430 protein-coding genes, 8 tRNA genes, 1 other RNA gene and 2 riboswitches (2 of these 441 running past the window's edge) are annotated in these 461,373 nt (G+C 55.9%); of the genes, 217 read left to right on the top strand and 222 right to left on the bottom strand.

The genetic code is table 11. The features are described from left to right. Positions 1-137: the 5' portion of a hypothetical protein gene (locus GRI36_RS06365; protein WP_202392131.1), read on the bottom strand. Its footprint begins 94 nt before the window's first position; only the first 137 of its 231 coding nucleotides appear in the window; it begins with the start codon at positions 135-137; its stop codon lies off the left edge, out of view. Between the two features lie 123 nt (positions 138-260). Between GRI36_RS06365 and GRI36_RS06360 the strand changes: the two genes are divergently transcribed. From GRI36_RS06360 to GRI36_RS06350, 3 genes are all read left to right on the top strand, one after another. Further along, positions 261-608 (top strand): DUF3597 domain-containing protein, encoded by a 348-nt coding sequence (locus GRI36_RS06360; protein ID WP_160597697.1) that lies wholly within the window; start codon positions 261-263, stop codon positions 606-608. 108 nt (positions 609-716) lie between these two features. Continuing rightward, positions 717-2,570, top strand: a complete 1,854-nt coding sequence (locus tag GRI36_RS06355) for a DUF885 domain-containing protein (protein ID WP_160597696.1) — start codon at positions 717-719, stop codon at positions 2,568-2,570. A gap of 93 nt (positions 2,571-2,663) precedes the next feature. Then, complete coding sequence (locus tag GRI36_RS06350) at positions 2,664-4,187, top strand: CHAT domain-containing protein (protein WP_160597695.1); 1,524 nt, start codon at positions 2,664-2,666, stop codon at positions 4,185-4,187. 10 nt (positions 4,188-4,197) lie between these two features. Here GRI36_RS06350 and GRI36_RS06345 read toward each other — a convergent pair whose 3' ends face one another. The 4 genes from GRI36_RS06345 to GRI36_RS06330 form a co-directional block, all read right to left on the bottom strand. Beyond that, positions 4,198-5,301 carry a caspase family protein gene (locus GRI36_RS06345; RefSeq protein ID WP_160597694.1) on the bottom strand — a complete coding sequence of 368 codons (1,104 nt, stop codon included), beginning with the start codon at positions 5,299-5,301 and terminating at the stop codon, positions 4,198-4,200. Between the two features lie 150 nt (positions 5,302-5,451). Then, positions 5,452-5,952 carry a DUF937 domain-containing protein gene (locus GRI36_RS06340; RefSeq protein ID WP_160597693.1) on the bottom strand — a complete coding sequence of 167 codons (501 nt, stop codon included), beginning with the start codon at positions 5,950-5,952 and terminating at the stop codon, positions 5,452-5,454. Between the two features lie 33 nt (positions 5,953-5,985). Beyond that, positions 5,986-6,306, bottom strand: coding sequence for a hypothetical protein (locus GRI36_RS06335; protein ID WP_160597692.1), 321 nt, complete (start codon positions 6,304-6,306; stop codon positions 5,986-5,988). Between the two features lie 170 nt (positions 6,307-6,476). After that, a complete protein-coding gene (locus GRI36_RS06330) occupies positions 6,477-8,072 on the bottom strand; it encodes a phosphoenolpyruvate carboxykinase (protein ID WP_160597691.1) in 1,596 nt (531 codons plus the stop codon). A 261-nt stretch (positions 8,073-8,333) separates the two neighbouring features. On the opposite strand from GRI36_RS06330, the gene GRI36_RS06325 reads away from it, so the two are divergent. From GRI36_RS06325 to GRI36_RS06295, 7 genes are all read left to right on the top strand, one after another. Then, positions 8,334-9,107 (top strand): response regulator transcription factor, encoded by a 774-nt coding sequence (locus GRI36_RS06325; RefSeq protein ID WP_160599095.1) that lies wholly within the window; start codon positions 8,334-8,336, stop codon positions 9,105-9,107. Beyond that, entirely contained in the window at positions 9,100-10,680 is a 1,581-nt protein-coding gene (locus GRI36_RS06320; RefSeq protein WP_202392225.1) for a sensor histidine kinase, read from the top strand. The genes GRI36_RS06325 and GRI36_RS06320 overlap by 8 nt, the downstream gene beginning before the upstream one ends. Before the next feature lie 9 nt (positions 10,681-10,689). Next, positions 10,690-11,118 carry an HPr kinase/phosphorylase gene (locus GRI36_RS06315; protein WP_160597689.1) on the top strand — a complete coding sequence of 143 codons (429 nt, stop codon included), beginning with the start codon at positions 10,690-10,692 and terminating at the stop codon, positions 11,116-11,118. A gap of 59 nt (positions 11,119-11,177) precedes the next feature. Then, the gene (gene rapZ / locus GRI36_RS06310; RefSeq protein WP_160597688.1) at positions 11,178-12,104 is read left to right on the top strand and encodes an RNase adapter RapZ; all 927 of its coding nucleotides are present in this window, start codon (positions 11,178-11,180) and stop codon (positions 12,102-12,104) included. Positions 12,105-12,165: 61 nt separating this feature from the next. After that, positions 12,166-12,579, top strand: coding sequence for a PTS sugar transporter subunit IIA (locus GRI36_RS06305; RefSeq protein ID WP_160597687.1), 414 nt, complete (start codon positions 12,166-12,168; stop codon positions 12,577-12,579). After that, positions 12,576-12,854, top strand: coding sequence for an HPr family phosphocarrier protein (locus tag GRI36_RS06300; protein WP_160597686.1), 279 nt, complete (start codon positions 12,576-12,578; stop codon positions 12,852-12,854). Before GRI36_RS06305 ends, GRI36_RS06300 begins: the two co-directional genes overlap by 4 nt. After that, complete coding sequence (locus tag GRI36_RS06295; protein ID WP_160597685.1) at positions 12,854-13,675, top strand: TrmH family RNA methyltransferase; 822 nt, start codon at positions 12,854-12,856, stop codon at positions 13,673-13,675. The genes GRI36_RS06300 and GRI36_RS06295 overlap by 1 nt, the downstream gene beginning before the upstream one ends. Here GRI36_RS06295 and GRI36_RS06290 read toward each other — a convergent pair. Then, entirely contained in the window at positions 13,648-15,057 is a 1,410-nt protein-coding gene (locus GRI36_RS06290) for a DNA recombination protein RmuC (RefSeq protein ID WP_160597684.1), read from the bottom strand. The genes GRI36_RS06295 and GRI36_RS06290 overlap by 28 nt on opposite strands. Before the next feature lie 108 nt (positions 15,058-15,165). Between GRI36_RS06290 and GRI36_RS14090 the strand changes: the two genes are divergently transcribed. Next, positions 15,166-15,567 (top strand): four-helix bundle copper-binding protein, encoded by a 402-nt coding sequence (locus GRI36_RS14090; protein ID WP_407985665.1) that lies wholly within the window; start codon positions 15,166-15,168, stop codon positions 15,565-15,567. 66 nt (positions 15,568-15,633) lie between these two features. Here the strand turns inward: GRI36_RS14090 and def are convergent, their stop codons facing one another. Together def and recR are read right to left on the bottom strand one after the other, a co-directional pair. Next, entirely contained in the window at positions 15,634-16,203 is a 570-nt protein-coding gene (def, locus tag GRI36_RS06280) for a peptide deformylase (protein ID WP_160597683.1), read from the bottom strand. Between the two features lie 39 nt (positions 16,204-16,242). After that, entirely contained in the window at positions 16,243-16,851 is a 609-nt protein-coding gene (gene recR / locus GRI36_RS06275; RefSeq protein ID WP_160597682.1) for a recombination mediator RecR, read from the bottom strand. A 53-nt stretch (positions 16,852-16,904) separates the two neighbouring features. On the opposite strand from recR, the gene fmt reads away from it, so the two are divergent. The 3 genes from fmt to GRI36_RS06260 are packed head-to-tail and all read left to right on the top strand — an operon-like array spanning position 16,905 to position 19,708. Further along, positions 16,905-17,810, top strand: coding sequence for a methionyl-tRNA formyltransferase (gene fmt, locus GRI36_RS06270; RefSeq protein ID WP_160597681.1), 906 nt, complete (start codon positions 16,905-16,907; stop codon positions 17,808-17,810). Beyond that, on the top strand, positions 17,807-18,565 hold the full coding sequence (gene truA, locus GRI36_RS06265) for a tRNA pseudouridine(38-40) synthase TruA (RefSeq protein ID WP_160597680.1): 759 nt from the start codon (positions 17,807-17,809) through the stop codon (positions 18,563-18,565). Before fmt ends, truA begins: the two co-directional genes overlap by 4 nt. 33 nt (positions 18,566-18,598) lie before the next feature. Beyond that, on the top strand, positions 18,599-19,708 hold the full coding sequence (locus GRI36_RS06260; protein ID WP_160597679.1) for a zinc-binding dehydrogenase: 1,110 nt from the start codon (positions 18,599-18,601) through the stop codon (positions 19,706-19,708). Between the two features lie 21 nt (positions 19,709-19,729). Here the strand turns inward: GRI36_RS06260 and GRI36_RS06255 are convergent, their stop codons facing one another. Then, on the bottom strand, positions 19,730-20,710 hold the full coding sequence (locus GRI36_RS06255; RefSeq protein WP_160597678.1) for an asparaginase: 981 nt from the start codon (positions 20,708-20,710) through the stop codon (positions 19,730-19,732). A gap of 102 nt (positions 20,711-20,812) precedes the next feature. Between GRI36_RS06255 and GRI36_RS06250 the strand changes: the two genes are divergently transcribed. Together GRI36_RS06250 and GRI36_RS13935 are read left to right on the top strand one after the other, a co-directional pair. Then, positions 20,813-20,888: transfer RNA gene (locus GRI36_RS06250), tRNA-Val, on the top strand. Between the two features lie 3 nt (positions 20,889-20,891). Further along, a complete protein-coding gene (locus GRI36_RS13935) occupies positions 20,892-21,158 on the top strand; it encodes an FAD-dependent oxidoreductase (protein ID WP_202392224.1) in 267 nt (88 codons plus the stop codon). 95 nt (positions 21,159-21,253) lie between these two features. Here the strand turns inward: GRI36_RS13935 and GRI36_RS06240 are convergent, their stop codons facing one another. Next, positions 21,254-21,811: a TlpA family protein disulfide reductase gene (locus GRI36_RS06240; protein ID WP_235902180.1), complete on the bottom strand. Its 558-nt coding sequence runs from the start codon at positions 21,809-21,811 to the stop codon at positions 21,254-21,256. A 49-nt stretch (positions 21,812-21,860) separates the two neighbouring features. Here GRI36_RS06240 and argH point away from each other — a divergent pair, with 49 nt between their 5' ends. The 5 genes from argH to GRI36_RS06215 are packed head-to-tail and all read left to right on the top strand — an operon-like array spanning position 21,861 to position 25,967. Then, the gene (argH, locus tag GRI36_RS06235) at positions 21,861-23,258 is read left to right on the top strand and encodes an argininosuccinate lyase (protein WP_160599091.1); all 1,398 of its coding nucleotides are present in this window, start codon (positions 21,861-21,863) and stop codon (positions 23,256-23,258) included. Continuing rightward, positions 23,255-23,497 carry a hypothetical protein gene (locus GRI36_RS06230; protein WP_160597677.1) on the top strand — a complete coding sequence of 81 codons (243 nt, stop codon included), beginning with the start codon at positions 23,255-23,257 and terminating at the stop codon, positions 23,495-23,497. Before argH ends, GRI36_RS06230 begins: the two co-directional genes overlap by 4 nt. A gap of 27 nt (positions 23,498-23,524) precedes the next feature. Next, complete coding sequence (gene lysA, locus GRI36_RS06225; RefSeq protein WP_160597676.1) at positions 23,525-24,784, top strand: diaminopimelate decarboxylase; 1,260 nt, start codon at positions 23,525-23,527, stop codon at positions 24,782-24,784. Positions 24,785-24,791: 7 nt separating this feature from the next. Then, positions 24,792-25,562, top strand: a complete 771-nt coding sequence (locus GRI36_RS06220; protein ID WP_160597675.1) for a precorrin-2 dehydrogenase/sirohydrochlorin ferrochelatase family protein — start codon at positions 24,792-24,794, stop codon at positions 25,560-25,562. Between the two features lie 45 nt (positions 25,563-25,607). Then, entirely contained in the window at positions 25,608-25,967 is a 360-nt protein-coding gene (locus tag GRI36_RS06215; protein ID WP_160597674.1) for a nuclear transport factor 2 family protein, read from the top strand. Between the two features lie 31 nt (positions 25,968-25,998). On the opposite strand, the gene GRI36_RS06210 is transcribed toward GRI36_RS06215, so the two are convergent. From GRI36_RS06210 to GRI36_RS06195, 4 genes are all read right to left on the bottom strand, one after another. Continuing rightward, a complete protein-coding gene (locus tag GRI36_RS06210) occupies positions 25,999-27,030 on the bottom strand; it encodes a winged helix DNA-binding protein (RefSeq protein WP_160597673.1) in 1,032 nt (343 codons plus the stop codon). Between the two features lie 61 nt (positions 27,031-27,091). Next, positions 27,092-27,601, bottom strand: a complete 510-nt coding sequence (locus tag GRI36_RS06205) for a L,D-transpeptidase family protein (protein ID WP_160597672.1) — start codon at positions 27,599-27,601, stop codon at positions 27,092-27,094. A gap of 76 nt (positions 27,602-27,677) precedes the next feature. Continuing rightward, positions 27,678-28,967, bottom strand: coding sequence for an adenylosuccinate synthase (locus GRI36_RS06200; protein ID WP_160597671.1), 1,290 nt, complete (start codon positions 28,965-28,967; stop codon positions 27,678-27,680). Between the two features lie 264 nt (positions 28,968-29,231). Then, positions 29,232-30,893: a YadA-like family protein gene (locus GRI36_RS06195; protein WP_160597670.1), complete on the bottom strand. Its 1,662-nt coding sequence runs from the start codon at positions 30,891-30,893 to the stop codon at positions 29,232-29,234. Positions 30,894-31,190: 297 nt separating this feature from the next. Between GRI36_RS06195 and GRI36_RS06190 the strand changes: the two genes are divergently transcribed. Beyond that, positions 31,191-31,496, top strand: a complete 306-nt coding sequence (locus tag GRI36_RS06190; protein WP_160597669.1) for a helix-turn-helix domain-containing protein — start codon at positions 31,191-31,193, stop codon at positions 31,494-31,496. 138 nt (positions 31,497-31,634) lie between these two features. Here GRI36_RS06190 and GRI36_RS06185 read toward each other — a convergent pair whose 3' ends face one another. From GRI36_RS06185 to GRI36_RS06175, 3 genes are all read right to left on the bottom strand, one after another. Then, complete coding sequence (locus GRI36_RS06185; RefSeq protein ID WP_160597668.1) at positions 31,635-32,759, bottom strand: ATP phosphoribosyltransferase regulatory subunit; 1,125 nt, start codon at positions 32,757-32,759, stop codon at positions 31,635-31,637. Positions 32,760-32,835: 76 nt separating this feature from the next. After that, positions 32,836-34,419 (bottom strand): phosphoglycerate dehydrogenase, encoded by a 1,584-nt coding sequence (gene serA, locus GRI36_RS06180; protein WP_160597667.1) that lies wholly within the window; start codon positions 34,417-34,419, stop codon positions 32,836-32,838. A gap of 93 nt (positions 34,420-34,512) precedes the next feature. Next, positions 34,513-35,697 (bottom strand): phosphoserine transaminase, encoded by a 1,185-nt coding sequence (locus tag GRI36_RS06175; RefSeq protein WP_202392129.1) that lies wholly within the window; start codon positions 35,695-35,697, stop codon positions 34,513-34,515. A gap of 176 nt (positions 35,698-35,873) precedes the next feature. On the opposite strand from GRI36_RS06175, the gene GRI36_RS06170 reads away from it, so the two are divergent. Further along, a complete protein-coding gene (locus GRI36_RS06170) occupies positions 35,874-37,022 on the top strand; it encodes a glycosyltransferase family 4 protein (protein WP_160597666.1) in 1,149 nt (382 codons plus the stop codon). Between the two features lie 3 nt (positions 37,023-37,025). On the opposite strand, the gene GRI36_RS06165 is transcribed toward GRI36_RS06170, so the two are convergent. After that, a complete protein-coding gene (locus tag GRI36_RS06165) occupies positions 37,026-37,481 on the bottom strand; it encodes a hypothetical protein (protein ID WP_235902179.1) in 456 nt (151 codons plus the stop codon). Between the two features lie 69 nt (positions 37,482-37,550). Further along, positions 37,551-38,159 carry a PadR family transcriptional regulator gene (locus GRI36_RS06160; RefSeq protein WP_160597664.1) on the bottom strand — a complete coding sequence of 203 codons (609 nt, stop codon included), beginning with the start codon at positions 38,157-38,159 and terminating at the stop codon, positions 37,551-37,553. Positions 38,160-38,266: 107 nt separating this feature from the next. Here GRI36_RS06160 and GRI36_RS06155 point away from each other — a divergent pair, with 107 nt between their 5' ends. The 3 genes from GRI36_RS06155 to GRI36_RS06145 all read left to right on the top strand — a co-directional run bounded on the left by GRI36_RS06155 (position 38,267) and on the right by GRI36_RS06145 (position 40,591). Next, positions 38,267-39,586: a replication-associated recombination protein A gene (locus GRI36_RS06155; RefSeq protein ID WP_160597663.1), complete on the top strand. Its 1,320-nt coding sequence runs from the start codon at positions 38,267-38,269 to the stop codon at positions 39,584-39,586. Next, positions 39,586-40,473, top strand: a complete 888-nt coding sequence (locus tag GRI36_RS06150) for a hypothetical protein (protein WP_160597662.1) — start codon at positions 39,586-39,588, stop codon at positions 40,471-40,473. The genes GRI36_RS06155 and GRI36_RS06150 overlap by 1 nt, the downstream gene beginning before the upstream one ends. A 42-nt stretch (positions 40,474-40,515) precedes the next feature. Further along, positions 40,516-40,591 (top strand) — tRNA-Thr (locus GRI36_RS06145). 545 nt (positions 40,592-41,136) lie between these two features. Here the strand turns inward: GRI36_RS06145 and queF are convergent. Then, positions 41,137-41,607: a preQ(1) synthase gene (gene queF, locus GRI36_RS06140; RefSeq protein WP_160597661.1), complete on the bottom strand. Its 471-nt coding sequence runs from the start codon at positions 41,605-41,607 to the stop codon at positions 41,137-41,139. Between the two features lie 116 nt (positions 41,608-41,723). Between queF and GRI36_RS06135 the strand changes: the two genes are divergently transcribed. The 9 genes from GRI36_RS06135 (at position 41,724) to GRI36_RS06095 (ending at position 50,174) form a co-directional block, all read left to right on the top strand. Next, a complete protein-coding gene (locus GRI36_RS06135; RefSeq protein WP_235902178.1) occupies positions 41,724-42,923 on the top strand; it encodes an LPXTG cell wall anchor domain-containing protein in 1,200 nt (399 codons plus the stop codon). Positions 42,924-42,989: 66 nt separating this feature from the next. Then, positions 42,990-43,841 carry a sulfurtransferase gene (locus tag GRI36_RS06130; protein WP_160597659.1) on the top strand — a complete coding sequence of 284 codons (852 nt, stop codon included), beginning with the start codon at positions 42,990-42,992 and terminating at the stop codon, positions 43,839-43,841. Positions 43,842-43,843: 2 nt separating this feature from the next. Beyond that, positions 43,844-45,052 (top strand): cystathionine beta-lyase, encoded by a 1,209-nt coding sequence (gene metC / locus GRI36_RS06125; RefSeq protein WP_235902177.1) that lies wholly within the window; start codon positions 43,844-43,846, stop codon positions 45,050-45,052. Further along, entirely contained in the window at positions 45,049-46,155 is a 1,107-nt protein-coding gene (locus tag GRI36_RS06120) for a mechanosensitive ion channel family protein (RefSeq protein WP_160597657.1), read from the top strand. The genes metC and GRI36_RS06120 overlap by 4 nt, the downstream gene beginning before the upstream one ends. 98 nt (positions 46,156-46,253) lie before the next feature. After that, positions 46,254-47,012 (top strand): uroporphyrinogen-III C-methyltransferase, encoded by a 759-nt coding sequence (cobA, locus tag GRI36_RS06115; protein WP_160597656.1) that lies wholly within the window; start codon positions 46,254-46,256, stop codon positions 47,010-47,012. Then, positions 47,009-47,305 (top strand): DUF2849 domain-containing protein, encoded by a 297-nt coding sequence (locus GRI36_RS06110; RefSeq protein ID WP_160597655.1) that lies wholly within the window; start codon positions 47,009-47,011, stop codon positions 47,303-47,305. Before cobA ends, GRI36_RS06110 begins: the two co-directional genes overlap by 4 nt. Position 47,306: 1 nt before the next feature. Then, positions 47,307-48,938 (top strand): nitrite/sulfite reductase, encoded by a 1,632-nt coding sequence (locus GRI36_RS06105; RefSeq protein ID WP_160597654.1) that lies wholly within the window; start codon positions 47,307-47,309, stop codon positions 48,936-48,938. After that, entirely contained in the window at positions 48,931-49,389 is a 459-nt protein-coding gene (locus GRI36_RS06100) for a DUF934 domain-containing protein (protein ID WP_160597653.1), read from the top strand. Before GRI36_RS06105 ends, GRI36_RS06100 begins: the two co-directional genes overlap by 8 nt. Then, positions 49,389-50,174, top strand: coding sequence for a phosphoadenylyl-sulfate reductase (locus tag GRI36_RS06095; RefSeq protein ID WP_160597652.1), 786 nt, complete (start codon positions 49,389-49,391; stop codon positions 50,172-50,174). The genes GRI36_RS06100 and GRI36_RS06095 overlap by 1 nt, the downstream gene beginning before the upstream one ends. On the opposite strand, the gene GRI36_RS06090 is transcribed toward GRI36_RS06095, so the two are convergent. From GRI36_RS06090 to GRI36_RS05955, 28 genes are all read right to left on the bottom strand, one after another. Further along, positions 50,171-51,079, bottom strand: a complete 909-nt coding sequence (locus GRI36_RS06090) for an NAD-dependent epimerase/dehydratase family protein (RefSeq protein ID WP_160597651.1) — start codon at positions 51,077-51,079, stop codon at positions 50,171-50,173. The genes GRI36_RS06095 and GRI36_RS06090 overlap by 4 nt on opposite strands. After that, entirely contained in the window at positions 51,076-52,209 is a 1,134-nt protein-coding gene (gene proB, locus GRI36_RS06085; protein ID WP_160597650.1) for a glutamate 5-kinase, read from the bottom strand. The genes GRI36_RS06090 and proB overlap by 4 nt, the downstream gene beginning before the upstream one ends. Positions 52,210-52,266: 57 nt before the next feature. Next, a complete protein-coding gene (obgE, locus tag GRI36_RS06080; protein ID WP_160597649.1) occupies positions 52,267-53,322 on the bottom strand; it encodes a GTPase ObgE in 1,056 nt (351 codons plus the stop codon). Positions 53,323-53,389: 67 nt separating this feature from the next. Then, positions 53,390-54,388, bottom strand: coding sequence for a hypothetical protein (locus tag GRI36_RS06075; protein WP_160597648.1), 999 nt, complete (start codon positions 54,386-54,388; stop codon positions 53,390-53,392). Positions 54,389-54,540: 152 nt separating this feature from the next. Next, positions 54,541-55,320 (bottom strand): Bax inhibitor-1/YccA family protein, encoded by a 780-nt coding sequence (locus tag GRI36_RS06070; RefSeq protein WP_160597647.1) that lies wholly within the window; start codon positions 55,318-55,320, stop codon positions 54,541-54,543. Positions 55,321-55,432: 112 nt separating this feature from the next. Continuing rightward, positions 55,433-56,239 carry a pyrroline-5-carboxylate reductase family protein gene (locus GRI36_RS06065; protein ID WP_160597646.1) on the bottom strand — a complete coding sequence of 269 codons (807 nt, stop codon included), beginning with the start codon at positions 56,237-56,239 and terminating at the stop codon, positions 55,433-55,435. Positions 56,240-56,272: 33 nt separating this feature from the next. Next, positions 56,273-56,779, bottom strand: coding sequence for a type III secretion system chaperone family protein (locus tag GRI36_RS06060; RefSeq protein WP_160597645.1), 507 nt, complete (start codon positions 56,777-56,779; stop codon positions 56,273-56,275). A gap of 159 nt (positions 56,780-56,938) precedes the next feature. Further along, positions 56,939-58,660, bottom strand: coding sequence for an SPOR domain-containing protein (locus GRI36_RS06055; RefSeq protein ID WP_160597644.1), 1,722 nt, complete (start codon positions 58,658-58,660; stop codon positions 56,939-56,941). 213 nt (positions 58,661-58,873) lie between these two features. After that, positions 58,874-60,556 (bottom strand): cell division protein FtsZ, encoded by a 1,683-nt coding sequence (gene ftsZ / locus GRI36_RS06050; RefSeq protein WP_160597643.1) that lies wholly within the window; start codon positions 60,554-60,556, stop codon positions 58,874-58,876. A 123-nt stretch (positions 60,557-60,679) separates the two neighbouring features. Further along, complete coding sequence (gene ftsA, locus GRI36_RS06045) at positions 60,680-61,960, bottom strand: cell division protein FtsA (RefSeq protein WP_160597642.1); 1,281 nt, start codon at positions 61,958-61,960, stop codon at positions 60,680-60,682. Next, positions 61,960-62,865 (bottom strand): cell division protein FtsQ/DivIB, encoded by a 906-nt coding sequence (locus GRI36_RS06040; RefSeq protein ID WP_160597641.1) that lies wholly within the window; start codon positions 62,863-62,865, stop codon positions 61,960-61,962. Before GRI36_RS06040 ends, ftsA begins: the two co-directional genes overlap by 1 nt. After that, on the bottom strand, positions 62,852-63,838 hold the full coding sequence (locus GRI36_RS06035; RefSeq protein WP_160597640.1) for a D-alanine--D-alanine ligase: 987 nt from the start codon (positions 63,836-63,838) through the stop codon (positions 62,852-62,854). Before GRI36_RS06035 ends, GRI36_RS06040 begins: the two co-directional genes overlap by 14 nt. Beyond that, complete coding sequence (murB, locus tag GRI36_RS06030) at positions 63,835-64,806, bottom strand: UDP-N-acetylmuramate dehydrogenase (protein ID WP_160597639.1); 972 nt, start codon at positions 64,804-64,806, stop codon at positions 63,835-63,837. The genes GRI36_RS06035 and murB overlap by 4 nt, the downstream gene beginning before the upstream one ends. Further along, positions 64,803-66,227: a UDP-N-acetylmuramate--L-alanine ligase gene (gene murC, locus GRI36_RS06025; protein WP_160597638.1), complete on the bottom strand. Its 1,425-nt coding sequence runs from the start codon at positions 66,225-66,227 to the stop codon at positions 64,803-64,805. The genes murB and murC overlap by 4 nt, the downstream gene beginning before the upstream one ends. Further along, positions 66,224-67,420 (bottom strand): undecaprenyldiphospho-muramoylpentapeptide beta-N-acetylglucosaminyltransferase, encoded by a 1,197-nt coding sequence (gene murG / locus GRI36_RS06020; protein WP_160597637.1) that lies wholly within the window; start codon positions 67,418-67,420, stop codon positions 66,224-66,226. Before murG ends, murC begins: the two co-directional genes overlap by 4 nt. Then, positions 67,417-68,658, bottom strand: coding sequence for an FtsW/RodA/SpoVE family cell cycle protein (locus tag GRI36_RS06015; RefSeq protein WP_407985681.1), 1,242 nt, complete (start codon positions 68,656-68,658; stop codon positions 67,417-67,419). The genes murG and GRI36_RS06015 overlap by 4 nt, the downstream gene beginning before the upstream one ends. Then, positions 68,652-69,980 (bottom strand): UDP-N-acetylmuramoyl-L-alanine--D-glutamate ligase, encoded by a 1,329-nt coding sequence (murD, locus tag GRI36_RS06010; protein WP_160597636.1) that lies wholly within the window; start codon positions 69,978-69,980, stop codon positions 68,652-68,654. Before murD ends, GRI36_RS06015 begins: the two co-directional genes overlap by 7 nt. Then, positions 69,977-71,047: a phospho-N-acetylmuramoyl-pentapeptide-transferase gene (gene mraY / locus GRI36_RS06005; RefSeq protein ID WP_160597635.1), complete on the bottom strand. Its 1,071-nt coding sequence runs from the start codon at positions 71,045-71,047 to the stop codon at positions 69,977-69,979. The genes murD and mraY overlap by 4 nt, the downstream gene beginning before the upstream one ends. Positions 71,048-71,079: 32 nt before the next feature. Then, on the bottom strand, positions 71,080-72,534 hold the full coding sequence (locus tag GRI36_RS06000; RefSeq protein ID WP_160597634.1) for a UDP-N-acetylmuramoyl-tripeptide--D-alanyl-D-alanine ligase: 1,455 nt from the start codon (positions 72,532-72,534) through the stop codon (positions 71,080-71,082). After that, entirely contained in the window at positions 72,531-74,012 is a 1,482-nt protein-coding gene (locus tag GRI36_RS05995; RefSeq protein WP_160597633.1) for a UDP-N-acetylmuramoyl-L-alanyl-D-glutamate--2,6-diaminopimelate ligase, read from the bottom strand. The genes GRI36_RS06000 and GRI36_RS05995 overlap by 4 nt, the downstream gene beginning before the upstream one ends. After that, positions 74,012-75,766 carry a peptidoglycan D,D-transpeptidase FtsI family protein gene (locus tag GRI36_RS05990; RefSeq protein ID WP_160597632.1) on the bottom strand — a complete coding sequence of 585 codons (1,755 nt, stop codon included), beginning with the start codon at positions 75,764-75,766 and terminating at the stop codon, positions 74,012-74,014. The genes GRI36_RS05995 and GRI36_RS05990 overlap by 1 nt, the downstream gene beginning before the upstream one ends. After that, a complete protein-coding gene (locus tag GRI36_RS05985; RefSeq protein ID WP_202392128.1) occupies positions 75,763-76,311 on the bottom strand; it encodes a hypothetical protein in 549 nt (182 codons plus the stop codon). Before GRI36_RS05985 ends, GRI36_RS05990 begins: the two co-directional genes overlap by 4 nt. Beyond that, positions 76,308-77,273, bottom strand: coding sequence for a 16S rRNA (cytosine(1402)-N(4))-methyltransferase RsmH (gene rsmH, locus GRI36_RS05980; protein WP_235902176.1), 966 nt, complete (start codon positions 77,271-77,273; stop codon positions 76,308-76,310). Before rsmH ends, GRI36_RS05985 begins: the two co-directional genes overlap by 4 nt. Then, positions 77,270-77,764, bottom strand: coding sequence for a division/cell wall cluster transcriptional repressor MraZ (locus GRI36_RS05975; RefSeq protein WP_328598358.1), 495 nt, complete (start codon positions 77,762-77,764; stop codon positions 77,270-77,272). The genes rsmH and GRI36_RS05975 overlap by 4 nt, the downstream gene beginning before the upstream one ends. A gap of 334 nt (positions 77,765-78,098) precedes the next feature. After that, positions 78,099-78,875 carry a Gldg family protein gene (locus tag GRI36_RS05970; protein WP_160597631.1) on the bottom strand — a complete coding sequence of 259 codons (777 nt, stop codon included), beginning with the start codon at positions 78,873-78,875 and terminating at the stop codon, positions 78,099-78,101. Next, positions 78,862-79,230, bottom strand: a complete 369-nt coding sequence (locus GRI36_RS05965; RefSeq protein WP_160597630.1) for a hypothetical protein — start codon at positions 79,228-79,230, stop codon at positions 78,862-78,864. The genes GRI36_RS05970 and GRI36_RS05965 overlap by 14 nt, the downstream gene beginning before the upstream one ends. Positions 79,231-79,307: 77 nt before the next feature. Continuing rightward, the gene (locus GRI36_RS05960; RefSeq protein ID WP_160597629.1) at positions 79,308-80,318 is read right to left on the bottom strand and encodes a cysteine synthase A; all 1,011 of its coding nucleotides are present in this window, start codon (positions 80,316-80,318) and stop codon (positions 79,308-79,310) included. Positions 80,319-80,379: 61 nt separating this feature from the next. Beyond that, the gene (locus GRI36_RS05955) at positions 80,380-80,697 is read right to left on the bottom strand and encodes a 2Fe-2S iron-sulfur cluster-binding protein (RefSeq protein ID WP_160597628.1); all 318 of its coding nucleotides are present in this window, start codon (positions 80,695-80,697) and stop codon (positions 80,380-80,382) included. Positions 80,698-80,789: 92 nt separating this feature from the next. Between GRI36_RS05955 and GRI36_RS05950 the strand changes: the two genes are divergently transcribed. From GRI36_RS05950 to GRI36_RS05935, 4 genes are all read left to right on the top strand, one after another. Continuing rightward, the gene (locus tag GRI36_RS05950) at positions 80,790-81,407 is read left to right on the top strand and encodes a DNA-3-methyladenine glycosylase family protein (RefSeq protein WP_160597627.1); all 618 of its coding nucleotides are present in this window, start codon (positions 80,790-80,792) and stop codon (positions 81,405-81,407) included. 110 nt (positions 81,408-81,517) lie between these two features. Beyond that, a complete protein-coding gene (locus GRI36_RS05945; protein WP_160597626.1) occupies positions 81,518-83,482 on the top strand; it encodes a S9 family peptidase in 1,965 nt (654 codons plus the stop codon). 72 nt (positions 83,483-83,554) lie between these two features. After that, entirely contained in the window at positions 83,555-84,361 is an 807-nt protein-coding gene (locus GRI36_RS05940; protein ID WP_160597625.1) for an SDR family oxidoreductase, read from the top strand. A gap of 9 nt (positions 84,362-84,370) precedes the next feature. Beyond that, positions 84,371-85,423 carry an alpha/beta hydrolase gene (locus GRI36_RS05935; RefSeq protein WP_160597624.1) on the top strand — a complete coding sequence of 351 codons (1,053 nt, stop codon included), beginning with the start codon at positions 84,371-84,373 and terminating at the stop codon, positions 85,421-85,423. 86 nt (positions 85,424-85,509) lie between these two features. On the opposite strand, the gene GRI36_RS05930 is transcribed toward GRI36_RS05935, so the two are convergent. Continuing rightward, entirely contained in the window at positions 85,510-85,800 is a 291-nt protein-coding gene (locus tag GRI36_RS05930; RefSeq protein WP_160597623.1) for a 4a-hydroxytetrahydrobiopterin dehydratase, read from the bottom strand. Positions 85,801-85,867: 67 nt separating this feature from the next. Here GRI36_RS05930 and ccmA point away from each other — a divergent pair, with 67 nt between their 5' ends. Continuing rightward, positions 85,868-86,452: a heme ABC exporter ATP-binding protein CcmA gene (ccmA, locus tag GRI36_RS05925; RefSeq protein WP_160597622.1), complete on the top strand. Its 585-nt coding sequence runs from the start codon at positions 85,868-85,870 to the stop codon at positions 86,450-86,452. After that, positions 86,449-87,114: a heme exporter protein CcmB gene (locus GRI36_RS05920; RefSeq protein ID WP_407985664.1), complete on the top strand. Its 666-nt coding sequence runs from the start codon at positions 86,449-86,451 to the stop codon at positions 87,112-87,114. Before ccmA ends, GRI36_RS05920 begins: the two co-directional genes overlap by 4 nt. Before the next feature lie 219 nt (positions 87,115-87,333). On the opposite strand, the gene map is transcribed toward GRI36_RS05920, so the two are convergent. Further along, a complete protein-coding gene (gene map / locus GRI36_RS05915; protein WP_160597621.1) occupies positions 87,334-88,161 on the bottom strand; it encodes a type I methionyl aminopeptidase in 828 nt (275 codons plus the stop codon). 72 nt (positions 88,162-88,233) lie between these two features. On the opposite strand from map, the gene GRI36_RS05910 reads away from it, so the two are divergent. The 5 genes from GRI36_RS05910 to glnA all read left to right on the top strand — a co-directional run bounded on the left by GRI36_RS05910 (position 88,234) and on the right by glnA (position 93,112). Beyond that, positions 88,234-89,622, top strand: coding sequence for a leucyl aminopeptidase family protein (locus tag GRI36_RS05910; protein ID WP_160597620.1), 1,389 nt, complete (start codon positions 88,234-88,236; stop codon positions 89,620-89,622). 93 nt (positions 89,623-89,715) lie between these two features. Next, a complete protein-coding gene (locus GRI36_RS05905) occupies positions 89,716-90,066 on the top strand; it encodes a hypothetical protein (protein ID WP_160597619.1) in 351 nt (116 codons plus the stop codon). After that, positions 90,063-91,001 (top strand): N-acetyl-gamma-glutamyl-phosphate reductase, encoded by a 939-nt coding sequence (gene argC / locus GRI36_RS05900; RefSeq protein ID WP_160597618.1) that lies wholly within the window; start codon positions 90,063-90,065, stop codon positions 90,999-91,001. The genes GRI36_RS05905 and argC overlap by 4 nt, the downstream gene beginning before the upstream one ends. Positions 91,002-91,269: 268 nt before the next feature. Further along, the gene (locus GRI36_RS05895) at positions 91,270-91,608 is read left to right on the top strand and encodes a P-II family nitrogen regulator (RefSeq protein ID WP_160597617.1); all 339 of its coding nucleotides are present in this window, start codon (positions 91,270-91,272) and stop codon (positions 91,606-91,608) included. Between the two features lie 94 nt (positions 91,609-91,702). Continuing rightward, positions 91,703-93,112, top strand: a complete 1,410-nt coding sequence (glnA, locus tag GRI36_RS05890) for a type I glutamate--ammonia ligase (RefSeq protein WP_160597616.1) — start codon at positions 91,703-91,705, stop codon at positions 93,110-93,112. A gap of 89 nt (positions 93,113-93,201) precedes the next feature. Here glnA and GRI36_RS05885 read toward each other — a convergent pair whose 3' ends face one another. Both GRI36_RS05885 and GRI36_RS05880 read right to left on the bottom strand, forming a co-directional pair. Next, positions 93,202-93,846 carry a hypothetical protein gene (locus GRI36_RS05885; protein WP_160597615.1) on the bottom strand — a complete coding sequence of 215 codons (645 nt, stop codon included), beginning with the start codon at positions 93,844-93,846 and terminating at the stop codon, positions 93,202-93,204. Further along, positions 93,843-94,058, bottom strand: coding sequence for a helix-turn-helix transcriptional regulator (locus GRI36_RS05880; protein WP_160597614.1), 216 nt, complete (start codon positions 94,056-94,058; stop codon positions 93,843-93,845). Before GRI36_RS05880 ends, GRI36_RS05885 begins: the two co-directional genes overlap by 4 nt. 172 nt (positions 94,059-94,230) lie before the next feature. On the opposite strand from GRI36_RS05880, the gene GRI36_RS05875 reads away from it, so the two are divergent. Further along, a complete protein-coding gene (locus GRI36_RS05875; protein ID WP_160597613.1) occupies positions 94,231-94,848 on the top strand; it encodes a lysozyme in 618 nt (205 codons plus the stop codon). 6 nt (positions 94,849-94,854) lie between these two features. Here the strand turns inward: GRI36_RS05875 and GRI36_RS05870 are convergent, their stop codons facing one another. The 4 genes from GRI36_RS05870 to GRI36_RS05855 form a co-directional block, all read right to left on the bottom strand. Next, complete coding sequence (locus GRI36_RS05870) at positions 94,855-99,051, bottom strand: translocation/assembly module TamB domain-containing protein (protein ID WP_160597612.1); 4,197 nt, start codon at positions 99,049-99,051, stop codon at positions 94,855-94,857. After that, entirely contained in the window at positions 99,051-101,180 is a 2,130-nt protein-coding gene (locus GRI36_RS05865) for an autotransporter assembly complex protein TamA (RefSeq protein WP_160597611.1), read from the bottom strand. The genes GRI36_RS05870 and GRI36_RS05865 overlap by 1 nt, the downstream gene beginning before the upstream one ends. A 1-nt stretch (position 101,181) precedes the next feature. Further along, positions 101,182-102,036: an arginyltransferase gene (locus GRI36_RS05860; protein WP_160597610.1), complete on the bottom strand. Its 855-nt coding sequence runs from the start codon at positions 102,034-102,036 to the stop codon at positions 101,182-101,184. 162 nt (positions 102,037-102,198) lie between these two features. Then, entirely contained in the window at positions 102,199-103,428 is a 1,230-nt protein-coding gene (locus GRI36_RS05855; protein WP_160597609.1) for a threonine ammonia-lyase, read from the bottom strand. A 116-nt stretch (positions 103,429-103,544) separates the two neighbouring features. Here GRI36_RS05855 and GRI36_RS05850 point away from each other — a divergent pair, with 116 nt between their 5' ends. From GRI36_RS05850 to GRI36_RS05840, 3 genes are all read left to right on the top strand, one after another. Further along, on the top strand, positions 103,545-104,480 hold the full coding sequence (locus tag GRI36_RS05850; RefSeq protein ID WP_160597608.1) for an NAD(P)-dependent oxidoreductase: 936 nt from the start codon (positions 103,545-103,547) through the stop codon (positions 104,478-104,480). After that, entirely contained in the window at positions 104,474-106,132 is a 1,659-nt protein-coding gene (locus tag GRI36_RS05845) for an amidohydrolase (protein ID WP_160597607.1), read from the top strand. Before GRI36_RS05850 ends, GRI36_RS05845 begins: the two co-directional genes overlap by 7 nt. 328 nt (positions 106,133-106,460) lie before the next feature. Beyond that, complete coding sequence (locus GRI36_RS05840; protein ID WP_160597606.1) at positions 106,461-106,694, top strand: hypothetical protein; 234 nt, start codon at positions 106,461-106,463, stop codon at positions 106,692-106,694. 175 nt (positions 106,695-106,869) lie between these two features. Here the strand turns inward: GRI36_RS05840 and tatC are convergent, their stop codons facing one another. The 9 genes from tatC to GRI36_RS05795 all read right to left on the bottom strand — a co-directional run bounded on the left by tatC (position 106,870) and on the right by GRI36_RS05795 (position 114,438). Next, on the bottom strand, positions 106,870-107,691 hold the full coding sequence (gene tatC / locus GRI36_RS05835; protein ID WP_160597605.1) for a twin-arginine translocase subunit TatC: 822 nt from the start codon (positions 107,689-107,691) through the stop codon (positions 106,870-106,872). A gap of 6 nt (positions 107,692-107,697) precedes the next feature. Beyond that, positions 107,698-108,183, bottom strand: coding sequence for a Sec-independent protein translocase protein TatB (gene tatB / locus GRI36_RS05830; protein ID WP_160597604.1), 486 nt, complete (start codon positions 108,181-108,183; stop codon positions 107,698-107,700). A 22-nt stretch (positions 108,184-108,205) separates the two neighbouring features. Further along, positions 108,206-108,442: a twin-arginine translocase TatA/TatE family subunit gene (gene tatA / locus GRI36_RS05825; protein WP_160597603.1), complete on the bottom strand. Its 237-nt coding sequence runs from the start codon at positions 108,440-108,442 to the stop codon at positions 108,206-108,208. A 93-nt stretch (positions 108,443-108,535) separates the two neighbouring features. Continuing rightward, positions 108,536-109,231, bottom strand: a complete 696-nt coding sequence (scpB, locus tag GRI36_RS05820; RefSeq protein WP_160597602.1) for an SMC-Scp complex subunit ScpB — start codon at positions 109,229-109,231, stop codon at positions 108,536-108,538. After that, positions 109,228-110,034 (bottom strand): segregation and condensation protein A, encoded by an 807-nt coding sequence (locus tag GRI36_RS05815; protein WP_202392125.1) that lies wholly within the window; start codon positions 110,032-110,034, stop codon positions 109,228-109,230. Before GRI36_RS05815 ends, scpB begins: the two co-directional genes overlap by 4 nt. Continuing rightward, positions 110,031-111,050: a beta-N-acetylhexosaminidase gene (gene nagZ, locus GRI36_RS05810; protein WP_160597601.1), complete on the bottom strand. Its 1,020-nt coding sequence runs from the start codon at positions 111,048-111,050 to the stop codon at positions 110,031-110,033. The genes GRI36_RS05815 and nagZ overlap by 4 nt, the downstream gene beginning before the upstream one ends. Positions 111,051-111,187: 137 nt before the next feature. After that, entirely contained in the window at positions 111,188-111,922 is a 735-nt protein-coding gene (locus tag GRI36_RS05805; protein ID WP_160597600.1) for an SPOR domain-containing protein, read from the bottom strand. 2 nt (positions 111,923-111,924) lie between these two features. Continuing rightward, the gene (gene argS / locus GRI36_RS05800) at positions 111,925-113,685 is read right to left on the bottom strand and encodes an arginine--tRNA ligase (RefSeq protein ID WP_160597599.1); all 1,761 of its coding nucleotides are present in this window, start codon (positions 113,683-113,685) and stop codon (positions 111,925-111,927) included. 102 nt (positions 113,686-113,787) lie between these two features. Next, positions 113,788-114,438, bottom strand: coding sequence for a hypothetical protein (locus GRI36_RS05795; protein ID WP_160597598.1), 651 nt, complete (start codon positions 114,436-114,438; stop codon positions 113,788-113,790). A 100-nt stretch (positions 114,439-114,538) separates the two neighbouring features. Here GRI36_RS05795 and ispH point away from each other — a divergent pair, with 100 nt between their 5' ends. The 3 genes from ispH to rnhA are packed head-to-tail and all read left to right on the top strand — an operon-like array spanning position 114,539 to position 116,975. Beyond that, a complete protein-coding gene (gene ispH, locus GRI36_RS05790) occupies positions 114,539-115,525 on the top strand; it encodes a 4-hydroxy-3-methylbut-2-enyl diphosphate reductase (protein WP_160597597.1) in 987 nt (328 codons plus the stop codon). A 13-nt stretch (positions 115,526-115,538) separates the two neighbouring features. Continuing rightward, complete coding sequence (gene thrB, locus GRI36_RS05785) at positions 115,539-116,519, top strand: homoserine kinase (protein ID WP_160597596.1); 981 nt, start codon at positions 115,539-115,541, stop codon at positions 116,517-116,519. Positions 116,520-116,540: 21 nt separating this feature from the next. After that, the gene (gene rnhA / locus GRI36_RS05780) at positions 116,541-116,975 is read left to right on the top strand and encodes a ribonuclease HI (RefSeq protein WP_160597595.1); all 435 of its coding nucleotides are present in this window, start codon (positions 116,541-116,543) and stop codon (positions 116,973-116,975) included. 62 nt (positions 116,976-117,037) lie between these two features. On the opposite strand, the gene GRI36_RS05775 is transcribed toward rnhA, so the two are convergent. The 3 genes from GRI36_RS05775 to GRI36_RS05765 are packed head-to-tail and all read right to left on the bottom strand — an operon-like array spanning position 117,038 to position 119,353. Then, complete coding sequence (locus tag GRI36_RS05775; protein ID WP_160597594.1) at positions 117,038-117,220, bottom strand: YegP family protein; 183 nt, start codon at positions 117,218-117,220, stop codon at positions 117,038-117,040. Positions 117,221-117,276: 56 nt separating this feature from the next. Next, positions 117,277-118,335 (bottom strand): NAD(P)/FAD-dependent oxidoreductase, encoded by a 1,059-nt coding sequence (locus tag GRI36_RS05770; RefSeq protein WP_202392220.1) that lies wholly within the window; start codon positions 118,333-118,335, stop codon positions 117,277-117,279. A 58-nt stretch (positions 118,336-118,393) separates the two neighbouring features. Continuing rightward, positions 118,394-119,353 (bottom strand): alpha/beta fold hydrolase, encoded by a 960-nt coding sequence (locus tag GRI36_RS05765; protein ID WP_160597592.1) that lies wholly within the window; start codon positions 119,351-119,353, stop codon positions 118,394-118,396. A gap of 105 nt (positions 119,354-119,458) precedes the next feature. Here GRI36_RS05765 and GRI36_RS05760 point away from each other — a divergent pair, with 105 nt between their 5' ends. The 7 genes from GRI36_RS05760 to GRI36_RS05730 all read left to right on the top strand — a co-directional run bounded on the left by GRI36_RS05760 (position 119,459) and on the right by GRI36_RS05730 (position 126,740). Beyond that, positions 119,459-119,950: an A24 family peptidase gene (locus GRI36_RS05760; protein WP_160599084.1), complete on the top strand. Its 492-nt coding sequence runs from the start codon at positions 119,459-119,461 to the stop codon at positions 119,948-119,950. A gap of 99 nt (positions 119,951-120,049) precedes the next feature. Next, positions 120,050-121,066, top strand: coding sequence for a Flp pilus assembly protein CpaB (gene cpaB / locus GRI36_RS05755; protein WP_160597591.1), 1,017 nt, complete (start codon positions 120,050-120,052; stop codon positions 121,064-121,066). A gap of 64 nt (positions 121,067-121,130) precedes the next feature. Then, positions 121,131-122,705: a type II and III secretion system protein family protein gene (locus tag GRI36_RS05750; RefSeq protein WP_160597590.1), complete on the top strand. Its 1,575-nt coding sequence runs from the start codon at positions 121,131-121,133 to the stop codon at positions 122,703-122,705. Between the two features lie 14 nt (positions 122,706-122,719). After that, positions 122,720-123,367, top strand: a complete 648-nt coding sequence (locus tag GRI36_RS05745) for a CpaD family pilus assembly protein (protein WP_160597589.1) — start codon at positions 122,720-122,722, stop codon at positions 123,365-123,367. A gap of 3 nt (positions 123,368-123,370) precedes the next feature. Further along, on the top strand, positions 123,371-124,651 hold the full coding sequence (locus GRI36_RS05740; protein WP_160597588.1) for a pilus assembly protein CpaE: 1,281 nt from the start codon (positions 123,371-123,373) through the stop codon (positions 124,649-124,651). 93 nt (positions 124,652-124,744) lie between these two features. Next, complete coding sequence (locus GRI36_RS05735) at positions 124,745-125,716, top strand: type II secretion system F family protein (protein ID WP_160597587.1); 972 nt, start codon at positions 124,745-124,747, stop codon at positions 125,714-125,716. A gap of 16 nt (positions 125,717-125,732) precedes the next feature. After that, complete coding sequence (locus GRI36_RS05730) at positions 125,733-126,740, top strand: type II secretion system F family protein (protein ID WP_160597586.1); 1,008 nt, start codon at positions 125,733-125,735, stop codon at positions 126,738-126,740. Positions 126,741-126,827: 87 nt separating this feature from the next. On the opposite strand, the gene GRI36_RS05725 is transcribed toward GRI36_RS05730, so the two are convergent. From GRI36_RS05725 to GRI36_RS05710, 4 genes are all read right to left on the bottom strand, one after another. Continuing rightward, positions 126,828-127,265 (bottom strand): MarR family winged helix-turn-helix transcriptional regulator, encoded by a 438-nt coding sequence (locus GRI36_RS05725; protein WP_160597585.1) that lies wholly within the window; start codon positions 127,263-127,265, stop codon positions 126,828-126,830. 74 nt (positions 127,266-127,339) lie between these two features. Further along, on the bottom strand, positions 127,340-128,212 hold the full coding sequence (locus GRI36_RS05720; RefSeq protein ID WP_160597584.1) for a crotonase/enoyl-CoA hydratase family protein: 873 nt from the start codon (positions 128,210-128,212) through the stop codon (positions 127,340-127,342). Between the two features lie 66 nt (positions 128,213-128,278). Then, positions 128,279-129,064 (bottom strand): SDR family NAD(P)-dependent oxidoreductase, encoded by a 786-nt coding sequence (locus GRI36_RS05715; protein ID WP_160597583.1) that lies wholly within the window; start codon positions 129,062-129,064, stop codon positions 128,279-128,281. Between the two features lie 81 nt (positions 129,065-129,145). After that, on the bottom strand, positions 129,146-130,318 hold the full coding sequence (locus GRI36_RS05710) for an acetyl-CoA C-acetyltransferase (protein WP_160597582.1): 1,173 nt from the start codon (positions 130,316-130,318) through the stop codon (positions 129,146-129,148). Positions 130,319-130,563: 245 nt separating this feature from the next. On the opposite strand from GRI36_RS05710, the gene GRI36_RS05705 reads away from it, so the two are divergent. From GRI36_RS05705 to GRI36_RS05695, 3 genes are read left to right on the top strand one after another with little or no spacing between them, the layout of a single operon-like run. Further along, a complete protein-coding gene (locus GRI36_RS05705; protein ID WP_160597581.1) occupies positions 130,564-131,307 on the top strand; it encodes a 2OG-Fe(II) oxygenase in 744 nt (247 codons plus the stop codon). After that, a complete protein-coding gene (locus GRI36_RS05700) occupies positions 131,304-132,995 on the top strand; it encodes a 2OG-Fe(II) oxygenase family protein (RefSeq protein WP_160597580.1) in 1,692 nt (563 codons plus the stop codon). Before GRI36_RS05705 ends, GRI36_RS05700 begins: the two co-directional genes overlap by 4 nt. Before the next feature lie 2 nt (positions 132,996-132,997). Continuing rightward, complete coding sequence (locus GRI36_RS05695) at positions 132,998-133,915, top strand: class I SAM-dependent methyltransferase (RefSeq protein WP_160597579.1); 918 nt, start codon at positions 132,998-133,000, stop codon at positions 133,913-133,915. Positions 133,916-134,047: 132 nt separating this feature from the next. Here GRI36_RS05695 and GRI36_RS05690 read toward each other — a convergent pair whose 3' ends face one another. Further along, a complete protein-coding gene (locus tag GRI36_RS05690) occupies positions 134,048-137,005 on the bottom strand; it encodes a TonB-dependent receptor domain-containing protein (RefSeq protein ID WP_160597578.1) in 2,958 nt (985 codons plus the stop codon). Positions 137,006-137,248: 243 nt separating this feature from the next. Between GRI36_RS05690 and GRI36_RS05685 the strand changes: the two genes are divergently transcribed. Continuing rightward, the gene (locus tag GRI36_RS05685; RefSeq protein WP_235902175.1) at positions 137,249-137,815 is read left to right on the top strand and encodes a hypothetical protein; all 567 of its coding nucleotides are present in this window, start codon (positions 137,249-137,251) and stop codon (positions 137,813-137,815) included. A gap of 316 nt (positions 137,816-138,131) precedes the next feature. Beyond that, a complete protein-coding gene (locus tag GRI36_RS05680; protein ID WP_160597577.1) occupies positions 138,132-141,359 on the top strand; it encodes a TonB-dependent receptor domain-containing protein in 3,228 nt (1,075 codons plus the stop codon). Positions 141,360-141,514: 155 nt separating this feature from the next. On the opposite strand, the gene clpB is transcribed toward GRI36_RS05680, so the two are convergent. Beyond that, positions 141,515-144,094 carry an ATP-dependent chaperone ClpB gene (clpB, locus tag GRI36_RS05675; RefSeq protein WP_160597576.1) on the bottom strand — a complete coding sequence of 860 codons (2,580 nt, stop codon included), beginning with the start codon at positions 144,092-144,094 and terminating at the stop codon, positions 141,515-141,517. A gap of 260 nt (positions 144,095-144,354) precedes the next feature. Between clpB and GRI36_RS05670 the strand changes: the two genes are divergently transcribed. The 6 genes from GRI36_RS05670 to GRI36_RS05645 all read left to right on the top strand — a co-directional run bounded on the left by GRI36_RS05670 (position 144,355) and on the right by GRI36_RS05645 (position 152,282). Beyond that, complete coding sequence (locus tag GRI36_RS05670; protein WP_160597575.1) at positions 144,355-146,571, top strand: penicillin acylase family protein; 2,217 nt, start codon at positions 144,355-144,357, stop codon at positions 146,569-146,571. A gap of 63 nt (positions 146,572-146,634) precedes the next feature. Further along, positions 146,635-149,592, top strand: a complete 2,958-nt coding sequence (locus GRI36_RS05665) for a M16 family metallopeptidase (protein ID WP_235902174.1) — start codon at positions 146,635-146,637, stop codon at positions 149,590-149,592. Positions 149,593-149,677: 85 nt separating this feature from the next. Continuing rightward, positions 149,678-149,983 (top strand): hypothetical protein, encoded by a 306-nt coding sequence (locus GRI36_RS05660; protein ID WP_160597574.1) that lies wholly within the window; start codon positions 149,678-149,680, stop codon positions 149,981-149,983. Positions 149,984-149,993: 10 nt separating this feature from the next. Continuing rightward, the gene (locus tag GRI36_RS05655) at positions 149,994-150,674 is read left to right on the top strand and encodes a hypothetical protein (RefSeq protein ID WP_160597573.1); all 681 of its coding nucleotides are present in this window, start codon (positions 149,994-149,996) and stop codon (positions 150,672-150,674) included. 196 nt (positions 150,675-150,870) lie between these two features. Beyond that, positions 150,871-151,467 (top strand): hypothetical protein, encoded by a 597-nt coding sequence (locus GRI36_RS05650; protein WP_160597572.1) that lies wholly within the window; start codon positions 150,871-150,873, stop codon positions 151,465-151,467. A gap of 35 nt (positions 151,468-151,502) precedes the next feature. Further along, complete coding sequence (locus GRI36_RS05645) at positions 151,503-152,282, top strand: hypothetical protein (RefSeq protein WP_160597571.1); 780 nt, start codon at positions 151,503-151,505, stop codon at positions 152,280-152,282. A 76-nt stretch (positions 152,283-152,358) separates the two neighbouring features. Here the strand turns inward: GRI36_RS05645 and gatB are convergent, their stop codons facing one another. The 7 genes from gatB to rpsU all read right to left on the bottom strand — a co-directional run bounded on the left by gatB (position 152,359) and on the right by rpsU (position 158,694). Next, positions 152,359-153,858, bottom strand: coding sequence for an Asp-tRNA(Asn)/Glu-tRNA(Gln) amidotransferase subunit GatB (gene gatB, locus GRI36_RS05640; RefSeq protein WP_160597570.1), 1,500 nt, complete (start codon positions 153,856-153,858; stop codon positions 152,359-152,361). Beyond that, positions 153,851-154,105, bottom strand: a complete 255-nt coding sequence (locus GRI36_RS05635) for a hypothetical protein (protein WP_160597569.1) — start codon at positions 154,103-154,105, stop codon at positions 153,851-153,853. The genes gatB and GRI36_RS05635 overlap by 8 nt, the downstream gene beginning before the upstream one ends. Position 154,106: 1 nt before the next feature. Then, on the bottom strand, positions 154,107-155,591 hold the full coding sequence (gatA, locus tag GRI36_RS05630) for an Asp-tRNA(Asn)/Glu-tRNA(Gln) amidotransferase subunit GatA (protein ID WP_160597568.1): 1,485 nt from the start codon (positions 155,589-155,591) through the stop codon (positions 154,107-154,109). Further along, entirely contained in the window at positions 155,591-155,893 is a 303-nt protein-coding gene (gene gatC / locus GRI36_RS05625; RefSeq protein WP_160597567.1) for an Asp-tRNA(Asn)/Glu-tRNA(Gln) amidotransferase subunit GatC, read from the bottom strand. Before gatC ends, gatA begins: the two co-directional genes overlap by 1 nt. Positions 155,894-155,975: 82 nt before the next feature. Continuing rightward, on the bottom strand, positions 155,976-157,709 hold the full coding sequence (locus tag GRI36_RS05620; RefSeq protein WP_160597566.1) for a DUF4153 domain-containing protein: 1,734 nt from the start codon (positions 157,707-157,709) through the stop codon (positions 155,976-155,978). A gap of 40 nt (positions 157,710-157,749) precedes the next feature. Further along, positions 157,750-158,343 carry an FKBP-type peptidyl-prolyl cis-trans isomerase gene (locus tag GRI36_RS05615; RefSeq protein ID WP_160597565.1) on the bottom strand — a complete coding sequence of 198 codons (594 nt, stop codon included), beginning with the start codon at positions 158,341-158,343 and terminating at the stop codon, positions 157,750-157,752. Positions 158,344-158,493: 150 nt separating this feature from the next. Further along, complete coding sequence (gene rpsU, locus GRI36_RS05610; protein ID WP_160597564.1) at positions 158,494-158,694, bottom strand: 30S ribosomal protein S21; 201 nt, start codon at positions 158,692-158,694, stop codon at positions 158,494-158,496. Between the two features lie 188 nt (positions 158,695-158,882). Between rpsU and crcB the strand changes: the two genes are divergently transcribed. From crcB to GRI36_RS05585, 6 genes are all read left to right on the top strand, one after another. Continuing rightward, entirely contained in the window at positions 158,883-159,293 is a 411-nt protein-coding gene (gene crcB, locus GRI36_RS05605; protein ID WP_160597563.1) for a fluoride efflux transporter CrcB, read from the top strand. A gap of 137 nt (positions 159,294-159,430) precedes the next feature. Further along, positions 159,431-160,594 carry an RluA family pseudouridine synthase gene (locus tag GRI36_RS05600; RefSeq protein ID WP_235902386.1) on the top strand — a complete coding sequence of 388 codons (1,164 nt, stop codon included), beginning with the start codon at positions 159,431-159,433 and terminating at the stop codon, positions 160,592-160,594. Further along, positions 160,594-161,211 (top strand): FMN-binding negative transcriptional regulator, encoded by a 618-nt coding sequence (locus GRI36_RS05595; protein ID WP_160597561.1) that lies wholly within the window; start codon positions 160,594-160,596, stop codon positions 161,209-161,211. Before GRI36_RS05600 ends, GRI36_RS05595 begins: the two co-directional genes overlap by 1 nt. Next, positions 161,208-161,876, top strand: coding sequence for an HAD hydrolase-like protein (locus GRI36_RS05590; protein ID WP_160597560.1), 669 nt, complete (start codon positions 161,208-161,210; stop codon positions 161,874-161,876). The genes GRI36_RS05595 and GRI36_RS05590 overlap by 4 nt, the downstream gene beginning before the upstream one ends. Beyond that, the gene (locus GRI36_RS13715; RefSeq protein WP_202392289.1) at positions 161,873-162,109 is read left to right on the top strand and encodes a hypothetical protein; all 237 of its coding nucleotides are present in this window, start codon (positions 161,873-161,875) and stop codon (positions 162,107-162,109) included. Before GRI36_RS05590 ends, GRI36_RS13715 begins: the two co-directional genes overlap by 4 nt. A gap of 10 nt (positions 162,110-162,119) precedes the next feature. After that, positions 162,120-162,812 (top strand): ATP12 family chaperone protein, encoded by a 693-nt coding sequence (locus tag GRI36_RS05585; protein ID WP_160597559.1) that lies wholly within the window; start codon positions 162,120-162,122, stop codon positions 162,810-162,812. A gap of 3 nt (positions 162,813-162,815) precedes the next feature. On the opposite strand, the gene GRI36_RS05580 is transcribed toward GRI36_RS05585, so the two are convergent. Genes GRI36_RS05580 through GRI36_RS05565 form a run of 4 tightly spaced genes read right to left on the bottom strand, consistent with a single transcriptional unit; the run spans position 162,816 to position 166,404 of the window. After that, positions 162,816-163,454 (bottom strand): ABC-type transport auxiliary lipoprotein family protein, encoded by a 639-nt coding sequence (locus GRI36_RS05580; protein ID WP_235902173.1) that lies wholly within the window; start codon positions 163,452-163,454, stop codon positions 162,816-162,818. Between the two features lie 2 nt (positions 163,455-163,456). After that, entirely contained in the window at positions 163,457-164,404 is a 948-nt protein-coding gene (locus GRI36_RS05575) for an MlaD family protein (RefSeq protein WP_160597558.1), read from the bottom strand. Positions 164,405-164,413: 9 nt separating this feature from the next. Continuing rightward, complete coding sequence (locus GRI36_RS05570; protein ID WP_160597557.1) at positions 164,414-165,292, bottom strand: ABC transporter ATP-binding protein; 879 nt, start codon at positions 165,290-165,292, stop codon at positions 164,414-164,416. After that, complete coding sequence (locus GRI36_RS05565; RefSeq protein ID WP_160597556.1) at positions 165,292-166,404, bottom strand: ABC transporter permease; 1,113 nt, start codon at positions 166,402-166,404, stop codon at positions 165,292-165,294. Before GRI36_RS05565 ends, GRI36_RS05570 begins: the two co-directional genes overlap by 1 nt. Positions 166,405-166,507: 103 nt before the next feature. Between GRI36_RS05565 and GRI36_RS05560 the strand changes: the two genes are divergently transcribed. Continuing rightward, positions 166,508-169,288, top strand: a complete 2,781-nt coding sequence (locus GRI36_RS05560) for a valine--tRNA ligase (protein ID WP_160597555.1) — start codon at positions 166,508-166,510, stop codon at positions 169,286-169,288. Positions 169,289-169,495: 207 nt separating this feature from the next. Continuing rightward, positions 169,496-170,230 carry a 7-carboxy-7-deazaguanine synthase QueE gene (locus GRI36_RS05555; RefSeq protein ID WP_160597554.1) on the top strand — a complete coding sequence of 245 codons (735 nt, stop codon included), beginning with the start codon at positions 169,496-169,498 and terminating at the stop codon, positions 170,228-170,230. 18 nt (positions 170,231-170,248) lie between these two features. On the opposite strand, the gene GRI36_RS05550 is transcribed toward GRI36_RS05555, so the two are convergent. The 5 genes from GRI36_RS05550 to GRI36_RS05530 form a co-directional block, all read right to left on the bottom strand. Then, positions 170,249-171,925 carry an ATP-binding protein gene (locus GRI36_RS05550; protein WP_160597553.1) on the bottom strand — a complete coding sequence of 559 codons (1,677 nt, stop codon included), beginning with the start codon at positions 171,923-171,925 and terminating at the stop codon, positions 170,249-170,251. Between the two features lie 87 nt (positions 171,926-172,012). Beyond that, the gene (locus GRI36_RS05545; protein WP_160597552.1) at positions 172,013-172,768 is read right to left on the bottom strand and encodes a TIGR02186 family protein; all 756 of its coding nucleotides are present in this window, start codon (positions 172,766-172,768) and stop codon (positions 172,013-172,015) included. After that, positions 172,765-173,682, bottom strand: a complete 918-nt coding sequence (locus GRI36_RS05540; protein WP_160597551.1) for a sulfite exporter TauE/SafE family protein — start codon at positions 173,680-173,682, stop codon at positions 172,765-172,767. Before GRI36_RS05540 ends, GRI36_RS05545 begins: the two co-directional genes overlap by 4 nt. Positions 173,683-173,728: 46 nt before the next feature. Continuing rightward, positions 173,729-174,886, bottom strand: coding sequence for a hypothetical protein (locus GRI36_RS05535; RefSeq protein ID WP_160597550.1), 1,158 nt, complete (start codon positions 174,884-174,886; stop codon positions 173,729-173,731). Next, complete coding sequence (locus tag GRI36_RS05530; protein ID WP_160597549.1) at positions 174,883-176,277, bottom strand: glycosyl transferase family protein; 1,395 nt, start codon at positions 176,275-176,277, stop codon at positions 174,883-174,885. The genes GRI36_RS05535 and GRI36_RS05530 overlap by 4 nt, the downstream gene beginning before the upstream one ends. A gap of 100 nt (positions 176,278-176,377) precedes the next feature. Between GRI36_RS05530 and nhaA the strand changes: the two genes are divergently transcribed. Further along, a complete protein-coding gene (gene nhaA / locus GRI36_RS05525) occupies positions 176,378-177,610 on the top strand; it encodes a Na+/H+ antiporter NhaA (RefSeq protein WP_160597548.1) in 1,233 nt (410 codons plus the stop codon). A gap of 19 nt (positions 177,611-177,629) precedes the next feature. Here the strand turns inward: nhaA and GRI36_RS05520 are convergent, their stop codons facing one another. Further along, the gene (locus GRI36_RS05520) at positions 177,630-178,067 is read right to left on the bottom strand and encodes a VOC family protein (RefSeq protein ID WP_160597547.1); all 438 of its coding nucleotides are present in this window, start codon (positions 178,065-178,067) and stop codon (positions 177,630-177,632) included. Positions 178,068-178,264: 197 nt separating this feature from the next. Then, entirely contained in the window at positions 178,265-179,224 is a 960-nt protein-coding gene (locus GRI36_RS05515) for a TorF family putative porin (RefSeq protein ID WP_235902171.1), read from the bottom strand. A gap of 268 nt (positions 179,225-179,492) precedes the next feature. On the opposite strand from GRI36_RS05515, the gene GRI36_RS05510 reads away from it, so the two are divergent. Together GRI36_RS05510 and GRI36_RS05505 are read left to right on the top strand one after the other, a co-directional pair. Further along, a complete protein-coding gene (locus GRI36_RS05510) occupies positions 179,493-180,299 on the top strand; it encodes a metallophosphoesterase family protein (RefSeq protein WP_160597546.1) in 807 nt (268 codons plus the stop codon). Beyond that, positions 180,296-181,621 carry a UDP-glucose dehydrogenase family protein gene (locus tag GRI36_RS05505; RefSeq protein ID WP_160597545.1) on the top strand — a complete coding sequence of 442 codons (1,326 nt, stop codon included), beginning with the start codon at positions 180,296-180,298 and terminating at the stop codon, positions 181,619-181,621. The genes GRI36_RS05510 and GRI36_RS05505 overlap by 4 nt, the downstream gene beginning before the upstream one ends. Before the next feature lie 21 nt (positions 181,622-181,642). Here the strand turns inward: GRI36_RS05505 and GRI36_RS05500 are convergent, their stop codons facing one another. From GRI36_RS05500 to GRI36_RS05470, 7 genes are all read right to left on the bottom strand, one after another. Then, positions 181,643-182,422: a hypothetical protein gene (locus GRI36_RS05500; protein ID WP_160597544.1), complete on the bottom strand. Its 780-nt coding sequence runs from the start codon at positions 182,420-182,422 to the stop codon at positions 181,643-181,645. Positions 182,423-182,583: 161 nt separating this feature from the next. Beyond that, the gene (gene aqpZ / locus GRI36_RS05495) at positions 182,584-183,297 is read right to left on the bottom strand and encodes an aquaporin Z (RefSeq protein ID WP_160597543.1); all 714 of its coding nucleotides are present in this window, start codon (positions 183,295-183,297) and stop codon (positions 182,584-182,586) included. Positions 183,298-183,462: 165 nt separating this feature from the next. Further along, a complete protein-coding gene (locus GRI36_RS05490) occupies positions 183,463-185,409 on the bottom strand; it encodes an alkyl/aryl-sulfatase (RefSeq protein ID WP_160597542.1) in 1,947 nt (648 codons plus the stop codon). Positions 185,410-185,500: 91 nt separating this feature from the next. Continuing rightward, an RNA gene (gene rnpB / locus GRI36_RS05485) (RNase P RNA component class A) lies at positions 185,501-185,904 on the bottom strand. A gap of 7 nt (positions 185,905-185,911) precedes the next feature. Then, positions 185,912-186,616, bottom strand: coding sequence for an N-acetylmuramoyl-L-alanine amidase (locus GRI36_RS05480; protein ID WP_160597541.1), 705 nt, complete (start codon positions 186,614-186,616; stop codon positions 185,912-185,914). Positions 186,617-186,619: 3 nt separating this feature from the next. Further along, on the bottom strand, positions 186,620-187,279 hold the full coding sequence (locus GRI36_RS05475) for a histidine phosphotransferase family protein (RefSeq protein ID WP_160597540.1): 660 nt from the start codon (positions 187,277-187,279) through the stop codon (positions 186,620-186,622). Between the two features lie 139 nt (positions 187,280-187,418). Then, a complete protein-coding gene (locus GRI36_RS05470) occupies positions 187,419-187,847 on the bottom strand; it encodes a Mov34/MPN/PAD-1 family protein (protein WP_160597539.1) in 429 nt (142 codons plus the stop codon). A 79-nt stretch (positions 187,848-187,926) separates the two neighbouring features. On the opposite strand from GRI36_RS05470, the gene GRI36_RS05465 reads away from it, so the two are divergent. From GRI36_RS05465 to GRI36_RS05435, 7 genes are all read left to right on the top strand, one after another. Beyond that, positions 187,927-188,883: an RluA family pseudouridine synthase gene (locus GRI36_RS05465; protein ID WP_160597538.1), complete on the top strand. Its 957-nt coding sequence runs from the start codon at positions 187,927-187,929 to the stop codon at positions 188,881-188,883. Between the two features lie 134 nt (positions 188,884-189,017). After that, the gene (gene rpoH, locus GRI36_RS05460; RefSeq protein ID WP_328598357.1) at positions 189,018-189,920 is read left to right on the top strand and encodes an RNA polymerase sigma factor RpoH; all 903 of its coding nucleotides are present in this window, start codon (positions 189,018-189,020) and stop codon (positions 189,918-189,920) included. Between the two features lie 95 nt (positions 189,921-190,015). Then, entirely contained in the window at positions 190,016-190,684 is a 669-nt protein-coding gene (mtgA, locus tag GRI36_RS05455) for a monofunctional biosynthetic peptidoglycan transglycosylase (RefSeq protein WP_160597537.1), read from the top strand. Positions 190,685-190,689: 5 nt separating this feature from the next. Beyond that, positions 190,690-191,646: a cation diffusion facilitator family transporter gene (locus GRI36_RS05450; protein WP_160597536.1), complete on the top strand. Its 957-nt coding sequence runs from the start codon at positions 190,690-190,692 to the stop codon at positions 191,644-191,646. Continuing rightward, positions 191,643-192,215: a sigma-70 family RNA polymerase sigma factor gene (locus GRI36_RS05445; RefSeq protein WP_407985663.1), complete on the top strand. Its 573-nt coding sequence runs from the start codon at positions 191,643-191,645 to the stop codon at positions 192,213-192,215. Before GRI36_RS05450 ends, GRI36_RS05445 begins: the two co-directional genes overlap by 4 nt. Next, the gene (locus GRI36_RS05440) at positions 192,212-192,919 is read left to right on the top strand and encodes an anti-sigma factor (RefSeq protein ID WP_160597534.1); all 708 of its coding nucleotides are present in this window, start codon (positions 192,212-192,214) and stop codon (positions 192,917-192,919) included. Before GRI36_RS05445 ends, GRI36_RS05440 begins: the two co-directional genes overlap by 4 nt. A gap of 80 nt (positions 192,920-192,999) precedes the next feature. Further along, positions 193,000-193,569, top strand: coding sequence for a fasciclin domain-containing protein (locus GRI36_RS05435; protein WP_160597533.1), 570 nt, complete (start codon positions 193,000-193,002; stop codon positions 193,567-193,569). Positions 193,570-193,763: 194 nt separating this feature from the next. Here GRI36_RS05435 and GRI36_RS05430 read toward each other — a convergent pair whose 3' ends face one another. From GRI36_RS05430 to GRI36_RS05420, 3 genes are all read right to left on the bottom strand, one after another. Then, the gene (locus GRI36_RS05430) at positions 193,764-194,579 is read right to left on the bottom strand and encodes a hypothetical protein (protein WP_160597532.1); all 816 of its coding nucleotides are present in this window, start codon (positions 194,577-194,579) and stop codon (positions 193,764-193,766) included. A gap of 136 nt (positions 194,580-194,715) precedes the next feature. Further along, positions 194,716-195,981: an ATP-dependent Clp protease ATP-binding subunit ClpX gene (clpX, locus tag GRI36_RS05425; RefSeq protein WP_160597531.1), complete on the bottom strand. Its 1,266-nt coding sequence runs from the start codon at positions 195,979-195,981 to the stop codon at positions 194,716-194,718. Positions 195,982-196,200: 219 nt separating this feature from the next. Then, positions 196,201-196,905, bottom strand: coding sequence for an ATP-dependent Clp protease proteolytic subunit (locus GRI36_RS05420; protein ID WP_160597530.1), 705 nt, complete (start codon positions 196,903-196,905; stop codon positions 196,201-196,203). Between the two features lie 283 nt (positions 196,906-197,188). On the opposite strand from GRI36_RS05420, the gene GRI36_RS05415 reads away from it, so the two are divergent. After that, positions 197,189-199,333: a TonB-dependent receptor plug domain-containing protein gene (locus GRI36_RS05415; RefSeq protein WP_160597529.1), complete on the top strand. Its 2,145-nt coding sequence runs from the start codon at positions 197,189-197,191 to the stop codon at positions 199,331-199,333. A 3-nt stretch (positions 199,334-199,336) separates the two neighbouring features. Here the strand turns inward: GRI36_RS05415 and GRI36_RS05410 are convergent, their stop codons facing one another. Next, a complete protein-coding gene (locus tag GRI36_RS05410) occupies positions 199,337-200,581 on the bottom strand; it encodes an acyltransferase family protein (RefSeq protein ID WP_160597528.1) in 1,245 nt (414 codons plus the stop codon). A 175-nt stretch (positions 200,582-200,756) separates the two neighbouring features. On the opposite strand from GRI36_RS05410, the gene GRI36_RS05405 reads away from it, so the two are divergent. Next, positions 200,757-202,310 carry an amidase gene (locus tag GRI36_RS05405; RefSeq protein WP_160597527.1) on the top strand — a complete coding sequence of 518 codons (1,554 nt, stop codon included), beginning with the start codon at positions 200,757-200,759 and terminating at the stop codon, positions 202,308-202,310. Positions 202,311-202,375: 65 nt separating this feature from the next. Here GRI36_RS05405 and tig read toward each other — a convergent pair whose 3' ends face one another. Further along, on the bottom strand, positions 202,376-203,953 hold the full coding sequence (gene tig / locus GRI36_RS05400; protein ID WP_160597526.1) for a trigger factor: 1,578 nt from the start codon (positions 203,951-203,953) through the stop codon (positions 202,376-202,378). Positions 203,954-204,024: 71 nt separating this feature from the next. Further along, positions 204,025-204,109 (bottom strand) — tRNA-Leu (locus GRI36_RS05395). A 259-nt stretch (positions 204,110-204,368) separates the two neighbouring features. On the opposite strand from GRI36_RS05395, the gene GRI36_RS05390 reads away from it, so the two are divergent. Further along, a complete protein-coding gene (locus GRI36_RS05390) occupies positions 204,369-204,707 on the top strand; it encodes a DUF3297 family protein (RefSeq protein WP_160597525.1) in 339 nt (112 codons plus the stop codon). After that, positions 204,707-205,705: a tetratricopeptide repeat protein gene (locus GRI36_RS05385; RefSeq protein WP_160597524.1), complete on the top strand. Its 999-nt coding sequence runs from the start codon at positions 204,707-204,709 to the stop codon at positions 205,703-205,705. The genes GRI36_RS05390 and GRI36_RS05385 overlap by 1 nt, the downstream gene beginning before the upstream one ends. 22 nt (positions 205,706-205,727) lie before the next feature. Here GRI36_RS05385 and GRI36_RS05380 read toward each other — a convergent pair whose 3' ends face one another. Continuing rightward, complete coding sequence (locus GRI36_RS05380; RefSeq protein WP_160597523.1) at positions 205,728-206,546, bottom strand: CHAP domain-containing protein; 819 nt, start codon at positions 206,544-206,546, stop codon at positions 205,728-205,730. 118 nt (positions 206,547-206,664) lie between these two features. On the opposite strand from GRI36_RS05380, the gene der reads away from it, so the two are divergent. Beyond that, the gene (der, locus tag GRI36_RS05375) at positions 206,665-208,113 is read left to right on the top strand and encodes a ribosome biogenesis GTPase Der (protein ID WP_160597522.1); all 1,449 of its coding nucleotides are present in this window, start codon (positions 206,665-206,667) and stop codon (positions 208,111-208,113) included. Between the two features lie 69 nt (positions 208,114-208,182). Here der and bfr read toward each other — a convergent pair whose 3' ends face one another. From bfr to GRI36_RS05350, 5 genes are all read right to left on the bottom strand, one after another. Then, the gene (bfr, locus tag GRI36_RS05370) at positions 208,183-208,668 is read right to left on the bottom strand and encodes a bacterioferritin (RefSeq protein WP_160597521.1); all 486 of its coding nucleotides are present in this window, start codon (positions 208,666-208,668) and stop codon (positions 208,183-208,185) included. Between the two features lie 121 nt (positions 208,669-208,789). Beyond that, complete coding sequence (locus tag GRI36_RS05365) at positions 208,790-208,981, bottom strand: (2Fe-2S)-binding protein (protein WP_160597520.1); 192 nt, start codon at positions 208,979-208,981, stop codon at positions 208,790-208,792. Positions 208,982-209,150: 169 nt separating this feature from the next. Beyond that, a complete protein-coding gene (locus GRI36_RS05360) occupies positions 209,151-210,578 on the bottom strand; it encodes an SPOR domain-containing protein (RefSeq protein WP_160597519.1) in 1,428 nt (475 codons plus the stop codon). 15 nt (positions 210,579-210,593) lie between these two features. Beyond that, entirely contained in the window at positions 210,594-211,202 is a 609-nt protein-coding gene (locus GRI36_RS05355; RefSeq protein ID WP_160597518.1) for a hypothetical protein, read from the bottom strand. 36 nt (positions 211,203-211,238) lie between these two features. Next, positions 211,239-211,955 (bottom strand): ParA family protein, encoded by a 717-nt coding sequence (locus tag GRI36_RS05350; RefSeq protein WP_160597517.1) that lies wholly within the window; start codon positions 211,953-211,955, stop codon positions 211,239-211,241. A 239-nt stretch (positions 211,956-212,194) separates the two neighbouring features. On the opposite strand from GRI36_RS05350, the gene GRI36_RS05345 reads away from it, so the two are divergent. Next, entirely contained in the window at positions 212,195-213,385 is a 1,191-nt protein-coding gene (locus GRI36_RS05345) for an SPOR domain-containing protein (protein ID WP_160597516.1), read from the top strand. Positions 213,386-213,471: 86 nt separating this feature from the next. Continuing rightward, a complete protein-coding gene (locus GRI36_RS05340) occupies positions 213,472-214,776 on the top strand; it encodes a DUF418 domain-containing protein (protein ID WP_160597515.1) in 1,305 nt (434 codons plus the stop codon). Here the strand turns inward: GRI36_RS05340 and GRI36_RS05335 are convergent. Then, entirely contained in the window at positions 214,766-215,998 is a 1,233-nt protein-coding gene (locus GRI36_RS05335; protein ID WP_160597514.1) for a dihydroorotase, read from the bottom strand. The genes GRI36_RS05340 and GRI36_RS05335 overlap by 11 nt on opposite strands. Next, positions 215,995-217,071 carry an aspartate carbamoyltransferase catalytic subunit gene (locus GRI36_RS05330; protein WP_160597513.1) on the bottom strand — a complete coding sequence of 359 codons (1,077 nt, stop codon included), beginning with the start codon at positions 217,069-217,071 and terminating at the stop codon, positions 215,995-215,997. The genes GRI36_RS05335 and GRI36_RS05330 overlap by 4 nt, the downstream gene beginning before the upstream one ends. A gap of 111 nt (positions 217,072-217,182) precedes the next feature. Between GRI36_RS05330 and sppA the strand changes: the two genes are divergently transcribed. The 10 genes from sppA to GRI36_RS05280 all read left to right on the top strand — a co-directional run bounded on the left by sppA (position 217,183) and on the right by GRI36_RS05280 (position 228,501). After that, a complete protein-coding gene (gene sppA, locus GRI36_RS05325) occupies positions 217,183-219,063 on the top strand; it encodes a signal peptide peptidase SppA (protein ID WP_160597512.1) in 1,881 nt (626 codons plus the stop codon). A gap of 45 nt (positions 219,064-219,108) precedes the next feature. After that, the gene (locus tag GRI36_RS05320; protein ID WP_160597511.1) at positions 219,109-220,488 is read left to right on the top strand and encodes an alpha/beta hydrolase family protein; all 1,380 of its coding nucleotides are present in this window, start codon (positions 219,109-219,111) and stop codon (positions 220,486-220,488) included. A 367-nt stretch (positions 220,489-220,855) separates the two neighbouring features. Next, on the top strand, positions 220,856-221,143 hold the full coding sequence (locus GRI36_RS05315) for a type IV secretion system protein VirB3 (protein WP_160597510.1): 288 nt from the start codon (positions 220,856-220,858) through the stop codon (positions 221,141-221,143). After that, entirely contained in the window at positions 221,122-223,497 is a 2,376-nt protein-coding gene (locus GRI36_RS05310; protein WP_160597509.1) for a VirB4 family type IV secretion/conjugal transfer ATPase, read from the top strand. The genes GRI36_RS05315 and GRI36_RS05310 overlap by 22 nt, the downstream gene beginning before the upstream one ends. Beyond that, complete coding sequence (locus GRI36_RS05305; RefSeq protein WP_160597508.1) at positions 223,464-224,729, top strand: type IV secretion system protein; 1,266 nt, start codon at positions 223,464-223,466, stop codon at positions 224,727-224,729. The genes GRI36_RS05310 and GRI36_RS05305 overlap by 34 nt, the downstream gene beginning before the upstream one ends. Further along, a complete protein-coding gene (locus GRI36_RS05300; protein WP_235902170.1) occupies positions 224,726-225,487 on the top strand; it encodes a virB8 family protein in 762 nt (253 codons plus the stop codon). Before GRI36_RS05305 ends, GRI36_RS05300 begins: the two co-directional genes overlap by 4 nt. Beyond that, positions 225,484-226,206: a TrbG/VirB9 family P-type conjugative transfer protein gene (locus GRI36_RS05295; protein WP_160597507.1), complete on the top strand. Its 723-nt coding sequence runs from the start codon at positions 225,484-225,486 to the stop codon at positions 226,204-226,206. The genes GRI36_RS05300 and GRI36_RS05295 overlap by 4 nt, the downstream gene beginning before the upstream one ends. Next, positions 226,206-227,267 carry a TrbI/VirB10 family protein gene (locus GRI36_RS05290; RefSeq protein WP_160597506.1) on the top strand — a complete coding sequence of 354 codons (1,062 nt, stop codon included), beginning with the start codon at positions 226,206-226,208 and terminating at the stop codon, positions 227,265-227,267. Before GRI36_RS05295 ends, GRI36_RS05290 begins: the two co-directional genes overlap by 1 nt. Positions 227,268-227,269: 2 nt before the next feature. Continuing rightward, a complete protein-coding gene (gene virB11 / locus GRI36_RS05285) occupies positions 227,270-228,244 on the top strand; it encodes a P-type DNA transfer ATPase VirB11 (RefSeq protein ID WP_160597505.1) in 975 nt (324 codons plus the stop codon). Further along, entirely contained in the window at positions 228,241-228,501 is a 261-nt protein-coding gene (locus tag GRI36_RS05280; RefSeq protein WP_160597504.1) for a TrbC/VirB2 family protein, read from the top strand. Before virB11 ends, GRI36_RS05280 begins: the two co-directional genes overlap by 4 nt. Positions 228,502-228,839: 338 nt before the next feature. On the opposite strand, the gene GRI36_RS05275 is transcribed toward GRI36_RS05280, so the two are convergent. Further along, positions 228,840-228,929: transfer RNA gene (locus GRI36_RS05275), tRNA-Ser, on the bottom strand. Between the two features lie 96 nt (positions 228,930-229,025). Between GRI36_RS05275 and GRI36_RS05270 the strand changes: the two genes are divergently transcribed. Further along, a complete protein-coding gene (locus GRI36_RS05270; protein WP_160597503.1) occupies positions 229,026-230,072 on the top strand; it encodes a peptidylprolyl isomerase in 1,047 nt (348 codons plus the stop codon). Positions 230,073-230,195: 123 nt separating this feature from the next. Here the strand turns inward: GRI36_RS05270 and GRI36_RS05265 are convergent, their stop codons facing one another. Together GRI36_RS05265 and GRI36_RS05260 are read right to left on the bottom strand one after the other, a co-directional pair. Further along, complete coding sequence (locus GRI36_RS05265) at positions 230,196-230,558, bottom strand: VOC family protein (protein WP_160597502.1); 363 nt, start codon at positions 230,556-230,558, stop codon at positions 230,196-230,198. 3 nt (positions 230,559-230,561) lie between these two features. Then, positions 230,562-232,652: a RelA/SpoT family protein gene (locus tag GRI36_RS05260; RefSeq protein ID WP_160599077.1), complete on the bottom strand. Its 2,091-nt coding sequence runs from the start codon at positions 232,650-232,652 to the stop codon at positions 230,562-230,564. A gap of 184 nt (positions 232,653-232,836) precedes the next feature. Here GRI36_RS05260 and GRI36_RS05255 point away from each other — a divergent pair, with 184 nt between their 5' ends. Further along, a complete protein-coding gene (locus tag GRI36_RS05255; RefSeq protein ID WP_160597501.1) occupies positions 232,837-233,736 on the top strand; it encodes a hypothetical protein in 900 nt (299 codons plus the stop codon). Positions 233,737-233,759: 23 nt separating this feature from the next. Here the strand turns inward: GRI36_RS05255 and GRI36_RS05250 are convergent, their stop codons facing one another. Both GRI36_RS05250 and GRI36_RS05245 read right to left on the bottom strand, forming a co-directional pair. Next, a complete protein-coding gene (locus GRI36_RS05250) occupies positions 233,760-235,646 on the bottom strand; it encodes a M1 family metallopeptidase (protein ID WP_160597500.1) in 1,887 nt (628 codons plus the stop codon). Positions 235,647-235,696: 50 nt separating this feature from the next. Then, positions 235,697-236,545, bottom strand: a complete 849-nt coding sequence (locus GRI36_RS05245) for a Rieske (2Fe-2S) protein (protein WP_160597499.1) — start codon at positions 236,543-236,545, stop codon at positions 235,697-235,699. Positions 236,546-236,619: 74 nt separating this feature from the next. On the opposite strand from GRI36_RS05245, the gene GRI36_RS05240 reads away from it, so the two are divergent. Continuing rightward, the gene (locus GRI36_RS05240) at positions 236,620-237,219 is read left to right on the top strand and encodes a lambda-exonuclease family protein (RefSeq protein ID WP_160597498.1); all 600 of its coding nucleotides are present in this window, start codon (positions 236,620-236,622) and stop codon (positions 237,217-237,219) included. A gap of 5 nt (positions 237,220-237,224) precedes the next feature. Here the strand turns inward: GRI36_RS05240 and hemF are convergent, their stop codons facing one another. Continuing rightward, on the bottom strand, positions 237,225-238,094 hold the full coding sequence (hemF, locus tag GRI36_RS05235) for an oxygen-dependent coproporphyrinogen oxidase (RefSeq protein WP_160597497.1): 870 nt from the start codon (positions 238,092-238,094) through the stop codon (positions 237,225-237,227). A gap of 148 nt (positions 238,095-238,242) precedes the next feature. Between hemF and pdeM the strand changes: the two genes are divergently transcribed. The 6 genes from pdeM (at position 238,243) to GRI36_RS05205 (ending at position 245,420) form a co-directional block, all read left to right on the top strand. Next, on the top strand, positions 238,243-238,944 hold the full coding sequence (gene pdeM, locus GRI36_RS05230) for a ligase-associated DNA damage response endonuclease PdeM (protein WP_160599076.1): 702 nt from the start codon (positions 238,243-238,245) through the stop codon (positions 238,942-238,944). 319 nt (positions 238,945-239,263) lie between these two features. Further along, complete coding sequence (infC, locus tag GRI36_RS05225; protein WP_160597496.1) at positions 239,264-239,785, top strand: translation initiation factor IF-3; 522 nt, start codon at positions 239,264-239,266, stop codon at positions 239,783-239,785. 134 nt (positions 239,786-239,919) lie between these two features. Further along, entirely contained in the window at positions 239,920-241,167 is a 1,248-nt protein-coding gene (locus GRI36_RS05220; RefSeq protein ID WP_160597495.1) for an NRAMP family divalent metal transporter, read from the top strand. A gap of 72 nt (positions 241,168-241,239) precedes the next feature. Beyond that, the gene (locus GRI36_RS05215) at positions 241,240-242,790 is read left to right on the top strand and encodes an SLC13 family permease (protein ID WP_160597494.1); all 1,551 of its coding nucleotides are present in this window, start codon (positions 241,240-241,242) and stop codon (positions 242,788-242,790) included. 390 nt (positions 242,791-243,180) lie between these two features. Then, a complete protein-coding gene (locus GRI36_RS05210) occupies positions 243,181-244,500 on the top strand; it encodes a cystathionine gamma-synthase family protein (RefSeq protein ID WP_160597493.1) in 1,320 nt (439 codons plus the stop codon). Positions 244,501-244,517: 17 nt separating this feature from the next. Continuing rightward, a complete protein-coding gene (locus tag GRI36_RS05205) occupies positions 244,518-245,420 on the top strand; it encodes an ATP-grasp domain-containing protein (protein ID WP_160597492.1) in 903 nt (300 codons plus the stop codon). On the opposite strand, the gene GRI36_RS05200 is transcribed toward GRI36_RS05205, so the two are convergent. Both GRI36_RS05200 and GRI36_RS05195 read right to left on the bottom strand, forming a co-directional pair. Further along, positions 245,421-246,356 carry a glutaminase gene (locus GRI36_RS05200; protein WP_160599075.1) on the bottom strand — a complete coding sequence of 312 codons (936 nt, stop codon included), beginning with the start codon at positions 246,354-246,356 and terminating at the stop codon, positions 245,421-245,423. Between the two features lie 55 nt (positions 246,357-246,411). Then, positions 246,412-246,963 carry a J domain-containing protein gene (locus GRI36_RS05195; RefSeq protein ID WP_407985662.1) on the bottom strand — a complete coding sequence of 184 codons (552 nt, stop codon included), beginning with the start codon at positions 246,961-246,963 and terminating at the stop codon, positions 246,412-246,414. 170 nt (positions 246,964-247,133) lie between these two features. Between GRI36_RS05195 and GRI36_RS05190 the strand changes: the two genes are divergently transcribed. Next, positions 247,134-247,283, top strand: coding sequence for a hypothetical protein (locus GRI36_RS05190; protein WP_160597491.1), 150 nt, complete (start codon positions 247,134-247,136; stop codon positions 247,281-247,283). Between the two features lie 72 nt (positions 247,284-247,355). On the opposite strand, the gene pal is transcribed toward GRI36_RS05190, so the two are convergent. The 13 genes from pal to hisB all read right to left on the bottom strand — a co-directional run bounded on the left by pal (position 247,356) and on the right by hisB (position 255,905). Then, a complete protein-coding gene (gene pal / locus GRI36_RS05185; protein ID WP_160597490.1) occupies positions 247,356-247,880 on the bottom strand; it encodes a peptidoglycan-associated lipoprotein Pal in 525 nt (174 codons plus the stop codon). A gap of 73 nt (positions 247,881-247,953) precedes the next feature. Continuing rightward, positions 247,954-249,333, bottom strand: a complete 1,380-nt coding sequence (gene tolB / locus GRI36_RS05180; protein ID WP_407985680.1) for a Tol-Pal system beta propeller repeat protein TolB — start codon at positions 249,331-249,333, stop codon at positions 247,954-247,956. Beyond that, positions 249,333-250,172 carry an energy transducer TonB gene (locus GRI36_RS05175; protein ID WP_160597489.1) on the bottom strand — a complete coding sequence of 280 codons (840 nt, stop codon included), beginning with the start codon at positions 250,170-250,172 and terminating at the stop codon, positions 249,333-249,335. The genes tolB and GRI36_RS05175 overlap by 1 nt, the downstream gene beginning before the upstream one ends. 12 nt (positions 250,173-250,184) lie before the next feature. Beyond that, entirely contained in the window at positions 250,185-250,676 is a 492-nt protein-coding gene (locus tag GRI36_RS05170) for an ExbD/TolR family protein (RefSeq protein WP_160597488.1), read from the bottom strand. Then, a complete protein-coding gene (gene tolQ / locus GRI36_RS05165) occupies positions 250,677-251,396 on the bottom strand; it encodes a protein TolQ (protein WP_160597487.1) in 720 nt (239 codons plus the stop codon). After that, positions 251,393-251,875: a YbgC/FadM family acyl-CoA thioesterase gene (locus tag GRI36_RS05160; protein ID WP_160597486.1), complete on the bottom strand. Its 483-nt coding sequence runs from the start codon at positions 251,873-251,875 to the stop codon at positions 251,393-251,395. Before GRI36_RS05160 ends, tolQ begins: the two co-directional genes overlap by 4 nt. A 92-nt stretch (positions 251,876-251,967) precedes the next feature. Continuing rightward, positions 251,968-252,345 (bottom strand): HIT domain-containing protein, encoded by a 378-nt coding sequence (locus GRI36_RS05155; protein WP_160597485.1) that lies wholly within the window; start codon positions 252,343-252,345, stop codon positions 251,968-251,970. Then, the gene (locus tag GRI36_RS05150; RefSeq protein WP_160597484.1) at positions 252,345-252,686 is read right to left on the bottom strand and encodes a phosphoribosyl-ATP diphosphatase; all 342 of its coding nucleotides are present in this window, start codon (positions 252,684-252,686) and stop codon (positions 252,345-252,347) included. Before GRI36_RS05150 ends, GRI36_RS05155 begins: the two co-directional genes overlap by 1 nt. A gap of 31 nt (positions 252,687-252,717) precedes the next feature. Next, entirely contained in the window at positions 252,718-252,915 is a 198-nt protein-coding gene (locus tag GRI36_RS05145) for a PEP-CTERM sorting domain-containing protein (protein ID WP_160597483.1), read from the bottom strand. Positions 252,916-253,021: 106 nt separating this feature from the next. After that, entirely contained in the window at positions 253,022-253,783 is a 762-nt protein-coding gene (gene hisF, locus GRI36_RS05140; protein ID WP_160597482.1) for an imidazole glycerol phosphate synthase subunit HisF, read from the bottom strand. A gap of 28 nt (positions 253,784-253,811) precedes the next feature. Beyond that, entirely contained in the window at positions 253,812-254,540 is a 729-nt protein-coding gene (gene hisA, locus GRI36_RS05135; protein ID WP_160597481.1) for a 1-(5-phosphoribosyl)-5-[(5-phosphoribosylamino)methylideneamino]imidazole-4-carboxamide isomerase, read from the bottom strand. Between the two features lie 13 nt (positions 254,541-254,553). Beyond that, positions 254,554-255,183: an imidazole glycerol phosphate synthase subunit HisH gene (gene hisH / locus GRI36_RS05130; RefSeq protein ID WP_160597480.1), complete on the bottom strand. Its 630-nt coding sequence runs from the start codon at positions 255,181-255,183 to the stop codon at positions 254,554-254,556. A gap of 128 nt (positions 255,184-255,311) precedes the next feature. Next, entirely contained in the window at positions 255,312-255,905 is a 594-nt protein-coding gene (hisB, locus tag GRI36_RS05125; RefSeq protein ID WP_160597479.1) for an imidazoleglycerol-phosphate dehydratase HisB, read from the bottom strand. Between the two features lie 85 nt (positions 255,906-255,990). Here hisB and GRI36_RS05120 point away from each other — a divergent pair, with 85 nt between their 5' ends. The 3 genes from GRI36_RS05120 to gmk all read left to right on the top strand — a co-directional run bounded on the left by GRI36_RS05120 (position 255,991) and on the right by gmk (position 257,653). Further along, the gene (locus tag GRI36_RS05120; protein WP_160597478.1) at positions 255,991-256,494 is read left to right on the top strand and encodes an SspB family protein; all 504 of its coding nucleotides are present in this window, start codon (positions 255,991-255,993) and stop codon (positions 256,492-256,494) included. Between the two features lie 50 nt (positions 256,495-256,544). Further along, a complete protein-coding gene (locus GRI36_RS05115; RefSeq protein ID WP_160597477.1) occupies positions 256,545-256,931 on the top strand; it encodes a hypothetical protein in 387 nt (128 codons plus the stop codon). A gap of 86 nt (positions 256,932-257,017) precedes the next feature. Continuing rightward, positions 257,018-257,653: a guanylate kinase gene (gene gmk, locus GRI36_RS05110; RefSeq protein WP_160597476.1), complete on the top strand. Its 636-nt coding sequence runs from the start codon at positions 257,018-257,020 to the stop codon at positions 257,651-257,653. Positions 257,654-257,675: 22 nt separating this feature from the next. Here gmk and GRI36_RS05105 read toward each other — a convergent pair whose 3' ends face one another. Beyond that, positions 257,676-258,605 (bottom strand): alpha/beta hydrolase, encoded by a 930-nt coding sequence (locus tag GRI36_RS05105; protein WP_160597475.1) that lies wholly within the window; start codon positions 258,603-258,605, stop codon positions 257,676-257,678. 519 nt (positions 258,606-259,124) lie between these two features. Here GRI36_RS05105 and GRI36_RS05100 point away from each other — a divergent pair. Further along, positions 259,125-259,919: an ion transporter gene (locus tag GRI36_RS05100; RefSeq protein WP_160597474.1), complete on the top strand. Its 795-nt coding sequence runs from the start codon at positions 259,125-259,127 to the stop codon at positions 259,917-259,919. Positions 259,920-260,272: 353 nt separating this feature from the next. Here GRI36_RS05100 and GRI36_RS05095 read toward each other — a convergent pair whose 3' ends face one another. Genes GRI36_RS05095 through GRI36_RS05085 form a run of 3 tightly spaced genes read right to left on the bottom strand, consistent with a single transcriptional unit; the run spans position 260,273 to position 263,412 of the window. After that, entirely contained in the window at positions 260,273-261,079 is an 807-nt protein-coding gene (locus GRI36_RS05095; protein WP_160599072.1) for an SDR family NAD(P)-dependent oxidoreductase, read from the bottom strand. Positions 261,080-261,093: 14 nt separating this feature from the next. After that, complete coding sequence (locus GRI36_RS05090) at positions 261,094-262,233, bottom strand: acyl-CoA dehydrogenase family protein (protein WP_160597473.1); 1,140 nt, start codon at positions 262,231-262,233, stop codon at positions 261,094-261,096. Positions 262,234-262,236: 3 nt separating this feature from the next. Next, entirely contained in the window at positions 262,237-263,412 is a 1,176-nt protein-coding gene (locus GRI36_RS05085) for an acyl-CoA dehydrogenase family protein (RefSeq protein ID WP_160597472.1), read from the bottom strand. A 203-nt stretch (positions 263,413-263,615) separates the two neighbouring features. Between GRI36_RS05085 and GRI36_RS05080 the strand changes: the two genes are divergently transcribed. Genes GRI36_RS05080 through GRI36_RS05060 form a run of 5 tightly spaced genes read left to right on the top strand, consistent with a single transcriptional unit; the run spans position 263,616 to position 269,441 of the window. Beyond that, positions 263,616-264,461 carry an SDR family NAD(P)-dependent oxidoreductase gene (locus GRI36_RS05080; RefSeq protein ID WP_160597471.1) on the top strand — a complete coding sequence of 282 codons (846 nt, stop codon included), beginning with the start codon at positions 263,616-263,618 and terminating at the stop codon, positions 264,459-264,461. Continuing rightward, positions 264,458-265,906: an MFS transporter gene (locus tag GRI36_RS05075; RefSeq protein ID WP_160597470.1), complete on the top strand. Its 1,449-nt coding sequence runs from the start codon at positions 264,458-264,460 to the stop codon at positions 265,904-265,906. Before GRI36_RS05080 ends, GRI36_RS05075 begins: the two co-directional genes overlap by 4 nt. A gap of 30 nt (positions 265,907-265,936) precedes the next feature. Further along, positions 265,937-267,223 carry an acyl-CoA dehydrogenase family protein gene (locus tag GRI36_RS05070; protein ID WP_160597469.1) on the top strand — a complete coding sequence of 429 codons (1,287 nt, stop codon included), beginning with the start codon at positions 265,937-265,939 and terminating at the stop codon, positions 267,221-267,223. Positions 267,224-267,282: 59 nt separating this feature from the next. Continuing rightward, on the top strand, positions 267,283-268,371 hold the full coding sequence (locus GRI36_RS05065; protein WP_160597468.1) for a Zn-dependent alcohol dehydrogenase: 1,089 nt from the start codon (positions 267,283-267,285) through the stop codon (positions 268,369-268,371). Positions 268,372-268,382: 11 nt separating this feature from the next. Then, on the top strand, positions 268,383-269,441 hold the full coding sequence (locus tag GRI36_RS05060) for a phosphotransferase family protein (protein ID WP_235902167.1): 1,059 nt from the start codon (positions 268,383-268,385) through the stop codon (positions 269,439-269,441). Between the two features lie 71 nt (positions 269,442-269,512). Here the strand turns inward: GRI36_RS05060 and GRI36_RS05055 are convergent, their stop codons facing one another. Then, positions 269,513-271,648, bottom strand: a complete 2,136-nt coding sequence (locus GRI36_RS05055; RefSeq protein ID WP_328598356.1) for a S8 family peptidase — start codon at positions 271,646-271,648, stop codon at positions 269,513-269,515. A 409-nt stretch (positions 271,649-272,057) separates the two neighbouring features. Between GRI36_RS05055 and dapD the strand changes: the two genes are divergently transcribed. The 3 genes from dapD to GRI36_RS05040 all read left to right on the top strand — a co-directional run bounded on the left by dapD (position 272,058) and on the right by GRI36_RS05040 (position 273,472). Next, the gene (gene dapD, locus GRI36_RS05050; protein ID WP_160597465.1) at positions 272,058-272,897 is read left to right on the top strand and encodes a 2,3,4,5-tetrahydropyridine-2,6-dicarboxylate N-succinyltransferase; all 840 of its coding nucleotides are present in this window, start codon (positions 272,058-272,060) and stop codon (positions 272,895-272,897) included. Between the two features lie 87 nt (positions 272,898-272,984). Beyond that, the gene (locus GRI36_RS05045) at positions 272,985-273,236 is read left to right on the top strand and encodes a hypothetical protein (RefSeq protein ID WP_160597464.1); all 252 of its coding nucleotides are present in this window, start codon (positions 272,985-272,987) and stop codon (positions 273,234-273,236) included. Positions 273,237-273,244: 8 nt separating this feature from the next. Beyond that, complete coding sequence (locus GRI36_RS05040; protein WP_160597463.1) at positions 273,245-273,472, top strand: hypervirulence associated TUDOR domain-containing protein; 228 nt, start codon at positions 273,245-273,247, stop codon at positions 273,470-273,472. Positions 273,473-273,492: 20 nt separating this feature from the next. On the opposite strand, the gene GRI36_RS05035 is transcribed toward GRI36_RS05040, so the two are convergent. Beyond that, positions 273,493-274,755, bottom strand: a complete 1,263-nt coding sequence (locus GRI36_RS05035) for a dipeptidase (RefSeq protein ID WP_160597462.1) — start codon at positions 274,753-274,755, stop codon at positions 273,493-273,495. Positions 274,756-274,829: 74 nt separating this feature from the next. Between GRI36_RS05035 and GRI36_RS05030 the strand changes: the two genes are divergently transcribed. Beyond that, positions 274,830-275,231, top strand: coding sequence for a DoxX family protein (locus GRI36_RS05030; RefSeq protein WP_160597461.1), 402 nt, complete (start codon positions 274,830-274,832; stop codon positions 275,229-275,231). A gap of 6 nt (positions 275,232-275,237) precedes the next feature. Here GRI36_RS05030 and GRI36_RS05025 read toward each other — a convergent pair whose 3' ends face one another. Together GRI36_RS05025 and GRI36_RS05020 are read right to left on the bottom strand one after the other, a co-directional pair. Next, positions 275,238-275,489 carry an SWIB/MDM2 domain-containing protein gene (locus tag GRI36_RS05025; protein ID WP_160597460.1) on the bottom strand — a complete coding sequence of 84 codons (252 nt, stop codon included), beginning with the start codon at positions 275,487-275,489 and terminating at the stop codon, positions 275,238-275,240. A 44-nt stretch (positions 275,490-275,533) separates the two neighbouring features. Next, entirely contained in the window at positions 275,534-276,136 is a 603-nt protein-coding gene (locus tag GRI36_RS05020; protein WP_160597459.1) for a YbhB/YbcL family Raf kinase inhibitor-like protein, read from the bottom strand. A gap of 252 nt (positions 276,137-276,388) precedes the next feature. On the opposite strand from GRI36_RS05020, the gene GRI36_RS05015 reads away from it, so the two are divergent. Then, the gene (locus tag GRI36_RS05015; RefSeq protein ID WP_160597458.1) at positions 276,389-277,870 is read left to right on the top strand and encodes a S41 family peptidase; all 1,482 of its coding nucleotides are present in this window, start codon (positions 276,389-276,391) and stop codon (positions 277,868-277,870) included. A 146-nt stretch (positions 277,871-278,016) separates the two neighbouring features. Here the strand turns inward: GRI36_RS05015 and GRI36_RS05010 are convergent, their stop codons facing one another. Beyond that, a complete protein-coding gene (locus tag GRI36_RS05010; protein WP_160597457.1) occupies positions 278,017-278,715 on the bottom strand; it encodes a hypothetical protein in 699 nt (232 codons plus the stop codon). Between the two features lie 128 nt (positions 278,716-278,843). Between GRI36_RS05010 and GRI36_RS05005 the strand changes: the two genes are divergently transcribed. Next, positions 278,844-279,197 carry a DUF962 domain-containing protein gene (locus GRI36_RS05005; protein WP_160597456.1) on the top strand — a complete coding sequence of 118 codons (354 nt, stop codon included), beginning with the start codon at positions 278,844-278,846 and terminating at the stop codon, positions 279,195-279,197. A 119-nt stretch (positions 279,198-279,316) separates the two neighbouring features. Here GRI36_RS05005 and GRI36_RS05000 read toward each other — a convergent pair whose 3' ends face one another. The 4 genes from GRI36_RS05000 to GRI36_RS04985 all read right to left on the bottom strand — a co-directional run bounded on the left by GRI36_RS05000 (position 279,317) and on the right by GRI36_RS04985 (position 281,545). Continuing rightward, positions 279,317-279,880, bottom strand: a complete 564-nt coding sequence (locus GRI36_RS05000) for a fasciclin domain-containing protein (protein ID WP_160597455.1) — start codon at positions 279,878-279,880, stop codon at positions 279,317-279,319. Between the two features lie 400 nt (positions 279,881-280,280). After that, a complete protein-coding gene (locus tag GRI36_RS04995; RefSeq protein WP_160597454.1) occupies positions 280,281-280,532 on the bottom strand; it encodes a hypothetical protein in 252 nt (83 codons plus the stop codon). Between the two features lie 78 nt (positions 280,533-280,610). Further along, positions 280,611-280,817 (bottom strand): cold-shock protein, encoded by a 207-nt coding sequence (locus tag GRI36_RS04990; RefSeq protein ID WP_202392122.1) that lies wholly within the window; start codon positions 280,815-280,817, stop codon positions 280,611-280,613. A gap of 266 nt (positions 280,818-281,083) precedes the next feature. Next, positions 281,084-281,545, bottom strand: a complete 462-nt coding sequence (locus GRI36_RS04985; protein ID WP_235902166.1) for a COG3650 family protein — start codon at positions 281,543-281,545, stop codon at positions 281,084-281,086. 135 nt (positions 281,546-281,680) lie between these two features. Between GRI36_RS04985 and GRI36_RS04980 the strand changes: the two genes are divergently transcribed. The 3 genes from GRI36_RS04980 to GRI36_RS04970 are packed head-to-tail and all read left to right on the top strand — an operon-like array spanning position 281,681 to position 283,033. Further along, positions 281,681-282,010, top strand: a complete 330-nt coding sequence (locus GRI36_RS04980) for a zinc ribbon domain-containing protein YjdM (protein ID WP_160597453.1) — start codon at positions 281,681-281,683, stop codon at positions 282,008-282,010. After that, a complete protein-coding gene (locus GRI36_RS04975) occupies positions 282,010-282,555 on the top strand; it encodes a lipocalin family protein (RefSeq protein ID WP_160597452.1) in 546 nt (181 codons plus the stop codon). The genes GRI36_RS04980 and GRI36_RS04975 overlap by 1 nt, the downstream gene beginning before the upstream one ends. Before the next feature lie 22 nt (positions 282,556-282,577). Further along, entirely contained in the window at positions 282,578-283,033 is a 456-nt protein-coding gene (locus tag GRI36_RS04970) for a YaiI/YqxD family protein (RefSeq protein WP_160599069.1), read from the top strand. Between the two features lie 17 nt (positions 283,034-283,050). Here the strand turns inward: GRI36_RS04970 and GRI36_RS04965 are convergent, their stop codons facing one another. After that, positions 283,051-283,443 carry a DUF6632 domain-containing protein gene (locus tag GRI36_RS04965; protein WP_160597451.1) on the bottom strand — a complete coding sequence of 131 codons (393 nt, stop codon included), beginning with the start codon at positions 283,441-283,443 and terminating at the stop codon, positions 283,051-283,053. Positions 283,444-283,600: 157 nt separating this feature from the next. On the opposite strand from GRI36_RS04965, the gene GRI36_RS04960 reads away from it, so the two are divergent. Next, entirely contained in the window at positions 283,601-284,029 is a 429-nt protein-coding gene (locus tag GRI36_RS04960) for a hypothetical protein (protein ID WP_160597450.1), read from the top strand. Positions 284,030-284,145: 116 nt separating this feature from the next. Beyond that, positions 284,146-284,760 (top strand): DUF2726 domain-containing protein, encoded by a 615-nt coding sequence (locus GRI36_RS04955; RefSeq protein WP_235902165.1) that lies wholly within the window; start codon positions 284,146-284,148, stop codon positions 284,758-284,760. A 303-nt stretch (positions 284,761-285,063) separates the two neighbouring features. Here the strand turns inward: GRI36_RS04955 and GRI36_RS04950 are convergent, their stop codons facing one another. Together GRI36_RS04950 and thiC are read right to left on the bottom strand one after the other, a co-directional pair. Continuing rightward, the gene (locus tag GRI36_RS04950) at positions 285,064-286,533 is read right to left on the bottom strand and encodes an ApeA N-terminal domain 1-containing protein (protein WP_160597448.1); all 1,470 of its coding nucleotides are present in this window, start codon (positions 286,531-286,533) and stop codon (positions 285,064-285,066) included. Beyond that, a complete protein-coding gene (thiC, locus tag GRI36_RS04945; RefSeq protein ID WP_160597447.1) occupies positions 286,533-288,431 on the bottom strand; it encodes a phosphomethylpyrimidine synthase ThiC in 1,899 nt (632 codons plus the stop codon). Before thiC ends, GRI36_RS04950 begins: the two co-directional genes overlap by 1 nt. Positions 288,432-288,465: 34 nt before the next feature. Beyond that, a riboswitch (TPP riboswitch) is annotated at positions 288,466-288,573 on the bottom strand. A gap of 102 nt (positions 288,574-288,675) precedes the next feature. Here thiC and GRI36_RS04940 point away from each other — a divergent pair. After that, positions 288,676-289,359 (top strand): DUF6445 family protein, encoded by a 684-nt coding sequence (locus GRI36_RS04940; protein ID WP_160597446.1) that lies wholly within the window; start codon positions 288,676-288,678, stop codon positions 289,357-289,359. 25 nt (positions 289,360-289,384) lie between these two features. After that, on the top strand, positions 289,385-290,020 hold the full coding sequence (locus GRI36_RS04935) for an SOS response-associated peptidase family protein (RefSeq protein WP_160597445.1): 636 nt from the start codon (positions 289,385-289,387) through the stop codon (positions 290,018-290,020). On the opposite strand, the gene GRI36_RS04930 is transcribed toward GRI36_RS04935, so the two are convergent. The 7 genes from GRI36_RS04930 to GRI36_RS04900 form a co-directional block, all read right to left on the bottom strand. Beyond that, positions 290,017-291,423, bottom strand: coding sequence for an alpha,alpha-trehalose-phosphate synthase (UDP-forming) (locus GRI36_RS04930; protein WP_160597444.1), 1,407 nt, complete (start codon positions 291,421-291,423; stop codon positions 290,017-290,019). The two genes, GRI36_RS04935 and GRI36_RS04930, sit on opposite strands and share 4 nt — an antisense overlap. Before the next feature lie 7 nt (positions 291,424-291,430). Continuing rightward, positions 291,431-293,251, bottom strand: coding sequence for a glycoside hydrolase family 15 protein (locus GRI36_RS04925; protein WP_160597443.1), 1,821 nt, complete (start codon positions 293,249-293,251; stop codon positions 291,431-291,433). Further along, a complete protein-coding gene (otsB, locus tag GRI36_RS04920) occupies positions 293,236-293,976 on the bottom strand; it encodes a trehalose-phosphatase (protein ID WP_160597442.1) in 741 nt (246 codons plus the stop codon). Before otsB ends, GRI36_RS04925 begins: the two co-directional genes overlap by 16 nt. 77 nt (positions 293,977-294,053) lie before the next feature. Then, positions 294,054-294,710, bottom strand: coding sequence for a hypothetical protein (locus GRI36_RS04915; RefSeq protein ID WP_160597441.1), 657 nt, complete (start codon positions 294,708-294,710; stop codon positions 294,054-294,056). Between the two features lie 36 nt (positions 294,711-294,746). Then, a complete protein-coding gene (locus GRI36_RS04910; protein ID WP_160597440.1) occupies positions 294,747-296,579 on the bottom strand; it encodes a DUF885 domain-containing protein in 1,833 nt (610 codons plus the stop codon). Positions 296,580-296,599: 20 nt separating this feature from the next. Further along, positions 296,600-297,106 carry a hypothetical protein gene (locus GRI36_RS04905; protein ID WP_160597439.1) on the bottom strand — a complete coding sequence of 169 codons (507 nt, stop codon included), beginning with the start codon at positions 297,104-297,106 and terminating at the stop codon, positions 296,600-296,602. 26 nt (positions 297,107-297,132) lie between these two features. Next, positions 297,133-298,416 (bottom strand): metal-dependent hydrolase family protein, encoded by a 1,284-nt coding sequence (locus GRI36_RS04900; RefSeq protein ID WP_160597438.1) that lies wholly within the window; start codon positions 298,414-298,416, stop codon positions 297,133-297,135. Between the two features lie 65 nt (positions 298,417-298,481). Here GRI36_RS04900 and GRI36_RS04895 point away from each other — a divergent pair, with 65 nt between their 5' ends. Further along, entirely contained in the window at positions 298,482-299,300 is an 819-nt protein-coding gene (locus tag GRI36_RS04895) for a hypothetical protein (protein ID WP_160597437.1), read from the top strand. Between the two features lie 115 nt (positions 299,301-299,415). Next, positions 299,416-301,470, top strand: a complete 2,055-nt coding sequence (locus tag GRI36_RS04890; protein ID WP_160597436.1) for a S9 family peptidase — start codon at positions 299,416-299,418, stop codon at positions 301,468-301,470. 127 nt (positions 301,471-301,597) lie between these two features. On the opposite strand, the gene GRI36_RS04885 is transcribed toward GRI36_RS04890, so the two are convergent. Continuing rightward, positions 301,598-302,503 carry a MipA/OmpV family protein gene (locus GRI36_RS04885; protein WP_160597435.1) on the bottom strand — a complete coding sequence of 302 codons (906 nt, stop codon included), beginning with the start codon at positions 302,501-302,503 and terminating at the stop codon, positions 301,598-301,600. Positions 302,504-302,737: 234 nt separating this feature from the next. Between GRI36_RS04885 and crtY the strand changes: the two genes are divergently transcribed. The 6 genes from crtY (at position 302,738) to GRI36_RS04855 (ending at position 310,806) form a co-directional block, all read left to right on the top strand. Further along, on the top strand, positions 302,738-303,976 hold the full coding sequence (gene crtY, locus GRI36_RS04880) for a lycopene beta-cyclase CrtY (RefSeq protein ID WP_160597434.1): 1,239 nt from the start codon (positions 302,738-302,740) through the stop codon (positions 303,974-303,976). Further along, positions 303,973-305,544 (top strand): phytoene desaturase, encoded by a 1,572-nt coding sequence (locus tag GRI36_RS04875; protein ID WP_160597433.1) that lies wholly within the window; start codon positions 303,973-303,975, stop codon positions 305,542-305,544. The genes crtY and GRI36_RS04875 overlap by 4 nt, the downstream gene beginning before the upstream one ends. Beyond that, entirely contained in the window at positions 305,544-306,125 is a 582-nt protein-coding gene (locus GRI36_RS04870) for an LOG family protein (protein ID WP_160599068.1), read from the top strand. The genes GRI36_RS04875 and GRI36_RS04870 overlap by 1 nt, the downstream gene beginning before the upstream one ends. Before the next feature lie 32 nt (positions 306,126-306,157). Next, entirely contained in the window at positions 306,158-307,138 is a 981-nt protein-coding gene (locus tag GRI36_RS04865) for a phytoene/squalene synthase family protein (protein WP_202392121.1), read from the top strand. A 9-nt stretch (positions 307,139-307,147) separates the two neighbouring features. Continuing rightward, the gene (locus GRI36_RS04860; RefSeq protein WP_160597432.1) at positions 307,148-309,139 is read left to right on the top strand and encodes an acetyl-CoA carboxylase biotin carboxylase subunit; all 1,992 of its coding nucleotides are present in this window, start codon (positions 307,148-307,150) and stop codon (positions 309,137-309,139) included. Between the two features lie 104 nt (positions 309,140-309,243). Next, positions 309,244-310,806, top strand: coding sequence for an acyl-CoA carboxylase subunit beta (locus GRI36_RS04855; protein ID WP_160597431.1), 1,563 nt, complete (start codon positions 309,244-309,246; stop codon positions 310,804-310,806). Here the strand turns inward: GRI36_RS04855 and GRI36_RS04850 are convergent. Then, positions 310,803-312,053, bottom strand: a complete 1,251-nt coding sequence (locus GRI36_RS04850) for a multidrug effflux MFS transporter (protein WP_160597430.1) — start codon at positions 312,051-312,053, stop codon at positions 310,803-310,805. The genes GRI36_RS04855 and GRI36_RS04850 overlap by 4 nt on opposite strands. A gap of 113 nt (positions 312,054-312,166) precedes the next feature. On the opposite strand from GRI36_RS04850, the gene dinB reads away from it, so the two are divergent. Continuing rightward, a complete protein-coding gene (dinB, locus tag GRI36_RS04845; protein ID WP_328598355.1) occupies positions 312,167-313,300 on the top strand; it encodes a DNA polymerase IV in 1,134 nt (377 codons plus the stop codon). Positions 313,301-313,303: 3 nt separating this feature from the next. Here dinB and GRI36_RS04840 read toward each other — a convergent pair whose 3' ends face one another. The 5 genes from GRI36_RS04840 to GRI36_RS04820 all read right to left on the bottom strand — a co-directional run bounded on the left by GRI36_RS04840 (position 313,304) and on the right by GRI36_RS04820 (position 316,943). After that, positions 313,304-313,780 carry an NUDIX domain-containing protein gene (locus GRI36_RS04840; protein ID WP_160597429.1) on the bottom strand — a complete coding sequence of 159 codons (477 nt, stop codon included), beginning with the start codon at positions 313,778-313,780 and terminating at the stop codon, positions 313,304-313,306. After that, complete coding sequence (locus tag GRI36_RS04835; protein ID WP_160597428.1) at positions 313,768-314,388, bottom strand: 6-phosphogluconolactonase; 621 nt, start codon at positions 314,386-314,388, stop codon at positions 313,768-313,770. Before GRI36_RS04835 ends, GRI36_RS04840 begins: the two co-directional genes overlap by 13 nt. Before the next feature lie 70 nt (positions 314,389-314,458). Further along, positions 314,459-314,920, bottom strand: coding sequence for a Dps family protein (locus tag GRI36_RS04830; protein ID WP_160599065.1), 462 nt, complete (start codon positions 314,918-314,920; stop codon positions 314,459-314,461). Positions 314,921-315,017: 97 nt separating this feature from the next. Continuing rightward, a complete protein-coding gene (locus tag GRI36_RS04825) occupies positions 315,018-315,581 on the bottom strand; it encodes a hypothetical protein (protein ID WP_160597427.1) in 564 nt (187 codons plus the stop codon). Positions 315,582-315,605: 24 nt separating this feature from the next. Then, on the bottom strand, positions 315,606-316,943 hold the full coding sequence (locus GRI36_RS04820; protein ID WP_160597426.1) for an alkaline phosphatase PhoX: 1,338 nt from the start codon (positions 316,941-316,943) through the stop codon (positions 315,606-315,608). Positions 316,944-317,035: 92 nt separating this feature from the next. On the opposite strand from GRI36_RS04820, the gene GRI36_RS04815 reads away from it, so the two are divergent. From GRI36_RS04815 to GRI36_RS04800, 4 genes are read left to right on the top strand one after another with little or no spacing between them, the layout of a single operon-like run. Then, the gene (locus GRI36_RS04815; RefSeq protein WP_160597425.1) at positions 317,036-317,830 is read left to right on the top strand and encodes an SDR family oxidoreductase; all 795 of its coding nucleotides are present in this window, start codon (positions 317,036-317,038) and stop codon (positions 317,828-317,830) included. An 11-nt stretch (positions 317,831-317,841) separates the two neighbouring features. Beyond that, positions 317,842-318,909, top strand: a complete 1,068-nt coding sequence (locus GRI36_RS04810; RefSeq protein WP_160597424.1) for an NAD(P)-dependent alcohol dehydrogenase — start codon at positions 317,842-317,844, stop codon at positions 318,907-318,909. Positions 318,910-318,932: 23 nt separating this feature from the next. Next, positions 318,933-320,141, top strand: a complete 1,209-nt coding sequence (locus tag GRI36_RS04805) for an acyl-CoA dehydrogenase family protein (RefSeq protein WP_160597423.1) — start codon at positions 318,933-318,935, stop codon at positions 320,139-320,141. 4 nt (positions 320,142-320,145) lie between these two features. Further along, positions 320,146-321,249 carry an acyl-CoA dehydrogenase family protein gene (locus GRI36_RS04800; RefSeq protein WP_160597422.1) on the top strand — a complete coding sequence of 368 codons (1,104 nt, stop codon included), beginning with the start codon at positions 320,146-320,148 and terminating at the stop codon, positions 321,247-321,249. 18 nt (positions 321,250-321,267) lie between these two features. Here the strand turns inward: GRI36_RS04800 and GRI36_RS04795 are convergent, their stop codons facing one another. From GRI36_RS04795 to GRI36_RS04785, 3 genes are all read right to left on the bottom strand, one after another. Beyond that, the gene (locus tag GRI36_RS04795) at positions 321,268-321,516 is read right to left on the bottom strand and encodes a DUF6356 family protein (protein ID WP_160597421.1); all 249 of its coding nucleotides are present in this window, start codon (positions 321,514-321,516) and stop codon (positions 321,268-321,270) included. 13 nt (positions 321,517-321,529) lie between these two features. Further along, positions 321,530-322,603, bottom strand: coding sequence for a YeiH family protein (locus GRI36_RS04790; RefSeq protein WP_160597420.1), 1,074 nt, complete (start codon positions 322,601-322,603; stop codon positions 321,530-321,532). Positions 322,604-322,635: 32 nt separating this feature from the next. After that, a tRNA-Gly gene (locus tag GRI36_RS04785) sits at positions 322,636-322,709 on the bottom strand. Between the two features lie 122 nt (positions 322,710-322,831). Between GRI36_RS04785 and GRI36_RS04780 the strand changes: the two genes are divergently transcribed. The 6 genes from GRI36_RS04780 (at position 322,832) to mmsB (ending at position 328,383) form a co-directional block, all read left to right on the top strand. Continuing rightward, entirely contained in the window at positions 322,832-324,046 is a 1,215-nt protein-coding gene (locus tag GRI36_RS04780; protein ID WP_160597419.1) for a DUF819 family protein, read from the top strand. Further along, complete coding sequence (locus GRI36_RS04775) at positions 324,043-324,429, top strand: RidA family protein (RefSeq protein ID WP_160597418.1); 387 nt, start codon at positions 324,043-324,045, stop codon at positions 324,427-324,429. Before GRI36_RS04780 ends, GRI36_RS04775 begins: the two co-directional genes overlap by 4 nt. Positions 324,430-324,431: 2 nt before the next feature. After that, on the top strand, positions 324,432-325,577 hold the full coding sequence (locus GRI36_RS04770) for an acyl-CoA dehydrogenase family protein (protein ID WP_160597417.1): 1,146 nt from the start codon (positions 324,432-324,434) through the stop codon (positions 325,575-325,577). 10 nt (positions 325,578-325,587) lie between these two features. Then, positions 325,588-326,637 carry an enoyl-CoA hydratase/isomerase family protein gene (locus GRI36_RS04765; protein WP_160597416.1) on the top strand — a complete coding sequence of 350 codons (1,050 nt, stop codon included), beginning with the start codon at positions 325,588-325,590 and terminating at the stop codon, positions 326,635-326,637. A gap of 92 nt (positions 326,638-326,729) precedes the next feature. Further along, the gene (locus GRI36_RS04760) at positions 326,730-327,512 is read left to right on the top strand and encodes an enoyl-CoA hydratase-related protein (RefSeq protein WP_160597415.1); all 783 of its coding nucleotides are present in this window, start codon (positions 326,730-326,732) and stop codon (positions 327,510-327,512) included. Beyond that, complete coding sequence (gene mmsB, locus GRI36_RS04755) at positions 327,439-328,383, top strand: 3-hydroxyisobutyrate dehydrogenase (RefSeq protein WP_235902373.1); 945 nt, start codon at positions 327,439-327,441, stop codon at positions 328,381-328,383. Before GRI36_RS04760 ends, mmsB begins: the two co-directional genes overlap by 74 nt. Here mmsB and GRI36_RS04750 read toward each other — a convergent pair. Next, the gene (locus GRI36_RS04750) at positions 328,370-329,104 is read right to left on the bottom strand and encodes an Nmad3 family putative nucleotide modification protein (RefSeq protein WP_160597413.1); all 735 of its coding nucleotides are present in this window, start codon (positions 329,102-329,104) and stop codon (positions 328,370-328,372) included. The two genes, mmsB and GRI36_RS04750, sit on opposite strands and share 14 nt — an antisense overlap. An 84-nt stretch (positions 329,105-329,188) precedes the next feature. On the opposite strand from GRI36_RS04750, the gene GRI36_RS04745 reads away from it, so the two are divergent. Both GRI36_RS04745 and GRI36_RS04740 read left to right on the top strand, forming a co-directional pair. Beyond that, a complete protein-coding gene (locus tag GRI36_RS04745; protein WP_160597412.1) occupies positions 329,189-329,983 on the top strand; it encodes an NTP transferase domain-containing protein in 795 nt (264 codons plus the stop codon). 22 nt (positions 329,984-330,005) lie between these two features. After that, positions 330,006-331,289: a lipopolysaccharide biosynthesis protein gene (locus GRI36_RS04740; protein ID WP_160597411.1), complete on the top strand. Its 1,284-nt coding sequence runs from the start codon at positions 330,006-330,008 to the stop codon at positions 331,287-331,289. Positions 331,290-331,291: 2 nt separating this feature from the next. Here GRI36_RS04740 and GRI36_RS04735 read toward each other — a convergent pair whose 3' ends face one another. After that, on the bottom strand, positions 331,292-332,221 hold the full coding sequence (locus GRI36_RS04735; protein ID WP_235902164.1) for a tetratricopeptide repeat protein: 930 nt from the start codon (positions 332,219-332,221) through the stop codon (positions 331,292-331,294). 115 nt (positions 332,222-332,336) lie between these two features. Here GRI36_RS04735 and GRI36_RS04730 point away from each other — a divergent pair, with 115 nt between their 5' ends. The 4 genes from GRI36_RS04730 to GRI36_RS04715 all read left to right on the top strand — a co-directional run bounded on the left by GRI36_RS04730 (position 332,337) and on the right by GRI36_RS04715 (position 338,378). After that, a complete protein-coding gene (locus GRI36_RS04730; RefSeq protein ID WP_160597410.1) occupies positions 332,337-334,790 on the top strand; it encodes an NAD(P)-binding domain-containing protein in 2,454 nt (817 codons plus the stop codon). Further along, a complete protein-coding gene (locus GRI36_RS04725) occupies positions 334,790-335,668 on the top strand; it encodes a hypothetical protein (protein WP_160597409.1) in 879 nt (292 codons plus the stop codon). The genes GRI36_RS04730 and GRI36_RS04725 overlap by 1 nt, the downstream gene beginning before the upstream one ends. A 10-nt stretch (positions 335,669-335,678) precedes the next feature. Further along, positions 335,679-337,466, top strand: a complete 1,788-nt coding sequence (locus tag GRI36_RS04720; protein WP_160597408.1) for a cytochrome c3 family protein — start codon at positions 335,679-335,681, stop codon at positions 337,464-337,466. A gap of 63 nt (positions 337,467-337,529) precedes the next feature. Further along, positions 337,530-338,378, top strand: a complete 849-nt coding sequence (locus GRI36_RS04715) for a phosphodiesterase (RefSeq protein WP_160597407.1) — start codon at positions 337,530-337,532, stop codon at positions 338,376-338,378. Positions 338,379-338,433: 55 nt separating this feature from the next. On the opposite strand, the gene GRI36_RS04710 is transcribed toward GRI36_RS04715, so the two are convergent. From GRI36_RS04710 to GRI36_RS04640, 15 genes are all read right to left on the bottom strand, one after another. Beyond that, positions 338,434-338,919: a DUF2165 family protein gene (locus GRI36_RS04710; RefSeq protein ID WP_160597406.1), complete on the bottom strand. Its 486-nt coding sequence runs from the start codon at positions 338,917-338,919 to the stop codon at positions 338,434-338,436. A gap of 37 nt (positions 338,920-338,956) precedes the next feature. Further along, entirely contained in the window at positions 338,957-343,153 is a 4,197-nt protein-coding gene (locus GRI36_RS04705; protein ID WP_407985661.1) for an LVIVD repeat-containing protein, read from the bottom strand. Then, entirely contained in the window at positions 343,153-345,009 is a 1,857-nt protein-coding gene (locus GRI36_RS04700) for a hypothetical protein (RefSeq protein WP_235902372.1), read from the bottom strand. The genes GRI36_RS04705 and GRI36_RS04700 overlap by 1 nt, the downstream gene beginning before the upstream one ends. Positions 345,010-345,110: 101 nt before the next feature. Next, positions 345,111-347,090 (bottom strand): GlcG/HbpS family heme-binding protein, encoded by a 1,980-nt coding sequence (locus GRI36_RS04695; RefSeq protein WP_160597405.1) that lies wholly within the window; start codon positions 347,088-347,090, stop codon positions 345,111-345,113. After that, positions 347,090-348,469 carry a multiheme c-type cytochrome gene (locus GRI36_RS04690; RefSeq protein WP_328598353.1) on the bottom strand — a complete coding sequence of 460 codons (1,380 nt, stop codon included), beginning with the start codon at positions 348,467-348,469 and terminating at the stop codon, positions 347,090-347,092. Before GRI36_RS04690 ends, GRI36_RS04695 begins: the two co-directional genes overlap by 1 nt. Positions 348,470-348,771: 302 nt before the next feature. Continuing rightward, a complete protein-coding gene (locus GRI36_RS04685; protein WP_160597404.1) occupies positions 348,772-349,515 on the bottom strand; it encodes a hypothetical protein in 744 nt (247 codons plus the stop codon). Continuing rightward, positions 349,502-351,571, bottom strand: coding sequence for an adenylate/guanylate cyclase domain-containing protein (locus GRI36_RS04680; protein WP_160597403.1), 2,070 nt, complete (start codon positions 351,569-351,571; stop codon positions 349,502-349,504). The genes GRI36_RS04685 and GRI36_RS04680 overlap by 14 nt, the downstream gene beginning before the upstream one ends. A gap of 71 nt (positions 351,572-351,642) precedes the next feature. Beyond that, the gene (gene gcvPB / locus GRI36_RS04675) at positions 351,643-353,211 is read right to left on the bottom strand and encodes an aminomethyl-transferring glycine dehydrogenase subunit GcvPB (protein ID WP_160597402.1); all 1,569 of its coding nucleotides are present in this window, start codon (positions 353,209-353,211) and stop codon (positions 351,643-351,645) included. Beyond that, positions 353,208-354,569, bottom strand: coding sequence for an aminomethyl-transferring glycine dehydrogenase subunit GcvPA (gene gcvPA, locus GRI36_RS04670; protein WP_160597401.1), 1,362 nt, complete (start codon positions 354,567-354,569; stop codon positions 353,208-353,210). Before gcvPA ends, gcvPB begins: the two co-directional genes overlap by 4 nt. A gap of 101 nt (positions 354,570-354,670) precedes the next feature. Continuing rightward, the gene (gcvH, locus tag GRI36_RS04665) at positions 354,671-355,042 is read right to left on the bottom strand and encodes a glycine cleavage system protein GcvH (protein WP_160597400.1); all 372 of its coding nucleotides are present in this window, start codon (positions 355,040-355,042) and stop codon (positions 354,671-354,673) included. A 4-nt stretch (positions 355,043-355,046) separates the two neighbouring features. Beyond that, positions 355,047-356,201 carry a glycine cleavage system aminomethyltransferase GcvT gene (gcvT, locus tag GRI36_RS04660; protein ID WP_160597399.1) on the bottom strand — a complete coding sequence of 385 codons (1,155 nt, stop codon included), beginning with the start codon at positions 356,199-356,201 and terminating at the stop codon, positions 355,047-355,049. Positions 356,202-356,367: 166 nt separating this feature from the next. Further along, positions 356,368-356,480: riboswitch (glycine riboswitch) on the bottom strand. Positions 356,481-356,534: 54 nt separating this feature from the next. Continuing rightward, positions 356,535-359,174 (bottom strand): methionine synthase, encoded by a 2,640-nt coding sequence (gene metH, locus GRI36_RS04655; protein WP_160597398.1) that lies wholly within the window; start codon positions 359,172-359,174, stop codon positions 356,535-356,537. Then, positions 359,174-360,232, bottom strand: a complete 1,059-nt coding sequence (locus GRI36_RS04650; RefSeq protein WP_160597397.1) for a homocysteine S-methyltransferase family protein — start codon at positions 360,230-360,232, stop codon at positions 359,174-359,176. Before GRI36_RS04650 ends, metH begins: the two co-directional genes overlap by 1 nt. Further along, positions 360,229-361,170: a methylenetetrahydrofolate reductase [NAD(P)H] gene (metF, locus tag GRI36_RS04645; RefSeq protein WP_160597396.1), complete on the bottom strand. Its 942-nt coding sequence runs from the start codon at positions 361,168-361,170 to the stop codon at positions 360,229-360,231. The genes GRI36_RS04650 and metF overlap by 4 nt, the downstream gene beginning before the upstream one ends. Continuing rightward, positions 361,167-362,153: an ArsR/SmtB family transcription factor gene (locus GRI36_RS04640; RefSeq protein WP_160597395.1), complete on the bottom strand. Its 987-nt coding sequence runs from the start codon at positions 362,151-362,153 to the stop codon at positions 361,167-361,169. Before GRI36_RS04640 ends, metF begins: the two co-directional genes overlap by 4 nt. A gap of 111 nt (positions 362,154-362,264) precedes the next feature. On the opposite strand from GRI36_RS04640, the gene GRI36_RS04635 reads away from it, so the two are divergent. After that, positions 362,265-363,284, top strand: coding sequence for an aldo/keto reductase (locus tag GRI36_RS04635; protein WP_160597394.1), 1,020 nt, complete (start codon positions 362,265-362,267; stop codon positions 363,282-363,284). Between the two features lie 2 nt (positions 363,285-363,286). Here GRI36_RS04635 and GRI36_RS04630 read toward each other — a convergent pair whose 3' ends face one another. Together GRI36_RS04630 and GRI36_RS04625 are read right to left on the bottom strand one after the other, a co-directional pair. Further along, complete coding sequence (locus GRI36_RS04630) at positions 363,287-364,312, bottom strand: LacI family DNA-binding transcriptional regulator (RefSeq protein WP_160597393.1); 1,026 nt, start codon at positions 364,310-364,312, stop codon at positions 363,287-363,289. 66 nt (positions 364,313-364,378) lie between these two features. Continuing rightward, entirely contained in the window at positions 364,379-365,887 is a 1,509-nt protein-coding gene (locus GRI36_RS04625; RefSeq protein WP_160597392.1) for a tryptophan halogenase family protein, read from the bottom strand. Positions 365,888-366,356: 469 nt separating this feature from the next. Between GRI36_RS04625 and GRI36_RS04620 the strand changes: the two genes are divergently transcribed. The 6 genes from GRI36_RS04620 (at position 366,357) to GRI36_RS04595 (ending at position 376,834) form a co-directional block, all read left to right on the top strand. Then, on the top strand, positions 366,357-369,551 hold the full coding sequence (locus GRI36_RS04620; RefSeq protein ID WP_160597391.1) for a TonB-dependent receptor: 3,195 nt from the start codon (positions 366,357-366,359) through the stop codon (positions 369,549-369,551). A gap of 143 nt (positions 369,552-369,694) precedes the next feature. Then, positions 369,695-370,708, top strand: coding sequence for a glycoside hydrolase family 16 protein (locus GRI36_RS04615; RefSeq protein ID WP_160597390.1), 1,014 nt, complete (start codon positions 369,695-369,697; stop codon positions 370,706-370,708). Positions 370,709-370,713: 5 nt separating this feature from the next. Next, positions 370,714-371,775: a LacI family DNA-binding transcriptional regulator gene (locus tag GRI36_RS04610; protein ID WP_160597389.1), complete on the top strand. Its 1,062-nt coding sequence runs from the start codon at positions 370,714-370,716 to the stop codon at positions 371,773-371,775. Between the two features lie 3 nt (positions 371,776-371,778). Beyond that, positions 371,779-372,966, top strand: coding sequence for an MFS transporter (locus tag GRI36_RS04605; protein ID WP_160597388.1), 1,188 nt, complete (start codon positions 371,779-371,781; stop codon positions 372,964-372,966). A 74-nt stretch (positions 372,967-373,040) separates the two neighbouring features. Continuing rightward, positions 373,041-375,446: a glycoside hydrolase family 3 protein gene (locus GRI36_RS04600; RefSeq protein WP_235902163.1), complete on the top strand. Its 2,406-nt coding sequence runs from the start codon at positions 373,041-373,043 to the stop codon at positions 375,444-375,446. A 98-nt stretch (positions 375,447-375,544) separates the two neighbouring features. Beyond that, the gene (locus GRI36_RS04595) at positions 375,545-376,834 is read left to right on the top strand and encodes a sugar MFS transporter (protein WP_160597387.1); all 1,290 of its coding nucleotides are present in this window, start codon (positions 375,545-375,547) and stop codon (positions 376,832-376,834) included. Positions 376,835-376,929: 95 nt separating this feature from the next. Here the strand turns inward: GRI36_RS04595 and GRI36_RS04590 are convergent, their stop codons facing one another. Further along, the gene (locus GRI36_RS04590; protein ID WP_160597386.1) at positions 376,930-378,864 is read right to left on the bottom strand and encodes a hypothetical protein; all 1,935 of its coding nucleotides are present in this window, start codon (positions 378,862-378,864) and stop codon (positions 376,930-376,932) included. A gap of 145 nt (positions 378,865-379,009) precedes the next feature. On the opposite strand from GRI36_RS04590, the gene GRI36_RS04585 reads away from it, so the two are divergent. From GRI36_RS04585 to GRI36_RS04575, 3 genes are all read left to right on the top strand, one after another. Beyond that, positions 379,010-379,453 carry a two pore domain potassium channel family protein gene (locus tag GRI36_RS04585; protein ID WP_160597385.1) on the top strand — a complete coding sequence of 148 codons (444 nt, stop codon included), beginning with the start codon at positions 379,010-379,012 and terminating at the stop codon, positions 379,451-379,453. A 109-nt stretch (positions 379,454-379,562) separates the two neighbouring features. Continuing rightward, positions 379,563-381,500, top strand: coding sequence for a TIR domain-containing protein (locus tag GRI36_RS04580; RefSeq protein WP_160597384.1), 1,938 nt, complete (start codon positions 379,563-379,565; stop codon positions 381,498-381,500). A gap of 26 nt (positions 381,501-381,526) precedes the next feature. Further along, the gene (locus GRI36_RS04575; RefSeq protein ID WP_160597383.1) at positions 381,527-381,769 is read left to right on the top strand and encodes a hypothetical protein; all 243 of its coding nucleotides are present in this window, start codon (positions 381,527-381,529) and stop codon (positions 381,767-381,769) included. A 49-nt stretch (positions 381,770-381,818) separates the two neighbouring features. Here GRI36_RS04575 and GRI36_RS04570 read toward each other — a convergent pair whose 3' ends face one another. After that, positions 381,819-383,687, bottom strand: coding sequence for a serine protease (locus GRI36_RS04570; RefSeq protein ID WP_235902162.1), 1,869 nt, complete (start codon positions 383,685-383,687; stop codon positions 381,819-381,821). 263 nt (positions 383,688-383,950) lie between these two features. Between GRI36_RS04570 and GRI36_RS04565 the strand changes: the two genes are divergently transcribed. Further along, positions 383,951-384,649: a response regulator transcription factor gene (locus GRI36_RS04565; protein ID WP_160597381.1), complete on the top strand. Its 699-nt coding sequence runs from the start codon at positions 383,951-383,953 to the stop codon at positions 384,647-384,649. 133 nt (positions 384,650-384,782) lie between these two features. Further along, positions 384,783-385,244, top strand: a complete 462-nt coding sequence (locus GRI36_RS04560; protein ID WP_160597380.1) for a hypothetical protein — start codon at positions 384,783-384,785, stop codon at positions 385,242-385,244. Here GRI36_RS04560 and GRI36_RS04555 read toward each other — a convergent pair. From GRI36_RS04555 to GRI36_RS04525, 7 genes are all read right to left on the bottom strand, one after another. Then, complete coding sequence (locus GRI36_RS04555; protein ID WP_160597379.1) at positions 385,241-387,451, bottom strand: CHASE2 domain-containing protein; 2,211 nt, start codon at positions 387,449-387,451, stop codon at positions 385,241-385,243. The genes GRI36_RS04560 and GRI36_RS04555 overlap by 4 nt on opposite strands. Positions 387,452-387,478: 27 nt before the next feature. Next, positions 387,479-388,780: a FecR domain-containing protein gene (locus GRI36_RS04550; protein WP_160597378.1), complete on the bottom strand. Its 1,302-nt coding sequence runs from the start codon at positions 388,778-388,780 to the stop codon at positions 387,479-387,481. 171 nt (positions 388,781-388,951) lie between these two features. Then, positions 388,952-389,560 carry a GNAT family N-acetyltransferase gene (locus GRI36_RS04545; protein ID WP_160597377.1) on the bottom strand — a complete coding sequence of 203 codons (609 nt, stop codon included), beginning with the start codon at positions 389,558-389,560 and terminating at the stop codon, positions 388,952-388,954. Next, the gene (locus tag GRI36_RS04540) at positions 389,557-390,966 is read right to left on the bottom strand and encodes an FAD-binding protein (protein WP_160597376.1); all 1,410 of its coding nucleotides are present in this window, start codon (positions 390,964-390,966) and stop codon (positions 389,557-389,559) included. The genes GRI36_RS04545 and GRI36_RS04540 overlap by 4 nt, the downstream gene beginning before the upstream one ends. Positions 390,967-390,998: 32 nt before the next feature. Continuing rightward, positions 390,999-392,639, bottom strand: coding sequence for a TIR domain-containing protein (locus GRI36_RS04535; RefSeq protein ID WP_160597375.1), 1,641 nt, complete (start codon positions 392,637-392,639; stop codon positions 390,999-391,001). A gap of 384 nt (positions 392,640-393,023) precedes the next feature. Continuing rightward, a tRNA-Thr gene (locus tag GRI36_RS04530) sits at positions 393,024-393,099 on the bottom strand. A 56-nt stretch (positions 393,100-393,155) separates the two neighbouring features. After that, positions 393,156-393,229 (bottom strand) — tRNA-Cys (locus tag GRI36_RS04525). A 157-nt stretch (positions 393,230-393,386) separates the two neighbouring features. On the opposite strand from GRI36_RS04525, the gene GRI36_RS04520 reads away from it, so the two are divergent. Then, the gene (locus GRI36_RS04520) at positions 393,387-394,166 is read left to right on the top strand and encodes an acyl-CoA thioesterase (protein WP_160597374.1); all 780 of its coding nucleotides are present in this window, start codon (positions 393,387-393,389) and stop codon (positions 394,164-394,166) included. A 9-nt stretch (positions 394,167-394,175) separates the two neighbouring features. On the opposite strand, the gene GRI36_RS04515 is transcribed toward GRI36_RS04520, so the two are convergent. The 7 genes from GRI36_RS04515 to GRI36_RS04485 form a co-directional block, all read right to left on the bottom strand. Beyond that, the gene (locus GRI36_RS04515; RefSeq protein WP_160597373.1) at positions 394,176-394,982 is read right to left on the bottom strand and encodes a crotonase/enoyl-CoA hydratase family protein; all 807 of its coding nucleotides are present in this window, start codon (positions 394,980-394,982) and stop codon (positions 394,176-394,178) included. Positions 394,983-394,994: 12 nt separating this feature from the next. Further along, positions 394,995-395,423: a winged helix-turn-helix domain-containing protein gene (locus GRI36_RS13930; protein ID WP_328598407.1), complete on the bottom strand. Its 429-nt coding sequence runs from the start codon at positions 395,421-395,423 to the stop codon at positions 394,995-394,997. A 76-nt stretch (positions 395,424-395,499) separates the two neighbouring features. Beyond that, positions 395,500-395,994 carry a JAB domain-containing protein gene (locus GRI36_RS04505; RefSeq protein ID WP_160597371.1) on the bottom strand — a complete coding sequence of 165 codons (495 nt, stop codon included), beginning with the start codon at positions 395,992-395,994 and terminating at the stop codon, positions 395,500-395,502. Between the two features lie 41 nt (positions 395,995-396,035). Beyond that, positions 396,036-396,491, bottom strand: coding sequence for a hypothetical protein (locus tag GRI36_RS04500; protein WP_160597370.1), 456 nt, complete (start codon positions 396,489-396,491; stop codon positions 396,036-396,038). 63 nt (positions 396,492-396,554) lie between these two features. Further along, a complete protein-coding gene (locus GRI36_RS04495; protein ID WP_160597369.1) occupies positions 396,555-396,905 on the bottom strand; it encodes a hypothetical protein in 351 nt (116 codons plus the stop codon). A gap of 42 nt (positions 396,906-396,947) precedes the next feature. Next, a complete protein-coding gene (locus GRI36_RS04490; protein ID WP_160597368.1) occupies positions 396,948-397,544 on the bottom strand; it encodes a helix-turn-helix transcriptional regulator in 597 nt (198 codons plus the stop codon). 97 nt (positions 397,545-397,641) lie between these two features. After that, the gene (locus tag GRI36_RS04485; protein ID WP_160597367.1) at positions 397,642-398,835 is read right to left on the bottom strand and encodes an LL-diaminopimelate aminotransferase; all 1,194 of its coding nucleotides are present in this window, start codon (positions 398,833-398,835) and stop codon (positions 397,642-397,644) included. 168 nt (positions 398,836-399,003) lie between these two features. Here GRI36_RS04485 and GRI36_RS04480 point away from each other — a divergent pair, with 168 nt between their 5' ends. The 6 genes from GRI36_RS04480 to GRI36_RS04455 all read left to right on the top strand — a co-directional run bounded on the left by GRI36_RS04480 (position 399,004) and on the right by GRI36_RS04455 (position 405,461). Then, complete coding sequence (locus GRI36_RS04480) at positions 399,004-400,881, top strand: PHA/PHB synthase family protein (RefSeq protein WP_160597366.1); 1,878 nt, start codon at positions 399,004-399,006, stop codon at positions 400,879-400,881. Positions 400,882-401,007: 126 nt separating this feature from the next. Beyond that, entirely contained in the window at positions 401,008-401,799 is a 792-nt protein-coding gene (locus GRI36_RS14085) for a phasin family protein (RefSeq protein WP_160597365.1), read from the top strand. A gap of 208 nt (positions 401,800-402,007) precedes the next feature. Then, positions 402,008-402,466 (top strand): ATP-dependent Clp protease adapter ClpS, encoded by a 459-nt coding sequence (clpS, locus tag GRI36_RS04470; RefSeq protein WP_407985660.1) that lies wholly within the window; start codon positions 402,008-402,010, stop codon positions 402,464-402,466. A gap of 140 nt (positions 402,467-402,606) precedes the next feature. Continuing rightward, entirely contained in the window at positions 402,607-403,845 is a 1,239-nt protein-coding gene (gene lptF, locus GRI36_RS04465; protein WP_160597363.1) for an LPS export ABC transporter permease LptF, read from the top strand. A gap of 3 nt (positions 403,846-403,848) precedes the next feature. Beyond that, on the top strand, positions 403,849-404,946 hold the full coding sequence (gene lptG / locus GRI36_RS04460; protein ID WP_160597362.1) for an LPS export ABC transporter permease LptG: 1,098 nt from the start codon (positions 403,849-403,851) through the stop codon (positions 404,944-404,946). After that, entirely contained in the window at positions 404,943-405,461 is a 519-nt protein-coding gene (locus GRI36_RS04455; RefSeq protein WP_160597361.1) for a GNAT family N-acetyltransferase, read from the top strand. Before lptG ends, GRI36_RS04455 begins: the two co-directional genes overlap by 4 nt. 10 nt (positions 405,462-405,471) lie before the next feature. Here GRI36_RS04455 and GRI36_RS04450 read toward each other — a convergent pair whose 3' ends face one another. Beyond that, positions 405,472-406,536 carry a fatty acid desaturase family protein gene (locus GRI36_RS04450; RefSeq protein WP_160597360.1) on the bottom strand — a complete coding sequence of 355 codons (1,065 nt, stop codon included), beginning with the start codon at positions 406,534-406,536 and terminating at the stop codon, positions 405,472-405,474. Between the two features lie 121 nt (positions 406,537-406,657). Here GRI36_RS04450 and GRI36_RS04445 point away from each other — a divergent pair, with 121 nt between their 5' ends. The 3 genes from GRI36_RS04445 to GRI36_RS04435 all read left to right on the top strand — a co-directional run bounded on the left by GRI36_RS04445 (position 406,658) and on the right by GRI36_RS04435 (position 409,560). Further along, positions 406,658-407,845: a GNAT family protein gene (locus GRI36_RS04445; RefSeq protein WP_328598352.1), complete on the top strand. Its 1,188-nt coding sequence runs from the start codon at positions 406,658-406,660 to the stop codon at positions 407,843-407,845. Between the two features lie 115 nt (positions 407,846-407,960). Continuing rightward, a complete protein-coding gene (locus tag GRI36_RS04440) occupies positions 407,961-408,359 on the top strand; it encodes a response regulator (protein WP_160599058.1) in 399 nt (132 codons plus the stop codon). 406 nt (positions 408,360-408,765) lie between these two features. Further along, positions 408,766-409,560, top strand: a complete 795-nt coding sequence (locus GRI36_RS04435) for a response regulator (protein WP_160597359.1) — start codon at positions 408,766-408,768, stop codon at positions 409,558-409,560. 42 nt (positions 409,561-409,602) lie between these two features. Here the strand turns inward: GRI36_RS04435 and GRI36_RS04430 are convergent, their stop codons facing one another. After that, positions 409,603-411,192: a CHASE domain-containing protein gene (locus GRI36_RS04430; RefSeq protein ID WP_328598351.1), complete on the bottom strand. Its 1,590-nt coding sequence runs from the start codon at positions 411,190-411,192 to the stop codon at positions 409,603-409,605. A 330-nt stretch (positions 411,193-411,522) separates the two neighbouring features. Between GRI36_RS04430 and GRI36_RS04425 the strand changes: the two genes are divergently transcribed. The 3 genes from GRI36_RS04425 to GRI36_RS04415 all read left to right on the top strand — a co-directional run bounded on the left by GRI36_RS04425 (position 411,523) and on the right by GRI36_RS04415 (position 413,634). Further along, positions 411,523-411,735 (top strand): NepR family anti-sigma factor, encoded by a 213-nt coding sequence (locus GRI36_RS04425; RefSeq protein WP_160597358.1) that lies wholly within the window; start codon positions 411,523-411,525, stop codon positions 411,733-411,735. Then, positions 411,735-412,340, top strand: a complete 606-nt coding sequence (locus GRI36_RS04420; RefSeq protein ID WP_160597357.1) for a sigma-70 family RNA polymerase sigma factor — start codon at positions 411,735-411,737, stop codon at positions 412,338-412,340. The genes GRI36_RS04425 and GRI36_RS04420 overlap by 1 nt, the downstream gene beginning before the upstream one ends. A 100-nt stretch (positions 412,341-412,440) precedes the next feature. Then, entirely contained in the window at positions 412,441-413,634 is a 1,194-nt protein-coding gene (locus tag GRI36_RS04415; RefSeq protein ID WP_160597356.1) for an AI-2E family transporter, read from the top strand. Between the two features lie 66 nt (positions 413,635-413,700). On the opposite strand, the gene GRI36_RS04410 is transcribed toward GRI36_RS04415, so the two are convergent. Next, entirely contained in the window at positions 413,701-414,306 is a 606-nt protein-coding gene (locus GRI36_RS04410; protein WP_160597355.1) for a superoxide dismutase, read from the bottom strand. Positions 414,307-414,383: 77 nt separating this feature from the next. Beyond that, positions 414,384-415,652, bottom strand: a complete 1,269-nt coding sequence (locus GRI36_RS04405; protein ID WP_202392118.1) for a dicarboxylate/amino acid:cation symporter — start codon at positions 415,650-415,652, stop codon at positions 414,384-414,386. 111 nt (positions 415,653-415,763) lie between these two features. On the opposite strand from GRI36_RS04405, the gene glmM reads away from it, so the two are divergent. From glmM to thiD, 3 genes are read left to right on the top strand one after another with little or no spacing between them, the layout of a single operon-like run. After that, complete coding sequence (glmM, locus tag GRI36_RS04400; RefSeq protein WP_160599055.1) at positions 415,764-417,101, top strand: phosphoglucosamine mutase; 1,338 nt, start codon at positions 415,764-415,766, stop codon at positions 417,099-417,101. A 15-nt stretch (positions 417,102-417,116) separates the two neighbouring features. Further along, a complete protein-coding gene (locus tag GRI36_RS04395) occupies positions 417,117-417,341 on the top strand; it encodes a DUF1272 domain-containing protein (protein ID WP_160597354.1) in 225 nt (74 codons plus the stop codon). After that, on the top strand, positions 417,338-418,516 hold the full coding sequence (gene thiD / locus GRI36_RS04390; protein ID WP_160597353.1) for a bifunctional hydroxymethylpyrimidine kinase/phosphomethylpyrimidine kinase: 1,179 nt from the start codon (positions 417,338-417,340) through the stop codon (positions 418,514-418,516). Before GRI36_RS04395 ends, thiD begins: the two co-directional genes overlap by 4 nt. Here thiD and GRI36_RS04385 read toward each other — a convergent pair whose 3' ends face one another. From GRI36_RS04385 to GRI36_RS04370, 4 genes are all read right to left on the bottom strand, one after another. After that, a complete protein-coding gene (locus GRI36_RS04385) occupies positions 418,517-419,392 on the bottom strand; it encodes an LOG family protein (RefSeq protein ID WP_160597352.1) in 876 nt (291 codons plus the stop codon). 53 nt (positions 419,393-419,445) lie between these two features. Beyond that, positions 419,446-420,000, bottom strand: coding sequence for a hypothetical protein (locus tag GRI36_RS04380; protein ID WP_160597351.1), 555 nt, complete (start codon positions 419,998-420,000; stop codon positions 419,446-419,448). A gap of 141 nt (positions 420,001-420,141) precedes the next feature. After that, positions 420,142-423,393, bottom strand: a complete 3,252-nt coding sequence (locus tag GRI36_RS04375; protein WP_160597350.1) for an amidohydrolase family protein — start codon at positions 423,391-423,393, stop codon at positions 420,142-420,144. A 109-nt stretch (positions 423,394-423,502) separates the two neighbouring features. Then, a tRNA-Gln gene (locus GRI36_RS04370) sits at positions 423,503-423,576 on the bottom strand. A 224-nt stretch (positions 423,577-423,800) separates the two neighbouring features. On the opposite strand from GRI36_RS04370, the gene GRI36_RS04365 reads away from it, so the two are divergent. Beyond that, on the top strand, positions 423,801-425,042 hold the full coding sequence (locus GRI36_RS04365; RefSeq protein ID WP_160597349.1) for a Ppx/GppA phosphatase family protein: 1,242 nt from the start codon (positions 423,801-423,803) through the stop codon (positions 425,040-425,042). Then, complete coding sequence (locus GRI36_RS04360) at positions 425,039-425,704, top strand: RlmE family RNA methyltransferase (RefSeq protein WP_160597348.1); 666 nt, start codon at positions 425,039-425,041, stop codon at positions 425,702-425,704. The genes GRI36_RS04365 and GRI36_RS04360 overlap by 4 nt, the downstream gene beginning before the upstream one ends. A gap of 108 nt (positions 425,705-425,812) precedes the next feature. On the opposite strand, the gene GRI36_RS04355 is transcribed toward GRI36_RS04360, so the two are convergent. After that, positions 425,813-426,484 (bottom strand): c-type cytochrome, encoded by a 672-nt coding sequence (locus GRI36_RS04355; protein ID WP_160597347.1) that lies wholly within the window; start codon positions 426,482-426,484, stop codon positions 425,813-425,815. A gap of 150 nt (positions 426,485-426,634) precedes the next feature. Between GRI36_RS04355 and GRI36_RS04350 the strand changes: the two genes are divergently transcribed. The 8 genes from GRI36_RS04350 (at position 426,635) to bla (ending at position 434,948) form a co-directional block, all read left to right on the top strand. Next, on the top strand, positions 426,635-427,543 hold the full coding sequence (locus GRI36_RS04350; protein WP_160597346.1) for a prephenate dehydratase: 909 nt from the start codon (positions 426,635-426,637) through the stop codon (positions 427,541-427,543). A gap of 85 nt (positions 427,544-427,628) precedes the next feature. After that, complete coding sequence (locus GRI36_RS04345; protein ID WP_328598350.1) at positions 427,629-428,345, top strand: hypothetical protein; 717 nt, start codon at positions 427,629-427,631, stop codon at positions 428,343-428,345. After that, positions 428,342-429,673 carry a DUF4350 domain-containing protein gene (locus tag GRI36_RS04340; protein WP_160597345.1) on the top strand — a complete coding sequence of 444 codons (1,332 nt, stop codon included), beginning with the start codon at positions 428,342-428,344 and terminating at the stop codon, positions 429,671-429,673. The genes GRI36_RS04345 and GRI36_RS04340 overlap by 4 nt, the downstream gene beginning before the upstream one ends. A 41-nt stretch (positions 429,674-429,714) precedes the next feature. Continuing rightward, the gene (locus tag GRI36_RS04335) at positions 429,715-430,671 is read left to right on the top strand and encodes an AAA family ATPase (RefSeq protein ID WP_160599053.1); all 957 of its coding nucleotides are present in this window, start codon (positions 429,715-429,717) and stop codon (positions 430,669-430,671) included. 9 nt (positions 430,672-430,680) lie between these two features. Further along, on the top strand, positions 430,681-432,009 hold the full coding sequence (locus GRI36_RS04330) for a DUF58 domain-containing protein (RefSeq protein ID WP_160597344.1): 1,329 nt from the start codon (positions 430,681-430,683) through the stop codon (positions 432,007-432,009). After that, positions 432,006-433,082 (top strand): stage II sporulation protein M, encoded by a 1,077-nt coding sequence (locus GRI36_RS04325; RefSeq protein WP_160597343.1) that lies wholly within the window; start codon positions 432,006-432,008, stop codon positions 433,080-433,082. The genes GRI36_RS04330 and GRI36_RS04325 overlap by 4 nt, the downstream gene beginning before the upstream one ends. Then, on the top strand, positions 433,079-433,999 hold the full coding sequence (locus tag GRI36_RS04320) for an RDD family protein (RefSeq protein ID WP_235902161.1): 921 nt from the start codon (positions 433,079-433,081) through the stop codon (positions 433,997-433,999). Before GRI36_RS04325 ends, GRI36_RS04320 begins: the two co-directional genes overlap by 4 nt. Positions 434,000-434,036: 37 nt before the next feature. Next, positions 434,037-434,948, top strand: coding sequence for a class A beta-lactamase (gene bla, locus GRI36_RS04315; protein ID WP_328598349.1), 912 nt, complete (start codon positions 434,037-434,039; stop codon positions 434,946-434,948). A gap of 6 nt (positions 434,949-434,954) precedes the next feature. Here bla and GRI36_RS04310 read toward each other — a convergent pair whose 3' ends face one another. Then, complete coding sequence (locus tag GRI36_RS04310; RefSeq protein WP_160597342.1) at positions 434,955-436,079, bottom strand: isoaspartyl peptidase/L-asparaginase family protein; 1,125 nt, start codon at positions 436,077-436,079, stop codon at positions 434,955-434,957. Positions 436,080-436,200: 121 nt separating this feature from the next. On the opposite strand from GRI36_RS04310, the gene GRI36_RS04305 reads away from it, so the two are divergent. From GRI36_RS04305 to GRI36_RS04295, 3 genes are read left to right on the top strand one after another with little or no spacing between them, the layout of a single operon-like run. Further along, the gene (locus tag GRI36_RS04305; RefSeq protein ID WP_160597341.1) at positions 436,201-437,421 is read left to right on the top strand and encodes a mechanosensitive ion channel; all 1,221 of its coding nucleotides are present in this window, start codon (positions 436,201-436,203) and stop codon (positions 437,419-437,421) included. A gap of 44 nt (positions 437,422-437,465) precedes the next feature. Further along, on the top strand, positions 437,466-437,981 hold the full coding sequence (locus GRI36_RS04300) for a GNAT family N-acetyltransferase (protein ID WP_160599050.1): 516 nt from the start codon (positions 437,466-437,468) through the stop codon (positions 437,979-437,981). An 11-nt stretch (positions 437,982-437,992) separates the two neighbouring features. Beyond that, a complete protein-coding gene (locus tag GRI36_RS04295) occupies positions 437,993-438,946 on the top strand; it encodes an SDR family NAD(P)-dependent oxidoreductase (RefSeq protein ID WP_202392117.1) in 954 nt (317 codons plus the stop codon). Between the two features lie 18 nt (positions 438,947-438,964). Here the strand turns inward: GRI36_RS04295 and GRI36_RS04290 are convergent, their stop codons facing one another. The 4 genes from GRI36_RS04290 to bufA2 all read right to left on the bottom strand — a co-directional run bounded on the left by GRI36_RS04290 (position 438,965) and on the right by bufA2 (position 441,962). Then, positions 438,965-439,894, bottom strand: coding sequence for an alpha/beta hydrolase (locus GRI36_RS04290; protein ID WP_160597340.1), 930 nt, complete (start codon positions 439,892-439,894; stop codon positions 438,965-438,967). A gap of 74 nt (positions 439,895-439,968) precedes the next feature. Next, on the bottom strand, positions 439,969-440,739 hold the full coding sequence (locus tag GRI36_RS04285; protein ID WP_268893845.1) for an HvfC/BufC N-terminal domain-containing protein: 771 nt from the start codon (positions 440,737-440,739) through the stop codon (positions 439,969-439,971). Continuing rightward, a complete protein-coding gene (gene bufB, locus GRI36_RS04280; protein ID WP_160597338.1) occupies positions 440,736-441,572 on the bottom strand; it encodes an MNIO family bufferin maturase in 837 nt (278 codons plus the stop codon). Before bufB ends, GRI36_RS04285 begins: the two co-directional genes overlap by 4 nt. Positions 441,573-441,683: 111 nt before the next feature. Next, on the bottom strand, positions 441,684-441,962 hold the full coding sequence (gene bufA2, locus GRI36_RS04275; RefSeq protein WP_160597337.1) for a BufA2 family periplasmic bufferin-type metallophore: 279 nt from the start codon (positions 441,960-441,962) through the stop codon (positions 441,684-441,686). Between the two features lie 221 nt (positions 441,963-442,183). Here bufA2 and GRI36_RS04270 point away from each other — a divergent pair, with 221 nt between their 5' ends. From GRI36_RS04270 to GRI36_RS04255, 4 genes are read left to right on the top strand one after another with little or no spacing between them, the layout of a single operon-like run. Then, the gene (locus GRI36_RS04270) at positions 442,184-442,465 is read left to right on the top strand and encodes a BufA1 family periplasmic bufferin-type metallophore (protein ID WP_160597336.1); all 282 of its coding nucleotides are present in this window, start codon (positions 442,184-442,186) and stop codon (positions 442,463-442,465) included. 32 nt (positions 442,466-442,497) lie between these two features. Further along, complete coding sequence (locus GRI36_RS04265) at positions 442,498-442,959, top strand: DoxX family protein (RefSeq protein ID WP_160597335.1); 462 nt, start codon at positions 442,498-442,500, stop codon at positions 442,957-442,959. A 39-nt stretch (positions 442,960-442,998) separates the two neighbouring features. After that, entirely contained in the window at positions 442,999-443,529 is a 531-nt protein-coding gene (locus tag GRI36_RS04260) for a sigma-70 family RNA polymerase sigma factor (RefSeq protein WP_160597334.1), read from the top strand. 1 nt (position 443,530) lies between these two features. Continuing rightward, on the top strand, positions 443,531-444,196 hold the full coding sequence (locus GRI36_RS04255) for a DUF1109 domain-containing protein (protein WP_160597333.1): 666 nt from the start codon (positions 443,531-443,533) through the stop codon (positions 444,194-444,196). A gap of 4 nt (positions 444,197-444,200) precedes the next feature. Here the strand turns inward: GRI36_RS04255 and GRI36_RS04250 are convergent, their stop codons facing one another. Continuing rightward, complete coding sequence (locus GRI36_RS04250; RefSeq protein ID WP_160599048.1) at positions 444,201-445,220, bottom strand: zinc transporter ZntB; 1,020 nt, start codon at positions 445,218-445,220, stop codon at positions 444,201-444,203. 228 nt (positions 445,221-445,448) lie between these two features. Between GRI36_RS04250 and ispG the strand changes: the two genes are divergently transcribed. The 4 genes from ispG to GRI36_RS04230 are packed head-to-tail and all read left to right on the top strand — an operon-like array spanning position 445,449 to position 449,480. Further along, entirely contained in the window at positions 445,449-446,576 is a 1,128-nt protein-coding gene (gene ispG, locus GRI36_RS04245) for a flavodoxin-dependent (E)-4-hydroxy-3-methylbut-2-enyl-diphosphate synthase (RefSeq protein ID WP_160597332.1), read from the top strand. A gap of 30 nt (positions 446,577-446,606) precedes the next feature. Continuing rightward, positions 446,607-448,046, top strand: a complete 1,440-nt coding sequence (locus tag GRI36_RS04240; protein ID WP_160599047.1) for a hypothetical protein — start codon at positions 446,607-446,609, stop codon at positions 448,044-448,046. Next, positions 448,043-448,558 (top strand): thioredoxin family protein, encoded by a 516-nt coding sequence (locus tag GRI36_RS04235; protein ID WP_160597331.1) that lies wholly within the window; start codon positions 448,043-448,045, stop codon positions 448,556-448,558. Before GRI36_RS04240 ends, GRI36_RS04235 begins: the two co-directional genes overlap by 4 nt. Before the next feature lie 7 nt (positions 448,559-448,565). Continuing rightward, positions 448,566-449,480 (top strand): histone deacetylase family protein, encoded by a 915-nt coding sequence (locus GRI36_RS04230; RefSeq protein ID WP_160597330.1) that lies wholly within the window; start codon positions 448,566-448,568, stop codon positions 449,478-449,480. Here the strand turns inward: GRI36_RS04230 and GRI36_RS04225 are convergent. After that, positions 449,471-449,749 carry a hypothetical protein gene (locus tag GRI36_RS04225; RefSeq protein WP_160597329.1) on the bottom strand — a complete coding sequence of 93 codons (279 nt, stop codon included), beginning with the start codon at positions 449,747-449,749 and terminating at the stop codon, positions 449,471-449,473. The genes GRI36_RS04230 and GRI36_RS04225 overlap by 10 nt on opposite strands. Positions 449,750-449,929: 180 nt before the next feature. Between GRI36_RS04225 and GRI36_RS04220 the strand changes: the two genes are divergently transcribed. Beyond that, positions 449,930-450,649: a murein L,D-transpeptidase catalytic domain-containing protein gene (locus GRI36_RS04220; protein ID WP_160597328.1), complete on the top strand. Its 720-nt coding sequence runs from the start codon at positions 449,930-449,932 to the stop codon at positions 450,647-450,649. Positions 450,650-450,661: 12 nt separating this feature from the next. On the opposite strand, the gene GRI36_RS04215 is transcribed toward GRI36_RS04220, so the two are convergent. Next, entirely contained in the window at positions 450,662-452,062 is a 1,401-nt protein-coding gene (locus GRI36_RS04215) for a L,D-transpeptidase family protein (RefSeq protein ID WP_328598347.1), read from the bottom strand. A gap of 150 nt (positions 452,063-452,212) precedes the next feature. Between GRI36_RS04215 and GRI36_RS04210 the strand changes: the two genes are divergently transcribed. The 3 genes from GRI36_RS04210 to GRI36_RS04200 all read left to right on the top strand — a co-directional run bounded on the left by GRI36_RS04210 (position 452,213) and on the right by GRI36_RS04200 (position 457,645). After that, positions 452,213-453,097 carry a DMT family transporter gene (locus tag GRI36_RS04210; protein WP_202392116.1) on the top strand — a complete coding sequence of 295 codons (885 nt, stop codon included), beginning with the start codon at positions 452,213-452,215 and terminating at the stop codon, positions 453,095-453,097. Positions 453,098-453,510: 413 nt separating this feature from the next. Continuing rightward, complete coding sequence (acnA, locus tag GRI36_RS04205) at positions 453,511-456,183, top strand: aconitate hydratase AcnA (protein ID WP_160597327.1); 2,673 nt, start codon at positions 453,511-453,513, stop codon at positions 456,181-456,183. A 652-nt stretch (positions 456,184-456,835) separates the two neighbouring features. Further along, positions 456,836-457,645, top strand: coding sequence for a hypothetical protein (locus GRI36_RS04200; protein WP_160597326.1), 810 nt, complete (start codon positions 456,836-456,838; stop codon positions 457,643-457,645). A 567-nt stretch (positions 457,646-458,212) separates the two neighbouring features. Here GRI36_RS04200 and ruvB read toward each other — a convergent pair. The 3 genes from ruvB to ruvA form a co-directional block, all read right to left on the bottom strand. Continuing rightward, positions 458,213-459,265: a Holliday junction branch migration DNA helicase RuvB gene (gene ruvB, locus GRI36_RS04195; protein WP_160597325.1), complete on the bottom strand. Its 1,053-nt coding sequence runs from the start codon at positions 459,263-459,265 to the stop codon at positions 458,213-458,215. A gap of 319 nt (positions 459,266-459,584) precedes the next feature. After that, positions 459,585-460,127, bottom strand: a complete 543-nt coding sequence (locus GRI36_RS04190; RefSeq protein WP_235902160.1) for a DsrE family protein — start codon at positions 460,125-460,127, stop codon at positions 459,585-459,587. 8 nt (positions 460,128-460,135) lie between these two features. Further along, the gene (gene ruvA, locus GRI36_RS04185) at positions 460,136-460,738 is read right to left on the bottom strand and encodes a Holliday junction branch migration protein RuvA (RefSeq protein WP_160597323.1); all 603 of its coding nucleotides are present in this window, start codon (positions 460,736-460,738) and stop codon (positions 460,136-460,138) included. A gap of 109 nt (positions 460,739-460,847) precedes the next feature. Here ruvA and aroC point away from each other — a divergent pair, with 109 nt between their 5' ends. Continuing rightward, positions 460,848-461,373: the beginning of a chorismate synthase gene (gene aroC / locus GRI36_RS04180; protein ID WP_160597322.1), read on the top strand. Its footprint extends 542 nt past the window's final position; the window shows 526 of its 1,068 coding nt (coding positions 1-526); its start codon is at positions 460,848-460,850; its stop codon lies beyond the right edge, outside the window.

Below are 461,373 nucleotides of genomic sequence, written 5' to 3'. Positions count from 1 at the left end.
TTGACTACAGCAATGACTGCCAGAAGGACCATCATCAGCACTTGCTTGATTGGCCCGCCCCTGCGCCACAATGCAAAAGCGCCCAGCAACAGGCCAAAACAGGCAAGCACGAGCACCGAAAGAACCAGATTCATCATAAATGTAAATACCCGTAAAAGCTTGTGTAATTGCTGGTTCACCTAGTCGCAGCTAACACTACCATATAGACTAACGGGGAGCGACGCCAAATTGGCGATTCGCAGTTATTCGGAGGATTTTCCATGGGTATTTTCAGCTCAATCAAAAACGCAATTTTCGGTGATAAGGCCAAGGCGCAAGAAGCAGCGCCTGCAACGACCAAAGCCACGCCGACACCCGTCAGCGAATTGGACGTTGAAGCGACGTTAGACGGCATGGCCGGGGCAGATAAGCTCAACTGGCGCACATCCATCGTCGATTTGATGAAGTTGCTCGGACTTGACCCTAGTTTCGCCAATCGCAAGGAACTGGCCGGTGAATTGGGCGACAGCGATTATTCGGGCACAGCCGAAGAAAACATCTGGCTCCACAAAAAAACACTACAGGAAATCGCCAAGAATGGCGGGCGCGTTCCTGCTGAATTTCTTTAAGTCAGTCAGAGTTTAGCAATTTGGCGGGGCGGGCATGTTGCCCGCCCCGTTTGCATTCGGCGATCTGCCTGTTTGACAGGGTAATCGCATCGCGGCACACATCGCCGCATGGACAATCAAACATTCGAAATCACTCGGCGTCAGGCTCTTACCGGTCTTGGCGCAACCGCCGCGCTCACCTTGAGTGGATGCACCGCCGTTGGAACGAGTGTCGCGAGCGCTCTACCCGGCACGATCTCGCCCGATGGCTGGCTCGAACAAGTCGGCTACAACTTGCTTGAACATGAGCCCGAACGAGCCACTGGCCTTGGTGTCGATACTGGCAAATACGCAGCATTGCGGAGTAAGCTGGAAGATCAGTCTATTGGCGGACAGGCGGCATATGCGGCGACATTGCGGCGCGATTTGGAAGTGACCAGAGCCTATCCGCGAGAAATGCTCGATGCAGATCAGCTAACCAGCTTTGAAGTTGTCGAAAGCGCCTATTCGGTTGCGCTGGACGGTTTCGCCCTGCCCTATGGCGATGTCGCTGTCGGCAGCTGGCGCAACGCACCCTATGTGGTGATCCAGAATGTCGGCTCTTATCTCGATCTCCCTCGCTTTATGGAATCGAACCATCCGCTGAATGATGGTGACGATGCGCAAGCCTATATCAACCGGCTTGAGGCGATCCCTGGTGTGCTGGCCGGTGAACTGCAGAGAATGAAATCTGCGACCAACATGGGTGTTGTCCCACCGGATTTCCTGCTGGCCAAGGCTGTCACACAAATGCGCGCAACGCTTCAAGAGGCCATGACTGGCGGCGGCATGGCCAAACCGTTGCAGGATAAAACGGGAGAATTGCCAGACGGGCGACGGCTGTTTTCTAAGTCGGAAGAGATCGTCAAGAACAAGATTGCTCCGGCATTGGAGGCGCAATTGGCGGAACTCTACCGCCAGCAAAACGTCGCCACATCGGATCCCGGCATGGCCCAGCGTCCCAAGGGCGACGAATGGTACGCCTGGGCTTTGCGCGCCAGCACCACCACCAACCTTTCGCCTGATGAAGTGCATCAACAGGGGTTGGAGGAACTTGCCTCACTTCACGCCGAAATGGACCCGATCCTCAAAGAAATTGGTTACACCACCGGCACAGTTGGCGAACGAATGACAGCGCTTGGCAATGACCCGCGTTACAAATTTGCTGAGGGGGACCCGGGCCGTGCTGAAATCATGTCTTTCATTGAGAATCGCGTTGATTGGATCAAAAGCCAAATGCCGCGCGCCTTCAACACGCTGGTTGACCCCAATATGGAAATCCGCCGAATTCCCGTAAATGAGGAATTGGGTGCGCCAGGCGCCTATGGCGGCGCAGGCAGCAAAGATGGAACCATTCCGGGCCGGATGTGGATTAATCTACGTACCACCGATTTGCACCGGAAATATGACCTTGCCGATCTGACATATCATGAAACTATCCCTGGCCATGTGTGGGAAGGGGAGTATTCGAACCGGCTGCCATTGATCCGCAGCATTCTTGCCTTCAACGCATTCAGTGAAGGCTGGGCACTGTATGGTGAGCAAATTGCCGATGAACTCGGCGCTTATGACGAATTCAAAGTCGGGCGTCTTGGTTATCTTCAATCGCTCGCCTTCCGCGCATGCCGAATGGTGGTCGACACTGGCCTCCACCATAAACGCTGGAGCCGCCAGAAGGCGGTCGATTTCTTCGTTCAGCGCAATGGCAGCAAGCCCGATGAAGTCGCAAGCGAAGTTGACCGTTATTGCAGCTGGCCAGGCCAAGCCTGCGGGTACAAGGTAGGCCACAGCGAAATCATCCGCCAACGTGGCTTGGCGAAAACCGCACTCGGCGGCAAATATGACTTCAAAGCGTTTAACGACGCAGTGATTTTGGGCGGTAATGCCCCGCTTGATGTCATGGCCAAGAACGTCAGCCGTTATGTTTCAAGGGTATCGACGTAAAGCATGCTCACCGATTACATTCTTCGAAAATCTTCTCTGAAAGAATCGGTATTTAGCTAGGTGAGATTACGGCACGAATAGGAGAAATTTATTTTGAAAAAAATAGTCTTCGCCACGCTTATATCATTGGTACTTTCTGGCTGCGACAATGTGGCACAGAATACCCTAGAATCTCCCGTGCAACTGGAAGGCGTCAGCGACGAAGCACTCGCCAATCTGCCCAACCGGTTTGTCGATTTGCCCGAGCCAGCAGACTTTTTCGAGATGCCGGAAAGCCTCAGCGAGCGAGGTCAGCAAAAGCTGCTTGAGGCGGTCGCTGGCTCAACTCTATTTGCAAAACAGATCAGGCGAAAAGAGCAGACAGGTCACGTTGTCATTCCCGGTAAAGAGCCTGACTTGGTGGCCGCAAAACTGACTCTTGAGGCCATTCACACCAACTTGGCTAGCTTGAGCAGGCAAGAGCCAGAAACATATGCGCTGATCCATCACATGACCGAGGATGGTTATATGGAAGCATGGCTCATAGCGCCGGACGGCCGGGTTGTTAGCGGCAGGGGAGATGCTCCTTATACGGGCCTGAGCCAGATGTCAGACGATCTCGGCGTCACACGGATGGCTGGAACGCGAACACTGAGAGAGCAGGGTGAAGAGGAATTAACACCAGCGGAAATTGCAAATCTTGAAAAAGAAGACAGAACAAAGACTGCCATTGAAGCGCGCCGCCGCGGGTTGAAGGACGCCGCTGACAGCTTGTTGCCCGGCCATGTCTCTGACGTGCTAGGTTCGCGCGCAGGCCGATTGCTGATTGTGGCCGCCAAGGATTCAGGAACGGCACCTTATGCTGCTCTCCCGCTAGCTAATGGCTATTTAGCAGAGAACTGGTCGCTAGTGGTCATGCCGGATGTCTTGTCGCTTGGCGAAGATCAAATTGGCTTCGACTTCGGCGCTATTGATATCAACAAGGCCGTGATCGTTGGCAACCCCGACTTGACGAGCCATACGTCACAAAAATGGCGCGATTTGCCCGGCGCAAAGGAAGAGGCATTGGCTGTCTCGAACTTGCTTCCGGACCCGAACAACACCGTTTTGATTGGCGAGAAAGCGACTACCAGTGCATTGAGGCGCGCGATCAGCAAGCGGCGTGATACCGGCTTAGTCTACATCGCAAGTCACGCGGTTTCCAATAATAACAATCCCTTGACCCGCAGCTATATCGCGATGGCGCAGAAACATTATTGGGCCGGAGAAATTCGGGTTGAGCAATTTCCCGGTTGGAAGAACCATCATCCTTTGGTGGTTTTAAGCGCATGTCAGACTGGTTTGGGGCGGACTTTTGAAGGAGGGCATTTCGGCATTTCCAAAACCTGGAAAACCGCCGGAGCCGGTCAAGTTGTTGCGAGCCTGTGGAATGTTGACGACAAGGCGACCAATGTTCTGATGACCAAATTCGTCACGCATCTAAAAGCAGGCATTGCCCCTGAATTCGCGATGCAAAAGGCTCAAATTGACACACTGCATTACGAAAATCGGCCGAATAATCGCCCATATTTCAATGACCCGAAAAAATGGGCAAGCTTCACCGTTTTCGGGCAACCGTCACTAAACAGCGCGCCCTGACTTTCCCCGCTTAGCTAGCCAGACGCACATCATAGCTGACAGTATATTCCCCGCGGTCATAGGTGAACGTTTTGGTGTAGCTTCCGACCGCTGTGCCGGTTTCGACGATACCGATCCGGTCATGGTCCCCAATGGGATCATCCTCCATAATCGTGATGCTAATCGGCGCGGTTGAGGAGAAGCTCTGCGCGAGCGACCATTGTTCGCCTTTGCCGATGTCATATTTGCTACCGTTTTCTTCTGGCAGCCGTTGGCCATTGTTGATGATTAGGTAAATTTCATCCTCTCCAAACGTCTCGGTCTGTTTGACGCAAGTGATGACGACATTTTCGACCACATATTGGATTGGTGCGCCTTGCCCACCTCCAGCGCTACGCGGGACGAGATAAATTGGCGTTCCAGTTACGCTGGCGCTGACAAACGGACGCTGGTCGCCATCGGTTGCGACAAGAACATCATCCCGCACACTGCCGCCAAGCAGTTGCAGCGGCAGGTCTTGTTCCGGCAAGCGTTTAGCGAGCGATTGTGCAAATGGTGAATTGACCCCGTGACCGTCGCTCGCGGTTTGGCCCGGCGCTGCTGCGTAAATCACAATGACATCATCCGCCTCTACGCTGGCGAGTCCTCGATTTACCGCGCGTGTTCCACTTTGCCATTTCTGGCCAAATGGACTGTTGCGGCAAGCATCCAGCACGATCATCCTCACCTGCGCGCCCGCCATTGTGTCTGTAATCAGGCTGAGTTCAATCGCTTCAAATGGTAAATCCCGGTCGGAATTCAGCTTTGCATCGACAGGAATTAGCCAGTTTTGACCTTTGCCTTCAATCCCGTGGCCCGCGAAATAAACCATCGCAACCTCGGCGCCGTCAGCTATCTTGCGGAAATCCCGCAGGGCAGTTTCGAATTCAGTGATGCCAAGATTCTCGACCACAACCACATCATCGAAATTGGCCTCTGCGGCAGAGGCCGCAATCAAGGCAACGTCATTCTTGGGGTTGGTCAGTGGACTGGCAAATTCATAATCCGAATTGCCAATGATGAGTGCTACTTTGCGCGCCTCCGCCGGCTGCGAAAGGCCAAGCCCAAGCCCAACCAGGCCAAGAAGCATTATCATTAGTCGCAGCATTAAGAGTCCCCCATTTAAAGAACCCTATCAGATTTTCCGGAAAAGCGTGAACTAATCACAAAGCGGCGGCCGAAGCATGTGCCCAACCGCCGCCGTGATTGAAATCGCGCAACAAAGTGATCGCTTTGCTAGGGCAATTCAGCGAGACATCATACCGGTCACAATAGACCCAAGGATGCCGCCCAGTGCACCGCCTCCTGCTCCTGAAGCAGCCGATCCGCTGGTCGCTTTCTTTGCCATATATCCAGCCGCTGCCATCGCAAGGATCGGTAGCATTTTCTTGATTACAGCTTCGTCGATACCTGTCAGCGCAGCAACTTCGCTAGCCACACCGCGGCTTACATCTTTACTGCCAAAGATATTTCCAAGAATGTCGTTACCCTGTGAAGTCGGCGTCGGACTTTGACCAAGTACGGAGTCGAGCATGTTACCGCCGCCGCCGCCGAGAATGGCACCCGCCAAACCGCCAAGACCGCCAAGTGCATCACCACCAGACCCAGCAGCACTACGCCCCATTCCAGCGACAATCGCTGGCAACAATGCGCCGGCGCCGATTTTGGCGGTTTGCGGGTCGATACCCAGCTCACCTGCCATGCTTTCGATTACGCCGCTTTGTTGCAGCATTTGTGCAAGACTCATAATATTCTCCCAATCAAACCTAAAATCGCGCGATCATTTTTTGCCAAACAGCCCTTTGGCAATGCCCATGACGTCATTCAGCGGATTACCGTCACCATCTTGGTCAATCATCGAAGCGAATTTTGCGAGCGACCCTTCGCCGCCTATTTGGTCTTTGATTTGGCCAAGAATGTCGGTGCCCATCCCGGTCTTGGCAGCCGCGCCCTCAACTGTATCGCCCGGCTCGCCATGCGCTTCACCCAGTGCCGCAACTGCCTTGGCAGCGTCTGCCGGATCAATGCCGAGCTTTTCGGCCATGTTTTTTACGGTCGGGTTGTCGGACACTTGGCCAAGAATTGTGTCGAATAGGCCCATGTTAATTCTCCTGAAATTGAGTCACGGCCGGATGGCCTCCGCAGCAACAGTGCACCAGCCCAAGCAATTGGAAAAGCCCCCTTCCCGCAATACGGGAAGAGGGCCCCTCTCCAAACGGTAAAACCATGTAACGCCCAGGCCTGCTGAGACTTTGGTGTCAAATATTCAGATTAAGCAGCAGTCGGGGCAGCCTGACGCACACCTTCGTCAACATGCGCTTCGAACTCAGCAAAATTATCGACGAACAATTTCACCAGCTTTTGTGCTGTACGATCATACTCATCTTTGTCCGCCCAAGTTGAACGAGGATCAAGGATGGCTGTATCCACGCCGCTTACCGCAACCGGTACTTCAAAGCCGAAATTCGGGTCCTTGCGGAATTCTGCGCCATTCAACGATCCATCCAGAGCTGCATTGAGCAAGGCGCGCGTGGCCTTGATCGGCATCCTGCTGCCGGTGCCATATTTGCCGCCGGTCCACCCGGTGTTTACCAGCCAGCAGGTGACCCCGCCCTTGGCGATCCGCTCTTTCAACAAATTGCCATAGACGCTTGGATGGCGCGGCATGAATGGTGCGCCAAAGCAGGTACTGAATGTTGCCTCGGGTTCGGTCACACCGATTTCGGTACCCGCAACCTTTGCCGTGTAGCCGGAAAGGAAGTGATACATCGCCTGATCGGGCGTTAGCCGTGAGATCGGGGGCAACACACCGAAGGCATCGGCTGTCAGCATGATGACATTGCTTGGCACAGGCCCAAGATTATCGGCTGATGTGTTGGGAATTGATTCGATCGGATAAGCACCGCGCGTATTTTCAGCGAGCGAGTTATCGTCGAAGTCGAGTTCGCGAGTTTCGGCATCCATCACCACGTTTTCGAGCACCGTGCCAAACATCTTGGTGGTAGCGAAAATCTCCGGCTCTGCTTCTTGCGACAGCTTGATCATCTTGGCGTAACAACCGCCTTCGAAATTGAACACAGCAGTATCCGACCAGCCATGCTCGTCATCGCCGATCAGTGTGCGGCTTGCATCTGCTGACAGTGTGGTCTTGCCAGTGCCCGAAAGACCAAAGAACACAGCAGTTTTGCCGTCCGGGCCAATATTCGCGCTGCAATGCATCGGCATGACGCCATCAACGGGAAGCAGGTAATTCAGGATCCCGAAGACACTTTTCTTCATTTCACCGGCATATTTGGTGCCGCCGATCAGGATCAGTTTTTCAGTCAAATTAACCGCCACGACCGTTTCACTGCGGCAACCGTGCCGTTCGGGATCGGCGCGGAAGCTAGGCAGGTCAATGATCGTATATTCGGGCGTGAAGTCAGCCAATTCGGTAGCCGTGGGCCGAACAAGCAGAGTCCGGATAAACAGATTATGCCACGCCAATTCGTTGATAACGCGGACATTAACGCGGTGCTCTGGCTGCGAACCGCCGAACAGATCAGCAACGTATAACGTATCTTTCTGCCCGACAGCAGTTAGGAAATCTTCCTTCAAATTAGTGAAGTGCTCCGGTGTCATCGAGGCGTTTACCTTGCCCCACCAGACCGTGTCTTCGGTCGTTTCATCACGAACAATAAATTTGTCTTTGGCAGAACGGCCCGTGTGCTGACCGGTTTCGACCACAAGCGGCCCATCCTTTGCAAGCCGGCCTTCCTTGTTCTCAAGTGCCTGTTCGACAAGTTGCGCGGTGCCAAGGTTTGGGTGAATTACAGCGTCGGTTTGAATGCCCTGTGCCGACAGGGGGTGGGAAAGCGGGGTGGTCAAAGGTCTCTCCTGTCCGGAACCGGCCTAATGCTGGGCCGGTGAGGAAGATTGGGTGCGAATATATCCGATTCGCTGTGCATACGAATGCACCAGCGATTGCCGCTGCGCATAGTATCGGCACGGCGCCACGTCAAACCAACATCACCCGACTAAAGCCCTTTGCAGGGTAAAATGCGGCGAGTTACGCCGTTCGCGTTGTTTCCTGACGCCGAACGGGCTAATCTGGAAGCTGACGCACAGAAATGGGCAATCGGAACAACAATGCCGGATTCGCAAGTACAAGATCAGACACATGCAAGCAGAGCAGAGCCTGCGGGGCAGCAAGTCATTGCGCTGGTTGATGACGACCGTAATATTTTGACCACTGTGTCGATTGCCTTGCAATCAGAAGGATATGCCACACGCCTTTATTCAGATGGCGAAGCCGCCCTAAGCGCGCTGCTCGAGAACCCCCCAGATCTGGCCGTGTTCGATATCAAAATGCCGCGGATGGACGGGATGGAATTGCTCCGCCGCCTTCGCCAGCACTCCGCGCTGCCAGTAATTTTTCTGACAAGTAAGGATGACGAGCAAGATGAAGAGGCAGGGCTGGCAGAGGGAGCCGATGATTATATCGCCAAACCTTTCAGCCTGCGGCTGCTATCTGCCCGAATCAAAGCCATTTTGCGCCGAAGCGATGCGCGTGCGGGAATCGTGCCCTTGGTGCCAATTCCCGAATCCGAATTACCATCGGATGAAATTGCGCGAGGGCGGCTGGTAATGGACCCGGCGCGGCATCATGTCAGTTGGGGAGGCAAGCCTGTGTCTCTAACAGTGACGGAATTCCTGATACTCGAGGCTTTGGCGACCCGCCCCGGAGTAATCAAATCGCGCAACCAACTGATGGATGCCGCCTATCCCGACGATATTTTCGTTGATGACCGCACAGTGGACAGCCACATCAAACGTATGCGCCGCAAATTCCGAGTAGTAGATCGGGAATTCAACGCAATCGAGACGCTTTATGGCGCAGGATACAGCTTTACCGATGGCTGAAGCGGGCTCAGCCGAGCGTTTGGAAGAGGGCGTGGAACAGCTTGGCTGGATGCGCGGCCTATCGCTGACGTCACGCATTCTCGCGGTAAATATCTTGCCGCTGGCGTTGCTGGGCGGAGGCATATTTTACCTCGACGGCTACCGCAAACAGTTGCTTGACGAGCGCTACAAACTGGCAAGGATTGAAGCCCAAATTACCGCCGAAGCGCTTGCCGGCGCCACGCGCGAGCGGCAGGAAGCCTTGCTGATCCAAATCGGAAAAGAGCAACGCATGCGGCTGCGGATGTTCGACGCAGAGGGCAATCTATGGGCGGATAGTTTCGAGTTAGACGAGCCCGCCTTCACCTTTGACGATCCAATGCAGGACAATTGGCAGGAAGATTTCGCACAAATGCTCGATCGCGCCGTCGATACTATTGTTGGCGCCGAACCGATCCCCGACTACATCGAACCGCCAGAAGCCAAGGCCACTTCTTGGCCCGAATTGGCCCGCGCTCAGGCCGACGGATTGTCGCAAATCCAGCTGCGCGATGCACCTGACGGGACGCCGGTGATTAATGCTGCGGCGCCAGTTGGGTTGAAGGGTGCAACCCTGCTTACAACTCGCAACGCGACCGATATCACTGAAACTGTTCGCAGCGCCCGATCAACTCTTATGAGCGCGGTTCTCCTGGCACTGCTGCTATCGACCTTGCTGTCGCTCTACATGGCCCGCACGATAGTTACTCCTCTTCAGGCGCTGGCTCGCGCAGCTGTTCGGGTCCGCCTAGGCCGGGAACGCGAGGTTGAAGTCCCGCGTTTACCCGGACGGAATGACGAGATTGGACTGCTTGCCAGGGCCGTTTCCGACATGACCAATGCCCTGCGCCAGCGCATTGATGCGGTCGAACATTTTGCGGCCGATGTTGCACATGAAATCAAGAACCCCCTTGCCAGTTTGCGCAGTGCGATTGAATCGCTCGGCCGCGTCGAGGATCAAAAGTTAAGGCGGCAGCTGATCGATATTGCCTCTCACGATGTCCGACGAATTGATAGGTTGATCACCGAGATCGCAGATGCCAGTCGGATCGATGCAGAGATGTCTCGCACTACTTTTGAAACCCTCGATCTTTCTGGCCTCGCCAGAGCAATTATCGATAGGCGCGAGAACCGCGACGAGAACGAAAAACTGAAAGTGGTTTTGCACCGACCGATCGGTAAGACGTTGGTAAGAGGGGTTCCTGTCCGACTTGAAAGAGTTATCGAAAACCTGCTCGACAATGCCGTATCGTTCTCGCCAGATGACGGCGTGATTGACGTGACCATATCTCTCGATGAAGAAACTGTCTCTTTGTCAGTCTGTGATCAGGGCGTTGGAATACCTGCAGAAGCCCAGGAGAAGGTTTTTGCCCGGTTCCACTCGGTGCGCCCTGATTCCGAAGCATTCGGTGACCACAGTGGCTTGGGATTGGCTATCGGACGGACAATCGCCGAAGCGCACGATGGCACATTGTCCGCACATGACCGGACAGACGGGAAAAAGGGCGCTTGCCTCGTGCTTTGTCTACCCAATGCAAACCCAAGTTTTCTATAATGGCACCCCATGTCTGAAATCGCGAGGCTCAGCCAATTCACGTCGGTCAAGATTGGCGGACAGGCGATATTGATCAGCGGTGCACCAGGCGCGGGCAAAACCTCTCTTGCCCTTGCCCTTATCGACAGAGGCGCAATCTTAATCGGTGATGACGGGGTGCGGCTTTCACGCGACAGAGAAAGATTAACGGCATCGCCGCCATCCGAGACAGAGGTGTTGGTTGAATTGCGCAACGTTGGTCTGATCACTGTTCCGACAACATCGGGCAAGGTGGCGTTGCACCTTTCCCTATCAACCGATGCGCCCCGCTATCTCGAACGTGCTGAGACTAAAGAGATTGAAGGTTGCTCCATTCCATCAATCGAATTCACTCTGAACGGTCTGACTGATTGCATACGGGCCGAGCACGCGCTGAAAGTATACGGATTGCCTGGTTGAACCGGCTTACCGCGATAGGCCTTTCCATCGTGCACGTTTAGGCCCAAACCGCCCACCCCATGATTGACGATTCGCGACCCTCCAGCCCCCCGGCTATGCAGCGTATACTGCTTGTGACTGGCCTGTCCGGCGCAGGCAAAACGACCGCATTGCGTGTGTTGGAAGATATGGGCTGGGAAGCGATCGACAATTTCCCGATCCGTTTGCTCGGCGGATTGATCGACCATGCCGATCGTGACGGACAATCTTCACCGTTGGCCATCGGATTTGACTCGCGCACACGCGGGTTTGTTCCACATGATATCATCACCAAAGTCAAACAGCTCGCTGCCAGAAGCGATTTGCAAATCACGACCTTGTTTCTTGATTGCGCCAGCAGCGAGCTTGAACGGCGCTATAATGAAACTCGCCGACGCCATCCTATGGCGCATGAGCGCCCGGTCCATGTGGGCATTCAGGCTGAGCGCGAACTGCTCGAACCTTTGCGCCGGTGGGCCGACGCAGTAATCGACACATCGGCCTTTGCCAGCAATCAGCTTCAACAATCAATCCGCGAGCAATTTTCGGGCACTGCGCCACAAAGTATGTCGGTCATTATCTCCAGTTTCGGCTTTGCGAGAGGCACTCCCCCGTTGGCTGATCTGGTGTTTGACATGCGCTTTCTCGACAACCCCCACTGGATTGACGAATTGCGTGAGCAGACAGGATTGGATGATCCAGTCGGTGTGCACATTAAGCAAGACCCTGCCTTCGATAAGGCTTTTGACCAGATCCGCGATTTGTTGCTGACTTTGTTGCCGCGCTACGCAGCCCAGGGCAAAAGCTACGTCAATATTGCTTTCGGCTGTACTGGGGGGCGTCACCGCTCGGTCTTTACCGCGGCACTAATGGCCAATAGCTTGCACGAGCATGGATTTTCGCCCACGGTTCTTCATCGCAATTTGGGGTCGCGCGCAGCGGACGAGATTGAAGGACTTAAGGCATGATGCCTCGCACCCCGAACACTTTCCCATCAACTACAATGGCAGCGGAACAGATAATTCTCTCATGATAGGTTTGATTCTGGTGACCCATGGTCAATTGGCCGACGAATTTGTCAATGCGATGGAACACGTCGTGGGCAAGCAAGAATCGATTGCAACCGTGTGCATCGGACCCAATGATGACATGGAGCAGCGCCGCGCCGAGATCTCAGCAGCTATTTCAGAAGTGGATACTGGGAACGGCGTGATTATTTTGACAGATTTGTTTGGCGGGACGCCTTCCAACCTTGCCATATCACTTTTGCAAAAGGACAAGGTAGAGGTGATTGCCGGTATCAACTTGCCCATGTTGATCCGTTTGGCTGGCGTCCGCAAGAAGAGCGATGTTTTAACCGCGGCGACCGCAGCGCGCGATGCCGGAAAAACCTATATCACCATAGCTTCGGAGTTTTTGGGCGAAGGGGAGCTCGCAAAATGACCGAAGCACGCCGGAGCTACATCATCATAAACCAACGCGGTCTTCATGCCCGCGCAAGCGCGAAATTCGTGAACGCGGTGAGCCAGCTTCCCGAAGGGTGCGATGTAAAAATAGCCAAAGATGGGAATGAAGCGGCGGGCGGCTCGATTCTCGGACTGATGATGCTAGGCGCGGCAAAGGGCGACACCATTGAGTTGATTGTCGCAGGCGACAATCACGGCGCTGTGCTGGAAGAATTGGGGGCAATTATCGCTGACGGATTCGGCGAGGAGTAATGCCTGCTATTGAACGCCGAGAGATTACCGGATTTTCCAATCCAACGGTGAAATATCTCCGCAGCCTGCGCGACAAAAAACACCGAAAGCGGGAGAGGAAATTTCTCGCCGAAGGCCTCCGTCTGCTGACCGATGCACGCGAATGTGGGAAGCTGCCTGAAACGCTAATTATGGCGGACAAACGTGACCCGCATCAGCTGCTGGATGAATTGGAACATGCCGTCGCGCAAAATGGTGGCGAGATAATCGTGACACCTGCCGAGATTCTGACCAAGATTACTGGCAAGGATAATCCGCAAGCAGTTGCCGGCGTTTTTACAGAGTTCGATACTAGTTTGACGTCGCTTGACCGGACTGCCGGATCAATCTGGATGGTAGCGCAAGCGCTGCGAGACCCGGGTAATTTGGGAACGATGCTGCGCACTTGCGACGCGGTGGGTGCTGGTGGCCTAATCCTGATTGATGATTGCGCCGATCCGTTCAGCGTCGAAGCTGTCCGCGCCAGCATGGGAGCCGTTTTTACCCAACAGATCGGGCAAACGAGTTGGGATGATTTCCTGCCGTGGTTGCGAAGCGGTCCAGAAAATCAGCGGGGGCAACTTATCGCCGCAAGCTTGCGCAATGCCGTCGATTATCGCGATGCGCCTTACGCGGCGCCGTGCTTCATCCTTGTCGGCAATGAATCGCGTGGTCTGCCCGAAGCTTACGAAAATGCTTGTGACCTGCGGGTCACGATGCCGATGAAAGGCCGTGCAGACAGTCTGAATGCAGCCGTTGCCGGCGCTGTGCTGGCTTACGAGGTGCTAGCGTCTTTGGATTGATCAGGAAGCGCCGCGGTTTCGTCTGCGACATCAGCGGCGGTGTAGCGAGGTGCGCTTTCAACCAACGGCACTTCTTCAATCTCACGCTTGCCAACCTCGATACCTTTTTCAGACAGGCGCTTGGCGGAAGAGAGGACATTGCGCTCAAAACTGCCAACGAAACTGTTGTAGTTTTTTACCGCTGACTCCAACCCCGACCCCATCCGCTTCAGGTGCTGGGATGCAGTTTCAAGCCGGCTGTACAATTCGGCCCCTGCCTTGCCGATTTCGCGGGCTTCATCGGCCAGTTGGTCCTGCCGCCAGACCTGCGCGATGGTGCGCGCGATCGCGACCAGATTGGTTGGCGATGCAAGCAACACGCCGTTCTGGAAAGCAAAGTCCCACAGATCAGGATCAGCTTCCAGCGCGGCAGCGATAAAATGTTCACCCGGAACAAACATCACCACGTAGTCAGGCGCATCCTCAAATTGGCTTTGGTAGCTCTTTGCACCCAAGGTTTGCACATGATTGCGCATTGATTTTGCGTGAGCGCCGAGCGCCAATTTACGCACATCATCATCATCGGCCTCGAACGCCTCTTGATACGCATTAAGCGATACTTTGGCGTCGATGATCAGCTTTTTCTGGCCCGGCACATTGACGATAGCATCAGGGCGCAGCCGTCCGTCAGCAGTATCGACCGACTGCTCCAGATTGAAATCTGTGTGCTGGGACAGTCCGCATTGTTCGAGAACATTTTGAAGCGCCCTCTCACCCCAACGCCCGCGCGCCTTGGGGGCATTGGTCAATGAGTTGCCGAGCCGCTGCGCCTCTCGCCGGACTTCTTCCTGACCCTTCTGCATATTGTCAATCAGTCCAGTCAGCTGGCCAAACGCATCGACCCGCTTGGCTTCGAGCATCGCCACTTGCTCCTCATAATTCTTGAGCCGCAATCCAACCGGTTCGAGCAAAGCCTTGATCCGTTGTTCACCGACCTCTTCGGACTGCTTGAACCGCTCATTCGCGCGCGTGAGAAATGCTTCCTGAGCTTTTCCAAGGACCTGCGCCCCAGTGTTCTCGAACTCTTTGAGCAACTTCTCGCGGCTTTCTTCAAGCAAGCGCTTTTGCTCGGCGAATCCGGCAGCCTGTGCTTTCAGTCCGGTCAATTCTTCGCGGGACCGGTCAAGCATTTCTGCCAGCCCATCAGCCCGCGCTGCTCGGTCGCTCATCGTCGCCAATTCAGGCGCCATGCGGCTTACTTTCTCGACCGCAGCTTTCGCCTCACCGTTGCGCTCTTCAAACCGCAAACGCCATTCAGCGACAGGGCGAGAGCCAACAAACCAGCCGGCGGCGGCACCAAGAAGGAGCGCGCCAAATATCAGAGCAATTTCAAAAATTTCCATTGCTAGAACATAGCTGGAACAGACGGAAACGGAAAGGGCCGGATGAAATCGGTTGGGAACTTTCCCACTACTCCATGCGCTTATCTCTTAAACAACTGAAAGGAATAGATGATGTCGATCAAAGCCATGATCCAAGATCACCCGCAAGTGGGCGCAGATTACAACGAGCAACTGGGTGAGGCAGTGAAGCATGCAATGTATTGCGCTGCGATCTGTAACAGTTGCGCCGACGCCTGCAGTGCAGAGGATATGGATACCGCAGCGTGCATTCGAGCCTGTTCAGACTGCTCGGACATTTGCACCGCCACCTACCGTGTCGCTTCGAGACGGACCTCCGGGAATGTTGGCATTATCGAGTCGATGCTGCGAACCTGCATTGCCGCTTGCGAGGCATGCATTGAGGAATGCAAAAAGCATGACAACGACCACTGTCGCCGTTGCGCCAAAATGTGCCGCGAGTGCGCTGACGACTGTTTGAAAGCGCTTAATGGCTTAAGTCAGGCAGCGTAGTTAGGATTGCAGACAGGCATTTCAAAAGGGCTTTCGAGTAATTTCGAGAGCCCTTTTTGCAAATCATCAAGCCGCTTTGCGAAACTTCTCCAGCTTCTTCAATGCCATTTGCTTCTTCAGACGGCTCAAATGGTCGATAAACAGGATACCTTCTAGGTGGTCCATTTCATGCTGGATGCAGGTCGCCATCAATCCGTCCAATTGTTCCTCGTGAACCTTGCCGTCCAGATCCTGATAGCGAACGCGGCAAGTGGCCGGGCGATCTACATCGGCGTAGATTTCAGGTACTGACAGGCAGCCCTCTTGATAAGTCACCAGATCTTCTGCCGGATCGAGGATTTCGGGATTTATGAAGATGCGCGGCTCTTTCTTAAGCGGCTGATGCGTATGCTCTTCGCCGCCATGGGCGTTGCACACTTCAGGCTCGGCCTCTTCATCTTCGGGCTGCAAGTCGATCACCAGCACGCGTTTGGGCACACCAACCTGTATCGCCGCGAGGCCTATGCCCGGCGCGTCATACATCGTCTCAAACATATCTTCGACCAGCGTTTTGAGCTCGTCATCGAATGTTTCGACAGGTGTCGAGATGGTTTTCAACCGGGGGTCCGGCACTTCAAGAATTTCACGGATAGCCATAAAGGACTATTTAGGGATGCTTGCGGCTCGCCGCAAGCGTCAACCTACCGGACGCCGCGCTCTTAGCGCTTGTGCCAAGGTTCCTTCGTCCAGATAATCAAGTTCACCGCCGACCGGCAGGCCATGCGCCAATTGGGTGATGCGCACCGGAAATTGCTCCAGACGTTCAGCCAGATAATGCGCGGTGGTTTGTCCTTCCAGAGTAGCGTTCATCGCCAACACCACTTCCTCGATCCCGATGCCGTCTTCTTTGGCCGCAATTCGTTCGAGCAGCGAACCGATGTTCAAATCCTCGGGCCTGACGCCCTCCATTGCCGACAGCTTCCCGCCCAGTACATGGTAGCGGCCTGTATAGAGTTTCGCCCGGTCAAGCGCCCACAGATCCGAAACATCCTCCACCACACAGAGGGAGCGTTGATCGCGCCTGTGATCGGCGCAAATTCCGCAGGGGTTCTGCGTGTCGACGTTGCTGCACACTTCACATTCGACCAGCCGGTCGCGGACAGCCTCCAGCGCCTCCAGCAAGGGGCCAAGCGAAGTCTCCCGCCGCTTGACCAGCCACAACACCGCACGCCGCGCAGATCGCGGCCCCAGGCCGGGAAGCCGTGCCAGTGCCGATGCCAGTGTCTCAATCTCTTGCGATGCCATGGATGCAAAGATAGGGCTTGCGGCCGATAATAGGAAGGCCGACAGACTCAATCATGCGCATCATTTTCATGGGAACGCCCGATTTCGCGGTGCCGACATTGGCCGCCTTGCATGATGCAGGGCACACAATCGTCGCCGCCTATACACAGCCGCCGCGTCCATCAGGCCGAGGCAAGAAGTTGCAGCCCTCCGCCGTGCAGAAAGAAGCCGAGATTCGCGGAATCGAAGTTCGGTGTCCTACTTCGCTTAAAACGCCGGAGGCTCAACAGGAATTCGCTGCCCTCAAACCTGACGTTGCGGTTGTCGCCGCCTATGGAATGATTCTGCCGCAGGCGGTGCTCGATATTCCCGTGCATGGCTGCCTGAATGTACATGCTTCAATCCTGCCGCGTTGGCGCGGCGCGGCACCTATCCACCGGGCGATTATGGCGGGTGACCCCGGAACCGGTGTCACGATAATGCAGATGGAAGCAGGTCTTGATACCGGCCCGATGCTGGCGACCGTGCGGACACCGATCGAAGACAAGACGACCGGCGAACTGACTGAGGAACTGGCCGAATTGGGCGCGCAATTGATGGTCGGGACAGTGCGCACGCTGGAGGTTCATCATGCGGTGGAGCAAGATGACAGCGAAGCAACCTATGCCCCCAAGATCGACAAGGCCGAAGCGCGCATTGACTGGAGCGACCCCGCCGAAGTGATCGAGCGCAAAATCCGCGCCCTCGCCCCGTTCCCAGGCGCATGGTTTGAATTGGATGGCGAGCGCGTAAAAATTCTCAAGGCGGAAGTGGTCGAAGGTTCAGGCGATGTTGGTGTCACCCTCGACAATCAGTTGACCATTGCTTGCGGCGCGGGAGCCTTGCGCCCGTTGCGCATCCAGCGCGCAGGCAAGCCGAAGATGGATCTCGACGAGTTTCTTCGCGGTGTTGACGTTGCCGAAGGAACTACTCTCGTTTGACCCGCTTCGCACTAACTCTCGAATTTGATGGCACACCCTATCTTGGCCTCCAGCGTCAGCCGCAGGGGATGACTGTCCAGAACGCGGTCGAAGACGCGGTGAAGGCTTTTTCTGGTCAGGACGTGCGGATGCAGTCTGCGGGCCGAACCGATGCCGGTGTCCACGCCTATGGTATGCGGTGCCACGTTGATATCGACACGCATCTGCCGCCGTTTCGGGTGATGGAAGCAATCAATGCGCAAATACGCCCCAATCCGGTTTCAGTAGTCAAATGCGAGATCAAACCCGATGACTGGCACGCGAGGTTCTCCTGTTACGAGCGCAGTTATATTTACCGTATCTGCAACAGGCGCGCTCCGCTAACGGTTGAACGGGATCGCGCTTGGCAGATTCCGACGCCGCTGGATGCAGATGCAATGCATGATGCCGCGCAAATTTTGACTGGCGAGCATGATTTCACCACCTTCCGGTCTGCCCATTGCCAGTCCAAAAGCCCGATTAAGACCCTTGACCAATTGGACGTAAAGCGCGGCAAGGATGAATGGTCTGAATGGGTATTTGTGGAGGCTCGTGCCCGCAGTTTCCTGCATCATCAAGTGCGCTCGATGGTTGGCTGCCTTGCCTATATCGGAATGGGCCGCTGGACCGAAAATGACCTCAAAGCAGCGCTTGAGGCAAAAGATAGACAGACTTTGGGGTTGAATGCACCCCCACATGGTCTCTACTTCGTAGAAGCAAGCTACCCCGACGAATAAGAACAAACACGCGATCAACCAGGAGAGTACTCAATGACCACCGGAAAACAGCTATTTACCACCCTCACAGCCGACGGAACGCTAACGGTGGAGATTGAGGACGTGACCTTCCCCGAACCCACGGGTAATCAGGTGCTGGTCAAAATGGAAGCGGCTCCGATCAACCCATCGGATTTGGCTATCCTAACCAGCGCAGCCGATCTGGAAAATGCCGAATATTCTCCCGGCAAATTTGTCGCCAAAATGCCCGAGCCGTTCAACACCGGTTCGAAGGCGCGACACGGTCAGAAACTTCCAGCTGGCAATGAAGGCGCTGGCACCGTTGTAGCAACAGGCGATAGCGACATGGCCAAAGGCCTGATGGGCCAGCGAGTCGCTTGCGTTCCCGGCAACGCATACAGCCAATATTGCATCGCCGATGCTGCCATGTGCCTGCCATTGGGCGATCATTCGTGTGAAGATGGCGCATCTGCCTTCGTCAATCCAATGACTGCGCTGGGCTTTGTCGAAAATGCGAAAATGGACGGCCAGAAGGCCATCGTTCACACTGCTGCCGCATCCAACCTCGGCCAAATGCTGATCAAGATCTGTCAGGAAGACAACATCGAATTGGTCAATATCGTGCGCAAAGCAGAGCACGTCGAACTTCTAAAAAGCCTCGGCGCGAAATATGTCGTCAATTCGTCGGACGATGATTTCATGAAGCAATTGCGCGAAGCCATCGATGCAACCGACGCATTCTACGGCTTTGACCCGATTGGCGGCGGTCAGGCGACCGATCATGTCTTCAAAGCGATGGAGCAAGTTGCCGTTTCAAAGATGACTGAATATTCGCGCTATGGTTCAAACCAGCAAAAACGCATGTTCATCTATGGCCGCCTCGATATGGGCCCGACAATCCTGACGCCGAGCTATGGCTTTGGCTTCACCCTGTCCGGCTGGTTGCTCACGCCGTTCCTTGCCAACGCCGGTATGGAAACGGTCATGCGGATGCGGAAGCGTGTGCTCGACAATCTCACCACCACTTTTGCCAGCAGTTACAAGCGTAAAGTCACACTCGAAGAAATGCTGACCAAGGAAGCGGTGATGGATTATCGCCAAATGAAGACCGGCGAGAAATATCTCGTCACGCCGCACGGCTAACACCGCCCTTATACTCGGCCCCTATCTGCGGCCGAATTCCACCTGAGCGCGAACGGGGTCGGTGATCCCGTTCGCTAGCAGCAATTGCAATAATATTCTTGCTCTTGCCGGCCCTAATGCCCGCGCTGCGATAAAGCCCGCAGCGTCATCCTCGGGCTCGCGGTCAACCAAGCCCTCATCCACTCGTGACGAACGGACTACCGCCACACCCTGACGCACAGCATCAGCCAGCGCATCGCGGATCCCGCGTGGTGCATTGCCGTGCCCAAATCCGGCCAGCACCAAGCCCTTGGCCCCGCCATCAAGCGCTTGCGTGACATTGTCGGCTGACATGCCGGCATAGGCATAGATGATCGGGACCTTCGGCATCGCGTCAAAGAATGCATAACGCGCCGGTTCGCCAGCGCGCCAAGCGGGACCGAACCATTCAAGCGAAGTCGGAGTGACGTAACCAACCGGCCCTCTCGGGAAGCCCTTGAACGCATCGACATTCTCTGTGTGCGCCTTGCGTGCATCGCGTGCGGCAAACACACGATCGCTCATCACCACCAGCACTCCGCGCCCAGCCGCTTCGGGATCACCTGCCACCCGCACCGCATTGGCAAAATTGCGCAAACCGTCGCTGCCAACTGCATCAGCGGCGCGCATCGCGCCTGCCAGCACGACAGGTTTGGCAGTCGGCAGCGTTTGGTCGAGGAGGAACGCGGTTTCCTCCGCCGTGTCTGTGCCGTGCGTGATAATCACGCCCAAGCAAGCGTCATCATACATTGCCGCGCTGGCCGCGTCATGCAGACGGCGCCACAGTTCCGGGTTCATATCTTCCGAGCCGATATTGGCGAATTGTTCGCCCACCAGCTTCGCGGGCAAGTCCAATTCGGCGACTTTCGCCAGAAATTCGTCTATGCCCAATTGGCCGGGACGATAGTCGCGCCTCGTCGCAGAACCGGCGATTCCGGCGATTGTACCGCCGGTAGCGAATACCTTTATGTGCTTCTGAATCATACCCAGCCCATAGCGAGGCAGACAATAAGGAGCAAAGAAATCACACTTCGCAATTGATTTTGAACTTTTCCCCGCTATGAGCATCGCTTCCGGTCTAGGATCGGGCGCTTAGCTCAGTTGGTAGAGCATCTCGTTTACACCGAGAGGGTCGGCGGTTCGAACCCGTCAGCGCCCACCAGGCCTGTCTTCCCAAACAGCATCGGCTGATTCGCATTTTTGCGGCATTCGCTACAATTGGCGTCAGAGGACACAAGCAGCTCCTCTCAAGATTGCTATTGCCGGTTGCGGGATATCCGGTCTTGCCAGCGCGTTGTTGCTTTCGCGGCAGGGGCATTCCATCGTTCTGTTTGACCAATTTGACGCGCCTGCGTCCGTCGGGTCTGGCATGATGCTGCAACCAACCGGCATGGCGGCGCTAGAAAGCCCTTGTCGGTCTCAGACCACCTAGGAGCGCGGGGCAGAGATTGACCGTCTGTGGCGCCTAAATCAAGACGGGCGATCGCATGGCGCGCTGCTTCAGCAATTGGGGCTCAAAGTACCCGATTACCCGGTGTTTTCTACAGCCGCCAATATCGCTTCGCGTGCCTCGGCGCCCGACCAATCATAATCACCGACCACGCGCCATACCTCTTGGCCGCTTGAATCATATAGAACTGTGGTAGGCAACACACCGCTGGCCAATGCGAAGCCAAGCTCGCCATTGGTTTCCATCCACGGTTCAAGATTTCTGAAATTCATCTTAGCAAAGAAAGGCGCGACCACCTCGCCGCCCTGCAAATCCTGACTGACCGTCAGCACCCTGACTTTACCGTCAAGATCGTCGGCAAGATCGTCGAGCATCGGCATTTCCACCACGCACGGCGCGCAATAGGTGGCCCACACATTGAGTAGCACCGGCTGGCCTTGTAGCGCCCCGAGATTGAGCACCTTACCACCGAGATCAGTGACATTCATCGCGGGAAGCAGCTCGCCAGCGCGGGCAGTATCGATTTCCCCGACCAAGCTTTGCTTGGCACCCGCCAATGCGCCCTGTTCTTGCGCAGGATTGGCTGCTTCCCTATCGCAGCTACCAAGGGCCAGACTGAGGCCAGCTACAAGCAAGGCATTCCGCGTGAGCGATAATCGTATGGACAAGGCAGGTTCCAATCAAATGTGGGGTGGAAGGTTCGCTGAAGGACCTAGTGCGATCATGCGCGAAATCAACGCCTCAATCCCGTTTGACAAGGCATTGTGGCGTCAAGATATCGCCGCGAGCAAAGCGCATGTCGCAATGTTGGGCGCGCAAGCGATTGTTACAGCCGGAGACGCACAGACAATTGCAGATGGTCTGGATGCAGTCGCAGCAGAATATGAAGCGAACGGCGTGCCCGAAGACTGGGACCTCGAAGACATCCATATGACCACCGAAAGCCGGCTTGCCGAATTGATCGGCCCGGTGGCTGGGCGCTTGCACACAGCACGCAGCCGCAACGATCAGGTGGCAACCGATTTTCGCCTGTGGGTTCGCGAAACCATCGACCAAACCGACGCCGGATTAGAAGCCTTGCAGCGCGCCTTGGTCACACAAGCTGGTATCCATGCAGGCAGCATCATGCCAGGCTTCACCCATTTGCAAACCGCGCAGCCCGTGACGTTGGGCCACCATCTGATGGCCTATTATGAAATGCTCCGGCGTGACCGTTCGCGGCTTGCCGATGCGCGTGTGCGGATGAATGAAAGCCCGCTCGGTTCGGCAGCACTTGCCGGAACCGGGTTCCCGATTGACCGCGATGCGACATCAGCGGCGCTCGGGTTTGACCGCCCTACAGCGAACAGTCTCGATGCCGTGTCAGACCGCGATTTCGCGCTCGATTATCTGATGGCAGTGAGCCAGATCTCGCTGCATCTGTCTCGCCTTGCAGAAGAATTCATCATCTGGGCGAGCCAGCCTTTCGGGTTTGTCCGTATGGCAGACTCGCTCAGCACCGGCAGTTCAATCATGCCGCAAAAAAAGAATCCGGACGCCGCCGAATTGGTGCGCGGCCATGCGGGGCGGATCATCGGCGCGGCAACATCGCTGATGATCACTATGAAGGGCCTCCCGCTCGCCTATTCCAAGGACATGCAGGACGATAAGCCGCCAGTGTTCGAGGCGGCAAGCCTGATCGGCCTGTCAATCGCAGCAATGACCGGCATGGTGGCTGACAGCACGTTCAAGACCGAGAGAATGCGGCAGGCAGCAGAGCTTGGCTATGCCACCGCGACCGATCTGGCTGATTGGCTGGTGACGCAGGCGGACATTCCGTTCCGCGAGGCGCATCACATTACCGGCGCAGCTGTGAAACTGGCAGAGAGCAAAAGCATCGCGCTCGACGCATTGTCGCTGGTGGACTTGCAAGCCATTGATGCGAGGATTGACGAGCGGGTCTTTTCGGCCCTGTCGGTTGAGGCATCGGTTGCCGCGCGTGCTTCCTATGGCGGAACCGCGCCAAGCCAAGTAAGCAAGCAAGTTGCCAAGGCGCGTGCGGCGCTTGGTTTGTCAGATACAACGACGGGGAGCCAATCATGACACGGAAGCTTGTGATAGTTTGCGCCGTCGCGCTACTAGGGGCCTGCGCGCAGAAGGGTGATCTTGAGCCGCTCGAAACGCAAACCTTGCCTCCTACGCCAACCGGAGCCGAAGCGCCGCCCAATGCGGCAGAATTGCTGGAGCTGGACACGCAAGCCGCGCCTGAACGCAGCGTGGAATTACGTCGCCGGTCCGAAGAACGCGAAGATGACGCGTTCGATTTGCCGCCGCCTGAATAACCACATCCAATAGACGGCCAATTTTCGATGGACCACTTTCAACTTCGCCACGGTGTTATGCACGCCGAAGATGTCCCGCTGACCCGCATTGCCGAAGAGGTTGGCACTCCGGTCTATGTCTATTCGCGCGCAACATTAGTGCGTCATGCGCGCGTGTTTCGTGAGGCGCTAAGCGGCCTCAAGAACCCGCATATTGCGTTTGCGGTTAAATCAAACCCGAACCTTGCCGTACTCAAAGTGCTGAGCCGCGAAGGGTATGGTGCCGATGTCGTTTCGGGCGGCGAATTGGTGCGCGCGCTGGCCGCTGATATGGCCCCCAAAGACATTGTGTTTTCCGGCGTGGGCAAAACCGCTGCGGAACTACTTCAGGCGCTGGATGCCGATATTGGCCAATTCAATCTGGAGTCCAAAGAAGAAGGCCGCGAGCTTGCCGAGATCGCTGTTCAAAATGGCAAGATTGCTCGCTGCGCGTTGCGGGTGAACCCCGATGTCGATGCGCGCACGCATGAGAAAATCTCCACTGGCAAGGCTGAAAACAAATTCGGTGTTCCGATCGATCGGGCAGCCGGAATTTATGCCGCGCTGGCCGCTTTACCCGGACTCGATATGCGCGGTATCGCGGTGCATATCGGCAGCCAGCTTTCCAGCCTGGAGCCACTCGAAACCGCATTTGGAAAAGTAGGCGATTTGATCGCGGAACTGCGCGCTCAGGGCCAGAAAGTCACTCATGCCGATCTGGGGGGCGGGCTTGGTGTTCCCTATAAATCGGGCGATGTCCTTCCCAGCCCCGCCGAATATGGCGCGATGGTAGCTCAGGTCACGAAAGACTGGGATGTTGCTCTCTCATTCGAACCGGGCCGGGTAATCGCGGGAAATGCGGGCGTCCTGCTGACACGGGTGATTCGGGTGAAGCGCAGTTCCAATGCCAGCCCGTTTGTGGTGGTCGATGCAGCGATGAACGATCTTGCCCGTCCGGCGATGTATGGCGCATGGCACGATATTGACGCTGTCGAACCCAATGGCACACGGAGCGTATCCCACATTGTCGGGCCAATTTGCGAAACCGGTGACACTTTCGCGATGAACCGTGAAATGGACACGCTGGAGGCTGGCGATCTCGCCATTTTCCGCACTGCAGGCGCATATGGCGCGACCATGGCATCAAGTTACAACAGCCGAGGCTTCGTGGCCGAGGTGCTGGTTGATGGCGATAAATACGCGGTGGTCGCAGACCGGCTACCCCCTGCCGATATTATGGGCGCTGAGCGGGTGCCAGATTGGCTATGATCAACCCATGATCCGCTCCCTCCCCCTGCTTCACCGCATCGCCGGAACGCGCGTTGTCGTGATTGGCGAAGGCGAGATGGGCGAAGCGAAGAAGCGTCTGGTCGAACGCGCCGGCGGCACCCCCTGCAGCGAGACCGAAGCGCACCACGCAAAACTCGCGTTCATAGCGCTGGACGATGAGCGCGAGGCCATGGCGGCGGCGCGGCGATTGAGCGATAAGGGCCTGCTCGTCAACGTCGCCGACCGGCCCGAATTATGCGATTTTACTACGCCAAGCATCCTCGACCGTGACCCCGTGCTGATTGCGATTGGCACCTCGGGCGCATCGGCGGGGCTGGCCAAGCAATTACGGCTCAGGCTCGAGAGATTGCTTCCCCAGTCGCTAGGTGCGCTCGCCTCGAAGCTGGAGACTAGCCGCGAGGCGATGAGAGCGCGCTTTCCTGATGGATCAGATCGCCGAAACGCACTTGACGGGGCGCTAGTCGAAGGCGGAATTCTGGATCCGCTTAATGCAGATTCGGCTAAGCATGTGGAACAATGGCTCGCTGATGCAGACGAACCCGCCGGTTCACAATCTATTGAAATCCATCTGACCAGCGATGATCCCGAAGACCTGACCCTGCGTCAGGCTAGACTGCTCGGTACGGTTGATAATCTGCTTTATGAAGCGAGCGTTCCGGTGTCGATTCTAGACCGTGCGAGGGCTGATGCCTTGCGGAGGGAATTACCATTTGACGAGCCGCTGACGGGACTAACGGTTATTTTAAGGCGAGCGTGAAGTGGGCTAATGCTGCGCACAACCTGGAATTAGAAGGTAAAAACCATGGAATTATATCTCCAAAACCTAGATAATATGCTTGCCGCATGGAATGCGCCAGATGAAGGCGACGTCCTGAAACTTGCAGAGACTGCGCTGGAGCATAATGTTCATTTCGTAGACCCCAATCATAACATCATGGGTGTCGAAGCGTTTGTCGCGATGGTCCACGCTGTAAAGAAGCAGATACCAGGGGCGGTCTATTCAAGGACAAGCCGGGTCGATATCCAAAATAACCACTGCCGTTACCACTGGGCAATCCACATGGGCGACAAGCTGCTGATGTCTGGCTTCGACGTCACCGAGGTTAATGACGGTGGGAAGATCGTTAAGGTCATCGGATTCTTTGGTGAACTATCTGCCTGATTTGACTTTGATAATCTAAACGCAGGTTACATTAGACCAACCGCGCTGCATCCGTCCCTATCTCGGCAAAATAGCGCCCCATCGCTTCGGCTGCTCTGTCGCTTAGCGCAATGAATGCTCGGCGCTTATCCTCTTCGTCTTTCACCCGTTCAAGCAGCCCGGCCTCGACCATCTGGCTGATCCAGCGAAGAGCAGTTGTCGGCGGGACACCGCTGGCGATACATAGCGAGGTCACTGATACTCTCGCATGCTCGGCTCGCGCAGCTGTCAGGTCGAGCAATATGTCCCATGCCGGATCAGCAAATAATTCCGCATCGAAGAACGTAGCCCTTGCTTCGCGTTGACGGATGATTTGCCGTACCAGTCGCGGATCGGGCAGCGGTGGCTTTGGCTTTCGGATCAGTTGGGCGGTACCATCTTCCGCGCCCTGTCCTGCAAAGGCCTGCTTGGACGATTCAAACCGAAATGCGCCGCCATCATCAGCCTGACCCTTCGCACCCATTCGCTCGAGTCGGTCGGCAATCTGCGCGACCTGTTCGGTCAGCCGGATTAGCGTCAGCCTGTCATCACCGGAAAGTTCACGCAATCGCATGCCAGGCATCATGGCTAACACTCGGCCAAGCGCAATTACGCGTTCGCCCCTAGCGGGTTCCACCAATAGCTGCGGATCGGATTTGTCGAGGCATGCAAACACATCGTCGAGCGCCTCCACACTGGTTGAAACAACCAGTTTGGCGCCCGTGTTGACAGCGCGATTATCGAGCCTGCATAGCGAGGCCAGGATTGCGGCATCGACCACCGGACAATCGATCAGCACTGCATCACCCAGTGCAATCGCCGCACCATCCAGCAATTCCGCTATATCACCCACTTTGCCGAGCCGGAAACCTGCTGCAAGCGCATCATCGCGGATTGTGTCGCGGATATGCGAGCGATCAGCGAATATCGACACGGCCAAGGGCACACCCGCCGGATCATTCGCCGCATCTCGGGTGAGCTCAGTCGCCTGATATTGAAAATCCGTCTCGGACAGAATGTCCGCTCTATGTGTTACCCTGCTCATCTTCCGACTCCTGATTTGGAACATGATGAGAACAAAGGAAGATCAAGTCAAGACGGTTTCCTCATTGCTGTATATCGATTGCTGTCCCGTCGGGCACAGCTTTCCACAATTCCTCGATCTCGGCATTGGAAACCGCGATACAGCCATCGGTCCAGTCGCCGGTCAGACGCCCTGCGGTTAGTGCATTGGGCTGCCCGTGAATGAAGATTTCGCCGCCCGGATCGCGGCCCTGCGCCTCGGCAAAGGCGCGGTCACGTTCATTGGGATAGGAAATGCGAAGGCTGAGGTGGTAAGCGCTATTCGGGTTGCGCGTATCAATTGTATAACGGCCTTCGGGCGTCCGCTCGTCGCCTTCAAATTGCTTATGACCCGTGGGCGCAGCGCCGAATGATATATCGCTGTAAACCCTGGTCGGCTTACCAGCGGTGAACAGCGTCAGAGTGCGGTCTGATTTGTCGATCAGGATGAAGTCAGCAACCGGCGGCTGCGCAACCGCAATACCGGGGGTTGGCTGGCAAGCGGTAAGTCCCAGTGCCGCTATGATGAACAATATCAAGCTAATGTGCTTCATTACGGCTTCTTAACATCAACAGAAGCCGGAAGCCCAGTCCTGCCCCCTCCCGCAAACGGGAGGGGTGAAACCAACGTCAATCCTCGAATGGATCGCGCATCAGGATTGTATCTTCACGTTCAGGGCTGGTCGAAACCAGCGCCACTGGTGTTTCGATCAATTCCTGCACTCGCTGGATGTATTTGATCGCATTGGCAGGCAAATCGGCATAGCTGCGCGCGCCCGCGGTACTCTCATGCCAGCCGTCCATTTCTTCGTAAATTGGCTCGACCTCGGCCTGATCGGCGGCATGGGCGGGAAAATAATCCATGATCTTCCCGCGCAGCCGGTATCCGGTGCAGATTTTAACCGTGTCGAACCCGTCGAGGACATCGACCTTGGTCAGCGCAATGCCGGTCACACCGCTGATCGAGCAGCTTTGGCGCACGATCACCGCATCAAACCAACCGCAGCGCCGCTGACGTCCGGTTACAGTGCCAAATTCATGGCCCCGTTCGCCCAGACGCTGTCCGGCATCATCGTCCAGTTCGGTCGGGAACGGCCCGCTGCCGACACGGGTAGTGTAAGCCTTCACAATGCCCAGCACATAGCCGGTCGAATTGGGCCCAAGGCCCGAACCGCTCGCGGCAGTGCCGCTAACCGTGTTTGAACTGGTTACGAAGGGATAGGTGCCGTGATCGACATCGAGCAGCACGCCTTGCGCGCCTTCGAACAAAATTTTCGCGCCTGCCTTGCGCACTTTCTTCAGTCGTTTCCACACCGGTTGCGCAAACCGAAGAACGAAATCGGCAATATCCGCCAGGTCCTTCAGCAATCGCTCGCGGTCCACCGGAGGCTCGCCAAAGCCGGCACGCAATGCATCATGATGCGCACATAGGCGGTCAAGTTGCGAATCCATCTTATCGAGATGCGCCAGATCGCAAACCCTGATGGCCCGCCGGCCAACTTTATCCTCATAGGCGGGGCCAATGCCGCGGCCGGTTGTTCCGATCTTACCGCTACCCGCCGCGGTCTCGCGCAGGCCGTCCAAATCGCGGTGGATCGGCAGGATCAGGGGGCAATTATCTGCAATCGCAAAATTGTCATCGGTGATCTTCACACCTTGCGATTCAAGCTTTTCGATCTCGCTTTTCAGGGCCCACGGGTCGAGCACGACACCATTACCGATAATCGACAGCGTGCCCGAAACAATGCCGCTGGGAAGCAGGCTAAGCTTGAATACCTTGCCATCAATAACCAGCGTATGCCCGGCATTATGCCCGCCCTGAAAGCGAACAACCGCATCGGCGCGGCTGGCCAGCCAGTCGACGATCTTGCCTTTGCCTTCATCGCCCCATTGGGCACCGATTACAGTAACATTAGCCATGGATATACCTTCACCCCTGCCCGGGGATCCTCAAACGTCCTTCGACAGGACTCGACGTAGGGGATGGAATAAAAGCGGACCGGAGCGAGCCGCCAATTTGAGGGTGAGCGTTAGGTTGGCAAGTGCGCCGGAGTCAAGCGAGCAAAATGGCTTAACAATGCTGGACTGAGAGAAGGTTCGGATCGAAACACTTGTTTAACAGACAAAAAAAGACCCGGCAGCTCGGAAGCTACCGGGTCCCTTTTTACTGCTTAGTCAGTCAGATCATTCGCCGCCGAAGCCGATGATCACGCCAACACGGCCGCCGACTTGGCCGCCTTTGTTCAGGCCGCCAGCAACACCGGCTGTGAATGCGATGGAGTCGCTTACACGGTAGCCCATGGTTGCCGAGACAGCCTGTGCGCCATCATAGAAGCCCATGTTCATTGCCAGGTTGAACTTCATGTCAGGCAAGAAGCCAGCACCGCCAAGCGCGATTGCAGTTGCAGTCGAGCTAGCAATGCTATCATCCATACGATCAAGGCGTGTATCAATACCGTTCAGACGGCTATCAACACCGTTCAACCGGTTGGTGATCGCAGTATCCGCAGCGATACGGGCGCTTGTTTCGTCGTTGAGCAAACCAAGAAGGTTGTTGTCGCCAGCGATACGAGCAGTCGTTTCATCGTCGATGCGAACACCAAGTGCCAAATCTGCCATGCCGCGAATTGCCGCTTCATCATCGATCCGAATACCGAGTGCTGTATCAGCCTCTGTACGCGCAATCACTTCAGCTGCAAGACCATCGGTGTTGGCAGTGATGCGACCTTCGTGGTCAACCAAAGCAGCAATCACTTCGACTTCTGCGTTGGTTTCTTCAGCACGCTCGTCACCAAGCAGAGCTTGCGATGCCGCTGCGATTGCAGGGTTGGCATTTTCAGCAGCTGCGACGAGAACCTCTTGAGCGCGGATGAAAGTATTCGCAACGTTATCGAGATTATCTTCGAATTCGATAGCCGCTGCCAAAGCAGCAGCTTCGGCTGCGCCGGCATCGTTAAGAGCTGCGAGGCCTGTGGTATCAGCAGTGAAGCCAGCGGTGGTGATAGCGTCGACGAAGTCGGCGCTACCAGCAAGCGATGTTTGCAATGCATTGTTTGCAGCGGCTGTCGCGGCTGCGGCAGTCGCTGCAGCAGTCGCAGCAGCAGTTGATGCCGCTTGTGCAGCAGCAAGTTCAGTTGCAGCTGTATTCGATGCTGCGAGCGCAGTTGCAGCGGCATCAGATGCGGCATTTGCTGCAGTTTGTGCGGCAGCTTGGTCAGCAAGTGCAGCATTCAACGCATCGAGATTTGCTTGGCTCTGGTCATTATCAAACGCCGTGCGAGCGTCGGATACAGCAGTATTCGCCGCGCTCAAATCAGTGTTCGCTGCGCCTAGAGCAACGTTCGCATCAGTCAAATCATCAGCTGCGGCATCGAAAGCGGCAGTTGATGTTGCAGCAGCAGCAGCAGCGTCAGCAGCAGCAGCATCTGCGGCGGCTTGAGCAGCAGCGGCATCAGCAGCAGCAGCTTGAGCGTCGAGGTTAGCTTGCGTCAAAGCTGCTGTCACAGCAGCTTGATCAGCAGCGATCTGATCTGCGGCAGCTTGTGCTGCAGCCACATCGTCAGCAGCGGCTTCTACATCGGCATCCGAAGGTGTTGTCGCATCGATCTTGCCATCGAGATCATTGTATGCCCCGTCACCCATGGCACCGTAGTTAAGATCGCCCTCGAAATAGACATCCGTATTACCGGTACCATCCTGGCAAACAACTGTTCCGTTGAAATCGGTGAAGCAAGTTGTCGCAGCTTGTGCGAACGCAGTGCCCGAAGAAAGGCCGCCGATTGCGGTAGTTGCGAGTAATGCAACCGCGAACTTTCCTGTGAAGCTTTTGCTATTGTAGTTACTCATAAAAAATATTCCCCTAGTCGCTGTATAAATTTGGCCGAAGGCCCGAGACCATCTCGGCTTAGCGGGTCATTCGATAGGACAGTGGGAAGTTTAAACCAAATATTAATGGCTGCAATTTTTATATATAAGCATTTACATCAAAAGTTTACTTGCTTGTTGCTAAATTTATACTTGATATATATACATCATATATATAATAAACTGATGTATATAACAGACAAAATTCCTTGAATTGTTGACAGGTTCAAAAATTTACATCAATTTTGAACCCTCTTCAAATGCAAGGCTATTTAACAAGTGAACGATCACAATTCGGTCGATGGTGAGGGCGCAGCCGTTCTCAGCCAAAAAGCTGTCGAAGAATTCATGTCTTTCGCGAGAAACACACCCTTTGACATTCTTACCACAGAGGGAAAAATCTATTTCTTCCTGCTGATAAACGAGAGCCCGCGAATTAAAGAAGTCATGATTGCTTCTAATTCTTCGTATCGTGGATTTTATCTTTCTCTTGGAAAGTTAAAAAGGAAAGGCTTGGTGGAGGTCAATAATGGTCCTTTGGATGGTAGGGTCCGCCGGGTCTCTCTTCTGAAAACTGGCACCTGAACGGATGCCCGTCACTGCAAACAGGGCTCCGGCTCTTCACTGCAAACGAGGCTCTCGCTCTTAATTTCAGCTCGGCTCAGAACGCTTTGGCCACGGCTTGGCGCCTGTCCGTGATTGGCCTCCGTAATTGGCCATTGCCTAATAAGCGGTCGTAGTGCCGCCTTCCAAAACGTGAGTACAACCCAGCGCCTGCCCATCATCATCGGCAGATAGGGCGGCAACCGTGCGCCACCCCTCGGCGCGCAACGCCGCTGCGGTCGGCGCATCATGACCCATTGGCAGGAAAAGTGCCTTGCGCTGGGCATCGCGGCTTAGGATGTCGATCAAAGCGTCGATATAAAGCGAGAAGCCTGTCGCCGCTTCATTGCTCCCGCCAATTGCGTAAGTTCCGCCCCGCCCAAGCGCACCGCGCACGCCATCGGCATAGATGGTAAAGCCGAACCAGCTTTGATATTCGAAACCGTGCCGCTCAGTCGGGTCGAGCGTCACTCTGGCACGGCCGCCAACGCGAGAGGCTATTGCCTTCAAGCCTTCAATTCGGGATGTCAGCGCGCCTCCGGCATCGATGCTGCAAAGCCGTTCAATCGCATCTTCAAAGGCACCCGTTGCATAAAGCAGCGGCAAATAGGCGTTACCACCGGGAACAGCGGCCAAGCCGCCTGCATCCTTGGTGTCCAATTCGCGGCGCACCGCCCCAATTTGGTCAGAGGCAAGCGGCATCGCTTTGTCCGACAGCACGTCGACCAGATCGGGCAGTGTGAAATCGACAGAAATGCCGGCGGCACCAGCTGCTTCAAGCGCTTCTATCGCTAGCGAGACAATCTCTCCGGCAGCTTCGACTGTATCGCTGCCGATAAGCTCAGCGCCCAATTGCAATTTCTGACGCGCAGGATCGAGCTGATCCGCCTTAATCAACGCCACTTCGCCCGCGTAACAAAGCCGCAACGGACGCGGCGCGGCGGCGAGCGAGGTCGCGGCCATGCGCCCGACTTGTACGGTCATGTCGGATCGGAGCGCCAGCGTGCGTAAACTGGCCGGATCGACGAAGCGGAACATCCGGCGCGGACTGTCGCTATCAGCCGTTTTGCCCATGCGTTCGGCCATTGACCGTTCAAATTCTACCAACGGCGGACGCACTCGGTCATAGCCATGCGCATCCATCGTACCGAGAACGGCCCGCATCGCATGCGTTGCGACTGCCGCCTCTTTGGGCAAGCGGTCGGAGAGCCCTTCGGGCAGCAGATCGTCGGTCGATTGTGTCATGGGCAGACCTCTACCCAATCCGTCACGCTCGCGAAAGCGAGAATGACGGAATTAGGCGGGGTTGTTGAAGTGGAAGTTAAAACGCCAGCGGCGTTACAACCTTAACGCCTTCCAGCGCGCAAGCTTGCTTGACGACTTCCGCCGGGATTGGCTGATCGACTGACAACAGCACGACTGCTTCCCCGCCACCATCGCGCCGACCCAGATTAAAGTTACCGATATTGATGCCGTTTTCACCAAGCAGAGACCCGATCCGGCCGATGAAGCCAGGGGCATCTTCGTTGACGATATAGAGCATATCGCCTTGCAAATCGGCTTCGATACCGACGCCAAAAATCTCCACCAGACGCGGCGCTTCGCTGCCGAACAAAGTGCCTGCGACGGACCGGTTGCCCTGCTCTGTCGCGACGGTGACGCGCAATAGCGTGTGATAGACACCCTCGCGCTCATTGCGGATTTCGCGCACTTCCATGCCGCGCTCCTTCGCCAGATAAGGCGCGTTGACCATATTCACCGTGTCGGAATATTGCCGCATGAAGCCCGCCAGAACTGCGCCTGTAATCGGCTTCCCGTTAAGGTCCGCTGCGGCACCTTCACGCTCGATGTTGATTTTCGTCAGATTGCCATGTGCCAATTGCCCGACAAGCGAACCCAGCTTCTCCGCCAACGCCATGTATGGCTTCAGCTTAGGCGCTTCCTCAGCGCTTAGGCTAGGCATGTTCAGCGCATTGGTGACGCCGCCATTGACCAGATAGTCGGCCATTTGCTCGGCCACTTGCAGCGCAACATTCACTTGTGCCTCGTTGGTCGACGCACCCAGATGCGGGGTGCAAATGAAATTCTTGGTCCCGAAAAGAGGGCTTTCCTTGGCTGGTTCGACGGCGAACACATCGAGCGCAGCGCCAGCGATATGATCCGATTCAAGCAAATCCTTCAGCGCTTCTTCGTCGATCAATCCGCCACGCGCGCAGTTCACAATGCGAACGCCCGGTTTAGTTTTCTCCAGATTTTCACGGCTCAGAATGTTGCGCGTTTGATCAGTCAGCGGAGTGTGCAAGGTGATGAAATCGGCGCGCGCAAGCAGCCCGTCCAATTCGACTTTTTCAACGCCCATTTCAATCGCGCGGTCTTCGGTCAGGAAGGGATCGAATGCGACCACCTTCATTTTCAGACCGAGCGCGCGGCTGGCGACGATGGAACCGATATTGCCGGCACCAATCAGGCCAAGCGTCTTGCCCGTTACTTCGACGCCCATGAATGCACTCTTGGGCCATTCGCCCGCTTGAGTGCGCGCGTCCGCAGCCGGAATTTGACGCGCCAGTGCCATGATAAGCGCAATTGCGTGCTCGGCAGTCGTGATCGAATTCCCGAACGGTGTATTCATCACAACCACGCCCTTGCCCGAGGCATAGGGAATATCGACATTGTCGACCCCGATGCCAGCGCGGCCTATGACTTTCAAATTTGTCGCAGCGTCAAGGATTGCAGGTGTGACTGTCGTCGAAGACCGGATTGCAAGGCCATGATATTCGCCAATACGAGCAGCGAGTTCCTCAGGATTTTCGCCAGTAATTACATCAACGTCGCAGCCGCGTTCGGTAAAGATACGTGCTGCATTCGGGTCCATCTTATCGGAGATAAGGACTTTAGGTTTGGTCATTAAAATTTCCTTCGCGTGAAGCCCACCGCGGGATGGGACCGCATTGTATGTCGCGCTGATTGAGGGTGGCCCCAGCCGTCGCTGGGGCTCAGATCACTTCTGAATTTCGGCGTAAGCCCATTCGATCCAGGGGATCAGCCGGCGCAAATCTTCTTGCTCGACCGTCCCGCCGCACCAAACACGTAGACTCGGTGGTGCATCGCGGTAGCCGTTGAAATCATATCCAACATCCAATTTGTCGAGCATTCCGGCAATGGTTTTGGGGACAGCAGCCTGATCTTCTGGCGAGAGGCCGTCATAATATTCGCCCTGAAAAACGAAGCATACGCCAGTGTTGGTGCGCTGAGCCGGGTTGGGCACCATGTTGCGCAGCCAAGGCGTATTTTCAATCCAGTCGGTCATGATCTTGGCGTTGGCATCAGCCCGGTCAAACATCGCCTGACGTCCGCCAATTGATTTTGCCCATTCAAGCGCGAGAATGTAGTCCTCGGTCGCCAGCATGCTGGGCGTATTGATCGTTTCGCCGACAAAGATGCCTTGATTAATCTTGTCGCCTTTCTTCAGGCGGAACAACTTTGGCAGCGGCCATTCGGGATCATAGCTTTCGATCCGCGCCACCGCTTTAGGGCTGAGGATCAACATGCCATGCTGCGCTTCGGAACCCATCACTTTTTGCCAACTGAAGGTTGTGGCATCGAGCTTCGCCCAATCCATTTCCTGCGCAAAGACTGCGCTAGTGGCATCGTTTATAGTGATACCAGACCGGTCAGCCGCGAGCCAATCGGTGTTTTCAATCCTGGCCCCCGACGTTGTGCCATTCCATGTAAAGACAACGTCGTTGTCTTGAGGAATACTGGCCAGATCGGGGATTTCGCCGTAACCGGCGTCGAGCACGGTCAAATCTTTCAGCTTGAGCTGCTTTACCGCATCCTGAATCCACACATTGCCAAAGCTTTCCCATGCAGCGACGGTCGCGGGACGCGCGCCAAGCATGGTCCACATCGCGCATTCGAGTGCGCCCGTATCAGAGCCGGGCATGATGCCGACCAGGTAATCGTCGGGAACGCCCAGCAACTCACGCGTCAGGTCGATCGCATATTTCAGCCGCGCCTTGCCCACAGCCGAACGGTGCGAACGGCCCAGTGCTTCGGTTTTGAGATTGCTCGCCGACCAGCCATTGAATTTGGCAGTTGGTCCGGACGAAAAAAATGGACGCTCAGGTTTGAGCGCCGGCATAGTCAGGCGCGCTGCTGCGCCCTGAGGTGTTACGTTAGTCATTGTATTCTCTCCTTACAGAGAGCTCGCGCGGCGTTGGGACCGCGTGGCCCGTCCGCGTCACTAAAGGCGCGGCGCACGCTGTCAAGCGAACAAACCTATGAAGCGGTGGACGGCTCCAAGTTTACGGCCAACTCACTCTCGCCAAATGCTGCGCGGCAGGATAAAGCGCTCCAACCATGCAGACGTCTGATCTTCGCATTGCCCTTTTTAGCGGCAATTATAACTACGTTCGCGATGGCGCGAATCAGGCGCTTAATCGCCTCGTTGAATATTTGCTGCGTCAGGGCGCGCAGGTCCGCGTCTATGCGCCGACCACGCAAACGCCGGCGTTTGAACCGCAAGGCGATCTTGTCAGCCTGCCATCCGTCCCATTTCCCGGTCGCGGCGAATTCCGGTTTCCTCTGGGCATTCCGAAACGGGTCCGTGAAGATATCGAGACGTTTAAACCGAACATCCTTCATGTGTCCTCGCCCGATGCTTCAGCGCATCGAGCAGTCAGCTGGGCACGCGGTCAAGATGTGCCAATTTTGGCATCGGTCCATACACGGTTCGAAACATATCCGCGCTATTACGGATTGGGCTTTACCGAACCGTGGGTCGAAGCGATGCTTCGCCGGTTTTACCACCGCTGCGACGGCTTGGTTGCACCGTCGGAAAGCCAGATAGAAATTCTGCGCGAGCAGGGAATGCATGACGATATCTCGATCTGGTCACGCGGCGTAGACCGGACAATTTTCGCATCAGACAAGCGCGATATGGAATGGCGGCGATCGCTGGGCATCGCGGATGATGACACCGCGATTGTGTTCCTCGGCCGTTTGGTCATGGAAAAGGGGCTCGATATATTTGCCGAAACCATCGTTCAGCTACGCAAAAAGCAATTGCCGCATAAGGTGCTGGTGATCGGTGAAGGCCCCGCGCAAAAATGGTTTGAGCAGAACTTGCCTGGCGGCATTTTCGCAGGTTTTCAAAGCGGAGCAAACCTCGGCAAGGCGCTCGCCAGCGGGGATGTGTTCTTCAACCCATCGATCACCGAAACGTTCGGGAATGTGACCCTTGAAGCGATGGCTTGCGGCCTGCCAGTGGTGGCGTCAGCTGCAACCGGTAGCCAAAGCCTGGTCCAAGACGGAGAATCGGGCGCACTCGTGCCGCCCGGCGCAGCGGGTGACTTTGCCGATGCAATCGCACCCTATTTGACCGACGATGCCTTGCGCTCCGCACACGGCAATGCGGGCGAGAAACGCAGTCTGGATTTCAGTTGGGACGCAATCAATCAGGCGGTGGCAGACACCTATATCCGCCTGATCGAAGCACGTGCAAAGTAAGACTTAGCGCAGAACGCCTGCCGCAGTTTGACGGCGAGCATACAAGATCAGCCCGATCGCGATAATCCACAGTATGGCCGTAAATATGGTCGGAATGGTTCTGTCATAGTCGCCCGGAATCGGATTCCCGAATTGGTAGAATGTCGTGACCACCAGACCGAGAAAAGATGCGCCAAACACATGCAGCGCAAAGCGGCTCCGAAACAGTAGCAACAGCGAACCTGCTACCGCTCCCCACACTCCAATTGCCCAAAATGCTTCAGCCCAGGCCGGGAAGCCTTCAAAATAGGTCAGTGCGGTTTGGAAATCGATTCCCATCGGCTCGACACCGGCTTTGATATAGTCGGTGTTCCGCAATTGGGTCTGGGTGTAGTCATTTGCCCCTACTGCATTCCACAGCAACGACAGCACGCCAACGACCCATAAATGCCACGGCGTTTTAGTTGGTAAATCTGGCATGATGTTCCCCTCCATCAAATTGATGAAGGGAAACTAGCACAATTAGAGCACTTGCATCAAACGCAAGCGTTAAAGCCGCTCGATCCGCTTGGCTGCATCATCGATAATATCGACGATTTCCTCCAGGTCTTTCTCATTGAACCCGCCGCCGCGATATTTGTGCTTCAGGACTCCGGCAAGGTTGCCCATCGCACGGAACATTTCGGGCGCTCGAGTTCGTTCCTCGCGGCCGGACATTGCCGACAGTCGCTCCATGATCGCGCCAATCTCGTCTGAACGCTCTTCAAGCTCTTTAAGCCCATTTTCGGTGGCTTTGAACGCTTTTCGCGATTCATCACCTTTGTTGGCTTTGCTGTCTGCAATCGATCCTTCATCAGCCAGCAGCGACAGCGTCGGATAGACCGCCCCTGGGCTCGGTTCATAAGTTCCGCCGGTTAGCTCGCCTACCGCTTTGATTAGCTCGTAGCCGTGACGCGGTTCATCGGCGATCAGCCGGAGCAAAACCAGGCGCAATTCACCGCTGCCGAACACGCGGCGCCGGTTCTTGCGGCCGTGGCGGCGCATGTCGTCACCGCCCCAATCACCCCAATGACGCCCGCCATCCCAGCCGCGACTTGCAGCCATTATTGCCTCGAATGGAAAGCCTTTGCGGCCTCCTCGTTTTCCATAAATTCTCATATTGCGCTCCTCACGATATAATTAAGATAGCTCTAAGATATATCTTATTCGTGATTTGACAAGAGGCTAATGCAATCCATCGGCAAAGCGTCTATCTGATCCGACGAATGACCGACCTGTTTCCAGATGACCTTCCGCCAGAGACACCGCGCGATAATCCGACCAGCGATTCACCGCTGGCTGACAAATTGCGCCCCGGCACTCTCGGCGAAGTCGTTGGGCAAGACCACCTGACGGGGCCCGAAGGCGCAATCGGGCGGATGGTCGCTGCGGGTAAATTGTCCTCGATGATATTATGGGGGCCGCCCGGCACGGGCAAAACGACCACTGCGCGTTTGCTCGCAGATGCTGTGGGGATGCGTTTTGAGGCGATTAGCGCGGTATTTTCGGGTGTTGCCGACCTCAAAAAGGCCTTTGCGGCTGCTGAAGCCGCCAGCAAAGCGGGACAGCGAACACTATTATTCGTTGACGAAATTCACCGTTTCAATCGCGCACAGCAAGACGGCTTCTTGCCATTCGTCGAGCGTGGAACTGTGACTCTGGTCGGCGCGACGACAGAGAATCCCAGCTTTGCTCTCAACGCAGCCTTGCTCAGCCGGGCCCAAGTGTTGATCCTCCAGCGGCTCGATCAAACTGCGCTTTCAACCTTGCTGGATCGCGCCGAACAATTGGAAGGTCGCCTCCCGCTAACAGCCGAAGCTCGCGACGCGCTGGTCGCCTCGGCTGATGGTGATGGGCGCTTCTTGCTAAACCAAGCCGAGACGCTTTACGCTGCCAAGATTGCCTCGCAGCTAGGCCCGCAGGCACTTGGCAAGTTTCTGCAACGCCGCGTTGCGGTCTATGACAAAGACCGCGACGGCCATTACAATTTGATTTCCGCGCTACATAAAAGCCTGCGCGGTTCCGACCCTCAGGCCGCACTTTATTATATGGCGCGAATGCTGACGGCTGGTGAAGAACCGCTCTATGTCCTGCGTCGCCTCGTGCGATTTGCCAGCGAGGACATCGGTTTGGCCGACCCTCAGGCGCTAACGCAATGCCTCGCTGCCAAGCAGGCGTATGAATTTCTCGGCAGTCCAGAAGGAGAGGTCGCGATTGTACAGGCCTGTCTGTACCTGGCCACAGCCCCCAAATCGAACGCCGCCTATATCGCCCAAAAGGCCTCTTTCAAAAGTGCACGAGAAACGGGCAGCCTTTCGCCGCCTCAGAATATCCTGAACGCCCCGACCAAGCTGATGAAGGATATCGGTTACGGAAAAGACTATGCTTATGACCACAATTCGGAAGGCGGGTTTTCCGGCGACAATTACTGGCCTGATGGCATGGTACCGCAGGAGTATTATGCACCAGTAGAGCGCGGATTCGAACGCAAAGTACGCGAACGCATGGATTGGTGGGACAAGAAACGCAAAGAACTTCGCGGCTAATGTATCCGGGCCGCTTCCGAAATTTTCTAGCGGTGGATTGGTCGGGCGCAATTGGCGCACGTCAACCGGGCATCGCGCTTGCGATGTGCAAAGCGGGCAACTATTCTCCTACCTTGATCCATCGCGATAAAAATTGGTCGCGCGCTGACGTATTGGACTTTCTGACCTATGATCTTCCCGCCGATACTCTGGTAGGACTGGATTTGGGCATCTCGCTTCCATTTGAAGATTTCGGGTCGTTCTTTCCAGATTGGCCCAGCAGTCCATCAGATGCGCGTAGCCTATGGCAGCTGATCGACACCATCTGCGAGAACGACCCCAATCTCGAAGCTACCAGCCTGGTCGATCACCCTCAGCTTTCCCGCTATTTCCGCCGCCATGGCGGGCGTGAAGGCGACCGATTCCATGCAGCGAGCGCCCAACACAAAAGGGGCCGCTTCCGCGTAACAGAACGTGCGCAAGAAGCTCAAGGATGTAAACCTTACAGCAATTTCAACCTCGTAGGCGCAGCGCAGGTGGGGAAATCCAGCCTCACCGGAATGCGGGTTTTACACAAATTAGGCGGCAAACTTCCGGTCTGGCCGATTGATCCAGTCCCCGATTCCGGGTCGGTCATCACCGAAATATACACTGGCCTCGCGGCAATCGAGGCAGGTAGAAATGCTGGCCGGAGCAAGATACGGAATTACGCTGACTTGGCCAGCGCATTAAAGGTCTTGGGATCAAAATTTCCAAGCGAATCGGGCGAGTTGGACGACCACAGTGCCGATGCAATTTTGACTGCTGCTTGGCTTCGAAAGGTCGCAAAAAACCCGCGTCGATGGGCACCAAAATCGCTCACAGCAAAAATAGCTGCAACTGAGGGGTGGACCTTTGGTACATTTTGAAGCAAAGGGCGCGCCGCAGCCAATTTGGTTGCAAGATAATGGGCCGGCTTAGCTCAGTTGGTAGAGCAGTTGATTTGTAATCATCAGGCCTGGGGTTCGAATCCTCAAGCCGGCACCATTTTTCACGAATCGCCGACGCTTGCGCTCAAGGCCGTGATCACGGGCCGGAGGGGGCGTCAGAAAATCTGACCGTGTGCAATGCTAGCCCGCGCTGCCTGCCAAGCCCGAACGATGCGTCAATCGGGCTTGTCCTAGCCTGCATATTGCCTAGCCCATGGCCACCTCTGCGAATCAAATTCGAGCGGGCCATCATCATAAATTGGCGATACGTTCACGCGTGTGTAGAATGTAGCCACAATCAATTCACGGACCAGACCAAGGCCGACGCCTGAAATAGCATCCCTTGGAAAGACAATTCGGATGCCGCGGCAGCCGGTCTCTCAACAATCGCTATAAGACGGAGCGATAGCTTCGTAATAAGCCTTGCTTACGGTTTGCCACGACGGATTTGCGACCCGCGCGATTTCGATTCGCGAAATGTCTTGATGATCAACATCACCGTAGTCTGCGCCGAAAGGGGGCATGACCAGCACCCAAAGCACGGCCTTACATATTCAGGGTGATGGTAAGAGCCCATAATTACGGCATGAAGGAATTGCGGACCTACCCTCGCCCGCGATAGCCCTGCACACCCTGATCTGGGACCCATAGCCCCTCCGGCGGCGCGCCAGTTTGCCAGAAAACGTCAATCGGAATACCGCCCCGCGGATACCAATATCCGCCTATCCGCAACCAGCGCGGCTTCATCTCATCTGACAGCCGTTGGCCGATACCGACCGTAACATCTTCATGAAAGCCATTATGATTGCGAAAACTACCCAGAAACAATTTGAGGCTTTTCGATTCGACGATCGTTTCGCCAGGCGCGTAATCAATCACCAAGTGCGCAAAATCAGGCTGCCCTGTCACCGGGCAAAGTGACGTAAATTCCGGCGCGGCAAAACGCGTCAGATATAGCGCCCCCGCACGAGGATTGGGGACATAGTCGAGAACTGCCTCCTCCGGTGAAGCAGGTAACGGGGTTTGCTGGCCCAGAAATTGGGGTGCGGCATTGGCGGAATGTGTGTCACTCATGCCGCGCTGATGCCGTGATCGCGCCCTTAGCACAAGTCACCTGTAGCCATTGCAGGATTCAGACCCTATTCAGCGCCGCCCTGCTGGACTTCTTGAGACAGATGAAAACCTTCCGATTGACCCTTTCCTTGATCGCGATTGCACTCGCTGCCCCTCTGGCTGCGTCCCCCGGTGCTGTGCGCGATTTTCAACTCCAACCTTCACCGACACCAACCCCAACGCCGCAAGTTCAGGGTCCTGTGGATTTGGAGGGGACTCCCGTCGCGCCGAGAGTCATTAATAGGCCTACCCCTACTCCGGCTCCGACAGCAGCGCCAACAGCTGAGCTATCGGGTGGTCAAACGCCAGCGCCAAACCAAACTGCACCTGTTAGGGACGGCAGCCGGGCTCCAGCTCCACCTCGGGAAGCGCCGACCGCGCGCGCCACAGGACAGGCCACCCAATCCTCTTCAACGGCGCAACAATCAGTATCGCCTGCTGCGCCGGCGCAAACAGGCGGGGAGCAGGACACCGATGGACAGACCGGCCCGAGCGAACAGCGCCCTTCAGCCGCGCTACCAAACACGGCTGGCCAATCGGCAGCCAATCCGGCTGTAACTTCGCAAGATAATGAAAGCGGCTGGCTCGGCTGGCTCATTATTGTCGGCGGGCTTGCGTTGCTTGGCTTCGGCGGGTTGCTATTCTGGAGGAGACGACAAGTTGCAGCTGAAACTGTTCCGCAAATCGAACCGCCTCTGGTTCGCAACACAGCCCCAGCCTTAGGCGGAAAAAACAGTGAAATAGCGCCTGCTGAGAAACTAAAAGATCCCACGCCTCCACCCGTAGAATTCTCGGCTGCCAAATCCAAATTCCAGGCCAAGGTGGCCGCCTTGAGCCTCAGCCGTAGCGTGATGAACGCAACACTAGTTTACCACTTGGAACTTCAAAATCTTGGTTCCGGAAAAATTGAAGATATTTCAGTTTATGCGGATCTAGTGTCGGCGCATGGCAAGGCACCGGTCAGCGAGCAATTGGCGGATGACAACTCCCAATTGGCGTTCGCATCATTTGTGGCAGAAGTCAGAGCCCGGGACGCACAAGAGGTCAAGGGTGAGTTCCGCCTACCGCTCAGTCAGATCAAGACCATCGCACAAGGCAGCGCAAAATTATTTGTTCCCCTTCTGCGGCTGCGGATCGAAGCTGAAAGCATTGATACAATAGTCCAGACATTTGTTGTTGGTGTCAGACCTGATGGCGGCAAAGGTAAATTACTCCCGTTTCGGCTTGATGAGATGGCCCAGACCTATCGCAATATCGGGCTGCGTCAGATCGGCTGATTTCTAGACCTTGCTGCAGCCATGCGAGCTATCGACGGAAGTCCATTCCGGCGCTACTCCGGTAGAATGGAAATTTTGGTAACCACCGACTGGCTCGCCAGCCATCTTGGCGATGTAATTATACTGGACACATCAGCACATTTGCCTGGCGCAGGCCGAGATGCCCGGGCCGAATTCCTGAGCCACCACATTCCCGATGCACGTTTTCTTGACCTGCCCAGCCTGAAAGACGAGAACTCTCCAGTTCCCGCTACTCTGCCAAACGCGGAACAATTTTCACAGCGCATGTCAGAATTAGGCGTCTCGGCGCCAGGCAGCATCATTTTGTATGATAACAGCATTCTTCGAAGCTCGGCCCGCGCTTTCTTTATCTTCCGCATGTTCGGGTTTGACAATGTCGCTGTCCTTGATGGCGGCCTTGCAAAATGGATGGCTGAAGGGCGCAGAGTAGAGCAAGGCCCTGCCCAATTGCCTGCCTCGCCCGCGACTTCGCACTTTGTCGTCCGAGCGGAAAATCGGTCCTTTGTACGCAATAAGCAACAGATGATCGCCAATTGCGAGACAAGGTCCGAACAAATCATCGATGCGCGCGATGCAGGCCGGTTTTCAGGCGAAGTGGATGACACCGTCCACGGTTTGGCCGGCGGCCATATTCCTGGAGCGCGCAACCTGCATTTCCTCCGATTGCTCGGTGAAGATGGTACTTTCAAGCCGCCCTCAGAGCTGCGCGCGGTCTTTGACGAAGTCGGGATCGACCTGGACCAGCCCGTCACTGCCAGTTGCGGAAGCGGAATGACCGCGTCGGTGGTTCTGTTCGCAATGCAATTGCTCGGCAAACAAGGCGCATTGTACGATGGCAGCTGGAGCGAATGGGGCGCCGATCCGGCAACTCCCAAGGAAATAGGAGCCGCCAACTGATTATGGCGAAACACAATGAAAATCTGCGCCGTGATACCAAGGTCGTAATCGCAGGACGCAAACCAGAATGGACAGGTCCGGTGGTGAACCCGCCAGTTTGGCGCGCCAGCACGCACCTCTATCCGGATATGGAGGCGTTCACCAGCGATGCGAAGCGCAATGAGGACGGGCAGTTCTTCTATGGCCGGCGCGGTGCACCCACCCAATGGGCACTATCAGATGCGCTTACAAAATTGGAGTCCGGTGCATTTGGAACCACCCTTTACCCCAGCGGCGTCGCGGCATTGTCTGGCGCGCTGATGTCAGTGCTCAAGCCCGGCGATGTCCTGCTGGTAACCGACAACGCTTATGAACCAACGCGAATGATGGGGCTCGGCATTCTCAAACAATTCGGTGTCGTAACGCGATTCTTCGATCCGCTTGATCTTGATAGCTTCGCACAGCAATTCTGTCCGCGCACCAAAGCGGTCATGCTCGAAAGTCCCGGCAGCCTGACAATGGAAATCTGCGATGTCCCCGCGATGACCGCTATTGCCCGCGAGCATGGCGCGGTAAGCTTGATTGACAACACTTGGGGCAGCTCTCTCGGGCTGCCCGCGCTCCAGCATGGCTGCGATATATCTATCATGTCGCTTACAAAGCACGTCGGTGGGCATTCCGATCTGATGATGGGCAGCGCGTCAGCCGGGAAGAAATACTACACGAAATTGCGCAGGACGGCGCAAGCGCTCGGTCATGTGGTGTCTCCTGACGATGCGGCGCTTGCGCTTCGCGGCCTCAGAACCATGCCTGTGCGGCTAGATAAATCTAGCAAAACCGCGCTAGATATCGCCAAATGGCTCGCCCAGCACCCCGAAGTCTCGCACGTCCTTTGCCCAATGCTTCCCGGCGCACCCGGCCACGAATTGTGGAAACGCGATTTCGCTGGAGGATGCGGCTTATTCAGCTTTGTGTTGAAGTCCGCCGATGAGACAGCTCGGGCGCGGTTTATCGATGCGCTAGATCTGTTCGGTATCGGATACAGTTGGGGCGGGTTTGAAAGCCTCGCCATTCCGTTTGACCCGGCACCTATTCGCACAAATTCCGCATGGCCACCCAAGGAGTGGGGAACAGGCGCGCACCTTGCAATTCGCCTCTCCATCGGCTTGGAAGACCCGCAAGACCTTATCGAAAATCTAGAACAGGGCTTCGCGGCCATGGAGCAAGCATGACAACTGCAGCCACAATCCCTGAAACCGAGGCACAAGATACTGCGCTGCAAGCCGGTGACACGGTAACGCTGGTTCCTACGGACGGAGAGGGTTCGGCTGCTGTGCAGGCGCCTGCCGCACCAGAAGTCGCCCCGACAGAAGCGGTTGGCGCGGCTGACGAAGCCAAAGAAGCGATTACCGAAAAAAGCGAAACTGTCGGCAGCATGATCGATACGCTTGACGCCATGGCATTCAGCGTGGGCGACATGCGGATCTCTTTGTGGGACGGGCTTGTCGTTATTGGCGTGATATTCCTCGTGATTGCTCTCGCTTGGGTAACTACCCGTCTATCTTCGGCATTGCTGAAACGAGTCACAAAGCTCGATGACACCCAACATCTGCTTGCGGAAAAGCTTACTACGATCGCAATTTGGGCAGCGGCTTTTTTCCTTGGCATCGACTTGCTGGGTATTGATTTGACCGCGCTCGCCGTATTCTCTGGCGCATTTGGTCTGGCGATTGGTTTCGGTTTGCAAAAGACCTTCGGTAATTTGATTGCCGGTATTATTCTGCTGATGGACAAGTCGATCAAACCGGGTGACGTGATTGCTGTGGCAGATCAGGCGGGTGTTTCGACGTTCGGACAGATCCGGAAAATTGGCATTCGGGCGGTTTCGATCACCACGCGCGATCAAAAAGAATATTTGATTCCGAACGAAAATCTGATGATCAATCAGGTGGAAAACTGGTCCTATTCATCGCGCAATGTCCGCATGCAAATACCTGTCGGAGTGTCCTACAATTGCGACATTCACGAGGCTGAGAAATTGATGCTCGAGGCCGCAAAAAGCTGCAAACGCGTGCTCAAATCGCCGCCTCCGACGGCTTGGCTAAACCAATATGGCGACAGCTCGGTCGATTTCGTCATCCAATGCTGGATTCGCGATCCAGAGGCCGGGATTGGCAACATTAAGAGCGAAGTCCTGAAGAAGCTGTGGGATCTGTTCAAAGAGAATGACATCGAAATACCTTTCCCGCAGCGCGATTTGAACCTGCGCGGCAATGCTCAATTCGACCAGCTTATCGCCGCTGTGGCCCAACGAGTAGACAAGGATAAAAGCTGAGCTTCTTGATAGGTTACATCGGCTTTCAACAAGTTTGCTTGTTTGGCTGACACGCATTCTCACTGGCAGCGCAGCGGCCCTTAGCCCAATTGGGCCGCATGGAAAATTTTGGTACAGTCTATCTCGTTGGCGCGGGTCCTGGTGATCCCGAACTGCTGACCCTGCGCGCGGCGCGGTTGATCCGGAACGCATATCTGATCGTACATGATGGCTTGGTCGACCCTGCCATTCTGGCCTTGGCGCGGCCCGATGCCCGGCTGGTATCGGTCGCAAAGCAGCGGTCAAAACACACACTACCGCAAGACCAAATCAACGCGTTGCTGGTGCGCGAGGCAAAGGCTGGCCGAGATGTAGTGCGTCTGAAAGGCGGGGACCCCTTCACCTTTGGCCGTGGCGGCGAAGAGATGGAAGATTGCCATGCCGCTGGCGTTCGGGTCGAAATTGTCCCAGGCATCAGCGCTGCCAATGGTGCCGCCGCAGCCGCACAAATCGCGTTAACTCACCGCGACAGCGCAAGTATCGTCAGTTTCGTCGCGGGCCAGTGCAAAGGCCTCAAGGATCAAGACTGGGCAGGCCTCGCCGGGCAAAACCGAACCTTGGTGATTTATATGGGCGTCAAAACCGCGCCTCAAATCGCTGAAAAATTAATGGCAGATGGCCTTGCGCCCGACATGCCAATTGCGATCATCGAAAATGCAGCCCGGCCAGAAATGCGCGTGTTGCGCGGACCGCTCGCGGCCCTCCCGGATTTGATCAGGAATGAACGCGTGATAAGCCCTGCTCTAATCATCATCGGTGAAGTCACCGCACGCGATAACCAAGCAATTGCGCAAGTGGCTTTGGAGATCGCGGCATGATTATCCTCACCGGTAATGATCTGAGGAGCGGCGCGGTTGTGTGGTGGGATGGCGCAAGCTGGTCGATCCATATCGAAGATGCGGTCGAGGTAGGCGATGATGCAGAAGTAATACTGGCCCGCGAGGAAAGCTCTCGCCGTGTCAACGTACCCTATTCACTAGAAGCGACATTGGCTGATGGCACCCCTCGCCCAAATCACATCAAGGACCGCATCCGGGCGCTTGGCCCCACTGTGCGGCCTGACCTGACTCTCAAACCAGCCGATCCTGACATCGGCAATTGGGTAATCTGATATGTACCTCTATGATAAATATGACCAAGATATGGTCGATGCCCGCGTTGCAGAATTTCGCGACCAGTGCCAGCGCCGCCTCGACGGCAAGTTGAGCGAGGATCAATTCAAGCCGCTCAGGCTGATGAACGGCCTTTATCTCCAGCTTCACGCCTATATGCTGCGCGTTGCGATACCGTATGGCACGCTGAATGGCAGCCAGATGCACGTGCTCGCAGATATCGCGGACAAGTATGATCGCGGTTATGGCCACTTCACCACTCGCCAAAATATCCAGTATAATTGGATTAAGCTGGAACAGGCGGGCGATCTACTCGCCGATCTGGCTGACGTTGAAATGCACGCAATCCAGACCAGCGGAAATTGCATTCGCAATATTAGCTCAGACCATTTTGCCGGCGCAGCGCACGATGAATTGGTCGATCCGCGTCCCTATGCTGAATTGCTGCGCCAATGGTCGAGTTTCCATCCGGAATTCATGTATCTGCCGCGCAAGTTCAAGATTGCGGTTATCGCCAGCAATACGGACCGTGCCGCTATGCGATTGCACGATATCGGCATCCAGATTGTCAGTAATGATGATGGGGATTTGGGCGCGAGTTTTTATGTCGGCGGCGGTATGGGGCGAACACCGATGATTGCACCCAACATCCGCGACTTTGTGCCCCTCGATCAGCTTGTGACCTATTCAGAAGCCTGCCTGCGCGTTTACAACCGATACGGCCGCCGCGACAATAAATACAAAGCGCGGATCAAAATTCTCGTCCACGAACTTGGTGCAGAAGAATACACTCGGCAGGTCGAAGAGGAATTCGCGCATTTACTGGATCAAGGCATCGAGCCTCCAATCGCCGAGCTGGAACGCATCAGAACCTTCTTCGAAGACCCCGATTTCTCCGATGGACCAAAGTCAATTGATCGCAGCGATCCCGATTTCGCACTTTGGGTGGATCGCAACACGCACCGCCACAAGAATGATGCCTATGTCAGCGCCGTGATCAGCCTGAAGCCAATTGGCGGCATCCCCGGCGATGCAACTGCCGAACAAATGCATTTGATGGCGGAACTGGCGAAGCAATATAGCTTCAACGAATTGCGCGTAATGCACACGCAGAACATCGTCCTGCCGCATGTCAGAATTGCCGATCTCCATGCTTTGTGGACCAAGTTGGATGAAGCAGGCCTTGGCACCCCCAATTTGGACCAAATCGGCGATATCATCGCATGTCCCGGTCTCGATTATTGCAGCCTCGCCAATGCGCGCTCAATCCCGTTGGCGCAGACAATTTCCGATCGTTTCGCAGCCAGCGGCAAAGGCGATATATTGGGCGAGTTAAAACTCAAAATCTCCGGCTGCATCAACGCCTGCGGGCATCACCATGCTGGCCATATCGGCATCTTGGGCGTCGATAAGAAGGGCGTCGAAAATTATCAGCTGTCGCTCGGCGGTAGCGAAGCGGAAGACACTGCTCTCGGCAAAATTACCGGGCGCGGCTTCGATGAGGCCGGAGTGGTTGATGCAGTCGAAACTGTGACCGATGTCTACCTTGCCCAAAAGGAGGATGGAGAACGGTTCCTCGACACCTATCGCCGCATCGGCATGGCGCCATTCAAGGAGGCGCTTTATGACTGACCCGATTGGCACCAGCCCTGACGGCGTGCAGTTCCGGTTTCGTGATGATGAAGCGGTCGATCATGCCAGCGTGACCGTCGATTCTTTCCTAGATCAATCCAATGCGACAGCCGTGCGGATCGAACCGGGCGATGATGCACGCGACTTGCTGCCGCATCTTGACCGGATTGCTTTGGTTGAAGTCAATTTCCCAGTCTACGGCGACGGCCGCGGTTACTCCGCCGCGCGTATCCTGCGCGAGGCTGGCTATGGCGGAGAAATCCGCGCTGTCGGCGACGTTCTGGTTGATCAAGTCGGTAACATGCGCCGCTGCGGCTTCGATGCATTTCAGCCCGATGCTCTGATGAACGAAACCGACTTCAATGCCGCACTGGATCGCTGGCCTGACGTCTATCAGGCAGCAGCCGACGACCGGACACCAATTTGGAAACTGCGGCATCCGGACACCTGATGAATATACAGCGCGCCATTGACCGTATCGACACAACACCACGTTTTACAGACGAGGACGCCGTTCGGTTGAACCGCGTGTTTCGCGGCCAGGACACCCGCGAGATGCTGGCGAATCTGATTGACGACAATGTGGTTGGTGATCTTGCAACTGTATCGAGCTTTGGCGCAGAAAGCGCGGTTCTGCTGCATTTGATTGCCGAAGTTGCACCGGACCTACCAGTGCTATTTCTCCAAACGGGAAAGCATTTCCCCGAGACAATCGCTTATCGCGACGAGCTGGCAACAAAGCTCGGCTTAACCAATTTGCGCAATCTGACGCCTGATGCCGAAGCTCTCGCCGCTAAAGATGAAACGGGCCTACGCTGGTCCTATGATCCCGATGGCTGCTGCGAAATCCGCAAAGTCATCCCGCTTGCCAATGCGCTGGTAGATTATGATGCAACTTTGACCGGACGCAAAGCGTTTCAGTCGGCCACACGGGCCAATTTACCTCGCTTTGAAGTGGATACTTCCGATGCGCATGGGAGGCTGAAGATTAATCCCCTGATCGATTGGACAGCGCAGGATATTCAGGCCCATTTTGAAAAACATGACTTGCCGCGCCATCCGCTGGTCGAGCAAGGATATCCTTCAATCGGTTGCGCGCCCTGCACCAACAAGGTCGCGCCCGGCGAAGACCCGCGTTCAGGACGCTGGAAAGGCTGGGACAAAACCGAGTGCGGCATTCACACACCGCTCGGAGAAGATGGCGAATTGCCGCCAGGTTTCGATCCGGCGTTCTAAAGCCAGCCCTTTTGGCGATACCAATCCACGGTCGACTTAAGACCTTCCGGCGTCGCTATTGCGGGCATCCAAACCTCTGGCGGGATCGCTCTGTCAGACCGCGAAACCCAATTAGGGTGGCACATATAACCTACCCGGTCCGCAGTCAGTTTGGCTTTGTCACGCCTGATCAAACGATCAATCTTGGCGGCGCCAAGCAGCACCGATTTTGGCAAATGCGGAGCAAGCACCCGTCGCCCAAACGCATCGCCAATTGCTGCTGCCATTTCCTTATGCGACCAGCCGCCTTCTCGCCCATCATCGGGTTCAAAAACCTTGCGCCGGATTTTTGGTGATGGCGACACGAGCGCAATCAGCAAACTTGCAAGATCATCGACATGGATCATCGATGATGCCCCGCCCGGCGGCAAAGGAACAACACCTAAACGCGCCGCTTTGAACATATCGAGGTAATCGACGTCTCGCGGCCCATAAACGCCTGGTGGACGGACAATCGTCCATTCCAACCCGCTTGCTTCGACGAGCTTTTCCGCCGCCAGCTTTGACGCGCCATAGGCCGACAAATCTGGTTTGCGCGCCGAAAGCGAGGAAACAAAGATGAAACGCTTAATATCGGCTGCCTTCGTCGCGTCAATCAAGGCGGCGGTGCCGGTAACATTGGCAATTTCGAATTGGGCCGGATCAGGGGTGTTAGTCAATCCGGCGATATGGATGACCACATCAACGCCTTTTGTCAGGCTGCCCAGCGCGTCGCGATCTGACAGGCTGCCTGCAATCCATTCCACCTCGTTTCGGTCGGTCGGAACCGTTCGCGCCAGCGCCCTGACGGGAATGCCCTTTTCCGCCATCACATCAAGAACGGCTTGCCCGACAAAGCCGGTGCCGCCGGTAATTGCCACAGTCATAACATCACCATGTGGTCGCGGTGAACAACAGCTGATCGCGGTGCGTGGCCCAAGATCTCTGCCTGTTCTGACTGGCGTTTCCCGGACAGCCGCACGCAAGTTTCTGCGTCATATTCGGCCAGCCCTTGTGCAATTGCGCATCCATCGCTGTCAGCGATGGTCACCAATTGGCTCCGCTCAAATGTACCGTCTACTCTCACGATGCCCGCTGCAAGCAGGCTGGCACCCTTCGCCAATGCCGCGATACAGCCTTCATCCACCACCAATGTGCCAAGCGGGGCAATCCGACCACCCAGCCAAGCACGCTTAGCGCCATCTTGGCGAGTTGGCACAAAGATAGTCCCGAGATTCCGTTCGACGGCACGCGAAATTGGGCATTGATTTTGACCGTTAATAATCGCGAGAGAGATGCCCGCGCGTTCAGCAATTTCAGCTGCTTGAATCTTCGAAACCATTCCCCCCGAACCCATTCCGGAACCAGAAATAGCGCCGGCCATGGCGCGAATAGTATCTGTCACCCCGCGCACAATCGGTACGAATTGAGCCCCGGGCTCGGCCGGATCGCGGTCCATCAATCCGTCGACGTCTGACAGCAAGATCACCGCATTTGCACCAGCCGCCTGGCCGACACGTGCCGCTAGTCGGTCATTGTCCCCAAAACGGATTTCTTCGGTGGCCACGCTGTCATTCTCGTTCACTACTGGCACAACACCGGCTTCGAGCAAGCGTGATAAGGTCGAAGATGCGTTGAGATAACGCCGGCGTTCTTCAAGATCACCCAAAGTGACCAGCATTTGGGCCGCAGAAAGCCCCCGTTGCTCAAGGAGGCTGGACCACAAACCGGAAAGTGCAATCTGGCCGACCGAAGCCGCAGCTTGCGCATCGGCGAGGCTGGCGCGTCCGCCTTTGGGCAATCCCAGCCGCGCCGCACCCAGCGCAATCGCCCCAGAGCTGACGACCACGATCCTTTGGCCCAGCGCACACATCTTAGCGATTTCATCGACCAATCCGGCCAACCATTCTTGCCGCGGCTGGCCTTTCGCATCGACCAGTAGCGACGAACCGACTTTCAGCACCAACGTGCTGCAAGTCTCTGCCGATGTCAGATCGCGAAGCGATTCGATTGTCATAGCGCCATCATCTAGCGACAATGCGTTCTTTTTTGAAGCAAGCACGTTGCCAAGAAATCAGATTGGCGACCAAGGTTCCGCTTCGTCAATTGATTCTTCTTCTGCCGCTTGTGTCTCGGTTGAGGTCCGGTCTGGCAGATAAGTAAGCACATCATCCAGCATCTCGCTGATGCCTTGGCCTGTTGCCCCAGAAACGGCGAAGACTTTCTCCGCGCCAGCCTCGAGCAATTCCTTGGCAAAGCCTTCTGCCAACTCGGCATCGGCAAGGTCAATCTTGTTGAGCGCAATCAGCTGCGGCTTGTCTTCAAGTCCCGAACCATAGGCTGCAAGCTCGTCACGCACGATTTTCATCGCCTTGGCCGGGTCATCTCCGGAAATATCGACCAGATGGATCAGCACCCGGCAGCGTTCGATATGGCCAAGAAACCGGTCACCAATACCAGCGCCTTCAGCAGCACCTTCAATCAAGCCGGGAATATCCGCGAGCACGAACTCGCGGCCTTTGTGATGAACCACGCCGAGTTTGGGAACCAAGGTCGTGAACGCATACGCGCCTACCTTGGCCTTGGCGTTGGAAACCGCATTAATAAAGGTCGATTTTCCAGCGTTAGGCAGGCCCAACATACCGACATCGGCGAGCAGCTTCAGACGCAACCAAACCCACAATTCCTGGCTCGCTTCGCCCGGTTGATGCTGCCGTGGGGCGCGATTGGTCGAGCTTTTATAGCTAGCATTGCCGCGCCCCCCCATTCCGCCTTCAAGGAAAGTGATCCGCTGTCCTACTTCCGTAAAGTCGGCGAGCACCTCTTCCTTGTCTTCAGACATAACTTGGGTGCCAACTGGTACCTTAATGACCAGATCCTCCGCGCCGCGTCCTGTCCGGTCGCGGCCCATACCGTGGTTGCCACGCTTGGCTTTGAAATGTTGCGAATACCGGAAATCGATCAAAGTATTCAGGCCAGCCACGGCTTCGAACACAATGTCGCCACCCTTGCCGCCATTGCCGCCATCGGGGCCGCCATATTCGACATACATTTCGCGCCGAAAACTGACGGCACCGGGGCCACCGGCACCCGATTGGAGGTATATTTTGGCTTGGTCGAGAAAATGCATCCGCAGCCCTTACTGACAATCGCTTGCCAAGGCTAGCGGTCTCGCATGCTTCCCTTCGATGCCGGAGTTATTCCTCGTCTTCGGATTCCGTTTGTTCGACCACCGGATCGCTTACGAATACGATCGGGGCGCTTTGCGTAAAACTTGGTGTTGGTGCGGCTTCGGCTCGATCACCTTCGGCTGTACTGCCCTCTACGGCGGCGTCGTCAGGTTGACCATCGACTGCATCCGAAGGAGCGACCTCAATCGCGATTATGCCCGCCGGGGCTGGAGCAGCATAGGCGCCCTGCCCAACGACTGGAGGCCCGTCCACTGGCACCCCCGTCACTGGCACCCCCGTCACTGGCGCTGCTTCAGTTCCATAGCCTGCTGTGGGTGCAAATGTGCTGGTGTAGATCGGAGGAGGTGGCGCATATTCTGCGTCCCATGCTGCAACGTCGATTCGATATTGCTCCAACGCGTTGTAGAATTGATTGAACACGCCTTCCATCTTCTGCAGATTTTGCACTGCGAAGGTTTCAAGCGCGCCGGGCTCCATTAGTAATGAGGCATTGGAGATTTCCAACGCCATATTGCAAAACTGGGTCTGCGCATTTGGAAGAGCGTAATAATTATACACCCTGGTCATATAATTATCGAGCTCGTCGCGATATGTCCGACCGTAAGTTGTTCGATACTCGGCTTCGATTTGGCTGTTCACCTTACTGAGTTCGCGCTTATTGTTATCGAGCAGCGCGCTATAAGCAGGGATCAGCGCCTCATATTGCGGCCCTTGGCAATTCAGCGCGGCGACATTCAACGCAGAGCGAAGGTTCCACACGGTCTGCGGGGTCGAAAGACCGTAATTGACCGTCTGCCGAATTCCGTAGGCATCGCGGGGCGGAACATACATCGAAGGAACCGCGCCACCCGGCGGCACTGGCCGAGGCGGAATGATTTTTACCACAGGTGGAGGAGGCGGTGGAGGCGGAGGAGGAGGTGGCGGCGGCGTCACACAACCGGCCAGCAGAGCCAGCCCCATAGAGGCAGCGACCAAACGTATTTTCGCAGCATTCGCCTGCAACATTGCGTATTTCCTCCGAAGCCCAAAAAGGCACCGTGGATCACGTTGCCTTACTCTGGTCTGAAGATGGACCCTAAAGCTTCAATTCACGAAAGAAAATGCCCGGAATGCGCTATACATCCCGGGCACTATTAAATGAGTCTTTTATGTAACTATCAATCTTGGCTGCCCAAGAACGATAGCAAGAACTGGAACATGTTGATGAAATCCAGATACAGTGTCAGCGCGCCCATGATCACAATCTTACCCATTGGATAGGCTGCTGCAATTGCAGGGTTTGTCATACCTGCCTGCTTGATCGACAGGTATTCCTTCTTCAAACGCTGCGTATCATAGGCGGTCAGACCTGCGAAAATCAGTACACCAATGAAGCTGATCGCATACATCAGGCCAGGTGATTGCAGCCACATATTGAGGACCATCGCAACGATCAGGCCGACAACGCCCATAATCAGGAAGCTGCCCATGCCGGACATATTCTTTTTAGTGGTGTAACCAAACAGGCTGAGACCCGCGAAGGCCGCAGAGGTCGCAAAGAAAGTGACCGCGATTGAACTTGCTGTGTAAACCAAGAAAATGGTCGACATTGAAAGCCCCATCAGGATCGCAAATCCCCAGAACATTCCTTGAAGGGTCACAGTGCTGAATTTATTACGGCCAAAGCTCATCGCCATTACAACAGCAAGAGGTGACAGGATAAGCACCCATTTCAAGATGCCGCCATTGATCATAATATCAGCGGCCATGCCCGATTCGGCAAACAACAAGGCAACAACACCGGTCAGCAAGATGCCCGATGTCATATAATTGTAAATCGAGAGCATATGCTTGCGCAGGCCCTCGTCAAATGTGACTGCGCTTCCGGTGTCAGCATTGATGCCGGGCGCTACGTTGAAATTGGTGCGCGCTCCGCGACCATTGTTCCAATCAGCCATTGTGATCTAAACTCCATTTTCCCGCCGCCCCGATAGGCGCCGGCTCTGAGGGCAATATCGGGACTAATTGACAGTTTTTCAAGCAAAACCGAAAAAACTATCCGGCAGCAGATTAACCATTCTGCCTCGCTTCAGCGGCCATTTCTACGCCCCTGTCGCGCGCGGCGCGTAAACACTCAGTCATCAAATCCTTCAGTGCAGCATCCCGATCAAGCACATCCAGGCCCCTTTGCGTCATCCCGCCGGGGCTTGCGACCCGTTGCGCCAGTTCGCCCGGGGAATAATCCGAAGCGCTGGCGAGCGCCGCAGCACCTTCCACCATCGCCACTGCAAGCCGCCCTGCCTGAGACGCTTCGAGCCCAAGGTCGGTAGCTCCGGCTGCCAACGCATCCATAAACCGATAAACGAAGCCCGGACCGGATCCGGCAAGTGCGGTTACCAAATCGAATTGCGCCTCATCCTCAATCCATTCAGCAGTCCCGATCTGATTGGCAAGCTCGGACACAGAGCAGCGCGCTCCTTCGCTCAATCCTGAGCCAATCAATGCATTGGGAGATTTGCATAGGGCCGCCGCCAAATTTGGCATAAACCGCACTATGCCACCTGCGTGCGGAAAGCGGTCGGAATAACTGTTCAATTCAACGCCGGCGAGCACCGATAGCAGCACCGTATCGGGTCCCAGCAGGCGCCCTAGATCAGCCGCAATATCATCGATCATATAAGGCTTCACGCCGAGCAGGACCGCATCAAATTTCTTAGTCGGCCATTGATTATGCACGATTAGGCCGTGCGCCACGTCTGTTTCGCGCGGGTGATACACTTCAAAGCGAGACGCAGGGACACCGGCCTTCAGCCAGCCGTCGACCATGGCGCCGGTCATAGTGCCAAAACCGACAATCAGAATTTTCTCGAACGCCATCTTTGCCCCCAAAAATTAAGTCAGGGACCAAGCCTAGGCTTCACCCGCCGCATCGACAAGCGCGCTATCAAGCGCATCTGCGGGCGTTTTGTCGCCCCACAAAACGAACTGAAACGCGGGGTAGAACCGGTCACATTCTTCAACCGCTGTTTCGACAATGGCCTGCGCCCGGTCGAGGCTTAGCAGCCCCTCATCGCCAAGCAGCGCCGCGTTCCGGTACACCAGCACTCCGCCTTTGGACCAAATGTCAAAATGACCAAGCCACAATTGTTCGTTAACCTTAGCCAGCAATTCATAGGCAGGCGTCAGCTTGTCCTTTGCAACACGCACATCGGGCAGGCACAGCAATTGCAATACATTGTCATCTGAACGCCAAATCGCCCTAAGCTGATACTTTGCCCAGCTTCCTTGAATTTCAACGGAAATTTCTTCGCGAGATAGCGCCTCAAATGGCCAACCGCGCGCTTCGAACAATGCGGCGAGCATATCGACCGGGGCCGCATCATCATTCGCCGAAAAGAACTTTTGGCTGGTCCTCATCGCGGCGAACTACTGGACTTTGTGGGTGTTCCATTAATCATGATGCGGGGATGGCGTGGCAACGATTCACTTGCAATCAGATGGTCCCGCAGCGCTGGGGAGAAGTCATTTAGGCTGTTCACAGTCTGTGCAAAACCCCTAGACAAGCCTCCAAGCGGCCTATTTCAGCGGCTCGACTTCCTCACCTTCGGCGCTGGTGAAGGTAAAGCTGTCTACATCCTTTGCCTTCAATTCGGAAACCGCCGATTGCGCCTCTCTGGAGCTTGAATAGGGTCCGGCAAGCAAGCGATTGGTTTGCCCCCATCCGGCCACAAATGAAGATTTATCGCCTAGAATATCAGGTGTCTTGCGGCTTATCCGGCGCCAATCAAACTTCAACGCAGATCGGTCGCGCCCGGTTGCAACCTGCACCCAGTAGCGTCTCGGATTGGCAGGCGGTTTCGGTTCGGCCGCTAGTTTGGGTTCCGGCTTCCGTGCAACTTCGCGAGGTGGCTCGATTGACAGAATATCAACGACACCCGGCTTCATCGCAGGACCGGTTGTCGGCTCCAAAGTGAAGCTAGCGAACGCGTCGGCCACGGTTGTGGGTGCGTCAGCAGGCGCTGGTTTGGCGAGAGCCTGCGCGGGAACAGTGGAGCCGCTCTGGCCGACCCGCGCCAAATCAAATCCAGGTTCATCAATAGCAGCGGTTGTCGTCAGTTCGCCATCAGTGCGGGCGATCAAAGCGGCCACGGGTTCGGCCCGACTCGACGTAGCGGGCCTAGAGGTACCAGCGGAAGTCTCCGGACCCGATTGCACGGCAATTGATGCTTGCGCAGGCGGGCTATCTTCAATTGGCGGATCTTCGGGCTTGGCCACCTCGGATTTTCTGACACGGATTCGTTGTGGCGCTCTGGTGCGGGCCAACGGATCTGAAATCGATGCCAAAGATGGCCGGGACGATCTTGACGGGGTGTCCGCGTCTGCCTGTGCTGTCGATGGCGCAGGCTTGGCGTCAACCGGTTTGGCAGCTTGCTCGACCGCGCTACGACCACGATCCGGGCGGCGGCGCTGGCTGGTTGAATCTTCGCGTCGGCCAAGCGGCTCGCCTTGCGGGGTCAACCGGGCATCTGCGCTCCGTGCGGCTGCTTCCGATCCGGCATATTGGGCAATTTGCGGTGCGTCTCGTCCGATCTGGGCTGCGCGCGGGAATATGCCAAGATTGGCTGCCGCTGCCTGCTGAGCCTTTGTAAGGCGGGGCAAATATCGCAAATACGGCGCAATCCGGGCAGAAAGATTTCGCGGCATAACTGCTTCTGTAATGGCAATTGCCTCAGCCTCTTCACCGAGAATTGCGAGACCAAAGGCACGCGTTCTGTAGGAGGCAAAATCTTCCTTCACAATCAGGGGATAGAGCGTCTTTTCAAACTCATTTCGATCACCCGCCATCGCGTAACTTAAAGCAAGACGGCGGCGCAGTTCGTCTTCGTCCTTAAGGCGAAGCGCCTGCTGATAGTGAAATTGCGCCGATCCATTGTCACCGACAAGATCATATGCGAGGCCGCGCTCGCCCGAAAGGTTGCCAGCGGAAGCCCCGGCCCGCTCTGCTTCATCAAACAATTGCAAAGCATCAAGTGGACGTTGCTTTCGCACATAGGCGGCCGCAAGCCCGATTTTTACTCGGGCATTACCCGGAGACAACTCTTCAGCGCGGCCAAAAAACCCGATCGCGGCATCAATGTCATTGACCTTGATCGACGCATTTCCTGCATCAACCAGGGCATTAACGTCGCGCGAGTTCGCAGCGAGCCGGCGCAGAGCAGAGTTCAACTCGCTTACTCCGGCAGGAGGCAATGGTTGGACAACAGCCTGAGAAACGGGGGACTCGGCAGATTGAGCCATTGCTGTGGAGCCGAACGAGGCGCCGCTTACAACACTGAGCGCAGACCCCACCAACGCAGCGCGCCTGTATGTTCCTGACAATTGACCAATTTGTTGCGTAGATATCGCCAAGACCGGCCCACTTTCCCATTTTTCGATCACTAAAAAAACATGATTGGCCGCAACTGGTGCGGCCAATCATCTTAACCGAAACGGAACGAGCCGTCTGCGTGTCTATTGATTGTTTTGGCGACCCAAGAAACGCGGGATGTTCAGTGCAGAGCCGCCCTCGTCCTCATCATCGCTTTCTTCGTCTTCATCTGCGCCTTCTGATTTTCCAGACGATCCTCGCGAAAGGTTTGCCATTCGCTCGAACAAGGTACTGCCGCCGCTATCGCCGCCGCCCTCATCGCCAGCGACTAAGCCTCTGCGCTTGCCAGTCTTGACCTGCAATGGTTCATCTTCTTGGGCCAGCTTATCAGCGTTGAGGAGCAGCTCGTCTGGTTCGGGCGCGTCGTCTTCGGCTTCATCTGTATCTTCGAGGTCCAGCGTTTCAACAGCGGATGGCGCATCTTCGACATCCCCCCAGTCGTCGTCACCCTCTTCCGTGAAGCCGCCAGTTCCCCCCACGGTTGCATGCGCAGAATCGTCAGCAGGTTCTGGCAGCTCTAGCGAGTCATTTTCATCGTCGCCCTCGTCTTCAGCCAAGTTTTGACGCATTCCTGCGAGGGGGTCTACGATACCGACTTCGTCATCTTCGCTCTCTTCTTCATCATCAAATTCATGATCTTGAGCAAAACTCGACAAGTTCAGAGGGGCACCGGATTCCTCTTCTACGGCAATATCCTCCAACTCGTCATCCTCGGGCAAGTCTAAAACCGGACGCTTTGGAGCGCGCGATGTGCCCAGCGACAGCGAATGCGTTTCGCCAGTGTCATCGACCATGCCCGACGCCGCTTCAATGCCGGTCGCCACCACGGATACGCGTATCTTGCCATCAAGGTCAGAATTGAACGCCGAACCCCATATGATGTTGGCATCTTCGTCGACCAATTCGCGAATGTGGTTAGCCGCTTCGTCAACTTCGAGCAGCTTCATATCTTCGCCGCCGATTATCGAAATGATGACGCCCTTCGCGCCCTGCATCGACACACCATCGAGTAGTGGATTGGCAATCGCACGTTCGGCGGCTTCGAGTGCGCGGTTTTCACCTTCACCCTCGCCAGTGCCCATCATCGCCTTACCCATTTCCTGCATAACCGACTTCACATCGGCGAAATCGAGATTGATCAGGCCCGGCATGACCATAAGATCGGTGATCGAACGCACGCCCTGCTGCAGAACTTCGTCTGCAAGCTGGAATGCCTCTTTGAAAGTCGTTTCGGCTTTCGCCACCAGGAATAGGTTCTGGTTAGGAATGACAATCAGCGTATCCACATGGCGTTGCAGTTCAGCGATGCCCGCATCGGCTGCGCGCATCCGGCGCGTTCCCTCAAACAGGAACGGCTTGGTGACCACGCCGACTGTCAGCACGCCTTTGCGCCGTGCAGCTTCGGCAATAACAGCCGCCGCACCAGTGCCCGTGCCGCCGCCCATCCCAGCCGCGATGAAGCACATATTCACACCTTCGAGCGCGTCTTCGATCTCCTGAACGGTTTCTTCTGCAGCAGCTTTACCAACTTCGGGACGGGCACCAGCGCCCAGACCTCCGGTGATTTCAGGGCCCAATTGAATGCGCATATCCGCAGCTGCGGTGTTGAGTGCTTGAGCGTCTGTATTGGCGACGATGAAATCGACACCTTCGATATTCGCGGCAATCATGTTGGCAATTGCGTTGCCGCCCGCACCGCCAACACCGATAACGGTGATTTTGGGGCGAAGCTCATCCGATGCCGCCGGGCCGATATTGATACTCATGGGGTGTCCCTCCGAGGGAATTGACGCAAATTAGAAGACTGATTGCCAGCTTGGCACAAAGCGAATCGAGCGTGCATAGTGTAAAACCGCTTATCCACAGTGGTTAATTCTGCAGCAGCCATGTTAAAAATACTCTTTGACCGCTCTGAACACCCGACCAGCCATGGCTAAGCCAGTTAGCTTGACCGTTTTTTGGTACCCGGATTCGATCGAGCGAATATCCACCGGATCGTCCGCTGCATAAAGGCAAAGGCCAGAAAGCGTCGCAAAACCAGGCGTTGCATGCGCTTCTGGCAGCCCGCGTAAAGTGGGTGGTTTACCAATCCGTACAGGCCTTCCCAAAGCGCCTTGGGCGAATTCCGCAATTCCGGCCAATTCGGCCCCGCCACCGGTCAGCACGACCTGGCTCCCGCGCGCGCCGGCAAAGCCCATTTCTTTTAAAGCCCGGCCAATTTCATCGGTTTGCCGCGAAAGCTGCTCCGTCACGACCGAGACAAGTTCTGCACGTGGAACGCGATTCCTGTCGTCGGCCCCGCGAGCAACCGCGACGTCTTCGCTATCGCCTGGCCCGTTAACTGGGATCATTTCGCGGTGATCGGTCGGGCTCGCAATAGCAGAGCCTGCCACGCATTTAAGCCGTTCCGCCTGAAACCGCCGGATGCCGAAAGCAGAGGCAATCGCATCGGTAATATCCGCCGACCCTTGCGGTATGGATTTAAGGCCCAGCAGCATTCCGCCTGCATAAACAGACACGTTGGTCATCTCGCCGCCAATTTCGATTAATGCCGTGCCAAGCTCGCGCTCTTCATGACTCAGGCAAGCGTGGCCCGCAGCGATCGGAGCTGCAACTACGCTTTCGACTTCGAGATGCGCGTTTTGTACCGCTTCGATCAGATTACGCACAGGCGCCCCTTCAGCCAACATCACGTGTATGTCCACGCCAAGCCGCTCTGCATGCAAGCCCTTCGGATTAGCCACGCCATGCGCCCCGTCGAGCGTGTAATGGGCCGGCTGAGCATGCAGAATCATCCGCCCATCCGGCTGGATGCTATCGCGAGCTGTCACTAGCAATTGTTCAATGTCTTCTTCTTCGATCCGGCGGCCGCCAATATCGATTTCAACCTTAGCAATCTGGCTGGAAAGCCCGGCCCCGGCGCAACCGATCCATACGCTGGACACGCTGGTTCCGGCATTCTTTTCAGCACGCTCGACAGCGTCGCGTATGGCATAGGTAGCTGCAGCCATGTCAGTGATATAGCCGCGCTTTATGCCCTGACTGGCCCGGTGCCCGGACCCCAAAATGATCATTTCGCCCGTTTCGGAAAGGCCCATGATCATCGCAGAAATGCGGAAGCTGCCAACATTGACTGCCCCATAAACTTTACTGATCCGCGGAAGTGCCATTATTCGCCCGCCTCAATATCTAACTGCTGCTGGGCGCGGCCCGGAATTCGCATGTAGATCCGTTCGGGCGCACGCATATCAAATTTCGCAACCTTACCGCCAAGCAGCCTGCTGGTCCCGTCCAGTTTGGCAAACGAGACCAAGGCAATCGAAGACTCCTTCTCGCCTTGCGGCAAGGACAGGACCTGATCGGTGCTAAAGGTCAAATCCCATCTGCGATTGCCAATCCATTCAGCCTCGGTCACGCGAGTTTTCAAGGCTGGGGCAGCTTCGAGCAACGCAGTTAACGCCTCGACTTGCTTGCGCGATCCGGGGCCTGCAACTGTCAGCATCCCTTTCGCATTCGCCGCAGAAATAGGCTCCAGCTCGGCTCCGGTTGGGTCAATCAGGACCAACTTATCAGCCTTTTTTAGAACCGCATGCGGTTCGCGCTCTACAATATCTACTATCAGCCGGTCCGGTAATTGACGCGAAACCCGCGCATCTTTGACCCAGCTAAGTTCTAGCAAGTCTGCACGGATCGCCTCCAAATCTACCGAAGGCATCGGCGTCTTGGTCTCTGCTAAGACGCGGTTATAGACCTTCAATTCGTTCATCCGGTCGACACCGTTGACGGTGAAACGCTTTGCCTCGAAACCGGCATTGCTGGCCAATCCAGCAACTTGCTGCTGCGCCATTGCCGGAACACCGGCTAAGCTTGCAACGAACCAAGCGAGCGCGACGCCACCGCCAAGTATGACGGCGAGAAAAACGCGCTGAAGCTGCTCCTCGGTCAGCGGAACCAATGCCATCACCGAATCCATCAGAGAGCCTGTGCGAGCCTTTGCACGGCGAGCGGTATTGGCCCGACTGGTGGCTGCTGCAGACCGGCGGACCCCTTGGGCTTTGCGTTTAACCGTTGCCATTTGCACCGGCCTCCTTCGTTATCACAGCGTGGCTGCGCAGGGCTTCGGCGACAATTGCCTCCACCAGATCGGCATAATCCATGCCGCAATATTTTGCCTGTTCAGGAACCAGGCTGAGGGGGGTCATACCTGGTTGTGTATTCGTTTCGAGCACAAACAAGCCAGCCTCGCCTTGTGCGTCATCCCAGCGGAAATCGGTCCGGCTTGTGCCCTTGCATCCCAAAACCTTATGCGCCCGAACCGCATAATCCAGGCACAACTCGGTAATCTTTTCGGGCAATTGTGCCGGGCAGATATGGTCGGTCATTCCGTCGGTGTATTTGGCTTCAAAATCATAGAAGCCCGATTTTGGAACAAGCTCGGTCACTGTCAGCGCACGGGGGCCATCAGCACTGTCAATCACCGCGGTGGTCATTTCACGTCCCCGAATGAAAGGCTCTGCCAAAAGGCTAGAAAATTCCTGCCACGGTCCAGCAGAATCGCGGCGGATGGGGTTCCCGTAATTGCTTTCATCGGTCACAATCGCCACGCCGACGGATGACCCCTCATTGACGGGCTTGAGCACATAAGGTCGCGGGAGCGGGTCTTTTTCAAACAGCTCTTCGCTCGCGACGATGCGCCCACCTGGCATCGGAATACCGGCAGGGACCAAAGCCTGCTTGGTCAGTTCTTTATCAATTGCAATCACAGATGTCGCAAGGCCTGAATGGGTATAGGGCACGCCCATTAAATCGAGCATACCCTGGACAGTACCGTCTTCGCCCGGGACGCCGTGCAGCGCATTGAACACCACATCGGGCGCGGCTTCGGCGATGCGCGCCGCAACTTGACGGTCCATGTCGATGCGGGTGACCTGATGGCCGCGGCTTTCCAAGGCGTCAGCAACACCGTTGCCGCTCATGAGCGAGACAGGTCGCTCATTGGCCCAGCCGCCCATCAGCACAGCGATATGGAGTTTGGGGAGCGAACTCATGGTCTTCCAACCCGTTGGATTTCCCATTCGAGCTGGATACCCGAGTGCTCATAGACGCGCCGTTTCACTTCTTCGCCCAGTCCTTCGATATCCGCGCTGGTTGCAGTGCCGGTGTTGATGAGGAAATTGGTGTGTTTTTCACTGACTTGCGCGCCGCCCATCATCAGGCCGCGGCAACCGGCCTCGTCAACCAATTGCCATGCTTTATGGCCTTCAGGATTCTTGAATGTCGAACCGCCAGTTTTTGTCCGGAGCGGCTGGGAATTCTCGCGCGCTTCGGCGATCCGGTCCATTTCCGCGCCAATTATTGCCGGGTCGCCTTCAGCGCCTTGGAAACGCGCTGCCATGACTACGCTTCCGTCAGGCAAGGCCGAATGGCGATAGCTGTAATCAAGATCGGCGGCTGGCAGTGTCAGCCATTCGCCATCTGGCATGATGACATCGCAATCGATCAGAATATCCGCAACTTCGCGGCCATAGGCGCCGCCATTCATGCGCACAAAACCGCCGACGGTTCCTGGGATCCCGCGCAAGAATTCCAGACCGGCGATACCAGCATCGCGCGCGGCGGAGGACACCAGAATGCCGTGTGCGCCGGCATCACATGATACACGGCAGTCATCGCCAATCTCGACGTTCGAAAACGCTTTGCCCAATTTAACTACCACGCCGGGAACGCCGCCATCGCGGATAATCATATTGGACCCGAGCCCGAGCGCCATCACCGGCATTTGCCCGTCTAACCGCGCGAGGAATTCGACCAGATCTTCTTTGTCAGCCGGTTCGAAAAGCCAGTCAGCATTACCGCCGGTTTTGAACCATACAAGCTTTGCCAAAGGTGCGTTCGCAGTCAATTTGCCGCGCAATCCCTCAATCGGGACGGGTGCCGCAATAGTGCTCTCGACATTGGCAGACGGTGCGCCGCCATCATCATGCATGTCCCAGTCATCGGCTTGGCGGATGGTCATGTGCGCACACCCGATGCAGCAACCGCATCAGCCAAACCTGCTGCCCAACGGGTGATGTCGCCAGCGCCGAGGCACACAACAACATCGCCTGCTTCGACAATTCCTGAAAGCTGCGCGGCTAGGTCCGCTTCATCGCGGATTGTCTTGGCCGAGCGGTGGCCGCGTTCTTTTAATCCTGCGACCAGTGTATCGGAATCCGCACCCTCAATCGGCTCTTCACCAGCAGTATATACGGGGGTGACATAGACCACATCCGCATCGTTGAATGATGTCTGGAAGTCAGCCATCAAATCATGAAGACGAGTGAAACGGTGTGGTTGCATTACCGCAATGACGCGGTTCTTGGCGGCCTCACGCGCGGCAGAAAGCACCGCTGAAATCTCGACCGGATGGTGCGCGTAATCGTCGATGACTACGGCAACGCCATCTCCAACCGGAATCTCGCCCACTTTGGTAAAACGCCGCTTCACGCCGCCGAATTGCTTGAAGCCGTCCCTGATGGTTTCGATTTCGCAACCCATCTCGATTGCTACCGCGACCGCCGCGAGCGCATTTTGAACATTGTGACGGCCGGGCATTGGCAGCGTGATATCCTCGATCCGGTGGAGCGTTCCGTCTTTCTCGCGCAGCACCGCATCGAATATGTTCATACCGTCTGCACTGCGAATATTGTCTCCGCGCAAATCGGCTTGAGCGGAAAATCCGTAAGTCAAAATACGCCGGTCCCGGACTTTGGAAATTACTGTCTGTACTTCCGGGTGATCGACGCAAAGTATCGCAACGCCATAAAACGGCACATTCTCGATGAAGTCGACATAGGCTTGTTTAACGGCATCAAATGACCCGTAGTGATCCAGATGTTCGGGATCGATGTTTGTCACGACAGCTATGGTTCCGTCCAGACGCAGAAAACTGCCATCGCTTTCGTCGGCTTCGACAACCATCCAGTCGCTATCACCCAAACGCGCATTCGAACCATATTGGTTGATGACGCCGCCGTTAATAACTGTCGGATCGATGCCGCCAGCATCAAGCAAGGCGGCTATCATACTGGTGGTGGTAGTTTTGCCATGCGTGCCCGCAACCGCAACGGTTGATTTGAGGCGCATCAACTCAGCGAGCATTTCAGCGCGGCGCACAACAGGCGTGCGGCTTTCAAGCGCCGCGACAACCTCAGGGTTGGTCCTCTTGACCGCTGTAGATGTTACCACAACCGCTACGCCTTCGACATTCTCTTTGGCTTGCCCTATTTTCACCGCGATGCCGCGTTCGCGCAGGCGCAGGACAGTCGGACTCTCCGCAAGGTCGGATCCTTGCACTGAGTATCCAAGATTATGCATGACCTCGGCAATACCGGACATGCCGATACCGCCGATGCCGACGAAATGAATTACGCCAATGTCAGTGCCCACACCTTTCATTGTGCATTATCCTTCGCTGCACCTTGCGGCGCTGATGATTGTTGCCTTGCGCCGCGTGATTGTGTGTTGTCCACGCGGATCACATCCATCAACTCATCTCCGCCGGCGCTTTCGATCAAATCAGCAAGGTCTTTCACCGCTTTGGGACGCCCGCAATTCCATGCCGCGTGAGCAGCCGTGCCCAGTGTATCTGGGCGCTGGGCCAAGGCCTGAATTTGTTTCGCCAGTTCCTTGGCAGTGAAAGCTGGCTGCGGAATGGAGCGTGCGCCGCCCGATTTTGAAAGCTCCCGCGCATTGGCCGTTTGGTGATCGTCTGTCGCGATTGGCAAAGGTATCAATATTGCCGGACGCCCGACAGCAGTCAGTTCCGCAATTGTTGAGGCCCCCGCACGGCCGATGAACAAATGCGCATCGGCAAGCCGTTCTGCCATATTTTCAAAATAAGTACCCAGTTCCGCCGGGATATCGTGATTGCGATAGCGTTCGCGAACCGCATCAATATCCTCGGCACGGCATTGCTGGATCACTTGCAAACGCGAGCGTAAAGCTGGTGGCAACATTGCGAGACCATCAGGTACGATCTCGGAAAGTACTGAGGCCCCCTGACTTCCGCCAGTAATCAACACCCGCAGCAATCCTTCCTCGGTAAAGGCAGGAAACGGTTCTTCGCGCAATTGGAGGACTTCGGCCCTGACCGGATTGCCAACCAAATGGACTTTGTCGGCATGTTTTGGTTTGAGCCGCTTGATCTCTGGATAAGCGGTGGCGATTGCTTGGACGCGGCCTGCTAGCAAGCGATTGACCCGCCCCAACACGGCGTTCTGTTCGTGCACCAGACTTGGAATTCCCGCCGATGTCGATGCAAGTAGGGCAGGCATCGATGGATAACCACCAAAGCCGATTACCGCGCTCGGTTCAAAACTTTCAAACAGGCGCAGCGCCATTTTACGGCCCTCAAAAACCGCTTTGGCGCCCTTTATCCAATTCAGCGGGTTCTTGCCGAAACGGCCAGCTGGCAAGGTATGAGCGGGTAAGAAATCGGGCTTCCCCGGAATCGCTGCCCCCCGCTCGTCAGTGATCAGCGCAACATGATGGCCACGCCTATCCAGTTCTGTGGCCAAGGCAAAGGCGGGGATCAAATGCCCACCTGTGCCGCCAGCAGCCAAAACATAGTGTCGGTTCGCACCGCTCATGAACGGCCTCTTTTCTCAGGCAAATTTTTATTCATCATGGACTGAAGCCCAGGCGCTTCGCGCGTTAAATACGGATTGCGGCGCGTAATTGCCAGCAACAAGCCCGCGCCTAGACATACGGCAATGGTGGAAGAACCACCATAGGATACCAAGGGCAAAGTCATCCCCTTCGATGGGAAAAGCTGTAAATTCACCAAAATATTGATGAAGGCCTGCCCGCCGATTTGCGTTACGAGCCCCGCACCTGCCAATACGGTGAACAGATTATCCTCGTTCGTAAGGCGGACAAACACACGTACAATCAATGCTAAATACAGCATGACGATGATGGCGCATACAATCAGCCCGAACTCCTCTCCGATGACGGAAAAGATATAATCGGTGTGCGCCTCAGGCAGATTGAGCTTCCGAACCCCCAACCACAATCCGCTGCCAGTCCATCCACCCGCTAGCAAAGTGCGCTGGGCCAGATCGACCTGGTCATAGGCCGTGCCGCCTCCTAAAAAGGAATCGATCCGGTGGCGCGCATTATCGTAGAGAAAATACGTCGCCGTCATAGCGGTCACGCCAAGGCCTATCAGTAAGCCAATGCGTTGTATTGAAACACCCGAAAGCAGCACCAATACGAACCACACACCGCCGAACAGCAAAGTCGCGCCAAGGTTAGGCTGAAGCATCAGCAAAAATCCGACGAAGCCCATCACTCCGGTTACAATTCCCAATACTGGCAAATTGGGATCACGCAGCCTCCAAGACAGAATCCAGGCAAGCGCAATTGCGAAACCAGGCTTGAGAAATTCTGACGGCTGGAACCTCATGCCAAAATTAAGCCACCGCTTAGCTCCGTTCACCTCGTGTCCAATCAGCGGCACCAAAACGAGCATGAACAGCATAAGGCCAGCAAGCACGACCCCGAGCCGCCGCGCATTGTCTTTCGAAAGCAGCGATGCCCAGATCAAAGTGATCAATCCGAGGAACTGCCAGCGCAGATGCGCCCAATAGAAATACAGATCATCCAATTGCACATTTGCGGTCGAAAGCCGCCGCGCGCTGGCAGGCGACGCCGCCGCAACAGCGGCGGTGCCAAATGCCATGAGCAGGAGGATCAGAAACAGCAGACTTCGATCAATCTCGCGCCACCAGATTTTCAACTCGGCACGTTTCGAACCGCGAAAACGGGCGGGAGGCCCCGCCCGGTCACCTCCATGCGGGATATAAGGTTGGGTGGCGCTCACGATGCTTCACCCGCTTCGGCTATGGCCGAAACTATCTGGCAAAAATGTTCGCCGCGCTTCTCGTAATCACGGAATTGGTCGAAGCTGGCGCAAGCTGGTGACAATAGAATAATATCTCCAGCTTCAGCATTGGCTATTGCGCGCGTAACCGCTTCACACAGCAATTCGCATTTTTCCACTGCAACCTTCTCATCGAGCATTTCGGCGAAGTTTGGGCCGGATTCGCCAATCGTATAGGCGCCTTTGACATTGCCGAGATATTGCTCGCAGGCGCCCAGGCCATCTTCCTTCGCCAAACCGCCGACAATCCAATGGACCCGCGGTGCCGGATTTGCAGGATAGGCGGCCAATGCCGGCGCGGCCGACGCTTGGTTCGTTGCCTTGCTGTCATTGATAAACAATACGCCATCATGCTCGCCGACCACTTCCATCCTGTGGGGAAGCCCGCGAAAACTCTTGAAAGCATCGCCCCATTGCGCGGGTTGGACGCCAAGATTTTCTAGCAACGCGACCGCGACAGCTGCGTTTTCTAGATTATGCGGACCTTGCAAGGCAGGCCAATCAGCTTGGCCTTCAGCGATACTTGCTTGGTCTGCCGCCTTAACCCTGCCTTCTGGACGGCGCGCAGCCTCCACCTCGGCGATTCTGTTAGTCTGTGGGTCGTTAGTCCCGAAAACCGCAAATTGATCGGCATGCTGCATCGCGAAAAGGCGCGCTTTAGAAGCTGCATAGGAGGCGAAGTCATCGTAGCGGTCCAGATGGTCGGGCGTGATGTTGAGCAGTGCCGCTGCATCGCAAGCGAGCGAGAGGGTCAGATCAATCTGGTAACTTGAAAGTTCCAAGACATAGACACCGCCCGAAGGAAGCGATTCTTCACCTAGAATCGGGACCCCGATATTGCCACCCATCCGCACAGGAATTCCGACTTCCTCCAGCACATGTGAAACCAACGCGGTGGTGGTTGATTTGCCATTTGTTCCGGTGATGCCGACAACTTTATGTGATGGTAGGCTGGGTCTCGCGAGCGCGAACAATTCGATGTCGCCGATCACTGGCACACCATATTTCTCAGCATGCCCTGCAATTGGGTGCGTGTTGATCGGCACACCGGGCGAGACTATGACTCCGTCAAATCCGGTCAGGTCCAGTTCTAACGGGTCAGATAATTCTGCTCGCCCGGCAAGCTTCTCCCGCGCGACATCCTGCCGGTCCCAAGCGACCACTTCCGCTCCGCTCGCAAGCAGCGCCTCTGCCGCAGCGAGGCCTGATCTGGCCAGGCCGAGAATGGCATACCGCTTGCCGGCAAAGGCGGAAGAGACAATCATCTGAGCTTCAGCGTGGCCAATCCGATTAGCGCGAGCACAATCGAAATAATCCAGAAACGGATAACTACAGTCGATTCAGCCCATCCCTTTTGTTCAAAATGATGATGGATTGGCGCCATCCGGAATATCCGCTTGCCAGTACGCTTGAACCAGAAAACTTGAATGATAACCGACGCGGTTTCGGCGACGAACAATCCGCCTATAATTAGCAACACGATTTCATGATGGCTGGCGACCGCTATCGCGCCCAGCGCACCGCCCAGTGCCAGACTGCCAGTATCGCCCATAAACACCGCAGCAGGCGGCGCGTTGAACCACAAAAAGGCCAGTCCTCCGCCCATTATCGCGGCACATAAGATCGCCAATTCACCAGCTCCTGGAACATGCGGGATGCCCAGATATTCGGAAAAGTCGGCGCGTCCGACAAGATAGGCGATTATCGCCAAGGCGCCTGCGGCAATTATCACTGGCATCGTCGCGAGCCCATCCAGCCCGTCGGTTAAGTTCACCGCATTACCAAACCCAACGATCACCGTAGCGGCGAAGACGTAATAAAATGGTCCAAGCGGAATCGATAGGCCGGAGGTGAACGGAATATAAAGGTTGGTATTTATCTGGCTCACGATCAAATAGGATGCGACACCGGCAACCGCAAATTCCATAAGCAGCCGCACGCGTGCGGACACTCCCTTGTGACTCGCTTTGGTTACTTTGTCATAATCGTCGAGAAAACCGATCAGACCGAAACCGACAGTCACCGCCATACAAGCCCAGACAAACGGATTACGCACATCCATCCACAGCAACATTGATAGCGTTAGTGAAATCAAGATCATCAAACCGCCCATTGTCGGCGTACCAACCTTGGCCTGATGCGATTGCGGTCCATCCTCGCGGATTGGCTGGCCTTTTCCCTGACGAACACGAAGCATATTGATGAAGCGAGGCCCAATGATTAGGCCAATAATGAGCGCGGTCATCAACGTCGCACCAGACCGAAAGGTCTGGTAACGGATGAGGTTGAACACCCCTTCAAAATTCAGCCATTCGGCAATTAAATAGAGCATTCAGGCTTCCCGGCTCGCGTGGAAATCAGCATTCAACTTCTGGCCGTAAAATGTGCGACCAGCCTACCGAGGCCGACTGAATTCGACCCCTTGACGAGTATCGCGTCACCCGATGTGATGCCGAACTCTTCCAGTGCCGAAATCGCCTCTGCAGGACCATCGCAATGCGCGAAGCTGAGTCCGCCTGCAAGCGCATCGGCAGCGCCTTTCCCCAAATCCCGCGCAAGTACGGACATTTCTTCGCCAACCAAGATCGCATAATCGACATTTGCATCAGCTAAAGGCTCGGCCAATTGAGAATGGAAGCGCGGGGCAAAATCGCCTAGTTCCTTCATCGAACCGAGCACAGCAACGCGGCGCGTGGCGGGTGTCTGGCCAAGCTGGTGTAAGGTTGCGCGCATTGACGCAGGGTTGGCGTTGTAGCTTTCATCGATCAGCAGCGCTTTTCCACTGATTGCAGAAATCTGGTGACGAGCACCGCGCCCTTTCAACCCGCCCATTTCTGCAAGCGCAAGGCCGGCAGATCCAAGATCCCCGCCCACCGCTCGAACTGCTGCCATCACAGCCAGCGCATTGCTCACCCAATGTTCGCCGGGCTCTGCGACCGAAAAACACAGCCGAACATCGCCCATGTCGGCGGTGACGAGCGAACCGCCGTTGGCAGACAGAATTGAATCAAGCAGCCGAACATCAGCGTGGTCGCTTTTGCCGAATGATACTACGTTTATACCCTTGGCCTGGGCTGCATCGCGCAATTGTTCAAATTGCGGAATATCTGCAGGAATTACTGCGGTACCGCCCGTCATCACGGCTTCGAATATTTCGGCCTTCGCGGCTGCGATCGCTTCAATGCTACCAAGATTCTCAATATGCGCTGGGGCGATAGTGGTGATCACAGCCACATGCGGCTTAACCTGAGCGGTCAGCCCAGAAATTTCCCCGGCGTGATTCATGCCCATTTCAAAAATGCCATAATGGGAGCGCACTGGCATCCGCGCGAGGCTGAGCGGCACACCGACATGGTTGTTGTAGCTTCGGACTGAACGATGGGTTGAACCGCGACTTGTGCGGTCGAGCGCGGCGAAAATGGCTTCCTTTACGCCAGTCTTGCCAACCGACCCGGTCACGCCAATCCGCTTTGCGTTGGACCGGTCGCGCGCAGCGAAAGCCAGCGCTTCGAGCGCTGCATTGGTGTCCGAAACCAGAATATGCGGGAAATCAACCACTCGGTCGACGACTGCAGCAGTAGCGCCATTGGCGAATGCTTTGTCCAAGAAGCGGTGGCCGTCCATTGCCTCCCCCTTCAATGCGAAGAACAAATCACCCGAACGCACATCACGCGAGTCAATTTCAACGCCTGAAACCTGAAAATCTCCGCTAGCGCTTCCGCCGGTTGCCGACGCGATTTCCTGCGCTGTCCAAAGCGCCATGCGCTGGGAATTGCGCCGATCGGCAGGCCAGGCACGAAGGGCTTTCAAAGCGTTCATTCGGAGGCTCCTTGCGGTGCAGCGCATTCACGCGCGACCGAAACATCGTCAAATGGCAATACCCGCATGGATTCTCCTGAACCGATTATTTGGCCCTGTTCGTGACCTTTTCCAGCAATCAAAATAATGTCTTTACCACCCGCCTGTGCAATCGCAGCGGCAATCGCCGCCCGGCGATCCCCGATTTCTTGCGCGCCATTTGCCGTAGCCATGATCTCTGCGCGAATGGCCGACGGTTCTTCTCCGCGCGGGTTATCGTCAGTGACAATCACAACATCGGATTGTTCGGCAGCGACGCGGCCCATTTCCGACCGTTTACCCTGGTCGCGGTCCCCGCCTGCTCCAAATACGGTAATCAGCTTGCCTTTGACATGTGGACGAAGTGCCGTAATTGCCGATTCCAAGGCATCGGGAGTATGCGCGTAATCAATATAGACCGGCGCGCCAGCTTGGGTAATCACAGCGCGTTCCAGTCGCCCGCGAACAGGCTGTAACCGCGCAACCGCGTCGAATGTCATGCTGGCATCGCCGCCAGTTGCAAGGACCAGACCCGCTGCAACCAGAGCATTTGCCGATTGATAGGCACCGATCAGCGGGAGATTGATTTTCCGGATTTGCCCGTCATGCTCGATTTCCAGCTCTTGCCCCAATTGGGTCGGCGTATGGGTAAGCAGGCGAATGCCGTTACGACCTTTCTCGCCCTGCTCACCCACGGTGAACACGCGCAGGTTCCGCTTCTGCGCATGTTCGATGGCCCGGACGGTCCACTCGCTTGAACCCGTCCAGAACACAATTGTTGCATCGTCATCGACAACCTCATCAATCAACCGCATTTTGGCGAGAAAGTATTCATCCATAGTGGTATGATAATCGAGATGATCCCGGCTGAAATTTGTGAAGCCGGCGGCTGAAACCGACAGACCCTCATTGCGATATTGTGACAGGCCGTGGCTTGATGCTTCATATGCAACATGGGTCACACCTTCGCGGGCAAGGCCGCTCATATTGGCAAGGAAGGTTACAATATCTGGCGTGGTCAAGCCGGTTGAAACCGAGCCATCTGGTGTTGTGACCCCCAACGTCCCGATTGACGCTGCGCGCTCGCCCGACATTCGCCAGATCTGACGCGTCATTTCAACCGTCGAGGTTTTTCCGTTGGTGCCAGTAACAGCCACTATGGTTTTTGGCGCTGGTTTGAAGAACTGTGCGGCCAGCAAGGCGAAAGTCTGGCGCGGCTCATCCGATTTGATATGGATAGCGCCTTCAACGTTCACTTCGGCCCGCGCGACAATCGCAACCGCACCGGCTTCAATCGCGGCGGGAATAAAATCCTCGCCATTTACTTTAGCGCCCTGAAACGCTCCGAATACAGTGCCCGGTGCGACTTTGCGATTGTCGATTGCGAAGCCAGTCACATTAGCCTCCGAGCCAAGGGGAAGTGCGGTATTCGCAGCGTCAGCCAAGACAGACAGCTTCATTACTTGCCCCCCGGAACGAGCGGGCGCAGGTCGCTAATGTCAATGTCACGAGTGGAATCGGGACGAACGCCCAGCACCGGGCCGATGCGCGGGATCAATTTACCCACAATCGGTGCAGCATTCCACGCTGCTGTCCGCTGAAACGAGCTGGCAGTTGTTCCTTTGGGTTCGTCAAGCATCGCGACCACGACATAGCGTGGCTTGTCCATTGGAAATGCCGCCGCAAACGTAGAAACCAGCGAACGTTCACGGTATCCACCACGGCTTGGTTTTTCCGCACTGCCGGTCTTTCCGCCAACACGAAAGCCTGGAGCATCAGCGTTGCGGCCTGTGCCGTATATGGCAATCATACGCAGCAATTGGCGCATGCGGGATGATGTCGAGGCCTTGAACACGCGACGACCCTTTGGGGCTGCACCGGGCGCGAGTTTGTGCAAAGTTGCCGGACGCCAAACACCGCCATTGACCATTGCAGCATAGGCGCTGGCGAGGTGAAGCGGAGTAACTGCAATACCATGGCCATAGCTAACCGTCATATTACGGATGCGCGGCCATTTGTCGCCGGGCCAGATCGGAAAGCCTTTGGCCGGTAATTCAACATATGGACGCTCGTTCATCCCGAGATCGATCATCGTGCGCCGCATTTTCTCGGCACCCAGCTCGTCCGCGATTCGTGCCGTTACTGTATTGGATGAATGGATGAGTGCTTCCGGGACATTCAAGGAGTCCCCAAGGAAGTGGCTATCCGACAGAGTCGTGGACCCAATTTTGACTGGACGCGCATCATAGCGATGGCCAAAATCCCGCACTACACCCGCATCGATCGCTGCGGCGACTGTCAGCGGCTTGAAGGTTGAGCCCAACTCATAGACTTGGTTAGTCACTCGGTTAAAGCTGGTTGGGACTTCGCCGCGCGCTCGCATCGCGTCTGACTGCAGTAGATCGCTCGACTTGATCTTATTCGGGTCAAATTCAGGCAGTGAGGCCATTGCCATGATCTCGCCCGTATCAACATCAAGCACGATGCCGGCGGCGCCCATTGCGTTTGTCGCAAGCATTCCGCGGCGCAGCTCGTCTTCGAGCGCCCCCTGAGCCCGCATATCGATTGACAACGCCACTGGCGTATTGCGCAAAGCCGGGTCCATCAGCCGCTTTTCCAAGACGCTTTCCATGCCGACGCGGCCTTGGCCTTCGTTGTTCACATACCCAAGAATATGTGCGGCCATTGACCCTTGCGGATAATGACGATCGGTCTCGCGGGGCAGTTCGAGCGATAATTCACCGATGGCCATCACGCGGTTGGCGTCCTCTGGCAATACCCTGCGCTGTATATACCCAGGGCGGCCAGCCGCGAGCATTTCGGCAGTGTTCTCTATATTTGTCGACGGGAATATTGCTTTCAATTGAGTGGCGACGTCGCGCGCGCTCTTGACCAGCGGATTTGATGGGTCGCCTAGCGCCTTCGGATTGTACCATAATGCATAGGCTGGAAAGGCCCGTGCGAGAGGTATTCCATTACGATCGGTTATTTCACCGCGGGGCGGCAACAGTGCATCGGCCAGCGACGTGGTTCCGGTCGAGTGGCCACTGACACCGAGATAGCCGATACGTAAGATTGCCGTGGCGGCAACCAGGGCGAAAATAACCGCAACCCACAACACGCGCAACCGCGCCATGTTGATTAGCTGCAGTCGGATCGCTGAAAGATCAATTGGCCGACCGGGAACCGCAGTACTAAATGCCACAGCGGTCATTCTGGCGCCTCTGTGGTGATATTGCCTAGCGCCTGTCCCATGGACAACCGTTCAGAAAGGGGCCGGCGTGCGGACAAAGGGTTGCGAGCCTTATCGGGTCCATCGCTTTGATCACGGGGCAGGTCTTGGCCTTCCTGCTCGCCAAGCGGCTTGCCCGACATTGGCGAAACCAGATCTGGGAAGAAGCCGTCATCTTCTGCCTCTACGGCACGCGCAACGCGGATCGGATCAGGCGCACCGGAAGTTCGCGGCAGGCCAAGGCTTGCCAACTGTCGCTCATTCTCAACATATTGGCTAGCATCGGGCGCACGGTAGCCAAATTCAATCCGGTTCCAATCGGCCAATTGCTGCTGGTTAGCCCGCGTTTGAAATTCGGTTTCGAGCATAATCCGCTCGTTTTCCAACGCGATAATCTCACGCTCCGCCAAGCGCACTTCGCTCTTTACCGCATTGACCCGGAACGTCAGCGCCATAAAAAACGCCGCGCAGATCGACAATGCGACCATCCAGCCGATTTGGCGAAGGCGGCTTCCCGACCCCATCATGCCGCATTCCTCGCCGCAGTAGCAGTGCGAACCGCATGGCGCAGGGTCGCCGACCGCGAGCGCGGATTACGCGCGATCTCTTCTTCGGTAGCACGAATGGCTTTGGATACATCCCGGTAAACCGGCTCTGCCTGATCGGTTTGTGGCAAATGACGTGAGCCGCCTCCTGTGGCAGAAGCATCACGCAGGTAACGCTTCACGATCCGGTCTTCCAGACTGTGAAAACTGACTACAGCAAGACGCCCGCCATGATCGAGCAGCTGCTCTGCTGCATTCAACCCTTCGGCCAATTCATCCAATTCAGCGTTAATGTGGATACGCACCGCTTGAAAACTGCGCGTGGCCGGATCCTTTGGCGCGCCGGCACGGTAACCGAGCGCCTTGCGGACCACCCTTGCAAACTCACCAGTCGTACTGAGCGGCCGCGCCGCCACAATAGCACGGGCAACGCGCCGCGACTGACGCTCTTCGCCATATTGGTACAGCACATCAGCAATCGTATCGACGTCAGCGTTATTGAGGAAATCGGCAGCGGTCTCACCATCTTGCGACATCCGCATATCAAGCGGGCCGTCATATTGGAACGCGAAGCCGCGCTCCGCCTGGTCGAGCTGCATCGAAGATACGCCAATATCCATCGTGATACCAGCGACGCGCGGGACGCCCACTTCGGCCATCGCTTCGGCCATTTCGGAGAAGCGGCGAGGATGAAGGATCAGCCGCGGCGGCTGCTCCTTTGTTTCCGGCCATTGCTTGCCTGCGGCGATTGCGTCAGGATCGCGGTCGAACGCATGCACTGTAGCCCCCGCATCAAGCAAGGCGCGTGTGTAGCCCCCAGCGCCGAAAGTCGCGTCAACCATCACATCACCCGGCCTCGGCGCAAGTGCTGCGACAACTTCAGCGAGCAGCACAGGAATGTGCGGCGCCGCCATTTCAGCAGATATTTCAGCGTGGCGGCTCATTTGCGCTTCGCCTCAGCTTCGGTGAGCAAATCGGCGCAGGCGGCCTTAGCCCCGTTCCAATCGTCATTTTGCTGTGCAAGAATGGCGGGATTCCACACAGTGAACGATGGACCCGCACCCTGAAAATACAACGCATCGCCCACTTGGCCTTGCGACTGAAGGAAATCAGGCATGGTAAAGCGGCCACTGTCGTCAAACGGAATGCGCTTGAAGCCGAACAGTTGATTTTCGCGGATTTCACGATCGAATTCGCGCCCTACCCTGCTGGCCATTTCTTCTTCGCGGTCGAGCTGCGCGTCGAGCTCCAACTGGCGTGAGAGACCAAAACCAACGAGGCAGCCGAAACGACTGTGCGAAGCGAGGCAAAGTACGCGGCCTTCGCTCGACTCCTTGACCATATTGCGGAAGTCTGGCGGCAAGACGAAGCGCCCCTTGTCACCCATGAAGGTGAGGGCCTGTCCGCTGTACCGAATGGGAAGCGCTCCCGCCACTTCTGCAATTCCCCCGACTAAACCTTCGCTGCAGACACATCTTTCTCGCTTCCACCCGCGCATAAGCTCGGGCGGCTCGCCTCACGGATGTGAAACGGAGCACAAGACAATCTGTCTGATGGAAAATGGTATTAACCCGCGCAAAGCGGGGATGAAAGGGAAAATTAGGGAATTAGTGGGGATTGCGCGATAAACCTATGTTTTAAAAGGCTAAATATCCTTAACTTTGACTGCCAAAATCCATAGTTTTGCGCCAAATACCTGCATTTCCCGCCCAATCCCGTATTCCGACTCCAGAAATTGGTCTAATTCCCGGATAATCCCCGAAAGTGAGTCAGTTGGAGTCGAAAGCTAACAATGCCAGCGCTTTGACGGCTTTCTTCGCGCCTTCTGTGCCGTTATCCGCATCGAGTAGAGCCGCGTCGGAGACAATCAATGCCCTTCCCTTGCCAATCGTACACTCAGCAACCAAGCCGTCAGCTCTAATAACGCAACTTGCGGTACCATTCCTCACATTTTCGAAATATCCTGGCTGATCCACGTCAATTTGGATTTCCATAAACGACACTTGCTGCAGGCCCTCTGCTTGGTCCTCATCGAAATATTGCTTCAGGCCCCAGCGCTCTAGAATTGGCGAAATAAGCGCTATCGATTGCGGCCTGCGCCGATCAGTTAGCGCGAAAGCAGAATGCTCGGTTAGCAACGGATCAGCAAACAACAGTAGCTTGCCGCCATCATTTACCCATTGATCAAGCGCCACATATTCCGGGGGTGAAAGCGGGCGCGGCTGCATCAATGCCAGCCGATCGAGCAAAGCCAATTGTTCATTAAGTTGCATATTTTCTGCGCCGGCCAGACTGTCAATCGGGACAATGTCATAGCTCTGTTCAAGAAGTTCGCGGACCCAATGCGGAGCTTGATCTTCTTGCAGCAAATCACCGAACTCAGCACTTTCGCTCCAGTAAATCGGCAGCGATGTCACTAGGCCAAGACGTGTCTTCTCATCGGCTTGTTGTGGTTCGCCATCGGTGATTGGAAGCGACAACCAAGCCAAAGCAGCACAACAGAAAGCGAATGCGACTGCGATAGCAGCAACCTTATTGAGGCGCACGTGGCTGCGTTTGTTGATTGCCCTGTTCAGGAAGGACAGGCTGATCCTGATCGGTGATTTCGTCTGGATCGGTTGGCAAATCAGGCACAACGCCAGCGTCTACCATTGGATCGGTTCGCGGCCCTTCCGGTTCGCCGGGAGTGACGGTGGCAGAAGCTTCGGGAACCGCGTTCGCATCGGTTTGGTCGGCACGGTCGCGAATAACGTCAGCAAGTCCGACCAGCATAATCATTACCACGATACCCGATATGCCGACTTGCAGCCGCTGTAGAGATTCAAACCGCGTTCCCCCTAAGGGAGCGGGCACACGATCTTTTGGTCCGTGCATAATACGATCAAGAAAGCGATTTGCCATGAGGTGAATTTAGCCGAGCGGCGGCAACTGTCCAAGACTTAATTAGGCAGCCGGCTCAAAGGGCAATTGTCGGGAGCCTAATCCCTAAGCCATTCGAATACAGGAAGGCCCTTCGCTTCCAGCCATTCACGATTGTATAGCGAGGACAGATAGCGAAAGCCTGTGTCGCATAGGATAGTTGCAACGCGAGGGTTTTCCCGTCCGCTGTCGACCAATTGCTTTCCTAGAGCGATCGCACCAGCAACATTGATGCCTGAAGATAGACCAAGACAAAGGCCCTCTTCCCGCAACAAACGGGCGACCCAATCGAGGCCTTCCTCGTCCGAAATGCGAAATTGCGTATCAATTGGCGCACCTTCGAGATTGGCGGTGATCCGGCCCTGCCCAATACCTTCTGCCACGGACGAACCTTCCGACCTCAGCTCACCTTCAGCGTAATAGCTGTAGAGCGCCGCGCCATGCGGGTCTGTCAGAGCGATCTGCACGCTATCGTCAAACGCCTTCAGCCCCATACCAACGCCGGCAATTGTTCCGCCTGTGCCCGCGGCACAGGTAAAGCCGTCAATCCGCCCTTCCAACTGCTCCCACAATTCAGCAGCGGTCCCGTCAATATGCGCTTTGCGGTTGGCGGTATTATCAAATTGATTGGCCCAGATCGCGCCTTCTGTCTCTTGCGCCAAACGGCGCGAGGTGTGCACGAAGTGGTTGCAATCGGAGAATTTTGTCGGCGGGACCAGCACCAGCTCCGCGCCCAAAGCCCGCAATGTAGCCATCTTTTCGCTCGACTGATTATCAGGCATCACGATTATGGTTTTGTAGCCCAAAGCGTTGGCAACCAGTGCAATCCCGATACCGGTATTGCCCGCAGTTCCCTCCACGATTGTGCCACCATCTGTCAGATCGCCGCGCGCCTCGGCATCGCGGATGATGCCCAGCGCCGCACGGTCCTTTACCGAAGCCCCCGGATTGGCAAATTCGCATTTGCCATAAATTTCGCAGCCAGCTGCTTCGCTCGGCCCCTGAAGCAGGACCAGCGGTGTGTTACCGATAAGTTCAAGAGTGTTAGCGCGGGGGAAATGTCCAATCATGCTGCGGAACTAAGCCCGTGCATCGCCGAATTCAACGCAATTGCGCTATCCCACCACGAAATCAATCTTCCGGCGCGATAGTCACTTTCAAACCGTCCAGTTCCGCCGAAAACGGCACCTGACACGACAGGCGTGAATTTTCATTACGGTGGTCGGAGCTTTCAAGAAGATCATCTTCGTCTTCGGAAATTGCCGGAAGCTTGTCTTTGAATTCAGGATCGACATGGATGTGACAGGTCGCGCACGAACAGCACCCGCCGCACAGCGCCAGCAATTCGTCAAATCCATTGTCGCGGATCGCTTCCATCACGGTCAGACCGTCACCGACTTCTACTGTTGATTCTTCACCGGCACGGTTGACGACAATCAGCTTGGGCATGATGGGTTGACTCCATAAATACTGGCCGGAAGGGCCGTTCGGTCGCGCTGCTAAAAGAGCGCCGCCCGTTTTGCAAGGGATTGGAGAAGTAGATGGGTTTGACCGCACAGCAGATCAAGCACGGTGTGGACCACGCTGTTTCAATCGAACCCGCCTTTGCCAAAGGCCTAAAAGCGGCAGGCTACCCTGAACCGCGCGTGCGGCCCACCGGTTACCGTACCTTGCTGCGCACAATTGTCGGCCAACAGGTAAGCGTTGCTGCGGCGGCATCAGTTTGGAACAAATTGGAGATCGAATTGGGCGAAGGCATCAACCCCGATGAACTTCTATCCCGCGACCACGATCAGTTGCGCGCTTGCGGTTTGTCGCGCCAGAAGCAAGCCTATGCGCGGTCGTTATGCGAATTGGTGGTAAACGGCGAACTCGATTTAACTAACCTACCTACTGATGACGAGGAAGCCATTGTTGAGCTAACGCGCATCAAGGGCATCGGACGCTGGTCAGCCGAAATATATCTGCTGTTCGCAGAGGGTCGACCCGACATTTGGCCAGCGGGAGATTTGGCAGTGCAGGTCGCATTGCACAAATTGCTGGGTCTGCCTGAACGCCCGACCGAGAAAGAAGCGAGAGCGTTGTCGGAACCCTACCGCCCCCACCGCGGCGCGCTCGCGATCTTCGCGTGGCATTGCTACGACAATCCGGCGCTATAAGCAGTTCGTCGATTTCCATTGGCCTATTCACCTGCTGCGCCTTTGGTGCGCTCGCCCTAACTCTTCCCGGCCCAGCTAAGGCCGGCCATCACGCGGAGACCACACTCTCAATGACCACAACTGCCCACCAAGCCGCACCTTTGATCCCGCGCCAGGATCTGTTCGGAAACCCCACCAAGGCAGGAGGCCAAATCAGCCCGGATGGGGAATGGCTCAGCTGGCTCGCCCCGAAAGACGGAGTCTTGAACGTCTGGCTAGCGCCATCGTCCGATCCGGCAGCGGCAAAAGCGATTACATCGTCTGACAATCGCCCGATCCGGCAATATTTCTGGGCGCCTGATTCCAAGAGCGTGCTTTATGTGCAGGACAAGGGAGGCGACGAAAACTTTCTTCTATACGGCATTGATGTTGCGAGCGGCGATGAGCGTACGCTGACCGATTTCGAAAAGACTCGCGCCATGGTTATGGGCACCAGCCAGACGATTAAAGACAAGATTCTGGTCGGATTGAACAATCGCGACGCTCGTTTCCACGATGCCTATTTGCTCGATCTGAATTCCGGCGAGCTTACTCTGGTACAACAAAATGATGCATATGCCGGGTTTCTCGCCGACGATAATTTGAAGCTGCGGATGGCTGTGCGACCCAATACATCGGGCGGAATGGACTTCTTCCCCATTACTGATGGCACCATCGCCGAAACGCCTAGCGATAGCACTGGCCTGGAAGATTCTTTAACCACCCAGCCAGCCGGCTTCACCACCGATGGCAAGACCATGTATTGGATCGACAGCAGAGGCCGCAACACGGCTGCGCTCATCGCTCAAAACGTCGCAACTGGTGAGAAAACAATTGTTGCCGAAAATGACAAGGCCGATATTGGCGGCGCTATGTCGGATCCGAAAACCGGCGAGGTCGAGGCCTATTCCTTCACGTACTTGAAGACAGAATGGACAGCAATTGACCCAGAGATCAAAGCTTCGCTTGAATGGCTGGACGAGCGGCTGGAAGGCGAATTTAGTGTCCAGTCACGAACCGAAGATGATTCCAAGTGGATCATTGGAAACGATCCGCTGACATCTCCTACAAAGACATTCATTTATGACCGCAATGCGGAAACGCTGACCGAAATCTATACCTCACGTCCCGAATTGATCGGCGCGCCGTTGCAACCGATGCAAGGTCTCGAACTCACTAGCCGCGATGGCCTGACATTGCCGTCTTATCTCACTCTGCCACCGGGCAGCGACAGCGATGGTAATGGCATTCCCGATAAAGCCGTGCCGATGGTGCTGCTGGTTCATGGCGGCCCATGGGCACGCGACGGCTACGGATTCAATTCCTACCATCAATGGCTCGCCAATCGTGGCTATGCGGTGATGAGCGTCAACTTCCGTGGCTCCACCGGCTTCGGCAAGGACTTCATTTCGGCTGCTGACCTCGAATGGGGCAAGAAAATGCATGACGATCTGATTGATGCAGTCAATTGGGCAATCGGCAAGGGTATTACCAGCAAAGACAAAGTCGCGATAATGGGCGGTTCCTATGGCGGTTATGCGACATTGGCAGGCCTGACTTTCACACCTGACACATTTGCTTGCGGTGTCGATATCGTCGGCCCATCAAATCTTGAAACATTGCTCGCCACGATCCCCCCTTACTGGGAGCCAATGATCGCGCAATTCCATGAACGGATGGGCAATCCCAACACGCCAGAAGGTCTGGCGATGCTAAAAGAACGCAGCCCGCTGTATTCTGCGGGCAATATCGTCAAGCCGCTGTTGATCGGCCAAGGTGCCAACGACCCACGTGTGAATCAGGATGAAAGCGACCAGATTGTAGCAGCGATGAAAGAGAAAGGCATTCCGGTTACTTATGTCCTCTATCCTGATGAAGGGCACGGTTTTGCCAAGCCTGAAAACAACATTGCTTTCAACGCTGTGACCGAGAATTTCCTCGCCACCTGCCTTGGTGGCCGGTCGGAACCGATTGGCGGTACCGTGGCCAGCTCAACCGCTGAAATCGTCGAGGGGGCTCAATATGTGAAGGGCCTCGAGGACGAGCTGAGCGATTGACGTATACGTAAAGCTACCGCAATACGGGCCGCTCGGGATGACTTCCCGGCGGTTTGATTTTGGGAGAGCGACGTGAGCGCGACAAAGGCAATTTTCATCACTGGCGGCGGTTCAGGTATTGGCCGTGCCATCGCGCAATATTTTGGTGAGCGTGGCTGGTTTGTCGGAATTGGCGATATCGATACAGAAGGCATGCGCGGTACCGCCGCCCTTCTTGCTGATGGTCAAAGCTTCACCCACAAATTCGATGTGCGCGACCGCGCTGCGTGGGATACCGCCTTGGAAGGTTTCGCCGCCGTTTCTGGCGGGCGCTTGGATGTGATGGCCAATAATGCGGGCATCCCAATTGGCGGTGCGCTCGAAGAAAACTCAGTCGACGAAATCACCCGCTGTCTCGATATCAATTTGAAAGGCGTGCTGTTCGGCGCGCAGGCTGCCTATCCCTATCTCAAGCGGTCTGCCCCAGGATCTTGCTTGCTCAACACTGCCAGCGCGGCAGGCGTCTATGGGACACCCGGCGCATCAGTTTACAGCGCGACCAAATTCGGGGTGCGCGGCATTACCGAAAGCCTCGATGGCGAATGGGCAGAAGACGGGATCAATGTCCGCAGCCTTTGCCCCAGTTTCATCGACACGCCGTTGCTGGAACACGCGCCTAACGCAAAGAGCAATGAAGGCATTCGTCAGCGGGTTATCGATGCCGGAATGGAAATCACTCCGGTTGAAGAAGTTGCACAGGCGGCATGGAATGCGGTCCACGGGGACCGGCTGCACACATTGGTCGGAAAAACCGCCAAAAAGATCGGTTTTGCCAGCCGCTGGATGCCAGGCCGTGTGCGCAAACAGACGCGCACATCTTTTCGCCCATTGGGTCAGTGAACACAATCGATGATACGTAAGCTCTCTTGTTTGCTGATCTGGTTCGGCATTGCGATCTCAGCAGCTGCGGCGGCTCAGGATAATGATGGAACGCCTGTCACAATCGGCATGACACACTTGATTACCGCGACGGCTTTTGAAGGTGACCGCCGGATTACGGTAAGGTTGCCGCCGGGCTATGCCGAGCAACCTGATCAGCGCTTTCCCGTCGTGTATCTGATTGATGGCGGGCCGCAGCAGGATTTCCCACACATCGCGGGAATCGTGCAAAGCCGGGATATGAATTACAGTTTCGAACGGTTCATTCTGGTCGGCATCGAAGCCGTTAATCGGCGCAGCGAATTATCGCCGCCCGTCAGGCCAGAGGCGTTGGAGGATTATAAGGCGAACCTTGGCGTGACGCCTGGCGGTGCGGATAATTTTCGCACATTTATCGCAGATGACGTCAAACCCTGGGTCGAGGCCCGGTACAGAACCAGCGGCCACAACGCGATTATGGGGGAATCGCTGGCAGCCCTGTTCGTGATAGAGACCTTGTTCGAAGCTCCGCAATTATTCGACGACTGGATCGCGGTTTCCCCGTCAATGTGGTTCGACAATATGAAACTGGCAAGGCAGGCCGAATACAGGATCAAGACGGTACCAGCCGGTAATGAACGCCTGTATCTGACAGTTGCCAATGAGGGATACCGCCATGAAGAGGGTATCGAACGGTTTGTCGACGCGTTGCGTAATGATGCACCCGCCGGTTGGGAATGGGCTTATGTCCCGCTTGGTGAAAGCGAAACCCACGGCACGATCTACCATACCGCAGCGCTGGATGCGTTCCGCTTGCTATATGGAACGGCTGACCGTGAATATCGGCCAGATAGTGAAATGCTCGGACGCCCGGCCAATCCACGCACAGCGGAAGAACAGGCGTTGCTCGAAACCGAATGCACAAGCGAAAATACCATCCCGCTTACACCTCAAGCTGCGAAGATGGGCCGTGAGCGTCTGTTTTATCGCTGCTTGCAGCTTGATCTGGGCCCGCGCGCACGGGAGGGCAATTTGGGCCGCTGAGCGGGCCACCTATCCCTAAGGACAAACACCTGTTTTCGCAAAAAGCGTGATTACAGCGAAACAAAACAGGGGCGAAAAAATTCTGTTCAAAGAAGCGCTTCTATCGCCTCCGCCAATGTCGCATCACGCTGGCTCAACCCACCGGCGTCATGTGTGGTCAGGGTCATTTCAACCTTGTTATAGACATTAAACCATTCAGGATGATGATCTTGCTTTTCCGCCAAAATGGCGACGCTGGACATAAAGCCGAAAGCACGGACAAAGTCTGCAAATTCGAATGTCCGTTCGATCGCTTTACCATCGGAGCGCAACGACCAGCCGGGCAAATTTCCAAGCATTGTCTCGCATTCCTGCTGGGTCAATTGGGCTATTGTCATCCGCTCATTTCCTTTTCCTGCGCGCATTTCTTGTCGGCGCCGCGCGTTTCCCCTATCGCGCGCCCTCATGCAAGCCTGTCATCTTTCAGCAACTGATTTAGCCTGCCGCCGCGGGGACCGTGTGTTGTTTCGCGGCTTCGGCATGGATTTGGAAGCCGGCACAGCGCTGCATATTACCGGTTCGAACGGCATCGGCAAAACCAGCCTGATGCGGATTTTGGCTGGATTGCTTACCCCCTATGAAGGCCATGTGAAACGCGAAGGTGCAATTGGCCTGATGGACGAACACCCCGCGCTCGACCCGCAAGTGCAACTTAGCGACGGATTGGCATTCTGGAGCGCCATTGACGGCAGCAAGGATTGCGAAGAGACAGTCCATATCCTTGGTCTGGACGAGCTAATGGACGTCCCATTTCGTTTTCTTTCTACCGGCCAGCGAAAACGCGCCGCGCTCGCTCGACTAGTCAATCAGGATGCGCCGATTTGGCTGCTCGACGAGCCGCTGAATGGTTTGGATGTAGACGCCAAAGAGCAGACCGAGAGCTTGATTGCGCTGCATTGTGACGAGGGCGGCATCTGCGTGATCGCGTCGCATCAGACGGTCAGATTACCAAGAGCGCAGAGCATTTCGCTTGAGGAATACGCGCTGTGATTTGGCGGCTGCTCAAGCGCGATCTGGCGATGCTGATCCCTGGCGGGAGCCGCAATGGAGGTAGAGGCGGGACCATCTTACCGCTGCTGTTTTTCCTCGCTGTAGCCATGCTGTATCCTTTTGCGGTCGGACCGGATGCGCCTTTATTAGCCCGAACGGGCGGAGGAGTGATCTGGGTCGCTGCATTGCTCGCGGCCATTCTACCGCTCGACAGACTGATTGCACCCGATCTGGAACTAGGCGTGTTTGATCAATTGGCCTTACGCGGGATATCAGAGGAGCTGGTCGTCGCGGTCCGCGTGGTCGCGCACTGGCTCAGTTTCGCCCCGCTCCTTTTATTGGCAATTTTTCCGGCAGCGGCTCTACTCGGTCTTGAAGGCGAAACATTGCGCCTCGTCATTCTTGGCTTGCTCGCAGGCACACCGGGTCTTGCCGCAATTGGCGTGATGATAGCAGCACTTACCGCCAGCCTGCGCGGAGGGGCTGCTTTATCGGGCCTGTTGCTGATCCCGCTCGCCGTGCCGATATTGATTTTCGGAGCTGGCAGTCTAGCCCGAGGCGACGCAAGCGGCATTGCCCTTTGCGGCGCGATAAGCTTGTTGTTGGTGGCGATTAGCCCCTTTGCCGGCGGCGCGGCGATTAGGGCTGCGCGGGATACTTAGTCATCTAAGCTAAGATCGCCAATCTGAGCCAATTTCGATCCGCAAAAAGGACAAAAATCTATCCTGACGATGCTACCCGCATATCCAGCTTCACCATCGCTTACTGGCAACCCGTATCCGCCACGAACTTCCTATATCATCGCGTCAGGACATGACGCTCGATCTGTCTGAGTTTCGCAAACGCCTAAAAGGTCGAGCTTGAAGCGATCGCAGCAATATTCAGACATATGGCGGCTTATGCATTCCCTTCTCGCTCAGCGTGAAAATCTCATTGCCAGTTTCGGTAATTGCCAGCGAATGCTCGAACTGCGCCGACAATGATTTGTCGCGGGTCACGGCCGTCCAACCATCGCTGAGCATTTTGCCCCAAGGCTTGCCGATGTTGATCATCGGTTCAATTGTGAAGAACATCCCCGGCTTAAGTTCTGGACCGGTCCCAGCTTTCGCCGCGTGAACCACTTCGGGTGCGTCGTGGAACAACCGTCCAAGGCCGTGGCCACAAAATTCGCGAACCACGCCGTAGCGGTGTTTCTGCGCATGTTCCAAAATCGCTGCGCCGATATCACCCAAGCGGTTGCCGGGTTGCGCTTGTTCGATGCCCAACATCAAACATTCATGCGTCACTTCGACCAAACGTTTTGCTTTAAGCGGAACATCGCCAACAAAATACATCCGGCTGGTATCGCCATGCCATCCATCGAGCAAAGGCGTGACGTCAATATTGACAATGTCGCCGTCTTTCAGCGCTTTGTCTGAAGGGATTCCATGACAGATCACATGGTTGATCGAAATGCAGCAGCTGTGCGTATATCCGCGATAACCAAGCGTCGCAGGAACCGAACCGCCCGCGAACATTAATTCGCGGACCTTGTCGTCGATTGCCGCCGTCGTGACGCCGGGCTGCACCATCGGCGCGATTTCATCGAGGATGCTTGCGGCGAGCTTGCCCGCCTTGCGCATACCTTCGAAACCAGCTGGTCCATGCAGTTTGATTGTGCCGTCGCGAATGACGGTCTCTGTGCCTTCGATTACCTGATATTCTGTCATGCCCGCCCATGTAGCGAGCCATCGCGCAAATTGCGAGCTTGGAACGCGGCGCGCATTCGTTACAGAGGGAAAATGAGCAAAAAAACTGATCTGATCCAGCCCGACCGCGGCCAAGACGCGACCAAAATCCACCTAGTGAACAAGGAGCGGTTCGGCGACTTCTCTAAGGGACTAAGCAGCGGTCAACGAGCTTCACTCTCCGCCCAGAAGTTCGACGGAAGCGGGTACCAAGTGGGAATCGTGCCCGATGGCGATGGCTGGTTTGCGGTAGGCGGGGTCGCCAATCCGGATGACTTTTCGAGCTGGTGCCTCGCCAAGTTGGCTGAACAATTGCCCGAGGGCATTTATCGTCTCGCCTCGGGCGATCCCGGCCCGGCGATGCATGGCTGGCAGACTGCGCAGCATGTCTTCGATCGTTATAAGAAAGACGAGAACGCCACCGGCCCGCGAATTTTGCTTAGTAAGCAGGCGAAGCACATTGAGGCCGCAATCGCAGAGGCGCGTGCGGTCAATTTGGTGTGCGATCTGGTCAACACTCCAGCAGAAGATATGGGGCCCGCAGCGCTGGAAGCAGAGGCCGAGCGTATTGCCAAAGCCTTCAACGCTGACTTGCAAGTGACCAGGGGCGATGCGCTCGAGCAAGGCTACCCGATGATTCACGCAGTTGGCCGCGCCGCTGCGCGACACCATGCACCGCGTTTGATCCAGTTGGAGTGGGGCGATCCGAAGCATCCGCGCGTAGCCATCGTGGGCAAAGGTGTCACATTCGATTCTGGCGGGTTGGATGTGAAATCCGCCGCGGGAATGCGCTTGATGAAAAAGGATATGGGCGGTGCTGCCCATGCTCTCGCGCTTGCCGAGTTGATTATGAAGGCTGGTTTGAAGCTGCGCCTACATCTGTTGGTTCCAACGGTTGAGAACGCCATTTCCAGTAACGCTTTCCGCCCTGGTGACGTGCTTAATACACGCGCTGGCCTGACCGTCGAAATTGGCAACACCGATGCCGAGGGGCGGCTCATTTTGGGTGATGCACTTTCGAAGGCAAGCGAGAGCGAGCCTGCGCTCATGATTGACTTTGCCACTTTGACAGGGGCCGCTCGCGTTGCGCTCGGCCCGGACCTACCTGCGCTTATGACACGGCAAGACGATACTGCTGCGGAACTGATTGCCGCGGGCAAGGCGCATGATGACGAGCCGTGGCGGTTACCCCTGCCCGAGGCCTATGCCGAATGGCTCAATTCGGACATTGCTGATCTAAACAATTCGCATGGTAACGCCTATGCTGGCGCAAGCGTCGCCGGCTTGTTCCTCGACAAATTTGTCGGCGAAGGCATCGAGTGGGCGCATTTCGACACATTCGCTTGGCGCCCCTTCCCCAAGCCGGGCCGGGCCAAGGGCGGTGCGGCCTACGGACTGCGCGCGGCATTCCATATGCTTAAAAACCGCTACGGATCGGCTTGAAGCAGGCGCGCAAACCTTGCGACAAGACTTTCCAGCGTATAAGCGCGCCCATCAGCTTGAAGAACGAGCCGGAATTGGGGCAAGAAACAGATCGTGAGTGATGCAGCGCAATATCGGGTGCCGGACGGCGTTCTTGGCTTGAAAGGACCGATGGTCCGCCCACAGCCAGGCAGTTTGCCATTGCGCGGTGATCTGGCCCATATCGCCTTGGCCGACCGCTATCTTGTCGCGCATTATGTTGTTCCCCAAATGGCAATGATTGGCGGCAATCCTGCAGAGCTGAAATTGGCCGCCGATGCTGCATCGGAAACAATTGCGTCATTGCCGGCTGGGTCTACATTCGAATTGCTCGATTTTGCCGGTGATTGGTGCTGGGGCTGCGTTGGTCCTGACGGGCCAGCTGGCTACATTCCCAAGGAAGCGCTCGCGCCAACCAAGCCGTGACTTTGTCGGTTTTCATCGATGGCGCGGAAGGCACAACGGGCCTTGAGATCCGCGAACGGCTCGCGCCACGAGGCGAATTTTCGCTCATCGCCCTTCCTGATGACAAGCGCAAAGATGCGGTTGCACGGCGTGAGGCGCTGAACGATTGCGATGTTGCAATCCTGTGCCTGCCCGATGACGCTGCGCGCGAGGCAGTGTCCTTCATCGAGAACGACCGGACAAAGGTAATCGACGCGTCTACCGCGCACCGTGTAGCGGATGGCTGGACCTATGGGTTTCCCGAACTGGTCGGTGAAGATACCGTCCGGCAGGCAAAGCGGATTTCCAATCCGGGCTGCTATCCCACAGGTTTTCTGGCGATGGTCGCACCGCTTGTTTCATCAGGCCTATTGCCTGCCGATTGGCCTTACACTGTAAACGCTGTCTCCGGATATTCCGGTGGCGGGAAAGCCCTAATCCGCCGGTTTGAGGAAAACACGAATGTCGCATGGCGCGGATATGGCCTCGGCATGGGTCACAAACATCTTGGCGAAATGCAGCATTATGCCGGATTGACCCACCCGCCCCTGTTTGCGCCAGCGGTCGTAGATGCGCATCGCGGGATGGTGGTCGAAGTGCCCGTCCCCTTGTCAGCCATGGGTGCCAAGGTAGCAGCGAATGATTTGCACGGCGCATTGTCGGCATTCTACGCAGGCTCCAAGATCGTCGGCGTCGCGGATATGGATGATAGCCCCGGCGAATTGTTGATGCGTAAGAACGTCCAACCATGGGATGGCCTAACTATCCATATCTTTAAGAATGAGGGCGGCAGTCAAGTGCGCCTGATCGCAACTCTCGATAACCTTGGTAAGGGCGCTAGCGGAGCAGCCGTGCAATCGCTCAATTTGATATCAGGCTTAGCGGCGGCAACAGGCCTCAACCTCCCTGCCCAATAAATAGGCACCCCCTGCTTGCGGCAGAAGCACTAAAGCGGCGCTTCGCCCCATTTTCTCACGCAAATTGCAAGCCACCGGGAACGAGTCTCCGGTTGGTTTCGTTGGTTTAATAGAAGGAAGTCCAAGCCCCGATTTCAAATCTGCTTCTGGCACGATTCTTGGATAGTATCGGGTGTTAATTGGACCAACCAGCCGGCACCGTGTTACGGCGTCGGCCAGTTGCGTAGGGGCCCCGCAACATTTGGGCCCGTCAGGGAATGAGGCTCGCGTGAAGAAAATCGAGGCAATTATAAAGCCGTTCAAGCTCGACGAAGTGAAGGAAGCTCTGCATGAAATCGGGGTTTCCGGGATCACTGTGACCGAAGCCAAGGGTTTCGGACGGCAGAAAGGCCATACCGAACTCTATCGCGGGGCTGAATATGTTGTCGATTTCCTTCCCAAGGTTAAGCTCGAAGTCGTTGTGAGCGACGCGATTTCAGAACGTGTCGTCGAGGCAATCGCCGCTGCTGCCCAAACCGGGCGGATTGGCGACGGAAAGATCTTTATCTCTCCGATTGAAGGCGCACTGCGCATCCGGACCGGAGAGAAGGACGAGGACGCTATCTAGGCATTGTGCCTAAATCTTCAGGATTGGCCGCACGGGGCGGGCCAATCCGGACCATTTTTACTGCCCTCCGAACACCATCGCCAAAGGGAACAATATGGCTACCGCAAAAGAAATTCTCGAACAGATCAAGGAACATGAAGTCGAATGGGTCGATCTTCGATTTACCGATCCCAAGGGCAAGTGGCAGCACTTGACTATGGTCGCATCGGTTCTGGGTGAAGACGAATTGGAAGACGGACTGATGTTTGATGGGTCATCCATCGAAGGTTGGAAGGTCATCAACGAATCCGACATGATCCTGCGCCCCGACCTCGATCGGTTCTACATGGATCCGTTCAGCGCAACGCCAATGATGATTTTGTTCTGCGACATTGTAGAACCGTCCACCGGCGAGCTTTATGGCCGCGACCCACGCTCGACTGCGAAACGCGCCGAAGCTTTCGTTAAATCAGCAGGCTTGGGCGATACAATCTATGTCGGCGCAGAAGCTGAGTTCTTCATGTTTGACGATGTTCGGTTTGAAGATGGTTATGCTGGCTCGGGCTTCTCCATTGATGATATTGAACTCCCGACCAATTCGGGCCGCGAGTACGAAGCGGGCAACATGGCTCACCGTCCGCGTGCCAAAGGTGGTTACTTCCCAGTTGCGCCTGTTGACAGCGCAGTCGACATTCGTGGCGAGATGGTTGCCACTATGCTCGAAATGGGACTGCCTTGTGACAAGCATCACCACGAAGTTGCGGCATCTCAGCATGAGCTTGGCGTGACATTTGCGACTTTGCTGGAAACTGCTGATAACATCCAGATTTACAAATATGTCGTGCAACAAGTCGCCCATGCTTACGGCAAGACAGCGACCTTCATGCCCAAGCCGATCAAAGACGATAATGGCAGCGGTATGCACACCCACATGTCGATCTGGAATGACGGCAAGAACACATTTGCGGGCAATGGCTATGCTGGCCTGTCCGATACGTGCCTGTATTACATCGGCGGCGTTATCAAACATGCCAAGGCATTGAACGCTTTCACCAACCCGACCACCAACAGCTATAAGCGGCTGGTGCCCGGCTTCGAAGCGCCTGTGCTGCTGGCATATTCGGCGCGCAACCGCTCGGCATCATGCCGCATTCCATATGGTGCGGGCGAGAAGGCAAAGCGTGTTGAATTCCGCTTCCCTGATCCATTGGCGAACCCATATCTATCGTCAGCTGCGTTGATGATGGCGGGTATCGACGGAATTGTGAACAAGATTCACCCGGGCGAAGCGATGGACAAGAACCTGTATGATCTGCCACCGGCAGAATTGGCCGAAGTGCCCACGGTATGCGGTTCGCTTCGTGAAGCCTTGGAAGCGCTCGAGGCTGATCATGACTTCCTGCTCAAGGGCGATGTGTTCAGCAAGGACCAGATCCTCGCTTATACAGAGCTGAAATGGGAAGAAGTCAGCCGCTTGGAAACAACCCCAAGCCCGGTTGAATATGATATGTACTACAGCGCGTAACCGGCTCGTATAATACCAAGAAAAAACGGGCGTCCGGAGTTATCCGGGCGCCCGTTTTTAATCATTTTCAGATGAAATTCGCCTCTAGATCAGCGCGGATTTAACATGCCTCGCAGGCCGGCCGCAAGAAATGCTCCGAGCATCATCATCCCCATAACCAGCGCGATCATCAAGAACGCGTCGAATGGTGGAGCCATGCCGTTAATTGTTAGGCTGCCCCAAACCAGCACAGTGATAGTCACAAGCCCAAATCCGATTGTCGACGCTTCCCACGATACCTGACGCATCAGTTCGTCATAATGCTTCCAGCTGCTCCAAGTGACGACAAACCCAACGATGATCGTAAGCGCAACGGTCGTAAGTGCGATCAATGGAGGCACAAGACCATCTTTGCCACTGTTGGCGAGCACTATCAGCATGACACCGATCAAAACATTGACCAATGATGAGCTTAGTAAGCCTGAACGTTGTTCAACAAGCTCGCCTCTGTCCTCGACATTGAGCAACTGCGCTCCTGCTTTTGGCATTATCGTGCCAAGTCCGACTATAAGGCCAATCAAGAAGTAGACACCACCTACACCCGCAAGGATCAGATGGCTGTCACCCAATTGGGCTGCTTTGGTCCATTTGATGATTGCGGACACCATTAAGAAACCGATCACCCCGCCGATGGCAGCACTGACGAGCGCCTTGGTGGCAGGATTGCGGCGCGTTGGTGCTTCATTCTGCGTCATTCTTCTTCCCCTTTGGGTTCCCAATCATCAATGAAAATATCCGGCACATTCACGGCAAACAGCACTGCCATGCGCAGAGCGAGAGGCAGGCTTGGATCATACTTGTCCGTCTCGACCGCGTTGATTGTCTGCCGCGAAACGCCCAGCCGCTTAGCCAGTTCGCCTTGGCTCCAGCCACGACCTTCACGGTATTCCTTCACACGGTTGAGCAACGAATCATCCTTCCTGCCTGTAAAGAGCTCTTTACTGTAAAGAGTTCTTGTCAGTCAAGAGTTCTTTACAGGCAGGACGGTGGCTATCGCACGCACCGAAACGAAATCGTTTTCCTACTCGGCACTTTCCTGCCTAATTGCCTCGCCTCTACTTTCCAGATCGAGGTGACGCATGACCTACTCCACCAATCGTAAGCCCATTTTCCAAACCGTACGCCGTATTCTGGGCCGTGGTCTGCGCAATTCTGAAGTCAGTGCATTGGACCGTTCTGTTGATCGCAGCCTGGGCGTGCAAGCCGCTTGCCAATCCGATGTACCCACTCAAATTGGTCCGGCAGGCATCGCTCTGATCAAGCAATTCGAAGGCTGCGCACGATTACGGACGGACAGCCTGGTCGAAGCCTATCCCGATCCCGGGACAGGCGGTGACCCTTGGACGATTGGCTGGGGCGCGACCGGACAAGGCATCGCCCGTGGCACCGTTTGGACACGCGAGCAATGCGACCAACGACTGGATGGGGACCTTGTTATTTATGCCAATGATGTGCGCCGCGCTTTGGATGGGGCCGCCACAAGCCAAGCCCAATTCGATGCCTTGGTCAGCTTCCATTACAATACGGGTGCGATCGGTCGTGCCACGCTCACCAAGCGCCACAAGTCAGCGGATTATCTCGGCGCAATCACCGAATTTGCCCGTTGGAACCGCGCAGGAGGGCGCGCTTTAAAAGGGCTCAGCCGCAGACGCACAGCCGAAGCCAAGCTCTATGCGTCGGACATCCCACCAGATTGAGTGCGACTAATAATCACGGCTGACTTCGACAACTGCGCTTTCGCGGCCGATGGTGGAAACGCTGGCAAGCAACGATAACCAGCCGGTAATCCGGAACTCGGCCTCTGTCGCGCTATAGCCGCGACCATCGGTGATGATTTCGACGTAGAAACGGCGCCCGATATTCTTGCCTATCGCCACGCCCGTGCCCCTGCCCAACGCTGGATCGGCACTGACGATCCGTAAGCGGTCAAGCCCGATTGCCGTGCGGAGCTTGTTAATCGGGTCCAGCCCGGTTCCTCCGCGCAGGCTCGCCAGCGCCGAACCCAGTTGAAGCGCATCAGTGGCTGACAGATCGGTGATAGAGCCGCCAAACAACAACCGCGCCAGCACCTCTTCTTCAGGCAACGCAGGGGCCGACCCAAAGGTGATTTCGGGATTAAGCGCATTGCCTTGCACCTTGACCGTTACGTCCAAGCCTGAGCGCTCGGTTTCGGCGACAATGTCCAGCCTGGGATCAATCGGCGCATTCGCATCGAAATCAATCCTTCCGCGGGTGATTTCGAACCGCGTCCCGGCAAAACTGTAAAATCCGCGTACCAATCGCGCTGCGCCGCCAATGCGCGGGTCATCTGTGGTTCCACGTATAATGATGTCGGCAGCCCATTCGCTGTCCAGTCCCATCCCGCCGACATCGATCCGGCTGCGCGCCTTGGCATCGATTAGATATCTCCACGGCTTGTAGCGGATACGCGGCGGCGCAATATCAATTGGCAGATTGAACTCGGTTGTCTTAATCTGCGGCAATGTTGCGTCGGTCGCAGCGGAGCCGAGTGCCCAACTTGCCCGATCGATTGACACGCGCCCGGCAATCGTCCCGCCATTGCCATCTGAAATAATCCGCAACGGCCCCGTGATTGTCGCATCAAGTCCAGTCGCGTTAAGCAAACGAGCTTTGTTAGTGGCAACCCGGATGTCCAAGCTTGGTCCCTTCGGCCCCAGTCCCTCAAAATCGACATACCCGCTACCTGATACGGTGCCTCCATTATTGGTCTTGCCGGCAAAGCGCTTAAGCTGCAGCCGTGACCCGGAGAAAGTGCCAAAGGCGCTGACATTCTGGATATCAGTGCCCGAAACCGCACTGCGGACTCTCAAATCCTTGCTTTCAACCGATCCGCGCACGCTAGGGTTGGCAAAGCTTCCGGTAATGTTGGTTGCAACCGAAACCGGCCCGGTAATATCGAACGCTTCCACTCCGGCCAGCCGCCATAGTGACGCCGCCGGGCCGTTAAAACGCAATTGTGCGAGCAGGTTCCCGGTGCGGAGCCGCTCGACCAGATCGCTGGATTGCGATAGGCCGGACACCCGCGCCTGCAGCCTGCCTCTGCGTTCCCCGCCTTCCTGAATTACAGCGCGAAGACCAAGCTCACGCGTTTTCAAATCTGCCACCAAAGCCAAATTCATCGGACGAGAGCTGAGCACTAACCCCGAGCGGGTAAGGTTGTCGACCTTGATCCGCGCATTGGCGACCGGCATGGCTGAACCGACTTTTCGGTAGTCCAATCTGCCCGATATCACACCGCCCAAGCCCACATCCGTCACAGCCAGATCAACCAGAGATAAAGGCATCTGGTCAAGTGCAAGATCAATCGCGGTGGTCCCGCCGCCGAACTGGCCCGATATCAGCGAAGACCCATTGCCGTAAGAAAGCTGAGTCTGCGCGAGACTCCAGCTGCCATCATCCAATTGGGTCAACATTGCACGGCGCGGCATAGTAATCCGCTTTCCGCCAAATTCACCTCTGGCGATAATTCCGTAAGAGCCAGGCTTGATATCGGCGTTCATTTGCAACGCGAAGCGGCTGCCTCTGCGCCCGGCGATTGAGCCTGTGGCGGTGCCTACACCATTTTCCATTTCGGCGGCGGCGGCAAGACGTCCAATGAAGATGCTGCCATAGCTTAGTCCTTGGGCAGTTACATTGGCATCGACCGTGCTGAAACCCTCTTTCAGATAACCGCGCCCTTCAAGAGTCGCACGCGCTATCGATAGCGGCGTTGCACCTCCAAAGCTGGCTTGCCTTGCATCAACATCAAAGAAGAAGCCTTGTCCGCCATCACGGGTAGCAAGACCAATCCTGCCATCCAAACCCCCGCCGCTAAGAAGTAATCGTCCATCAGCGCCGCCATCGGCAAGCGTCAAATTGCCCGTTACAGCCGTCTTCCAAACGCGCAATTCTTCAATATCAATACGCGACGGACCGTCTTCGGGAGAGACCAAGGCGAGCTCACCGGCAAACTCACCGATCAGCGATTGACCCTGTGTGGCAATATCGAAACCCGCATCGCTGGGAGATATTGCGACCCTGACGTCTTTCAACCCCGCCGAGGGCAGCGGGTTTGCAAAGACCAGGGTTGCGGTAGGGCCATCGGCTCCAAGCGAAGCCTCGACAGTAAATGGCCCATATTGTGTGTGCGATCCGCGCCCAGCTAGGCTGGTGGTGCCCTGTTGAACCTTGCCATCCATTGTCAGAGAAAGATTTTCGGCTGCCAGTCTGACATTGCGAAAGTTCAGTGGTTTGTTGGTCCCGAGCGATACGCCGCCAACAAGCCTGATGTCCGGGCCGGCCAGATTTGCCAATGTCTCGTTGGTTACGCGCGGAATACGGGCGGAAAAGTTGGCCACTAGCGCCCAATTTCCGCTGTCGCGCAATTGGAAGTCGATCTTCGCATTTCCGTTGACGGTTCCGACATTCTCGAGCGCCAGTTGGGTGACATTTACCGGGCCGGTCAGCTGGTAAATGCCGCTGGCCACGTCGCCTCTAAGTGCCAGTCGGGCGGTTGTATCGGCAAATGCGATCTGCAAATCATCGGACAGCAATTTTGACCCGGCATAGATCAGCGAACCAGTGAATGTCCCACCTGCCAGTTTCGGGTCAATCCAGGCATTTCCAGTTTTTATTGATTGGACCGCAGCATCGAGCGGCAAATTCCAGCGTGTGCCATCGAAGGTGGCAGTGCCGTTCTGGATGAGACCCGCAACCAGAGTTTCACCAGAGCGCAGTTCTTCGACTGACAACGAATGTTCAATTTCAAGGTCACGGAAAGCGCCATCAAGCGTCGCGGTGAAGTTCGCGCCATTCAGTGTGAGGTTTTCTCCAAACAGTGCCGGATCGGTCAGACTGCCTGCAATGGAGAGCCCTTGGAAATTATTGTCGGCCAGGTCGATCACGCCTCGGCCCGTGCCAGTAAGCGCGCGAGTGACAATCGCAAATCTGCCGTCGAGCACACTGTCTACCAATGTGCCGAGCGCATCAATTGAAACGGTGTCGCCGATTGCCTGCGCCGGAAGGCCCGAAACCAGCGCCGCTGGATAGGCTTGGCCGAGCAGATGATATGTGCCCTGCCGGTTATTCAGCTTAAACGCAGCGAACCGCTCGCCGTCACGCGTGGCATAGATGTAGCCATCCCAGCGATCCCAACTGCCATCGCCGTCGATCTTGGCGGTGTACCCTGCATCAGCGCCAGTTAGCCCAGCCAGAACCCCGCCAGCCGGAGCCTGATAATCCAACTTAATATCGAACCGGTCGCCATCAGGCTCCGCATCGATCAGCAGCGCAAGAGTATCGAGTTCTCCCAGATTGCCATCGGCTTTAAGGAACACCCTGCCATCACGAATGTCAGCCTTGGCGAGTAAATCTATAACCGGCGCACTATCGCCAACAATACCCTCCGTTATTTTCAGACTATCAATTTCAAATCGGTCGATGCGGATGTCAAAATCGGGCAAGATCGGCGCATCCGGATCACCCGCGAGGAGTTCGGGAGTGCGCAACAATGTACCGCGTCGGAGCGTCAGATTGCGGACATCAAGGCCGCTGGTAATCCAGCTAAGCGGGCGCCAATCCAGCTCAACCTCGGGAATAGTGAGGAAAGCGCCCTTCGGGTCGAACACAGTGACATCGTGCAAAGTCGATTGACCGTAAATATCACCGTCAATCCGGCCGACCTCGAACCGTAGTCCCGACGCCGGAGCAACTTTTGCGATTTGGTCCGCGATAAAGCGTTGGCCGATCGGTGTGTTAAGCAGGATAACGCCCAGCAGCAATAACGCCAATATCGCCGCAACTGCGCCAAGTGACCATTTTACGATGCGCGCAGACCAGCCACGCGGTGCTTTACTCACAACCGCGACTTCTGCCTCGGCAATTGCTGAATCGTCAGCCATTAAAAGGCCTGACCAAGCGAGACATAGACCGCCACAGGATTATCATTGGGCCCAGGATTCAGCGGAACACCGACATCGACACGGATCGGGCCAAAGCCTGTGTCATATCTGACGCCCAACCCGACACCGACCTTAATCTCCTCAAAATCGGGCATGGTGCTACGACTGACGGTCCCAGCATCCACAAACGGCACGACCGAAACCGCCCCATCCATAAAACCGGTACGAATTCGCGCTTCTGCGGCCACTTCCAACAATGACCGTCCACCATTCGGGTCACCAAGCGCGTTGCTGGGCCCGATCGCCTGATAGCCATAGCCGCGCACAGACCCGCCACCCCCGGCATATAGCCTGCGCGATGGCGCTATATCGAGCACATCCGCACCGGCAATTACTCCGACACGGGCGCGTCCTGCAAATGTCACTTTCGAACCCACTGACTGATAGGTAGCGAGATCAAATTGGCTGCGGATATAGGTCGAGTTTTGACCATCATTCCGCGAAATTTCGGGCGAAACACGCGCCCCAATCCTGAAGCCACGGGTTGGATCGAGCAGGCTGTCAGATGTATCAAACAATATATTGAGTGGCACAGCTGCGACGAAATACTTCTCTCGTGGGGAGAGTACTCCCGTCAACTTCGTCTCGCGCTCGTCAGTGGCGATGATTTCCAATCCGCCGCCCCAGCTGAGGGGCTTCTGGAACAACAACGTCGAAGTCATTTCGTAATTGGCTACGAAGGCCACGGTCCGTGCGTCAAATGCATCGCTGTCGATAGTGCTGGCGTAAGTATCCAGCGTCAAAACTTTGTCGCGACCGCCGAAATTGTTTTTACGGAATGTCACGCCGGCTAATTGTTCCTGAGTGCCGAGTATACCGCGAATTTTAAGAGAACCCTCGGGCGGAAAAAGATTGCGGTGCTCCCAGCTGGCCTGCAGCCGGAACCCTGCCTCTGAACCATACCCAATCGCGCCCGCAATAGTCCGCAGCTTGGCCTTGATCAGATCGACATCCAGTTCGACCTTGCCCGGTTCGGCACCGTCGGGCGATTCAACCTCGCGCGGGGTTATCGTGACGGAGGAAACGAGCCCGGTAGCAGTAATCGCCCGTCGCAAATCCTGTTCGAGACTGCGTTGGTAGACATCGCCCGATTCAAACCGCGCAATCGAGCCAAGGTGCCTGCCTGACAGGAAGTCTGGCAAGGAGCTGGTCACTCCAGCAAACACATATTTGCCCGCTGGATCGACCGGCAATTTCAAATCAGCGTCAGAGGCTTGGTGATCAACCTCCAATTCCGGTTCACCGATTTTGGCGAAGGGATAGCCGGATTCGCCCAATGCGACATCCAGATCGATCTGCTCGCTGACAATTTTATCACTCGATACCGGATCGCCGGTCTGGATTCCGAATGCAGCGCGTAAGCTTTCGAAATCCGGGGCGGTGTTCAATTGACCCAAGTCGATATTGGCAAATTGATACCGCTGGCCAGGGATAATATCGAATCTGACCGAACCCTGATTATCGTCCGCTGAGCCATTTTCTGGCGGCTCACCAATGGTGCGGATGACTTGCGCATTATAGTAGCCATAGACGCGCAGCATTTCGGACAGGACTTCTTCATCTGCCCGAGCGCGCGCAGCCAATTGCGCGATGTTGTTGTCGCCTCCGGACAACCCCTCAATATTGGACAGAATCTTAAACCGATCGATGAATTCTTCGCGCAGCGGGAAGGCATTGTTCGCCATCGGGAATGCTAGAGTGAGTTCGTCATTGATACGCACCAAATCAGCCTCAGGCGTAATAACGAGCGGCGGCAAATTCTGATCAGCAAACCGGATATCAGCCTCTGGCTCCAATTGCTCGATTGGCGGCAGCGCCAGATCATTTGGCCAATCCACTGTCAATTCAGGAATTTCTGCCATTGGAGAATCAGAACCCAGAGGCTCGGCCGCTTCATCCTCGACATCGGCGCCTTCGGTATTACTCGCCCACTCTTCCGGATTTTCGATCGCAGAATCCGGAATCAAATCCTCCAACCGCGGAGGGGCAGCTGTGTCTTGCGCAAGTACCGGATGACTGAGCGATAGTAACGCCGCCACAATACCGCCGGCCAACGGCGCGTTGGCCATTCTAGCTGGCGCTGGCTTCCTGAAGATATTGGTCTTGATTGCCGTCTTTGGAAGTCGCAGAATTTGCGGCAAACAAATCGCGCTGCCGCCCAGAAGAGCTTGCAATAAGCGCGTCCTGTTCTTCTTTACTGAGGCGGACCCAACCGTCTCTGGTGAGGCGTTCGAGTGGACGATAGCGGACCTTATATTGCATCCGCTGAGATGCCTCGACCCAATATCCGAGATAGACATAGGGTAATCCCTGCTCGGCTGCGCGCCGGATATGATCGAGAATGATGAAATTCCCAAGTCCTGACCTTGCTTCGTGTTCCGGATCATAAAAACTATAAATCATCGACAGACCATCAGCCTGCCGGTCAGTTAAACACGCACCAACTAATCGACCTGGAAGCGACCCTTCCGATGGTTCCCTATATTCAATAACATAGCTGGTTACCGGAGTATGCTCAACCATATCTGCATAATCGACTTCATCCATTGAAGCCATGCCTCCACCGGGGTGGCGCACCCCCAGATAACGCTGGAGCAGTTCGAATTGTTCCTCGGTTGCCCACGGGCGGCATTCGGTGACCACCAGATCGCTGTTTCGGCGCATATTGCGTCGCTGGGTCGAGCTGGGTGCGAAGTCCATTGCCGCAACGCGGACGGATATGCAGGCCTGACAATCTGCGCAGCTGGGCCGATAGGCAACCGTCTGGCTACGCCGGAATCCGATCCGGCCAAGCGCCTCGTTCAATTGATCCGAATGCGCGCCCTTCAGCTCTGTGAACACCTTACGCTCGGTTTTGCCCGGTAAATAAGGGCAAGGCGCTGGCGCTGTCACAAAGAAACGAGGGAAGCGTACTGGGGCCGTCACGGCGGGGGCTGATCCTTTTTGTGAGGAATCGAATGATTGGCTAGAACTGCATCTTATGCAGAACCAAGCCGCCCGGTAAAAGGACCTTAACCATTAAACTTAGTTAATGATTGATTATTCTGCACAATTTTTACCGTGCAGGAAAAGCTGTGCCGGAATGAGTCAGTTCAACTCGACTTGGCTAACAACATAGCCGCTTTTTCGCAGCGCTGCGATCAAGGCATCAAGTTGTTCACGGTCTCGCGCCTCGCATTCGATGTCGGTTATCAGGCCCTTTGCCGGCAGGCTGGTGAAAATGCGCTGATGATAAATTTCGATGATATTGACGTTATGATCGTCGAACGCGCCCATGACCTTATACAGCGCACCGGGACGATCTTGTAACGTAATCCGCAGCCGCGCCAAACGGCCCGACCGCGCCAGATCGCGCAGCAACACATTGGCGAGCAGCCTCGTGTCGATATTGCCGCCGCACAGTACCAGCCCGATTTTCTTGCCTTTGAACCGGTCAGGATTCGAAAGCACAGCCGCAAGACCAGCCGCGCCAGCCCCCTCGACGACGGTTTTTTCAATTTGAAGTAACAGCGAAACCGACTTTTCCAGCCATTCCTCACTCACCAACAGAATGTCGTCGACCCGCTCTGCGATGATTTTGGATGTAAATTCGCCAGGGGCTTTGACCGAAATGCCTTCGGCTAATGAGTCTCCTCCGCAAGGCAGGTCTTCGCCTTTCACCCGAGCATACATAGACGGATAAAGTTCCGCCTGAACGCCTATGACCTCCATATCGGGACGTTGGGCCCTCGCGACGGTTGCCATCCCGCTCATCAACCCGCCCCCGCCAATCGGGGTTACGATGCAGTCGAGTTGCGGCGCGTCGGCGAACATTTCCAACGCGACCGTGCCTTGGCCGGCCGCGACATTGGGTTCGTCAAACGGATGGACGAAGGTCAGACCCATTTGCGTTTCCAGAGTGCGTGCGTGAGCGTAAGCATCATCGAAAGTCTCGCCATGCAGAACTACATTCCCGCCAACACTTTCGGTTTGCATCACCTTTACTGTCGGTGTTGTGCGCGGCATCACAATCGTTACCGGCACACCCAACCGCCGACCGTGATAAGATAGTCCTTGCGAGTGATTCCCGGCTGATGCGGCAATCACACCCTTATTGCGCTGTTCATCGGTGAGCAGCAGCAATGCATTCAGCGCGCCTCGCTCTTTATAGGCCGCCGTAAATTGCAGATTTTCAAATTTCAGCCAGATTTCCGCTCCTGTAATTTCCGACAGGGTAATGCTGTGCATCGTTGGCGTATGGACCACCGCACCCTTAATGCGTTCGGCGGCTGCCTCGATAGTTGCCAGAGTGAGGAGATCGGTTGCTTTTTCAGTCATGGGAACGCCGGTTAAGCCAAAAGCGATTATTGGGGAACCGCCTAAAATCTTTTGCCCCATATGCATTTTGCCCACATACAATTGCTTTCAGCGGCAAAGGCCTTAATCCGGCACCGATGAGCAACAAATCGACAATTGGTTTTATTGGGCTGGGCGTTATGGGCGGGCCGATGGCACGGCATCTGGCCGCGAACGGTCACCGCGTGGTGGGTTATAATCGCACGGCTTCCCGAGCTGAGAAATGGCAAGTGGAACAGTCGAAAGCAGGGCTGGACACCGCACTTGCAACCACGCCTGCGGAACTTGCTGCCCAATGCGATGTGGTGATCAGCTGCGTCGGTAATGATGATGATCTGGCAGAGGTGCTGCTTGGCACCGATGGCGCACTTTCCGCGATGGCCCCGGCCAGTTTGCTGATCGATCACACCACTGTCTCGGCCAAAATGGCCCGGACGCTCGCCAATGAAGCCGCCAGCCAGTCAATCGATGCGCTCGACGCACCGGTTTCCGGCGGACAAGCGGGTGCCGAAAATGGTAAGCTCGCGATCATGTGCGGGGGCACTCAGACAGCGTTCAGCCGCGCACAGCCAATCATGTCCGCCTATGGCGCACGTATGGTTCATGTCGGCGATGCAGGCGCTGGTCAAACGACCAAGATGGCCAATCAAATGTGCATAGCGGGTGTTCTCGGGGGTTTAAGCGAGGCCATCAGGTTAGTGCAGGCATCGGGAGTTGATCCCGACAAAGTGCTTGAGGCGATCTCGGGCGGCGCGGCGCAAAGCTGGCAAATGGAAAACCGCTGGGAAACGATGGTAGCGGGCGAATTTGACTTCGGCTTTGCGGTTGATTGGATGCGCAAGGATCTGGATTATGCGCTCGAAGAAGCGACACGGCTGGGCTTGGAAAGCCCGGTTACCCAAATGGTCGATGGCTTCTATAATGAAATTCAGAAGATGGGCGGCAGCCGGCAGGACACGAGCTCGCTAATCCGGCGCCTGCCTGCGGGCAGAAATGGTCCAACTGAAAATATCAAGGAAATTGACCAATGCTAAAATTGTTCACCGCTAGCCTTTTGGCCGCAAGTGCTTTGATTGCTGCGCCCGCACTGGCCGACACTCTGGTCGATAATGTCCAGGGCATTACGATTGGCGAGGACGGCGAAGTCGAGCGTTTCACTGGCCTTTGGATCGGCGATGACGGCAAAATCAAGGAAGTGCTGGACCGCACCGACAAGCGTCCGAAGCAAGTCGATTACATCGTCGATGGCGAGGGACAGGTGATGATTCCGGGTCTTATCGACGCGCATTTGCACGTGATGGGGCTTGGATTTGGTGCGCTCACGCTCGACTTGTCGGACACTTCTTCTCTCGAAGAAGCGCAAGCCAAGATTGCGCAATATGCCGCCGACAACCCAGAGCGTCGGTGGATTATTGGCCGCGGTTGGAATCAGGAAAAATGGGGCCTTGGCCGATTTCCAACCGCTGCGGAATTGGACTCAGTCGTGTCTGATCGCCCCGTATTCCTTGAGCGGGTAGACGGTCACGCCGGTTGGGCCAACAGCGCGGCGATGCGCGTTGCGGGTGTCGACGCCTCTACCCAAGCGCCTGCTGGCGGAAGAATCGAGCGGATGGAAGGAAGCGATATGCCATCGGGTATATTCGTCGATAATGCCGCCAGCTTGGTTCAACGCGCGGTGCCAGCCCCCCGCCCCGAGGATCGCGATCTCGCTTTGGCAAAGGCTCAGGAAATTCTCCTATCCTTTGGCATAACCGCTGCGGCAGACATGGGCACCAGCATCGAAGACTGGCAGTCATTCCGTCGCGCTGGTGATGGCGGCTGGTTGAAATTCCGGATCATGTCTTACGCTTTTGGCATAGAGGCGATGGAGTTAATCGGCGGCCCCGGCCCTAGCCCATGGTTATACGACGACAAATTACGGCTTAACGGTGTGAAGCTTTATGTCGATGGCGCGTTGGGATCTCGCGGTGCATGGCTGAAAGCACCCTATGCTGATGACCCCGGCAATACCGGCTTGCCGATGATCGGTAGTACGCAGCTCCGCAATTTGATGAGCCGCGCAACGCTTGACCGTTTCCAACTGGCAATTCACGCAATCGGCGATGCCGCCAATGCGGAAGTATTGTATTCGATCGGGGAATTGGCCCAAACTTATGACGGCGATCGGCGCTGGCGTATCGAGCACGCGCAAATCGTTGATACGGCAGATCTCGAAAAATTCAGCGAACACGGCATCATCGCTTCGATGCAACCCGTGCACCAAACATCCGACCGAACAATGGCAGAAGCGCGACTCGATCCAGCAAGGCTCGATGGCGCTTATGCGTGGAACACATTGATCGGTCTGGGGGCGAGAATGGCCTTTGGTTCCGATGCGCCAGTTGAATCGCCAGATCCGTTTGCCGGCTTGGCAGCGGCCATTTCCCGCACCGGGCCCGATGGGCAACCATTCGGCGGCTGGCGACCACAAGAGGCTGTCAATCGTTCTCAGGCGCTTGCAGCGTTCACAACCGGAGGCGCCTATGCCGGGTTTGCTGAGCAGAGATTCGGCAGATTGGCTAAAGGTCACAGGGCTGATTTCGTATTCATTGATCGCGATCCGATGTTGGCATCGCCGGCAGGTATCCGGCAAACCAAGGTCACCGAGACCTGGGTGGGCGGACAAAAGGTCTATTCCGCCCAATAGAAAGCAGCTCTGGGTTGCCTGACCTCGCTTTGCCCTGAATTTCGAACGGCTCGACTATAATATCCAACGTTCACGAAACTTTAACCCGATCCTAACGATAAAGAGATATCGGCATGTACGTTGGGATTGGGCTGCTAGCTCATGTCGATTCGACAGATTTTCGGCCTCTTGCCAGACCTTTGGCATGAAGCTGGTTAACTAGGATAAGTGTTACAATTCGGTAACATATGAGACACTCCGTTACGTTATTGGGCTTGCCTCCTGATAGCGAATCCCTTAAGGGCACGGAGAGTTTAGTTTTAATTAGAGAGCTCTGAGGAGACAATTAATGAAGTTCCGTACCCTATTCGCTGCGACTGCAGCAGTATCAATGGCCGCATCGCCAGCCCTCGCACAAAGTGTTCAAGCTGATCGCACTGCTGCTGTTGCAGCCAGTGAAAGCCAGCTTGGCGAAGATGCGGGCGGTGCTGGAATCATTCTCGCAATTCTCGCAGCTGCTGCGATTATCGCTGGTATCGTAATTGCCGGCGGCAACGAAGATGATACACCAACTAGCCCGTAACTTCGGACTAAGTTGACTAATTCAGAACGGGGCCTGCGGGCCCCGTTTTTTTGTCCTGAGTAGATGGAATTACAGCTGAGTCTATGAACTCAAGGCCCATCTTCATTTCAGTTTTGGGGTGAGCCGATAATTTCGCCCCCACTCGAATTCATTGTCTAGAAAACTCTAAACCCTTTCATTCAGCGGGTTTGGGGTCAGCTTCTGCTTTTTCCAAATCGGCGCCTTCAGTCTGTTCGGCTGCCTCGCGCCTGCTCTCGGTTAGGCGCATGATGAGTAGCGAGCCCTCGAACAAGAGCAGCAAGGGCAAAGCTAACAACAATTGCGATCCAGGGTCGGGCGGGGTGATGATGGCTGAAAGCGCAAACACCCCTACGATGATGTAACGCCGTGCGCCCGCCAGCGTTGCTCTGGATACAATTCCGGCACGATTGAGCAGCAACAGCAAAACAGGCAGCAGGAAGCTGATCCCGAAGGCGAGGATGAACTGCATAACGAGCGAGAGATATTCGCCCGCCGCGGGCAATGCCTCCAGCTCCAGACCGCCGGTTACACCCTCAAACCCGATGAACCACTTAAAGGCGGTTGGCATAACCACATAGTATGCCAACGAAGCGCCACTTATGAACAACACCGGTGTCGCGAGCAAAAACGGCAGGAAAGCCTTCTTTTCCTTGGCATATAGGCCCGGCGCAACAAACGCCCACAGCTGGTTCGCAATGATCGGAAACGTCATGCAGAAGCCAGCGAACAGCGCCACCTTCAGCTCAACGAAGAAAGCTTCATAAAGCTTCGTATAGATTAACTTTCCCTCACCCGGCGAAAAAGCCGCCTCCAGCGGGCGCACGAGAAAGCCGTAAACGTCATCGGCAAAATATAGACCGACACAAAATCCCAGAGCGAGCGCCACCACGCAGCGTACCAATCGTCCGCGCAATTCAACCAGATGATCGATCAGCGGAGCCTGCGTCTCATCGATATCATTTAAACCGAGTGCCATTGGCGCCTATCCCTCACCCGGCTTGCCAAGCGGCAGCATGGGTTCTTCGCTGGCTTTTTCGACCGATGTCCGCTTTCTCACGGGATCCGGATCGGGACTCGGCGTTTGCGGAGAAGTTGCCCCGCTCTTGCCCGCTGGCTCGCCCGGCTCAGCTGATCTGGCCTCGGCTGATCTGGCCTCGGCTGAAGCAGCTAGTGGGACATCGCCGCCCGCACCTTCAGCAATTTCGCTTTCGTGGAGCGGGCCCATTTCGCCTTCTGGAGTCTCCGCCATGATCTTGGCGTTCTGCTCTTTCCACTTCTTTTCCATTTCTTCCATCTCGGCCTCGCGCACGAGGTTGTCGAAACCGCTGCGGAATTGCGCGGAAGCACGGCGTATTTTGCCAACCCACTTCCCCGCCATTCTTAAGGCTTGCGGCATATCCTTTGGGCCTATGACAATGACCGCGACGATCACAATCAATAGCAATTCAAGGGCGCCGATGTCGAACATGGATTAGTGGGCCTTAGGTCGCTTACTTAGAGCTGTCGGTGCTTTGGACAGTGCTCTTGGCCTCCGGGGTTGCATCTTGTGCAGGGGCTTCGATTTGCTGCGAAGGCTCCGCATCAGCCTTCTCTTCTTCGGTCATGCCTTTCTTGAAGCTTTTGATTCCCTTGCCAAAATCACCCATCATTTCAGATATCTTCCCGCGTCCGAACAGGACGAGGATGAGAAGAGCGATGATGGCAAGCTGCCAAGGGCCAAACGACATTGTGACTGTTCCGATCTATTCAGGGGCAAACCTATATGGGTAATATAGGCACACTACCTCCCTTTTGCCAGCGCCACCAACAATTCGGCGGTGCTAATCATTGTCCTTGGAATTGCGCGCCGGCAGCACAGAGCCACGTTCGTCATTGCCAATATCGGGATCGAAATTGATAGTTCGCTCATCAGCCTCTCCAGCTGGATTATCAGAACCGTCACCTACCTCTTCGTAAGACGAGCCGGCTAGCGCCTCATAGGCATCATCAACTGGGTCAAGCAGGCCAGCCGCGCGCAATTCATCGATACCGGGCAAGTCGCGCCGCGATGACAAGCCGAAATGCTGGAGGAACCCGGGCGTTGTTGCGTAGATGACCGGGCGGCCGGGTACCTCGCGGCGCCCCGCGATCCGCACCCAGCCCGCCTCCATTAGCACGTCGAGCGTGCCCTTTGCAGTCTGCACCCCGCGAATGGACTCCACTTCAGCACGGCTTACAGGCTCGTGATAGGCGATGATGGCGAGCACCTCGGTCGCTGCGCGCGACAAACGCCGCACTTGTTCGCGTTCCCGGCGCAGCAGATGCGCAAGGTCAGCGGCGGTCTGGAAATGCCATTTCTTGCCGCGCTCCACCAAAGCAATCCCGCGCCCTTCATAATGAACGGCCAAATTCTGCATCGCAGCGCGCACATCGGGCACGGCGGCATCGCCCAAATGACCGGCCAGCGCCTCGATTGTCATCGGTTCTTCTGTGGCGAACAAAGTCGCTTCGACTGCGCGTTCGAGATCATCCGTCATGCTGGCACTCGCCTGAGTCGAAGAGGACCAAAAATGCTTTCCTGCGCCAATTCAGCTCTGCCTGTCCGAGCCAATTCCAGCGCCGCGACAAAGCTGGACGCCAGCGCTGAACGGCGCAGGCGAGGTTCCGCATGCGGTGGGAGGAATTCTTCCAACAGCATCCAGTCGAGCGTCACCCCGAGCATATTTGACACCCGGTCGAGCGCGCTTTCGAGAGTCATAACTGGGCGGTCCGCAACCATGTGGATTGCTGGCGCGGTGCGCGCTTTGACCTGACCATAACCCTGCAACAAAGCGTACATGTCGCATTGCCACTGAGTCTTGCGGTTAATCCGCAATCCCTCCGGCGAAGGGCGGAGAAATACATCACGGCCAATCCGGTCACGTGTCATCAAACGCGCCGCCGATTCTCGCATCGCGCCCAGCCGTTGCAGCCGCAATTGCAGCTTAAGCGCCAGCTCTTCGGGGCTGGGATCTTCCTGCTCTTCCTTGGGCAAGAGCATTGAAGATTTAAGGTAGGCCAGCCAAGCCGCCATCACGAGATAGTCTGCCGCCAGTTCCAGCTTCATCGAACCAGCCCGGTCGATATAATCCAGGTATTGGTCGACCAACGCCAAAATTGAAATCGACCGTAAATCTACTTTCTGCCGCCGCGCAAGATCGAGTAGCAAGTCGAGCGGACCCTCCCACCCATCGAGTTCGAGATAAAGCGAAGTATCGTCGGTCTGCGCAGTCGCGGGCGCGATCCAGTCAGCATCGGAGCCTGTCGCGGTGGTGCCAAACATCAGGCTGTCTCGGCTCATGCACGTGCTCCGGTGATTTCCAATAGCGCGTCCCGCTTGGCCAGCAATTGCGCCTTGTCTGCTTCGTCTAAAGCGCCATCAGCAACTTTCAGTGCCGTCTCTAGCCTCGCTAATCCGGCACCATTCATAGACGGTAGGCGCTCGGCTATTTGCTGCATATCGTCCATCTTGGCCCAGCAATTCAGCACCACATCACAGCCTGCCGCAATCGCCAGTTCAGACCGTTCGGGGACCGTGCCAGACAGTGCCTCCATATCAATATCATCAGTCAGCAGCAGTCCGCCGAAACCAATCATTTTGCGGATTATCTCGTTGATGATGAAGGGCGAAAGCGTGGCTGGGTGGTCTTCATCCCATGCGGTGAACAGCAAATGACCGGTCATCCCGATCGGAGTATCGGCCAATATGCGGAAGGGTTCGATGTCCCACTCCAGTTCCTCCGCGCTTACTGTTACGGTTGGCATTTCCTTATGCGTATCGGACAGCGATCGGCCATGACCCGGCATGTGCTTGATACAGCCAGCAACTCCAGCCTTCGCCAGCCCGTCGATAATTGCCCGTCCAAGTGCCGCGACCTGCTGTGGTTCTGATCCTAATGCACGGTCACCGATGACATCATGCGCGCCTTCTTGACGGACATCGAGCGGCGGATGATAATCCACCGAGATGCCCATTTCGGCCAGCTCCAACCCCATCGCATGGGCATTCGCTCGAGCCGCCTCTATCGCGCTGGCCGGAGCAATCTGGAACAGCCGGTCAAACGCTTCACCGGAAGGAAAGCCGGACCATAGCGGGGGACGTAGTCTGGCCACCCTGCCACCTTCCTGATCGATGGAGACCAGCAGCCGGTCGCGTCCGTGAATTGCGCGCAGCGAGTCGGTTAGCGCGCGCAATTGCTCGGGCGTTTCGCAATTGCGGCCAAACAAAATATAGCCGACCGGGTCAGCCTCACGAAAAAAAGCCCGCTCGTCGGCGGTAAGGGTGGCTCCGGATAGCCCGAAGATTGCGGGTGTCATAGTATCAAGAGTCGCAGTCTCACGCCCGATGCGCAAGCGCAATCACGCCTATCAATGTGGAAAATTTGCACTGAAGCTTAAGTCCAAGAGAGCATCGAAACCAGGGCCGTTGGAAGTTCAACGGCCCCGCTCGACACCTATTTTACCTGACAAGCAATCCCATCAGATTTCAGCGCTGTGCAAAGCCGGTTGGCTGCCGAAGCATCGCCAGCAACGGCCTGCAACCGGTAGACTATCCCGCCATCGACTTGTCCCTCGACGATTCGGTACTTGAAACCTTTAAGGGCTTCGGTTTGGCCCGACACGGTCGACCACGCCGCCTGTGCACCGGCTTTCGAGCTGTAAGCACCCACTTGCACGCCAACGCCCGATGTTGATCCCGCTTCAGCAGAACCGCCGTTCACAACATCAATGCTGGGCTTAGGAGTGCTATCCGGCGCCAAACGGCCTTCGGTAGTTTGCCCTTCACCAACAGTTGGCGCAACATTGCCGGTGCCTTCAAATTCCTTGCCACCTGCGTCCTCGGGACGTTCCTTGGTCGGGCCATCCGGTGCTGCGATTGTGCTGCCATCCGCGACCAAATCGGGATCGGGACGATCTTGCAAGAAATACCAGGCGCCGCCAAACAGCAGCGCAAGTGCGATAAAGCCAAGCAAGCTGAACCCGAGCAAGCGCGCCGTATCGGGACCTTCTTCCTCTTCATCGTAATCCGACTCAAGCCACGGAAGCGGCTCGTCGTTTTCGACCAAAGTCGGCTGCTCGAACTCGTCAAAATCCTCGCCTTCGACAAATTCTGTGCCTTCGATCGGCTCGTCAGAATATTCGTCTCCGTCGCGACCCTCTCCGTGGCCGTTCCCCTGATGGACGCTCATTCTTACATCTCCTCGACAGCTTCGACCCCAAGCAGGCCAAGCCCATTCCGGATAACTTGCCCGATTTGAGCCGCAAGGAAAAGCCTCGCCGCGCTCAAATCGGCTTCCTGTGCCACGATGAACCGTTTTTCTGGGCGGTCATTGCCCATATTCCAATAGGAATGGAATTCTCCGGCGAGATCATAGAGATAAAAGGCAATCCGGTGCGGCTCACGCGCTTGCGCTGCTGCCTCGACAATTCTGGGGAATTGCGCCGCCTGTTTGACCAGCGCCAATTCTTCTTGTCCAAGCAATGCAATATTGTCGCCAGAAGGCGCGAAGCCTTCAGCAGCACCCTTGCGGATTGTAGAGCTGATCCGCGCATGCGCATATTGCACATAAAAGACAGGATTATCTTTCGATGCCTCGACCACTTTGGCGAAGTCAAATTCCATCTGCGCCTCGGGCTTACGCGTCAGCATTGTGAAGCGAACGACATCCTTGCCCACTTCCTCAACCATTTCGGCCAAGGTGATGAAATTGCCAGAGCGTTTAGACATTTTAACCGGTTCGCCATCACGCATCAGCGCCACCATCTGCACCAGTTTGACATCAAACGGGATTTCCTTGCCCTCGCCTTCTGCCAGAGCGGCAACCGCCGCTTTGATACGCTTGACTGTGCCAGCATGATCCGCACCCCACACGTCAATCAGCGCGTCAGCCTTCTCGGCTTTTTGCATGTGATAGGCGAGATCGGCCCCGAAATAGGTCCATTTGCCGTCTGACTTCTTGATTGGGCGATCCTGATCATCGCCGAATTTGGTCGAGCGGAACAACGGCAATTCCACCGCTTCCCAATCTTCGGGCGGCGCCTTGCCTTTTGGCGCTTCGAGCACACCGTCATAAACTAGGTCGTGCTTACGTAGCCACGCCTCTGCGGCTTCAGGCTTACCAGCCGCTTGCAACGCGGCTTCTGACGAAAACAGGTCATGATGGATCCCGAGTAAGGCCAGATCCCCTTTAATCATGTCCATCATGGCGGTGACGGCTTGCGCACGGAAAATCGGCAGCCATTCTTCTTCGGGCTCGTCCGTGAACCGGTCACCCAGCTCCTTTGCCAATGCAGCACCGACGGGAATAAGGTAATCGCCGGGGTAAAGCCCCTCTGGAATTTCACCGATGTCTTCGCCCAAAGCTTCGCGATACCGAAGAAAAGCGGAACGGGCGAGGACATCGACTTGTCCGCCCGCATCGTTGACATAATATTCGCGGGTTACCGCGTGGCCGGCGAATTCGAGCAAAGCGGCGAGCGCATCACCCACCACCGCGCCGCGACAATGCCCCATATGCATCGGGCCGGTTGGATTCGCTGAAACATATTCAACATTAACCGAAGAACCGCCGCCCATGGATGATTTGCCGTAATCATTCCCGAGCGCCGCAATCGCCCCAAGTTCCTGCTGCCACGCGCTGTCAGACAAACGCATGTTGATGAAACCGGGGCCGGCGATTGATGCCTCGACAATGTCGGGATCTGAGCCAAGTTTTTCGGTAATTTTGGCTGCCAATTCGCGAGGATTAGTGGCAGCCTGTTTCGCCAGTACCATCGCGGCATTGGTCGCGAGATCGCCATGGCTTGGATCGCGGGGCGGCTCGACTGTGACATTGGATCGATTGACCCCGGTAGGCAGCGCACCTTCCATCTCCAGCGCGGAAAGAACAGCATCAACCTTAGCGGCGAAGGCAGAGTGCAAAGTTTGCGATGTAGCAGTGTGATCGGACATCACGCGCGCCTAGCCGAATTGGCCAAAATCGCAAGCTGGAGGTGGGCCTTTGCGGAAAATTCCGCCTCAAACCGCATCTCGCAACCAGCTTTATCCCACCAATTAACGCGTGGCGTTGTAACCCAATTGAGCTTCGGTAAGCTGGAACCCGACCAGCAGCTCAAAGGTCGCACGGTTCAGCGCGGCGCGAACTTGCGGATCGGCCAACGGGTCCAGCGCAGCGTCAGGATCGCCCGCTTTACGGCGGCGGGTAATTTTCTCGCGAATATCATCGGGCAATGTTGCAGCAGCTCGGTCGATATAAGAGCCTGCTTTGCCAGTGGCTTGAGCGCGCGCCTGACCGTCTGCGAAAGTCACGCTGACAGAGCCTACACGCTTGGCTTGAACCGCCGAACCGCCCTGCAAAACTGTCGAGAAATATGGCAGTTCAACCGTGCGTGCTCCGCGAGTGTCGGTCCGTGATGCAAGGACGTCGAAGGTTGCTTCGGTATATACTTTATCGCCGCTTTCGTTGCAGCTGCTGCGTAAATTTGTAATCGCCGCGACCACATCGATCTGGTCCGAGGTGACTGAGCCCGGCGTTCTGAATGTAGTGACGTCGCCCGTATAGTCGGGGATGCCTACAGCAGGGCAAGCTGTCCGGACCGCAGTGATGCCGACGCCCTGGCTGACCACAAGGTCGCCTTCTTTGGCGCAGCCCGCAAGCGAAGCAGCCAAAACTATTAGCGAAACGAACGGAAGACGGAGTTTCATGCAGCTTGATCCTTACAAATTCATATGCGGCGGGCCTTTCAGCCACAAAGCCTTTGGTCGCCTCTAGCGGCCCCTGCGGCAATGCGCTAGAGGGCCGAAAATGAACGCTCCCTTGCAATCCCCCCCAGTGGCTACTGACCCTAAGTCCAATAAGCCTGCATTGACGCTGCTAATTGCTGCGCCCCGCGGCTTTTGCGCCGGTGTCGACCGCGCGATTGAAATCGTCGAACGCGCACTCGATCGATATGGCGCTCCGGTCTATGTCCGCCACGAAATCGTCCACAATAAATTTGTCGTCGACAGCCTACGCGATAAGGGCGCGATTTTTGTCGAGGAACTGGACGAAGTGCCCGATGGCGCACCGGTTGTATTCAGCGCGCATGGCGTGCCTAAGGCGGTGCCGGCAGAAGCTGATCGCAGAGGGCTGGATTATCTCGACGCAACATGTCCTTTGGTCAGCAAAGTTCACCGTCAAGCGGAACGCCAGATAGCGGCTGACCGCCATATCGTTTTCGTGGGCCATAAAGGTCATCCCGAGGTCATAGGCACGATGGGTCAAGTGCCCGAAGGTGCGATGACATTGGTAGAAACAATTGCAGACGTAGAGGCGTTGGATTTTGCGCCTGACGCACCGCTTGCATTCCTCACCCAGACGACTTTGTCGGTTGATGATACTGCGGGAATCGTCATGGCTTTACGGTCCAAATTTCCGCAAATCATCGGCCCTAAGGCAGAAGATATTTGTTACGCGACTTCGAACAGGCAAGCCGCAGTGAAACAAATCGCTCCCGGCAGTGATCTGGTCTTGGTGATTGGCGCGGGCAACAGTTCAAATTCGCTGCGTTTGGTTGAAGTCTCGAAGAAATGCGGCACCGACGCCAAATTGATTCGCCGTGCAACAGATATCGATCCTGCCTGGCTCGACGGCGTTGGCACTTTGGGCCTTACCGCTGGTGCCTCAGCCCCCGAACAATTGGTCCGCGAGGTCGTTGATTTGATTAGCCAATGGCGTGAAGTTGAAGAGCACACTTTGGTCTCGACCGTTGAAAAGATGGTTTTCAAACTGCCGCGCCAACTTACCGAATAGGCAAGCAGCGCTTATGGCAGTTTACACCCATCTTAGCGCAGACGACATTTCAGCATTGATTGCATGGTATGATGTCGGAGACCTGATTTCCGCCAAGGGAATTGCAGAGGGTGTTTCCAATTCAAACTGGCTGATCGAGACGACAGGCTCATCGGGCGTGCCCTCACGCTTTATCCTGACGATTTACGAGGAACGGACAAAATTGTCTGACCTGCCATTTTTTCTCAGCCTGCTCGATCACTTATCATCCAAAAACGGCCCCGTCCCGCGCACCATCCACGATCGCGAGGGTCAAGCTTTTCGAATGGTCGAAGGCAAAGCAGCGGCATTGATTGAATTTTTGCCCGGTGTATCGATTGATATTCCGCATCACGATCAAGCCGTTTCAGTCGGCGCGGCGGTCGGGTGGATCCACGACGCAGCAAAGGACTTTGGTGGCGCTCGCGAAAACGATTTGGGTCCGGCAAAATGGCGCGAGCTTCTGGGCAAATGCGATCGCCAGAGTCTTGCGCGCATAGATGCAGCATTGCCCGATCTGCTGGCGCGAAAAATGGACGAGATCGAGGACGGATGGCCCACCGATTTACCCCGCTCGATTGTTCATGCGGATCTGTTTCCCGACAACGTCCTGATGCTGGGAACGCAAGTGACCGGCCTGATCGATTTCTATTTCGCTTGCACCGATTTTGCTGCCTATGACCTTGCCGTAACGCATGCCGCCTGGAGCTTTGGCCCAGATGGCAGCAATTTCAATCGAGCTATCGGCCAAGCAATAATCACCGGTTATGAGCAGGCGCGGCAATTGTCCCGCAGCGAACGCGATGCTTTGCCGATTTTGGCGCAGGGCGCTGCAATGCGGTTTATCGCCACGCGGGCCTATGATTGGATACACACCCCGGCAGACGCGCTGGTCACGCGCAAAGACCCAATGGATTTCGTTAGGCGGTTGGATTATTACGGCACAGCTGGCCAAACAGCCTTTCAACCGCGCTGATAAGCGGTGTAAGTGCAAACAATGAAACGCGTTGAAATTTACACCGATGGTGCCTGCAAAGGCAACCCCGGCCCCGGAGGCTGGGGCGCCTTGTTGCGCTTGGGCCAACATGAGAAGGAATTGTCCGGCTCCGATCCAGATACCACAAATAACCGGATGGAAATGACCGCCGCGATCAAGGCCTTGGAAGCGTTAACCGAACCATGCGAGGTCGATCTCTATTCGGACAGCAAATATGTGCTCGACGGAATGACCAAATGGATTGAAGGCTGGAAAAAGCGCGGCTGGAAAACCGCCAGTAGAAAGCCTGTTCGAAACGCTGATTTATGGCACGATTTAATCGCTGCCTCTGCCAAACACAAAATGCGCTGGCACTGGGTGAAGGGCCATAACGGGCATCCGGAAAATGACCGCGTAGACCAGCTTGCCAGCGATCAGGCGGAGTCGGTTGGTTAGATAGAGCGGAAAAGGGCGCAGCCTAAGACCGCGCCCTCCTCAAGCAAACCTGAATTGCTAGTTTAGCTGGTTGTCGTGTCGACAATCTCTGCGCCGGGGCCATTTTTCAGGACAGATTCAATCGCGTTTTTCGCGCTGGCTTTCGAGCTATAGCCTTCAGTCCACCAGATCGTTTCCGAATTGTAGATGAAATAGGACACAAATTCGCCCTTTTTGTTGTTACGGATTTCGAAACGATGGGCCATGCGGCAATCTCCTTTTGTTACACTTCCACGCACCCTAAGGATTGACGCATAAAAATCTAGCCAAACCGCGCTGGTGCATAATTTGTTACATTTATGTCCGTCATATGAGCAGGCATGTCGGTCCCTAGCAATTGCGCCGCTGCGATATCGGCCGCCGCAGGGGCAGTCTGAATGCCGAAGCCGCCCTGCCCGGCAAACCAGTAAAAATCGGCGCATCGCGGGTCAAATCCATAAACCGGCAGGCGATCAGGCGCGAAACTGCGCAGGCCAGCCCATTTCGTCTCAACCCCTGCAACTTCCCAATCCACCACATGCTCCAGTCGGTCGATAGCCTTCGCGATCGCCAGCTCCTCTGGCGCAGCATCGCAGGGCGGCGACGCTTCTTCGTCATGCGGACTGAGCCAAAGGCGTCCGTTTTCCGGCTTGAAGTAGAACTTGCCCGAAATATCGAGCACCAATGGCAAGTCCGGCGCTGGCGCCGGGTCCACCTTTAGCTGCACGACAGTGCGCCGCAACGGAGCAATCCCGACCGGCCGGATATTCGCGAGCACTGCCAATTCATCCGCCCAAGCCCCCGCCGCATTGACGACAATCCTAGCGGCGAATTCTCGGTCATCAAAATCGGTCAAAACCCAGTTTCTTGCATCTTTGCGTGCTGAAACAATCCGGGCATGCGTCGCTAAATCTGCGCCACTCCTTCTGGCCTCCGCCAGATAATGCCTATGGAGGCCAGCGACGTCGATGTCCGCGCAATTGGGCTGCCAAATCGCTTCGCACCAATTTTCCAGCAGACCGGGAAGCTTTTTGTTCAAAACATCGCTGTCGATCCTTTGGACATTCGCACCCGTATCCGCAAACCGATCCATAAACGCATCAATATCCGCTGAATCCTGCTCGCGCCCGATATACAGCGCCCCGCGTTGCTTCAAGAATCCGTTGTCGCGCAGGAATGAACCGGATGCCAAAGTAAGCGGGACGATATCCGGCCCGCCATAACACTCCTCCCAAAACGCCGCCGAACGTCCGGTTGCGTGATATCCTGGCTGGTCTTCGGCTTCGAGTAATAGCACCGACGCATGCGGCGCAAGCCGTGCCGCAATGCTTGCGCCCGCCATTCCCGCGCCGACGATCGCAAAATCGTAAAATTGCCTGCTCACACTCAAGTTCTCGTGCCTAACCGGCGATCCGGTTCAAAAACTCGTCAATGGCAGACATCGCGCGGTTTCGCACCTCATCAACTTCGCGCAAAATCTCGTGTTCTGCCTCGTTTCCGAAGGCAAGCAATTCGCCATTGGGCAAACGCTGTGCCGCACTTTCTATACAGTCCATGTCGACCAGCTTGTCATTCGCGGTGCCGATCAAGAGTACCGGCGTGGTCACTTTTTCCAAAACCCCATCTTGGTAAAGTGAGCGCATTGATGCGTAGGCCCGCTCAACCCATTTCCAACTGCCCGGTCCCATAATTAGCTCCGGCCTTTCATCCCGCCAGAACAGCTCGTCTTCATACCGGTCCTTATCGTGAGTGAGCAATTTCATCCGGCCGACGGGAACTTGACCCGGCTTTTCGCTCCATTTCCAAGCCTGCCGCGCCGGATCACCCAGTCGCAGCATCAATTTTGCCGCCGCATGTGTGACGCCGACTGGAAGAAAGCTGCCGGTAAATCCCAGCATCGGTGCAGACAGCGCCATCCCGTCAGGATCGACCTTACCTTCTGCAAGCGCGCGCAGCGCCAAATGCCCACCCATCGAATGCCCCATCAAAAAATGCGGCCCCGGCGTTGACGCTTTCCAATCAGCCCACAGCGCAGCGAGATCATCGACCCAGATTGAGAAATCTTCGATATGGCCGGTCACCTCATCACTGCCCAAACGGCCCGATCCGGCCTGTCCACGCCAATCCGCAGCGGTTACCCGCCACCCGGCCAAGTGCCATTCATGCAGGCTTTCCAAATATTTTTCATAAGCGTCACCGCGTCCCGGCAGGAACAAGATTGAACCCTTGGGCTGGTCACCCGTGCCCGGCCAGTCAATCCGACGAATTGCGTGCCCGTCAGGAGCGGACCAGATACCTTCGGTAGCCTCAGCAGGAATAATCCGGCGGTCAAATGCGCTTACTGAATCAACAGGGTTCACATCGCCTTTTTGTGCTTGGCTAATAGCTTCCTCCTGCGCTTGGTTACTATTTGGTAAGTCATCGGCTGTAGCACCGGAGTTTCTGAAGGACTCTTGGGGGCTATGATGCTGGGCGAATATTTCCAATACGGGCTGCTTGTTGCATTAGCAATCGCGCTGGTGACAGCTGCGTTTACCGATATGCGCCGTAGGCAGATCGACAATTGGCTTAACGCCGGGATCGTGCTTGCCGCGCCCTTGTGGTGGTGGGCCAGCGGACTGACCTTGTGGCCGGGTATCGCCCTGCAACTTGGCGTCGCATTGGCGGCATTTGTCGTCTTGGCCGGATTGTTCGCACTGCGTGCAATGGGCGGCGGTGACGTCAAACTGCTCACTGCTCTCGCCTTGTGGATCGAACCCACTTGGTTCCTAAAACTTCTTATCGTGATGGCACTTGTCGGCGGCGTCCTGACCATCGTCATGGGTTCGTGGCACATCATGCGCCGCAATCGTGAACGTTTGGCCATTCCCTATGGCGTGGCGATTTCTGCCGCTGGCCTGTGGGTTCTGGGCACCCATTATTTTCCCGCTGCCGGAGCGGCCGTTTCGGCTGGGTGAACGCGATTTTAACCATTTACGTCGTAACCATCATTTCAACGACACGTTTTTAACAAATGCCCGCACTTCTGCTGGGCGAAATAGGGGGCTAGATTAGCCATGGATAGGAAAAAGCTGGTTCTGCTGCTCGGAGCACTGATCATCGCGATCGGTACTGCATTGGCAGCACGGAGCATGTTTGCCGGGGCTTCTGCCCCTCAGGCTGAGGCGGCAGCGGCTGTACCTAAGGGACCAAAAGTCCTTGTGGCGCAACGCGGCCTTCCAGTGGGCACAATCATTACAGCTGATTCGATCAGCTACCAGATGTGGCCCGAGGAACTTGTCCAGGATGCCTATTTCATTGACGGCGAATCAGATGTCTCGCAATTGCTTGGCACGGTTGTTCGCCACCAGATCACTGCCGGCGAACCGGTAACCCAAGGCTCGCTAGTTAAGCCTGGCGATCGCGGGTTCCTTGCTGCGGCGCTTGGCCCTGGCATGCGCGCTGTGACGGTTCCGGTCTCCGCGAAAACCGGTGTTGGCGGCTTTGTCTTCCCGGGCGACCGCGTCGATTTGGTCCTTACGCAAACGGTTAAAGGCGAAGGCGAAGCGCTGAAGGCTTCGGAAACTATCCTGAGTAACCTGCGCGTCTTGGCCACCGACCAGTCAACCACGCAAGAGACAAACGAATCCGGCAACACGGTTGTTCGCGCATTCCGCACAGTCACTTTGGAAGTGACGCCGCGTATCGCCGAGAAGGTCGCTGTAGCTCAAACCATCGGTACGCTCAGCCTTTCACTGCGCTCTATCGCGGACAATCAGGGTGAGCTGGAAAAAGCAATCGCGTCAGGCAATGTGAAAGTTCCTGACAATGCCACGCCCGAAGAAGAAGAAGCTCTCCTGCGCGCGGCAATGGCAAAACCGATCGACAAGGTTGGTACATTCAGCACAGGCGGTGATGTCTCTCGCTTCCAACGCAGTTCGATGCCTGTTCAGGACAACGGCGGAAAAGCGGCTCCGGCTGCACCGGTTATGGGCGCCCCGGCAGCTGCTCCTCAGCCTGCACGACCCATTGGCCCCACCGTCCGCGTCACCCGCGGCAAGACCACCACCGAAGTTCCAGTTGGGAAGAACTGAGATGCAATCGACAGCAACACTTAACGCCCGCCGGCAATTCGGCATCAATTCGAGGGGCAAGACCATGAAACGTCGCCTAACAGCAACATTACTGATGGCCGGAATGGCAACGGCCCCGTTGGCCGGCTTGCCTGCCAGCACTGCCAATGCGCAGTCAGTGGTAAACCCATCAAGTGACATCGTATTGTCAATCGGCAGAGGCCAATTGGTCAATGTCCCCGGGTCAATGGCAGATGTTTTTATCGCTAATGACGAAGTGGCCGATGTGCAGATCAAATCGCAACGGCAGCTTTACCTGTTCGGCAAGGCTGGTGGCGAGACCACGATTTATGCCAGCAACGCTGCAGGTGATATCGTCTGGTCCGCCAATGTCCGCGTAGGATCCAACATTGGTAGCGTCGATCAGATGCTGACCTTGGCCATGCCTCAGGCGAAAATTAACGTATCGACCATGGGTACGAACACAGTTCTGCTTACCGGTACAGTCGCCGCACCCGAAGATGCTTCCGAGGCCGAACGGCTGGTTCAGGCATTCGTGGGTGAAGACGCCAACGTAATCAGCCGCCTGAAAATGGCGACACCGCTGCAAGTCAATCTGCGCGTCAGATTTGCCGAAGTCAGCCGTTCGCTGGTTCGCGAAATCGGTGCCAACCTCGTCAGCGGTGACCAAACCAATGGCTTCCAGTTCGGCGTAGGTCTCGGCCGGTCCGGTGCGGTCCCTCAGTACAATCCCGGCGGTCCGTTGGGAACTGGCGTAACCGACGGCGGTGATGGCACATCGATTGTTACTGCAACGGGTACCGGTGCCACTGTGGCAGCGTTTGGCAAACTGCTGGGTCTCGACCTTGGTGGCGCGTTAGACCTTGCTGAACGTGATGGTCTTGTCACCACCCTTGCCCAGCCAAACCTGACAGCCTTGTCGGGCGAAACGGCCAATTTCTTGGCTGGCGGCGAATTTCCGATCCCGACCAGTCAGGGCCTCGGTACGACTGCCATCGAATATCGTAAATTCGGTGTCAGCCTGTCTTACACACCAACAGTGCTCGCTAATGGCCGGATTTCTATCCGAGTGCTTCCCGAGGTGTCTGAATTGTCCAGCCAAGGTGCGGTGACTTTGAACGGGTTCCAAATCCCGGCTCTTACAATCCGCCGCGCTGAAACGACTGTTGAGCTTGGTTCTGGCCAAAGCTTTATGATTGCCGGATTGATGAGTAACAACGCGCAGCAATCCATCGACAAGGCCCCAGGCCTTGGCGATGTACCAATTCTTGGTAATCTGTTCCGTTCACGCTCGTTCCGTAAGGGCGAAACTGAGTTGGTTATCGTTGTGACGCCGTATCTGGTAAAACCGGTCAACGATCGCGACATCAGGTTGCCTACCGATGGGTATCGTGCAGCAAACGAGTTGGAAAGCCTGCTCGGCTTCCGCAGCGATGCTGGTCAAAGCGGCGCAACCCGCCCCGGCCCGACAACATCCAACCCGTCCGCACCGCCTCCCGGCATTTCGCGCATAGACCCGCAGGCCATCGTGCCATCGGATCGCCCTGCGCCGTCGAACCGTGCTGACAGCGATGACAAATCCCGCAATTCCGAACGCCGCGCAGATGCAAATGCTGTGCCCGGCTTCAGCCTCAAGTGAGAAAGGTGAAGATCATGCCTATTGCATCAACACGCAAACTAGCTGGCGTATTCGCCCTTTCGCTCGGGCTTACGCTCGGCGCCTGCGGCGGAATGCCAACCCATCGCGGGCTGGAAAGCCTCAATCAACCAGTTGTTGAACGGACCAATTACACGCTTGACGTGGCGGCTGGACCGGGCGGAATTTCTGTTCCCGAACAGCAACGCGTTTCAGGCTGGTTCGAAGCGATGGACCTTCGTTATGGTGACCGTGTTGCCATTGACGATCCGATGATGAGCGGCGCTGCGCGTGACGCGATTGGTGCGCTCGCTGGGCGTCATGGTATCCTGTTGCAAGAGGGCGCCCCGGTGACAGGCGGCTATGTCCAACCCGGCAATGTTCGTGTCGTTTTGACCCGTTCGACCGCGTCGGTTCCCAATTGCCCGAACTGGTCTGCCCAGTCGGATATGAATTACAACAATGCAACCAGCCCCGGATATGGCTGTTCCATCAATGGAAATCTGGCTGCGATGATCGCCAATCCGGAAGACCTTATCAAAGGTCAGGAAGGCACCGGAGAAACTGTGGTTTCGACGTCAACCAAGGCGATCAACAGCTACCGCGACCAAGCACCAACCGGTGAAGGCGGCCTGGTTCAACCAGCCACAGGCGGGGGAGAATAAGTCATGAACGCTCCATGGAAATCAGGTGCTTCAAGCAACCGCGATCCGTTCGCCGCCTTTATTTGTGATGAAACAGCATTGGACGCTCTGCGCCCGGTGGTCATCGAAATGGGCTGGCAGCCCGAGAAATGTGCAAAGGGCGGGCTGCGTAACGCTGTCCAATCCTTGTCTGTGGCCGCAAGCCCCAACATTTTGATGGTCGATTTGTCGGAAAGCGGAGATCCGCTGAATGATATCAACGCTTTGGCCGAGGTCTGCGAACCTGGTACAGTGGTGATTGCAGTAGGCCAAGTGAACGATGTTCGCCTGTATCGCGATTTGCTCGCAAGCGGCATTCACGATTATCTGCTGAAGCCACTTTCAGCCGGCCAATTGCGCGATTCGCTGAACCAAGCGCAAGCAGTCTTTGCGGCACCGCGGTCGAGCGATCCAGATACGGCAAAACGCCATGTATCAACCGCTGTCGTGGGTACACGCGGCGGAGTCGGGGCGTCCATGCTCGCAACATCGCTCGCATGGAATTTCAGCGACGATCACAAATTGCCTACCGCATTGCTCGATCTGGATGTCCATTTCGGCACTGGTGCACTTGCGCTGGATCTGGAACCCGGCCGCGGGCTGACCGATGCGATCGACAACCCCAGCCGGATTGACGGCCTGTTTATCGAACGCGCGATGATCCGAGCGAACGATAATCTGGCTATTCTTTCGGCAGAGGCGCCAATCAATGCCCCGTTAATGACAGATGGATCGGCATTTATTCAGCTGGAGGAAGAGTTCCGCCAAGCGTTTGAAATGACGATGATTGATCTGCCGCGAAACATGCTGATCAATTTCCCGCATCTGCTTGCCGATGTGAATGTTGTGGTGCTGACCACCGAAATGACGCTTGCTTCGGCTCGCGACACCATTCGGATACTCAGCTGGCTTAAAACCAATGCTGCTCATGCACAGCCGATCATTGTGGCAAATAAAGTCCAGGGCGGCGTTGCTGAAATCAGCAAGTCCGACTTCGAAGCGTCGATTGAGCGGAAAATCGATTTCTCGATCCCGTATGATGTCAAAGGGTCAGCGAATGCGGCCAAGCTTGGCCAAACCTTCCTCGAGGCCAATCGGTCGAGCAAGGCGGCTGGCGTCATCAAGCAAGTTGCGGAACGCATCTTGGGTGCCAGCGAAGAAGATCTTGAAAATGATGAGCCAGCGAAGAAATCGCTGCTCGGCAGTTTCGATCTGAAGTCACTGTTGGCCAAGAAAGATAAGAAGACTCCGGTTCCGGCCGAATAAGTCCACCGAGCGGCCGCGTCCCATTACGGGCGCGGCCAATCCGATTTACGCGTGCCAAACACGGCACCGAACAAAGAAAGGCAGGTAAATAGCATGAGCATTATTCAGCTCCTGCTGGTAGGCGCCGGGCTTATGGCCCTGATGGTTGTCGGCTATACGCTGCTGGCCGGGCCCTCTGCCGCCAAAGAAGGTCAACGCAGGCTTGAGGCTCTCAGGTTCCGCCATTCTGAAAGCGCCGACACCAAGATGGAGTCGCAGCTCAAGAAAGCGATCGCATCGCGCAAACCGAAACGGCACCAGATCGCCGGCTCTGGCTCGCGGCTTGATGCATTGGCTCTGCGGATCGACCGTTCGGGTAAAAAGTGGACGCTTGCGCAGTATTTCTATGGCTCGTTTGGCATCGCGCTAGGCATTGCCGTGATCATCTATCTGAAATCCGGCGCGGCGCTTTTGTCGCTTGGCATCGGCTTGGTCATTGGCGCTGGTTTGCCCCATCTTGCGGTAAACTTCCTGATCAAGAAGCGGACAGACAGCTTCAACTCGAAATTCCCGGACGCGATCGAACTCTTGGTGCGCGGCTTGCGCTCCGGCCTTCCGGTGACCGAAACTCTTGGCGTTGTTGGGCAAGAATTGCCCGGTCCTGTGGGAATGGAATTCAAAGGCATAGTCGAGCGGATCAAGATCGGCCGCACGATGGAAGAATCGCTACAGGAAACCGCCGACAGGTTGGGTATTCCTGAGTTCAACTTTTTCTGCATAACCTTGGCAATTCAACGCGAGACCGGCGGTAACTTGGCAGAAACGCTGTCAAACCTGTCCGACGTGCTTCGCAAACGTTCGCAAATGAAGCTGAAAATCCGCGCCATGAGTTCGGAATCGAAAGCTTCTGCCTATATCGTGGGCGCGCTGCCTTTTATCGTGTTCGGTATGATCTGGTGGATCAATCCCGAATATATCGGCGGCTTCTTCGAAGACGACCGCTTGATTGCAACGGGCCTTGGCGGCCTGCTGTGGATGTCGATCGGCGGCTTCATCATGGCCAAAATGGTCAGCTTCGAAATCTGAGTGAGGACGGATAGATATGCTTAATCAATCTCCCGGACCCACCCTGCTTGGGGTTGACGTTATTTTCGTCGGCACCATCCTGGCTGGCTGTGCCGCGCTCGCTGTCATCTTTGCGATCTATGCAGCTGTCACGATCAAGGATCCGATGGCCAAGCGGGTCAAAGCGCTAAATTCGCGCCGCGAAGAGCTGAAAGCCGGCATTGTTACGGCCACAGCGAAAAAACGCACCAGCTTAGTCCGCAAGACCGACCAAACAGAGAAGATGAGGGACACGCTGTCGGGGATGAAAGTCCTCCAGCAAAGCCAGATCGAGAGCATCCAGCAAAAGATGGCTCACGCTGGTTATCGTAACAAAGAAACTGCTGTTCTGATCATTGCGGCGCGATTGGTGGCTCCGATTATCTTGGGCGCAATCGGTTTCTTGGTTATCTATGTTATTGATTATTTCCCCGACTGGGGCAGCGCAAAGAGGGTTGGCGCTTTTGGAGCGATGCTGCTTGCCGGTTACAAAGGGCCGGAAATGATCCTCAAGAATAAGGCCGGCAAACGCACCGACGCAATTCGCAAAGGCTTGCCCGATGCGCTAGATTTGCTGGTGATTTGTGCTGAGGCCGGCCTGACAGTCGATGCAGCGTTCAACCGCGTTGCGAAGGAACTTGGCCGGGCTTACCCTGAATTGGGTGACGAGTTTGCCCTGACCGCAATTGAACTGTCATTCCTGACCGAACGCAAGCAAGCATTCGACAATCTTGCCTACCGGGTCGATCTGGAATCGGTTCGCGGTGTGGTTACAACCATGGTTCAAACCGAACGCTATGGTACGCCGCTGGCATCTGCCCTGCGCGTGCTCTCAGCCGAATTCCGGAACGAGCGGATGATGCGAGCGGAAGAAAAAGCAGCGCGTCTGCCTGCGATTATGACCATTCCGCTAATTATGTTCATTCTGCCTGTTCTGTTCATCGTGATCCTTGGCCCAGCGGCCTGTTCGATCAGCGATGCATTCGCCGCCAAACCCGGACGTTAGGGGTCAGGCTTCAAGCGAAAATACAGATTACAGAACACATGGAAACAGCCTCGAAGTCACACACTTCGGGGCTGTTTTACCTTTGACTTAACTGGCTTGTTCGCGAATTTGGTCAAGCAGCATACGGAACATTTCCTGCTGTTTGGCGCTGAGCGGTTCAAGCAGTTTTGCCTCAATTTCTCTGGCCATCGGCACAATCTGCGCATGCATGGCATGTCCGGCGCCGGTCAATTCAAGATGGTGCGAGCGGCCATCCTTGCTGTTGGGCAGACGCATCGCAAGATCTCGTTGCTCCAAAACTTTGCAAGCCCGGTTTACGGCCACCTTGTCCATCAGCGTCTTCGCGGTTAGTTCGCGCTGGGTTAGCGCTCCTGCATCGCCCAGCATAGCCATCACCCGCCATTCGGTAACTTTCAGCCCGAACGCATCATGATACGCGCGCGCAATACGATTGCTGACCGCATTGGATGCGATCGACAATTGATACGGCAAAAATTCGGCCAGACGGAATTGATCATTGCTCATGAAACTGGTTACTAATGCAACCACCTTACATGGCAAGCATACAGTTTCCTCGTATTGCTTTTAATCAAACCAGCCTATTCGTAAACGGGCTCAGTCCACCACGGATAAAAGTCCGGCATATCCTGCGAAACACGGTCGGGAAATTGCGGGGGCCGTTTTTCAAGGAAACTCGCAATGCCTTCCGCTGCATCTTTGCTGCGTGAAAGCTTGTAAATCGAACGGCTATCGATCCGGTGCGCGTCCATTGGGTGCGGTTCGGACGGCAAGCGCCACAGCATTGCACGAGTCATTGCGACTGAAACTGCCGAGGTGTTTTCGGCAATTTCCATCGCAAGCGCCCTCGCCGCATCAATCAGGTCACCCTGCGGATGGACCGACCGGATGAGCCCGCCGGCAAGCGCTTCTGACGCATCGAAAATACGCCCGGTCATGCACCATTCGAGCGCCTGCTGAGGCCCAACCAAACGCGGCAAGAACCAGCTTGAACATGCCTCCGGCACAATTCCGCGCTTGGCAAACACGAAACCATACCGGGCATTGTCCGACGCAAGCCGGAAATCCATCGGCAGTTGCATCGTTGCACCAACGCCCACCGCAACGCCATTGCAGGCCGAAATCAGCGGTTTGGTCGATTGAAAAAGCCGCAAAGTAAGGCGTCCTCCGCCATCGCGAACGACATCATCAGACAGGTCTGCAACTTCGGTTTGGCTGGAGAATGGGCGTGCACCATCATCAGGTGTTAAATCAGCACCGGCGCAAAATGCGCGATCACCGGACCCAGTGAAGATCACCGCACGGATTTCATCATCTGCATCGGTCACATCGAGCGCCGCGATGATCTCGGCCATCATGACCCGTGTATAAGCGTTCATCTTTTCAGGCCGGTTGAGAGTGATGGTCGCTATCGGACCATCCTTCTCGAATTTGATCTGCGTATAATCGCTCATTATTGCCTCCAATTGATGTTGCCAAACAAAATGGGCCCCGCTTTCGCGGAGCCCCGATTGTACCGGTTAACGCGGCGCCATACGAATGGCACCATCCAGGCGGACATCCTCGCCGTTGAAGTAATCGTTTTCGATCATCGCCATAGCGAGATGCGCATATTCCGGCGGCGCACCAAGACGTTTCGGGAACGGCACGGAGGCAGCTAACGCGTCTTTTACTTGCGGCGGTGCTGCATTCATCAGCGGTGTCTCGAAGATACCCGGCAAGATAGTGTTGATGCGGATGCCTTCGTTCATCAGGTCACGAGCGATTGGCAATGTCATGCCAATCACACCAGCCTTCGATGCCGAGTAAGCGACCTGACCAATCTGGCCATCTTCGCCTGCAACGGACGCAGTGTTCACGATTGCGCCGCGGTCACCATTTTCAGTCAATGGGTCGAGCGTCATCATTCCAGCCGCCGATTTCGCCACGCAGCGGAAGGTGCCGACCAGATTGATCTGGATCAGCCAGTTGAACGCGTCGAGCGGATAGTGCGAGATTTCGCCCGTGTTCCGGTCACGCTTGGCTGTTTTGATCGCGCTACCAGTGCCGGCGCAATTGACGAGGATGCGTTCTTGGCCGTGCGCCGCGCGTGCCTTTGCAAATCCAGCATCGACCGAGGCATCGTCAGTCACGTTCACTTCGCAGAAGATACCGCCAATATCGGCCGCAACGGCTTTGCCCTTTTCCTCCTGAAGATCAAAAATCGCGACTTTCGCGCCCTTTGCCGCTAGCGCCCGTGCGGTCGCTTCGCCAAGGCCCGATGCACCGCCGGTTACAACTGCGGGGGTATTAGCACCAATTTCCATATTCAATTCCTTCTGGTCAATTCGTCATCCCAGCGACGGCTGGGAACGTTTTCAGATATTCAAGGCTTTGCTACGCACAAATTACAGCGATTCAACAATCGTCACATTGGCAACGCCGCCACCTTCGCACATTGTCTGCAAACCGTATTTCTTGCCGCGCGCCTTTAGCGCATGAAGCAATGTCGCCATTAATTTGGTGCCCGATGCACCCAGCGGATGCCCCAAGGCGATAGCGCCGCCATTCACGTTAAGCTTCTCAGGATCGGCACCTGTATGCTTGAGCCAAGCCAGAGGAACCGGTGCAAATGCCTCGTTCACCTCATACAGATCAATATCGTTAATCGTCATGCCGGCACGTTGCAGTGCCCGGTCCGTTGCAAACAACGGTTCTTCAAGCATGATCACGGGATCACCCGCTGTCACGGTCAAATTATGGATACGGGCAAGCGGTGTTAGGCCGTGCTCTTTCAGGAATTCCTCTGAAACGACCAAAACGCCGCTTGAACCATCACAAATCTGACTGGAACTGGCCGCAGTAATCGTGCCGCCTTCGTTTATCAGCTTCACAGAACTGATACCCTCCAACGTGGCATCGAACCGGATGCCTTCATCAATTGTGTGCTGCTCTTCACCCTCGGGGGTGTCGATCGTGACCGGCACTATCTCGCCTACAAATGCGCCTGAATTGGTCGCTGCGATTGCACGCTGGTGGCTTTCAAACGCAAACCTGTCGAGGTCATCTTTTGAAAATCCGTGCTTTTTCACGATCATCTCTGCGCCCATGAATTGCGAGAACATGATGCCAGGATATTTCTCTTCTAGACCAGGCGATTTGTAGTGGCCCAGCCCTTCCTTCATGTGAAAGGTGGCGTTTGACCCCATCGGCACACGCGACATGCTTTCGATACCGGCAGCAATCACTGCATCTTGCGTACCCGACATAACGGCCTGCGCCGCGAACTGGATTGCTTGCTGCGATGAGCCGCATTGCCGGTCAATTGTGACTGCCGGGGTTGACTGCGGAAGGTGCTTGGAAGCGAGAACCGCGTTGCGGCCAATCTGCATCGCTTGTTGGCCCGCCTGACTGACACAGCCCATCACAACATCGTCAATCGCAGCCGGGTCGACACCGGTACGCTCCATCAGCGCGTCGAGCGACTTTGCCGCCAGATCAACTGGATGAACTCCTGCCAAACGGCCCCCACGGCGCCCCCCGGCGGTCCGCACCGCATCCACGATATAGGCTGTCGCCATGCCACTCTCCTCAGTTTTTATTTGCTACTCGCTATGCAAATGGGGTTACGGTTCACCCCGCCGCTGGTCAAGCACAGCTTTACCTTAACGTCAGCTTTGTCAGCAGTCTTGGCGAATATTATGGGGCAGACTTTGGGACGGGCTTTGAAACTGGCTTTGAAACGGGGCGGCTTGCAATCGACCCGTTCATCCTAGTAATGGCTGACGCACACCATCTGTTCCCTCTTCCTAATGATGTCAGGCCGATGTCCAAAAAACTTTTTGAAATTAATCAGGACCTCGATCGCGCTTCGCTGGCGAAGCAGTTTGCCGAGAACAAAAGGCTGCAAATTCGTGATGTTCTTACACGCGAGACGGCCGAAGAGATCCGTATGATACTGGGCCAGCAGACCCCGTGGGGTCTAGCGATGCAGGCCGGTGACAAACTCGACCCGGGGCCCCAGCAAGTGCTGCCACAAGAGCTTGCCTCCGATGCAGGCAAGCGACGGGCTCAAACGTTGGCCAATGAGGCCTATAAATCGGTGTCGCAAGGGGACTATGGATTTCACTACGCGCAATATTCGTTGGTCCAGGCCTACCTTGAAAAGTGGAATGAGGGCGGCCCACATGATCTGATACTAGAATATCTTAACACGCCGGAATTTCTTCAATTGGCCCGCGATGTTACGGGTATCGAGGAATTGATCAAAGCCGATGGACAAGCGACCTTATATGCCGCGCAGCATTTTCTGGCACTTCATAGCGACAGCCACGTCGCCGAAGGGTGGCGCGTAGCGTATGTTCTGAATTTCGCGCTCGATGATTGGAAGCCTGATTGGGGCGGCTATCTCAATTTCTACGACGAAGACGGTGACATAGTCCAAGGCTTCAAACCAAGGTTTAACGCACTCAACTTATTCGCAGTCCCGCAATCGCACGCGGTTTCGTTCGTGCCGCCTTTTGCGCCGGTTGGACGCTTTGCGATTACCGGCTGGCTGCGCGACCGGTGACAGGGGCTACGGCGCAGCAATGGCGCGAACGCTCCCGCTCCGCCGAGCTCAAAAGTGACGGGCAGGCCGCACGGCAAGCCATGCTGGACGGCTTGAACGAGCACCCTTCCGACGCGTCGCTATGGAACAGCGCAGGAAGCCTGTTCATGCGGCTGACCGATAGGGAGGCGGCGGAGGAGCATTTTGCCAAAGCTGCGGGACTGCAACCCGACAATATGGAATTTGCGGTGAACCGCGCAATCGCATTATCAGCGTTGAGCCGTCATGCAGAGGCGGTCACCCAACTTAAGCGATTTTCTGATAAGGGCCGGACATCAGTCCTTTATTGCTCGACACGCGGAACCGCCGAACGAGGCATCCGAAGCCTGACGCAAGCCGCCCTTTGGTATGACCGAGCGCTTGAACTTGAACCGGCTCGCGCGAAGGCCCTTCACGGCAGAGCGCGAGTAGCAATTGAACGAGGCGAAGACACCGCGCTTCAAAGGTTCGACAAGGCATTGTCGGTCAATCAAGGCGATGCGGATCTTTGGCTGGGAAAGGCGCAGGCGCTCGATGTAGCGGGCGATCATTCTGGGGCGCGCCAGATTGCCGAGGCGCTGGTCAATCAGGCCCCGCAATGGACCGAGGGCTTGCGGTTTCTCGCGCAGCTTAGACTTGGCCAAGGAGAGGAGGACTTTACCTCACATTATGGCGACGCAATGAAGCGTGTGCCGCAAGACCCGAATATTCCCGCCGAATGGTGTTCGGTATTGGGCGGTCTCGATTATAATACAGCAGCTGCAGATGTCGCTGAGCAAGCGCAAATATCATTCCCGGAAGTCGCGCATTTCAGACTATTGGAAGCCGTTAACGCTGGTGCTGCCGGCGACAATGACCGGGCCGAGGGGATCTTCGCACGGCTAGAGCAAAATGACAGCGAGCGGTGGCTACACGAGGCGCGGCATAGGATCCGCCGGGCAGAACTCGATCATGCAAGCACTCTACTCGATCAAGTGACTGCTCTGGACCCATGGAGCATTTCTGCATGGGCGCTTCGCGGCATAGTGTGGCGTCTGACCAAGGACAAGCGTTCCGCATGGCTCGATGGTCAGGACGAATTGGTCAGACTAATGCCGTTGCAAGACGCGGATACGATTTTGCCGAAGGTCATACCGCTTTTGCATCGCTTGCATGATAAGTCACCGCTGCCGCTTGGACAATCTTTGCGCGGCGGTTCACAGACGCGCGGCATTCTATTTGATCGAACCGAGCCGGAATTGGATGAGCTGCGCCGCGCTGTCCTAAAGACAGTCGAAGAATATCGCCGGCAATTGCCCCCTTCCCACCCAAAGCATCCGTTGCTCCGCCTTCGTGATCAAGCATGGAGGCTGGAGGGTTCCTGGTCGGTGCGATTATCGGGCGGTGGTGACTTCCATACCGCCCATATCCACCCACAGGGTATTGTGTCATCGGCCCTGTATCTAGAGCTACCAGCGGGTGTCACAGAAACTGCGGATCAGAGTGGCTGGCTCGAAGTTGGCAGGCCCGCAGCCGATTTGGGGCTGGACCTTGGTCCGCTTCAGACACTTGAGCCCAAACCCGGCCATATGGCGCTATTTCCGAGCACCCTATATCATGGCACACGCCCGTTCTCCGCCGGTCGCCGGATGACTGTCGCGTTTGATGTCTCAACAAAACAAGGCAATTAGCAATGAGCTCACCTCACGATAAAGCTTGGAGTGATTTTTGGGCGCAAAACACAAAATCAGGACAGGATGGCGGCTGCCTTCCGGCCAAGTATCAGGGCATAGATGATGCGCAAAAAGCTGCGTGGCATGAATTTGCAACCAAGCTGCCACGCAAAGCTGCGATGCTTGACGTCGCTAGCGGCGATGGTCGCGTGATGCGTTGGGTTTTGCAAAAACGCCCCGATGTGAAGCCTGTCGGCGTTGATATGGCACCGGTTCTGCCTGCAGCACCAAAAGGCGCCAAACTACGCGGCGGCGTTTCGATGGAAGCGCTGCCTTTCTCGGACGAAAAATTCGACGCCGTCACCAGTCAATTCGGCTTTGAGTATGGCGATTTGAAACAAGCTGCAGCTGAAGTTGCGCGCGTTTTAAAGCCCGATGGCCTGGTCGGTTTGATCACTCACAGAATAGATGGCCCGATTTTGGCCCATAATCTGGCGCGCCGCGAGCAGATAGGCTGGGCGATTAACGAGCAGGATTTGATCGAGGTCGCCAAAGGCAATTTGAAACTTCGCGCAACTGGGCTGCAGACCGTCTCAACGAAGGTCATGAACGCGCCAGCATTGGGCGCACGTCAGTTTGGACAAGGCTCTGCAGCATGGGAGATCGCCGAAGCGGTTAGGCAAACGCTTTCACTTGGTGCCCGTGATCATCCGGCGAATGTCGCGAGACTGCTCGATACTATTCTTGGCCACGCCCGCAACGAGATAGGCCGCATCAATTCACTGGAGGCTGCCTGTAAGCAAACTGCAGACGCGGAAGGCTTCCTATCAGCGGTGAATGCAGCTGGGCTGGAGCAACTGAGCGCCGAGCCAATGAACGACAGGGTTTCAGATCGGCCATTTGCCGATTTTAGAATGCTGAAGCCGATTTCCAGCTAACTTTGGCGCTACCAAGACCGTTCAGGTTCACTCTGCGGCAATCGAACTGGTTCACTTTCAAATCAAAAAAGAAAAAGGGCGACGCACCGAAGTGCGCCGCCCCCTTTTTCTGCTCTCGCAGCTTCTTCAGGACTAGAACTTAACGTTCACCGAAGCGAAGAAGTCACGGCCCAGCACGTTGTATGTGCTCGGGTATGTGTTTGCTTGCTCTTGGTTATCGCCAAGCAGCGTGCCGTTGTTGGTACTGGTGACGTTACCAGCAGCATCAAACGTTGGCGTTTGTGGCAATGTGTCAAAGACATTGTCTACACCTACTGCGAAAGTAACATTTTCGTTCACTTCGAACGAGAATGTCAGATCGAGTAGATCGTAGGCATTGAGCCGCTCTACGCCGTTGAAGTCAGCGAAGTTCGTACCATCATTGTCATCACGAACACCGCTGAGGTGACGCCAGCGAAGCGATGTGGTCAAAGGACCATCAACGAACGTGAAACGGCTGGTCCACTTGTACTTAGGTATTGGTTCACCACAGGTCGTACCAAATTGACCGGCACAAACGTTAACCTTGGTCGCATCCGATTGGACTGGAGTGAAGTTCGACTTGTCGGTCCATGTTCCCAGGAACGAAACGTTGAACTCTTGCTCACCGGTGTCTGTCAGAAGCGAGAACGGAAGCGTTGTTCCGTAGTTCACTTCAACATCGACGCCCGACACTTCTTGGTTGGCAATGTTAGCCCCCAAGATGAGTGGGTTCACTGCCGTAGTAATCGCACCACCAGGGGCACGTGCGATTCCGCCTTGGAAAGGCGAGCAGATTGGATCGTTGATATCCTGAACTTGGTTGAAGCAAAGATCCAACGCATTGTTCAGACCACCACCAAATACCGAGATCGAATCGTCGATCGAGATATTGAAGTAGTCGGCCGTAATCGTCAGGCCTGGAATGAACTGGGGCTGGAGAACCACACCAACAGTAAAGCTGTCGGATGTTTCTTCACCCAAACCGTCGAAACCACCGAAGGTTGCAGGAATCTGACCGTTAGGCTGAATGTTACCAGCACCAACTTCACCGACAGGAACACCACTAGCCACACATGTTGCTACAAGCGCAGCACCTGTACCCAGGTTACAAGGGTCAGTTGCTGGCGGGAAGCCGATTGCGCGGCCACCGAACAGCTCACCAACGTTTGGCGCACGTACAGCGCGCTGATATTGCGCACGGAACATGACGTCACGAACTGGAGCGAATTCGATACCACCAGCGTAAGTCCAGACACCACCGACAGCAGCCAGCGAGTAATCGGAATAACGGGCAGCGCCAGTCAGTTCCAAACGCTCGATGCCCGAGTCAGAGCCGAGGATCGGGATGTTAAGCTCAGCGAAGACTTCCTTCACATCGTACGAACCTTCGGTTGGCAGACCGGCGTTGAAGCCGATGACGTCGCCCGAGGACAGTGCGGTGTCAGGAATAAATTGCGAAGCAACTTTACGATATTCAGCACCGACAGCGAAACCGATGTCATCAGCACCCATGCCGAGGTTACCCAAGAAGCCAGAAATGGCACCCGAGGCGACTTGCATGCTTGAGATGTCGCTATTCTGAGCCGCAATCGCGATCTGGCTGAACATTGCTGGTGTCAGCGTGTTCAGACCAAAGATGTTGATTGGGTTAGCTGAACCGTCAAGACCAGCTTGGAATGCCGACCGTGAGATATTACCAGCCTGAATGTTCGAGTTACGTGTCCGTGAGAACATGTAATACGCATCGTAGTTCAAATTGTCGCTGATTGCGCCACGAACGCCGCCAAGCACACGGAATGCGCTACGCTCGTCGAGGCTGTTACGGCGGCTAGCTTCGATCGTACGACGTTGTACGAAGAAGTTAACAACGCCCGGATCATCCGTTGTGCCATCAGCAAGGTTTTGAGCGGTTTCAGCAGCATCGATCGATGTGAGCTGAGCAAGGTCGCTAGCGACCAGGAAACCACCTTGTGAGGCCAAGTCGATGTTGAAGTTGCCGGTTACAGGAGTAGCAGCAAGTTCTTGCGCAACGCGGTTGTTGACGAACGAAATCTCTGTGTAGAATTCGTGGCCGTCGCTGAATTCATAATCAGCATAACCGCCCATCAGATAACGCTCTTGTGGCAACTGAAGATAGTTGACTGGCGCATAGTTGTAGAGGTCGCCTGCACGACGACGGAAGTCGCCTGGTGTGCTATCGAATACTACGCCTGTGCCGAAGCCACGTGTACCGGCATTGCCGAATTCAGTGCCTGCTGGCAGGTTTGTGTTGCTGTTGGCGCCGCCGAGGTAGCGCAGAACGCCATTTGGCAATGTCGATGAACCGAACTGATATTGCTGATCGCCATCGGTTTCGCCGCCGAGCGCGAAGTTCGAGAACCCACGGTCGCCTTGGAACAGCGAATCGCGGTTATAATATTCAGCGTAGACAGTCGCGCTGCCGCGGCCGTCATCGAATGACGTACCGATTGCGCCGTGCACGTTGTAACGTGCCGCATCGCCGCGCTCAGTAATTGAGTACTGACCACCCATTTCAATGCCGTCGACGTTTTTGAGACGGAAGTTCACAACACCTGCAAGAGCGTCCGAACCGTAAACAGCTGATGCACCACCGGTCACAACATCGACAGAGTCGAGCAGGAATGATGGGATAGTGTTCAAATCGACGATTTGCGCGGTGTCATAGGACATCCAGCGGCGGCCGTTTACGAGAACGAGTGTGCGCTGCGAACCAAGACCACGAAGGTTAAGAGTCGCGGTGCCGTTACCTGGGTTGTTCGAGAACGAAGTCGTGCCCGGAACAACTTGCGGGAGCGTGTTGATCACGTTCTCTACGTTGACGGTGCCTGAAAGCTCGAATTCTTCAGCGCCAACAACTGCAACTGGTGCAGCAGTGTCAACGTTACGTTTCGCAATGCGCGAACCTGTAACAACGATGAACCCATCATCAGCGTCTGCTGCAGCATCTGCTGTAGCGCCTGCGTCTTGTGCCATTGCCGGAGTAGCAATCATGGCGCCTGCCATGATTGTTCCCGCCATTAGCGCGGCTTTGTTAAAACGGTTGGACATTCCAATCCCCTTAGTCAGGCGCCCCTGTGGCACCTATGTGATAAGATAAATTTTCCGGATATTAGACCGGAATTTGTGCGCTCTAGTGCATACGAAACCACAATCGCAACGTCAGTCTAACGCAATAGCGCCTCTAAACTTTACAGTGTGTCATTCGTGTTACAGTTGGCGTAGCAGGTAACATATGCCAACTCTTCCCTCTATTTTAGGCTAAACCTCGATCAAACCAAGGATTTCGTTCAAATGGCCAGCAGCCTGTTCCAAACAGCCCATCGATTGCCCGCACTTATTTTTTCAATAGGAGCGTCATTCACGCTTGCAGCGCCAGCATCTGCCCAGGATGAGCCGGGTCAAGCCAATCCGTCCACTGGATATGTTGAAGCTCTGAAAACTTGCCAAAGCATTGCAGATGATACCGAAAGGCTGAATTGCTATGACGCAGCCGTAGGCCGAGTCGTTACAGCAAGCGATCAGGGCGAAGTCCAGATCGTTGATGCAGAAGCCATTGAGCAAAACCGGCGCAGGCTATTCGGCTTCAGCCTTCCCAAAATCGGCTTGTTTGGCGGCGCTGGCGCCGAGGAGACAGATCAGCTGCTCGAATCGGTGATTACTGGAGTGAGGGCTTCCGGCCGGAACACACTATTTATCACTATCGCCGAAGGTGACGCTGTTTGGCGCATTACTGGCGCGTCCGCACTCACAATGCGCACGAAGGTTGGGGATCCCGTCGTATTTAAGGAAGCGGCCATGGGAAGCTACTTTATCCGCATCAATGGCCGCACCGGCGTAAAAGGGCGCCGCGTCGAGTAGAACGATAGTTGTGCTATTTCACGCGCCGAGCAACCGATTGTTACAATTTTAGACAGCATCTTAGAATAACAATGCAAAGACACTTCTTCGAGGAAATTTTTGCCCTGAGGCGCCGGAGAGAATTGTGTTGCAACTGCGCCACACGGCATTTCTAAACGGGGAATGAACGCCTGAATCCCGTTGCAGCCAGCACCCTAAGTGCGCAAGCCGAATTTAGAGCAAGCGCTGCATGCTGGGGTATGCGGCTTTTTGTTTGAAATAAAAAATTTGTCCAAACCCCGGTTTCTTCCGGTCGTCCAAGGGGGACTAAAATCTCATGAGAACTACTTTTGCAACTAACGGCAAGGGTCGCTTGCTGGCAGGTGCCGGTTTCGCTGCACTGTCAATGGCCGCTTTTGCTTCACCTGCTCTCGCGCAGGATGCTGATGCTGAATGTATCGACGCAGACGATAACGGCGTTTGCGACGCTGACGAAACGACTGAAGCCGCGCCTGCTGGCGGAATGATCGTTGTTTCCGGTTCGCGTATTGCTCGTCCAAATCTCGATTCGCCCGTCCCGGTCACCAGCGTTGACGCTGGCGAACTGCTCAACGATGGCGCTTTGTCGCTTGGTGACGCGCTGAACGATCTGCCTTCGCTTCGCTCGACCTTTTCTACCTCGAACTCGCAGCGTTTCATCGGCACAACCGGTCTGAACATCCTCGATCTTCGTGGCCTGGGTACAAGCCGCACTCTGACGCTGGTCAACAGCCGTCGTCACATCACCGCAAGCGCAGGTGATTTCCAGGTCGATGTTAACACGATCCCGTTCGAGCTGCTCGAGCGTGTGGACGTTGTGACCGGCGGTTCCTCGGCTGTTTACGGCTCTGACGCCATCGCCGGCGTTGTGAACTTCATTCTAAAGCGCGATTTCGACGGTTTCGAAGTTTCCGGCCAAGCCGGTACGTCCGAACGCGGCGACAACGGTCGTTATTCAATTAGCGCCGCCTTGGGTAAGAACTTTGCCGATGGCCGCGGTAACATCGCGGTTGTTGGTGAATACAGCCAAATTGCCCGCGTGTTGAACACACAGCGCCCTGAAATTTCTGGTGCATTCATTGGCTTCGAAGGCTTTGTGCGAACAGATGATCTTACTGACGAAGGCATCACAAACTCCGACGGTATTCCCGATTTGTCTCTGCAAAAGGGTCTGAAGCTTGACTTCATCTCCGACGGCGCGACCCTCAGCCCGTTCTGTATCTTCGGGGCGGCGGTTCAGCCACTTTCCTGCGATGCTGACGGTAACGGAATCCAATATCGCTTCGGTCCAGACGGCAGGTTGTTTGGTGAAGACAACCAAAACTTCCCGGGCACCAGCAATGTTGTTGGCGGAACCGGTTCTGACTTCGGTACGGTTGGTACGCTGATCCCGAATATCGAACGTTACAACTTCAATGTTCTTGCGCACTTCGATGTTAGCGAGGCTTTCCGGCCCTACGTTGAATTGAAGTATGCCCGCATTGAAGCGAAAGGCTCCGGCACACCTTCGTTCATCAACGGCATTTGTGGCGGACTTGGCGGCGCTGTTGGCCTCGGCGGTCGCAACCCATGCTATGATGCTGACAACACACCTGTATTCCTCAGCTTCGACAACCCGTTCCTGTCTCAGCAGGCACGCGAGCTTGCCGAAGCAATTCAGGACGAGCTACTTGTCGGCTTCGGTTTCCCCGCCAATTCAGGTGCGGCAACCGGATTTACCGTCAACCGCAACAACAATGACTTCGGTCCGCGTAATGATGAGCTGAAGCGTCAGACTTACCGCGCCGTAATCGGCGTTGAAGGCGACATCAGCTCGAACACCCGCTATGATCTCTCGTTCAACTATGGCCGCTTCACCAGCGATCTGCGTGCAACGAACAATCTGGTCTTCAGCCGTTTGCGCAATGCAGTGGACGCCCGCCTCGACGGTGCCGGCAACATCGTTTGCGGTATCAACATTGATGCCGACACAACCAACGATGATGCGGCTTGTGTGCCTATCAATCTGTTTGGTGAAGGCGCTCCCGATCCGGCAGCTGTTGCCTATATTAACAGCATCGCCGAATTGAACGACAAGGCCGAGCAATATAACGTTCTTGGCTATATCAACACTGACAGCTCTGGCCTGTTCGAACTTCCAGGCGGACCAATTCGTGCCGTTGCCGGTTTCGAATATCGCAAGGAAACTGCTTCGCAAGTTCCTGACGAACTGTCGGCATCAGGCGTAACATTCTTCAACGCATTTGACGGGTTCTTCCCGCCAGCGCTTGAAGTCATCGAAGCGTTTGGCGAACTTGAATTCCCGCTGTTGGCAAACTTGCCGTTCGCAGAAGAGCTGACAATTTCGGGTGCTGGCCGTGTTTCGGATTACAATTCGGGTGCTGGTCAAACCGGTACGGTCTATGCCTATAACGGCAATCTGATCTACTCACCCGTGCCTGATATCCGTTTCCGGGCAAACTACTCGCGTGCGGTTCGGGCACCAACGCTCAGCGATTTGTTCGCTGCGCAAACCCAGAACTTCGTGTTCCTGACTGACCCTTGCGATGATGACACCATCAACCAAGGTCCATCCAGCCGCCTGACCAACTGCCGTGCTGACGGTGTTCCTGTTGGTTATGACGCTGATGCGATCACAAGCAGCAGCGCCATCCTTCAAGGTGGTAACGAGCGTCTGGAAGCGGAAACATCGGACAGCTACACCATTGGTGTTGTGGTTGAACCAAGCTTCGTTCCAGGACTGACACTTTCGGTCGACTATTATGACATCACTGTTGAGAGCGTGATTGCCACCGTTGGTGCCAACTCGATCCTGGCGAACTGTTATGATGCCACCGATTTGAACAACAGCTTCTGCCGTCAGATCAATCCGCGTAACCCAGATGGTACCTTCAACACCTCAGCTGCGCTGATCACCGGTCCGGTGAACTTTGCCCGTCTGGAAGCTGAAGGCATCGATTTCGATCTTCGTTACTCGAAGACATTCGACAATGATGACCGTCTGTCGCTGCGTTTGATTGCCACACACGTTCTGAAGCGGACCAACTTCCTGGACGTTGATAATCCTGATGTTCCAAACGTTGTTCGCGGCGAATTGGGTGACCCTGAGTGGGCAGCCAACTTCAATGCATCCTATCGCCGGGGTGATGTCACTCTCGCATACAGCATGCGTTTCTTGGATAAGCAGTACATCAGCGGTTACGAGGCTAACAATCCGTTCACGGCAGCGTGCCCAACCAATGGCATCATTCCGCGGACCGAAGGTTTGCCAACATGTACTCCGGGTGATCTGATCACTGTTCCGGCAACCAACCCTGATGCGACTGCCGAAATCTTCTATGGCGAGCGTTTCTATCACGCGTTGCGGATGGACTGGAATGTGAACAACGAATTCCTGTTCTATGCAGGTGTCGATAACCTCACAAACGCACAGCCTCCACTGCAACTCACCGGTTCCGGTGGTGGTTCAGGCATCTATGACAATATCGGCCGTTACTTCTACGCCGGTTTCACTGCCGAGTTCTAGGACCAAGCAGTTGGCATAAGCCAAAAAGAAAGGGCCCCGGGAAACCGGGGCCCTTTTATTTTGGCTGTTTAATTTTGGCTGTTGTTAATACCGCTGAGCACAGCACCACGGCGGTTATTCCCATGTTAAATGGGCGTCACACAAGCGACGCGTAATCAGCCGATTTCCATCTTCAACTCGCCATCGCCCTCGTCAATGTGCACTTTGCTGCCATCGGGCACATCGCCTTGCAGGATCATATCGGCGAGCGGATCCTGCATATACCGTTGCACAGCGCGTTTAAGCGGCCTCGCGCCATAGACAGGGTCGTAGCCCACGCGGCCCAGCCAGCGCAGAGCCGCCTCGGTCAGATCGAGCGTGATCTTGCGGTCCTTGAGCAATTTCTGCACGCGGCCGACCTGAATTTCGACAATCGGTGCCATGTGCTCCATCGCCAGACGGTGGAACAGGATGATCTCGTCCAGCCGGTTGAGGAATTCGGGCCGGAAATGCCCGCGCACTGTATCCATCACTTGCGGTTCGACATCCTCGACCTTCTGGTCATCGGTCATATTGGCCAGATACTGGCTGCCGAGGTTAGACGTCAGGATAATCAGCGTGTTGGCGAAATCAACCACACGGCCCTGCCCGTCGGTCAACCGTCCATCATCTAGCACTTGCAGCAGCACGTTGAAGACGTCGCTATGTGCCTTCTCGACTTCGTCGAACAAAACAACCTGATATGGACGGCGTCGTACCGCTTCGGTCAACACCCCGCCTTCATCATAACCGACATAGCCTGGAGGCGCGCCGATCAAGCGCGATACAGCGTGCTTCTCCATGAATTCACTCATGTCGATCCGCACCATTGCGCTGTCATCGTCAAACAGGAACTCGGCAAGCGCTTTGGTCAATTCCGTTTTACCCACTCCGGTTGGGCCGAGAAACAGGAACGAGCCAAGTGGACGCCCCGGATCCTGCAAGCCAGCCCGCGCGCGGCGGACGGCTTTGGACACAGCGACAATTGCCTGTTCCTGCCCGATAACCCGCTTGCCGAGCACTTCCTCCATCTGGAGCAATTTCTCGCGCTCGCCCTCCATCATCCGGTCCATCGGAATGCCGGTGGCGCGCGCGACGACCGCGGCGATATCTTCTTCGGTCACTTCCTCGCGCAGCATTGCGTTTTCGGTGTGTGTGCCAGCTGCCTCAATGGCTTTTTCGAGCTCAGGAATCTTGCCGTAAGAAAGCTCACCCGCCTTGGCGAGGTCGCCCACCCGCTCCGCTTGCTCCAATTCGAGCCGCGCCTGATCCAACTGCTCCTTAAGCTTGCTTTCGGCGTGAATCTTGTCGCGCTCTCCCTGCCAACGCGTGGTCAACGAGGAGGATTGCTCCTCCAGATTGGCCAATTCCTCGCGCAAGGTATGGAGACGGTCTTTTGACGCTTGATCGGTTTCTTTCGACAGCGCTGATTCCTCGATTTTCAGCTGGATAATCCGCCGGTCGAGACTTTCGATTTCTTCCGGCTTGCTCTCAACTTCCATCCGGATCCGGCTCGCGGCCTCGTCCATAAGATCGATCGCTTTGTCAGGCAGAAACCGGTTTTGGATATAGCGGTTGGAAAGCGTCGCCGCCGCCACAATCGCGCCATCGGTTATCCGCACTCCGTGGTGCAATTCGTATTTTTCCTTCAATCCCCTCAAGATCGAGACCGTGTCCTCGACACTCGGCTCATCGATATAGACCGATTGGAACCGCCGTTGCAGCGCGGGGTCTTTCTCGACATATTTCTGATATTCATCGAGCGTGGTTGCGCCGATACAATGCAATTCGCCCCGCGACAAAGCTGGCTTAAGCAGATTGGACGCATCCATGCTCCCTTCCGAAGCGCCAGCCCCGATTAGCGTGTGCATCTCGTCGATAAACAAGATGATTTGCCCGTCAGCGCCTTTCACTTCGTCGAGCACAGCCTTTAGTCGTTCCTCGAACTCGCCGCGATATTTTGCGCCAGCAATCAGCGAACCCATGTCGAGCGACATCAGCGTGCGCCCCTTCAGGCTGTCGGGCACATCGCCATTGGCGATACGCAGCGCCAACCCTTCGGCAATTGCGGTTTTGCCTGTGCCGGGTTCACCAATAAGCGCGGGGTTATTTTTTGTGCGCCGGGCGAGAATCTGGATCGTGCGGCGGATTTCTTCATCACGGCCAATAACCGGGTCGAGCTTACCGTCGCGCGCCGCCTGCGTCAGATCGCGGGCATATTTCTTCATCGCATCATATGCATCTTCGGCGCTGGCGGTGTTGGCCGCACGTCCGCCGCGCAAATCGTTGATTGCGGTGTTGAGCGCCTTCGGATCGACATTTGCTTCTTTCAGCGCTTGGCCAGCCGTCGTGGTATTGGCGAGTGACAAGGCGACGAGCAGGCGCTCGACCGTGACATAGCTGTCGCCGGCTTTCTCAGCCACTTGTTCGGCCTGATCGAGGATGCGGACCGCATCATTATCAAGCCCCGGCGTTTGCTGCGCGCCGCCGCCCGATACGGCTGGAATTTTTGCCAGTGCATCATCAACGAAATCCTGCGCGACTTGCACATTTCCGCCAGACCGTCCGATCAGGCCTGCTGCCATCCCCTCGTCATCCTCGAGCAATGCCTTCAGCAGATGAGTGGGCGAAATGCGCTGGTGACTGTTACGGATGGCAACCGTCTGGGCTGATTGGAGAAAGCCCTTTGCGCGGTCAGTGAATTTTTCCAGGTTCATCGCATAATCCTATCTGTCGTTCCGCATAACATAGTGTTGTAATTCAGCCACACAAGGCATCGGTCGATTGAGGTGTATTAGCATCCTATAGCAGGTGGGTTGGCAAAGCCATCGGGTCAAGACCTTCCTGAATTTTCTCGGCGTTCTGGAGTTTAAACCAGTTTTATGGTGCTGACATTGATCTAGCGCAAGCCGCGCAACTATGCGCTTCACCACAGTGCAAATAGACGCTACGCCCTATTCAAGAGAGAGGCTTTTGCATGATGAAATGGTTGGCGCGCGCCGGTTGGTTGTTGCTTGGCGTAACATTGGTCGTTCTGATCGGGCTGATGGTGTGGGAGCCGTTCAGCGCAAAAGCAGGCGCCGGGCCCGATAGTGATAATGTCTATACTGCAGAGATTGTCCGCAGCGAATTCGGCGTGCCGCATATCTACGGGGAGACCGATGCCGATGTTGCTTACGGCATAGCGATTGCCCATGCCGAAGATGACTTCTTCACTCTGCAAGACGTGGTTGCAATGGCGCGAGGGCGATATGGCGCAATCGCTGGAGAAGAAGGTGCCCAGATCGATTTCGCCTATCACCTGGTTGATGCACGCGGCGTTGCCGAACGCCAATATGCTGGCCTACCAGCCGATACGCGCGCTTTGTTCGATGCCTATGCGTCTGGCCTTAACGATTATGCCGAGCAGCACCCTGGCGAATTGAAGCTAGCCAGCCTGTTTCCCGTCAATGGTGAAGACATTGCGACCGGCTTCACCCTGCGCCAGCCGTTTTTCTTCGGACTCGGCAATATCATCGGCCCATTGGTCGCTGGCGAGGAATTGCGCCCTGAATTCGGCCCATCCATCCCAGGTTATGAACCATCAGGCGAACCCATCATGGCTCCATCCGAGCCGGAACAAACCGCGCTGTCTATGCCCATTGCAATCGGTGAGGAAGGCGCGATGTCAGGTTCTAACGCATGGGCCATCGCACCCGCCAAATCGGGTGATGGCGTGACACGGCTTGTTTCCAACAGCCACCAGCCATGGCGTGGAGGGGTGGCCTGGTACGAAATGGTGGTGGAAAGCAACGAAGGCTGGCATTTTGCCGGAGCAAATTTCCCCGGCAGCCCGTTCCCGTTCCTCGGCCATAATGAGCATCTTGGCTGGACCAACACGGTCAACCGCCCAGATATGACTGATGTCTACAAGCTGGAAATGGATGAAACCGAAACTCGCTATAAACTGGACGGCGAATGGAAAGAGCTCGAAACAAAAGACGAGATCCTGCCAGTGAAGGTCGGGCCGCTGGTCTTGCCAGTACCGCAAACATTTTATCGCAGCGAACACGGCCCCGTTATCAAGAATGACAAGGGGTTCTTTGCCCTGCGCTATGGCGGCATGGGCAATATCGGGCAGCTCGATGCCTATTACCGACTGAACAAAGCGACTACTTTCGCCGAGTGGGAAAGCATCATTGCGCGGATGGATATCCCCTCCACCAACTTCATCTACGGCGATAAGGAAGGCAATATCGCCTATGTCTATAACGCAGCGATCCCAAACCGGCAGGCTGGCCCCGATTGGCGCAGCATTCTGCCCGGCAACGACAGCAAATTGATCTGGCAGGGGACCGTTGATTACGACGCCATTCCCAAAGTCATCAACCCGTCGAGCGGCTGGGTCTATAATGCCAACAACATGCCTTATTCTGCCGCAGGCCCAGCGGATGATATTGATCCTGCGAGCATCCCGCCGGAAATGGGAGTGGAACTGAAAGAGACCAATCGGTCACGCCGCACCGAGCAATTAATGGCGAAATATCCGATTATCGACCGCGAAACGCTGGAGCGGATTAAATATGACACCGGATACGTCCGCGAAGGCTATGTTGCCGATATGTTGGACAGCATTGGCGCGCTTGATTTGACAGGCGAACCCGAATTGCAGCGCGCTCAGAAATTGCTTGCCTCTTGGGATTTGACTTCCGATTCAATCGGCGAGGCGGACTCGCTCGCCCTATTGCTGATCCGCCCTTGGATGAGCGCGGAATATCAGAACAACCCCGCACCCGGTGCAAAGGAAGAGCTGGAAAGCGCAGTCAATCATTTGAAAGAGCATTTCGGTCAGATTACTCCGCCCATGTCAGATTTACTTCGCTTGCGTCAGGGCCCCGGCGACTATGCTGTTGACCTCCCACTCGATGGTGGCAGCGACACGCTCCGCGCTTCGACGTTATGGGACGTCGACGATGATGGACGCCTGTCGGTTCGTCACGGGGACAGCTTCCTGATGTTTGTTGAATGGGAGCCGGGCAAGCGTGTGCGCTCGCAATCAATCCAACCATTTGGCGCGGCCACCACCCGGCCTGGCAGTAGGCACTACACCGATCAGGCCCAGCTGTTTGCCGACCATAAATTGAAGCCCGTTCATTTCTGGCGCGTTGATGCGCTTGAAAATGCCACTCGTCGAAAAACTGTTTCGAGCCGCTGATCTCAGCATCAGTAGCTGGCAAGAAATTACTGTTTAGATCACAAAAATTCAGGGGACTGAAAAATGCGTCTTAATTCCATCAGCCGCTTTGCTTCGGCAAGCCTGCTCGCTGTCGCACTTGCTGCGTGTTCGGCGACCGGCAAAGAACTGACCACCGCATCAATGGATGCAGCCGATGCAATGGCCGACGCAGCTGATCCCGCCATTGCCGCTGCCGACGCCAACAACCACAGTCCCGCCCCTGTTTCCGAACTGATAGATGCGGTTTCGATACCCTATGACCAGTTCACACTCGACAATGGTCTGACTGTGCTTGTGCATACCGACCGGAAGGCCCCGCTGGTCGCGCTGTCAGTTTGGTACAATGTTGGATCGAAGCATGAGCCGGAAGGCAAGACAGGCTTTGCCCATTTGTTTGAACATCTGATGTTCAACGGTTCGGAAAACGCTCCCGGTGATTTCTTCGAGCCACTGCAGCAAATCGGTGCGACCGATCTCAACGGCACCACATGGTTTGACCGGACCAATTATTTCGAAAGCGTCCCTACCGCTGCGCTCGACCGCGCGCTGATGCTGGAAAGCGACCGGATGGGCTATCTCCTCGGCGCAGTGACGCAGGAGAAGCTCGATAACCAGATCGGCGTTGTCCAGAACGAAAAACGGCAAGGCGACAATCAGCCATTCGGCCTGACTGAATATGAACAGCTTGAGAACCTTTACCCCTCGGGCCACCCTTATCACCACTCCACCATTGGTTCGATGGACGACCTATCCTCCGCCACGTTGGAGGATGTGAAGCAGTGGTTCCGCGACAATTACGGCCCGAATAACGCGGTGCTCGTATTGGCCGGCGATGTCGACATTGCGACTGCGAAAGCCAAGGTCAACAAGTGGTTCGGCGCGATCAAACGCGGTCCAGAAACTCCCAAAGTTGATGCTCCGGTGCCGACTTTGGACGCGCCGCTTTCCAAAACCATTCAGGACCGCGTCGCGACAACCCGGCTTTACCGTATGTGGGCCGTTCCCGGGCTCGACAACCCTGACTACCTGCCCCTCTCAATGGGTGCGACCGTGTTGGGTGGCCTCGCCAGCTCGCGGCTCGACAATGTTCTGGTCCGTGAAAAACAGTTGGCGGTGAGCGTAGTCGCCCGCGCTGAAATTTTCGCGCAAGCTGGCCAATTTGTTGTCTATGCCAACGCGCGTCCTGGTGTTGACCAAGACGTTCTCGCTGCTGCGCTTGATGAAGAGATCGCAAAGTTCGTCGCCGAAGGCCCGACCGACGCTGAAATCCAGCGTGCCACCACGGTCTACGCCGCCGGTCAAATCCGCGGTCTTGAACAAATTGGCGGATTCAGCGGCAAAGCCCCGACCTTGGCCGAGGGCCTGCTGTATGAAGGCAGCCCTGACGCTTACAAAACAACCTTGCGCCGTGCAGCCAGCCTTACGCCTGACGAAGTCCGCACCGTAACCGCCAAATGGCTGTCGCGTCCGGTATTCGAATTGATCGTCGAACCCGGCGACCGAACCGAAGGCGGCGAAGATCGTGGCGGTTACGTGGTGGCTCCCGAAGGTGCAGGCATGCAGCCAGCGTTCTACATCAACCCGGTAAGTATGCAGGGTTCTGCGTCGGCGCCCCTCCCCGCAGCTGGCGAGGCCGACCGGTCGAAGCTGCCCGATGTTGGCGAATTGAAGCCGCTAGACTTCCCCGAAATCGAACGGGCAACGCTCGATAACGGAATGGAAGTCTATTTTGCCAAGCGTGACGCCGTGCCGGTTGTTAGCGTCCGTGTGACGTTCGATGCCGGTTATTCCGCCGATCCTAAGGACCGCCTCGGCCTGCAGTCGTTGATGCTGCAAGCGATGGATGAAGGCACCGCCAATTTCGATAGCGCCGCCTTCGCAATCGAGCGCGAGAAACTTGGTGCGTCAATTTTCTCCAGCGCTGATGCCGATACAACATCCTTCGGCCTCGACGCAGTAACGCCCAACTTCCTCGGGTCGCTCAATTTGCTGGCTGATTACATCCGCAATCCGGCGTTCAGCCCGACTGATCTGGAGCGTGTCCGCGCACAGCAATTGACCCGGATTACTAACGAGCTGAATAATCCGGCAGCAATCGGGCAACGCGCCCTCGCCCCCATTTTGTTCGGCGATCACCCCTACGGCATTCCGCCTACCGGCACTGGCGATCCAGCTGTCGTAGCCACCGTTACCCGCGATGAAATGACCGATTTTCACCGGATGTGGCTGCGCCCTGATAAGGCGCGGGTGTTCGTGGTGGGGGACACTTCGCTAGTCGAAACCGTGCGGCTGCTCAATGCCAGCTTCGGCGATTGGACCGCCCCCAATGTGCAAGCGCCAATAAAGACCTATGACGCGGCAATACCAAGCCAGACTCCCCGCGTTGTGCTGATAAACCGGCCCAACTCACCACAATCGGTGATCCTCGCTGGCCGCGTGCTCGATCAGAAAGGCACTGACGATCTGACCATATTGCGGTCCGCCAATGAAGTGTTTGGCGGCAGTTTCCTAAGCCGGATCAACATGAATCTGCGCGAGACGAAGGGCTGGTCATACGGGGTTCGTAGTATCCTGCAGTCACCGATCGACCGCATCAGCTTCGTCCTATACGCGCCGGTTCAGGCTGATCGAACGGGTGATTCCATCGTCGAATTGCGCAAGGATCTGGCGTCCTACACCAGCGGCAACGGCGTCACTTCAGAAGAGCTCACACGGTTGATCAACGGCAATGTCCGCGAACTTCCGGGCCAGTTTGAAACCAGCCGCGATGTGCTTGGCGGCATCGTCAATATCATCACGCTGGATCGCCCCGACAATTATTACGAAACGCTGGCGGCGAAATATTCGGCGCTTACCGCAGATGAGCTTGATGCAGCGGCCAAAATGTCCCTGCGCGGGGAAGATCTGGTGTTCGTGATTGTTGGTGATGCCGAAGTGGTCCGGCCGCAGCTTGACCAGCTTGGCCTGCCGATCGAGGTGCGCGAGCTTGAAACCGAATAATCTCGGAACAAACTACCCAACTTAACTATTTACATCGTTGTAAGCAGCTGAAAGAAAGCTGCGTGTTTAAAAATGGAGAATTTAAATGTCAGTAGCCGGAACATATGATTGCGTAACCAAAAGCCCGATGGGCGACCAGAAGAGCGTTGTGACCATCGTTCCAAGTGATGACGGCACCACCTTCACTGGCACCAATCAAGGCGCAATGGGCGGCATGGAACTAGAAAACGGCGTGATTGACGGCAACAAGCTGACATGGACAATGAATATGACCGTTCCCATGCCAATGAAGCTTGAAGGCGAAGCGACTGTCGACGGCGACCAGCTGGTCGGTGAAGTCAACGCAGGCGCATTCGGCAAAATGGCAATGACCGGCCAGCGCCAAGCGTAAAGTTAGCGAATTGCGCCTAGCCGTTCTTACCGGCCTGTTACTGGTCGTTTCGACCGGAGCGACGGCACAAGACGTACAGCCAACAGAGGCCCAAACGTGCGAACTGCATGTTTGGGCCTCTGACGGTTTAAGCAAGACCCGGCAGCGAGCCAGTGATAACCTTTCTACTGGCTATATGGGTGCCCTAGGGAGCTCTCCTGTTGGCCGGATTGAGCGCAACACTGCCGAAGTAAATACCCAAAATGCAAAACCCGGGGGTCCACTTCCCACATTGCGGCAGTTGGAAATTCTGTCAGAAGCCGATCTGCCAGCTTTGTTCGGGTTTGATGCGTATAAGGTGGTCACTCACGAGAAGCCTCTTCCGAGCGGGCTCATTCGTAGCGTAAAGACCCGCTATACCCGCGGCGCCCCCGAATGTTATGCCGAGCTGGTGGTGACTGATGTGGTGTATTCACGCGAATATGCTCGCGGTCAAAACCTCAAGAGCTTTTTCCGACTTCGTGTTTTTGACAAAGGTGGCGAGCGCCCTGTTCGCGTATTGGGGACATGGACCCAAACCAACCTGAAACATGACCAGGAAAAGACAGATGTAGAGCAGGTCACTTACGAATTAGACATGGAAGCCGCTTTCAAACAAAATTTGAGCGATTTTGCCGCTCTGATACAAGACATCCCATCAAATAACCGATAATATACATATATTCGGATTAATGATCGGCTCGCAGCAGAGATAAATCGCGAGCAGGACTGTTTTCTGCGACTACAACGGACGACTAATTTTGAGAGCACTAACATCCTCTGTCTTGGTTATCTCCTTGGTTTTATCCGGCGGAGTCTCGGCACAGAATTCGGCTGAAATAACTGAAACTAAACCGACAAACATAGAAATGTCCGCTCCGGAAGCTGATCCTGCCCCGGCCGCCGCAACAGCTGAACCAATATGCGAACTGCACGCGTGGCCCACACAAGGCATCCGGTCGATCTATTCCGGCTGGTTCCATGGCGGCATTGTCGATGGAGCAGTAAAGGGCCGAGACGGATACAAGGAGCTTCCCGAACGTGTCCTGCCTCCTGAGGTCCAAGTATCAGAAATGCGGAAGATGGATCTTGCAGGAATCCTGAACCTGCCCGGCTATTCTGTGACCGTCCATGCGAACCCGTTGCCTAGCCGGGTTGCGCGCTCCACCAAAGGTCGCATCCTGCGCAGGGCAACTCCCTGCTATGCCGAGCTGGTCGTAGACGACGTATTTTTTCAGGAAGATCTGATCGATGGACGCTTCCTGAAAGCCATACTTCGTTTCAGACGGTTTGATGCTGGTGCCGAGCCGATAGATAAATTCGGCAGTTATATCCAAAGACGAGTGAAGCTTTTTCCTCCCAAAGAACCTGGGCAGGTCAAAGCCGCCTTTGACGAATTCACGACAGAATTTAGCGGAGCAATCGCTGAGTTTGGCAGAGCATTAAGCAATCGAAAAACCGATTAAAAACAAACTACAACACGAACATTAAGGGGAGCAATATGCGTAAGGAATTTTATCTAGGAACAGCTGTCGCGGCAGCGATTTTGTGCGCGCCATCTCAGGCACAAGATCCCGATGCGATCGAAGCGACTGCAGAAATACAGGAAGCAAGCACTGTTGAGGAAGTTGTGAAAGCAACCGATGCTCAAGCGGCGACCGAGGCTGCTGAAGTGGTCGAGTATGAAGCGAACACTGAAGGCCTTTTGCCGAAAGTTGCAGCGGATGGCTGTGAATTGCACATGTGGCCTGCCGAACGGATGAATTCGGTCACGACAGGCTTGCTTGGCGGGGGCCTGCTTGATGCTGCCCTGAACTCCGGCACCGATGCAAACAACAAGACTCTGATGGCAAGCGCACTCGATAGCCCGAGCCAACTTGATGCCCTGCAAGAACTTGACCTGCGCACTTTGCTTGGGCTGACACCGGGAACGACTATAGTCCGGCACGAAGAACCCTTGGAGCGCAAGACTATGAACCGGATCAAGGATCGGCGCGCCGACAGCGATTCCAGCTGCTACAGCGAACTGATTGTGGCTGACGTGCTGTACACCAAAGCTATGATCTACGGCCGGTCTTTAAAGACATTGTTCATGGTCCGTAACTTTGGAGACGATGGCAAGATCGACAAGCAATACAAAGCCTGGGGCGGTAACGGTCTCAAGAAATTTCCTCCTAAGGAAGGCGAAGATGCGCTTGAGGGTCTTGATGAGCTAAATTCCGTTTTCCAACTCAATTTCGAGGAATACGCCAACAACGCGAAAAAGCGCCTGAGCAGTTAATCGGCAGTATATACCAAAAACACAAAAGGCCGCTGGATCGCTCCAGCGGCCTTTTTTTGAAGCCACGGTGTATTGGCTAGCCTAGCTTCGCCTTCAGCAGCTCATTCACCACCGCCGGATTGGCTTTGCCTTGCATCGCTTTCATGGTTTGACCCACGAAGAAGCCGAACAGCTTGTCTTTGCCGCCTCTATATTGTTCGACCTTGTCCTGATTGGCGACGAGGATTTTGTCGATTTCCGCCTCGATAGCGCCGCTATCGGACTGTTGCTTCAGCCCTTCGGTGTCGGCGATCTCGGCCGGCTCGCGGCCGGTTTTGAGGACAATTTCGTAGATTTCCTTGGCCTGACTTCCAGAAATCTCGCCTGCGCCTTGCATGCCCAGGATGGCAGCCTGCGCTTCGGCTGTCGCATATTCAAGGTTGGCTTCATCGCCGAGGCTTTTGACCACGCCGGGCGCGGTCGACATCGACCAATTGGCGACCGTAGTGGCGATTTCGGCTTCGGGCTTGCCGAGATGCTTCGCTGTAATCGCCAGCAAAGTTTCGAAACGCGCGAAGGTTTCGACTTCCACGGTTAAGACAGCCGCGTTGTAATCGCTCAGGCCCAGTTCCTCGACATAGCGGGTCCGCTTGGCATCGGGCAGTTCGGGCAGGCTGGCGCGGCATTCTTCAAGGAAATCTTCCTCAAGATTAAGCGGCAGCAAATCGGGATCGGGGAAGTAGCGGTAATCATGCGCGTCTTCTTTGCTGCGCATGGACCGCGTTTCATTCTTGTCCGGATCGTAGAGGCGCGTTTCCTGCACCACCGTGCCGCCATCTTCGATCAGATCGACCTGACGGCGCACTTCGCTTTCGATCACCGCCATGACGAAGCGGACCGAATTGACGTTCTTCGTTTCAGTCCGTGTGCCCAGTTCGGTATCACCGACCTTGCGCACCGATACGTTGACATCGGCGCGCATGGAGCCTTGCTCCATATTGCCGTCGCACGACCCGACATAGCGCAGGATCGAGCGCAGCTTGCGCACATAAGCACCGGCCTCTGCAGGCGAAGTCATATCGGGCTTGGAGACAATCTCCATCAGCGCGACACCGCAACGGTTCAGATCAACATAGGACATGGTCGGGTGCTGGTCATGCATCAGCTTGCCCGCATCCTGCTCGATATGAATGCGTTCGATCCCGATGATCTTGTCTTCGGGAATACCGGCCTTTTCGTCCTTCTCGATCAGCAACTGCCCCTCGCCCACGATGGGGTGATAGAGCTGAGAAATCTGATAGCCCTGCGGCAAATCGGCGTAGAAGTAGTTCTTCCGGTCGAAGCGCGAATATTTGTTGATCTGCGCCTCGATCGCCATGCCGGTCCGCACGGCCTGACGGACGCATTCGCCATTCAGCACTGGCAACATGCCGGGCATCGCCGCATCGACCAGCGACACCTGCGTATTCGGCTCCGCGCCAAAAGTCGTATCCGCGCCGCTGAACAGCTTGGAGTTGGAAGTGACCTGCGCATGAACCTCAAGGCCGATCACGACCTCCCATTCGCCCGTTGCGCCTTGGATGCGGTAGTTACTCATCTTTAATCAGCTTTCCAGTTTTACTATCAAAGCGCGCTTCACCCATTCTATTGCGCCGCGCAAAAGTCTCTGCCCATGACAGAATGCCGAACACCGCTGCAACGAACGCAAAATATAGAATTGTGCCGACAATTACGACTCCAATGAAGTCAGCCCATCCATTTTCCCAAGGAGCCATCTTGTACGTATTGTAAGCAATTGAGATAATTCCAAGAGCAATTACGCAAGCTTTGGCGGTTTTACGCATCTTACCACCACTTCTCCGGCTTGGCCGTAAACCCGGCGCGCTCTTCAATCGCCAAGCCAGCGTTCATCACGCCCTGCTCGTCAAACGCCTTGCCGACGATCTGCAAGCCAAGCGGCAACCCTTCCGAGTTCACGCCGCACGGCACGCTCATTGCGGGCAATCCAGCGAGGCTAGCGGGCACGGCGAACACATCGTTGAGATACATCGCCAGCGGATCGGCGGATTTTTCACCGAGGCCGAAGCTGGCGGTCGGGGTCGTGGGCGCGAGGATCACGTCGCATTCTTTCCAAGCGTTGTCGAAATCGCGCGCGACCAACGCACGTACCTTCTGAGCCTGCGTGTAATAGGCATCGTAGAAGCCCGCGCTGAGCACATAAGTGCCAATTAGCACGCGGCGCTTAACCTCATCCCCGAACCCTTCGGCGCGGGTCGCAGCGTACATATCCTGCAAGCCGGCACCTTCCGGCAGATCGCGCAAACCATACCGCACACCGTCATAGCGCGCGAGGTTGCTCGATGCCTCTGCCGGGGCGATGATGTAATAGGCGGGCAACGCATATTTGGTGTGCGGCAGGCTGACATCGACGATCTCGGCGCCTGCATCTTTCAGCCACGCAATCCCGTCATCCCAGCTTTTCAGGATTTCAGGATCGGTGCCTTCCATCCGGTATTCTTTGGGAATGCCGACTTTCTTGCCCTTCATGTCCGAATTTAGCGCCGATTCCCAATCGGGCACGGGCATGTCGAGGCTGGTCGAATCCTTCGGATCGAAACCCGCCATCGCGCCAAGCATGATCGCGCAATCGCGCACGTCATGCGCCATCGGGCCAGCCTGATCTAGGCTGGAGGCGAACGCCACCACGCCCCACCGGCTGCACCGTCCGTAGGTCGGCTTAACGCCGGTTATGCCCGCAAATGCAGCAGGCTGACGGATTGAGCCGCCTGTATCGGTCCCCGTAGCCGCAGGTGCGAGCCGAGCGGATACGGCTGTTGAACTGCCGCCAGACGAACCACCGGGGCTCATCGGAGTGTTGGAACCACCCGCGCGCCGCCACGGCGATGTGACATTGCCAAAATAGGATGTCTCGTTGGAGGAACCCATCGCGAATTGATCAAGGTTCAGCTTGCCCAGCATCCCAGCGCCAGCAGCCCACAGATTGGACGACACGGTGCTTTCATATTGCGGCGTAAACCCTTCCAGAATGTGGCTCGCGGCGGTGGTTTGCACGCCCTTGGTACAGAACAAATCCTTCATCCCGATCGGGACGCCAGCCATGCTGCCCAGCTCTTTGCCAGCTGCGCGGTCGGCGTCGACCGCGTCAGCGGCTTCGAGAGCCTTTTCAGGAGTGGTGACAATGAATGCGTTCAATTCTTTCGCGGCAGCGACATTGGCGTTGAACGCCTCTGCCACTTCGCGCGCGGTGAAATCACCATTTGCGACACCGTTACGGATCGCCGCAACACCAAGATCAGTCAAATTGGTCATCACTCAATCACCTTCGGCACACCGAAGAAGCCGTGTTCAGCCGCTGGTGCATTGGCCAGAATATCATCGCGCCGGTCACCGCCGGTTTTGGGGTCGGCATTCACCACATCATCGCGCAGGCGCAGAACATTGGGAATGACCGCAGTCATCGGCTCTACGCCCGACGTATCAACTTCGCTCAACTGGTCGACCCAGCCGAGGATATTGTTGAGTTCAGGGACCATGCGTTCGAGCGCATCATCCCCCATTTTGATACGGGCCAAAGAAGCAATCTTGGCCACATCTGCTTTGTTCACTGACATGAGTTCGCGTTAGCCGTGCGTGCGCATGGCTTCAAGCATATCGTGTGCACTGCACAAATTTTTCGAGACTCTAGCGACGCCCCTATTCGAAAGGCTCGCCGAGCGGCTTGCCATCGACATAAATCCGTTTGCCAGTCCATTCGCGAATTTCGACTTTGGACCTGGCGGTAACTTGGGGTGGGGGAAGGTTTGGATAATCGGGATCTTCCATGGCCTCCATATCGGAACCCGTGATCTCGGTTGCCGCCAAAGGCTCGGTCGGATCGATGAAAAGATGATTTATCCGGCCGCCCTCTATCAACGCGATCTTGTGCGTATTGCCCGTCACGCTTTGCTCAATTGCGATGCACGGCTTCTCGCAGCTCCATTGCTGGCTCGCAATTCTCAGTTCAACGCGTTCGCGCAACGCAGGATCTTCAATATCAATCCGCAAATTGGCAAGGCGGCGCTTGCGTTCATCGCTTGCTTCAGCCGCATCCACTCTACGATATCTGCGATATTCTTCCGCCAGAGCAATCTTGGCGCCCTTCGCCCGTTCGGCATCGTCCGACTTGGCTAGCTTTGCCAAGGCCGCGCGTCCCGCATCACCAAAGTCCCAGCGCAGCGCCGAATAATCGAAATCTTCCGCTGATACCGCGCCGCTTTCCAGCCGAGCCAATTGGTTGCTGACCGAAATCGCGCCGAAGTTGAAAATCGGCAGCGCCAGAAGAAGCGCCAACACAGAGACACCGACCGCGAGATGCAAATTCGACTGACGCAGATAATCGCGCCACCCGGCTTTGCGCCCGCGGATGGCCGACACCAGGTATGCGAGCCCGAAAGCTGTCGCGACCGCAATCGCGATTAACGCCCATATCCGTTCGGGGCTCAGGCCGTGTTGCGCAATCCGCGTGCCCATCGATACTGCCGCAAATGCAGTCAGAGGGAAGATACCGAGCACCAGCACCAGCGCGGCCCAGCGCTGGATACGCGATGGAGACATATCGGCATCATCATCGCGCAGCACCGCATTGGCGAGCAAAAATGCACCGACCGCACAGCCGAGCAAGATCGGCGTTGCGCTGCGCGTTGCCTCCCACAGGACATTGGGGCCGGAGACGAGCATGGAAAGAAGAAAGAGCACCAGCGCAATGGCCAGCGGGACGGCCAGCAGAGACAGCACCAACAGAACAACCGATTGCATCGTCGCGAGGATTTTGATCTGGTTGCGGAGCACGCCCAGCGCCGCACCAAAGGCCGCACCAGAAAACATCCAGCCAAACCAGCCTTCGCTCATCAAGTCGCTAAGAACGTCAATCTTGAGCAATTCGAACAGGCTGGCGAGCAGCGCGAGGACCAACCAGCTAAGTCCGGTAAATGCGAGCGCACCCGCGCCACTGATCGCATCGGTCCAGACGAAATAATGCGTGTCCGAATAGGGGGTGGCGAAGCGTTTGAGGTGGAAGCCCGCCTGGAACAGGGGCAGAGACAACGTCACCGCTAGCAAGCCGGCAGCAAGCCAGAAAGCTTCATCGCCATAACGATCGCCAGCGCTGGTCACGCGCCACGCAATCCCCGCCATAACCACGCCGCAAATCAGTGCGTAAATGGCGGGTGGAATCCGGTAATCGCGATCAATAGTGAAGGCCGCAATGCCCGACCCGAAGAAGAAAAATGCGGTCAGCGCCATTCGCCACGGCACATCTTCTCCGCCATCACTGGCAAAATGCACGGCCAACCCGGCAAGACCGAGCAGCGCCGTCAGCACCCAAGGGCGCAGCGGCCAATCATCGGGCATTGCAGGTTTATTGGCTGGTGAAGTGTCGGAGGAATTCATATCTATTTCCCTTTCGCGTCACCAGCCTGAAGTGCTGATATTAGTTGCCAGGCTGTCCAGTTGGAGGACCTGCTGGAGGGCCAGCCCCCGCAGGGCCACCTTCAGCGCCGCCTTGCGATTCCATCATTTGTTGCAGAGCTTGCAAGCGGCGTTCCGCATCTTCGCGGGTCATGAAGTCGACAACTTCAACCTCAAACACCAGATCGGCACCGGCCGGAATTGGCGAACCGGGCTGCGGATCATCGCCATAGGCTTTGTCCGATGGAATTTCGAGAATGTAGCTGCCGCCCTTCTTGGTCTTCAGCAGCCCTTCGAGGAAGCCATCGATTAGCTGGCCTTCTTCGAGCGGCATCGGCGTACCATCGGGAAACAGACCTTCGGGGAATTGCGACGGGCGCGATTCGTCAAACACGGTGCCATCGGCCAGTTTGCCGACATATTTAACGAATATCACATCGCCCAATTCGGGACTCGGGCCGGAACCTTCGGTCACGGTTTCGACCGAAACACCCGCCGGAATTGCTGCCCAGGCAATGCCTGCACCAGCAAGTATCGCGACAACAATGCCAAGCCAAAGTTTCGTCAGCGAACCCTTGGCAATCGGATGAATTGGCACTTTGGTGATTTCGGTCATTGTGGTGTCCTGATGTCGGGCCGCAATGCTTGGCCCAATTCTACATGGTTTCAGCTTGGTCGCACCCAAAACAAAAGGGCGCAGATCTCTCCGCGCCCTGATGGCTTATACAAAGGCCTAGTTCAAGCCGGAGTTTACCGTGTCAGGCGATTAGCCGTCACGTTCTTCGCGCTTGCGATCCATCTTGCGAGCGCGGCGAACTGCAGCAGCCTTTTCACGGGCGCGCTTTTCGCTTGGCTTTTCAAAGTGCCGACGCAGCTTCATTTCGCGATACACGCCTTCACGCTGCAGCTTCTTCTTGAGCGCGCGGAGAGCTTGGTCGACATTGTTATCGCGAACCATGATTTGCATAAATTCAAAAACCTCAGTGCAAAAGGACTTGGCCCGCAGTAACGCGGTCATGCCCCGTAAAAATCAACGAAAAGGGGCCGAATCCGCAAGGGACCGGCTCGAACGCAGAGGCAATTAGCGAATCGCGGGTCTTTTGGCAAGAGCGAAGCGGCTTTCAACTTGCCGCCAGCGCGTCTAAGGGACCGGGTATGTCCTCACTCACTCCTCTGGCCGCCACAATCAACGTTGCGTTGGGCGGCGCTGTTGGCGCTGCCTTACGGTATCAGGCAGGCCGCGCTATGACCGGATGGCTTGGCCCGCAAACAGTCACTGCTTTTCCGTGGGCGACGCTGGCAGTTAATGTCGTCGGCAGCTTGGCTATGGGATTGCTAGCGGGGTTTCTTGCGAAGCATAGCGGCGCGGGTAGTGATCATTGGCGATTACTTGTAGGCGTCGGCTTGCTCGGCGGGTTCACTACTTTTTCATCCTTCAGCCTCGAAATGATGCTGTTGATAGAGCGCGGCCAATCGGGTCTTGCTCTTACTTACGCGCTGGTTTCGGTTCTTGCCGGTTTGGTCGGCTTATATCTTGGATTGATTATCATGAGGCTGGCAGCATGAGCGGCGACCGTTCAAAATCCGAAAAATCGCAAGGGAGCGAACCGAAAGAGGGTTCGACAAACAATCCTTGGGATGAGGCCAAGCCGTCGGACAACGTCCGCCAATTCACCATCGGTCCCGATGATGATGACATTCGCATGGACCGTTGGTTCAAGCGCAATCTGCCGCAAATCGGCTTTGCGATGGTCAGTCGCTGGGCGCGAACGGGGCAGATCCGAATTGATGGCGGACGGGTCAAACCCGAAGACCGCCTGAAAGCGGGCCAGGTTCTGCGCGTTCCGCCAGGTGGGGAGACCGCCGCACGCGGTCCTCGCAAGCGTGAGGATTTGTCCGACGAGGATATCGAACGCGCCGAGCGGATGCTGATTACACAGGATAAGGCTGCGATTGTGCTCAACAAGCCGCCCGGCCTAGCCACGCAAGGCGGCACCGGCACGCGCGACCATGTTGACCGCCTGCTTGATGCATTCGCCGATGAAAAATCCCCGCGCCCGCGCCTTGTGCACCGGCTTGATAAAGATACCAGCGGTGTATTGCTGACTGCCCGCACACCTGGCAGCGCAGCGTTTTTCTCCAAGCGTTTCTCGGGCCGGTCGGCCAAGAAAGTCTATTGGGCGCTGATTGTCGGCGTGCCCGAAGTGCATGACGGCATCATCGAAGCCGCCATCGCCAAGCAACCGGGCACTGGTGGCGAGAAAATGCACGTCGACGAGAAAGACGGGCAAAGCGCGAAGACGAAATACCGGGTTGTCGACCGCGCCGGCAACCGCGCCGCGTGGGTGGAACTGCAACCCTTCACCGGCCGCACGCACCAGCTTCGTGTCCATATGGCCGCGATTGGCCACCCTATCGTTGGCGACGGCAAATATGGCGGTCAGGATGCTTTCCTGACCGGCAGTATCAGCCGCAAAATGCATCTTCACGCACGCCGCCTGATTATCGACCACCCCGATGGCGCGCCGCTCGACGTAACTGCTGAATTGCCCGAACATTTCGCCAGCAGTATGGAACAGCTTGGCTTTGACGAGAATGACAGCGATGCCGCACCCGAACAGGATCGCGGGCCGATGGACAAAGTCACCAAGAAGCGTGTCGCCAAGCAATATTCCAAGCAAATCCGCAAGGACCAGCGCGGCGAGCGAAAAGGCCGCGCAGGCGAAGGCCCCAAGAAGAAGCTCGGCAAAAAATCGCCCAAGAAATTCGCCAACGGCCCGGCCGGCAAACCCACACGCGGTAAACCTGCTGGCGGCAAGCCTACAGGTGCCAATAAAACAGCTGGTCGAGGCAGAGGCAGAAGCTGATGCACCCCAATTCCGCATATCGAAGCGGCGACCGCGCATTGCAGGAAACCCTGATCGACCAAGTGGGCATCGGCATGGTCTTTGCCCAAACAAGCGATGGTCCGCGGGTCGCGCACACACCGCTGCTTTCGACAGGTGACGGGGCCGTGCAATTTCACTTGTCTCGCGGTAATGCGCTGGCCAAACATCTGATTGGGCAGACCGCTTTGTTGGTGGTCAACGGCCCCGATGCCTATGTGTCTGCCCGGTGGTACGAAGACCGCAACACAGTCCCGACCTGGAATTTCATTGCGCTCGAGCTCGAAGGTCCGGTTCGCGGGATGGAGGCCGAAGGCACGCTAGCAATGCTCGAAAACCTATCGCGGAGGCATGAAGGACGAGCCGAGGGCGGTAAGCCATGGTCGATGGCCGAGCTGACCGACGAGCGTAAACGCAAGCTGGTTGCAGGCATTGTAGGTTTCGAAATGGAAGTTTTCGCATGGCGCGATACGATAAAATTGTCGCAGGATGATAGCGCCGGTGACCGCGCACGGATTGCAGAGGGCCTGCAAGCAAACGGTTCGCACGCAATTGCCGAATTGATGCGGACCCTTGTGAGCGATGAGGAAACCAAGTGAGCGGCAAACTCGCCATATTTGATTGCGACGGGACATTGGTCGATGGCCAAGCCAGCATCTGCGAGGCGATGGAAATCGCCTTTGATGCGGCTGATTTGCCCGCGCCCGATCGTCATTCGGTGCGCCGCATTGTCGGGCTGAGCCTGCCTCAAGCGCTAAGCGAGCTGGCACCATCCGCCAGCGGCAACCAGCGCGCCGCCGCAGTCGATGCGTATAAGAGCGCCTTTCGCTCAAGCCGGTTGGAAGGCCGCCTCCAGGAACCCCTGTTTGACGGCATCCCCGAATTGCTTGACCGGCTGCGCGATGCAGGATGGCTGCTTGCGGTTGCCACAGGAAAATCGGATCGCGGGCTATTTTCCTGTCTGATGACACATGGCTTGAACGACCATTTCGTTTCGCTCCAAACCGCTGACCGTCACCCATCCAAACCGCACCCTGCGATGCTCGAAGCGGCGATTGCCGATGCCGCCTTGATCGATGACGCGGTAAATACAGATAGCGCGGTGATGATTGGCGATACCACATTCGACATCACCATGGCGCGCAGCGCCAGAGTACGATCAATCGGGGTCGATTGGGGGTATCATACGCCGCAAGAACTGCTGGCAGAAGGCGCGGAAGCCATCGCCAGAAACCCCCGTGAATTGGGGGCGATGCTGCTGTGACAAAAGCACCCGATAACGGCCCCAGCGAAGAAGAAGCCTTGGCGCGAAACCGCTTTTTCATGCTTAGCATGGTCCGGCTCGTCGGCGCTATTGCAGTCATGACCGGACTGCTAATCGCCAACGGTACCGCTGGTGCGCCAGTATGGATCGGCTATATTTTGCTGGCCGCCGGAATGGCCGGATTCTTCATTTTTCCTTTGCTGCTCGCCAAGCGCTGGCGGACACCTGATTGATTCTCCCGATATGAAGCGTTTTTACAAAGATACCGGGATTGCCGAGGCAGAAGGGGGCTTCCAAGTCCAATTGGATGGGCGGCCGGTAAAAACCGCACTTGGATCAGCGCAAATTGCGCCAACCCGCTCGCTCGCTGAAACGCTGGCGGCTGAATGGGACGCACAAGGCGATAAGATCGATCCGGCATTATTCCGCTTTCGCGATCATGTGGATTACACCATCGATATGGTCCGCCCGGACCGCGCAGACCCGATTGCCAAATTGCTGAAATATGCGGAAACCGACACGCTGTGTTATCGTGCGGATCCCGGCGGCCACTTTTTCGCGCGGCAGCAAGAGGTTTGGGACCCGCTGCTGAACGAATTTGAAGCCCGCGAAGGTGTGATGATGCAGCGCGTGAGCGGCATCATTCATCGGCCCCAATCGCCCGAAATCGCTACGCAATTATCGAATCGCCTAAGCGCGCTCGATGAATTCGCGCTCACTTCGCTGCTGACCATGACGTCGCTGACCGCATCCTTGTGCATCGGTATGTCGGCACTGGAAGCCGGCGCCGATGCCGAAGCGTTGTGGGGCGCGGCCAATCTGGAAGAAGACTGGCAGATCGAGCAATGGGGCGCAGATTACGAAGCGCAGGCTGTCCGCAATCGCCGGACCGCCGATTTCATGACCGCTTGGGAATTTTACACACTGACCCGGTAGCCCCTAGCCAATCCAGTCCGCAACTTGACTGGCGACATCATTGGCCCCGCGATTGAGCGCATCACCAACGGGTCCGGTCTCTGCCACAACACCTGATTGGACGCTTTCAAACCGGCGGGTTTCAATCGCGCCATCTGCGCCGGCTCGCACCGCATCAAACCTGACAATGACCGAAGAGGTTGCCGCATCATAGCCAAATTCGCGCAAGGTGCCGCGCAATTGCGACTTGGCAATCAGGCCGGGATCTTCGCCGTCGATCACCAGCCGATTGGATTTGGCACGGATCGTTTCGGCCAACAGCCGCTGGAACAAGCGCGCGGGTCTTTCGACCCAAACCGCATCTTTCAGATAGGCGATTTCAGTCGCATCAACCTGAACCGGAACCCGGGTGACATTCAGTCTTTGGGGAACTTCGGGTTCCAGAATCTTAATCGCGCTGTCCGCAGTACCGGTGGAAGTCATACCCGCCGCAACGCTGCTGGTCGATGTTAGCGTCAGCAAACTCGGCGGCGGTTCGGAACCGAGACTGATGCAGCCCGACAGGCCGAGCACCGCAGCGCCTGCGACGATTGTCTTCATCCATGCCTTCATCGGCTGTTTCCTTTTGGCAGCTTGGCTCTTCGCGTCTGGGGCCTTATTCATATTCATGGCTCATAATCCGGCAGTGGCGGCGATCCGAGCAGCGAAGCTGCGCCCTCATTTTCCAGCCGTTCGGTTATGCTACGCAGCGCCTGACTGGTCGCGCGCAGATCTTGTAAAGTCGCCTCCGCCGCTGGCAGTGTTTGGGTCGCCAATTGACGTGCGGCGGGCCTTGTATCTTCCAGCGTTGCGCTCAGTGACTTTGCCGCACTGTCCGCAGATGTCAGGGTCTTGCGAAGTTCCTGAGCAAGCGCCGCGCCCTCTTGGTTCATCAAATTGTCGGTTGACTGCGTAACTTGTTCGAACGCAGCCAATGCCTTGGTCGCCTCATCCAAAGTGCCTTGCAAGCTGGCCAAGGTCGTCTTCAATTGCGGCCCAGTGTCCGCCAATTGATCGGTCATACGATTGGTATTGGCCAAAATGCCGGCAATCTCGCCTTGGTTCTTATCCGACAGCAACAATGTCAGCCGTTCGGTCAACGTCGCAATCCGTTCAAGCAAAACAGGCGCACTGTTGAGCAACTCACCCAAACCGCCCGGCTTGGGCGGGATTACGGGTGCCCCCTCGGGACATGCGGTGGTTTCACAAGTAATCGCCGGCGCTCCTTGCCGCGCACCATCTAGCAAAATCGTCGACACCCCGGTGAATGAGCCTTGGATAGTTGCAGCGGTGCCGACCAAAATGGCCACATCCTTCTTCACCCGAATGCGGACACGGACAAATTCCGGGTCTTTCTCCGACAAGGTAATCTGCGAAACCTGCCCCACCGGAACACCTGCGAAAGAAACCTGCGAGCCATTGGCCAGGCCAGACACCGACTGTTTGAAGAAGATGTCATATTCCTTCTGCTCGCCCTGACCCAGTTGCGCGATCCAGATGATAAATGCCGCCAGCGCGCCGAGCAGCGCGAGTGTGACGATACCGACCCAAAGATGATTTGCCCGCGTTTCCATATCTGTCCTCTATGCCCGTTTCGGGGGGCGGTTGTCCATTGATCGCGAAGAACTTGTCGCTGCCTTACGCTTGTCCCGTTTTTGGCTAGCCTGCGCGGCGCGGCCCCGTGGGCCGTTGAAATATTCCTGAATCCACGGATGTTCAGTCTCGAGCAATTCCGGGATGGTGCCCACGGCAATCACTTGCTTATCGGCAAGTACGGCCACGCGGTCGCAAATTTCGTACAGCGTATCAAGATCATGGGTGATCAGGAATACGGTCAGGCCCAGCGTTTCCTTCAGCTCTCGCGTCAATTGATCAAACCGTGCCGCGCCGATGGGATCGAGGCCAGCGGTCGGCTCGTCTAGAAACAGCAATTCGGGATCGAGCGCCAGCGCCCGGGCAAGGCCTGCGCGCTTTTTCATCCCGCCTGACAATTCGGAAGGGTATTTGTCCGCAGCGTCTTCCGGCAGGCCCGACAACATCACCTTGTAGCGCGCAATATCGGTTAGAAGTTCCTTGCTGATTTCGGGATAGAATTGCTTGAGCGGAACTTGAACATTTTCGCCCACTGTCAGGGTGGAAAACAGCGCCCCGCCCTGGAACAACACGCCCCAGCGGCTGCGCACACCGATCTCTTCATCCGGCTCCGCTTCGGTGATCGACTTTCCGAATACCCGTATGTCACCGTCATTTGGTCGCTGCAGCCCGATTATTGAGCGCATTAACACCGACTTGCCGGTGCCCGATCCGCCTACCACACCTAGGATTTCTCCCTGCCGGACTTCGAGCGAAAGATTATCATGCACCGTTTGCGTGCCGAACCGATTGACCAGTCCTTCGACCACAATTGGAAATTCATCGACGAAGCGTCCTTTCAATTCTTCGGGTAGTGCGTCGTCAGCCATCAGCCCCAACCCATTTCGGTAAAGAACACCGCGAAGAATGCATCAAGCACGATAACCATGAAGATGGCCGAGACCACCGCCTGCGTTGTGCGGCGCCCGACTTGCTCGGAATTGCCCTTCACCTGCATACCATTATAGCAACCCGCCATGCCAATAATCAGTCCAAAGAACGGTGCCTTAATCAGGCCGACCCAAAGGTCATACGTTGGCACCACTTCCTTGATCCGCGACAGGAATGTCAGAAACGGTATGTCGAGCGCCAAATCCGCGACCACCGCGCCGCCCACTATCGCTACGGCTGCGGCATAAAATCCGAGCAACGGCATCATCAGCACCGAGGCGAGAATACGCGGGATCACCAGCGCTTCGATAGGGGAAATCCCGATCGTGCGCATCGCATCGACCTCTTCGGTCAGCTTCATCGTGCCGATTTGCGCCGCAAAGGCCGAACCGGACCGGCCCGCAATCATGATCGCGGTCATCAACACGCCAAGCTCTCGTAAAGTAATCCGCCCGACCAGATTGACGGTCAGAGTTTCTGCGCCGAATTGCTGCAATTGCACCGCGCCTTGCTGTGCGATTACGATCCCGATCAGAAAACTCATCAGTCCGACAATCGGCAGGGCGCTGACGCCGACCAATTCCAACTGACGAACCAGCGCCTTTCCGCGGAAACGGCTTGGATGCCGGATCAGGCTGCCCGAAGCCATCAGGATTTGACCGAAAAAGCCGATCACCCCCAGCACGCCGAAGAAGAACTGGATCGTTAATCCGCCGACATGCACCGGAATGCGGGTCCAGAATGGCAATCGCTCTGCCGCGATATTCGCATCGTTGCCAGCTGATTCGACCGCATCGAGCAAACGTTGCGCGCGTTCACTCGCGCCGGTGATTTCCGCATTATGCCGGGCCGCAAAATTGCACGCGACCCATGCACCAACTGTGTCAATCGCATCCACACCGGATAAATCCACCCGGTCGATGTCACCGCCGATCTTGCGCAGCTCGCGATCAATTTCGCCAATAGTTGAAACAAGATAGGGGCCGAATAGCGTCAGGCTGGTACCGCCTTCGCCATGCTCTTCGAGAGTGAATTCCGCCCTGCCGCTCATATTTGTAACCTATGCGAGGAAAACTCGCGCATCACAAGACGTTGCGTCGCCTGACATGCGCTGGCAAAGGCTGCACAAACAATTTTGTGATATATTGAGCACCATGACAACCGAACTCTCCACGACATTCGACCCAGCCGCGATTGAACAGCGGTGGTATTCCCATTGGGAGGAAAACGGCCTGTTCCGGCCAGAACGCCCCGATGCGCAGCCCTATACCATCGTGAACCCGCCGCCGAATGTTACCGGCAACCTCCACATCGGCCACGCGCTCGACAACACGTTGCAGGATATTGTGATCCGGTATGAACGGCTGCGCGGCAAAGATGCCCTGTGGGTCGTCGGCATGGACCATGCTGGCATCGCCACCCAGATGGTGGTCGAACGCCAGATGGAGGAACGTCAGGACAAACGTACCAATTACAGCCGAGAGGACTTCGTCAAAAAGGTCTGGGAATGGAAAGAGGAAAGCGGCGGAACGATCACCACCCAGCTGCGCCGCCTTGGCTGTTCGATGGATTGGAGCCGAGAGCAGTTCACTATGGACCCGCATTTCAGCGATGCGGTGCTGAAAGTCTTCGTCGATCTGTATAATGACGGACTGATTTACCGCGACAAGCGGCTGGTCAATTGGGACCCCAAGCTGAAAACGGCGATTTCCGATCTGGAGGTCGAGACACAGGATGTGAAAGGCCAGTTCTGGCACTTCAAATATCCACTCGCAGACGGTGTGAAACTGGCAGATGGCCGCGATTATATCGAGGTTGCGACAACGCGGCCCGAAACGATGCTCGCCGATATGGCGGTTGCTGTGCACCCGGATGATGAGCGCTATGCCAGCGTAGTCGGCAAGGAAGTCGTCCTGCCGATCACTGGTCGCCGCGTAAAAATCGTGGCTGACGAACATGCCGATCCTGAATTGGGTTCGGGCGCGGTGAAGATCACACCGGGTCACGATTTCAACGATTTCGATGTTGGCAAACGCGCAGGCTTTGCTCCGGCAGACATGTTCAATATGCTCGATGGTGAGGCGAATGTTTGCCAGACTGCCGATGGCTTGGTGCCTGACGAATTCCTTGGTCTGCACCGTTTCAAGCGCGACGGCGTTGATGGCGCGCGCGAATTGGTTGTGCAGCGCCTGAAGGAACTTGGCTTCCTGATCCCGCACATCACCAAAACCAAAAAGGGCGAGGAAATCGAATTGGATTCCGAACCGCGCACCATCGCGACCCCGTTCGGCGATCGCGGCGGCGTGGTGATCGAACCATGGCTGACCGATCAATGGTATGTCGATGCGAAAAAACTGGCTGTCGCACCGATGGAAGCCGTTCGAAACGGCGATATCGAGATCATCCCGCAAAGCTGGGAAAAAACCTTCTTCCACTGGATGGAGAACATCCAGCCCTGGTGTGTCTCACGCCAGCTGTGGTGGGGGCACCGGATTCCGGCATGGTTCGACGATAACGGCAAGGTCTATGTCGCTATGACCGAAGATGAGGCTCAGGCCCAAGCTGGGGAAGGCGTGAAACTCAAACGCGACGAAGACGTCCTCGACACATGGTTCTCCTCCGGCTTGTGGCCCTTCGCCACGCTTGGCTGGCCCGATGAAAACGCGCCGCTGTACCAGAAGCATTACCCCAATGATTTGCTAATCTCCGGCTTCGACATCCTGTTCTTCTGGGATGCGCGGATGGCGATGCAGGGGATGCATCTGACGGGCCAAGCGCCGTGGAAAAAGCTCTATCTGCACGGTCTCGTGCGCGCGGCGGATGGTTCCAAAATGTCCAAGTCCAAGGGCAATGTGGTCGATCCGCTTGGCCTGATTGACCAATATGGCGCGGATGCGCTGCGCTTCTTTATGGCGTCAATGGAAAGCCAGGGCCGCGACATCAAAATGGATGATGAGCGGGTCAAAGGATACCGCAATTTCGCGACCAAATTGTGGAATGCGACGCGTTTTTGCCAAACCAACGGCATTACTGCATCGGCCACGCTGGAGGCTCCGGCAGCCACCAGCGCGGTCAATCGCTGGATCATCGGCGAAGTTGCAGAAACGCTGGCCAAGCTGGATGTGGCGATGGCCGATCTGCGCTTCGACGCTGCCGCAAACATCATCTATCACTTCGCATGGGACACATTCTGCGATTGGTATATCGAACTGATCAAAGGGAACTTTGACGACGAGACCAAGGCCGTTGCCGGATGGGTGCTCGACCAGATCCTGGTGATGCTCCACCCGTTCATGCCGTTCATCACCGAGGAACTGTGGAACGCGCAGGGTGACCGGGCCAACTACCCGCTAATCACCGCCAAATGGCCTGAATTCAGCGCGGGCGTTGATGCTGAGGCGAAGACCGAGGTCGAATGGACGCTCGGATTTATCAAAGAGATTCGTTCAACGAAGGCTGCGCTTGGCGCGGCTGCTAAGCCAATGCGAATATTTGTTTCTACGGTTACAAATGAGCTGTTTCAACGCCTCGAGAAGAACCTGCTGCAAATTAAGCGACTGACTCGTGCTTCCGAAATTTTGGTGCGAACTCCCGATGCTGGAATGCAAGAACTTGAAGAAATTGGAGCTGCGTTGGGCGGAGATGCCTCAACTCTGATAGCCGTAGAGAACGAAGGTGAAGTGCAACTAGTCACTAAGGGCTTAATAGGGCGCTTGGATTTCTTCGGCGAAGTGGACCTTGAGGACGCTCGCAAGCGGTTCAATAATGCTCTCGAAACCTCGGCAAAAGAAGCGAATGCACTCGAAGGCCGTCTTGGGAATGCGAACTTTGTCGAACGCGCCAAGCCGGAAGCGGTCGAAAAAGCAAAAGCCGATCATGCGCATCACAGCGCGGAAGTCGAACGGTTGAAAGCGGCGCTGGAACGGTTGGGGTAGGCTTGCCGCTATACAGTGCCGATTTTCCTACTTCGCCATTCTGTGCCACAAGCGTCACACCATGAACCAATGCGCCCACCAAAACAGCACAATCGCGGACCCGAGCAAAAGTGTAACCCGCTTTCCAACACGCAAATCGATTAAGATCAGCGCTTTACCGGAGGTGTGTTAGGTGACAGGTGTAACCCTAAACCCTATTTTTGACCTATGCCGCTAGTCCTCGCCACCACCACTCCGGGCGAACCGGAAATCTTCGCCTCGGTCCAGGGCGAAGGCCCAAGCGCCGGTGCGCCCTGCACCTTCATCCGGCTGTCGCGGTGCAACCTTGCCTGCGTTTGGTGCGATACGGCCTATACGTGGCACTTTGATGGCGATGACCGGACTCACCGCGATGACAAAACTTTCGAGCGTAAGGCCAATCAAATCACACTGGAAATTGCCGATGTCGCAGCACGGATAGAAGCGCTGGGCCAATCACGGCTGATTATCACGGGCGGCGAACCCTTGTTACAAGCGGGGCCGCTCGCCGGATTGCTCGAATTGCTGCCTGATATGACCGTAGAGGTGGAAACCAACGGCACGACCACCGCCCCTGCGCGGCTCGATATCCGGGTTGATCAGTATAATGTCAGCCCGAAACTGGCGCATAGCGGCAATGCTGCCGAACTGGCGCTGATCCCGGAGCGGCTCCGAAGCTATTCAGGCGATGCCCGCGCTTTCTTTAAATTTGTGGTCGCGACACCTGAAGATGTGGCGGAAGTCGCTGAATTGGTTCGGGCTCACGCGCTACCCAAAAAACGGGTGTTTTTGATGCCCGAGGGGACACAAAGCGCGGTGTTAAGAGAGCGCGAGCAATGGTTGACGCAATGCTGTCTCGATCATGGTTTTCGCATGACCGACCGGCTTCATATCCACTTGTTCGGGGACACGCGCGGTACGTGATCCCGCTGTGCTAAGCCCTTAAACGCCCTGCGCACGCCAGCGTTGAACGGTACGGTGGACCGCGTCTTCCTCACCGCCACTGCCGTTCCACAATTCGACAAAGCTTGGATCTTCCGAAGCGGGCCGCTTGATTTCTTCAAGGTTATCAAACGCAACACGGATCGGAATGGCGACACCTTCGCCGCAAATAATACACTCGCGGTTACGAAGCGCCGGAATGGAATCAAGGAAACCACGCGCGCCTTCGGGCATCGCAGCCTTCACGAAGGCTTGGTCGCGGTCGTTGTTCAAACGCATGGAGATAATCGTGCCGCATTGCGACAAGACGCCCTCGGCAAGATCGGAAGGGCGCTGGGTAATCAGGCCCAGAGAAATTCCGTATTTCCGGCCCTCCTTGGCAATCCGGCCTAGGATATTGCCAACCGAAGACCCATCCGCATTCGCCTCGTTCGGCACATAACGGTGCGCTTCTTCGCAAACGAGCAGGATGGGGCGGGTTTTTTCGTCGCGCCCCCAAATTGCAAAGTCGAACACAAGCCGGCTGAGAACAGCAACCACGGTCGACGTAATATCCGAAGGAACACCCGAAACGTCGATAATCGAAATCGGTTTGCCATTGCCCGGCATACGGAAAACCTTGGAAATAAAGTCAGCCATCGTATCGCCAACCAACATGCCGGAGAACATGAATTGATAGCGCGGATCGCTCTTCAACTCTTCCAGCTTGTTCTTGATCCGCATGAACGGCGCGGTGTTGGTCGCTTTGTCCAATTTGCCCATCTGGTCCTGAATGGCGTTGCCGAGATCGGACAGCAAATAAGGCACCGGCGAATCGACAGTAATCTTGCCCATAGTATCAGCGAGCCGGTTCTTCTTGCGCGCCTCCAGCAGACAGCGGGCGAGAATGTCGGCGTCAATCTGCCGCTCATTCCCGTGCGAGGTCAGCAAAACTTCACAATGCTCCTCAAAATTCAGCAGCCAATATGGCATCTGCAAATTGGTAACATCAAAGATCTGACCGTTCGTCTTAAACGCAGCAGAATATTCGCCGTGCGGGTCAATCATCACGATATGTCCGTCTGGCGCGGCTTCGCAGATACGGTGCAAGATAAGCGCTGCACTGGTGGATTTACCGGTACCGGTCGATCCGAGCAGCGCGAAATGCTTGCCCAGCATCGCATCAATATAGATTCCGGCACGAATATCCTTTGTCGGATAAACGGTGCCGATTTGAATGTTGGAGCGGCCATCGCTGGCGTAAATTTGTTTGAGGTCCGACGTGGTTGCCGGGTAAATCAGGGCACCGGGAACTGGATAACGCGTCACCCCGCGGCGGAAGCCGTGAATTTTTCCGGTCAGCTTTTCTTCCTGACCTTCACCAAGGAAATCGATATTGGCAATGATGCTGCCGCCTGCCCGGCGATCCTGCCGCTGATTGCGAACATTCGCAAGAAGCCACGCATTACCGATGCGGATTTTGATTTGGCTGCCAACTTGGCCGGCCAGGGCGATCGACGGATCATCATCCGCCATGCACTCGTTAAGCCGCTCAAGATCGAGCGCAATCTGAGAACCCGAACCTGCAATTTCGAGAACCACACCGATGGGCTGGTTCGCATTGTCACTCTTCGCCGGTTTCGGCGCCACTGGCTGTGCCTGCGGCTGTTCGAAGTTCTGGTTACCCATATCACCCATGTTCGCGCCCAATTCTTTGTTTTGGCTAGACTTGGGCTTAGACGCGAATTGGTTAAGATCAGGTCAACCTTGGTGCTGGCGGCGCGACTAAATCAACGCAAACAGCCTGCCCGCCATCCAGCCCATGAAAATGGACAGGAAGACCGCAGCCAGCCCATAGATGAACGCGTTCTCTTTCGAATAGACTTCAACAGCGCGTTCAAAGCCCACTTTGCGAACTTCCACCTCAGCGATTGCAGACGCGATCACCCGCCCTCGCGTAATAGCGAAAGTTTCTGCAGTATAGGTGCCTGTCTGAACGGTCGAAGGGAGTGAGATTCGGGCCTGATAAAGCACTTGCTCGCTGATTTGGACACCGCTCATATCCTCTTTGTAGAGCCCCTGCCTCTCGCGCAAATCAACTAAACCCTCAGTAAACCGGATTTGTTCTTCCGGATCTATGGTCCCGCCGGGCGAGAGTTGAATGAACTTCAACCCCAATTCGTAAATTGCGGCGGTTCGTTCATCCACGATTTCCAGTACGGGCCTGGATGATGCGACCGCGAAAAACGATGGAGCGGAACGGAAGGCGTTGCTTTGCGCGTTGATCCAGACTGGCCCCAAACGCTCTTTTTCACGCAGCCGAATTGCCCCGGTCGGGCCTTTGAGGACCACCACGATATCGTAATCTTCACCGGCGCGGAAACCCGATGGGTCAAGAATGGCACCAAACAGCAGAAGTTCCGTGCCTGTGAAACCTTGCCTGACCTGAATTTCATGTTGCGAAACTTCGGGCACCAAAATGGGATCGCGCTGTCCGGTCAGTGCAAAGAAACACAGGATCAGGATCGCAAGCCGGGTCATAATTGTGTCACCGAGAAGATTTCATCTGGCTGATACAAAAGGCCTAACAACATCCGGATCGCTACCATCAACACAACCACTGCAAGTGCGAGACGCAGCCATTCCGGCTTTACCTTTTGCGCAATCTGCGAACCGACCTGTGCGCCGGTCACCGAACCGATAAGCAAGAACGCTGCGAGCAATATATCGACGGCTTGGGTCGTCAAAGCATGGATCATGGTCGTCGCGATGGTTACAAACAGAATATTGAACAGCGAGGTGCCAACAACCACACTCGCGCTCATGCCCAAAATATACAGCATTGCGGGAATCAGGATGAATCCTCCGCCAACACCCATCAGCATTGTCAAAATCCCCACAATCAAACCTAAAATAAGAGGCGCGAGCGGCGAAATATACAGGCCTGAACGATAGAACCTCCAGCGCAGTGGTAATGCTGTTACGAGTGGATGATGGCGCCTTTTGGGGGCCTTTTTGGCAGCCGCTTCCTTATCCGGCGGATTAATCGTCTCCCATGCTTCCTTTGCCATCAGAGAGCCGATTGTGCCAAGCATCAAGACGTAGAGGATATTAATGACCACATCGATTTGGCCAATCGATTCAAAGAAACGGAACAGGACAGCGCCTAGGCCGGCACCGAAAATGCCGCCAACCACGGTCACACCGCCAAGTTTGTAATCGACGCCTTTTCGCTTTGAATGTGCGAATACGCCTGAGACGCTGGCCCCGGTAACTTGGGTCGAGGCTGATGCAGCAGCAACCGTTGGCGGGACGCCGTAAAAAATCAGCAACGGTGTGGTCAGGAACCCGCCGCCGACGCCGAAGAGCCCCGAGAGAATGCCGGTAAGACCGCCAAGCGCAACAATTACCAGCCCATTGACTGACATATTTGCGATGGGGAGATAAACGTCCATACTTGCGCCCTACCGCACGGACGTGATGGTTTAAAGCTGGATTGGGTTAGAAACCCGTCGAAAGTGTAATTGCGACACTTGAAGGAGGGCTGGCATTACCGGCAATGCGGTGCCGGTAATCAACCGAAAGGCGCGCCGTGCCTTTTGCAATCGGCAACACTAAGCTTGCACTCGGACCGACATCAAGCCGCGATGCGCCCTTTTGCGCCCCGCCCCAGGCGCCGGCTCCTGCACGAACTCTTCCCAAATCAAATGACACGAATTCCCGTTCAATTTTAGCCTGACCATCCGCAAATGGCGTAGCAAAATCGCCCCCGACATAGCCGCCTTGCGCGTAGACCTCCCCTTGCAATCCCAAGGGCAATTTTATTGGCGGAAACTCGGTTACCACAAGCGCGGCAGGACGCAGTTCAAACTCGTCGCCAATCCGGCTAACCCGCATTTCGCCTTGTACTGAGATCGGTAATTGGTTGATTGGCTGCAACGAGAGGCCTGCGGCAATATCGCCGCCCTCGTCACCTGACAGCGCCTTTGTTATTCTCAGATATGCCTTGGAAACAGATTGATCGCGGGATGCAAGCCGGTACCGTAGAATGCCGCCTGCCTGGCTGCTACCATACGCTGCCGGCATCGGCCCAATATTGCCCCGAGCTGTACCTCCGCCTGATCGATAAAACGCCCAACTGTCGAAGGACCACCGCGCTTGTTTTTTCTGTCGGGCCTCCTGCTGGCGCTCACCTTTGGTGCCTGATGGATTTGGGCCGCGACGGATGATCTGCGCATATCTTTCCGGCGCTGGCAAGCGCGCCAACGCCGCCATCCAAAGAACCTGATGTGAAGCGGCGTTACTTGATCGTTTTATCAGTGGAGTCCTCTTCCAAAGGCCTTCCTGTTGCAGAAACTGTTGCTTGCGAACGGGCGCGAACGCAAACTCCTCGGATCGAGCGTCAAGCGCATCAATTCGGTGGATGCCACTTTTTCGAGGCAACAGCACCATGGCGCGGCGTTTCGTATCTGGCGATTTGAGGGTGATCGTTTGATCACCAACGCCAGCAAAGCTTGGCAAATACTCGGGCATATCCACCGGAATAATTGCCGTGAATGGAGATTGCCACAGGACTGACCGCAATCCGACCCACAGTACAATAATAAGCGCCAAGGCGATCACAGGCTGTCCAGCACGCCGCTTGATCGCGATTGTCATATCGTATTGTCGCGTAGCGGCATCATGACCGGATGTTCAAAATGGTCTGTCTTATCCCATTTTAGTGCATGGCCCTTAAGGCTGAGCCAATAGGCTACCAAAGCGCGCCGCCCGGCCATAATCGCGATGATATTGGCAATTGGTACCCTTAGAATAGCACGCAGCCCTTCACCGACTCCATATTCTCGAGCGGTGAATGCAAATCGCCAAGTCACCCGCCAGGCAAAACTCACAAAATTGAGTGCCAAGACGATTTGAAGGATTGGAGATACGTCTAGCGGCTCGCCAAAACCCGCCGATGACAATGCCCACCCAGCCGCAGACAGGATCAACAAAACATAAGCTGCCGCGAGCACAATCGCAGTAAAAGGCCCGCGCCGATCCCTCAATCGCATCCAGAATTCAGCAGGCCTGCCTGACCAACCCAGGCGGTCCCACCCTTGAAACGCTATGCCGTGCACCCAGCGGGTCTTTTGCCTGACTGCCTGATCCAACCGGGCTGGAAAACAGGCGCGAGTGGCAACCAGCCGGCCATCTTGGTAACGTTGTCGAACAAATTTCGCTCTTCCGCCCATATCGGCTACACCAAGGCCCAACTCATAATCCTCGGTAAGACAATCGGCCGCAAATGGACCGCGATCAGCTGTGGTGCTTGCAAGCTTGGTTAGTATAGGTCGGGAGATTGCGCATCCGACACCTGCCAAGGGCATACCGGCGCCAATTGCGTCGCGCACCATCATGGCTTTGCCATGCGCTTCTGCAAATTCTTCGCAATAATGCCCAGCAATCCAAACCGAGTGCGGCTGCGGCATTGGCAGAACCGGAATTTGCGCCAATTCAGCTCCGCGAATAGTTCGGTCAAGCAGCGTGAGCGCTGCTGCATCAACCATATCCTCCGCATCGTGCAGAACGATCATATGAGCGGACTGCATCAATCGGCGCTCGTCTGTTTGCAGGGCTTGGTAAAGGCGGTTCAGGCAATCCGCCTTAGTGCTCGGCCCATCGCAATCATGCACCACCAAGCGCAGCCGAGGATCACCCGATGTCGCCTCTAATACCGCACTCATCGTCGCCGGATCATTACGGTAACAACCAATATACATGCGAAGAGCGGAATGCGGCCAGACATTCAACGCATGCGAGATCGTTGCACCAATTACAGCTGATTCCTGCCATGTAGGAATGAAAACTGCAGCCAGTCCTGTCAGCTCGTGGTGATCAGCCTCAATGCCAAGTGTTTCGGTGCGGATTCGGCCTGCAAGGCGAAACCACAGATAGGCACAATCAATGCCTAACTCATCCAACGCACCGATTAGAAAGAAAACGCCTGCAAATAGCAGAAGCTCGTGCTGCACCAGCACAAACCATTGCCACGCGGTAAAATCTGTCACGAATTCTCGACCCCTGAAGTGAGGTCCCCATCACAAAATGGTCTATCTGACGCAGGCTACCCTTGCAACGGAGAAAGAATTGCGAAAAGGGACACTCACCATGGCCGAAAACAGATTACCTATCCGTTCAGTCTTTGCACCAGTGCGCGCATTATTTGTCAGCGACGCCTCTGCAGGCGTCCTCCTGATTCTAGTGGCAGCGGCGGCTATGCTCGCCGCAAATTCGCCATTAGCGAGCGAATATCACGCGCTGTTTTATGATAAATTCTCTTGGTATCCCCATGCTAAGTTGAGCAATTTTCACTATTTGATCAACGATGGGTTGATGGCGATATTCTTTTTCGTCGTCGGGCTTGAGGTTAAACGCGAGGTAATCTGCGGCCAATTGGCAACACCCGCGCAGAGGCGCCTACCAATCCTAGCCGCAGTGGCAGGAATGCTGGTTCCGGCAGCAGTCTATATGCTTGTCATCGGCGGAGACCCGGCGTTGACCCGAGGCTGGGCCATCCCTGCCGCCACCGATATTGCCTTTGCCATGGGCGTCCTTGGTTTGCTTGGCAGCCGTGTTCCAGCTTCCTTGCGACTATTTTTGCTTACCGTGGCAATCGTCGACGATATCGGTGCGGTGATGGTAATTGCGATCTTCTATTCGGAGATCGGCCCGCAAGAAATGCAATGGCTAATCGCTTCAATAGTGGTGGTCGGCATTATGATGGCGATGAACAGGCTGCATGTTAGCCGGATATTGCCCTATATTCTTGTCGCGATTGTGCTGTGGTATTGCGTGCTCAATTCAGGCGTTCACGCGACGATAGCGGGTGTGGTCGCCGCGCTAACCATCCCCATGCACCGCAAAGATGGTAACAGCCTGCTGGAAAAGATTGAACACAGCCTTGCACCGTGGAGCGCCTATGCGATTGTGCCGATATTCGGCTTCGCCAATGCAGGCGTGAATTTGAGCGGTATCGGAATGAGCAAGATGATCGATCCACTACCACTAGCTGTTGCTGCGGGACTGGTTATCGGAAAACAAGTGGGTATTTTCACCTGCATTGTCGCCGCTGCCAAGACCGGCTTTGCCAAACCTCCTAAAGGCGCCAGCTGGGCTGAAATCTGGGGCATCTCGGTGCTCTGCGGTATCGGCTTTACAATGTCGCTGTTCATTGGCGAACTAGCCTTCCAAGGCCCGGGCGCAACTGCGACATTGCTTCGTGACGAAGCGAAGATCGGCATTCTTGCTGGCTCAATCATATCGGCGGTACTCGGTTACATCGTGTTGCGATTAACTACCGAGCACCCTGATGATCGCAGCGCAGAGCCCGATCCTGCCTAACAGACGAAGCCCTTCAGCGTCACCAAGTGCCGGTATTCTCCATACTCGCCCATGGTTCTTGTTGCGGCAGATTTCCGTCCTGAAGCAGCTCAACGGAAATACCGTCAGGTGATTTGACAAAAGCCATATGCCCGTCGCGCGGCGGGCGGTTGATTACCACGCCCGCATCCATCAAGCGCTGACAAGTCTCGTAAATATTATCGACCCTATAAGCGAGATGGCCGAAATTGCGTCCGCCGCCATAAACTTCCGGCGCGGAGCCGTCTTCGGGAGGCCAATTGTAGGTCAGTTCAATTTCAGCAATGTCCTTTTGCCCCGGCGCTGCAAGAAATATCAGAGTGAACCGGCCGGCTTCAACCTCGAACCTACGGACTTCCTGCAGCCCGATTAGGCCGAAGAACTTGACCGTAGCATCGGGGTCGGACACGCGGATCATACTGTGCAGAAATTTGGTCATCGGTGTGATTACTCCAAGCGTCTTACGGCCAATCAGGGACTTCGCTGTGGCGGAAATTTTCAGTCACCTCAATACCATCCATCACCGATACGGCCAACCGGCACATACCGACCTGCTCCGGACGCATAAAGGGCCCGTGCTTCCCCCCAGAAACACAGGCCCTCTGCTCGGCAGCCCCAAAAGGCGCACAAAGTGGATTACATACTGTAACCGAGTGTGAAGAAGAATCCAGTGTCGGTGAAATCTTCGATCGACGGGCCTTCGGTATCAACGTAGTTTACGCCAAGGCTTAGGCTGTCCGTTACGGCATAGGATAGTCCCACACCCCAATCGAATGAATTGCCGCCAAAATCGGTTGCAAAAGCACCGTCAGTATAACCGAGATGCACCGAAGCAGTCAGCGGTGTCTCGGCAATACCCATCTCGAAATCAGTATAAAGATACAGATTGTCCTGACTACCGAGAGAATCTTGCTCCCATGCATATGCTACGCCAACAGTCGTGCTGACTGGACCCAAATCGTATGAGATCGACGCGTAAGGCTCGAAATAATCAGTCGCAATGCCCGGAACATCACCCGTTGGATAGATGTAATAAAGCAAGCCAACGTCAAACGAAACGCCATCAGATACTTCACCGCTCCAACCGCCGTAAATATCAAGCTCAAGTTCACCAAAGGCAGTGCCGCCCGAGATGGATGAGCCCCATGTGCCGACATAGAAACCGCTTGAGTGGGCAACATCAACGCCGCCTTGCAGCGCGATATCACCATCAGAGAATGATACGCCGCGGAATCGGTAATCGGACACCATCGCAACGTTGCCCGAAATTTCGAGATCGCTGGACGGTTCTTCATCACCAGCCATGCTTTCCCTGCCGAGATCGATGCCAGGCGTCGCGCGAGCAATTGCCAGCGTTTCAGCATCAAGCTTCGCAGTCTCCAAATCGGACATTTCTGCTTGGGTTGGAGTAGTTTGGGCAATTGCAGGACCTGCGACAGGCGCAAGAGTGGTAGCGGCCAGTTCCTCAAGAACTGGCGCAGTCGCAAATTCAGTTTCTGTTGATGTTGTAGTATCAGATGCCATCGCCGGAGTGGCAATAAGCGCAGTGGTAACAAATAATGTTGCGGCGGTAAGGCCGCGCTTGGACGTGAGCATAACAAACTTCCTTGGTTTGTGGGTTGCTTCGTCCCGCCTGCATATTCGCCGGCCACCTCGTTTTGATGTGTGGTCTCGTGCAAATATGAAACAATGTTGCCTTTCAATGCTGCATTGCACAAGGGGAATTACTGCGATGCCCCCAACTTCGTCGAAAGTGTGGGGTTTTTGCATCAGCTGCACCACGGTTCAGCACTATGTCAGCGATTGCAGACCATGGTTGCGGCCACTATGTCGCCTGTAATCTTATAGGAAATACTCAAGCCCGATGTTCGAACCGTTCCGCAAAATCTTCAGCAGCAAACCAGCGCGAAAAAGTGCGAGCGTGCCGGATGGCGAGCGCGCTTACGTAATCGGGGACGTGCACGGCTGCTTGGATCTGCTCGACGCATTGGTTCGGGCTATTGAGGAAGACGATAAAGCGGCGGCCAAGGCTGACACGACAGTTATTTTCTTGGGTGACCTGATTGATCGCGGCCCGCAAAGTGCCGGTGTGATCAAGCTAGCTAGGTTATGGCAAGAATATCGAACCATCCGTTTCCTGCTCGGCAATCACGAGGAGATGTTCCTCGATTCATTCAAAGATACCGACATCCTGCGACATTTCCTCAAACATGGCGGGCGCGAAACCATTTTGAGTTACGGCGTAAGCAATCAGGATTTTAACAAGGCCTCTACCAAAGAACTTCAGGCCATGATGAAAGACCTTGTGCCCAAAAATGACCGGAAGTTCCTCAAGGGCTTCGAAGATATGGTCGAAATGGGTGATTATATGTTCGTCCATGCTGGGATAAATCCGAAGAAGGCGATGGAAGAGCAAAAGGCCCGCGAATTGCGGTGGATTCGCGAGCCATTCCTGAACCACAAAGAACACCATTCGCATATCGTGGTTCATGGTCACACGATCACCGAAGACATCGAAGAGAAAAAGAACCGGATTGGCATCGACACAGGTGCTTATCGCCACGGAGTGTTGACCGCATTGGTGCTGGAAGGCGATACACGCCGGTATATTCAGGCCGTCACCAAGAAAAAAGGCGGTATCAAGATCGTAAAGAGGGACGAAGCATCATGAAAATCGCAATGGTTGGCTCGGGATATGTCGGGTTGGTATCTGGCGCATGCTTTGCCGATTTCGGTCATGATGTTGTCTGCATTGATAAAGACCAGTCAAAGATTGACGCACTTCATCAGGGCATCATGCCGATCTACGAGCCTGGCCTCGCAGAATTGGTCGGTACCAATGTCAAAGCTGGCCGCCTTTCTTTTACGACCGATCTGGCCAAGGGCATTGAAGGTGCTCAGGCAATCTTTATCGCTGTGGGCACCCCCAGCCGCCGCGGTGACGGCCATGCGGATCTGACCTTTGTTTATGCTGTGGCCGAAGAAGTTGGCGCGAGCCTATCCAACGACGCGGTTATAGTTACCAAATCAACCGTTCCGGTTGGCACAGGTGACGAGGTCGAGCGCATTTTGGAAGCCAGCGGAACAGCACATAAGTTTGCAGTCGTCTCCAACCCGGAATTCTTGCGCGAAGGCGCAGCCATCGGCGACTTCAAGCGGCCTGACCGGATCGTAATCGGGTCGGAAAGTGAATTTGGCCGTGAGGTAATGCGCGAAGTTTACCGTCCGCTATTCCTTAATGAATCGCCAATTTTGTTCACCAGTCGCCGCAGCGCCGAGCTGATTAAATACGCCGCCAACGCCTTCTTGGCGACAAAGATTACTTTCATTAATGAGATGGCCGATTTGTGCGAAAAAGTCGGTGCAAACGTGCAAGATGTCAGCCGCGGCATCGGCAGCGACAACCGTATTGGACCAAAATTTCTTCACGCAGGGCCTGGCTATGGCGGATCATGCTTTCCGAAAGATACGCTTGCATTGCTCAAAACGGCTGAAGATTATGAAAGCCCTGTTCGCATCGTAGAAGCTGTGGTCAAAACCAACGAAACCCGCAAACGCGCCATGGGCCGCAAGGTCGTGGACGCGCTGGCCAAACATTATGGCGGAGGACCAGATGCAGTACGAGGCAAGAAAGTTGCGCTACTTGGCCTGACCTTCAAACCAAATACCGATGACATGCGGGACAGCCCCGCGATCGCGATCGCGCAAACTCTGCATGACGCAGGCGTGGTAGTTGCTGCTTATGATCCCGAGGGTATGGATATAGCCGCTCCGCTGATGCCTGAAGTGACCATGACTGACGACCCTTATCAAGCAATCGAAGGAGCGGACGCAATCGCGATTGTGACCGAATGGGACGTCTTCCGTGCTTTGGATTTCTCCCGCGTCAAAGACTTGGCCAACGCCCCGATTCTGGTCGATTTGCGTAATATTTACGACCCCGAGGATGTTCGCGCAGCAGGCTTTGAATATTCGAGCATCGGCAGGGCCTGACCGTTCTCTTAGGCCGCCAAATTACCAGCCAAGCCAGCGTTGCCGATTGCTTGCAAACCTTAATTGAGCTGCCGCTGCCGAAACAATCAGAACGGCCGAGAACCCTGTCGCTACTGCGATTTCTGAATGCAGCTGTCCGCCTTTGAAATAGATCGCTAACAGCGCCCACAGAAAGGTAATTGCGTACCAAGGATTGCCCTTGCTTCGCCCCACCGCGAGCGATGCAATAAGGCCGCCAACCATTAGTATGGCAGCCGCGATCAAAGGATATTCCTCGGCGCCACCAACGCCGTGATATTTGAGCGAGGCAGAAATATTTACGATGCTCGCAGCGGTGAGCCAAGCTGCAAGCGAGCTGAATGTCAGCGCCGCAATCCAACGCTCCCCTGTAGCGAGTGGCTCCGCATAGGCCACCAACTCGCGCAAAATGACCAGCAAGCAAGCTAGTGAAGAAAGGATAATGAGCGCCGAAACGATGGTCAGATTGTTGAACTGCGTATAAGTCGCCCACAAACCATTTCCTGCAGTCGCACCGGCCGCATACCAACCAATCCGGTCAACCAACACATTGCGGCGCTGGGCAGGCAACGCTTGCCAAATGGCAAATATGGCGCACCCCAAGAACAACAAGCCCCAAATCGAAAATGCCCAACCTGATGGCACGACCAAAGTTCTGATCGCATCAGAACGGGTCCCAATCTGCTCACCAAAACCCATGCTGGGCAGAAAAGTCGACCCAATCTGGAAAACGACAGCCAATATGATGGCTAAGCGTTGGGCAAGGGTTCGATCGGTTGTCATTATATTGCTCATACAGCAGCAATGGTGCGCAAGGATTAGAGTTCCCAATTGCCTCCGCGAGAAACCTGTTGGTCAGAAAATAAACCCCGCTATCCGACATAATGCGAATAGCGGGGATCACAGTCCGATCAAGAAACGGACGTCATTCGCGTTGCGACGATTTATTCGCCGCCAATGTCTTCTAGCGATTCACCGGGTGTCAGCAGAAAGCGCCAGATTGCAGCACCAATTGCTGCGCCCACCAAAGGCGCAACCCAGAACAACCACAGCTGTCCCACAGCGCCAGTCTCTGCGAAGAAAGCCACGCCGCTAGAGCGTGCAGGATTAACCGACGTGTTGGTTACCGGAATAGAGATCAAGTGAATCAACGTCAGGCAAAGCCCAATGGAAATTGGCGCAAAACCGCCTGGAACCGCCTTCGAAGTCGATCCAAGGATCACAATCAGGAAGCCCGCCGTCAGAATAATTTCAATCAACAAGGCCGAGATTATCGAATATTTGCCCGGCGAAAGATCGCCATAACCGTTCGAGGCGAAACCGCCGGGAGTCCAGCCGGTTTGGCCAGATGCAATCGCGTAAAGTGCCCACCCGGCTATCGCGGCGCCGATCAGCTGCGCAAGCCAATAGGGCAGCAATTCTTTCCAATCGAACCGATTGGCAACCGCTAGGCCAAGCGAAACCGCTGGGTTGAAATGGCCGCCCGAGATTCCCCCAACAGCATAAGCCATGGTCAGCACCGTCAGGCCGAATGCCATCGAAACGCCGACAAAACCAATTCCAAGTTCCGGAAAACCGGCGGCAAGAACGGCCGAGCCGCACCCACCAAACACCAACCAGAATGTGCCGAATGCTTCGGCTGCTAATTTACGGGTCATCAATCCCTCCCCTTAAAAATTACCGCACCGCACTTTTCCAGAATTTTCCCAAGTTCAAATCTGGCGTCAAAACTGTGCCAAAGCAGCGTACAACAATTTGGCGAGCTCCGGAGTAAATTGGGGTAAAATGTAAAGTTCCAGACGTAAATCAGTCGGAAACCCCTATTATGGCTCGACGATTTCGAACGATGGTGTGAGCGTGTCTAAAGCCCCGAACATCACGCCGAGCGCACCAATATTTCCGTCAGCCTGAGCGGTTCCGGCCCCGATCAGACCAGGCAAAGTTACCTCTTGCGCCAGCAAGCGGTTCATATCAGACCGGTTGATCGTCAACTTCACCGCAGGATTGGCGCTTGGCCCGTTCCGCGGGAACATCACGCTGCGCCGCATATCAACGGTTACAGCCTCTCCCGTATCGGCAAATTCGAATACAATCATCGCTTCTGCGCCTTGCATTTTGGCCGGATTGTACCGAGCCGCCAGCGCGTCAAACAAATCGATTGTCGGGATTGCGGCAAGGACTTGGGCCGAAACCGAATTAACGCCTCCCTCTGCGGGCGGATTGCGCAAGTCCTCCGCAGCAGCGAGGTAGATATTACGCCATGTGCCGCCCTCGGATTGGAAGCCCAACTGCTCATAGGTCGCCGCGAGCCATTGCTTCGCCGGATCATTGGCAGGTTCTGCGAAAACCAAGGTTTGAAGCAGTCGCGCGGCCCAGCGATATTCACCTTTGTCAAAGGCATCTCGGCCCTGTGCCAAAGTGGCCTCACCACCGCCAAGTGCACCAACCCACTTTGTGGCTTCTTCCACTTTGGGCAAAGCGTCATAATCAGCTGGAACCGCGTTCCACCAACCGAAATATCGCTGATAGACGGCTTTCGCATTGTGCTCGTAGGTCCCGTAATATCCTCGCACTCCGAAATCGCTGGCAGCAAAATCTGGCTCGCCAATCTCCTCGGCAATCTCATCCATGGTCAAACCTTGGTTTGCCATCCGCAGGGTTTGGTCGTGAATGAACCGATAATTGTCACGCTGGTTGCGCAATTTTTGGCGCACCGCATCCTTGCCCCATGTCGGCCAATGGTGCGAAGCAAGCATAATGTTGCTCTTATCGCCGAACTCGGTCAAAAATTCGTCGATTTTCCGGCTCCATTCCAGCGTGTCGCGGACAATCGCACCACGCGGCGTCAGAACATTATGTTGCGTGCGTGTCACCACTTCAGCTCCGTGAAAGGCGCGGAATTTGGGTAGGTAAAACACGAATTCAGCTGGCGCCTCTGTTTGTCCTGCATCAATGAAATCAAAGGTAATGCCGTCAATATCGATTGATTGCGCTTCTTGCGACAATTCCCGCGTGGGCGGCAGCAGGCCGATTGCGCCAGTCGATAATTTTGGCCCGAGCCCCACGCCGATGCCGCCAGCCGCGCCAGACGGAACCCTTGCAGCGAACTGATATTGCGCGCGCCGGCTCATGGCGTTGCCAGCCAAGACGCTTTCGCCGACCGTTTCCTTCATGAAACCAAATGGCGCGTAAATCTCGACTTCACCCGAGCGCAATTCCTCAGCAGAAGTAACGCCAGACACTCCGCCGAAATGGTCGCCGTGGCTGTGAGTGAACAACACCGCAACAACCGGCCGCTCGCCCAAAGTCCTGTTTGCCAGATCAAGCGATGCCCTTGCTGGTGCAGCCGACAGCAGCGGATCAATGACTATCCATCCGGTGTCTCCTGCAATCAACGTCATCACCGACAAATCATAACCACGCACCTGATAAAGACCCGGAGCAACCTCAAACAAGCCGTGGATCGCGGCCAATTGGCTTTGCCGCCACAGCGACGGGTTTGCGGTCGCGGGAGCATCACCGGCAAGGAAGTCAAACTCGTCAACTTTCCACGCAAGCGAACCGTCCTCGTTGAGTATGTCGCCATCGAGCTGAGCCAATAGTCCGCGCCGTGCGTCGATAAAGTCTTGCTGGTCATCCAGCGGCAGCTCGCCCGCAACCGACTTGTTCCGATCCGCAGTCTGTTCCGTAGCGGTGCCCGGTTCTGGCGGGGCATTGCCGATCATCATGGTGGCGAACGGCAAGGCAAATAGTAATGTGGCGGACTTCATGGTCGATCCCCTCGTTTTTATATTTTGGGGTATTTGAACCGCTCGCTGCTATTGCTGCAAGGGGTTTTCTCACAATCGGGAATTAACCAGAAGTGCCAGGGGGCCTGTAAGCCGGGTTCTGTCTCGCAGGTGGTTTCCCCGAAGGGACCCGATCTGCGAGGGCAGCCATTCCTCTAGGCTACGGATTGCTCCGCAGCTCAAGCAGCCAACCCGGGCGGTCGATACGAAACGCATCTGCTTCAGGCCAAAGCCTTTGGCGCGCCGCCCCTATTTGGCCTTGCTCCGGGTGGGGTTTACCATGCCGCCGCTGTTACCAGCCGCGCGGTGCGCTCTTACCGCACCCTTTCACCCTTACTTCGCCGAAACGAAGCGGTCTGCTCTCTGTGGCACTATCCCTACAGTTTCCTGCGGCGGGCGTTACCCGCCACCCTTGTTTCGTGGAGCCCGGACTTTCCTCGGTACTATTGCTAGCAACGCAGCTGCCCGGCCCCCTGGCAAGTGGCTATCTAGCGGTTCCCCGGTCCCTGTCGAGCAAAAGCTGGAACAGTATCGCGCGGATCTCTCCGTCAATCTCGCCATTGATCTTGCGCGGCCGCCAACGGCGCTGGAATGCGGTAACGGCGGCACGGCCATCGGTGATGTCATACCCGTAGCGCTCGAGCGCGAGATAGAACGCGCCGTCATTGTCATAGACATCGCCCAATGCAATTTTCGGAACGGCCAGCGCCAGCCCACAATCTGACAGTCTATCCCAAGGGAAAAGCTCACCCGGATCAGTCTTGCGCGCCGGAGCCACATCCGAATGCGCGACCACATTGGCGCGGGGGATGTCATACTGCTTCGCGATCCGGTGGAGCAACGGGATCAACGACTCGATCTGCGCATCGGCAAATGGCCTGTAACCAAGCGCATGACCGGGGTGATCCAGCTCAATCCCGATGCTTGCCGAATTGACGTCCTTGATCCCGCGCCAGAATGAAGCCCCCGCATGCCAAGCGCGCATCTCCTCGGGCACCAGCAAGGTAACCTCGCCTTCTTCGCTAATCAGATAATGCGCACTAACACCGGCAACCGGATCGCACAGGCGTTCCAGCGCGGTTTCTACCGGCTTCATCTCTGTATAATGAAGAACGGCCATCGTGATCGGCAATTTGCGATCATTGCAATTCGGCGAAAGCCGTGTGTGATGGACCAGTTCGTCTTTCATTGCCTAGCCGATCAACCCCTCCGGCTGGGGCAGAACTGCGCCCAGCACGAGCGCATCATCGGTCAGTTGATATTGCAAGCCACCGCCCGATTTGTCAGCCAGCAGCGAAATCATATGTGCTGGTGCGGTGCGGCTAGACAGGTCGCCAACCGGCAGGCTCCCTTCGAGGGCCTGACCAATGGTTTCATCAAATGCGATTTTTGGCCCCGAGGCGCGCACGACAATTTCTGTATTCCCTCCGCGCAATTCTGCGCCAATATCCAGCGTACCGCCGCGCACCAGCGCATCCAAAGCGATATGAGCAAGGTTGAGCAGTACTTTGACCGCGGATTTGGGCAGCTTCACCGCATCCATCGCCCAGCTCATCTCGACGCGCTTATTGCCTGCAACCAAAGCCTCGATCGCTGCCTTTGGCTCGGAAACCTCGACCATTTCGCCAAATCCGCCAGCCGCGCCAAAAGCGAGGCGGAAGAATTTCAGCTTGTCAGTGCTTGCCTTGGCGCTTTGCTCAAGCAATTCAAGACATTGCTGCCGCATTGCCGGATCGGTTTCGTCAGCCAGCAATTCCAGCCCGTTGCTCATTGCACCAACCGGGCTGAGCAGATCATGGCAAAGCCGCGAGCACAGCAACGCGGCGAGATCGGCGGAAGAGGATTGGTTCATTTTGGAGGGGCATTTCCTGTATGAGAGTAACATATGGAGCACTGTCTTAAACGAAAATGACCCCGCTGCCACCTGTGGTTAACGGGTGCGTGAAAAATGAGCGAAAAAGAGAGGGGCTGGAGCGAACCATGCAGCCAGATTAATTGTCCAGGACCGTGTAGGAAAGAGCCGCGAATCCACTGTCCTTATCCTCCCAGAACATGACCCCCGAAACGCCGACAATCGCCCAGATGCGGCCGTCACCCGCGGCCATGGCCTGGTCAGTTTCCGACGGAGCCGGATCACCAGATGGATGCGAATGGAAAAACCCCAGAACCTCTGGCCCGCCTCTGCGTTCGGAGCGATACGCATCTATCAGGGTCTCGGGATCAATTTCGAAGTGGGTTTCGGGCGTTGGATGGACGTTCTCTGATTCGATTAGCCGGGTAATTACCCCGCCTTCACCCACCAGAATGCCGCAACATTCCTGCGGGGCAGACTTGCCCGCCAAATCACACATCGCGCCATGCACGGATTGCGGAACTGGCAAATCACCTTGCGAATTTAATATGAAACGCTGCGCAATCATCGGGGGCCCTTCCGTTCGCAACGCAACTAAAAGAACGCACGCCCTTCGACAACCATAAGCCATCTGGCTAAGGAGGCCTGTGATCGAACCTGAAACAGACCCGAACCTTATTACCGGAACCCTCGCCACGGCGGGCCGTATCGACAAATCTCTGGCAGAGGCATCAGGCCTTTCGCGGGAACGCATAAAGGCGCTGATGGCAGAAGGGGCGGTGACGGTTGGCAAAACTGTCACAACGAACCCGTCGGCCAAAATGCAGCCCGGCGCGCATTTCACCATCAATGTGCCGCCTGCGACAGTAGCGGAAGCGCAACCGCAGGACATCCCCCTCGATATCGCGTTCGAGGATGAGCATCTGATTGTCGTCAACAAGCCTGCGGGCATGGTCGTCCATCCCGCAGCGGGAAATCATGAAAACACTTTGGTCAACGCGCTGCTCCATCACTGCAGGGGGCAATTGTCAGGAATCGGCGGAGTTGCGCGTCCCGGCATCGTCCACCGGATTGATAAGGATACTTCTGGTTTGTTGGTGGTAGCAAAATCTACTGCCGCACATGAGGGGCTGGCGAAGCAATTCGCCGACCATACAATTTCCCGGCGATATATCGCAGTCTGCAACGGCCACCCCGCCCCGACCAGCGGGACCATCGAAGGGGTGATCGGAAGATCATCGGGCAACCGCAAGAAAATGGCGGTCTTGGAGGAGGATTCCTCACGCGGGAAACACGCAATCACGCACTATACGACCAAAAGAGTATTGAGCAATTCCAGTGTAATAGAGTGCAGGCTGGAAACTGGTAGAACCCATCAGGTGCGCGTTCATTTTGCATCAATCGGTCATGCGCTATTAGGGGATCCATTATACGGACGCACGACCGCACCACTCAGACCGATTCTTCAGCGATTGAGGTTTGTCAGACAGGCGCTCCACGCAGCTTCGCTTGGATTTGACCATCCGGTCACTGGCGAAAAAGTGGAGTTTCACGCTGAGTTGCCCGACGATATGCGGGAACTAATCGACCAAACCGCTCGTTGAGATCGATGAAATGCACACAGTAAGTGCTGCAAAAAACGGAAACTGCGTCTATATGTAACCAAGCGGCCCGAAATTACGGATGCCCATTAGGGGTTTGTGAAAAAGAGGTTGGCTCAAGAAAGGTTAGGGAAAAAGTGAGTAACGTAACAGCAAAAGTACCGGCGCTGGGCGGCGAGCAAAGCCTCAATCGCTATCTGTCGGAAATCAAGAAGTTCCCCGTTTTGACCGCAGAGCAAGAATACATGCTCGCCAAAGCCTATGCGGAACACGAAGACCCCGAAGCAGCAGCGCAACTGGTAACCAGCCACCTTCGCCTCGTCGCGAAGATTGCGATGGGTTATCGCGGTTATGGCTTGCCCGTTTCCGATCTGATTTCGGAAGGCAACGTTGGCCTGATGCAAGGCGTCAAGAAATTCGAACCGGAACGCGGCTTCCGCCTTGCCACCTATGCAATGTGGTGGATCAAGGCGAGCATGCAGGAATTCATCCTGCGCAGTTGGAGCCTCGTGAAAATGGGCACCACCGCTGCCCAGAAAAAGTTGTTCTTCAACCTTCGCCGGATGAAGAAAGAGCTGGAAGCGTATGAAGACAGCGACCTGCATCCTGATGACGTAACCAAAATTGCGACTACGCTTGGCGTTGCCGAGCAAGAAGTCATCAACATGAACCGCCGGATGATGATGGGCGGTGATGGTTCGCTCAACGTCCAGATGCGCGGCGATGAAGATGGCGGCGGCCAGTGGCAGGATTGGTTGGTCGATGACCGCCCGCTGCAGGATGAAACCGTGGCCGAGGCTGAAGAAGCCGAAGTCCGGCACGAAATGCTGGGCGAGGCAATGGACGCGCTCAACGAACGTGAAAAGCACATCTTGACCGAACGCCGGCTGACCGAAAACCCGCAAACTCTCGAAGAGCTGTCGCAGGTCTATTCCGTTAGCCGCGAACGCATCCGCCAGATCGAAGTGCGCGCATTTGAAAAGCTGCAAAAAGCGATGAAGGCAATTGCTGGTGAAAGGCTGATGCCGACTGCGGCATAAAATCTTACCCGCGACCGAACAAATGACCCCGCCAACAGCAATGTCGGCGGGGTTTTTGTTTGTGGTACCGCATTCCCGCGCTAATACCCGCTGAGATGGTTCGTTTACTCAAAATCCTTGCGAAAATCGTTCTGTGGTTCGTGGGCCTCAGTCTGGCATTCGTGCTCATTTTCAAATTTGTGCCGCCGCCTGTTACTGCGACCATGGTTATGAATGGTGACGGGATTACCAAAGACTGGGAATCGCTCTCGAATATCGACCGCAATCTGGTCAGCGCAGTTGTCGCTGCGGAGGACGGCAAATTCTGCACCCATGACGGGTTCGATGTGGAAGCGATCGAGAAAGCGATTGAACGTAACGCGCGCGGCGGCCGGATCCGCGGCGGCTCCACAATCAGCCAACAAACCGCCAAGAACGTGTTCCTGTGGCAAGGCGGCGGATATGTTCGCAAAGGGTTCGAGGCGTGGTTCACTTTCCTGATAGAAAAAATATGGGGCAAACGGCGGATTATGGAGGTTTACCTCAATGTCGCAGAAACCGGCATCGGCACATACGGAGCCGAAGCTGGCTCACAGCGATATTTCGGCCACTCTGCATCGCGGCTGAGTAAATCAGAAGCGTCGCGCATGGCTGCCGCCCTGCCCTTGCCTCAAAAACGCTCCGTCACCAATCCTACCGGCTTCACCCGCCGATATGGCAACATGATTGCCGCGCGCATGGGTGTAGTAAGGCGTGACGGATTGGAAGCTTGTGTTTACGACTAATGCCGATGGGTAACGGGCACGCACATTCTCAGGATCATGGGCACTCGCATGGGCACAAACATGCTCACGGAGGAGGCCACAGCCACGCCCCTGCTGATTTCGGGCGCGCATTCGCCATCGGGGTCGTTCTCAACACTGCATTCGTAATTGTCGAGGCAACCTACGGCTTCCTCTCAGGCTCAATGGCACTGATTGCAGATGCGGGGCACAATCTATCCGATGTCCTCGCCTTGCTGCTGGCATGGGGCGCGAGTATCGCAGCGAAACGCGCTCCGACCGGGCGCTTCACCTATGGCTACAAAAGCTCAACCATCCTCGCCGCATTAGTCAATGCGGGGCTGCTGCTGGTCGCAATCGGCGCAATCCTGTTCGAAACATTGCACCGCATGTCTGACCCCGCACAGGTAGAGGGCATGACCGTCGTGATCGTCGCGGGTATCGGGATATTGATCAATGGCGGGACGGCTTTGCTGTTCATGCGCGGTCAGAAAGACGATCTGAATATTCGCGGTGCCTATTTGCACATGGCCGCCGATGCGCTGGTTTCTGTGGGCGTGGTTGTGGCTGGCCTCGCGATCATATTTACCGGAGCGAATTGGATTGATCCACTGACGTCGCTTGTGATTGTCGCGGTAATCGCATGGGGCACGTGGGGCTTGCTGAAAGACAGCGTGAAGTTGGGGCTGCTGGGCGTGCCTGAAGGCATTTCCGAATTGGACGTACGCGAATTTCTGTCAGATTTGCCCGGGGTCGAGGCGGTCCATGATCTGCATATCTGGCCAATGAGCACCACCGAAACTGCACTAACCGCCCACCTGGTTATCCCTAGCGGGCATCCAGGCGATACGTTCCTGCATGATATTTCGGAAGAACTCGCGCATCATCACCGGATCAACCACGCGACCATCCAGATTGAGCAGACCCGCGATTGTGCACAGCATGGCCAGGGTTGCGCCCCGTGAGCGATCCGGAACGGGCCCGTGAAGAGCTGAAAGCCGCAATCGCGCGGTTGGCGGATGGCGACAGGTCAGCGCTCGAATTCATTTACTCGGCCACCTCAGCGAAACTATTTGGCATTTGCCTGCGTATCTTAGGCAGCAGAGATGAAGCCGAGGATGCCTTGCAAGACGTCTATATCAGTTTGTGGCGCAGCGCCGGTCGGTACGATCCGGCGCGGGCAAGCCCGATCAGCTGGCTGGCGACCTTCGCGCGCAACCGGGCGATTGACAGGCTGCGCTCGGGCGGCGGCGGTGGCAGGGTCCAACGCGAAGCGGCGCCAATCGAAGAAGCGGCAGAAATTTCGGATTCGGCACCACTCGCCGATGCCATGCTGGAAACCACACAGCGCGATGCGAAGATTCACCATTGCCTTGGCGAATTGGAAGACCGCACTCAGGATGCTATCCGCACTGCTTTCTTTGAAGGCACAACCTATGCAGAATTGGCTGAGGCCAAGGATGTTCCGTTGGGAACGATGAAGAGCTGGGTCCGGCGCGGACTCGAAAAATTAAAGAGGTGTCTCGACATATGAGCGCTCCAGGATTGACAGATCGCGAACGGCTCGCCGCCGAACACGCGCTTAGCCTGCTCGAAGGCGAGGAATTGCTGCAAGCACGCGGATTGATGGTGAGCGACCCATCTTTCGCGGAGGAGGTCGCTGCATGGCAGGAGCGCCTCGCACCGCTGCATGACGAATTTGCCGAGATAGCGCCCGGCAAACAGGTTTGGGCGCGGATCGAGCGCAAGATTGCGGAGGACAGCCGCCCGGCAGCTGAAGTCGTAACATTGCGCCGCCGCATCCGGCAGTGGCAAATGGCCAGCCTCGTATCTGCTGCCGCGGCGATTGCGCTGGCCTTTTTCGCCATTCCCGCGATCCAGCAACAGCCCGCCAATCCTGCCGCGCCGCTAATGGCCAATATCCCGATTGGCGAGACGCCGCTCCGGCTCGCGGTGACGTATCTGCCCGACAGCTCCGAAATGCTTGTCTCGGCCAGCGGCCTGACCGCTGACGGCGTACATGATCATGAATTGTGGCTGGTTGCGGATGAAGGCGCTCCGATATCCTTGGGCGTGGTTGTGCCAGGCGAGGAACGCCGGATGCCAATTGACGAGGCTTTGGCGCAGCGCATTGCGGCTGGCTCTGACCTGATTTTGACTCGTGAACCCTTGGGCGGACATTTGCCCAATTCAGCCGCGGGCCCGACGGTCGCATCGGGCGAATTTACAAAAACCTGATATTTTTTGCATCCGCCAATTGGCGGGCTGCGTATCTCCATCACAAGCCGGACGGGGCTTGATGAAACAGGAGATATTCAATGCCAAATTTCAAATCATTCAAAGCCCTTGCCCTCGCAGGCGTAGTTGCAATTTCGGGTGGCGCGCTGATCGGCACCGCACCGGTTGCTGCGCATAACCACAAATCACATGGTGAAATGGCGCAGCCTAATATCGTGCAGGCCGCTGTTGGCACCGGCGTACATACCACTCTGGTAGCCGCGGTTAAGGCAGCCGGCCTAGCTGACACACTTTCCGGCCCCGGCCCATTCACCATCTTCGCGCCCACCGACACGGCCTTTGCGAAATTGCCAGAAGGCACCGTGGCAACGCTGGTAAAGCCTGAAAACAAGGGAACCCTGACCGGCATCCTGACCTATCACGCAGTGGCCGGAAATGTCTCTGCCGCTGACCTGATCGGTCTGATTCAAGCAGGCGGCGGCAGCGCAACCCTCTCTACCCTATCAGGAGGCGAACTGACCGCACGTCTATCGGGCGACACAGTGGTCATCACAGACGCCGCAGGCCGCGCCACCGCCGTTACGCAGGCCGATGTGAAGGTTTCTAACGGCGTGATCCACGTAACCGATGGCGTATTCCTGCCGGCCTGATCCAGTAACAACCCGCGCTGCGAAATTCCCCTCCCGCAGCGCAAACAGAACCCCGCTCAGCGCCTCCTCGGGCTGGGCGGGGTTTTGGTCGCAATCATCCGCCCCGTTACACAGCAATGGGGAGGTGGCAGTCCGCAGGACTAACGGAGGGGCAAATGGCAAGACAAACCACAAGGGCGACATTTCTCAGATGTCTAACTTACAAACCAATTCCGCATGGAGACAAGGGCGATCTCATATTTAAACCAAACACAAGTGCCAAACGCAACCGTTGCAAAGCCGTAAGGTACAAAGCGATCTAGGAAAATATGACTCCTCACATCACGGCCATCTAAATCATCAGCAAAGTTCACGAAACTGATTGATATGTCCGAAAGTTTCTTTGTAAGACTATGCAGTTGTTCAATTTTCGTTATCGCTGAATTTTCAGTCTCATAGATCAATTCGAGGTCAGGATCGCGATCATTCGACTTGATTTGACTAGCCAAATGAGAGGCTTCCGCTGACACTTTGAATATTTGCTCCGAAAGACCTTTAGCATCATCCTCGTAATGCTTCGCAATTTTTTGCAGATTGGTCGTACCTTCTGTGGACTCAAAAAAGGCCATTACATTCTGCTGAATTCTGATCGATTTATTTTCTAGCTCTCGCAATTCTCGGCTGATTTCTGGAAGGGTTTGTTCAATCTCCGTTTCTCGGACTTCCAAGTCATTAATCTTGGCTGATGCTTTTTTTAACTGGACGCTCCATTCTTGAACCCCCTTCACCATCTCTCCGGCGGCGTTGTCAAATTGCATCAAAACAATAGTACCCCGCTCAGGTTCGTCACTTGCCTCAAGGGCCTTGGCCGCCACAGATGCTTCGTGGTGAACCCTACGAACTTCGCGAGAAAAGCCCAACCAGTTGTAAACAAGAAGAATTATCAATCCTGTTGCAAGGGTAAATTGTCCGACTTCGAAGTCAGAAAGTAAGGTGACTTTATAAGAGTCACCTTTGCTCGGACTAGACACAGAAAATAGCCAAAGCACCCCGGAAACCCAAAGGAAATTCCTCTTGGCTTTCTTAAACTCTTCGGAAGTTTGGATTAGTCGCAGGCCTCCCGACGTTAGAGCTGAGCGAAAAACTTCTCGCGCTCTACCGAACAAATTAAGCCGCCTCTTCCTTCTCGCTTTCGCCGCCAACTACGCGAATTGGCTGTTTGCGTCCTTCAACCACTTCGCTGTCGATGACGATTTCGGTCACGCCTTCCATATCGGGCAGATCGAACATCGTATCGAGTAGGATGCCTTCGACAATCGAGCGCAATCCGCGCGCGCCGGTTTTGCGTTCGATAGCCTTTTGGGCGACCGTTTGCAGCGCGTCTTCGGTGAATGTCAGCTCGACATCTTCCAGTTCGAACAGCTTGGCATATTGTTTGACCAGCGCGTTTTTCGGTTCGCTGAGGATTTTCACCAGCGCTTCGATATCCAGATCACGCAAAGTGGCGATAACCGGCAGACGGCCAACAAATTCAGGAATCAAGCCAAATTTCAGCAGATCTTCCGGCTCACATTTTTCAAGCAGTTCCCCAATACGGCGCTTGTCAGGATCGGCAACATTCGCGCCGAAACCGATCGAGCGTTTTTGCAAACGGTCTGCGATGACTTTTTCGAGGCCCGCAAACGCACCGCCGCAAATGAACAGGATATTGGTGGTGTCGACTTGCAAAAATTCTTGCTGCGGATGCTTGCGCCCGCCTTGCGGGGGAACGGAGGCAGTGGTGCCTTCCATCAACTTCAGCAAGGCTTGCTGCACGCCCTCGCCCGAGACATCACGCGTAATGCTGGGGTTTTCAGACTTGCGGGTAATTTTGTCGATCTCGTCAATATAGACGATACCGTGCTGCGCCTTGTCGACATTATAGTCGGAGGATTGCAGCAATTTGAGAATGATATTCTCGACATCCTCACCGACATAGCCGGCCTCTGTCAGCGTGGTCGCATCAGCCATCGTAAACGGCACGTCGAACGTGCGGGCCAGCGTCTGCGCCAGCAGCGTCTTACCGCAACCGGTCGGGCCAACCAGCAGAATGTTCGATTTGGCGAGCTCAACCTCACCCGATTTGCCGCCATGCTTCAGCCGCTTGTAATGGTTATGCACCGCGACAGACAGAACGCGCTTGGCACGGTCTTGGCCGATTACATAATCATTCAGCGTGGTGAAAATATCCATCGGTGTCGGCACATCGCCATCACCCTTGCCAGCGATGCCAGCCTTGGTTTCCTCACGGATAATATCGTTGCATAGCTCAACGCATTCATCACAGATGAACACGGTCGGGCCAGCGATCAGCTTGCGCACTTCATGCTGCGATTTGCCGCAGAAGCTGCAGTAAAGCGTACTCTTGGAGTCGGTTCCGCTCAATTTAGTCATATCCCGTGTTCCCGAATCCCTTGTGTCCGTTTGACCCCAAGCGGGCCAAATGGCGCGATTCGTCCGACTTTAAGGCCGGATATTTGATAATCAACCTACAGCTTATAGCAGGCACCCCTTACGGAGTGCTGAAGCGGCAAGGTTGCTGAATTGCTACAGTTAACGTCCCACGCCGGGGCAATGCACCGCAATGCGCCGGTGAGAAGAGGCGGCAAACCCTTATTCAGGAGCGCCGCCCGAACCCTTCTCGTCGGCAGGCTCTTCGCCTTCAGGGCGTGTTTCGAAGACTTTGTCGACGATGCCGAATTTCATCGCTTCGTCTGCCTCCAAGAAGGTGTCGCGGTCCATCGCCTTTTCGATCTCGGACAATTTCTTGCCGGTGTATTTCACATAAAGATCGTTCATGCTCTTCTTGATCCGCAATATTTCGCGGGCCTGAATTTCGATATCCGACGCCATACCGCGCGCACCGCCAGAAGGCTGGTGGATCATGATGCGGCTGTTCGGCAGCGCAACACGCATGCCAGGTTCCCCTGCTGCTAGCAGGAAGCTGCCCATCGATGCGGCCTGCCCCATGCAAACGGTGGACACACGTGGCTTGATATATTGCATAGTGTCATGGATCGCCATTCCAGCGGTCACAACACCGCCAGGCGAGTTAATATACATAGAAATCGGCTTGGACGGGTTTTCGCTTTCAAGAAACAGCAATTGCGCGGTGATAAGCGATGCCATTCCGTCTTCGACCTGGCCAGTAACGAACACAATCCGTTCGCGTAGAAGGCGGCTGAAAATATCGAAGCTACGCTCACCCCGGCTGGTCTGCTCGACAACCATAGGCACCAGCGCGCCGGTCACCGGGTCGCGGGTAAATTGGCCTTGCGTGCCGTATGTATCGCCAAGGTGCTGTGAAAGGTCGATCATAATAATCCTTACGTCATCTCAAATCTGACCGCCTATGTCGCGACTGGCGCGGCGATGTTCAAGGGCATTAACCCTTGATGATGCCAGATCGGTTGAAAACTCCTTGATTGCAGTCAGTAGCTGGCGGCCTCCTCGGTCGCCTCGTCGCTCCTTCAAAACGGGTCATCTGGAACTTTCAACGCGCCAAGTTGTTCATCGCGCAATGCCATCCCCCTGTCGAGTCGGCTCTGTTCTAAGCGCGTAGCAATTGCGAAAGATGCAATTGAGAGAGGATAATCCCCCCATGGCCGCATTCCCCCCTGAGTTGCGAATTTTTTCCGCACGAGCTTTCGCTCTGCTGCCAAGCGGGGTCGCGCTATGTTTCTGCGCGCCCTTGGTAGCCCAAGAATCCCTACCGGATATTTCAAAAGCCGTTGCGGTAGACGCCAGCGCCGCGGCAACCGCCGAAACCAGTGTTTCTGAAGGCCGGGGACAAGTCTACGCACCCGAATATTTCGCCCGCATTGCGCCCCGCAACGCACTCGACATGCTGCAAGAAGTCCCGGGGTTCAACATTCAGGGTGGCGGTGGAGGCGGTCGCGGTCTTGGTCAGGCAGACGAGAACATTTTGATCAATGGCGGCCGGCTGTCGAGCAAGTCCGACAGTGCTCGCGACCAGCTATCACGGATACCTGCTGATAAGGTCGTCCGGATAGAAATCGTTGACGGAACCACGCTCGATATTCCGGGGCTGACCGGACAGGTGGCCAACATCATCACTTCGGGCGGCGGCATGTCGGGCCAATTTGTTTGGCGTGGGAGCTTTCGCCCCGAAACAGATCGCCAGGAATTGTTTGGTGGTGAAATCTCCGCATCAGGAAGTGCGGGAAACTTGGACTACACAATCGCAGCCAGACTGCAGAACAACCGCTTTGGTGCTGTTGGACCGGGCTTCATTTATGATGCCAATGGCACGCTACTCGAAACTCAGGATGGCGGCTTCAAGGGTAAATTTGACGAACCCTCAATTTCAGCCAATCTCAAATATGATTTCGGCAAGGATGTTACCGCCAACCTGAATTTGTCATACGAGAAAGAGATATTTGACGCAGCAGAGCAAGAGTTTCTGTCTGGCACGGGGTTGGTTGACCGCAATCGGGACAACATCCGCCGTAACCGCGAATATGAATATGAAATTTCTGCAGATATCGAATTCCCCCTCGGCTCCGGGAAACTTAAGCTTATAGGTCTGGAGAGTTTCCAGAACCGCGACTTCACTGAGACTGTGACGACAGGCTTCGGCGACAGTTCGGACGATGAAGGGGGCCGGTTTGCACAGATAAGCGATCAAGGAGAGCGCATTGTTCGGGGCGAGTACAATTGGCCGATGTTTGACGCCGATTGGCAGATAACCGGCGAAGCGGCTTTCAACCGGCTTGATAATGTAGCAAGCCTGTTCGAGCTGGACGGCGGCGAGTTCGCGCCAATTGCCTTCCCCGAAGGCACCGGCGGTGTCCGCGAGGATCGATATGAAACTGCCCTAAGCTTTAGCAAGCAATTGACCCCGGAATTGGGCTTTCAGGCAACTGGCGGGGCTGAATTCTCCAAAATAACCCAATCAGGCAGCGCTGCAAATGCGCGCAGCTTTAAACGACCAAAGGGCTCCGCTTCGCTATCATGGCGTCCTGAAAAAGGGCTGGATATCTCGCTCGAAGCCCGCCGCGTGGTTGGCCAATTGTCCTTCGGTGACGTGCTTGCGCGGGTATTCCTTGATGACGGCAACCAAAATGGGGGCAATAATGAATTGGTGCCAGAACAGCGCTGGGATATTGAGCTGGAAATCAACAAGACACTTGGCGCTTGGGGCTCAACCAATTTCACGGTCACGCATCGGATGGTCGAGGACTATATTGACGTTATCCCGCTGCTGACTGGCGGCGAAGCGCGCGGCAATATTGATAAGGCAAAGCGCACCGATTTCAATTGGAACACAACCCTGAAATTTGATCCGCTCGGCGTGCCTGGCGCGCAAGTCGATCTCGAATTCCAGATCATTGACACTAATGTGCGCGATCCCTTGACCGGCATCAGCCGGGCATTCTCGCAACAGCGCAATAAGCGTTTCCGCGCTGAATTCCGCCATGACATACCGTCCAGCGATTGGGCCTATGGCGCTAACATCTTCCATTCGCGCAACAATCGGTATTTGAGGCTCAGCGAAGTCGGGCGCAATTATGAAGGACCAACCTTCGCCGATGTCTTCATCGAGCATAAGGACGTTTTCGGGCTGACAGTAAGCGCGACTGCGGCGAACCTTCTAGGCGGGAAGGAATTCTTTGAACGAACGGTCTATGATGGGCCCCGCACCGACAACCAGATCGCCTTCATTGAAGAAAGAGCGCGCGATATAGGCCCGATATTCCGGTTCAGCGTTTCGGGCAACTTCTGACCCTTATTCGGCCGGCAGCAATCCGGAAACACGGCTGTCCTCGGCTTTCTCGGCACGCTCCTTGCGGATCGCGCCGATATCGGTCTTTCCATTAAACAGCAGCCTGGCAAGTGCGAAGCGCCGAACCACATATTCATGGATCACAATGACGGTAGCGGCCGTGACAATGGTCAAAATCGCAAACTCCAGCGCGATGGGCCAATCCACCGCTACCAGCCACTGGCCATAGGCATAGATAAGGCAGTGGTGCAGTAAATACATCGTCAGTGCGCAGTCTGCCAGCCAGGCGGTTTTGGGGCCACCGGCAAAGAAATACCGGTGGAAGAATTGCAGAATGAACAGAACGATCGTCCAGATTGCCAATTGGTTGGCGAAAAGCATCGCTAGCGAAACAAGCTGGCTCTGACTTTCATCGGGATAGGGCTGAACCAGCAACGCGAGTGCTGCAGCAGCTGGCATCCACCCGCGCCAGCGCACCAGAGCCGCCAAGAAGCCGGGCGAAAGCGCAGCCATCACGCCGATGACAAAGAAGGGAAATTCGCTGACCAATTTGTACCAGCTTTGGAAACCCGGGAATATCAAATCATAAGCACCCGGCATCTGCGCAGCAGCCAGATAATTCGCTGTGTTGGCGGAAGCCGCAAGCAACAGGAAAATTGCAAATGCGGCGCTGGAGCCGAACCACAAGCCGAATTTGTCTGAAAATTGGACAACCTTCTGCCTCAAAGATGAATTGCGCGGAACAGCGCACTGAACCGCTCCGGCGAGCAGGAACATCGGGATTAGGCTGACCAGAAACCATAAATGCAAAGCCCAAGTGCCATCCATCCAGATTGCTATGAATTCTGCACTTCCGATCCAGCCCAGAAATGTCGCGCCGCCCCCGGCATCGATGTAACGCAAATGATGCTCAATCATATTGAGCGACACGGCAACGCTTACGAGCGGGATACCAGTGCGGACGAGCCGGTTTGTGATGAAATCGCCGACACTGCGGCGTGACAGCAATAACACCGTAAAGAACCCGCCGACAAAGAAAAATGTCGGTGTAACAAACAAGTGAAACCCAAAAATCAGCCAGTCAAAGAATGCGTGACTATCGGTGTTCGCTGTTATCCAGGGCCGCGCTGGCGCATAGACTGTGCCTGCATGCAAAGCGACCGACAGGAACATCAGAACGGATCGCGCTCCGTCGATGTCGTGATAACGCTGCGGCCTAGCCGCTATGGTGGCATGTGATTGGCTCATATTCTACTCACGACTTACGATTTTTGTTCGCTCGCAACTCGCTCCTGCCCTCTCAATTTTCCCTGGGTGGTGGAGCTGTAAAGGGCGGAGGTAAATTGCGGGTAAAAGCAGAACCGCTGTCCCGCCATGCAACACAAGCCTTGCGATAAATTACCAAACTGGCAGTCTGCGGTGCATGATAATCCATAAAATCCCGCTCGCCGCGCTTCTGTCCAGCGCATGCTATTTTGGCGGCGCTAGTCTCGCTTTCGCGCAAGAACAGCCGCCCGCTTTTACCAATGGCGGCCCGGCCTCCGCCCGCGTAGCTGAAGTAAAGGACCAAATTCACCGGATCGAAACGCTGGATGATGCCGGCCCCATGCTCAATGCAGTCATTGCATACAACCCCGGCGCTGCCGATCTGGCTGTCTCCCGGGTTGAACTGCCGCTTGAAGGTAAAACGGTGTTAGTCAAAGACAATATCGAAACCGCCGAATGGCCTACCACGGCCGGCAGTCTGGCACTTCAAAACAATATGACGCGGCGCGATGCGCCTTTGATTGCCAATTTACGCGTTAACGGTGGCATCGTTCTTGGCAAAACCAACTTGTCCGAATGGGCCAATATCCGCGACAACAGCTCGACCAGCGGATGGAGCGCAATCGGCGGCCTTACCCGAAATCCGCACGCGATTGACCGCAATTCCTGCGGCTCTTCATCAGGCAGCGGTGCGGCCGTCGCAGCAGGGTTCGCATGGGCCGCCATCGGAACAGAAACCAACGGTTCGATTACCTGCCCCGCGAGCATCAATGGAGTTGTTGGTTTCAAGCCCAGTGTCGGTCTTGTAAGCCGAACTCACGTGGTGCCAATCAGCAGCACCCAAGATACGGCAGGCCCGATGGCCCTGACTGTCATGGACGCAGCAATGCTATTGGGCGCCATCGCTGGTGAGGACTCTGCAGACGCAGTGACATCGACTGTTCCAAACCGACTGACCGACTACACCTCTGGCCTTTCAGCCTATTCTCTTGAAGGCGTTCGCATTGGCGTGATGCGAGATCAGATCGGCAATCGTGATGATGTCGAGACCGTTTTCGAGATCGCTCTTGCTGATCTGGAGCGCGCCGGGGCCGTGCTTGTCGATGTGGAATTTGAACCCAACACTAAGATGTATGGCGACAGCTTCACCGTGCTGTTGTTCGAATTGCGCGAGGAAATGGGAAAGTATCTTGAGTCCATTCCGGAAATGGAGGGTGAGGACCCAACTCCGCGCAGCCTTGCTGATCTCATCGCTTTTAATGAAGCCAATGCTGGGACCGAGATGCGCTATTTCGGACAAAGCATATTTCAAACCGCCGAACAGTCGACCGACCGCGAGGCATACGAGAAAGCTCGCGAAAATGCCGTGCGAATAGCTGGCAAAGAAACGCTCGACATGCTGCTGGCAAAACACGCCGTGCAGTTTCTGGTCGCCCCGACGAGAGGCCCAAGCTGGACCAGCGATCTGGTCAATGGTGACAATTTCAATGGCAGCATCGGCTTCGGAAGTCCGGCTGCTATTGCGGGCTATCCTCATCTGACCGTACCCATGGGTCAAGTGGAACGGCTGCCCATCGGAATCAGCTTCTTCGGAGCCAAATGGGCCGATCATGAGGTGCTGAAATTAGGCGCCGCCTATGAGCGCGCCCGCAGCGCCCAACTCCCTAAGCCCAGCTTTGAGCGGTGGGATGCAGACTCAGCCGAGCGATAGTCAGCCATAAAAAAAGGCGGAGCGCACTGATATGCGCCCCGCCCTTTCTCGAATCTAAGCGAAGCTTACTTCTTCTTAGGAGCAGCTTTCTTTGCGGCAGGCTTCTTTGCAGGAGCCTTCTTGGCTGCAGGTTGTTTCTCAGCAGCTTCCTTTTTTGGGGCCGCCTTCTTAGCCGGAGCTTTCTTCGCAGCTGGCTTATCGTCAGCCTTCTTGGCTGCCTCTTTCTTAGGGGCCGCCTTCTTGGCCGGAGCCTTCTTAGCCGCTGCTTTCTTTTTGGCCGGAGCCTTTTGCTTGGCAGCCGCTTCTTCGGCAGCTTCATCAGCTTCGATTGCCGCTTCCAGCTCTTCACGCGTTACTTCGCGGTCGGTTACTTCAGCTTTGTCGAACAGGAAGTCGACAACTTTGTCTTCATACAATGGTGCGCGCAGCTGTGCAGCAGCCATTGGCTCTGAATTGATGTACTGAACGAAGCGTTCGCGGTCTTCATTGCGATATTGCTGCGCCGCTTGCTGGATCAGCATGCTCATTTCCTGTTGAGAAACTTCAACGCCGTTCTTCTGACCGATTTCGGAAAGCAACAGGCCCAAACGCACGCGACGTTCTGCGATATTGCGGTAGTCATCTTTCTCGGCTTCGATTTCCTTCAGCGCGCCATCAGGATCTTCATCCTTAGCGGCTTCTTGCTGAAGCTGTGCCCAAATTTGTTCAAACTCGGCTTCAACCATTTTCTCTGGAACATCAAAATCATGGCCGGCAGCCAATTGATCGAGCAATTGGCGCTTCATCTGCGTGCGCGTCAGGCCGTTTGTTTCCTGCTCCAGCTGACCTTTGAGAAGCTCTTTCAGCTTATCAAGGCTGTCGAGGCCAAGCGAAGTGGCGAAATCATCATCAAGCTTCGTGTCGCCTTCGACCTTCACTTGCTTAACGACAACCGCGAATTGCGCTTCCTTGCCGGCGAGATGTTCGGCTTGGTAATCCGTCGGGAACGTGACCGTGATGGTTTTCTCGTCGCCGGTTTTCGCACCAGTCAATTGCTCTTCAAAACCGGGAATGAATTGGCCCGAACCGATAACCAGCGGAGCGTCTTCAGCCTTGCCGCCTTCAAACTCAACACCATCAACGCTGCCAGTGAAATCGATGATTAGCTGATCGCCGTCAGCGGCTTTCTTCGATTTCGGCGCGTCTTTGTAGCTTTTTTGCTGATCAGCGATGTTTTGCAGCGCTTCTTCAACGGCCTTATCGGCAACCGGCACTGTCAGACGCTCAAGCTTGAGGCCTTCGACATCAGGCGTTTCAATGACAGGCAGGATTTCCAGATCGATCTTTACGATCGCGTCCTTGCCTTCTTCATAACCTTCTTCGAGGTCAATCGCGGGCTGCATCGCAGGACGCAGCGCCTTCTGCTTCAGAACTTCATCAACTGATTCGCGGATCACGTCATTGACGGTTTGCGCGTGGATTTGTTCGCCGTGCATCTTTTTGACCAGATTCGCTGGCACTTTTCCAGGACGGAAGCCGGGCATTTTGACCTGCGGGGCAACCTTCTTGATCTCGGCGTCGATTCGGCTGCTAATATCTGCTGCCGGAATGGTCACCTGATAGGCGCGCTTGAGGCCTTCGTTGGTGGTCTCTTTAATCTGCATGGTGCGCTACTTAAACCTTTTCAAAATCTGGTATTTTCCGCTCGTATTTCTACGAGGCGCAGGCGGCGTTCTGGTGCGGGCGAAGGGACTCGAACCCCCACATCGTAAGATACTGGTACCTAAAACCAGCGCGTCTACCAATTCCGCCACGCCCGCAACCCGAACGATACCGCGCAACAACGCTTTTCAGCATTACCTCGCGAGCAAGGGCGTGCCCTTAAAAGGCCCCGCGCAAAAGGGCAAGCGCTGCGATGCCTAAACCAGCGCTAAGGCAGAAATATTCGGCAGATTGACCGGTTTCAGCGCCCGTTCAGTAGGGATTGTGCATTGGGCGGGCTGATTGCCGATGCAGCTTGCAGCCCCGCCGTCAGCGCATTAGGGGCGCGAGTCAGATAATAACTGCCAGGAATGCATAATGAGCGACAATCAAACCCCCGATACAAGCCCTGACACAACAGGCGCCGAGACAGCTCCGGCCAAGACAGGTCCAGACGTCCCGCCGGATCAGATTTCGGTCAATCCGCGCAGTAAATTCTTTGACGCTGAGAAACTTCAGCGCGGCGTCGGCATCCGCTTCAAGGGCAATGTTCGCACCGACATCGAGGAATACAGCATCTCCGAAGGCTGGGTTCGCGTTCAAGCGGGCAAGACGATGGACCGCAAGGGACAGCCGCTGACGATCAAGCTCAAAGGCCCGGTCGAAGCTTGGTACGAAGATTTGGGCGAAGAACCACCAATTGCCAAAGCTGATTGATGCGGCACCTTCTGCGCAGCATACTCACTTTGGCCGCCCTTCTCGGGTTGCCCTGGGTGGCTGCTGCGCAGGAACTCCACCCCGCGGAAACAGTACACCAGCAAGCCAACGAGGCTTACCGCGCTGGCGATTTTGCGGCCGCGCTCGCCTCTTACAATCAAAGCTGCGATGCCGGCCTAGGTAAATCATGCTTCAATGTCGCGCTGATCCATAGTCGCGGTCAGGGCACAGCTCCGGACATGGTCATCGCAGTTCGTTATTGGTTGAAAGGTTGCGATGCGGGATACGCTCCCGCTTGCGGCGCCGCCTCTGACGCTTACAGCACCGCAAATGGAATCACCGCCAGTCAGGCGAGAGCCTTGGCGCTGGCTGAAACGGCTTGCTCTGGAGGGTTCTGGCCTTCTTGCGGGAAACTAGGCCAGATTTACGCTGATGGACTTGGTGTTCCCGCCGAACCGGCACGCGCAGAATATTTCTTCAACCTGGCGTGTAACAATGGCGCGGGAGAAGTGTGTGAAGCGTTCGGGTCGCGCAAGCTGGCCGGATACGGACTGGCAAAGGATGCCTCCGCCGCCGCAGCGATTTTCGAGACTGGTTGCGCCGTTGGACAGCAAGGTGCGTGCAACTTGCTCGCCATCCTTTATCTCAACGGCACTGGCGTGGTCGTTAATCCTGCGACAGCGTTCAGCCTTGCGAACGGGTCATGCAATGTAAGCAATGCGGCGGGCTGCAATCTGGTCGGTAGCTTTTATCTCGACGGCAAAGTGGTGCCGCAGGATCAGGCGAAGGCTGCTTCAATCTTTGGAACCGCTTGCGAAGCGGGAAACCGCGAGGCGTGTGAGAATTTGGGCCGCCAATATCTGGACGGGCGCGGGGTCAGCCAGAATGTCAGCGAAGCGCGCCGACTGTTTGGTATGGCGTGCGAATTGGGGCGAGAACCAAGCTGCGCCGCCGTTCAATATATCGACAATTTGGCCGCGAACGAAGGCGGCGCGTGAAGACTCAACCAGTGATTAGAATTCAATTATCGTATTTCGCCAACACGTCTGAAAAGTCATCGCTGCGCGTCTGCGGTGCAGGCTGGACACGCTGGACTGCCTGACGAATTACGGGAGCAGCAACCCTTGGCTGTTGATGCCGTGACGCACGCTGCGACTGGTTGCGAGATTGCGCATTCGCTGGCCGAGGTAGCGGTTTGGCTTCTAAGCTGGCGAATGCGTTTGCGAACGCTGGCGATGTTGTGCGGGCCGGACGAACGGGGGCTTGCGCTGCACTGCGGGATTGCGGCGCTGCACGGGCGACTTGCACCGGCTGGGAGAAGCTTCTGGCTTTTTCGGGATAGATAAAGCCATGGATCGGCCACGGGCTTTTGCCCAAACCTTGAATCGGATCATACCAAACGCGGACTTGGCTCCAATCATTGGTCGCAGATACATCTATCGCGCGGACATCATTTTCAATTTGACCGCGGCGGCCGTTTATCGGCGACCAATTGGAATGGCGTAGCAAAACAGTCCGGCTGTCGATCACTTTGCTAACTGCGGCAACATGACCAAGCCGCATATTGCGGTGCGGCTGAAATGCCATAACCGCGCCGACTTTTGGCCGGTTGCCGCGATCAAACTTCCCTTCGGCCTGATCCCACCACGTATGTGCATCGCCGTAAATTTGGATGCCAGATTGCTCGCGAGCATAGGGTACGCATTGCAAATAGGCGGGCAGTTCCTGGCTGTTCACCGAACTGTTTGAATAGCTTGCCGTCGCCGATGTTTCAGCAACTGCCGGAACTGAACCGACCAGCAAAGCGGCAACGATGCCAAATGTAATCCGATGTATCATGCGGCGTCTATTTGCCGATTTGGGTTAGAATCCCCCTCCCGATATTGGTTAACATAAATCAACCACATTTCTCACAAACCTTGCCAATTGGCACTTTAAGTTCCAACTGCGCCCAATCATGCTCCCACAAGTTATCATCATCGGCCGTCCGAACGTCGGAAAATCGACTTTGTTCAACCGTCTGGTTGGCAAGAAGCTCGCGCTGGTTGACGACCAGCCCGGCGTCACACGCGACCGCCGCACAGGCGATGCCGAGATTGCCGGCCTGAAATTCCAAGTGGTCGATACCGCCGGTTGGGAAGATGACGATCCCGAAACGCTGCCCGGCCGGATGCGAAAGCAAACCGAAATCAGCTTGGTCGGCGCCGATGCTGCGATGATGGTGATTGATGCTCGCGCTGGAATCACCACGCTCGACGAGGAAATCGCGCTCTGGCTGCGCAGCCAAAAAGTGCCTGTGGTGATGGTTTGCAACAAAGCCGAGGGCAAATCCGCAGAGCCGGGCATTTACGAAAGCTATGCGCTCGGCTTTGGCGACCCTGTTCCTGTTTCCGCTGAACACGGCGAAGGCATTGCTGATTTGTTTGGCGCGCTATGGCCAATTATTGGCGACAGCGAAGCGCGAATCGAAGCCGAAGAGGCCGAAGCTGCGGCAGCCAAGAAAGTGTCTGTGCAGGCCGCTCGCGATGCCGCCGAAGAAGCTGGCGAAGATTATGTGCCCGAAGATGAGGATTTGTCCGGCCCGCTAAAGCTCGCCATCGTGGGCCGCCCCAACGCAGGCAAAAGTACGCTGATTAACCGGCTGCTGGGCGAAGACCGTCTGTTGACCGGCCCCGAGGCCGGAATCACACGCGATTCGATTGCGGTTGACTGGAAATGGAACGATCCGCGTACTGGCGAAACCCGCGACATCCGCCTGATCGACACTGCCGGAATGCGCAAACGCGCCCGCGTGACCGAGAAGCTGGAAAAGCTCGCTGTGCAGGACGCGAAGCTTGCGATTGATTTCGCCGAGGTGGTCGTACTGCTTCTCGATGCCACCCAGGGCCTTGAGCATCAGGATTTGAAAATCGCCAGCCAAGTTCTCGAAGAAGGCCGCGCACTAATTATCGCGATCAACAAATGGGACATCGCACAAGACGCGAGCAGCCTGTTCAACGGTATCCGTCACGCGCTCGATGAAGGTTTGGCGCAGGTCAAGGGCGTGCCATTGTTCGCGGTCAGCGCGCTGTCGGGCAAAGGTCTCGACACAATGTTGTCATCGGCATTTGAAATCCGCGCTAGCTGGTCAAAGCGCGTGCCCACCGCCGCGCTCAACCGCTGGTTCGACCATGCACTGACCAACAATCCGCCGCCAGCCCCGAAGGGTAAACGCATCAAACTGCGCTATATTACCCAATCGAGCACCCGCCCGCCGCGTTTTGTGGTGTTTGGCACACGGCTGGAAATGCTGCCAACGAGTTACGAACGCTATTTGATCAACGGCATTCGCAAGCAGCTCGGGTTCGAATCGGTGCCGGTTCGCGTCACGCTGAAAAGTTCGAAAAACCCCTTCGCTGATAAATAGACGGCGCGGATAGCTGCCGGGGATAGTTGGCGGGGATAGTTGGCGGGGATAATTGGCAGGGATAGGGCTTTACTCGCCCTCGCCCGCCGGTTTGCTTTGCAACTGGACGTAATTTTCGAGGCCCATCCGTTCAATCATGTCGAATTGGGTTTCAAGGAAATCGACATGCTCTTCCTCGCTCGACAGGATGCTGGCGAACAAATCACGGCTTCCATAATCGCGCGCAGTTTCACAATACTCGATCGCGTCAATCAATAGCGGAATGGCCTCATGCTCGACCGCAAGATCGGCTTTAAGGATTTCTTCGACAGTCTCGCCGACTTTCAGCTTGTGGATTGCCTGAAAATTAGGAAGGCCGTTCAGGAACAGAATTCTCTCTGCCAGCATGTCGGCATGCTTCATCTCATCAATCGATTCGTGCCGTTCATATTCGGCCAGTTTGGTCACCCCCCAATCATCGAGCACACGGTAATGCAGCCAGTATTGGTTGATCGCGGTCAGTTCGTTAGTCAGCGCCTTATTGAGAAATTCGATGACTTTGGGATCGCCTTTCATGGCTCGTCTCCTAAATTGAACAGGATGCAATTATGCACAGTCCTGAACGTGCATGGCAAGGTACAGATGGTAGAAAATGGCTGATTTCCGGCAGCTGCGAGTGATTTGCGTTTGTAAGAAACTATTCGGCGTAAGCTGGCATCAGAGCCATTTCACGCTCTTCGGCGACAATCAATTCGGCTTCTTCAAGGCATTGGCCGCAATTGGGGCGTTTGCCCAACGCCGCATAAACCGCCTCGGCATCGCCTTGCGATTTGCAAGCGGCACGGCGCAGATCAGTTTCCCTGATGGCGTTGCAAATGCAGATATACAAAGGCGCAATCTCCCGGCTGTTCGGGATATTACTAATGCGACTTATTCTCAATAGCAAGTCTATTGCGAATGTTTCGCAAGAAAAAACGCCCTCCCGGTTAAGGAAGGGCGTTCTCGCTGTTATCTAATTGTGTCGGTGTAAAATTTACGGCCCAAAATAGCAGTCCAGATTAGCGACTGGCCATTCTCACGCCGCGATCAACTGCGCCGGGGAGTGGCTTGTTGGCCGCCCATGCGAAGCACCCTTGGCTATTCGCCTTCACGCTCGAACACATGCTGCTTGCAGCTGCGCGCTGGAAACCGCCCGCTGATACCCGGAAATAGGTTTTTCCGCGCACACGCGCTTCGGTGATGACCATCTGATAGTTCTTCAACTGCGGGTAGCGCTTCAAATAAATGCCCCAGGCACGTTCGGCTCCAGCCTCGCTGGAGAACGAGCCGAGCTGGACCAAATGGTCGCCAGCTTGTGGCGAATTAGTAGACGCCTGAGCCACAGGGCTGACAGCACCAAGGCCGGCAGCAGGTGCGTTTTGTAGCTTCTGGACGGTCGGGCTTGAAACATAAGTCACGGAGTTTGAGGCAACCCGCGGTTTGGATGCAGCACCAGTCGCGCTGCCAACGAAGGCATCCTCAAAGCTTTTGGGATCAGCTGTTGCCGGTACAATGTTAGCTGCAACTGAAACAGTGGCATCCGCAAAAGGCGCAGTATAGGCTTGCCTCGCCGGGAGCTCGCCGCCGGCCTTTTCGGGCCGCGAGGAGAGAGCAGGCAGTTCATATTGCGGCGCGGCGGCCGCAAAATTGCCCGCCGTCGCTGTTTGAGTTGCTGGAACCGGCGCAGATGGCAGAGATTCTGCTGCAAGCTGACTTGGAGTTGCATGGTTGGCGAGCGCAAGCATAGCAGGCTGCCCCGCATCGCCGACCAACGGCACATCCAGTAGATTGGCCACACGTGCCTGATAGTTTTCAGGGGCGGCTGTTTGCGCCCATTCGCTCATCCGGTCACCCAGCAGGTTTGCCGGGACGTCTTCTGCCGCCATCAGGCGAGCAGCGCGCCAATTGCCCATAAGCGCATACGAATAGGCGAGGTTCTGACGCACTTTTGCAGTGGCCTGACCGCCGCGAAGCGCATTTCCGAGGATATGGACACCCTGCTCAGGCCGGCCCGCCAGCGACATGGCCAAGCCAAGATCGCTCGCATCAATCGAATCACCATATTTGCTAAGCGTCGACAATGCCGGTTGCTGCTGACCGGCGGCAATCTGCGCTAACGCAAGGCTAAGCGCGATGCGCCCGTTATTGTCGCCCAAATCCATCGCATCTTTAAAGCTGGTGGCCGCCGAGGTGAACCGGCCTGCCTCCATATAGACAGCGCCAAGCATGGCCCGGTACCCTGCATTGCGTGGATCGGCCATGACAGTGGCTTCAGCATGACTGATAGCTTGATTTGTATTGCCCTTCGCAAGCGCGGTTTGCGCCTTCGAAGCAGACATATCGGCCGGCGCGGCGGCAGTTGTGGTGCAGCCTGCGAGCGCGGTCGACGCTAGAGCAGTCGTCACGGCCAGCATGATGGCCCGGTTATGGTTGGCTATCTTGGGCATAGTGAGTTCCTCTATCTATTCCGAATTGCGCGCTTGCGCGGCGAGTGATTTTACGTCGGGCATGGAGCCCAGCATCTGGTCGAGTGCATCGGTTACGATTTGCTGCGCACTGCGATTGCGCAAGGTGCAGGCAAGCCGCAATTTTAGATGGCGTTCGGCGTCAAGCCGGAGCGTAAATGCCGCTCTTTTACCGCGTTCCAAGGCGGAGCGTCGCTTACGCGGGGTCCGAATCTGGGCCTTGGGCTGAGCAATTTGTTCAGCCAGTTTTGGCTGGGATTGAACAGCGACATGTTCCGCGATTTTGTCTTGCTGTTCCAACACGACCGGTCTTTTGGCCGGAATGTCGGCGAGCAAGGCTTGCGCTTCTTCGTCATTATGACGCGCTTCGGCCTCTGCTTCGGGATTGGCCGGAGCAGGCGTTAGTTGAAGGATTTCAGCGTCGTGACGCGGCTCTTCAGCATCGCCCATATCATTCCAACCAAGGTCTTCAAGATTGTGCGCTGCAGCCGCATTGGCACCTGCGCCGCCGGTTAGAATGGCAGCCTGCGGCCGCATGGCTGGCTTTGCGCCGCCTTTGCGAGCCAACAAAGTCGGGCTCAATGATGCAAAACTGCTATCGGTCATAATATTGGTCTCCGCCTTTGTTCCGTTCCCGCTCGATTACTGAGCGACCCGGCGGCCAAAGCCACCAGATGGACGGTGTGAAGGCGCAACTTGCGACATTGAACCAGGAGCAGCAAAAACGGTGCGGCGGAAATTCTTCTCAAGACGGTCCGCCATATAGCTCCATAGCGCGGTAACTTCGGCTGCGCTGCGGCTGTTGGGGTCGACTTCCATCACTGTGCGTCCATCGATCATCGATGCGGCATAGTCTGTGCGGTGGTGGAGCGTAATCGGGGCAACGGTTCCGTGCTGCGACAGGGCAACGGCGGCTTCCGAAGTAATCTTGGCTTTCGGTGTTGCAGCGTTGACGACAAACACAAGCGGCTTACCGGCACGTTCGCACAAATCCACGGTAGCGCCAACAGCGCGCAAATCATGTGGACTGGGACGAGTTGGGACAACAATCAGTTCGGCCACGCCGATAACTGATTGGATCGCCATAGTGATCGCCGGAGGCGTATCAATTACTGCGAGTTTAAAGCCCTGCTGACGCAAAACTTGCAAATCGCTGGCAAGGCGGGCGACGGTTGTTTGCGCAAAGGCTGGATATTCCGCCTCCCGTTCATTCCACCAATCAGCCAGCGATCCTTGTGGATCAATGTCGATCAATACAACCGGTCCAGCTCCGGCGCGTTGCGCCTGAACTGCCAGATGTCCGGAAAGTGTGGTCTTACCCGATCCACCTTTTTGTGATGCCAACGCCAGTACACGCAAGGCCTGGTCCCCCTGAATCCGTTTCAATGCCCGCCCAAATGCGGTTCGGAGACTGAAATCGCAGGATACCCCTAATTTTGAGTTAACGTAGCTGCCGTGTCATAGTCATTTTTCGGGAAAGTGCGGGCGGCCAGCCAGTTTCGCCTAAGTGGGTGGGCAAGAAATTCTTTCCTAACGCCTTGTTCACTGTAGTATGTTTAAGGCGCAGGCAGAATTTACAGAAGGTTCGCGAAGCAGCTATGATAAGTTCACGTGCATTAAGCGTTCTGGCATCCGCCCTGACATTGGGAATGGCATTCAGTTGGGCCGCACCTGCGATGGCCGATCTCGACCGGGGCTTTGAGGCTTGGGATCGCGGAGATTACACGACTGCGGTGCGCGAATGGCGCGATCTGGCAGCCAGCGGCGATGCCGATGCCCAATTTAACATGGCGCAGGCATACCGGCTTGGACGGGGCGTCGAACAAAACAGCGCGCAGGCAGAAGTTCTCATCGCCAAAGCAGCCGCGCAGGGGCACATCCGTGCAATCGACACCTATGGCTTGTTGCTTTTCCAAAGCGGCCGCCGCGAAGAAGCGATGCCCTACGTCATTGCCTCTGCCGACCGTGGCAACCCGCGTGCTCAATATTTACTAGGTATCGGCCATTTCAACGGCGACCTGGTGGGCAAAGACTGGGTCCGCGCCTATGCGCTGATGACATTGTCCAATGCGGAAGGGTTCGAACCTGCCAAGATGGGCCTTGCCCAAATGGATAATTTCATTCCCATGGATCAGCGCCAACAAGCACAGCTTCTGGCACAAACGCTCAAGCAGAATGCAACCGCCAAACGATCGCAGCAATTTGCTTCGCGCGATTTGGGGATCGGCACTGAGCTGGCGGGCACGCAAATTCCCTCCCAGTCAGTGCCAAGATCAGCACCTTCAACCGCCCCGCTGCCAACGGCGACAAGCCGAATTCCGCAGGCAATCCGCAGCACAAGCGTGCCACCTTCGGTTGCCGCAGCCAGAGCTGCCGTCGCAGAGGCCAGCCGCGTTACCGGAACCGAAAGCCCCGCGCAGGCAGGCGCAGATTTTGCCCGGCCTGATGCAGTTCAACCACGGAGTGAGGCACCACCGATCAGAACCGCTGCCGCACCGCGCAGCGAAGTCCCAAAGCCAACCCCCGCAGCGACGCCAAAAGCTGCCCCGGCAGCCAGCTCCAGCGGCCCATGGCGTATCCAGCTTGGGGCATTTTCGGTCCCCTCGAACGCCGACAAATTGTGGTCGCGGCTGGCCAGCAATGCAGCAATATCGGGGAAATCGAAGTTCATCGTACCCGCTGGCCGCGTGGTCAAATTGCAAGTCGGCGGATATCCCAACCGGTCAGGCGCGCAGACCGCATGCGATGCGCTCAAGCGCAGTGGCCAAGACTGCATCGTGACCAAATAACTGCTAGTTCGAGCTGATTTTTCCCTCAGGGGCTGACTGACATCCATCACTGGTGCTACACCCTCCGCACGACCGAGGGGGTAATCATGTCACCATCAGAATCTCTTGCCGCACAAGAACCAGCAGTCACTCCTGACGATGAGGGCCACGTCCAGCCCGTCTCGGCAAGTGGCGGATCGCGCATTTCAAGCCTTGATTTCATTCGCGGGATTGCTGTTTTGGGCATTTTGGCGGCCAATATCGTCGCTTTTGGCCAGCCATTCTCAGCCTATATGTGGCCCGAGGCATTCATGACCGATAATGGCGAATATTCCGCTTCGATGTGGATTGCCCAGTTCATCATTGTCGATGGGAAAATGCGGGCATTGTTCACGCTCCTTTTCGGCGCAGGCATGATGCTGTTTATGGAGAAGGCTTGGGCACGCGGCTCCACCAGATGGCTGCAAGCCAAGCGGCTTATGTTCCTGCTGGTGTTTGGCCTCATACATTTCTTTTTCATCTGGAAAGGCGACATTCTAACCTATTACGCGCTGACCGGGCTTATCGCTTTGCTGTTCCTGAAACTGCGGGCCAAAACGCAATTGATTGTCGGCATCTGCGGCTATCTTGCCGGTGCCCTGGTCTATGCCGCTATGATGGTGCCGCTGCATTATATCGCCGATACCCCGTTTGGAGAAAGCGCGGCGATGGCTGAAACCCGGACCACACTGGCTGAGGGGCAGGCCATAGCGCTGGACGATGACGCAGCCGAATTGCCGCTTATTTCCGGGGGCGATTATGCTGGCTATGTTGCGCATAATTTCAGCGAACACGCCGCAGATCCTTTTGCAAACCTGCTCCTTTTCATTTGGGAAACCTTGCCGCTAATGCTGATTGGCATGGCAATTTACCGAATGGGAATGTTCGACTGCCGGCTCGATCAATCAAAGCAGCGGATGTGGGGCTGGATTGGCCTGATAGTCGGCGCTGCCCTCACCCTCTTGATTGGTCTATGGACCCAGTCAGCAGGCTTCACTTATTATGCCACACTGGCGGCCTTTATGGGCCTGTCGCCCATACCCCGTATCATGATGGCGCTAGGACTTGCCGCTTTGCTGTCCGGATGGGCGCCATCGGCCAATGGATGGCTGGGATCTCGGCTAAGTGCTGCAGGCCGGGCGGCATTTACCAACTATCTAGGCACATCAGTGCTAATGGTCACCGTGTTCCATGGCTGGGGCCTGGGCCTGTTTGGCGAATTGACCCGGGCGCAGCTTTATCTGGTGGTACTGGGCGCATGGGCAGTGATGCTGCTGTGGTCAAAACCATGGCTCGAACGGTTCCGTTATGGCCCGCTGGAATGGCTATGGCGCTGCCTGACTTACGGCAGGCTGTTCCCGCTTAAGCGGTAATCCGCACGCCGCCTTTGAATATAGCGGTGGCACGCCCCTGAGTTGGCTGGCCATCAAAAGGCGTGTTGCCTGCAGTGGCCGCCATCTGGCTGGAATCGACAATCCACGGCTTTTCCGGATCGACTATGCACAAATCGGCCTCTTTGCCAGCCGCCAAGATGCCGCAATTCGCACCAAGCAAACGCGCAGGCGCAGCGGACAGCAAGTCAAAGGCTCGTTCGATAGAAATCACATCATCTCGCACCAAAGTCAGCGTCATCGCCAGCAGCGTTTCTGCACCCGCCATTCCAGGCTCAGCATCGGCGAAGGGCAGGCGTTTGTCCTCTGGCCCGCGCGGATCATGTCCCGACGAAATAGTATCGATCGTCCCGTCGCCAATTGCGGCGATAACCGCCCGACGGTCGACTTCCTTGCGCAAGGGCGGCGACAGCCTTGCGAAAGTACGAAACTCTGCAGTGGCGAGATCAGACAGCATAAAATGCGCAGGCGTCACCCCGGCGGTAACTTGCACACCGCGCCGTTTTGCGCCGCGAACCAGATCTAGCGCCGCAGCTGTGGTTACTTGCCGCAAATGCAGCCGTGCCCCGGCCATTTCCGCCAGCGCAATATCGCGCGCGACTGCCAGCGCTTCAGCTTCGGCAGGGGCGCTGGGCAGACCCGAGCGCGTCGCCATATCGCCCGAAGTCGCCGAAGCAGTGCCGGCAATGCCTGCGTCCTCTGCGTGGCTCACCACAACCAGATCGAGCATCGCTGCATACTGAAGCAGCCGCAGCATCGCGCCTGAATTAGCAATCCAGTTACGACCCGTGGCAACACCGCGCGCGCCTGCGTCCTTCATCAGGCCGATTTCGGCCAGTTCACGGCCCTCGAGACTTTTGGTTGCTGCAGCCAGCGGATGCACCCACAGATCGGGCTTGCCGCTCTGCGCGACCAGCTTGACCCGCGACGGATAATCGAGCGGCGGGTTCTGATCAGGCATCACCGCAGCACGTGTAATCCCGCCAAAATGAAACGCAGGCTTGTCGACTGCAAATACGCCGAAATCGACCAGGCCGGGTGCAATCAACTTGCCCTTCGCATCGACTGTTTCATCGCCATCTTGCGGCGAGACATCGCCAACTTCTGAAATCATTCCATCCACACAGCGAACCGCGCCCCTGGCGGTGCCTTCCGGCAAAACCAGTGTGCCGTTGGTGATTATCAGGGGGATGCGCTGTTTCATGCCCATTGTGCCCCCGCATTCAGGTCCGCATCGGCCCAGCCCTCTACGCCGCGCCGCTTGCGCGTTAGCACATCGAGCGCCGCCATCCTTATTGCGACACCCATTTCGACCTGCCTCGTGATAATCGACCGATCGAGCAAATCGGCCACTTCGCTGTCTATCTCGACACCGCGGTTCATTGGTCCGGGATGCATCACCAATGCATCAGGTGCGGCGCGTTTCAGCCGCTCCATCGTCAGTCCGAACAGATGATGATATTCGCGCGCCGAAGGGATAAATTGCCCCTCCATCCGCTCGGTCTGGAGCCGCAGCATCATCACCACATCGCTGCCATCCAGCGCCTTGTCGAAATTGTGGAACGGCTGTGCGCCCATTGCTTCAACCTCGTCGGGCATCAGCGCAGGCGGCGCACAAAGCCGCACATTTGCACCCAAGGCGGTCAGGCACAAAATGTTTGAACGCGCGACCCGGCTGTGCAGAATATCGCCGCAAATGGTCACCGTCAGTCCGGTAAAATCATCCGCATTGTGCCCGCGTTCGCGTAAGGAATGGCGCAAAGCCAGCGCATCGAGCAGCGCCTGTGTCGGGTGTTCATGCTGGCCGTCACCCGCATTCAGCACGGGACAATCGACCTTACTCGCAATCAGCTCCACCGCCCCGCTCGAACCGTGGCGGATGACAATCGCATCGGCGCGCATCGCGTTGAGCGTAATCGCGGTATCAATCAGCGTTTCGCCCTTCTTCACCGAAGATTGCGCCGCGTGCATATTGACCACGTCAGCGCCCAGCCGTTTCCCGGCAATCTCAAAACTCAACAGCGTGCGCGTGCTGTTTTCGAAAAATGCATTGATGATTGTCAGCCCGGCCAGCGCGTCGCTGTGTTTCGCAGATTGGCGATTGAGCGCGACCCATTGTTCGGCCTCGTCCAACATATAGAGAATTTCGTGCCGCTGGAGCCGGCCAATGCCGAGCAGATCGCGATGCGGAAAGGCCTGCGATCCCGCCGGATATTCCCGCACGAGTCCTGCTGGCTTAGGGGCCTGCGGCGCCTGTGTATTTTTCGTCGATGTCATTAAAGCCAAGCCCTTAGTCGAGCATAGTGTGTCGCTCAAGTGGATTCGGCTGGATTGAACGGCCAAGTGCCCCTACCTACCACCTAAAGTATCAAATTTGAGGCATGATTGATGGCATTTGCAGGCAAAGTCTGGCGATTACTGGTTGGAATAAAGGACGGGCTCAGCCTGCTCTTTCTGCTGCTGTTTTTCTCCTTGCTGTTCGCGGTACTGACTGCCCGCCCCAGCCCAGCCCAAGTCACCGAAGGCGCGTTGTTGCTTGATCTTGATGGCGTTGTTGTCGAAGAAAAATCGGCGATCGACCCGTTTCAGGCGTTGCTTTCTGGCCAAGCGCCGGTTGGCGAATTCCAGTCGCGCGATCTGGTTCACGCGCTTGATCAGGCAGCTAGTGACGAGCGGATCAAGGCAGTTGTGCTTGATCTAACCAGCTTCGTCGGCGGCGGTCATGTCCATATGCAGGAAGTCGCCGAGGCGCTTGCCCGCGTTCGCGAAGCGGACAAGCCCGTGCTGACCTATGCAATCGGGTATAGCGATGATGCAATGATGCTGGCTGCCCATGCCAGCGAAGTGTGGGTTGACCCGTTGGGCGGCGCGGTCATCGCCGGCCCGGGCGGGTCACGGCTGTATTATGGCAAGTTGCTCGAAAATCTGAACATCAACGCGCGTGTCTACAAGGTTGGCACCTATAAATCGGCGGTCGAGCCCTATCTTCGCGGCGATATGTCGCCCGAAGCGCGTGAGAATTATGCCGCGCTTTATGGCTCGCTGTGGGAAGAATGGCAGGCCAAGGTCAAGAAAGCCCGTCCGCAATTGCAATTGGACAAAGTCACCAAGACCCCTGCCGAATGGGTTGCTGAATCGCAGGGTGACCTTGCGAGCGCAGCCTTGGCTGCCGGATTGGTTGATAAAATCGGCAACCGCGTAGAATTTGGTGAGCGCGTAGCCGAATTGGCAGGCGAAGATAAATTCGATGAAGCTCCCGGCGCCTATGCCAAGACGGAGCTTGGTGCATGGTTGGCCGATAATGCGGTGGAAACGCCGGGTGACGCGATTGGCGTTGTCACGATTGCTGGCGAAATTGTCGATGGCGAAGCTGGCCCTGGCACCGCTGGGGGTGACCGGATTGCAGCGCTGTTGGACGATGCTCTGGATGACGATTTGAAAGCACTGGTTGTCAGGGTGGATTCGCCTGGCGGTTCGGTGATGGCATCGGAAGAAATCCGGCTGGCGATCCTGCGGCACAAGGCCATGGAGATACCCATTATCGTTTCGATGGCCAATGTCGCGGCCAGCGGCGGCTATTGGGTTTCAACGCCTGCCGACCGGATCTTTGCGGAGCCAGAGACAATCACCGGATCAATCGGCATTTTCGCGGTTATTCCGACATTCGAGCGCGCCGCCACGGAATGGGGCGTAAATGGTGATGGTGTGCAAACCACGCCGCTTTCCGGTCAGCCCGATCTGATTTCGGGCTTTACTCCCGAAGTGGATTCGATCCTTCAGGCCTCCATCGAAGACGGCTATCGTGACTTCATTTCACGCGTGTCCAAATCGCGCAATCTCACGCTGGCACAAGTCGATGCAATCGGTCAGGGCCGCGTCTGGGATGGCGGCACTGCGCGCCAGATCGGGCTGGTCGACCAATATGGCGGAATAGATGATGCGATTGCCTATGCAGCCAAGCAAGCCAAGTTGGCTGACGGCGAATGGCATGTCCAACACCTTGGCAATGCACCCGGCGGTTATGACAGCCTGCTGCGCAATATGATGTCGAGCGAGACGCGTTCTGCCAAGCGAGGCGATCTGTTCGCGATGGTCAGCGGACGTCAGCAAGCGCTGCTGGGTCAGGTTCAGAGCGATCTCGACCGGCTTCTGGCGGTGCGCGGGATGCAGGCCTATTGCCTCGAATGCCCGATATCGCCCAATGCCCGTACCGAAACCGCACCTCCAGCAGGATGGCTAGCGCGAATGTTCGCTTCGTTTGCTGGCTAGAAGCTAATTGGCTCACCCCAATCCACTCAAAAAATAGGCCGACCTATGAAGAAACGCTACATCGCGGTCGGTCTGGCCGGAGTGCTTTTGGCCGGAGCCGCCACCACCGCTTATGTTGTCACGCCCACTGTACATCCGGGCCAGTCGGGGGAAAGCCCCGAGCTTGGCCGGACGGGCGAATTCGCGGTCGGTACAGAATTGCGCGAATATGCTCTGCCTGACCGCACCCGGATCGACGGCTGGGGCGCGCTTACCGGCAGTCTCGATGAGGTCGAACGGAAAGTCTCCGTCCGCATCTGGTATCCTGCGCAGCAACCCTCCGGCGCAGAGGCATTGCGTTACGAGCATACGATGGAACCGCGCACTCAGGTACCGGTCAAAGTGGTTAGCCAAGGCATCGCCTTTGACGGCGCACAGCCCCTAACAGGCGAGAAATTCCCGCTGGTGCTGATGTCGCATGGCTTTGGCGGATGGGACACACAATTCAGCAATCTTGGCGAACATATCGCCTCGCGCGGCTATGTCGTCGCATCTATCGATCACGCAGACCAGCAGTCCGAAGGGCTTACCGACTTCCTCATCTCATTTGGCAATGTACTGGTAGATCGCACGCTCGACCAGCGGCAGGTTCTCGATCAGATCGTTAGCGCGGCACAATCGGGCGGCGAGCCTGTTTCGGCTTTGATCGATCCTGAACATATCGGCCTGATCGGATATTCGATGGGCGGATATGGCGCGATTGCGACAGCTGGTGCGCCCTACAGCTTCACCAATGAGCCGATGGCCAATTTGCCCACAGCTGCACAGGAGCAGCTTGTTGCAGCGACCGCAGACGCCGCCGATATCGACGCGCTGGTGGCCTTCGCGCCTTGGGGCGGCCAGCCTGACAACCGTGCGTGGACTGCGGAATCGCTGGCGAAGATCAACGTCCCCACATTGGTCGTTGCTGGCAATCAGGATGATGTCGTCAATTACTCGGACGGCGTAACCTGGCTGTTCGACAATCTGATCGGCAGCGACCGCTACATGCTGGTCTACCGCGAGGCGCGGCACAATATTGTCGGCAACGCATTTGAAATGCCTGAAGATAGCAGTTTCACCGCCTCGGAATTCCTGATGGAACCAGTCTGGCGCGGCGAACGGCTGAACGCGATCAACCAGCATTTCGTGACCGCCTTCCTGGACATGACGCTGAAGGGCGACACGAGCAAGGCTGATTATCTTAACGTGCCAGCAGTGGATTCCAATGACAGCAATTGGGAAGTGGCATTTGGCGAACAGTTGAACGGCACGCTCGCCGGGGACGGTCAGCCGGAACATTGGCGCGGGTTCCAAAGACGCTGGGCTATCGGGCTGGAAATGTATGCAGCCAAAGCTGGTAAAGCTGGTAAAGCAGCGGCTTCCGGGGCGAAAGCTTCGAAGTAAAAACACAGGCGGGGTCTGACCGCCGCCAATTTCCAACCCCTCCAATAGCTTCAAACCTGCTGTTTCCCGTCAGCACCTATGACACAGGTTTGAGGCCGTGATTTGAGCAGGGTTCGAGTCTCGTCCTAATGGCGAATAAGCGAAAATAAGACCCCAAACCCTTATCACGATTTCTCCGTTAAGAGAGCAATGCCATGCTCGTGTTTAGCACAATAGCTCGGGGGCGCTTGAGCCTCAGCATACGGGCTATATGCTGAACAATTTAAGCAAAATAGATGACTCAGTTTTCTTGTTAAGCTAGCGTCGAGCGATCACCGATTCTCCAGACAATGCTGGGATATCGGGATGCCATTGGGGGGATGGGTCAATGTCAGACAGTTTGCGGCAAGATACTTTGTTTGTTGCTCTTACGCGTCCGCAGATGTTTGCCGGCGTCACTTACACATTCTTCATCATCAATGTCGTCGTTGCCGTCGAACTGTTTTTGGTGTTCAAAAGCTGGTGGGTCTTGCTCGCAGCGCTCGCATTTCACGGCATCGGGATGCTCTTTTGCCTCAACGAGCCGCGCTTTTTTGACCTTTGGATTTCGCGCGTTCGCAATTGCCCAAGGGTCAAGAATTACGGGATCTGGCAGTGCAATTCCTACAGGCCCTGACACGCGATCCGAAAGTCATTGCGCGCGAGGTGCCGGCAGGCGGTCACCTTCCCTACGCGCGGCATATAGACGATGTGACCATCGAAACACGCGACGGCCTGTTGATGCAGACAATCCGCCTGCGCGGCTTCCTGTTCGAGACAGCCGATAGCGAAGAACTGAATTACCGCGCAGAATTGCGCGATGCGATGACCCGGGCAATCGGCACATCCCGCTTTGCAATTTATCATCACGTCTTGCGCCGCCGCGCCGATACAGTTCTGGATGGCGAATTTGGCGACGATTTTTCCAGAAATTTGAACGATCGATGGACCGAACGGCTCGAAGCTAAGCAGCTCTTCGTCAATGATCTTTTTCTGACTTTGGTTCGCAGGCCGCTGCCGGGCACAATCGGGTTGGCCGGACGCGTAAAGTCATGGCTGGGCCAAGCTGCAAACCAGAATGCCGAGCGGATGCTGGCGGAAAGGCATGCGCTATCAAATGCGCGCGAGGCATTGGTCGCCGCCCTTGGCGCATACGAGCCTGTAGTTTTATCGCGATATGACACGCCTAATGGCATGCGGTCGGAGCCGGTTGAGTTCTTATCCTACCTGTTTAACGGAGTTATGAAGCCAGTTGGCGCGCCGCACGGCGATATCGGCCATCATATTCCCTCCCGGCGGATTAGTTTTGGGCAAGATACGGTAGAGCTTGCCCCGACAGGCGCGGATGGAAGACGCTTTGCGGCCATCCTCTCGATCAAGGACTATCCGAACCGTACCATGCCCGGCATGTTCGACGAGCTCTACCGGATGCCATTCGAGCTCAATGTCAGCCAAAGCTTCGCTTTCATTGAACGGGGCCAGGCGCTCAGCCGCATGAACATGGTGCTCCGCCGAATGCGCTCAGCGGAAGATGAAGCTGTCTCGCTTCGCGATGAGCTTGGCTCTGCAAAAGATGAAGTTGCAGCCGGACGCGCCGGTTTTGGCGAACACCACACCAGCATCGCGATCTATGCCGATGATTTAAAGCTGCTTGGCCATCATGTGGCGGAGGTCATCGCCTTGCTCGCTGATCTAGGGATCAATGCGGTGCGCGAGGATATCGCGCTGGAGCCAGTATTTTGGGCGCAGTTCCCGGGCAATTTTCGTTACATCACGCGGCGCGGACTTGTTTCAACGACCAATTTTGCCGGCTTCGCCAGCCTCCACAACTTCCCGGTGGGCCGCCCCCAAGGTAATCATTGGGGCGATGCTGTCACCCTACTGGAAACAACCGCAGCGGGACCATATTTCTTCAATTTTCATCACAATGATCTGGGCAATTTCACGGTCATAGGTCCCTCTGGCTCGGGCAAGACAGTGGTGATGAATTTCCTCCTTGCGCAGGCGCGTAGATACAACCCGCGGATAATTTTCTTCGATAAGGATCGCGGCGCAGAATTGTTTATCAGGGCCATTGGCGGACAATATGACAGACTCAACCCCGGCACACGGTCAGGCCTCAACCCTCTGCAACTGAGCGACACGCCAGCCAACCGTAGTTTCCTGTTCGAGTGGTTGGCAATTCTCGCAGGCGGCTGCAGCGCAGCCGAACTTGACCAGATCCGCGATGCGCTCGAGATTAATTTCCAGCAGCCGATGAAGCGGCGCAGGCTTCGCTATCTTGCCGAGCTGTTTAAAGGCGCAGAGAAAGCCACGTCGTCCGATTTCAAATCACGCCTTGCGCCGTGGTGGGGCTCGGGCGAGCGGGCATGGCTGTTCGATAATGAGATGGACGAAACCGATATCACCCATGAAACGGTCGGTTTCGATATGACTTCCATTCTTGATGATCCGGTCGTCCGCACACCGGCTATGCTCTATTTCTTCCACCGTGTGGAAGAACGGCTTGATGGAACCCCGTCTATCATCGTGGTAGATGAAGGGTGGAAAGCGCTCGATGACGAAGTCTTTGTCCGGCGGATGAAGGACTGGGAAAAAACCATTCGCAAACGCAATGGCATTGTTGGATTTGCAACCCAGAGCGCGCAAGATGCGCTCGACAGCAAGATAGCCAGCGCGATTATCGAGCAGGCTGCAACGCAAATCTTCATGATCAACCCCAAGGCCCGGGCTGAAGATTATATTCACGGCTTTGGTCTCACGCCGCATGAATTCGAGCTTGTCAGAACTCTGCCCGATAGCTCGCATTGCTTTTTAATCAGACACGGCAAAGAGAGCGTCGTTGCCCGGCTTGATCTTACGGGCGAAACTGATCTTCTCGTCATCCTGTCCGGCCGCGAGAAAACGGTCCGGCTATTTGACGAAATTGTTGGCTCTACGGGGCCTGATCCGGCGAATTGGCTCCACGTTCTTTTGAGGCAGGCCGCGTAGTGGCGTGCCCATCGATCATTACAGGTGACCGATTCTTATTGAGAGTGATCGATCATATTGATTGCCAAGCGCAGGTAATCGGAAGTTATGGCTATCAATCGCTTGGCCAACCGGGATCGGTGGCAGCAACGGTGGCGGCTGCGTTGCTGACATTGTTCATAGCCCTGTATGGTATTCGGCTTCTGTTTGGGCCTGCGCCCGGCATGGGCGCTGGCATGGGCGCTGGCATGGGCCAAGCGGTGTTCGGTATCTTGAAAATCGGGATTGTGTTGACGCTTGCATTCTCGTGGCCTGCATTCCGTACGGTTGTTCATGACGTAGTGCTCGACGGACCAGCCCAAATTGCCAACGCAATTGTGCCCAACACGCTTGGTGGCACTTCGCAAAGATTTGCTGAACGACTGCAGGAATCCGACCGTACAATGGTCAGCCTTGCGCAAGCTGGCACTGGCAGAAACACTGGCGCGGTTCTGGAAGGGAGCGAAACAGGCGCGGGATTTGCAGGAACAGCAATCCAGGATGATACAGCGCTTGGCTATGGTAGGCTTGCATATCTGTCTGGAACGATAGCGAGCGTTGGCTTGCTTCGCATAGCCGCTGCTTTGCTGTTGGCACTTGCGCCTCTGGCAGCGGGGCTGCTGCTGTTCGAACAAACGCGCGGCATATTCTCAGGCTGGCTAAGGGGGCTTACCCTTACAGTGATTGGCTCGATTGGAACGACAGTGGTGCTCGCCTTGCAATTGTCGATCCTTGAACCGTGGCTAGCAGACGCAATTCGGGTTCGCAGTTTTGGATATGCTACCCCGTCGGCTCCCATTGAATTGTTTGCAATCACGCTCTCTTTTGCCCTGATCCAGTTTGCAATGATCTGGCTTTTGGCGAAAGTTGCGTTCAACCGCGGTTGGCCAAGCCTCCCCACTTATCATCTTGGAACAAACGCTTCTTCGGCGATGTTTGCTCAGCAAAATCCGTCCTCACCCGTGCAAATATCCAATCGGAGCCGAGTTGAACGAATTTCGGATAGTGTCGAAACGACTGTGCGGCGCGAGCAAATTGCTGGTTCGCGGGTTCACGCTTACCAAGGCGGTACGCTTGCATCTCGTGGAGATACAGGCGCCGCTCAAGCTAACCCAGCCACAGAGCTCGCCTCAGTTCCAAGGCTAGGTAGTTCTTACCGAAGAACTGGCACTCGTAGCTCGCAAGCTGGCACCAAAAGGGATGCTGCCCAATGAATGCATCAGATGGTCATAGTGATATGGACGACCTGGCATATGACACGCCAAGTGATTGGTCACGCAGCGTAACAGCCGATGTGGAACGTTCAAGGCGGATCGCCTGGATTGTCGCCTGCGTAGCCGCGCTGATTGCTGTGCTTGAAGCCATTGCACTCGTTTATCTCACTCCGCTGAAAACCGTAGTTCCCTATACACTGTTGGTCGATCGGCAGACCGGACATGTAGAGGCCCTATCGCCACTAGATACTCAGGTAATTGCTCCTGATGCAGCGCTTACTCGCTCGTTTTTGGTGCAATATGTAATCGCCCGCGAGAGTTTTGATGCAGCGGGTTTGCAGGAGGATTACCGTAAGGTCAGTTTGTGGAGCGCAGGCGATGCTCGCAGCCGTTACATCGCTCAAATGCAAGAGGGTAACCCGCTGAGCCCGATATCCTTCATGCCTCGCGGCGGCACAATCAAGACCGAGATCCGAAGCATCTCTTCAATGAATACCAACCGTTCCATGGTTCGCTTTACTACCATTCGCAGCGATCCCGGCGCGCAACCGCAGGCCCCCGAATATTGGGCAGCCATTATCGATTATGAGTTCAGCGCCGCAGATATGACGCAGGCAGACCGGCTGATCAATCCACTTGGCTTTCAGGTGACCCGCTACCGACGTGACGCAGAAACCCTGCCTGAACTCAGCATCCCGCAGGCTAGCCCCGCGCCCGCTACAGAGGCCCGCCCGGCTGTTCAGGCGCCGTCACAATGATGATAGTGCCGCTCCGTTTTCTGCCGGGTTTGGCGCTTCCTTGTGCCGCAGCGCTATCGGCGCAAATCGTGCCGCAGCCATCCGCAGATAACCCTCGCATCCAGACCGTAGAATGGACTGCTGGGGAAGAATACATCCTCACCGCACTGCCCAATACCGGGCTTACAGTCATGCTTGAACCCGGCGAACAGATCCGGCGGATTAGTCTTGAAGACCCCTCGCTGGTCGATGTCAGGGTATCGGCAGAGGGCGACAGTTTTCTGATCTTGCCGCTGAGTGAGCCGGCCAGCACCGGAATGGTGGTTCAAACAGGTCGCCGCGATTACCGCTTCAACGTGCAAACGGCCATGACGCTCACATCTGCTTATCTGGTAAGCTTCACTTATGCGGGAGCCGGTCCACTGATGCCCACGCAAGAACTACAACAAGAGATTCCCCAACCTACGGGCCAGACTTGGGATTACCGCATGCGCGGAGATAAATCGGTGCGTCCAGCGCGGATCAGCGATGACGGTGTGCGCACCACAATCGAGTTTCCGCCAGAGCAGGATTTGCCAGCGATCTTTGCCATCGGTCCGACCGGCGATGAACAGGTGGTCAACGGGCATATGCGCAGCGGCGTGTTTGTTATCGACCGGGTCCACCGTAAACTTGTGTTCCGGATAGACAAAGACAAGGCCACCGCGCAGCGAAGCGCTGAGCCTCAAGGCGATAGTTGATGGCTGATCAACCAGCCCAGTATTCTCCTGGAAACACAGAAAACGAGACGGATATTCGTCCGGTCGTAGCAAAGTCGCATTCAGGAAATTTGGGCGTCTGGGTTTTCGCGGTCATTCTCCTCATTGGAGGAATTTGGCTATTTTCTGCGCTCAATGCCAATCGCGCCAGATTGGATGCGCCAACCATTGCACCGGTTGCTGCAACTGATGGTTCAAGAATAGCTGCTGCACCACCGCTGCGTTTGCCTGAAGACTTCGAAACGCGGCTCGCCAATATCCGTGAACGACCCTTCTCCGTCCGCCCCTTGCCATCCGCACCTCCGCAGCAGCCAAGCAGATCACCGGCTACACTTCCTCGTGCGATCGCAAGTGCGCAGCCTCCGCAATATCCCCCTCCGCCGACTGGGGCCCCTGTTTCTTCTGTTGTATTCGATCGTGCCTTCAGCAGCGCACCCGGCGCAAGCTCGCAGCCGACACCTCAAATTGCCGATAGCCGCGTGCGCGCTGGCCGGTTCCTCAATCCCTCGCTCACCATCTCGCAAGGCACAGTCATTCCGGCTGTGCTCGAAACCGCGCTTAATTCCACCCGTCCCGGTGCCGCACGGGCCTTGGTTCAACGGGACGTCTACAGCTTTGATGGGACCCGTATCCTGATCCAACGCGGCAGCCGCATCTATGGAGAATATGAAGCGGGGCTCAACTTGGGCGAGAAACGTGCACTGATCCAATGGACACGGTTGATCCGCCCTGACGGCGTAACCATCGCGCTCGACTCGCCATCCTCCGATCCACTTGGCCGCGCCGGAGTGAAAGGCGATGTCGATAGCAAATTCTTCCAACGGTTCGGGGGTGCCATCCTACAATCGGTCCTCGATATCGGAGTGGGTATCGCAACAAGAGAAACAAGCGGCGACGGAGTGGTCGTCGCCCTGCCAGGCAGTACGCAGAACATTCAGGTTCAAAACCAGCAATCGATCCGCCCCACGTTGAAAATCCGGCATGGCACCAGCGTTTCGATTTTTGTGGCGCGCGATCTTGATTTTTCGACCGTGGATTTCTGATCTTGGAAAGCAGCTATTATCTCGACAGCTTTCTTGCGCCGCTTGCCCCCTATCTGACGCGGGACGATGTCACGGACATCTATATCAACCAGCCTGAAGAAGTTTGGTTTGAAACGACCGGCGGCGAGATTGAGCGCGAACGTGTTGAAGGGCTGGACGAGAAGCTACTTGGTCGGTTGGCACGCCAGATTGCTGCCAATAGCTCGCAAGCCATCAGCCGGTCACAACCGCTGCTTGCTGCAAGCTTACCCGATGGCTCACGCGTCCAGATCGTTGGTCCGCCAGCATCACGTGGCGGGCATGTGCTAGCGATAAGACGGCATGTCGCAGCGGGTATGTCGCTGGCTGACTGGATCGATGCGGACGCCTTTTCCATGACCCGAGACGGCCCGGCTCGACTGAACATATCGGACGAGTATAAATCGCTCGGCGGCAGCGAGGCGCCAGCAGCTCTCAAGAATGCAGTGCTTCAGCGCAAGAATATCCTGATTTCCGGCGGGACATCTTCGGGTAAGACGACATTTCTAAACGCGCTGATTGCCGAAATTCCAGCCGAAGAACGGTTGATTCTGATCGAGGATACCGAGGAATTGCGCCTTTCCCATGAGAACGCCGTTGGCTTGCTGGCCGCGCGAGGACAGACCAGCGAGGCGGAAATTTCTGCGGAGGATTTGCTGATTGCAGCGCTACGGATGCGGCCCGATCGGATTATTCTGGGCGAATTGCGCGGGGTGGAGGCGTTCACTTTCCTGCGCGCAGTCAACACCGGCCACCCCGGCTCGATGACCACAATTCACGCCGACACACCGGAGCGGGCCATTGAGCAGCTGGCGCTGCTGGTTCTCCAAGCCGGAACCAAGCTGGGATGGGATGATGTGCGGCATTACGTTCGCGCAAGTGTTGATGTGTTCGTCCAACTTGGCCGCGAGGGCGGCAAGCGCGGCGTATCGCAAGTCATGGTCAGGTCGGGCGGATGACAGAATTCCGGCGATCTTTGTTCGAGCCTTCGGGCCGCAATGCGCTTGGTGATTCAGCGGGGTGGATTGCTGACACGATGCTGGGTAGCGTTGCAACGGGCCTGTGCGTTCTAGCAGTAGCGTTTGTCGGAGTGATGATGCTTACCGGGCGGCTTGACTGGCGGCAGGGCATGCGGGTTATTCTCGGGTGCTTCATCATTTTTGGAGCGCCGGTGATTGCGGCTGGGCTAATGGGGTTTATGACGCAACGCGGGTAGAAGGCGGAACCACAAAGCCCGCTCACGCAAACCGGGCTTGGGCTGCGTGAGGACTTGCCGCTTCCTGCACCACGCCCCCTCCTCCCCGTGGCTCTTGGCAGCAATGACAGCACAGCGTCACACTATCAAAAATCCGATCAGCGACATCGGCGATTCGAAACTGACACTTCAGCGTTCAAAAAGGGGTTAGCCCATCAATGAGCGTGCCTGACGAGATCGCCCTTACGTCATTCGCCAATATCTGCTCGCAACTGCAAACCAGTGCGGCAACAGATGCGGCAGCAAATTAGAGGCCCCAGCAGAACTTGCTTTTTTATCCGCTACTTAAAGGAGAAAAATGGAGGACACGGTGGGATTCGAACCCACGAAAGAGTCGCCCCTTTACACACTTTCCAGGCGTGCGCCTTCGACCACTCGGCCACGTGTCCCCGCTACCGGCAATCTTGGCGATTTCCGGCAGAACGCGCGCACTAGCCGCCACAGGGGGCTTTCGCAAGGTTGATTCCGGTGGCAGGATAACGCTTATGAAAAAACATTGCCTGCTCGCTGCTGTCGCTGTCGCCCTCACTTTCCCTGCCGCCGCGCAGGATGCCGAGCCGGAGGGGCCGCCCTCGCCGGGACAGATCGTTGCTGGAGCCCCCGCCAGCGAGTGGGTCAGCATTACAGCGGAGGATTTGCTGGTGATGACTCTGGCGCCCGATGCCGAGGGCAATGCGCGGCAGGTGGTGATCCAGTTGATGCCTGCGCCGTTCAGCCAGGGCTGGGTCAGCAACATCCGAACCTTCGCCCGCGCCGAATGGTATGACAATATCAGCGTCAACCGCGTGCAGGACAATTACGTCGTCCAATGGGGCGACCCGAATTACGACAACCCTGAGGCGACTGGCGAGACGAAGGTTCTGCCTGAAGGGCTGAAGGTGATGGAGGAGGAGGAGTACACATCGAGCCTGTTCGAGTGGCAGGATCGCAACGCAGAGCGCGATGCGGAACGTCAATCGAGGAAGGCGACGGAGGCCGTGCTACAACCCGTCGAAACAGAGCCTTATCCGGCATGGCATAGTCGCGACGCATACGCCCCCAGGGTGGATTTCTATTCCGGCTGGCCGGCAGCCACTTCCGGATACTCCTGGAACCAAGTATGGTGGCCCGTCCACTGCTACGGAATGATCGGCGTCGGGCGTAACTATTCGCCCGACACTGGCTCTGGCGCAGAACTTTACACCGTCATCGGCCATGCGCCGCGGCATCTGGATCGCAACATCGCGCTGGTAGGGCGGATTATCGAAGGAATGGAGCATCTCTCCAGCCTGCCGCGTGGCAAGGGTGAACTCGGCTTCTACCGCGAAGACGAGTTTGACAAGCGAACCCCGATATTGTCGGTCCGCGTCGCCAGCGATTTGCCCGCCGAAAATCGGCCTGCCTTCGAATATCTTTCAACCGAGGGCGAAACATTTGCCAAATATGCCGATGCCCGCGCCAATCGCCGTGATCCGTTCTTTATCGCACCCGCTGGCGGCGCGGATATTTGCAACATTCCTGTGCCGGTGCGGCGGGTTTCCGCTAGCGAGTGAACGAATGGAGCGCCGAACGCGCAGTCAGGCTCGCGACCGAACCGCAACGCAGGCTAGGACCACCCCGAATCAACCACAGAGTTTGTCTTCGCCCGGCCCCAGCCTGCGCTGGCGATCACGAGGCTAAATACGTTGCATCAGTTCAATCCGGTTGCCAAACGGATCGCTGATATCACCGCGCAAATAACCCTCAAGCGGTTTGCCATCGTTAAACGCTACGCCTGCTGCATCCAGTCGTGCACGCATTTCCGCCAGATTATCAACCAACAGCGCGGGATGCGCTTTCTTGGCGGAAGCAAACGGCTCCTCTACACCAAGATGCACATGTGCCGAACCGCCTGAAAACCAGCACCCGCCACGCTTCGCCAAATCTGCCGGTTTGGGCGCCTCCGCCAGCCCTAATACCCCCGAATAAAACGCCCGCGCTTGGCCCTCTCCGCCCTTAGGCATGGCCAATTGCACATGGTCGATGCCGGTTACCGCCATGCGCTAGATCCGCTCTGCTTGCGCCACTGCATCGCTCGCCCGCAGCGCGCTGAGAATTCGGGTCAAATGGGCGATATCCTGCACTTCAAGATCAATCTCGTACACGCCAAAGGGATGTTCGGTCTGAGACAAGGTCAGCGCGCGGATATTAGCAGCGTTCTGGCCGAATATTCCCGCCATTTCCGCCAAAGCGCCAGGCCGGTCATATAAGGTAGCGCGTAATTTCCCTACCGCCCCTTTCGATTTTTGGCCCCACGACAGATCAAGCCAATCGGCATCAATCCCGCTCGCAAGCTCGAAACAATCAATAGCGTGGACTTCCACCCCCGCGCCCTGTTTCCGGAGGCCGACAATCCGGTCGCCCGGCACGGGATGGCAACATTCCGCCAATTGGAACCCGACACCAGGCGTTAGTCCGCGAATGGAGATCGCACGCTCCTGTTTCGCCCAATTGCTGTCAGGTTCCATGTCGGTGGTGCAGCCCGGGACCAGCGCTTCCATCACCTCGCGATCGGTCAGCTTGGCCGCGCCAATCGCATACATCAAATCCTCTTCTTCTTCGAATTCGAGCCTTTTGACTGCTTCACGCGTGGCCTTCTTGCCGATCTTCGCCGGCACCCGAATGGCAATGTCATCGAACAATTTGCGGCCGATTTCTGCCACTTCATCACGCTCTTTCAGCCGAACTGACCGGCGGATCGCCGCGCGCGCCTTGCCGGTTACGACGAAGCTCAGCCAGCTTAATTGCGGTGTCTCGCCAGGCCCTTTGATAATCTCCACCACGTCGCCATTATTCAGTGGTGTGCGCAGCGGAATATGGCGGCCATTGATTTTCGCGCCGACGGTTTGCGCGCCCAAATCTGTGTGTACCGCAAAGGCAAAATCAACCGGCGTTGAACCCTTGGGCAGTTGAAACAGCGACCCCTTGGGCGTGAACGCAAAAATCCGGTCCTGATAGATCGCCATGCGGGTGTGTTCGAGCAGTTCCTCTGCATCATGGCTGGCGTCGACAATTTCGATCAGGTCGCGCAGCCAGCCGACCGCGCCGTCGGGTCTGTCTCCTTGCTTATATGCCCAATGCGCCGCCAGTCCGAATTCATTCGTCTGGTGCATTTCCTTGGTCCGGATTTGCACCTCGACCCGCATCGAGTTTTCATAAATCAGTGATGTGTGGAGAGAGCGATAGCCGTTGTTTTTGGGGGTGGAGATATAGTCTTTGAACTTGCCCGGGATGCTTTGCCAAACGGTGTGAACCACGCCCAATGCCGCATAACAATCGGCTTCATTCTGGGTGATGACGCGGAACGCCATGATGTCGGTTACCTGCTCGAACGAAACGTGCCGCTCGGCCATTTTCTTCCAGATTGAAAACGGGTGTTTTTCGCGGCCGGTCACTTCAACCTTAAGGCCCGCTTCTGCAAGCGCCTGTTTGATTGCCAGCGCAATCGCATCAACCTGCCCTCCATCCTGCTTGCGGATTTGTTCGAGCCTGCCGGTTATTGTGCGGTATCCCTCCGGCTCCAATTGCTCAAACGCCAACAGCTGCATTTCGCGCATATACTCGTACATGCCGACCCGCTCCGCCAATGGGGCATAGATATCCATCGTTTCGCGCGCGATTCGCTGGCGTTTTTCAGGTGATTTGATGAAATGCAGCGTACGCATATTGTGCAAGCGGTCGGCCAGCTTGACCAGCAGCACGCGGATATCTTCCGACATGGCGAGCAGGAATTTGCGCAGATTCTCCGCCGCGCGCTCGTCTTCGGGCATCGCCTCGATTTTGCTAAGCTTCGTCACCCCGTCGACCAGCCGTGCGACCTCCGGCCCGAAATTTCGTTCGATATCCTCGATCGTGACCAGCGTATCTTCCACTGTATCGTGGAGGAGCGCGGTCATGATGGTTTCCTGATCAAGCTGCAGATCGGTCATCAAACCGGCAACTTCGATAGGATGGCTGAAATAAGGGTCGCCGCTGGCGCGTTTCTGGCTACCGTGTTTTTGCACGGTATAGACATAGGCGCGGTTCAGCAGCGCCTCATCGGCATCCGGATCGTAAGCGAGAACCCGCTCGACTAATTCATATTGGCGCAGCATCGCCTGCGATTGTGGGGGGATTCCTGGCGGATGCAACGGAAAATCGCGCCTATGCCAATCCTTTGTCGATAGAATTTCGCCAGAGGCCGCTGACTTGACCCGCCTGCGAGCCTGCGCCACCTATCGCATTAACGCCTGCGGGCGATGCACGGAGATCGTTTTGCCAATGCTTTTGATGCCAAACATGAAAGCTGCATCCATTGCGTTTTTGGTCTTGGGAGCGGGTCACGTCACGACGTCCTCTGCGCATCCTGTCGCCGAAGAAAATCGCCCACATTGGCATTTCGAAAACCGCGTTATTACGGAAAGTTCGGGAGTTGCTGTAAGCAAGACCCAGCCCGGTATTTTTTGGACCATCAACGATTCCGGCAATGCGGCGGAAGTCTATGCATTCGACCAGTTCGGGCATGATCTTGGCACTTGGCGGATTGAGGGCGCCGATAATCGCGATTGGGAGGCTATCGAGCTGGCACCGTGTTTTGACGGCAGGAGCAACGCAGATTGCCTGTATATTGGCGAAACTGGTGACAATGCTGAGAAGCACGAATATTCGGCGATCTACAAAATTGCCGAACCGCAAGTCACAGCAGAAAGCGCCGTTAATGGCGATCTATCGTTAAGTCTGATCCAGACGCTCCGGTTCAAATATGAAGACAATTCGCATGATGTCGAGGCATTTTATATTACCACGGATGGCCGGATCAATTTGATAACCAAGGGCCGCTCAAACGGCATCGCGCTCTATAGTTTTGATCCGGTAACATCATCTGGCACGATTGCCACCGCGCTGCGTGACTTTGAATTTGCGATCACTCCAAACCGGTCAATCGGCCGGTGGGTGACCGATGCTTCCTTGGCAAGCGACGGGCGGATGTTGGCTGTACGGACCTATCGCGAAGTCTATCTTTTCGACATCACGGTGAATTTGCCAAATGGTGCACCACTTGAACCTGCCGCAGTCTGCGACTTGGCGATCTTGTCCGAAAAACAGGGTGAGGCCATTGGCTGGACAGATGACCACGGCGTTTTTCTGACAACGAGCGAAGGCGACAACAAGATTTCCCGAACCATTTGCAACTTTTGATTGCGGCGCTCGGCGAGATATTTCTAGCCCTTCACCAACCCATCCACTGTGCCTTGCGTAACCGAATGATAGCTGGCCCGGGTCTTGGCATAAATCCGCTTCGCAATCGGCTGGCCCCATGCGCCCTGATCCATCAATGCCTCGAACAAGGGCGCGACAAATTTGCGGCGTCCGACCCTGGCAAGGAATTGCTCGGTCGTGGGCACAGCAGCTTCGTACTTGTTCTGCAGCGCCAGCTCTAGCCAAAGGAATAGTTCCTCATTGTTGGTCGAGGCTGACAGTTTCAGCCCTTCGTCCAATCCGGCAAGTTCGGCTTCGTTCAATTTGCGCGGGATTTTTGCGAGGAAACGCTGGCGCTCGGCGGAGGTCCATTTGTCCCATGCTTCCGTATCGAGCTTGCGCTTATCGCTGAAGGCTCTTGCCGCTGCATCCACTTCGGCAAAGGCTGCCGGATCGGGCCGCGCGACATTATCCGGAAGGCCGGTGCCGTAAATCCACTCGCGCAATTGCAGCTGCTCTGCCTCAGCCTCGTCCTTGACCAGATTCTCTTCCATATCGGCAAGGATCATCGCCGAGGTTGCAGGCTGGAATGCGTGATTGTCGAACCATTGCTGCAACCATGCGTCGAACCGGTCGCGGCCCACAATGCTCTCCACCGTTCGCAGGAAGAATGCGCCTTTGTCATACACAATCGCGCTTCCGATAGAATCGACATTGACCGGTTGATGCAAGGCGGTGCCGGGATCATCTGTGCCCACCTCTGCCAGCGTATCTTCAATCGCGGCAAAGCTGAGGGCGGCTTCCTGATCGGCGCGCTTCTTGCCATAAATCTCCTCTACAATCCGGTTTTCGAAATAGGAGGTTACGCCTTCATTCAGCCAACTGTCGGTCCAATTGGCGTTAGTGACCAGATTGCCCGACCAGCTATGCGCCAGTTCATGCGCTACCAAGCCCGTCAGGCTGCGGTCACCCGCGATGAAGGTAGGGGTCAGGAAAGTCATGACCGGGTTTTCCATCCCGCCATAGGGGAAGGCTGGCGGCAGCACGATCATATCATAGCGGCCCCAGCGATAGTCGCCGTAGAGCTTCTCGGCAGCGTCAATCATCGCTTCGGTATCGGTTAATTCGGCGGCGGCGGCGTCAATCATCGACGGCTCGCTCCACACGCCCGAACGGGGACCGAGTTCCTTGAACACGATATCACCCGCCGCAATCGCGATCAGATAGGGCGCAACCGGTTTGTCCATTTCAAAGGTGAATGCGCGGCGGCCATCGTCCAGCGTTTCCGGTTCATCCTCCGACAATCCGGACATCACGACGGTCAATTCATCCGGCGCGGTAATCCGTGCAGCCCAAGTCTGGCGGATCCCTGGGCTGTCCTGCGTCGGAATCCATGTCCGGTTGAGCGTCGCCTGACCCTGGCTAAGCAAATAGGGATGTTTGCCGCCAGCGGTTTGTTCCGGGCTTAGCCATTGCAGCGCCGCCGCATCACTGGCGGAATATGTGATGGTAATCTCGCGCGCGTCGCCCATCGTAATCGACAGCGGTGCGCCCTTGCCTTCAACAACCTCACCGACCGTAAAGTCGAGCGGCTTGCCATCGGCATCGGTAATCGTTTCAATTTTCAGACCATCATCATCGAGAACGACAATATCGACACCTTTTTCCGCTATGATATCGAGCATCGCGCTGCCCGAAACCGTCTGCTTGTCGAAATCGAGGTCAAGCTCGAGATCGACATGCGTCACTCGCGCCAGTTCTGGCTGGGCGAAGCTCTGGTCGTCTTTCGCATCCTCGGTCGTCAGGATTGGTGCGACCTTCGGTGCATCGCCCCCCGCATCGCCGGACATGTTGCAAGCGCTTACCAGCAGCAGGCTGAAAGCGGCGGCGAAACCTCTTGAAAAACGCATTGGGGATGACTCCGGAAGGAAAATTCAAATTTAGATTAAGCGATGCCGTATCAATCGCCGATGAACAAGTGTCCATCGACCAATCTGATTGGCGGTGGCGGTAATAAGTCGCCGCAACGTCCCTGCTGTTCTGCCCCGCCGTCAATCTCAAACCGATAGGCATGCCATGGGCATGTGATCAGCCCTTCTGCGTCAATTTCGGCGTCGCCAAGCGGACCCAGCATATGCGGACAGACCGCCGCATGGGCAATCCATTCGCCTCCGTGATGGCGGACCGCAAAGCGTCCTCGCTCGAGCGAAACCGGATGCGATTTGCCGCGATCCAGTTCAGCCTCAATCCCCAAATCCACGCTGGAAGGAATATCATCTGAAACCTTTTTGCGATCATCCAGAGCTTGCTGGCGTGAAGACATCAGCGCTTCGTCCTCGTCATACAGCGTCTTATACTGACCCTGAAGATACCCCAGGATCATCGCAGATTGCGCGGCTGTTTCGGGCGCTTGCGGCAGGTAGAACCGGACATCAATCGCGATCATCCGTCCGTCGCTTGAACCTTTATCACTAGCTTGAGTGTGAATTTGAATGCCCTCGCCCGTGCCCGACAGGACCGTAGTCGCCCAATAATGGTTCGGACGGTCGACTAGCAACTCGACCTCCTGCTCTCCGCCACCCGCAGCAGGCGGCAATCCGGTTTTGCAACGCCATCCCCATTCGCCTTGGTCAATCAGTTCAATTGACGCAAAGGAGGAAGGGTGGACGAAAGGAAGATGCTCCCAATCATACGCATTCTCCATCATCCGGTTGAGGCTGACGGGAATGCTGCGCGTGTAATTGCCAAGATAGTGGAGATTGGCTTCTTCGGACGGGGCAAGGTGCGATTGAACTGTCATGGCTGACATTGTGACCGGCGGCGGATAAGAAGCAAGCGATTAGGCTGGCGAAGCGCCAATTTCCAATCGCCAACCGTAAGGGCATGATGACAAAAGAACCGGCAATGCCCTTCACCATCGTCGATCTGGAACAGGGCACCGAAGTCTGGCGGGAATGGAGGTATGGCGGAGTCGGCGCGTCCGATGCGCCTGCGATCATGCGCGAAAACCCGTGGAAGTCGCTCGCACAGCTTAGGGCAGAGCGCGAATTCGGGAAACGGCCTGCTTCTCAAACCGTCAGATCATCGCGGGCAATGGCGCGCGGTGTTGCTCTCGAACCTGAGGCGCGGGCCGCCTACAACCGGCTGACGGGACATTCAGTCTTCCCACTGTGTCTACAGAGCAACGCCCATGAATGGATGCGGTGCAGCCTCGACGGGATTTGCCTCGACACAGGCACAGCGGTCGAAATAAAATGCGGAACCGGTTCGTATAATAGCACCGCCAAAAACCAGCGCGTGCCAAGACATTATTACGGCCAGCTCCAGCACACGCTCGCGGTAACCGGCTTCGCGGCGATGGATTTCTTCTGCTATTTGCCCGGCCGCAGACCAATTACCATCAATTGCGCGCGCGACGAAAAATACATCGAGCGCCTAATCAGCGCCGAGGCGCGTTTTTGGGAGTCGCTCGGGCGAGGATAGGTAGCCTAGCTCCATACCGCTTCGGGCGGCAGGCTCATTAGAATCGCATCAATATTGCCACCGGTCTTGAGGCCGAACAATGTCCCCCGGTCATAGACCAGATTAAATTCGGCATAGCGGCCGCGCCATTGCAATTGCTGCAGCTTGTCCGCGTCGGTAAAGTCGCTGTCCATCCGGCGGCGGACGAGCTTGGGATATATGCCAAGGAAAGTTTCGCCAACGTCCTTGGTAAAGGCAAAATTGCGGTCGAATGCCGCGCCGCTGCCGTCGCCGTCGGGGCATTCCATATGATCGTAAAATATCCCGCCTACCCCGCGATGGCATTGGCGGTGGGGGATGTAGAAATAGTCATCCGCCCATTTTTTGAATTTATCATAATAGGTCGGGTTATGCGCTGCGCAGGCCGCCCGGAATGCAGCGTGAAAATCGGCAGTGTCTTCATCATACGGTATTGGCGGGTTAAGATCCGCACCGCCGCCGAACCATGATTTGCCAGTGGTCAGAAAACGCGTGTTCATATGCACCGCTGGAACATGCGGGTTGGCCATATGCGCCACCAGCGAAATGCCGGTTGCGGTGAAACCGGGGTTCTCGGCACTGGCACCATTGATGCTGGCGGCGAATTCGGGCGCAAAACTGCCGCGCACAGTCGAAACATTGACCCCTACTTTTTCGAACACTTTGCCCTTCATCAAGCCCTGAACCCCGCCGCCCGGGTCAGAATTGCCTTCTTCCTCGCGCTCCCACGGGGTGAAGGTGAACGCAGCATCACTACCCGTCTCGCGTTCGATCGCCTCGAACTCGTTGCAGATTTTGGTGCGCAGGGTCTCGAACCATTCTTTGGCGCGATTGGTGTGTTCGGTAGTGTCAGTCATAGTTCCCTGTATAATCTAGTGCGGCACCAAGCGCCACTCGGTTTGGTCAAGGCCTCGCGTTTGACAGTTATTGCTGCGGCATACCTTGATGCAAATCAATCATTCCACCAAACTTGCATATCTTATGGTGCTGCTGCAAACGCTAGCGATGGTTCCCCTTTCGTTCGCAAATCAAGAATTCACGTTGACCACCTCAGGCGCGCTTTATTGGCCGGGCGAACGTGCCTTGCTGGTGGCCGATTTGCACCTCGAAAAATCAAGCTTCTATGCCAAACATGGCCAGATGTTGCCCCCCTATGACAGCCGCGAAACGTTGGAGCGGATTGCCTTGGCGATTCGCGAAACCGGCGCGCGACGGGTGTTTACTCTGGGCGATAATTTCCACGATAGCGAAGGATCGGCGCGGCTCGAACCGCATGCGGCGGGAATGTTGTCGGCGCTCACTCGCGCAACCGACTGGGTGTGGATCACAGGAAACCACGATCCCCATATGGAAGCCCGGGCCGGAGGCGAGATTGCCGAGGAATTGGAAATCGCCGGAATGGTCCTGCGGCACGAGGCAAAAGCAGGCGAAACGCGGCCCGAATTCTCCGGCCATTTTCACCCGCGCCTGCAAATCAGTGTCCGCAAGCGCCGCATTCGCCGCCCGTGCGCGGTAGTCAGCACCAGCGAGACCAGCGGAGGGCGCATGATTCTACCTGCCTTCGGGGCATTGACCGGCGGAATGGATGCCGCTGACCCGGCAATTCTCGCCGCCATGCAACCAGCTGAAAGGATTGATGCAATGTTGCCCGCCGCAGGCAAGCTGGTGCAATTCCCGTTGTGGAGGCGGGAACAGAATCTGGTTTAGCCTCAAACACCGGCGGTCGCATCCGCTCCCTTAGGCTACTGCGCTAACCACGCGTCGACCGGTCAGGCTCTGGCTGCCGCGGCCACTTTTCAAGCACGGCGTATCTGGCTTGCACCAAGAATCTTGGTCGCGGCAGCCAGCAAGCGACCGCTTGCCGCGCGGTTAGCGCGAAGCCAAGCCTGTGGATGCAGGCACCCGGCGTTTGAGGCTAAACAAAAGACTCCTTCTCCCTCTAGCACTTCGCTACATTCCTCACTAAGTAGCACGCAGTTACAAATGGCAATCAGGAGAAAGCCCCATAGCCCGTCCACCCCGGCGCATGAATACGCCGCCCACCAAGAGCGGCCCGCGCTTTGATGAATATATCCAATCCGATAAAGTCCGCGTCATTGACGAGAACGGCGAAAATATCGGCGTCATGTACACCAAGGAAGCGATCGAACAGGCAGCAGGCGTTGGCCTGAACCTGGTCGAAGTCTCGCCCAACGCAGACCCGCCCGTGTGCAAATTCCTCGATGTCGGTAAATACCGCTTCGAAGCGCAGAAGAAAGCCAATCTGGCGCGTAAGAGCCAGAAAACGCAAGAGATCAAAGAGATCAAGATGCGCCCCAACATCGACACGCATGATTATGACGTCAAGATGCGCAACGTGCACAAATTCATCGATAATGGTGACAAGGTCAAAATCACGCTCCGTTTCCGCGGACGCGAGATGGCGCACCAGAACTTGGGCATGGATTTGCTCAAACGCGTGCAGGAAGACACAGCCGAAGACGCCAAGGTCGAATCATTCCCGCGGCTTGAGGGCCGGCAGATGCTGATGGTGTTATCGCCTAAGTAAGCCTGGGCGATTCGTGATATCAAACGGGGCGCGCAGCAATGTGCGCCCTTTTTGTTTTTGTGCGGCGTAAAGCGGCAATGTCGTGATATTTCTATCAGATCGTGCATAGCTTCCAGACGGGGGAGTTATGCACGATGAGTAACCTGCATTTCTGGCGGACACTTGGTCCGGGGCTGTTATTTTCGGGCGCTGCTGTCGGCGTATCGCATTTGGTGCAATCTACGCGTGCCGGTGCGCTATTTGGACTCGCGCTCGCAGGCATCATAATCCTGATCAACATCCTCAAATATCCGGCCTATCGTTTCGGTGTTGATTACGGCCAATCTACGCGCAGATCGCTCCTTGCCGGATATCGTGAATTGGGAGTTTGGGCTCCGATCCTGTTTTGCATTGTCATACTGCCAGTGGCGCCCATTATCCTCGCTGCGATCAGCGCGACAACCGCAGGATTACTTGGCGCCATTACCGGCATTGATTTGAGCGTGCCCGTGCTGGTGGCGATAGTCATCGGATCAACATCATTCTTGCTAATCTGGGGCGGATACAGCTGGCTCGACCGGGTCAATCGCATCCTGATGGCGTTCCTAATCATTGCCACGCTATCAACGACAGTGCTGGTCCTGCCGAATATTGAATGGGGAACGCTGGCTGATGTGAGCTGGATGAGCCAGCCAGCCTCCCTGTTATTTATCATTGCGCTGGCTGGGTTCATGCCCAACCCGCTCGATGTATCTGTTCCCCAGTCAATTTGGACAGTGCAGGCAGAAAAGGATGTGCCAGACGACGATAGGGCAACCCTGTCCGAAACACGTAAAGGGTTTCTCACAGGGTATGTGGTTACCGGAATTCTGGCTATTTGCTTTTGCATCATGGGTGCCGGAATAATGCACAATTCCAGCATCGAGCCAGCCTCCGATGCGGTAGGTTTCGCCACCCAGATCATCGCTCTTTACGGCGAGACTCTTGGGCCAATCCCTGCACTGCTGGCAGCAATTTCTGCATTCGCAGTGATGCTATCTACAATGTTCGTCGCCTTCGATGCTTACGGCAAATCCTTTACCTCGGCTTACGAAGAAATTAGCGGAGTGCGCGATCCGGTTAGGTTGCGCCGCGCCTATGTCACAATCATCATGAGCATCGGCATATCGGCGCTTTCAGTGCTGATTTTCTTTCTTTCGGATTTTGGCCAGTTCATCGATTTGGCGACTTCGCTTGCATTTCTGTCTGCGCCAATCATTGGCGTACTCAATCATCTGGTTGTGACGCGTTGCGCGATGCCGGACGCGGCCCGGCCCAATCGAGCCATCCGCATCCAGAGTTTAATCGCAATCGGCGTGATGAGCGTGATGACCGCTGGATATTTCGTGCTGAACTATCGCTGAGGCCCAGATTGTTTGTTAGTTGCGACACAGTCAGATAACGCTAAAAAATAACAAAAGAGAGCGACCTACTTCATGACACCGCGCCAAATCGGCTTCATCCTAGGCCTTGCTGCATTCGCCCTGACACTGCTCGCGCCGCCGCCTGCCGGGATGCCGCAAGAGGCGTGGTTGGTCGCGGGGCTGGTTGTTTGGATGGCGGCGTGGTGGATGACGGAGGCGATTCCGCTCACAGCAACGGCCTTGTTGCCGTTCCTCGTGCTGCCATTTGGCGGGGTGTTGACCGCAAAGGAAACCGCCAGCGCCTATTACGCGCCGATCCTGTTTCTGATTTTGGGCGGGGCGTTTATTGCTTTGGCCATCGAACGGACCGGACTGCACCGCAGGCTGTCGCTTGCGATCCTCAAGACGGTTGGCAGCGGGGTGGGCATGCCGCCAAAAACAACACGCATCTGGCTTGCGGTGATTGTCAGCGCGTCGCTGCTCTCGATGCTTATCTTCAACACCTCAACCAGCCTGATCATTCTGATCCTTGCGGTTGCCGTGCTGGGCGGCTTGGTGTTGTCGGGCGCGGAAAAGCTGTTGCTGGCATTTATGGTCAGCGCGGCCGTGTTGTCGATGCTGATCTCCAACACCTCAACCTCGCTTATCATGATGCCGATGGCCTTGGCCGTGCTGGCTGGCGGGGGTCTAGCCGCCGATGATCAGGACGGCCTCGCCGGGGCATTGCCGATGGGGATTGCCTTTGCCGCGTCAATTGGAGGTCTGGGAACGATTGTCGGATCACCCACCAACGGAATTGCGGTGGCGCTGCTCGATTCAATGATCGGGGTGCAAATCAGCTTTGCCGAATGGGCAATGTTCGGTATCCCGATTGTTATCGTGGGCGTGCCTGTGGCCGCCTTCATAATCTCCAAAGTCCAGAAGGTTTCGGTCACGCATTTTGATGTGGATGCAGCCCGCGAGGCGATCCAGACTCAGACAGTTTGGTCGTCGGCAGAAAAGCGTCTGGTACCGCTGATTGCCATCACCTTCGCATTATGGATGACCGCGCCGTTGCTCAAAGGTTATCTGCCAGATGGTTCGCTGACCGATGGCACGATCGCCATCGCTGCTGGCATCCTGTTGTTCATTCTGCCCGACGGTACTGGGCGTCCACTGCTGACATGGGCAGAAGCGGATCGTGCGCCGTGGGGCGTGATCATGATGTTTGGCGGCGGACTGGCCTTGGCCGCTGGTATGGGCGCATCGGGCCTGGCCGAATGGCTCGGCAAAGCGTTGTTGCCGCTGAGCGCAGTGCCGCTGATTCTGACCGCGCTGGCAATCGTCGCAATGGTCGTCTTGATCACCGAATTTGCGAGCAACGTCGCCACCGCCAGCGCGATTATTCCGGTGGTCGCCAGCCTGACAGTGGCGATGGGCGTTGACCCGATTTTGCTAGCTATGCCCGCCGCGCTTGCCGCCAGTTGGGGCTTTATGCTGCCTGCCGGGACAGGGCCGAATGCAATTGCATGGTCCACCGGGCGGATCAAACTCAGCCGGATGGTCGGCGCGGGCTTTGTGCTTGATATGGTCGGGATCGGATTGATTGTCGCGCTGGTGTGGATGGTGGCGGCGATACTGTAGGAACGGAAACCGGGCACTGGCTCCCGGCGTTTTCCTACAGTGGACTGCGGCTGTAAAACCCGGTTCGCTCTTTGAAATCGTGGTTCCGAACTTGCCCTTCCAAAACCCTGAATCGCAGGGCCGAGCAAATCTGTAACCCGTTTTCCAACAGGCTAATTACTTTCTTCCAAAGGCTTGGCCGAGGTGTGTTAGGTTACAGGTGTAACCCTAAAGCCTACAAAGAGGGCACACCGCTTGAACCCACTGGTTACAGATGATACCGGATTCGCAGCACAATATTTCTCGGTGATGCGTTCCTGCGGAGGTTAGGAACGGGGCCATTTGGTCCAAGCCAGAATATCCGACCAGCTCCTGCCTTCCTGGGAGCATTTAAGTAGGAAGAACACCGGCATGACCGATGCAACCGACGCTGTCACCACCCCCACCCCGCGCCGAAATCCCAAGCCTAAAGTCACCACAATTGGCGGCCGCGAGCTGAAGCCATCGACCCTGATGATGGGCCATGGTTACGATCCGGCGCTGTCCGAAGGTTCGCTGAAGGCTCCGATCTTCCTCACATCGACTTTCGCGTTTGAAAATTCGGCAGCAGGCAAGCGCCATTTCGAAGGCATCACCGGCAAGCGCCCCGGCGGCGCGGAAGGCCTCGTCTATTCCCGTTTTAACGGACCCAATCAGGAAATCCTCGAAGATCGTTTGAGCATTTGGGATGGCGCGGAAGACTCGCTGTCATTCTCCAGCGGGATGACCGCGATTACGGTGATGATGCTGGCCTATTGCAACGCAGGCGATGTTATCGTCCATTCCGGGCCGCTTTATGCCGCGACGGAGGGCTTTGTTGCCAAAATCCTCAGCAAATTCGGTATCACCTATATTGATTTTGCCGCTGGTGCGACGCGCGAAGAAATTGACGCTGTGCTTGAACAGGCCAAGGTCAAAGCCGCAGATCAAGGCGGCAAAGTCGCCATGGTTTATCTCGAAAGCCCGGCCAACCCGACCAATGCGCTGGTTGATATCGAAGCCGTACAGGCTTCGCGCGATGTCATCCTCGACGCGGATGTAACGCCAATTGCGATCGACAACACTTTCCTTGGTCCTTTGTGGTCGCGTCCTCTCGATCACGGCGCTGACGTAGTCGTCTATTCGCTGACAAAATATGTCGGCGGACATTCTGATCTGGTTGCAGGCAGCATTGCAGGCGCGAAGAAATGGATGGATCCGGTCCGCGCATTGCGCAACACGATGGGCGGGATCTGCGATCCGAACACCGCATGGATGCTGTTGCGCTCGCTTGAAACCGTGGAATTGCGGATGCAGCGTGCTGGCGAAAACGCCGCAAAAGTTTGCGCTTTCCTAAGAGATCACCCCAAAGTCGAAGGGCTCGGCTATCTCGGCTTTATCGACGACCCACGCCAACAGGACATTTATAACCGTCACTGTCTGGGTGCAGGATCAACCTTCTCGCTATTTATCAAAGGCGGCGAAGCAGAGGCCTTCCGTTTCCTCGACAGTATGAAGATTGCCAAGCTGGCGGTCAGCCTCGGCGGGACAGAAACACTAGCCAGCCTGCCAGCAGCGATGACCCATCTGTCCGTGCCCGACGAGCGCAAAGCGCAACTCGGCATCACCGACAATCTGGTGCGCATTTCCATCGGCATCGAAGACCCGGATGATCTGATTGCCGACTTCGAACAAGCCTTGGCTCAAGTCTAAGTTAATTGGGGCAGGCTATGATGAAAATTGGCTTCTTAGCCTGCCCCGAAACTCTGCCTTCGTCGGGCACCGAGCGAAGAGGAGATGCGTTCGAGCATGACCTTCAGGTCGCTGCTCTGCGCCCTTCCCTGGAAGAACGCGGTGCAGAGTTAACCGAGATTGACTGGCATTCGCCGCTTGGGGATTTTGCGCAGTTCGATTTGGTTCTGCTCGGCACTGTGTGGGATTATCAAGATCAGCCCGAAGCATTCCTTGCCAAAATCGAGGCGATTGAGGCGAGCGGTGTAAGAGTGTGCAATTCGCCTGCATTGGTCCGCTGGAACATCGATAAAGTCTATCTGCAAGACTTGGCGAAAGTCGGGGTGAAGACCATTCCGACCCTATGGAATGACAATCCAAACCGCGCCGACATATCGGCGGCGTTCGAGCATTTTGGGTGCGATCGCTTGGTAGTTAAGCTCCGCGTGAGTGGGGGTGCAATCGGGCAGCTCATTTTTGCACAAGATGACCTCCCCGATGCGGAATGGCAAATGGGTCAAAAGGCGATGATCCAACCCTTCCTCCCCGCAATACAGGCAGAAGGCGAGCTGTCTTTTGTGTTTATCGATGGTGCATTTTCTCATGCTATCCAGAAGACACCATCCAAGGGCGAATACCGGATCCAATCGCTTTATGGCGGGCAAGAGACGTCGGTAAATCCATCGGACCAAGACATTGCGTCGGCACTATCGGTGCTGCGGACGATGCCCCGAACAACACCCGGAGACACCCCGCTCTATGCCCGCATCGATATGTTGCGCGCTGATGATGGCGGACTGCTGGTGATGGAGGCGGAAGCAATCGAGCCGTTTCTCTATCCGGTGCAAGGGCCGGAGCTTGGCGAGCGGATAGCAGAAGCGATTGTAGCGCGATTGGCCTGATTAGTGGTTACGCTCTTCAAACACCGACCAGCCAGTTTTCTCCACCAGCCGCTCCAGCGCAAAGGAGCCGATCTGCGAATTGCCGCGCTCGTTCAATCCCGGTGACCAGACAGCAATCGATGCGATACCAGGCACAGCCGCAAGGATACCGCCACCCACACCCGACTTGCCCGGCAAACCGACTCTGAACGCGAATTCGCCCGAACCATCATAATGGCCGCAGGACAGCATCAGCGACAATATCCGTTTGGCGCGCCTGGCCGGCACCATGGCATAGCCGGTATCAGGGTTGCGTCCACCACACGCCAAATAGCGGCTTGCAAGCGCCAACTGGCGGCAGCTCATCGCCAACGCACAGTGGTGGAAATAAACACCTAGGACCTTATCGACTTCGTGATGAATATTACCGAATGACCGCATATAATTGGCCAGCGCCATATTGCGGAAACCGGTTGCCGCCTCCCCTTTTGCCACTTGATGGTCGATTACAATAGTATCATCACCGGCCAGCTCGCGGACGAACCGGACGAACTCGCCGAGCACCTCTGCCGGCTCATAATTGGCGAGTAGAATATCTGCGAGGACGATCGCACCTGCGTTGATGAACGGATTGCGCGGGATGCCTGATTCGGTTTCAAGCTGCACAATCGAATTGAATGCCGTGCCCGACGGCTCCCGCCCGACCCGCTGCCACAAACCGTCACCAACCAGCCCGAGCGCCATCGTCAGGCTGAAAACCTTGGTGATGCTCTGGATGGAGAACGCTTCGTCAGCGTCACCCGCAGTAAAGCAGGAACCATCCGCAAGCGCGATCGCGATGCCGAATTTTGACGGCGATACGCAAGCAAGGTCGGGAATATAATCGGCAACGCGTCCACGCTCGGTAACCAGCGCCATTTCTGCCGCAATGTCATCGACGATTGTCTGAAGGCACATTGCACCGTCAGTAATATTGGTTGGTGCGCCGCCCGACTGCCGTTCAGACAATCACTCAGCCCTTCCACTCGCGTCGGTCTTCGGCTTGTTTCAAAACTTCGTAAGCAACCTGGATTTTCTGAAATTCTTTGGCTGCTTCCTCGTCATTCGGTTTGACGTCGGGATGGATGGCCTTGGCCTTGATACGAAATGAGCGCTTTATCGCTTCGAACTCGGCATCGGCTTCCAGACCAAGCGCCTCCAGCGCCAGCATTTCATCTGCGGTACGGTTGCCATCGCCCGTTCCGCCTGCCCAGCCATAATGCGAAGCTTCGGTATAAGCATCGGCATCGCGCTGTTCAGTGCGCTTGCGTTCGGCAGCCTCTTCCTTGTCCAGACCTTCGAAATAGTCCCAGCCCCTGTTATATTCCGCAGCGTGCTTCTGACAGAAATGCCAACGGTCAGGGTTGTTGGGTGATTTGGGAGCGGGGCACAGGCCAGCCTCGCTGCACCCATGCCGGTCGCATTCCTTTTGCGCGACCGCAGATTGATCGCTGCCATAGCTGCGCCAGCGGGGAAACCCCCAATCGCTTGACCGGCCTCGCCCACTCACGGGAAAAGACGCCACTGGGCTTGGCAGAAAGTCGTTTGTCTGATTGGCATAGCGATCTATCTAGAGATTATTGCGCTAAATGGAAAGCTCGGGAACAAAGTTGCAGTGTGAAATGTTGCATTGCAATAGATCCTTCACATATCAGCGCTAGGGCGCTGCTGAATTGAACCCGAGCGGATATCATCATGAGCAAGCAAGTTTCCTTTTCCGCAACAGTTTGCGCGCTGACTATGGCGCTGTTTGCTGTGACGATGTCGCTCGCCGATCATCTGCCAACAGGCTCGTCTGTAGCTGGCGAAACGCAAGTTTTCGGCGCGACATTTCTGACGAAATAACGGGAAGAATAAATTCAGGGCGGCTCCGCTCTCGCGCAACCGCCCCGAAATTCAAATCGATATTAGGCCGAATTACCGACCGATCACAACCGTAACAGCTCTGCGGTTTTGCGCCCAAGCCTGTTCGTTGGATCCCACAGCTACCGGGCGTTCCTTACCATAGCTGACAGTGCTGATCCGGCTTGCCGGAACGCCTAAGCTGGTAAGGTAGTTCTTGGCCGAATTGGCGCGGCGTTCGCCCAGGGCCAAATTGTAATCGCGGGTACCGCGCTCATCCGCGTGACCTTCGATTGTTACTGTGATGTTGGTATACCGCATCAAATATTGCGCCTGTGACTGCAATGCGGCTGCGTCTGCAGTGTCGATATTGAACCGGTCTGTATCGAAATAGATAACGTTCTGGCCGTTGACCGCATCGACAAAATGCTCCTGCGAGCCAAAGCTCGGTCCGGTCGCAACCGGGGTCGTATCTGTTTGCGCGGTTTGCACCGGTCCGGTCGAGGTCGGAGGCAGAATATCCGGTGCTTTGGTTTTGCAGCCAGCGAGCGCCAAAGTGCCCGCAGTGATAATTGCGATAGTCGCGAAACGGGTATTCATATTGCGTCTCCTAACACAGAGGGGCCCCTAATCAGGGGGTAATTAACGAACCAACATAGTCTATCGTACGGCCTTAAGGCAAAATCGGGCCCCAAGCCGGGTCAGACGCGTCTACCGGCGTCGGAAGCTTCCTTTCATTTCGGCCAGTCAGATCGACTTGCCAGATTGAGGCCTCGCCAGAATTGCGGGCCGTGCGGAAGAACTGAATAATACGGCCGTTGGGTGCCCATGTAGGGGCCTCATCCTGCCAACTATCTGTCAAATACCGCAGGCTGCCGCCGCTCGGGCTGACCACTGCAATCCGAAAATTGCCGCCGATGTGAGTAAACGCAATCTGGTCCCCGCGCGGGCTCCATTCTGGCGTCGCGGCGCGTCCGCCGAAGAAGCTCAAGCGTTTCTGATTGTCGCCAGTGGCGTCCATCACATATATCTGCTGACTACCCGAACGGTCGCTTTCGAACACGATCTTGCTGCCATCTGGCGAGTAAGAACCGCCAATATCGATGCCCGGAGTGTTCGTCAGCCGCACGCTTGGACCGCCATTTGCGGATATGCGATAGATATCGGTGTTGCCCGAAACAGCCATGGAATAGAGAACCCATTTACCGTCAGGTGACCAGCGCGGCGCGAAGGTTGGATTGGTACTTTCCGTGATCAGCGTCTGACGGCCAGTGCCGATGTCATAGACGTAGATACGCGGATTGCCGTCAGTATAGCTCAAATAGAGCAGCTTACGATAATCGGGCGAATAGCGCGGCGTCAGTGCGGTGGATCGGCCCGTGGTGATGAAGCGGTGATTGGCCCCGTCGCTGTCCATAATCGCGAGGCGTTTGACCCGATTATCCTTGGGGCCGGTTTCCGCGATATAGGCGATCCTGCTATCAAGAAACGGTTGTTCGCCCGACAGTCGGGAATAAACGAGGTCAGCGCATTTATGCGCGGCACGGCGCCAATCGCTTGGCGGGACAACCCAACCTGCGCGCGCCAATTCATCCTGCAACGAAACATCATAAAGGTAGCACCCGACCGTCAACCGGCCATCGGGACGAGCCCGGACATAGCCGTGAACGAGCATTTCAGCGCTGCGATTGCCCCAAACCGCCCATGCCGGGGCGGTAATCTGGGCATATGTGGGGCGCGGCAAGTCGTCGGGTCCGGTTGGTTTGAACAGGCCATTATTGCGCAAATCGTTGAATACCACGCGCGCCAGTTCTCTGCCCAATGCGCCGGTTCCGTCGCTGCTTGCCGGCGTTGGCACATCACGGTCTGTGGCGAAGCTGGCAATGGCGATGCCAAGGTCTTCCCAGTCTCGATCATCGGTGACGGTGAAGGAAAGCCCCTCCTCCTCGACAGTTTCCACCTGCGCAACTTCGGGCACCCGTTCGCCCAAATCCTGTGCCATGACAGGAGCAGACAATAGCAGAAGCGCAACCGAAAAATATCGCATGATCATCATAAATTCCTGTCGAATCTGGCACCATCGATCTTCTTCCATGCTGAATAATATTCAGGTGGAAGCTTGAATGGTGCCGCTAATCTAATGGCTCGCATAGCTTGCTCAACATGCCGCTCTGCCTGCGCACGGTTTGAATCGTTTACGCCTGTCTGACGCACAAGGCGAGGCGAGCCCCGAAGCGACCCGTTTTCATTCAACTCAAACGCGATTATGGTCACCAGCTTGTCAATATCGACACCCTGTGGCGCTGCCCAATGTGGCTTCAATTGGCGAGCCAGTGCCTGACCGATTGAAGCGCGCTCGCTCGCCCCGATAACGGCGGCTGGAGCACGCGTCTCACTTGTAGTGGTGCTTGATCCTGCTCCGGCGAATGCCTCGTCAAAACGCCGCGACGCGCCGCCTTGTTTTGGCTGCGCGGCAGCCTGGCTTGCAGGCTTATCGGGCCGCCGCCTGCTCGATGTGTCGGGCTTTGGTTGGCGGCTTGGCGTGCGCGAAGTGCGCTCGGGCTGCGTCGGGCGAGTGGCCTGCTTCGGGGTGGAAACTGGCGGGGTTGGCGCGAGAGTCCGCACCGGCTCCGACGTGACTTCCGGCTGCGCGACCGGAGGCATAGGAAGCTCTGATAGCACCGGAGACATCGCCATTCGGCTCTCTGGAATTATCTCGGGCGCGGTCGCTTCCAATCCGACATCCTCGGCGAGACTGACCGTTACAGTCTGAATCGGTTCAACTACAATCGGTTCAGGCTTAAGCAGCAACACACCAAGCAACCCCAGATGCAGGAACAGTGCGACCGCAAAGCCGATAATCTCCTCATCTCTGAACCGCGTTTGTTGCATAATGTAAAACAGCTATTGCTCGCTATCTGAACCGCCACTGACTGCACCATCCATTTGCGGGGGCGCGGCAACGCCATTGGTGACCAGTGCGATGCGGTTGAAACCGGAGCGGTTAAGCTCGCCCATCACCGCCATCACGCGTCCATAATCAAGCGCACGGTCGCCGCGCAGCGTGATTGCTGGCAACTCGCCATCCGCGTTGGGACGGATATTGGAGAGGCGTCCGGGCAGCTCGCCATTGGCAAGCGGTTCGTCATCGAGATAGATTATTCCGGTCGCGCCGATGCTGATCGTAATCGGGTCCTGTTCCTGAGGCAAAGCAGAAGCCCGGCTATCGGGCAATTCAACCGGCACACCGGAATTAAGCAGCGGCGCGGTAACCATGAAGATGATTAGCAGCACCAGCATCACATCGACAAACGGTGTGACATTGATTTCCGCCATTGGGGTGCGCTTGCTGCGGCGTCCGCCCCGGCGGGATGAAGATGCCATGCCCATCGCCATTTACAGACGCTCCAGCTCTCGGCTGAGGCTGGCGTGGAACCGGTCGGCAAATCGCTGCATCCGCGATTCGAGCGAATTCACGCTGTGGCTGAAGCGGTTGTAGGCGATCACCGCCGGAATGGCTGCGAAGAGGCCGATCGCAGTCGCAAACAGAGCTTCCGAAATACCCGGCGCAACCACTGCGAGCGAACTGTTTTCCTGCACCCCGATCTGGAAGAAGCTGTTCATGATGCCCCAGACCGTGCCGAACAGCCCCACGAACGGAGCCACCGAGCCGACAGTGGCGAGGAAATTGAGCCGGTCGGCCAGCATGTCGGCTTCTTGCGCAACCTGGCTTTCCATTGCGCTGGCAAGCCGCTGGCGCGTACCGTCCCGGTCCGTCGGGCCACCTTTTCCATTAACCGAACGCCGCCATTCGCCCATTCCGGCGGCGGCAATTCTGGCCGACGGGATGTTTTTCTTTGAGCGCTCCTTCACCAATGCGTCGAAATCATCTGCTTTCCAAAAATCGCCCTCAAAATCGGAGCAACGTTTGCGCACACCAGCCATCCTTAGGCTAAAGCTGATAATGATCATCCATACGACCACGCTGGCGATCAACAATCCTGCCATCACGGCTTGCACCACGATATCGGCATCAAGGAACAATTGCAGCGGATCGAGCCGCCCGTTCGCTTCGGGGGCTGCGGTTACTAAAGACAGGACAGGCAGATTGGTCATTCGGAACCTTCTTCGGCAATAATCGGGGCAAAGGCATCGCGCCATGCCTGTGGCTGCCTGCGCGGGCGGCCATCGGGAGCAACAAAGCCGACGCGGAAAGTAGCTTCGCACAGCAATTGTGAACCGCCGCCTAACTCTTCACCAAGCATCCTAAACGCGCGCTGATGCATAATCACGCTTGCCGCTTTCAGCTTGGTGCACAGCGTGTGAATAATCACATCATCGTCGAGCTTCGCTGGTTTCACATATTTTAGCTGGAGATCGGCGACTGCATAAGCACCCTCACCGGCTTCAATCGCCGCGCGCTGGTCAATTTCCAACATGCGCAGCACATCGGACCGGGCCCGTTCGAACCAACGCAGATAATTGGCATGATAAACGATGCCCGACAAATCGGTATCTTCGTAATAAACCCTGACCGCATAAAGATGCAGCGGGCCGTCGAAAATTCCACCGGGCGGGTTTGGCGTTATGGTCATCGTTGCCAACGCATTTACGCGCCGCCGAATCGGGGGGCAAGCGTTTGTTGCATCATATGCAATCCGTTCGCCGAACGGTGCCTATTTCACGATCATCGGGCGATCATCGGCCCCAAAAATTGCTGGCCAAACAAATGGACATGCAGATGCGGCACCTCTTGTCCGCCATGCGGCCCGACATTGGCGAGCAAGCGGTAACCCGGCTCAACCAGATCATGCATCCGCGCAACGTTACCGACGGCGCGGATGAAACCGGCAATTTCCTGATCCGAAGCCTTAGCCGAAAAATCATCCCAGCTGACATAGGGTCCTTTGGGAATCACCAGCACGTGCAAGGTAGCCTGCGGGTTGATGTCAGGGAAAGCATAGGCCCATTCGTCTTCATACAATTTGGTCGAAGGAATTTCCCTGCGCAAAATCTTGGCGAAGACATTCTGGTCATCATAAGGCTGGGTCGCATCAATCGCCATTATGGCTGCTCCTGCTGTAGGGCTCGGCCCGCTGTCCGACTGGCCTTTTCATCGATCCCCGAAATGCCCTCGCGCCGGTCCAGTTCGGCCATCACCTCTCGCAGCGGGATGTCTTTGGCCGACAGAAGCACCATCAGGTGAAACATCACATCAGCCGCCTCGCCGACCATTTCACTCCGGTCTTCGGAAAGCGCAGCAACGATCGCTTCGACCGCCTCTTCGCCCAATTTGCGCGCGATGACGGGCAGTCCTCGCGAATGCAATTGCGCAACATAGCTGGATGCGGGGTCGGCATTGCGCCGCTGGGCGATAGTTTGTTCGAGACGGGTTAGCGTGTCCATCCCGCTTCCATGAAGCGCGATGCGAATGCGGTCAATCTTCGCCTGAACTGCGCTTGTTTTTGGCGATCTGACGGCCAACAATAAATCCGGCCAATCCGAGGCCGAACAAGGCAAGATTGCTGGGTTCGGGAATTTGCGTTCCGCTCCACGCCGCGGCGGGGGCAGAGACCATGGTCAGCGCGCTAGCAACGATGGCGGCGGGTATGATGGCAGGGGTGAAATTCCTCATTCCCCCTTTCTGGCCGGATTAACCCTTTTCGCAACTGCAACAAACTAGCCGTCCCACAATGAAACCGGAGACATCCATTTACATTTGAGGTGATTGCAATTCTTTCTCAGGCCCTTGCGGGTAATCCGGCGCTCCTCAGCGCGGCGTGAGCTTCGGCAATAGTATGCTCGCCGAAATGGAAGATTGATGCGGCAAGTACCGCACTAGCATGTCCCTCGGTCACGCCTTCCACCAGATGATCGAGCGTGCCGACACCGCCGCTGGCGATCACCGGAATGCTCACCGAATCGGCTATGGCCCGGGTCAATTCAAGGTCGTAGCCGGCCTTGGTCCCGTCCCCATCCATTGATGTCACCAGCAATTCGCCTGCGCCTAATGCAGCAAGGTTCTTTGCGTGCTCCAATGCGTCGATGCCGGTCGGCTTGCGGCCGCCGTGGGTGAAGATTTCCCATGTGCCGTCGCCCGTTTTGCGCGCATCGACGGAAGCAACCACGCATTGATTGCCAAACCGTGCAGCGATTTCGGACACCACTTCGGGCCGCTTTACCGCCGCACTGTTGATTGCGACCTTGTCCGCCCCCGCCAGCAGTAGCGCGCGCGCATCCTCGACCGAAGCAACCCCGCCGCCAACAGTCAGCGGCATGAAGCAAACCTCGGCAGTGCGTTTCACGACATCAAGCAAGGTGCCGCGCCCTTCATGCGTGGCGGAGATATCGAGGAAACACAGCTCGTCCGCCCCCGCCGCATCATAGGCCTGCGCCTGCTCGACCGGATCCCCCGCATCGCGCAGATCGACGAAATTGACGCCTTTGACCACGCGGCCATCGGCAACATCGAGACAGGGAATGACGCGGATGCGGACGGTCATTGCATTAGTGCTATAATTGCATCGAAGATCACGCCCGCGCAGCCATCGCCAACGCCGCAGTCAAATCCAAGCGGCCATCATACAGCGCACGGCCTGTAATAACGCCCTCAATCCCGATATGCGACTGCATCGACAGAATATGAATGTCGTCGAGGCCCTTGACCCCGCCGCTGGCAATCACCGGCAGATCGGTGCGCTGCGCCAGTTCCACAGTCGCGTCGATATTGCAGCCCTTCAGCATCCCATCGCGGCCAATGTCGGTAAACAGCAGGCTGGCAACGCCCGCATCTTCGAACCGCCGCGCCATATCCTCGATCCGAACATCGGACACTTCGGCCCAGCCATCGGTTGCAACCATCCCGTCACGCGCATCCACCGCAACAACGATGCCGCCTACGAAGTCCTTGGCCATTTCCTTAACGAAATCGGGATCTTTCAGCGCTGCGGTACCAATAACAATCCGGGCCACGCCTGCATCAAACCAGCCTTCAACATCAGCGCGGGTTCGGATACCCCCGCCAAGCTGCACATAGCCGGGGAACGCTGCGACAATTGCCTCCACCGCCTCGCGGTTTTGGGCGCTTCCGGCAAAACTGCCGTCGAGGTCAACCACGTGCAAATGCTCTGCGCCAGCCTCCGCAAACAATATTGCTTGCGCGGCGGGATCATCACCATAGACCGTCGCGCGGTCCATATCGCCTTCTGCAAGACGCACAACTTGGCCTTGCTTCAAATCGATTGCGGGAAATACGATCATGCCAACTCTCTTTTCACGGCCGCCAATGCAAGAACCTCTCAAGCAAAGCCAGCCCATAAGCCTGGCTCTTCTCAGGATGAAACTGGACCCCGATTACACTATCGTGCGCCACCGCCGCAACCAATCCGCCGCCATGGTCGGTCATCGCGGCAATATGCTGCGGATCATCCACCGCGAAATGATAGGAATGGAGGAAGTAAGCCTCGCCTTCCTCGATCAAGCCGCCTTTCGGCGCGTGCGAGGAAAGGGCCACGTCGTTCCAGCCCATATGCGGCACCTTGATCGCCGGATCAGTCCGTTCGATGGCGCGCACTTCACCCGGCACCCAGCCAAGCCCTTTAGTAACACCGTGTTCGGTCCCGTGCGTGGCGAGCAATTGCATTCCCACACAAATGCCAAGGAACGGCGCACTGCCAATTTGCACTCGCTCGGTCATTGCAGCGATCATGCCGTCAATCGCGGCAAGACCTTCAGCACATGCCTTGAATGATCCAACCCCGGGCAGAATAATCCGGTCCGCCGCGCGCGCAACGTCGGGATCGGAAGTAACGCTAACACCCTCGGCTCCGACAGCTTTCAGCGCATTGTGCACCGAATGGAGATTACCCGCGCCGTAATCTATCAGCGCGATCACCTCAGCCACGTTTGTTTTCCGCGCACCCAAGCGGGCGTGCGACCTCCTCGCTCACGCAATCAATGATCGCGTCGCTGCGGGCGGAAACCAAAGAACCTTGGCGGCCTTGCGGCTGCTGCGCAGCCGATTGGCGGATCCTATCCACCAAGCTGCCCCTTGGTGGAGGGGATCGCATCGCCCTTGCGCGGATCGAGTTCCACGCCGGCGCGCATTGCCCGGGCAAAGCCTTTGTAAATCGCCTCGCAAATATGGTGATTGTTGGAACCGTAGATTAGCTCAACATGCAGCGTGATACCGGCAGTTTGCGAGACTGAATGGAACCAGTGTTCGATCAGTTCGGTGTCCCATTCGCCCAATTTTTCCTGACTGAAACCGGCTTTCCATACCAGATAAGGCCGCCCGGAAATATCCAGCGCAACCCGCGCCAGTGTCTCATCCATTGGTGAATAGGCGGTTCCATAGCGGCCGATGCCAGCCATATCGCCCATCGCCTGGGCCAGCGCCTGACCCAGCGCTAGCGCGCTGTCTTCTGTCGTGTGATGCTGGTCGACATGTAAATCACCGTCTATCTTCATCGTCACATCGATCAGCGAATGGCGGCTGAATTGCTCGACCATATGGTCCAGAAAACCGATGCCGGTCGACACATCATAAGTGCCGGTCCCGTCAAGATTGACCTCGACGAAGATCTTCGTTTCGGTGGTGTTTCGTTCTATTTTCCCAGTGCGCATAAGACGCGCTATACGCAGCCTTTTATCACAAGCAAGGCTTTGAAGCTTGACCCCGCGCATTCTCCCCGCCACCTAGCGTCTTGTTATGAGCGACGACACACCCGATAGCCTGATCCCGTATGATGATATCGTACAAGAAGCCTTGCGCGCCGTAGTAGGCCGTGTTTTGGGCGAAATTGTCGATGGCGGCGGCGAATTGCCAGGTAACCATCACTTTTACATCACTTTCAAAACGGGTGCGCCGGGCGTGTCCATTCCGAAAGTTTTGCGTGAGCGTTTCCCCGATGAAATGACCATCGTGTTGCAAAACAAATTTTGGGATCTGGCGGTTGATGATATCGGCTTTACCGTTGGCCTCAGCTTTAACGCGGTGCCTTCCAAGCTCGATATACCTTTCGCAGCGATCACTGCGTTTGTTGATCCGGCGGTTGATTTCGGGCTGCAATTTCAGGCGACCGTCGCTGACATGGCACCTGAGCCGCATGAAGAGGCGGAAAATGACGGTTCGGAAGAGGCAGACCACCCAGCCGTGATTGACAGCGAAGACGGCTCAAACGTCGTCACGGTCGATTTCGGCCGCAAAAACTGACCGCTCCGACTCCGCCCTGGGCGGAACAAGAGCGTAGCGGAGGGCCAATTATGGCAAAGAAATCAAAGGCATTGTCCGATAATTCCGCATCCGTACCCGGTCCAAGTACCAACCCTGCGACCAATGTGATGATGGCAGATATTGTCATGCGCGTGGGAACCTCCGTCATGCGCGGATTTGTCGAGAAGCGGTTTTTGAAAGGCCGTTATGGCAAAGACACCGCGCAGGAAATCGTCAATAATCGCAGTCTGAAAAAGACGTTGGCCACAGTTGCGGTGGCCAAATTGGCGACAAAGTCCACTCCCGGCGCAGTCGTAATTGGCAGCGGATTGCTGGTCAAAACCCTGTGGGACCGGAGCCAGCGCCGCCGCGATGCGAAGAAGGCCGGCGATCAGACATTAATCGAGCAGGCCAGGAGCGAAGACGCCGACGAGTAAAAGGCGCATAATGGGGCGAACAGGCAAATTTGCCGAATTTTGCCGCAGGACTTGATTATTTGGCCCGCCCTGTCGCATGAGCAGCCATGGCCGATCAAAGCACCCTTTCCCGCCGCGGTATCATGTTTATCCTTTCTTCCCCGTCGGGAGCGGGAAAGACCACCATGTCGCACAAATTGCTGGGCGCTGATGAGGAGATCAAGCTCTCCGTCTCCGCCACCACCCGCCCCCCGCGCAAAGGCGAAGTGGACGGGATCGATTATCATTTCGTATCCGATGCGAAATTCGATGAAATGGTCGAAAAGGACGATTTTTACGAATGGGCGCATGTGTTCGACCATCGCTATGGCACGCCCAAGGGCTATATCCGCCAAGGTCTGAAAGAAGGACAAGATTTCCTGTTCGACATTGATTGGCAGGGCACCCAGCAACTTTACCAAAAAGACCAACAGGATGCGGTCAGTGTATTTCTGCTGCCCCCGAGCCTCGCCGCTTTACGCAGCCGATTGGAAACCCGCGCGCTCGACAGTGCCGAAGTCATCGATAGCCGTATGGAGCGTGCCCGGAATGAAATCAGCCACTGGGCCGAATATGACTATGTCGTGGTCAATGATGACGTCGATGAATGTTTCGTAAAGGTGCGCGAGATTCTGCACGCAGAACGGATGAAGCGGACACGGCAGACGGGGTTGATCCCATTTGTGCGCGAATTGATGGAGTAGAACTGGCGATCTTCGCGACCAATCAGCGCTGTTTGTCCTTGCGGACGCTTTCGAGAAATCGATGAACAGCTCTTGCATGTTCCGGGGCCGGAGGTGAGTAGGCGCAGTCATAAGCGTGCTGCTGTCCAGGCAGATCAACAAACGTGACCTTGTTCTTTGATATCCGCGATAAGCTTTCAGCAAAAGCTTTTGCGCTTTCGAGATCCGCAAGTGAATCATGCTGCCCATGCAGGATCAGCATTGGCGGCGCGCTTGGGCTGATATGATTAATCGGTGAGATTTTCTCCCACAGGGCCGCGTCTTCGGAATATGATTTTGGCATCACGAACCGCGTCATAAACGATCTGATTTCGCCCACCCCGACTTCCATCGCTTGATTCTGGTCGAGCAGATCGTAAAGCCCATACACCGGGATGCACGCATCAACGGTGCAATCGGCATCGCCAAGTTCGGGCCTGAGACCGTCAACATTGGACGCAAGCGCGGCGAGTGCAACCAAATGACCACCTGCCGACCCACCTGTTAAAGCCACGAAATCCGGGTCACCATTGTAGGACGTAATATTGGCCTTGGTCCATGCGACAGCTCGGATTACATCCTGGATCATCACTGGCATCCGGTTCCACGGGGCAAGCCGGTAATTTATGTCGATCACGAGCCATCCTTGGGACGCCATGTATTGAATCAAAGGCTGTGCTTGCTGGTGTTTGCTGCCGACTATCCAGCCCCCGCCATGGACGTGCAACAGGACGGGCATGGGAGCTGTCGCTGGTCCTTTCGGGAGGTATATATCGAGCAGGTGTTTTCGGCCTTCTGGCCCATAGGCAATGTTCTTGATCCGCCTGACGCCGCGGCTGCCCAATTGGATAGGGAATAATGCTCCTGCAAAAAAGCGCCATACCGAAGCTGCCTGACCATTTGGCTCGACCCGGCTCAGAACCTGGCTGCTCAACCAGGCTTGTCTCATTATCATGATGAAGCACACCATCGAGAACACGTTAGCCAGCCCGATGATAAATTTCGGCTCCGGTCCAAATGCGGCAAAACATAGTGACACAAAAGCCAGCGATAGCAGCTGAAGGCTAAAGATCTGACCGATCAGGCTCCAACCGAAATAGATAAATGAAAGATTGTGAACCTTGCTCGGCAGCTTGGTATGGAATGCTCCGGCAACTCCAGTTGTGAGCAGATAGAGCGCCAACAGCGAATGAACGATGAGATAGGTTGATAGCATAAGAAGTGCGGTCAGTAGAGTTGGGGCATGGTGTTAGGAAGCAGAAACTAGCGCATCTGACTGCCCGCGAGGTCAATTACCTAAGGAAAGGTTGCCACCCAAGTGTGACGCTCCAGCCACTTGGAGCAGGTCCTAACAGCAGCACGGCCGCTCACGACCCACATTTAAACATTATCTCTATTGGCCAACTCGTTTCTCTCTGTTCTGTCCCGCTCAAAACCCTATATCGGCGCTGCAATGTCATCCTCTTTCTATTCATCTTCGCGCGAACGTGTTCGTTCATTCATAGAGTCGCAACGCTTTGAAAGCGCCATTACGGCCGTGATCGTCATTAATGCGATCGGGTTGGGGATGGAGACTTCCCCAGCGATCATGGCACAATATGGCCAGCTCGTTTCTACACTCGACCGCATTGCAATTGCGATCTTCGTTGTCGAGCTCTCTCTGAAGCTGTTCGCCTTTCGCCTTAGCTTCTTCAAAAATGGTTGGAATGTCTTCGATTTTGTCATTGTAAGCGTAGCGCTCTTTCCGCTCAGCCAACAGTTTTCGGTGCTACGGGCATTGCGCATCCTGCGCGCGTTGCGACTTGTCTCCGTGGTGCCCAGCATGCGGAAGGTCATTGTCGGCCTGTTCAGCGCGATTCCCAGTATCGGAACTGTAATCGTGATGCTGCTGCTGCTGTTCTACATCAGCGCGGTTATGGCCACAAAGCTGTTCGGAACAGCTTTCCCCGAGTGGTTCGGGACGCTGGGCCACTCACTCTATTCACTTTTCCAGATCATGACACTGGAAAGTTGGTCGATGGGCATAGTGCGGCCGGTAATGGAGATATATCCCTATGCCTGGGCGTTTTTCGTGCCATTCATTCTCGTCACCAGCTTTATTGTGCTGAACTTGTTCATCGGTGTGATCGTCAACGCAATGTCGGAGGCGACCGATGAAGAAGCGCATGGCGAACGCGAGGAAATTCTTGGCGAATTGCGGGCGCTTCGGCGCGAAATAACTGCACTTCGCGAGCAGGGTGAAAACTAAGCAGCATTGGCGTCCGCTTGCCACCCTACTTACCGACGCTTTCCTACATGCCCTAGCTTCGCTAATCTCTTGCCATTCTTTCACATTGTAGTTGCTCTGATCACATATCGCATCCGCCCAAATTGTAAGGGCGAGCAAATGTGTCACCCGTTATCCAACAGCATATTCATTGCTTTTCAATGAGTTGCCCGAGATGTGTTAGGTTACAGGTGTAACCCTAAGTCCAACATTCGGCCATGATCCGGTAGTCAGAACCGTTTCTCGCGAAAGTGAAATTTTTCTCGTATGAAAAAGGCCGCCGGATTGCTCCGGCGGCCTGTCCTCATCGAACTGCAAACCTCAGTGTCGAGCGATTATTCGCCCGACGGATCAACGAAATTACCCGATCCGATATTCGCGTTTACCACGCCGCCATCAATCGGGATTGTCGTGCCCACTACGTAATCACCCGCACGGCTGAGCAGATAAATCGCGCCTGCGGCCATATCTTCGGTGACACCAACGCGGCGCGAGGGGATGCCGCGCTTGACCATTTCTTCCTGATCGCGCGCAGCTTTGTTCATTTCGCTCGGGAAAGCGCCAGGGCCGATGCCATTGACGATGATATTATCATGCACCAGTTCCGCCGCCATCCGCCGCGTCAGGTGGATAAGACCCGCTTTTGATGCCTGATAGGGATATGTTGGCCATGGGTTGGACTTCATCCCGTCAATACTGGCGATCATCAGGACCTTGGCCGGACGTTCAGGCGTGCCAGCCGCTTTCAGGAGGCCGTGCAGCTTTTGCGTCAGAAAGAACGGGGTTTTGACATTGAGGTCCATTGTCCGGTCCCAACCCGCTTCGGTAAAGTCCTTGAACGGTTCGCCCCATGCCGCGCCAGCATTGTTTACCAGCAGGTCCAGCTTGTCTTCGCGGCTCGCCAATTCGTCGGCCAACGCCTGAATGCCGTCCATCTGCGACAAATCGCCGACCAGGCCGATGACTTTGTCACCCAGTTCTTCGGATGTGGCATCAACTTGCGCCTTCTTGCGTGCGACGATGTAAATTTTCGCGCAGCCAGCCTCCAGCAGACCTTCGACGATCATCTTGCCGATGCCGCGAGAGCCGCCGGTTACCAGCGCAATTTTGCCTTCAAGGCCGAACAGATCTTTCAAATTCATCATGGGTTCTCTCCTCAATATCCGCTCAGCCGGGCAACACGCTCGGCATGGTAATATGCATCGCCGAGAAACTCGTTCAGCGCACGGTCTCGTTTCATATACAGGCCGATATCATATTCATCGGTCATGCCAATTCCGCCATGCATTTGCACGCCTTCGCGCACGGCAAGACCGGCGGCCTGGCCGACTTTCGATTTGGCAACCGAGACCATCAGGTCGGCTTTCTCGCTGTCGCCATCGAGAAGCTGGCCAGCCTTGATTGTAATCGCCCGCGCAATTTCAACTTCGGAGTAGAGATGCGCAGCGCGGTGTTGAAGCGCCTGAAACTCGCCAATCAATTTGCCGAATTGCTTGCGCTGCTTGAGGTAATCGATGGTCATATCCATCGATGCACCGGCAACACCGCAACCCTCTGCAGCGGCGCCGATACGGCCAGCATTGAGCACCTTGTTCAAGATCTCGCGGCCACCATCAACTTCGCCAATTACAGCGTCACCGTCCAGCTCGACATTATCCATTTTCAAATGCGTCGCAACAGAACTGTCAACCAGCTTCACCGCATCTTGATCGAGACCGGCTGCATCCTTTGGCACAGCAAATAGAGTGATACCGTCATCATCATCATCAGCGCCCGATGTGCGCGCAGCAACGATTATCATATCGGCGCTCGCGCCGTGGATTACAAAATCCTTCTGACCGGACAGTTTGAAGCCATTGCCTGATTTCTCGGCCTTGGTTTTGATTCGCTCAGGGTGGTGCTTTGCCCCTTCGTCGATAGCGACAGCGAAGACATGCTCGCCCGAAATCAGGCCGGGCAGGTAGCGACCGCGCAAATCGGCGCTGGCATTGTTGAGTGCAGTCGCAGCCAACACGGAGCTAGTAAGGAAGGGTGACGGTGTGAGGTTGCGGCCGATTTGCTCCAGAACAATTCCGGCTTCGACATTGCCCATGCCCATGCCGCCATCGTCTTCGCCGACAAGAATGCCAGTGAAGCCCATTTCGGCAAATTGCTTCCACAATTCATGGCCGAAACCATCCTTGCAATCGCGGTCGCGCCAATGGCGCAATTGCTTCTTGATAGAACCTTCTTCTGCCATGAACTGCGCTGCAGTGTCAGCGAGCATGGTCTGATCTTCATCGTAAAATAATGGCATCGATCAGGCTCCCGGCAGATCAAGAATACGCTTGGCGACGACGTTCAGCATGACTTCGCTGGTGCCGCCTTCGATTGAATTGGCTTTCGTGCGAAGCCAACCGCGCGATGGTTTGCCGCCGCCGGTTTCCTCGCTGTCCCATTCAAGACTTCGCGAACCACCGGCTGACATCATTAATTCGTGGCGGCGTTTGTTTAGCTCTGTCCCGACATATTTCATCATGTTCGGCTGCGCCGGATGGCCCTGGCCGCCCTTCATCTCGTCAAGGAATTTCTCCCCCATCGCAGCATAGGCGAGCGCATCAACATCAAACATGGCCAGCTCGGCGCGCAGCACGGGGTCGAGTTCGCCCCCGTCCTTTTGAGCATGGCGCTGCATCGCGGCACCAATGGCCGAGGTGAGACCACCTCCGCCCGCTCCTGAGATCATTTCGCGTTCGTGCCCGAGCAGGTATTTCGCCACATCCCAGCCGCGATTTACTTCACCGACAAATTGGTCCTTTGGCACTTCGACATTGTCGAAGAAAGTTTCGCAGAACGGGCTGTTGCCACTGATCAGAAGGATTGGCTTGGTACTGACCCCTTCGCTTTCCATGTCGAAGAGCATGAACGTGATGCCCTGATATTTGTTAGCCTTGTCAGTTCGAACAAGGCAGAAAATCCAGTCAGCCTGATCAGCATAAGACGTCCAAATCTTCTGGCCGTTAACTTCCCAATGGTCGCCCTTATCCTCGCCAAATGTCTGCATTGAAACGAGGTCCGAACCCGAACCCGGCTCCGAATAACCTTGGCACCAACGGATTTCGCCGCGGGCAATTTCACCGAGGAAATGAACCTTTTGCTCTTCGGTCCCGAATTGCAGCAAAGCTGGCCCAAGCATCCAAATGCCAAAGCTGGACAGTGGCGGGCGGGCATTGATGCGGGCCATTTCCTGGCGGAGAACTTTGGCCTGCGCCGCGTCAAGACCAGCGCCTCCATAAGCTTTGGGCCATGCCGGGACGGTGTAACCCTTCGCCACACAAACGTCGAACCATGCTTTCTGCGCGTCGTTCTTGAAGGTGGCCTTGCGGCCGCCCCAGTAAACGTCGTCTTCATCACGCACAGGTTGGCGCATCTCTTGTGGGCAATTGGCTTCAAGCCATGCGCGGGTCTCACTACGGAAAGCTTCCAGATCGGCCATTTCGGTTCCTCTCGACTCGGTTATCAGGGTGGATAAATCCCTGTCCAATTGCCGTTTACGTTAAGGGCAAAGTGGGGCATCATGCAACCATCTGCATGCTCAAAGTTGCAAGCGCCGCCGTGCCGTAGCGTCAGGCAAAGGAGCGTTGACCATCGGGCTAGTACGCCTAAGCTAGTTGCAGAACAAAACCTTGGGAGAGGTATATGCGATTCTCCGGCAAGACTGCCGTTGTTACTGGTGCTGCGTCTGGAATTGGCAAGGCATCTGTGCTGCTGCTCGCAAGCGAGGGCGCGGTGGTTTATGCTGCTGATATCGACGAAGCTGGCGGCACGGATCTGGCCAGCCAGTCAAACGGCGCGATTGTTTTCCAGCGCTGCGATGTGACCTCCACCGAAGAAATCAAAGCGCTGATGGACCGAGCAGCGGCTGAAACTGGCGGCATCGATATTGTGTTCAACAATGCCGGGGCCGGCGGTGATGGCGCACCGATTGACGAGATTGAGCCGGAAGGCTGGGACCGGACAATGGACCTACTACTACGTTCGGTCGCGTTCGGTATCCGCTATGCCGTGCCGCACATGATCGGTCGTAAGAACGCGTCGATTATTAACACTTCCAGCGTGGCGGCAATTGGCCCAGGCTATTCGCCCAACGCCTATGCGGTTGCTAAGGCCGGCGTGCTTCATCTGACCAAAATGTCAGCTGCGGATCTGGCAAAACATCAAATCCGTGTGAATGCAATCCAGCCTGGCTTTATCAACACTAACATTTTCACGACGGCGCTGGAACTAACCGGCGAGCAGGAGGCAATGGGCAAGGCGGCAATTGCCCACATGTCCGCCAGTGCGCAGCCAGTGTCCCGTGGCGGTCAGTCAGAAGATATCGCAAACGCAATGGCATTTCTTGCGAGCGAGGAGGCATCTTTTATAAATGGCACGTCAATCGTCGTTGATGGCGGGATAACTATTGGCCCCAAATACTCTTGGGACCCGGATGAACCCGACATGTTCGAGGCGCTGCGCGCAATGGCGGAAGCGATCCAGAAGTGAGCACACATTACCCTTTACCCTTAAAGCTAAAGCTCATCCACGGCTTCGGTGCGGTCGCATTCGGGGTTAAAGACACCGGCTTCAGCTTCTTCCTGATGATCTATTACAATCAGGTCTTGGGAATGGATGCCGGGACCGTGGGACTGGTGCTGCTGGCCGCGCTGCTGATTGACGCGGTTGTAGATCCCATACTCGGCAATCTATCCGACCGAACCTATACCCGCTGGGGACGAAGGCTGCCGTGGCTCTATGCCGCGCCGATCCCGCTTGCCTTCGCCTGGATAATGCTGTGGTCGCCCCCATCGGGCGATGCGCCTTCCGCACTGGGCCTGCTAGGCATTGCAGTGCTGGTTCGCATCATGCTGTCTGCATGCGAGGTTCCGTCGGTTTCGCTCGTGCCAGAGATTACTGCCGATTATGACGAGCGCACCACGCTTTTCCGTTATCGTTATCTTTTCGGATGGGGCGGCGGGACGGTGATGATGATACTCGCCTACACCGTATTCCTGCGCGGCCCACAAGGATTGCTCGAGGAAGGCGGTTACTTACCATACGGGATTTTCGGTGCGGTTTTAATGGTGGCTTCAGTCATAGGATCGGCCATCGGCCAGCACCATTTGGTGGCGAAATTGCCGGACGAAAAGCCACCGCCATTCAGCGTAAAAGCGTCATTCTCTGAAATAAAAGAGGCATTCTCGGAACGTGCATTTCTGATCTTCGCCGCTGGCGGACTGGCCGCTTACATCGCGCAGGGTATGACGTTCTCGATCTCGAATTACCTCAATCTGTTTGTGTGGGAATTTAACGAAACCGCACTAAAGGTTTACCCGCTTGTCTTGTTTGTCAGCGTGATGCTGATGTTCGTCATTGTTGGGCCAATGCACCGCAAATTCGGCAAACCGGCCAGTGCGGCAATCGGCGCAATCGGCTCAATGATCATCGGTCTGATACCATACGGCTTACTCCTCGCAGGATTTTGGCCCGAGGTTGGCGGTTTCGATTCAACCGCCCTGCTTTATTGCTTCATCGTGTTGGGCAATATGCTGGGAATCGTGGTGATGATCTCGGCGTCATCAATGGTGGCCGAAATCGTCGAGGCCTTCGAAGAACGCGGCGGGCGCCGAGCCGAAGGGGCGTTTTATTCGGGCAATTGGCTGGTCCAAAAATGCGCGACCGGTGCCGGAATTTTCATCACCGGACAGATTGTGGCTCTTTCTCAATTGTCCGCCAATTCCCAGCCAGGCAGCGTGCCGCAGGGCGTAATAAATGACATCATTTGGATGTTCGGCGGAGCAACTGTCGTGCTCGCATTAATTGCAGCCTTCTGGCTAGGACGCTTCCCCATCAACCGCGATGACCATGAAGCGCGCGTTGCTGCGATGAAATTAAGAAGAACTGGCGGATCGGCGCAAGGCGCTGTCGACGCGGCACCAATCAAACCCTAAGCAATTTTACGACTCAGAAAGGATTACCCCATGAATTTTGATCTTACCGAACGGCAGACCCACTGGCGCGACCGCGTTCGCGATTTTATCGAGGCGAATATCCGCCCCAACATGCAAACCTATATTGATCAGGATAATGCGGGCGATCGTTGGAAAGTCATCCAGATTATCGAAGACATGAAGGTTAAGGCCAAGTCACAAGGTATCTGGAACCTGTTCATGCCGCCTCAGGGCCAATTGACCCACGTCGATGACACATTCGAATTTGAAGGCCCTGGCCTGACAAACCTCGAATATGCACTGTGCGCCGAAGAAATGGGCCGCGTCGGCTGGTCAAGCGAAGTGTTCAATTGTTCGGCGCCCGATACCGGCAATATGGAAGTGTTCCACCGTTACGGCACACGCGAGCAGAAGGATCAATGGCTGGGCAAGCTGATGAATGGCGAAGTCCGCTCCGCCTTCCTGATGACCGAACCTGCCGTCGCTTCATCTGATGCGACCAACATCGAAACCCGCATCGAGCGCGATGGCGATGACTATGTCATCAATGGCCGGAAATGGTGGTCTTCGGGTCTCGGTGATCCGCGCTGCGCTGTCTCTATTGTGATGGGCAAGACCGATTTCGCTGCAAAGCGCCACGCGCAACAAAGCATGATCCTGATGCCGAATGACGCACCGGGCGTGAACATCATCCGCCACTTGCCAGTGTTCGGTTATGATGATGCGCCGCATGGCCACATGGAGGTGGAAATGAAGGACGTGCGCGTTCCTGCAACCAACTTGCTGCTGGGCGAAGGTCGCGGTTTCGAGATCGCTCAAGGGCGCCTCGGGCCAGGCCGGATCCATCACTGCATGCGCACCATCGGTGTCGCGGAAGAAGCGCTGGAGAAAATGTGCAAGCGACTTCAATCGCGCGTCGCATTTGGCAAACCGATCTATCAATATTCGGTCTGGGAAGAGCGCGTTGCTCGTGCCCGCATCGATATCGACATGACGCGTCTACTTTGCCTGAAAGCGGCCGATATGATGGACAAAGTCGGTAACAAATCGGCCAAGCAGGAAATCGCGATGATCAAGGTTCAAGCGCCGAATATGGCGCTGAAGATCATTGATGATGCGATCCAAGCCCATGGCGGCGGCGGCGTGTCGAACGATTTCGGTCTAGCCAGTGCCTATGCTCATCAGCGCACCTTGCGTTTGGCTGATGGTCCTGATGAAGTTCATGCGCGTTCGATTGCTCGCATGGAATTCGCCAAGCACACCGAAATGCCCAAAGATGGCGGCATGAGCTCAGGTGACATGGGCGCAACCCGCTAAAGTCACACTAGACAATACTTCCCCTCCCGCTTGCGGGAGGGGATTACAGGAGTAGAATATTGGTAAAAGCGGCAATCCTAGAACAGCCTGGAAATGGCCTCGTCATTGGCGAGGTCGAACTGGCTGATCCAGCCCCGCACGAGGTTTTGATCGACACCAAAGCTTGCGGCCTGTGCCATTCCGACCTGCACTTCATTGACGGCGCTTATCCGCACGCATTGCCGTGTATCCCCGGGCATGAAGCGGCGGGCGTAGTACGGGCAGTGGGCAGCGAAGTGCGTTCGGTAAAGCCGGGCGATCATGTCGTATCCTGCCTCTCGGCGTTCTGCGGCCAATGCGAATTCTGCGTTACGGGCAGGCTCGCCTTGTGCATGGGCGCAGCAACGCGGCGTGGGCCGGATGGAGCACCGCGCATCACCCGCGATGGTGGCCAAACGGTCAACCAGATGCTCAATTTGTCTGCATTCAGCGAACAAATGCTGATTCACGAGAATGCTTGTGTTGCGATTAGCAAAGACATGCCGCTGGACCGGGCTGCATTGCTTGGCTGCGCCGTGACAACTGGCGCGGGTGCAGTGTTCAATGCGGCAAAGATTACTCCAGGTGAAACGGTAGTAGTCGTTGGTTGCGGAGGAGTAGGCCTTGCAGCGATTAATGCAGCGCGGATTGCTGGGGCCGGCATGGTCATTGCAGCAGACCCGCTGGAGGAAAAACGTGAATTGGCCAAAGTGCTCGGCGCCACTCATACAATTGACGCGGCGGCAGAAGATGCCGCGAAACAGATCATTAAGCTTACCGGCGGCGGAGTGCATTACGCTATCGAAGCTGTTGGACGCCAAGCCTCGGCTGATTTGGCAGTCGCATCGTTGCGGCGCGGCGGCACTGCAATCATTCTGGGAATGATGCCGCTCGATTGCAAAGTCGGACTGGGCGCGATGGATTTGCTCGGCGGCAAGAAACTGCAAGGCGCGATTATGGGCGAAAATCATTTCCCGGTCGATCTTCCGCGTCTGGTAGACTTCTATATGCGCGGCTTGCTTGATCTCGACACATTGATCGCGGAGCGGATCAAGCTGGAGGACATCAACGCCGGATTTGACAAAATGCGCGCCGGAAACAGCGCCCGATCTGTGATTGTGTTCGACTGATGGAACAGGAAATGGACTACGAGAAGGAAATGGTCGGCACGGTCGATGTGCCCGAGGCTGATAAGCTTGACGAAGCCAAACTGTCCGCATGGATGGAAGCCAATGTCGAGGGCTTTGCTGGCCCGCTGACCATGACCAAATTCAAGGGCGGCCAGTCAAACCCGACGTACCGCATCGATACTCCGGCGAAATCTTACGTCCTCCGGCGTCAACCATTCGGCAAATTGCTGCCCAGTGCACATGCGGTAGACCGCGAATACAAGGCTATGGCTTGCCTCGGCCCAACCGGCTTCCCAGTCCCCAAGGCTTACGGACTGTGCGAGGATAAAGACGTGATTGGCGCGATGTTCTTCATCATGGGCCTCGCCGATGGACGCAGCCTGTGGGACGGATCGCTGCCCGCTTCAGAGCCAGCCGAGCGAACCCAGATTTACAACGCCATGATCGATACAATCGCTGATCTGCATAAGACAGATGTCGTCGCGATTGGTATGGACGATTTTGGCAAGCCAACTGACTATTGCGCCCGTCAGATCGCACGCTGGTCAAAACAGTACAAACTGTCCGAAACCGAAGTAATTCCAGAAATGGATGCGTTGATCGAATGGTTGCCAACCACCATCCCCGAACAACATGCAAGCAGCATCGTCCACGGCGATTACCGGCTCGACAATATGATTTTCCACAAGGACAGGCCCGAAGTTCTGGCTGTGCTCGATTGGGAGCTTTCAACGCTTGGTGATCCTGTCAGCGACTTCTCCTATCTGATGCTGAATTGGATCAGCCCGGTTGATGGTCGCGCCGGCATTGGCGGGCTTGATCACAAGGCACTTGGCATCCCGACAATGGAAGAAGCCGTCGATCGTTATGTCGCGCGCACCGGATTTCCAGTGCCGCCGATGGATTGGTATTTCGCCTTCAACCTGTTCCGTCTCGCCGGGATTATCCAAGGCATCAAGAAGCGCGTGATCGATGGTACCGCCTCAAGCGCGCACGCCAAGAAGATGTCAGACCGCGTGGTTCCACTAGTCGAGCGCGCCTATCATTACGCGAAAAAAGCCGGCCTCTAACTTAGGCCTCTAACTTAGGCCTATAACTTAGGCCTATAACTCAGGTGTTTAAATCATGGCTCTAGGACTGCTTAGAACGCGGTGTTCCATTTGAATGCGGCGCCCGCATCATCGGGCGATGCTGCCACATGGCCGGGTTGCTGCCGGTAGAATATACTTGCCGCGGTGGACCCTCCCCACAATTGGCCGCGCCATGCAAGTTCAGCCATTATCTCACGCCCCTCCGGAGCAAGCGACAAACGGCGGTTACCGAATATTGCACTTTCAGTTGCGTAATCATAAGCAATCGGCAGGGCTAGATTTAGACCGCCGCCACTCACTCTGAGCGGCTGGGAAACCCGCAGCCCCAAACTATCGCCGCGTTCAAAAATATTGCCCCGCATGATGTCGACAGACCAAGCGCGACTGGAAAAATCCGATCCCCCAGCGATCAGGCCGCTACGACGTACTCTTGTGAAGCCTTGCCGTAACGCGCCGCCGATCCGCCAATTGGATGCAAAATCATACCCGAGCGAGCCATCAAGGAACAGCGTGTCAGCACCCGAATTGCCAATCGAGTCATGAAAGAATGCGCCAAGTACGGTTCCCTGTTCCTGCATCCAGCTCAGGCTCGTTACCGTGTTGACTGGTCCGAGATTGTGGTCGGCCGCCAAGGCGAAATTACTGATATTGTGGCGTTCAGGTTGGCGTACCAAGACACCTTCAGCTCGGCGCGCCGAGCTCAGCCAAACGTCGCCTCTATCAGCACTCATGGTCAGCCCCCAACGCCCGACTTTGCGCCTGACGGCCACAGAAGCATCGCTCCTTTGGAAAAACCCGGTATCGCTTGATGCCTCTCCGGCAATCAGAAATGCGGGCCTGCCCTGCCCTTGCAACTGTAGTGCGAGACCCTGCGCCCCTTCGGCAAAAGCAAAGGCAAGATCGGTATCAGGAGCCAATTTGACTGCTATGCGTGCGGCAAGAACCTGTGCCTGATCTGCCTGTTCGCCAGTTAAATGCAGCTGGCTCACAGATACGGCTCGTCGATTGTCAGCAACCGTATACGCCATCGCGATGCCGCCTTTTGACCGCGCAACTCGCCGGCCCTGCTGCTGCATCGCGCCCAACAACCTAGGACGGATCGAGGCGCTCCGAATCCGCCCGCCAAAATCATAGCCGAACGCCCGATCATATCTGTCGGTAATCACCGTTTTGATAGACGCATTCACCAACGCATCACCCATGGGCGAAGACGCGATGCCCGTATCGTCGGAAAGCGCCACTGAAATTGTTGTGCCAGCCAAAGTTGTTGTCCCACTTGGCTGCAAGGATGCTGCGATATCAAGAATGCCCGTTCCAAACCGAGCGTCGGTTCCAGGGGCGCCTGCCTCTCGTGCGGAACCAAGCAGTATCTCGACGATCTCTGCGCCAGTTAGGTTGGGGAACGCTTGCGCCAACAGAGCAACTGCACCAGCTACTTGTGGCGCGGCAAAACTCGTCCCTGAAAATAGCGTTACGAAACTGCCATCTGCATTAGTTGTGACCTGCAATTCGCCATCCTCATAGATGCAACAAATTGCCTCCCCCCTCGCAGAGATGAAGGACCCAGCCGAATTGCCGGCGCGATTACTGAAGTCAGAAAATGCACCGCTCTCATCCACCGAACCAACAATAATGACGTTGGCTCCCCCTGCTGCGAGTAAACCCGCCGCAAAGGGATCGGGCTGGTTTGGGTCAATAGCAGCGTCAGTCGTGTCGCCATCATTGCCTGCGGAAACGACAATCACAATGCCAGCCGCCGCCGCACGCGCGATGGCTTCGTTCAAGCTGCGCGTAGGCGGACTGCCTCCTAGGCTCAAATTAAGTACCGTTGCGCCTGATGCAATCGCTTGATCGACACCAGCAGCGATGTCCAGATCAGCGAATTCGCAGCCGTCGAGTGAAGCATCGCTGCCTGCATTACACGTTCCGGGGCGATCGGCTCGCAATGCGAGCACGTTGGCGTCAAACGCAATCCCTACCACGCCAAGATCATCTCTCGCTGCAGCGGCTACCAGCGCGACAAGGGTGCCATGATCATCCACCGCTTCCACCGAACTGTTGCCCGCTACGTCAACCGAGTCCGGATGGAGTCGGCCCGCAAATTCGGGGCTGTCGGTATCGATACCCGTGTCAATAATAGCAATTGTCGAGCCAGTGCCAGTAATCCCGTCCTGCCAAGCTGACACTACATTATGAAAACCAGCCCCGTCTGAGCGCCGGAATTCGGCTGTATTGAAATTTGTCGCCGGAGGCGGTGGTGGCGGTGGCGATGGCGGTGGCGGTGGCGGAGGAGGCGCTGGAGGAGGCGCGCTGACAACACCACCTCCTCCAGAGGTACCGCCACCGCCGCACGCTGACAGCACAGCCAGTGCGGCAAGCGCACAACAAATACGAATTCTTGAATGCTGTGCCGGGAATGCGGACATGAAAGCGACCTTATATAATTCCCCGGACTTTGAGATTGTTAGACTGAACCGGCACTTAAGGTAAAGGGTTAGCGGATCTTGATAGATCACCTCGCCTCAATCGCACTCTTGCCGCCCGCACCTGCCAAGGCTAGCAGCCCCTCTAATTACTACACAACCGGAGCATTAAATGAACGCCAACCTGCAAACCGCAATCGAAGCCGCTTGGGAAGACCGCGCGAATGTCTCTCTTGCCAGCAACGAAGTGCGCCAACATGTCGATGCTGCATTACATATGCTTGATAATGGATCAGCGCGCGTGGCTGAACCTGACGGAAGTGGAGGATGGACGGTCAACCAATGGCTGAAAAAAGCCGTGCTGTTGTCTTTCCGCCTATACGATAACGTTGTTGTAGATGGCGGCGCAGCAGGCGCGCCGGCATTCGACAAGGTGCCTTCGAAATTTGCTGGTTGGGACGAGGCTCGATTCCGCGAGGCCGGGTTCCGGGTTGTGCCCGGCGCCGTGGCACGTCGCGGCTGTCATATCGGCAAAGACGTTGTGCTGATGCCAAGCTTTGTGAATATCGGTGCATATGTTGGTGATGGAACCATGGTAGACACTTGGGGCTCGATCGGCAGCTGCGCTCAGATCGGGAAAAATTGCCACATATCCGCAGGAACGGGCATTGGCGGCGTGCTTGAACCGATGCAAGCTAACCCCACCATCATTGGCGACAATTGCTTTATCGGGGCGCGTTCCGAAATCGTCGAAGGCGTTATCGTCGGCGAAGGCTGCGTCGTTGCGATGGGCGTGTTCATTACCCAATCGACCAAGATCGTGAACCGGACCACGGGCGAAATCGTCACTGGCCACATCCCGCCATACAGTGTGGTTGTGCCCGGCGCATTGCCTGGCAAACCCTTGCCCGATGGCACGCCCGGGCCGTCGCTCGCTTGCGCTGTGATTGTGAAAACGGTCGATGCACAAACTCGTTCGAAGACAGCTATCAACGACCTGCTTCGGGATTAACAGCTGGGCGATCGAGGAACTGGTCTGGCGTTACACCGTTCCAGTGTTACAATAGATTTAAATCCTAAAAAGTTTGAAGGCAAAAATATGCATAAAGATGGCGAAGAGATTCACGTTAGCGAGAGCGAAGCAAGTGGCGGCACTAAGACGGGGCATATGCGCTGGGTTCTAGGTATCGGTCTGCTTTTGGCAATCGGCTTCATGTCGCTGATCTGGATTACCGGCGCCCTGTCACAAGGCGACGAAGAAAGTCAGATCACCGCTGGCGCGACGACAGAAGCAAATTCTGGAAATGATGCTGATTCAACCGATAGTATCATCGGCGCTGGCGAAGAATAAGCCAACCGGTGAGCGATTCAAACAGTTTCCAATCCAAGCAACACGTCCAATGGAATTGGGGTGGAGGCGTTGGCAAGGGCCAGATCACGGAGCGCTTCGAGCGCGAGGTGACATGCACCTTGCAGGGAAGCGAAGTGACCCGCAAGGGTGACGTAGACAATCCTGCCTATCTGATAAAGCAAGACGATGGTGACGAAGTTCTGAAGCTAGGTTCCGGGCTGGAAGCGCAAAACTGATCTGAGCGGAAAAGCGTCGCTCAGTCCGGAACCCGGGTTTCGATTGGAGGTATCGCTGATGCGCTGTGCTTATACAATTCTGCAGCTCGCATAACCCGCATCATGTTGTGAAAAGAGATATTCTCCAGATCGCGTTGTGAATATCCCCGGCGGGCCAATTCAGTGAATAATGCCGGATAGGTGGAGACATCTTCAAGCCCGTCTGGACCGAACGGGATGCCATCATAATCACCCCCAATTCCAATGCTTCCCACTCCTGCAATTTTGCGGACGTGATCGATATGATCGGCCACGTCGATGATGCTGGCCCTAGGCAGAGGGTTGGCTTCATCCCAAGTCGCAAGCAAACCTTCGACCCGTTCGGGCTGCCCCTGCCATAGCGCCTGAAGTCGCGATACTTCGGCAGACCTATTCGCGTTCCAAACCCGCGCTGCTTCGCTAACGAAGCCTGGCACGTGCGTTATCATAACAATCCCGCCGTTTTCTGGCAGACGGCTAAGCACTGAATCAGGCACGTTGCGTGCATGACCATTGATTGCCCTCGCCGACGAATGGCTGAAGATTACCGGTGCCTGTGTGATATCAAGCGAGTCATGCATTACCTTCTCGCTGACATGGCTCAGGTCAACCAGCATACCAAGTCGGTTCATTTCACGCACAACATCTTTGCCAAAATCGGTCAGCCCATCATGCATGGGTGTATCGGTCGCGCTATCGGCCCACGGCGTATTTTTCGAATGCGTCAGCGTCATATATCGCGCGCCGATCTCATAGGTCTGCCGCAAAACTGCCAAGCTCGACCCGATCGAATGGCCACCTTCCATTCCCAATAAAGAGGCGACGCGGCCCTTATCGACAGCCGCTTGCACATCATCAGCCGTGAGCGCGAGCGTAAGGCTATCTGGATAATGGCTAATCAAACGCTTGGTCACATCGATTTGCTCGATTACCGCCTGCACCGCTTCCGGCTCGCTCAATGAGGCGCTGACATAGACCGACCAGAACTGCGCCCCGACTTTGCCTTCGCGCAGCCGGATCAGATCAGTGTGCATGGTCCGACCGCCGGAATGCTGTGGCCCGGTGTTCGCAGTATCGTTAAAGTCAAAGTCAGAGATAACATTGCCGAACCGCCCGCGCAGCTGAATTGGCACATCATTATGTCCGTCCCAGATTGGCGCGGCCTCCAATGCAGCAGCAGCGGTTTCTTCCGGCGTTTCGGCCATCACAGGGTCTGCAGAAAGGGCCACCAAGGGCAGCAGGGAATACAATGCGAGCTTTTTCATTTACGGTCTCCGGCAACAGGCGGTAGGGACTATTGAAGGTAGTCTTACTGCAAAGCATTTCTGGGGGAAGCGCAATGTTCCGGACAATTTTGATGTGGGTCTTGGCACTCTTTTACGCGATTGCTGGCTATTTTCATCTGGCCTCGCCCGATGGGTTTCTAGCCATCATGCCCGGTTGGGTGCCCTACCCCAAGGAAGTCGTGCTGCTGACCGGCGTGGCAGAATTGCTGGGTGCAGCAGGAATGGTCCAACCGTTCTGGCCTCATTTGCGACGCGCGGCCGGTATTGGGCTAGCGCTTTATGCGCTGTGCGTGTGGCCAGCGAACATAAATCATTTCATGTCGGATATGGCGCGGTCTGATAACGGCTTAGGCCTTGGCTATCATGTGCCCCGGATGATTGCCCAGCCGATCATTATCTGGCTGGCTTTGTGGGTAAGCGGAACGACCAACTGGCCGTTCCGCCCCAAAGATTAACCTATCTTAGGTCAGGTGCTTAGAAACAGCAGCTGTCATCTTGAACATAGAGATCTGGTCTTTGCCAATCACTGGTGCAAGCTTCGCATCAGGATTGATCTGACGCTTGTCTTTGCTGTCCTGAAGGTCATTGCCCTTGATGTATTCCCAGATTTTCGAAGTAACCTGAGCGCGCGTGAGCGGACCCTTGCCTATTACGGCCTCGAGCTCCGGTGAGAGCGTTACAGGTTTCTGAAGTGCGTTGTTCTTGCCAGCCATGTGTAGTTCCTTTCGTGGATTGGCGTTGGTGTTAAAAAGCGTAATTATTCTACGTCTTCATCCTCGTCCCATGTTTCGTCGTCACCTTCTTCGCGCTTATATGTACCTGTGAGCACGGCAGCGGCGACGACATGGCCCTCTATCGACTTAATCAGATCGGCGCTGGTAGCACCTGGCATCAAAGTCAAAGGAAGGTCGAGCGCGAAGATCTGAAAAACATATTGGTGCGGCTCATCGTCCTGCGGCGGTTCAGGTAGCAGCCATTCCGAATTGCGTTTGGAATTCTTGCCAACCCGCGGCGGAGTTTCGCCTTCGAGCAGCATCCCCTTCTGGCCGGGCAACCCCCAAACCGACCAGTGGCAAGTCAGCTTATCGCCATTGGTGTCGGCATCCTCGACCAAAATCACAATTTCTTGCGATCCGGGAGGCGGCGCGCTCCATTCCAGCGGCGGTGCGACAGCGTCTTCTTCATCGGCGGTGAAGCACGGATCAAGCGCCTCGCCGTTTTTAAAGGCAGGACTGGATAGGGTGAAACCGCCCCGACCGAACGAACGTTCATCAGCGATCCTGGCAACCGTCAGCTTGGCATGACCCGCATGAGGTTTGGCCAAAGCAGCGCCGAGCCAAGCGGGAACTTCTGCAGACATATCCAATCTTCTCCTTGTTTTCGGTTCTAGGCCCGAGATTTCGCAGGGGCGAGGCTTCGCGCAGGAAAATGGGGCCTTAAATGCGGGTTTTCCACCGATGTGATGGAAATTTACGCTTAAAGACCCAGATTTACGGATGAAAATGCAAAATTGTGTCTCATGTGCGCTTGCCCAGCCTTTGTTCAGGCGGCATCACCTTTGTATAAATTGGGTGTCCGCCAACGGGCAGGGTCGCAATCGAACGGGATTATTATGGGTCGCAATGTTACGTCGGGTCGCAAATTTGGTCGCACTATAGGGCGCAATGTCTTGAGTGCCACGCTGGCATTTTCCCTGGTCGCTTGCGGCGGTGGAGGCAATGGCGGAGGCGGCCCGATTGCGGGTGGCCCTACGCCAACCCCTACCCCGACCCCCACCACCTCGGCCTGTTCGGTATCTGCGCGGCAGGATTTTGCCCTCGCCGTGCTCAACGAATGGTATCTGTTCCCCGATCTGCTCGACACGACTGTCAGCAAATCCAGCCACGCCACCGTGCAGTCCTATATAGATGCCCTGGTCGCGCCGGCGCGTGCGCAGTCCAAGGATCGCGGTTTTACCTACATCACCTCCATCGAGGAGGAGAACGCATTCTTCAATTCCGGCTCCAGCGCGGGTTTTGGCATCCGGCTTGGGTATGACAATGCCGCCAACCGCGTTTTCGTGATCGAGGCTTTTGAAACCGCGCCCGGTTTTGATGGCGGTTTTGACCGCGGCGTAGAGCTCCTGTCTATCGGCACCAGCGCCGGCACATTGGAATCAATCGCGACGATCATGGCCAATGAAGGTCCGCAAGGGGTGATCAACCGGCTTGGCCCGTCGGACGCCGGCGTTTCGCGCACCTTCCGCATTCGCGGCACCGACAATGTCGAACGGCAAACCACAGTCGTCAAGGCCGACTATTCGCTCGATCCCGTTTCCAACCGCTATGGCGCGAAGATCATTCAGGATGGCACCAAGCGCGTCGGCTATATCAATCTGCGCACTTTCATCGATTCTGCCGAGCCCGATTTGCGCGCCGGTTTTGCCGATTTCCGCGCTCAGGGCGTGACCGAAGTCATCATCGACTTCCGCTATAATGGCGGCGGCCTCGTCCGTATTGCGGAGCTGATGGGCGATCTGATGGGCCGTGACCGCGTGGGCCAGGTGTTCAGCCGCACCACTTTGCGCCCCAGCAAGGCGAGCGAGAATTCGACCGACCTGTTCGGCAGCCAGCCCGAATCCATCGCACCGACCAAAATCGCCTTTATCGGGCGCGGCGGCACCGCCTCTGCCAGCGAGCTGGTGACCAACGCCTTCATCCCGTATTTCGGGACCAATATGGCGCTGGTCGGGACCAACACATTCGGCAAGCCGGTCGGCCAGTTCGGCTTTGACAAGGCCGAATGCGATGACCGGATGCGCGCGGTCACGTTCAAGACCGAAAACGCCAATGGCCAGGGCGAATATTTCACCGGTCTCGCCTCGGTTGTGCCCAATACCTGCCTCGCCGCTGATGACATTACCCAACCACTGGGCGATGCCAATGAGGCGTCGATTGCACAGGCGCTGTCGTTCCTGCGTAATGGCGCCGCGACCTGCACTGCGATTACCGGCACACCCGGCGTGCAGGGGACACAGCGCGGCGCGCCCGAACGCCGCCTGCTCCAGCCCGACAATCCGACAGCGGCACAGCGCGAAGTGCCCGGACTGTTTTAAGGCAGCTTGGCCTGCGCCCCTCCACCGCCACGGCCCCGCCCCGCCCCCGCCCCGCCACAGCGATGTAGGGTTTAGGGTTACACCTGTAACCTAACACACCCCGGTCAAGTGGCTGGTTTTGCAGCATTTGCGTGTTGGAGAACGGGTTACACATTTGCCCGGGTGGTTAAATCGGGCGCGCTTGTCTCACTGGCGGTGTCATCTTCGATGTCGCCAATGGACGCATCGCCAGCCTCCTCATTGCCAGCCCCCTCATTGCCAGCCCCTTCATTGCCAGCACCCGCATTGCCATCCGGTCCATCGGCCTCGACACGTTCCAGCAAGCCGTCCCAATCGCCAGCCCATTCATTCATCATACCGCCGAAACGGTCGGGCGCGGCGCGGCTGCGGTTGGCCAGCATCGCCATTGTCAGCCGCTCATTATAACGGCGCGATGTGCCGACCAGCTCGCCGCCATGATAATGCGGCACCTCGACACCATTGATGGCGCGGTCGAGCGCGGCCTGCGCCAATTGGTCAAAGCCGTGGTGGAAGGCGACCTCCCACGCCAGATCGAAATGGGTATCACGCAGCCGCTGGCGCAGGCGATAGGCTGATTGCCTGCTCATCCCCGCCGCCCGCGCCGCACCCGCAACCGATTGCGTCGCGCCCAACGCCTCAAGAAAAGTCACCATCCGCGCCGCATCCCAATGCCGTTCGTATTTGGGGATGTGAGGTGCCGTGTTCGGGTGGTTATGTTCGGGGACCGGCGCAGGGCAATGCGCCCCCACCGTCACGGAAGTGGAGGCGGAACCCCTCTCGACCAGCGAGAGCGATTGGTGAGTTTTGGATATAGGATCGGTCATGGACCGAGTGCTAACCTATTTGGTTAGGTGTAGGAAAATGCGCAACTATATTGACTGAGGGTAACTAATTCTGGGGGACTATGAACGCTTGTATTGCTCGTAATTGATGGTTCTGCCATTCTCAATCCATGCCCCAGATCCACACATCTTTCTCCACCTTCTGGCCGTTCTATTTGCGCGAGCATTCCAAGCCTAGGACGCGGGCTTTGCATTATGTCGGGACTTCGCTGGTTGTCCTGATCGCTGGCTTTGCGGTCTGGGCAGGCATCACCACTGGCAATTGGTGGTGGCTGGCAGGGATGCCGCTGGCGGGATATTTCTTCGCGTGGCTGGCGCATTTCACGGTCGAGAAGAACCGTCCGGCCACCTTTACCTATCCGTTGTGGAGCCTCGCCGCTGATTTCAAAATGTGGTGGCTGTGGCTGACGCGGCGGCTTGGGCCGGAGTTGGAGAAAGCGGGCGTTACGCAAGGCACGCGTTGAACAGCGCCAGAACGCTTCGCGCTGGCCTGCCCATCCATTCGCGGTACGCACCGCACGCAAAAAGGGCGGCTCCCGCAGGAACCGCCCTTCTTTAATTCGTATTGATAAACCCGTGGGGCTTATTTCGGCATCAGAACCGTATCGATTACGTGGATCAAGCCGTTCGATGCTTCCACGTCGGTTGCAGTAACGGTGGACTTGCCGCCGGCTGCATCGGTCAGGATTACCGCATCGCCTTCGATGCTGGCAGTCAGCTTGCCGCCGTTGACGGTGCCGATTTCATAGGTGCCGCCGCCATCGGTGATTGCTGTGGTCAGCGTTGCAGCGTCCACTTTGCCCGCTACCACGTGGTATGTCAGAATGCCGACCAGATCGTCGCGCATATCTTCGCCCATCAGTGCGGTCATTGTTTCGGCTGGTACTTTCGAAAACGCATCATTGGTTGGTGCGAACACGGTGAACGGTCCTTCGCCCGACAATGTTTCGCCCAGTTCGGCGGTTGTTACCGCGCTGACGAGTGTCGAGAAATCAGGGTTACCGGCGGCCACGTCCACGATTGTGGTGCTGGCTTCTGCGGTGTCGCTTACTGCGGTTTCGTCAGCGGTTGTGTTGTCTTCGGCTGGTGTGCCGCACGCTGCGAGTGCGAGGGCCGAGACGAGCGCTGGGATTGCATAAAACTTCATGTATCAAAAATCCTGTAGTTGGATGAATGTTATCCCGCAGCATCCGCTGTGGGTTCGGGTAATTAATGCGCCGCCAGCCAGCTTGTTCCAAGAAATACGAAAATCATCTGCGTGGTCCCTCGCGCTGGTAACGACACAGGAGATACGCAGGCCAATCCGAAAAGATGCAGATGTTTTGGGAAGGACTGCGTGTGTGCCTGTGTGTGCGAGTGTGTGTGTCTGCGTAAGGGGGAGGTGGAGGAGGATCGTTCGGTCGTGCGACATATCCTGCCAGCGCCGGTCTCGCCCGTCTGGGGACGTGCGGGAATGCTGGCGGGGGCGTAACCTCCGACCGGAATGTTCGATTAAATTGTAAGCGGTGTCAGCTGGACGCCGGCGTTAGAAAACCCGGTAAGGCCGGTTAGCTGGCGAGTGCTTCGGGAGCGGCGAGAACCTTTGCAGCTTCCAATTCGGCAGCTTCTGCCTGTCGCTGTTCACGGTCGATCCGCGCAACTTCGCGATCTTCTTCCATTTGTTTGGCGCGGTCAGCCATTTCACGCCATGCTGTCTCGCTGCGCAATGCGCGTTCGCGGACATTATCGAGCTTCGCAGCCTTTGCTTCGGCGGCAGCTTCTTTCGCGCGTGTATTGTAGAATTCGAAATTCTGGCTCAAAACTATTCTCCTGCTGAAAAAACGACAAACCCGGATGCGGTGCCTCGGTGGCGGCCACATCCGGGATGAAGTTGCAGGTTATGCGGCGGTGAGGTTCACTGCCGATGTCTTGCCATTACGACCTGTTTCCAGTTCGAAATTAACGCGCTGTTCTTTATCAAGCGTCTGCATGCCAGCGGCATGGACAGCTGTGATGTGAACGAATGCGTCGTCGCCGCCGTCTTCAGGCTGGATGAAACCATAGCCTTTGTCGGCGTTGAAGAATTTTACTGTTCCGGTAGTCATTATAGCGTTCCTTTCGAGAACGTAGTGACCCGTCGCGACGGATTTGCCGCGTGCGGGGTATGCATCAGATCGTGAATTGAAAGGAAGTCGTCGCCATAAGGAGAAACACCCGTTTCGGGGTGTTTCCGTAGTCACAGTACCGAAGTCCGTCGCAAATTTCGACGTCAGCTGAGCCTGTGTAGCACGGGATGCGCGATTCACCTAATGCTGAGTGACTCTGCGTATAGCGCGCCGTCCCGATGCGGGAATTGCGCTATGGATTGGCATCAGGGGTTGGGGTCGCCCGCAAACGGCTGCGCATCGGTGTGGCCGCAGCCAGTGCGCAGCTCATCGCCCAATTGCAGCGTTATACTGAAGGGATAGGTCCGGTCCGACATCCCGTCGCTGCAATCGCCCGGCGTCACCGCCATGTCGAAAGCCGCCACATTGCCCGCCACATTCCCTGCCACGTCCATTTCGCCACTAAAACTCATCCCGCCTAATCCGGCGAAGCGCTTCACGGTGATAGTCTGTCCTTCGGGATCCTCCGGCGTGGTGTAGGTCAGCCGGGTGCCGGCAACCTCCCCACCCCAAAATGGCTCTGTCCCGCCAAAATACAAAGTCTCGTCCGCCGCGATGCCATCAAAAACTTCCGCCTCGTCCGCAGTAACATTTGCCGGGTCAGCGCCGTTGCAAGCCGCCAGCGGGAAAGACATCGCCGCAAGGGCCAGAATTGTGAAGTTGCGCATGACTGCCTCTCTGTCTCGTTTCGCACATAGTTACGCTATTTTCGGCAATATCCAAGCGGCTTGAACTGACATTGGATTACCGCCGCCACAGCCTTCATCCTCGACAAACGGCCATGCTTTGACCAAAGCAGCCGCATGGAAAATACCGACAACGCCAACGATGACTATGTCTATGACGAAGCCAGCGGCGAATGGATGCCAGCATCCGAATTGGCCGCAAAGGACGCTGCCGAGGGTGCTGACGGGGATGAGGTCGAAGTCCGCGACGCAGTCGGCAACATTTTGGCCGATGGCGACCAGGTGACGCTGATCAAGGATTTGACTGTCAAAGGCGCGGGCCAGACGCTGAAACAGGGCACGCTGATCAAATCGATCCGCCTGACCGGTGACGCGCAGGAAATCGACTGCCGCTATCCCGGGATTAAGGGGCTGGTTCTCCGCGCTGAATTTGTGAAGAAACGCTGATGTCCAGGAAACTCGCAACAATTCTCGCGCTTGCCGCTGCCTCACTCGGGTTGGCTGCCTGCGTCGGTTCCCCCGGCCCGGTTGGCAATGTGGCTGTGCCCGAGCCGGCGAAGGCGGTCGCGATCGATCGGTATCTGGGCCGCTGGTATGAATATGGCCGCTACGAAGCGCCGTTCCAGAAAGGCTGCGAGGCGGTCACGGCCGACTATTCCTTGCGCGATGACGGCAAGATCAAAGTCATCAATTCCTGCCGGCAAGGCAGCATAGATGGCGAAGCAAAACAATCGACCGGCCGCGCCAAAATCGTCGATGGCAGCGATGGCGCGAAGCTGAAAGTATCCTTCTTCGGCCCGTTTTACGGCGATTACTGGGTGCTCGATCACGGGGCAAATTATGAATGGTCGATCGTTGGTGAACCCAGCGGACGCTATCTGTGGATGCTGACGCGCGAGGCAAAGCCGGACGCCGATACCCGGACATTGCTGAAGCGCCGCGTGACCGGGCTCGGCTATGATTGGTCGCTCATCCGCATGACACAGCACTGAGGCCCCGGCTTTGAGCACCGCACTGAACATCCTCGTCGATGCCGATGCCTGTCCGGTAAAGGACGAGATCTACAAGGTCGCCCTGCGGCACAAGGCCCCGGTTACAATCGTCAGCAATTCCCCGTTTCGCATTCCCGACAACCCGCTGTTCAGCCGCGTCGTGGTGAATGACAGTTTCGACGCCGCAGATGATTGGATTGCGGAGCGTGCGAACGCGTCATCTGTGGTCATCACCGCCGATATTCTGCTGGCCGAACGCTGCGTGAAAGCGGGCGCGGCGGTGCTGGCGAATAATGGCAAGCCCTTCACCGCCGATTCCATCGGCAACGCGGTTGCCGTTCGCGCAATCATGGCCGACCTTCGCGCCGGAGCGGACGGCATCACCGGCGGCCCGCCGCCATTCAGCAAGGCGGACCGATCCCAGTTTCTTCAGGCGCTGGACCAGATATTGGTCAAGCTGGCGCGCACAAGACGCTAACCGGCTTGACCCGTAATCTACCCTTGCGATTGGGCGGCTGACAAGCCGCGCGACAACCACCCCAGCACCGCCGCCACCAACAGCAAAGCCGGAACATCGCCGAGCAAATGCCCGCTATGCATTGGTTCGCCAAGGGCCTGCACCGCCATGATCACCGCATGGACCACGCTGGACCAGATGGTGAAGCGGATCAGCGATAGATGCTCTGCAGGGTTCTTCGCCGCAAGGATCAGGCATACCCCCAGCGTCAGATACACGCCCAGGATCATCGCGTAATAATGATTGGCGAGCGGCGGCCCCTCGTGCCACATCCAGCCAGCCGGCCAAACCAGCGCAAGCGGATAAACCAGACAGAATATCGCGCCAAAAACCACCAGCGCGACCTGAAGATATGTGTATTTGCCAAGCATAGCGTAGCCCTCTCCAAGAGCGACCCTGAACTGCTACACTACGCCTCAGCGCGCAGGGTGGCAAATTGGCCGGTGGACAAGGCGATCCGGCAGGGCGTGGCAGATGCCCGTATCCAGCGGCATTGACTTGCATGGTGTATTGTATAGGTAATACACCATGCTCAGGAAATTCATGCGCCCGCTTGCCATCATCATTTGCCTGCTGTTCCTCGCCTCCGGACTTGTTCGCATCGGTGTCAGCATCCTGATGATCGGGCAGGCATCCGGCTGGTGGATGTTCGCGGGCGAAGCGGTCGAGGCGCTGTCGGGCACACAGCGTTTCATCGCCGAGGCTCCGCTCAATTTGGTGGGCTTCACACCCCTCACCTATTTTGGCTTTATCGCCTTTATGGGCGTGACCATCAGCCTGGGCGCGCTTGGCCAGATATGGCGCAAGCGATGGGGGCTGGTCCTCATCGGCATCTATCTGCTGAGCCACGGCTTCCTTTTTGCAAACTTCGGAACGGTGAATCCGAAAATCCTGTTGCTGGCACTAGCCGCAGCAATGGCCGGAGTTCTGGCTTGGGCTAACCGGCAGGAAAACTGACCCGCCCATTATCGCTTCCTAAAGTTCTTGTGTCAGATTCCATTCCGCCAACTGGAGAATTTGACTATTTCTCCAGATTCAAACAATAAACTGCGCCTATGGATAGTGTTAATTACTTGTTCGACCGACCCGTAACGCTTGTCATTGTGCTGGTGATTGGCGCTGCGATGGGCGTATTTCTGGAACGTATTTTTGAAAAAGCGGACCGTGAAAAGCGCAAGGCATACTGGCGCGGGCGTAATGCGGCGAAGAAGGGGCGCGGCCCCCGCGCAGTCGGCAAAACGAAAAGTCCGCGCGTCACTGCCGCGGATTTTGCTGGCGACCAATTGAAAACAGTGATGCGGGCAAACTTCACACCGCGCGCCCTGTTGAACCGGCCCGAGGCCAAAGTGTTTCAGGCGCTCGATACCGCTGTAATTGCCCGCAACTCCGGCTGGCAGGTTATGGCGCAAGTTTCTCTCGGTGAATTTCTCGCCAGTGAAGACAAGGACGCCTATCTCTGCATCAATTCAAAACGCGTCGATTTCGCGCTGATGGACGAGAAATGCCGCGTTGTTCACGCGCTGGAATATCAGGGCAGCGGCCATCACCAAGGCAGCGCCGCCGCCCGCGATGCGGTGAAGAAAGAAGCATTGCGCAAAGCGGGTATTGGCTATCACGAAATCGTTGCGGGACACACAACGCCGAGCGAGCTTAGGGCACTGGTGGAGAAGTTGGTTGTGGCGGGTTAGGCGGCCAATTCGCGCAAAATATCGCGGTCCTCGCGCATAATCTCGTCCGCCGCCTCCATCTTGGCGATGTAGTCCTAACCGATAGCCGTTATCCGCGCTCCATCAGGCGCCTCGGACAAATGCAAAGCATCCCCCAGCCCGACACGCAGCCGAGCGAGCACATCCTAGGGTAGGACAATCCCGGCAGAGTTGCCGATTTTGGTAATTTTGAGCGGCTTTTTCATACGGGTGTTATAACCTGTTAGACGGCTTAAGCAAAATACTAACCATTTCGCTCAATCGTAGAATTAGAGGCTAGTCTCACTATCCGCGAATGTTCCGCGTTTTATAGCCCTGCCAAGCCCAGTTCATGCTTGTGAGCGCGAGTAAATTTCGTTCATCGCTAGCCTTTCGGTCAATCGGAAAGCCAGTGGTATGAAGATCATAAGTAACACAAAGATACACTAACGTTCTTGCGACGTCTCCAGCTATTGACTGCTCACCATCAGTCAATTTTGTTCCGTGAGCAAATTTGTTCCGAAGTTGGAGTGCGATGCTCACAAAGGTGCTGATATCTTCACTTTTCGGAAACAATCCATTCGCAAGATTGGTAAGCCTTTGCCGAGGGCTGGTGCGCTGGAAAGCCCCAAGCAGGCCGCGTATTGCATCCAAATCGATAGACGCATCTACCGCGTGTGCTGCATCCGCCATCTTACTTATAGTGGTTGAAGAAACACCGCTCTTCCCGCCTAATTCTGGCAGTGACTCAATGCCTGCCATGAGCAAGGTAATAAGTGACGCGTCAATTTCTTTCTCAAGCCGCAGCAACGACAATCGAATCGCCGCTCGAAAGAAGTGACGTTGATCCGATACCGCAAGCCAGCTTTCCATTATTTTGGAAAACTGGTTTCGCTCACGCCAACGGGAATAGGGAACGTTGGTTGGATGCACCTCTCGGCGCCGCTTTTTTCCATCCTCTATTTCATTTGACAGGTAAACATCCGCGGATGGCCAGCCTTTTTTGAACTTTGAGAAACTGACTCTTTTGATCGAAAGATCACATAGAGCGAGTTGATCAAAAAAGCCCTTTATTCGCCAGAGTCGATCAATTGCCTGATCTATCGATACCGGAGTGCTGAACGTTACGCCAATCATCGGCGTGATTTTGATTTCGTGACTGGTCCAACCTAAACCTCGGCGAGACCGTGAATGCCAAACTTTTATCTTCATATCTTCAAGTGTTATATTGAGATAGGTTTTCGGCTTGTGCACGATGTATATATCTGCGGGATCGCTTGCGTGCTCTCGCGATTTCAGTCCTCTTGGTGGTTTCCAAGCTCCCGATCGGATCGCATCGAGAACTGTCTGTTTGTCCTTTTGTCCATGCATGCTTCTCCACTCGATCGTGTCATAGACAAAGAAGTTTTCAGCAGCTTCCAGCTCGAACGACATGTGATGTAATGACTTGTCGTTCCGGAGGTTCTCGGTGCCGAAAATGACAGTGTTTGGAAAAATACTTGAGGTGTACGATCCAGCGCTCTTCCCACCGACAGAGCCAGGCATAGATTGCGATTGCGATAAGGCGTTATGGAGAAGAATTTGGAAGCCGCGATGGTCCCTGAGTTCCAGATCGAACCAACCATTTTCGTCGTCATCAAAATGATGAAAATCTGTCGAGTTCAAAACTACTTTGGTCTCTGGCCCGCCTAGGTGTAGATAGCCTGCGAGACTACCAACATTAGCACGGATAGGGGTGAACTGATAATCAGCTTCAATTTGCTTGAAACTACGCATCACTCCTCTTCAGGCAAATACAGTTCCTGCCCTTTATCCTTATAGATCTTGGACATCTCGCGCATGCCTTCTTCAGCAAACTTGCGGCTTGCCTCGGCGGTCTCCGAACCCAACTTCTCGGCAGCCAAGAACCCGTCTGCCGTCTGGTTCTGTTTCGCCGCGAAATCGCGCACTTCCTGACTGATCTGCATCGAGCAGAATTTGGGGCCGCACATGGAACAGAAATGGGCCGTCTTTGCGCCTTCTGCTGGCAGTGTCTGGTCGTGATATTCCTCCGCCGTTTCGGGGTCGAGCGACAGGTTGAACTGGTCGCGCCAACGGAATTCGAAGCGCGCTTTGGACAGCGCATCGTCGCGGGTTTGGGCGGCGGGGTGGCCCTTCGCCAGATCAGCCGCATGGGCCGCCAGCTTATAGGTAATCACGCCGACTTTCACATCGTCGCGGTCGGGCAGGCCGAGATGTTCTTTCGGCGTGACATAGCAAAGCATCGCGGTGCCGTACCAGCCGATTTGCGCCGCGCCGATGCCGCTGGTGATATGGTCATACCCCGGCGCAATGTCGGTGACTAACGGCCCGAGTGTGTAGAACGGAGCTTCGCCGCAAACCTCCAGCTGCTTCTCCATATTCTCCTTGATCTTGTGCATCGGGACGTGGCCCGGCCCCTCGATCATTACTTGCACATCTTCTTTCCATGCGCGGTGAGTCAGTTCGCCCAAGGTGTAGAGTTCGGCGAATTGCGCCTCGTCATTGGCGTCCGCGATACTGCCGGGGCGCAGGCCGTCACCCAGCGAATAGGCGATGTCATAGGCCTTCATAATCTCGGTGATGTCGTCGAAATGTTCGTAGAGGAAGCTTTCCTTGTGATGCGCGAGGCACCATTTCGCCATGATGCTGCCGCCGCGGCTGACGATGCCGGTGACGCGTTTTGCCGCCATCGGGACATAGGGCAGGCGCACACCGGCGTGGATGGTGAAGTAATCGACGCCCTGTTCGGCCTGTTCGATCAACGTGTCGCGGAAGATTTCCCAAGTGAGGTCTTCGGCCACGCCGCCGACTTTCTCCAGCGCCTGATAAATCGGCACTGTGCCGATGGGGACGGAAGAATTGCGGATGATCCATTCGCGGGTGTCGTGGATGTTGCGGCCCGTGGAAAGGTCCATCACCGTATCCGCGCCCCAACGGGTGGACCAGACCATCTTGTCCACTTCGCTGGCGACATCCGATGCCACCGCGCTGTTGCCGATATTGGCGTTAATCTTGACCAGGAAATTGCGGCCGATCGCCATCGGTTCGCATTCGGGGTGGTTGACGTTGGAAGGGATAATTGCCCTGCCGCGTGCCACTTCGTCCCGCACAAATTCAGGCGTCACAAATTCGGGGATCGCCGCGCCAAAACTCTCGCCGCCGGACGGCGCAGCGCGGGCCATTTCGCGGCCGATATTCTCGCGGGTCGCGACATACTCCATCTCTGGCGTAATGATGCCTTGTCGGGCGTAATACATCTGGCTGAGGTTCTTGCCCTCTTTCGCACGGAGCGGACGGCGCAATTCAGTCGGGAACGGAGGCACACCGCCGCTGCGATCAGGGCCAAGCTGGCCGTTATCTTCGGGCTTTACTTCACGCGGGGCATATTCCTCCACATCGCCGCGCGCCAGCTGCCAATCACGGCGAAGCGGCTCAAGACCCTTGTTGATATCGATGGTCGCCGCCGGGTCGGTATAAGGGCCGGAGGTATCATAGACACGCACAGGCGGCTCGCCGCTGGTCGGCTCAAGCTCGATTTCGCGCATCGCGACTTTGACATCGGGATTGCCGGGTGCCTCGATATAAATCTTTCGGCTGCCGCGAATCGGCCCGGTGGTAACGCCAATTTCGATGTGTGAGTTAATGTCGGCCATGCGCGTAGTCTCCAATTGCGGAGTGCGGATGTCCGGTAAGAACACGCCCGCTCCCTCCGCCGATTTTAGTCGGTTCAGGTTCAACGGGTCGGACGGCGTTACTCGTCCCTCTCAGCCAAAACTGGCTCCCCGGGGATGGTTGTTGGTCTAGGGATAAAACGGTGTCTGGTCCAGTCCATTGGAGCGGGTGGCCAACTTCGCGGTCGATTGACTTGGCGGCGGACCATACGCCATACCGGATTTTATGCAGTCCCTCCCCGAACCGAAGGTAAGCGTGCGCCGAATGGGCCGTGAAGGAGAGCCGTTGGTGATTATCGACGGCTTCAGCGGGATGGTCGATGAATTGTTGGAGGCAGGCCGCGCGGCGCAATACCAGCATGGCGGTGCAGCCTATCCCGGAATCCGGTCATGGGCCGAGCCTAACTATCTCGACCGGCGGCGCGATTTGATGATGCAAATCATGCAGCGCGTGTTCGGCTTCCGTAGTGTACGGCTCGATGTCTCAACATTCTCGCTCGTAACGCTGGGTGAAGGCGAATTAAGCCCTGCCCAGCGCATGCCGCACTTCGATCATTCCGGCAGCGAGGTTGTTGCGGTAATGCATTATTTGCTCGGCCCCGAAACCGGCGGCACGGCATTTTATCGCCATCGGCGGACCGGCTTCGAAACTGTTACCCCCGCCCGCGAAAAAGCCTATTTCGCGGCATTGGCGCAAGATGAAGAGGAGCATGGCAGCCCCCTCCCCCGGTTCCATCACGGCGACAATGGCTCGTTCGAGCAGATTGAAGAAATCGAAGCCCAGCCCGACCGGCTGGCACTCTATCGCGGCCGGCAATTGCATTCGGGCGTGATCCCAAATCCCGCCGCGCTGAGCAGCGATCCGCACAAAGGACGGCTGACGATCAATATGTTTATGGTCGGGTCTTAGGGCTACACCGCACAAGCCGGGCCACATGACCCACCTCTACCGCCTCGACTCAGATGCCGCCGCCATCGCGAACGCTTTTGGCATGTCAAAAGGCGATGATCCTTGGGCGGGTGGCTATATTGCGCCCGGCAATTTTGCACCGGTAATTACAGCGGGGCGGGAATTCATTGCTGGACCGCGCAATGCGCACACTCGCCCTCGGATGATCCCGCGCATCTGGGGCGTGCCGCCGCCGCCCAATGTTCCATATGACGGGCATAATGCGGTGCTTACTGTGCGCAATCCGGACAGCCCGTTTTGGGTAGGAAACCTGCGGAACAGCGAGTTTCGCTGCCTGCTGCCTGCCACTGCGTTCATGGAATGGGGCAGCAAGACTGACGCAGAGGGTCGCCGCGTGCAGCATTGGTTCGCGCCAAGCGACCAGAGCATCTTTGCTTTTGCAGGTGTGTGGAAAGACAGCGAAGTACCTGGTTTTGCGCTGCTAACCTGCGAGGCGAATGCGCTGCTAAAGCGTGAGGGGTACGAGCGGATGCCGGTGATCCTGCCGCCCGATCCCGCGGTCCACCAGACTTGGCTCTACGCAGATTGGGCGCGGGCCAGAACGCTGCTCCAGCCGTACTCCTCCTCGCTTATGCGCGGAGTAGAACGAAGCGCTGTTTAGTCGGCGACCGGCACATGATCGACACCCAGACTGGTCAAATCCCCCACGAAGTTCGCGGTCCAGCTATGGATGTCTTCTTCGCGCACCGATTTCACCATCGAAGCATAGCGCCGCTTGCGTTCCTCCAGCGGCATATCCAGCGCAGTGCGGATTGCCCGTGAAAGGTTGTCCGGACTGTGCGGATTGACCAGCACCGCCTCGGTTAATTGATGCGCGGCCCCGGCAAATTGCGAGAGGATGAGCACGCCGGGATCTTCGGGATCTTGCGCCGCGACATATTCTTTCGCCACCAGATTCATCCCATCGCGTAGCGGGGTCACGACACAAATCTTCGAGGCCCTATAAAACCCGCATAATTCAGCGAGCGAGTGGCCCCGGTTAACATAGCGAATGGGGACAATGTCGACTTCGCTGCGCGCGCCATTAATCTGGCCGGTCTTCTGCTCCAGCTCTGCCCGAATGCGCTGGTAAGAACCGACATCCTCACGGCTAGGCGGGGCGATCTGGATAAAAATCAAGTCGCGGACACGGTCCGGGTTTTGGTCAAAGAAGCGCGAAATTCCGTCGATCCGCTCCGGCAATCCTTTCGAATAATCGAGCCGGTCGACTCCGATCATGGCGCTCCGGTGACGCGTACTGGCGAGCAGGCGTTGCCCAGCCTGCCTCGCTTCGCTGGTTCCGCATTGTTCCTGTATGTGGTCCCAATCAACGCCGATAGGATATGCGCGCGCGTGCGTAATACGGTCCTCGAACGCGATCCGGCCAGTGGCTTCATCCACTTCGGCGCCCAATTCCTTCTCGCAATAATGCAAGAAACTGCCGAGCCATTCGTCAGTCTGGAACCCGATTACATCATATTCCAACATCGTGCGCACCAGCCGCTCATGATAGGGCAGCGAAACGAACAGCCGCGCCGGCGGCCAAGGGGTATGGAGGAAAAATCCGATCCGGTTTTTGACTCCGCGCGCGCGCAGCCGCTCACCCAGCGGCAGCAGATGATAATCATGCACCCAAATCAAATCGTCAGGATCGATAAGCGGGGTTACACTTTGCGCGAATGTCTCGTTGACGCGCTCGTAACCGCGCCCTGTCTCATTCTCGTATTCGGTCAGATCGAGCCGGTAATGGAACAACGGCCACAGCGTCGAATTGGCATAGCCGTTGTAATATTCATCGACATCATGCTTGCTCAGATCAATCGTTGCGGTGGTGACCCCGTCATTGGTGTGCAATTGGATGTGGCCGGTGGTTTCCTCAACCTCCTCGCCGGACCAGCCGAACCAAATTCCGCCGAATTTCTTCAGCGCAGAATTCAATGCTCCTGCCAGCCCGCCTTGCGCGCCCGCTGCACCGCGCGCCTTCGCAACAGCAACGCGGTTCGATATGATGACAAGACGGCTCATGAGCGCCTCATCTTACATCGCTCCAAGGTTTGGACAACAGCCCTGCGCAATTGATGATGCCGACCAGAGAATAGGTTTGCGGGAAATTGCCCCACAGCTCTCCGGTTTCCCAATCGAGGTCCTCGCTGAGCATTCCCGAGCCGGTGGTATGCCCCAACATCGTAGAAAACAGGCCTCGGGCCTCGTCCGACCTGCCTGCCAGATGCAGCGCCTCGATCAGCCAGAATGTGCACACGTTGAATGCAGTTTCAGGCGCACCGAAATCATCCTCGGCTGCGTAACGCAGCATGTGTTCGCCGCGCCGCAGTTCCTTTTCAATTGCGGCAAAGGTCGATTGGAAGCGCGGATCATCCGGCCGCAGAAACCGCAAATCAATCATCTGCAGCAGGCTGGCATCCAGATAATCGCTTTGAAAACTGGCTTTATAATGGCCGCCATCTTCCTTGCCATCGCCCTCTACCCACGCCTCTTTTTCAATCGTGGCACGGATGGTATCAGCGCGGTCCTGCCACAACTTCGCGCGGTCTGGCTTGCCAAGCCGCTCTGCAGTGCCGGCCAGCCGGTCGCACGCAGCCCAGCTCATAACGGCGGAATAGGTGTGGACTTCCTGCCGTGTGCGGAATTCCCACAGGCCGGCATCGGGCTGATCGTGCATCTTCCACGCCATCTCCCCAACTTCTTCCAGGCTGGCGAAGTCGGTGTCATCCGCAATGCGCAGCAACCGTTTGTCGATAAAGCCCTGCACTGTCGGCATAACGATTTGGCCATAGCAATCATGCTGGATTTGCTTGTAAGCCGCATTGCCGATCCGCACTGGGCCCATCCCTCGATAGCCGGCCAGATAGGCGGCGGTGGTTTCGTTGAGTTCGCTTTCACCCATCACCGAATAAAGCGGCTGAATCTGCCCACCCTTGGCCGCATCAACAATGTTGCGCAGATAGCCGAGATATTTTTCAAGGACATCGAGCGCGCCCAAACGGTTGAGCGCCTGCACCGTGTAATAGGAATCGCGTATCCAACAGTAACGGTAATCCCAATTCCGCTCACTGCCGTCATGTTCGGGAATGGACGTAGTCAGCGCCGCGACAATCGCCCCGGTTTCCTCGTGCTGGCATAATTTGAGTGTGATCGCGCAGCGGATGACTTCGTCCTGCCATTCGTAAGGCGTCGCCAGACCGCGGACCCATTGCTGCCAATATTTTCGCGTCGATTGCTCCATCCGGCGGATTTCTTCGCGCAAATTCCCGGCAAAGGGTTCGTCCGGCCCGAGGAAAAAATGCGTATCTCCCTCAATGCGGAAAGTTCGCCCTTCCAGAATATAGCCGATCGGCGCATCAGTGCTCAGCCGCATGGCCTGCGCGCCGACCAGGTAGCGGATATGGTTGGTGCCGCTAGTGGTCTCGACCGTGTTCGCGCCATAATTCTTGAGCGGCCTGAGCACCACTTTGATACGCGGGTTGCCGGCAATCGGCCGGACTATTCGCCCGAAAGCAATCGGCCGGTACATTCGCCCCTTGCCCTCATATCGCGGGCAGAAATCGAGCACCTCCGCGATACTGCCATCTTCTGCTTCCAATCGAGTCACAAGTATCGGCGTGTTACGAATATAATTCTGCGTAGCGGAAACTTGGCCCTCCAGCTCAAACCGCCAGACCCCGACATCCTGCTTGTCACCGTTGAGCAAGGCGCAGAACACCGGATCGCCATCCACCCTAGGCACGCAGCCCCAGACCAGTCCGCCGCGGTCATCGATCAATCCGCTTACCTGACAATTGCCGATTGGCCAGAGATCAAGGTTGGAGAGAGGGCCGGTCAGAGATTGAGCCATGCGTAGACTTCCTTCACGCTGTTGAGTGTGTATCGCGCGTTTCGGGACGGCCGCTCTCCCACGGCTATTCCGAAACCCCCAAATTCTATCGCGGCAACAAAGCCGTCTTCGTCTGTGACATCATCCCCGATAAAAACGGGCATCGTGCCAGCAAAGGGCGGCAAATCCATGAAGCTACGCACCGCACCGGCTTTATCCGCGCCGGGCCGGACCAGTTCGATCACGCATTTCCCTCGCTTGGTTATCAGGCCAAAATCGCTTGCGATTGCGCTAGCGGCCTCGTCAATAGCGGGGCCAGATTCGGGCCTTGCGCGGTAATGTAACGCCGCGCCATGCTGTTTGCGTTCCAGTAGCGCGCCATGAATTTCAGCCAGCGTCGCCAAAGCAGAAAGCGTCTGGCCGACAAGGGGCACCGGTGCTGTGCCAATCGGATTGCCGCTCGCATCCACACGATCCGCTCCGTGCGAACCCGCGCGGGCAATCGTCAATGGCCCGACATGTTGCGCGATATTATCAAGGCCGCGCCCTGACACCAGCGCTACTCTGCCCTCATGATAATCTGCCAACCGGGCCAGCCTGCTTGGCAAATTGCCGGGAACCTCAATGGCATCAGGCCCCGCCGCAATTTCGACCAGCGTCCCGTCAAAATCAAGAAACAGTGACAGCTGCGTCACGGCGGCAAGCGTGGATATCGGAGGCGGCGGCGGCAGGGTGCGGGTTATCATTACACAGGTGTGTATCGTGCTTCCCGCCCCCATGGAACCGCCTGTGCAATCCTATTCACGGTCGCGCTTTAGGACAGCTATCCCTCTATCGAGCGCGTCCGCGAGGCAATCGCGATCGCGAGAAACAGTGTGGCAACAGTGCCAGCGGCTCCAGCTGCGAACAGCACGGGACCGCCAAGCGCCATAGCCGCAACATTGATTGCGACAGCGCCAAGACCGGTTAGCGCTGTGACCACGCCAAGAGCTTTTGCCCCGCCAGAAGCACTGCCGATCAATTTCATGCCAAACACAACTCCAGCCAGTCCGATTAACGCCTTGGCTACGAAGTAGAAGAAAAACGCACCCATAACGAAGGTGAAGAACAAGCCGGTGTCATCGCCGCCAGCGCGTGCTGCAGGCTCGAACATTGCCAGGCCGATGCCAATTTGCACCGTGTTGAACACCCCGGACAGGCCGAGCGCTGTCCACACAACCGCATTCGCGCCGGTCCGGACCAAAGCGACAATCGAGCCCATCGCGATGGCGAGGAAGGCGATAGCCTCCATCGTCCAAAGCGCGGCAATTTCGCCTCCTCGATTATCGAAATAGCGGATGACATCGACACTGGTTAACGGCTCGCCAGCCTTCAGCGGCGTTGGTCCGCCGAGGAAGGCCATATAGGCGATTTGCAGCAGCACTGTTGCGAACAAGCTGGCAGCAACAATTTTGACTGCGCGGTTTGCAGTAATATCCATCGTCATTATCCTATCGCTTGCGGGTCGGACCAAAGATCAGCTTTGAGCGGCGATCCAGCGGTCGATTTTCGCCTCAAGCACTGGCAACGGCAGCGAGCCTGTTCCGAGCACTTGCGCATGGAACCCCTTGATGTCGAAACTATCGCCCATCGCATCTTCGGCTTTCTTGCGCAGTTCCTGAATTTTCAAGGCACCGACCTTGTAAGCAAGCGCTTGGCTCGGGATAGCAATGTAGCGTTCGACCTCTGAAACCACTTCGGTGCGTGTCATACCCGAATTGGCGAGCATGAATTCAATCGCTTTTTCCCGGCTCCAGCCTTTGGAATGGAGGCCCGTATCAACCACCAGGCGCATCGCACGCAATTGTTCGTCCTGCAGCGTGCCATACCGGTTCCACGGATCTTCAAAGAAGCCCATTTCATAGCCTAGCGTTTCGGAATAAAGCGCCCAGCCTTCGATGAAAGCGGTGTTGCCGCCGAACCGCATGAAATTGGGCAGATCGGTGTTTTCCTGTCCCAGACTCAGCTGGAAATGGTGGCCCGGCGCACCTTCATGTAGATACAGCGTGACATTGCCTGTCGTCAGGCGGCTTGGCAGATCATAAGCGTTGAAATAGAACACACCGGGGCGCGAGCCATCAGGAGTGCCAGTTTGGTAGGAACCACCAGCCGAGAACTGCTCGATTGCCGGATCGTAAGGTTTGATTTCGAGCGGGGATTTGGGAAGCAGGCTGAAATAATCGCCGATTTTCTTGTCGACTTGCTCGCCGATATCATAATAGCTTTGCGTCAGCGCTTCGCGGCTTTCCGGCTTGAATTGCGGATCCGTGCGAACGAAATCGAAGAATTCATTGAGCGTACCTTCAAAGCCTACTTCTGCTTTGATTTCTTCAAGACCGTTTTTGATCCGCGCCACTTCACTCAGACCCAGATTATGCAGATAATCCGGCTCCAGCGGCAGCGTGGTAGTGCTCTCGATCATCTGCAGGTACAGCGCCTCGCCGCCCTTCATTTGCGACAGTCCAACACTCTCACGCGCAACTGGCAGATATTCATCCCGCAAGAAATCGCGCATCTGTTCGGTCGAAGCGTAAAGCGCTTCTGTCGCGGCCTGGTATTCGGCCGTCAGGCGGGTCTTATCAGCATCCGAAAAACTCTCGGGGAACACCTTCACCGGACCCATGAATTGCGAATCCGCAACCGGAATGGCCAGTTGCGTATCGAGCTGCGAAATCACCCGCTCGATGGTTAATTTGGTTTCCAGAACACCGCTTTCCATGCCTTCGCGGAACTTGTCGATCGAACGTCCGCCAATCGCAATATAGTCTTCGTGACGGCTCAGATTGTCTTCGTAATTGGCGATGGTTTTGAATGGTGCTGCACCCTGACCGCTGGCGAAAGTGGGGTAGAATGTGTGGAAACCGCTGAAGTGATTGACCGGGCGCACTTCGGTCAGCGCGCGAATTTCATTGGTTGCGCCTTTCAGCGATTGGGTCTGGTCATATTTGAACACATCATAGGCCAGCTGGTCGGTCTCGCTCAGCTTGGCGCGGTCTATTTGCGCGAGCAGCGCAAGGTTCAATTGTGTATCGAGCCGTCCGGCAAGGAAGGAACTGTCGGTCAGAAAATCGCCCAACCGATCGGCATCCTTGTCATCACCGCGGAACAGACGGCCAAGCGGATTAAGCTCAAGCGCGCGCGCATCGGATTCAGCGAACAAAGCCGACAGACGCTTACCTTCGGTTTGCATCTCGGACGCTTGGGCAGGCGCTTCGCCAGCAGCAGTTTCAGCATGATGATCGGCAAGCGCCGGAGCAGCAGGAAGCGCAAATGCAGCTGTGGCCAGCATGGCCAGACGTAGAGTTTTCATTGTGAGTTGTCCCCTGAAGGTTAGATATGTTCGAGCGCTACACGATTAGTTTCGTCACCGAAAAGATGTTCGACCAACTGCGAGACATCATCGACCAGAGTAAATTTGCTCAGCGGAACACTCCGCAAACCCGGACGAACAGCCTTAACCCCGTCAGCATCGCCTTTAGTATGCTTAACAGGTTGGTCGCCCAATTCGCCAAGCGGCTTGCCCGGTCCGCCGCCAAGAAAATGAAAGCGATCAATCAATAAGGTTTTGGGGTCATGCACCATAACAATTACGCACCCCGATGTTCGCTCGGTCAGTGCGATCTGAATTCCGTAGCGCGTAGTCCTGCCTTTGACATGCTTTGCTTTGAGCTGAATATGACGAACGACTTTGCCAACCTCAATGATGACGTCGTATCCACCATCATCGACCTCCCCTCTCGCTATACTGAAATCAAAGGCCTGCCTTCGCCACAATTCGCTCGCAACTTCAGCCAAGAACCGGTGTTCGAGAATCTTCTCTCTAGTTGATGATCGCAAAGATAACGCTGTGATCCAGGGATCACTCACTCCACCACAGCCCCGCGGACCATAACCCAATCGACGTTCTCCAGCACCGTCACATCGGTCAACGGGTTGCCATTAACTGCGATAATATCGGCTGAATAGCCCGCTGCAATGCGGCCGATTTCATTTTCCATATTCAGCACTCGCGCCGCAATGGTGGTTGCGCTGGCGAGCGCTTCGCGATTGGTCATGCCTTGGCTGACCATCAGTGCGAATTCCTCTGCATTGCGGCCATGCGGGAACACGCCTGCGTCGGTTCCGAAGGCAACTTCAACGCCCTCTTCCCGTGCGCGAGTGACCAGCGAAAGGGCAACATCGACGGTGGACCGGATTTTATCCTCGACCACGGGGGTATAGATGCCCTTGCCCAACCCCTCGCTGACACCCTGAAACGCCATCAAGGTGGGCACCAGAATTGTGCCATTGGCAGACATCGCTTGCGCGGCTTGCTTGTCGATAAAGGTGCCATGTTCGATGGTGTTGATGCCTGCGCGGCTGGCCGCTTCGATCCCGCGCGCGCCGTGTGCGTGGGCCATGACTTTGAGGCCGAGCGAACGGGCGGTGTCGGCAATGCTCGTCATCTCGGCATCGCTGAAATGCGCCTCCAGTCCTGCGCCTTGCTGGCTCAGTACACCGCCGGTTGCGGTGATCTTGATAACGTCAGCGCCATTTTGCGCCGCACGCCGTACCTTCTCAGCGCATTCGGTTGCGCCGGTGCAGGTGTAACCGCTTGTCAGCACTGCGTTGACCTCCGGTTTGAAGCCAGAGACATCGCCATGTCCGCCAACGATTGCCAGTGCAGGACCGGCGGCAATGATGCGAGGGCCTGCCACCAGCCCCTCAGCGGTTCCGCGCCGCAATGCATAGGCTGTCTGCTGCGCGCTCCCCGCTTCGCGCACTGTTGTGAAGCCGGCGAGCGCGGTCAGCCGTGCATTCTTTGCGCCAATAACAACGCCCCATTCGTCAGACGTCGTCGCTTCTTTCCAGAAATCTCCGCCCGGGTCGCCGGTCAGATGAACGTGGAGATCAATCAGGCCTGGCAGGACAGTTTTCTCTGGTAGATGCACCATCACCGCCCCATCGGGCGTTGGTAAGAAACCGTCTTCAATGCTGACAATCTTGCCATCGGTGACAATGATTGTTGCCGGTCCCGATGGTTCCGACCCTGCATCGGTCAGAACAGCCCCTGCATGGATATAGGTCGTTTCCGCAAACGCAGCCGTCGCGGTAATCGCCAGCGCAGCCGTAGCGACGCCGGAAAGCAATTTGGCAAAACCGATCATTGTGATAATCTCCCTCTTCCCGTTACATGCCGCGCCCTGCGGCTCGGGGCAAGCGGAGGATGCGGGTGAAAGTTGAAATTGCACGATTGGGGTTGTCCTGCGCGGCAGTTTCGCTGGCAGTTCTAACGGTTCCTTTGACAGCCCAGAATATTGACATGCCAGACGCTTCGCAGGCCGAGAGTAACGGTCCTGCAGAGATTATCGTCGAAGGCGAAGCGCCCGAAAAGAAGGAAGTTCTGGTCGGCTCACGGATCCCTCGCCGCGCAGTCTTTACCGATGGCATTGTCGCAACCAGCATGGGCACGCGGGGCCTGGTCCCGCAAAGCGGAATGGATCAGGGCGCGACCGTGCGCACCATAAAGCGCCGCGAATGTAAGAGCGATGACCCCGCAATTGGCAAAGCCGCAGCGTGCCTGTTGCTTGAAGCGAAAGCTGCAATTGAGCTTGCGGATTATTCCGGGGCTGACGGCGCGCTGTTCTATCTCGCGGATTCTGAAGAGTTCACGGCGCAAGAGCGACTGGCCGGTGCGCAGTGGCGATACCGTCTCGCCGGTGAACGGGGCGATGCCCCAACCCGCGAGGATGCGCTGGAACAGATGGTCGAAACCGGCGCGATGAATGCGGTAGATCAGGCACAGGCACAACGTGCCTTGTCAACTATGGCTCGGCGTGACGGGCGGCTGCCGCTGGCTCGGCGAAGATTGCTTGCGCTGGATGCAAGCGGTCAGGCGCAAACACAGGATCTAGCCAATCTCGCGATAATGACCCGCGCGCTCGACCTGCAGGGTGCAGAGACATACATGAATCGCGCCATTATCAAGCGGGAGTCAGGCGGTGGGACCGCCCCCAAAGGCTGGCACGACTTTGTAAGCCCACAGCTTTAGACGCTTCTCCATTATACGGTTTTTTGCGAAAAAACGCAGCCCAAATGGTTGCGCTGGAAACCTGCTTGGCTATTGCTCGTTGCAAGAACAGTTCGTCACGAGAGGATTTACAAAAATGAACCGCAAGCTTTTGCTCGCAGCCACGCTGCTTGGCTCGGTATCTGTTACCGCAACTGTATCGGCCCGCCCGATGACCCCCGAAGATGTTGCCAAGCTGGAAAGCGTTGGCGCGATTGCCGTGTCACCAAACGGGGACCGCGTTGCCTACACCACAGCCAGCCTGCCTGACGTCACCGAAGGCGAGAAAAACGGCACAACCAAGCAGCAGCTCAGCATTGCATACGGCCCCGATAATGCGCGGCTGTTTTTGCCCAAGGATGTCAGCCCATCTGGCGTAAGCTTCTCCCCCGACGGGTCGATGGTCAGTTTTGTCTGGTCGAACGACGATGAAGACCGCGCTGTATGGGGTATTCCGGTAGACGGCGGCGCACAGCGCAAACTGGCCGGGGTCAAAGACAGCGGCGTCCGGTCCTATGCTTGGGCCCCCGATGGCGGCACCATCTATATGTTGACCGGCGCAGCCGAGGACAAAACCCGCGAGGCGCAGAAGAAGGACGGCTTCAACGCCGTAGTGTATGAGGAAGAAGACAGCCTGAACAGGTTGTTCGCCGCCAGCATCGGCACCGAGCCTGATGCCGACCCACGCGAGATCACGGTGCCCGGCTATGTCAGTTCGATCGAGATTCTGCCCGGCGGCACAAGCGCGATTATCCAGACTGCGCCAACGCCTAATGTCGATGACAGCTACACCTCGAAACGGGTCAATGTAATCGATTTGACGAACGGCACCATCAAGGCTGTGGTCGCCACTCCGGGTAAAATTGACGATGTGGAAATTTCCCCTGACGGCAAGACACTCTCGCTGATCGCCGGGATTGACCAGCATGACCCCGCGCCGACCACCTTGCATTTGGTCGACATTGCAACTGGCGCATTCCGCGCGATCAATGCAGACGCAGCAGAAGCGACGGTTGATGCGGAATGGATGGCCGATGGCCGTTTGGTCACAGCAATTCACAAGGGCGCAAACAGCTTCCTGCGCTTCTTATCGGCCGATGGCTCGATGCTAAACGAAGTGCCCGCTGGTAATCTTTCGCTCAGCGGGATTGATGCTGGCGGAAGCCGCTTGGTTGTCCGCGCAAGCACCGCCAACCACCCGAGCGAATTGTTCGAATATGCAGACGGCAGCTTCTCCCGCTGGACCAGCCACAATCCATGGCTGTCGGATATCGATTTCGGTAAGCAGTCAGTGATCACCTATACCGCGCGCGATGGTCAGGAAATTGAGGGCGTGCTGATCGAACCGGTTGGCGGCGCACCCAGAGGTGGCGCTCCGCTGATTATGAATGTCCATGGCGGCCCGGAGGCGCATGAAAGCAACGGCTGGCAGACCGCCTACAGCAAGCCTGGCCAGGTTGCTGCAGGCCAAGGATACGCTGTGTTCCTGCCCAATTATCGTGGCTCAACAGGGTATGGTGTGTCATTCGCCAAACAGCATCAGGGCGATTATGCGGGCAAGGAATTTGACGATATCGTCGATGCCAAGCGCCATTTCGTCGGTACCGGTCTTGCAGATGCCGACCGCGTCGGCATAACTGGTGGTTCCTATGGCGGGTTCGCCAGCGCGTGGGCCGCGACTTATTATTCGGCTGAATATGCCGCCAGCGTGATGTTTGTCGGCATTTCCAACAATATCAGCAAATTCGGCACCACCGACATTCCCAAGGAAATGTATCTGGTGCACGAACGCAAATGGCCATGGGAAGAATGGGACGAGCTTTTGACGCGCAGCCCGATCTATCACGTGGACAAGGCTGAAACACCTATCCTGATTATGCATGGCGACAGCGACACCCGCGTTTCGCCAACCCAGAGCTATGAACTCTATCGCAATATCAAGGTTCGCAAGCCTGAAACTCCGGTACGATTGGTTTTGTATCCCGGCGAAGGCCACGGCAACCAACGCGCCACTTCGCGCTATGATTACAATCTACGGATGATGGAATGGTTCGACACCTATCTCAAAACCGGTGACCGCGATGCGGCGATGCCTGGCCCGCGGCCGACACTGGCTATGGAAAACAACGAAGCAGAAGAAGGCGCTGAGTAAACTCAGCAACTTCGATAGTTTCTGAAACGCTAACGCCCGTCTCCGATCAGATCAGAGGCGGGCGTTTGTGCATTTTGGCAGGGCGCGGCAGGTTGTGTTTGATGCAACCACCGCAACCACAAAATAATCAGAAGGTGTAGCCTACCCCTATCGCCAAAAAGAACTGGTCCGCGGTGCCACGAATGGCGGTGTAGGGATTATCTTTCGCATCGCCCATCAGCCGCGAATATCCGCCTAGCACAATGGCGTTCAGTCCGCCGTTCAGCGCATTGCCATCAAAATCCACCCCGACGAGCGTTGTGACGCTGGCTTTGGTGAAGCCGCCCTCGGCATTATAGACGGGCAAACCGCTAGCGACGCTTTGCGCTGGAGTGACCGCGAAATAATATTCGGCAAAGTCGTCGCTCGCATATTCGGTGCCGAGCGTGAGCGAGGTAAACAGCCCCCGGTTGATAGGGGTGGAGTAGGTGATGCTGGGATCAATCACCAATCCGCCATGCGCGCCTGCGATATCCTTTCGGACATCCGCGCCAAATGACAGGCTGTCAAAAGGGTTCAGCAATTTGGGGAAGCTGATCCCTGTCGAAACGCCCAACTCGACCGCGCGGTCGAGCTCTCCAGCAGCTTTTACCACAGGGTCCTTGATACGGTTGGCACGGTCGCTGCGCATCCGGATAACTGGCCCGAAATTGATGTTCGGTCCGTCATCTGTCCCTTCAATGAAATTGAGCGCAAATCCTGCAGGTCGCGGCTGGACATCGATGCCGCCAACGCTGCCTTGAATGACCGGCAGCGGCGACAGCACGTAGTCGTCCGATCCGGTATAGCTAGGGCTGTAAGCCACGCCGACGCCAATCGTCACCCAATTGTCATCAAACACGCTTTCGGGCGGCCCGCCTCTGGCGGCAGGTGCCGAGCTTTTGTCGGCTGCTTCAGGAACAGCTTGCGCCGGTAAGGCATCTTGTGCGGCCAATGATGTGGAGGTGCAGCCAGCCGCCAAAGCGGCCAATGCAAATTTGGTTTTCAGTCTCATGTGGATTTCCCTATTTCCATTTCAACGGAAATACGTGGCATCCGTTCCGGCATATATAGGATCGTTACCCGGACGCTTCTACTGCTTGATCGCATCGACCTGGCAGAACAGACCAATAATATCGGGCATCAAATTAACTCCCAGGTCGGAAGCTGCCCTCTTTCGGCGTAAATTTGGCCGATACGCTTGCAACCGGATTGCTAGGCGGCGCACACGGCTTTAGGGCACTCTGTAATGAACGGGCTCGCAAATACTTCTCTGGCAGATATCCGGACCGAAATCGCGATCGTTGGCGGGGGATTGTCCGGCGGGCTGATTGCGCTGGCCCTACGCCGCCAGCACCCCGAGATGCAGGTCACGTTGATCGAGGCAGGAGATATTCTCGGCGGCAATCACCGGTGGAGCTGGTTTGACAGCGACCTCGATGAAGATGGCGCAGCCCTGCTTGCCAATTTCCGCAAGAATGACTGGCACGGCTATGAGGTCCACTTCCCTGCTTACCGCCGCAAGCTCGGATCGACTTACCACTCGCTTACCTCCGATGATTTTGACGCTGCACTGCGGCGTGAACTGGGCCAAAACACCATTCATACAAAGCGACCGGTTGTTTCGCTCGATGCAAAGGGCGTGACGCTCCAAAATGGTCAGCGGATATCTGCGCGCACCGTTATTGACTGCCGCGGACCATCGGGCAGCGCGCATCTGACCGGCGGTTGGCAAGTGTTCATGGGCCGCATTACCCGGACCAACAAACCGCACGGGATCACCCGCCCGATCATTATGGATGCGACAATCGAGCAGCAGGCGCCAGATGGCGGGGGCGGGGGCGGGGCCTATCGCTTCGTCTATGTCCTACCGCTCGGTGTGGACGAGCTATTTGTCGAGGACACCTATTACGCAGACAGTCCGGTGCTTGATCGCAGCGCTTTATCTGGCCGGATTGACCGCTATCACGAGCAGCATGGCTGGGAAGGCCAGATTACTGGCGGCGAAACTGGCGTGCTGCCGGTCATAACCGGCGGGGATTTCACCTCGTTTCAGGCAGAACAGCGCACCGAGGGCGTGGTCTTGGCCGGAGCAAAGGGCGGCTTCGTCCACCCGCTCACCAGCTACACCCTGCCCTTCGCAGTTGAAACCGCATTGGCAATCGCACGCGATGCCGAATTGCCAGGCGAGCAAATGGCCGCAATGATGGAAGCGCGCGCGCGCAAGCATTGGGGTAGGACCAAATTTTATCGCCAGCTTGGTGCGATGCTGTTCGGGGCTGCTCTGCCAAGGGAACGATATAGGGTGTTCGAACGCTTCTATCGTCTACCCGCCGGGCTGATTGAACGTTTTTATGCTGGTAAGTCGCGTTTCTCAGACAAGGCACGCGTCTTGATCGGCAAACCCCCCGTACCTGTTAGCAGGGCGATATCCGCCCTGACTGGCAAAGGCGCGCCCTTGGTGGCGCATAAGGAGAAAATTGGATGAGCAGCAAGACTGCTTCTAAGACACCCGGATCGATTGCTCCCGACCTGCTGACCGAAAAATCGGTCGCGCCGCAAGCGTCCGTAACTGGCAAGACCGCTTGCGTGATAGGTTCCGGCTTCGGCGGAATGGCGCTGGCAATGCGGCTGCAATCTGCCGGCATCCAGACGACCGTAATCGAAGCACGCGACAAACCCGGTGGCCGCGCATATTTCTGGGAGAAAGAAGGCTTCCTGTTCGATGGTGGCCCGACCGTCATTACCGACCCGCCCTGTCTCGAAGAACTGTGGGCGCTGTCTGGTCATGATATGAAGGATGATGTCGAATTGATGCCGGTCATGCCATTTTACCGGCTAAACTGGCCCGACGGGCACAATTTCAACTATTCCAACAATCAGGAAGAATTAAACGCCGAAATCGCCAAGCTGGAACCTGCCGATGTCGCAGGATACCAGCGTTTTCTCGAATATTCCGCGGGCGTTTATGAAGAAGGTTACGTCAAGCTGGGCACCGTGCCGTTCCTCGATTTCAAATCGATGCTCAAAGCCGCACCTGCCCTTGCCAAGAAACAAGCATGGCGCAGCGTCTATTCGATCGTTTCAAGTTTCATCAAAAACGAGAAAATCCGCGAGGCGCTTAGTTTCCACACGCTGCTCGTCGGCGGCAATCCGTTTAAGACCTCCGCAATTTACACGCTTATCCATAAGTTGGAGAAAGATGGCGGCGTATGGTGGACACGAGGCGGCACAAACCGATTGATCGCAGGCATGATCCGGCATTTCGAGCGGCTCGGCGGGACAATGATGGTCGGCGATCCGGTGGTTCAAGTGCACACTGTAGGTACCAAGGCAACCGAGGTCGAAACCAAAGGCGGCTTTAAACAGCGCTTCGATGCGGTCGCCAGCAATGGTGACATCATGCACTCTTACCGCGACCTGTTATCGGACAGCAAGCGTGGCAAGGATTACGCCAAGAAGCTGAAGCGGAAGAGCTACAGCCCCGGCCTGTTCGTGGTCCATTTCGGGCTGGAGGGCACATGGCCCGGCATTCCGCATCACATGATTTTGTTCGGCCCCCGTTATAAGGGGTTGCTGGAAGACATTTACGATCATGGCGTGTTGCCGCAAGATTTCAGCATCTATCTGCATCACCCGACGGTCACAGACCCAAGCATGGCGCCCAAGGGCAAAAGCACATTCTATGCGCTGGTTCCGGTCGCCCACATGGGTAAACTGGCAGTGGATTGGGACGAGGTAGGACCGGTTCTGGAAAAACGCATTCTGGATGAAATCGGGCGCCGCCTGATTCCCGACATCCACGACCGGATCGTGACCAAATTCCATTACGCACCGAAGGATTTCAAAGAGGATCTAAGTGCGCATCTCGGCAGCGCATTTAGCCTCGAACCCGTCCTTACCCAAAGCGCATGGTTCCGCGGCCATAACCGCGATGATGTGATCGAGAACTTCTATCTGACCGGCGCTGGCACACATCCCGGCGCGGGCATTCCCGGCGTGGTCGGCAGCGCCAAAGCGACCGCCGGATTGATGATCGAGGATTTGAAAATATGATGAAACGCCTCGCCGTCTATTGCGGCTCTGCCACGCCAGAGGACCCGCGTTATATGGATTTGGCCCGCGATGTTGGCGCAACATTGGCGCAGCGCGGGATAGGTGTTGTCTATGGCGGCGGCAGGCTCGGCCTGATGGGCGCGGTTGCGGCGGGTGCGCTGGAGGCTGGCGGCGAAGTCATCGGAGTGATCCCAGAGGCGCTGGCGAACAGCGAAGTTGCCAATCATGATTGCACCGAATTGCACACCGTTTCAGGAATGCATGAACGCAAGAAAGCCTTCACCGACCTTTCGGACGGATTCATCAGCATCCCTGGCGGTGTCGGGACGATGGACGAATTGTGGGAGGCGATGAGTTGGGCGCAGTTGGGCTATCATTCCAACCCCGTTGGACTGCTTAACTCATTCGGGTTTTACGACGATTTACTCGCTTTCAATCGCAAAATGGCCAAGGTCGGATTCGTGCGGCCGGCGCACCAAGGGATTCTGATCGACGCCGAGGCGCTCCCTGACCTCCTCCTGAAAATGGCGGAATACCGGCCGCACACCCCAATCTTCAAAATGAAGGCAGACGACCTCTGACCACCGAGCGGCCTCTGGCTCCTTCGCGCTTTATGCGGGAAACGCAGAACCGCCCCGGGGGCGGGAGGCACCGCGCTGCCTTGGTGGAGAAGGCTCGCCTGTCGATCAAACAAGGGTCCAAAAGTTTCTCTGCCGCAAGTCGTCTGTTCGACAAGCCTACGCGCGAACGTGTGTGGCTGCTTTATGCGTGGTGCCGCCGCTGTGACGATATCGCCGACGCGCAGGAAATGGGCGGAGAGCTTGGCGATCAATCGAACCCCGAAGGGCGGCTCAATTCAATCCGTGCGCTGACTCAGCGCGCGTTTGAAGGACTGCCTACTGCAGATGTGGCGTTCGATGCCTTTGGCCTGGTCGCGCAAGAATGCGGAATTACGCCGGAGATGGCAGAGGATGTCATCGCCGGGTTTGCGCTGGATGCCAAGGATTGGCGGCCACGTAGCGAGCGCAATTTGCTGCAATATTGTTACCACGTGGCAGGCGCGGTGGGGGTCATGATGGCGGTTGTAATGGGCGTTGATCCGGAAGACCAGGAGACATTGGACCGCGCAACCGATCTGGGCCTCGCATTCCAACTGGCCAATATCGCGCGCGATCTGGTCGAAGATGACGCTGCTGGACGCTGCTACCTTCCAATGGAATGGCTCGCTTATCAGGATATTGAACCTGGCCAGCATACCAAGCCGCACCACCGGCAGGAATTGGCCGATATGGCCGCGCAACTGACCGATCTGATGGAGCAGCATGCTGCCGCATCCAAAATTGGCGCGGCCAAACTACCTTTCCGCAGCCGCTGGGCGGTGCTGTCCGCAGCTCGGATTTACACCGCAATCGGACGCGAAGTTCGAGCGCGTGGCACCGCCGCGTGGGACCACCGGGTCTACACCTCTAAAACGGACAAGATGCGCCATGCAGCCGCCGCATTTTTCGAGGCGCTCTTGAACCGGCCTCAAGCACCGGCAGAAATGCCGGAATGGTCGCGTAGGCAACTTGCGGAAAAGGCGCGCTCGGCTTAACCGCTGATAATGATTACAAAGCTACTCATCGCCAATCGCGGCGAAATTGCCTGCCGTATAATCCGCACTGCCCGCGAAATGGGTGTGGCAACGGTTGCGGTCTATTCTGACGCCGATGCCAAGGCGCTGCATGTCCGTTCGGCAGACGAAGCCGTGCATATCGGCCCCTCCCCGGCTGCTGAATCCTATTTGGTGGGCGAGAAAATCATCGCAGCGGCGAAGCAAACCGGTGCCGAGGCAATCCATCCGGGTTACGGATTTTTGTCCGAGAATGCCGATTTCGCGCAAGCGGTGCAGGATGCAGGGCTGATCTGGGTCGGCCCAAATCCCGACAGCATTCGCGCGATGGGATTGAAGGACTCCGCCAAGGAACTGATGGAGAAAGCGGGCGTGCCTGTGACGCCCGGATATCTGGGCGCAGACCAATCGCTCGAACGTTTGCAAAAAGAAGCAGGCGCAATCGGTTTCCCGGTGCTGATCAAGGCGGTTGCAGGCGGCGGCGGCAAGGGAATGCGCAAGGTCGATGCTGCGCAGCATTTTGCCGCTGATCTGGAAAGCTGCAAGCGCGAAGCCAAGGCCAGTTTCGGCAATGACCACGTGCTGCTGGAAAAATGGATCACCAGCCCACGCCATATCGAAGTGCAGATTTTCGGCGACAGCCACGGCAATGTCGTCCATTTGTTCGAACGCGACTGCTCGCTGCAACGCCGCCACCAGAAAGTCATCGAAGAAGCCCCCGCGCCGGGCATGGATGCTGCAACCCGCGAAGAAATATGCTGCGCAGCAATTCGTGCAGCAAAAGCGGTCGATTATGTCGGCGCAGGCACTATCGAATTCATCGCCGATGCGTCTGAGGGCCTACGCGCAGACCGCATTTTCTTCATGGAAATGAACACGCGGCTTCAGGTGGAGCATCCAGTGACTGAGGAGATAACCGGGGTGGACCTGGTGGAATGGCAGCTGCGCGTGGCGAGCGGTGCGCCGATCCCGCTGAAGCAAGACGAAATTCAGATCAACGGCCATGCGATTGAAGCGCGGCTCTATGCGGAAGATCCGGCGACGGGGTTCCTACCGAGCATTGGGACTCTCGAACATTTCGACCTTGGAGATGAAGGCCGCATCGAAACGGGCGTAGTCGAAGGCGGCTCAATCTCTCCATTCTACGACCCGATGATTGCCAAATTAATTGTGGCAGCGCCAAGCCGTGCTGAAGCGATTGATGGCCTATGCGCTATTGCCGGAGGCGTCGAAGTCTACCCTGTCAAAACTAACGCCGGATTTTTGGTAAATTTGCTTCGAATGGAAGAATTCGGTTCAGGAGACCTGGATACCGGCCTGATCGAAAGGAAAGGCGAAACGCTAACCACAGCGGATGCCGGCAACTCAGTCAGACTCTCCGCTGTAAGCTGGAGGCTCGAAGAGTTCGCCGAAGCAGAGTTCAACAAGGACATCCATATCACGCCTGGCGGATTGTTTGGCTTTAGACTGAATGCAGCACCAGAACCTGCGCGCTTCCGGATGTTGGTGGATGGGGAGCAATCTGAAGTTTCCGCTCTACCCACGAACGGAGGCACCGAATGGCACATCGAAATCGACGGCAAGTCCGGTTTGGATGATGTAGAATATTTGCCAACGACATATGGTCCCATTGCTGAAAACGAACCGAACGGTCGGATCCAGATTTTCGAAAAGGGGCTCGCGCACAATATCGACTTCGCCGCGCAAAGAGGTAGTGGACACACTTCCGCCGCAGACGGCGCGATCCTCGCGCCGATGCCGGGCAAGGTCATCGCGGTCGATGTGGCCGAGGGTGACGCCGTCACCGCAGGCCAGCGGCTGATGGTACTCGAAGCGATGAAGATGGAGCATGCGCTCACCGCGCCGTTTGACGGGACCGTGACCGAGCTTAACGCCGCCCTCGGCGGGCAGGTTCAGGTTGAAGCGGTGCTAGCGCTGATTGTGGCGGATGGGGCGGAACTTTCAGCGGCGGAATCGGAATAAGCAGAGTAAGTCCGCCTTCAACCCTCCCGAAAGCGGGATGGGACCGAGACTTCCAGAACATTAGGTGAGGTTAGTCGCAGCGGGACGGACATTGGGAGAGAGTTTTGACCTGGCAAAAAGAACTCGATGAATTGCGCGCCCGCGAGGCGCTGGCTGAACAGATGGGCGGCGAGGAGAAAGTCTCGCGCCAGCGCGGCCGCGGCAAGATGGATGCACGCGCACGGCTCGCGGCATTGTGCGACGAAGGGTCTTTCCGCGAAATTGGCAAGATTGCGGGCAAGGCCAGTTACGACGAAAATGGTGAGCTAACCGGCGTCCTCCCCGCCCCGTTCCTGTTTGGCAAGGCCACGATCAATGGCCGACCAGTGGTAGCGACCGCCGATGATTTCACCATTCGTGGCGGCGCGGCCGATGCGGGGATCAGCCGCAAAATGGTTCAGGCAGAAAAAATGGCGCATGAACTTCGGCTGCCGATCATCCGCATGATCGATGGCACTGGCGGAGGCGGCAGCGTGAAAACGCTCGAGATGATCGGCGCGACATATATTCCTGCGGTGCCCGGCTGGGGCGATGTGGTGGAAAATCTCGATAGTGTGCCGGTGGTGGCGCTCGCACTCGGTCCCACCGCAGGCCTCGGCGCGGCGCGCATTGTTGCCAGCCATTATTCGATCATGGTGCGCGGACTAAGCCAGATATTTGCCGCTGGCCCTGCAGTCGTGGACGGTCTCGGCGCGAGCTACAGAAGTGCAACGGACCACCAGCAGGCCAAAGAAGAACTCGGCGGATCGGAAATCCACACGCGCAACGGAGTAGTCGATGACGAGGTCGCCACCGAAGCGGAAGCTTTCGTTCGCGCCCGGTACTTCCTGTCTTTCATGCCCGAACATGTCGGCCAATTGGCAAGAAGGTCCAATTGCACCGATCCTGTCCACCGGCGCGAGGAAGCCTTGCTGAACCTCGTCCCGCGTGACCCCAAGCAAGTCTATTCGATGCGCCGCTGCCTCGACATGGTGCTTGATGCAGGGACCATGTTTGAGATCGGTAAGAATTGGGGGCAGGCTGCCATCACAGCGCTTGCCCGGCTGGACGGTTATCCGGTTGCTGTAATTGCCAGCGACCCCAGCTTTTTGGGCGGATCATGGGATGCCAAGACCAGCGAGAAAGTCGAACGCTTTGTCAAACTGGCTGACCAGTTCCGCCTGCCCATCGTCCATCTGGTTGACAACCCCGGCTTCATGATCGGGCGCGAGGCAGAGATGGCCGGGACCATCCGTTACGGTGTGCAAGCAATGAATGCGATCTACAAAGCAAGCGTTCCGCTCGCCAGCATCGTCCTGCGCCGAGCCTATGGTATTGCCGGCAGCGCAATGAGCAATGCGGAGAAATTCCAATATCGTTATTGCTGGCCATCGGGAGATTGGGGCAGTCTGCCGATCGCTGGCGGACTGGAGGTGGCCTATAAATCCGAGATCGAGGCCGCAGACGATCCAGCCGCAGAGCTGGAGGAGATCAAGGCGAGATTGGACAAGGTAACTTCCCCCTTCCGCAGCGCCGAGCGGTTTAACGTGGAGGATATTATCGACCCGCGCGACACTCGCCCCTTGCTGTGTGAATTTGCCGAGTTGGCGTGGCGCAAGCTGGAAAGTGGCAGCAATTCGGCTCGCTAGTCGGGCTTCGTATCCCCGGCCCTAGGCGCGTTCACGCGGCGGAACAGTTTTCCGTGTTCGGAATAGAGAATAAACGCCAGAGCCAGCAGCGCGCAGCTGAGCATGGACGCTGCCAACGGGCGAGCCGTCCCGTCATACAAATTGCCAATGAACGCGCCGAGCAGCGCGCCCGTTATCATCCGCAAACTGGTCTGCGCGGAAGATGCCGCGCCTGCAATCTGATGAAACGGCTGCATTGCGATTGAACTGAAATTCGCGCCGATAAAGCCCATCGTCGCCATCGCCATGCTCAGCAGCGGCACAAATTGCCACAAGCTTTGATCGGGCTGGCTGGATGACCACAATTGCAGGCAGCTGATGAATGCGAAGGCAAACAGCGCCGTGTGGCTAACTCGCCGCGCACCGAACCTCTCGACAATTCGCGAATTGGTGAAATTGGCCGCAACCATGCCGAGCACAGCCGCACCGAAGATCAACGCGAAATATCTGCCTGCGCCAAACGCCTCGCCAATCAATTGCTGGCTGGAATTGAGAAAGCCAAACAGCGAGCCGAATACCAGCGCGCTGCCGACGACATAGCCGATCGAATCGCGCCGAACGAGCGCAGTGCCCATATTGCGCAGGATAGTCGCCGCATGGATTTCCTGCGCATTCTCGGGCGCAAGCGATTCGGGCAATCTTATCCATACCCAAGTGCCGACAATCAGCCCCATCACTGCCATCGCGCCGAATATCCAGCGCCAGCCGACAAACATCAAAATCAGCTGGCCAATCGCCGGGGCAACAATCGGCACAACCAGAAATATCATCATGATCAGGCTCATCAAGCGCGCCATCCGGTCGCCGCCAACACGGTCGCGAACAATTGCAGCAGGCACCACGCTGAGGCTCGCCGCGCCAAGCCCCTGCACCAACCGCATCCCGATCAGCCACCAGAAGTCGGTCGCCATCGCGCAAGCAATCGAGAGGGTGATGTAACAAATCAATCCGAAGAACAGCACCGGACGCCGCCCGAATTTGTCAGCAAAGGCTCCCGGGAAAAACGCCCCGATGCCCGCGCCCAGGAAATAGGCACTAATCACCAATTGGCGGTCATTACCGCCCATTCCGAAACCGCCTGCAATCTCACCCAGAGCAGGCAACATTGCGTCTATGCCGAATGCCTGAAGGCTCATCAGCAGCGCCATCAGCACGATCAGTTCGCGCTCGCCGATTGCAGGCCTTTGAGATGGTTTGGTTTCGGACATCGGCGTCCTTTGGAGCGTGGCAATCGGAATTGCCAGTTAGTTTTAACGCGCAACCGAAATAGGCCAACCCCGCCGCTCTTTCCCTCTCAGGCCAGCGCGGCTATCAATTCTACGTGACTGAGGACATCCAATCCAATCTGCCGCCAGTCAAAAGCGGCGATGATGAGCATGGCCTGCGCAAGATTATCCATGTCGATATGGATGCGTTTTTCGCCAGTGTAGAGCAGCGCGATTACCCTGAATTGCGCGGCAAGCCGGTTGCCGTGGGCGGATCTGGAGGGCGCGGTGTAGTCGCTGCGGCCAGCTATGAAGCGCGCAAATTCGGCGTGCGCTCTGCGATGCCATCGGTGACCGCGAAACGGCTGTGCCCCGACCTTATTTTTGTGCGCCACCGCTTCGATGCCTATCGCGAGGCATCGCGGCAAATTCGCGAGATTTTTCATCATTTCACGCCGCATGTCGAACCGCTCAGCCTTGACGAAGCATATCTCGACGTCACCGATGACATTCGCGGAATTGGCAGCGCAACCCGCATTGCCGATCTGATCCGGCTGCGGATTAAGCAGGAAACAAATCTGACCGCTAGCGCTGGCGTTAGCTACAACAAATTCATTGCTAAACTGGCAAGCGACCAGAACAAGCCCGACGGTGTGTGTGTGATAAAGCCTGGCCAAGGCGCGGCCTTTGTAGCGGCATTGCCCGTCCGCCGGTTCCACGGTGTTGGCCCCAAGGGCGCAGAGAAAATGAAACGGTTGGGGATTGAGATAGGGGCAGACCTCGCGAGTAAAAACATCGACTTTATGCGCGCTAATTTCGGCAGCTTCGCCGATTATTTGTACCGCGCGGCGCGGGGAATTGATCTGCGGCCCGTCCGTGCCAACCGCATCCGTAAGTCTGTCGGCGGGGAACGGACCTATAGCGAGGACATATCCTCTGGTGCCGCTTTGCGCGATGCGCTCGATACTATTGTTGATATTGTGTGGGAGCGGATTGAACGGTCCGGATCAGCCGGCCGCACTGTGACTTTAAAAATGAAGTTCAACGATTTCACGCAAATCACTCGTGCCAAATCACTGGTGCAGAATGTTCCGAGCAAGGATATCTTTTCAAGCACCGGGCACGAATTGCTAGAAGAATTGCTTCCGCTGCCATTGCCGATACGGCTGATGGGGCTAACACTTTCAAATCTGGATCGCGGTGATCAGGAAGAGCGAGCGCCCGATACTGCGCAATTGTCGCTGCTTTAGAAGCTATTCCTTTTTCGAGCTTTCCCGCAACAATGCCAAGCGCCTGCGAGTCGTCTTAGTCAGCGGTTCGGGCAGCGAATGCATCGGAAAGAATCTGGCATCGATAACTTCGCGCATATCGGCAGCGGGCTGGCCCGAAGTCTTGGCAGTGTAGACATAAACTCGGTTTTCGGTGCCGTGCAAAATGTCTTCCTGCACGCCGAGCAAGGTGAGTGAATGCGCTTCGCAGCCGGTTTCTTCCAGCAACTCGCGCCTTGCGGCATCGGCCGGATCTTCCCCGCGCCCAATTCCGCCAGTGGGCAAGTTCCAACCACCAGATCCGTAGCTAAGCCGAACAAGCAGCAACTGATCTTGCAGATCTGTGGCAATGACAGCGGCACCCTGCAGCGGTAGCTTCGCTACTCTCCACCAATAGCTCCTCAATCGGTCCGCCACGCGGTACAGCACACGGTGCAACGGAGCGGGGATCAGGTGAAGCATGTGACAGGCTGGCTGGTGTTCGATAGCAACCGCGCAATCGGTAAATCATGACCGCCGATGGTCGCCGCATCAAACACAGCGCGTTTATCTTCGCCGCGAATGACGAAGACCAATTGGTCGCTATCCAGCAGCGCCGGAATTGTCAGCGTTATGCGGTCAAACGGAGCCTCTGGCGGCAAGGGATCGGGCGTAAGGCGGCGCAATGGCTGCACATCATCAATTTGCGGGTCTGTATTGGGGAACAGCGAAGCGATATGCCCGTCCGCCCCCATGCCAAGCCAGACCAAGGCAAAGTGCGGGGTGCTATCCTGCTCGGTCAACGCAATCACAGTCGCTCCCGCTGGTTCGAGCAACGCGCGTATCTTGCCAGTGTTACTGGCCGCATGATCTTCCGGCACAATCCGGTCGTCGCCCGGCCACACGGTGATCCGCGACCAATCAAGATCACTGCGCTTCAATATTTCAAGAATCGGGAACGGCGTCGAACCGCCGGGAATGCTGATAGCTATGCTTCCAGCGGTTGCGGCCAAGGCGGCAGATAACCGCTGCTCCAGCCATCGTGCGATTACGACATCGCCAGCCCGTTCGACAAAACTCAGGTTCTCCATCGGGTATTCATAGCAAAGGACCCGCGCGAACATAAGTCCAGGCGGGCCAAAAACTGCAAGATTGCGAAACTTATTTGAGTGTTTGGGTTAAGAACCAGACACGTTCTTCAGCCGCATCGGTCCAATCATCCAACAGTCCGTCGGTCGCATTGTCACCAGCCTGTTCGGCAAGCGGCTTCATGCCCTTCAAGCGCTTCACCAAAGCCGCGTTGTCATCGCGAAGCTCTTCAACCATAGCCTCGGCAGCGATTGTGGCATCGTCTTGGTCTGCAATTTGCGTGTTTTTCGCGACCGAAGCCACCGACGTTAGCGTGTTTTGGCCCAACTTCCGCACGCGCTCCCCGATCACATCAATCTGGTCACGCACAGCTATTGCCTGTTCGTCAAACATCAGGTGCAGATCGCGAAAACGCGGGCCCGCAACATGCCAATGAAAATTCTTGGTCTTGATGTAGAGCGCAAAATGGTCTGCGAGCAAACCATTCAATTCGTTGACGAGTTCGGCTTTTGAATTGTCACCAGTGTCGGCCATCATGTAACTCCTTCGTGTATTTAGCTTACACTTTTACAACGCATGGCGACTGAACGGTTTCCTGACTTTTTACGAAGACATTAATCGGATTTGACAATCACCCAAGCAGTCCGCGCGCCGAAACGCCGATATATCCAGCCAAACAGACGGTGGTGATTGCCATAACAATTCGGATTGGCCCCATGGGTATTTTTCGCGCCAGCTCACCGGACATCATCCAGCCGAGTGAAACAGCCGCAATACCACCCAGCGCGCCTCCAATTGCCGCGGGCCAGACCAATCCGCTCCAAGCGGCAAATGCGAAAATCAGAAAACGTGCGGCATCTGTCCATTGGCGCACTAGCAGGACAAGCGTGATTGCCCCGAGCGAGCGCGTCGGCTCGCCAAGCTCAGGTGCCTTCACTGGCCAAATTAGCTCGATTGATGCCAGCACCAAAGCAATCGCGACAAGCATCTCCTTGGCATTATCGGGCAGTATATTCGCTACATAGACACCGGCAAAGGACATAGCGATTGCGGTCCCGACCGACGTCAGACTGCCGGCTGCAAGCAAGCCGATATGGCGGTTCAATCGCTGGGAGAGCGCCGAAACCAGCACTTGATCGCGCGCGCCCAGCGACGTCAGAAACACCGCGATTAGCGCCAAAAGGAATGCCGCCACTTAGCGCGCCTTCACCCCGCTAACCTACGCGAACCACGGGCCGGTAATCGCTAGGGTCGCGGTCGGACTATACGAATTAACAAACAAAATTTTGCCATCGGGAGAGAAACACGCACCAGCAGGCTCGGTCTGCACGCGCAACCGGGCGAATGGGTATGCCTCCCCTTCAGGAGTAATGCCGCGCAGGTGATTATCGACCACATCGGTATATTGGTCTTCGCAGACAATCAGATGTCCGTTGTTTTGGACCACCAGATTATCTCCATAATTGAACTGATCGGCAGAGGTGCTTTCGAAGAACAACTGCAAGCTATCGGGTCCACCGTTGATGCCCGGGGTCAGGCGGAATATCTGGCCCAGCTTGGCCGCGCCACCATTGGTGGAGGCAAAATACATTTCGCCGTCGCCCATATGCAGCCCTTCGCCGCGAGCAATCACCAGACCGCCAGCCGCTGCGCCACGCAGCCGCAAATCATTTTCCGGAGATTCGACATTGTCGAGGTCGACCCAGCGAACCGGATGTTCCTGACCTACGGTCAACATAGCGTCATCCCAATTGCGCGCATCGCCAATTCCGTCTGACAAAACCAGCGCCTGCAATTTGCCGCCTTTGTCCAACTGGCCGGGGGTGTTGGGAATGAACCGGTAAAACATCGAATCATTCATATCCTCGGTCATGTAAACGACGCCCGTGCGAGGATCGACGCAAGCGGCTTCGTGATTGAAACGGCCCATCGCTTTCAGCGGCGCAGGATTAACCTGCTTGCCTGCGTCGGCTGGAACTTCGAACACCCAGCCATGCTTGCCAACCAGATCCCGTTCACGGGTCCACAACGATTCTTCGCAAGTGAGCCAACTGCCCCAAGGGGTAATCCCCCCCGAACAATTGCGGATGGTTCCGGCGAGCGAGCGATATTGCTGCTCGACCTCCAGCGTTGCCGCATCAAGGACCAACGTGGTGGTTCCGCCGGGCAGAACCTTGCCTGCTGAATTGCGGTCAAAGCCGACTGAATATTCACCGCCCAAATCATGATCAGGGCCAAGTTCATGATTGCGGACAAGTGCCAGCTTACCGCCGCCCAGATCGAAACAGCCCATCCCGTCTGCGCGGTCTGGAACGGTGCCGCCATCATTCATCGCGTCGCCCAATTTGGAAATGACGCGGTAAGAAAAGCCCGGCGGCAAATCGAGCATTCCCGCAGGATCAGGCAACAAATCTCCATAGCCCCCAAACAGGGACGCTCCGCCAACCGGCATTCTGGTGGCGCACCCGCTGGCCAGCAAAGCGGCAAACGCGGTGCCGGTCGCGCCGAGAAACTGGCGGCGATTGGCAGAAGGCCGAGTAATGTTGACGTAGGTCATTGCGAGTCTCCAAAATCAATGCGCGTTTGCGATAGCATTATGAATCGCTCATGACACATGCAAAGAACAAAACGGCTAAGGGGAGATTAGCAATGAAACTTGAAGCGGGAATGGCAGCCGTAGTAACTGGCGGCGCATCGGGTCTTGGCCATGCAAGTGCGGTGGCCTTGGCGGCAAAGGGCCTGAAAGTCGCGATTTTCGACATCAATGATGACGACGGCCAGAAATACGCCAAGGAAATCGGCGGCACCTTCCACCATGTCGATATTATGGACGAACAATCGGTGGTCGATGGCTTTGCGGCGGCTCGCGAAGCGAATGGTCAGGAACGCGTGACTGTCCATTGCGCCATGGCCAGCAAGCGCGGCAAAACGCTCGGCTGGGACAAGGAAAATCACTGCTACAAACGCTTGCCGACCGAGGATTACGCATTTGGCGCGGAGGGTATTCTGGTCGCCAGCTACCGCATTGCTTCGCACTCCGCGCTCGGTATGGCTAATTCGGAAGCCTTGAACGAGGATGGCGAACGCGGCTGTATCACCCTGACGGCCAGCGTGGCCGCACAGGACGGCCAGATTGGCCAGACAATCTATGGCAGCTGCAAATCAGGCGTGAACGGATTGGTTCTGCCTATGGCCCGTGACCTGATGGATATGGGCATCCGGGTAAATTCGGTAATGCCGGGCATCTTCGCAACGCCACTGATGCTGGGGATGAAAGACCGCAATCCAAAAATGTGGGATCAGCTAAACGCCAGCGTTCCCTTCCCCAAACGGCTTGGCCATCCCGAAGAATTCGCTAGCCTGATCGTTGAGATTGCCAGCAACACCTATATTAACGGCCATCAGTTCCGCCTCGACGGAGCAATCCGCATGCCACCGCGTTAGGAGACAAACCATTGACTACGCCAACTAACGAATACCCCGCAAAGGGCTATGCCGCGACCTCGCCTGAAAGCGGACTTGCGCCGCTCGACTTTACCCGTCGCGGACTGCGCAAAGATGACGTTCTGATCGACATCACCCATTGCGGCATTTGCCATTCGGACCTCCACACGGCGCGCAATGATTGGGGCCGGACGACCTATCCCATCATTCCCGGTCACGAAATTACCGGAACAGTGGCGGCAATTGGAGAAGGCGTAACGAAGCATAAGGTCGGCGACCGTGTCGGCATCGGCTGCATCGTTGATAGCTGCAAGGAATGTGACCTGTGCACCCAGGGGCTGGAGCAATATTGCAAGCAAGGCATGGTTGGCACTTATGGCGGCACAGACCGGATCGATGGCAGCAAGACCCAGGGCGGATACTCCGACCGGATCGTTTGCCGCGACGAATTCGTGATTAAAGTGCCTGACGCGCTCAGTATGGAAGATGCCGCGCCGCTGCTGTGCGCTGGCATCACCACCTATTCTCCGCTGCGCAATTGGAATATCGGCCCCGGCAGCAAAGTCGCTGTCGCTGGCCTGGGCGGGCTTGGCCATATGGGCGTGAAATTTGCGGTCGCGATGGGAGCAGAAGTGACCGTGCTCAGCCGAAGTGAAAGCAAGCGCGCGGATGCGATGGCACTGGGAGCGGCGGATTTGCTCATAACCACAGATAAAGCGGCGATGCGCGCCAAGACCGGCTATTTCGATATGGTGCTCAACACCATTCCGGTGCGCCATGATGTTACGCCTTATCTCCACTTGCTGAAAGTTGATGGTGCGCAAGTGCTGGTCGGAATGATCGATATGATGCCAGAAATTCACACCGGGCTGCTGCTTGGCCGCAAAATCCTGACCGGATCGGGCATTGGCGGAATAGAAGAAACACAGGAAATGCTCGATTTCTGTGCGGAAAAAGGCATCAAACCCGACATCGAAATGATCCGGATGGACGAGGTCAACGATGCCTATGACAGAATGGAAGCCAGCGACGTAAAATACCGCTTCGTGATCGATATGGAATCGCTCAAACAAAGCTAAGCGAACATAAGCTAGGACAAATTATGGATATCGATTTCGGAACCGAGCTTGAAGATTTTCGCGCGGAAGTTGCGACATTTTTGGATGAGGCTCCTACCCCCGCTATTCGCGAGGCAGGACGCAAACTGACCAGCGTATTCGCGCCATTTGACCAATGCATGGAATGGCACCAGATTTTGTATCGCAAAGGATGGGCGGCACCATCTTGGCCAAAAGAACACGGCGGCACAGGCTGGTCGGTTGAACAGCGTTACATCTTTGCTGAAGAATATCGCAAACGCGACCTACCGCCGCTGCTGCCACAAAGCCTGGGTATGGTCGGACCGCTGCTGATCGATCTGGGCACCGAGGAGCAAAAAGAGAAATACCTTCCTGGCATTCTGGGCGGGCTGGATTTCTGGGCGCAGGGGTATTCAGAGCCGAATTCCGGCTCAGACCTAGCCTCGCTCAGTTGCCGCGCCGATGTGGATGGCGATGATTACATTATCAACGGAAGCAAAATCTGGACCACCTATGCACATCACGCAAACCGGATGTTCATGCTCGTGCGGACCGACAATTCAGGCAAGAAACAGCAAGGCATAACCTTCTTGTTGCTCGACCGAGTGGATTATGAGGGAATGGAAATCCGCCCGATATACGGTCTCGATGGAAGCCCCGAACAATGTGAAGTGTTTTTCGACAATGTCCGAGTCCCACAATCGGGTCGGGTCGGCGCAGAGAATGACGGGTGGACCGTCGCCAAACATTTGCTGAAGCATGAACGCGGCGGCAGCGCGGCGAGCCCAACCTTAAAGCGCGGATTGGAACGTGTTCGCGAAGCAGCCAAGACCAAGCCGAGTGGTTTTGGAACCATGCTGGCCGACGATCCCGTATTCCAGCGGGATATGGGCGAATTGGAAGCAGACATCGCTTCATATGAGCATTTCGAAAAGCTGTCGGTTAGCGGCCACCCGATTTCCAAAGATCCGTCATTTCCGTCGATGAACAAGACAATGAATTCCGAACTGACCCAGCGAGTATCGGTGATGATTACTCAAGTATCCGGTACCGAGGCCATCCCCTTCCAGAACGAGGCACTGAGGGTTGGCGCGAATGTAGAGCCGCTTGGCAGCGACCTCGATCTGATCGCAATGCCATATTACCTCAACAGCCGGGCCACGACGATTTACGCAGGCAGCAACGAGGTTCAGCGCGATCTAATCGCACGTACTGTCGGGATGGAGGGATAGGGGCATGGATTTCACCTTCACCGGGGAACAACAGATGCTGCGCGACAGCATTTCGGCCTTCCTCGCCAAGAATTACGATTTCGACCAGCGCAACGCGATTGTTGGTTCCGACGCTGGATGGTCAAGCACGATTTGGGAGCAATTTGCCGAACTGGGATTGCTCGCACTCCCGTTTGCCGAGGAACAAGGCGGATTCGGCGGCGGAGCGTGCGAAATGATTTCGATTGCCGAGCCATTCGGTGCGCATTTACTAGCCGAACCGTTCATCGCCAGCATTGCGCTGGGAGGAGCGGCCTTGGCTGCAGCATCGCAGAACAAGGCAGCAGCGCAGTGGCTTGAAAAGGTGATAGCAGGAAACGCTATTGCGGCTCTGGCTTACGAGGAAGGGCGAGGAACACCGGATCCCAGCCAAGTAGAGATGGAAGCCAAACGTAGTGGCGAGACTTTCTTGCTGGATGGAGAGAAACGGTTGGTCCTCGCAGGGGGCGAGGCGGAAATCTTGATTGTAGTGACGCAGCTTAATGATGGCTTGGCATTGTTTCTCGTCGATCCGCAAAGTGACGGTGTGTCCGTTACATCATATCCGACAGTTGACGGCCGGCGTGCGGCCAATATCCGCTTCGATAAAGTGTCAGTTTCGTTCGATGCCATGATGCTGGATGGCGCAAATCGCGCCGTAACAAGCTTGCTAGACACTGCCACTCTGGCCATCTGCGCAGAAAGCGTCGGAGCGATGGGTGCGTTGCTCAAACAAACCGCAGAATATGCAGCAACTCGCAAGCAATTCGGCGTTCCCATTGCCAGTTTTCAAGCCGTTGCCCACCGAATGGCCGACATGAAAATCGCCTACAGCAAGGCGCGCGCGACAATGCTTTACACCGCCGCCCTGATTGAGGCCGGTCAGGCTACCCCCAAGGATATCGCGATTTTAAAAGGGCAAACAGGAAAGTTGGGACGATTGATCGGAGAAGAGGCCATCCAGACGCATGGCGGAGTAGGGATGACCGACGAACTGAGCGTCAGCCATTATCATAAACGGATTTTAGTGAATGACGCGCTGCTCGGCAGCTCTGAATACCATCTACGAAAGGTCGGAAAGCCCGGTTAAAATTGGGAAGCCAAGCTCTTAGATGCACCAGTCGATCTGTTGGCCATCGGGGGTTTCGTGCTTCATTTTAACGCGGTTCACGACCATCCGGTCATACAGTCTGCGGACCAGATTGCTGCCGGTCTTCTCGAACATAAACGGGAAGAAACCGTGCAGCACGCAGGCCACGCCTGCGGTGATCATCGGGAACCCAAAACTGGTCGCAGTCATGAAATGCTCCGAATATGTCTCGCCAACAGATTTGGGGTGATCGGTAAAGATGTTCATGGTTTCTCCAGAATCACAGCATTTTCGCAGCAACCAGCGCCAGCACGAATGCGGTAAGCGTTGTCATAATTACCGGCCCGAAGCTGCGCAAGCCATGTGCCAGCAATCCGGCCATGTTGGATTTGATAGCTGCGGCGATTACCGCGAATAACAGCAATATGCTCGCCGCCTTGCTTCCCACCTCGGTAACCATAGTGGGCAAGGTCACAAAGCTGTTGACCGTGACCAGCACAATAAAGCCGAGGATGAACCACGGTATTCCCTGGCGTAGACTAAGCTTCTCGCCGCCCCCGGTTCCGATCCCAAGGTTGAGCTGCCGAAGCACCAAAGTTACGATTACCAGCACCGGAACAAGCAAGGTTACACGGGTCAATTTGACCACTGTCGCGACCTCACCCGCTTTGTCGGAATAGGAAAAACCGCCGCCAATGGCCTGCGCGACGTCGTGGATCGACGCTCCGATCAGGAACCCCGCTTGCGTATCATCCAGCCCCAGTACCGCAGCAATTGTGGGATAGAATGTCATAGCTCCTGCGCTGGCGAGGGTGGTGCCGAGCAGAACAATCGTGAAGCGCTCCTGGCTAATCCGCTTCTCGCCAATGATGCTCCACAGGGCAAGTGCTGCCGAGGCTCCGCAAATCGCCGTGGCACCGCCTGCGAGCAACCCGAACAGCAAATCCAGCTTGAGCACACGCGCTGCCAAAATACCGGCCGCAATCACCGCCACCATTATCCCCAGCAACGCCAGAAACGGCGTGATGCCCAGCGCTGAAATCTCGGCAAAGCTTATCCGCAAGCCGATCAGGACGATCCCGATCCGTAATAATGTCTGCGATGACAAATCGAGTCCCGCCGATAGCCGCTGGTCTGAATGCACAAAGTTGAGCGCAAGGCCGATCAGCAAGCCCATGAGTACCGCAGGCGCACCATATTGATCGCTCAGCCACAAGGAGGCGAGCGCGGCCACTCCAACAAGCGCCAAGCCCGGGAAATAAGACGTAATCGTGCGCTTCTGTGCTGGCTCGGCGAGCTGCAGCTCGCCATAAAGGTCAGCCATCCAGAGGGCGTCTCGCCCGGTTTTTGACACGCGGATCCCCTCCCCCGAATGAACCGACAAATTGGAGCGGGTGAAGGGAATCGAACCCTCGTCACTTGCTTGGGAAGCAAAAGCTCTACCATTGAGCTACACCTGCATCGGCTTCTGCGCGCCAATGGGCCCCGGCCTGTGGACCGTCAATATGGTTTTTGATGGCTGGCCGCGCTAGGCCCGTCAGCTCAGGCCAATTAACACCGGCCATTTGGGAGCAAATTCGCAATGATTACAGATGATCGGGTAATCCTCGGGTTACTGGCAGCGGTTCTCGCGTTCGTATTCTTCACCCGCGACCGAGAGGGATGGAATAAGTTCTACACTTTCATCCCGATCATTCTGGTCTGCTATCTGGTGCCGTCGCTGATGGTCACATTCGGGTTGATCAATGTTGACGATTCGAATTTATGGACGATAGCGAAGGATTATTTCCTCCCCGCCGCTCTGTTCCTGATGACCATCAGTATTGATTTGAAAGGTGTTCTGGGGCTTGGCTCCAAAGCGCTGATCATGTTTTTCACTGCAACCATCGGCATCATTATCGGCGGACCGATTGCTCTGTGGATTGTCGCGCAATTTGACCCCGGTGTCATCGGGACCGGCAATGACGCCGCTTGGCGCGGACTGGCCACATTGGCGGGCAGCTGGATTGGCGGCGGCGCAAACCAGACCGCCATGCTCGAAGTCTATAAATTCAATCCGGAAAATTACTCGGCGCTGATCGCGGTCGATATTATTGTCGCCAATATCTGGATGGCTTTTCTGCTATATGGTGCAGGCAACAGCAAGCGGATTGACGGCTGGCTGAAAGCAGACAGCAGCGCGATTGACCGGTTGCGCGACAAGATGGCGCAATACACTGCCTCAACCGAGCGCGTCGCAAGTTCCAACGATTACGTCCTGTTGTTCGGCGCGACCTTCGCTGTGGTCGGCCTGTGCCATCTAGGCGGCACATACCTTGGCGGATATTTCGCAGGGCTATGGGGCGATGATCACACACTCGCCAGCAGCTTCTTCTGGGTGGTGATCATATCGACCACGCTTGGAATGGCCGCCAGCTTTACCAGAGCGCGCAGCCTTGAAGGCATCGGCGCATCCAAATTCGGAACAGTGTTTATTTTCCTGCTGGTCGCGGTGATCGGCACCAAAATGAATATACTTAAAATTGCCGATGCGCCCTCCTTCATGGCGATCGGAATCATCTGGATGTTGATCCACACGATATTGTTGCTGGTCGTAGCGCGTATCATCCGTGCACCGTTTTTCTTTGTCGCGGTTGGCAGCAAGGCCAATGTCGGCGGCGCGGCATCGGCACCCGTTCTGGCGGCGGCGTTCCATCCAGCGCTGGCCCCGGTTGGCGTGTTGCTGGCGGTGCTGGGTTATGCTGTCGGGACCTATGGCGCGATACTCTGCGCTGAAATGATGGGGCTGATTGGATGACACGATTATACGCAAACTCCGGCTCACCGTTCGAGGCACAATTCGGATTTTCGCGTGCCGTGCGCGAGGGCAACCGGATCATCGTCGCTGGCACGGGTCCGATAGAGGATGACGGCTCCACCACGCCGGGCGATGGAGCTGCGCAGGCGGAACGATGCTTCGCCCTGATCGTCAAAGCCATCAAGGAACTGGGCGGAACCGCCACCGATGTGGTCCGCACACGCATGTTCCTGACAGATATTGGCCAGCAAGAAGCCATCGGCGCAGTCCATGCCAAGTTTTTCGCCGAAGCGCGGCCTGCAGCAACCATGGTTGGGGTGGCGAATCTATGCAGGCCAGAATGGGTGGTGGAAATTGAGGCCGAAGCCGTAGTAAGGGCCTGATTATGACAAACCAATTTCAACTCAACGAAGACCAGCTTGCGATCCAGGAAATGGCGCAGAGGTTCACCGCCGACAACATCACTCCGCACGCCGCCGAGTGGGACGAGCAGCACCACTTCCCGCGTGACGTAATTAAACGCACAGCAGAGCTTGGCTTTGGCGCGATCTATGTATCCGAGGAATCGGGCGGAATCGGGCTTGGCCGGTTGGAAGCCGCGCTGATTATGGAGGCGATGGCCTATGGCTGTCCGGCGACCAGCGCATTCATTTCGATCCACAATATGGCTGCATGGATGATCGACGAATTTGGCGGGGCCGAAATTAAGGCGAAATACCTTCCCGACCTCGTCACCATGGACAAAATCGCATCCTACGCGCTTACCGAACCGGGCAGCGGTTCCGACGCGGCAGGCCTCAAAACCACTGCCAAATTGGATGGCGACCACTATGTTGTAAATGGTACCAAGCAGTTCATTTCGGGTGCGGGATTCAATGATATCTATGTCTGTATGCTCCGAACAGGCGAGCATAAGACCAAGGGCATCACTTGCCTTGTGGTTGATAAGGACACGCCAGGTGTCAGCTTTGGCGCGCCAGAAAAGAAACTCGGCTGGAACGCCTCCCCCACAGCACAGATGATTTTTGAAGATGCGCGCATTCCCGTCAGCAACCGAGTGGGTGACGAGGGCGAAGGCTTCCGGTTTGCAATGATGGGCCTTGATGGCGGTAGGCTGAACATTGGTGCCTGCTCGCTCGGCGGGGCGCAGCGCTGTCTGGACGAGGCGATTTCCTACACCAAAGACCGCAAGCAATTCGACACTCCTATTGCCGATTTTCAAAACACCCAATTCATGCTCGCCGACATGGCCACCGATCTGGAAGCGTCCCGGGCATTGCTCTATATCGCGGCCGCGAAAGTGACTGAGAACGCTCCTGACAAGTCGCGCTTTTCCGCCATGGCAAAGCGGCTTGCGACCGATAATGGCAGCAAGATCGTCAATGATGCGCTGCAATTGTTTGGCGGCTATGGTTATCTGAAAGACTATCCGATCGAACGGTTCTGGCGTGATCTGCGCGTCCATTCGATTTTGGAAGGCACGAACCAAGTGATGCGGATGATCGTTGGCCGCGACCTGCTGCGCCAGTAAGGGGCCTTACATGACCGACAATATCCTGATCCATAGCCATGGCCGCGTAGGCCATATCTCGCTTAACCGGCCCAAGGCGCTCCACGCGCTGACGCTGGATATGTGCCGCGCAATGAGTGCTGCGCTGGCCAAATGGGCTGAAGATGATGCCATTGAGGCTGTCATCCTCGACCATGCCGAAGGGCGCGGTTTTTGTGCGGGCGGCGATATCAATCTTCTGCGAAAATCTGCGCTGGAGGATGGAGGCGTTTCGGGCCGCGAATTCTTCCATGACGAGTATCAATTAAACCATCAGATGATGACTTATGCAAAGCCTATTGTGGCTTTCATGGACGGAATAACGATGGGCGGCGGAGTTGGCATTGCCCTGCCCGCCAAGTTCCGTGTCGCAACCGAAAACACCCGTTTTGCTATGCCCGAAACTGGCATTGGCCTGTTTCCAGATGTGGGCGGCGGCTGGCACTTATCACGCCTAAGCGGACGGCTCGGCCAGTTTTTGGCGTTGACCGGAGCGCGGCTGGATGGCGCGGAATGCCTTTGGGCAGGTCTCGCAACCCATTATTTGCCAAGCGAAATGCTGGCGGACGCCAAGGCACGCATAATCGAAAAGCCGGACCGCATCGGCGGGGTTCTTTCCGAAATGGTCGGTAGCCCTCCCAAGGCTCGAATCGAAGCCAATGCGGAGAAGATCGCCAAGCACTTTGCCTCGGATCGATATGAAGATATTCTGGCCTCACTCGAAGCGGAAGACAGCGATTGGGCGCATAAGGAGCGCGATACTCTCGGCACCAAGAGCCCCCAGACCTGCAAGGTCGCGCTGCGCCAGCTGGCCGAAAGCGCGAAGTTGATCGATTTTGCGGATAACATGGCGATGGAATACCGGATCGGATCGCGCGTGCTGCTTCGTCCCGACTTTGCCGAAGGTGTCCGCGCAATTATCGTCGACAAAACTCACGATCCCGAATGGGACCCGGCAACGCCCGAAGGGGTGAGCGAGGAACTGATCGACAGCATCTTTGCTCCCTTGCCCGAAGGCGAGGAATGGGTGCCCTTGGCTTAGTGCGTCATCCCGGCGAAGGCTGGGATCGCTGCCCGCTAGGTCAGACTTAAATGACAACGATTCCGGGTTTCGCCGGAATGACGGAGTAGAGAATGTCTTACGAAACAATCACAGTTGAACAGCATGACGCAGTAACTCTGATCACGCTCAACCGCCCCAAAGCACTGAATGCGCTTAACAGCCAGGTGCTCGACGATCTGATCGACGCCTTCGGCCATTATGAAGCGGATGATAGCCAGCGCTGCGCAATCCTGACTGGATCGGGTGACAAAGCCTTTGCAGCCGGTGCCGACATCAAGGAAATGTCCGACAAGCCAGCCGCCGATTTCTATCTCGACGATTTCTTCGCCAAATGGACCAGCCATCTGGTGAAAGCCGTCCGAAAACCGTGGATCGCAGCGGTTAATGGCTTCGCGCTAGGCGGCGGCTGCGAATTGGCAATGATGGCTGATTTCATTCTCGCTTCAGACAATGCTAAATTCGGCCAGCCAGAGATCAAACTGGGCGTTGCGCCCGGGATGGGCGGATCACAGCGCCTCACTCGCGCAGTTGGCAAAGCCAAAGCGATGGAAATGTGCCTGACCGGCCGGATGATGGGCGCCGAAGAAGCCGAACGCGCCAATCTGGTTGCCCGTGTCGTGCCGCATGATGAGTTGCTGGACGAAGCGATGAAAAGCGCCGCTTTGATCGCCGCAATGCCGCCAATGGCTGCGGTCGCAAATAAGGAAATGGTCAACGCCGCGTTCGAAACCGGCCTCGACCAGGGCATCATCTTCGAGCGCCGCCTGTTCCAGATTTTGACTGCAAGCGAAGACAAGGTCGAAGGCATGGCCGCGTTTATCGAGAAGCGCGAAGGCAAGTGGAAAGGGCGGTAATATGAAAATCGCATTTATCGGACTTGGCAATATGGGCGGCGGAATGGCTGCGAATCTGGTCAAGGCGGGGCATGAAGTCCGTGCTTTTGATCTGAGCAGTGATGCGCTCGATCAAGCCAAGGATAATGGATGCAAGACCTTTATGGCTGCGAAAGACGCGGTTAAGGGCGTGGATGCGGTGGTTTCGATGCTGCCAAATGGCGCGATTGTAAATTCCGTTTATGACGATGATGTGATCGGCCACGCTCCTGATGGTGCGGTTTTCCTCGATTGTTCAACAATTGACGTGGCGACAGCCAAATCTGTCAACGCAGCTGCAACCGCTGCGGGTTATGAAATGGTCGATGCGCCTGTGTCTGGCGGAATTGCGGCGGCCAATGGCGGAACGCTGACCTTCATGGTTGGCGGCACAAAAAGCGCCTTTAAACGCGCGGAGCCGATCCTCCAAGCTATGGGCAAAGCGGTAATTCACGCAGGCGACGCCGGTGCCGGACAGACGGCAAAGATTTGCAACAATATGCTGCTCGCCGTGCATATGATCGGCACTTGCGAAGCGATGAAGATGGCGGAAAAGCTCGGCCTCGATCCGCAGACATTCTTCGACATCAGTTCGCAAAGCTCGGGCTATAATTGGTCGCTTAACGCGTACACACCGATGCCCGGCGTAGGCGTAGCGAGCCCCGCGGATAATGATTACCAGGGCGGATTTGCGACAGCGTTGATGCTGAAGGATTTGCGGCTGGCGATGGAAGCGGCCGAAGGATCGGACAGCGCGGTTCCGCTCAGCTCAAGAGCAGCAGCGCTCTACGAGGATTTCTGCGGTGCGGGTTATGGCGCGCTCGATTTCTCGGCCATCATCAAGACCTATTGATCTCGGCAATTACACCAGCCAGCCAGTCCCGCGGTGCGGAACGCTTACCAATATCGGCAACGAATTCCTGCCCGCGCGCCACGCTGCGGAGCCGGCCACCGCGCAACCAGCGATCTTCGCGGTCATGATAAGATAAACCGCCTCGCTTCAGCCAAGCCGGTCTTTGCCACAGGCTTGGCGGCCCTTCCGGCACAGTCAGGCGCAGTGACTCGCTCGCAAAATTCGCAGTTCGCCCGGCCCCGACATAAATGACGTCATTCTTCGCGTGCATCCCAATCGCGTGAGGGTGACCAAGCCGCTTAAATTCGGTCCGTCGCTCGTTGGTGCAACTGGCTAGATCGACGATCTCTTCAATCCGTTGATATCCGAAAATACGGTGATGCGGCGCTCCCGTTGCTTCTTCGCGATACAGCCCAAAGAACAGGAATATGTCGCCAATCCCCACGCCTTGGTTGACCAGGTGAGTTTGCGCGGCGCTGCATTGCCCGAACAGGCACTGACCCGCGGCAGTAAACATCGGGTCATGGTGACAAAAATCATCTACCCCGATTTTGCCCCGGCTTGCTTGACTTGCCAGTTCCGCCAGACCCAAGTCGCCATAAGTTGTTGCTGAATGACCGCCACTGGGGATCGGCAGGCTAATCGGGCAGCCATCCACGATTGGCGATGCCCCGCCGCCCGCCGCGCTGTCAAAACCCTTCCGGCTGAAAATAATCTTCATGCGGCCACCATATTGGGCCCACTGCCTGCAGCTGATATTATTGGCAAGGCTTGCACAAAATGCACCGCGAGCTAGGACGAAGTCATGACAGTAACCGCATTAATCATGGCCGGTAAAAGGTCCGGCGTTCTCGATCCGCTGGCAGCGACGGCTGGCGTTGCGCAAAAATGCGTTGTTCCGGTGCTCGGCGTGCCGATGGTCGAACGTGTGGTGAAGGAAGTGGCCGGTTGCGACCGGATCGGGGAAATCCGCATCATCGCGCATGAGCCCGATGAGATCGAGCAATTGCCGACTGTCGCCAAGCTAATCGCCGAAGGCCGCTTGGTGATGCGGCCCGGAGCGTTCAATCTGGTCGACAGCGTATTTGCAGGCGCAGAGGGCGCGGAATTTCCGGTTTTGATAACTACGGCAGACAATTGCCTTGTTACCAGCGAAGGCTATGCCGAATTTATCGACAAGGCGCTCGCCGCCGGTGCGGACGCCGCCGCTGGGTTGGCGCGCAAAGAAGATGTGCGCGCCGCCGATCCGGATGGCCAAAAGAAATTTTATGAGTTCAAGGACGGCGGTTATTCCAACTGCAACACCTATTGGATGGGTTCCGAAGGGGCGCTGTCAGCGGCTGAGATTATGCGCAATGGCGGGCAATTCGTGAAATTTCCGAAGAGGATTGCGCAGGCATTCGGGCTGATTAACCTTATCCGGTTCTATTTTGGCTGGGGAACCAAGGAAAAGATTTTCGAACAGGTGTCCAAACGTTTCGGATACAAGATGTGCCCGATTGTTATGTCGAATGGCCAATATGCGATTGATGTCGACAATCAGCGCACTTTCGACGTGACCGAACGAATTTTAGCCAAACAAGAGGCGGCTTCGGGCTAATCCGCCCAAAGCGTCCGGGACCATGCAGCGTTTGATCAAGAATATCGGCTGGCTCCTGACGGGGCGCGGCCTCAATGCGGTATTAAGCCTGGTCTATCTGGCGCTGGCGACGCGGACTCTGGGTCTCGACGGCTTCGGGCATTTCGCGATTATTGTTGCTTTGGGGCAAACGGTTACCGGCATCGCCAATTTCCAGACATGGCAGTTTGTAGTACGTTGGGGTTCCGCACCGGAAGGGCCTGGGGAGGCAACCGGATTTGCCATCGCGCTCGATATGATTTCGGTTGTGCTGGGCACTGTGTTTGCCGCAGTCTTGGTATGGTCGGCCCAATTCTGGCTCCCTCTGCCAAATGAATTGATGTGGGTCGCGTTCGGCTATTGCATGGTGTCGCTTCTCTCGCTGCGCTCGACACCAACCGGTTTGCTTCGGCTTCGCTTTAAATACGCACTCGCAACCGCCGCTGATGCGGTGCAGCCGATTATCCGAGCAATCGGCGCTTTTCTGGCATTCTGGTTCATGCCCAGCGTTACCGGATTTATCCTCGCATGGGCGGCATCCGAAATTGCCATAGCGGCTGCCTATTGGGTAGTCGCTTCGCGCCAGGAGAAGATTGATCTTTCCAAGATCAGCTTGCGCAACATCCCTCGTGATCATCCTGATGCGTGGCAATTTGTGGTTGCAACCAATTTGTCGGGGAGCTTGCTGGTGGCAGGCAAACAGATGATGATTCTGCTGGTTGGTGCAATTGGCGGCGAGACTTTTGCCGGCGGTTTCCGAGTAGCATCGCAATTGGGGCAAGCCCTAGTCCAGCTCGCGCAAACCGTTTCCAAAGCTATCTATCCAGAGCTGGTCCATGCGAAGGATGAAGCGCATGATATTGCGCGCAGAATAGCCAACATCGCGCTGGTTGGCGGCATCCTTGCGGTCGGTTTCGCGCTGTTATTCGGGCGATGGGGTCTCGAAACCATCGCAGGCGCGGATTTCGGTGTTGTCTATTGGGCCATGGTAATTCTGGCGATTTCGGGCGCGATAGAGATGGTCGGCGCAAGTCTGGAATCGCTGCTCGTGTCGGCAGGCCGCGCAGGAACAGCCTTTATTGTTCGGGCAATCCCGACATTATTAGCTTTCCTGTTACTAAGCACCGCGATGGAATGGAATGGCCTGAAGGGCGCAGCCTTTGCAGTCATGGGGTCTAGCGCGCTGTCTGTGATCGGCTTCTGGATTGCGATCTTGTCGCTTCAACAGATCAGGATAACTATTGAAACGTCGGACAATCCAAAGGCGCCAAAACCGCCTTCAACTTGACCTTAAGAAATGCCCAAGGCTGCTGCTTCCTTGCGTAGCCGGTCAGCCTGATCGGGGTTAGCCGCAACCGAGTCCTTCAGCGCTTTACTGGCTTTGTCCGGCTCTCCCAAAGTCATCCGGCTGCGCATCAGCATAACCCAACCATCAGGGTTCTTGGGATTTGCCTTCAATTTACCTTCGAGGCTCTCAACCATTCCCACCGCCATATCGCGCTGTTCACCCGGCGCGATCGCGCTAGCAGCGGCGATCTGTTCTTTCGACGGGCCAGGAATCGCATTGCCTGCGGTTATCTCGGTCGCCTTCGGGCGATCTTTGGCCACTGCAGCTAGTTTGGCCTCGACCGAGATATTGTGAACCTTGCCGACCTGTTCGATTGTCTGGATCAAATTCCCTTCCCACGGGGCACCTGCGGGCGTATCCTTCAGCAATGCCAGCCAATCATCAATCGCGCCCTCATGATCGTCGGCTAAATCCTTCCGCACAGCCATAAAATAGCGCGCCCTAGCATCGGTCGGATCAAGCTCCAGCGCCTTTTCAAAAGCGCTGACCGCATCGCCTGGCATCTGCACCGCATCGCTCGCCAACAGCCGTGCCTCACCCATTGAGGACCACAGAACTGCGTTATCCCTGTCGCCTTCAATAGCTTGGCGATAGGCCTTCGCCGCCTCGTCATATTGCTCTGTTTCATAATAGGCGAAGCCAAGCTCCTGCCACGCGCCCGAATTCAGCGGGTCTGCTTCCGCCGCCGCCTTCAACGAATCTATGGTCGGCGGCCCCGCTGGTTGCGCGATTTCAGGTCCGCTAGCCTTGCTAGTTGATAGCACATTGTAACCGATAGCGCCGCCTGCGATCAGCACTGCGCCCAGCAGCACAGCCAGCCCCGCTCGTGATACTCCGTCAGTGGTTTCTTGCTCTTCGCTTTGATCGTTCATGCGGCGCACGCTATCAGTATGCGAATTGTCCGGCAATTGGGTCTAGTAGTTTGTCGCGATTTCCCTATTGTGGCGCCAGAACATAATTCATGTCGCGCAATCATCGGGGGGATGAATGCCGGATCAATACCGAGTAGCTATCGTAGGATCAGGGCCAGCCGGCCTTTCCGCTGCTGCGCACGCTGCCGCGCAGGGGATCAGCCACATCCTGATCGAGAAGACTGACCACCTGTCCGACACGATTTTCAAATACCAGAAGGGCAAGCACGTGATGGCTACGCCCAGCAATCTGGTGCTGCGCAGCGACATCGATTTCGAAGCGGGTAAGCGCGAGCATATTCTGGACACTTGGGACACCCAGATGGCCGAGTACAAAGTCAATGTGCGGCTAAATTCTGAAGTGACGGCGATCACCGGACAAACCGGCGATTTCACAATCGAATTAAAGGGCGGGGATACGATTCAAGCCGAAGCGGTGGTGATGGCCATCGGCACCCAAGGCAATCCCAACAAATTGCGCTGTCCGGGCGCCGATTTGCCGCTGATCCAGTATCAGCTCGACGATCCCGGTGAATATTTTGACGAACATATTACAGTCGTCGGCTCTGGTGACGCAGGCATTGAAAACGCGCTAGGGCTAGCAGCAGATCCGGCGCAGCGGAACATAGTCTCGATTCTGAACCGCAGCGCCGACTTTGCGCGTGCGAAACCGGCGAATGTCGCCTTGCTAGAGGAAGCCGAGCGCGACGGGCGCATTTCAGTCCGGCGCGAAACCACTCCGACGGAAGTGCGCGAAAATGAGCTGGTGCTTGAAACCCGCGACGGTGCCGAGACCATCCCTTGCGACCGGATTATCGCGAGGACCGGCTCACAGCCGCCACGCGGGTTCGTCGAAGGCTGCGGGATCGATTTTACCAGTGAGGAACGCGGCGCCTTCCCCAAACTGTCGCCCAGCTTTGAAACTACCAAGAACGGCATCCATGTCATCGGTGCCTTGGCGGGTTACCCGCTGATCAAGCATTGTATGAATCAAGGCTACGATGTGATCGAGTTCCTGATGGGAAATCACGAACTCAAACCCGCCGACGAGCCGATTCTAGCAGAAAAATTCGCAAGATTGCCGGGCAATCGTTCGGTTGATGAATGGCTTGAAGTGTTCCGCAATAACATCGTCATCCTGCGCGAATTATCGCCGCTACAAATGCGCGAGCTCATGCTCGACAGCGATGTGGACGCTTTTGGAACCGATGATGTAATCTTTGTCCGCAAGGACCCCGGATCTTCCATGTTTGCCATCGCTGAGGGATCCGTGCTGGTTGAAGTGAACCCTGAAGACAGTTCGATTACAGTGCCAATCGAGCAAGGGTCGATCTTTGGCGAGGTTGGCCTGATTTCCGGTCGTCGCCGGGGTTCGACCGTGCGCGCAGCAGAACCGACCGTTACGCTGGAATTATCGCGCAATGCGGCGCTGAAGCTGCTCGCCACCGCGCCATCGGCGGCACGGGCGGTAAACCGCATCACTATCGAGCGGCAATTACTGCAAATGTTCGGCTCAGGCCTGACCAAGGAGGATGTAGCCGAACTGGTCGAGGCTGCCGAACTGGTAAAAATTCGCGCCGGCCAGAATGTCGTCGAAGAAGGCGGAGACGACAAGGACATTTTCGTCATTCAGCAAGGCTCGATGATTGTCGAAAAGAGCCTTGGCGGCAAACCGATCTTTTTGTCGTATCTTCCCGCAGGTTCCTATTTCGGCGAAATGGCAGTTATCGACGGCAGTAAGCGGACGGCAACCGTGAAAGCCGCGATTAAATCTGAAGTTGTGCGCTTCCCTGGTGACGCATTCCTGCGTCTGATGGAGCGCAACCCAGCGCTGCGCGAGCGCGCACTGAATGACATGGCCGAACGCCGCAAGATTAACGCCTTCGTTGAGGAGCGTAAGGAAAGTTTCGGCAGTGCGGTCGATATGTATTCCGAAACTGCAAAATTCCTGATCGATAATGGCCTTGGTGAAGCGACCGACGTGCTGTTGATTGACGAGACTCTATGCGTCGGCTGCGACAATTGCGAGAAAGCCTGCGCGGATAGTCATGAAGGGCTCAGCCGCCTCGACCGGGAGGCCGGGCGGACCTATGCACATTTGCACGTGCCGACATCCTGCCGCCACTGCGAACACCCGCATTGCATGGCCGATTGCCCGCCCAACGCAATCAAACGCGGCGCGGATGGAGAAGTGTTTATCGATGACACTTGCATCGGTTGCGGCAATTGCCAACGCAACTGCCCCTATGGCGTAATCCGGATGGACCCCAAGCCGCCGAAGAAGCCTTCGCTGCTGTCATGGCTGCTATTCGGTGCTGGTCCCGGACCTGGCGAAGCAAGCTACAGCTGGCGCAAGAAAACCGCCGAGAAGAAGAACCTTGAGCAGGCGAAGCTCGCGATCAAATGCGATATGTGCGCCGGAATTGAAGGCGGCCCCGCTTGCGTGCGCGCCTGTCCTACTGGCGCTGCAATTCGTGTCGCGCCGGAGAAATTTCTGACCTTCACCAAATTGGTGGAGGACGTTGACTGATGGCATCTTCAGCCAAGAATGATGACGGTTCTAATTTTGCGCTCGCTGAAAAGCGCCGCGATACCGATCATGAAAGCTTCCTGTCGCACAAGCGCATGCGCTGGCTCAAAGTCTCCGCCACCTTGTGCCTGATCGTAATCGTTTCCTATTTTCTGGTCGATGTCGAACCGCGCCATAATGGCGGCACCTGGTATGGATATACGCTTGGCACAATCGGGGTATTGCTGATCTTGTGGCTGTCGCTGCTCGGCATCCGCAAACGTAATATGACGGCAGGCCGGTGGAGCCTGAAAGCGTGGACTAGCGCGCATGTGTATCTTGGACTTGCGTTGGTTGTTATCGGCACCATGCACACCGGCTTCCAACTGGGCTGGAATGTTCACACGCTGGCTTGGGCATTGATGATGCTGGTCATCGTGTCGGGAATTTACGGAATTTCGGTCTATGCCGCTTTGCCGCGTTCGCTCAGCACCAATGCGCGCGAAATGACACGCGGCCAAATGATCGAAGCGCTGGCGGCAATTGACCGGCAATTGGACAGCGCCGCGCAGCCTCTGGACCGGGAGGCGTCCGATTTGGTGATCAAGGCGCTAGGCCAAGACGTGTTCAAGGCAGGCACTCTTGCCCGCATGAGCGGCAATTATCCCCGCTGCGCCACCAATCGCGCGCTGAACAGCCTGCCCGAAAACTCTGGTGACGAAGATATTGATCGCGTGCTGGCCTTGCTTGGCCGTCGCAAGTCACAACTAAGCCAAATCCGCCGGCATATGCGCTACAAGGCGCTGCTCGAAATTTGGCTGTTCATCCATATTCCCGCAACAATAGCGCTGATCGCGGCCCTCGCCGCGCATATCATCAGCGTGTTCTATTACTGGTGAGGCGCGGATAATGACCTTCCTGATCCGCACAATCGACTTCACCTCCACCGGCCGCGAAATTGTCCGTGATCGGCAAATCGATAAAGACACGCTGACGATTGGCCGCGCATCTGAAAATGATGTTCATCTGGCAGATCTGGCGGTCGAGCAAAATCACGCCGTCGTCACTATCAAAACCGGCGGTAAAATATCGGTTGAGGCGGCAGGTTCGCTTGGCTTCACCCATGATGGCCGCACAACAAAATCCGCCAGTTTCCGTCCAAACGAGGGCGGTGAGCTTAGCTTTGGCAGCTTCCGTTTGGAATTTTCGCAAGACGGTGACGAACCGATTTCGATCACCATCAGCAAAACCGCAGATCACACTGAGGACACAGCCGAGGTCAAAGGCTTTGCACTGGCATCTGCTTTACCGAGCAAGCGGATTATGGCGTGGATCGGGCTTGCTGCAATCCTGATCGCGTTTCTGGCCATCCCGATTTACACCCACCTGAACCGCAGCAGCAATAATGATGGGGGCAATTCCGGCTATGCCGGTCCAGGCGAGACAATGATGGACGCCAGTTGGAGCACCGGATCGCTAAGTCAGGCGCACCACGGCCTCGAGGATAATTGCGAGGCATGCCATGTCGAACCGTTCCAGTCGGTACAGGATGCAACCTGCCTGACCTGCCATGAAAGCATTGGTGACCACGCTGCTATCCCTCGCCAGAATACCAGCCGCGGCCCGATGTCGAAAGGCGACGAATTCCTGTGGGCTGTTGCTGAGAAGTTCGGCAAAGAAGGCCCCGGTTCGTGCACCACTTGCCATAGCGAACATGAAGGTGCTGGCCGGATGGAGCCAACGGCGCAACAATTCTGTTCCGATTGTCACAACGGTATGGACGCGCGGCTGACTGATACCAAGCTGGAAAATGCCGCCGATTTTGGCACCGCCCATCCTCAGTTCAAAGCAGTCTTCCACCCGGAACTGGGCAGCGATAAAACACAACGCTTGTCGCTTGCTGACAATCCACGTGAACAGCACGGTCTGAAATTCCCGCATGATCTGCACCTTGAATCAGGCGGAGGTGTCGCGAAAATGGCCGGGAATATCGGGGCCAAGAATGGTTATGGCAGCAAGCTGGTCTGTTCGGATTGCCACACCCCGACAGCGGACAGGAACAGCTTCCTTCCCGTTAATATGGAAGAGAATTGTGAGAGCTGTCACAGCCTAGTCTATGACAAAGTCGGCTCCACTTTCCGCTCGCTACGGCACGGGAAAGTCGAGGAGATGCAAGCCGATCTGCGCGCCATGGACCGCGCCCCGCGCCGCGCGATCGTTACCGGCAGAAAACGCCCGGGTGAATTTGCTCGTGGCGGTCTCTATTACCAGAACTTCGGACGCCCTGCGCGGTCTTACATTGCGATCAACCGTGCGCTTTCCAGCGATGGCGTCTGCGGTGAATGTCACGTCCCGACGACTAAAAACGGCAAGCCAGACGTGATGCCTGTCCACCTTCGTGATAATTATTTGATGCACGGCTGGTTCGACCATAAATCGCACGAGCAGGAAGAATGCAGCACTTGCCACAAGGCTGGTACCTCCAGCACTTCGGAAGATTTGTTGCTACCGCCAATCGCCATCTGCCGCGATTGCCATTTGGGCGAGGATGCGAAACAAGCAGAGGTGCCATCTAGTTGCGCGATGTGCCATTCCTATCACCCGGCGACTGTCGCCACCAAACCCAAGGACTTGCCCGGAGAGAAGAAGACGGGCACACCGGACAAAGTCGCCATGATCAACCGGAAGCCAAAATGATTGGCCCGAAATGACTGACACAAAAATGGCGCATCTGGGCAAGTAAGGGGGAAGCAGGGCCGCATGCTGATAGCGCAGATGACCGATATCCATATCGGCTTCGATCCCGATGCCAAGCCGGAGGAGCTTAACCGTATCCGGTTCCGCGCCACTCTGGACCGGCTGCTTGGCGGCCCCAACCCCATCGATATGCTGGTGTTGACCGGCGATTTGACCGACCATGGCGATAAGGAAAGCTTCGAGAAAACTGCTGGCCTGCTCAAGAAATGCGAAGTGCCGATTTACTCGATACCGGGCAATCACGATACACGAGAGGGTCTCCTCCACGCTTTCCCCGACACACCGACACAGGACGGCTTCATCCAATATGCGGTCGAGCAAGATGGCCTGCGCATATTATTCCTCGATACGCTGGAGGTCGGCCGCCACGGCGGCGCCTTTTGTGAGGTCCGTTCCGCCTGGCTGAAGGCTGAACTGGCAGCGCATCCAGAGACGCCCACTCTGATATTCATGCATCATCCACCGGTTGTGTCCGGCATTGGCTGGATGGACCCGGGCAAGGACGAACCCTGGATGGTCCGTTTCGGTGACGCGATCGAGGGACACAGTCAGATCAGGGCGATCCATTGCGGCCATTTGCATCGCCCGATCACCACCACATTCCGCGGCATTCTGGTGAGCGTAACTCCATCCGTAGCGCCGCTGGTGGCGATGGATTTACGCCCGATTGATCCAGAAACACCCGACCACCGCGACCTGATCACTACCGAACCGCCAACCTATGCCATCCACCGCTGGGCGGATGACCAATTGCTGACGCATTTCGAAAAAGTCAGCGACTGGGTGGTGCTGGCACGGTATGATGCGGGCCTGCAGGGCATGATCCAAGGGATGTTTGCCGAGCGGGAATGAGTTCACGGCATTGGTGCCCAGCTCACCAATTCAGCGGGCTTGCCAAGCAGCGATCTCAGTCATCGGTCAGACAAACGAACAACATAGTGATCGCCGATGCCATTGCATACATGAAGGCACCGTTCATCGAGCCTGTTCCGACTTGGGTTTGCCACATTTGGAAGAAAGCCGCACCGAATGTCATGAAGAAACCGAACCACACCAGCAGCGCCAATCCGGCGGCGACAAGGCCTGCGTGCTTGGCAGCGTGAAATTCTTCTTTGGTTCCGCCGCGCGCTTTCAAAAGATCCCAGCCGCCCTTTATACCAAAGAACGCTACTGCAAATTCGCCTATCAAAACGAGCATAAGAGCCAAGCCGCTCAGCATTGGACTGTCGAGCTTGAAGAACAATGTATTGGGATAAACTTCGTGATCAGCGCCAGACAGCACATATCCAAGTGCCTGATGCGCAGCAGATAAATTCGCGAGATTCTGCAGCGCGTAAAACAGGGCGTGAAGCCCGATGAAAAGCACTAGCAATGACTTAATAATCCGAAGCATTTACCCCTCCTCCAAAGTATCTTTCCCATTCATCCCATCAATTTGGCCGCAAACTTCCACCTACCCATGCGCTCATGTCAGGCTCGTCGCTGACTTTCCACGGCACGCCTCCGCCCGTCAGGAACAATTTCTCCATTTCCTCGCGGGTGAAGGGGCGCGATCCGAGCCTGCCGAACACCGCCATCTGGCCTCCGGTTTCATCAACTGCACGGTCGCGGTCGAGGCCTTTGGATAGCGATATTGCCGGGCTCTTGGTCTTGGCCCAAGCGACCATTTCCGGCTTGGGCGCGGGGCTGAAGCCGTAGAAATTGGGCTGGCTGGACGGGCTGGTCAGTTGCAGCACTTTCATACCGTTCACCCCGTCCGCGACATAGGCGAACAACGATGCGTTGGTTGAAGCCACAATCACATCCTCAGCATCATTCAGAGTGCCGCCCAGCGTCTCTTTTTTGTAAATCTTGGGCGCGAGCGGACGGGTAATGTCGACAATTACCAAACCATCCTGCTTGGCCGCAACATAGGCGTATGTCCGTGCAAGATAGAGCCGTTGCGCATTGGCGAGCGGGATCGTGCCTTGCGGCATCGGCACCGGATTGCGCATATTGGTGACATCGAACAGCTTCACGCCATCAGCATCAGTAACCCACAAGTAGCGGAACTGGATCGCCGAGGCTCTCGCATCGGTTAACTCGCGCACCGCAACAACTTGCGGGTTCATTGGATCGGCAAGGTCCATCACAACAAGACCGCGATCGGCCGTAATGAAGGCAATTTCGCCAGCCAGATGGACGTGGCGCGCACCGTTAAGCACCCCGCCCTCGTTCCAGGCCGTGCTTCCGTTTGAGAATTTCGCACGGCTCAGCTTGTTATTGCGAAACTCGCCGTCAGCCATGGTATTGACGTTGACGAGGATCATCCCCTCCTCGCTATCGGTCACCACAGCATATTGATAGATCGGCAGGAATGGTTGCTCCTGATTGTCCTTGCGCATCTGTTCGGTGTTACGCAGCGGATTGATCGGCTGATTGGTCGCCAGCGCCATACAGGTCGCATTCTTCGAACCCACAATCGTATCTTGGCCGAGTGGGCTAAACGGCGCAGTGATAATCCGTTCCGAAATGCCCTTATTGGCAATCGAAGCGACATCATAAACGCGGAAGCCGCCCTTGCCGGCCGCGACAAACATGTACTCGCCGCGAAGCTGAAGGCAACCGACACGGTCGCTTGTCCCCTCATGAACATTGGCGAATTCTTCAAACGGTTTGGTCTCTCCCGACAGGTTCTCGTCAAACGCGTCGCCGCGAATCCAATCCTTCAATTCTCGGTCATTTTCCTCGACGAATTGTTTGTAATAATCGGGATAGGCGTATTTGTGCAGATAGGAACCGAGCACAGTTTGCGGCTCGTCCCACTCGGTCACACGCACCGCCTCGAACCCGCCTTCTAGTCCGGTCCAAGCATTGATCCCGACAAAGTTTACATAATTGGTCCCGAGCAACAGCAACTGGGACATAATCGCGTTATTGTCGTCAGCCTCAGACAGGTGGCAGTCGGAACAGGTCTTGGTTTCCGTCAGGCGCACCGTATGCGGAAAATGCGGTGCAAAGGCCTGACTGCTGAAGCCAATTGCGCTGACCGGTGGTTGCTGCGCATAAATCCGTTCGCGGTTGATGTTAGTCGATGACAGGACCAGCGCCGAAGTTGAACGAACCGGAGCAACCTGATTTCCCTTGGTCGTCTGGTGCTTGCCCAATTGGAACATCTGATCGCGCGCAACCTGCGGATTGTAAGTCGCGAAGTTGCGCGATTCCTTGTTTTCATAATGGTGATCAGCGGTTTTCCAGTTTGCCTCGATTGGCAAATGGCACCCGCCGCATGATGTTGTCCAACTGAGGTGGCAAGTGAAACAGGCCATCTCGCCATCTTCATGCGCACGGTCGCCCTGAGCAATACCAGTGCCGAATTCGAACCGGCCGCTTTCCGCACCTCCCCGCGCCATCAATTTTGCGCGGGCAGATTTGGCGTTGAAATGGGGTGAGTTTTTGTCGACGCTATCTTTGGTCAGGCTGACTTTCCATTCCAGTTCGGGATCGACAATCGACCTTTGAACAAGAGTCTTGCGGCCCATATTGTCATAGCTCCACTCGAAGCGGCGCTGGCCATCCGGGTTGCGAAGCAGCGACAGATTGTTGCCCTTGGGCGGCGCGGCAGGGCCACTGGTAAACAGTGTGGGATAGGCGTCGGCAGTGCCGTGACAGTCCTTGCAGCCGATCTCGATTGCATTGGCGACCTCACCGTAAATCAGCCCGTTGCCGTGGCTGTCTTGCGCAAAGTGGCAATCAGCGCATTGCATTCCAACTTCGGCGTGGATGTCCATCATATGGACCGCTTTGCCCGGATTGGTGCCCGGCTCGACAAATTTGCCTTCGCCTTCCTTACGGAATTTTTCGGGATCGTCATTATCGACAATATTGCCGTCTTTATCGAGCAGATTGCCTTCACGGTCGCGCTTGAAAATCGCGCGGAAATTCCACCCGTGGCCGTGATAATCGGCGAATTGCGTATCGGTCGCCTCTGAGTTCAGATCATAAACATTGCGCAGGAAATCAAGATCGCCCCACAGGCCCTTAGGTGAAGCGCCTTCTGGATTGCGCGCAAGCACTTCCAGAACTTCGGAAGCATTGGGATAGCGCTGCTTCAGATAGGTATCTTCATATTCCTGATCACTCATGCCCGGCGGGCGCGGCGTCTTGTTGTCCGGCCCCGGCCACATTAGCGGCGCGTCCGATTCATAATCCCACATCGTGTAGCCGAGATAGGAATTCAGGAAGATATTGGGCTGATGCATATGGCAATTCATGCATTGCGATGTCGGGATTGACCGCGTGAAGACGTGTTTGAGCGGATGCCCCTTTTCTTTCATCGGTGCGTCTTTGTCGTGCCCATCTTCAGCATGATCCCCCGGCTGTTTCAGGCCACCATGTCCGCTTGTTTTCTCGCCATGATTAGCCTGCTCATCATCATCATTGTGCCCATTACCGTGGCCACCGCCATACTTGGGTTCGAGCTTGTTCGCGATGGTCGGGTCGATCGTTTGCGTCTGACCATCTCGGCCAAATTTCGCATAGATGAGACTATGGCGCGGCTCGCGGTCATTGGCATAGACCACATGGCAGGCGGCGCAGCCCGAATGGCGGTAATCGCCCGGCTGGTCATTGGTTCCCATGAACCACATAAACGGATCATTGAGACGGGTTTTGTGAATGTTGAGCGCGGGAATAGCGACACGAAGACCGGTCGCCGGTCCGCGATTCGATTGCTTGATATCGGGGCGGCCCGGTTCCTCCAAACGCTGGATCGAGCCGGTCGGGCTTGGCAATCCGATTTCAGGGAATTGGGTGTTAATCGTCCGTCCGCCGCGTTCAAACACGCGGAACACATCGCCCGGCGGGATAACCTGCCAAGACGGTAGCGGATAGAGCGCCGCCAAGGCCCCACGCGCTTTCTGTCTTTCAGTTACGGTGCCCGGAGGCGATCCCGGACTAAGCAGTTTTGCGGGCAATCCGTCGCGGGTGAAGGCTTCTCCCAGCGCGTAATTCTTATACGGTAAAATACCGTTATTATAGGCCGCCCCGCCCCACAGCATTGCGCCGGTCGCCATCAGCGAACGCTCGCCTGCCTCGATCACCGGCATATGACACGCGCCGCAACTTTCGCGCGCGACGCGGTAATCGCTCGGGTTCACAAAACGGACGAATTCGGGCGATTCCTTGTTCAGCAAGCCATAGGTACGCTTCGGATTTGCCGAAGAAGGATAATGCCAGCTTTCGGGATATTTAGGCAGCACATGGGCAAGCTCGCGCGCTTTCACATAAAGCGGATCATCATGCTCCAGCTTGCTGTTGCCCATGATGGCCGCATTGCCACCGTGGCAATCAACGCAGCCAAGCTCTACCGCAGGCGTAGCGTGCATGCTTGGCGCGTCGGTTTTAACGTGGCAGCTGTAACAGCCGTCAGACTTCGCGGCGACCGCTGCCAAACGCTCTTCGATCGTAATGCCAGGTTGGCGTGCCGGTGCAGGTTCTTTCCAAATTTGCGAATAATCGCGCTTTACCGGTTTCTCGCCTGATGCGGCGTTGGTCTGTCCGCCTAGAACCATGGCGACTGCCGCGCATAGCAGCGCCACGACAAAGGCGAGTGTTTTTAGATCGAGCGTAGGGCGAGAAATACGCATCAGTAGGTCAAAATCAGATTTGCGAGCACGGAGTAATATGTCCCGGTATTGCCCAGATTGTCGAACAAATCGTCAAAGCCTTTTCCCGAAAGCAGGGCTGCTCCCGAAAGGCGGAAGACAATGTTTTGCGTCGCCTTGGGCCGCCAAATGGCTGCCGCAGACAGGTCCCAGCCGATTTCCTTAGGTATGCTGCCCTCGTTTCTAAGAGCCCCCAAAGTTGCGGTATTTTCAAACCACAAATGGTTGGCGTTGGTGGACAGCCGGAATTCGGGCGTCAGGTCGAAATCGGCACCGGCGCCAAGCAGCATCAGGCCGGGATTATTGAAATTGGACTGACCCTGCTCTTTTGAGGGACGCAGAGAATTGAGCAGGCCGTTGCGATTGTTGACCGAAACATTCCGCCCTCCCCCGGCAAACGGAATCGTCTGGCGTATCCAGTAAGACGTATCTGCCCCTGCAAATATCGGGTTTTCAAACACCGCGTCATAGCCTGTTTCGACATCATCATAGGGGTCGCCATCACCGCTGGCATAGGCGCCTGACAGGCGGAAGCGCATCCAGTCCCGGTCATAACTTAATTCGGTTGCCGCAAAGAAGGCGCGAATGTCCGCTGGCCGGTCAGTGAAGAAGCTGTTCCGGTCTTCGCCGAACGCGCCATAGGCGCTGGCGGTGATATTGATCCGGCCAACCCGTCCGTCCGCATTATAGCCGAGATAGAATACGTCATAATCACGCCCGCGTAGTGTGCCGAGCAAGGCCGGGCGAACCGGAAAACCATTATCGTCGACCTTTGTATCATTGCCCTCGCGATTGCGGTTATAAGCAAAGGTAATCTGGCTGGTCAGCGCAGGGATAAGGAAATCCTGGCGGTATGCATTGGCGATCAGAAAGAAATCGTCACGCGGTGACTGCGTGATCGCATTCAGCCCGCTGTTGGTGTCTTTCTCCAGCCGCCAGAATGCCGCGAGATTGAACTGTACGCGGTTGTTATCGCGGTTGCCGAACAGACGCACGCCCAGCTGGTTATCGTTGAACAGAAACCCGCGGAAATCGGCCTGAAACGGCTGAATCCCGGCACGGATCGAGATGAAATCGAACCGGTCTGTATCATATTCGCTGAAATGATAATCAACAAACGCCTCTTGAAGCCCAAGGAAATGGTCGAGCCGGTGCGTCGGTTTGGTTGGTTCGACAAACAGCACCCGGCGTTCGGGCACATCGACATAGTTTACATTGAGCGCGAGCGTGACACGATATTCGATGGTCGGAGGGACAAATGCCGTGTTACCCTTCAGTAGCGCTGCCCCTGCGATGAATGTCTGCGACAGCACCAGACTGGATTCATTTCCGAAAACGTCGAGCCGGTCAGGATCCTGTGTGGTTTGCACCCCCACCGGAATCGGGAAGGTGCGCGGTTCGATCACCGTATCACTGATAACATTGCCAACGAAAAACCAGTCATTGCCCTTTATCGGCAGCCACGGAACTTTGGCGCGGTTAATCGGCCGGTCACCCTTATAGGTGTTCTGATTATACGGGTCGCGCCAGTTCTCCTTCACCAGCCCGAGTGACTGAATTAACCTCCACCGATCTGGAATAGGCAATTGGTCTGTCGGGAAAGCCTCCGGCGGCGGGGCACGGAAAGCGCCTTCATTTTCCTGAGTGATACGGTCCGGTAATTCCCCCGTAATCCCTGGTCTGCGGCGTCCGTCAATTGACTCATTGTCAACCGCAGGCGGTTCACCCGGCTCGGCCTCGATTGCATCAGGCGATTGGGTCGGTTCCGGTGGAGATTCCACTTCAGTTGGCGGAGTTTCGCCGGGACGCTGCCGCTTTTCCGACGGCTGGACTTGCAAGATTGCAGCATCGAATGAGCGGGCAAAACTATCGCCAGCGTTTACCTGTTTAGGCGGCTCGCCCGCTTGTAAAATCAAAGGAAGGATGAATGCAACGCTCACTAAAGGCCCTCGCAAACATTCTGTTCAGCCGTGTCAAGGAATGGTGCGAAGGGGCAACTGACGTAACGCAAGCGGACCGTGCGATTGCCCACTGCCACCTCGATCCGGTCCGCCCTGATGTCCTTCGGTGCATTACCCAGACTGCCAAGCCGGATGCCCGCATTGTGCAAGCCGAGGAAACTGACCATGTCATCCTGATCAATCCCGTCACCCGACACGCCAATGCCGCCGATCAGCTGGTTGCCGCGGTAGATCGGTACAGAGCCGGGAAAAATCTGGATGCCATTGGCGATCCGCTTATTCCCGCTAGGTGACGCCGGGATGTTCGTGCATCCAGGAGCGGGGTCGGCATTCATTCCAAGCACAAAGCGTAGGTGATTTACGATGTCTCCCGCGATCAAATCGGTCTGCAAACCGACTGCGAACGGGCTGAATTGGGAAGATTGCTGCACGGATAATGGACCTGGCGGCGTATTTAGCTGACCATCAGGGAAATAGGGGCGCGACAGGTTTCCGCCCGACCTATCGGCAAAGGCGAAATTACCCGTAAGCGCATCGGGGTCATTCAGAAAAGTCCGAACGCGCGAAACATAAGGTGCCGCCGCTGGTGTCGCGAGCAATTGCTGGCTCGCGACAGGATTGGAAAACAGGGCCGCCGTCCGCGCCTTTTGCAGCGAAACATCGGTTCCGAAAATCGGGCCGTCAGGCGAGCGCACAAGCCCCAGCACCTGCCCATGTGTATCGACCAGGCTGACGGAAGCTTGCATCCGGCTATCTACCGGACGGCGGATTTGCGCACGTGAACGGGAGAGAACAGCAAATGCCTCTTCCAAAATCGCCCGAACTTCGTCGGCCGTCAGCGGCTGGCCGACACTCGCCGCATCGGTGCCTGCTCGGATTGGGAATCGGCTATTGCCAGCACCATCGGTCAGCACATAGGCGTCCGCATTGGAAAATTCGGCGGTTGTGCTGCGGCGGATGCCCGATTGCTCTGTGCCGTAAGCTGCACCAGGCTGGATCACAGCGGCATTATATCCGGTCACCCCAATCAGCATTCCGGCAGGCCCGTTGACCGCGCCAAAGCTAGTCTGGATCGGCGACAGGTCGCCAATGGTCATGTCGCTAAAACGCAGCGTAGTGCCATCGACGGGAATACGGTCGGCAGTAATCTCTATTGGCGGCGCAAAGCCCTGAATTCCGGCGAGCGCAATCGCCTCTTCATCATCGAGATCTATGTCGAGAATATTATTGTCGGCACCATAATCGCGGTCACCAGCGATGCCGATTCCGCCAACCACCACGCCGTTCTTATACAGCGGAAATCCACCCGGATCGGCTGCGAGGCCGATTGGCGAGCGCTTCGGCCCAATCAAAGCGTTGGAACCCGCTCCGCCCGTGAAGCGTGCGTTGAGATCCGAACAAGGCAGCTGGCTGAATTGCACACCGAACAACGGCCCGCTTTCGAGACCCTTCGTGGTGGGTGCAGGCGGAAAATGTTCCTGGACGATCTGGCTGGCGGTACGGGTTGAGAAAGCGTTGCCGCCGCTCGACAAATAGGCTCCGGTAATGGCTTTAGCGATGGCCACTGTCGTTGAGGGAATCTCTCGTCCCTGCAACCCGATTTCCTGGCCTACCGCCGCTTCGCCGCCGATGGTCTTACGGCTGACGAAAGTCGTCTTGGGCGCGCCGTTCATTTCAAACACGGCGAGCACATTGCCCACACGGTCGGTTACAGCAATAGTCGATGCAAGGCCCCTCGCTTGCGCTTCACCAACTGCTTGCGCCAGCACCAATTGCACATCTGCGACTGACAGCGATGCCATAACCGGATCGGCAAACAGGCGTCCCGCAGGTGGCGGAGTTGGCGTAGGCAGCGGGCCACCGCCGGTTGGTGGCGGGGCAGAACTGTCACCCCCGCCACACGCCGCAAGCGACAATGCTGCGGCCATACAAAGAGCATTTCCAATCCGACGCGCCATCACCGCAATACCCCGATTGCGCGGGTCGCTTGGCCGAGCGCCGCGCGGAACGCGGCAGGCTGGTAAACCTCAGGGCTGCGCACAGCAGAATAAGCGCGGTTGATGTTGGCCCGGATCCCCGCTGCCGCGCCGACTGTAATGCGGCCTTCGCGAACCATCGCATTGAGCAGCGTGTCAACCGCCATCACTGCTTGCGCAGAGCCAGCATAATCGGTGAAGCGCGGGTTGGTTGCTGTGTCTGAAATCATCTGAACGACCGAGAATGCATCATTTCCTGAATAGGCCCTGCCCGCCAGCGCCGCCGAAAGTGCCGAGGCTTCGCCACGGAGCTTCTGCGCAGCAGCCGTTGCCTGACTGCGCCCTTCGCCCATTGCGCGGTGGAAATTCTTGCTAGCGCTGTCGAATGCCGCAGCCCGGCCCGGCGCAAAAGTCCTCGCCACAGCCGAAAGCATGATGATATTTTCGTCATTATAGGGTGCCATGCCGAATGGAATGGGGCGCCCCGGATTGGTTTCGAAAGTCAATTGGCGCTGCGGCCCATCCTTGATTTGGCGATGACAGCTGTGACAATCATAAAAGTAATATTCGGGAAACACGCCCATCGTGCCAAATCCCGGTCGTGAGAACAGGTCAGTCGACCGTGCAACCGCCTCTGCCTGACCAACCGCCCACAGGCGGACGCTGTCAGTCCTCCCCTTACGCGCGGCATAATCGCCATCTTCGTCATGATGCTGCTGCAAGGCAGAAAACAGGTCGAGTTCGAAAGCAACACGAGGGTGACCGGCAGCCATCATCGAATGCGTAACGAACTGGTTTCCATCGGCGCTGCCATAATGGCAATCGAGGCAGACCTTAGCCCGAACCTGCGGGTTTTCGAGCGGTGTCAGGCCGAGCGACACATTCGATGCATGTGTGCCCGGCACGCCGTAATGCGATGACAGCCAGCGCGAGGACGGCCCGTGGCAGCTTTCGCAGCCAACACCGTCAGCGGTCAGGAAACGTGCCCCTTGCCGTGATTTGGGAACATAAGTCGCGTGGCACCCGAGGCAGGCCTGCGCCGATGTCGCGGAACCAAGGCCAAGGCTCGCAGCAATTTGGCGTCCACGCGGGGACGCGAGCGCGGCAAAGGCTCTGCTATGCGCACCTGTTGATGATGACGGTTCCTGCCAGCTGGCAATTTCATCTTGGCGGACAACTTCTCCATTACCCTCGGCCCGGCCATGGCAGGTTGAGCCTGCACAGGTCGCAACGCCTTCATAAGTGGCACCGCCAGCTTGCGCCTGCGCGTCACTTGCATGAAAACTGCCCGTAAGAAATGCCGCCGCCGCCAATAATGGCGCGGCAAGCAGCAATAGTGCCTTCGCCCGGATTCGTATCACGAACCACCCCCCTCAAAAAAGCAACCTACGGCTTCCGGCCCATCCTGCAAGGGGGCAATGCATGACAATTCCGCACAATCGGTGCCAAACGGCATAGATATTGCCCTTTTCAGACCCCGAAAGTGATGGATCCGACAGCCAAGCTGACGCATTTTGCGATTGCCTCCCCAACTCGCGCCTCCATCAAACGAAGACAGCAAGGATGCCCCGAAGGGCGATCAAACCTCGTGAACGCTACGCCTTTTTGGCGCTTAAGCGATCATGCGACCCGGTTTGGCAAATTGCCGTAAGTCAGTTTTGCGTCACATCATCTTGGTGGCAAGCAATTCCAACTGACTTGTGCACCCTTTTTCGATCAGCGCCGTAGCAAGGTCTTCAGGGTTATCGGGAACTGCATCCAGCGCGGCAAATGTAATGGTCACTGGCTCAACGTTGCCAGGGCCAGAAATCGTATAGGGCGAATTCTCTGACAAAGGCATGCGCGCCGCATCCCAATCAGCAATCATTGTCTTTTCAGCGAAGGTGACATGTAAATGCTCGGCCGAATTGCTGTTAGCCACAACGTAGGTCGCCTCCAGTTCCCGTTCCGGACGCCACATCCGAACTGCCGAGAAATCAGCCACGCACACTGGGCCCGATTCCGTAACATCAACATACCAAAGGTTTGAGCGAACCGAAGAAAGCGGACCTGTTCCTGTGCGGGCCGCCCCTGTTCGAACGCGCGAATTTGAACGTTGCTTGGTCAAGGCCGCGAATGTCGAGCGCTTGCTTACTCCGCGTTCCGCAACCCGATGGGTGCCTGCGCCTCTAATTTCCCGCGTTCCGCCATTCGCCATGATCGTGACGGAATCGCCTGCTTTCAGGGTAATCCGGCCACTATCGTCGATCTTTTTCCCGACCGGGTATTGCGACGCGGAAGGCCCGCTTGATTTTATCACCACACCCGCATTCGCAGCAGCCGATGCCGCCATAGCGATCGCGGCGCATGCCAGAGCGCCCGACTTCATGGCAGACTTTATTGGCATAATTGATTTACCCGAGAACATAGGCTCTCTCCTCATTCAAATTCTTCATACGGTGTAGCAGATTAACCAGCGCTGTGTCATCTGGATGGCTACGGACAATTTGTTCTACCACTTCAAGCGCCTCAGTATTGTTCGATTGCGACAATATCATCGCCTGATGCAATTTCTTTCGGTCCTCCTCAGGAAAATCCGGCGCTGGCTCCAGGATATCAACCGGCTTGGCTCTTCCGCGTAGAACCACACGGCCCATCGGGCGCCACCAGTTAAGTCCGGATTTCTCCGCGAATTCGCGGCTCGCCATTACGCTGGATTCGAGCGCTTTGTTCGCCGCTTCCAACCGTGCCGCAGTGTTCATACTATCACCAAGCGCAGTATATTGGATCCGCGTCTCGCCGCCAAAATTGCCCACCACCGCTTCTCCGTAATGCAAGCCTACGCGAGTTTTGCCTATCTTGGGCAGTGCCGAATCCATTTTGGCGACTTCTTCGCGAAATGCCTCACCTGCCTGCCAGATGGCATATCCTGCCCTTGCCGCACGCTCTGCATCGCCAGGCTTCGCAATCGGTGCGCCCCAAAACGCCACCACTGCGTCGCCAACAAATTTGTCAATAACGCCGCCATGATCAAGGACCACCTGGCTGAGCATTTCCAAATACCGATTGAGCAATTTCGCAACCATTTCCGGCGAAACCGCGTGGCTCATCTTGGTGAACCCCTCCAAATCACTGAACAGCACAAAGATCGATTTTTTCTCGCCATGCAATGCAAGCAGATTGGGATTGTCGATAATCTCCTGGGCCATTTCGCGCGGCAGATACTTCCCCAATGCACCTTGCGCGAATTGGCGCTGTTGTGCGGTCGAGGCGCGCGCCGCCGATGTGATTGCAGTGAAGGCCACAATCCAGGCAAGAATCCATCCAAACGCTGGCAATTCATAAGTATCAATTCCGCGAAAATGCATCAGCAGTGGCACGCCAAGGAAAATCGCGAATTGGGCCAGCATCAATGGATAGACCCGCCAGCTCTTCCATTCGAGCAGTCCAGTCAATGCGGCCGATACAATCACCAGCAGGGCAAGCGCCCACAGCGTTATCGGCAACGGCTTCGGCATCGCCTCCCCGTCAAGCATTTGCGCCATCATCTCTGCATGGACTTGCAACCCCGGCGGTTCTTCTGCTGTCCATTGCGTGAGCGAGGTCGGTACGCGGTCAAAATCGACCAGATCGGCACCGATCAAAATATATTTTCCAGCTACACCTGCGGCCAATTCGTCGGCAACCCCCGGTATAGCTAGCAATTCGTCGTTCGCGAAAGTCCCGATGGGGATCTTGGCAAAGAGCGGCTCGGCAACCTTTTTCGCCTCTGCGCCGCCATCGCCGCTGTACAAACCCAGACGGTACCGGATGGAGCCCGTGTATCCGGGGAGTGACGGGTCGCCTTTTCCAGCAGCTTCAATCATCGACCGGGTCAGCGTGTCTGGCAGCCGCTCATCAATCGCAGGGAAAATTCGTGTTACCGAACGGTCATTGTTCAGCTGGATACTTGCGGCGCGCGCGTTGCTTCCGGCCAACTGTCTCTGAAACGTATCTAGATAGAGCTGCTGGTCATAAACAAGATCATCCTCATTGATCTCCATATCCACATAAGCGACCGAAACCGGTGTCTTCATCGCGCGCAGGGTTTCCAGCAATTCTTCGTCTTCATCCTGCGGCTGATCGAACAGGATATCGATCCCGATCGCTTTTGCCCCCATGCCGTCAAGGTTACGCAAAGCCCGCAGCAACACCCCACGATCAAGCGGAGAACGTTTTCTTGCCTCAATCAGTGTTTGCTCGTCATAGACGACCAACGCGATCCGGTCGTCTTGCTCGACCCGCAACTCGTTAGCGACAGCGAAAGCGCGGAAATCATACAATCCAGCCTCGGCATTGCCGACAAACGGGAGCCCCCAGCTAAACCTTGCCAGCAAAACGGCCAATAATAGCAACAAGCCGGTTATCGCCAGACGTTGCGGCCCAGCCTCACGGACATTGCGCCAGCCGCGCCGGATAAAGTTGAGTGATGCCGCAGCGGCCATCGCATATTCCCCCTTCACAAAGGAAAGACGCAAAGGGCCACCCCGGTCAAGAGGCTTACCGGATTTTGCGCCTATTCGGGATCGACATAGGCGAGTACCGGTTTGCGCGCGGCCAGCGTTTCATCAAGCCTACTGCGCGGTGCATAATGCGGGGCGGTCTTGAGCAATTCATCACCTGCTTTCGCCCGCTCTGCCACGCTACGGAAGGCTGTGATGAACTGATCGATGGTCGCCTTGCTTTCTGTCTCGGTTGGTTCGACCAGCATCGCGCCGTGGACCACCAGCGGGAAATACATCGTCATCGGATGATAGCCCTCGTCAATTAGTCCCTTGGCAAGATCAATCGTGGAAAGTCCCTCGGCAAAGCCCTTATCGCCGAACAAAGCCTCATGCATACACGGTCCGCTGTGAGCATAGGGTGCGTGCAGCACATCTTCCATCGAACGGAGGATGTAATTGGCATTCAGCACTGCGTCCTCGGAAACTTGCTTCAGCCCGTCGGCACCGTGGCTAAGCATATATGTCAAAGCGCGGGTATACATGCCCATCTGGCCGTGGAAAGCAGTCATCCGCCCGAACGCTTTGGTGTGACCGAATTCTGACGCGGTTTCTTCTTCGACCAGATGAATGACGCCATCGTCGGTGCGTGCGGTGAACGGCAGCGGCCCGAAGGGGCTAAGCGCCTCTGACAGAACCACAGGACCGCTGCCCGGTCCGCCGCCGCCATGCGGGGTGGAAAAGGTTTTGTGCAAATTGATGTGCATAGCATCAACGCCGAGATCGCCGGGTCGAACGCGCCCGACAATCGCATTGAAATTGGCCCCGTCGCAATAAACAAACCCGCCAGCGGCATGGACCGCATCGGAGATTTCACGAAGATCAGGCTCGAACAATCCGCAAGTGTTTGGATTTGTAATCATCACCGCTGCCACATCGGGGCCAAGCCGCGCCTTGAGCGCTTCCAGATCAACCCGCCCGTCCGAATTGGCAGGAATGTCTTCCACCGCATAACCGGCGAAGGCAGCCGTTGCAGGATTGGTGCCATGCGCGCTCTCGGGAACAAGCACGACTTTGCGCGCATCGCCGCGCGCTTCCAATGCAGCTCGAATACACAAAATGCCGCACAATTCGCCGTGCGCGCCCGCCTTCGGGCTCATCGCAACGCCGTGCATTCCGGTCAGTGTAATCAGCCAATGGGCAAGCTCATTGATAACGCCCAATGCGCCTTGCACAGTATCAACCGGTTGAAGCGGATGGACGTCTGCAAAGCCGGGCATCCGCGCAACTTTTTCATTAAGGCGTGGATTGTGCTTCATGGTGCACGAACCGAGCGGGAAGAAGCCGAGATCAATACCGTAATTCTGGCGGCTCAGCCGCGTGTAATGGCGCACAGTTTCAGGTTCCGACAAACCGGGCAGGCCGATCTCAGCATCGCGCCTCATGCCGCCAAGCTTATTAGGCGCAGAGTCATCCACTTCAGGCAGATCGACGCCGGTTGTGTCGGGCGTGCCAATCTCGAAGATCAACTTTTCTTCGAGCATCAGCGCTTTGTTACCGGTGGTGGTTGGCGGTCCGCCAAATTTGCCTTCGCTGCCAGCAGGAGCTGTCGGCTTCCAACCGCTTTTGTTCGGAGCGTTCATGACAATTTCTCCTTGAGAGCAGCACAAAGGGTTTCGATGTCCTCCTCGCTCGTCGTTTCGGTCACCGCGACCAGCAAGCCACGCGTAAATTCCTCAACATCGGGATAGAGCCGGGCGAGTGAGACGCCCGCGAGGATATTGTCCTCGGCCAGATCGCGGACAATCTGCCGCGCATCGCCATCGACCAAAATGGTGAATTCGTTGAAAAAGCTGTGATTGAGCACAGTCACACCGGGAACCGCAGCAAGCTTCTCTGCCGCGATACATGCCAGCCGGTGATTTTCCGCGGCCAGTTGCCGCAGGCCTTTTTCGCCAAGCAAAGTCATGTGAACCGTGAAGGCGAGAGCGCACAGACCGGAATTGGTGCATATGTTGCTGGTCGCTTTTTCCCGCCGGATATGTTGTTCGCGAGTGGAAAGCGTCAGTACGAAACCACGTCTGCCATCAGCATCGACAGTTTCTCCGCACAGGCGGCCCGGCATCTGCCGAACGTGCTTCTTGTCGCGAACCGCAAACAGCCCGAGATAAGGTCCGCCAAATTGCAATCCGACACCCAGCGCCTGACCTTCGCCAACAACGATATCTGCGCCCAGCTCTCCCGGCGATTTGATCGCGCCGAGCGCAACTGGCTCGGTATTGACCGCAATCAGTAGCGCACCCACAGCATGCGCCGCAGCAGCGATTTCTTCCAGGTCGGGCAAGCGGCCCAGAATATCGGGATATTGTACCACTACGCAGGACGTGTCTGCATCAATCCGCGAGATTAGCCCGGCATTGTCAGGATCGGCCTGAATAGACGGCTGGGCAGCAGCGATTGTGTCGCCGGTGAATTTGGCCATCGTTTTTACGACTTCGGTATAATGCGGATGCAGCGCGCCTGACAGCACAGCCTTGCTCCGCTTGGTCACGCGTCCGGCCATCGCCACCGCTTCCCAGCACGCGGTCGAGCCATCATACATCGAAGCATTGGCAACCACGCAACCATAGAGCCGTGCGACCTGACTTTGAAATTCGAACAGCATCTGCAACGTACCCTGCGCGATTTCCGGCTGATACGGAGTGTAGGCCGTTAGAAACTCGCCGCGCTGGATGATCGTATCAACGCTGGCCGGAACATGGTGGCGATAGGCCCCAGCGCCGAGGAAAAACGCAGCATCCGCCGCGGCAAGGTTCTTCTTGGACAGCCCGCGCATATGCTTCTCGACTGCCATTTCGCTCGCATGCATCGGCAGATCACGGATCGGCCCATCGAGCCGCGCAATCTCTGGCACATCGGAGAATAACGCATCAACATTCGGCGCGCCGATAACATCAAGCATTGCTGAACGATCGCTATCAGTCAGGGGTAAGTAACGCATTTTCTCAACTTTCGTCATCCCAGCGAATGCTGGGATCGCTCTTTTCTTAGCCGGATATCACACGAAACCGATCCCAGCCCTTGCCGGGATAACGGCGTCGATTACAATTCAGCGACAAACGCCTCGTAAGCCTTGGCATCCATCAGGCCTTCCAGCTCTGACTTGTCGCCAATGGTCATCTTGAAGAACCAGCCATCTTCCTCAGGTGAGGTGTTGACCAACGCAGGATCTTCCTCGAGCGCGGGATTACCTTCCATCACTTCGCCGGTGATTGGCGCATAGACGTCGCTCGCCGCTTTGACCGATTCAACGACTGCAGCATCGCCGCCCTTGTCAATCATCGCCCCAACATCAGGCAGTTCGACGAAGACAATATCGCCCAATTGTTCCTGCGCGTAATCGGTAATGCCGACTGTGGCGGTGTCGCCTTCAACGTCGATCCACTCATGCTCATCGGTAAAATAGCGGGCCATCAGGTCATTCTCCTCGGTAGTAATTCTGGGGCACGAAAGGCATTGGCACGACCGCTGCATCGAGCCGTTTGTTCCGTACTTCAATCTGTAAAGCGGTGCCGGGTTTGGCGTAATCTGCCATGACATAGGCCATCGCAATCGGGTAACCGAGCGTGGGCGAAAAACCGCCGCTGGTGACGCGGCCAATTTCGGTGTCGCCGCTGAAAACCAGCGCGCCCTCGCGTGCTGGCATACGTCCTTCGACTTTCAATCCAACCCGTTTGGTCGGTGCGCCGTCAGCCAGCATTCGGGCACATGTTTCATGCCCCATCCAGCCGCCTGTTTCACGGCGGCTTTTGGTCAAAGCGAACAGAAGTCCCGCAGACACCGGGTCAGTGTTCACATCCAGATCATGCCCGTAAAGCGGCAAGCCTGCTTCCAACCGCAAACTGTCGCGGGCGCCAAGTCCAGCAGGCTGCACCCGATCATCAGCAACCAGCGCGTCGGCGAATGCTTCTACCTGTTCCGCGCCGATAGATACCTCGAAACCGTCTTCGCCGGTATAGCCAGCGCGGCTGACCCAGACGAACGCGCCCTTCCACTCAAACGCTCCTGCAGTCATGAATGTCAGCGCGCCAGTGCCAGGAATAATCGCCTCGAGCACTTCGCCAGCCTTCGGACCTTGCAGAGCAACCAATGCTTGGTCGGCATGATGCGTCAGCGTGATATTATCGGGCAGATGCTCGTGAAGATGAGCGATGTCATCCCATTTCACCGCGCCATTGACGACAATGCCCAAACCATGGCCTGTGTTGGTCACAATCAGATCATCAAGGATACCGCCGTTTTCATCAAGCAGCAGAGAATAGCGCATTTTGCCCGGCTTGAGCGCGGAAATATCGCCCGGCAGCAAAGCTTCGAGCGCTTCTGCGGCGCCCTCACCCTCTAGTGATAGCTGGCCCATATGGCTAACATCAAAAAGACTGGCGGAGTTTCGTGTCCATTCATGCTCGGCCACGATGCCCCCGTATGGACCAGCGTATTGGATCGGCATTTGGTAGCCGGCGAACTCAACCATCCGAGCGCCTTGCGCGCGGTGCCACGCGTCAAGCGGCAGCACTTGCTCCTCCGGCATATCGTCCGGGTGGGTGTCTTCGATATCCAGAATCTCGTCGCTCATCACAGTCCCCGATCAGAATAGGATACAAACAGGCAAAGCGCCCGCTTGCACACCCCCTCTGTCGGGAAGACCTGAGAGTTTTTACCTGCCAGTCCCTCCTTGAAAGGAACGTGGCAAGCTTACCCCTTCGGTGGCCGCTCTTTCGAGAAGCGCTTTCCAGAGTGTCTGCCGTTGCGCGGTCCCTGATACCTGAGAGTTTCCGGGGCGGTTGCTCCTTCGGTGCCGCAGGTCACCTGCCAAAAATTGACTGGTGCCCATGGTCTCTCCCGCGCATCGGCCAAAGAATCACTTCCTTGGCGACGGATATTTCACTGCGCGATTAGCTGCGCCCGGTCAATCGAGATTGGGCCGCAGATACCGTTCTGCCGTGGAAAGGTCGATATTGCGCCGCTGGGCGTAGTCTTCCAGCTGGTCGCGTCCGATCCGTGCCACGCCGAAATACGCAGCTTCAGGATGGCCGAAATAGAAACCGCTAACTGCCGAAGTCGGCCACATCGCAAAATTCTCCGTCAACGAAATGCCCGTATTCGCCTCTGCATCGAGCAGATCGAACAATATCGGTTTTAGACTATGATCGGGGCAAGCGGGATAGCCCGGTGCGGGCCGTATGCCGCGATACTGTTCCTTAATCAGCGCTTCATTGGTCAGCTGCTCACCCGGCGCATAACCCCACAGATCGGTGCGGACGTGCTGGTGCAGGCGTTCGGCAAAGGCTTCGGCAAACCGGTCAGCTAACGCTTTGAGCAGAATATCCGAATAATCATCATTATCAGCTTTGAAACGGGCAATATGTTCGTCGATTCCGTGGATACCGACCGCAAACCCGCCGATCCAATCGCCTGCCGGGTCGATGAAATCCGCTAGGCACATATTGGCGCGGTCGCGCGATTTCTTGACCTGTTGGCGCAGGAACGGAAGCAAGACATGCTCCTCGCGGTTCACGCGGTGGATGGTCACATCGTCGCCATCGCGCGCGCAGGGCCAGAAGCCACATACGCCCTTGGCAGTCAGCCATTTCTCCTTGACGATTTTATCGAGCATTTCCTGCGCATCGGCAAATAGGCTGCGGGCGGTTTCACCCACGACTTCATCCCGCAGTATCGCCGGATAATTGCCGTGCAATTCCCAAGCGCGGAAGAAGGGCGTCCAGTCGATCACTTCGCGCAAATCGGCGAGCGACCAATCTTCAAACGCATGCACGCCTGGCTCTAGCGGCGGCGCGGCCTTGTCACTTAGATACGCGTCATAATAATTGGCTCGTGCATCTTCGAGGCTGAGCAACTCGCTCTGCCCCTTGCCTGCACGAACATCGCGGACATGCTGATATTCGGCGGCAGTTCCGGTGACGAAATCATCGCGCAGGGTATCGGACAGCAGCTTGCTTGCCACACCGACCGCACGGCTGGCATCGAGCACATGGATCACCGGCCCGTCATAGGACCCGTCAATCCGCAGTGCTGTGTGAACCTTGCTGGTGGTCGCACCGCCGATCAGCAGCGGCATGGTCATTCCGGCGCGTTGCATTTCTTCTGCAACGGTGACCATTTCATCGAGCGAGGGCGTAATCAGGCCCGAAAGACCGATTATATCGGCCTTCTCGGTTATCGCCGTTTCAAGGATTTTGGTCCACGGCACCATCACACCCAGATCCACTACCTCATACCCGTTACATTGCAGTACAACGCCAACGATATTTTTGCCAATATCATGAACATCACCCTTGACGGTAGCCATGATGATCTTGCCCTTGGCCTTGCGGTCTTCCTCCGCCAGCAGATCCTTCTCAGCCTCGATAAAGGGGATCAGATGAGCGACCGCCTTCTTCATCACGCGCGCTGATTTGACCACTTGCGGCAGGAACATTTTGCCGCTGCCGAACAGATCGCCTACGACATTCATCCCGTCCATCAGCGGGCCTTCAATTACCTGGATCGGCCGGCCACCAGCGGCTTCGATGGCGCTGCGCATTTCCTCAGTGTCAGAAACGATGTCGGCATCGATCCCCTTGACCAGCGCATGTTCGAGCCGCTTTTCCACCGCCCAACCGCGCCATTCAGCGGCTTGTTTCTCTGCGACCGGATCGCGGCCTTTGTAACTTTCAGCAAGATTGATCAGCCGTTCGGTCGCGCTCTCCTCACCTTCAACCGGGCGCATCAGGATCACATCCTCGCACGCCTCGCGCAGAACCGGATCAATCTGGTCATAGACATCAAGCTGCCCCGCATTGACGATCGCCATATCAAGACCCGCCGGGATCGCGTGATAGAGAAACACCGAGTGCATTGCGCGGCGCACGGTTTCGTTGCCGCGAAAGCTGAAAGAAAGATTGGACAGCCCGCCCGATGTCTTGGCAAGAGGGCAATTGGCTTTGATCTCGCGGACAGCTTCGATGAAGTCGAGCCCGTATCGATCATGCTCCTCTATGCCGGTGGCAACCGCGAAAATATTGGGGTCGAAGATAATATCCTCGGGCGGAAAGCCGATGCCAGTCAGCAATTTATAAGCGCGGCTGCAAATTTCGACCTTGCGCTGCTTGGTGTCGGCCTGTCCGGTTTCATCGAACGCCATCACCACCACCGCCGCGCCGTAATCCATGCATTTGCGCGCTTGGTCGAGAAATTGCTCCTCGCCTTCTTTCATCGAAATTGAATTGACGATCGGCTTTCCCGAAACGCATTTCAGCCCAGCCTCGATAACATCCCATTTGGAACTGTCGATCATCAAAGGAACGCGGGCAATATCGGGTTCGGCAGCAATCAGTTTCAAGAATGTCGTCATGGCGTGAACCGCATCTAGCAGCCCCTCGTCCATATTGACGTCGATTACCTGAGCGCCGTTTTCAACTTGCTCCCGCGCGACTTCGACAGCGGATGCATAATCATCAGCCATGATCAGTTTTTTAAACCGGGCAGAGCCGGTTACATTGGTGCGTTCGCCAATATTAACGAATTGCGCGGTGCTAGGCTGGGTCATTATGCAGCAATCGTAAACGGTTCGAGGCCCGCAAGGCGCATCTTGGTATCGCGCCCGGGCATTTTTCGGGGCGATAGCCCCTCGACGGCTTTGGCAATGGCGGCAATGTGGTCGGGCGTTGACCCGCAGCAGCCGCCAAGGACGTTGACCTGTTCTTTTTCGGCCCATTCGCGGACCAGCGATGCGGTGGTAGCGGGGGCCTCGTCATATTCGCCAAGCTCATTGGGCAGGCCTGCATTCGGGTAGGCCAGCAGCAGCGTGTCGGCAATTTTACTGAGCAATTGCACATGCGGGCGAAGCTGCTCTGCGCCGAAACTGCAATTGAGGCCGATAGTTACCGGATTGGCGTGGCGCACGGCATACCAAAACGCCTCTACAGTATGGCCCGAAAGGTTGCGCCCAGATAGATCGGTCAGCGTCATCGAAAGCATGATCGGCACATCGCGGCCCAGCTCGCGTTCCAATTGTTTGACCGCCATGATGCCGGCTTTGGCATTCAACGTATCAAAAATTGTTTCGATCAGAATGAAATCCGCACCGCCTTCAACCAACGCTGCGGCCTGCTCGTGATAAACGGAGGTCAGATAATCAAAATCAATTTCGCGAAAACCGGGGTCTTCGACATCGGGGCTGAGCGAAAGCGTCTTGTTGGTCGGGCCGATTGCGCCTGCAACAAAGCGTGGACGGCCATCATTCCCTTCGAATGTATCGGCAAGACGCCGAGCAATCTGGGCAGATGCAAAGTTAATTTCCTTCACCAGACTTTCGGCCGCATAATCCGCCTGGCTAATCACATTGGCGGAGAAGGTGTTGGTCGAAATTACATCCGATCCGGCGTCGAGATAGGCGCGGGTAATATCCTCGATCACTTCGGGACAGGTCAGCGCCAAAATATCATTATTACCCTTCTGGTCGGCCTCCAGACCCAGATCACCTGCATAATCTGCTTCGGACAATTTCCGGTCCTGAATTTGCGTGCCGAACGCTCCGTCGAAAATTAGCACGCGTTTGGCGGCTTCAGCGTTCAAACTCTCGCGCGCTGTTGGGAGGGCGGTCATTGGGGGCCTTTCTTCGGGCGCATGCCCAGCATGTGACAGATCGCATAGGCGAGATCGGCTCGGTTCAATGTGTAGAAATGGAAATCCCGTACACCGCCAGCATAGAGGCGGCGGCAGAGTTCAGCGGCGACGGTCGCTGCGACCAATTGGCGAGCAGCAGGGCGTTCATCCAGACCGTCAAACAGACCATCCATCCATGGCGGGATCTTCGCGCCGCACGCCCCAGCGAATTTGCGAGCCTGCGCAACATTGGTAACCGGCAGAATGCCCGGCAATATCGGCGCGTTAATGCCTTTGGCCGCCACAGCATCGCGAAACCGAAAAAATGTATCGGCAGAGAAGAAGAACTGGCTGATCGCTCGGGTCGCGCCTGCATCCAACTTGCGTTTCAAATTGTCGAGATCGCTTTGCGGGCAATCAGCGTCAGGATGTGTTTCGGGATAGGCCGCGACCGAAATTTCAAAATCCGCGATTTCTCTCAGACCTGAAACCAAATCAGCAGCACTCTTATAGCCGTCAGGGTGCGGCACGAAGGGGGCGCCTGGTTCACCCGCATCGCCGCGCAAAGCGACAATATGGCGTACGCCAGCCTCCCAATATTGCTCCGCCACTTCGCGAATTTCGGCCTTGCTCGCATCGACGCAGGTCAGATGCGCGGCGGCGGGAAGCCCTGCCTCGCCAATAATCCGCGCGACGGTGTTGTGAGTGCGTTCACGGGTAGAGCCGCCCGCTCCATAGGTCACCGATACAAAACTGGGGTGAAGCGGGGCGAGTTCTTGCACCGCCGCCCATAACTTCTCCTCCATCTTTTCCGTTTTCGGCGGAAAAAACTCGAATGACGCGTTGATATCACCCGGGAGCCCGGAGAACAGCGGAGTGTCAAGCGCAGTCACTGCTTCACGCATTTGATCCAACGGCATAATCGAAGGGGTACTCATGATGCGACTTTCCTTGTGTCCGTCGCTACTGGAAGACCCAGACGGGTGCCGAGCCAGATTTTGACAGTCAATTCGCCTTCATCGAGCGCAATCGGTTTTTCTGGCTGATATCCCGCTTCGCGCAACAATTCTTTGATCGCCTTATCGGAAAAACCCAGCCGGACATGCGCGTGTTTGTCGCGCAGATCTTCGCGCTGATGCGCGGCAAAATCGACAATCGCAATTCGGCCTTCGGGACGGGTGACACGCGCTGCCTCGGCCAGCGCCGCTGCTGGATCTTGCGCGAAATGCAGCACTTGATGGAGCAGGACTGTATCAAACCGGTGCGCCTGAAACGGCAAGGTCAGAAAATCACCCTGCACCAATTCGACCGAGTCAGCGGGAAGGTTCTGTAATTTCGCCCGAGCCACCCGCAACATATCGAGGCTTTTGTCGAGCGCGATCACACGATCCGCCATGGGCGCGAACAATTCGGCCATTCTGCCGCTGCCGGTGCCAATGTCCAGCATTTGCCCGAGGTGTTGCTCGCCCAGTGCTTCCAACAGACGATCTTCAACAATTTGGTCAGCACTGTGAAGTTTGCGCAATTCGTCCCATTCTTCGGCATGGACAGCGAAATACTCAGCCGCGCTGTGTTCACGCGCACCACGGATATTGGCAAGTTGGCGGCGATCATCGGCGCACATCGTCGCAAATTCGGTATCTTCACGTTCTGCGATGGCAAGCAATCGGGCCACCGCTTCTCCAATCGCGGTTCCGCGCTCGCTGCCTGCGCATGATCGCAGGAAAACCCAGCTTCCTTCACGATGGCGCTCGGCCAAGCCCGCGTCGCATAGGATTGCTACATGCCGTGAAACTCGGGGCTGGCTTTGCCCTAAGACCTGCGCCAATTCACCCACCGCCAGCTCCATTGCCGAAAGTAGCCGCATAATGCGCAATCTGGTCGGGTCAGCCAGTGCCCGCATGGTCATTTCGATCATCATGCTGAATGGCATATAAAGATATTGTTATATCCGCAAGGGCGTTCCGCATTTGTTTGGATATTTCGCATGGTGTGCTAGCCACGCATCAAAGAAGCAAAAGAAAGCACTTCTATGAAATATGTTCAATTCGGCGGCACCGGCCTGACTGTATCGAAGCTTTGCCTTGGCTGCATGAGTTTTGGTGATGCGGCTGCCGAAGGGCACGATTGGGCGATGGATTTGGACAGTTCACGCCCAATGATCCGGCAAGCGCTGGAAGCGGGCATCAATTTCTTTGATACGGCCAATGCATATTCGGGAGGAACATCCGAAGAATATGTCGGCACGCTGCTAAGGGAAATGGCCAAACGCGACGAGATTGTGATCGCTACAAAAGCCTTCTTCCGCTGGCGGCAGGCCCCCAATACTGGCGGTCTGTCGGCCAAGGCGTTGATGCACGCGGTTGATGACAGCCTGCGCCGCCTTAGAACCGATTACATTGACCTCTACCAGATCCACCGGCTCGATCCGCAAACCCCGATGGAAGAAATTGTCGAAACACTGGATGCCATCGTTAGGTCGGGCAAAGTCCGCTATATTGGCGCTTCATCAATGTATGCGTGGCAATTTCAGAAAATGCTGCACATCGCGCAGCAGGCGGGCCTCAAGCGGTTCATCTCAATGCAGAATTACGTAAATCTTCTCTACCGCGAGGAAGAGCGGGAAATGCTGCCACTTTGCGCCGACCAAGGCATTGCGGTCATGCCTTGGAGCCCGATGGCACGGGGGAAATTGACCCGGCCATGGGAAAGCACAACCGAACGATCGGAAAGCGATCTGGTCGGGAAGGCACTCTATGCCCGGACACAGGAAAATGACCAGCAGGTGGTTGAAACCGTATACGCGCTTGCCAAAGAACGCGGCCTTCCAATGGCGCAGATTGCCCTGGCTTGGCTTTTGCATAAGCCCGAAGTCACCAGCCCGATTATTGGTGCAACCAAGCCCAAACATATAGAAGATGCAGTCGCAGCGCTGGAAGTGACGCTTTCTGAACAAGAGATCAAACGCCTCGAAGCGCCCTACGCTCCGCATCCGATTATGGGGCTTTTCGCAATGCCGGCTGCGGATCTCAAGGTGACCGTGAACGGCTGAATTCAACCCCGGCGCACGCTGCCGCGATGCAGCAGGCGAACGGGCACGCGGCGCTCGGCGGCTTCGTCTTCGCCCAAAACTGTGCGCACCAACATCGCGCCAGCGACATCGAAATCCGGCTCGATCGAGGTCAAAGGCGGATTGCTGTGCTGGCCCGCGCGGATACCGTCAAAACCGACAATCGAACATGATTTTGGCACTTCTATGCCGCGTGCGTGCAGTTCTTCGAGCGCGCCCAGAGCCATGGAATCGCAGGCGACAAACAATCCGTCAAATTTGGTACCATTTTCAACCAACTGCGCGATCGCATCACGCCCTTGCTGCTCCCTATCAAGCGCATCATCCACTGGTTGTATATGCGGTATTAGACCCTGTTTTTGCAGCGCCGCCTCATAGCCTTCATACCGTTCGCGAAATTGCTGTTGGGGTGAGTCGATTGTGCCGATATGAACGATATTGCTGCATCCCGCAGCCATCAGTTCCTTCGCCGCAATAATCCCGCCTTCATAATTATCCGATCTGACCCACTCCAGATCGCCAAATGGCGAACCCCAAAAGGCAACGGCTCGCCCGTCGCTGGCCAGCTCACGGAAATACTCCCACGCGGGTTCGTTCACTGTGGTCCCGATAACGATCAGGCCGTCTGCTTGGCCACGTTCTTCATATTTGCCGAAGAATTGGTCTGCCTCGGATTGGAACGACACCAAAGTCTCGAGACCTTGCGCAGCCGCTGCCGCACATACGCTACCAAGCAACGAAAAATAGAATGGGTTGACGTCGCTGGCAGCTTCTTCCGGTCGCCCAATCACAACCACGGCCAATGTGCCCGTTTTGCCGCGTCGCAAACGGGCTGCGCGTTCATCCACGACATAGCCAAGCTCTTCCGCCGCCTTCATAACTTTGGCCCGAGTAGCCTCCGTTATCGCGCTTGATCCAGCAAGGGCACGCGACACGGTTGACTGGCTAACGCCAGCGCGTTCAGCAACATCAAATGACGTCACACGGTAGCGCGCTTTGCGATCCGTCATATGCCTCTCCCCTTCTTTAAAGAGTGCATATCACCAATCATGAGGCATCGGGCAACCCCGAAGCCACTACATTGGCGGCGCTGGACAGTATTTCGCGAGATATTCCTGATGAGAAGGCATATGATGGACGACGAATTTGATCGACTTCTCAATCTCATCAAATTCAGTTCTCAACTTGGGCATTTCCAGGGTATCCGCAACTGGGCTGTGTCCATTCATTGCAATACCTTGCCCCATCATCACTGCGGTCCAGCTGGATTCAGTAAACAGTTCGTCATCCTCGCGGAAGATTTGACCATTGGCCTTAAACAGTTCGACCTTTTCGGTCAGACTGTCAGGCACAGACATTGTCCGGCAATAATTCCAAAACTCGGAGTCGTCTCGGGTGGTGGAATTGTAATGCAAAATCAGAAAATCGCGGATCCGCTCGTATTCCTTGCCCGTGAAACGGTTGAATGCGTCCTCTTGCGTTTGGGTGATGCCGTCTAACGAAGCAACCGCGATCAGTTTATTGATACCAGTGTTAATCAGATGAATTGACGTCGATTCAAGCGGCTCCATAAAACCCGCCGCCAGCCCCAGCGCAACGACGTTCTTATTCCAGAATTTTTTCCGCCTGCCCGTTACAAACCGGAGAAAATTGGGCTCTGCGGTTGGCTTACCAGCCAGATTGCCGACAAGAATATCATGCGCTTCATCATCATCCATAAACTCGCTGCAATAGACATGGCCGTTTCCGTTCCGATGCTGAAGCGGCACCTGCCATTGCCAACCGGCAGAATGGGCCGTTGCCTTGGTAAATGGAGACGGAGGGCTGCCATCGTCGCGATTACACGGCAAAGCGACAGCGCGATTGCACGGCAGATAATGTGACCAATCCTCGTATCCGGTACCCAGTGCCTGCTCGATCAATAAGCCGCGAAAACCGGAGCAATCGACGAACAGATCACCGGATATCACTGTTCCATCGTCCATGGTAACCGAATCAACAAAACCGCTTTCATTATTCAGGGTCACATCGGCAACGCGCCCCTCTCGCCGAACGACCCCCCGCTGTTCGGCATAAGCGCGAAGGAATTGTGCGTAGCGGGTCGCGTCGAGATGATAGGCATAGTTTATCGGCGGCAAATCATCGCGCTGATAGTCTTTAGTTCGGGCAAATTTGCCAAAATAGGCGGCCATAGTTTCTAGGTTGAAGACCTGAATCGGCCTTTTATCCCCGCCGGCCTGAAAACGGTGCCATACTTGGTGGAAGGAAATCCCACCCATACCATACCCATAGCCACCGAATGGGTGGATATAGCTGTCACCTTGCTTACCCCAATTCGAAAACTGGATCCCCAGCTTGAAGGTGGCCTGACACGCAGCCATCATCTCTGCTTCGTCGATTTCGAGTAGATTGTTGAATTCGATGAAAGGAGGGATCGTCGCCTCGCCAACGCCGACTGTTCCTATCTGTTCGGATTCCACCAGAGTGATATTCACATCATTGCCTGCCTTAAGGCGTGACAAAGCAGATGCCGCCATCCAGCCCGCAGTACCCCCACCAACGATAACGATATTCTTAATGGGCATAATGAAGTCCTCTTCTACTCAATCTGGCTGCAGTGTGGCGGCCTAAATGGCGAGCGATTCGATTGGCGATGTCGCGGCGATATGCTGAATTATCCAATTGTGACAATTCTACAACTGAAAGCTGATTTCTGGCGCTCTTCATCCGTCAGACTCGGCCTGCAAATGAACTTTTCTCAGACAAAGTCTCGGGCAAGAGGCCGATATTCCCTCGTCTGCAGAGCACCCAAAAACCCCCAAATTCCAACAATTTCAATCTCTCTGCAACCTAAATGCTTTCATCCGAAGCGGTAAGAAACAAGCCTTTCAATTACCACCTCCTCGGCAAATTGTGAACGTTCATTTTAATCTTGTGAACGCTCACAATTTTGCGTAACCAATGATGGAACACATACGTTTTAGATATGAGTCGATATCAACCTGGGAGGGTCCTTTGTCACGCAAACTCTATAATACTACATGCCGTCAAACCATGCGGAAAATCGCGCTTGGTACTGCATCATCGATTGCAATGACCATGGCAATGGGGGGCAATGCCCTCGCACAAACAGCCAATGCAGAAGAGCCTGCCGACGAGACTGTCGTCGAAGACGAAAACATTATCGTCGTCAGCGGGTTCCGCGCTTCGCTTGAAAACGCGCAGAATATTAAGCGCAATGCCGACACCTTCGTCGATGCCATTACATCGGAAGACATTGGCGCCCTCCCCGACCGTTCCGTTGCAGAAGCTTTGCAGCGCGTCCCAGGCGTTAATATCGGTCGCTTTGAGAAAACCACTGATCCAGATCGCTTTTCCGTAGAGGGAACCGGGGTCATCATCCGCGGCTTGCCATTTGTCCGTTCGGAACTGAATGGCCGTGACATCTTCTCGGCAACGGGAGGCACCGTACTATCCTTCAATGACGTTTCCCCAGAACTGCTGGGCCGCGTCGAAGTTTACAAAAACGTCACTGCGGATATGATTGACGGCGGCATCGCCGGTACGGTCAATCTCGTCACTCGGAAGCCGCTCGACAATCCTGGCCTAAAGATTGCTGGATCTATTGAAGCAAACTACGGCGATTTGGCTGAGGAATGGTCGCCCGGATTTTCCGGCATCATTTCGAATACTTGGGAAACTAGCGGCGGTAGCCAGTTTGGCCTCCAGCTTGGTTATGCCAAGTCTGAGCTTGTCAGCCGCACCGATGCATCGCAGCTGCAAGATCCTTGCTACCGTGCTGACACCCTTGACGGCAGCTGCCTCCGGGCGCGTGATGTCGGCTCTGGCGGCTTTGGTGGCTCCAACTTTGACGAGACAAACTTTCCGCCTGCCGGGACCGTTATCGTACCGAAGGGCGCAGGTGTCCGGACAACCGGCCTCGAACGTGACCGTGAAGCATTCTCGGCAATCGGTCAGTTTGAAAGCGGTGATGGACGGCTTGTTGCCACTTTCGAATATTTGCGTTCGGAAACGCAGTTTTTCACTGATGAATATTTCATGCAGGCGCTGGTCAATAACGATGCCGGCTTCCCTGTCCAAGCCAATGGCAGCACATGGACGTTCGATGAAAGCGGCATCTTCCAGACAGGTGTCTTAACCCAAACCAGTGGTGACTCCTTCTTCTCCCCATGGGGTGGCTTGCCCACGGAACTGGTCCGATTCCAGCGGGGAACCGAGGCGACGACCGAAGATTTCTCTTTCGACGCTAAGTTCGCGCCAACGGACCGTTTGCGTTTCGACTTCGAGATCCAACATATTGGCTCGACCTTGCGCCAGGATTCGATCATTGGTGCCATGAACACATTCTCAGATCTGCGCATCGACAACACCGGTAAGACGCCGGCGGTCGAGTTCATCCTGCCCGCAGGTGCGCCTGAAGGCATCTATGGCAGCCCAGAATACACGTATTACTGGTTCCTGCTGGATAGCCGGGCCCGCAATGAAGGTGAGCTCGATAGCGTTCGCTTCGATGCCGAATACGACATTAGCGATGATGGCTTCTTCAAGAGTGCGAAATTCGGGACCCGCTGGGCGGAGCGCGATCGCACCACCCGCGATACAAATTTCCAGAACTGGGGAACGCTTGGTGCGCCTTGGACCGGCCGCGACGGCGCATGGGGCAATAGCGGCCCGAACGAGCCGCTTGCTGGTGCCCGTCCGTACGGCAATTGTTGCGGCGCTGGCGGGGCTTACCCAATCGACTTCCCCGATGCTTCGGCGTTCCGCACTCCTTTCGGTGACAATTTCCAACGCGGCAATGCGCCGCTTCCGATCGAAAATGGCGGCGGCTATTTCTTTGGCGGCGATGACTTCCTTGGTGAGTATCTGGACGGAACAACCACTGCTCAGGGCCAAGCGATAACTGCATTCAGCTTCCCCAACTTCTTGGGTGAACAATGGACGCCTCTACCGGCCGAATTTACTGATGGCCAAACCTCAGCCGTCGAAGAATTGACAAAGGCCGCCTACGCTCGCGTCGATTTCGGCAGCACATTTGACAACGGCATGGACCTAAGCGGCAATTTTGGCGTGCGCTATGTCCACACTACGGTGAAAAGCGGCGGGGTAATTGCACTGCCTGATCCCGCGCAATTCGACGATCCGACTCGGAATGCTGGCGGCAATGGAGATGGAATTGTCCAGGCCTCCGAGCTTCAGTTCACTTGCGATAATAATCCAAACCCGACCTCGCAAATTGGCTATTGTGGACTTTCGAGTGCACGGCTTGCGGAATTTGCCTCTGCCTTCACTGGCGAGGTGATCATCGATGATCGGGACATCACCTTCGATCACTGGCTTCCAAGCTTTAACGCTAAACTTGACGTGGGCGGTGGGTTGCTGTTCCGCGTTGCAGCCTCAAAGGGCATTTCTCGCCCAGATCTGGCGCTGTTCCGTGCTGGCGGCGTAGTTGGCGACAATACCGGCGACCTACTGGCTGATGGTACGCTAGAAACCGGGCCGTTGTTCCAACTGTTCACCGGCAACCGGAATGTTCAGGCAACCACTGCGTGGAATTACGATCTTTCAGCGGAATGGTACTTCGATACGGTTGGATCGATCACCGTATCCGCCTTCCTGAAGGATATTAAAGGGATCGTCAGTAGCGGTATCAACTCAGTAGATTATCCATCTTCGAATGGTGATGTTGAGGTTGAAGTCAACGGCCCAAGCAATGAACTCGGCGGAACGCTGAAAGGTGTCGAAATCGCCTACCAGCAGACTTACGACTTCTTACCAGGTCTGCTCAGCGGACTCGGTTCGCAATTCACCTACACTTATGTGGACGCTGGTGATTTCAGCAACGCTGACCTGATCGGCAACCGAGGCACCTTCGCTTCACAGCAACCGCTACAGGGCGTTTCGAAGCACACGGTCAATGCGACGGTGTTCTACGAAAAGGGTCCTTTGGCAATGCGTGCCGCGTACAATTGGCGCTCGGACTTCCTGATAACGCCGCGCGACGATATCTTCCCGTTCTCGCCAATCTGGCAGGAAAGCACCGGGCAGTTGGATGCATCCATTTTCTACGCTGTGACCGACAGCATCAAACTGGGCGTACAAGGCGTTAACCTGCTTGATGAAGTGACACGCACTACGCAGGTTGTGGATTTTGATGGCACACGCCTCACCCGCTCAGCCTTCCGGAACGACCGACGCTTCACTTTCTTGGCGCGTTTCGACTTCTAACGCGCAAGATACTGCCTCAAAAACCATGCGGGCTCTTGTTTTGAACAAGGGCCCGCTTTTGGTTTGAGCCCAGCCACGGCCATGAAACGATCCAAAATTCTGGGGCGAATTCCATTATTGCTAGCTAGATCGGATAATTCACCATGAAATCCAGACTTCTCTCACTTACCCTCGCCCCCGCTATCGGAGCCTTAGCCGCCTGCTCCCCTGAAGAGCCCGGGCCGGTGAAGATTATCGAGACAGTGACGCTGAACGAGACTGGCACCGGCTATGCCCCGCTCTCTGAGAATGGATGGACACTGGCATGGTCTGATGAATTTTCTGGTGAAGCGATTGATGGCGATAAATGGGGCCTCGATGTCGATTGCTGGGGTGGCGGCAATCAAGAGCGTCAATGCTATACTGATAGCACCGAAAACGCATCGATAGTTGACGGAAAGCTGGTCATCACGGCGCGCAAACAAGAAATGACCGGCCCTGCACTGCCAGCCCATATGCGCGCAGCCGCCGAAGACCCTGATGCCACGCAGACCAAACCTTTCACTTCCGCTCGTTTGGTAACGCGCGGTAAAGCGGCGTGGAAATATGGCTGGATCGAAGTTCGGGCGAAACTGCCGCAAGGGCAAGGCACTTGGCCAGCTATCTGGATGCTGCCCGAAACTAACGCTTATGGAACATGGGCACGGTCTGGCGAGATCGATATAATGGAAGCGGTTAATCTGGGGACAGAATGCGCAGAATGCCCAGGCGGTAAGGAAAACACCATTCTGGGGACGCTGCATTTTGGTGATCTTTGGCCAAATAACTCGCTCAACAGCACCGAAGTTGCACAGCCCGGTTCGCTGGATGATTTCCACACATACAGTCTGATCTGGAGCGAAGGAAAAATGACCTGGCTTGTCGACGGCACAATATTTGCGGTTAAGGAAGCTGGTGATTGGTCGACGGCAGCAACGGATGAACCGAATGCACCTTTCGACCAAGCTTTTCATCTAATCCTCAATCTTGCGATTGGCGGCGGCTTGCCAGAGGAAAGGGGCCTCAAAGGCGTGTCCGAGGAAGGTTTCCCCAAGGAGTTTGAGATCGACTACGTGCGCGTCTGGCAATGCGATACAGAAGTCGCTAGCGATGGCGCTTGTCCGACTGAGGGGGGCTGAAAACAATGGCACGTCGGCGCAAAGCCGTCACGATCAAGCATGTCGCAGCCGATGCAGGCGTCTCCCTGCAAACGGTTAGCCGTGTCATTAACAATGAAGCCAATGTCCGCCCTCAGATGAGGGAGCGGGTCCAGCAATCCATCGACCGACTGGGCTACATCCCGTCTATTGCCGCGCAACGTATGAGCGGATCGCGATCCTATCTCATACTGGCTCTGAACGACCGTGAGCGGACAATCGAGGACTGGCGTGCCCGCCAAGGTTCTGACTGGGTCGACCAAATGTTGCTCGGCGGAATGCTCAAGTGCGCTGAATACGGCTACCGGCTGATTTTCGAACTGGTCGATACCCATAATGACCATGTCGAACGCGAATTGAAGGCCGCGATTGCTGCACTGCAACCAGACGGTGTGATTCTGACACCGCCCCACTCTGACAATCGGCTGATCACTAGCCTGTTAAGCGCCCATAATATCCCGTTCGCCCAAATCGGGTCGGAGGGTGCCGGCGGCGGGATCCCGCTCATCATGGGCGACCACGACGCTGCGCGGCTCGCTACCCAGCACCTGATTGACCTTGGTCATAGCAGGATTGGCTTCATCACCGGCTCGTCGGAATATCTACTCAGCGATTGGCGAACAGCCGGTTGGCAAGCGGCGATGGACGCTGCGGGACTTCCGGTAGATGGGCTGTCTGAGCAAGGTGATTTTACTTACCAGTCAGGCACGGCGGCAGCGGAGCATTTGTTGGACCGCAACCCATGCGTTACCGCCATCTTGGCCAGCAATGATCAGATGGCATTGGCGACTCTGGAACTTGCCCGGCAACGCGGATTGAGAGTACCGGAAGACCTGTCGATCATAAGCTTCGACAACACTCCGGCTGTCCTGCATGCTCAACCGCCGATGACCGCAATTGATCAGCCCGTTGCTGCGACCACTTCGCGTGCAGTTGAGTTGATTATCGCGTCGAAGAGAGGTGAACAGCTACCTGACGGGCCCACCATAGTTCCTGCCCAGCTGATCGAGCGCGGCTCTACAGCACGACCAGCAAAAGTCAGCGCCTGACGAGTGGAACGAAATCGGCAGACCTACCGATTTCTTCTCCTTTACGCGCTTGCGGCGGCGGGCGGCGCAATCGCGTATGTTCCGTTCCTAACCATTTTGCTGCCAATGCGCATTACCGACATCGGCGGAAGCAATGATGTTGAGTGGTTGGCCTATGTAACTTTCGCTGGGGCCGTTACTGCAAGCTTGGCCAATATCCTGTTTGGATGGCTCAGCGACTTGACCCGAAACCGCAAATATTGGGTCATTGGCGGGTTGATTGGTTCATCGCTGCTGCTCACCGCAATGTCACAAGTCAAAAGCATCGAGATGATGATCGTGCTGGTGGTCGTTTGGCAATTCGCGCTCAATATGATGCTATCCCCGCTTGCAGCATGGGCAGGAGATTGTGTGCCCGACAGCCAGAAGGGCATGCTCGGAGGATTGCTGTCCTTCTCTCCAGCGATGGGTGCCATGGCGGCGGCATTAATTACCTATCCGGGCTTGGCATCACAGGATACGCGGCTGCTTATTGTGGCAAGCATGGTTACCATCTGCGTTTTGCCAGCAATCTTATTCGGTGCCCCGAAGAAATTTCCGGAACTCGAAAGCTCGCCTCAGAATACCGCCCCATCAGAACCTGTTTCCTCAATCGCGCGGAGCACAATATTGCGGATGTGGGTCGCTCGGTTACTGATCCAGATTTCAGAAGCCGCCCTGTTTGCTTATCTCTATTTCTGGTTCCGCTCGATTGACGGAAGCATGACCGACAGCAATGTTGCGCGAATTTTTAGTGTGATTTTGGTTGGCTCCATTCCACTGGCCCTCATTGTCGGGCGCTGGGCTGACCGGACCAACCGGCCAATCGTTCCTTTGCCTGTCAACGCCGCTTTGGCTGGCATCGGCCTACTCGCAATGGCACTTTCAAATTCGCTGGAAACCGCAATAGGTGGCTATGTGCTGTTCGGCCTGACAAGCGCGGTGTTCCTCGCGCTTCATACTAGCCAGACGCTGCGCGTTTTACCCAAGCCTGAAAGACGCGGCCGGGATCTTGGCATTTTCAATCTGACCAACACTGGTCCCTCACTGGTCGTCCCTTGGCTCACGCTCGCGCTTGTTCCGCTATTCGGCTTCTCATCCCTGTTTTTCCTCCTGGCCGGACTCGCCTTTCTAGCCTCCTTGTTGCTGATACGCCTGCCCAAGATTAGCTAGGCGCTTGCTTTTGCTTGACCTCGGTGTAGAACGATTTTGAGAACGTTCACACAGAGCGGCTTGAAGAGGATGGAATGAGAGTCAAACTTACAACTTTGGCATGCACATTTGCGTTGGCAGCGTGCAGCTATAACCCCGAACTCCAAACTCAGATTCCGGCTGTAGCCGATGACAGCAGCGTAGTACCTGCGGCGTCATCGGATGATACGGTTGGCGATCGGGCTGTTGAGCAGATCCTCGCGCAAATGTCGCTTGAGCGTAAGATTGCTCAGCTGATTCAGCCACAGATCAATTCCTTCACCGCTGATGATATGCGCCGCTACCGCTTTGGCAGCTATCTCAATGGCGGAAATGGCGGCCCCTACGGCGACGAATTCGCGCCTGCATCCGAATGGCTCAAACTGGCAGACGAAATGTGGGAAGCCTCGACTGCGCCGCTACCCGCTGGCGAGCCTGCCATCCCGACCATATGGGGTACCGATGCAGTTCACGGCCATACCAACGTCAAACAGGCTACAATTTTTCCGCATAATATTGCGCTGGGAGCAACACGCGATGCCGATCTGGTGCGGCGGATTGGTGCAGCCACTGCGACCGAAATTGAAGTAACCGGGATTGATTGGAACTTTTCTCCGACAGTCGCCATTGCTCGCGATGATCGCTGGGGCCGGACCTATGAAAGCTATTCGGAGCAACCGAAATTGGTTGCCGAAATGGGCGCGGCTCTGGTTGAAGGATTGCAAGGGACGCCGGGCGAAGATGACTATCTCGGCAAAGGCCGTGTCATTGCAACAGCGAAGCACTTTTTTGCCGATGGCGGCACCGATCAAGGTGTCGATCAAGGTGATGTGAACGGCGATATTGATGCGCTCAAGAGTATTCACGTTGTTCCCTACCCTGCTGCAATCTCGGCTGGTGTCGAAACGATCATGGCGAGTTTCAACTCGATCAACGGCATTAAAATGCACGGCAATAAGGAATTGCTGACGGACGTGCTGCGCGGGGATCTAGGATTCGAAGGTTTGGTCGTCGGCGATTGGAACGCGCATGGCCAGATTGAAGGTTGCACCGTGTCAGATTGCGCACAAGCGCTGCTTGCGGGTCTCGATATCTATATGGTGCCTGATGATTGGAAGGCGCTTCATGCCAATCTGGTAAGTCAGGTACAGAACGGGACAATCCCGATGTCGCGTATCGACGAAGCTGTCACCAGGGTTTTGCGCGTCAAATACCATGCCGGACTGCTCGGACCCGACGCTGCCAAACCATCCGCACGGCCCAATGCGGGCAAATATGACATGCTCGGCTCAGCCTCTCATCGCGCAATCGCGCGCGAAGCAGTCGCAAAATCGCAGGTTATTTTGAAAAATAATGGCGTGCTCCCGGTTAAGCCGGGCGCTTCAATCCTTGTCGCGGGTGCCAATGCGGACAGCGTTGCACAATCTGCGGGAGGGTGGACACTGACTTGGCAAGGCGGGCTTGAGCTCACCAATGATTACTTCCCCGGTGCGACTTCGATATGGGCAGGTCTGGAAGACGCCGCAAAGGAAGCTGGCGGTTCTGCCGTACTGTCTGAAGACGGTAGCTACACCGCCAAACCTGATGTCGCTATCGTGGTGTTCGGTGAAGAGCCCTATGCGGAATTCGTTGGCGATAAAAAGACCTTGGTGTTTGCCGATGAGGAGGGGCTTGAGCTTCTGAAGAAATTCGAAGCCGAAGGAATTCCGGCAGTCGCAATATTCCTCTCCGGTCGTCCACTTTGGATGAACCGTGAGATTAATGCTGCCGATGCGTTTGTTGCTTCATGGCTACCTGGCAGCGAAGGGGCGGGCATCGCGGACATCCTCTATGGAAAGCGCGAAGCCACAGGCCGCTTGTCGTTCAGCTGGCCAGCAACTTGCGGTGGGGCGCCCCTGAACGGCTCCGAAGGCGCTCTATTCACAGTCGGCTCGGGCCGGTCGCTGGGCGATACCGCTCCGCTTGCAAAACTCGATGAAACCTGCGGCTATCTGACCGAAGCAAAATCTGCCGTCTGGTATGATCTGGGCCGTTTGTCGACGGGCATTGCTGCAAGCGCAAATGGCATCAATCTGGTCAATCTACGTGGCGAAGGTGGCGGCATTGTTGCTCGCGGCTTTGACTATCAGCGGCAAGAAGATGCCCGCGAAGTCACCTTTGGCCCCGGCGCAACGCTCTCTTTCGCCCAACAAGGCGAAGGCGAGGGGGATTACCGCATTCTCTATAATTTGGGGGCACAACCTGCTGGAAAGGTAACTTTGACAGTTGGCAACACTCCGATTGATATAACCCCGCAATTGCGGCTGAGCGCCGGAAAAGGCTGGCGGGAAATGATCGTTACCGAAGACTGCGCGCCGCAGCTGGGAAATTCAATTTCAATAACTAGCGACGCGCCGATGACGATCACTATCGCGAGAATAGCAAGACAAGACATGCCAGAAGGAGCGCAGTGCTCGTTCTAAAACCTATTGCGCGTTTTTGATTTAGGCGGCCAAATGCCGCTGACAATTTACAGAATTGTACCGGACCAATCGAAGGCCGGACGAGGGAGGGATTAATAATGGCATTAGCGCCTGATCTATCAACTAGCACCGATCCCAATGTGGCGGACGACGCTGGTAACCATATCGACGCACCCGGTTTGCAGGGATTTGTGTTCGGCCTGTTCTTCATCTTCGGCGGCATCACATCGCTGAATGATGTCATCATTCCGAAACTTAAGGAGCTGTTCACGCTCAGCTGGACCGAAGCTATGCTGGTTCAATTCTGTTTCTTCTTTGCTTATTTTGCTGTCGGCATCCCCGCTGCAAAATTGGTCAAGCGGATCGGTTATATGCGCGGTGCAGTTGCCGGTTTGCTTGTAATGATGACAGGTTGCTTGCTGTTTATCCCAGCATCACAAACAGCAACATATGCGCTGTTCCTGTTCGCCTTCTTCATCCTCGCAAGCGGTGTGGTTATCGTTCAAGTTGTTGCGAACCCGCTGATCAGCCTCTTGGGGCCTGCGAAAACTACGCATAGCCGCCTTACATTTGCGCAAGCATTTAACTCGCTCGGAACCACGATCTTTCCTTACTTCGGAGCGATCCTTATCTTGGGCAGTCTCGCGACCGTCACCGCAGACCAGCTGTCCGGCATAGAACTTGAGGCTTATCGCACGGCCGAGAGCCAAGCGATTGTGAACGGCTATCTCGGCATTGCCATCGCTCTGGCGGTTGTCGCGCTCGTGGTTTGGATGTTCCGCAATCGCTTGAAGGGTGAGAAGCATGAAGCAAGTTCAGGCTTCGCTGGCCTCGATCTGCTAAAGCGGTCGCGCTTCGGCTTCGGCGCACTGTGCATTTTCCTTTACGTTGGCGGCGAAGTCGCAATCGGTTCAATCATTGTCGATTATCTGCAGCAAGACAGCGTCATGGGCATTGGCGAGCAAGCTGCTGGTAAGTTGATTGCTCTTTACTGGGGCGGCGCAATGGTCGGGCGGTTCATCGGCTCCGGCCTGCTTCGGATGGTCAGCCCTGGCCTTCTGCTGAGCACAGTAGCAACCGGCGCAATCGCGTTATTGCTTATTTCGGCAAATACGACCGGCATGCTCTCGGGATATTCACTTCTCGCAATCGGCCTCATGAATTCGATCATGTTCCCGACGATCTTCTCTCTGGCTTGCGAAAAGCTGGGCTCAAGGGCGGCAGACGGCTCAGGTATTATCAATGTGGCAATTTGTGGCGGCGCGGTTGTGCCACTGTTGTTCGGTGTGGTTGCTGATGCAACCACGCTAACGACTGCATTAATCATTCCAGCAATCTGCTATGCGGTGATCCTGACCTTCGGATTATTCGCTCGCAAGCCTGCCTAACCTATTAAACGCCAATAGAAAGGGGGGGGGCGTGCCGCAAGCACGCCCCCCCCTTTTTCATACTTTACCTACGTGGCGATCAAACGGTCGCTCAGCTAAACTGGAATGGCCATTTTCTTCGTACCGAAGATGGATTGCCAGCTCTCAATCTCTTCAATCACAACGTCGTTCATCGCATGGGCTAGGCTCGCATAATCGCGGTAGCTAATTCCGCCATCGCCACCTGCTGCCAGATTGTCGGCGCGGGTTTTGAGGCGCTCCAACTTGGTTGCGGTCACATCGGATATGGCGGCAAATCTCTCGAAATCACCGAAATAACGAATTCCCGCCAAGGCCGCGCCGAAGGTTGGAAAGGCAACGCCCATGAAGGTGAATGCCTTGCCCAAGCTAAGAGGAACTGACGGGTCGATCAGACCCGCGAATGACAACGCCTTGAGCACCAAATAAGAGCCAACCGACAGTACAGCCAGAATGAACAGCACTTCGGACATACGGTCCAGATTATGGTGCACCTTCTCCAGCTTTGCCGATTTGTAGCGATGATAGGCTGCTTGATCGGAGAGAAATGGGCCAATGATAGCCTCCAAATGTCCGCGCAAATAGGCTTGCGTTACCGCCATTTGCGGTAGGCCTATCGACAAAATTCGCAGCCGCGATGCTTGTTCCGGCCAGATTTCATCTCGCGATGCTGGCCAGCGGCCAAGCGCTCTCGCGCAACCGAGCGAAATCAGGATTGGGGCATGGCGCAAATATTCCGCGACCCTGCGCGTGCGGAACCACCGCCTGTGCCAATTGCCCCTGGTACCCGCAATCGTGATGGCAATGATTGCCAGCAGGAGGATGAATTCCAGCAAAGCGAATGGCCATTTTGACTCTGGACTGACGACGGGCAGATACGCAATACCCGCCACGATTGCCGCAGCCGATAACAAGAAGCTGGCTGCCATTCCGCCGCGATAGGCATCGGACAAATAGGTCGACAGCCCGTCTGCAAAGGCAAACCGCGGCAGTATTTTTTCACCGATTTTGCCGGCAAGCGAGGGGTCAATACCAGGCAGGCCGTTCAAATCATCCAACAGTGCCTTTCCGCTTCCTTCAGCTATGTTGTCAGGATGTTCGTATTTCTGGACAATTGACCCGAATGGCTTGCCGCTTGCGCCGAACATCGCCTCTATCCGGCGATAGGTGTGGAACTTGCGCGTCGATCTGGCACGCCATTGGTCGGCCCCGAATTGGCTGTCAGCCTGATCCTGTGCCTGCCACCTGAGCTGGGCTGCCGTTTTGACCGTTCGAATTATCTGGTCCAATTCACTCTGGTCCTGGCCGAATTTCTGGGCCACCAAATCGGCCGCATCGGCCAGCAAGCGCACAGAACACTTGTCGGCGGGATTGATCCAAATCACCGGCAAATCAAGGTGCAGAGCCTTGCTTATCGTGTCGCGCGTTCCGCCCGGCGCATTGTGAGATGAGCCATCCCAAATCGCGACCAAGACATCGGATTGCTCGATCATTACCATGCTTGCGGCGATGGACCTATCGGACAAGAGGTGCGATGCCTCCTTGCTGCTAACAGCGTTAGAGATTGGCGATGCCTCGTTTGCCAATGCCTCCCGGACAAGATCATCTTGCTCGGCAAGTTCAAAACAATTTGCATAGTCGGTCAATTCGGCGAGCATTTGCCAATTGCGCTTGGCAGCCCCGGATCGGGGCGAGATGCCTTTCAAAGCATCTCGAAATTCGTCTGCGCTCAATTCGGCGGTGTTGATCACTTGGTTAAGGGCGCGGCCGAAAGGAAGCGGTGCATCGACCTGCCAGCCGCGGTCCTTGGCGATGGCTGCCGCCAACATGTCCGCGCCGTGGGCCAAGCATGTCACAAGTCGGACCACATGCTGCGTTTCGCCAATTTGATCGGCCAAGGCTTCGAGCACCTTGGTCAGTACGCTCTTCACTTCAACCTTATTGGCGTCAAAGGCACGGTTACCTTCGCGGTGGCCAGTGATCCCCACATGCAATTCGCGGCTCTTCATCATTCCATTCCCCCGCGATGCACCCTGCCCCATCATTGCCAAACTGTAGCATGGATAGCTGGTGGAGCAATCAGATGTCAGGTGACAAATGACGCTACATCGGGAAAAAGACTCTACGGGCGTATCGATACAGCGGGGGCGAACCAATATGCTGCTAGTCACTTTTCTAATTGCGATGACTTTGGTCGCGCTGACATTCGTGATGCATTTCGCGATCCTCAAATTTTTGGCGCGAGAAATCAGGAATGAGGGAAGCAGACTAAAATGGCCGCTGCTGACTGTCACCTTCAGCCTGTTCGTCGCCCATCTGCTCGAAGTCTTGCTCTATGCTTTGGCATTTCTTGCAATCGACATGGCCGGAATCGGTGGATTGCAAGGTGCCGTCCACTCTTCTCACGCGACATTGGCGGACCATTTCTACTTCTCGATTGCAAGCTACACCACACTGGGAATTGGCGATATCGTGCCGCTCGGGTCAATCCGGCTTGTTGCCGGATTTGAGGCGCTTAACGGCCTGGTTCTCATCGCGTGGAGCGCATCCTTCACCTATCTGATGATGGAGAGGCTTTGGAGAATAGACGGTGACGAATAAGCTAGGAGGAAATCAATTAACCGGGTTTCAATCGGCAAGTGACGGTGTTAACTCTAACGAAGGGTCGCTCCTTTGAAATTCTTACCGATGGCGGGAGGTAGCGCTTGTAATGCAAAATAGCGACCATCCGGCATCTGCCAATCATATTTTCCTAAGTTATTCACGCGAAGATCAACCTGCTGCGCTGCCGATTATAAAAGCCCTGCAAGATTCCGGAATTGAAGTTTGGTGGGATGGCCTGATTGAAGGCGGCGCCAAGTACGGATTGGTAACCGAAGAAGCGCTTGAAACAGCCAGTGCAGTCGTCGTGATATGGTCCAAAACCTCGATTCAATCGCACTGGGTGCGTGATGAAGCAACGCATGGCCGTGACCGCGGCAGGTTGGTTCCGGTTACCATCGACAAGACAGACCCACCACTCGGATTTGGCCAATTCCAATGCATCGACCTATCGCAGAAATCGCCCAAGGCCGGTGATCCTCAATTTGACCGGCTGGTTAATTCGATCATCACTGTACAAGGGGGCAGTCCGGCGCTTTCACAGCGCCCGCCTAGAATGGAACATCGCCCGGAAAAGGCGCTTACCCGTCGGAACGCAATAATTGGTGGCGGAACCGCAATCCTTGGCGCAGCGGGACTTGCATATTGGATGAATGGCGGCATCGGCAGCCAGCCAAATGAGAACAGCATCGCGGTCCTACCATTCACCTCATTAGGCGATGGCACTGAACAAACCTACTTCGCGCAAGGTCTGTCAGCGGAGGTCCGGAGCCGATTGGCGCAAAACCCGTTGCTTAAAGTATCCGCCCAGACATCATCAGACGCAGCAGACAAGGACGGCGGCGGTGCCAAAGACATAAGCAGAAAATTGGGTGTTGCCTATTTGCTCGAAGGGACCGTCAGGCGTGCAGGCAATCAAGTGCGCGTCGTGGCGGAATTGATAGATGGAGCCACCGGATTTAGCATCGAGCCGCTTGCTTATGACGGCGCTCTCGATGATATTTTCGAGATCCAGCGCGCAATTGCAGCAGCAGTAACCCAAGCACTGACTACGCAAATGGATGGCGCGTCCTCGGGCACGGAAGTCGGCGGCACCGAAAACATCGCTGCCTATGAAGCATTCCTGCAGGGACGCGAATTATACGATGCTGGAATAGACGAAAACAGCGATCGGCAAGCGCTTGCCAAGTTTGACGAAGCGATTGCCATTGATGCAAATTATGCTGCCGCACATGCAGGACGCAGCCGCGCATTGGGGATCATCGGCAATCTTTATGCGCCCCCAAAACAGCGGGATTTGCTTTACGATCAAGCCATCTTGGCAGGGCGTAAAGCAGTTGAGATTGCACCCAAATTCCCCGATGGTCATATGGTGCTGGGATATGCGCTGGCAGTGGGTGAATTGGACATGGGGAAGGCACGAGGCCCCTATCAAACATCTTATGAATTGGGATCAGGTGATGCCGATATCTTGAGCCGATATGCTATCTTCCGGTCCCGCATCGGGGATTACGGCGGTGCGAACAAAGCGATCAATTTGTCTGCATCGCTCGACCCCCTCAATGCGCGCACGTTTCGAACCATTGGCGACATCGCCTATAATGGAGCACGGCATGATGACGCACTGATCGCCTTTGAGAAGGCAAAAGATATTCAGGAAGGGCTTTCAAGCTATCATTATTCGGTCGGACTGGTGAAGCTGGCCCAGGGAAAAGTGGCAGAAGCCAAGGCATCATTCGAACGAGAAAGCCGGTCCGTCTGGCGCCTTACTGGTACCGCAATCGCAGATTTCCGGCTCGGTGACGAAGCGGAAGCGCAACGCAAATTTGATACACTCAGGGCGGAATTTGGCGATAAGAGCAACTATCAATATGCCCAGATATACAGTCAATGGGGCCGAAAAGAAGATGCATTGGCCGCTTTGGCGGAAGCATGGAGGCTGCGCGATAGCGGACTGGTCCAGCTATACCGGGACCCCCTAATCGAACCGATCAGGGATACAACGGCCTATAACAACGTAATCAGAAAAATGGGTTTCACAAAATAACGCGTTCAACAATGAGGAGAATGGATATGCGTAAATTTGGAATGGCGGGAATTGCGGCGGGCGCTGCCCTGATGATGGCTGGCTGCACCCCCGAACAAGAGGAAGCAGCGGAAGCAGAAACGACCGAGGCAGAAATGCCTGCGGAAGAAGATGCCCCTGATGCCGCAACTGCCGAGCCTGCCGAGCCTGCCGGGGAAGAAGAAATGACCTCGGAAGAGGAAGTTGATGAAGGCGAACGCACCGGTCCCGATGACCGAATTGGCGACTAGACCGCTATAGAACCTGTTTAGATTGCCGCCGGAGTGTTCCGGCGGTGATTTAACGAACGAATACGCGGCTGTTCCTGCGCGTCCCCGCTTTTGCTCGATCGATCCACGATTGGTAGGGCAAGACTGCCGTATAGATCCCCGGCGCACCGCGCGTAATGGCGCAGCCATTTCCTGCCGATACTATACCGACCAGAACACGTCCATCACCTCTCCGGCGCGTTAGCGGCCCTCCGCTATCCTTGTAACAAGCGTCCTTGAATGCGCCCGGACTAGAGGCGCAGACAATATTCGTGAGGCTGTACCCGGAATAGGTGGTCACTTGAGAGCATCGAGAATTGCTTTGAGAAGTGAGTTCTGCACCTTCAAGATAACGCGGGCTACGCTGGGTGTTATCATTGATATCGAGAATATCATTGTCCCGAGTCCGACCCGTGAAGCCCCATCCCGTCACCAGTAATTTGGAACCTCTGCTCACGCTTGCTGCACGGTAGTCGATCGGGGCGAGCTTGCCCTGGCTGACCAGACTTTCAACAGCGCCCATTTGATCCGGGTTTATCCGCACCAAAGCGATATCGTCATAATCCGGCGTCTTTCGATACCCGGAATGCACGACAATCGAATCAATGCCGAAGGTAACACCGCCGCTTGCGATATCGAGCGTGCCCATCCGCACAAACATGTCCGGTTTGGCATTGCCAAGCGGTTCATTTCTTACACAATGCGCCGCAGTGACGATGAAGCCATCACCGATATACGAACCACCGCAATGATGCGCCTTTTCAAAATTCATTCGGTGGGCATTGCCTTGGCGCTTGCCTGATCGCCCCATCGGAGTGCCTCTGACCGGACGGAACAATTGCACTTGCCACAAGCCGTCACGGCGGCTCACAGGAAATCCGTTTATAATATAAGCAGTAGGTCTGATCGGTTCGGTAGAATAGACATCGGTCACCGCAACATCGGTTGCCCCCAGATATGCCTGTTCAGACTGCTCGATTGCGTTGCCAAACAGGCTTTTGCACAGCAGCCGCTCCAGAGAATTTTGACAAAGACTGGGCGGAATTGCGACCCGAGTATCATGACTGAAAATCAATGGGTTAAGCGGATGTTCACTGGCGATGGTGATGATTCTGTACAAGCCCAGTTGATTGAAGATCACCGGGGCCGAACCATTATCGATGATCGCTTCTGAGCTGAAATCTTCGCTAATTGCTAACGAAGGCTGTAGAGCCTCGCTAGAGAAAAGCAGACTAACGCTGTTATCCGGCGCAAGAGCAAGCGTGTGAACATTGCGGTCCAAGGCCCAACTCTGTTTGACCGTTACGGTGATATTCGCACCCCTTGGTACCTCCATCAATCCACGCGCCGAAGGGAACGAACAATATCCGGCGGGTGGCGCTTCCAGGCTGACGCAGACCGTTGTTGATTGATTATCGGACTTGCTTTCAAGATCCAATAGGCTTGCTCTGGACGCTATCGGTCCAGCAAAACTGTCAAATCTTTCGTCAAAATCTGGCTCGTCAGGACTCCCCAGATAGATTGGCTCGGGGACGTTCGAAGCCCACCCATATTGCTGATTAACCAGATCAGCAAAATATCCCAAAACTTCAGTGACCTCCATCGTGCCCGCACGGTGAAAGCGCTCGTCATACGCCGGGGCGATCCCGCGGCCTTCGCGCTTTATAGGGACCAGTACAATATCGGGATAGAATTCGGGATCACGGATGATTTCATAGTCCGCTGGTTCAGCAATTTCCCATCCGTCATGGCGTGCCAGAGCGGTTCTTATCGCAGCAGTTTCATTGCCAATATCACTAGCCAGGCGCACTCTGACGATTCCCGTCTTCGGCACTGGCACAACAAGGTCCTGAGCGGCAACATCATCTTGAGCTCGCCCGGGAATGGACGAAGCGGCCATCGCACAAGCCGCCACTCCTATCGATAACAAAAACCTCATCTTTTTCTCCCCCACCCTGCATTACACAATCAAGGTGTTCTGCGCAGCTGATTTGCAATTGATTTTGTTCAACGCAATCTGACCAGCAACCAGACCAAAACCCTTTCAGTAAACACTTGTAAAATTCGGAAAAGATGGCTGGCGATTCAGCTTCATTACGGCAAAGAGAATGTAAAATATGGTTGTAAAAAATAAAGTATGACTATCGTTCGAGGGGACAAACAATGCGCATAGCAATTGCAGACGATGATCTGGAGATTCTGGAACAGCTCGCCTCCGTATTGGAGGGAACGGGCCATCAGTTCGATAAATATCGTAACGGGAACGATTTAATCGTCGCGCTCAAGCGCGAGACATTTGACGTAGTGGTTGCCGATTGGAACATGCCCGGTTCGACAGGTGTGGATGTGCTGAAATGGGCGAAAGATGCGATTGAACATCCGCCGGCTTTTATTCTGATTACGAGCCGGGCCGGGAAAAGCGACGTGGTTAAAGGTCTGGAACTTGGCGCGACCGACTACATCATCAAGCCCGAAAGCAGCGAAGTCATTTTGGCGCGAATTGAAGCCGCCGGACGGAAAATAGTTCGCGAAAAGCCTGATCGGTTTGCGGAATTTGCGGATTTCAAGATCGACCGGCTCAAACAAATCATCGAACATGATGGCGAACCTGTCAAATTGACCAGCAAAGAATTCAGCTTGGCGCTGCTGTTCTTTGAAAATCTCAATCGCCCTCTATCGCGTAGCTATATATTCTCGCAAATCTGGGGCGGTTCGATCGACGTTGAAACTCGCACGCTCGATATGCATGTCTCCCGCGTGCGTTCAAAATTGGGCCTGCGCCCGCAAAATGGCTATGCGATCCAAACCGTGTTCGGTTTCGGCTACAGGATGGACAAATACTCAGAATTCGACGAGGACTGAGACTGGCAAAGTCTTAGCGCAATGAGGACCATGTCGAATGGCCAAGGATTATCCCGCGGGTCGCGAACTGGCGAACAGATTATATGGGGCGGCAACCCTGTTGCTTGCATTGCCGGCAATTCAAGCGTGCGCTGTGGCATCCCCAGCAGCGATTGTATCCTCGACTTTAGATCCAGTTCAGAAAGCAGCAATTCGGCTGCATTTCTCTGGCGATGAGGGGCCGCAGCACACCATGTTTGAAGCCGCATTGCGCCAATCGTTCCAGGAACACGCAGTCCCTATCGAAGATACAGCAGGCATTATCGCCGATTATGCATTTTCGGTTAGGCGGGCAGATTTGGGCATGGTCGATGCCGATGCTGTTACCAACGCGTCTAACGAGACAATCTGGGTCTCCGCACCGCGCAAAGCTCGCAGATTTGATGAATGCAAGCCTGTTCGGCTACGCGCCACATTGGCCATGTTTCGTATTAGTAATGGCAAATTGTCGTATCGCGGCTCAGCTGAAAGCATTGGTTGCGACGTAACCGAAGAAGCGGCCAATGAATTGGCGGACAAGCTTGTTAGCGACGCAATGGCAAAATCCCAAGGCTAACCGAGCTCGCCCGGCGCATTTTTAGGCAATTCGATCGAGAATTTGGTGCCGGTGGTAGAATGGCTTACGACTTCAATGGTGCCATGATGCTTCTGCACAGTGCGCTGAACAAAGGTCAGTCCCAGACCGGCGCTTGGGCCGGCTTTGGTTTCATGCGCACCGAACCGGGCAAACGGATCTGCCAAACGCTCCGTTGGCAAGCCGGGGCCTTCATCGCTGACAGCCAAGACGACATTCTCGTCATCCATTTCACGAACAGATAGCATAACCACCGACTTACCCGGTGAATATTTGATCGCGTTACCCAGCAGATTGTCGAGCAAACGGGCAATTAACGATGCTTCGACCCATGCAAAAACCGGCATCTCGGAAAGCTCTTGCGTTACCGTGATGCCCTTCTTCTTCGCGAGCGAATAAGCCCGGTCACATGCCTCCTCTGCCAAAGCTGACAGGTCGGTATCCTCAAAATACAGTGCAGCCTCCTCAAGCCGCGCCAATTGCACGAAATCATCGGCCAGCTTCAACGTCCGTTCTGCCTGCGTGCGAATTCTCCTCAACCTGTCATTGCCCACTGCATCGCTGGCCGCGCCTTTGGTCAAGCCGATGATTGCGACCTGCGGGGTGCGCATATCGTGCGAAAGAAATTCGAGCATTTCGGCACGCTCGGTCTCGCGGCGGCGAATCTGCGAGATGTCTCTTAGCGCGACAATCTGTCCTGATTTCGCTGAATCACTCGCGACGAAATCGGCTGATGCCATCAAGAATACATCGCCATCCTTGCTAGTCAGTTCGCCTTTTTCATTGTCAATGATGGCATTGGCCAGCAGGACAACTTCGCCAAATGCGGGCCTGTCCGCCAAATCCCATTCGGTGAACAATAAGTCTGCTTTTTGATTCATCATTTGAACAACACCATCGCGGTCCAGTACGATAATCGCATCAGGTGCCAGTTCGATAACTTGCTGCAAGAAGGTGAAAGAATCAGATACGCTGCTGATCAATTTACGCATCCGGTCCACTTGTTGGGCAATAATATCAAACCCTCCAGCCTCGGTGTTCTCTGGCAGTTGATGCGGCAATCGGCCTGCCTCTCGGTCAAGATACTCGCTGACAGTGGTCAAGCGGCGCCAACTCCATAAAGGGTAGGCAAGCAACATAACCACCGCGGCGGTCGCGACCGGAATCCAGACGCCTGCGGCGACCACGAGGCCGACCGAAAGCGTCAGCATGGCAATGATCAATGCCACTGTTGCGTAGAGGCCACGGCGCGGATTCAAGCGCCAAAATGCCAAGAACTGCGCGAGGATCGCCAACAAACTGAGCGCTAATGGCCACCTGCTATCTGCTTCGTAAATCAGATTGCCTTGCTTGATCGCCGCCAGCAAATTTGCCTGCGTTTCCACACCAGACATAATTTCAACACGCCCCGACGGAACAAAATATCGGTCGCTCAAGCCCGGCGCAATTGCCCCGATTATGATAGTCTTGCCTTCGAGAAAGCCGCGCGGAATATCGGAATCCAATATGTTGGCAGCGGGAATAACTGCATAACTTCCCGCCGGATTGAACGGCACTATGGCTTTGCGCTTCGGCACATTTGCGCCTGCGCTTTTGCCAGGTGGATCATCTTCATCGGCACTGCCAGCTTGCAAAGCAGCCATTGCGAATTGCAGAAAAACATCATCGCCTGATTGCAAAGCGAGGTCGAACCGCCGCAATATCCCATCCTGATCGGGTTCAGTATAGACATGCCCAACCGCCAGCGCAGGTGCGCGCAGAATTTCCAAGGGATAGGCGACCGCAACGTTGTTTTCGGAATTTTCCTGTGCGGCAAAAGTGTGCGGTAGAATGACCTTGCCAGAATCCCTGATCGCATTTGCCAAGGCGGTATCGGCTTTGGCTTCCGTCGGCTCCAAAAATAGCACATCGAATAGAATTGACTGTGCGCCCGCTTCATCAAGCTCTCTTACGAGCTGGGCATGCGTTTGGCGCGACCAAGGCCATGCGCCAATCCGGTTTAAGCTGTAATCATCGATCGCGACAATGACGATGTCATCGCTGACCGGTCCATTCGCCAGCCAAGTCGAAAAATCGAGCAGCCGCCCGTCCATCCGGTTGGTCACCTGCGCGGAGAGAGCCAGCACAGCCAATCCGCAAGCACAAGCGAGCAGAATTGCCCATTCGAGGATCAATCGTTTGAATGACATGTTTGAGCTAAGATAACAGCTGCTGTGTTATTCCGAAACAATCAGACTTTGAGTTGGTCCCCAAACTTTCAGCAAACCGTCGCTTTCTGCCTGCATGGCAGCAACGCGCCATTGATATATTCCCGGTTCCAAATTGGTCAGTATCAAGCCTTTGCTACTCACCCCGACTTCGTCGAGAAGTGGGGCCGCATCGCTGCCCTTCTCCCATAATTGAAACGCGTAGTAAGTCTCGCCAACGCCAGCCGTCAGCCATTCAAACTTGAAGCCATCTGCAAGCGGCGATGTGCCAACTGAAGGGGTGACCCCTAAACGCTTGCGCCTGAAGCTGTAGTTTTCTGAAAGCCCTTCGAGGCCGCTGGCCGAGATTGCTCTGACGCGCACGTAATATCGGCCATCTTCAAGACCTTTAAAACTTACTTCGCCAGAGGTTTCGGTTTGCTCGGCAACCACATCCAAGAAGCCCGCTTCACGCGCAATTTGGGTGCGATAACCAACCGCGCCATCAGGCGGCGTAACCGCAAATGCGACCAATTCAGAAGTCTGGATAGCCCCGGGGTTGGTGATCTCAGATGCTGGCAATAATGCTTCAACGCCACTCAACCCATTCGCGCCGGATGCAATGCCGAAACCTGCGCTGGCAAGTTCCTCATTTTTCCCGCTGCTAACTGCAACTTCTCCTTCAACCACTTCGGTTCCGCTACGCCCAAGCACCTCGTCATGTGCGACCCGGAATTGAGTGCCGCGTACTGCAGTTACGGCCAAAGGTGTCCGCAATTTGAAGCGCTCCTGCCCCCTTAATTTGGGTGCAGTAACTTCGCCCCTGCCACCCAACACTTCAAAATCGACATCAAGAATATTATCGAGCGCATAAAGCCGTGCGCGTTTCAGACGCGCACGCGAATTCGATGGGAGCGATACCACAGAACCTCTTACGCTGCTGAAGGACACAAAGCCGTTCGCACCTGTATTCACAACACCGCCTTCACGCAAAATAACTCCGGCCTCGACTTGAGTGCCGCCAACTTGGACAGGGCCGCTAAATCGCTCCACTCGCAAAGGAACTTGCTCAAAACGGAGTAGGTTGCGGGGCAACTCAAGCTTTTTGCCAATCGGCATTTGGCGAGGGCGAAATACCTTGTTGAGCAAGGCAACTTTGGCCATCGCCTCGCTACCCGTTAGGTAACGATCGCTAATCGAATTCAGCGTGTCACCCTTTTTCACGACATAGGTTATTGGCGCATCATCTTGCGCAGATGCGGGAAGCGCGAACAATGCTGTGCACGCAGCAATCATCACCGAAATGACCAATTTCATCAACGAAACGCGCATTTTCAAACTCCCGAACCCCAATCAAGCATCACCACAGCACACTGAAGAGCGCGCAGAAAGACCTCACCGCACCTTACATCAGAATCCTAATGAAGCCACAAATTGGCTGGTCCGGTTACAACTTCTTACAGCGTTTTTCGCAAGAACGCCTTTCCCATGGGTCAAGCGACACTATCCAGGTTCACGCAACATTGACCACATCTTGGGCCCATCCTTGATGTGCCATTCCCCTGTCACGGTAAAGCCGAGATGCTGGTAGAATGTGACATTGCTCTCAAGTGCAGTCTCCAGATACACGGCCACTCCTTCCGCATCAGCTTTTGCGATACCATCCTTCATCATCGCGGTGCCCCAACCTTGATGCTGGTCATCTGGCCGAACGCCAACAAAGTGCACGTAGTAAAAAGGCCGTCCCTTTGGCAAATTGTGTTTTATCGCATTGGTCAAATTCAACATCTTGCCGAAACTCGACCGGTAAATCGCAAGCAACGGGATCAACATCGGGATAACCGACAATGTCGGAATTTCTGCGGTGCCCGGCGACCGCCAAAAAGACGTTGCATGGCAGTCCGGTGATTTGCGAATGTAACCGTGCTTCACATCATAATGGAACATCAGCTTGAACATCGCGTCCATGCGCTGCTTGCGGCCAGTGCTATCGGGAAACAGCCACTGGAACACCGGGTCGTCAAAGAAAGCCAAGGCCAAGGTCTCGCTGATTGCATCCGCATCCGCCGGAACAGCTTTTCCGATCGGTCTTTCTGGATTTTCTGTAGTCATGATACCCCCCCTAAGCCCAAACGCTGGGCGATGTAGTCATTGGTCCAAAACGGCTGCACATGCGGCATGAATGCATCCAGCCTGTAATCGCGCTTCACCCGTTCAGGCGTCAGGAAATTAATCTTGCCCCAATGCGCCTTGAACGGGATGCCCGCAGCATCGATTGCGTCCCACAGCCCCTTTAGATGCGTGAAAATCTCCAACTTTTGGTCTGCGCTCAAGAAGTCCGTCAAATATTGAAAATTGAACTTGATAATATAGGGTAGCCCCGGCCAATTCCACGGCGACATCAAGTTGCCGTCGGTTTTGGTACATTCCACCTCGGTCGCAAGATTGGGCCATTTGTTGGCTTCGAAATAGGTTTGGCAGACTTGCCGCAGCTGGGGCAGATCAGCCGGATCAAAGCTCCACTCGGCCATCGCCACATGAAGCGGCGCAAACCGGTCAACCGGGATCACATTGCGCATTGGCCCATCAATTGTGGTTGGTTGAAATTGCGTCTTCATCGCAGAGTAAAGTCCCTGCAGCGCGTCATTCATAAATGCGCCGGCCGTCACTTCATTCTCTTGGAAGAATTCCTCCAGCTTTTTCTCATTGGCATTCGGCGGCCAGCTTTGGACCGGCTGCCCCTTGCCTTCGATCTGATTGGCGAACCAAAGCAGGCCCCAATCCATCGTCGGCACCCATTCAATCCGCCAGAAATCATAGGTGTCACAGGTCTTGGCTACATCACCCAAAATATCATCGAGTTGGGCAACGCGAAAGCCGCCTTCGAAAAACAATTGCGGCACCAATTCAAAACCGACCTCGGTGATGAAGCCGATACTTCCCAGCGAGCACATCACCGCTGTGAAGTCCGCATCGCCGCGGTTCACCCGCTTGGTAACAAGAGATTTTCCGTTGGGTGAAATGGCCAGATATTCGACCCACCGCAATGTCTCGTAAACATCGGTGTGAACGGTGGCCCCGGCGGTGTTGGTCGAAATTAAACCGGCCATCGTCTGCGCATCGGTTCCGCCTGACGCTGTCAAAGAAAGCCCACGTTGCGCCGCGCGATAGAGAAATTCGTGGCAATGCATCCATGCACTGGCCGTGACGATATTCTGCTTGCCATCCGGGCCAGCAGATACGTCGAAGGCAAGCGGAAGCTTGCTGGTGTTGATGACGATATCGCCTTCAAAAATCTCGGAGCAGCTGTGTTGTCCACCCAGGAACCGCAAGGTTCGGCCTCCTGTTCCTTTGTTCAGCAGCAGCGTCAGATAATCGGTCAATTCTTCGAGCGAAGTCGGCGTAAAATAGGTGTCGGGCGAAAACGATATGACCTCGCCCCAATCATGGATTTCGGGCGGTATGTTGGAATAATACCCAACAGGCAAAATTTCGATCGGATTATTATCGTCAGACATCTATTCACTCCCTCATGTGAATTTTTGTAATTCTAGCTGGCAACACTCTCCAGCATTTCAGCAGATTTGGTCAGCCCGTCGCCAACCATCTGCCGGTGCTCTTCATTCTGCAAAATCGCCATAATTCCCGGCACTCCGCCTAGCGCCTTCAGCCGCCCGTAATAAGGAGCAGCCTCCTCGGGCTGGCCCAATTCGACTTTGCACACAGCCAGCGCGGCCAGGCCTGCAGGATAATTGGGAATTTGCTGGAGCGCCTCCTGCAAAACCGCAGCAGCCTCATCGAACCGCTTCAGCAATGTCAGACAAATACCCATCCCGCCGATGATATAAGGTCGTACACTCGATGTCGGATTAACCCGCAGCGAGCCTTCGAACCGTTCCAATCCGCGTTGGGCATTACCCAGTACAATATCATTAAAGCCGCCCCAAAACAGCGTATTGGCCGAATCAGGTGTCAATTCGAGCGCGCGGTTAATCATCCTGCGCGCAACTTGCATGTCGCCGATCACGCTAACCAAAATCGCGGCGCAATAGCACAGGATTTGCGAATTCTCACCGCCGACTTTGATTGCCGCTTCATAATATTCGAGCGCCTTCGCCCGACTTGCCATAATGTCATCGCCCCACCGGTTGGAGAAACGCGATGCGTGGCAAAAACCCAACAACGAAAGTGCCCACGGGTTATTTGGTTCACGCTCGACGACCTGCTCCAAAAGATCGATAGCCTGAGTCATCGATTCCGGATCAAACCCGCGATAGGCGGCGTTGGCGCGCCAGAACAATTCATAGGTGTCGGCTGATTTTGTGGTCGTAATGGTAGCCCTGCGAAGCTCTGCGTTTTCGATGGTTGAATCGATAGTTCGCGCAACATCACCGGCAACGCGGTCCTGCAACTCGAATACATCCTCCATCGTCCCATCAAACTTGTCAGCCCAAACCTGCTCGCCCATAATGCCATCGTTCAATTTAATATTGATGCGGACCCGCTCGCCCGAACGACGTACCGATCCCTCTAGCAAGTAGCGCACGCCCAGCTCGCGACAGATGGCGTTCAAATCTTTCTCGGTGTCACGGTAGGTCAAACTGGAGGACCCGGCGATCACAAACAATGACGGGTAATTTGCAAGCGCCGCACTAATCTCCTCAACAATGCCATCGGCAAAGTAATCGTCTCCCTTAGCACCAGCCAAATCGATAAACGGTAGTAATGCGATCGAGGGTTTGGACGGTAATTTGTAAACGTGCCCTGATGCAATCTGGACTGGAGTAGGCTCAGCCTTGTCGCCTGCAACATGGTCGCGGACTTCGCTAATTAAACCCTTGAATTCCGGGTCTGCGACATTGCCCTTCCAATGGGCAAGGTCGGCAGTTTGAACCAGTTCGAACATGATCGGGCGTTCGCAATCCTCAATCATGACCGGGACCAACGTGCCTAGACGGTCAGCCAATGTCGCTTCGGATTTGACCCAGCGCGAAACAACCGAACGGCGCGACCAGAGGACGACCACTGCCTTCGCATCGCGCAGCGCTTTCTCGGTCACCTCATCATAAGCATCGCCGGTTTTTAAGGTTGTATCCCACCAAACGGAAAATCCGCTCGATTCAAGCGCTTTGGCATAGGCCAAAGCCGTGGGCTGATCTTCCCTGTTATACGATAGAAATATATCCGCCATTGATCCTCATCCTGGCATCGAACCATCTATGGCGCCCCAAGAATTCCGACTATCGCCGGGCCTATGCACGCCTGCTTTGCTGCCACCCGAAGGAAGCGCCGGTACGCACAAAGGTGATAGAGAATTAAGAGCAAGACCCAGTTTGCTGTGGCAGTTCAGCTATTGTGCCAAAGCGCTCACTCAACAAAATGCCCTCAAAACCCGCACCAATCATGCGCGGTGAACCCCGCTTCACTTTATCTAGTGATAGCGAGCCCAATTGGCTTGCAACCCCAAATAATTAGGCGCTGAGTCTGCAAATATGTCAAGCCTCACGAATTTTAGGCCCGAACGCAGCTTGAACATAGCAGCAGGCCAATCTCGAGAGTTGCCTCCTTTATGTGGTGGTGCCGCTTAGAGGACTCGAACCTCTGACCCCATCATTACGAATGATGTGCTCTACCACCTGAGCTAAAGCGGCGCAGTGCGAGGCGAACTTGAATTGCTGTGGTGAAGCAATCCTGGTCCCGCAGAATATGGAGGCCCGAGCCGGAATCGAACCGGCGTGCACGGTTTTGCAAACCGCTGCGTCACCACTCCGCCATCGGGCCTCTGTTCCCGTGGACCAATCGGTCCACCAGACGGAAGCGGCCATCTAGCGTTTCGAATCATTATAGGCAATGCGATTTTTGGTTCCAAGCAGGCCAGGCCGATTAAACCAGCAATGCGGGCTGGCACCTGGAGCGAGTTTCGCTATGAAACGAACCCATGAGTGTAAGCAACCTTATCGAATCCATCACCGCTGAAGGCGGCACAATCATACTCGAAAGAGCTGAGAACTGGATGCAGGGCCGGACCCTGTATGGCGGCGCCTCCGCGCTTATCGCTTACACGGCCGCAATCCGCGCATTTCCCGATTTGCCGCCATTCAGGGCAGGCCAAGTAGGTTTTATCGCGCCAGTGGGTGAACAATTCGAATTGCGCAGTCAGATCATTCGGCAAGGACGTAATGTGGTCCAAATCCGCAGCGAGATTATTTGCGACGACAAAATTGCACTGACTGCTTTCTGGCTGTTTGGAACCAGCCGCGAAGCCAATGCAGTTCATCCTGCGCCACTGCCCGACCCGGCCCCGGGTCGGCCGGAAGAATCGGTTCCGGTTAAAACGCACACTGCACCCTCTTTCCTCAAGGAAAACTACGATGTGCACTACACCGCCGAAAAGCCGGTGCCCGGATCGCCAATCTTGCGCCGCTGGACGCGGCTTAAGGATCCTTCCGGAATCGATCCGGTTTCCGAACTGATTTTGATGGGCGACACCTTGCCCCCATCAGCCGCCCGCATCATGCAACGCCGCGGACCGATCAGTTCGATAAACTGGTCTTTCAACCTGCTCGACACGGAACCACGAACGCGCGATGGCTGGTGGTTGGCGGAGACCGCCTGTGACCATGCCGATCAAGGCTATTCGAGCGAGCGGCTTCGCCTCTGGAATGCTGACGGCAAACAAATGTTGTCAGGCATTCAGGCAGTCGCCATTTTTGGCTAATCGATCAGACTAGACGTCTTCAAAATTCGCTGGCCGTTTGGCCATTCCTGCCATCACGGCCTCGATCTGGTTTTTTGTGCGCATGATCGCATGCTGCTCGATGCTTTCTTCCATCAGCAATTCGTCCGTTTCAGCGTCAGCCATGCTGTTATGCAGGCGTTTCGCGGCGCGAATTGCGTGCGGATTGCGATGCGCAATTTCGGAAGCAATCGCAGTGGCCCGAGCAAGCGGGTCAGTATCAACAAAGGTCGCAAGACCATATTCCAACGCTTCATTGCCTGAAAATTGTCGGTTGGTGTAAACCAGTTCGCGCAACATATCGTCGCGGACCAAGCCGCGCCATAATGCATAACCACCCATATCAGGTACCAACCCCCATTTCAGCTCCATAATAGCCATGCGCGAATCCGGCGCAGCCACGCGAATATCCGCGCCACTGGCAATTTGCATGCCGCCGCCAAAGCATACGCCGTGGATGGCACAGACAACCGGAACAGGCAGCTTACGCCACTGCGTCGCGACTTGCTGAAACTTGTTCGAATTGCCGTAAGTCCGTTCGGTCAAGCCCGGTTCGTCTGAGGATGGCTCGCGCCCGAAGCTCGAAGTATCAAGACCCGCGCAGAAGCTAGGGCCTTCTCCTGAAAGGACGACAGCCCTGAGGCCTTGCATGTCGTGAAGCGCATGCCCGGCGGCTATAATCCTTTCGAACATCTCAGGATCCAGTGCGTTCATCTTGTCAGGCCGTGTCAGCCGAACCTGGGCAACGCCATCGTCACCCAACTCGATTGATACCCGTTCGTTTTCCTGAAATGTCATATCAATTCCCGATTAGTTTCTTGCTTGGCCATCGTTACCAATGCGAAGGAAACTGTCCAGCGCTTCATCCTGATCAGCTTCAATTTTGGCCTTCGGCGCATCGCCCGCACACACCAGGCGGTATCCTCCCTCTGGCTCGGTCACGATCATCCAGGCAAGCTGCGCTGAATGAAGTTTGCTCCTAATCCTCGAAATTGTCACCTCAACGCGATTACTCTGTGGGATGTGGGCAATGCGCCAAACATTAGTCAGCAGCATTTTTTTGGTGAGTGCCTTGCCTCTGGCATCCGCCAAAGACCACAGCACTTCGAATTCACGCGGATGCAGCCGAAGCCACCGTCCACCCGCCGATGCGTCCCTATGAAACAGGTCAAGTGTCAGTCCGCCGACCCTTTGGGTCCGGGGAAGATGCGAGTGCCCGATTCGGCCAAACTCCGACACTATAGTTGGATAGAGCGGCTCAGCCAGCCCGTCTGTCCGTTGTTGCAAGAGTCAAATATGAAGCGGGGGCTGACAATCACAGTAAGGAACTCGAGCGAATTGAGTAGCACTGTCTTCGGGTCACAATCAGATGGTCAAGAATGTACAGCCCAAGCACCTTTGCTGCACCGGCTAATTTGCGCGTGGCATCAATGTCGTCCTGGCTCGGGGTGCAATGGCCCGACGGATGGTTGTGTGCGAGCAATATGCCGTCCGCATCGACAGTCAGCGCCTTGCGGAACAGCGAAGCCACATCGAGCTGAATATTGGTGGATGTCCCCCAGCCCATCTCTTGATCGAGAAGATATTGCCCGTCACGATCGCAAAAGATGACCAGCATTCGTTCTCGCCGGGAATTGCCAATGCGAGATTGCAAATAGAGGTGCAGTTCACCGTCATAGGGATCGACTCTCGCACTGCTGATCTTTTGATGCCGCGCCGTATCGACTAGCGCCCGAGCGGCCAGCATCAACTCGCAAGCGCCAGCGAATTCCTCACCTAAAGAACTGAGTTGCGATTTTGAAGCTGACATTGCTCCTGCCAGCGTCCCGAAACGCGCGCTGAGGGCTTCGGCTAACCTCGGGGCAGATTGTCCTGCAAACGGGGCGAGGAGGTCCGCCATGACCTGTAATTGCCGTGGCTTTTCACTCTGCGATGGTGGAGCCAAATTCCGAACGCCAGAATGATGGTCTGAAAATATGACGGAGCGATTACCAGAACCGCATAGGTGATCGGCGAAATTGCGTTGGTGGCGAACATCGCTAAATGCGCCAACAGAGCTATAAGTTGAAATCCTGCGATCCATAAAGTGTACATCCGGTTCGCTCGAAGCGCGATTGTGACCATGATTACGCAAACAGAAAGGTCGATAAGAAACAAACCCAAATCCGCCGATTGAAAGGCAGTGGTCACTTCGACAAGCGCGTAATAGACCTGCGACAACCCAATGAGCCAGATGATCGCCCAGCCCATCCATTTTTCAGGGCCCGCCCCATACCGCAGCGCGGCAACCACGACTGAGATATCCAAAATTAACTTGGCGGGTTCTCGATAATCGTTCCAGATATCAAGCGCGGTCAGGGCAGTTCCTTCCTAAATCAAGGCGTTCTCCAGTTCTGAGCTCGGAGCGAGTTCCGATAGCGCCGCAGCCGGGATGTCGGTTGGGATACCGCCTTCTCCGCCAGCGTAAATGCGCGCTACTTTGCTCAACTCGTCATGAACCCGCAAGAGGCTGGTGGACATGCCCATAGCCTGCTGCTCAGCGTGTGTCAGCCGCATGATCGCCCTTTGTCCGGTATCGATCGGCACATTAGGGTTTTGACGGGCCGCAATCATTGCCTGCTTCAGCTTGGCACATGCCATCATCGCTTCGTCAGAAAGGGCTTCTGCTTCGCGGATCAGCTTTTTGATATTCAATGCGTCTGCGTGAATCGATTTGTTCATCACGGATACTCCTGCGGATGCCAAAGGCCCGCAGAGAAATATCTACAAACCTTGGCTTTCGGTTCTAATCTCAGCTCTGCCGTCCAAGACTTCACTCACCGTTATCGCCGCTGAAACTACTAGAATGACCGCGGCAATTACGCCGAGGGCAATTCCGATCATCGCTGCGAGCCGGACAAGAACGGCGTTGTCGCCATCGAATTTGGTTGGGACGACCACCGGTTCCCGGGATCCGATCCAAGGCGCATCGATGAGGACGTGATGCGCATCGGAAAAGACAATCTCTCCGGGGTCGACCCGATGCCCCTGATCGGGAAAAATTGGCGCGTCGTGTAGCTGAGAATTTCTCGATGGAGAAATCCTATAGGGGTCATGCGGCGTAGATCCACTCTCTTTGCGCGCAACTGATTTTTCAATATTTTCAGTGGGTTCATCTGAAAAATGGAGGCGAAAATGTTCCACCAATTCATTCATACTATCGACGGAGAATTTATCTTTAAGAGTACGGATATGCTGGTTTATTCGCGCTTCTGATACGCCCAAATCGCCCGCAATCACCTTGATAGGCACGCGCCTGTCAATCCGTTCCAGCACAGCGCGCTGCCGATCTGTCAGCCGTATGTTGGGCTGGGCGTTCATAGGAGTTGTTTGAGCCTCATCAGTGAGCAAGTTAAATCAATGTCGATAACGAATCAACGACCTCAAGAATTGTTAGTTCCGAACAGAGAGGTATTATCTAAGCGCCATTCACCCCAAGCGACGAAAGGTAGCGTTTCACGTTGCGCGCGGCCTGCCTCAGACGTTGTTCGTTCTCGACCATCGCGATTCGGACAAAGCCTTCACCTTCTTCGCCATATCCGACGCCCGGTGCAACGGCGACTTCCGCATGAGTGAGTAATTGTTTGGAGAACTCCAGACTACCCATGTCTTTGAGTGCAGGCGGAAGCGGAGCCCATGCAAACATCGATGCGGGAGGCGGTGGAATATTCCATCCTGCGCGGCCGAATGCCTCAACCATCACATCGCGGCGTTTTGCATAAAGCTGACGATTGCTTTCAACGATGTCCTGCGGACCATTAAGCGCTGCGCAGGCCGCGGCCTGTATCGGTGTAAAGGCGCCGTAATCGAGATAGGATTTAACCCGCGTTAGCGCGGCGATAAGCTCTTTATTGCCCACCGCAAAACCCATCCGCCAACCGGCCATCGAGTAGGTTTTCGACATTGAGGTGAATTCGACCGCAACATCTTTGGCGCCCTTCACCTGCATGATTGACGGTGTCGGCTTCCCGTCGAAATATAATTCGGAATAGGCAAGGTCGGACAGGATCCACACCTCATTCGCCTTAGCCCATTCCACCAGCCGTTCGTAAAATGCCAGATCGACCACCTCGGCAGTCGGATTTGAAGGGTAATTGACCACCAAGACGCTGGGCCGCGGCACCGTAAACGCCATCGCATTGTCGAGCGCGCGCCAATATTCTTCGTCAGGAGTGGTGGGGACAGCGCGAATCGTAGCGCCAGCGATAATAAAGCCGAATGTGTGGATCGGGTAAGATGGATTCGGCGCCAGAATAACATCGCCCGGCGCAGTGATTGCATTAGCGAGGCTGCCCAGTCCCTCTTTCGACCCCATCGTCACAACGATTTCGGTTTCTGGGTCCAAATCGACACCAAACCGGCGTTCGTAATAATTGGCCTTAGCTTTGCGAAGGCCTGGAATTCCTTTGGACTGCGAATAGCCGTGCGCGGTAGGTTTGCGTGCTACTTCACACAATTTGTCGATGACATGCTGTGGAGGGGGTTGATCGGGATTGCCCATTCCCAGATCAATAATATCACGGCCTTCTGCACGCGCCGCTGCCCGCATCGCGTTCACTTCAGCGATGACATAGGGTGGCAAGCGTTTCATGCGATAAAAATCCGTGTTCATCCTAAATTACCCAGCAGGCCTTTCTTTTGGAATTCGAATTCAAAAACAGCGTGCTTGCCGTTTCATTGTTGTGACCTATCCAATGTCCAATACAATCACGCAAGCATCAAAATTTGCTGCTATAGGTATACGCTATGCTTGCCGCCGATTATCCGCTTGGAAACGATTATGACTGACAAGACCGACCCCGCTGCCCCGTTTACCGAAATTATGCGCGCCCAGAGCGAGGCCATGCGCGAAATGATGAGCAAATTCATGCCCGGTGCGCAAATGCCAGACATAACATCTGAAGCGGGGCCACCGCCAATGACCGGTTGGCCCGAGGCTGCATCAGCTCTGCAGAAGATGTGGTTGGACTTTCAGGCGGAGCAAAAGACTGGCGATGCTGCAAAACTGGCGCTGACCGATCCGCTGCATTGGGCTGGATTGATGCAGAACTGGTACCAGCAAATGCCGATTGGCGAACCCGAGAAGCAACAGCGACTCTGGACCGAAAGCCTCGCGCTTTGGCAAAATGTGCTGGGCCGGTTTGGGTTCGGACCGGATGCCGATTTGACCAAGGATGGCGAATTGCCGCGTAAGGACCGGCGCTTCGCAGATGACAAGTGGACGAAGCAGCCTGCCTTCGCTCTAATTCACCAAACCTATCTGCTTATGTCTGAACGGCTACAAGACATGGTCGACGAGATCGAAGGGTTGCCAGAAAGCAAACGCGAACAGCTTCGGTTCGCCACCCGGGCAATGACCGAGGCCATGAGTCCCGCCAACTTCCCGCTGACCAACCCCCTGGTGCTGGAAAAGACGGTCGAGACCAAAGGGCAGAATTTGGTGAGGGGCATGGAACACTTCACCAATGATCTGAAGAAGGGCCAACTGACCCATGTCGACCCAGATGCATTCAAGGTTGGGGAGAATATCGCGATTACACCAGGTAAAGTCGTCTACGAAACCGACCTGTTCCAACTTATCCAGTACAGTCCGACCACCGACAAGGTTCTCGAAACACCGCTGGTAATCTTCCCGCCTTGGATCAACCGGTTTTATATCCTCGATCTCAATCCCAAGAAGAGCTTCGTACGCTGGGCGGTTGAGCAGGGAATCTCGACTTTCATGGTGAGTTGGAAATCGGCTGATGCGAGCATGGCCGATGTGGTTTGGGACGATTACATCCTCGCCCAGATCGATGCGATCGAGCACATTAGGAAGAGGTTGAAAGTTCCATCGGTTCACGCGATTGGGTATTGCGTCGCAGGAACGACATTGGCCGCGACGCTCGCAATCCTCCACCGCCGCAAGCAGCAAGACATCGTCAAAAGCGCGACGTTCTTCACCGCTCAGGTTGATTTCGGCAATGCTGGCGAACTCCTTCACTTTATTGATGACCAGCAATTGGAGAGCATCGAACAGCTTACTAGCGATGGTTATCTGGATGGACGGTATATGGCGGCGGCGTTCAATATGCTCCGCGGGACCGATCTGATCTGGAATTACTGGATCAATAATTATCTGATGGGCAACGGGTATCCTGCATTCGATTTGCTCCACTGGAATGGAGATGTCACCAACTTGCCTGCCAAGTGGCATCAGGCCTATTTGAGAGACCTGTATCGTGACAACAAGCTGGTTACACCCGATGCAATGAGCGCAGACGGAACGGCGATTGATCTGAAGCTGGTTGAGACACCAACCTATATTCAGGCAGGCAGAGAAGACCACATCGCTCCCGCCGAAAGCGTTTGGCGTATGACGGATCATTTCCAAGGGCCTATGCGATTTGTGCTGGCCGGGTCAGGCCATATTGCAGGCGTGGTCAATCCCCCGGGATCCGGCAAATACCAATATTGGCTGAACGACGACAATGTGGCCTCACTAGACGAATTCATAGCAGGCGCGACAGAAACTGCTGGCAGTTGGTGGCCTGACTGGATTGAATGGCTGCGCAGTCAAGATTCCAACATGGTTGCGGCAAAAGGCAAGCGCAGGCCGGGCGGAAAAAATGATAAAGTCATCGAAGACGCGCCCGGAAGATACGTAAAAAGCAGGTAAATTCAGAACTTTACGAGATTATGTTGCGCTGCACAAAAATTCCTTGACTTCGCAGCTGCGATGCCTATTTTGTGCAGTGCAACATAAAGGGATGGAATTCCCTCTCGAAGCAACAAGGAATTTATCATGGCAACTAGCGCCAGCAAAATCGATACCGCAGCCGAAAAAGCATATGCCGAAGCCGCTGCCAAGAAAACTGAAACCAAGGCCGATGCTACTGACGTCAGTGTCGCGGCAATCGCCAAGGCTGTAGAAGCTGATACACCAGCTCCGGCCAAGAAGGCAGCCGCTAAACCTGCTGCCAAGAAAGCCGGGACAAAGAAAGTGGCCACCAAGAAGAAGGTAGCAGCCAAAAAGGCCGCTCCTGCGAAGAAAGCCGCTTCCAAGAAAGTTGCCTCTAAGAAGGCAGCCAAGAAGCCAGCGACAAAGAAAATTACAAAGACAAACAAAACTTCCACGAAGGAAACGGTTATGACTAAAGCACAAACTAAAGCCGCTAATTACACCGCTCAGGTAAAAGACGGTCTCGCCGATATCCAGTCACGCGCCAAGACCGTTTACGGCAAAGGCACCGAAGTTGCTGCAGACATGGGTGAATTCACCAAAGCAAATGTCGAAGCAGTTGTTGAATCGGGCAAGATTCTTGCTGCTGGCATGCAAGACATGGGCAAAGCCTATGTTGCAGACGCCAAGGGTGTTGTTGAAGTCGTAACCGCAGACGTCAAAGAAGTCGCTGCTGTGCGTTCGCCAACTGAATTCGTTCAGCTTCAAAGCAAGATCGTCAGCCGCAACTTCGACGCGACTGTCGCGGCTGTTTCGAAGAACACCGAAGCATGGGTTAAGCTGAGCAACGAAGCATTCGCGCCAATTTCGAGCCGCGTAAGCATTGCGATGGACAAAGTCCGCAAGGCTGCCTGAATTCTTCCGGTCCAATGACTTGAAAGTCCTGGGCCTAGAAATTTTCGCCGGCACCCCTCTCCCTCTTCGCCGGCGGACATCAATTGCGGGTCGGACGTTATACGTTCGGCCCGTTATTTGATTCTGCGGATGACCGTTCAATCAGAAAAAACGTGAAGCTGAAGCAAACAATCTCGCAAAGATTGGGCCTTTCGCTTCAAACGGTGCAATGCCCCCTTGCGAATACCAATCGCCTTACGATATTGGCCCAGTGATGATCTCTAATACCCAACCCACACTCGTGCTCTCGTATTCGAGTAGCGCAGCTCAATGCTCTCCAATCGTGAGTGCATCCGAGGACGGCGGGCCCGACGATGAGGGAACCGATGGCGATACGGAAGTCGGAATTGCGACAAAGACCCAGGCAAAACCCAAAAAACCCAGTCAATACAAAGTTTTGCTGCTGAACGATGATTACACGCCGATGGAATTCGTCGTGATGATCCTCAAACGCTTCTTCAGGATGGATTTGGAGCAGGCCACACGGGTTATGCTTCATGTCCATCAAAAGGGTGTGGGCGTCTGCGGGATATTCCCATACGAAGTCGCGGAAACCAAGGTCAATCAGGTGATGGATTTCGCCAAGGAGAATCAGCATCCGCTGCAATGTACGCTAGAAAAGGCATAACCTTACACGCGCAGGAAAGCCACTTTCCGGGTGCCACACAGCCTATGAAAGCCGAGCTTGTGAAATGTAGGGCATGACCGCGACGAAATTTCGCGCTAGAACGTCATCACCCTTCACCGAAACAGGCAAACAACGCGAGCGTGTTCAAATTCATTCCCTCCGTTGACCGATACATCTTCAGGCTCGTCATTGTGCCTATGCTAGGTGTATTTGCGCTAGCAGCAACACTACTTTTGCTCGACAAAATGCTAAGGCTTTTTGATTTTGTTGCGACAGAAGGCGGTCCAATCGACATCGTTTTCAAGATGCTCGCCAGCCTTCTTCCTGAATATGCCAGCTTGGCCATCCCGCTTGGGCTTTTGCTCGGCATTCTCCTCGCTTTTCGCAAATTGGCAACGACGAGCGAATTGGATGTATTCCGCGCCGTTGGCATGGGATACGGGCGCTTGCTCCGTGTACCATACATAATCGCTGGCATATTGATGGCGGTGAATGTTGCGCTGGTGTTTTATGTTCAGCCGGTTAGCCGGTATTATTACGAGCAGCTTGAATATGAATTGCGTTCAGGCGCGCTGGGCGCATCGATCAAGGTAGGCGAATTTACCACTCTCGCCGACAAAATGGCTTTGCGGATCGAGCAGAGCGAAGATGATGGTCGCCGGCTCAAGGGCATCTTTGCTCGGGTTGCCAACAGCAAGGGCCAGGTCCTCTCTATTACCGCGCGCGAAGGAAATTTCCTCGCCACTAGCGATAGCGCCGATACGATTATCCTGCGGCTGACTGACGGCACGATTGTCCAAGACACCGGCAACGAGAAGGCAACCTCCCGCGTGCTCAGTTTTACCCGCCACGATCTGCCGATTGATCTGCCCAAGATCGAGGAGTTCAGAGAACGCGGAGATGCTGAACGGGAGTATATTCTTCCAGAATTGCTCAATGTCGGTTGGTCGGACAAAACGAGCCAGGAAAAACGCGACGCGAGCCAGGCAAGCTTTAACTTCCGCTTGGTCGAAGTTGTCATGATGCTGCTGATGCCGCTGCTCGCGGTCGCGCTGGCCATCCCGCCCAAACGATCGACGTCCGCTCTCGGGGTGTTTGTGTCGATCGTGATGGTCGTCGCGTATCACAAGGTGAACCAATATGGAGAGGATATCGCCACATTGGGGCGGATTGATCCTGTGATCGCCCTGTGGGGGCCGTTCGTGCTGTTTGCGGCGCTGATCCTGTGGATGTATTACCGAGTGGCATTTGTGCCCGGCGGGCAAGCAATCGGCGCACTGGAGGCGGGGGCCGCGAAATTGGCCAAGGCCATTCGCAAGCTGTTCAAGCGCAAAAAACGCAAACATGGTGCACAGGGAGATTTGGTTGCGGCCGAATAGAATATGCAACTCGATTTCTTCCCTTCCAAAACCCTGACGCTGTATCTCGCGAAACTGTTTATCGTGCGCATTGTGGCGATGCTCGCAGTGCTTGTGCTGGTGTTGATGGCCCTTGATCTGCTCAGCACTAGCGGAGAGATTTTGTCCGTTCCGGGAAATGGTCAGGCTCAGTTGCTCGATTATGTTTCGCTTCGCATTCCGCAATTAATTGCTCGCTTCCTGCCTTATTCGGTTTTGCTTGCGACGATCATTTCACTGATAACGCTCAATCAGAATAGCGAGGTGATTGCGATGAAGGCAGCGGGCCTTTCAGCGCATCAGGTGCTGGCTCCGCTGCTGCTAACCGCACTGATCGTATCCGGCTTGAGCTTTGCCTTTAACGAGCGCGTCGTTACGCGCGCAACTGCGACACTGAAAGCATGGGAAGGCGCCGAGTTCGGGCCGATCCCGAAAATTACGGGTGTGCGCACCAATGTCTATCTGACCGACGGCGAGAATATTCTTACAGCCGCCCGGATAATAGGGAGCGGCCCTGACACGCGGATGGAAGAAGTGACTTGGTATCAGCGCGATCCGCAAGGCATGTTGTCGCGTCAAGTGCGCGCATCCAATGCAACCTATGCGGGCCCAGGCTGGAAATTGTCAGGTTATGAAAGTTTCGACGTTGCATCAGCAGAAACAACGCAAGGCGAAACCATGGTCGTCGGCAAAGGCTTAACGACGGACCAAATTGAATTGGAAAGCGTCGATCCCGACACTCAAGGCTTCTTCGAATTGTCTGACTCGATCGACGCCTATGACGCGGTAGGCCGTCGATCGACCGAATTGAGGTCAAAGTGGTGGCATAAGCTATCGGGCCCGCTTTCGGCATTCCTGATGCCATTGCTAGGCGCGATTGCAGCGTTTGGCCTTGCCCGTTCGGGCCAATTGTTCGTTCGGGCGGTTATCGGAATGGCGCTCGGCTTTGCCTACTTCGTGGTTGATAATGCTGCGTTGGCGATGGGCAATTTCGGCGGGTATCCGCCGCTATTGGCGGCATGGGCACCATTCTTCCTATTCGCATTGATCGGCGAAACTGTCCTTATCCGGACTGAGGAATGAGCGAGTGGTCACTGCGGTTGTCGCGCGCCAGCGACGCCGAAATACTTCCCGCAATCGAGAGCGCAGCAGGCCAATTATTCGCCGATGATCCCGATCTGGCGAAAATCGATGTTACCGAAACATGGACGGCTTCGGAGCACCGCAAATTGATCTCTAAAGGGCATTGCCTTACTGCTCTGGTCGGAGATGATATCGTAGGCTTTTTGACCACAGAGCCATTCCGGCGCGAATTGCATATTTGGGAAATGTCGGTGCATCCATCTCATCAAAAAAGCGGGATCGGCGCAGGGCTTTTGCGAGCTTGTATGATTGACGCGCGCAATAGCGGTTTTGTCGCGCTGACCCTGACCACGTTTCGCGATATTGCTTGGAATGCCCCGTTTTACGCTCGCCTGGGTTTCACCGAGATTGCCGATCCGCAGGCGCATCCACGCTTGGCAGAAACCTTGGCGGAGGAGGTTGAGGACGGCTTACCGCGAACACGGCGCTGCGCCATGATCCACTTCTTGGAATAGCTGCGACGCCTCAGTTCGAGCGCATCGTGCTCCGCGCAATCCGGCTGACCAATGACCACATGCCAGTGTGGTTCGCCTTACCAATCGTTGAGCCTTCACCGAGATGGCCGACCAGCCTGCGATGGGCCTCAGGCAGGGAATGATACGGCATACTGGGCAGCAGATGATGGAGCGCGTGATAGCGCAAGCCAACTGGTGCCCAAATCTCTGCTATAACGCCCGGCGGCGGAACATTGACCGAGTCCAGATATTGCGCAGTCACAGTCATCGGCTCGCCTTCATTCTCCCACAAATGAGCGACCAATGTGCGCAATTGATTGAGAACGGCGGTTAAGGACAGCACAGCCAAAGCAACCAAGAACGGTTTCCAGCCCAGCAGAAAAATACTGGCGATCAAAGTCCAAGACCACGCCGTCGCCAGAGCCTCCTGCCAAACAACCCGCTTCTTAAGGTCTCCTTCAGGCGGGCGGCGGCGGAAATTGGGGTTGATCGAAAGCGAAGAAACCCGCTCCCAAACCAATTTGCGAATCGGCGGAATGACCACCCCCAGAGGGACTAGAATCGCCGACCGGATCACCAGCGCAGGCGGCGCAAGCAAGGCGATCAAAACGAACAGCGGTAACGACCATGGCTTCATCAGCGCAAGCGGCAGATATTCGGGGTCTTCCGCAGTTCCGTATCGTGTACGCGCATGGTGCAAAGTGTGGACGCCTTCATAGGTGAAAGACGGTGCCAACATCGGAATCCCAACAAGCAGGTTCCACACGGTGCGGAAACCGGGCAGCGCATTTTTGTGGATGTGGGTAATTTCGTGGATGAACAACAAGGCACGATAAAGCACCAGCGCCGAGAACACGCCGAGCACGATGGCCAATGGAACACTATCAACAAGGATCGCCCCGGCGAGCGCGGCATAGCCCACCGCTGCACTGCCGAGCATGTCCGACCAGTAAACCAATGGCCGAGCTTCTGAAATATCCTTGGTCAAGTCACGCGCAGCGCGGAGCATATCCTTGTCATCGGGAATTGCCGTGCGCGCAGTCGCGGACGCGTTGATGCTGTTTTGTGCGTTCATATCTCTATTTCCGAGGATGCCCTTACCGGAGAATTGCCGGTGACAACAGCCCCTAACCCTTTGGGCAGGCGGCCGCTCTTTCTTGACAAGATACCATTAGCAAACACAGGGCTAACCTAGTGTGAATAATGACAGCCTGTGGGTGATGAATTTGACCGACCAGAAAATAGTAATTGCTCCGGTAATCAACAAGGCGCAGCGCAAAATTTTTGTCACGATTGGCCAGCGCTTTTCCGCTGCCACTCCCAACAGCGTCCCGCAATTGCGCAGCGAATTGCTCGAACTGGTAAATCCTGCGAAAAACCCGTTCTTTGGTCATGCCCGGGTGCAATTAATGATTGCCTATCGCGGCGGTGAGCCAGTTGGCAGGATTTCAGCCCATATAGACGAGCTCGCACTGGAACTACCACCCGCTCAAGGCTTCGGTCCGGGTGCCGGGATGTTTGGATATTTTGACGCGGAGGATGAGGATGTCGGTAAAGCGCTTATGTCAGCCGCCGAGGATTGGCTTCGCAGGCAAGGAATGACACGATCACTAGGTCCGATTTCGATGTCGATTTGGGAGGAGCCCGGTTTGCTGACGCGCGGCCATGACAAGCCACCGGTGATAATGATGGGTCACGATCCCGCACATTATCAGGCGTGGATTGAGGCAAACGATTATAAGCCAGCTAAAAAGCTTGTGACTTATGACATCGACGTAAGCCAGCCATTCCCGCCAATTGTCCAGCGTATTGTCCAATCGGCCAAGCGTAATCCAAAGATCCGGATGCGGAATGCGGATAAGAGTGTGTTCGGTCAGGAAGTGCGGATCATTCTCGAAATTTTGAACGATGCATGGTCGGACAACTGGGGCTTTATTCCCTTTACCGAGCAAGAAATCGAATACGCTGCCAAGAAGCTAAAACCGATTGTGCTGCCCGAATTGGTCAAGATCGTTGAGTTGGACGGGGTTCCGAGTGCCTTCATAATCACCTTACCAGACCTAAATGAAGTGTTATCAGCGATAGGGGGCAAGCTGTTACCGTTTGGCTGGTTCAAGATCCTGCGCTGGCTGCGCAAGCCGCGAAGCAGGCAATTACGCGTCCCGCTGATGGGCGTGCTTAAGGAATATCATTCTACCCGCATGGCAAGCCAATTGGCCTTCTTGATGATCGATGAAATCGGTCGTACCGCTTTTGAAGAATTCGGCGTAAAAACTGGCGAGATCGGCTGGGTTCTCGAGGACAACAAGGGAATGATTTCCATCGCCGAAACGCTTGATGGAGAAATTAGCCGCGAATATCTCATTTATGAAAAATCGTTGTAAATCAGGCGACGTGAAAAATACCACTTGATTAATGTAAGCTTCTGGGAAATATCGCTTTTCTGAGCAACGGCCTACTTATGTCTGCGCTGTCTTGAAGGAGCTTCAGTTGTCTAACATGAGCAAATTGGCGAAGACAATATTGGTTGTCGAAGACGATACGCTCATTGCTATGGCCATCGAAGCTATCGCTTCAGATGCCGGAGCCGAGAGCATCGATACATGCACAACCACTTCAGAAGCCCTCGTTGCGCTAAAGAACAAGGACTACGACGCAGTCGTGCTCGATGTGCACCTGTCTGATAGTGACGACGGTTGGGAAGTGGCTGAGCTGCTACAGAATTTGGGGCCGGCAGCGCCAAAAATCGTTTTCTCGACCGGCAGTCCGGATTCTATCCCAGAAGATATCGCTCGCTTTGGGACTGTATTGGCAAAGCCGTATCAAGAGAAAGACTTGGTTGCCGCCTTACAATTGCCGGTAGGCGGGTTGCTACGCAGGTTTGCAAGACCTGCATGATCTTTGACCGAATTACCGGACATTTAGAAGAGAGAAATCCTGTTGATGCCGGCAATTAAAAGGCCTTTCCCCTCTTTGAGGGAAAAGGCCTTTCGGGATTATGTCACCACCGTTTGGACGGGAGGGGGTGTCTCGGCGGTGATACAACTAAAATGCCCGAATATGTAAGCGGTTCCCGCAACGAAAATCCGATTTCGAATAAATCTTATAAAATGCTGATTTTAAACGTATGTTTTTGCAAACGCGCCCCACTCGCCCTTGCTCTGAAACTGCAAAGAAACGCAAATTTGTTCGTTAAAACGTTTCGAAAACGTGAACCATCAGCTATGATCGCAATCGTCACTTGGAGCACGGAACCAACACGGTCAAAGCCCGTTTACAGTGCTTACAAAAGGAAAAAGAAAAGATGCCGCTCGGACAACAAGTTGCTGAATATTTGCCTTATCTGCGCCGCTATGCCCGGGCGCTAAGCGGATCGCAAGCGACAGGCGATGCGTTTGTCAGAGCAACATTGGAAGCCGCGATCGCAGACGATGACGTTAAATCGTCACTTTCGAGCGGCCGCGTTGCTTTGTACCAGACCTTCAACAAGGTCTGGTCGAGTGCTTACATGGAAATTGACGCCCATGATGAAGGCGCGAACGAGCATGAAATTGCCGCACAAGGTAAATTGCGGCGCGTCACCCCGTTTAACCGGCAAGCATTACTGCTGACGACTTTGGAAGAATTCAGCGCGTCGGATGCCGCACAAATCATGGACATCTCCGTGACCGATGTTGAAAGCCTGGTTCAAGAGGCCATCGCCGAAATTGATCGTGAAACCACCACCAGCGTCCTGATTATTGAGGATGAACCCTTGATTTCAATGCAATTGGAAGATCTGGTAACATCGCTTGGTCATGAAGTATGCGGGACCGCCGCAACACGCACTCAGGCGGCGGAAGTTGTTGCTGAACAGACTCCTGGTTTGGTCCTCGCCGATATCCAGCTAGCTGATGGCTCCTCTGGGCTTGATGCTGTTGACGATATCCTTGCGATGGGCAGCGTTCCCGTGATTTTCATCACCGCTTACCCGGAACGTCTGCTTACTGGCGACCGTCCCGAACCCACATATCTGGTTACGAAACCTTTTCTGGAGGCAACGGTCAGTGCTGCAATTAGCCAAGCGTTGTTCTTCGGTTCGAGCCAACCGATAGGCTAGACGACAGCTTGATTTTTCGATTCAGACACACTGAACAAATGATCAACCTTGTCTGCCAGCTCTGATTGCAAAGTCGCTCGGAGGTCGCACAGGCACTGTCAGGCTGCACGTCACCCCTGCAGGATCGAAATTCAACTTGACCGGGCTGCGCAGTTCATGTGCCACAATTTTTTCGATCAAATTGGTACCGAATCCTGCTTTCCGACTGGCCGAGACGGGCGGGCCGCCCGCCTCGGCCCAATCGATCTGTACGAAATCTTCGCCTTTCATTTCCCAAGTCACGCTCACCGATCCGCCGCTCTTGCTCAGCGCGCCGTATTTGGCAGCGTTGGTTGCCAATTCATGGATCGCGAGCCCCAGCGAAAGAGCATCATTCGGCGCGATCTCCACAGCGGGACCGCGCATTTCTACGATTTGATCCGATTGATTGGCATACGGGGTCAGTTCAGTTTCGACTAAAGCGCGGATCGGAGTTGCCCCCCACTCAGATTGCGTCAGTAAATCATGAGTCGCCGAAAGTGCGCGTATCCGTCCATCAAGGCTGTCCGCAAATTGATCGAGCGATGATGCCCTCCTGCGGGTGAGTGAAATAATCGAAAGAACATTGGCCAGCGTATTTTTCACGCGGTGATTGAGTTCCCTTGTCAAATTATCCCGGATAGAATTTTGTTCCTGCAGCCTGGCCAGCGAAGAATGATCCTCCAGCGCTTGACGAGTTAGTAACCGAGCAAGAACCATCAGCAAACTCGCCACCAGCAAGCCGAACAGCAAGGTGAGCATCGACAGTCTGGATAACGAATTGCCTAATGCCGATTCGATTTCGAGCACCATCTCGTGATTGCCGATCATAACCGGCTCTGAAACAATATTGCCTGTTTTTTCTTTCGGTGGAATTTCAACCAACAAACGATCGGGCGAAATTTCGCGATCATAAAGGCGAAGGCCTTTTTCGCCTCGCGTTTCGAGCGCCAATGCAGAATCCACGAAGGTTCGGGCATTGATTGGCGAGTAAATAAAGCCCTTTAGTGGCCTTGGTGAGCGGCCGGCTTGGAATACAGGCATATACATGATGAAACCGGCGGCTGTCCCGACGCCCTCTTGTTTTAGAACGACTCTGCCCGAAACAACTGGTTCGCCACTTTCGGCTGCGTCATCCATTGCTTGGCGGCGCACCGGCTCAGAATACATGTCGAAGCCATATGCACGCCGGTTTCGATCTGATGCGGGCTGCAAATAGGTTACTGGCACAATCTGATCGGTGACTTCTACGGCTTGTGGATAGACCGAGACCTCAATGCCGGTCATTTCGCGGTACTGCGCTTCAAAGCTACTGAGTTGATCCGGCCTTAGCCGGACCGCCCAGCCCAACCCTTCAGTGCCCCGATCAATGGGCTCAACCAGTAAATTGCCTGTGAACCGATTAAACAATTGCGGCGTTACAGTATCAACCGTGCTGAACAATGCGGCTCCAGCGCGTAAATAAGCGCTAGTCGTGCTGCTTCGGCGCTCTAATGCAGAAGCAACCGCTTGGGCGCGTTCGCGCAATTCGGCATTCTCGCGCTCGTGCTCTCCGCGTTCAATCGCATAAACACTGAGCGCAGTGATTGCAGAAACCAACAAAAATATCAGCACGGGCACCGCCCGTGGATATTGTATTAGCAGCCTTCTAGCTCGTTTTTCGTGAATTGCGCTTTGCGCCAAAATGGCATTCCTTCAGTTTCGCCTTCAATAACCGTGACTTAGCTAATTCAAAGGGTTTGACACCCTCTCTAATGACAGATTTTGCTAAGGCAAGATTTTCGTCCTGCGATAGGGTTAAGCCAGAATATCATGTGCTGTAAGGAACCAAACAGACAGCCCTTCGTTCCAATTTCACACCACAGCCAAAGTTGTGTATTGCGCACATCACAGCGGCTGCACCTAAAGTTGTAATTTTATCTGATAAAGGATCCGACAGCTTCAATGACTTCGGACTCACAAAACCAATCCGGCAAAGGCCCGGATAACACGTCGCCAAAATGGGCGAACGGACTTCGTCAACTCTACGATTCAGTCGTCGATGAACCCTTGCCTGACAGCTTTACAGATTTGCTTGCCCAGTTGGATGCAAAGCCTGTCGCTGAGCCTAGTGCGGGACACAAGCCCAAAGCCGAAGGCGGGGATCACACCAGCTGATGGCTGATGAAGAGCGTACGGCAGCCGAAAAAGCCGATTTCAAGCGTGAATTGACTGAAGTGGTCCCGCATCTTCGCGCATTTGCGCGCGGTCTTTGCGGTCGCCCCGATATGGCCGATGATCTTGTTCAAGAGACAATGTTGAAGGCATGGGCTGCGCAAGACAGGTTTCAGCTGGGCACATCGATGCGAGCCTGGACTTTTGTCATTCTGCGCAACGCCTATCTGACCGACATGCGTCGCAACCGTTTCCGCGGCGAATATGATGAAGGCGTTGCCGAACGCATTCTGACTGCACCTGCGGGCCAAGAAGAGCCCCTCCACCTTTCTGATATGCACCGCGCCTTGTTGACCCTTCCGCCCGAACGGCGCGAAGCATTGTTGTTGGTGGGCGCTGGCGGGTTTTCTTATGAGGAAGCAGCCAGCATCTGCGGATGCGCGGTGGGTACCATTAAAAGCCGGGTCGGCCGTGCACGTGCTACACTAACCTCGATGCTCGAAGACGGTGATATACCCCGCCGTTCTATGGATGATGCCAGCGCGCACAGGGCAATTTTGGAAGAGTTAGACACTGTTTCAGCCGGCAAAGGCGTGGCGGCTAGGTAAACGCCGGCGCAGCAAATAATTAGCTATGGCATCCAGTCGGTGCACTATCTCCCTAAGGAGGGCCTTGCCCCGCCCCGCGGTTGCGACCAGATAGGAAGCTATGGAAACGCCGTCGCAAGATTCTGAATCTACGCCAGAGAGTATTCAATCATCCAACGCGGGCCAGCGGCTAGCCTTCGCCCAGCAAGAATTACGGCTGATTTCAGCGCTAGTTTTGTTGATCGGCATGGGTCTTTTCCTCGCCCTGCCTTTTGTCTTGTCAATCGGATCGGTGGTCTTTCTGCCGCTGACTACAGCGATAGTGCTGACGATCATCCTGTCGCCGTTGGCGGACAAGCTAGCCAGTTGGGGAATCCCTAACGTTTTGGCATCCTTGATTGCATTGTTGACTTTGTTCGCGGTGTTATTGCTGGCACTTGCGTTGATTTTGCAACCTGCGGTTGATTTGTTTGATAGCGCACCCGCTATGGCCGCAAAGGTTGGGGAGCGGTTCTCGGAGTTTCAGAAGGAATTTGCCTGGCTGGCTCTAGCGAACGAGCAATTATCCAAATTGATGGGGCAATCAGGCGCACGCGAAGTTGTGCTGGCCAGCCCATCTGTCATCCAGCAAGTGGCCTTTGCCACGCCGAGCCTGCTGATCGAAGTGTTGTTGACCTTCTTGATGACCTTTTTCATGATTGAATCGCGGGTCAGGCTGAGGCGCCATTTGTTATTCGACCGGGCATCATTTGGAACCAGCATCAAGGCCGCTCGGGTAATGCGCGAAGTTCAGGACCGCGTTGCTGCTTATATTTTGACAGTGGCTTGGATCAACGGCTGTGTCGGAATCGTCGTGGCGCTGGGCGCTTGGGCGCTGGGAGTAGAGGCACCGATCATGTGGGGCGGCCTCGCTGCCTTGCTCAACTTTCTGCCCTATATCGGACCGCTGCTAATGACCGCGCTGCTATCCTTGTTTGGCCTCGGCACCGCAGACACCCTGCTGCTTGGTCTAATTCCTGCGGCTGCTTATCTGGGTATGCACACAGTAGAAGCGAACGTAGTCACTCCGTCGATTTTGGGGGCTCGTTTTACCATGAGTCCAGTGATGATTTTGATAGCTCTCAGCTATTTCTCATGGATTTGGGGCGTTTTCGGCGCGCTGCTGTCGGTGCCGATATTGCTAATGCTGACCGCGTTCTTTGACCACGTGGGACGCCCAAATCTTGTCGGGTTTGTCTTTGGCGAGCCGTTGTTTCCAGCCGATCGGATTGGACTAAGTAGCGGAGAAGGTTCTTCAGACGAACCAGCAGCATAGACACAAAGAAAAGCCCGCTCCGAATACAATCGAAGCGGGCATCCCAAATTGCTGTCTAAACCAGACTTAGAAGGTCCAAGTCGTTCCGCGAGCCAGATTTTCCGAGGCAAACGCCCAGTTCAGCTTGGTTTCAATTACAGCTTTCAAATATGCAGGGCGCGCATTTTGGTGGTCCAGATAATATGCGTGCTCCCACACATCGACGGTCAGCAGCGGGTTAAAGCCGCTATCAGCCAGCGTATCGCCATCATGCGTCTCTTCGATTGACAGTTTGCCGTCTTTTTCTGCAAGCCAGACCCAGCCGCTGGCAAAGTGGCCGGCGCCGCGATCGGCAAGCTTCGTTTTAAGCTCATCCAACGAACCAAAGGCGTCGTTGATCATCGCAGTCAGTTCGTCAGATGCCGCGCCGCTTTCTGCTGCCATCGAATGCCAGTAAAATGCGTGGTTCCAGCTTTGCGCTGAATTGTTGAACAGGCCCTGGTTTGAACCGCGCGATGCCGCAATCACTTCTTCAAGCGAGGCATTGGCATGATCGGTGCCTTCGATCGCAGCGTTTGTCTTGTCGATATAGGCTTTGTGATGCTTGCCGTGATGGAATGACAATGTTTCCGCCGAAACGGCTGGAGCAAGTGCGGTGTCTGCATATGGGAGTGCGGGGAGTTCAAAAGCCATAATCTCTTCCTAAAATAACTGAAATTTCTACCGGTCTAATTCTATAACGCCCAAGTTGGTAAAGCGTTGCAAGAAATTCAATTTGCTGGCCCTGTATCACCAGCCACGCGGTCCACGGTGGCCGTCACCGCGACATTCATTGTCACATTGGCGAGCGTGCGCATAATATCAGGCAGCATCTCAACCGCAACCAGCAAGGCAAGCGGTTCAACCGGAACACCCATGGCTATTGCAATCGGGCCGATCGACACAACGAAACTTATCGAACCGGGCAGGCTGACCGATCCGACGCTGATGATAAATGCCACCGCAATGCCGGCAATTAGCACTACCGGCGTCAGTTCCAGCCCCACCAGATGCGCAACATAAATTGCCACCGCCATATTCATCGCCGGGCTGGTTGCCCGGAAAATCGCAACTGCTAGTGGCAATACGAAATCGGCAGAGGCATCGCGGACACCAAGCCGCTTCGCACTGTCGAGCATCGCAGGCAGGCTGGCGAGCGAGCTTTGCGTAGAAACCGCGACCGCTTGTGACGGTAAAATTCCCTTTGCAAATTTAAGCGGAGACATTCGCGCACCGAGCATTGCGAGCAGATATGCGCCGATCAGCACGCAAGCGCCCATTGCGGTCACTGTCAGAATATAATGACCCAAGGTGGCAAACGCATCGCCCCCGCTCCGCGCACCGACACCAAGCGCAAGGGCGAACACACCAAGCGGAGCAATCCACAAAACCCAGCCGATAATCGTCAACATTGCGTTGGCGAGCGCGTGGAAGAACCCGATCAGAGTCTGGCGCTGGCCGTCAGGCAATCCCGATATGGCCACGGCGAACAGCGCGAAGAAAATGGTCAGCGGCAACATTGCCGTCTCCGCAGCTGCGGCGAACAGATTTGGCGCAATTAGTGATTCGAGAAATGCCCATATGCCGGGCACTTGCTGTGCCTCCGCATCAGCAGCGACCAGAATTGCCGATGCCGCTTCGGGGATCGGGAACACCGCTAACAGTGCGGGCATAAACATAGCTGAAACGATACCGCTCAGCAGCAGTACCCCGAACATCAGCCCAAGCATCATTCGGGCCACCTTACCCGCCTTCGCCGCTTGCGCCATTTGCGATATCCCAAGCACCAGCAAGGCCGCAACCAGAGGGATAATCGTCATCTGCAAGGCGCGCAGCCATAATTTACCGAGCAAGTTGGTAAACTGTGAAATTGCCTCGAACAAGCCGGTATCCGCCATAAGCAAGCCCAGCGTCAGGCCCGCAATCAAGCCTCCAAATGTCCACCATACCGGCAGACGAATGGTCACCAGTTCAATTGGTGCCTGCTTAACCTGTGTCAAATCATGTCCCCCGAGGCAGGCTGCCCCTTCACATTGCTGCCTAATCGCGCCAGAAGCCCGTGGCAAATGAGCAAGCTTGTTGCGAGCGAAATCGATAGCGAGAATAATACCATGATACGCAAGTTTTTCGGCACTGACGGGATCCGCGGGCGCACCAACCAAGGGGTTATGACGGCGGAGATCGCAATGCGCGTAGGACAGGCCGCTGGCCGCCACTTTATGCGCGGCGACCATCGCCACCGTGTGGTTATCGGCAAGGACACTCGCCTGTCGGGCTATATGATGGAAAGCGCGCTGGTGGCCGGTTTCACCAGCGTGGGCATGGACGTCATCATGACAGGTCCACTGCCGACGCCAGCCATCGCCTTGCTGACCCGGGAGATGCGCGCCGACATGGGTGTGATGATTTCAGCCAGCCATAATTTGTACGAGGACAATGGCATCAAGCTATTCGGGCCCGATGGTTTCAAGTTGTCAGACGCAGACGAGCTGGCAATCGAAGCAGCGATTATGGGCGAGCAAGAATTGGTCCCTGCATCAAAGGTCGGCCGCGCCCGCCGGATCGAGGACGCACGTGGACGCTACATCCACGCGGTCAAGCAATCCGTATCGAGCGAGATACGTTTCGACGGACTGAAAGTCGTTGTCGATTGCGCCAATGGCGCTGCCTACCAAGTTGCGCCTTCGGCTATTTGGGAATTGGGTGCAGAAGTTATCACGCTGGGCGTCAATCCGAACGGTACCAACATCAATGACGGGGTTGGCTCGACCTCGCTTGACGCGCTGAAGGCCAAAGTTGTTGAAACAGGTGCGGATGTCGGCATTGCGCTGGATGGCGATGCGGACAGGCTGATCGTTGTCGACGAGATGGGACGCACCGTAGATGGTGACCAATTGATGGCGCTGATCGCAACCCGCATGGCAGAACGCGGCAGCCTGACCGGCGGCGGAATTGTCGCCACGGTGATGAGCAACCTTGGTCTTGAACGCTATTTACAATCGCAAGGCTTGGTTCTTGAACGCGCCAAAGTCGGCGACCGACATGTACTCGAAAAAATGCGCGAAGGCGGTTTCAATGTTGGCGGCGAGCAATCGGGTCATATGATCATGCTTGATTACGCCACGACCGGGGATGGGACAACCGCCGCATTGCGCGTGCTCGCAAGTCTGGTCCGCTCGGGCAAGAAGGCTAGCGAGTTGATGCATCTGTTCGACCCCGTGCCGCAATTACTCAAGAACGTCCGCTATGAAGGTGGCGCTCCGCTGGAAAATGACACGGTCAAAGCTGTCATCGCCGAAGCGGAGAAGGAGCTTGAGGGCACTGGCAGACTGGTTATCCGCCCGTCAGGCACAGAGCCTGTCATCCGCGTAATGGCGGAAGGCGATGATGAGGCGCAGGTACATCGCCTCGTGGACCGGATTTGTGACGCCGTTAGGGATGCGGCGTAATGATCGAGGCTAATCATGCTTGAAATGCGCCCCGATTGCGAACGCTGCGGAACAGATACGCCGGCCGCAGCGCCCGGAGCATTCATCTGCAGTTTTGAGTGTACATTCTGCGCCAGTTGCGCCGATCAGGTGGATGACATCTGCCCCAATTGCGGCGGTGAATTGATGGACCGCCCGACCCGCTCGAAAAAACTCCAAGAAAAGAACGCGGCCAGCACAAAACGCATGTTCAAAGCATGACCAATCCGGCCCGTATCCTCGCCATTGCCGGGTCGGACAGTTCGGGCGGCGCAGGCATACAGGCGGACATCAAGACAATTACGATGCTTGGCGGTTATGCAATGACCGCGATCACCGCCATTACCGCGCAGAACACGCTGGGCGTGCAAGGGGTTCAACCTGTCACCAGCGACATGGTCTTCAAACAATTCCAAGCTTGCAGCACCGACATCGGAATAGATGCGATCAAGATTGGCATGATCGGATCGGCCACGACCGCGCTGATGGTATGGGACATGCTCATCGCTCAGCCTGACGCGATCCCGATTGTGTTCGATCCGGTTATGGTTGCGACAAGCGGGTCTTCGCTCGCAGATGCTGAGGCTATTGCCGCCTTCCGTGAAATTATGGACCTCGCCACTGTCGTTACACCCAACCTGCCGGAGCTTGCCGCGCTAACTGACATGCCTGCTTCAAGTTCGACTGACATCGCAGCGGCTGCAGCTCATCTGGCAGCGAAGCATGATTGCCATGTTCTGGCCAAAGGTGGCCACGGCGACGGAGAAATTCTCTTAGATCTGTTGATGGCACCCGATGGTACCTCGAAGGGATTTGGCGGGACGCGCATCAATACGCGCCACACCCACGGTACAGGCTGCACCCTCTCAAGCGCACTGGCGACATTCTTGGGTCAAGGTTTGGCTTTGGAAGCTGCAACGGCACGCGCTATCGAATTTGTGCGGCTGGCGCTGCATGATGCGCCCGGTTTCGGTGCTAAGGCCGGACCGCTTGGCCATCAATCTGTGCGCATGGATTTAACCGATGAGCCGCGACTAAACCAGATCACTCTGGCGGCTGGCGAGTACGGTGAAACGGTACTGTTCTATCGTGCCTTGGGCCTAATCCAAATTGTAGACAGCCCCTCAAACGGATATGCAAGATTTGAAAGCCCCGGCGGAACGACGCTGTCCATATCAACAGGACATGACGAAACCGGCGGTGCCTCCATCTATTTCGAGTGCCTCGATCTCGCCGCGCAGCTTGATCGGCTTCGCGCAAACGGCATTGCCTGTCCCGCGCCGCAAGACCAAAGCTGGAACTGGCGCGAAAGCTGGATCACCGATCCAAGCGGAAACCGGATTTGCTTTTATGCGGCTGGCGAAGATCGCCGTTACCCGCCGTGGCGGATAGGCTGACTACCGCTCAAGCTCGTAGAACTCTGCGATATGTTTCCATGCGTCGTCGGCGGTTTCGCACCAATGGAACAGCTTGAGGTCGTCATGATTGATCGTGCCTTCATCGGCGAGCGCCTCAAGATCGACGACGCGGTTCCAAAAATCTTTGCCGAACAACATGATCGGGATCGGCTTCATCTTGCCGGTCTGGATCAGCGTTAGCAGCTCGAAGAATTCGTCAAACGTGCCGAAACCGCCCGGAAAAACCGCTACAGCGCGCGCGCGGAGCAGGAAGTGCATTTTGCGCAAAGCGAAATAGTGAAAATTAAGCGAGAGATACGGCGTCACATAAGCGTTGGGCGCTTGCTCGTGCGGCAGGATGATATTGAGTCCGATGGACTCTGCACCGGCATCCGATGCACCGTGATTGGCCGCCTCCATGATCGAAGGTCCGCCGCCCGAACATACAACAAACTGGCGTTTGCCGTCTTCGATGATTGACTTTTCGCTCACCAGTTTGGCCAGCGTGTAGGCTTCTTGGTAATATTTGGCCTTTTCGGCCAGTTTTTTAGCCACGGCCTTTTTCTCAGGCGTTGCGTTTGCGACCAGTTCCTCGGCCTTTTCAGGTGAAGGGATGCGGGCCGAACCATACATTACCAGCGTTGAACCAACGCCAGCTTCTTCAAGCAGCATCTCTGGCTTCAGCAATTCAAGCTGGAAGCGCACCGGACGCAGTTCGTCGCGCAGCATGAAATCGGTATCGCGGAATGCCAGCTTATAAGCCGGGTGTTGTGTCTGAGGAGTTGTTTCCGGGCTGGTTTCGGTGAACTTTGCCTCTTCATCAGCGCGGTAGAATTTGCGGTTTGTCAGTTCGTGATCGGTTTTCTTTTCAGTCATATGCCCGCCCTACTGGCCCCGAACAAGCGGGGCAAGCTGTCAGGTGAAGGGGTTCAAATAATGAACGCGAGGAGGACGAAGAAAATGGTACCGACCACTAGCGAACCCAGTGTTTTGTTGCGGTACGCCGGAGCCATCAGTCCGACCAACACGCCGCCAATTACAATCAGGAACAAAGCAATCGCCGCGACCATCTGATAGATTTTGAACTTCTCTGGTCCATGCCCCTTATGCAGTTCCATCATCCGGTATTGCAGTGAGGGCTTGTGCAAGGTTGCCGTCCACACCCCGCCATTATCTTTAAGCTCAACGAAGTCCTGCGATGTTGGTCTCGTTGTGATCGAACCAGGACGCATCCTCAGATATTCGAAATTCTGTGGCAGATCATTTCCAGCAAGAATAGCGCGGACATCATCCTCGATTGTCGGCGCATCCTGATCGAGCACCGTGCCTTCAGCAACCGTAAGCTCGGTTTCAATCGTCTCACCCTTGTTATCTGTCAAATAATTAAAGCCGGTGATTGCGACCAAAATAAACATCGGGGCAATCAATGCCGCGAGAAATAGGTGGCACAATACCAGAAGATTGCGTGTCTTTGCGCGGCTCATGAAATGACTTTCGGCTATGCTGGATGAATCAATTACTATTGATAATCAATTGCAATAATATCTGTATCGGCGCGGCGATTTTGTCAAACACAATGTGCTTCCCCGCGCCGGATGGCATATTCTGGGTTAGTGCTATCGGCGTCATTCCCACCAATAGGGTAGGCGCTTGGCATCGCCGGTCTCGACCTCGTTCATGGTCTTCGCATCGTACAGGCGCCCGCCCAGCATAACCTGCGCAATCTTGTCTGAATTGCGGATGTCCGCGCTCGGATCGGCATCAAGGATGATCAGATCGGCAAGCTTGCCCTCCTCGATACTGCCAATGTCCCGGTCCATCCCGAGCGATTGCGCAGACGCGATGGTGCCTGCGCGCAAAGCGGCAATTGGCGACATTCCGCCGCGGACAAAGCTCCACAGCTCCCAATGCGCCCCGATGCCAGCTTGCTGCCCATGCGCGCCGATGGAGACTTTGACCCCGCGCTCTGCCAGTTTCTTGGCCTCTCGCGCAGCATTGTCGTCAACAAACGCCCAATCGGGTGCCTTGGTGCGGCGCGCAGTAGCTGCGAGTAATTGCTTGGGCGGTGTGTGAACCAGCAAAGGATTATCGAATACATCGGTTGCCTGCCGCCAATAAGGATCGCCAGCCAGACCGCCATAGGTCACCACCAAAGTCGGGGTGTAATTTGACTGGCTCTGGCTGAAGAATTGCAACACATCTTCGTACATCACATCAACCGGCACATTATGTTCGACGGTGGAATTGCCATCGGCGACCAAATTCATGTCCATTCCGTAAAGTGACCCGCCCTCGGCCACCACCAGCATGTTTTCAGCCGCCGCTGCACGGACCACTTGCTGGCGCTGCTCACGGCGCGGTTGGTTGTAGTTCTTCACAGAAATGCCGCCTTGCGCCTTGATCCGACGAACATGCGCCAGCGCGTCATCATAATTGTTGATTTCGGCATACACTCCCGGTGCCTTCGCGCCGTAGATGATCTCTCCGGTGGAAAAGATACGCGGCGCCAGCAACATGCCGGCCCGTTGCCGCTCTGACGCAGAAAAGATCATGCTCGCGCGCGAGGAAGGATCGTGCATCGTAGTGGTGCCAAGCGCGAGATTTTGCACCAGCGCCCAATTTTGTTGCGGCACCAGATCGCCAGTCCCCTGCGGACCATGTGCGTGTGCATCGACCAGTCCCGGCATGATTGTCTTACCCGAGACATCTAAAGTTTTTGCGCCTGCCGGCATGGCGACCGAACCTGCCGCACCGACCGCAATGATCCTGTCACCCTTGATCACAATTGTACCGTTTTCGATAGCACCGGCACCCTCGCCCGACATGGTCAGGACCCGGGCTCCGGTCAGCACCACTGTACCACTCGGCTTGTCCGCCTGTTTCATCATGGCGAGTGAAACGCCCGCTTTAGGTGGCTCAAACCCTGTCTCGTCTCCAGGAGCGGACGGGAACATTGCCGTTGTCGCGGCAGAATAAAGCTGCGGCCCCATGCTCCAATTCAGCGTGTCGCCGCCGCCAGACCAGCCAATATAATCAGCGCCACCGCTACTGGCTTTGACCACTGGCAACGCGCTGGCCTCGGGTCCAACCGACACCGCTTGCCCACCGGGCATCAGCGGCATCGCGAACACTTCATAGTTCTGGCGGAAAGCAAAAAATCTGCCATTTGGGGCAACCGAGAACGCGTTGACCAGATCGCCCTTGGCATGAACGCGCTTAGACTCTCCGTTTAGGTCAGTCGATACCAATGCAAGGTCACCACCTTCGCGTCCAACCATAAACAAGCGGTCATTGTCCGACCCAAATTGCGGATCGCCCATGCTGCGCGAAATCAGCTTCGGTGTACCGCCGGTCGCGGCAACGCTGTAAACGCCACTATTTTCTGACCATTTGGGCGAGGTGAGATACCCGCCACCACGTTTTTCAAATACGATTGTGCCGCCATCGGGCGAAAAGCGCGGCTCTGCATAATGGCCCGGCTGCGAAGTTATCACGCGCTCCGCCCCGCCATTCGCATTGCTCACGACAATCTGGCCAAGCCCGCCATCGGTCCAACGCACAAATGCGACACGCGATCCATCGCGTGACCAGCTCGGGAAAGCTTCAACCGATGCGTCAGTGCTGCTGGTGAAACGTTTTGGCGAACCGTCGCGAACAGGTTTTATGTAAAGCTTGCCCAAGGTTTCAAACACGATGCTGCGGCCATTGGGCGAAACAGTGGCGAATTTGGGAATGCTGGTCGTGAAACTGGTAGGGGCAACGTCAATCACCGGATGCGGCGCATCGGCCACGCCGCGCGTATCATCTACGCTGAATGGAATGACGCTGGCGCCCTTTCCATCTGCACCAACGCGCCGCAATTTGCCGCCTGCCCAGAACACAAGCGAGCGGCTGTCAGGCGTCCAATCCATATTGGGATAGACCCCGGTAACCGACCAGGTTTCCTGCACATCCATGTCCAATGCCCCATAGATATTCCGCTCTTCACCAGAGGCGATGTCCTTCACCCACAGCTGTGACTGATCCTTATCGCGCCGGACAAAAGCAATGCTCTTGCCATCGGGCGAGGGGGTCGGGCGGACTGCGCCGCCAAATCCGGAAACGGCTGTTGTCGTCTCTCCCGATTCAAGATCATAACGCTCGATTTCAAAGATGCCCTGCGTCGAATCCTGCGCATATTCAAAGATCGGACCAGAGGTAATGTTGCGGGTATAATAAACCGACTTGCCATCGGGGGCGTAGATCGGCTCGCCCAATTCCTTCTGGTGCTGCTCGTTAGGCCGCGCAACGAGCTTCACCCCGCCGCCGCCCGATACGTGATAGACCCACACCTCGCCCGTGCCGAGCGAACGGCCAGTTGTGAAATGCTTTTTCGCCACGATGAATTGGCCATCGGGGCTCCAGCTCGGCTGGTTGAGCAATCGGAAATTTTCCTTGGTCACCTGCGCCGGATCAGAACCGTCTGTATTCATAATCCAGATATTATCCGCCCCGCCCCGGTCGGAGGTAAAAGCAATCCGGCTGCCATCGGGAGAGAAACGCGGTTGGACTTCCCACGCCAAACCCTCGGAAATCCGGGTTGGCTGGCCACCCGAAACCGGCATCGTATAGATGTCACCGAGCAGCGAGAAAGCGATCCGGCTGCCATCGGGTGACAGATCGACATCCATCCATGTACCTTCATCCGTCTTGATGGGAACCTGCTTGATTGTCGCACCTGTGGGTGCGGACACATCCCATTTCACATCATCCTCGCCGGCCTTCGCTGCGACATCCCCGTCAGCCGGCGCCTCTGCTTCTTGCGAGTGGGCAACACAGGCGAGCGCAGGTTGAATAGCAAGCAAGCTGGTGCAGAGCAGTAAGGATGACAATTTCATATTAGTTTCCCCTGGATCAATATCGGGCCAGTTCTAAGGCCAAAGCAGAATATTGCCAGAGGGTCAGGCGCAAATGCCGACAGGCATACCGCGAAAGTGCGGTAAGAGATGGATGCCCCGTGAGGATTCGAACCTCAATTGACGGAGTCAGAGTCCGCAGTCTTACCATTAGACGACGGGGCATCAGCGGAGGGCATCTCGGCCCGGCAACTTTGGCCCTAAAAGAGGGTACATCCAGCTGCAAGCAGGCGCAGGTAGATTCAGGTGAGGTCAACGTCAAGCCGTTCCAGACTCGCTTATCCGCCCAATATGCTTGCCCAATATCCTTGCCCAAACCGGTCTTCGCCGTTAGCGTCACCACCAAGTCCTCGTGAACACATCGCGAGAGGAAAAAGAAAGTACAGAAAATGGCGGATTTCTCTCCGCCGGACGATAACAATAGGGCTGGTCAAAGAGGGGCCGAAAAGTCCGGCAAGGTGGCAGATTTTCGCTATCGCTCCCCCCCTCAGCCCAAGGCGAATTCGGAATCGCACACGCGCGCCAAGGGGCAATCGCGCCGGCCTGGCGGCAAACGCAATGATCCAGTTGCGTCAAATGGACAGGCTGAAAAGCCCAATTTCCACAACCCTCAGAAAGCAGGACTGCACCGCAAGCAAGCCTATGCTGCGCTCGATTTGGGTACGAACAATTGCCGTTTGTTAATCGCCCGTCCCGAGGGCGAGAACTTCACCGTAATCGACGCTTTCAGCCGGGTGGTGAAGCTGGGTGAAGGCCTCGCAATGTCGGGCCGATTAAGCGATGAAGCGATGGACCGCACGCTTGCTGCTTTGCAAGTGTGCGCCGAGAAATTGCGGCGAAGAAACGTCCATTTGGCGCGGTCGGTCGCGACCGAAGCATGTCGCCGCGCCGCAAATGGTGCAGCCTTTATCGAGCATGTCCGGCAGGAAACCGGCATTGTGCTGGATATAATCACAGCGAAAGAAGAAGCGCGGCTGGCGGTCCTAGGCTGTCACATCCTGCTTGCTGATGGCAAAGGGCCGGCCGTGATTTTTGATATCGGCGGCGGTTCAACCGAGCTGATCTTGATAGAACCGGACGGTAAAATCCCCCGAATATTGGATTGGCAAAGCGTCCCATGGGGCGTTGTATCGCTAACCGATACGGTCGGTCGCGCTGAGGGCACACGCGAAGAACGCTTGGCCCGCTATGCCGAAATGCGTAGAATAGTTTCTGACAGTTTTGCCCCCTTTGCTGAAAGAATCGCAGTGCGCGGGCAAGGTGCGAGCGAAATACGCTTGCTGGGCACCAGCGGCACGGTCACGACATTGGCCAGCCTGCATTTGGAACTGCCGCATTATGATCGGAGGCAGGTTGACGGACTAATCGTACAATCACGGGCCATGCGCGACATCAGCACGCGTCTGTCGGCTATGTCGCTGGAAGAACGCGGAGCCTTGCCGTGCATTGGCAATGATCGCGCCGATCTGGTGGTGGCTGGCTGCGCGATACTTGATTCAATTCTCGACATTTGGCCCGCTGAAAACCTCGGCGTGGCAGATCGCGGTATTCGCGAAGGTATCTTACGCAGCATGATGGCGGCGGATGTCCAAGGTGACCAGCGCATGCAGGACATAAGGAATGCGACATGAGTAGGCCAGGCAAGGATCCCGATAAAAAGGTTCGGACGTCCAAGGGGCGCACGCAATCGTCAAACCAATGGCTCGAACGCCAGTTGAACGACCCCTATGTCAAGAAAGCGAAAGCTGACGGCTATCGCAGCCGCGCGGCTTACAAGCTGATCGAACTCGACGAGAAATTCAAACTGCTCAAAAGCATCAAACGCGTAGTCGATCTGGGAATTACACCGGGAGGGTGGAGCCAAGCGGTCCGCAGAATCGCGCCAAAAGCTTCAATTGTCGGGATTGATTTGCTCGAAACTGATCCGATTGAAGGCGTAACCATTTTCCAGATGGATTTCATGGCGGATGAAGCGCCAGCGCGCCTGCAGGACGCGCTCGACGGGCCGCCCGATCTGGTCATGTCAGACATGGCGGCCAATACGGTTGGGCATAAGCAGACCGACCATTTGCGCACGATGGGTTTGGTGGAAGCCGCAGCGTGGTTCGCTGTAGAAACTCTGGAAACCGGCGGTACGTTCATCGCCAAAGTGCTGGCAGGCGGTACCGACCGCGATTTGCTCGATCTGCTGAAAAAGCATTTTAAGACTGTCAAACATGCGAAACCACCGGCGAGCCGCAAAGGTTCATCCGAATGGTATGTCATCGCTCAAGGATTCAAAGGGCGCAGCTGATACCACACACCAACAAAAAGCCCCCGCGAATGCAGGGGCTTTCGTTGGTTTGAACCATGTCAGGGTGAAGCAACTGTCTAGCAGCGAACACCCAGCTGATTGGACGGCTTAAGTCGTCGGTTGGTCAGGCGAGACTGGCTGGGCAGCGCCCATCGCGCCAGCCGCTTCAACCGCATCAGGTGCAGCGCCTTCGACTGCGCCCGGACCTTCAGCGGCACCATCTTCGCCTTCAGCGGACACTTCTTCAGCTACCTTCGGAGCAGGCAATGGAAGGTTCGACCCAAGACTGTTGAGATAAACCACAATGTCCGAACGTGTTTCATTATTTTTCAAACCGGCAAAACCCATTGAGGTGCCCGGCTCAAAGCCCTTGGGGTTCAAAATCCACTCGTTCATTGCTTCGAGTGTCCAAGTTTCGCCGCTGCGCGCTTTCAGTGCGCCGCTATAATTTGCGAAACCAGCATGGCCGGCGAGCGGCTTACCCAAAGTCTGCCATAAATTCGGGCCAGTACCGCTGGCCCCGCCTTGATCAAATGTATGGCAAGTGCCGCAACGCGCCGCTGCAGCCGTCTCGCCTCGGCCAACGTCCGCAGCTGCCAGCAGCGTTCCGAGATCTGGTCCGGCATCCTTGCCGCCCCCTGCATCAGCAACCTCGATCGCATACCCCATCGTTTCAGGGCGATCCACGCCGAACACGACCGAACTGATATAAGACAGGCCAAGCGCGATGATTCCGGCAAACAGAACCCAGCCAGCGGCAGTATTGAAACGATCATCCATGCGTAAATTATCCGCGTTATATAGTGTGTGCAGTGTTGCGCGTGGCTTTAGGGACGCTCGCACCAGACTGCAATAGCTGGGATTGCATGAAATGTTGCTGCAATTGCACCATTGCCCGATGCGCGGCGCATGGTTAGTCGCGATGTTGCAATGAAAAGTTTTCCAAAACCCGCGCTCGCCATGGTCGAGCAAATGCAAGCAACCGCAGCCGCAGCGCCTCAACGTGCAGTCGCCTTCCAAGGTTCGCCCGGAGCAAATTCACACCGCGCCGCGACCGAGGCGGCGGCAGATTTCCTCCCGCTCCCGTGCTTCAGCTTTGCCGATGCGCTGGACACAGTGACCAATGGCGGCGCTGGCTGCGCGATCATCCCGATTGAAAACAGCCAGAATGGCCGGGTGGCGGATATCCATTTCCTGCTGCCCGAAAGCGGACTCGCCATTGTGGGGGAACATTTCATGCCAATTACCCACGCGCTGATGGCTGTGCCCAACGCTGACGGTTCACTTGGCCCGTTTGAAGCAGCTTACAGTCATCCGCAGGCGCTCGGCCAATCGCGGCATTTCCTGCGCAGTCGCAATATTGTGCCGCTGAGCCATGCCGATACTGCTGGCGCGGCTGCCTATGTTGCCGAACGCGGCGATCCGAGTGTCGCGGCAATAGCGCCCAAAATGGCCGCTGACCTTTACGGACTAACAATCGCGGAAGACAAGGTCGAAGACGCGCCCGACAATATGACCCGCTTTGTCATTCTTGCACGCGAGCCGCTCGATCCCGCGACGCTGGAGGGTCAAACCACGATGACCACTTTCGTATTCGAGGTGAAGAACATCCCTGCCGCGCTTTACAAGGCGATGGGCGGATTTGCGACCAACGGTGTCAATATGACCAAACTCGAAAGTTACCAGAAAGGCGCCAGCTTTTCAGCAACCATGTTTTACGCCGACATAATTGGCGCGCCGGGTGACCCGGCGGTGGACCGCGCACTCGAAGAACTGGCATTCCATTGCAAAGAACTGCGTATCCTCGGCACTTACCTTCAAGCGCGGCCGCGTGGTTAATCTCGCAATAGCCTAACCTTATAACCGGTCTTACTGCCATCTTTGCTTAAAAACGGCCCAAGTTATCTGATTTCATTCGCTCTCCGTGAAGACGCTATTGCGCCGCGCCTTGCGCTCTGCCACGACCTGTCTTGTGACGACAGGGAACGCGCAAATCGAACCGGATGGGGGTGGCACATCCACCAGCAGCTATGATGCGGTTCGCGCTGATGATTCGATCCAATATTCGCCGACCGGATTCGAACAGCCCAAACCAGCGGATCCCCCCAGCTGGCTGGAAGATTTTTTAGAACTCTTGGCAAGCCTGTTAGAGCCGATTGGCAAGCTTTTTGGTGGCAGTTGGCCAATCGTGAAATGGGTGCTGATTGGGGTCGCTATCGCGATGCTGCTGTATCTGTTGTGGAAACTGCTCGCGCCCGTGCTCGAATTCGGGTCCAAGGATAATGATTCCTCGGCCGAAGATTGGATACCGGAACAAGGCGAGGCCATCGCGCTCCTCGATGAAGCTGACCAGCTGGCGGCACGGGGTGATTATGATGGCGCAACCCATTTGCTGCTGAAGCGCAGTGTGCGCCAGATTTCCGATGCGCGGCCCGATTGGGTCGAACCATCTAGCACCGCTCGCGAACTCGCAATATTGCCCGCCTTACCGCAAGCCGCTCGCACTGCATTCGGAACGATTGCCGGGCGAGTTGAAAGAAGCCTGTTTGCGCTCAATAAATTAGGCGTCGAAGATTGGGAAGCAGCGCGATCTGCCTACGCTCAATTCGCGTTGCAGCGTCTTTCCGGTGATGGCGGATGAGTTCTGCCGCATCAACATCCAGCCATGTGACCGACACGGTAACCGGCACAAGCCGCGCTGCGTTTAACCCCAAAGTTGTTTTCAGCCTGCTGCTGTTTGGCGCCGCCGCATTCTTTGCGACGCTGTATTTCATCGGTTCGGGGAATACCGGAGAAGACATCAATGACGGGCAAGCCCACGCTGCGGGCAAAGGATTGAATGGCTTTGCTGCGCTCGCCGCGATGCTGGAGGCGGAAGGCTACGATGTATCGCTTTCGCGCAGTAAGGGGGCCCTGGATGATGGCGGCCTGCTAATTCTGACGCCGCCAAGCCATGCCGAGGCTGAAGAAATTACCGCTGTCCTCAATGACCGGCGCTATGTTGGTCCGACAATGGTTATTTTGCCCAAGTGGGCCGCTTTCCAATTGCCCGCAATCTTCGGCGGCGAAGCGAAAGATGGCTGGGTACAAATCATCGGCAGCCAACGCCCCAAATGGACCGATGATCTTGAACAAGAATATTCTCTGACTGTGGAAAGCGCCAATGAAAATCCAAATGCTCTGATCACTTGGCAGGGCTTGGGAATGGCGGGAAGATTGCCCGATTCGCGCCACCTCTCGGCTTCTGATTCGGCGTTGTTCCCTTTGGTTGTTGGCCGGTCGGGCGAAGCTTTCGCCGGATATATCGACGACGATGTCTATTATCCTCTGCTGTCCGAAGCTTCCGGCATTGATGCGGATAATGGCGAGCATCTCGACCAGAATAAATGGCCGGTGATGTTCGTGATTGAGCCCGACTTGATGAACAATTTCGGATTTGCCGACCGAGGCCGCGCTGAGTTGGCGGTCGAACTGGTCAGCCTATCAATGCAGCGCAACAATTTGCCGGTCACTTTCGATCTCACCTTAAACGGACTCGGCCAGTCCGAAAATCTGCTGACTCTAGCATTTACCCCGCCGTTTCTTGCAGCGACTTTGTGTTTGATTCTGGCGCTCATTGTGATTGCATGGCGCGCCTTCCACCGGTTTGGGCCGCCTGTCGCCGAAGGGCGTTCGATAGCTTTCGGTAAAGCCAGATTGGTCAAGAACAGCGCCGGCTTTATCCAGCGTAGCAAGCGGCTGCATCTCCTATCTGGCCCCTATACCGATATGATGCGCGCGCGCCTCGGCAAAGCATTGGCCCTGCGCCATATTGACGACGAAGCCATCGACATCGCGCTAGCCCGCCGGATCAACGATGCCCCCAGTTTCACGCAGCGCGCAGCCGATCTGCGAAATGCAAAATCACCACACGATATACTGCGCGCAGCAGCCGCGCTCAAATCCATCGAAAGGATGTTGACCAAATGACCGAGACACCTGCGCCCCAGCCAGCGAGTGAATATACTGGTATGAGCCTCGCTGATGTTCGCAGCCTTGCCGATTCCATCCGTGCAGAGGTTGCCAAGGCAGTGGTCGGGCAAGACGGGACAATCGATCACTTGTTAATCGCGTTAATAAGCCAAGGTCATGTCCTGCTCGAAGGCCCTCCCGGAACGGCTAAGACTTTCTTGGCCCGATGCTTCAGTGCTGCTCTTGGCCTCCATTATGGGCGCATCCAATTTACCCCCGATCTGCTGCCAGGCGATATTCTTGGCTCCAATCTCTTCAACTTCCAGACCAGCACCTTCACGCTGACACGCGGCCCGATTTTCTGCGAATTGTTGCTTGCAGACGAGATCAACCGGACCCCGCCCAAAACACAGGCCGCGTTGCTCGAGGCGATGCAGGAACGCCGTGTGACGCTGGATGGCGAGACCCATAAACTGGCCGATCGGTTTATGGTTGTGGCAACCCAGAACCCGATCGAGAACCAAGGCGTTTATCCTCTGCCAGAAGCGCAGCTTGACCGCTTCTTGTTCAAATTGCTGGTCGATTATCCCAGCGCCGAAGAAGAGGTCGCCATCGTCAATCGCTTTGGCGACAAACAAGGCCCGCAAAACCCCGAAGACTTCGGAATAAAGGCTGTAACCAGCGCGGAAAAGCTCGCGGCTGCATCTGCGGCCTTGAGTGCTGTCACGGTGGCTGACGAAATTACCGATTACATTGTCAGGCTGATCCGGGCGACACGCCAAAGCGGCGATCTGTCGAGCGGTGCGAGCCCGCGTGCGGCAGTACTGCTTACCAATGCATCACGTGCCCGCGCAGCGCTGGATGGGCGCGACTATGTCATCCCTGACGATGTCAAAGCGCTTTCCATATCCGTCCTGCGGCATCGCCTTGTGCTCAGCCCTGCGGCGGAGATTGAGGGTCGCGACGTCGAAATGCTGGTGACCGATCTGGTCGAAAGCACCGAGGCGCCCCGCTAAGCGGGCATAATGCACTTCCCGATCCTACCCACGGCACGCGCAGCTTGGCTTACCGCACTCGCCGCACCAGTGGCGATTGTTATCGCCGCGACCGCGCCCGATGCGTGGATTGTCGTGCCGGCCGCCGCTGTGGCGCTGCTGGTGCTGGTTGTCCTCGACGGCTTGCTGGCCGGGCGATTGCAGGATTGGCGTGTTGTGACACCCGCAGATTGTGAAGTGGGCGAGCCTTTTGCCCTTTCGGTCGTGGCCGAATTTGCCGGCCGCGCCGCGGGCTCCAAACCAGAGGTTGCGCTCGCAGCCGATGCGCGCCTCCAGGAAAGCGGCAGAGTCGATATGGCGCTGGGTTACCATGAAGCGACCGCAAGCTGGCAAGGTAGCGCTGAAGTGACCGCCACACGGCGGGGCACGGCAGACATTACCGGCATGTGGCTGCAATGGGCGGGGCCGCTAGGGCTTGGTGCGAGGCAAGAGCGCCAAGAATTGGAACGCGAAGTAAGGATCTGGCCTGACCTTTCGCCAATCCGCTCCCCTGAGCTACAGAATTTCCTGCGCGATGCCCAATTTGGCCTGATTGCCAGGCGGATTCGCGGCGAAGGAACCCAGTTTGAAGCGCTTAGCGAATACGAAGCCGGCATGGATCGCCGGCGCATCGACTGGAAAGCCAGCGCGCGCCATACCAAACTCTATGCCCGCGAGAATGAAAGTGAGCGCAACAATCAGATCATCTTCGCCTTTGATTGCGGACAGGCAATGTGCGAGCCGATAGAAGGCCTACCCCGAATTGACCGAGCCGTGACAGCGGCCTTAACCGCATCCTATGTTGCCCTAAAAGGCGGAGACCGCGTTGCATTGTGCGGCTTTGCTCAGCGGCCCGAGGTCATGACGCCCTTTGTCGGTGATACCCGCGCTTTTCACCAGTTGCAGTCGGCGGCAGCTGGTCTCGATTATCACGCTGAAGAGCCCAATTTCACGCTTGCAATGGCATCATTGACCGCGCGCCTGCAGCGCCGTTCTCTGATCGTGCTGTTCACCGATTTCACCGATGCAACGGGCGCCGAACTGATGATCGAAAGCGTTGGGAGGCTGGCAGACAAACATGTGGTGCTGTTCGTGACGATGGAAGATGCGGAACTTGCCGAAATGGCCACTGCCGAGCCGGATACTCTGGATTCGCTGGCCGTCTCGGTCACTGCCGATCAATTAGGCCGCCAGCGCCAGATTGTGCTGGAGCGCCTACGCCAGATGGGCGTCGACATCATTGAAGCGCCGTGGGACCAGATCGGATACCGGCTTATCGATTCCTATCTCGATATCAAACGCAGCGGAGCCATTGGATGAGGGCCCCGTCAATTGCCATGTTCAGCCGCTCCGCCGAGATCAAGGCTGCACCCGATATTGAAGCTGCGGCCTTGCGATCGGACCGGTTCCGGCTGAAGCGCGAGGGCGAATGGCAACGGCTTGAGAACATTTTGAAAGAGCTTGAAAAGGGCCGCTTGCGCAAATTGTCAGACGATGATGTGCTTGCCCTGCCTACGCTCTACCGAATGGCTGCATCCAGCCTCGCTGTCGCACGCGAGACATCGCTGGATGCATCAACGCTGGCCTATCTTGAATCGTTGGTCCAGCGCGCTTGGTTCCAAGTCTATGGCCCGCGCCTTGGGCTGATGGCGTGGATGCGCAAATTTTTGGGCGGGCAACTGAGCCGGTCGATTCAGGCAATCTGGCTGGATATCTGCGTCGCTTTGTTTGTGATGGTCGCAGGGACGGTTACCGGATGGCTGCTCGTTTCGCGCAATGTTGAATGGTATTATGCGCTGGTGCCGGGACAATTCACTGATTCCAGAGTTCCAGGTGCCAGCCGCGAGGTCTTGCTTGAGACCCTGAAGGTCGAAGACAGCGCACAGGGCATGTCCGCTTTCGCCGCGCAGCTTTTCGCTAACAATGCGGGCGTTTCTATCCTTGCGTTCGCGCTTGGATTTGCATTCGGCATCCCGTCGCTGATGTTGCTGGTTCACAATATGGCGGTGCTTGGCGCAATGTTGTGGCTGTATTCCAGCCAGGATTTGACGTGGGAATTTATCGCATGGCTCAGCGTGCATGGAACGACAGAGTTGTTTGCGATCTTGCTGGCCGGGGCGGCAGGCCTCCATATCGGCAGAAAAATGGCGTTTCCCGGTCAAAAATCGATCCTCGCATCGGCGGCGGAAAGCGGACAGCGTGCGGCGCAAGTCATGGTCGGCGTGGTCACAATGCTGATCTTTGCTGCATTGCTTGAAGCCTTCCCGCGCCAATTGGCTGGAACCGAAGCGCGCGCGATTATCGGCACCTTTATGCTGATATTCTGGTTAGCCTATTTCTTCGGTTTTGGCCGGCGAGGCAAATATCCAAAGATTGATGAGGCAGCGTTATGAGCGGCCCGGCAATGCCAGCACAAATTCGCGACCGGCGGGCAAAGCGGCAACGGATTTTGGTAACACCTGAAGGTGTCGCCTTGCCACTTACCATCGCTTCTCGCGGGGCACGGGCAGGCGCTTTGATGCTCGATTTCCTCATTTTGATGGTCAGCACAGTATCGCTGACGGTCATGATGATGTTTATCGGCTTTGGCAGCCTAAATGGCGCGGTGGACGAAAAATTGCCCGGCGCAACGGAGTTCATATTCGTATTGTGGTCGCTGATGTGGTTCATCGCGTGGAACGGCTATTTCATGTTTTTCGAAATGGGCCCGCGCGGCGCGACACCCGGCAAACGGATTGTCGGTGTGCGCGTGGCTTCGCGTGACGGCGGGCGGCTCGTGCCAGAGGCGATTGTCGCGCGCAATCTGCTGCGCGATATCGAATTGTTCCTGCCGCTGGTGATGCTTCTGTCCGCGCCATTCGGCGGGGGAGGCGCAGCGGGTTGGGCCGCATTCCTGTGGTTCTTGGTTTTCCTGCTGTTCCCGTTCTTCAACAAGGATTCGATGCGGGCGGGCGATTTGATTGCGGGTACATGGGTGCTCGAAGCACCAGAGCAAAAGCTTGCGACCACGCTATCGAGCGAAGGAGCAGTCGGGGCAGGCACCAGCAATGTCACTGGCGCACAATACCGATTTGGTGACGAAGAGCTGTCGGTCTATGGCGAATATGAATTGCAGACTCTGGAACGCGTATTGCGCGATGGCAGACCGCAGGCAATCGAGGCGGTTGCCGAAACCATTTGCACCAAAATCGGCTGGAACCCCGGCGCTGGAGATGAACGGGCTTTCCTCGAAAGCTTTTACGGCCAACTGAGAGCCAGGCTGGAAAGCGATATGCGGTTCGGCAAGCGCAAGCTGGACAAGTTCTCGTGACCGAAACGGTCCAGTCTATATGCATGGAGAGAAGCCTGTGACATTTGACCGCCGCACGATGCTCGCCAGCGGGTCGGCGCTGTTGGCGTCCACCATCGCAACTGGATGCGTGCCAATGGATACCAGCCTGCCAGGCAGGCTATCCGCGCACCTTCGGATCATCGAAGCGGCGAGCGGCGGGGCGCTGGGCGCAGCAATTCTCGATACCGGATCTGGCAAAATTCTTGGCAACCGTCTGGATGAGCGTTTCGCGCATTGTTCTTCATTCAAACTATCGTTGGCTGCACTTGCGATGCAGCGCAGCGCAAATGGCGGTGACGCTTTCGACACCCTGCTGCCAATCACGGCGGAGGATATTGTCTCTTATTCGCCGGTGACCAAAGAACGGGTCGGTCAGATGATGACGATCGCTGATCTCGCCAAAACAACCTTGACCACCAGCGACAACGCCGCCGCCAATATTCTTATGCGACAGTTCGGAGGGCCAGAAGCGGTCACCGCGTTCTGGCGTTCGGTTGGAGATGAGATCAGCCGATTGGACCGTTATGAAACTGCGCTTAATTTCGTCCCGCCAGGTGAAGTTCGCGATACGACCACCCCGAGGGCGATGGCAAATACTGTGCGGACAATATTATACGGCGCGACTCTGCCCAGCGATATGCAGCAGACTTTGCGTGGCTGGATGACCGAAACCAGCACAGGCACGAAGCGCATTCGGGCCGGCATTCCTGCCAGCTGGAAAGCAGGCGACAAGACCGGCACCGCCTTTGCCCCCGGCATGGGCAGTTTCTATGTCGACCTAGCATTTGCGGAGCCGCCTGAGGGCGCCCCGCTGGTCATCGCAACCTATCTACGGCTGACAGCAGTGCATGAGCGGGTGGAGCCAGAATCCGAAGCGGTTCTTGCTTCGGTTGGCGCTCTCGCGACACGAATGGCTCCAAAGGCGTAAACCAAGCTATTCGCCTGTAAAGATCGCCACTTCGTTCATCCCGCTGCTGGTTGCGCGTCCGCGATACATGCCTGATGTGTTAAAGCTGAACACCGCATGCCCTTCAGGCGTCACCACAATAACACCCCCGGTCCCGCCAAGCTCCTTGACCTCGTCCATCACCGCATCGACTTCTTCGCGGACCTGACCTTCGCTCAAGCCAAACTCACTGCCATGCACGACATAAGTGGGGAAGCCCTCCGTATCGAGCGGAACGCTAGCCTGCGCCGCTTCGATCTCCGCAGCAAAGCGATAGCGCAGCCGTGTGCAGATTTCCTGCGCCACGCCAACCCGGATGAAATATTCGCCAGCGCCCGTAGCTGAAACCGCACAAGATCGGTTGTCGGCATATGTGCCTGCGCCGATTACCGGCACATCGCCAATCCGGCCCCAACGTTTGCCAGTCAGCCCGCCGGTCGATGTTCCCGCCGCCAGATTGCCATATTGGTCCATCACCACCGCGCCGACAGTGCCGAATTTGTAATCGACATCGACCGCGCTTAATTGCTCGGCTTTCATCCGTTCGATCGCCTCGCGGCGCGCATCGGTCGCGAACCATTCAGGCCCTGCGGTTTCAAGACCTGCCCCCGCTGCAAACTCCTCGGCACCGGCACCACTTAAAAACACGTGCCGGCCATCCTGCATAACCGCATCAGCCAGCAGGATCGGATTCTTGATGGCTTTGACACCAGCCACCGCGCCCGCCTTGCGCGTCGCACCATCCATCAAAGCGGCATCCAGTTCGTTAGCCCCTTCCCATGTGAATACCGCGCCACGACCAGCGTTGAATTTCGGATCATCCTCCATCGGGACAATCGCCGCTTTCACCGCATCCATAGCGGTGCCGCCATTGCGTAAAACTTCTGTGCCCGCATCGAGCGCGGCCTGCAGCGCCGCCTTGTAATCAACCTGCTGCTCCATTGTCATTTTGTCACGGTCCATCGTTCCCGCTCCGCCATGAATTGCGATAGACCACGTGGCATTGTCTTCGATGTCGGCGGCCTGATCATGCGCAGATACGCTATGCGGGAGCAGGCACAACACCAACGCAGCCAGCCCCGTGAGATTGGTCCCGATACTTGAGTTAGTCATAATGAAGCGCTCCAGTTAAAGATTTTACAAATTACCGCAGCATCTTGCCGGTGCGGCCCTTCGGTTCTGCTTTAGTATATGCTATAGAGATTCAACGACAATTTTAAGGGGCTCTTAAATCATGACATTGGGTAATTATCAATTTGACCAGGAGCTTGCGATGCAGCTCTTGGAAAAAGCGGCAATGGCGCTGGCCATTCTTATCGTAACGTGGGTTCTGGCAAAGGCAGCCAAATGGGCATTCGCCAAGCTGGTCGACAACGTGACGTTGTTGCAGCGTGACACATCTGGCGGCGATTCCGTCGGCTCCTCGCTCGGCAAAATCGTTTCATTGTTCATTTGGCTGTTCGGCTTGCTGGGCATCCTGCAGGTTCTAGAATTGAACGCGGTTGCAGGGCCAATTGATAGCTTGCTGAACAACATCATGGACGTGATTCCCAATCTGATTGGCGCGGGTCTCCTGTTATTTGTGGGCCTGATGATTGCAGGCATCATGCGCGACATCGCGACAACGGCCATGCAAACGATTGATTTGGACAAGTGGGCGAACAAAGGCGGCGTGGAAAACGTCACCGGTAACAACGCAATCAGCAAGACAATCGGAACGATCGTCTATATCTTCATTGCCATTCCGGTGGTTATCGGCGCATTGGGCGTGCTCAACATTGCGGCAATTTCTGGTCCTGCAACGACTATGCTGACCTTGGTATTGGCCGCTGTTCCGAACGTCATTCTCGCTGGCGTTCTGCTCGGCTTAGGCTTTGTCATCAGCCGCTTCGTAGTGAGCATTATCGAAGATTTGCTCTCGGGTCTCGGCGTCGACCGTTCGATTGAAGCTGTTGGCCTGCTGCCAGCTTCTACAAAAGCATCGAGCGTGATTGCACGGATTGTGCAAATTGCGATCGTCCTGTTCTTTGCAATCGCAGCAACAAGATTGCTCGGCTTCCCTGAACTTACCGCAATCCTCGACCAGATCCTTGAACTTGGCGCTAGCGTTATGTTCGGTGCGGTTGTCATCGGTGTCGGCTTCCTGATTGCCAATCTGATGGCCAAGATTGTTGCTGGTGCCAGCGAAGGCAGCACGGCGGGAAGCATTGTTCGGTATGCCACCATCTTGTTGTTCACCTTCATGGGCCTTCGCTTCATGGGCGTCGGTGAAGAAATCGTCGACATGGCGTTTGGCGCTTTGGTGATTGGTGGTTCTGTCGCAGCATCCTTGGCCTTCGGCCTTGGCGGACGCGACTGGGCGGCCAAGAAGCTGGAACAAATGGACGGTGATACACCAGCCAAGAAGCCTGCGGCGAAAGCTGCTGCTCCTAAGGCTGCTCCAAAAGCCAAGTAAACACCCTTCAATCGAAGGCTGAATAAAGTTAGGGGCGTGGGATGATGATCCTGCGCCCCGCTTCTTTGGACGATGTAACCGCGCTGGCCGCGCTTGGTCGTGACAGCTTCCTCGCCGCTTTCGAACACCTCTACAAGCCGTCGGATCTCGCCGCGTTTCTTGAGCAAGCCTATTCGCTAGAAGGTGTCGGCGGGGATCTCGCGCATCCCAATCTTGTTTACCGCTTGGCTGAGGATGCAGAGGGTCTTGCAGGATATTGCAAGATCGCAAAACGCAGCGCCTATGCCGAACATTCGGATGCAGTGCGGCCAATGGCGCTGAACCAATTGTACACCGCACCAGGCCGAACCGGCCAAGGCATTGGCGCAGCACTGATGGATTGGGCTTTGGCAGAGGCACGCGAACTGGGCGCCGATGCAATGCAGCTGTCTGTCTATAGCGAGAATTACGGTGCACAGCGATTTTACCAGCGCTATGGTTTCACCAAGATCGCAGACATCGGTTTCTGGGTGGGCGAACAGCGCGACGCGGAATTCCTTTACGAATTGCGGCTTGATTGAGGGGAAGAATTATGAGTCATTTCGGAGTGACCAGCACAGCAGATGAAGTGCTTGAGGGTAAAGACCTGACTGGCAAGATCATCTTCATCACCGGCGGCGCATCGGGCCTTGGCCAGGAAACTGCCCGGGCCATGGCAGCCAAAGGCGGTCATGTAATTATCGCTGCGCGCGATCAGGCAAAGCTGGATCAAGCGGCCACAACAATTAAATCCGAAAGCGGCAGCGAGTTGGTCGAGACAATCCTGTGCGATCTGGCTTCACTCGGCAGTGTGCGCGCCTGCGCCCAAGAAGCGAGCGAGCGGTTCGACCGGATTGATTTGCTGATCAACAATGCGGGTGTGATGGCCTGCCCCTATGCCGAAACCGCCGATGGCTTCGAAATGCAATTCGGCACCAACCATATCGGCCATTTCCTGCTGACCAATTTGCTGATGCCGCTGGTTATGAATGGCACAGACCCGCGCATCATAAACTTGTCCAGCCGCGGGCACCATATGGACGAAGTCGATCATGATGATCCGAATTACGACAATCGCGAATATAAAAAGTGGCCTGCTTACGGCCAGTCAAAGACGGCCAATATCCAGTTTACCGTGGGTTTGGAGAGCCGCGTTGCGCAGCATGGCATCCATGCCTACGCGCTGCATCCAGGCGGCATCAGAACCAATCTTGGCCGTCATATGACCGAAGATGACATGAAATGGATGATGTCTAGGTTCAAATCGGAAGATGGCGATGGCCCAAAAATGAAATCGATTCCGGAAGGCGCAGCGACCACCTGCTTCGCGGCAACCGCTGCTGAATTGGCAGGCCAAGGAGGGGTTTACCTCGAAGATTGCCATGTTGCAGAAATAGATGATGAGAGCGCACAAGGCGGGGTGCGTTCTTATGCGCTCGACCCGGCAAAGGCTGAAAAACTTTGGGCGTTGTCCGAGAAGATGGTTGGGGAGAGCTTCACTTTCTGACGCTCCTCTCCCAGCTACTTAGCCATTGTCGAGGAATTCCCTCACCAACCGGAAGGTGTCTTTAGCCTCGCGGGTGAAAGTAAGTGCCATGTAGACATGCGGGCCGCCCTCATATTCGTAAAGCTTGATCGGCACGCCAGCCGCGCGCGCTTTCGCGGTGAATGTTCGGCTATCAACTACAAACACATCATGCCGCCCCTGGAAAATCGCGATCGGCGGCAAGCCGGCTAAATCGGCATAAAGCGGACTTGCATGCGGATGATCGACCCCGCGATCGCCAGCCCACCATCCGCCCAGCAAGCGAATGCTATCGACATCGAGTAATACATCTTTGGGTTCGACTGTGCGCGCCGCTTCATCCTTCAGAGCCATATCCAGCCACGGCGCAAAAGGGATCAGCCGAGCGGGTAGAGACTTACCCGCATCGCGCCGCTGAATTGCGAGCGACAGCGCCATATTGCCGCCCGCGCTATCACCGCTCAACGCAATCCGCTCGTCGCCCCACTCGGCTTTGACTTTCTCATAGACTGCCTCGGCCTGTCTATTGGCCGGATGGTAATCATGCTCGGGAATGACATCATACAGCGGCACCGAAATACTTGCTCCGGTTGCTTCGACCAATGCGGCGACCACTGGCCAATGTTCCTTGAACATCGGCATGAAGTAACCTCCGCCGTGGAAGTAAATGATATGCCATTCGCCCTTCCCGCTTTTGGGATGAAGCGTGACGACATCCTGCCCTTCGGCAGACCAGCGCTCCACCTGAAAGCGCTTCTCGAATTTGTCGGGCATCGGCGCATCGACTGGCGGCTTGCGGTTAGGCACCTTCGCCTTTAGCCCTTCGGCGTCTTTGAACTCGCTGGGTTGCTTGCTGATCAGAAACTCTCCCAGCCGCATCCGCAGGCTCGGCTTGGCAAAGCGTAGATCGTAAATCGTGGTGCCATTCAAAACTTGTCTCCCCTTATGGCGGCAATGAGAAGCAAGCGGGGGCAAAGGTCAAGCGGGCGAACTGTTTCGGTCCGTTATTTCGACAGGCTGGCGATCAATCCGTTATGCAGCCAGCGGCCCAGAATCGCGCCCGCCTGCGTTATGGCTTGCTCCTCACCCAGCACAGCAATCAGCAACTCGCACATTTCGCCATAAGTTCCGCCATCACGCATCGCGGCAAGCGCAAGGCCCTCAGCTTCATCTACCTGCATGAAAACGGGTTTCACGCCCTCGCGCCAAACCACACAATGAAGCGGATTTGGCAGAGTGAAGTCAGTCGCAGCTTCGCCTTCGGCAGCTAAACAACGCCACAATTTGCCAATGTCGTGCTTCACCGTAATTTGCCCCGTGCCCGGTAGAAAGGTCAAACGCATATTGGCCCAATCTTCCTCCTGAAACAGCGCCGCCGCATCACCAAAACCGGCAGCATCGACCGGTACCGCGTCTGCTGCGACAAAACAGCGATGCATAGCCCATTCAAGCCAGCCAAGCTCGGCGACCTCGGGATCATTGGCGAAGAGCTCAGCCAGCGTATCGGTAAAGCCCTCGCCCGCATCATCCAGCGTCCAGCTTTTCGGCGGGTGACTAATCACATGATGCGCGGCAGCCTTACGGAAGGCGTCCTCGCCAACCCATCTCGCTGTTCGCCCGTAAGTATCACGCAATGCATCGACGAGCCGCGCACGATAGGCGTTGCGGTATATGTCCATTCCCGCAACTTGGCGCGATGTCCAACCGGCGGGCAATGGCAGTTCGTCCTCAAGAACCTGAGCCATGAATTCCTGTTGTTGCCGGGCAAGGTTCATGCTGGCGTCAACTTGCAGGGACTGGTGGCCAGGCTGCGTGCCATATCCAGTTCTGCGAGCAATTCAGGTAGCGGCGGAATACCGTCATCGCGCTCGATCATTGTCGCAACATCACCCAGCATGGCGTGCGCCTTGGCATAGAGCTGCCATACCCCGTCGCAGACTGGCTGGTCATGTGTATCAATTTTGATTTCGCCATCGGTATGGCCGGCAAGATGGATTTGCCGCACGTGGCCCATCGGCAATCGGGCGAGGTAATCCTCAGCCGAAAATCCGTGATTATGCGCGCTGACATAGATATTGTTGACGTCGAGCAGAAGGTAGCAGCCCGAACGGCGAGCCATTTCAGCGATAAACTCACACTCGCTCATCTCGTCATCGGGGAAAGTCATATAGCTCGACGGATTTTCAAACAGCATGGCGCGGCCCAGCGTGTTCTGGGCAATGTCGATATTGTCGCACACTAGATCCAGCGCCTCGGCGGTGTAGGGCAGAGGCAGCAGATCATGACTGTTATGCGCGCTGGTCCGTGTCCAGCATAAATGGTCAGACACCCATAAAGGCTCAATCCGGTCGGCAAGGGCTTTGAGCTTCGCCAGATAGTCCGCATCAAGCCCGCCGGCAGACCCGACCGACATCGAAACGCCATGCATGATCACCGGCAGTTTGGCCCGCACGCTTTCTAATATGCGCAGCGGGTTTCCCCCCTCGACCATGTAGTTTTCGGAAATGACTTCGACAAAATCAACGGCGACCTCGCCATCCAGGAAATCCTGGTAATGCGGACGGCGCAGGCCAAGGCCAAATCCGGAAAATTGTTCGATCGAAGTCATGATGGCTCTCTGGAAAATACGGCCCGATGGAACAGTAGTTGGGGGAAAGGTTGGTCCCACCGGGCCGCGCATGGCCGAGCCGAGGCCCGGTCAAACTAAATGAAATACAGCTTAGCCAAGATCGCCGATGGTGCCGCCTTTGGTCAGACACTCGCCAGCCTTCATCGCTTTAAAGCCGTGGCCTTTGCAGGCGTTTTGGCCCTTACAAGCGTTTTCGGTGGTCGCGCAGTCTGCATTACCCGCGCAGTCATGGATGCCGTAACAATGGACGGTGTCATTAGCATTGAGCGCGCGGCCATTGCTGCCAGCGGGTGGTTCAGCAGCAAATGCAGCTGCGGAAGAAAGCGCGAGTGCAGCTGCCGTTGCTGCGAAGATTGTGTTCTTGGTCATCAGGTCATCCTTTGGGGTTGGGTTAGATCTAAATGCTGTCCACCATCGGGGCATTGCCGATGGGGACGAGAAGCATTTCGCCAGCCACCAGCCAGAAGTTACAAGAATGACTCAGAAAAAATATTCGGACGGCTTGTAACGAACCGGCGAAACCCGCCGAACTCCCTGGCAACTCCGCAGCAAAACGGGGTCACATTCTTTAGAAACCAAGGAGAACCCACATGAACAAGAATAACGTAGCGCGGATCGCTGGCCTCGCACTCGCCGCTGCCATCACCGCAGGCCTGACAGTCACTCCTGCCGCCGCTGCTGGCGCCAAAGAGAAATGTTACGGCGTCGCCAAAGCAGGCAAGAATGATTGCGCTGCAGGACCCGGCACCAGCTGCTCCGGTACATCGACCAAAGATTATCAGGGTAATGCGTGGAAGCTGGTCGACAAGGGTACTTGCACATCAATCAAGACGCCCAAGGGCAACGGCTCGCTGACCCCGATCAAGCGCTGATAGATTACAATCAAACAACAGGAGAGTAAGTCATGCAGCGTCTGACACAGCATTATGACCGTTTGACGAATGCCCTTTCGGGTCGCTTTACCGAAAGCCTGGCGCTGCTGCTTACCCGCCTTGCGCTGGCCGGAGTGTTCTGGCGCTCCGGCCGGACAAAAGTGGTCGAAGGCACCTGGTTCCAAATTGACGAAACGCAATATTACCTGTTCGAGGAGTTCGGCCTTCCGGTTTCGCCAGAGATAATGGTGCCGATGACCATGTATGCGGAATTCCTCATTCCAATCCTTGTCGCTTCGGGAATTCTGACGCGTCTTTCAGCTGCGGCCTTGTTGGTCATGACATTGGTTATTCAATTCCTGATCTTCCCTGAGGCATGGTGGGCAGTGCACAGTTTGTGGGCGGCAATGGCACTCGTGCTGATCTCTCGCGGTGGCGGAATATTTTCCGTCGATGCAGCCGCCAACAAATATGTAACCAAGTTGCGAAACTGACCGAATAGCACGACTAGAACCATTGAGGGGAGGAACGCCGTGATTGCTGATGAACAGACTTTGGCCCGGCTGATGGTCTCCTCCCAACAAGGGGACAAGCAAGCTTACACTGTGCTCTTAACCGAGGTTCAATTATGGCTTGAAAGATTCTATCGGCGGCGCTGCCCCCCTCACCAGATCAATGATCTGGTGCAAGAAGTGTTGCTCGCAGTGCATAATAAACGCGCCACTTTTGATCCGCAGCGCCCGTTTCTACCATGGCTCGCGGCGATTGCGCGCTATCGCTGGGTCGATCATTTGCGCAAAGTGTACCGCAATGCGGAAGATGCGCTGGAAGATTATGACGCGCCGGAAGATAGCGAAGAGGAAGTTGTGCTTGCGCGGCTAAGTCTGGAGCGATTGTTCGTGCAAATCCCTGAAAAGCAGTCGCAGGTGATCGAAATGGTCAAAATCGAGGGCCTTTCCATCCGGGAAGCCGCAGACAGAAGTGGACAAACCGAATCCGCCGTTAAAGTAAATATCCATCGCGGATTAAAGAAGCTGTCCGCGCTTATCGAGAAGGCAGAATAGAATGAGCCCCGAAAAATCCAGGGCCACGAACCCGTTGATCGAGCAGATGGCCGCAGATTTGCAGCCGGTCCGCACAATTAAATTCCGTGACGGGCTTATCCTCGTCGCTTTGGCGGTTCTGGCCACAGTGCTGGCGGTCGAACTTGTTGACGGACTGTGGCGCGGCGCTTGGAGCGGCGATGCATCGGCGTTCTTTCTGATCACCAATGGTCTGCTGCTGGTGCTCGGCTGCGCAAGCGCTAGCAGCGTGCTCAACATGGCAACGCCGCGCGTGGGCAATCCACATGAGGGGCCGAAATGGGCGATGGCAATGGCTGCTGTTCTGCCGCTTGCTGCCTTTGCCACGTTGCTTGGTCACGGCCGCGCCCAAAACTTTGTCGGGGCCGCGCTTGACGATCCTTACGGTCTCACCTGCTTTGGCGCCGGCTTGCTCGCGTCAATGCTTACCGCTGGCGCGCTAATATTTTGGCTGCGGCGCGGAGCACCAGTTTCGCCCACGACTGCGGGACTGCATATCGGTGTAGCATCTACCGCGCTTGGCTCTGTCGCCTACGGCCTCGCCTGTCCGATTGATGGTGTGGTGCATTTGGGCCTGTGGCATGCAGCGCCAGTTGTTGCGGGCGCATTGATCGGACGCTTCGCCTTGCCGCCGCTGCTGCGTTGGTGAAGGCTTACAGCCACTTCCATTTCCAGAACAAAATGATCTGCATCACCAGCACGGCACCGCACATGGCTACGACAATCCAGAATGCGTGCGGGCTATCAACGCCCGGCATTCCGCCGACATTAATCCCGAGTAATCCGGTAACAAAACCTAGCGGCAGGAAAATGGCTGCAACTATGGTCAGCAAATAGTTGGTACGATCAGACCGGGCGAGCGCGCGGGCGCGCAATTCATCCTGCAGCACCACTGCACTTTCCTTGCTGACATCAATATCGTCGAGATAGCGGCGCAGCCGGGCGATAGTCTCGGCAATTTCCCGCCGGTCATGGTCCTCGAACCATTCAGGAGCTTCGCGGCTGATTGCTTCCAGCGCGACATGCTGTGGCCCCATATGCCGCTGCAGGCCAAGGCAATTTCGCCGGATCATGGCGATCTTGTCGAGCATGGCGTCCGCGTGCTTGTCCGCGTCCATTTCTTCCAGAATATCGATGTGGTCGTTCATATCGACAATTGACGCGTTCATCCGCGCGATCATCTTCTCGGTGAGCGAAGTGACCAACGCACCGGCATCACACGGGCCCGTGCCTCGATCTATCTCCGCCAGCGTATCTCGCGGTGTCTGCAGCGGATCACGCCGCAGGGTAATCAGCCGGTTACCATCGCCCCAAACCTGCATCGACACCATGTCTTCAGGCTCGGCCCCGGGATTGAAGTTAATCCCGCGCAGCGTCGCGACCAAAGTATCGCCTTCGCGAAAGGCGCGCGGCCGGGTGGCGTCACTGGTTAGCAATTCTGCTGTCGGTTCTGGAATGCCTATTGCTTGTTGTAGCCAATCATAAATGCCCGGCTTGGTCCGGCAAAGGTGTAGCCACATGACTTCGCCCTCGGTTTCAGGGTTCCATCGCGGTATATCGGCCCACACAATTGACCGGCCGCCGCCTTTGCCGTCCAGAATTCTTCCGAACAGCAGCGCCGTATCGTCATGCTCTTCTTGTTGGTCGGTCTGGTCGGCAGTTGTGTTGTTCATCCAGTGCTTGTTGCCCACAATACCCTTGCGCGCAATCGCCATCATGCGGACTGGAAACCAATTTCCTACACTTCCACCGCTTGGTATATGGCAAATCTATGAAACCTGTCGCAAATCCTCAAAAAAGTCGCCATATAGCGGAGCGAGCAAGGCTCCGTCGTGGGCCGGGAATTTTGGACCTTGGGATGTGTTCCATGTGTTCCACTTGTCAGGAAACGAGCCTTTAGTATGAATGACATCCGCCCTTGGCGCACGATCGAACGCCGCCAGTGCCGCCAGATTATGGTCGGCAACGTTCCGGTTGGCGGCGATGCGCCAATCACTGTGCAGACGATGACGAATACGCCAACCGAAGATGCTGTCGCCACGCTCAACCAAATCCAGCGCTGCGAGGAAGCTGGCGCAGACATCATCCGTGTGTCGTGCCCGACCAAAGAAGCCACCGCCGCATTCGGCAAGATTACCAAGGCCAGCCGCATTCCCATCGTTGCTGACATCCATTTTCACTACAAGCGCGCGCTCGAAGCCGCGGATGCTGGTGCGGCCTGCCTGCGGATAAACCCGGGCAATATTGGCTCTAATGAGCGGATTGCCGAAGTCATCCGCGCAGCTAAAGCCAACGGCTGCTCAATCCGCATCGGAGTAAACGCTGGCAGCCTCGAGAAGGACTTGCTCGAAAAATACGGCGAGCCTTGCCCCGAAGCTTTGGTTGAAAGCGCGCTCGACCATATCAAGCTGCTACAGGATCACGACTTCCACGAATTCAAGGTTGCCGTGAAAGCGAGCGATGTGTTCCTCGCCGTCGCCGCCTATCACCAGCTGGCTGAAACGGTGGATTGCCCTCTCCATCTGGGCATTACCGAGGCAGGCGGCCTGATCGGCGGGACGGTCAAAAGCTCGATTGGCATGGGCAGCCTGCTGTGGGCCGGTATTGGCGACACGATCCGCGTCTCGCTTTCCGCCGAACCGGAGCGAGAAGTCAAAGTTGGGTTCGAAATGCTGAAGGCACTGGGCCTGCGCACACGCGGCGTTCGCGTTGTGTCCTGCCCCAGCTGTTCCCGGCAGGGCTTCGATGTCATCCGCACTGTCGAAGCGCTCGAAGCACGGCTTGAACACATCAAAACCCCGCTTTCGCTGTCAGTGCTCGGCTGCGTGGTCAATGGCCCGGGTGAAGCGCGCGAAACCGATATTGGTCTCACCGGAGGCGGCAATGGCAAACACATGGTGTATCTCTCCGGCGTGACCGACCACACCGTGCAAAGCGAAGATATGCTCGATCACATCGTCGAACTGGTCGAAGCAAAAGCGGCTGCGCTGGAAGCAGAGGCTGCCGAAGAAGCTGTGCCTGCTGTGTAATTCAATCCTAAGGAAATTTGCGTGCCGACAATGGAAACAGACTACCTCGTAATCGGCGCCGGCGCTGTCAGCCTCGCCTTTGTCGACACGCTGCTCGACGAAGATCCCGATTGTCATATCACCATGATCGATATGCATGCAAAGCCGGGCGGACATTGGAATGATGCCTATTCTTTCGTTGCCCTGCATCAACCATCAGCGTTTTATGGTGTCAATTCCATGGGTTTTGGTGACAATGTTGTAGACGATCACGGGCCGAACAAGGGTTTGTTCCCACTCGCCAGTGGCACCGAAGTCTCGGCCTATTTCTCCCATCTGATGAACCGCCGTTTTCTGCCAAGCGGACGAGTCAGCTACCATCCGTTATCCGAATATCTCGGTTCCGAAAACGGCACGGGCACGTTCAAATCGATCCTTTCGGGCAAAGAAACTTCGGTCAAAATTCGCCGCAAAACAGTCGACGGTACGTTCTACAAGACCTCGGTTCCCGCCACGCACAAGCGCCAATATGCGGTTGCCGAAGGCACGCCACTGGCAATCCCGGGCGAACTGCCCGACTTGTGGATGAAGGCGGACGATTTGCCCGGTCACTATGTGATTGTCGGCGCAGGCAAGACCGCGATGGATTCAGGCGTTTGGCTCCTCGAAGCCGGCGTTGATCCGGACAACATCAGCTGGATACGCCCCCGTGATTCGTGGCTGATCAACAGGACTTACACGCAGCCCGGAGAGGATTTCTTCGAGGCTGTCGTCCAGAACCAGATCGCCCAGCTGAAAGCCGCAGCCGAAGCCGAAACCGGCGATGAGATGTTCGAAATCCTCGGGCGCGATGGCTATATGCTCCGGATCGACGAGAGCGCTAAGCCGGAGATGTTCCACTACGCGACGATCTCGGAAGGCGAGGTCGCGCTGCTTCGCAAGATCAAAAACGTAATTCGCCATGGACGTGTTACCGCGATCGAGCCAGGCAAGATGATATTCGCCGAAGCGGAAGAAACCGTGCCCGAAGATGCGCTGTTCATCGATTGCACTGCAACTGCGGTGCCCTTCACGGAGGAGCGCCAGCACGGACCGCAATTCCGCGGCGATATGATCACCCTGCAGCCGCTGCATGTCCCCTTGGTTACTTTGAGCGCGGCAATCTCGGCCTTTCTCGAAGCCAATTTCGACGATGACGATACCAAGAATGCGCTTGGAACGCCCTCACCGCTAACCGATACCCCCAACACCTATCCGCTCGGTATGCTGACCAATTTCATGAACCGTGGTGCCTGGTCGCAAAACCCCAAGATTGCCGCGTGGCTATCGAAAGTGCGGTTGGACCCAACGGGCAGTACAATCCGCAAATTAATGGCCGAAGGCAGCCCGAAGCTAGCCGTGATGGGCGGTTTTCAGGAAGCCATTGCAGTGGGCATACCGGGCCTTCAACGTCTGGCCGTGGCTGCCAGAGCGGAGCACCAAGACCGATGAAAATATACGCTGCGTTGCTCGCCTGCTGTGCGCTCGCATTGCCGGGCTGCAGCTCCTTTGATCAGACTTCGCCAAATTCAATTGGCGCAGAAGCACATCCCGAAGCCCGTTTATATGACGCATTGCGCAACGCCAAAGTGGATGTTGATGCGGCACTTTTGAGCGCTGAAGCCGGCGGCAAACTGGTCATGATCGTCATGGGCGCAAACTGGTGCCACGATAGCCGCGCCTTTGCCGGATGGACCGAAACGCCCAAGATCGGCGGTCTGATACGGGAAGAATACGAATTGGTGTTTGTAAATGTCGGCATGCCGCAAACCAAAGACGGGCATAATCTGGACGTTGCAGAACGATTCGGCATAGAAGTTGTCGGCACGCCGACTGTTCTCATCGTCTCGCCAATCGGAGAACCGATTAATGCCGATACCGCAGGGACTTGGCGAAACGCGGCGACCCGCAGTGAGGACGAAATTTACGACGAACTGGCAGGCTACGCTAACGCCGTAGGATAGCATCTCCATGCTCCATGTCGTTCATCATGCCGATTACATGGCACCGCCGCCCGAACGCGGCACGTTCAAGTTCGACAAATACCAATTGGTGATGATGGAGCTGCGCAGCAGCGGAATGCCGATGACCGAGCACGCGCCGGAACCAATGCCGCGCGAATGGCTGGAGGCAGTGCATTGCCCCGACTATGTCGAGCAAGTGTTCACTTCGACCGTACCTAAGGAAAAGGAACGCCGTATCGGCTTCCCGGTCACCACGCACATTTCGAGCCGCGTGCGCCATACAAATGGAGGTACATGGCTCGCAGCCATGTTGGCAAAAGAGTTTGGATATGCCGCGAATAGCGCAGCCGGTAGCCATCATGCATTGTATGCCAGCGGCGCGGGCTATTGCGTGTTTAACGATTTGGCCGTGACCGCAAACAGATTGATTGCACAGAGTGATGCGCGGCGCATCCTGATCGTCGACCTCGACGTTCATCAGGGTGATGGCACCGCCAGCCTGACTGCGGGTCGCCAGGACATTTTCACGCTCTCCGTCCATGCGGAGAAGAATTTCCCCGTTCGCAAGGCCCGCTCCAGCCTCGATATCGGCCTCAATGACGAAGTGGGCGATGATGAATATCTGGCGGCTCTGGAACAGCATCTTCCCACCGTGCTGGATCAATTTGCCCCTGATATTGTTTTGTACCAAGCGGGTGTAGACCCGCATGTCGATGATAGGCTTGGGCGTCTTGCTCTAACTGACAGAGGATTGGAGCGCCGTGATCGTTATGTTATCAACGAGGCCCGCAAAAGGCGGTTGCCGATCGCAAGCGCGTTAGGCGGTGGGTACGGCGCCGACCAACGCGCGGTCGCTGCACGCCATGCTCGTTCGATGTTGGCGATGGCGGATGAAAATACGCGCTTTGGCGCTCAGAAATAGATGTCGATGTAATCTGTCAGGCCGTCGCACCGTTCAAATTCGCGTAGCCGGTAATATTTCCGGTTCTGGGTCATCGCGAACCGCCATTTCATTTTCATCTCACATATGCGCCCTGCGTCTGGTGCGTTGGCAATGCGGATTAGCCCTTCGAAAATGCAGTAATCGTCCCCAGCCTCGACAATTTTACCGTCAATCCAAAGCGTGCCCGGGCCATTCGCTTCTATCTGACCACCTGATAAGTAGGTCTCGCCGCCTCGATCGCGAACCATCGCAACACCGCGCTAGTCCCACCCGATCCATTGGAGCATTACGCCTGAATGCCTTCTTGAGCGTTGGAAGTTTCGATTAGGCTTAGGAGTGCTATCGGCAGCAAACATTTGCTTACAATTCCCATATCATCAAACCCCATTCACGAACCAGTTACCTGATGCTATGCTATAGTTAGAAACATGAACAGACGCGATCTCATCAAAGGCTCTCTACTGGTTGGTGCGACACTAGCCGTTCCAACCCGCCTTCCTGCTCAGGCACGCAATGGCTTGCCTCGCGATGCCAAATTGGCTGCAATCGCCAAGCAGGCACAAGCCAAGGCGGGCAGTATGCTGTGGCGTAACGATATCGTGGGCATCGCCGATTACGGCTTACATTCATCACAACCGCGCTTCCATTTTGTGAATCTAGAGGCTGGAACGGTCAATTCCCATTTGGTCAGCCATGGTGACGGATCAGATCCCGAACATGATGGCTGGCTCAATTGGTTCTCAAACGTGAACGGCTCGCATTGTTCAAGCAAGGGCACATACGCAACCTATGGCTGGTACACTGGCCGTTATGGAACTTCGATCCGGCTTGAAGGGTTGGAGGCAACCAATTCTAACGCGCTCGATCGGGCAATTGTAATGCACCGAGCCAAATATGCCGAGCGTACCCATCTGGAAAAATGGGGCCGATTGGGTCGTTCGAATGGATGCTTCGCGATGGGCGATGCGGACTTCAAGCTGGCTCTGCTGCAACTTGGCGGTGGACGCGTTATCCATGCCGATAGCCTAGGATTGCAAGAAGACGGAACTATCGTTGTCCCGCCAACTATCAACGCACCGATAGACCTGAAAATATTGCAACCTGAGAACCCGACCGGGATCGAGCAAATCAACCCCGGAGTTTATTAATAATCGGCGCTATCAGCTGTCACGCAAATTATCCTCGATCACGATCACCTGTTCGTCGGTTACGCGTGACCTGTTTGCTTTTCGTGGTGCATCCAGGCTCGCCAAAACAGCCGCATCGCGACCGTAAATATCCGAGAATGTAGTCAGCTCACCATCAATGTTTTGTGCCATTGTGAAATAGGTGATGTAGGCGGGCATGGTCTTTTGGAATGGCACTTTCGTATACACGCCCGATTTCAGCTTCTCGACGCCCTCATCGGCTGTCAGCCCTCCTTGCAAAATCGCCAATGCAATCGCCAACTCAGTCGCCCGTTCTGTGCGGATGCAGCCATGGCTCAGAGCCCGCGCATCGTTTTTGAACAAATGCCGTGACGGTGTGTCATGGAAAAAGATTGCATGTTTGTTGGGCATGTCGAGCTTCATCAGCCCGAGCGAATTACTTGGTCCAGGTTGCTGAACCACACTGACCCAGCCATTCGCCCCACGAGACGCCTTATAGCCGCGCGCGCGGCCCCAAGCCGGATTGGCCAGAACACGAGCACCCAGGCCTTCGCCCTTCACTATTGACTGCGGCACTGTCCAAGTCGGATTGAATATGACGCCCTCGACGCTCTCGGCAATTTGCGGCGTAGCGGTGCGGCCCGGCTTGCCCACCACGGTCCGGTAGGTCCGGATAATCTTGTCATTCACCGTCAGTCGCAGCTGAAATTCGGGGACATTGGTCATCAAATATTGGCCACCCAAGTCGCGCGCGAGCCAGCGCCATCGGTCCATGTTAGCGCGGATCAGTTTTTGACGCGCAGGATTGGTCGCCGGCGTCTTCGCCAGCTCTCCCTTCAAACGCTGATAGTCAGGATGCTCAGGCATGATTTTGGAAAGTACACCTGCCATATCGCCCGATTCGAGGGCCTCTGACATCAGCTTCTTCGTAGGATAACGGTCTTGGTCGGGATCAAACACAAACCATTGTTTGCGCGCATCCATTGGAGTGCGCCCGTCGCGCAAATCTTCCACGAGATATTGAAAAGATTTTGACGCGATTTCATTGAGCGCGGAGCTGGGCCCGGCTTCGATCGCAGCCCGCAGGCCGAGTAAATTATAGTCTGCCGGCTTTAGGCCTTCTTCGTCGACCCCCTCCACAATCGCAGCTAAAGCGCGCGCGTTTTCAATGCTCCAGCTTTGCAAGGCTGGGCTTTCGTCTTTCGCCATCGCATCAATACCGTCGAGGACCGCGTCAGACACAACCACATCATCTTCGGCGTCCACCGGAACGCTGGCAATTGCTGGTTGCTGAGGAATTAAGTTCTCCGGCGCTTTGGTAGCGCTGGATTGCGCCGCCAAGCCCACCGGCAAAGCAATTGTGGCGCTTGCCACGGCCAAAAGTGAAATCCGGAAAATCTTGCTGGTCGTCACGTCTTATCTCACCCTGTTCGCGCCAAAATAGTTCTCGGCGATTGATATGATTTGCCCCATTGCGAAGAATCCATCAACCATGATGGCTGACTGGGGGCTGAATTGCGGGCGAGTGGTGACGCAGCGCCACACAATGCCTATGCGAGTTCCATGTCTGAAAAGCACCTCGCCTACATGCCGTTTGCGGCTGCTCTGCTCGGCGTGTGTTTTCTGTCGGCAATGGATGCATTTATGAAAAGCGCCTCGCTGGCCGCCGGGGCCTACAGCGCGGCAATATTGCGCTCTGCGATCGGAACATTGATTATCGCGCCAATCTGGCTCGGGACCGGCGGAAAATGGCCGAAGCGTGCCGTGCTAAAAGTGCACATCTTGCGTGGAACAGTGTCCGGCTTCATGGCGCTCAGCTTCTTTTATGCATTGACCAAGCTGCCGATTGCCGAGGCGATTGCGATCAGCTTTATCGCACCCCTGATCACTCTTTATTTGGCGGCAATATTACTCGGTGAGGTAATCCGCCGCGAAGCTGTCTATGCATCGCTACTCGGCTTCCTTGGGACAATCATCATCGTAAGTGGCAGATTGGGAGCAGCCGATTTCGACATTGAAACCTTGAAAGGACTTGGCGCTATTCTGTTTTCGGCGATGCTTTACGCCTGGAATTTCATAATTATCCGTCAGCAAGCCCTCATCTCTAGTCCAACCGAAGCCACAACTTTCCATAGCGGCGTTGCGTTCAGCGTCTTAGCGGTTTTTGCCCCGTGGTTTCTGACAGTCCCGTCCCTTCCGATATTGGGCAGTATCTCGGCTGCTGCTGCTCTCACAGTGGCTGGAGCATTGTCGCTGACCTGGGCCTATGCACGGGCAGAGGCGCAGTATCTGGTCCCGTTAGAATATTCTGGTTTTCTGTGGGCAGCTTTGCTTGGATGGTACGTCTTTGCCGAAGCGATCACCATGACCACCGTTGCCGGGGCCATGATGATCGTAGTTGGTTGTCTGGTTGCGACCCGAAGGCGCCCTGAACAAAGCGCTATCTAGCAAGAGCCGTTTGGCTCACCGAAACTGAATGGATCGCGACTTGAGCCGCATTCGCAGGATTACCTGACAGGACAAACGCCAAATAGAAACAAGCGAGCATCGCAGTTGCTGCGCTAAAGACGGCCATACGCATCTGGTTGAGGGGTTGCACATGGCGCTCTCTATTCATGGTCCTGTCCAGTTTCCCATCTTTATCCATTCGACCAACTCGGTTGATGGTTAAGGAGGAATTGCGAAAGCCGCCAGTAAACATGTGTAACGCATTTAAGGCCGCCCATCCGTGATTTTGGGAGGTTGCGGACTTGACCAAACGGCATTGAAGTAGCAGGTGCGCGGGAGATATTTTGTCCGCTGAACGCCCGATTTGAAATCGGGAGCGCGCGGGCCCCATCCATGAAAGGATTACCCGCAGCATGACCCAGGTCGGCCAGGACACACTCGGAACACGCAGCACGCTCAAAGTGGGCGGCAAGGAATATGCGTATTACTCTCTCGCCAAAGCCAGTGAGACCATTGGCGATGTCAGCAAATTGCCGTTCTCGATGAAGGTTCTGCTGGAAAACCTGCTGCGTTTCGAAGATGGCGGATTTACCGTTTCAACCGATGATATTCAGGGCCTCGCCGATTGGCAGAAGGACCCGAAGACTGGTACCGAGATCCAGTATCGCCCTGCCCGCGTCTTGCTTCAGGATTTCACAGGCGTCCCCTGTGTGGTCGACTTGGCGGCAATGCGCGATGCAATTGGCAAGCTAGGCGGCGATACGCAAAAGATTAATCCGCAGGTTCCAGTTCATCTGGTGATCGATCACTCGGTTATGGTCGATGAATTCGGTCATCCCAAAGCGTTCGAACACAATGTTGAAATGGAATACCAGCGCAATGCAGAGCGCTATGACTTCTTGAAATGGGGCGCAAAAAGCCTCGACAATTTCAAAGCGGTCCCTCCGGGCACCGGCATCTGCCACCAGGTCAACCTTGAGCACATCGGCCAAGGCGTTTGGTCATCTGCCGGACCTGATGGCACAATAGTCGCCTACCCTGATACATGCGTTGGAACAGACAGCCACACCACTATGATCAACGGCCTTGGCGTTCTTGGCTGGGGCGTTGGCGGAATCGAAGCCGAAGCGGCTATGCTCGGCCAACCAGTTTCAATGCTGGTCCCGCAGGTTGTTGGTTTCAAGCTTGATGGCGCGATGCCAGAAGGCGTGACCGCAACCGACCTCGTACTCACCTGCGTCCAAATGCTCCGCGAAGTTGGCGTAGTTGGCAGTTTTGTAGAATTTTACGGCCCTGGCGTGTCAAACCTCAGCCTAGCGGACCGGGCGACTATCGCCAATATGGCACCAGAATATGGCGCAACGTGCGGCTTCTTCGGGATTGATGATAAAACTATCGAATATATGCGTCTAACCGGCCGCGATGAAGATCAAATCGCATTGATCGAAGCGTATTCGAAAGCACAGGGAATGTGGTTCGATCCGGCGAACGAGCCTGTCTTCACAAAGACCCTCAGCCTCGACATGGCCAGCGTCGTCCCATCGCTAGCAGGTCCCAAGCGCCCTCAAGACAAGGTTACGCTCCCCAATGTTGACGAGCTGTTCAACGGCGATCTGAAGAAGATCTTCAAGAAAGACGCTGCAGAGCGTGTCGCGGTAGAAGGCGAAGACCACGACATTGGCGATGGCGACGTTGTAATCGCTGCAATCACCAGCTGCACAAATACATCCAACCCTGATGTTTTGATCGCTGCCGGCCTCGTCGCGCGCAAGGCGCGCGCCAAGGGCCTGATGCCTAAACCGTGGGTCAAAACCAGCCTCGCACCGGGATCGCAGGTGGTCACAGACTACCTCGTCAAAGCCGGATTGCAGGATGACCTCGATGCGATTGGCTTCGACCTGGTCGGATATGGTTGCACTACTTGCATCGGCAACTCAGGCCCTCTGGCTGCACCGATTAGCAAAGCCATCAATGGTAACAACATCGTCGCTGCGTCTGTCCTTTCGGGCAATCGCAACTTCGAAGGCCGGATTTCCCCAGATGTACAAGCAAACTTTCTCGCTTCGCCGCCGCTCGTGGTCGCTTATGCTTTGCGCGGCACCGTCACGACCGACATGGTCGATACACCGCTTGGCCAAGATCAAGATGGCAATGACGTGTTTCTCAAGGACATCTGGCCCAGCAATCTTGAAATTGCCGATTTGCGCGCCAGCTCGATCGATCGCGGGATGTTCGAAACCCGTTATGCTGATGTCTATAAGGGCGATGAGCATTGGCAGGCGATCAATGTTGATGGTTCGGACACATACCAATGGCGTCCCGGCAGCACCTATGTCGCCAACCCGCCTTATTTCGATGGCATGGATATGACCCCTGCCCCGATCACCGACATCAATGATGCAAAACCGCTCGCTGTGCTTGGTGATTCGGTCACCACCGACCACATCTCACCAGCTGGTGCGATCAAGCAAGACAGCCCCGCTGGCGAATATCTCATGAGCAATCAGGTCGCGAAGGCTGACTTCAATTCCTATGGCTCGCGTCGCGGTAACCACGAAGTGATGATGCGCGGCACCTTTGCCAATATCCGCATAAAGAACGAAATGGTTCCCGGTGTTGAAGGCGGCGTAACCACCTACAATGGCGAACAGATGGCAATTTACGACGCTGCCATGAAGCACAAGGCCGATGGCACCCCATTGATCGTTATTGGCGGCAAGGAATATGGAACTGGCTCCAGCCGCGATTGGGCTGCAAAGGGGACCATTCTTCTTGGTGTCCGCGCTGTGATCGTCGAAAGCTTCGAGCGTATTCACCGTTCCAACCTTGTTGGTATGGGTGTGCTTCCGCTCCAGTTCAAAGACGGCGACACCCGCGAAACGCTTGGCCTAACCGGCGAAGACAGCTTCAGCATCCTCGGCCTCGCAGACCTGACACCGGGTCAGGATGTCGAAGTAGCTGTGACCCGTGCTGATGGCACGAGCTTCAGCTTCACCGCGCAGTGCCGGATCGATACCGCCAACGAAATGGAATATTACCGCAACGGCGGAATCCTCCACTACGTGTTGCGCAAATTGGCTGCTTGAGCCGAACGGCAATTATCAAGAAAGGCGCTGGTCTTTGATCGGCGCCTTTTTCGTTCGACCAATTTCAAAAAATCTGACCTGATAACTATGGCATGTATATCCGTATTCTGCGGAGAAGGCAGGTACTTCCTCGGTATGTAACGTCTTTGCGCGCAGCCTGTCTCTCTACATAGGGAGGGGGAGTTTTAAATCCATCTTGCCATGATTTTACGCTGTCATTGGCTTTGGTCGGTGTGTCCTTGTCCGCCAATGATGCAGTACCGTGCCCCGAGATCAGCTATGATGGCTTCACAAAGTACGCGATCAATTTCGTAGGTACCCGTCAGCAGCATTTTCTCGATCACGATGCATTTTTTGAGATCGCATACAATGAAGATGTACTGCTGCTAGACGCTCGGTCCGCTTCGGCATTAAGGCAAGTCACATTGACGGAGCGGTCAATTTGCATGGGTATGGATACGCTAACGTCTGGGAGCTGGGCGGCATCATGACGATTGCTGGTGTTCGGTGGGTAACCAATGTGGCGGATAGCATCGAGGCGGACTGAATGTTCTAGAATCTCTAACAAATGAAAAGGGCGGCCCGTTGCGGAGCCGCCCTTTCTTTGCGCATTCTTGAAAGTGGCGCTTAAGCCGATTTCTTCACCTTCAGCTTGCGGCGGCCCATTACCGCTGCTGCTGCCAGACCGAACAAGATTGTCATTGGTGGAGCAGGCACCGGCGTGCCGCCGTTGGAGGTCATTCCCGATGTTGTTGTTGTCGTCGTATTGTTTCCTGACGACGATGTTGAAGTCGAAGTGCTGGATGACGAGCTGGTCGAGGTCGAAGAGCTGGTCGAGCTGGTAATATTGCCCGATGTGCTGGTCGATGTGGAAACATTGCCCGATGTCGACGACGAACTGGTCACATTGCCAGATGTCGAGCTGCTGCTCGAAACATTGCCCGAGCTGCTGCTAGAAACGTTGCCCGAAGTCGACGAACTCGCATTGTTGCCTGAACTGCTCGACACATTCCCCGAACTGGTTGAGACATTCCCCGACGATGTCGAGGTCGATGTAGTCGACGTCACACCACCAGTCGACGTTGAAACGCCACCAGTCGAAGTCGATACGCCGCCGGTTGAAGTGCTGACACCACCAGTGGTTGTGGTCGAAGTCAGGCCGCCTGTAGTCGTGGTCGAGGTGAGCCCCCCGGTCGAAGTCGAAGTGGAGCTGCCACCGCTGGTGTTGTCGATATCGATAATGATGTCACCGCCAGAAGTACCCGAAGAGGTTCCGCCAGAAGTTGTCGTGGTCGAGCTGACAACGACGCTACCGCCCGAGCTACCGCTGGAACTTCCACCGAAGCCGCCGAAGAAGCCTCCACCGAACCCTCCTCCAAGGCCGCCGCTGCCTCCAATTACGGTCACGCCTGCGCCATTGCCGCCGCCACCTCGGAATGTTGGCTGTGGTGGCGGGGCATAAGGTGCAGGAATGGCTGCCAGCGCCATTTGATAGGCTGGCGCGCAGCCTTGACCATTAACAACAGCGCCAGTTGCATGGCCGCCAGGGCCCATACCGACTGCGGGTTCGCATTCTACAACGCGTTTCACAATCCGGCGCTTGCGCGGTTCTGTGTGAACAACGCGGCGACGCGTGGTCGGACGGTCCTTGATATAGCGCGGTTCGGCTTTTACCGATTGGGGCCCCTTAACCGACTTGTAAGACGGGGAATCCGTGATCGGGGTTTCGGCGACATGCACCGCGCCACCTGCTAACAGCGCACCGCCTGCTGCAGTCGCAGACAATTTCGCTAGGGCCATTTTTACCGACATGGGCAAACTCTCTTAGTTACTCTTGGGAGGCCCAATTCGACGGCGGGTCCGCTTCGTGGCACTTCCCTGTCACACCAGAAGACGCCCAAACCCCTTAACCAGCAATCAAATTAACTATGAAAATCGTACCAACTGTAAAATTCTTGTCCAATAAACCGGGCATTTGGGCGACTTGTCCCACTATGAAACCGAAACCACCCTATTTCCTTCTAAGGTCTTAACCATTCGCGTCGAACAAGCCGCTTTGACCGGTATCGTAGCCCGAATCACTTGTGCGTTTTGGCGGGGTTATGTCGAGATGCTTCCAGCCCCCGTCGTTAAGGCAGCGTCCGCGTGCAGTGCGCGCGATCAGGCCCAGTTGAATCAGGAACGGTTCAACGACTTCCTCGATCGTATCACGCGGTTCGGCAAGGCCAGCCGCGAGCGTTTCAACGCCCACCGGACCGCCTTTGTAAATGCCCGCAATCATGTGGAGATAGCGGCGATCCATCGCGTCTAAACCCAAACGGTCAACCTCTAGACGGGTGAGCGCTTCATCAGCAATTTTGGCGGTAACGACCCCGTCGCCCGCGACATGGGCAAAGTCGCGCACGCGGCGCATCAAGCGGCCAGCGACACGCGGCGTTCCCCTTGCGCGGCGGGCTATCTCGCGTGCGCCGCCGGATTCAATAGCCATATCGAGCAGCTTGGCCCCGCGTGTTACCACGCGCTCCAATTCTTCCTCGGTGTAGAAATTCAGCCGGACGGGAATGCCGAACCGGTCGCGCAGCGGCGTGGTCAACAATCCCTGTCGTGTGGTTGCGCCGACCAGCGTGAAGGGCGGCAAATCGATCCGCACGCTGCGCGCCGATGGCCCCTCTCCGATGATGATGTCGAGCGCGCGGTCTTCCATTGCGGGGTAAAGCACCTCCTCGACCACCGGGCTCAGCCGGTGAATCTCGTCAATGAACAGGACATCGCCTTCTTCGAGATTGGTCAGCAGAGCCGCCAGATCACCCGCCTTGGCAATAACCGGCCCCGAAGTGGCGCGGAAACCCACTCCCAGTTCCTTGGCAACAATCTGTGCAAGCGTGGTCTTGCCAAGGCCGGGCGGGCCAAAGAACAACACATGATCCATCGCCTCCCCGCGAGACTTGGCCGCCTCGACAAACACGCGAAGATTTTCCCGTGCCGCCTCCTGCCCGATAAATTCGGTCAGCGACTTGGGGCGCAAAGCCGCATCATGGTCCTCCGGTTGCCGCTCCGGCGTAAGGTCGGGGTTTTCGGTCATGGTACCCTATGGCCGTCATGCTGAACTTGTTTGAGCATCCATTTCGAACCAAAACCATGTCCAGCTTTGCCAGTCGCTATAATTTCGTCCGTCTCGTCCGCTTCTAATTGTTCGGCGGAATAGCCAAGGCCCTTGAGTGAGAAAAGCAACTCAAACGATGGCGCCGACAGTGGAAAATCAGCCTGATCGAAAGCGAAAACCGCGGCTGGCACGATTTGGCACTGGGGTTGGAATTGGGACCGCTCGAACAAAGCCCGCGAAACTATGGATCCTGAGGAAAGATCAGGATTATGAGGACGAAATAAGGCGCGATCCTCGATCAAAACGGGTTCACCGTATAACCGCGCTGTTGCAACAGTGCATGGGCGGTCATGGCGGAGAGCGCTGTTTCCACGCCTGGAACCAAATCTGCCTGCGTCATGCCATTGGCGGTTCCGCTTTGACCGCAAAGGATGAAACGCACACCGTGATCGAGCATTTCGCGGATCATCGCGGAAGACGGATTTGCGCCTTTATTGCCTTTCGCTGACCAAGCCTCATCGCTCATCAAGTCGAGCGATGCCTTGCCGTGAACCACTACCGCGATGCGGATATTCTCAGGATCGACACCCGCCGCGACATGCATATTGATGAACCGAGCCGCGCTTTCGAAACTGCGATTGGCTTTGCCTTCTTCGGCCAGCTTCGCGACGTCGAACGCAATCGAAAATTCGGTATCGGCAGGCACCTGGCCCATTCCCTCAACCGGAGCATGCGGCCCGAAGCCTTCAAACACTGGCCCGGTTTTAAAAGCGGACATATCTTGTGCAGAAGCAGGTAAGGCAAACATCAAAGCTGCCAGAATTGCCAAATATTTCATCATTCTCTCCATCAACCTGCTGCCCTTTTCAAAGCCACACGGATCAGCTCGTTCTCTTTCGCGTCTTCGCCCAATTCGCTTTGCGCCAGCGCCACGGCGCGCGCCGCAACCGCTGGTTTAAAGCCAAGGTTCTCGAGCGCCGAGACGGCATCGGCACTGGCCCCTCTTGCGGGAGAGATCGCCATTCCGCCCACGCCCGGCGATGCGGGAAGCGCCCCGGCCTTATCCTTCAATTCATTGACAATGCGCCCGGCCAGTTTCGGCCCGACGCCATTGGCCCGCGCAACCATTGCCGCATCACCATTGGCGCATGCAGACTGAACCTCTGCCGTCGACAGCGCCGACAGGATTGCAAGGCCAACTTTGCTGCCTACGCCTTGCACCTGCGTGAGTAAGCGAAACCAATCGCGCTCGGCAGCCTCGGCAAATCCAAGCAGCCGCATATCATTCTCGCTCACCTGCAAATCGGTGTAGATCGTGCAACCCTCGCCCACCTCGCCAAGTGCCGCCAGTGTTTTGGTAGAGCAATGGACGAGATAGCCCACGCCTTGCACATCAAGCACGGCCCAGTCTGTGCCGGTTTCATCGAGCAGTCCCCGAAGTTTCGCAATCATAAGGCGCGCTTTGTAATCATGGTTTGTTCCTGCGCGGAAAGCTGCGCTTGGTCCAGCCCAAACGATGTCAATCTGGACACTTGCCCACGCTTAAGACAAGGAATGCGGTATGAGCTGGAACACTTTTGGCCGCGTGCTGCGGTTTACGACATGGGGCGAAAGCCACGGACCCGCGCTGGGCGCGGTGCTGGACGGGTGCCCGCCGGGCCTCGCCCTTTCAGAGGATCATATCCAGCCGTTCATGGATGCGCGCAAACCGGGCCAGTCAAAATACACCACCCAACGCAAGGAACCCGATACGGTGCGGGTTCTGTCCGGTGTTTTCGAGGGCAAGACGACCGGCACGCCGATTTCGCTGATGATCGAAAATGTCGATCAGCGCAGCAAGGATTATTCCGAAGTCGCCAAAGCCTATCGCCCTGGCCACGCAGACTATGCCTATGACGCGAAATACGGCTTCCGCGACTATCGCGGCGGCGGACGGTCGAGCGCGCGTGAAACCGCCGCGCGAGTAGCAGCTGGAGCAGTTGCGCGAGTGATCATGCCGGAAGTGACAATAACCGCTTATGTCAGCCAGATCGGTGATGACACAATCGATCCGGCGAACATCGATTTTGCGGAGATCAGCAACAATC

The organism is Pontixanthobacter gangjinensis (assembly GCF_009827545.1).
GTDB classification, from domain to species: domain Bacteria; phylum Pseudomonadota; class Alphaproteobacteria; order Sphingomonadales; family Sphingomonadaceae; genus Pontixanthobacter; species Pontixanthobacter gangjinensis.
Note: the sequence above shows the minus strand (reverse complement) of the source record. Positions and strands in the feature narration are given on the sequence as shown.

Excerpts from the sequence above, each read along its gene's own strand:
- metH (WP_160597398.1), bottom strand. The coding sequence starts at position 359,174 with ATGACCCAGCCTAGCACCGCGCAATTCGTTAATATTGGCGAACGCACC.
- GRI36_RS04540 (WP_160597376.1), bottom strand. The coding sequence starts at position 390,966 with ATGTCTGACGATAATAATCCGATCGAAATTTTGCCTGTTGGGTATTAT.
- GRI36_RS05200 (WP_160599075.1), bottom strand. The coding sequence starts at position 246,356 with ATGTGCCTTCAGACAATCGTCGATGACATTGCGGCAGAAATGGCGCTG.
- GRI36_RS04210 (WP_202392116.1), top strand. The coding sequence starts at position 452,213 with ATGTCTGAAAAGCACCTCGCCTACATGCCGTTTGCGGCTGCTCTGCTC.
- GRI36_RS04850 (WP_160597430.1), bottom strand. The coding sequence starts at position 312,053 with ATGTCCGAAACCAAACCATCTCAAAGGCCTGCAATCGGCGAGCGCGAA.
- GRI36_RS04355 (WP_160597347.1), bottom strand. The coding sequence starts at position 426,484 with ATGGATGATCGTTTCAATACTGCCGCTGGCTGGGTTCTGTTTGCCGGA.
- GRI36_RS04240 (WP_160599047.1), top strand. The coding sequence starts at position 446,607 with ATGGAAACAGACTACCTCGTAATCGGCGCCGGCGCTGTCAGCCTCGCC.
- GRI36_RS04555 (WP_160597379.1), bottom strand. The coding sequence starts at position 387,451 with ATGTCATTCAAACGATTGATCCTCGAATGGGCAATTCTGCTCGCTTGT.
- GRI36_RS06230 (WP_160597677.1), top strand. The coding sequence starts at position 23,255 with ATGACACGGAAGCTTGTGATAGTTTGCGCCGTCGCGCTACTAGGGGCC.
- GRI36_RS05985 (WP_202392128.1), bottom strand. The coding sequence starts at position 76,311 with ATGATGGGGTCGGGAAGCCGCCTTCGCCAAATCGGCTGGATGGTCGCA.
- GRI36_RS04250 (WP_160599048.1), bottom strand. The coding sequence starts at position 445,220 with ATGAACAACACAACTGCCGACCAGACCGACCAACAAGAAGAGCATGAC.
- bufA2 (WP_160597337.1), bottom strand. The coding sequence starts at position 441,962 with ATGACCAAGAACACAATCTTCGCAGCAACGGCAGCTGCACTCGCGCTT.
- GRI36_RS05760 (WP_160599084.1), top strand. The coding sequence starts at position 119,459 with ATGCTGGGCGAATATTTCCAATACGGGCTGCTTGTTGCATTAGCAATC.
- GRI36_RS04775 (WP_160597418.1), top strand. The coding sequence starts at position 324,043 with ATGACACGATTATACGCAAACTCCGGCTCACCGTTCGAGGCACAATTC.
- GRI36_RS04480 (WP_160597366.1), top strand. The coding sequence starts at position 399,004 with ATGACTGACAAGACCGACCCCGCTGCCCCGTTTACCGAAATTATGCGC.
- lptG (WP_160597362.1), top strand. The coding sequence starts at position 403,849 with ATGCAACTCGATTTCTTCCCTTCCAAAACCCTGACGCTGTATCTCGCG.
- thrB (WP_160597596.1), top strand. The coding sequence starts at position 115,539 with ATGGCAGTTTACACCCATCTTAGCGCAGACGACATTTCAGCATTGATT.
- map (WP_160597621.1), bottom strand. The coding sequence starts at position 88,161 with ATGACAGAATATCAGGTAATCGAAGGCACAGAGACCGTCATTCGCGAC.
- GRI36_RS05490 (WP_160597542.1), bottom strand. The coding sequence starts at position 185,409 with ATGAAGTCCGCCACATTACTATTTGCCTTGCCGTTCGCCACCATGATG.
- GRI36_RS06075 (WP_160597648.1), bottom strand. The coding sequence starts at position 54,388 with ATGTTGCAGGCGAATGCTGCGAAAATACGTTTGGTCGCTGCCTCTATG.
- GRI36_RS05255 (WP_160597501.1), top strand. The coding sequence starts at position 232,837 with ATGAAAGCTGCATCCATTGCGTTTTTGGTCTTGGGAGCGGGTCACGTC.
- hisA (WP_160597481.1), bottom strand. The coding sequence starts at position 254,540 with ATGATCGTATTTCCCGCAATCGATTTGAAGCAAGGCCAAGTTGTGCGT.
- GRI36_RS05435 (WP_160597533.1), top strand. The coding sequence starts at position 193,000 with ATGCCAAATTTCAAATCATTCAAAGCCCTTGCCCTCGCAGGCGTAGTT.
- GRI36_RS05280 (WP_160597504.1), top strand. The coding sequence starts at position 228,241 with ATGACAGAATTCCGGCGATCTTTGTTCGAGCCTTCGGGCCGCAATGCG.
- tig (WP_160597526.1), bottom strand. The coding sequence starts at position 203,953 with ATGCAGATTAAAGAGACCACCAACGAAGGCCTCAAGCGCGCCTATCAG.
- GRI36_RS06040 (WP_160597641.1), bottom strand. The coding sequence starts at position 62,865 with ATGGCAACGGTTAAACGCAAAGCCCAAGGGGTCCGCCGGTCTGCAGCA.
- GRI36_RS05930 (WP_160597623.1), bottom strand. The coding sequence starts at position 85,800 with ATGACAATAGCCCAATTGACCCAGCAGGAATGCGAGACAATGCTTGGA.
- GRI36_RS05620 (WP_160597566.1), bottom strand. The coding sequence starts at position 157,709 with ATGAATTCCTCCGACACTTCACCAGCCAATAAACCTGCAATGCCCGAT.
- GRI36_RS04640 (WP_160597395.1), bottom strand. The coding sequence starts at position 362,153 with ATGATGATCGAAATGACCATGCGGGCACTGGCTGACCCGACCAGATTG.
- GRI36_RS06320 (WP_202392225.1), top strand. The coding sequence starts at position 9,100 with ATGGCTGAAGCGGGCTCAGCCGAGCGTTTGGAAGAGGGCGTGGAACAG.
- GRI36_RS05855 (WP_160597609.1), bottom strand. The coding sequence starts at position 103,428 with ATGACTGAAAAAGCAACCGATCTCCTCACTCTGGCAACTATCGAGGCA.
- GRI36_RS04765 (WP_160597416.1), top strand. The coding sequence starts at position 325,588 with ATGACCGACAATATCCTGATCCATAGCCATGGCCGCGTAGGCCATATC.
- GRI36_RS04320 (WP_235902161.1), top strand. The coding sequence starts at position 433,079 with ATGAGCGGCCCGGCAATGCCAGCACAAATTCGCGACCGGCGGGCAAAG.
- GRI36_RS04190 (WP_235902160.1), bottom strand. The coding sequence starts at position 460,127 with ATGATGAAATATTTGGCAATTCTGGCAGCTTTGATGTTTGCCTTACCT.
- GRI36_RS04715 (WP_160597407.1), top strand. The coding sequence starts at position 337,530 with ATGCTGATAGCGCAGATGACCGATATCCATATCGGCTTCGATCCCGAT.
- obgE (WP_160597649.1), bottom strand. The coding sequence starts at position 53,322 with ATGCATTTTCTCGACCAAGCCAAAATATACCTCCAATCGGGTGCCGGT.
- GRI36_RS06200 (WP_160597671.1), bottom strand. The coding sequence starts at position 28,967 with ATGGCTAATGTTACTGTAATCGGTGCCCAATGGGGCGATGAAGGCAAA.
- GRI36_RS04695 (WP_160597405.1), bottom strand. The coding sequence starts at position 347,090 with ATGGCGCGTCGGATTGGAAATGCTCTTTGTATGGCCGCAGCATTGTCG.
- gatB (WP_160597570.1), bottom strand. The coding sequence starts at position 153,858 with ATGAGTAACTACCGCATCCAAGGCGCAACGGGCGAATGGGAGGTCGTG.
- GRI36_RS05060 (WP_235902167.1), top strand. The coding sequence starts at position 268,383 with ATGGACTACGAGAAGGAAATGGTCGGCACGGTCGATGTGCCCGAGGCT.
- dapD (WP_160597465.1), top strand. The coding sequence starts at position 272,058 with ATGAACGCCAACCTGCAAACCGCAATCGAAGCCGCTTGGGAAGACCGC.
- GRI36_RS05660 (WP_160597574.1), top strand. The coding sequence starts at position 149,678 with ATGTCAGTAGCCGGAACATATGATTGCGTAACCAAAAGCCCGATGGGC.
- acnA (WP_160597327.1), top strand. The coding sequence starts at position 453,511 with ATGACCCAGGTCGGCCAGGACACACTCGGAACACGCAGCACGCTCAAA.
- GRI36_RS06060 (WP_160597645.1), bottom strand. The coding sequence starts at position 56,779 with ATGAGGACCAGCCAAAAGTTCTTTTCGGCGAATGATGATGCGGCCCCG.
- GRI36_RS04910 (WP_160597440.1), bottom strand. The coding sequence starts at position 296,579 with ATGAAAACTCTACGTCTGGCCATGCTGGCCACAGCTGCATTTGCGCTT.
- GRI36_RS04860 (WP_160597432.1), top strand. The coding sequence starts at position 307,148 with ATGATTACAAAGCTACTCATCGCCAATCGCGGCGAAATTGCCTGCCGT.
- GRI36_RS06155 (WP_160597663.1), top strand. The coding sequence starts at position 38,267 with ATGACCGACCTGTTTCCAGATGACCTTCCGCCAGAGACACCGCGCGAT.
- GRI36_RS04705 (WP_407985661.1), bottom strand. The coding sequence starts at position 343,153 with ATGCGTATTTCTCGCCCTACGCTCGATCTAAAAACACTCGCCTTTGTC.
- GRI36_RS05335 (WP_160597514.1), bottom strand. The coding sequence starts at position 215,998 with ATGAAACAGCGCATCCCCCTGATAATCACCAACGGCACACTGGTTTTG.
- GRI36_RS04600 (WP_235902163.1), top strand. The coding sequence starts at position 373,041 with ATGAGAGTCAAACTTACAACTTTGGCATGCACATTTGCGTTGGCAGCG.
- infC (WP_160597496.1), top strand. The coding sequence starts at position 239,264 with ATGAATACGCCGCCCACCAAGAGCGGCCCGCGCTTTGATGAATATATC.
- GRI36_RS04805 (WP_160597423.1), top strand. The coding sequence starts at position 318,933 with ATGGATATCGATTTCGGAACCGAGCTTGAAGATTTTCGCGCGGAAGTT.
- GRI36_RS04420 (WP_160597357.1), top strand. The coding sequence starts at position 411,735 with ATGGCTGATGAAGAGCGTACGGCAGCCGAAAAAGCCGATTTCAAGCGT.
- GRI36_RS04760 (WP_160597415.1), top strand. The coding sequence starts at position 326,730 with ATGTCTTACGAAACAATCACAGTTGAACAGCATGACGCAGTAACTCTG.
- cpaB (WP_160597591.1), top strand. The coding sequence starts at position 120,050 with ATGGATAGGAAAAAGCTGGTTCTGCTGCTCGGAGCACTGATCATCGCG.
- GRI36_RS05270 (WP_160597503.1), top strand. The coding sequence starts at position 229,026 with ATGAAAAAACATTGCCTGCTCGCTGCTGTCGCTGTCGCCCTCACTTTC.
- nhaA (WP_160597548.1), top strand. The coding sequence starts at position 176,378 with ATGGCCGAAAACAGATTACCTATCCGTTCAGTCTTTGCACCAGTGCGC.
- GRI36_RS06165 (WP_235902179.1), bottom strand. The coding sequence starts at position 37,481 with ATGCCAGATTTACCAACTAAAACGCCGTGGCATTTATGGGTCGTTGGC.
- tolQ (WP_160597487.1), bottom strand. The coding sequence starts at position 251,396 with ATGACCAATCTGCCTGTCCTGTCTTTAGTAACCGCAGCCCCCGAAGCG.
- GRI36_RS04455 (WP_160597361.1), top strand. The coding sequence starts at position 404,943 with ATGAGCGAGTGGTCACTGCGGTTGTCGCGCGCCAGCGACGCCGAAATA.
- GRI36_RS05735 (WP_160597587.1), top strand. The coding sequence starts at position 124,745 with ATGAGCATTATTCAGCTCCTGCTGGTAGGCGCCGGGCTTATGGCCCTG.
- GRI36_RS06110 (WP_160597655.1), top strand. The coding sequence starts at position 47,009 with ATGATTATCCTCACCGGTAATGATCTGAGGAGCGGCGCGGTTGTGTGG.
- GRI36_RS05265 (WP_160597502.1), bottom strand. The coding sequence starts at position 230,558 with ATGGCGGTAACCGGCATCGACCATGTGCAATTGGCCATGCCTAAGGGC.
- GRI36_RS05420 (WP_160597530.1), bottom strand. The coding sequence starts at position 196,905 with ATGATCGACCTTTCACAGCACCTTGGCGATACATACGGCACGCAAGGC.
- GRI36_RS05545 (WP_160597552.1), bottom strand. The coding sequence starts at position 172,768 with ATGACCCGGCTTGCGATCCTGATCCTGTGTTTCTTTGCACTGACCGGA.
- GRI36_RS06100 (WP_160597653.1), top strand. The coding sequence starts at position 48,931 with ATGACTGACCCGATTGGCACCAGCCCTGACGGCGTGCAGTTCCGGTTT.
- GRI36_RS05875 (WP_160597613.1), top strand. The coding sequence starts at position 94,231 with ATGACCTACTCCACCAATCGTAAGCCCATTTTCCAAACCGTACGCCGT.
- GRI36_RS04545 (WP_160597377.1), bottom strand. The coding sequence starts at position 389,560 with ATGACTACAGAAAATCCAGAAAGACCGATCGGAAAAGCTGTTCCGGCG.
- GRI36_RS05100 (WP_160597474.1), top strand. The coding sequence starts at position 259,125 with ATGTCATCCTCTTTCTATTCATCTTCGCGCGAACGTGTTCGTTCATTC.
- der (WP_160597522.1), top strand. The coding sequence starts at position 206,665 with ATGCTCCCACAAGTTATCATCATCGGCCGTCCGAACGTCGGAAAATCG.
- proB (WP_160597650.1), bottom strand. The coding sequence starts at position 52,209 with ATGACAATCGAATCGCTTCGCGATCTGACATCGGCAGAGACTTGCAGC.
- GRI36_RS05745 (WP_160597589.1), top strand. The coding sequence starts at position 122,720 with ATGCCTATTGCATCAACACGCAAACTAGCTGGCGTATTCGCCCTTTCG.
- GRI36_RS05845 (WP_160597607.1), top strand. The coding sequence starts at position 104,474 with ATGCTAAAATTGTTCACCGCTAGCCTTTTGGCCGCAAGTGCTTTGATT.
- GRI36_RS05950 (WP_160597627.1), top strand. The coding sequence starts at position 80,790 with ATGGGTTTGACCGCACAGCAGATCAAGCACGGTGTGGACCACGCTGTT.
- GRI36_RS05120 (WP_160597478.1), top strand. The coding sequence starts at position 255,991 with ATGAGCGACGACACACCCGATAGCCTGATCCCGTATGATGATATCGTA.
- GRI36_RS04900 (WP_160597438.1), bottom strand. The coding sequence starts at position 298,416 with ATGATCGGTTTTGCCAAATTGCTTTCCGGCGTCGCTACGGCTGCGCTG.
- GRI36_RS05045 (WP_160597464.1), top strand. The coding sequence starts at position 272,985 with ATGCATAAAGATGGCGAAGAGATTCACGTTAGCGAGAGCGAAGCAAGT.
- rpsU (WP_160597564.1), bottom strand. The coding sequence starts at position 158,694 with ATGCAAATCATGGTTCGCGATAACAATGTCGACCAAGCTCTCCGCGCG.
- GRI36_RS05715 (WP_160597583.1), bottom strand. The coding sequence starts at position 129,064 with ATGGAAATTGGTGCTAATACCCCCGCAGTTGTAACCGGCGGTGCATCG.
- scpB (WP_160597602.1), bottom strand. The coding sequence starts at position 109,231 with ATGACGGATGATCTCGAACGCGCAGTCGAAGCGACTTTGTTCGCCACA.
- GRI36_RS05390 (WP_160597525.1), top strand. The coding sequence starts at position 204,369 with ATGAGCGACAATCAAACCCCCGATACAAGCCCTGACACAACAGGCGCC.
- serA (WP_160597667.1), bottom strand. The coding sequence starts at position 34,419 with ATGACCAAACCTAAAGTCCTTATCTCCGATAAGATGGACCCGAATGCA.
- murB (WP_160597639.1), bottom strand. The coding sequence starts at position 64,806 with ATGACCATCCGCCAAGCCGATGACTGGGACATGCATGATGATGGCGGC.
- GRI36_RS05775 (WP_160597594.1), bottom strand. The coding sequence starts at position 117,220 with ATGGCCCATCGTTTCGAAATCCGTAACAACAAAAAGGGCGAATTTGTG.
- GRI36_RS04575 (WP_160597383.1), top strand. The coding sequence starts at position 381,527 with ATGCGTAAATTTGGAATGGCGGGAATTGCGGCGGGCGCTGCCCTGATG.
- argH (WP_160599091.1), top strand. The coding sequence starts at position 21,861 with ATGTGGGGTGGAAGGTTCGCTGAAGGACCTAGTGCGATCATGCGCGAA.
- GRI36_RS06325 (WP_160599095.1), top strand. The coding sequence starts at position 8,334 with ATGCCGGATTCGCAAGTACAAGATCAGACACATGCAAGCAGAGCAGAG.
- GRI36_RS05160 (WP_160597486.1), bottom strand. The coding sequence starts at position 251,875 with ATGACCATAACGCCAAACCCGCCCGGTGGAATTTTCGACGGCCCGCTG.
- GRI36_RS04815 (WP_160597425.1), top strand. The coding sequence starts at position 317,036 with ATGAAACTTGAAGCGGGAATGGCAGCCGTAGTAACTGGCGGCGCATCG.
- GRI36_RS04580 (WP_160597384.1), top strand. The coding sequence starts at position 379,563 with ATGCAAAATAGCGACCATCCGGCATCTGCCAATCATATTTTCCTAAGT.
- GRI36_RS05725 (WP_160597585.1), bottom strand. The coding sequence starts at position 127,265 with ATGAGCAATGATCAATTCCGTCTGGCCGAATTTTTGCCGTATCAATTG.
- queF (WP_160597661.1), bottom strand. The coding sequence starts at position 41,607 with ATGAGTGACACACATTCCGCCAATGCCGCACCCCAATTTCTGGGCCAG.
- GRI36_RS05750 (WP_160597590.1), top strand. The coding sequence starts at position 121,131 with ATGAAACGTCGCCTAACAGCAACATTACTGATGGCCGGAATGGCAACG.
- murD (WP_160597636.1), bottom strand. The coding sequence starts at position 69,980 with ATGATTGTCTCTTCCGCCTTTGCCGGCAAGCGGTATGCCATTCTCGGC.
- GRI36_RS05665 (WP_235902174.1), top strand. The coding sequence starts at position 146,635 with ATGCGTCTTAATTCCATCAGCCGCTTTGCTTCGGCAAGCCTGCTCGCT.
- GRI36_RS05690 (WP_160597578.1), bottom strand. The coding sequence starts at position 137,005 with ATGTCCAACCGTTTTAACAAAGCCGCGCTAATGGCGGGAACAATCATG.
- GRI36_RS05955 (WP_160597628.1), bottom strand. The coding sequence starts at position 80,697 with ATGCCCAAGCTGATTGTCGTCAACCGTGCCGGTGAAGAATCAACAGTA.
- rsmH (WP_235902176.1), bottom strand. The coding sequence starts at position 77,273 with ATGAGCCGCCACGCTGAAATATCTGCTGAAATGGCGGCGCCGCACATT.
- GRI36_RS04365 (WP_160597349.1), top strand. The coding sequence starts at position 423,801 with ATGGCGGATTTCTCTCCGCCGGACGATAACAATAGGGCTGGTCAAAGA.
- GRI36_RS05090 (WP_160597473.1), bottom strand. The coding sequence starts at position 262,233 with ATGCCATTATTTTACGATGAAGATCAGACCATGCTCGCTGACACTGCA.
- GRI36_RS04830 (WP_160599065.1), bottom strand. The coding sequence starts at position 314,920 with ATGGCCGACACTGGTGACAATTCAAAAGCCGAACTCGTCAACGAATTG.
- GRI36_RS05515 (WP_235902171.1), bottom strand. The coding sequence starts at position 179,224 with ATGCTCACGTCCAAGCGCGGCCTTACCGCCGCAACATTATTTGTTACC.
- GRI36_RS05030 (WP_160597461.1), top strand. The coding sequence starts at position 274,830 with ATGTTCCGGACAATTTTGATGTGGGTCTTGGCACTCTTTTACGCGATT.
- GRI36_RS05300 (WP_235902170.1), top strand. The coding sequence starts at position 224,726 with ATGAATGCATCAGATGGTCATAGTGATATGGACGACCTGGCATATGAC.
- GRI36_RS05330 (WP_160597513.1), bottom strand. The coding sequence starts at position 217,071 with ATGACATCGACGAAAAATACACAGGCGCCGCAGGCCCCTAAGCCAGCA.
- ruvB (WP_160597325.1), bottom strand. The coding sequence starts at position 459,265 with ATGACCGAAAACCCCGACCTTACGCCGGAGCGGCAACCGGAGGACCAT.
- GRI36_RS04730 (WP_160597410.1), top strand. The coding sequence starts at position 332,337 with ATGCCGGATCAATACCGAGTAGCTATCGTAGGATCAGGGCCAGCCGGC.
- GRI36_RS04610 (WP_160597389.1), top strand. The coding sequence starts at position 370,714 with ATGGCACGTCGGCGCAAAGCCGTCACGATCAAGCATGTCGCAGCCGAT.
- GRI36_RS05355 (WP_160597518.1), bottom strand. The coding sequence starts at position 211,202 with ATGACCGATAGCAGTTTTGCATCATTGAGCCCGACTTTGTTGGCTCGC.
- GRI36_RS05770 (WP_202392220.1), bottom strand. The coding sequence starts at position 118,335 with ATGGCGGGCGCAAGCATTGCGGCACGGCTTGCGCCGCATGCGTCGGTG.
- gatA (WP_160597568.1), bottom strand. The coding sequence starts at position 155,591 with ATGACCAATTTGACTGATCTTGGTGTTGCGGCGATCCGTAACGGTGTC.
- GRI36_RS04770 (WP_160597417.1), top strand. The coding sequence starts at position 324,432 with ATGACAAACCAATTTCAACTCAACGAAGACCAGCTTGCGATCCAGGAA.
- GRI36_RS04680 (WP_160597403.1), bottom strand. The coding sequence starts at position 351,571 with ATGGCCGCTGCGGCATCACTCAACTTTATCCGGCGCGGCTGGCGCAAT.
- GRI36_RS05320 (WP_160597511.1), top strand. The coding sequence starts at position 219,109 with ATGAAGAAACGCTACATCGCGGTCGGTCTGGCCGGAGTGCTTTTGGCC.
- cobA (WP_160597656.1), top strand. The coding sequence starts at position 46,254 with ATGGAAAATTTTGGTACAGTCTATCTCGTTGGCGCGGGTCCTGGTGAT.
- GRI36_RS04485 (WP_160597367.1), bottom strand. The coding sequence starts at position 398,835 with ATGAACACGGATTTTTATCGCATGAAACGCTTGCCACCCTATGTCATC.
- GRI36_RS05145 (WP_160597483.1), bottom strand. The coding sequence starts at position 252,915 with ATGAGGAATTTCACCCCTGCCATCATACCCGCCGCCATCGTTGCTAGC.
- GRI36_RS04950 (WP_160597448.1), bottom strand. The coding sequence starts at position 286,533 with ATGCGTAGTTTCAAGCAAATTGAAGCTGATTATCAGTTCACCCCTATC.
- metF (WP_160597396.1), bottom strand. The coding sequence starts at position 361,170 with ATGAGTACCCCTTCGATTATGCCGTTGGATCAAATGCGTGAAGCAGTG.
- tatA (WP_160597603.1), bottom strand. The coding sequence starts at position 108,442 with ATGTCGTTTGGCCCTTGGCAGCTTGCCATCATCGCTCTTCTCATCCTC.
- mraY (WP_160597635.1), bottom strand. The coding sequence starts at position 71,047 with ATGCTCTATTTAATTGCCGAATGGCTGAATTTTGAAGGGGTGTTCAAC.
- nagZ (WP_160597601.1), bottom strand. The coding sequence starts at position 111,050 with ATGACACCCGCAATCTTCGGGCTATCCGGAGCCACCCTTACCGCCGAC.
- GRI36_RS04395 (WP_160597354.1), top strand. The coding sequence starts at position 417,117 with ATGCTTGAAATGCGCCCCGATTGCGAACGCTGCGGAACAGATACGCCG.
- GRI36_RS04625 (WP_160597392.1), bottom strand. The coding sequence starts at position 365,887 with ATGCCCATTAAGAATATCGTTATCGTTGGTGGGGGTACTGCGGGCTGG.
- GRI36_RS04980 (WP_160597453.1), top strand. The coding sequence starts at position 281,681 with ATGGAAAATACCGACAACGCCAACGATGACTATGTCTATGACGAAGCC.
- GRI36_RS04800 (WP_160597422.1), top strand. The coding sequence starts at position 320,146 with ATGGATTTCACCTTCACCGGGGAACAACAGATGCTGCGCGACAGCATT.
- GRI36_RS04340 (WP_160597345.1), top strand. The coding sequence starts at position 428,342 with ATGAGTTCTGCCGCATCAACATCCAGCCATGTGACCGACACGGTAACC.
- GRI36_RS06170 (WP_160597666.1), top strand. The coding sequence starts at position 35,874 with ATGCAGACGTCTGATCTTCGCATTGCCCTTTTTAGCGGCAATTATAAC.
- ftsZ (WP_160597643.1), bottom strand. The coding sequence starts at position 60,556 with ATGAGTATCAATATCGGCCCGGCGGCATCGGATGAGCTTCGCCCCAAA.
- GRI36_RS05220 (WP_160597495.1), top strand. The coding sequence starts at position 239,920 with ATGAGTAACCTGCATTTCTGGCGGACACTTGGTCCGGGGCTGTTATTT.
- GRI36_RS06065 (WP_160597646.1), bottom strand. The coding sequence starts at position 56,239 with ATGGCGTTCGAGAAAATTCTGATTGTCGGTTTTGGCACTATGACCGGC.
- GRI36_RS05440 (WP_160597534.1), top strand. The coding sequence starts at position 192,212 with ATGAGCGCTCCAGGATTGACAGATCGCGAACGGCTCGCCGCCGAACAC.
- bfr (WP_160597521.1), bottom strand. The coding sequence starts at position 208,668 with ATGAAAGGCGATCCCAAAGTCATCGAATTTCTCAATAAGGCGCTGACT.
- bufB (WP_160597338.1), bottom strand. The coding sequence starts at position 441,572 with ATGACTTCGATCGAACAATTTTCCGGATTTGGCCTTGGCCTGCGCCGT.
- GRI36_RS04505 (WP_160597371.1), bottom strand. The coding sequence starts at position 395,994 with ATGTCAGCTTCAAAATCGCAACTCAGTTCTTTAGGTGAGGAATTCGCT.
- GRI36_RS06035 (WP_160597640.1), bottom strand. The coding sequence starts at position 63,838 with ATGAGTTCGCTCCCCAAACTCCATATCGCTGTGCTGATGGGCGGCTGG.
- GRI36_RS04630 (WP_160597393.1), bottom strand. The coding sequence starts at position 364,312 with ATGACGGATCGCAAAGCGCGCTACCGTGTGACGTCATTTGATGTTGCT.
- sppA (WP_160597512.1), top strand. The coding sequence starts at position 217,183 with ATGGCATTTGCAGGCAAAGTCTGGCGATTACTGGTTGGAATAAAGGAC.
- GRI36_RS04410 (WP_160597355.1), bottom strand. The coding sequence starts at position 414,306 with ATGGCTTTTGAACTCCCCGCACTCCCATATGCAGACACCGCACTTGCT.
- GRI36_RS05215 (WP_160597494.1), top strand. The coding sequence starts at position 241,240 with ATGACACCGCGCCAAATCGGCTTCATCCTAGGCCTTGCTGCATTCGCC.
- GRI36_RS04515 (WP_160597373.1), bottom strand. The coding sequence starts at position 394,982 with ATGACATTTCAGGAAAACGAACGGGTATCAATCGAGTTGGGTGACGAT.
- GRI36_RS05705 (WP_160597581.1), top strand. The coding sequence starts at position 130,564 with ATGTCCAAAAAACTTTTTGAAATTAATCAGGACCTCGATCGCGCTTCG.
- GRI36_RS04520 (WP_160597374.1), top strand. The coding sequence starts at position 393,387 with ATGAGTGTAAGCAACCTTATCGAATCCATCACCGCTGAAGGCGGCACA.
- GRI36_RS05795 (WP_160597598.1), bottom strand. The coding sequence starts at position 114,438 with ATGAAACTCCGTCTTCCGTTCGTTTCGCTAATAGTTTTGGCTGCTTCG.
- GRI36_RS05035 (WP_160597462.1), bottom strand. The coding sequence starts at position 274,755 with ATGAAAAAGCTCGCATTGTATTCCCTGCTGCCCTTGGTGGCCCTTTCT.
- GRI36_RS05480 (WP_160597541.1), bottom strand. The coding sequence starts at position 186,616 with ATGAAAGACGAACTGGTCCATCACACACGGCTTTCGCCGAATTGCAAT.
- ispG (WP_160597332.1), top strand. The coding sequence starts at position 445,449 with ATGAATGACATCCGCCCTTGGCGCACGATCGAACGCCGCCAGTGCCGC.
- GRI36_RS04415 (WP_160597356.1), top strand. The coding sequence starts at position 412,441 with ATGGAAACGCCGTCGCAAGATTCTGAATCTACGCCAGAGAGTATTCAA.
- GRI36_RS05415 (WP_160597529.1), top strand. The coding sequence starts at position 197,189 with ATGGCCGCATTCCCCCCTGAGTTGCGAATTTTTTCCGCACGAGCTTTC.
- GRI36_RS05345 (WP_160597516.1), top strand. The coding sequence starts at position 212,195 with ATGATAAGTTCACGTGCATTAAGCGTTCTGGCATCCGCCCTGACATTG.
- GRI36_RS04925 (WP_160597443.1), bottom strand. The coding sequence starts at position 293,251 with ATGGCTCAATCTCTGACCGGCCCTCTCTCCAACCTTGATCTCTGGCCA.
- GRI36_RS05260 (WP_160599077.1), bottom strand. The coding sequence starts at position 232,652 with ATGCTGCGCCAATATGAATTAGTCGAGCGGGTTCTCGCTTACGATCCG.
- GRI36_RS05990 (WP_160597632.1), bottom strand. The coding sequence starts at position 75,766 with ATGACCGCTGTGGCATTTAGTACTGCGGTTCCCGGTCGGCCAATTGAT.
- GRI36_RS04975 (WP_160597452.1), top strand. The coding sequence starts at position 282,010 with ATGTCCAGGAAACTCGCAACAATTCTCGCGCTTGCCGCTGCCTCACTC.
- GRI36_RS05540 (WP_160597551.1), bottom strand. The coding sequence starts at position 173,682 with ATGGACGTTTATCTCCCCATCGCAAATATGTCAGTCAATGGGCTGGTA.
- rapZ (WP_160597688.1), top strand. The coding sequence starts at position 11,178 with ATGATTGACGATTCGCGACCCTCCAGCCCCCCGGCTATGCAGCGTATA.
- tatC (WP_160597605.1), bottom strand. The coding sequence starts at position 107,691 with ATGGCACTCGGTTTAAATGATATCGATGAGACGCAGGCTCCGCTGATC.
- GRI36_RS06150 (WP_160597662.1), top strand. The coding sequence starts at position 39,586 with ATGTATCCGGGCCGCTTCCGAAATTTTCTAGCGGTGGATTGGTCGGGC.
- GRI36_RS05600 (WP_235902386.1), top strand. The coding sequence starts at position 159,431 with ATGGACCGTTGGTTCAAGCGCAATCTGCCGCAAATCGGCTTTGCGATG.
- GRI36_RS14085 (WP_160597365.1), top strand. The coding sequence starts at position 401,008 with ATGGCAACTAGCGCCAGCAAAATCGATACCGCAGCCGAAAAAGCATAT.
- GRI36_RS06290 (WP_160597684.1), bottom strand. The coding sequence starts at position 15,057 with ATGGAAATTTTTGAAATTGCTCTGATATTTGGCGCGCTCCTTCTTGGT.
- GRI36_RS04795 (WP_160597421.1), bottom strand. The coding sequence starts at position 321,516 with ATGAACATCTTTACCGATCACCCCAAATCTGTTGGCGAGACATATTCG.
- GRI36_RS05645 (WP_160597571.1), top strand. The coding sequence starts at position 151,503 with ATGCGTAAGGAATTTTATCTAGGAACAGCTGTCGCGGCAGCGATTTTG.
- GRI36_RS04870 (WP_160599068.1), top strand. The coding sequence starts at position 305,544 with ATGAAACGCCTCGCCGTCTATTGCGGCTCTGCCACGCCAGAGGACCCG.
- GRI36_RS05080 (WP_160597471.1), top strand. The coding sequence starts at position 263,616 with ATGCGATTCTCCGGCAAGACTGCCGTTGTTACTGGTGCTGCGTCTGGA.
- GRI36_RS05470 (WP_160597539.1), bottom strand. The coding sequence starts at position 187,847 with ATGATTGCGCAGCGTTTCATATTAAATTCGCAAGGTGATTTGCCAGTT.
- GRI36_RS06345 (WP_160597694.1), bottom strand. The coding sequence starts at position 5,301 with ATGATAATGCTTCTTGGCCTGGTTGGGCTTGGGCTTGGCCTTTCGCAG.
- GRI36_RS04585 (WP_160597385.1), top strand. The coding sequence starts at position 379,010 with ATGCTGCTAGTCACTTTTCTAATTGCGATGACTTTGGTCGCGCTGACA.
- GRI36_RS04325 (WP_160597343.1), top strand. The coding sequence starts at position 432,006 with ATGAGGGCCCCGTCAATTGCCATGTTCAGCCGCTCCGCCGAGATCAAG.
- GRI36_RS05570 (WP_160597557.1), bottom strand. The coding sequence starts at position 165,292 with ATGGCTGACGACGCACTACCCGAAGAATTGAAAGGACGCTTCGTCGAT.
- GRI36_RS06295 (WP_160597685.1), top strand. The coding sequence starts at position 12,854 with ATGCCTGCTATTGAACGCCGAGAGATTACCGGATTTTCCAATCCAACG.
- GRI36_RS04595 (WP_160597387.1), top strand. The coding sequence starts at position 375,545 with ATGGCATTAGCGCCTGATCTATCAACTAGCACCGATCCCAATGTGGCG.
- GRI36_RS05500 (WP_160597544.1), bottom strand. The coding sequence starts at position 182,422 with ATGACAACCGATCGAACCCTTGCCCAACGCTTAGCCATCATATTGGCT.
- GRI36_RS04300 (WP_160599050.1), top strand. The coding sequence starts at position 437,466 with ATGATCCTGCGCCCCGCTTCTTTGGACGATGTAACCGCGCTGGCCGCG.
- GRI36_RS06120 (WP_160597657.1), top strand. The coding sequence starts at position 45,049 with ATGACAACTGCAGCCACAATCCCTGAAACCGAGGCACAAGATACTGCG.
- GRI36_RS04780 (WP_160597419.1), top strand. The coding sequence starts at position 322,832 with ATGATTACAGATGATCGGGTAATCCTCGGGTTACTGGCAGCGGTTCTC.
- GRI36_RS14090 (WP_407985665.1), top strand. The coding sequence starts at position 15,166 with ATGATGTCGATCAAAGCCATGATCCAAGATCACCCGCAAGTGGGCGCA.
- GRI36_RS04255 (WP_160597333.1), top strand. The coding sequence starts at position 443,531 with ATGAGCCCCGAAAAATCCAGGGCCACGAACCCGTTGATCGAGCAGATG.
- GRI36_RS04840 (WP_160597429.1), bottom strand. The coding sequence starts at position 313,780 with ATGCTTCACCTGATCCCCGCTCCGTTGCACCGTGTGCTGTACCGCGTG.
- GRI36_RS04425 (WP_160597358.1), top strand. The coding sequence starts at position 411,523 with ATGACTTCGGACTCACAAAACCAATCCGGCAAAGGCCCGGATAACACG.
- GRI36_RS06335 (WP_160597692.1), bottom strand. The coding sequence starts at position 6,306 with ATGGGCCTATTCGACACAATTCTTGGCCAAGTGTCCGACAACCCGACC.
- GRI36_RS05360 (WP_160597519.1), bottom strand. The coding sequence starts at position 210,578 with ATGCCCAAGATAGCCAACCATAACCGGGCCATCATGCTGGCCGTGACG.
- murC (WP_160597638.1), bottom strand. The coding sequence starts at position 66,227 with ATGAAAGGTGTGGGCACTGACATTGGCGTAATTCATTTCGTCGGCATC.
- GRI36_RS04330 (WP_160597344.1), top strand. The coding sequence starts at position 430,681 with ATGCACTTCCCGATCCTACCCACGGCACGCGCAGCTTGGCTTACCGCA.
- ruvA (WP_160597323.1), bottom strand. The coding sequence starts at position 460,738 with ATGATTGCGAAACTTCGGGGACTGCTCGATGAAACCGGCACAGACTGG.
- GRI36_RS04335 (WP_160599053.1), top strand. The coding sequence starts at position 429,715 with ATGAGCCTCGCTGATGTTCGCAGCCTTGCCGATTCCATCCGTGCAGAG.
- thiD (WP_160597353.1), top strand. The coding sequence starts at position 417,338 with ATGACCAATCCGGCCCGTATCCTCGCCATTGCCGGGTCGGACAGTTCG.
- fmt (WP_160597681.1), top strand. The coding sequence starts at position 16,905 with ATGCGCATCATTTTCATGGGAACGCCCGATTTCGCGGTGCCGACATTG.
- GRI36_RS05510 (WP_160597546.1), top strand. The coding sequence starts at position 179,493 with ATGTTCGAACCGTTCCGCAAAATCTTCAGCAGCAAACCAGCGCGAAAA.
- GRI36_RS06000 (WP_160597634.1), bottom strand. The coding sequence starts at position 72,534 with ATGAACGCTTTGAAAGCCCTTCGTGCCTGGCCTGCCGATCGGCGCAAT.
- GRI36_RS05150 (WP_160597484.1), bottom strand. The coding sequence starts at position 252,686 with ATGGACACGCTAACCCGTCTCGAACAAACTATCGCCCAGCGGCGCAAT.
- GRI36_RS06355 (WP_160597696.1), top strand. The coding sequence starts at position 717 with ATGGACAATCAAACATTCGAAATCACTCGGCGTCAGGCTCTTACCGGT.
- GRI36_RS05840 (WP_160597606.1), top strand. The coding sequence starts at position 106,461 with ATGAAGTTCCGTACCCTATTCGCTGCGACTGCAGCAGTATCAATGGCC.
- pal (WP_160597490.1), bottom strand. The coding sequence starts at position 247,880 with ATGAATACCCGTTTCGCGACTATCGCAATTATCACTGCGGGCACTTTG.
- GRI36_RS05505 (WP_160597545.1), top strand. The coding sequence starts at position 180,296 with ATGAAAATCGCAATGGTTGGCTCGGGATATGTCGGGTTGGTATCTGGC.
- GRI36_RS06160 (WP_160597664.1), bottom strand. The coding sequence starts at position 38,159 with ATGAGAATTTATGGAAAACGAGGAGGCCGCAAAGGCTTTCCATTCGAG.
- GRI36_RS06070 (WP_160597647.1), bottom strand. The coding sequence starts at position 55,320 with ATGGCTGATTGGAACAATGGTCGCGGAGCGCGCACCAATTTCAACGTA.
- GRI36_RS06095 (WP_160597652.1), top strand. The coding sequence starts at position 49,389 with ATGAATATACAGCGCGCCATTGACCGTATCGACACAACACCACGTTTT.
- GRI36_RS05385 (WP_160597524.1), top strand. The coding sequence starts at position 204,707 with ATGCGGCACCTTCTGCGCAGCATACTCACTTTGGCCGCCCTTCTCGGG.
- GRI36_RS05315 (WP_160597510.1), top strand. The coding sequence starts at position 220,856 with ATGTCAGACAGTTTGCGGCAAGATACTTTGTTTGTTGCTCTTACGCGT.
- GRI36_RS06195 (WP_160597670.1), bottom strand. The coding sequence starts at position 30,893 with ATGAGTAACTACAATAGCAAAAGCTTCACAGGAAAGTTCGCGGTTGCA.
- GRI36_RS04440 (WP_160599058.1), top strand. The coding sequence starts at position 407,961 with ATGAGCAAATTGGCGAAGACAATATTGGTTGTCGAAGACGATACGCTC.
- GRI36_RS05995 (WP_160597633.1), bottom strand. The coding sequence starts at position 74,012 with ATGAAGCTGTCTGTCTTGGCTGACGCTGCGAATACCGCACTTCCCCTT.
- GRI36_RS04930 (WP_160597444.1), bottom strand. The coding sequence starts at position 291,423 with ATGAGCCGTCTTGTCATCATATCGAACCGCGTTGCTGTTGCGAAGGCG.
- lysA (WP_160597676.1), top strand. The coding sequence starts at position 23,525 with ATGGACCACTTTCAACTTCGCCACGGTGTTATGCACGCCGAAGATGTC.
- GRI36_RS05095 (WP_160599072.1), bottom strand. The coding sequence starts at position 261,079 with ATGAATTTGAAAGATCTGTTCGGCCTTGAAGGCAAAATTGCGCTGGTA.
- GRI36_RS04350 (WP_160597346.1), top strand. The coding sequence starts at position 426,635 with ATGAAAAGTTTTCCAAAACCCGCGCTCGCCATGGTCGAGCAAATGCAA.
- recR (WP_160597682.1), bottom strand. The coding sequence starts at position 16,851 with ATGGCATCGCAAGAGATTGAGACACTGGCATCGGCACTGGCACGGCTT.
- GRI36_RS05595 (WP_160597561.1), top strand. The coding sequence starts at position 160,594 with ATGCACCCCAATTCCGCATATCGAAGCGGCGACCGCGCATTGCAGGAA.
- GRI36_RS05635 (WP_160597569.1), bottom strand. The coding sequence starts at position 154,105 with ATGCGTAAAACCGCCAAAGCTTGCGTAATTGCTCTTGGAATTATCTCA.
- hisB (WP_160597479.1), bottom strand. The coding sequence starts at position 255,905 with ATGCGCACTGGGAAAATAGAACGAAACACCACCGAAACGAAGATCTTC.
- gcvT (WP_160597399.1), bottom strand. The coding sequence starts at position 356,201 with ATGAGCGACGAGATTCTGGATATCGAAGACACCCACCCGGACGATATG.
- GRI36_RS05805 (WP_160597600.1), bottom strand. The coding sequence starts at position 111,922 with ATGAGCGTCCATCAGGGGAACGGCCACGGAGAGGGTCGCGACGGAGAC.
- argS (WP_160597599.1), bottom strand. The coding sequence starts at position 113,685 with ATGTCCGATCACACTGCTACATCGCAAACTTTGCACTCTGCCTTCGCC.
- GRI36_RS05670 (WP_160597575.1), top strand. The coding sequence starts at position 144,355 with ATGATGAAATGGTTGGCGCGCGCCGGTTGGTTGTTGCTTGGCGTAACA.
- GRI36_RS05020 (WP_160597459.1), bottom strand. The coding sequence starts at position 276,136 with ATGTCTGCAGAAGTTCCCGCTTGGCTCGGCGCTGCTTTGGCCAAACCT.
- GRI36_RS05960 (WP_160597629.1), bottom strand. The coding sequence starts at position 80,318 with ATGATTGGACATTTCCCCCGCGCTAACACTCTTGAACTTATCGGTAAC.
- GRI36_RS04490 (WP_160597368.1), bottom strand. The coding sequence starts at position 397,544 with ATGAACGCCCAGCCCAACATACGGCTGACAGATCGGCAGCGCGCTGTG.
- GRI36_RS04720 (WP_160597408.1), top strand. The coding sequence starts at position 335,679 with ATGACCTTCCTGATCCGCACAATCGACTTCACCTCCACCGGCCGCGAA.
- tolB (WP_407985680.1), bottom strand. The coding sequence starts at position 249,333 with ATGATCATGCGATATTTTTCGGTTGCGCTTCTGCTATTGTCTGCTCCT.
- tatB (WP_160597604.1), bottom strand. The coding sequence starts at position 108,183 with ATGTTCGACATCGGCGCCCTTGAATTGCTATTGATTGTGATCGTCGCG.
- GRI36_RS05000 (WP_160597455.1), bottom strand. The coding sequence starts at position 279,880 with ATGAAGTTTTATGCAATCCCAGCGCTCGTCTCGGCCCTCGCACTCGCA.
- def (WP_160597683.1), bottom strand. The coding sequence starts at position 16,203 with ATGGCTATCCGTGAAATTCTTGAAGTGCCGGACCCCCGGTTGAAAACC.
- GRI36_RS05550 (WP_160597553.1), bottom strand. The coding sequence starts at position 171,925 with ATGGGTGATATGGGTAACCAGAACTTCGAACAGCCGCAGGCACAGCCA.
- GRI36_RS05170 (WP_160597488.1), bottom strand. The coding sequence starts at position 250,676 with ATGGCGATGGGCATGGCATCTTCATCCCGCCGGGGCGGACGCCGCAGC.
- GRI36_RS05535 (WP_160597550.1), bottom strand. The coding sequence starts at position 174,886 with ATGACAATCGCGATCAAGCGGCGTGCTGGACAGCCTGTGATCGCCTTG.
- GRI36_RS05340 (WP_160597515.1), top strand. The coding sequence starts at position 213,472 with ATGTCACCATCAGAATCTCTTGCCGCACAAGAACCAGCAGTCACTCCT.
- gcvPA (WP_160597401.1), bottom strand. The coding sequence starts at position 354,569 with ATGCGTTACTTACCCCTGACTGATAGCGATCGTTCAGCAATGCTTGAT.
- GRI36_RS06185 (WP_160597668.1), bottom strand. The coding sequence starts at position 32,759 with ATGACACAATCGACCGACGATCTGCTGCCCGAAGGGCTCTCCGACCGC.
- GRI36_RS05475 (WP_160597540.1), bottom strand. The coding sequence starts at position 187,279 with ATGAACCAATCCTCTTCCGCCGATCTCGCCGCGTTGCTGTGCTCGCGG.
- GRI36_RS05720 (WP_160597584.1), bottom strand. The coding sequence starts at position 128,212 with ATGAGCGATTATACGCAGATCAAATTCGAGAAGGATGGTCCGATAGCG.
- GRI36_RS04915 (WP_160597441.1), bottom strand. The coding sequence starts at position 294,710 with ATGGATATTACTGCAAACCGCGCAGTCAAAATTGTTGCTGCCAGCTTG.
- GRI36_RS05935 (WP_160597624.1), top strand. The coding sequence starts at position 84,371 with ATGATACGTAAGCTCTCTTGTTTGCTGATCTGGTTCGGCATTGCGATC.
- GRI36_RS06215 (WP_160597674.1), top strand. The coding sequence starts at position 25,608 with ATGGAATTATATCTCCAAAACCTAGATAATATGCTTGCCGCATGGAAT.
- GRI36_RS04750 (WP_160597413.1), bottom strand. The coding sequence starts at position 329,104 with ATGAAGATTATTTTCAGCCGGAAGGGTTTTGACAGCGCGGCGGGCGGC.
- GRI36_RS04570 (WP_235902162.1), bottom strand. The coding sequence starts at position 383,687 with ATGGCCGCTTCGTCCATTCCCGGGCGAGCTCAAGATGATGTTGCCGCT.
- gcvPB (WP_160597402.1), bottom strand. The coding sequence starts at position 353,211 with ATGAACGCTCCGAACAAAAGCGGTTGGAAGCCGACAGCTCCTGCTGGC.
- GRI36_RS06260 (WP_160597679.1), top strand. The coding sequence starts at position 18,599 with ATGACCACCGGAAAACAGCTATTTACCACCCTCACAGCCGACGGAACG.
- GRI36_RS05380 (WP_160597523.1), bottom strand. The coding sequence starts at position 206,546 with ATGATACATCGGATTACATTTGGCATCGTTGCCGCTTTGCTGGTCGGT.
- GRI36_RS05175 (WP_160597489.1), bottom strand. The coding sequence starts at position 250,172 with ATGCAACAAACGCGGTTCAGAGATGAGGAGATTATCGGCTTTGCGGTC.
- GRI36_RS04495 (WP_160597369.1), bottom strand. The coding sequence starts at position 396,905 with ATGAACAAATCGATTCACGCAGACGCATTGAATATCAAAAAGCTGATC.
- GRI36_RS04685 (WP_160597404.1), bottom strand. The coding sequence starts at position 349,515 with ATGTTCTCGGGTAAATCAATTATGCCAATAAAGTCTGCCATGAAGTCG.
- GRI36_RS04965 (WP_160597451.1), bottom strand. The coding sequence starts at position 283,443 with ATGCTTGGCAAATACACATATCTTCAGGTCGCGCTGGTGGTTTTTGGC.
- GRI36_RS04935 (WP_160597445.1), top strand. The coding sequence starts at position 289,385 with ATGACCCACCTCTACCGCCTCGACTCAGATGCCGCCGCCATCGCGAAC.
- GRI36_RS04360 (WP_160597348.1), top strand. The coding sequence starts at position 425,039 with ATGAGTAGGCCAGGCAAGGATCCCGATAAAAAGGTTCGGACGTCCAAG.
- GRI36_RS04985 (WP_235902166.1), bottom strand. The coding sequence starts at position 281,545 with ATGCGCAACTTCACAATTCTGGCCCTTGCGGCGATGTCTTTCCCGCTG.
- otsB (WP_160597442.1), bottom strand. The coding sequence starts at position 293,976 with ATGATAACCCGCACCCTGCCGCCGCCGCCTCCGATATCCACGCTTGCC.
- GRI36_RS05740 (WP_160597588.1), top strand. The coding sequence starts at position 123,371 with ATGAACGCTCCATGGAAATCAGGTGCTTCAAGCAACCGCGATCCGTTC.
- GRI36_RS04710 (WP_160597406.1), bottom strand. The coding sequence starts at position 338,919 with ATGCTTCGGATTATTAAGTCATTGCTAGTGCTTTTCATCGGGCTTCAC.
- GRI36_RS04890 (WP_160597436.1), top strand. The coding sequence starts at position 299,416 with ATGAACCGCAAGCTTTTGCTCGCAGCCACGCTGCTTGGCTCGGTATCT.
- GRI36_RS06360 (WP_160597697.1), top strand. The coding sequence starts at position 261 with ATGGGTATTTTCAGCTCAATCAAAAACGCAATTTTCGGTGATAAGGCC.
- GRI36_RS05885 (WP_160597615.1), bottom strand. The coding sequence starts at position 93,846 with ATGACGCAGAATGAAGCACCAACGCGCCGCAATCCTGCCACCAAGGCG.
- gcvH (WP_160597400.1), bottom strand. The coding sequence starts at position 355,042 with ATGGCCCGCTATTTTACCGATGAGCATGAGTGGATCGACGTTGAAGGC.
- GRI36_RS05945 (WP_160597626.1), top strand. The coding sequence starts at position 81,518 with ATGACCACAACTGCCCACCAAGCCGCACCTTTGATCCCGCGCCAGGAT.
- GRI36_RS05210 (WP_160597493.1), top strand. The coding sequence starts at position 243,181 with ATGACCGATGCAACCGACGCTGTCACCACCCCCACCCCGCGCCGAAAT.
- glnA (WP_160597616.1), top strand. The coding sequence starts at position 91,703 with ATGGCTACCGCAAAAGAAATTCTCGAACAGATCAAGGAACATGAAGTC.
- GRI36_RS06055 (WP_160597644.1), bottom strand. The coding sequence starts at position 58,660 with ATGGCTCAATCTGCCGAGTCCCCCGTTTCTCAGGCTGTTGTCCAACCA.
- GRI36_RS05815 (WP_202392125.1), bottom strand. The coding sequence starts at position 110,034 with ATGAGCCGAGACAGCCTGATGTTTGGCACCACCGCGACAGGCTCCGAT.
- GRI36_RS04295 (WP_202392117.1), top strand. The coding sequence starts at position 437,993 with ATGAGTCATTTCGGAGTGACCAGCACAGCAGATGAAGTGCTTGAGGGT.
- GRI36_RS04835 (WP_160597428.1), bottom strand. The coding sequence starts at position 314,388 with ATGGAGAACCTGAGTTTTGTCGAACGGGCTGGCGATGTCGTAATCGCA.
- GRI36_RS04865 (WP_202392121.1), top strand. The coding sequence starts at position 306,158 with ATGCGGGAAACGCAGAACCGCCCCGGGGGCGGGAGGCACCGCGCTGCC.
- GRI36_RS05115 (WP_160597477.1), top strand. The coding sequence starts at position 256,545 with ATGGCAAAGAAATCAAAGGCATTGTCCGATAATTCCGCATCCGTACCC.
- ftsA (WP_160597642.1), bottom strand. The coding sequence starts at position 61,960 with ATGGCACTTCCGCGGATCAGTAAAGTTTATGGGGCAGTCAATGTTGGC.
- GRI36_RS05190 (WP_160597491.1), top strand. The coding sequence starts at position 247,134 with ATGAGCAAGCAAGTTTCCTTTTCCGCAACAGTTTGCGCGCTGACTATG.
- GRI36_RS04450 (WP_160597360.1), bottom strand. The coding sequence starts at position 406,536 with ATGAACGCACAAAACAGCATCAACGCGTCCGCGACTGCGCGCACGGCA.
- GRI36_RS04740 (WP_160597411.1), top strand. The coding sequence starts at position 330,006 with ATGCAGCGTTTGATCAAGAATATCGGCTGGCTCCTGACGGGGCGCGGC.
- GRI36_RS04265 (WP_160597335.1), top strand. The coding sequence starts at position 442,498 with ATGCAGCGTCTGACACAGCATTATGACCGTTTGACGAATGCCCTTTCG.
- ccmA (WP_160597622.1), top strand. The coding sequence starts at position 85,868 with ATGCAAGCCTGTCATCTTTCAGCAACTGATTTAGCCTGCCGCCGCGGG.
- crtY (WP_160597434.1), top strand. The coding sequence starts at position 302,738 with ATGAACGGGCTCGCAAATACTTCTCTGGCAGATATCCGGACCGAAATC.
- GRI36_RS04875 (WP_160597433.1), top strand. The coding sequence starts at position 303,973 with ATGAGCAGCAAGACTGCTTCTAAGACACCCGGATCGATTGCTCCCGAC.
- rnhA (WP_160597595.1), top strand. The coding sequence starts at position 116,541 with ATGAAACGCGTTGAAATTTACACCGATGGTGCCTGCAAAGGCAACCCC.
- mtgA (WP_160597537.1), top strand. The coding sequence starts at position 190,016 with ATGGTTCGTTTACTCAAAATCCTTGCGAAAATCGTTCTGTGGTTCGTG.
- GRI36_RS05910 (WP_160597620.1), top strand. The coding sequence starts at position 88,234 with ATGAGCAAAAAAACTGATCTGATCCAGCCCGACCGCGGCCAAGACGCG.
- hemF (WP_160597497.1), bottom strand. The coding sequence starts at position 238,094 with ATGACTGACACTACCGAACACACCAATCGCGCCAAAGAATGGTTCGAG.
- GRI36_RS04270 (WP_160597336.1), top strand. The coding sequence starts at position 442,184 with ATGAACAAGAATAACGTAGCGCGGATCGCTGGCCTCGCACTCGCCGCT.
- murG (WP_160597637.1), bottom strand. The coding sequence starts at position 67,420 with ATGAGCGGTGCGAACCGACACTATGTTTTGGCTGCTGGCGGCACAGGT.
- GRI36_RS05025 (WP_160597460.1), bottom strand. The coding sequence starts at position 275,489 with ATGGCTGGCAAGAACAACGCACTTCAGAAACCTGTAACGCTCTCACCG.
- GRI36_RS05650 (WP_160597572.1), top strand. The coding sequence starts at position 150,871 with ATGTCCGCTCCGGAAGCTGATCCTGCCCCGGCCGCCGCAACAGCTGAA.
- aqpZ (WP_160597543.1), bottom strand. The coding sequence starts at position 183,297 with ATGACCCGTAAATTAGCAGCCGAAGCATTCGGCACATTCTGGTTGGTG.
- GRI36_RS06340 (WP_160597693.1), bottom strand. The coding sequence starts at position 5,952 with ATGAGTCTTGCACAAATGCTGCAACAAAGCGGCGTAATCGAAAGCATG.
- GRI36_RS06305 (WP_160597687.1), top strand. The coding sequence starts at position 12,166 with ATGATAGGTTTGATTCTGGTGACCCATGGTCAATTGGCCGACGAATTT.
- GRI36_RS05520 (WP_160597547.1), bottom strand. The coding sequence starts at position 178,067 with ATGACCAAATTTCTGCACAGTATGATCCGCGTGTCCGACCCCGATGCT.
- GRI36_RS05555 (WP_160597554.1), top strand. The coding sequence starts at position 169,496 with ATGCCGCTAGTCCTCGCCACCACCACTCCGGGCGAACCGGAAATCTTC.
- GRI36_RS05245 (WP_160597499.1), bottom strand. The coding sequence starts at position 236,545 with ATGTCAGCCATGACAGTTCAATCGCACCTTGCCCCGTCCGAAGAAGCC.
- GRI36_RS04590 (WP_160597386.1), bottom strand. The coding sequence starts at position 378,864 with ATGATGAAGAGCCGCGAATTGCATGTGGGGATCACTGGCCACCGCGAA.
- GRI36_RS04885 (WP_160597435.1), bottom strand. The coding sequence starts at position 302,503 with ATGAGACTGAAAACCAAATTTGCATTGGCCGCTTTGGCGGCTGGCTGC.
- GRI36_RS06205 (WP_160597672.1), bottom strand. The coding sequence starts at position 27,601 with ATGAAGCACATTAGCTTGATATTGTTCATCATAGCGGCACTGGGACTT.
- GRI36_RS05005 (WP_160597456.1), top strand. The coding sequence starts at position 278,844 with ATGCCCCAGATCCACACATCTTTCTCCACCTTCTGGCCGTTCTATTTG.
- GRI36_RS04940 (WP_160597446.1), top strand. The coding sequence starts at position 288,676 with ATGCAGTCCCTCCCCGAACCGAAGGTAAGCGTGCGCCGAATGGGCCGT.
- GRI36_RS05015 (WP_160597458.1), top strand. The coding sequence starts at position 276,389 with ATGGGTCGCAATGTTACGTCGGGTCGCAAATTTGGTCGCACTATAGGG.
- GRI36_RS05450 (WP_160597536.1), top strand. The coding sequence starts at position 190,690 with ATGGGTAACGGGCACGCACATTCTCAGGATCATGGGCACTCGCATGGG.
- GRI36_RS05730 (WP_160597586.1), top strand. The coding sequence starts at position 125,733 with ATGCTTAATCAATCTCCCGGACCCACCCTGCTTGGGGTTGACGTTATT.
- GRI36_RS04310 (WP_160597342.1), bottom strand. The coding sequence starts at position 436,079 with ATGACTAACTCAAGTATCGGGACCAATCTCACGGGGCTGGCTGCGTTG.
- GRI36_RS06175 (WP_202392129.1), bottom strand. The coding sequence starts at position 35,697 with ATGACTAACGTAACACCTCAGGGCGCAGCAGCGCGCCTGACTATGCCG.
- GRI36_RS06315 (WP_160597689.1), top strand. The coding sequence starts at position 10,690 with ATGTCTGAAATCGCGAGGCTCAGCCAATTCACGTCGGTCAAGATTGGC.
- GRI36_RS04735 (WP_235902164.1), bottom strand. The coding sequence starts at position 332,221 with ATGAACGATCAAAGCGAAGAGCAAGAAACCACTGACGGAGTATCACGA.
- thiC (WP_160597447.1), bottom strand. The coding sequence starts at position 288,431 with ATGGCCGACATTAACTCACACATCGAAATTGGCGTTACCACCGGGCCG.
- ispH (WP_160597597.1), top strand. The coding sequence starts at position 114,539 with ATGAACGCTCCCTTGCAATCCCCCCCAGTGGCTACTGACCCTAAGTCC.
- GRI36_RS04220 (WP_160597328.1), top strand. The coding sequence starts at position 449,930 with ATGAACAGACGCGATCTCATCAAAGGCTCTCTACTGGTTGGTGCGACA.
- GRI36_RS05410 (WP_160597528.1), bottom strand. The coding sequence starts at position 200,581 with ATGAGCCAATCACATGCCACCATAGCGGCTAGGCCGCAGCGTTATCAC.
- GRI36_RS05070 (WP_160597469.1), top strand. The coding sequence starts at position 265,937 with ATGAATTTTGATCTTACCGAACGGCAGACCCACTGGCGCGACCGCGTT.
- GRI36_RS05710 (WP_160597582.1), bottom strand. The coding sequence starts at position 130,318 with ATGGCGACAGCCTATATCGTGGATGCGGTGCGGACCGCCGGGGGGCGC.
- hisF (WP_160597482.1), bottom strand. The coding sequence starts at position 253,783 with ATGACCGTCCGCATCCGCGTCATTCCCTGTCTCGATGTTGCCGATGGC.
- GRI36_RS04615 (WP_160597390.1), top strand. The coding sequence starts at position 369,695 with ATGAAATCCAGACTTCTCTCACTTACCCTCGCCCCCGCTATCGGAGCC.
- GRI36_RS04435 (WP_160597359.1), top strand. The coding sequence starts at position 408,766 with ATGCCGCTCGGACAACAAGTTGCTGAATATTTGCCTTATCTGCGCCGC.
- GRI36_RS04960 (WP_160597450.1), top strand. The coding sequence starts at position 283,601 with ATGCTCAGGAAATTCATGCGCCCGCTTGCCATCATCATTTGCCTGCTG.
- GRI36_RS05085 (WP_160597472.1), bottom strand. The coding sequence starts at position 263,412 with ATGGCCGATCTGGAAGCTTTCCGTAGTGAGACCCGCGCATGGCTTGAA.
- GRI36_RS06105 (WP_160597654.1), top strand. The coding sequence starts at position 47,307 with ATGTACCTCTATGATAAATATGACCAAGATATGGTCGATGCCCGCGTT.
- GRI36_RS04535 (WP_160597375.1), bottom strand. The coding sequence starts at position 392,639 with ATGGCGGATATATTTCTATCGTATAACAGGGAAGATCAGCCCACGGCT.
- pdeM (WP_160599076.1), top strand. The coding sequence starts at position 238,243 with ATGGTTCCCCTTTCGTTCGCAAATCAAGAATTCACGTTGACCACCTCA.
- GRI36_RS05240 (WP_160597498.1), top strand. The coding sequence starts at position 236,620 with ATGATGACAAAAGAACCGGCAATGCCCTTCACCATCGTCGATCTGGAA.
- GRI36_RS06130 (WP_160597659.1), top strand. The coding sequence starts at position 42,990 with ATGGAAATTTTGGTAACCACCGACTGGCTCGCCAGCCATCTTGGCGAT.
- GRI36_RS05010 (WP_160597457.1), bottom strand. The coding sequence starts at position 278,715 with ATGACCGATCCTATATCCAAAACTCACCAATCGCTCTCGCTGGTCGAG.
- GRI36_RS05205 (WP_160597492.1), top strand. The coding sequence starts at position 244,518 with ATGATGAAAATTGGCTTCTTAGCCTGCCCCGAAACTCTGCCTTCGTCG.
- glmM (WP_160599055.1), top strand. The coding sequence starts at position 415,764 with ATGATACGCAAGTTTTTCGGCACTGACGGGATCCGCGGGCGCACCAAC.
- GRI36_RS05290 (WP_160597506.1), top strand. The coding sequence starts at position 226,206 with ATGGCTGATCAACCAGCCCAGTATTCTCCTGGAAACACAGAAAACGAG.
- GRI36_RS04820 (WP_160597426.1), bottom strand. The coding sequence starts at position 316,943 with ATGACCTACGTCAACATTACTCGGCCTTCTGCCAATCGCCGCCAGTTT.
- GRI36_RS05580 (WP_235902173.1), bottom strand. The coding sequence starts at position 163,454 with ATGAATAAGGCCCCAGACGCGAAGAGCCAAGCTGCCAAAAGGAAACAG.
- GRI36_RS04725 (WP_160597409.1), top strand. The coding sequence starts at position 334,790 with ATGGCATCTTCAGCCAAGAATGATGACGGTTCTAATTTTGCGCTCGCT.
- GRI36_RS04635 (WP_160597394.1), top strand. The coding sequence starts at position 362,265 with ATGAAATATGTTCAATTCGGCGGCACCGGCCTGACTGTATCGAAGCTT.
- GRI36_RS05615 (WP_160597565.1), bottom strand. The coding sequence starts at position 158,343 with ATGACCGAAATCACCAAAGTGCCAATTCATCCGATTGCCAAGGGTTCG.
- GRI36_RS04565 (WP_160597381.1), top strand. The coding sequence starts at position 383,951 with ATGCGCATAGCAATTGCAGACGATGATCTGGAGATTCTGGAACAGCTC.
- GRI36_RS05680 (WP_160597577.1), top strand. The coding sequence starts at position 138,132 with ATGAGAACTACTTTTGCAACTAACGGCAAGGGTCGCTTGCTGGCAGGT.
- GRI36_RS05585 (WP_160597559.1), top strand. The coding sequence starts at position 162,120 with ATGAAGCGTTTTTACAAAGATACCGGGATTGCCGAGGCAGAAGGGGGC.
- GRI36_RS06090 (WP_160597651.1), bottom strand. The coding sequence starts at position 51,079 with ATGACTGTGGCAATTACCGGCGGCACCGGCTTTGTCGGGCAAGCCGTT.
- GRI36_RS05870 (WP_160597612.1), bottom strand. The coding sequence starts at position 99,051 with ATGGCTGACGATTCAGCAATTGCCGAGGCAGAAGTCGCGGTTGTGAGT.
- GRI36_RS04285 (WP_268893845.1), bottom strand. The coding sequence starts at position 440,739 with ATGAACCTTGCCCGGCAACAACAGGAATTCATGGCTCAGGTTCTTGAG.
- GRI36_RS05295 (WP_160597507.1), top strand. The coding sequence starts at position 225,484 with ATGATGATAGTGCCGCTCCGTTTTCTGCCGGGTTTGGCGCTTCCTTGT.
- GRI36_RS05685 (WP_235902175.1), top strand. The coding sequence starts at position 137,249 with ATGGCCAGCAGCCTGTTCCAAACAGCCCATCGATTGCCCGCACTTATT.
- GRI36_RS04305 (WP_160597341.1), top strand. The coding sequence starts at position 436,201 with ATGACATTGGGTAATTATCAATTTGACCAGGAGCTTGCGATGCAGCTC.
- clpB (WP_160597576.1), bottom strand. The coding sequence starts at position 144,094 with ATGAACCTGGAAAAATTCACTGACCGCGCAAAGGGCTTTCTCCAATCA.
- crcB (WP_160597563.1), top strand. The coding sequence starts at position 158,883 with ATGTCCTCACTCACTCCTCTGGCCGCCACAATCAACGTTGCGTTGGGC.
- GRI36_RS05695 (WP_160597579.1), top strand. The coding sequence starts at position 132,998 with ATGAGCTCACCTCACGATAAAGCTTGGAGTGATTTTTGGGCGCAAAAC.
- gatC (WP_160597567.1), bottom strand. The coding sequence starts at position 155,893 with ATGTCAGTGAACAAAGCAGATGTGGCCAAGATTGCTTCTTTGGCCCGT.
- GRI36_RS05405 (WP_160597527.1), top strand. The coding sequence starts at position 200,757 with ATGATAATCCATAAAATCCCGCTCGCCGCGCTTCTGTCCAGCGCATGC.
- clpX (WP_160597531.1), bottom strand. The coding sequence starts at position 195,981 with ATGACTAAATTGAGCGGAACCGACTCCAAGAGTACGCTTTACTGCAGC.
- GRI36_RS04235 (WP_160597331.1), top strand. The coding sequence starts at position 448,043 with ATGAAAATATACGCTGCGTTGCTCGCCTGCTGTGCGCTCGCATTGCCG.
- GRI36_RS05850 (WP_160597608.1), top strand. The coding sequence starts at position 103,545 with ATGAGCAACAAATCGACAATTGGTTTTATTGGGCTGGGCGTTATGGGC.
- GRI36_RS04550 (WP_160597378.1), bottom strand. The coding sequence starts at position 388,780 with ATGCGCGTTTCGTTGATGAAATTGGTCATTTCGGTGATGATTGCTGCG.
- GRI36_RS04230 (WP_160597330.1), top strand. The coding sequence starts at position 448,566 with ATGCTCCATGTCGTTCATCATGCCGATTACATGGCACCGCCGCCCGAA.
- GRI36_RS04990 (WP_202392122.1), bottom strand. The coding sequence starts at position 280,817 with ATGACTACCGGAACAGTAAAATTCTTCAACGCCGACAAAGGCTATGGT.
- GRI36_RS05965 (WP_160597630.1), bottom strand. The coding sequence starts at position 79,230 with ATGGCAAATCGCTTTCTTGATCGTATTATGCACGGACCAAAAGATCGT.
- GRI36_RS05575 (WP_160597558.1), bottom strand. The coding sequence starts at position 164,404 with ATGGAAACGCGGGCAAATCATCTTTGGGTCGGTATCGTCACACTCGCG.
- GRI36_RS05565 (WP_160597556.1), bottom strand. The coding sequence starts at position 166,404 with ATGAGCGGCAGGGCGGAATTCACTCTCGAAGAGCATGGCGAAGGCGGT.
- GRI36_RS04225 (WP_160597329.1), bottom strand. The coding sequence starts at position 449,749 with ATGGTTCGCGATCGAGGCGGCGAGACCTACTTATCAGGTGGTCAGATA.
- GRI36_RS06210 (WP_160597673.1), bottom strand. The coding sequence starts at position 27,030 with ATGAGCAGGGTAACACATAGAGCGGACATTCTGTCCGAGACGGATTTT.
- gmk (WP_160597476.1), top strand. The coding sequence starts at position 257,018 with ATGGCCGATCAAAGCACCCTTTCCCGCCGCGGTATCATGTTTATCCTT.
- GRI36_RS06300 (WP_160597686.1), top strand. The coding sequence starts at position 12,576 with ATGACCGAAGCACGCCGGAGCTACATCATCATAAACCAACGCGGTCTT.
- clpS (WP_407985660.1), top strand. The coding sequence starts at position 402,008 with ATGCCCCCTTGCGAATACCAATCGCCTTACGATATTGGCCCAGTGATG.
- GRI36_RS04380 (WP_160597351.1), bottom strand. The coding sequence starts at position 420,000 with ATGAGCCGCGCAAAGACACGCAATCTTCTGGTATTGTGCCACCTATTT.
- GRI36_RS05155 (WP_160597485.1), bottom strand. The coding sequence starts at position 252,345 with ATGGCGATTGATGCGACCCAGCCTTATGATGACCAGAATGTCTTCGCC.
- GRI36_RS05865 (WP_160597611.1), bottom strand. The coding sequence starts at position 101,180 with ATGGCCAACGCGCCGTTGGCCGGCGGTATTGTGGCGGCGTTACTATCG.
- GRI36_RS04745 (WP_160597412.1), top strand. The coding sequence starts at position 329,189 with ATGACAGTAACCGCATTAATCATGGCCGGTAAAAGGTCCGGCGTTCTC.
- GRI36_RS05560 (WP_160597555.1), top strand. The coding sequence starts at position 166,508 with ATGACAACCGAACTCTCCACGACATTCGACCCAGCCGCGATTGAACAG.
- GRI36_RS05250 (WP_160597500.1), bottom strand. The coding sequence starts at position 235,646 with ATGCGTTTTTCAAGAGGTTTCGCCGCCGCTTTCAGCCTGCTGCTGGTA.
- GRI36_RS04650 (WP_160597397.1), bottom strand. The coding sequence starts at position 360,232 with ATGACCGCCCTCCCAACAGCGCGCGAGAGTTTGAACGCTGAAGCCGCC.
- metC (WP_235902177.1), top strand. The coding sequence starts at position 43,844 with ATGGCGAAACACAATGAAAATCTGCGCCGTGATACCAAGGTCGTAATC.
- GRI36_RS04620 (WP_160597391.1), top strand. The coding sequence starts at position 366,357 with ATGCGGAAAATCGCGCTTGGTACTGCATCATCGATTGCAATGACCATG.
- GRI36_RS06255 (WP_160597678.1), bottom strand. The coding sequence starts at position 20,710 with ATGATTCAGAAGCACATAAAGGTATTCGCTACCGGCGGTACAATCGCC.
- GRI36_RS04375 (WP_160597350.1), bottom strand. The coding sequence starts at position 423,393 with ATGAAATTGTCATCCTTACTGCTCTGCACCAGCTTGCTTGCTATTCAA.
- GRI36_RS04385 (WP_160597352.1), bottom strand. The coding sequence starts at position 419,392 with ATGACTGAAAAGAAAACCGATCACGAACTGACAAACCGCAAATTCTAC.
- GRI36_RS06220 (WP_160597675.1), top strand. The coding sequence starts at position 24,792 with ATGATCCGCTCCCTCCCCCTGCTTCACCGCATCGCCGGAACGCGCGTT.